Below are 461373 nucleotides of genomic sequence, written 5' to 3' on the forward strand. Positions count from 1 at the left end.
ATACAGAGTTAAATTACATGGCTGGAACAGAAAGAAACATCACACTACGATTTTTAGCCGAGCCGGCCGATGTCAATTTTGGAGGGAAAGTTCACGGTGGCGCCGTGATGAAGTGGATCGATTTAGCTGCCTATGCCTGTGCAGCTGGATGGAGTGGTAAATATTGTATTACTGTCTATGCTGGCGGGATTCGTTTTGTTAAGCCTATTCATGTAGGCAATATTGTCGAAGTTAGCGCCAAAGTGGTTTATACCGGACGTACGTCAATGCATTTGGGGATTGATGTAAAAGCGGGTGACCCAAAACATGCCGAGCGTCATCTGACAACACATTGCGTGGTGATCATGGTCGCAGTGGATGATGATGGGCAGCCGACAGAGGTACCTGAATGGATACCGCAGACAGACGGTGATAAAGAGATGCGTGAATCGGCTATTCGATTAATGGATATGCGTAAAAAAATTGGGGCAGAGATGGCGGCGCATCTAAAGCCCTAATCGATTGAAATAAAGGTGCCAATGGGCACCTTTTTTATGCTCAGCTATTCATCATGGCCACACTCTACAGCTAAAAATCTAATGTGACTCTCATCAGTTTCATTTTGAATACAGGCCTCATTCAGCCTATTTCCTTTCAGTTAATTGCCACTAAGCGTGAACATGGCCGAATGCATGAATCTCATCACTTTCAGCAACAAATAAACCTTTACGCCCTGATAGACTTCCTTGTTTTGGCATTACTATGCGCACAGCGTACAAGCCATCATTGCGGCAGTAAGTTATATGATGCATATTGAGCTTCATTTGAGCTCATTGTTCACGGTTACATAGGCCTATCAATCTCTTTTTAAAAGGCCTTTTTTAAAGACTCATTTTTAAAGGTACAATGTGTTGTACCCACAATTTAAGCCGTATTTTTCGACGGTAAAAACATCAATTAAAAAGATAGGACTACAAATGGCAAAGATCGCATTTTTAGGGTTAGGCGTCATGGGTTTCCCAATGGCGGGTCATCTAGTGAAACAGGGGCATGAGGTAACAGTTTATAATCGCACTACAGCAAAGGCGGTAGCTTGGGCAGCAGAGTTCGGTGGACAATACCAAGCAACCCCATTCGATGCTGCTAAAGGACAAGATTTTGTCTTTGTTTGTGTTGGTAATGATGATGACTTACGTGCGGTTATCTTAGGTGAGCAGGGGGCATTGGCGGCGATGCTGCCTGGTAGCGTATTGGTTGACCATACCACAGCTTCAGCCGACGTTGCGCGTGAGATTGGCGCAGCAGCGGCAGCTAAAGATGTTGGTTTTATCGACGCGCCAGTCTCTGGCGGTCAAGCGGGCGCAGAAAATGGCGTATTGACTGTGATGGTCGGCGGTGCACAAACCACGTTTGATGCCGCTAAACCTGTGATGCAAGCCTACGCACGTTGTGCTGAGCGGTTAGGTGAGGTTGGCAGTGGCCAGCTGACTAAAATGGTTAACCAAATTTGTATTGCCGGTGTAGTCCAAGGGCTTGCTGAAGGATTACACTTTGCGCGAAGTGCAGGGCTTGATGGCGAAAAAGTGGTTGAGGTGATCAGCAAAGGCGCGGCGCAGTCTTGGCAAATGGAAAATCGTTATCAGACCATGTGGCAAGGGGAATATAATTTAGGTTTTGCCGTTGATTGGATGCGTAAAGATTTAGGTATTGCATTAGATGAGGCTAGACGTAATGGCTCGCAGCTGCCTTTAACCGCCTTGGTGGATCAATTTTATTGTGACGTGCAGGCCAGTGGTGGCCAGCGCTGGGATACCTCTAGCTTGTTATCGCGTTTAGAAAGACACCGTAAATAAGCATATCAGGCCGTTGTGATGACATAGTCGGTTAATGCTCAGGTGAGTACATAGGAAAAGGACTGCAATGCAGTCCTTTTTGTTATTGGGCTCAATTAAAGGTGTTTATTTGCTTGGTTCGAGCACGATATGCTCAAGTTCCACTGGCGCAGAGGCATGCAAGGCGTCCATTGAGGCTCCGACCAAGGAAATCTTTCCCTCACCCGATTCGACCAATACTGCACGTTTTATTTCACTAAAGTCACGGTTGTGACGCACCATGGCAGATAACGCCATCTGCATCGGTAGCATAGACGGATTAAAGGCGGCGTTTTCGGCGTAACGTCCACAGAAGGTTTGCCCATCACGGGTTTCGAGCACGACGGCGGCATAACTGCCAGTGTAAGGGGCATAACTTAAGCTGGCATGATCCAACGCCTCAATTACCATGGGATCTGTACTATCTAGCGCAAGTTCATGTTGTTGCTTAGACAATAATGGCTGAGTGATATTTAGATCGCTTGGGCCAAACGCATAAGGTAAGTAATGTGACAGTGGTTGAGTGGTCTGATTCGGTAGATGGATTTTGATTTGCTGGCCCGCAACTAACTCATTCATAAACTGGCGACAATGTCCGCAAGGGGACTCATTGACTATGATATCTTCGATGACGCTTTCACCACTTAACCAAGCATGGCTAATGGCGCTTTGTTCGGCGTGAACACTGTGGAAAAGGGCCTCGCCATCTAGCTCAATATTCCCGCCCATGTAAATGTCGCCGCTTTTGCCCTTGGCAATGGCACCGACATAAAATTCACTGATGGGGGGCTTTGCTAACGCCGCAGCCACAGGCAACAGTGCTAAGAGTAGTTGATTAATGGGTAATTGAGTGACTTTAACTAAATCGGCAATTTGTTGTGCATCGATATGACCGGCAAAGTCGTCATTTAAGATGGGTACTAACTTATCAGCCAAGGTCGATGGTAGCTGAGCTATGCAGTGAATAAATCTATCTTGCATGAGCTATTTCCTTAATGGTTAGGCAATTGATAAATCATTTTAGTAATTAAGTTACTGAGTAAATGCGATCAGGCTCGCATTTACTCAGCTTGTTAACTATAGGTTGCTAAGATAATGACATAAGGCTTGAAGTAATTTCTGCTTTTCTTCATCACCCTCAGTATCGTTGAGCAGGGTTTCCAGTTTTATCATGTAATCGGGGTCATTGAGGCGCTGCTGACAGAATTCACGCCAGCGGTATTGCTCTGAGTCATCTAGCGTTTCAGGGTAGTTACGTGCACGATATCTAAATAGCATCTCTTTAAGGCGAGGATCGTCAAAATTCAGTTCCAGTGCGGCTAGATTGTGTGGCTGGGTATGACGAATGATCTCCATCTTATTCTTATCGGCACTACTGAAAAAACCACCGCTATATAGCTGTAAATCGGGGTCGCTTATTTCATTGTCATGTTCCGTATCGAATACAGCTACCAGTTTTTCTCGGATCTCTGGATGTTGCCTTAAACGCTTGTATTGCTCCCTGGCAAATATTTTATCTATGTTTAGCCGCTCGGCATTGTCATCGGTTAAGGTTTTTGCTGGCGCAATGAACGGGCATTTATTGATGTGGACTTGTTTTAATCCAATAGGGAGTTCATCTGGCGCCAAATCTGTGCGGGGCGTATACATACGTTGTTTTATCTGCTCAACATCGAGCTCGATAAGGGGGGTTACATCCATGGTCAAATTGACACAAATAATCGCATTTTTATTGGTATTATGATGGGCAACCGGTGCAATGAGAGTGGTGCAGCCATGTAACGCGCTGATTTTTGAACTGACATGCAGCAAAGGTTGCATATTGAGTACATCGATATGTTTAGCTACTTCAGCCTTTTTGCGTAGGCCAAAATAAAACTCAAATAGCTTAGGCTGTGTCTGTTTTATCAGTTTCGCCATGGCAATGGTGGCATACACATCTGACATCGCATCATGTGCTTTTTCATGGCTGAGATTATTAGCTCGTGTAAGATGCTCGAGCTTAAAACTAGGGCTGCCATCATCTTTTGTTGGCCAATTGATACCTTCAGGACGTAGTGCATAGCAGGCTCTGACCAGATCGATAATGTCCCAGCGAGAATTACCTTGTTGCCATTCTCTGGCGTAGGGATCAAAAAAGTTTCGATAAAACCCATAACGGCTAACTTCGTCATCAAATCTAATGGAGTTGTAACCCGCTACACAGGTGTTAGGCACAGAAAATAGCTCATGCACTTTGGCCATAAATTCGGCTTCAGGCACCCCTTTCATGTTTGCCAATTGTGGCGTTATGCCAGTGATTAAAATCGCTTCTGGGGAAGGTAAATAATCACTGGCGACTTTACAATAAAAGGTTACGGGTTCTGAAATGATATTGAGATCTAAATCAGTACGGATCCCAGCAAATTGTGACGGTCTATCCTTCGCAGGATTAGCGCCAAATGTTTCATAATCGTGCCAAAAAATAGTTGCTGAATGAGTCGATGACATAGAAAAAACTACAGAGTGAATATTGTTGCCTATCATAGCATCGACAAACTATTAAGTGCCATTGCAAGCCAATATTTATCGCTACTAGGCTGAGTTTAAGCCTCTTTAGAATTAGCAGAAATGTGTCAACAAAGGTACAATAATGCTCTATCTAAAGGGAATATCATGTTTGAATCGTTACTTACGCAACCACAGTTAATCGACATTTCGACAGCCTCTCGTCTGGTATTAACCCTTAATGAACAGGTAAGCGAACATTGTTTATTACAGACAATGGATGGCCATATTGCTGAGTTTGTTGTCGTTGAAGATTCTGGAGCAGCGAGTGGATTAATAGCTCGTGTCCATCCTTTATTGCAGCTGAATCTTGTACCGCTTGATGATATTCCTATGCCATATCTAACTCCTAGGTTGTTTCGAGGGCTTGGACAAGGGGCTCGCTTATTTACTGGATTAGGTTATTCACTCTCGTTATGTATCAGTTTACTCCGTCAAGGATTGAACATTTATATTGAGCCTATAGAAACACAATTACGTTTTTCGATTGATTCAGGTTGCAGATGGCAGCTCATTGAACTCGAAAAAGATCTTCGTTTATTTGGCGGCCCTAACGCTTTAAGACGTGCACAGACGATACTTGCACACCCGTTTGATTTTGCATCGAATGAGCAAGGTTTGTTATTAGAACTTAGTGAGCTCGACATGGTGCGTCGAGAGCTGAGCCGTTTTGCTAGTGATAATGGTATTAAGCATCAAAGTAGCATTATTGACCTGATGACAAACCTTGATAAGCAATTGCATCGCCGTCAGCAATTGATTGCCAGGCATTATCAGCAATCGGCTGAACGTACTAATTGGCATTATGCAGCTAATCAGGTGGAACACTCAGACTTGCTGCAGCGTAAACTGGCCTCTTACCAATTACTCGCACCGCCAGAGCTTAATGCTATGGTAGAGCAAATATTGGTTGATGATAACGACGATTAGTCATCGTTAACCATAAGCCAGATTCAATGTTGATTATTTTAAACTCTATTTTTAAGTTTCTCTTTTGGAAATAACACAATGAACTACCGTTGCCCTATTTGTCAGCAACCTTTAAGTCTTAAGCAAACGACTTGGTACTGCTTAAATAACCATCGATTTGATTGCGCCAAAGAGGGGTATGTTAATTTATTACCCGTACAGAAAAAACGCTCGAAAGATCCTGGCGATAACAAAGAGATGATGTTCGCTCGTCGTGAATTTCTTAACAAAGGTTATTATCAAGTCATGAGCGATCGTGTTAATCAACTCGCCGCTGAATATGGGGAACAGGCCACATCTGGACTGGATATTGGTTGTGGCGAAGGGTATTACTCACATAGATTACATCAAGCGATGGCTCAGCGTGGGGCATTTACTTTGAATGGTGTCGATATTTCGAAATCCGCGTTAAAGTACGCGGCTAAACGTTATCCAGATATCGATTTTTGTGTCGCTAGCAGTTTTGAGATGCCTTTTGAGGACAAGAGTTTCGATCTGCTGCTACGAATTTATGCGCCGTCACTGGATGCTGAGCTCAGACGGGTAGCTAAAAGCGGTGCAACGTTAATTACTGTGTCGGCCGGGCCTCAACATCACTTCGCTCTTAAAGAGTTGATTTATGATAATCCTCGACCACAGCCAGACATTATCAGTCAGATAGCGGGATTTACTCATCTTTATAGTGAGCGGGTAGAGCAGAATTTGCAGTTAAACGATAGCGCGGATATTCAACATTTTTTGACCATGACCCCCTACAGCTGGAAGTTAACGGATGAACAAAAACAGAGGTTGATGAGTGGATCTCTTAGTTGTGAGCTCGATTTTAAAATTGAGGTTTTTCGCGCCAGCTAAATTGTTAGCTATTGTTTAGGTTATTAATTTTTTTACTTAGAAAAAAATAGGTTGTTTGTTAGGCCTCATTCTTTGGCATGATTTCGAACAACTGACAGAAATTAAAGTAAAAAACCATATTTAGTATGCCTAATGGCTGTTGACATACCGCCAGAATGATTTATAGTGATTACAGCTTGAAAGTTGGGCTTAACTTTATGTGTTCAATACGACCAGTTCGTCCTGTTAACATAAGTAAAACCGGCATTTTCCAGCTCTACTGCCGTTTAAGGCTTTATTTTATTTAGTTACAGGATTTATATCATGTCTCAAGTTACTGGCGTTGTTAAGTGGTTCAACTCTGACAAAGGTTTTGGATTTATCGAGCAAGAGTCTGGCCCAGACGTTTTCGTTCACTTCCGTGCAATCAACTCTGACGGTTTCAAAACTCTTGACGAAGGTCAGAAAGTACAGTTCACTGTGACTCAAGGTCAAAAAGGTCCACAAGCTGAGAACGTAACTGTTCTTTAAGCTGACCTTTTAGTAGCATTTAGCTACTGAACAGAATTGTAAGAGCTGCTATTCATAGTGGCTCTTTTTTTTGCCTGTGTTTCCCAATAACATTTTCTATCTTTGGCCTCTAGTTTGTCATCGGCCCTCTATCGACCGACTAATACCTACTCACCACTAGCTTGACACTTTTGTGTTAACTTAAATGTCTCCAGAACAAACCGCCTCGTTGTAATCAATCGCCTTCACGTTGAGCCTTAAGCTCTTTTTGATGCCTGCTTTAGTGCACCAAGCTAAATGGTCCATGTTGCTGAATGAGAGCTGATAAAAAAAGCCAGCGCATTGGCGCTGGCTTTTTAAGTGTGATCACTGGTTTGATAAATACAATAAGTGGGTTATTCGTTAGAGAACAGCTTATCTTCTAAGGTTCTACCACGCTGTAAAGTACGATATGTCCAGCCTTGTGATGAAAACAGTTTAAATAACTGACTTTCGAGCTCGTAGTCTTGCATTAAGTTGTACTGGATCACAAACTCGTTGTATTGGCTGTTTTTAATACTGTTAACTTGCGGCCACATCGAAAGTTGCGTGACGAGCGCCTCTGTATCGCAATGTTGCATGGTTAAGGTTAAGTATTGTGTTGCTTGCTCATCTTTAATCGACACTGATTGATTCAAGCTGCCTTTATCAAGATAGAGCACTTTATCGCACAGTTTTTCCAGTTCATCGAGATTATGAGAGCTGATCACAAAGGTAGTTTGATGTGATTGGTTTCGTACTAGCTCTCTAATGGCTTTGGCATTGGCGGGATCGAGTCCTGCTGTGGGTTCATCGAGTAAGACTAATTGAGGTGAGCCAATCAAGGCTTGCGCGATAGAAACTCGTTTACTCATGCCATGGCTGAGTGCCAAGGGCTTATGTTTGGCTATCTCATTGAGAGCCACAAGGTTAAGTACGCGTTCACATTCAACTAAGGCTGCTTGTTTATTAAAGCCTTGTAATTGTGCGAATAAGGCCAGTTGTGCTTCTATCGTCAAATTAGGATCTAAGCGTGCGTCTTGGGGCAACGCGGCAACTTTTCCGAGTAGTGCTTTACTGCCGGGACGATGACCTAAAATGTGTATCTCACCTTGGGTGGGACTTATATAGCCACACAATAATGAAAAAAGTGTAGTTTTGCCCGCGCCATTGGGGCCTACCAATGCCACAGCCTGCCCAGCTTCAAGCTCAAAACTCACTTGATCTAATGCGCGTTTGTGACCGTAAGATTTACCAACGTTGTGACAGTTAATAAGGCTCATAATGCGATCCTCGCCATGTAAGTTCTTCCTAATATCAATAGTACCGCTGCTTGAACTAGCGGAATGGATGCAATAGGCAGGCTGCTAACCCCATGGGTATTGATCATCATCGACAGCTGTGCACCAGGAGCGAGCCATTGCAGTAGGTTGCTCAGTCCAGGTAGGTAATAATCCACAATATTGTTAATAATACTGATACCTGCCAGCAGGAGTACGGCATAAATGGTGGCCTGACGTGCAGTATTAGCGTATAGCGATAAGATGGCCATTAAAGCGGTATAAGGGAGCAGCACTATCATGATGTTCACAAACACAAAGAGACTTGAGCCTAGAGCTGGCAATATGGCACTGATATCGCGGTAGGCGACGAGTAACAAAGTCGCAAATAAGGTGAGTAACAGTAGAAGCGCTTGGATCAATAAGTAGCTAGTAAAACGGCCAAAAAATAGCGTATCCCGACTGGTGCGCAAAGTTAAAAAGCGAAAAGTACCTCTCGCCCTGTCGGAGGCAAATTGGTCAGCGCTGACTAAAATACTAAATAGAGGAAACAAATATAAGGCGGCAATCCACACAATTGCCATTTCAGGCACTTGCCAAGTAAACAGTTCGCTGACTGAATTTTCACCAAATAGAGCAGTAATAAATTGTTTAAATTCAGTTGAAAACAGGTACACAGAAGCTTCCTTTACTGGATACCATAAAATCAGTAACCAAACAAAGGCAAATGCGATAACCGCAACTAATCCTCGCGTGCTGAATAAGATTTTTTTTAGCTCAAAACGGGCCAACAGTAATGCCCCTGAAACTGAACCTTTTGGGCTGACAGTATCCAATGATTAATCCTTAATCTAAATTGACCGCGCTACACTAATATGAGGTGTGTAGCTGCAAAGTATTGATGTTATTAATGGCGACGCAGCATTGCTGCAGTGGAGCAAATCTAAATCGTTATCTCGATTTACCTCTGCTTGAGGTCTATTTTCTAATCAATATAAGCCGTTGGGTTATTTAATATGATTGGTTTTATGATTCAGTAGCCTTGCTAACTGTTCTTTTAGCTCTGCCACTTCGAGTTCTAATTTTTCAACACGGTCGATAAGTTGTTCAGTGTCTGAAGACTCTGGGTGAATGGTGTCACTTGATGTCTGTGTGGTACTGGTGGCGGTCTGTTGACTGAACTTTATGCCGGGTTGACTGATTAACTCGGTAAAACGGCACTCCCGCTTACCTGGCTCTCGTGGTAATTGCTGCACGAGTGGTACCTGTTTATCACTGAGGCCCTTTAAGGCTTGTTCGACTTCGGCGACATCGGCAAAGGCGTGGAGACGATTACTACGTGTTCGTAGTTCACCAGGTGTTTGCGGGCCACGCAGAAGTAATAAACAGATAATGGCGACTTGGGCTGATGTTAATTGCAGATCGCTAAATTCGGTATTGCAAAAGCGATGTTTATACTTAACGACTCGTGAGCCGAAGCCGCTTTGCTCGGCAATGAGGCGTTTTTTACTCAGTGAATCTAAGGTGATTTGGGTATCGTTTTCATTCAAAGCCATCACGGGATCTCGGCTCGACTTTTGGTTACACGCTAACGTTAAGCTGTTGAGTGACAATGGATATTGTTCAGGGGTGGTAATTTCTTTTTCTAAAAGACAACCAATGATACGTGCTTCATAAGGGGTCAGATTCATAGGTGTAGGATATTCCGTATAAAAAAGCATAGCTTTGTTATATCAGAGCTATGCTTTTATGCAAAGGCAATCCTAATCAAGGAGGACTTATTGCGGGTTATCTATTCAACTAAACGAATACCGTCGCTGTCGATAGTGATCTTTTGCACCTTATACAGGCCGCCAATGCTCTTTTTAAAGGCTTTTTTACTCATGCCCAGCGCGGCATAAATATGTTCGGCATCGGTTTTATCTGTAAGAGCTAAAAAACCGCCTGCTTGTTTGAGTTTGATAATAATGGTGTTGGCATGCTTATCGAGTTCTTCTTTAACACCTCGTTGTAATACCAAATCAATTTTATCGTCACTTCTTACACGCTTAATAAAACCTTTGAGACGTTGGCCAAAACGCAGTTCTCTAAATACTTCATTTTTATAGATAACCCCCCAATGAGCATGGTTAATGATGGCCTTGTAGCCTAAATCGGTCGTTCCACCGATGATTAAGTTGACCTCTTGACCATTGGTGTAAGGAGGTGGCGTTTTGTCTAAAAACTTATCTACTTTCGATGAGGCAACAATGCGTTCATCGGCGCTATTAAGGTAGACATAAACTAAATAAGAGCGACCAACTTCAATCTCTTTATGTTGTTCACCAAAGGGTAAAAACAGATCTTTATCCAGTCCCCAGTCCAGAAATGCACCAAATGGACCGGTAGCCACGCATTTTAAGTAGGCAAATTGGCCCACTTCGACTTTAGGGATCTTGGTGGTCGCAATTACCATGTCTTCTGAATCAAGATAGAGGAACACATCGATTTTATCACCGATGTTAAACTGCTTAGGCGCCACTTTTTTAGGCAGTAGCACTTGGCCTAATTCGTGCGCATTTAAGTACACACCGAAATCGACTTGTTTGACGATCTCGAGGTTACAGGATTTTCCTATCTCAATCATGGGATTCTCTATGGTATTGGCTAACAAACTCGACTGCGGATTATAGTGGAATTTTACTTAAGATGCTGCATTACGGCTAAGTTTAAATGGTTTATTTTTTTATGGAGTTAATCGCTGCACCTTGCTCGCTACAGCACTAAAAGTCGGTTGCAATAAAGTGTAATCCCCCTTGCGCTAAATTATTGTGATAATGTTACTTGCATTGAGTGAGTTTCGAGGTTTTAATTGCGCGCCTTTTTTACTTTAAAACAGAGTCAATCTAGGTGGATAAATGACGGGGACTCGGAGTTTTTCTTCGATAGCTGACACTCTAAAATAGTGTTGATGTTGCGGCTTATTTACCCGATATGGTGCGATATTGAGTAACATTAATGTGTTGGTAAGCAAGCTGCTTACTGAATATAAATGTCAATAGACAGGTTGAGAAAATATGAGTAATTGGTCTATTCAAGATGCTTACGCTGGTTATAACGTTAATTACTGGAGCTCTGGGCTCTACGGCATAAGCGAGGCCGGTGAGGTGACGGTATCTCCCGATCCGAATCATCCTGAGTACAGCATTGGGTTAAATGAGTTAGCCAAGGATATGGTTAAGTCAGGTGTGGCTTTACCAGTATTAGTGCGTTTCCCGCAGATCCTTCATCACAGAGTCAATAGTCTGTGTCATGCGTTTAACCAAGCCATTGAACGTTACGAATATCAGTCAGATTATTTGTTAGTTTATCCGATTAAGGTTAATCAGCAACAAACAGTGGTTGAAGAGATCTTAGCTAGCCAAGTCTCAAAGGAAGTGCCGCAATTAGGGCTGGAAGCGGGCAGTAAGCCTGAGTTAATGGCAGTACTGGCCATGGCGCAAAAAGCTAGCTCGGTGATTATCTGCAACGGTTACAAAGATGTCGAATATATTCGTCTGGCGTTAATAGGCGAAAAACTGGGTCACAGCGTCTATATTGTGCTCGAGAAACTCTCTGAACTGAAAGTCGTACTCGAAGAAGCCAAAAAGTTGGGCGTCACACCGCGTTTGGGTTTACGGGTGCGCTTAGCATTCCAAGGCAAAGGCAAGTGGCAAGCCAGTGGTGGAGAAAAATCTAAATTTGGTTTATCTGCGGCGCAAGTGTTAACCGTTATTGACTCATTAAAAGCCAATAATATGTTGGATTGCTTACAGTTGTTACACTTCCACTTAGGTTCGCAAATCGCCAATATTCGCGATATTCGCAGTGGTGTAAGTGAAGCAGGACGCTTTTACTGTGAGCTGCAAAAGCTGGGCGCTAATGTCAAATGTTTCGATGTCGGTGGCGGTCTCGCGGTTGATTATGATGGCACTCGTAGCCAAAGCAGTAATTCAATGAACTACGGCTTGACTGAATATGCCAATAATATTGTTAGTGTGCTTAAAGATATGTGCACCGAGTATGGTCAGCCCATGCCAAGGTTGATTTCTGAGTCTGGCCGCTATTTAACGGCGCACCATGCGGTGTTGATCACCGATGTCATCGGCACAGAAGCCTATAAGTGTGAACAGATTGAGCAGCCGAGTGACGACGCTCCCCAACAACTTAAAAATATGTGGCAATCATGGACAGAAGTGAGCGTACGTGCCGACCAGCGTGCCTTGATTGAAATTTATCATGATGTGCAAAGTGATTTGACTGAAGTTCATTCACTGTTTGCGCTTGGGCAAGTGAGTCTAGCCGACCGAGCCTGGGCCGAACAGATGAATCTGCGTGTTTGCTACGAACTCAAAGGAGTGATGAGCAGTAAATATCGCTTCCATCGCCCAGTGATCGATGAGTTAAATGAGAAGCTAGCCGACAAATTCTTCGTTAACTTTTCACTGTTTCAGTCGCTGCCAGATGCCTGGGGGATCGATCAGGTTTTCCCTGTGATGCCACTAAGTGGCTTAGATAAAGAACCTGAACGCCGCGCGGTGATGTTAGACATCACCTGTGACTCAGATGGCATTGTCGATCAATACGTTGACGGTCAAGGTATTGAAACCACGCTTCCTGTCCCTGCATGGAGCGCTGAAAGCCCCTACCTAATAGGTTTCTTCTTGGTGGGCGCTTATCAAGAGATTTTGGGCGATATGCACAACCTATTTGGCGATACTAATTCTGCCGTTGTGCGCCTGGAAGACAATGGTGTGGTCAATATAGAATCAGTGCTTGCTGGTGATACCGTCGCCGACGTTCTGCGTTACGTTAACCTTGATGCAGTTTCGTTTATGCGTACCTATGAAGAACTGGTCAATCAACACATTGAAGAGGGTGAGCGGGCCAATATTTTAGAAGAGCTGCAGCTAGGTCTAAAAGGCTACACCTATTTGGAAGATTTTTCTTAAGCACATCATCATAATGGTATGCAGCATAAAGCCAGATATAAACCTATGCTAAAGCTGGCTTTATGCACTTTGATGGATTGTTAGGTAGTTAAGACTATGTTGTTTGAAGGCGCAGAGAAGCGGTTAGAGATGGTGATTGACGATGCCAGTGCATCGCTGCGCGGTTTTACTCGTGAATTTTGGTCATCAGCCTTGGCGAAAGCCGGAGCCGAGATATTGTCGGTGCAGACTAATGCCGACTGTGACGCTTATGTATTGAGTGAGTCGAGCTTATTTGTTTGGCATAACAAACTGCTATTGATCACCTGCGGTAATACCAGTTTAGTCGATACGGCTTTGCATATTGTAAAAAGCATTGGCATTGACCATATTGTTTGGTTTAGCTATCAACGCAAGAGCGAACTGTTTCCTCATCTGCAGGCGACTCGCTTTGAAGAGGATATTGATCGATTAAAGCTGTCTATTGCTGGGCAGGCTTATCGTATCGGTGATCTGGACAGCCACCATCATTATCTTTTTTGTAGCGCATCATCTTCCCACAGTCAGTACAGCTGCGCGTTACAGCTTTACCATATAAAGGGTGACGTGGCCGATTATCTGCGTGGGCCGCAGCAGTGTAAAGCCACTATTTTATCCTTATTACAACTGTCTGTTATCTGGCCTGAGTTTACCTTTGATGACTATCTATTTAGCCCCATGGGATATTCGGTTAACGGCATTCATGGGCGCGAATACATTACCCTGCACATTACGCCACAACAGCCTAGCTCATATGTCAGCATAGAGACCAATATGAGGGCGGGGCACCGGCTAATGGATGGGTTAAACTCATTAATTACTATTTTTAAACCAAGTAGTTGGGATATGGTAGGTGTTAATGCTCCGTTAAGTCATAACGAGTTTATGGCCTCGCAATTATTGGCGCAAAACCACTTAGCATTAAACGATACCAATACCCTTTATATTAGCCATTACAAACCGCACGTTAGCGAACCGCTAACGGTAGTGAGCTTGTGATCATTAGTTAACAACATATGGAGCAGCCATGACCACGATTGCAGATAAGCCTGACTATTCGCTTTATTCCAATGCATTTGGTTACTTAAGACAACCTCTGGATTTTAAACCACTGCAAAGCGATGCCGATGTGGTGATATTGGGTTTACCGTTTGATATGGCAACCACGGGTCGTTCTGGTGGTCGAATGGGGCCAGGTGCGATTCGTCAAGCCTCGGTTAATCTAGCTTGGGAAGAGCAGCGTTGGCCTTGGGATTTTAAATTAAGCGAACGCCTTAAAATGGTCGATGCCGGCGATCTGGTATACGACTGCGGTGATGCGGCAGATTTTACCCAAAGAGTAGAAGATTTTGCTACAGCCATTATCAGTTCAGGTAAGGCGATGCTGAGCTTTGGTGGGGATCACTTTGTGACCTTACCCTTGTTAAGGGCACACTATAAAAAACACGGTAAAATGGCCTTGTTACATTTTGATGCCCATACTGATACCTATTCTCAGGGCAGCAAGTATGATCATGGCACGATGTTTTACCATGCGCCGAATGAAGGCATTATCGATGCTGCTCATTCGATTCAAATTGGTATTCGCACCGATTTCGATACCAGTAACCATCTATTTAAGGTGATTGATGCCGCGACAGCCAATGATTTAAGTGCCGATGATATTGTGGCGCAAATTAAGGCGCGAGTGGGTGATATGCCACTTTATGTCACCTTCGACATTGACTGCCTCGATCCTGCCTATGCGCCAGGTACCGGCACCCCTGTGTGCGGCGGTTTAACCAGCGATAAAGCGATGAAAATCATTCGTGGCCTGCGCGGAATGAACGTGGTGGGCATGGATGTTGTAGAAGTGGCGCCAGCCTACGATTCGGCGGAGATCACGGCGTTAGCAGGCGCAACGTTAGGACTAGAAATGCTGCATGTGTGGGCTAGTGCGCATAAAAAGTAATTGCCATAGCGCACTTGACGACAGTGCTTTGATCCCATTTAGCAAGGAAAGGTAGAGAGATGTCTAAGATCAGTGATATCAGGCGAGAATATACTTTAGGCGGCTTACATCGCGATGAGCTCCCTGAACACCCGATGGCGTTATTCGAAACCTGGCTAGAGCAAATTCGTGATGCCGAGGTGTTGACCGATCCCACCGCCATGTCTGTTGCCACGGTGGATGAAACGGGGCAACCTTTTCAGCGTATCGTATTGCTTAAACGGTTTGATAATGACGGTTTTGTCTTTTTTACCAATCTTGCGAGTCGTAAGGCGGAGCAGATTGCCCACAACGCTAAAGTGAGTCTGTTGTTTCCATGGCATGCATTAGAGCGACAGGTGGCGGTTACGGGGGTTGCTGAGCAGTTGTCGACTGCAGAGGTGTTAAAGTACTTTATTACTCGCCCCAAAGAGAGCCAGATAGCTGCGTGGGTATCTAAGCAATCGAGTAAAATTTCGGCAAGACAAGCGCTGGAAAGCAAATTTGCGGAAATGAAAGCAAAATTTAGTCAAGGTGAAGTACCTTTGCCAAAGTTTTGGGGCGGTTATCTAGTGCATCCATCGAGCATAGAGTTTTGGCAAGGTGGAGAGCATCGTTTACACGATCGCTTTTTATACACTAAACAGGATAAAGGTTGGGAGATTGACCGTCTAGCGCCTTAAGCTGCTTAGTCTTTTTGAGGCTTAGTCTTTTTGAGTTAGTCTTTTGAGCTAAGCGACTGACTTAGTCATCTTAGCTACGCTTGCGACTCTCTTTAGTATGAAACTAAAAAATCGCCCATCAACGGGCGATTTTTTTTATGAGTAGTATTGATGCGTACGCTGTTAGTTTGTGATCAGCGTTACCATTTTTTCTTCGGTTGGAACAATACATCAATATCATCATCATCGTTTTTAGGCTTTGGAGCGTTAGGCGCTGCTTGCTTCTGTGCCCCCATGATCTCATCGAGTAATATTTTTGCTTCATCGACCTTTTTGGAAATAAAGGGGTCGTTAGGGGTCATGGCTTTTATGGTATGCAAGGTCGCCAGCGCCTTGGTCACCATCTGTTTAGATGAGCCGTACTGTTTCATAAAGCTGGCACTACGGGCGCGCGATAGCATAGAGTCGACATTAATTCTTAATTGTAAATTGTCGATCCGAGCCTCTTCTTGAGCAAAAATGGTGGGATCAATTTTGCCTTTATTATGCTCAGCTCTCAAAATGGCTTTAAGCTTTTTAAGCACTTGCACTAAGGTGAGGATCTGTTTGTCTGTGTCGGGTAAGCGAAAGCTTTCTACCGACGGATTTTGTTTTGTGCCGTTATTTAGCGCTTCGATTTGCGCATTTATGTCTTGTAAGCGACGTTGATAATCCGTTGCCTGATTACCTCCAAGGTTTACTGACAGTGACAACGCCTCTTGAACGCGTTTATAGAGGATAAGCACGATATTGGTAGAGCAGGGAAACATACCTGTGCAAGACAATACGGTTTCAGTTTCATCTATTATGGCTCTCTGTCTGGCTAATTCTGTTCTTCTTTCTGCCTCGGCGCGTTCTTTCTGCTGTTGGATAACATTGATACCGATAACCAGTAGAAGTAATGCACCGATGAGGATTAGAACCAAAGTAAATATCATAGGTCTACCATAATTTATGCAATTCCGTTAATGCTACTATAAATCAACACTCTAGCATAGCTATCTTAGTCTAGCTTTGTGCTAATGTCGTGTGATCTGCCACAACTCTATGCTATATTCTATTTGCTTTAATTTTTTTCGTATACTATAACTAATTCTTATACTTAGGTTCCGATTTTAGGTGGTGTTAAGCCTTGGAGCACAGACTTTGCTATTTGCTAAAGGATAGACGATGAAGCTGCAGCAACTTAGATATATCGCCGAAGTGGTTAATCATAACCTAAATGTTTCTGCCACTGCTGAAAATTTATATACATCGCAGCCAGGGATCAGTAAACAAGTCAGGATGCTCGAGGATGAACTGGGTATTCAAATCTTTGGTCGTAGTGGTAAACACCTTACCCATGTGACACCTGCAGGCTTGCAGGTGATCAGTATTGCTAATGATATTCTTGGTAAAGTAGAGAGTATCAAAAAAGTGGCAGAGGAATACACTAAGCCTGATCAGGGCGAGTTAAATATTGCCACCACAGATACTCAGGCGCGTTACGCCTTGCCTAATATTATTCGTGGTTTTATTGATCGCTATCCTAAAGTGAATTTGCATATGCATCAAGGCACGCCCTCGCAGATAAGTGAATTAGCCGCCAGAGGTGATGCTGATTTTGCTATCGCAACTGAAGGGATGCACTTGTATTCAGACTTAATTATGCTGCCCTGTTATCATTGGAATCGCTCAATTGTAGTGCTTAAAGATCATCCATTAGCAACACGGTCAAAGATCAGTATTGAAGATTTAGGCCGCTTTCCATTAGTCACTTATGTCTTTGGTTTCGATAGAGAGTCTGAAATCGAGAAAGCCTTTAATCAGGCGGGTATCGATCCCAGAGTGGTGTTTACTGCTACCAGTGCTGATGTATTAAAAACTTATGTTCGCTTAGGCTTAGGGGTGGGCGTTATCGCCTCTATGGCAATCGATCCTGTGATAGACAAAGATTTGGTGGCTATCGATGCCAGTCATCTTTTTGCCCACAGCACCACTAAAATTGGTTTCAGAAAAGGTAACTTCTTACGTACATATATGTATGAGTTTATAGAACATTTTGCGCCTCACTTGACTAAAGACATCGTTGAGAAGGCGGTTGCATTGCGTGATCCGCAGCTGATTGAAAATTTGTTTGCCGATGTTGAGTTGCCTATACGCTAGTCGTTTGGATCTTACCTGAGATGCTGCGATTATATGCTAGACAACTCCTCATAGCCCGATCGAAAGAGATAATCGATAACAACATATTGTGACATAAACCGATAGAGACAAAAAAACTCGCCAAGGCGAGTTTTTTTGTGAATCATTATTAGCAAAAAAGCGTTTGACGCTTAGTGCCTTCTTTTTGCTCGTTTATGTTCAAGCTCCATACCCGCGTACGGCTAAGCCTACAGACGACAAAGGCAAAATTACCAGCTTAACACTCTACAATGTTAACCGCTAAACCACCTTTGGCAGTTTCTTTGTATTTACTGCGCATGTCTTTACCTGTATCCATCATGGTCTTAATCACCTTGTCTAATGACACCTTATGGTTACCATCACCGCGCATCGCTAGGCGAGAGGCATTAATAGCCTTAACAGCTCCCATAGCGTTGCGTTCAATACATGGCACTTGCACTAAGCCTCCAACGGGATCGCAGGTTAAACCTAGGTTATGTTCCATGCCAATTTCAGCGGCGTTTTCTACATGTTCTACAGTGCCACCCATGATCTCGGTCAATGCTGCTGCGGCCATAGAGCAGGCTACACCAACCTCTCCCTGACAACCCACTTCGGCGCCAGAAATCGAAGCGTTTTTCTTATATAAAATCCCGATAGCCGCAGCGGTTAATAAGTATTGGCAGCAGATATCGATATCGACTTCCTGAACAAAAGTATCGTAATAACATAATACCGCAGGAATAATGCCCGCCGCGCCGTTAGTGGGGGCGGTAACCACGCGATCGCCCGCCGCATTTTGCTCATTCACGGCTAATGCAAATAGGTCGACCCAGTCGAGTGCCGTTAACGGATCGACAGAGTTTTTGCCTTCGGCTTTAAGGCGACGATAAAGGGCTGGGGCACGGCGACGTAATTTGAGGCCACCAGGCAAAATGCCTTCTTTTTGATAGCCGCGTTCAACGCAAGTTTTCATGGTTTGCCAGATATGCCATAAGCGCTGTTTAATTTCTTGCTCTTCACCCACCGAGCGCTCATTTGCCATCATCAGTGCTGATATGCTTAAACCGTTATCGACACACATGCTGAGTAATTCAGTGGCACTATTAAAATCGTAAGGAGCAGCCTCTATAGGCGCTGCTGGAGAGGCGTTTTTAGCTAAAATTTCATCTTCATCGAGAATAAAACCGCCACCCACAGAATAATAAGTACGCTGATAGATACACAGTCCTTTTTCATAGGCATATAGCGTCATCGCATTGGCATGGGCGGGTAAACTCTTACGTCTGTGGTAGGTAATGCCATGCTCGCGGCTGAAGCGAACCACTTTTTGATTTGGCATGTTCAATGATTGAGTGTCGTTAACATGAGCTAAAATTTCATCGATAGAATCGGTGTCTACGGTTTCGGGATCTTCACCCATTAGTCCTAAAATAACGGCTTTACCCGTACCGTGGCCTTTACCTGTTTGTCCAAGCGACCCAAAGAGTTCAGATCTTAGCTCATCGGTTGCTGCCAAATGACCATGCTTTTCTAAATCTTTGATAAAGATATTACCGGCTTTCATCGGCCCCACAGTATGTGAGCTCGATGGTCCAATACCAATTTTAAACATGTCAAATACGCTAATCATTTATAAAACCCTGCTTTTGTTCATGGTGATCGTTATTCAATCTTATAATTTTAGGTCTATACATCAGTTTATGCTGACCAAACCTGTGAAAATGTTATGCTAAGTGTGTCAGCAAATTAAGATTGATAAAGTAGCAGTATCCCATACTTTTGCACTATATTTCGCATTAGTTATTTTTGGGGAAGGGTGTTCGGATTAGGCATATTATGTATATGTATCTTGCAGCGTGAAGCAATTTTAATCAATTGAATCCATTTCTTTTAAGATACATATATTTATCGTTAATCGATATTTTTTGATTTATATATTACAGTACAGATAGCCTTGGTGTTAACCATGTTTTAGGGAGATAAAGTGAGCTATTTAATGATGGATCTGCTGTCGACAACCTTGTCTGAACAGGAGAATACCCAGTTACAGCATCCTATGGTCGGCGGGATAATTTTATTTAGCCGTAATTATCATGACCGGGCACAGTTATGTGAGCTGGTGGCCTCCATCCGAGCACTACAGCCCGATCTGTTAATTGCCGTTGACCATGAAGGTGGACGAGTACAACGCTTTATCGATGGTTTTAGCCGCATTCCTGCCATGGGCGACATCTTGCCAAAAGCCAATGGCGATATTGAGCAGGCTAGGCTGTGGGCTCGCGAGCTGGGTTTTTTAATGGCAGTTGAGCTATTGAGCTGTGATATTGACTTAAGCTTCGCGCCAGTGCTTGACCTTAATCGGATAAGTCAAGTGATCGGCACGCGTGCCTTTAGTGGTCACCCCCAAGAAGTGATCAGCTTAGCCTATGCCTTTATTGAGGGGATGAGCAGCGCAGGTATGGCTGCGGTAGGTAAACATTTTCCCGGACATGGTAGTGTCGCTGCAGACTCTCACATCGCCCAACCGGTGGACTCAAGATCAGAGCAAGAGATTAGACAGCTCGATATGCTGCCCTTTAAGCAGCTCATTGCCGAGCAACGATTGCAGGGGATTATGCCTGCCCACGTGATTTACGATAGCGTCGATCCTAATCCCGCCGGTTTTTCTCATTACTGGTTACAAGAAGTACTGCGTAGCGAGTTACAGTTTAATGGGGTGATCTTTTCTGATGATCTTGGCATGAAAGGGGCGGGGGTGGTCGGGGGTTATCGGCAGCGTGCCAAAGCCGCACTCGATGCGGGATGCGATATGATTTTAGTATGTAACGATAACCTAGGCGTCACCGAGTTGCTCAGCGATTTTAGTTGGCCAACTTGCTCGCCTAAGGCATCGGTTTCGCAATTACGCGCCGATCCGGTGCAAGTTGCGATCGCGCTTCAAGATGAGGTTCGTTGGCATAAGGCTAAATTGCTAGCCGAGAAAATGGTAATGAACTAACTTTGATATAGCGCAAATAGTAGCAGTAGTAAGTTAGCTAAAGTTAATGTTCAATCTTTATCAATAGGTGACAGGATGATCCTCTATTTTCACGGCTTCGATGCAACCAGTCCGGGTAATCACGAAAAAATGCGTCAATTACAGTTTATTGATAATGATGTGCGTTTGGTCAGTTATAGTACTCTGCATCCTAAGCATGATATGCAACACTTGTTACATGAAGTGAATCGCCAATTACAAGTGTGTGACGATCCGCATCCTATCGCCATTGGTGTCGGCTTGGGTGCATATTGGGCTGAACGTATTGGCTTTTTAAATGGCCTTAAAACGGTATTAATTAATCCCAATATTCATCCAGAAATTACCATGGTGGAAAAAATCGATCGCCCTGAGGAGTACGCTGATATTGCCAATAAGTGTGTGAGTCAATTTCGCGCTAAGCATCGTGGTAATGGTTTGTGTATTTTATCGCGCCATGATGAAGTGAATGATAACCAAGCAGTGGCCGCGGCGTTAAGCCCTTATTATGAAATACTGTGGGATGAAGAACAGCGCCACAAATTTGCCTCACTATCGGCTCACCTTGCGCGTATTAGTGATTTTAAGTTAGCTCCACCCGATTTTGGCTGAGCCTCATTTAGCTGAGCAACTTGCTTGCTCAGCTAAATGAATGTCATCTTATTTTTAATATGTGTTGGCTGAGTCATTTGGCTCTGGCAACGTCTGCCTTAGAACATGGTTTTATTCAAGTTCATTTTAGTGCGACGTTTGCTCGGTATTTTTAACCTCCGTTTTTAAATCTTTCTTTTCCTCCTTAGTCATTAGCCATTTAACTGTAGTGGTCAACTTTTTTGGCTACTGTTTACTCCAGCTTTCTTCATCAGTGGTTGATTGTTTTTTATCGGTAAGATGAGAGAAGCGTGTATTTAACATAGTTCAGGCTAAAATTTACGCTTATTCGTATATTTTCTTTATCTGGATATAGCGTTAATCACAGCTTTTGTGATACAAAATGATACATATTATTCTGTTTTGGGTTTAATCGCCCGTTCCTGTTTGCGTATGTCGCCCGATGCAGCTAACCACTTTATTAGTTAGCTGTTTTTTTTGCCTAAATTTTGCCCATCTTGAAACTTTAGGTTATCTTCAAAGGGGCAAGTGAGATTATATTTAACTGTCGGGTTGAGCAAATGAGGCATAAATGAAACGGGTATTACTGACGATATCGGGTAAAGTCCAAGGTGTTTGTTTTAGGCGCTATAGCCTGCAAAAAGCTAATGAATTTGGGCTGACAGGTTATGTGAAAAACCTCGATAATGGCGACGTTGCCGTGTTATTACAGGGAGGCAGTAATGCTGTCGATCGATTTATCGCTTGGAGTCATCAAGGGGCACCTCAATCTCTTGTTCAAGATGTGTTAGTGGAAGAAGATGAGGCTGATGATATCTACCTCGACTTTTCGATACATTGAGGCCGATGGGCTTTACTTTGTGATCAAGCTCTATAAGTTCGAGCCTTTAAAATAGATCAATATTTGTGTGCAGAGCCCCCATGATCCAAAGAGAAGGTAGCAAGTTCACAGGTTAGTGATCTATTGAAACACTTTTGCGCAAAAGACTAACTCATCGATTACAAGCCATAATAGGTAGAGAGATAGACTAAAATAGCCTCGCGATCTTCAGCATTTAACTCATCCATTCCCTGCTCATCGATCATCCACTGCAACGTTTCATCCCAACTTGCTTTGCTTAATCCTTGTTGTGCTACGAGGTGCAGCGAGTGACAAGCGGAGCAAACCGCAGCGACGAGATCCATGTTCTCTCCAGGTGTCAAAATACCATCTCCGGCTGATTTGACTGGTGAGCCAGATGCTTGCGTGGTCCAATTTGGCGGCACAGGGTTTTTAGTTGCTAGCCACGCTATGATTGCTGCGCGGGCACCAGGGTCTGTTACACCTGGAAATACCATCTTGGTACCGAGCGCAAATTCACTGGGTGACGCCAAAAACGCATCGAGCTTTGGCGCATTCCACTTTCCCTTAATTTGCTTTAAAGCATCACTGTAATTAAAGCCGTCGAAACTGGCGATGTTCCTGTCAGCCAAGCCCCATAACGGTGGCCCTATGACCTCGACACCGTTGGGAGAAAATTGATGGCATGATTTGCAAACCATAGCTTGTTGTTCACCGGCTAAAATCAACGCATCGTTTGCTGAAAGTGGTAAGCTAATCAACAAGTAAAATGAGAGCGGGAAAACCCGCTCAAATAGTTTTCTTTTATTCATTGCTATCAACCTTTAACCACTAATGCCACACGGTGAAAGGTATTATTAAGGTAGCCTTTCGGATTCCAAGCAATGGCAAATGGCTGGCTGATCCCACGATCATCGACAGCTTTAGCCCATACTTCATAGTATCCTGGTTGAGGGAACTTCACTTTAGTATTAAAGGTTTGCCAAGCACCTTCATTTGCTGGTGCGGCAAGTGAGGCATTGGTCCAAGTTGCGCCAAAGTCGATAGAAATTTGTACTTTATCAACCTTGCGATCGCCAGACCAAGCATGACCGCGCACTAAGACTTCGCTACCATAAACATCGGTATTGGTTTGTGGCGAGGTGATCAGTGATTTGACTGGCATACGTTCGATAATCTCGAAATCTTCATTAGCGACTTTTTCACCCGGTGCAACAGGGCGATTAGGTACACGGTAAGCGGTACCGGTCATTTTAGGACCATCATGTATCTGATCTCTAATTTGAATACGTGTCAGCCACTTTTGTGAGCACGAGCCCGGCCAACCAGGCACGACTAAGCGAAGAGGTGCACCATTCATCGGGTGAAGTGGTTTTCCGTTTTGTTCAAAGGCGATAAGGTTTTCATTGCCCATGGCTTTTGTTATGGGGAGGCCCCGGGAGATGGGGAGTTTTCCCTCATCGCCAGAGAGGTGCTTATCGGCGCCGTAGTGAGCCGTATAGACTGCGCCATCCTTAACTCCAGCAGCCTTAAGCACATCAGCGAGTCGCACACCTGTCCAGCTCGAACATGCTACTGCCCCGTATGTCCATTGATTACCTTTGGCTTTGGGTTCAAAGAAAGCACGGCCATTACCACCACACTCCACTAATAGCTGTTGTTCTACTACATCGAAATTCTGCTTGAGATCATTGATGCTGAGTGTCAAAGGCTTATCGACCAATCCATTAATGGTTAAGGTCCAGCGTTCGGCGTTGACCGCAGTCGGTGGAATACCGTTGTTGCGAATAAAATGGCGTGAGGTTGGGGTGATGTCGTCATTCAACAGGTGAGGTGGCGTCTCTGCGTTCATCGGCCTGTCGTTGAGTACTGTCAGACCCTCTTTTCCTTCAATCACTACATCATCGAGGCCTTCTGCAAACGCCGCAGGGATCATACCTGCTGGCATGTTGCGATGAAAGGGGATAGCTCCTCCCAGTACTGCCGCCATCGTCGCCAGACCTGCTCCTTTCAAAAAACCGCGGCGGTCGGGATAGCTGACTCTACCGAAGATTTTTTCATCGGCTGATTCAGGATTTTTCGCGTAATACTCGAAGATACCTTTGCGCTTTTTTTGCTTTCTGTCATCCATATTAAGGTTCCTTTTTAGTCAACGTCTAAGCGGCACGCGTTTATTGAAAGTCAGACGAGTCGGTCTCAATAAAGTACGATTCAATGATGCTGCTAATCTGTAATATTAGTTGACTATATGGCCTTAACAAGATTGATTGCTAAAAATGTTTTAGTAAAACGGCAATGGATATTTGCCGAAAAGAGTGGAGTCTTTAATTGTTTGATGGCTACGCATTCGGTCTGATAAAAGAGGGAGTTGCGGCAGTGAAAACCTTTTTTGTATGAATATGGCCGAAGGTGATACCCATTGCATTGCTATCATGATGTAACAGTTTGCTGCAAGAGTGTAGATAACGCTAACTACTAGCGTTATCTATCAAAGTCTTACTTTAATACGATAAAGTCTGATGAACACTGTTACTTGCTTGTTCTAGGGTATCTTTTGCTGGCATTGGCGAGGTGGTATCGAGCATTACCCCCAGCTGTTTTAAGGTATCAGCGCTGATCTCGCTCGGGTGAGTCATTTTTCTGATTTGTAAAATAATGCCCATATTGGGGTGATCAAAGTAATGAATTTCATCACTTTTAACACGTCTATTTTGCGCCATCCAGATCTTAAATAGATAGGGGACCTTGGTACCAGCGTTATTGGCGAGCAGGCCGTCAGCGGTTTGTGCTGGCAATACTTTGGTGCCTTCTTCGCGAAGCGTTAGCGCGGTTTCAACATATAGGTAATGGTTAAGATAGATATTGATCTTTCCATCGAGTTGCCACAATGGCGCAGGAGTGGTGGTTGGATTGAGGCCAAGATCGAAATTAAATTCAGGGATCTCACTTGGTGCCATCTGCTGGGATATCGACATGCCATCGGGATAATAACGGCCTGAAAAGTCTTCACCAGCAAACAAACGAACAGGGGTAGCTAAATGGCGCGGCAGCATCGACTGTTGCCAGGTCATGTGCAGTAAACCGCGATGGCCTGACTCTCGATTGAGCTTCTTGATGATGTCGCCAAATTGCGCCTGAGATTCAGCCAGTAATACCGTTGACTGGCCCACTTTGGCATACTGAGGTGTGCTGGCGGCGACCGTCATCGGGATGCGACTGGGATGACTGACTTGGCTCGATTTCAGTTGCTGATCACATCTATTGGCATCGTCGATCCACTCTTGGGCGCTGCAGCCTTCAAGCCCAAGGCTCGCACCGGTAATATTGGTACTAAACAGTGGCGTTATCATGTCTATAGGCGCGCGTTTATTGATATTGGCCGGGTTTTTAACCATCTCTTCAAATGGCGTGCCTTGGCGCTCAAATAGGTAAATCTCTACTTCAAACCAGCGCTCATCGGCGGCCAATACTGAACTGGAAAGGGTGAGCAGTGTGGTGACCAATAATAGACTTTGTTTAAGCACGTGGTTCTCCAAGGCGGTGTTGCATCAGTTGCGAGATCAGCAATGACAGTAAGGCTAATCGCTCTTTATCGGTTTCTGTTGGCATGATGAATTTTAACTTACTTGGTCCATCCATACGATAATTTTGTGGTTGGCTCTGCAGCAGGCCGATGATAAAGCCCGGGTCAACAATATGATCGTCTCTAAATTCAAGGCTGCCGCCTTTGGCGTGCATCTCGATTTTTGCGATACCAAGGGTCGTGGCTTGATGTTTATAAAGGGTCAGCTCGAGTAAGTTTTTGGCGGGTTGTGGCAGCAGACCAAAGCGGTCGATCAGTTCCACTTTTAACTCATCGAGGGCGTTTTCATTACTGCAGTTGGCAATGCGCTTATACAGCGATAAGCGAATATTGACATCATGCACATAATCTTCAGGCAGCAGGGCTGGTATGCGTAGGTCGACCTCACACTGGCCTCTAAGCATCTGCTCTAGTGACGGCTCTTTGCCCTCTTTAAGCGACTTGACGGCATCTTCTAACATTTCCATGTAGAGGGTAAAGCCAATTTTAGATATGTGGCCGCTCTGTTCATCGCCCAGTAGTTCTCCTGCGCCGCGGATCTCTAAGTCTTGGGTGGCGAGCATAAAGCCTGCGCCGAGATCTTCCAGTGCGCCAATGGCTTCAAGCCGTTTTCTGGCATCTTTGGTCATGCGTTTGGGGTGCGGTGTCATCAAATAAGCATAGGCTTGATGGTGCGAACGTCCCACACGGCCCCGCAGTTGATGCAACTGTGCCAAGCCAAAATGATCGGCGCGCTCAATCACAATGGTGTTCGCGCTGGGCACATCGATACCGGTTTCGATAATCGTGGTGCACACTAGCACGTTGTATTTTTGGTGATAAAAGTCAGACATGACTTTTTCGAGTTCACGCTCGCGCATCTGACCATGGGCGGTGATCACCCGAGCTTCTGGCAACAGGAGTTCTAATTCTCGCGCGCGCTTTTCAATCGTTTCGACATTGTTATGCAGAAAATAGACCTGACCCCCACGCAAGATCTCACGCAGTAGCGCTTCGCGCACAGTTGCTTCATCGTATTCACGCACAAAGGTTTTTACTGCTAAGCGCTTAGCTGGCGGGGTGGCGATAATCGACAGATCTCGCATGCCCGACATGGCCATATTCAGGGTGCGGGGGATGGGCGTAGCGGTTAGGGTAAGAATATCGATATTGGCCCTAAGGGCTTTGATTTTTTCTTTTTGTCTTACACCAAAACGGTGCTCTTCATCGATGATGAGCAGGCCTAAATTGTCAAATTTAGCATCGGTTTGCAGCAACTTATGGGTGCCAATGACGATATCCACTTGGCCATTGCTCAGTTGCTCGAGAATGGCCTGTTGCTCTTTGACCGTTTTAAAGCGCGATAGCACTTCAATTTTAATCGGCCAATCGGCAAACCTGTCTTTAAAGTTTTCGTAATGTTGCTGGGCAAGCAGGGTGGTGGGTACCAGTATGGCAACCTGCTTGTTGTCATTCACGGCGACAAAGGCGGCGCGCATGGCGACTTCGGTTTTACCAAAGCCAACATCACCACACACCAAGCGGTCCATAGAGATAGGCGAGCACATATCGTTGAGTACCGCTTCGATAGCCGTTTCTTGGTCGACGGTCTCCTCAAACGGAAAACTGCCAGCAAACTGTGCATACTCTTCTTTGTCGAGTTTACAGGCGGTGCCGGGCCTAGCTTGGCGTCTGGCGTAAACATCTAATAGCTCGGCGGCCACATCGCGGATTTTTTCGATAGCCTTGCGTTTTGCCTTGGTCCAGCTTTCGTTACCTAGCTTATTAAGGTGAGCCTCATCATCGGGGCCGACGCTGTAGCGGCTAATCAGATTGAGTGACGCCACAGGCACATAAAGTTTATCGCCACCCGCGTACTCGAGTTTTAGGTACTCTGCAACTAAGCCGCCGGTGTCTAAGGTTTCGAGGCCTTGATACAAGGCCACACCATGATCTAAGTGCACTATGGGTTGGCCAACTTTGAGTTCGGCTAAATCTTTAATCAGTGCATCGCTGCTAATTTGGCGCTGTTTATCGCGGCGGCGTTGCTGTGAAATCCGTTGGCCAAACAGCTCAGTTTCGCATACCAATGCCCAGCGTTTATCTTTTTTGTCGCTAATAATCGCGCCCTGAGACAAGGGTGAGACAATCAAGCCAAAGGCAACAGGTTGGTTGACATATTCATAAAAATGCTCAAACAGCGTGGGCTTGATGTTTATTTTGGCCAGCAGTTCTAGTAAGGCTTCTCGGCGTCCTTCAGATTCAGCACAAAACAGTATCGGCATGCCCGATTGCACATATTGCTGCAGCGCCAATAGTGGTTGCTTTAATTTATGGTTGGAGGCGATATCGGGTAAGGCTTCAACCTTGGCAGCAATACTGGTGCCTTGATAATCAGTGCCTTTACATAAAATGCGGGGCAGACGTTTGAAGGCTTCAAAAACTTGCTCTGTTAACAGGTATAAGTCTTTAGGCGGCAGTAGTGGCCTTAAAGGATCGACACGGCGATTTTCATAGCGCTGGCTGACCTCATTTAAATGGGTCTTGGCGGCGGTATCTAAGTCACCAATGCCCACTAATTGGGTATGCTCTGGCAGATAATCAAACAGTGTGGCCGTTTCATCGAAAAATAGCGGTAAATAGCTTTCAATGCCTGCGGGCATCACTTTTCGGCTGACCATTTGGTAAACCGATTCGGGCTCTTTAACCACAACCTCAAATTGACGGCGATAGCGCTGACGAAACCCTTCGATAGCGGCATCATCGGTGGGAAACTCTTTGGCTGGCAATAGTCGAATGGCGTCAATTTCACCGCTGGAGCGTTGGGTCTCTGGGTCAAATTGGCGAATAGACTCTACTTCGTCGTCAAACAGTTCGATACGGTAAGGGTGGTTCGATCCCATAGGGAAGATATCGATAATAGAGCCGCGCACTGCAAATTCGCCGTGTTCGTAGACCTGTTCGACCAGTTGATAGCCAGTGTTTACCAACTGTTGACGCACCTGTTGCAGCTGATACGTATCGCCTTTATTGAGCAATAGCACGTTACCGGTTAAAAACGACTGCGGCGGTAATCGCACCATCAGGGTGCTAATGGGCACAATCACCACACTCTTCTTCGCGCTGGGTATACGTGACAGCGTTTCTAGGCGTTGGGAAACCAAATCTTGATGGGGTGAAAAGCTGTCGTAAGGCAAGGTTTCGCGGTCGGGAAACAGCAACACAGGTATCGATTTCGCGCCCAGTAAATAGTGAAGCTCAGTGTCGAGTTGCAAGGCGCTGGGCGTATCGTGAGTGACCACTAAGGTTAAGCCATCATGGGCATCACAAATATTGGCTAGTGTGATGGCCTGAGCGGCGCCATGCAAGTGGCTCAGTGTTTGCGGCGTTTTAACCCCTTTGACTTTCGGGGGTGTTAAGACTGAAAAAGCATTCATTGGGATGAGACTAGTGGCCAAAAATCGACAAAGATGCCCGACATTGTAGAGGCTTAGTCTCGCTAGTGCCAGTGAAAACTAGGGGGCGGTTTGATTGTCTTTTTTCCGTTGTTGTAACTGTTTTTGTTGCACATTAAGGCTGGCTTTGACCAATTGTTCAATATCTTCATCGAGGATTTGGCTAAAGCTTAAGTCACAGAGAAAGCCGTTATCTTGGTCATCATTGCCGGCAATGGGGGCGCAAGCGGTGCATTGCGCCATGCACAACATCGAAATCAATGCCTCTTTTATGTGTAGCGTGACCCTATATTGACGCCCCACAAGTAAAGGCTGATCACTGATGACCCGAATGCCACTGCCGCCAAAACACTCTCCAAGGCATTTATCACCTTCATAGATTTGTTGTTCAAGCACATGTTGCAATACTAAATCGATTTTACGCGATTGCAGTTTTAAGTATTCGACTACGGTACGGGCGTCGTCATCGAGATTTCTCAGCTGTAATAAACAGCCCGCTTCCATGGTTTTTACTTCGCTGATAAGTTGCAGCCCTAGGGGCAACATCGCTTTGAGTTGGCTCTCTGAGGGAAGAGGCTGATCCTCTGGCCACGCCGACAGGTATACTGAAAACCTGTGCTTGACGCTAAAAAAGGAGTTTGAGTCGGTGTTCACAGGATTGCCTCTTGTTTTTATAGTGCTATTACCCCTATTATCGTGCGCATCTCAATGATTTATCAAGGCTCCTGAGCAAAGAGACCCAGCGAAACATGAATTTAGCGTTATCTTGGACCATAGGTTACCGATATTGGCGTGCACGCAAAGCCAACTCCTTCGCCTCTTTTATTACCCTTTTTGCCGTGTCAGGCATTGTACTTGGTGTGGCAGCGCTGATCATTGTCAGCTCTGTGATGAATGGCCTCGAAGGTCAATTAAAACAGCGTATTTTAGGCGCAGTGCCGCAGTTAACCGTGTATAGCGAACATGATATAGCGCAGTGGCAACAGACTGCGGCTAAGCTAATGCAACTTGATGATGTGGTCGCGGTGAGCCCCAGTATCTCGACTCAGGCGATGTTGCAGTCGCCGAGCAACATCAGCGCGGTGCAAATCTATGGCATCTACCCCGAAATAGAACAACAAAATGTGGCCCTGATGAATCCCCGTTTTCATCGCTCATTAGCGGTATTAACGCCGGGCGATTACCAAATTGTGCTGGGCGCCGAATTGGCTCGCCGTTTAAGCGTTTCTCCAGGTGATAAAGTCAGGGTGCTCAGTGGCGATGGCGTGGTTTATTCCCCCTTAGGACCAGTGCCAAGCCAGCGTAATTTTTATGTGGCGGGCGTGTTTGAGATGGGCTCGCAAGTCGATGCTAATTTGGCCTATGTACACCATGACGATGCCCAGCGCTTGATGCGTCAACAAGCTGGTGAGATCAAACAGTTAAGGTTATATCTGCGTGACCCATTTAACGCTTCGACTCTTCAACCACAAGTGGTGGCGGCTTTTGCCGAGGATGGCGTTAGCGTCACCACCTCTGATTGGCGCGATAATTATGGCCATCTGTTTTCGGCGGTGAAGATGGAAAAAAATATGATGTCGTTAATGCTTAGCCTTATCATCGCGGTCGCGGCGTTTAATATTGTGTCGGCTTTAGTGATGATGGTGGTTGATAAAACCACCGATGTAGCCGTGCTAAAAACCCAAGGGTTACCCACCGCCAGTGTGATGGGCATTTTTATGATCCAAGGCTCGCTCAATGCGATATTAGGCTTAGTGGGCGGGGTATTATTGGGGGTACTTATCACCCTTAACCTTAATAGCATTATGTCGAGTTTAGGCATCTCCATCTTAGGAGCAGGTCAGTCGTTGCCAGTGCAGTTAGCCCTATCGCAGCTGAGTGCGATTGTGATTGGCACCTTGTTAATCACCTTTTTAGCCACGGTTTATCCAGCATTACGCGCGGCCAATGTTCAACCCGCCAGCGCATTAAGGTATGAATAGTAATATGACACAACAGCAAGACAAGAACTTATTGTTACAAGTTAACCATGTCAGTAAAGGCTACCATGAAGGCAGCATCGACACCCAAGTGCTGCAAGGTGTTAATCTCGATGTGTATCGCGGTGAGCAGCTCGCCATTGTGGGCACATCGGGCTCGGGCAAGAGCACCTTGCTGCATATCATGGGCACGTTAGATCAACCCAGTAGCGGTACAGTGACCCTGCTTGGTGAAGATTTATATCAGCTTTCGGCGGCGCGCCAGGCTAAGGTGCGTAATCAAGATTTAGGTTTTATCTATCAGTTTCATCACCTGCTGCCTGAGTTTACCGCGTTAGAGAATGTGGCGATGCCCGGGCTGATTCAGGGACGCCCCCGTCAAGAGGTCGAGCAGCAAGCTAAGGCATTACTGGAACGAGTCGGCTTAAGTCATCGATTGCAGCACACTCCCAGCGAAATGTCAGGTGGTGAGCGGCAACGCACCGCCATTGCTCGCGCCTTGATTAATCAACCCAAATTAGTATTAGCCGATGAGCCCACGGGTAACCTAGATGCGGCCAGCGGTGAGGCTGTCTACCAACTTATACGCGAGCTGGGTAGCCAGTTTGGTACCGCATTTGTGGTGGTGACTCACGATCCTAAACTGGCTGAGCGCATGGACAGGCAACTGCAAATGCAAGATGGTTTACTTTATGAGCAAAATCAGCCGCTAAGTGTGGAGAAATCATGAGTCAGATGCTCTCCTTGTGGGTTGGTTGGCGGTTTTACCGTGCGCGTCAATCGAATCGGTTTATCAGTTTTATCTCTTTTGCCTCAACAGCCGGCATCGCCTTAGGGGTGGCGGTATTGATCACTGTGTTGTCGGCAATGAATGGCTTTGAGCGTGAATTAGAACAACGTTTGCTGGGCGTCGTGCCCCATGGGGAATTGACCGGGGTCAATGAACCTATTCGTGATTGGCCACAAATCGCCCAAGATGCGCAGCAGATCGCCGGGATAGTTGCCACTGCGCCTTTTGTACGTTTACAAGGCTTAATTCAAAAGCCGGGCGGATTCCAGGGTCTCACCGTGATCGGTATTGAGCCAAGCCTTGAGTCGAAGGTGTCTAATATTGCCCACTATATGAGCCGACAAAGTTGGCAGTCACTGCAGCAAACGGGTAATAATATTGTGCTGGGCCGTGGGCTTGCCGACAGTTTATCGCTGCAAGTAGGTGATAGTTTAAGCCTTTACACCCCAAATTTGAGTGCGAAACCAAATGAGACTAAACGCATCAGTGCGGCCAAAAGCCATCGATTTGTGGTGTCGGGCATTTTTGAAATTGGCGGCGAATTAGATCTAACTACCGCCTATATACCGCTGCAATATGGTGCGACCATTTTAGGGCTTGCTGACGGGGTGAGTGGCGTGCGCATTAAAGTGGATGACGTATTTGCCGCGCCAAGTTTGATCCGCAGCCTTGGTTACAGCCAGCAGCAATATATGTACCTTTCCGACTGGACCCGAACCCAAGGGCATCTTTATCAAGATATTCAGTTGGTTAGAGCTATAATGTATTTAGTGCTTGCCTTAGTGATCGCGGTGGCCTGTTTTAATATCGTCTCGACCTTGGTGATGGCGGTGCGCGATAAACAGTCTGAAATTGCCATTTTGCTGACCATGGGAATGGCTAAAGCCACGGTAATGGGGATATTTATTGTGCAAGGGGCGTTAAATGGCATGCTTGGCTGCCTCATTGGCGGGGTGTTAGGCGTCACTATTGCACTGAATTTAAGCGCGATAGCCAGCAGCATTGAGCAGCTCTTAGGCATACAACTGCTGTCAGCCGATATCTATTTTATTGATTTTTTACCCTCGCAGCTGTATTGGCCTGACGTGGCGATGGTGATCGCTTTAGCCTTGGTAATGAGCCTTATTTCGACCCTCTATCCGGCGTGGAAAGCCAGCCGCATCCACCCAGCGCAGGCTCTTGCTGGGCGTTGAGTTTAAGGTCAACATGTAAAGATAAAACTAAAGGCATTGGTGCAATTAAGTACCAATGCCTTATTTTTTGCTGGTGCTTGGTATGCTGCGGTTTATCATGCTTATCGCTCAATACTGTCGTTTCTTTCGCTTCCATTTGAATAAAATCGAGTATTTCCACAAGTTGTGAACCACAAAGTACCCTAAGGTGGCAAAAATGATCGCAAATGCCAGGCATCCCACTAGAAAGGGCGGGCCTATGGTTGAAAGTGACGCTTCAATCCATTGCCAGTTGGCTTGAAAGGCAAACTCTTGCGGTGGATGATTGAGTAATGTAGTACCAAAGAGGTAAGCGGCATAAAACATAAAGGGCATGGTAATGGGGTTGGTGACCCAGACTAAGGCCACGGCGACGGGCAGGTTACAATTGAATATGATGGCTAACGCTGCCGCTAATACCATTTGAAAGGGCATAGGAACCCATGCGACAAACAGACCTACGGCAAATGCCATTGGGGCCGAGCGCCGATTAAGCGCCCATAAGTTGGGTTTATGCAACAACTTCCCAAACATCTGCAAGTGTTTATGATTTCGCAGTGTTTCTGGTTTTGGCATAAATCTTTCGATGATTTTTTTTGGCATAGCTTAGGTTTGCAGTCTTAAATGATTCAATATGAATCCATTTATGTTCGGTTACTGTGCCACAGTTATCACGGCACTTCTCTGGCCCTCTCTACTGACAACAACCCAAGCTTGGTGCTGTGTAGCGGCCGCTATTATTATCATTCGCTGGTCAAAACTCTTGGCAGGCGGTGTGTTTGCACTCGCTTGGGTAAGTTTGTTTAGTCATCAGTTATTAGCGTTTGAAACGAGTAATGATGATGCCACGATCTCAGTGAGGGCGGAAATCATATCACTAGTTCAGCGAAACAGCGACCAGATAAGTGTCGATATTCGCGTGTTAGACGATAATTCTTATCTCTTTTTTAATAAATTTATGCGTTTAGAGTGGCAAGTCTCCGACCCTGTAAGCTTGGGCGAGGAGTGGTTGCTCACCCTCAAGCCTAAGTCGATATCTAGCCCACTGAATCAAGGGGGCTTTAATCGCCAGCGTTATTATCTTGGTCATCATATTATAGGTAAAGGTAGGGTGGTTGCTGCGCAGCAATTACACAGTGCCAGCGGTTTTCGCTTTAAGCTTATAGAGCGTCTGCGTCAGCAGGTGAGCCATCTAGCCAATGGTGACTTGATGTTAGCCTTGATGCTTGGGGATAAACAACAGGTAAGTGAAGCGCACTGGCAAGGGTTGCGTCAAAGCGGTACCGGGCATCTTATCTCAATTTCGGGCTTGCATCTGTCGGTGCTGGCACTGTGGTGTGTGGGGCTCGCGCGTTATGCGCTCAATCGCTGGCGCCTTGCGCCCTCAATGACCAATCGGTATCTAGCAGGCATCATCGCTTTGATAATTAGCAGCTTTTATGCCTATTTAGCGGGGTTTTCTCTGCCGACTCAGCGCGCCTTAACCATGCTGTTGTTAGTGATAGCGCTAGGTATGCTGCGCCGTTTTTCAGCCCCATTCGAGCGTTTGTTGTGGGCGTTATTTATTGTGTTAGTACTCGATCCTTTAAGCATTATGAGCGCCGGATTTTGGCTCTCTTTTGGTGCGCTGGCGATTATTTTGTGGTTTGCCCATCAGCAAAAGTTTGTCAGCATTGATGCCCATCAGCCGGATAAGTGGCGAGGTTATGGGCTAGGGCTTTGGCAAAAACTGACTCAACTCTGGTCAATTCAGTGGCGCTTAAGTTTGTTACTGGGCTTACTGCAAGGCTTGCTGTTTGGCGGTATTGCACCCTATTCACTGCTATTTAATTTAGTGTTTGTGCCTTGGTTTAGCCTGCTGGTGATCCCCTTAACCTTTGTTGTGATGCTGATGTGGCTATTGGCTGACCCTATGCTAAACAGCTTGAGTAGTCAGAGCATGGCGCCACTGCTAAGTTTGTTAGATAGTGTCATTACGCCGCTCACGGCGAGTTTCTCTCTGTTAGACTCACTGCCATTAAGCTGGGTAGCTTTGCCAGCCGATGCTGCAATGGCACTGATATTTTCCTTATTGGGTCTGTTTTTGCTGCGGCTGTTATACGCAAGCATCACCCCCGCGTTAAGAATGTATTCTTGTGCAAATGACCGCTTAAAGCATGCTAGCTCCGATGATCCCTCTATGGATAATTTATGCGCTAAGGCCGCTCATGCCAGCGTCGCCAAGTTCTCGGCAAGCGCTGTGTTTGTGGTGGTTATCTTATTATTACCCGGTCTACTGTTGCTGCTCACTCCTTGGTTGACTCAATATGACAAACGTTGGGCGCTGCATTTACTCGATGTTGGCCAAGGCCTGAGCGCGGTGGTAATTAAACAAGGCCGTGCCGTGGTGTATGACACTGGCGCCGCCTTTGGCAGCCAATTTAGTTACGCTAAATACACTGTTATTCCTTTTCTGCAGCGGCAGGGGATTACGGAGGTGGATTACTTATTTTTGAGCCATGGTGATAACGATCATGCGGGTGGCGCCGATGTGCTGTTACGCATGTATCCGCACACTCAGCTGGTAACAGATCTTGATCATCAGGGGGCAATTGCTTGTCGGCCCCAAAGCTGGCATTGGCAAGGGTTAGTTATCGCGCTGCTTGGGCCATCGCACCCTCAGCAAGGCAACAATGGTTCCTGTATCGTGCGCATCGGTGACGATACACATCAAGTGTTACTGCCTGGCGATATTGAGGCTGAAGCCGAGCTGCAATTAGTTGCACGCGCCAAGAGACAGGGCTTGTTTATGACGGATATGAGCCAAGGCACGGCACCGCGTGGCTATGGTGTGAGTGATGACGTTACTAATAGTTTTAAAAATGGGGTTAATAACGGCAACGGCTATGATGATGCATCTAAGGACCAAGCGAGCGGCAGTTTTTATGAAGGGCTACGCAGCAGTATCTTAGTCGCCCCTCATCATGGCAGTAACACCTCGTCAAGCGAGGCGTTTATCCAAGCCGTCTCACCCACTGTTGTGCTGTATGCGGCTGGCTTAAATAATCGTTATGGATTTCCTAAAACAAAAGTGATTGAGCGCTATCAATTGGCGCTGGTCGAGCAATACAGTGTGGGCAATAACGGTCAGCTTAGCGTGATTTTTAACCAAGATGATATGAAAATCAAAGGCTACCGGTATGATTTTGCACCGTTTTGGTATAATCGGACGTTTGAATTTGGTCAGATGCTCAATACAGAGTAGAATGTGTTTCTTTGCACCAACATATAGAATCGTGAATGACAAACTCTTCTAAAAGTGAAGTGAGCACTGTTTTTTTCAGGTTGCTGACTTATCTTGTGCCCCTTAAAGGGGTGCTATTTTTGTCTATCGTTGGCCTAGTGTTATACGGCCTTGTAGACGCAACGTTTATCTATTCGATCACCCCGTTTATTGATCAGGGTTTTGCCAGCAATGTGCCAAGCACACCGAGCATAGTCAACGGTGTCGATATGGGCTTAAGTGGCGGTTTCAACTCCGATAATGATGTGCTAAAAATTGCCCCCTTTGTGGTGGTTGGCTTATTTACCCTGCGGGGCTTGGCGAACTTCTTATCCACTTATGGTATCTCTTACATCAGTGCGCGCATGATCATGGATATGCGCCAGCAAGTGTTTGAACATTACCTTAAGCTGCCAGTGAGCTATATCGATTCTGAAAGTAGTGGCAATCTGATCTCCAGGGTCACCTATGATACCGAGCAGATCGCCAGAGCCTCAGGTAGTGCGCTGATCACCATAGTACGTGACGGTATTACCGTTATCGGTATGCTCGGGGTGATGTTTTATAACTCATGGAAGTTATCCCTGTGTATTTTGGTTGTTGGTCCGCTGATTGGCATAGTGATCACCGTTGTCAGCCGCAAGTTCCGTAAGGTGTCTAAACAGATCCAAACAGCCATGGGCGGCGTCACCTCGGTGACCGAGCAGATGATCAAAGGTCATAAAAACGTGCTGGTTTTCGGTGGGCAAAAAACCGAGTCAGCACGTTTTGCTCAAGTCAATAATGAAAACCGCTCACGCACCATGAAGCTGGCCTTAGCGCAAGCGATTAGCCAACCCTTGGTGATGGTGATAGGTTCCTTCGCCTTGGCATTTGTACTTTATGCGTCAAGCCTTGACAGCATGAAGGCCGACCTTACCGCGGGTACGTTTGCCACCATATTGGCCGCCATGATGGCGATGCTACAACCGATTAAGAGCTTAACCCGCGTGAATGCAGAGTTTCAGCGTGGTATTGCCGCGTGTAGCACCATTTTTGAAATTTTAGATACGCCAGCAGAAGTCGACACCGGTACCTATGAAACCGACCGCGTGGAAGGCCGTTTGCGCTTTGATAACGTCTGTTTTCGTTATAATAACCAAGAAAATTTGGCGCTTAATCAAGTGGACTTTAGTGTTAATCCGGGTGAAACCTTGGCCTTGGTTGGCCGTTCGGGATCGGGTAAATCCACTATTGCCAGTTTGATCACCCGTTTCTATTCTGATTTAGAGTCGGGCGATATCACTCTGGATGATATTAGCTTACGAGACTACAAATTGGCGTCACTGCGCAACCAAGTGGCGGTTGTGTCACAGCAAGTGACCTTGATCAACGACACCATTGCAGCCAATATCGCCTATGCCTATCCGGGTGAAGTGACCGAAGAGAAAATCATCGAAGCGGCTAAGCTGGCCAATGCGTATGAGTTTATCGCCGATATGCCTGAGGGTATTTACACCCAAGTGGGTGAAAATGGGGTGATGTTATCGGGTGGCCAACGTCAACGTATCGCCATTGCCCGAGCCATATTACGTGATGCGCCGTTATTGATCTTAGATGAAGCGACCTCGGCGTTAGATACCGAATCGGAAAAAGCGATTCAGGGCGGCTTAGATAATCTAAGGCAAAACCGCACCTCGATTGTGATTGCCCATCGATTATCGACGATTGAGAATGCCGACCAAATCTTAGTGATAGACCAAGGCCGCGTGGTCGAGCGCGGCTCACATGCAGAGCTGCTGGAAAAACAAGGCATCTATTACAACTTGTACCAAATGCAATTTAGTAGCTAAGTCGATGCAAGGTTTTGTTAATCGTCTCTGGTACGCTAAGGCAAGTGTGGGTTATCGACTGCTAGCCTTAGCCTTGCTGCCACTTTGTGGGTTGTTTTATTTGGTGACGGCCACTCGGCGGCTTTTGTTTCGAGTCGGCATAAAGTCAGCGACTCAGATGCCAGTGCCGGTTATCGTGGTGGGCAATATCACCGTTGGCGGCAGTGGCAAAACGCCCACCGTTATCTATTTAATTGAGCTGTTACGTCGCCATGGCTACCGCCCTGGCGTGGTGAGTCGTGGTTATGGCGTGGCTTTTAGCGGCGTGAAGTCGGTATTACCGGGTATGCCTGCCCGAGAAGTTGGTGATGAACCCGCGATGATAGTGGCGCGAACCCAAGTGCCTATGGTCATTGGAGCCAAGCGAGTTGATGCCTGTCATGCTCTGCTGCAAGCACATGATGTTGATATCATCATCTCCGATGATGGCCTGCAGCACTATGCGCTAGCCCGAGACATTGAACTGCTGATCCTCGATGGCGAGCGCCGTTTCGGTAATGGTTATCTGTTACCTGCAGGCCCGCTGCGAGAAGGGCGCTGGCGTCAGCAAGCGGTTGACTTTACTTTAGTGAATGGTGATGAGTGCCAAGAGGGTGAATGGTTAATGCAACTGCATGCCGCTCAGTGGCAACCGGTTAAGCCCCCACAGGACGACAGCCTATCGACAGCGGCATTTAGTGCTGAACCACAGGCGGTCGCTATAGCTGGCATTGGTAACCCTCAGCGGTTTTTTAATACCTTAAACCAGCTGGGGATCACGACGCAAAAGCAACATGCATTTGATGATCACCACCCGTTGACCTTAGCCGATATCGATGCCATTGCCTGTGGCGCACAGGTCTTGATGACAGAGAAAGATGCGGTTAAATGTCGCGAATTTGCAAAGCAAAACTGGTGGTATCTACCGGTAGATGCCAAGATAGCCCCACAGTTTGAACAGCAGTTGATAGCTCAGTTACAACAGCGTAAATCAGTACAACAAGGAAATTCAAATGGCGTTTGATAAGAAACTTTTAGAGATAGTTGCCTGCCCAATTTGTAAAGGCAAACTTGAATATGATAAAGCTAAACAGCAGCTTATCTGTAAGGCTGATCGTCTTGCTTATGCAATCGATGATGGGATCCCGGTATTATTAGCCAATAAAGCCGAGCCGTGGACCGACGAGGCTTAATCTGCCTGAGCGCGCTTATACAGGCGCGCTTGTTTTACTACTCATCTGTTATTTTGCTCCCATTGCCTATAGTTACAGCAGCTAAACGGCGATAAATTGATTTTATCTCATCGACTGCCCATAATCCCCCCCTCAGCCTAACCGGAGTTCAACGTGTGACTAAACCTGCTATACAAGCTGTTATCGATAAAGTGTTAGCCGACAATAAGGGTAAGCGGGTGGTCAGTTTTGACTTTGAAGGTCAAACCTACTGGTTGAAGCAAGCCGAGCACTTAACTGGCGCCATGCGATGGTTAAAGTCCCAGCCGCTACAATCGTTGCAACTTGAAATTAGCACACTGCGAAGCTTAGCCGCGAAAGGCGCACCTGTGCCAGAATTGGTGAGTTTTGGCGATGATTACCTAGTGGTCGCCGATGCCGGTATGCCTGTCAACGGTCTGTTGGCCGATAGTGATGATCCACAACAAAAATTACAGATTTTAAAAGACAGTGCTAGAGGCTTAGCCCAATTGCATCAAGCCGGTTTTGCCCATGGGCGCCCAGCCCTGCGTGATATCTGCTGGCAAGAAGGTGATATCACCTTTATCGATTTTGAAGCCAATCAGCAAGGCAAAAATATGGCGCGTCAGCAGGTACGTGATCTACTGGTGTATATCCATAGTCTGTATCGTTATTTAGGCGCCGAGCATCAGCTGATTAACCCTGCATTAGCTCATTACCGTCAATGTGGCGGCGAAACGTGCTGGCGTTATGCGCAGCAACGTCTGTCGCCTTGGCAATGGCTAGGGCAATTGTTATGGCCATTTCGCTACAAAGGTGGCAAAGATCTTAAGCCTATGTATTGGGTGCTCAAGGCTTTTCGTAGCCATTAAGATAACATTACTCCTCTTATTCACCTTGGCATGATATGGCCCGTTTTGGGTCAACATCTTAGGTGACATTGCCAGACAAGCCGATGCATGTATCTTGGTTCTCCTTAAAGACCTAGGGTATTTGTTGACGAAAGTGCCCTATGATATGGCGTATCAATTTTCGTCAAATATAGTCGCTTCTTTATTGCGTATCACTAGGGCGATACTAGAACAATTAATTAGCTCAATATTCGTTGCGCTTAAAAATCGCGTTTGAATGTTGCGCCTTGATGGTTAGTTGTTATGTGGCTTTGTGGTATGTTTCGATTTTGTTTATTGTTGAATTGCCTATCTTAATGCGGGCTCAATGCTAACCACTATTTAATTTTGTTGCTTTCGCCTTGATTACGATACGAATTCATCAAAAGTGGACGTTATCGTTTAAAAAAACACCTCTACATTGATTGAAATATCGCCAACTCCTTTGTTAGTATGCCCGCTGTTTTGCTCTCAACACCAGTAAATCTCTAGGGTTGTCCCTATGATGGTGTTAGCTAGCGATATCTCACCGTTTAAGTTAATCAGGTTCGCCTTATTTTAGGTGAAGGCTTGGTTTTGTGTTGTTTTTTAGAGGGTACTTAATTGAAAACCACTGTTATGACCATGAAGAGTGCGCTCAACCGCGTGTCACTTCGCCGAACGCCAGTATTTATCCTGTCTCTGCTCATCGTTACGTTTCAACTGGTCGCCAATATGGCTCTAGCACAACCTGGTGATCATGATAGTGATGCTCCGGCTCATGCCATACACAGTTCCCAACATTCACCGTATCGGTGGCAAGTAGAACAACAAACCCTTAAATTATCTCATTTGATGGCTCAATATCATCGAAGCCAACAAGCAGATCAGGCTCAGTCAGAGCGGGTAAGCTTAGTTAAATCTATTAAGGTGCTTGCCGAGCAGCGCCAACTTGCACAGCAGGCATTGCTTGACCGAGATCCTGCTGCTGCGGTGCGTAGTATCGTTCCCATGAATAAGCGTGCCGGAATACCAGACGACATTCTGAATATGTTAGCCCAAAAACGGCAGTTCAAAGGACAGCTGTTTATCACTTATGAAGATTATGACGATGCCAGCTTACATCGAATCCATTATCAGCTCATTACACCGAGCGGTCGCATTCGTTTGCTGCTACCAGAGAGCAAGGATGTCGCACAGTTGCAATCGGGTATGCAAGTTAACGTTAATGGTTGGTTGTTCAGTGGCACGCCCGAACAAGAGACGCTCGATACCCTAGTCTTGGATGATGATCAAGCGAACCTTGTGGTGTTAGCGGCAAGCAGTAACGTGAGCAATACTGAGCGGCTTATGGCGGAAACCAGCACTTTAGCCAATACGCTTGGCGAGCAGAAAGTGCTGGTGTTGATGTTGAATTTTCAAGATAACCCCAGCCTGCAACCTTGGACGCAAGAAGAGGTTGAGCAGATGGTTTTTGGCCGGGTCAATGACTTTTACCAAGAAGCCTCTTATGGTCAGACCTGGCTTAGTGGCGATGTCAGAGGATATTTCACTTTACCAATAGACACCAATTGTGACTATTTTGGTATGGACCGTTATGCGCAACAATTGGCCATAGATGCTGGTATTGATTTGAACCAATATCAACGTTTGGTCTATCTGCTGCCTCAAAACAGCAGTTGTGGCTGGCGTGGCCAAGGCACGCTTGGCGGAAATCCGTCGCGAGCTTGGATTAATGGTGAATTGAATCTGCTCACCATCGGCCATGAGCTAGGGCATAATTTGGGCTTAAAGCATGCTAAGGAGCTCAGTTGTGGCGATGGTTATCTGAGCGATGCGTGCATTGCCATCACCTATGGTGACACGCTGGATATCATGGGCAAATCTGAGGGACACTTTAACCTATTTAACAAAGAACGTTTAGGCTGGTTAACGCCAGAGCAAGGCGAGCTTATCAGCGCAGAAAGTGATGGTAATTATCTGTTAGCTCCTTATGAAAGCCCCCTCGACGGTCAAGCGAAAGGACTTAAAGTCCGCCGTGGCGGCGATGCGCAAACCGGCGACCCCTTATGGTATTACTTAGAATATCGCCAAGGTATAGGTTTTGATAGTTTCCTTGCTGGCAAAGCCGTGACTCAAGGTGTGCTACTGCATTTAAATCAAAGCGATGAAGATATTGAAAGTAGCTTGTTGCTGGATATGACACCTAAGAGTGGATTACGGGATCTCGATGATGCCGCCTTAATCGCGGGGCAAAGTTATACCGATGCTGCCGCTGGAGTGACGATCACCACGGAGTGGGCCGACGAAAGTGGTGTATCAGTTAACGTGAGTTACGCTGGCGAAAGTTGTATTCAAGCGGCTCCGAGCCTCAGCATCGCCCCTAATGAAAGCCCATGGGTTGAGGCGGGCAGTAAGGTCGATTATCGGGTGAGTGTTACCAATAATGATAGCGCCGGCTGTACCGATGCTAGCTTTGCGATCACCATTGATGCCCCCAGCGGTTGGTTATCACAAGATCAAAACCTGCATCTCGCGCCAGGTGAAAGCGCTACAACCTCTGTCAGCGTGACTTCTTCGACCTCTGCCAGTGAAGGATTTTATGATATTGCTATTAGCGCAACGAATGTCGCCAATAACCAATATCAGCAGGTATCAACAGTCAGTTATGTGGTTGAAGCTCCAGTATTGGCCTGTGTATCAGTCGCGCCAAGCTTTATGTTGACGCTCGATAGCAATGAACCACTAGCCGCCGGCACTCCAGTTACGTATCGTGGCACGCTTATCAATCGCGATAGTGATGCGTGTAGCGTGAGTGATTACGAGATAGCGGCCAATGTCCCAACGGGGTGGACCGCCAATCATCAGAGGATCAGTTTGTCACCCGGTGAGCAGCGCGATGTCAGTATCGATGTCACATCACTGCCTGAGGCGAGTGCCGGTATTTATGATTTTGACATTAGCGCCCAGCATGTAAGTGAGCCGCTTTATCGTGTCACAGACACCGCGACCTATACGGTAGCCTCGCCAGTGGCGGTATGTGAGCGTGCAGCCCCTATACTGATGCTCAACAGTGTTAATGACACTGAGGTAGTTGCAGGTGCACAGTTAAGCTATGGCATTAGCGTGACCAATAAAGATAGCGAAGCTTGTGATAGCAGTACCTTTGAGCTGTCTGCACAATTGCCGCTAGGGTGGCACAGTAGTCAAAACTCATTGCTTTTAGCTCCAGGACAAACGAGTCAAACGAATATTGTCGTGAGTTCAGATCTTAATGCAGAACCCGGTGCTTATGAGGTGTTACTGACCGCGACTCACAGCCAAGATAGTCGCTACTTTGCCAGCGATAGCGCCCTGTATACGGTAAAGACCGTGGTTAATACGGCGCCAATAGCGGTCGATGATAATGTCAGCATGACATCCAAAAGTCCGGTACTTATCGATGTGTTGGCCAATGATAGTGATGCAGAAAATGAGCTGGTATTAGTATCGGTCACCCAAGGGGCTAAGGGGAGGGTTGAAATGACATCCGCTGGCCAAGTACGCTATGTACCGGCAAAGAGTTTTAAGAGTAGCGATAGCTTTAGCTATACCATTAGTGATGGTAAAACCACGGCAACGGCCAGAGTGATACTTTCGTTAAGTAGTTCGGGTGGTAATGGCGGTAATGGTGGGAATAAGGGACAAGGCAATAAGTAGAGATGCCCTGATAGCGGAAGTAGCACGAGGCAAGGCCTCGGCTACTTCAGTTTTTGGAAGGTAACGCAAGGGTTATTCGATAGTGTTCACTTCGATAGCCACATCATTGGTTGATACATTACCTTCATCATCAGCAACACTGACGATAACGTCATCGAGGAAAGTAATCGGATCGGTATTTTCTAACCCTGGTTTTAACTCGATAGTAAAGGCACAACTATAGGTATCATTGGGCGAACCATTATAAGTCAGCTCTTGCCCCTCATTGCAAGCTGGGTAGCTTATGCTGTCGTGCATTCCGCCGTCATTGATTAACATGAAGCTGGCCGTATCATCTTCTGTAAATACGTTAGCCCCACCGACTGTCATCAATGTTAGGTTCACATTTTCAATGCCCGCATTATGTAGCTCTAATACCACGAGGAGACTGGCAGCGAACTTCATATCGGTAGCTGGTTGGCTTGGTAAGAAGGTCACTGTCGCATCGTCGAAATCTGATACGGGTTGACCATCGTCATCGACACCATTAATTGTTGCCACATTGACATGCACATCGGTTGCATTACCGGTGAGCGATTTCGCAATGGTACAACTTGCATTATGGTTAGGGTCGAGCATAAAGCCATTGAGTGGCGTAGGTGCAATAGGCGCACCATCGACGGTATCAACCATACATTCAGCGGTAATATTACCAAACATGTCATCGGTTAAACTGCTAAAGGTCACAGTATCGACACCGGCCGCATCCACACTGAATAGGAAAGTGTAGTCAACCGAACGTGAGACACTCGGATCGTCACCCGTCTCGAGTACTTCGATAGGATCTGCGGTTTTCTGGAGATCGATCATCGAAGGCACATCGTTAATGACCACGGTTTCTGAATCCGCATTACTGGCTTGATCATTTTCATTGTCGAGAGCTTTAGCGGTCACAATATTGGTGTGTGAGCCCGCTTGGCTGCCACTGATAAATTGACTAAAGCTACAACTATAAGTGCCGCCTTGTGCGATATAGCCGTTAATAGCACAGTCACCTTGGCCATCTAAATTACCAAATTTATTATCCATGAGTGAGCTAAGCAATAATGGAGAATCCCAAGCATCAGAGGTGTTAGTGACATCCACGGTATAAGTGACATTGCCGCCCGACTCTGGTACTTGATCTGGGCTCGCTGTTTTCAAGACCGTGATGCTTGGTGGTAAGTTAGTTACGTTAACCTGCCGCGTGTCACTACAGTGTTCGCCATCGATACCACTGACGGCTGCGCAAGTATTACCATCAACAACTGGATCGCCATTACGGTCAATTAAGGCCAGTTTGACTAAGTCATTATACAATTCAGGTTGTTGATCGTCGGGTAGATCAGAATCAACGATATGTACACTGAATTGACAGCTGTAGGATGCACTCGGTAAGACCTCACCGGGGCCATTACCGATATCGGCGGGCTGCGCACAGTTAGTGTTTGTGAGATAAATACCATCAGCTGCGCCGACTGGCACAGTTGCTCCCCATAAATCGATAGAGGTTTCATAACTGCCATCGGCAGCAGTATCTATTTCATCGCTGAGCGAGGTGATAAAAATGGATGTTTGTGCATTTGGATTAGTGAAATTAACCGTAAAGGTATAGAGGCCGCCCGGTTCGGTATGGGTATTGGTACCGACAAGGGTTTTTATCACTTGAGGAGGATTGGGGCGAATAAAGACATCAATATCGAATGCATCACAGCGACACTTAGAAGGTGTACCAGGTGCGGCTGGATCATTTTCACTACAATCGGCGCCCGTTTTATTATGCCAAGCGGCACAGTAATTAAACTCGGCTTTGCCTGAGTTATCGTCATCACGACAAAATAGGGTGATCTCCTCCTGTTCATATAAGTGAGTGGGCGAGAAGCCACGTGCCTTACTGATATCGGCGCAGCTATCTAACCCTTCCTCAAGGTCAACGCCGGGACCATCGGTACGACCCAGTAAGATAGAACATTCGTTATTTGGGTTGCTATCTTGTGCGCTCCAATTACCTTCTGGAAGATAAACGGAATAGTCATACCTTTCATTGGCCGTTGTGGTAATGGTGACATCGGCAAGGAAGGTGACTTCTTCACCGAGCACACACTGTACAGCTTCGCCAGGATTATCAATGTTAGTGATGTTATCCACTTTACTAACCCTAACGTCGTTAGCGGTACAGTTGAGGTCAAATCCCGCTTGTTCGGCCATACAGGCCTGATCTGTTTTCTGTGGAAAAAATGACGCATAGGCAGCGGTGCTGGTTGCGCCATATAAAATGGCGCTGCTGACCAAACCTATCCCGAGCGTCTTGATAAGTTGGTTACCTTTAAATCGTTTCATAATATTTACCTTCATATCAGTGAATATGGATAAAACGTATGTGTTTATTCATGCTGTTTTATGGCTGGGCTAGAGACTATCGTGTTGATACTTAATGCTTACTACTGCCAGACTATTGTTAAATTGTGTGCATAGTAGACTGACTTAAGTCAGAGATGGTCTAAACCTGTGCCTTAAGTAGAGCAAGCATTAGGCCAATACCTATCTTATTGATAATAATGTGGTTTTAACTCAATTTTTTTTACGAAGGAAGGTGGGTGTTGCATAACTGTAACAAGTGAGTGTTAGGTTGGGACACTGGTGGAGATTAGCTGAGGTAGGTGATTGTTATATCGGTTTTTTCTATTTAACTTGGTTTGTTCAGGTGTTCAGTTTGGTTAACAATGATGGTGACAATCCTGGGCCATGGGTTAGTCACAGGGGGAACTATGGACGAAAAAGCATGCCTTGTCGGCCCACCACAAGGCAACTGTTTTTTTACTGGGCTGGATCTGGTGTCTGCAAGGCTTCTAAAATAGCGTTAAAGGTTTGATAGCTCTGAGCTCCGACCACCAGTTTCGGATTAAGAATACGATTATTTTCTATTTTACCGACTAAAAAACTGGGCGTACCACGAATGCCGAGCGATGAGCCGTAAGCGACATCTTGCTCGATTTTAGTTAACGGCGTCAGCTCTGTTAAACACTCATTAAATTGCTTAATGTTGAGTGATAATGCATTGGCACTGTCTTGATATAGCTTGTCACCCAGCGTTCTTATGTTATTAAACAGCAGGGCGCGCATTGGCCAATAAGCGTCTTGCTGTAGACTGCAGTTGGCCGCAATCGCGGCTCCTTTCGCTTTAGGATGAAAATTTAAAGGAAAGTCTCGGGTAATATATTTTAGTTTTCCTGTGTCGATATATTGGGTTTTTAGTTGAGAAAAGGTTTGATCGATATAGCGCTTACAGTAAGGACATTGATAATCTGAAAACTCAATAATGGCCAAGGTTGCCTCATCAGCACCGAGGGTTGGCAGTTGGCCATTGGCATCGATATTATCTTGTGTCGCTAACGTTTTATACTGAGGTTCGGTCGATGCCATGGCGACACGGTGAATATCGTTTACCTGACTGGCCATGATACGAATATCTTGTTTTAACTGGCCTAACTCTTGTTTTAGCATGGTGAGTTCATCGTGTTCAGGTGGGCTTTCTGGTTGACAGGCGACAATGAATAGACTGCTCAGCATTAATATAAGAATTTTCAATGACGATTTGAACATGGTAAGCCCTCATTTTTCAGTTTGTTGGAGCCTTCAGTTGAGCATTACAGCTTAATTTTACACTTTTTGATAAGTCGGTAAAAAGTGGTGCGAGAGATGTTGAGTTCACGCGCAGCTGCCGAAATGTTGTGGTTATTGCGTTTAATGGCATCGAGTAGTAACTCGGTATCTATGTCGGTACGATGTTGAGCCAGATCGATAACATCTTGGTTTATATTGGTCTGTTTACTTAATTTTATGCCTAAATCGGCTTCGCTCAGCCGTTCACTATTAGCCATAATTACAGCACGGTGAATCCGGTTCTTTAACTCTCTCACATTACCAGGCCACTCATACTGTGCCATGACATGCAGTGCCTTTTTCGTCAAACGGTAGTGAGTTCTGGGGGGGCTGAACTTGGCTAAATAGGCGCTGGTTAATAGCTCAATATCGTCTTTGTGGGTTCTCAGGCTAGGGACTTCAAGGTGGAGAATATTGATACGATAGTATAAATCTTCTCTGAAACGACCTTCCTCAACGGCTGCTTCTAAATTGATATGGCTGGCAAAAATAATACGGCAATCGATGTCGACTCTCTTGTTGCCGCCAAGGCGTTCAATATAGTGATCTTCTAAAAAATGTAATAAATTAATTTGTAAATCTAATGATAAATCACCTATTTCATCTAAAAATAGCGTACCGGTATTGGCACGTTCAATCCGGCCAATATATTGCTTGTCGGCACCCGTAAATGCCCCTTTTTCGTGCCCAAAGAGTTCTGAGTGGATCAAGCTTGCTGGCAAGGCGCCACAATTAATGATGACGAACGGACCGAGATGTCGCCGCGATAAATTATGAATTAAATTAGCGCATAGACCTTTACCTGTGCCAGTTTCACCGCTTAATAATATGGGCTCATCTGCGGCGGCCACTTTAACTATCTGTGTCCTTAGCTGATTAATGACTGTCGAATGACCCAATAACAAGTCTAATGGTTGATCTTGGGCACAGCGTTGTTGATGTTGTGCATTGACTAAGGCGACGCCATAGGTATGGCCTAAAGTATGTTGTAGGCGTTCACTATCGATGGGCAGATGATGATAGTCGATAAAAAAATCAGTTAAACAAAATGTGAACTGATCTTTAATGCATTTATCATCGGTACAAAGGGCTATCCATAACAGCTGGTTGTAATGGCTCTGCAGCAGTTCAATCACATGCAGGGTTTTGTCGAGAGAAGGTGTTGAAATGATCGCAATCGCGACATAACAGGGGTGTTCTTGGAGCAATTTATAGGCATGTTCAAAGGTCTTGGCATGAATAATATGCCAATGATTATCGTTAAGTGATTTATTACAAAAGCTGTCATTATCCGTAAGGTTTAACACTAAAAGTGTGCGATTGCCTTCGGTGTCATTTGCGCTTATTTGAGTCACAATAATTCCTATATGGAATTGAGTTATGATGCAAAGTGATAGGTAACTTTAAGTCTAGGAAACCTTATCTAGAGTGCAAACTATCAACGCAGTATTACCCACCTTATTTTTGGGGATACAAGGTGGGTTAAGTGCTATTTGGCTGACAAATCTTTTTTGGGGTCAATAATGTTAGCACCAGTAAGTGAGACGCTGTGCCCGCTGCTGTGCCTTGCTCAGTGTGGTGCTGGCTTGGTGTCGCAGGCGATATAGCGCCTGATAACACAGCGGCACCAGATAGAGGCTGGTGATGGTGGAAAAACTCAAACCGCCGATGATGGCGATGGCCATCGGCGCGTAAGGCGGGCCACCGCCACCGAGTTGGGTGTCACCCATCGCCAAGGGGATTAAACCTAGGACTGTGGTTGCCACCGTCATCAGCACCGGACGAAGGCGGGTGATGCACACCTTGTGTATGGTATCAGGCAGTTGTGATAATTGCGGCGTTTGCTGATTAATTTGATCCACCAAAACGATACCGTTATTGACCACGATCCCCATTAAAATCAATATACCAATCATAGACATAATATCCATCGGCGTGTTCGTTATCAGCAGTGCCCAAAACACGCCAGTGATGGAAAACAAGATCGAGGTGATAATGGCTGTGGGCAGCAGCAAGGATTCAAACAGCGCCGCCATCACTATGTAGATCATCGCCACCGCCAATAGCATATTGGTGGCCATAATCGCTTGGTCTTCATCTTGGCGCTCAAATCCGCCGCGCAGCGAGTAACCGTATCCAGGGGGGAATGACACCGCCTGCATCACATCTATGATGGCTTGCTGCGCCTCTTCGGTGGTGATGTCGTCAAGGTTAGCGCCAATGGATAATGCCGTGAGTCGCCCGTAATGACGGATAGTATCGAAGCGGGGCTTAATGCTGATGTCGGCAAGGCTTTGCAGCGGATAAACGCGATTGTCGATACGTACTATGGGCAATTGCTTGAGTTTTTCAAGTGAGGTTTGCCACTGCTTTTCATAGGCAAGCTCGATACGCAGCTCACCGTTGGGATCGTGCCGAAATGAGCGCAGAGGCACGCCGCGCAGTGCGAGAGATACGTTTTGCGCCAGCTCCCTCAAGCTTAGCCCCAACCTCGCCGCTAAGGTGCGGTTAAGCTGGATCACTACCTCTTGCTGGGTGCCATTAAGCTCAGAATGAACATCCGTTAGCCCTTTGATGTTGCTGAGTAAGGGGACTACTTGCTGGCTGATCTTGATTAAATCTGATGTTGAGCGGCCCGTTAAGGTGACACGTATGCCACTATTTTCATCGCCCCAGCCAAATTGCGGCGTAGCGATCGAGAACTTAGGAAAGCCGTCATGTATTTGGCGTTTAAGTGCCTTGATATCGATATCCATATCTTCTTGCAGTAATAACGTGGATTGACCGCGATCGGCCGCGTAGTAGCTGTAAACTGAATCGATATAAAATGCCTCTTTGTTGGCGTAAAGATAGTCCTCCATGCGGTTTATCATCGCTTCGGTGACGGCTAAACTATGACGCCCATCGACTTGATAATTAATATAAAGGCGATTGTTGCCTTCACCGTCAGATTGATCTTGTTTCACTTGGCTCAGGGGCAGTGCGGTGGAAGCCAAAATAAGCAGCGCAAAGACGCCAGCACGTTTTGGCCGGTGTAAGATCCAGTCAAGGCTTTGCTCATAATAGGCTTGTAAGGTGCTGGTTTTTGGCGTGCTATCTACCTTGAAGTGCAGCTTACTTAGCATCAAGGGGATTAAGGTTTTCGCGACCAGCAGTGATGAGGCCAATGAGATACAAATGGCCACGGCCACATGTTCAAGAAAGATGGTTAACTGCACTTTAACCCCAAAAATATTGGGCAAAAATACAATGGCGGTGGTGAGCGTGCCAGCCAGCACCGCTAAAGCCACCTTGTTAACGCCATTTTGTACCGCTTGCTCTGCACTGGTGTTATCGGCGTGTTGTTTTTCCTGTAATACGCTTTCTGTTACGACCACGGCATTATCAATCAACATGCCTACGGCCAGCAGTAAGCCCATCATGGATAAAATATTTAAGCTGTAACCTAAAAAGTACATGCCGGCTAAGGTCATGCACAGTGAGATCGGCACCGAGGAGACCACCACCAAGGTCATTTTGAGATCCCGCAGAAACAGGTACAGCACAGCAAAGGAGAGCAGGGCGCCCATTAAGCCGGCAAGCAGCAGATCTGACAATGACGATTTTACCCCATAAGCTTGATCTTCCATGATAAACAGCTTGATCCCTTGAAATTGGGGATCTTGTTTGGCCGCTTCAATTACCTTGAGTACGCGCTCAGAGACATCGACTAAGTTAGCCCCCGACTCCTTAAACACATCTAGCCCTACGGCATAATTTTGGTCCAGATGACGGCCATCGAGCCGTTCGGGCAGGGCGTAACGCACGCTGGCAATATCGCCTAAGGTGATGCCCGGTGCTAAGGCTAAGGCCTGGATCTCATCTAAGCCACGAAATTCGCCTTTAGGCGATACTTGATACACCTTATCATTGGCGCGTATTGTGCCAGCGCTGACAATAAAGTTCGCTTGGCGCAGGCGCGCTTGTAACGCGTTAAGGGATAGGTTGCTGGCAGTGAGCTTATCGGCATCGAGCCTTATCTCAATCTGTTTTTGCTCCACGCCATACAGGGTCACTTGCGATACCCCCTCGACCCGCTCCAAGGGCCTTTTTAACTGTTTATCGAGCAGATCAAAGGCGCCAGAGAGTGCACGGTCGCTGGAAATTCTCACCGTCAATAGTGGCATATCGGCGGTGGAAAACTGCCTGATAAACACCCGCTCAACATCTTGGGGCAACAGATGGCGTACGGCATCGACCTTTTCTCGGGCTTCTAGGCTTTTCGTGGCGACGTTCTCGCCCCATTTCATCCGCAGTTCAATCTCGGCGCCATTTTGCGATGAGCGCGATCTTAACTCCTCAACCCCGCCCATGATCGCCAGAGATTGCTCTAAAATATTGGTGATTTCGCGCTCCACTTCGGTGGGGGTCGACCCCTTATAGGGCACCTCAATCAATACCTGAGGAATATCAATACCGGGAAACATCTCCAGTGGTAAAAGACGGCTGGAGGCAAGGCCGAACAGTAAAATGGCGACAAAAAACATGCTGGTGGTCACGGGACGGGCAATGGCTAAGCGGGTGATATTCATTGTGCCTCTCCCATGGCTGGCGCGGCTGGTGTAGGCTCAGGTTCTCCCTGATACTGCTTACGGTCAAAGAGTGAGTAAAGGGCAGGGATCACCACTAAGGTTAATAAGGTGGCAAGGCTCAAACCAAAGATGACGGTTATCGCCATAGGCGCACGCACTTCACTGCCATCACCCAGCCCTAATGCCATCGGAGCAAGCCCCAGCGCGGTGGTCATGGTGGTCATGATAATAGGGCGCAAACGGGATTTGGCCGCTTGTTCTATCGCCTGCGCTTTTTCTATGCCTTGCTGGCGCAGTTGATTAATTCTATCCACCAAGACGATGGCGTTGTTGACCACTATGCCGGCCAGCATGATAAGGCCAATAAATACCACCACGCTTAAGTGGGTTTGTGTAATGTATAAGCCTAATACACTGCCGCCGACAGCCATGGGCACGGCAATCAAGATAAGTAGCGGATGGATAAGGGATTCAAATTGACTGGCCATCACGAGGTAGACCAAAAATATGGCCAGCACTAAGGCGATTTGCAGTGATTTAAATGAGTGTTCCATCTCTTCATTTTGGCCGCCAAAGCGGATCTGTATGGTGCTTGGTATGGTTTGCTGGCGTATGAGCGCCTTGGCTTCTGCCACTGCCTCGTTTAAGTCACCAAAAGCCAAGTTTGCCGAAACAATGGCCACACGTTGCTGACTGATGCGATTAATCGCAGACGGCCCCAAGTTAAGCGACACCTCAGCCACAGCGCTCAGTGGAATGGGCTGAGCGCTGTTGGGGTTGATTATCATCGAATCGATATCGCTTATCTGGTTACGCTCTTCAATATGGCTGCGCACCAAGATATCAATTTTACGATCTCGCACTGTGTATTGGCTGGCGATAGTGCCGCCAATGCGCTGGGCTATGCGGTTAGCAACCGTTGGGGCATCCATCCCTAAGGCGGCAAGCCGTGCATGATCGAAGCGAATACTCAGCTCGGGTTGGCCATCGCGCAGGCTGGTGTTGAGATCGGCAAAACGTGCAGACTCAGATAGCGTGTTAACTAGGTTATCGGCCGTGTGTTTTAACTGGGCTAAATCGTAGCCAATCACTTCGATTTCCAGCGGCGTTTTAAAGCTAAACAATTGAGGGTGCTCGATAGTGGCATTGAGCGCTGGAATGCGCATAGCGGTGCTTCTGAGCGCTTGGCTGACCGCAATAAAGGCATGGTGATCGGCTAATACCACTTGTAATCGGCCCCAGTTTTCGCCACCGCGAGAGGTGTCGGATGTCATTAAGCCACCGCTACCGGCTTGACTATAAGTGTGTTTAACATCACTGCGGTCTTTAATCGCCAAGGCGAGGGTTTGCAGTACCTTGTCGGTTTCGCTCACCTGAGTCCCTGGGGGTAACTCGACCTCTAGGTAAAATTCGCCTTGCTCCATCGCCGGAATAAGCTCCATGCCTAAACGAGGCACTAAAGTCATGGTGCCCGCAGTAATGACCATGGCAATAACGACAGTAAGCCTGCTCCGTTTCAGCGCAAAAGGGAGCAAACCATGATACGCCAGCTCTAATAACTGATAACCGCGATTAAATAACTGACTGATGGGGCGCATAATAAGACCGATTAACCAAGCAAGCACCCGAGTGAGCATTAAGACTAAGGTCAATAATAGCGAGGGTAAATAGCTAAATAACAGTATAAATGGCAACGAAAACACTGTGGTGGCGTAATGTTTCACTTTCGCCATCTTGGTGTCCGCCAGCGGCTTTTTAGCTTGGGGCAATAGCTGTGGCAGGGCGCTAAAGCCTTTACGCGAGGCGAGCATAGGGATGGTGGTTAATGCCACCAGTAATGAGGCGAGCAGGGCAAAAGTGACGGTTAACGCTTGATCAGAAAACAGCGCCCCAGCGACCCCGTCGACAAAAACCAAGGGCACAAATACCGCCAAGGTGGTTAGGGTCGAGGCAAAAATAGCGCCAGCGACCTCTTTGGTGCCAGTCACGGCCGCGTCGAGTTTACTCATGCCGAGTTTTTTACAACGGTCGATGTTCTCCAATACCACAATCGCGTTATCAACCAGTAAGCCTACCGCCAGTGCGATGCCGCCAAGCGACATGATATTGAGGCTGATGTTGGCAAAATACATCATGTTAAAGGTGGCGATAACCGAGAAGGGGATAGAGATGGAGATAATCAATGTGGGCAGGATATCGCGTAAAAACAGATAGATCACTAACATAGACAACAGGCTGCCCAGTAGGGCGGCCATGGTCACTTCACTGACCGCGCTTTCGATAAATTCTGATTGATCGTAAATGACTTGCAGCTGAGTTTTTTCGCTGAGCTTATTGAGCTTTTCCAGTTCAGCTTTGATGTTGCGCGCAACCGCGACCGTATTAGCATCACCTTCTTTATAGATAGCCAGCTCGATAGATTCTTGCGAGCCGATGCGGGTGATGTCACTGCGATCTTTGTGGCTGTCGATAATGTCAGCGATGTCTGACAGTCGCACCAATGTGGTGTTATCACGGTAGATGATGATCTGCCCGAGATCTTGCAAGGAGTTAAATTGATTTAGGGTGCGCACCAGATACTCTTTCTCGCCTTGCACCACCTTACCTGCGGATAAGTTAATGTTTTCAGAGGCTATGCGCTCACGTATGGTGTCGGCGTTAAGATTAAGTTGGTTTAACTTTTGCTGGTTTAATTGAATATGAACCTCTTGCTCTAGCCCGCCTGAGAGCCTAACCGCCGCGACGCCGCTTAATGCCTCGAGCTGGCGTTTGAGCTCCTCTTCGGCAAAGGTGCGCAGCTGTTTGAGCTCAATGGGCGTAGCCTCTGGTTGCGATAGGGCTAAACGTACAATAGGGTCAAGGTTAGGGTTAAAACGCAGTAATAGCGGTTTATTGACATCGAGTGGCAATGCGATGGTGTCGAGTTTTTCGCGCACATCGAGACTGGCCATATCCATGTCGGTGCCCCATTCAAACTCAAGCACCACATCTGACATCCCAGAGCGTGAAATTGAGCTGATTTTACGCAGCCCTTTGACAATGCCAGCCGCTTCTTCGATGGGTTTTGAGACTAACTGCTCAACTTCAACGGGCGCAGCGCCGTTATATTGTGTGCGGATCGTGATGGTCGGGTAACTCAAGTCTGGCAGCAGTTTTACCGCAAGGCGAGAAAAGCCCACCATACCAAATAACAAAACCGCCAACATGAACATCCATACCGAGACAGGACGCTTGACGGATGTAGTAATTATCGACATAAGCTCAACTCCTGTTATTGCTGTGCGCGGGCGACATCGAGTGCACTTATGACATCAACTAACGATTGATCTTTCAGGTTTTGCTGACCTCGAACCACAATTTGCTCACCCGGTTTGATCCCCGAGATCACTTCGACTGTGTCGGCTTCACGATACCCGAGGCTGACTTGGCGACGAGTGGCATTGTCTCCTTCAATCACATAGAGCGCATACTGGTTATCTTGATTGATCACCGCGCTGTAAGGCACTGTGATCACATTGGTGTGCGTGTCGTATCTAAGCTCAACCCGGGTAAACATGCCGGCTTTTAATTGGGCCTGTTGGTTGGGCACCGACAGAGTCACCTTAAAGGTGCCACTTTGGGCATCGACAATGGGGCTGATCCGCAGCACTTGGGCGACAATGCCGTTATCGGCTTGCTGACTGGCAAACAGTTGTGCGTCTTGCCCCAGACGCAGGCGATCGAGCTGAACTTCAGGCAGGTGCACTATGGCATATAATTCATCTTGATTGATCACATAGAAGAGCTCATCAAACTCTTTAGCCATATTGCCTTGCTTAACAAAGCGGGTGGCGATGACCCCATCGATAGGCGATCGCACTAGACTCTCCTCTACTTGCAATGCAGCTAAGTCACGTTTTGCGCTGGCCGCCTGCAGGTTATATTCAAGTTTTGCCATCGTATCGGCGCTGATAAAGGCTTTATCGGTCATTTTGTTGAGTCGGTTGAGCTCTTGCTCGATGATCTCAACCTCGGCTTGAGAGCGGGCTAAATCATAGCGTTGACGTTTAGCGTCTATGACCGCCAGTAACTGCCCTTTAGTGACGCGATCGCCTTCTTCCACTTTAATGGTTTCGATAAGCCCAGCAATACGGGAAACCACCTTAGCTTCAAGTGGCGCCTCTAACGTACCAGTCGTGCTATAGAAGGAGGAAACATCCCCTTGAACGACCGTGGTGGTTTCAACGGGAATGGCGTATTTAACCTCCTCTTTTTCCTCGGGGGTAGGGCTGCAAGCACTCAGTAGTGCCGCAAGTAGGATAGGTAGGATGACGGTCTTATTATTGCATGCTTCCATGTCGTTAAACTCATTGGTGTGATTTCATTAGCGGTTATAAAGCATCAAATGTGCCAAATCATTTATAGCTTTATATACAATAAGTTAGCTTTGGAATGGATTGGTTTGTTGGTGAGCCGCATGAAAGATGTAGCGTAAAAGTTTAAATGTTGCGGTTTTTAACAATCGGTGGTGAACTCGATGGTGATATCGGCATTGGCCGCGTCTTATTGCTTAAGAGTGTTTGAAGACACACCTACACTGACGCACCTACATTAGGTTATTTCGTTTCTTCGATTCAACTTCTTCTGGTGCGAGTTGTGAGTTAAAAGCTAACGTGGTTTTGCCCCAAAGTGTGCAGGTCTTGGAATAAAGGCTTGGCATTTGCTTGAGTAGCGGCTGGCTGCATTTTTATTTATTGAAAGTGTTTGAAGGTCGAACCTTCACTGTTATTAATCGCCTGTCCGGCGGGGAATGTGCAAGCGCTCTTTTGGCTCGCTGTGAATATGTCCCTATACGCTCCACGGCGGCATCCATGCCGCCAAGGGCAAAACCGCGCTTACACCTATCTCTAACGCCTCTTCGATTTGACTGCATTTGGTGTGATTGGCGAGTAGAAAGCTAACTTAGTTTTGCCCCATTCCTTGTTTCGCATGGCTGAACTGGCTCTGATTTGTATTGGACTGTTGACCTAATTTTAGTAATTCTAGAACAGTGTCTACTGTTCTAGAGGCTTACCATTCTCTAGATAATCTTGGTAGCGCTTTTCTAATGCCTTCAAGAATGTTGCTCCACCCAATACGTTCTTTCCAAAGCTTGCCATCGACTATTACTCTGTAGCAGTCAATACGATTGGTTTTATATAACTCTAACGTGTGCGTAGTTGGCACTCCATTGTCGTAATCTGTAATTTCAATCACTCTTCGAAGCTCAGGAATACATTGCACAGATACATCACCTTGTTCGTATTGTGCTGAAGTAGAATTTACTTTACTGTATGATTTACGATAATTTTTTTGAGTCTTACTAGTGTGTCTATACATGCTTGGCCTCCTACCTTACAAGGTAGCGTACCTTGCAAGGTCGCGCTAATAAGCTGTTAGTAGCTAAACCAGTATGAAGGAACCAACACTTGGCAATCTCTGAATTCTTAAATCAAGTACTATTACCTTTTGGTGGAGTCTCCGCTGTCTTGATTGCTCTGGCTGCATTCTTAGGGCATGTGAACACCAAAAGAATTATCAACGGCGATCTGGCAAAGCATAAATTGGACCTTGAGGCATTCAAAGCTCAAAGCAATACAGAGCTACAATCGCTAAAAGATCTGCATACTAAAGACCTGGAATTGATGAGACTCGATCACGCCAAACAAATGGACCAAATTCAAAATCAATTTAAAACAGAGTTTTTAAAATACGAAGCATATGCATCTATTTCGAAGGAAAAGTATCAAGAGCTTTTTGAAAAAAGAATATCGGTTTACAGCCAGCTTTTGACTTTGAAAAGAGAGATTGATAACTCTATTGTTGAAAATGCTGAGATGCTGGAGATTCACGATGACGATCCAAGTCACTTCACAGACGCTGTAGAAAAAATAAGTAAGGCTTCGCAAGAAAATTTAATGCTCATATCAAATGAGCTTGCCATCTTGTCAAATGAACTGCATAGCAAATCGTCCCAAGTTTTCAGAAATGCGAAGGTAAACGCATTCTTCGCTGACATGCATAGTTATGAAACAGATAGCCCGAACTATGAGGCTATCATGGATGCGGAAAATAGCGAACTTCGAAAAATGTTTGTTGAGTGCGGTGATATCTACGAAAGTTGGCTAAAGCAGTTAGAAGAGGATGTGTCTAAAATAAGGTCTATTCTGGATTTTACGGGAACGTTCTTGGAAAAAGCTACTAACAAATCAAAGCACTCGGACACAGCATAGCTGCGCCGGTGTTTGAAGCGTTAAGTTTACTCAGCATCAGCACACAGAAGGGAAGAATATGAAATCTAGAGACCTATTTACAATACACGATCTGATTGCTAGCAATTACAAAATAAGCCAACTTCCAAGCGGTAAGTTTCTTCATAGTTTCACCCCTAAAACGACAAATACTGTGTATGAATTTGAGGCCAATAGTGCTCCCGTTATTGAGGAAGGTCAGCGCTATAATATTGGGTTTTCTACAGATCAAAACGGAAGAAATGTAATTGAGTTATCAGCTCTTTCGAAAACAGCTGAGGTTAACCCCTTTTTTAGCTATGCATTTGCGCAACAAATTGCTCGTGAAAATATACATGCAGAAAAAGCTAAGAATGACCAACGTGTTACACATAAAGCAACAGATGGCTACTATTGGGGTAAAAAATACGCTTGGAGAATGTTCGGTGCTGTAATATCAAAAGATGCATTTTATAGCTACTTGGAAGAAATAAATCATCCTTCAGTTCCATGCGTAACTAACAATCCAGATCTACCATATCAAAGTGAGCCATCTACAGCTTATAAAGAAGAAGGTCTAGAAGAAGCTATGCGTAACCTTATCTCTTCTGCGCAAAAAGTTAGCCCTGCATATTATAAATCTCCTTTATACTCACGAAAGCTATCAATTAAGGGCGTAAAAGCAATTACAGACAAAAAATAAACTTAACAAATAGCTGCACGCGGACCCATTTTACTACGCTCGTTTTGTGTTGTCGCTGCGCTCCATTTTACACAAAACACTCTCCGCAAAATCAGCCGGTGAGCTAGGCGTTAGCCCATAGAAATATTAATCTGAAACTCACATATATATAGAGCTAAAGTTCTAACACGGAAATGTCCAAAAATAATTTAGCTTTTAATGCCCAGAATGACACCTGTAATGCCAAATCGAAGAGGGTTAGAACTCGGTGTAGGTGCGGCTGAGGTCTTCGATTTCAGGGATGAAATCGCAGAGCGCCCAAGGATGGGTTTACAGCGGTGCCGAGGAAGTACCTGCACGAAAACGCCTGCGGCAAGCAATTCAAAATGATGAAGGTTAACGCTACCATCAATCAATAAAAACAAACTCGACTAAATGCTACAAGCCAAAAATGCCTCAACCTACATTCGAAGGCCAAGATAATTTTGTCCAAAAGCGATTTGCTTTTAACGGTTCTGTGGATACCAATTACGGCTAAATCGAAGAGATAAATAAGTCGGTGTAGGTGCGGCTGTGACCTTCGATTTCAGCAGTGAAATCGCAGAGCACCTAGGGATGATTCTTTTCAAAAAGAGAGTCAGCGGTGTCGAAGAAACACCTGCACGTAAGCATGCTGCAAGCAATTGGTTGCCATGAGCATGAGAGTTAACGCTACCATTAGATAGATGCGAATAAAAAAGGCACTCAATGAGTGCCTTTTAACGTTTAGCAAAGATCGTTCTGATTAGCCGCGTTTGTCTAAATCGACAAAGCTACGCTCAGGTGAACCTGTGTATAGCTGACGCGGACGACTGATCTTGTGACCAGGCTGATCTAGCATCTCTTTCCAGTGGGCAATCCAGCCAACAGTACGTGCCAATGCAAATAGCACGGTAAACATACTGGTCGGGATACCGATGGCTTTCATGATGATGCCTGAATAGAAATCGACATTCGGATACAGCTTCTTAGACACAAAGTACTCATCTTCAAGTGCAATGCGTTCAAGTTCCATCGCCACATCAAGTAGTGGATCGTTCACTTTAAGCTCAGCAAGCACTTCATGACAAGTTTCACGCATCACTTTAGCGCGTGGGTCGAAGTTCTTGTAAACGCGGTGACCAAAGCCCATTAGGCGGAAAGGATCGTCTTTGTCCTTAGCGCGTGCAATAAACTCAGGGATGCGATCAACTGTGCCAATCTCTTCAAGCATGTTTAAACAGGCTTCGTTGGCGCCGCCGTGAGCCGGACCCCAAAGTGAGGCGATACCCGCTGCGATACACGCAAATGGGTTAGCTCCAGAAGAACCCGCTAAACGAACGGTAGAGGTTGATGCGTTTTGTTCGTGATCGGCGTGAAGGATGAAAATACGATCCATCGCGCGTTCAACAATTGGGTTGACCTTATATTCTTCGCACGGTACAGCAAACATCATGCTTAGGAAATTACCCGCGTAACTTAGGTCGTTGCGTGGATAGATAAAGGGTTGGCCAATTGAGTATTTGTAGCACATGGCTGCAATCGTCGGCATTTTAGACACTAAACGGAACGCGGCGATTTCGCGGTGATGCTCATCGTTTACGTCTAAAGAGTCTTGGTAAAACGCAGATAATGCGCCCGTCACACCACATAGCATCGCCATTGGGTGAGCGTCACGGCGGAAACCACGGAAAAACGAAGCCAATTGCTCGTTAACCATAGTGTGAGTCTTAACCGTGTAGACAAACTTATCGTATTGGGCCTTAGTGGGTAACTCACCGTAAAGCAATAGATAACAAAGATCTAAATAATCTGAATCGACGGCTAATTCGTCGATTGCGTAACCACGGTGTAAAAGTATACCTTGGGCGCCATCAATGTAAGTGATAGCGGATTCGCAGGATGCTGTCGCTAAAAATCCTGGGTCAAATGTAAAGTGACCTTTGCTACCTAGTTTGCTGATGTCGATTACATCAAATCCTGCTGTCCCTTTTTTAATAGGCAGGTCAATCGAATCGTTCCCTGGTAATTCCAATTTGGCTATATTATCAGCCATACCCCGTTCTCCTTACTTCATTCTTATGTGAGTGCGGCTTTGTCAAACGCCAATACTTTACAGTGAATCTAGATCACATTTCAATTTAAATAAGCGTTTAAATTCGTTAGACCATGGTCTTAAATTGGCTGAAGCCCTTATCAATACAGGAACTTGGCAGATTTTTTTACCAAAAAAACTAAATTTGCATAATGTGATGTTTGTATTTGACATTTCGGCGGCGTATACTTGCCTCGGCTCGAAAAGAGCTACAAACAAACCAATTCATAAACCATTTCTTACAAGCTTAATTAGTGATTTTTGAATTAGTTAACAGTTTGTTTAAACTTTTCTTTTGTGGCGAGACGAGGTGGTAAGTTTGCTTGCTGATCAAATTTCGTTCGAAAGGGGTTCGATAACAAAAATAATGCTCAATGGAGCAGAAGTGAGCAGAACGTGAAAAAGCAAAGACCTGTCCATCTAGATCTGCAGACCATTCGCTTTCCTGCAACAGCGATTGCGTCAATCCTACACCGTGTATCCGGTGTTATCATGCTGTTTGCCGTCGGCATTCTTATCTGGTTGTTGAGTGAATCACTCGCATCTGCTGAGAGTTTCGCAGGCATACAATCTCTGTTTGATAACTTGTTCGTTAAGTTTGTCGTCTGGGGAATTCTAACCGCGCTGGGTTACCATCTTGTCGTTGGCGTACGCCACCTCATCATGGATACCGGACGTTGGGAAGAGTTAGACTCAGGTAACGCTTCAGCGAAAGCCGCCTTCGTTATTGCCGCGGCACTGTCAATCATTGTGGGGATTTGGGTATGGTAACAAATGCAGCAAGTCTTGGACGCAGCGGCGTTCATGATTTTATTCTTATTCGTGCTAGTGCAGTTATCCTTACTTGTTACACTATCTTTTTAGTAGGATTTATCGCCGCTAGTTCTCCTCTCACTTATGACGTCTGGCATGGTCTATTTAGCACTCTGCCGATGAAAGTGTTTACATTATTGGCCCTAGTTGCCCTATTAATCCACTCATGGATTGGTATTTGGCAGGTGCTGACAGACTACGTGAAATGCGTCAGTTTGCGTGGTGTACTCCAATTCGTCTTCGTCGTGGCTGCCTTCTCTTATTTGGCTGCTGGCATTGTTATTGTGTGGGGTGTTTAAGTGAGTATTCCAGTTCGTGAATTTGATGCAGTCGTTATTGGCGCTGGTGGCGCAGGTATGCGCGCTGCACTACAGATTTCTAAAGAAGGTAAGAGCTGCGCGCTGTTATCTAAAGTGTTTCCAACGCGTTCTCATACCGTATCAGCACAGGGTGGTATCACCGTAGCGCTGGGTAACGCCCATGAGGATCACTGGGAACAACACATGTACGATACCGTGAAAGGCTCCGATTTTATCGGTGACCAAGAAGCGATTGAATTTATGTGTAAAACCGGCCCTGAAGCCATTATCGAGCTTGAGCAGATGGGTTTACCATTCTCACGTTTTGACAATGGTAAGATTTACCAGCGTCCGTTTGGTGGCCAGTCAAAGAACTTTGGTGGTGAGCAAGCGGCCCGTACCGCAGCGGCTGCCGACCGTACCGGTCATGCTTTATTGCACTGCCTTTATCAGCAGAACGTAAAGCACAAGACTGAAGTGTTCTCTGAGTGGTATGCACTGGACCTAGTGAAGAATGATGATGGCGCGATTGTCGGTTGTACTGCAATCGAAATCGAAACCGGTGAAATCGTTTATTTCAAAGCCAAAGCCACGATTCTCGCGACCGGTGGAGCAGGGCGTATCTACGCTTCTACCACTAACGCCCACATTAATACTGGTGATGGTATTGGTATGGCGATGCGCGCTGGCGTGCAGATGCAAGACATGGAAATGTGGCAGTTTCACCCAACGGGTATTGCTGGCGCCGGTGTTTTGGTGACCGAAGGTTGCCGTGGCGAAGGCGGATACCTGCTCAATAAAGACGGTGAGCGTTTCATGGAGCGTTATGCGCCAAACGCGAAAGATTTGGCATCACGTGACGTGGTTGCACGTTCAATGATGACCGAAATTCGTGAAGGTCGTGGCCTCGATGGTCCATTAGGGCCACACTGTCTGTTGAAACTTGACCACTTAGGTAAAGAAACCCTAGAAGCGCGTCTTCCTGGTGTGTGTGAACTGTCTCGTACCTTCGCTCACATCGATCCCGCCGATGGTCCAATTCCAGTATTGCCAACCTGTCACTATATGATGGGTGGTTTACCAGCGAAAGTCAGCGGCCAAGTCATTCGTAAGAATGAAGATGGCAGCGAACAAGATGTCGTCGGCTTATTTGCTGTCGGTGAAATTGCTTGTGTATCAGTACACGGCGCTAACCGCTTAGGTGGTAACTCATTACTCGACTTAGTGGTATTTGGTCGTGCTGCGGGTCAACACTTAGGTAAAGCGCTTGACGCCACTGTCGATCCAAAAGATGCGACAGATGCTGATATCGCCAAGTCGCTTGAGCGTCTAAACCGTTGGGAAAGCAATAAAGACGGTGAAGACCCAGCCACAATCCGTAAAGATCTGCAGCTATGTATGCAGCTTAACTTCTCAGTATTCCGAAGCGGTGACGCTATGGCTGAAGGTCTGGCTGAACTTAAGGCTATTCGCGACCGTTTGGCGAATGCTAAGCTGTCTGACAACTCACAAGAGTTCAATACTCAACGTATCGAATGTCTTGAGTTAGACAATTTAATGGCAACGGCGTTAGCCACAGCCTATGCAGCAAACTATCGTACTGAGAGTCGTGGCGCGCATTCACGTGAAGATTACCTTGAGCGTGATGATGAAAACTGGCTGTGTCACAGTCTGTTTGACCCAGTGACTGAGCAGATGACTAAGCGTGATGTGAACATGGAGCCTAAGCTTCGTGCCGCGTTCCCGCCAATCAAGCGTACTTACTAAGGACTGTCAGATGAATTTAAAGATTGCTATTTATCGCTATAATCCTGACGTAGACACTAAGCCTTACATGAAGGATTACACGTTGGAAGTGGCTGACGGTACCGATATGATGGTGCTTGATGTGCTGATGCAACTTAAAGTACAAGATCCAACATTGGCGTTCCGTCGCTCATGCCGTGAAGGTGTGTGTGGTAGTGATGGTGTCAACATGAATGGTAAGAACGGCCTTGCGTGTATCACGCCAATATCTACCTTTAAGGGTAAGACTATTGAGATCCGCCCACTACCAGGCATGCCTGTCGTACGTGACCTGATTGTCGATTTGACTCAGTTCTACAAACAGTACGAAAAGATTAAACCTTATTTGATTAACGATGAGAAAACGCCTGCGCGTGAGCATCTGCAATCACCTGAAGAACGTGCACACTTAGATGGTCTTTACGAGTGTATTATGTGTGCTTGTTGTTCTACAGCCTGTCCATCGTTTTGGTGGAACCCAGACAAGTTTATCGGTCCAAGTGGTCTATTACATGCTTATCGATTCCTTATCGATAGCCGTGATACCGCGACTGAAGAGCGTTTGTCTGAGCTTGATGATGCATACAGCGTATTCCGTTGCCATGGCATCATGAACTGTGTGGATGTTTGTCCGAAAGGATTGAATCCGACTAAAGCCATTGGACACATTAAGTCAATGTTGCTTAAGAGAGCAGTGTAAATGCAACAACCTGAGCTGATTCTAATAATGATATAGCTCATGAAGAGTCACTTCTTCTTTAAGAGGAAGTGGCTCTTTTATGTAATGGAACTACACATGTGCCGTACAATCTGGATTCTCGGGGCGGCAGATAGATTGCAATTGCAGTGCGATTAACTGGGATTGCATTTTTAAGACTTTGGCTAAACACGTGTATCAAGTTTGAAAGGAATAGAAATGCACCAAGGCATCATGAAAGCCTGGCTCGATTCGTCTCACTTAAGTGGCGCGAACTCGACCTATGTAGAAGAGATGTATGAAGCCTATCAAGAAGACCCACAGTCAGTATCAGACGACTGGCGCGCGGTATTTGATAACCTCCCATATGCCAACGGCGCAACAGATGTGCCCGAAGCTGCCCACTCAAAAGTACGTGAATATTTTCGTAGTTTAGCGTTAGAAGGCCGCCATAAGAGCTCTGCTCGTATTACCGACCCTGATGTGGATGCTAAACAAGTTAAAGTCCTACAGTTGATCAACGCTCACCGTTTCCGCGGTCACCAGAATGCGAATCTGGATCCCCTCGGTTTATGGAAGCGCGATGCCGTCACTGAACTGGACCCTGCCTTCCACGGCTTAACTAGCGACGATATGGATCGTGAATTCAACACAGGTTCATTTGCGCACGGTGGCGACACCATGAAGCTAGGTGATCTTGTGAATGCACTGAAGGCCACCTACTGTGGTGCTATCGGCGCTGAATACATGCATATCACAGATACCGATGAGAAACGTTGGATCCAACAACGTTTGGAGCCATCCTTAGGTAGAGCTAATTACGATAAATCCACCAAACTCCGTATTCTCGAAGGCCTTAACGCCGCCGAAGGTATGGAAAAATACCTCGGCGCCAAGTTCCCCGGTGCTAAGCGCTTCTCACTCGAGGGCGGTGACGCACTCGTGCCCATGATGCGTGAAATCATCTACCGTGGTGGCCAAGCCGGTACCAAAGAGATGGTCGTGGGGATGGCTCACCGTGGTCGTTTAAACCTATTGGTGAACATTCTCGGTAAAAAACCGTCAGAACTGTTTGATGAATTTGCTGGTAAGCACAGCGACGAATTACTCGGTTCAGGCGACGTTAAGTATCATCAAGGTTTCTCCTCAGATTTTGAAACGCCAGGTGGCAATGTTCATCTAGCCCTTGCGTTCAACCCATCGCACCTTGAGATAGTTAACCCTGTGGTGATGGGCTCTGTCAGAGCACGTCTCGATCGCCGCGGTTGTAAAACCGGTCTGCAAGTAATGCCCATCACCATCCATGGTGACAGTGCTATTGCAGGTCAGGGGATAGTACAAGAGACATTTAACATGTCTCAAACCCGTGCCTTTAAAGTGGGTGGCAGTATTCGTATCGTAGTCAATAACCAAGTGGGCTTTACCACTAACTTGACTGAAGATACTCGCTCAACAGAATACTGTACCGATATCGCTAAGATGGTGCAGGCGCCGATTTTCCACGTTAATGCTGATGATCCTGAAGCCGTGGCCTTCATTGCGCAGCTGGCGGTTGATTACCGTAACGAGTTTAAGCGTGATGTGGTTATCGATCTGGTTTGTTATCGTCGTCATGGTCATAACGAAGCCGATGAGCCAAGTGCTACACAGCCATTAATGTACGCCAAGATTAAAAAGCATCCGACGCCGCGTAAGATCTATGCCGAGCGTTTAATCGAAGAGAGCACCTTAGCTGCTGATGAAGTCACCAGCTTGATCAACGACTACCGTGATGCACTCGATAAAGGTGATTGCGTCGTTAAAGAGTGGCGCCCTATGACGCTGCATACGGTTGACTGGACGCCTTATCTTGATCGCGAGTGGGACGAAGCCTACCCAGGTGAAATGTCTATCGAGCGTCTGCAAAACTTGGCTGACAAGTTAAGTTATGTACCTGAAAATCATAAGTTACAGTCACGTGTCGCCAAGATTTATAAAGATCGTGTTGCCATGGCAAAGGGTGAAAAGCTGCTCGATTGGGGGTTTGCTGAAACCTTAGCCTACGGCTCAATTCTTGAAGATAACAAGCGGGTACGTATTACGGGGCAAGACTCAGGTCGCGGCACCTTCTTCCATCGTCATGCGGTATTACACAATCAAAACGATGCAACGGCTTATCTGCCACTGCGTAATGTGGCCGACGAGCAAGGCCCTATCGATATCTCTGATTCGGTATTGTCTGAAGCATCAGTACTCGCGTTTGAATATGGCTACGCCACAGCCGAGCCTGGCGGATTAACGCTTTGGGAAGCCCAGTTTGGTGATTTCGCTAACTGCGCGCAGGTCGTGATTGACCAGTTCTTGTCATCGGGTGAGCAAAAGTGGGGCCGCTTATGTGGCTTAACCATGCTGTTACCACACGGTTATGAGGGTCAAGGTCCAGAGCATTCCAGTGCGCGTCTTGAACGTTTCTTGCAACTTTGTGCTAACCACAATATGCAAGTGTGCGTGCCATCAACGCCTGCGCAGGTTTATCACATGCTACGTCGTCAAGTGGTACGTCCTATGCGTCGTCCATTGGTGGTGATGTCGCCTAAATCGCTACTGCGTCATCCATTAGCCGTATCGAGTATGGAAGAGCTTGCCACTGGCACCTTCCAAAACGTGATTGCGGAGATCGATGAGCAAGATAGCAGCCAGGTTGACCGCGTCGTGTTCTGTAGTGGTAAAGTGTACTTTGAGCTGCTTGAAAAGCGTCGCAAAGAGAATCTCACTAATATTGCACTGATCCGTGTCGAGCAATTGTATCCGTTCCCACATGAGGACATGGTACAAATCCTGGCGCAATATCAGCACGTTAAAGATTTCGTTTGGTGTCAGGAAGAGCCGCAGAACCAAGGTGCCTGGTATTGTAGCCAACACCATTTCTGGGCGGCGATTCCAGCAGGCGCACAGTTAACCTACGCAGGCCGTGAAGCATCTGCTGCCCCTGCTTGTGGTTACCCAGCACTGCATGCTCAGCAACAAGAATCTCTAATAAATAGCGCATTAAAACTGTAGTAATTGATAATTTAAAAAGGATAGCTTTCCATGAGTATCGAAATCAAGGTACCCGTACTGCCAGAATCAGTTGCTGATGCAACCATCGCCACTTGGCATGTCAAAGCTGGCGAGCAAGTGACTCGTGATCAAAACTTGGTTGATATTGAAACCGATAAAGTGGTACTTGAAGTGGTTGCGCCAGAAGATGGTTCAATCGTTGAGTTTCTAGCCGAAGAAGGCGACACCGTTCTAGGTGAAGCTGTGATTGCTAAATTTGTTGCTGGCGCGGTTGCTGGTCAAGAAGTGACTAAGGCGCAAGCTGAAGCACCACAAGAAGCGGCAAGTGATGAGTCAAATGATGCGCTAAGTCCATCAGTTCGTCGCTTAATCGCCGAACATAATGTGGATGCAGCTCAAGTGAAAGGCACTGGCGTGGGTGGACGTATCACGAAAGAAGACGTTGAAGCCTTCGTCAAATCAGCCCCTGCTGCGAAACCTGCATCAGCGCCTGCTGCTGTTGTAGCCCCACTAGGCGAGCGTAGCCAGAAGCGTGTACCTATGACACGTCTGCGTAAGACCATTGCCAATCGTCTACTTGAAGCGAAGAACTCAACTGCAATGTTGACGACGTTCAACGAAGTGAACATGAAACCTATCATGGACATTCGTAAGCAGTATCAAGAAGTGTTTGAGAAGCGTCACGGTATTCGTCTAGGTTTCATGTCTTTCTACGTCAAAGCCGTGACTGAAGCCCTGAAGCGTTTCCCAGAAGTTAACGCCTCTATCGATGGTGATGACATTGTTTATCATAACTATTTCGATGTGAGTATCGCGGTATCGACCCCACGTGGTTTGGTGACGCCAGTACTGCGTGACACCGACACCATGAGCCTTGCTGAGATCGAACGTAACGTGCGTGAATTAGCCATCAAAGGCCGTGACGGTAAGCTGACTGTTGATGATATGACAGGCGGCAACTTCACCGTGACTAATGGTGGCGTATTTGGCTCACTCATGTCGACGCCTATTTTGAACCTGCCACAAAGTGCGATTTTAGGCATGCATGCCATTAAAGATCGCCCGATGGCAGTTAATGGTCAGGTTGAAATCCTGCCTATGATGTACCTAGCATTGTCTTATGACCACCGCATAGTCGATGGTCGTGAGTCTGTTGGCTTCTTGGTTGCCATTAAGGACTTCCTCGAAGACCCAACTCGTCTATTGCTCGACCTGTAAGACGACGTTGATTCGATGCCTATCGCTTTGGTGGGCATCACCCTCGCTACTGGCTCCTATGAGCCGGTTGGATTTGATAAGAAGTATACGGATAGATCATCATGAATTTGCATGAATATCAGGCAAAATCCCTATTTGCCGAATATGGTTTACCAGTGTCAGAAGGTTTTGCTTGTGATACCCCTCAAGAAGCGGTAGAAGCGGCAGGCCATATTGGCGGTGATATGTGGGTTGTTAAGTGTCAAGTACACGCAGGCGGCCGTGGTAAAGCAGGTGGCGTTAAAGTTACCGGCGACAAAGAAGAGATCAGAGCATTTGCTGAAAATTGGTTAGGTAAGAACCTTGTCACTTACCAAACTGACGAAAAAGGCCAGCCAGTTGCTAAAATCTTAGTCGAAAGCTGCACCGATATCGCTAACGAACTTTATCTTGGCGCTGTTGTTGACCGTGCGACTCGTCGCGTGGTGTTTATGGCATCAACTGAAGGTGGTGTTGAGATTGAGACTGTGGCTGAAGAAACGCCAGAGCTGATTCACAAAGCCATTATCGATCCGTTAACGGGTCCACAGCCTTACCAAGCACGTGATCTTGGCTTCAAATTGGGTCTAAACCCAACACAAATGAAGCAGTTCACTAAAGTGTTCATGGGTCTTGCTAAGATGTTCAACGACCATGATTTCGCACTGCTTGAGATCAACCCGCTGGTTATCACGACCGAAGGCAACATTCACTGCCTAGACGGTAAGATAGGTATCGATGGCAACGCATTGTTCCGTCAACCAAAAATCCGCGACATGCACGATCCATCACAAGATGACGCGCGTGAAGCACATGCGGCTAAATTTGAGCTTAACTATGTTGCCCTCGACGGTAACGTAGGTTGCATGGTAAACGGTGCCGGCCTAGCAATGGGTACCATGGACATCGTTAACCTACACGGCGGCAAGCCAGCTAACTTCCTAGACGTTGGCGGCGGGGCGACTAAAGAGCGCGTAGCTGAAGCATTTAAGATCATTTTGTCTGACGCTAACGTTAAAGCGGTTCTGGTGAACATCTTTGGTGGTATCGTACGTTGTGACATGATTGCCGAAGGCATCATTGGCGCAGTGAAAGAAGTGGGTGTTGAAGTGCCAGTTGTGGTTCGTCTTGAAGGTACTAACGCTGATCTCGGTCGCGAAGTATTGGCTAACTCTGGTCTTGACATTATTGCAGCTGAGTCACTAACTGACGCTGCTGTTAAAGTTGTTGCTGCTGCGGAGGGCAAATAATGTCTGTATTAATCAATAAAGATACCAAGGTCATTTGCCAAGGTTTCACTGGTGGTCAAGGTACTTTCCATTCTGAGCAAGCTATCGCGTATGGCACTCAAATGGTTGGTGGTGTTTCTCCAGGAAAAGGTGGTCAAGTTCACTTAGGTCTTCCAGTATTTAATACTGTAAAAGATGCCGTAGCTGAAACGGGTGCAACAGCAACCGTTATCTATGTACCAGCCCCTTTCTGTAAAGATGCCATTCTTGAAGCTATCGATGGTGGCATCGAGCTAATCGTTTGTATTACTGAAGGCATTCCTACTCTGGATATGCTGCAAGTTAAGGTTAAGCTTGAAGAAACTGGCGTGCGCATGATCGGTCCTAACTGCCCAGGTGTTATCACCCCAGGTGAATGTAAGATTGGTATCATGCCTGGTCACATCCACAAGCCTGGTAAAGTGGGCATTGTTTCTCGCTCTGGTACCCTAACGTACGAAGCGGTTAAGCAAACTACCGATGAAGGTTTCGGCCAATCAACTTGTGTTGGTATTGGTGGCGACCCAATTCCAGGTACTAACTTCATCGACGTATTGGAAATGTTCCAAAACGATCCACAAACAGAAGCCATCGTGATGATTGGTGAAATTGGTGGTACGGCTGAAGAAGAAGCGGCTGAATATATCAAAGCTAACGTGACTAAGCCTGTTGTTTCTTACATTGCTGGTGTGACTGCACCAGAAGGTAAGCGCATGGGGCATGCTGGTGCGATCATCGCTGGTGGTAAAGGTACTGCAGAAGATAAGTTTGCAGCACTAGAAGCGGCGGGCGTAACTACCGTACGTTCACTTGCAGATATCGGCAGTGCACTACGTACTAAAACAGGTTGGTAATCTTACCCACTTGTAAATAGGCGCCTTAGGGCGCCTTTTTTGTGGGTTATTTTTGAGCTTTCAGTTTGATAACTTACGACTATAACCATTAAACGCCGCTATCTTGCCTCTGTTATGTCAGTTGTTGTGTCAGTTAATCGTGCCGTGTTTTTTATCAGGCTGTCATATAACTGTATCGATATAAAAAGGCATTTTTTTGCTGCTAAAAATTATTGAACAACCCAAAATCCTATGATAAAAATTGCCGCGAAAAAGAGCAGGTATGATGTAAATGGGTGTCAGGTCATCGTCCCGGTTTAACGTGTTATCCAAATGCAATGAAGGAGAGATATTATGAAGCAGCTGTTTGGTGCAATGATAGCTTGTACTTTATGCCTTGGTGCGACTCACTCTTTTGCACATGAGAAGCCACCTGTCGATGCTAAACCGCTTTCTGAAGTGATTAAGGCATTAGAAGCGCAGGGCTACTCGCCCATTACTGAAGTCTCTGTTAAAAGGGACCAGTGGGAAGTGGAAGCTTACAAAGATGGAGTCGAGCGTGAGCTGCGTATCGATCCTATCGATGGCAAAATTCTTTCAGATAGATTAGACGATTAAGCCGAGGTCATGCTTGGGTTAATTTGAGATTTAAAATGTAAGCAACCCGTTTATTGATAAGCATTGTGATGTCGAAGGTGACTGCCGCGTTTAGGCGTTGTCTCCTTAGGCTTATGCATTGACTCCTCAAATGTGAAAAGCGACCAATGAAAAAGGGATCCTAGGATCCCTTTTTCATATCAGCTGGCTATCAAGATTAACTTGGCTATATCGCCTCTGGTCTGTTAACCATTAAGCATCGCCGTGATCGCACTCATCATTGGTGCAAACACCGTAGAGATAGAGGCTATGATTGGTTAATTTAATATTGTGCTTCATCGCTATCTCATCTTGACGACGCTCAATCATATCATCGGAAAATTCAATCACCTTGCCGCAAGATAAACAGACTAAATGATCGTGATGATGTTGTGATGATAATTCGAAAACCGCCTTGCCGCTTTCGAAGTGATGTCTGGTGACAATACCTGCATCATCAAATTGATTTAATACGCGATAAACAGTTGCTAACCCAATTTCTTCACCAATATCGAGTAGCTTTTTGTACAGTTCTTCTGCACCGATGTGCTGATTTTCAGGTCCCTGCATCAGCTCGAGGATCTTGACTCGTGGTAAGGTGACCTTTAATCCCGCTTTCTTTAGCGCTTGATTTCCATCTGTCATTATTAATCTCTTGATTGCAGAACCTTAGCATCGCCAATAAAGGTTCAGTTGTTGATATTGGCAACCATTATAGGGGCTGAATTTAAAAACTTAAACCTTTGATCTTGCATATTGTTCGCTTAGTCAGCAAATCGAGTGCAATTGATTGTTTGCTGGTAAAATATAGCGAATTTTACACATACTTTTTATAGTGGTATTTATACTAATGCCCAATACACCTCGCCACTGTGTTCTGGCAGGCTTAAATTGAACATAGGCGTATTGGATATATGGCAACGAGTCAGTATTAAGATAACAATAACAAGGAAAGCAGATGTATCGGCAGATCGTGATATTAACCGGGGCAGGCATCTCTGCCGAGTCAGGGCTCAGAACCTTTAGGGATCAAGACGGGCTATGGGAAGAACATAAAATAGAAGATGTAGCGACCCCAGAAGGGTACGCGCGTGATCCTGAAATGGTGGAGCGTTTTTATAACGAACGCTGGCAGCAGCTGCATGACGGCCATATCGAACCCAACGAGGCGCATAAGGCCTTAGCCCGACTCGAGCAAGAGTTTGATGGTCAGCTACTCGTGGTGACGCAAAATATTGATGACTTGCATGAAAGGGCGGGTTCTCGCCGCTTACTGCATATGCACGGTGAGCTCACAAAAGGGCGCTGCCCTCGTTCACAACAGACATTTTTGCTGACAGATCACTTTGGGGTTAATCATACCTGCACCTGTTGCATACCGGCCCAGCGCCTGCGGCCTCATGTGGTGTGGTTTGGTGAGATGCCTATCGGACTAGATCGTATCCAACATGCGCTCGATACTTGCGATCTATTCATTGCCATCGGCACCTCGGGGACGGTTTACCCGGCCGCCGGATTTGTTGACACGGCTAATCATCACGGCGCGCAAACAGTTGAAGTTAATATTATGCCCGCCGATCGCCACAGTCAGTTTCAATATCATCTGCAGGATAAGGCCAGCCGCATTTTGCCACATATGGTTGATACGATTTTGCGTGGTGACAAGATTAACGATGAGCTAATAGGTGCGCCGCAGTAATGCAATTAGACATAGAACTGGATACAAGCGTGGCGCTCGATAGGATGTTGGCCAGTCAAAATACTCAGACTGACAAGTTAGCGATTATTATGCGCGGCTTACCTGGTAGCGGCAAAAGTTATTGGGTTGAGCAGTTTATTGCAGCGCAGCCTGCCGCAGTCGCGCAACAGATAAGGCTTAGGGGTTATTTTTCGACCGATAACTTATTTTATCAACAGGGGCAGTATCAGTTTAATCCCAGTCGGCTGAGTGAATACCATCAACGTAATTTAACCCTGTTTATTCAGGCGTTGGCACGGGGTGAGCCCATAGTCATCTGTGATAATACCAATATGGCCTATTGGGAATATATGGCCTACGACGCGGCGGCAAAGGCACTAGGGTATCAGGTGCGCATCGTGTTAATTGGCGAACCGCTGGATGAAGTGCATCAGCAACTCTGCGCCGAGCGTAATCAGCATGGGGTGGGATTAAAGCAAATTCGCGCTATGGGCAAACAATTTGACGATTTTTAAATCGGTAAGTTTGGTGGCTGCATTGCAGCCCGAATATATCAACTGAGATAAGGACGTGCAGTTTGACGGTGTCGCCTTGATGGCGCTCACTTAGCGAGTGCCAATAACTTGGTTTTATGTATAGCTTTTCTTGATGGCATTTTATTTGTATTTGAAATTTAACCTTTAAGTTGTTAATTTTTAACATTATAAAGTTTTATCGCCCCCCAAAATTTGCTTGCCCATATAGTGGCAGGTGTCCTCTCTTTATTTGCCAGCAAGCCTTTTGGCCACTCACACATTACGCCAAAGTGTAAATCCAGACTGACAAAACCTTAGACTAAAGTTATACCATTTTGGCGAGTTAACACTTGCTTTACGTTCGCGTAAACGTCAGAGTAATATTATTTGAAATTGATCACAGTTCATCACGTGTTCTCAACATGTGGTTCGAGCAAAAAATACCGAGATGGAGCGGAAGATGACTACAGAGCAAACAAACCAAGATATCGTGATTGTCGCGGCGAAGCGCACCCCTATGGGGGGCTTTCAAGGCGCGCTATCGAGTGTCACATCGCCAACACTGGCTGCCACCGCAATTAAAGCCTTGATGGATTTCACGTCAATTGCAGGCGCTGACGTTGATGAAGTACTTATGGGGTGTGTATTGCCAGCGGGTCTTGGTCAAGCGCCGGCGCGTCAAGCGTCGTTAGGGGCTGGACTGCCATTATCGGTTGGTGCGACCACAGTCAATAAAGTCTGTGGCTCTGGAATGAAAACGGTGATGTTAGCGCATGATCTCATTAAAGCGGGTAGTGCCAATATTGTTATCGCTGGTGGTATGGAAAGCATGAGTCAAGCCCCTTATCTACTCGACAAGGCCCGAGGCGGCATGCGTATGGGTCATGGCAAGGTGATGGATCACATGTTCCTTGATGGCCTCGAAGATGCCTATACCGGTGGTGCTATGGGGACGTTTGCCCAGAAGACCGCTGATGACTTCTCCATTAGTCGTGAAGCGATGGATAACTTTGCGCTAAGCTCACTGCAAAAAGCCAATGCCGCGATTGAATCTGGCGCGTTTAAAGCTGAAATTACCCCGGTGACAGTATCGAGCCGACGTGGTGATGTCGTGGTCGATACCGACGAGCAGCCAGGGAATGCGCGTCCTGAAAAGATCCCCACACTACGCCCCGCATTCGCCAAAGAAGGCACTATCACTGCCGCAAACTCAAGTTCAATTTCAGACGGCGCTGCCGCACTCATGCTCATGACCCGCGAGCAGGCCGATGCAAAGGGACTGGAGGTGCTGGCGACCATTAAAGGTCACACGACTCACGCTCAAGAGCCGTCGATGTTTACCACAGCGCCTGTTGGCGCCATGACTAAGTTGCTCGACAAGGTTAACTGGACTAAAGCCGATGTCGATCTATTTGAGGTCAACGAAGCCTTTGCCATGGTCACCATGCTAGCGATTTCAGAGCTCGGGCTAGACGAAACCAAGGTTAACGTCAACGGCGGTGCTTGCGCATTAGGCCATCCAATCGGTTGCTCTGGCGCCCGTGTGCTAGTGACCTTGATTCATGCCTTAAAAGCAAAAGGGCTTACGCGCGGCGTGGCTTCATTGTGTATCGGTGGCGGCGAAGCCACCGCTATGGCGATTGAAATCTAATCCATTTGCTCGGGCTGATAGATGTGCTATTGGCCCATTGGCATAACCTCAGTTAACGATGTGAGTTTTTAGCTGTCACTTACATTTTTGTCTTAGTTAAAAAGATCTTAGGAAAGCAATATGACTATTCAAGTTAAACATTACATCGATGGTGAATTTACCTTAGGCCAAGGCACTCAGCAGATCTCGGTAACTAATCCGGCTAATAATGAAGTGATCGCGACCATTAACGCTGCGACTACATCAGAAGTTGAAATTGCTATCGCTAGTGCGAAAAAAGCCTTTACGACATGGAAAGAGGTGCCTGTATCAGAGCGTGCTCGGGTAATGTTTCGCTATCAACATCTACTAAAAGCCCATCATGATGAGATTGCAACGATTCTGGCTCAAGAAACGGGTAAAACTTTTGAAGACGCCAAAGGTGATGTGTGGCGTGGTATCGAAGTGGCTGAGCACGCTTGTAACATTGCTAACCTAATCATGGGTGAAACCGTTGAAAACGTGGCGCGCAGTATCGATACCTACAGTTATACCCAGCCTTTGGGCGTATGCGCTGGTATTACACCATTTAACTTTCCGGCGATGATCCCATTATGGATGTTCCCGTTGGCGATTGCCTGCGGCAACACCTTTGTACTTAAGCCGTCGGAGCAAGATCCGATGACGCCGCAGCGCTTGGTCGAACTGTTTGAAGAGGCGGGCGCACCCAAAGGTGTTCTGCAGCTAATTCATGGTGACAAAACGGCGGTCGATGTGCTGCTGACGCATCAAGATATTAAAGCCATTTCCTTTGTCGGCTCAGTTGGCGTGGGTCAATATATCTACAAGACGGGTACCGATAATCTTAAGCGTGTACAAGCCTTTGCCGGCGCTAAAAATCACTGCGTGATCATGCCCGATGCTAATAAACAGCAAGTCATTAATAACTTGGTTGGTGCATCTGTCGGCGCCGCGGGTCAGCGTTGTATGGCGCTGTCGGTAGCAGTATTTGTGGGTGAAGCGAAAAACTGGATCCCTGAGCTACGTGATGCCATCGCCAAAGTCAGACCGGGCTTATGGGATGATAAAGACGCAGCCTATGGTCCTGTTATCAGCCCTGCGGCGAAAGCTCGCGTGCTTAAGCTGATTGCTCAAGGCAAAGAAGAGGGCGCCGAATGCCTGCTCGACGGTAGCGATTTCACTGTCGAGGGCTATGAAAGCGGTAACTGGGTCGGACCGACTATGTTCACTAATGTGACTACAGAGATGAGCATCTACCAAGAGGAGATCTTCGGGCCTGTGTTGTGCTGCATGGAAAGTGATTCTCTTGAAGACGCTATCGAGATAGTCAACGCCAGCCCATATGGTAACGGTACCTCTATCTTTACCGCGAGCGGCGCGGCGGCGCGTAAGTATCAGCATAATATTGAAGTGGGCCAGGTGGGGATTAACGTGCCGATTCCTGTGCCGCTACCTTTCTTCTCGTTTACGGGGTGGAAAGGCAGTTTCTATGGCGATCAGCACGCCTATGGAAAACAAGCGGTGCGTTTCTACACTGAGACCAAGACCATCACCGCGCGCTGGTTTGAATCGGACATCTCCGATGTTGAGCATCATGCGCCGAATATGACGATTGCCCTGAAATAACGTGAAAGCCTTGGACTAATGGGTCCAAGGCTTTTCATCATGTGTTTACCGCTAATAATCAACAATCAACAAGTAACGCACCGATATTAAAAAATGCCGCATTATCACTAGCGGCGAATAACCATAGGTGCTCAAGGAGTTAATCAGATGGATTTTAATCTGAATGAAGACCAACGCCAGTTTGCCGAACTGGCAACTCAATTTGCCAATGAAGAGCTAGCTCCATTCGCCGCCAAGTGGGATGAAGAGCATCATTTCCCTAAAGATGTCATTCAAAAAGCCGGAGAGCTGGGCTTTTGCGCTTTATACTCGCCAGAATCGGAAGGTGGCATGGGCTTATCTCGCCTCGATTCCTCGATCATTTTCGAGCAGCTTGCGATGGGCTGCACCGCCACCACGGCCATGTTGACTATTCATAATATGGCGACCTGGATGATCACTAGCTTTGGCTCTCAATCCCTGCGAGATGAATGGTCAGCGCCATTGACCACAGGTGAAAAACTGGCCTCTTACTGCTTAACCGAAGCGGGTGCCGGCAGTGATGCGGCGTCACTCAAAACCAAAGCCGTTCGTGAAGGCGATGAATATGTGATCTCCGGCGCTAAGATGTTTATCTCTGGCGCTGGTTCGACTGAGATGCTGGTTGTTATGTGCCGCACCGGCGAAGCGGGTCCTAAGGGGATCTCGGCCATTGCGCTACCCGCAGACACCGATGGCATCAGCTACGGCAAAGCGGAAGATAAGATGGGCTGGAACGCCCAGCCAACCCGTGAAATTACCTTCGATAATGTTCGTGTGCCAGTAAGCAATCTGTTAGGCGAAGAGGGTCAAGGTTTTACGTTTGCCATGAAGGGATTAGATGGCGGTCGCATCAATATTGCCACTTGCTCTGTGGGTACGGCGCAAGCGGCGCTCGATCGCGCAACTCAATATATGAATGAGCGTAAACAGTTTGGTAAGCCGATCGCGGCATTTCAAGCATTGCAGTTCAAGTTAGCCGATATGGCGACGGAGTTAGTTGCTGCTAGGCAGATGGTGCGTTTAGCCGCCTTTAAACTCGACAGTGGTGACCCTGAAGCGACGGCCTATTGCGCCATGGCAAAACGTTTTGCCACCGATATTGGCTTTAGCGTTTGTGATAGTGCATTGCAGCTTCACGGTGGTTACGGCTACATTCGTGAATATCCGCTGGAGCGCCATTTCCGTGATGTGCGCGTACATCAAATCTTAGAGGGAACTAACGAGATCATGCGTTTGATTATTGCTCGTCGTCTACTCGACGAAAACGCTAGCCCGATCCTGTAATTGTCACAAAGGAGCATAAAGATGACAGCGATTATCGAGAAAATTATTGGCCATACCGCGGTACTCACAATGAGCAATCCGCCAGCAAATACATGGACAGCATCGAGTTTACAGCTACTTAAGCAAAAAGTAAGCGAACTGAATGCCAACAAAGAGATTTATGCTTTAGTGCTAACGGGTGACGGGGAAAAGTTTTTTAGTGCTGGTGCCGATCTCAAACTGTTTGCCGATGGCGATAAAGGTAATGCGGCTTCAATGGCCAAACATTTTGGCGAAGCGTTTGAAGCCCTCAGTGGTTTTCGTGGGGTATCGATTGCTGCTATCAATGGCTATGCTATGGGCGGCGGGCTCGAAGTGGCGCTTGCCTGTGATATTCGCATCGCTGAAGCACAGGCCGTGATGGCATTGCCTGAGGCGACCGTTGGCTTACTTCCTTGCGCTGGTGGTACTCAAAATCTTACCGCCTTGGTCGGGGAAGGCTGGGCAAAGCGGATGATCTTATGTGGCGAACGTGTCGATGCCGACAAGGCACTGCAGCTGCGATTAGTTGAAGAGGTGGTGGCTAAAGGTTCAGCCTTAGATACGGCGTTAACCCTTGCTGAAAAGGTGGCTAACCAGAGCCCTAGCAGTGTGACTGTGTGTAAGCAGCTTATTCAAGCGGGCCGAATGATGCCACGAACGCAGGCGCTGCCTGTCGAGCGTGAGTTGTTTGTTGGCTTGTTTGACACGAAAGATCAGGCCGAAGGGGTTAACGCGTTTTTAGAAAAGCGCCAAGCAAAATGGACCAATAGCTAATGAGTATTGAGCAAAGCAATAGCGTGGTATTTCAAACCTTAGGCACCTTGTCAGGCAAGTTGGTCGGTGTTGCCACGCTGAACATGGAAAAGGCACTCAACGCGCTTAACTTGGAGATGATCCAAGCGCTTACTCGTCAACTCTCCGCGTGGGCACAAGATGATAGCATCGCTATGGTGGTGCTAGATGGTGCCGGCGAAAAAGCATTCTGCGCCGGTGGTGATGTGCGCGCCCTGTATCACGCCTCTAAAGAGACGCCGGGTGAAGTGACCGACATGGCGAGGGTGTTTTTTACCGACGAGTATCATTTAGATCATCTGCTGCACACCTTCGATAAACCCGTGTTGGTGTGGGGCGATGGCATAGTGATGGGCGGCGGCCTCGGACTCATGGCTGGCGCCAGTCATCGCATTGTCACCGAAAAATCGCGCATCGCCATGCCAGAGGTGACCATTGGACTTTACCCCGATGTGGGGGGCAGTTACTTCCTCAATCGTATGCCTGGCCACATTGGCCGTTTTCTTGGCATGACCGCTTACAATATGAATAGCGCGGATGCTTATTTCGTTGGCCTGGGAAATCATTATCTTAATAGCGATGATAAACAGCCGCTGTTTGATGCGCTAGCCAGTATCGATTGGGAAGGCGACATCGGGGTTAATCACTCTAAACTTAATGCGTTATTAGAAGCGATGACGAGTCGCTGCTCGATCAAGATGGGTGAGAGTGTGCTTGCACTGCATCAAGCGCTGATTGATCAGTTGATGGAGGGCGATTTAAGTCAGATCATGGCAAGAGTGGCCGCCTATGAGACTGATCAACCTTGGCTAGAACGTGCACTTAATACTATGTTAGCCGGAAGCCCATTGAGCCTTCATCTGGTTTATGAGCAATCACGTTTAGGCACCGAATTATCACTCGAACAAGTATTTCAGCGCGAGCTGGGTATGAGTTGTAATTGCTGTGCTATCGGTGACTTTGTCGAGGGTGTTCGAGCGCTATTAATTGATAAAGATCGCCAGCCAAAGTGGAAATATGCCAGTGTCGATACAGTGGACGCACAAGCGGTTACACAGCTATTGACCTCACCATGGCCTGAGGATCTACATCCACTAGCTAAACTCGGCCGATAGGACGAGTAAGTTACAGGTTTTCGTCAGGGTATTGTCCTAGGGAAAAGGAGTAAGAGATGAGTACAGTTGCATTTATCGGTTTAGGTAACATGGGTGGCCCAATGGCGGTTAACCTAGTAAAAGCGGGTTTTACCGTTAAAGCGTTCGATCTGTCTCAAGATGCGCTGCATCATGTGAGTGAGCAAGGCGCCATCCCAGCGCCGAGCGCCTGCGCAGCGGCGGCATCGGCCGATATCGTGGTCACCATGTTACCTGCAGGCAAGCATGTGCGCGCCTTATACCTTGGCGACGATACCAATAAAGGGATTATCGATGTGGTTGCTCAAGGCACCTTATTAATCGATTGCTCGACTATTGATGCCGAAAGCGCGCGCTTTGTGGCCGAGCAAGCCAAAGCTAAAGGGTTAGAATTTATCGATGCGCCCGTATCGGGCGGTACCGCTGGCGCGAGTGCTGGTACGCTTACGTTTATCTGTGGTGGCAGCGACAGTGCCTTTGACCAAGCCCAAGGGGTATTAAATGCCATGGGGGCGAATATATTCCACGCAGGCGCCGCTGGCGCTGGGCAAGTGGCTAAGATCTGCAACAATATGTTGCTGTCGGTATTAATGGTTGGCACCAGTGAATCATTACAGATGGGGATAGATCATGGCCTTGATCCCAAAGTGCTTTCTGAGATCATGAAAGTCAGTAGTGGTGGTAATTGGGCGCTAGATAAATATAATCCTTGTCCAGATGTGATGCCAAGCGTGCCGTCATCGAACGGTTACCAAGGCGGTTTTATGGTGGATTTAATGGTAAAAGACTTAGGCTTGTCGCAAGAAGCGGCGCTGTTGTCTAATTCCAGTACTCCAATGGGATCCTTGGCACGCAGTTTATATGTTAATCATGCCCGTCAAGGCAATGGTAAGCGTGATTTCTCCAGTATTTTTGAGCAGTTTAATAACAAAGGGTAAGTTGATGGATTTAAAAGATAAGGTAGTGGTCATCACAGGTGGTGCTGGCGGACTTGGTTTGGCGATGGCACAAGAGTTAGCGGCTGCTGGGGCAAAGTTGGCGCTTATCGATGTCGATCAAGAAAAACTCGAACGTGCCTGTGCCGATATTGGCGCGGCGACGGAAGTGCAAGGTTACGCTTTTGATATCACCGATGAAGAAGATGTGGTGGCGGGTTTTGGTTACATTTTAGAAGACTTTGGTCAGGTGAATGTGTTAATTAATAATGCCGGTATTTTGCTCGACGGCATGTTGGTCAAAGCCAAAGATGGCAAGGTGACCGACCGTATGTCATTTGCGCAATTCCAAGCGGTGATCAATGTTAACCTGACAGGTTCATTCTTGTGCGGTCGTGAAGCGGCAGCCGCCATGATTGAATCACAGCAGCCGGGCGTGATCATCAATATTTCTAGTCTTGCTAAGGCCGGCAATATTGGTCAAACCAACTATGCGGCATCAAAAGCGGGTGTGGCCGCGATGTCGGTTGGTTGGGCGAAAGAGCTTGCGCGCTACAATATTCGTAGCGCCGCCGTAGCGCCAGGTGTGATAGAAACCGAGATGACCGCCGCCATGAAGCCTGAGGCCTTGGCGCGTCTTGAACAGATGGTGCCAGTTGGCCGTTTAGGTCAAGCGAGTGAAATCGCCTCGACGGTGAAATTTATCATCGAAAACGATTATGTTAACGGCCGAGTATTTGAAATCGACGGTGGCATTCGTATCTAAGCTAAATGGCTTGATACACTAAGCAAAACGGGCATAGGCCCGTTTTTTGTTGGCGCATTTCATCAATGGGCCAAATGAGAGATACTTAACTACCTTGTTTCGCCATATACATCTTATACATGAGTCAGAGATTATATGGAGATGAGTGATACTTAAATACGGTCATCAATGTTTTAAATGGTTAGTCAGAGATTAGGCAGAGATTATGTGGATAGAAAAAGTCGCGAAACAGTTGATGTTGCTCATTGGCATTATGGGAGTATTAGTGATTTACAGTGGCTTTTTTTATCTGTTATTTCAGTCTCAAGGGCCACAGTTGCCTTGGTATATCTTGCTGTCTCCCTGGTTATGTATTTACTTTGGTTTAAGCGCACAGCAACAGCGCCGCACGCTTCATTGGTTACGAAAAAAGTGGCCATTTAATCGTTCTAATTAAAGGTTATTGTTGCTTAACCCTTTTAAAATGGCGCATTCTGGCTGAGCCCCGCCGGCACACTGATGGATCAACTCACTCAGTTGTTGTTTCAGTTGATTCAGTTGCTCTATACGCCGGTTAGTTTCATCAAGGTGCACTTGAGCAATACGTTTCACATCTTCTGCGCTGCGGCTGGTGTCACTTTTTAAACTCAGTAACGTACGGCAATCGTCTAGACTAAAGCCGAGCTCGCGGCAATGGTGTAAAAAGTGCAATTCATCGAGCTGGGCATCACTATAATATCGATAACCATTATGGCCTCGTTCGGCGCACACTAGGCCAATATCGTGATAGTAGCGGATACTCTTAACCGATAAGCCAGTTTGTTTTGCCGCCTCTCCAATATTGATCATATTTATCTCCACACATTGACTCTCCCATAAGGGGAGACATTACGCTTGATGGTATAGAAAGACAAATTAATATCCATCCACAGGAGTCATACCCATGGATAAACTTATCTTTTATGTGCCAACCATGAATTGCGCCAGCTGCGTAGCTAAAATTGATAAAGCCATGGCGGCGTTAGCTAGCGATGGTGAGCAGGTCGAAACATCAGTCAACCTTGCCGATAAACAGGTTACCGTGGTGGGGATTGCTAAGGCGCAGCGAGTGGCTAACGCGTTAGCAAATGCCGGTTATCCGGGCCAGCAAGTGATCGACCAGCAGTTAGCGATCAAAGAGCGGCAAGAAAATGAGCGTAAGGAGTATCGCACCCGATTATGGCAATCCATGGCGGCGCTTGCACTGGGTGTGCCTATGATGCTGTGGGGATTGTTAGGTAATGAGATGATGATCAACAGCCCCGCACAACAAGTGGGCTGGGGGATCATGGGCATGCTCACTTTAGTGCTGCTTATCACTACCGGCGGTCACTTTTATCGCGGTATGTACAGCTCGCTTAAGGCTGGCAGCGCCAATATGGATACCCTTATCGTGTTGGGCACCAGTTCGGCGTGGCTCTATTCTATGTTGGTGGTTGTTATACCCCAGTGGTTTCCAGCCGACACCCGTCACGTTTACTTTGAGGCCAGTGTGATGATTTTAGGCTTAATCAACCTTGGTCATGCGATGGAGCTGCGCGCACGCGGTAAAACCAGTGAGGCGGTCAGTAAGCTAATAGGTTTGCAAGTGACCAGTGCCACGCGAGTGACTGATGATGGCGATGAGGTTGTCGAGATTAGCGCCATTAATATTGGTGATAAGTTGCGCCTTAAACCTGGCGAACGCGTGGCACTGGACGGTGACGTGCTTGAGGGACAGGCGCTGATCAACGAGGCGATGTTAACCGGTGAGCCTGTACCAGTAGAGAAGCAGCCAGACGATAAGTTAAGCGCCGGTACGGTTAATGAAAACGGCAGTCTCATTTACGAAGTCACCGCTAGGCAACAACAGACTAAGCTGGCAAAAATAATCGAACTGGTGCAAGAGGCGCAAACTTCGAAACTGCCCATTGGCAGGTTAACCGATAAAATTGCCGCGTACTTTGTCCCAGTGGTAGTGCTAATCGCCATTATTGCTGCCATAGTCTGGTTTGTGGTGGGGCCAGCCCCCCAGCTGAGCCATGCGCTGGTGGTGTTAACCACGGTACTGATCATTGCCTGCCCTTGCGCGTTAGGGCTGGCGACGCCGATGTCGATTATGGTGGCGGTGGGGCGTGCGGCCCAGATGGGCGTATTACTTAAAAACGGTGAGGCGCTGCAAAGTGCCAGTAAAGTCTCCACTGTGGTGCTCGATAAAACCGGCACTATCACTCAGGGGAAGCCTGCAGTCACCGATGTGGTCACGCTCGCTAAGATGACCCGTGACAATCAGCCTACAGGCAGTCAAGCTGGCGATAATGAGACGGCAAGTCCTCTTAGCGAAGATAAGTTAATTGCCTTGCTAGCCAGTGCGCAGCAGCGCTCGCAACACCCCTTAGCGGCGGCCATGATAACAGAGGCTAAACGCCGTGAATTGGCGCTTGGTGAGGTCGATAGTTTTGACAATATCACCGGCCAAGGGATTGTTGCCAAAGTGAATGGCCATAGATTGGTGGCCGGTAACCTTAAGTTAATGCAAGCAGAGCAGATTAGCGATATTGAGCGAGCAGCAAGCCATGCTAGTGATTTTGCTCAAATGGGGAAGACGCCTATTTATTGTGCGGTTGATGGTCATCTACAGGCCGTGGTGGCGATTGCCGATCCTATTAAGGATGATGCCAAAGCGGCGGTGGCGGCCCTGTTACAACAAGGAAAAAAGGTAGTGCTGCTCAGCGGCGATAATCAGCACACAGCAACGGCCGTAGCGCAGCAGGTGGGCATTACCGATGTCGTTGCTGAGGTCAGTCCTGAGCAAAAGCTGGCGCTTATCAAGGCGCGTCAATCAGAGGGTGAAGTGGTTGCTATGGTGGGTGATGGGATTAACGATGCGCCAGCTTTAGCCAAAGCGGACGTTGGCATCGCCATGGGCAGCGGCACGGATGTGGCGATAGAGAGCGCAGACATCACCTTGTTATCTGAGCGCGTGATGGCCTTAGCGGATACCTTTATGTTGGCTAACGCGGCGTTGCGTAATATTAAACAGAATCTGTTTGGTGCCTTTATTTATAACACCTTGGGGATCCCCGTTGCCGCTGGCGTCTTGTTTCCGTTGACGGGGTGGTTACTCAGCCCTGTGGTAGCTGGCGCGGCGATGGCCCTGTCTTCATTGACTGTGGTGACCAATGCTAACCGGTTACGAGGACTGCGTTTAGGCACTGATGCAACTAAAAAGTAGGCGGTTGGGGCAAGATATCCTGCTGTTAGACTCTGGGTCATGACACCCTTTAGTGAAGCCATTGCGTCGATATTTTATGCGACTTTTCTGGGGAAACTTTAGGGTTGTCATTGCTAATTACCACCTAAATCGCTATAGTAGCGCGCTTTAATTTGTCCCTTTTAGCGCGGTGTATCATCACTGCATCCTTGACTGAGAGTATACCGTCAGTTTGGGGATCAAATGGCCACCATTGGCAGCGCTTCGCTTAACTAATTTCGGAATTTCACATTGATCACAACAGCTAATATCACCATGCAGTTTGGCTCTAAGCCACTGTTTGAAAACATCTCAGTCAAATTTGGCGGCGGCAACCGCTACGGTCTTATCGGCGCTAATGGTTGTGGTAAATCAACCTTCATGAAGATCCTAGGCGGTGAGCTTGAGCCTACTTCGGGTAACGTATCGCTTGATGTTAACGAGCGTCTAGGTAAGTTAAGCCAAAACCAGTTTGGTTATGAAGAGTTCAACGTGGTTGATACTGTGATCATGGGCCATGCTGAGCTGTGGAAAGTCAAGCAAGAGCGTGACCGCATCTATTCTTTGCCAGAAATGAGTGAAGAAGATGGCATTAAAGTGGCTGAGCTTGAGATGGAATTTGCCGAGATGGACGGTTATACCGCCGAATCTCGCGCGGGTGAATTATTGCTGGGCGTGGGTATTCCGCTTGAGCAACACTTTGGTTTGATGAGCGAAATCGCGCCAGGTTTCAAGCTGCGAGTGCTGCTTGCCCAGGCACTGTTTAGTGACCCAGATATCTTGCTACTCGATGAGCCTACCAACAACTTGGATATCGACACCATTCGTTGGTTACAAGAGATGCTCAATCAGCGTAACAGCACCATGATTATCATCTCGCACGATAGATATTTCTTAAACTCTGTCTGTACTCACATGGCTGACTTGGATTACGGCGAACTGCGCGTTTATCCGGGTAACTACGATGAGTATATGATGGCGGCTAACCAAGCTCGTGAGCGTTTGATGTCTGATAACGCTAAGAAAAAGGCACAAATTGCTGAACTTCAAGGCTTCGTTGCACGCTTCTCGGCTAACGCCTCTAAAGCGAAACAGGCGACTTCACGTGCTAAGCAGATTGATAAAATTAAGCTTGAAGAGGTTAAAGCCTCAAGCCGTGTGAATCCATTTATCCGTTTCGAGCAGGAAAAGAAACTGTTCCGTAACGCATTAGTGGTTGAAGATTTGGCTAAAGGTTTCGAGAACAACCCGCTATTTAAAGGCGTTAACCTGATTGCAGAAGTGGGTGAGCGTATTGCGGTACTGGGTGAAAACGGTGTGGGTAAGACCACTATGTTACGTACCCTTATCCATGATATTCCACAAGATGAAGGCACTATCCAATGGTCTGAAAACTCAGCCATCGGTTATTACGCCCAGGATCATGAATCTGATTTTGAAAACGACATGACTTTGTTTGACTGGATGAGCCAGTGGCGCAAACCAGAAGATGACGATCAAAGCGTTCGTGGTTACTTAGGCCGTATGTTGTTTGGCTCTGATGACATCAAGAAGTCAGTCAAGGTGTTATCAGGTGGTGAAAAGGGCCGTATGCTATTTGGTAAACTCATCATGCAAAAGCCAAACATCTTGGTTATGGATGAGCCAACCAACCACTTGGACATGGAATCGATTGAATCGCTCAACAATGCGCTAGAGATGTATGAAGGCACATTGTTGTTTGTCAGTCACGACCGCGCATTTGTATCATCACTCGCCACCCGTATCATAGAGATCACCGCCGATGGCGTGAACGATTTCAGAGGCACTTACGATGAGTTCTTGCGTAGCAAGGGTGTCGATGCTTAATCGCCGCTAAACCCCATTGATAAAAAAGCCCAAGGCAATTACATTGCCTTGGGCTTTTTGTTGGTTGGCTGTTTTAAAACGGCTATTTAGCGAAACGTTGTGCTAGATATTCAAACACCGCTCGAATACCAAAGGCTTCACCACCAATGGGGCGACCGGGTAAGGTGCGGTTGTTCCACGCCATGACATCAAAATGGCTCCAGCTTATCTTGTCATCCACAAAGGCTTCAAGATACAAGGCGGCGGTGATCGCGCCGCCAAAAGGCGTCTTACCACAGTTGGCTAAGTCGGCAATATCGCTGCCAGTAAGATCAAAGTAGGCTTTATGCAGCGGCATGCGCCAGACGGGATCTTCAACCTTAAGTCCTGCAGCAGTAATATCAGCAGCCACTTCGTCATCATTACTAAAGAAGCCAGGTAACTCAGTACCTAAGGCGATGCGCATGGCGCCGGTTAAGGTGGCAAAGTCGATCAACAGATCAGGCTTTTCATCGCTGGCATCGGCAAGGGCATCACACAAGACTAAGCGGCCTTCGGCGTCGGTGTTATCAATCTCAACGGTTAAGCCTTTACGGGTGATGATCACATCACCTGGGCGAAATGCATTTGCCGAGACCGCATTTTCCACCGCCGGCACCAGTACACGCAGGCGTACAGGCAGGTTACTGGCCATAATTTGGTGGGCTAAACCAATCACATGTGCCGCACCGCCCATATCTTTCTTCATCAAGCGCATGCCTGCACCGGGTTTAAGATCTAAACCGCCCGAGTCGAAACAGACCCCTTTACCCACTAGCGTCACTTTAGGCGCATTTTCATCGCCCCAGGTTAAATCGATAAGCCGTGGCTGGTTGTCACTGGCGCGGCCAACCATATGGATGGTGGGGTAGTTTTGCTCAAGCAGTTCATCACCGATGATTTGCGTCACTTGGCCGCCGAACTCTTCAGCCAAGGCCTCCATGGTGTCGCCCAAATCTTGTGGCATCATGTCGGCAGCAGGGGTGTTAACCAGATCGCGCACTATGGTCACCGAACGTACCAGTTTTAATGTACTGGCGACCAAAGCGTCGTTATCAATAACAAGTTGAGGATACTGTTTATCATTTTTCTTGTATCGATCGAACTTGTAAGCCCCTAATGCCCAACTGAACGCGGCGACTTTACACTGAGCTTCGCTGGCATCGAGGTAGTACTGATTGGCGGGCAGTTGGTTGACGATATCGCCGCAAACCCAGTAGTCATCCGGTGATTCGCTAACATAGACAACCTGTGCCAGTTCTCCGTCGGCACCGGGGATCAGGCTTAAACCTTTGCCTGAAAACTGGGTGGCTTTAAGCCAATTTTGCTGTGTTGCTGGCAATTGCTCATGCCATTGTGAAAAATCTTCAGTTGAAATGATCGACAAGGGAATGCCGTTGGAGCCAGTTATAAGTAGTGAAGTCATTGGGTATCATCTTATTTGAGGTCAAAAAATCAATTAAGATTATCACGCTAGCGCCACAAGGTGAATGTGGCGGGTGAGTTACTGCGGGTTATTGCTGGTTTTTTCTACGACGTGGATATCACGTTTATGCTGTTGGGCCACACGATTAAGCTGGGCTTTTCGCTCTGATAAGTTATTGAAAGAGCTCGGTAGAATCTCAACGCCTACCACCTTAGCCAGTTTAACCACTATGGGGATAGTGATTGGCGCAAAAGGTAACACGGCAAATACGCCTAAGCCCAGCCCCTTGATGAGATCGGCTAACTGCTTGTTGGCTAGCTTCAACTCCTCTTTATTGGCCTGTTTACGAGTGTAGCGTTTGTAGGTCACCAACATCTCTTTGGTTTCCTGTTTTTCTTGTGACAGCGCATCTTTCAGCACCAGCATGTCGCGTTTTAAACGCAGGCCGAATCGGCGTCGAGAGATGTGAAATACTCTAAAAGGCGCTTTATGTAATTTACGGTAAATTTTCATGGCGTGATTGTCTCATAGGGCAAGCCTGACAACTATCTTTAAATGTTATTGCGACAGGGTTTTAGTATGATTTTTTGGCTAGCTGAGTACTAGATGTAACGTCTTCATCGCGGGCAGGCTTAAATCGCTAGTGGGGCAAAGCTTAAGCCGATGACCTTGGCTGCGTGATGCAAGGTGGATTGTTTAAATGTGGGGGTGGCGGTAAAAAAATAAGCTCTCTGACGGTGAATTGACTCACTCCGTTAAGTTGATACCAAACGGAGTGAGTTTATCTCGCTAGGAACCGCAGTTACACGCGAAAACGCGCGACTAACACCTGTAATCCCGCTGCAAGCCTAGCAAGATCATCACAAGCCAGTGCGGTTTGTTCCACCGATTGGCCGCTTTGCTCAGCAATATCACTAATGGTGGTGATGCTGCGGTTGACCTCTTCAGCGGCTAATGATTGCTGCTCAACGGCGGCCGACACTTGAATATTCATGTCGTGGATCACTTCGACCGAGCGGTTGATCTCGTTAAGTGTGCTTTGGGTACCCGCAATTTCAGCGACGGCATCATTACTCTTCTGGCTGCTACGCTGCATAACATTAACCGCTTCTTGAGTACCGCTTTGAATACCAGCGACCATCTGCTCGATTTCACCGGTCGATTGCTGCGTGCGCTGGGCTAGGTTGCGCACTTCATCGGCCACCACGGCGAATCCTCGGCCCGCTTCACCCGCGCGCGCGGCTTCAATCGCGGCGTTGAGGGCGAGTAGGTTGGTTTGTTCGGCAATATTACGGATCACCTCAAGGACTTGTTCAATACTGCTACTTTGCACTTGCAGATCGCGAATAGTTTGCGAGGCTTGCTCGACTTCTGCCGCGAGTGAATTAATCGCATCGACACTGCGCCCAACTGTGCGATTGCCCTCTAAGGCGATTTCTGTGGTCGATTGTGCATTGGTCGCGGCGTTATGGGTATTACCGGCTATCTCTTGTATCGAGGCGGCCATTTCGGTCATGGCGGTGGCCACTTGAGTGGTTTGGTCACGCTGGGTCACGACACCTTGGCGGGTCTCTCCAGCCACTGCCGATAACTCTTCTGTGGCGGCGGCCATTTGATTTGTCGAGTCGGCAACTTGCTGCACCAGTTCTTGAATTTTTGCGATAAACACATTGTAGCCTTTGGCTAAATCACTCAATTCATCTTGGCCACTCTCGTCAAGCCTGCGGGTCAGATCGCCTTCACCCTCGGCAATATCTTGCAAGGTTGTCACGGTCAAACGTAACGGTTTAATAATGGTTTGTGACAAGCCATAAGCAATGAATACCGCAAAGCCAATGGCAACAATAGCCATGATGATGACGAAGTTGCGCGTCTCACTGGCAGAATCAGCATAAAAGCTTCTATCCATCGCGATTTCAACAACGGCGATAGGCTTGCCAGAAAAATCGTTAATATTTCTGACCAGTGTCGCCCATGGTCGGCTTTGACTATTATTTTGGCTAATAACGGTTTGGCCATTCCACGCCGCTAAGATGGCATCTTGGCTAACAAAGGATTGCCCATTAATGGTCGAAGCTAATACTTTGGTGCTGCCATTGTTGACGGCATGAATCGCAATGTCCACATTGCTACCAAATGCTTGGCTAAAACGGCTAGCGAACTCTTGAGATAGGTTAAGGCCAAACTCAACAGATCCTGTATGTTGCCCTTGATAGTTCATTGGCACTAAGCCGCGAATACCAATACCAGCCACGCCACCGTCCATGCCTCTGACAGGTTGACGTGATCGATTTACTTCCACAATCGTCTCGCGCAGACTGGATAGATCGTCACCGTATTTGTCTAGTTTATGCAAGCGTAAATAAGAAGTGGCAGGGGCTGTATGGAACTGAAATTGTGCTACACCATAGTGCTGTTTAAGCACATCAAAAACCGGCTTGAATTCGCGGGTAAGCTCAGCACGGTCGCCCTCTGCAAAGGCTTGTTTTACCGACGGTTGATTAGCCACAATCGCACTCATGGCTTCGGCAAACAGCGCCTGAGTGTTAATTTGTGAGCTGGCGGCACCGTAAAGGCTCTCCATTTCCCGTTTTTCAGCCTCTGAAATCAATTGATTAGAGTTGCTTAAATAAAATATCGCCATAATGGCGACCGTGAGTGCAACTAAACTGGTAAACCCGCCTGCTAGGCGAGTTCCAATGGATAAATTTCTAAACACTTATAGCCCCTTGACTATTTAATTTGTCATCTTTAATGATGACAAATTAAATGAATATAACTAAACATGGCGAAGTCCTTTCTCTATGTCTGTTGGATTTTATTTGAGCAGGTGTCACCGTGACACTTGCAGCCTTTAATCGTCTTGAATATATAATATCGACAATTTTGCCTCATCCAACAAGTGATGCGTTCACAATTGTTACAATTGTGACGTGTCTTACATTTACGCTACCGATCCAAGCTAATGGTTATATATCACTATGGACCAATACTCATGACCAAGGGGGAAATGAGGTTGGCGTGCTAATAAGTGAATATCGTGTAACCATAGATTTTATCGGTATGAAATATTGAGTTTTTTGTTTTAAACCTTATTGTTTTATGAAGTCGAGGCTAACATTTTTAGTCGTTGCCTATTTTGGGCTTTGTTGCCATGATGATGGTCGGCCAATGTCTGGCCTACATTGTTCTGTTGGTCGTCGAGGGAGGCATGTTTGTCATGTCTGGTATGAATAACGGGACTTATGATTGACACCGTTTAATCATAAGTTCCAAAGGTGAGAAAATCGGCTCAGCGCTGCGTTACAGTGAACGTGTTTGAGCCTAATCGCATGCCTTGATGGCGATGCGTTAGTGATAATGAATTTATACAGGTTAGGTAAATTAGTTATGAGTAAAAAGCCAAATATTACAGTATCTTCTATCGACTTAGCTCGATTAGAAAAAATGATTGATGCGTTAGATGGTCAGTACTGTGCCGAAATTGATGATTTAATGGCTGAGCTTGAGCGCGCAGAGATCCTGCCTCCTGAGCGGATGCCAGCTAACATAGTGACCATGAATTCGACCGTGCGCTTTAAAGTGGCCTCATCGAATAAAGAGTTTTCATTGACCTTGGTTTACCCTCAAAACCATACTGGCGATGTAGGCCAAATTTCGATTTTAGCTCCAGTGGGCAGTGCGCTGCTGGGCTTAAAAGAAGGCGATGAAATTGAGTGGCCTAAGCCCGGTGGCGGTCAGCTAGAGGTTAAAATCATTGCGGTTGAGTATCAGCCAGAGCGAGCGGGTGAATATCATTTATAACATTTATTACTGAATCCGTTTAAGGCTACGCCGAATAAGGCTAATTTAAGCCGCATTCAGACCCTCTGGCTGTTTTATCGTGAGCTCAATGTTACTTATTGCAAAATAACCTTTTTTATTTAATAGGTTATGCATTGGATGAGTTGAATGTTGGGCTCATTTTTTATTACACTCTCTATCAAATCATGCAACTCTTAATAAGTTGACTGCAGCGAAGATTAACTCTGCTTTGAACATCAGCTTTGGCGTACTCGCTCGCCGGTAAAGCAGTGGTGTTATCAAAAAGGTATAACTACAACCATAGCCTACAAAGGATGTCGCTTATGGAGCATCAAATGGAATCACTTTTGGGTATTGAACTGCCGATTATTCAAGCGCCGATGGCGGGAGTGCAGGGCAGTGCATTGGCGATAGCGGTTAGTGATGCTGGCGGCTTAGGTTCCTTACCCTGCGGGATGTTGACGCCCGAACAGGTGATAGATGAAATTAATACCATTACGCGCGCCACGGCTAACCCCTTTAATCTCAACTTTTTTTGTCATCAGGTGCAAGCCTATGACGCGCAGCAACATGCCAATTGGCAGACACAATTATTGCCCTATTTTAATGAGCTGGGGATCGAATGTGAAAGTCAGCCTAATGGTGCCAGTCGAGTCCCTTTTAGCCATGAGATGGCCGATGCTATTGAAGCATTTAATCCGCCCATTATTAGCTTTCATTTTGGTTTGCCTGAGCCAACACTGCTTAAACGGGTTAAAAGTTGGGGCACTAAGGTGCTCTCGTCGGCGACCACACTTAAAGAGGCGCTTTGGCTCGAAGCCCATGGTGCCGATGCCATCATTGCCCAAGGCTTTGAGGCTGGCGGCCACCGTGGCATGTTCTTAACCCGTGATGTGTCAACCCAAATGGGGCTGGCGGCGTTGGTGCCGCAATTGGCGAGTCAAGTCCAGGTGCCTGTGATCGCCGCAGGAGGGATAGGCTGTCACCAAGGGGTTAAAGCCGCACTCACCTTGGGGGCGGTCGGGGTGCAAGTGGGCACGGCTTATCTGTTGACGAACCAAGCCACTACATCGCCGCTGCACCGCGCCGCAATCACGAGTGATGCCGCTATGCATACCGCTATTACCAATGTGTTTTCAGGGCGCCCGGCGCGAGGCATTGTTAATCGCCTGATGCGAGAATTGGGCTACATTAGCCCACACGCACCAGATTTCCCCTATGCTGCGATTGAGTTGACTCAATTGAGACAAGCGGCAGAAAAACAACATAACAGTGATTTTTCACCCTTGTGGTGTGGGCAAAATAGCCAAGCTTGCCACGCCATTTGTGCCAGCGAGCTGACCCTGTCTCTAGCGGGGAAAATACAATAAGCAAACCTGTGTAGGCGCAGCTATCTCACTGGCAGGTGGCCGGTTTTAACCCAAATGATGGTTTCTTGTTCAACGTAGGGGAAGTGTTCGCTCATGTGCGGGCTGCGCAGCCAAGTATGGGCTGGATATACCCCAAATTCATCACGAAACTCACCCGAGAGCACTAGGATCTCCTCGCCACCAAAATGGCGATGGGGTTGAAAGCGCTCGCCCGCAGGCCATTTGACTAAGGCCACATGCTCATGTTCAAACTGATGTAAGCCCATGACTTGAAGGCCACCTATGCCTTGTCGCCAAGGAGTATTTCGGGTGTCGATGCGCACAGTGCTGCTGTCATGTGGAGCAAATTGATTAAGCTTAACCAATAAGGTGCAACCTTGCTGGCTAAAGGGGGCGTGTTGGCTGCCGGGAGGGTTACGGATGTAACTGCCGGCAGGGTAGTCGCCGTGCTCATCAGAAAACACACCTTCAAGTACTAAAATCTCTTCACCCAGTGGGTGAGCATGAGTGGTAAACGCCGAGCCCGCCTCATATTTGACTATGCTGGTGGTGTGCCCAGACTCCTTGGCTTCTCGCTCAAGTGGCTTACGCCATACCCCTTTGGCTGGGCTTGCTTGCCAGTCTTGCTCTTGGGTGTCGATAGCCAACCGCTGAGTGAAATCCATGTTGAACATATTGTTATTCTCCAACTCATTGATGTGCTGTGTGTTAGCCCATATGGGCTAATACGGAATATAGGCAATGGTAGACCGAGATTAGCGCGATTTTATTGCGCGTAATATGTCGATTAACCGGCGCGCAGTGCCAGTATCTCATCGAGCGAAAATGGCGCGGGGTAGCGGCTAAAGTCGCGATCTTGTTTATCGATAGCATAGATAGACATGCGATCGGCGAGTTCATTGCCTTCAATGCCCACGTGGGCGGCAACATGGGATATTTTTAGCGCAGTTTTGAGCTCATCATACAGTGCGTGAGCCTGTTGGATTATCTCTAAATTAGCAATGTCGCCTGCGGTTTTGCGCTTCCAGCCTTTGGCTTTCCAGCCATAAGCCCAATTGGTGATGCAATTTAAGGCATATTGAGAGTCACTGTGAATATGAACGCTGTTACCGCGTGCAAGTTCGGTTTTTGCCATCAGCAGTGCTTGCTGCAAGGCATTTAATTCGGCGGTGTTATTGGTCCCCTTAGGGTTATATAAACCGTACCACAGCTCGGCAAGTTCACCTTGTCGATACAGTGCTAGCCCAGATCCCGCTTTGCCGGGATTTGGCTCACAGCCGCCATCGGTATAGATATCCACATCACTGTCTGGGGCCGCGCTGGCGTTGGCAGTGGCTTGGCTTTTCGGCTTGTTAGCCGATGGGCTAGGGCGGGCACTGACGCCACCTTTAGCAAAAGCGGCTTTGGCTTCGGCTTCGGTCTTAAATGACTTATAGCGGGCGCCTGCAAAACCATCGACTAAGGCTTTGGTTTGAGGCCAGCTGGTAAAAATACCGGTTTCTCGTCCTGCCCAAACCACATAATATTTTGTTGCCATGTTTATCTCGTCTTAAAGTTGTGCCAGTCGTTGTGAGTATTATTGCTTGCAGTCTCGCAAGAGTTTGACGAAAAATTCAGTGCCTTTACGTTCGGCAAAGGCGATATTACGCTCGGGGATCGACTCCGGATCAGCATAATTGGCCAGCGCCTGTTCCATGCTCGTTTCACGAATAATATGCAGTGTCGGATAAGGGGCGCGGTTAGTGTAGTTGGCCGCACTATCTTGTGGCTCGCCATCGAAACAGTAATCTGGATGAAAGCTGGCCAGTTGATACATCCCCTCATAGCCTTGCTCAATAAGCAGAACATTGGCCATGTCGACCAAATCCAGATAGAGGTAAAACCCTTCAAATCCGCGCGGTAAGATCAGTAGCGTGGTTTCTATCTCGCTATGGGCATCGAGAAGTTGGCATTCATCGATTAAGGCGTTGAGCACTTCATCGAGTTGGCGGTTTTCCACGACTTGGTAACGTATGGTATCGGCCAACACCTCTTGGCGGGCAAATGGGCAGATATTGTATTTCATGATGACCTGTTCGACCCAATGCTGCATCTCGGTGGCTATGGCCTGGGTAAAGTCATCGGTTGCTGGTCGTTGCAGTGTCACCTAGTGTCTCCATTATTATCAATATCCCCTAAGCCTATGACGGCGCAATCGTTGGGGAGAATTAAGGCGCGATCATAGGGATGATAGACAGCACAAGCAAGAGTGCCATGGTGATGTTAAACGCTTTTTGTTGCCGTTGGTTTTTTAGTAACCGTTTTAAAGCAACCCCAAAGCCTAACCAGACGATGGCACAGGGAAAGGCCACGCTTAAAAAAACCGAGGCAATGGTGAGGACTTGACCTGTGAGCGGTTGCTCTAGGGTGGTAAAGGTGGCTACCGCGCCCACTGCCATGATCCAGCCCTTAGGGTTAACCCACTGAAAAGCCGCGGCCTGGATAAAACTGAGTGGTCGACTAGTGTGTTTGCCCTCCATCTTACTGCTGCTATTAGCAATCAGCCAGGCAAGATAGAGTAAGTAGGTGATGCCAATATATTTTATAGCGACATGCAGTATGGGGTAACTTTGAAATAGGGTGCTTAAGCCTAGGCCTATCGCCAGCACCATGGCAGGAAACCCAATGCAGATCCCCGCAAGATGAGGCAAACTGGGTTTGATACCAAAGTTGACTCCTGAAGACATCAACATGATGTTATTAGGCCCTGGGGTAATACCAGATGAAAACGCAAACAGCGCAATGGCAAAAATCAGTTCCATTAATCCTTCAATCTCTTCAACGCGATAATTAACAAAGTATGATCGCCGACATTTATCTTCCTGACCAGTAAAATATTTATATAGGTAATTGCTTTTGTAACTAACTGTAATTTAAGGGAGTCGTTGTCAATTTGAATATCGAAATGGTCAACGGGTAGCACTAAATGACGGTCGAAAAATTACAATCATATATTGCATGAGGTAGACATTATTGCGATAGCATGTTAGCCGAAGATAAATGATTGTATGATAACTAATTGATCTACAAACTGAGAGTAATGACTTAGTGTCAGTATTGGTTCAATTTTAATCGGTTATACTAGCAAACGTTAACAACAAGGAAATTGATGCGATGAGTAAAATATTAATGCCATTTTTGCTGATACTCAGTATATCCGCCTGCACAGTGCATGATGCGCCCGAGTTCCAAACGGCGACAGCGCCAGAAGATAGAATCACCATAGTGGCGACGGGTGAGCTGGATTTTCTCGGCCGTGGGCAGCAAACGTTCGGCTTACATCCTCAATTTGCCAAGGTACGAGTCGATGAAGAGTCTTCCATTGAGGCGGTTCAAAAACAGATGAGCTCTGCGATACAGTCGGCGATGCAAGCGAAAGGTTATCGTTATGTGCCCGCTGGAGAGCCTGCTCAGCTATTGATCGGATTTGGTGTTGCCCTCGGTGACAGCATGTCCGATGCAGAGATCTTAAATAAGGTTGGCCTAGTACCTGGGGTTTCAGAGCAGGGCATAGATATGGGGCAGTATGCCAAAGGCTCAGTGTTACTGCTGGTGTTTTCTGGTGAGGACGCCGTGCCGAGTTGGCGCGTATTGGCACAAGGCTTTACTGAATTATCCCAAAAAAGGCCATCCATTGCGCCTAAACAAGATAATCAAAGACTCGATCGAGTGGTCGCCAAGATGCTAGCCAGTATGCCACAGCGATAATCGTTCTCTGTTGACAGCGATTTAGTTAACTATAATCGCTAGGAAAAACCATCGACAGCAGCAATGAACCTCTAGTACAAAGAGCGCTACCGTAACGGGTGACGCTCTCTCTTGTCGCGGTTAGTATCATCGACTAATGGTTAGCTGTGGCGTTACCAAAGCCGTTAATCGGCACAGAGGCTTATCTCATAGGAGGTAAACTTGCGTAGGTTAATGACCCCAGTATCGAAAATCAGATATTGACCCTTAATTCCCATCAGTTTACCTGTCACGATTGGATTTTTATCGAAGTTATGAGAGGCGATTTTTGTTGGAAACTCGCTTACTGGATACTCAATAGCAAGGATCGCTTCATCGAGTTGCTCGATAGCGTACTCCCCATGCTCCATCGACAGTTCATGAATACGTTTTTCGATGTGCGGCAGTAACACTTTTGCCTGTTCAACTAAATCGAGTGGCTCGGCATTGCCTTTAAGCATAGTGCGCCAATTGGTTTTATCATTGATCATTTTAGCCAGTTCAACTTCGATAAGGCCTGAAAGTTGTCGTGTAGAGACTTTTAGAATAGGCAAACCTTGGGTGGCACCCTGATCTATCCAGCGGGTCGGCAATTGGGTATGGCGGGTAATACCCACTTTAAGGCCCGAGGTATTAGATAAATACACATAGTGCGGTACGAAGCAGTTATCTTCACCCCACTGCGGCTCGCGGCAGGTGCCTTGTGCAAAATGGCAGGTTTCCGGTTTCATAATACACATATCGCAGCTAGCCAGCTTTTTCATGCAGACGAAACAATGGCCTTGTGAATAACTCTTCTTGGTTTTTTTGCTGCAATGACTGCAGTAAATATGGCCCGTGTGAGTAAGGGTGACTTGACGGCCGATAAGCGGATTCATCTCGATAAGTTGGTCAGACAGTGGCAACTGGTATTGCACTTGACCTTGGTTATCGAGCGCAGAACGCATCTTGCGGATGTTTCCGCTGATTGGGGCATTTGGCATCATGGAGTCCGATATAAAATAAAAAATAGCTAAAAAGTGCGAGTAAGCATCGCGATGACACCGGATTATATCAGATTGCTGGCAATGTTTTTGATTGGTTTTACCGATTGTTAATGCGCCGCTTGCAGATGATGAATTAACAATCGGTGCCTTAGTCCTGCTACAGCTTAGGCGTTGATATCGAGCACCACGTCATCGCCGATAGTGTACAGCGCCAAACGCAGTTGTTGTTCAATATCATCATTAGGAATATTTAGGCTAAAGTTAGCCCGAAAGAGTGCCACACCGGTGTGACTAGCGCTCTCATATTGAGTCGATAATCGCTCAATGTTGAGTCCTAATTCACTAATCTTATTAGATATTTGGTGCACAAGTCCGGGTCTGTCGTAGGCCACCAGTGAATAGCCTTGGTAGCGAGTATGAGGCTGTTTGTGGCGGGTTTTGGCATAGGTCAGACTCAAACCATCGATACATTCGAGGTTCTCGAGCAAGGTCTCCCAGTTGGCAGCGGGGACCTCCAGTAACAAGATAGCGGCAAATAAGCCATCGATATGGCGCAGCTCAGAGTCGAGCCAATGGCCACCATGACGGCTAACAATGTGAGCAATCTGTTCAACTAAGCCTTTTTTATCGGCCACTTGTAGGGTAACTAGGTATCGTAACATGTCGCTAAAACTCCATAAGTTGTTTAATCGTGATGCCATTTTGTCGCTGTAACAATAATGTCATCTTGACGTCATATAATCTCGATGGTCAGCAATGGGGTGTGAGTGTTTGACTATTGTTAACATAGGTATAACAACAATCCCAGTGAAAACTCTACAGAACAAACATAAACGAGGTTCTTAATGGAAACTCAGGTAACTCAACCTGGTTCTACTGCAGCGAAACTGTTGATGGCAAGAGGCTCAAATAGACGAGCGTGGCAAGATAAGCTTACCCAAATAGGGGTAACGCTTGGCGGCACTATGGTGTTTGTCGCTTTGCTGCTGATCTTCTTTTATCTGCTGTATGTGGTGAAGCCGATTTTTGATGGCGCCGATGTGACACCTGTTATGACGGCTCAGCTCGATAAACCTGACGTAGCAACCTTGATGGTAGGCAGCGATGAGCAAAATGATATTATCTATCGGGTCACCAGCCAAGGTGAAGTGCAGTTTTATCGCACCGCCACAGGCCAGCTGATTGAAAGCAATAGTATCGATATCCCCACAGATGCACACATTGTCAGTAGTGCTACCGCCTTTCCTAGTCAGCAACGCTTCGCTTATGGCTTATCAAACGGCCGGGTGATCATCGCCGATATTCAGTTTTCAGTCACCTATCCTGACAATCAGCGACTCATCACCCCTAAGGTCAGTTTTCCCTTAGGGCAGCCCTCGCTGCAAGTGGCCGATAAGGATATGGCGCTTAATCAGCTCACTTTTGCTTATTCAACCGATAGAATGAGCTTTGCCTATCGCAGCGATGCGGGTCAGTGGTTGCTTTCACGCCAAGAGGGCGAAGAGAACATGATGACCGAGGAGGTGGAATGGACCGCGACCTCTAGCGTGATAAGCGATGCGCCAGTGCAAGTGCAGCAACAGTTAATGACGCCAGATCAACGCCAGTTACTGCTGCGCTCGGGTAACCGACTATTTGTTTATGATATTGACGATACCGAAGCCGTTAGCTTAATGCAGGTGATTGAACTCGAGCGAGCCAAAACCAAGGTGACCGATGTCTCCTTGCTGGCGGGGGCCAGTTCGGTATTAGTCAGTTATGATAATGGCTTGATATTGCAATATTTTCAGGTTAATAGTGACAAAGGCCGCCAGTATCAAGCGATCCGCCAGTTTAGCAATCAGGCGGGCGTTAAGCGTATCGCTAGCGAGTTTTATCGTAAAAGTTTCGCCACGATTAGCGACTCAGGCGAGTTAAACCTCTTGTATACCACCAGTCAACGTAAGCTGTTTTCCCAAACCTTTGACCTTAAGCAACCCGGCGTGATGGGCTTTAGCCCGCGCTCCAATGCCTTAGTGGTCGAGGCGGGCGGGCAATTACACCTGTTTGTTGTGGACAATAGTCATCCAGAGGTGTCGTGGAGCGCCATGTGGGACAAGGTGTGGTATGAGGGGTACCCAGAGCCACAATATGTATGGCAGTCGACTTCGGGATCAGATGATTTTGAAGCCAAATTAAGCCTAATGCCCTTGGCATTTGGCACCATGAAAGCGGCCTTGTATGCCATGCTGTTTGCCACGCCGCTGGCTATTGCAGGCGCTATCTATACCGCATACTTTATGTCGCCAAAGGTGCGTGCCGTGGTAAAGCCCACCATTGAGATCATGGAGGCCCTGCCTACGGTGATCTTGGGGTTCTTGGCCGGTTTATGGCTCGCGCCGTTAATTGAAGATAATCTCCCAGGGCTTTTGCTGTTACTGGTGCTGCTGCCCTGCAGTATTTTGCTCAGCGCATTTGCATGGCATCAGTTGCCAGGGCGCTGGAAACAGCGCCTGCCAGAGACCTATCAAGAACTGATGCTGTTACCGGTTATCGTGTTTGTGGGGTGGTTCTCGTTTTACATTAGTCCCGTGGTTGAGCAGGCATTCTTTGGCGGTGATTCGCGCATGTTTATCACTAACGAGCTGGGGATCACTTTCGACCAACGTAATGCCTTAGTGGTCGGCATTGCCATGGGCTTTGCCGTGATCCCAACGATTTTTTCCATCGCCGAAGATGCAGTGTTCTCTGTACCGCGTCATCTGTCTAACGGCAGTTTGGCCCTAGGGGCGACTAACTGGCAAACGTTGACCAAGGTCGTGCTACTGACTGCCAGCCCAGGCATTTTCTCTGCGGTGATGATGGGGCTTGGGCGCGCTGTGGGCGAAACCATGATAGTGCTAATGGCCACAGGTAATACGGCCATTATGGAATGGAGTGTGTTTGAAGGTATGCGCACCTTGGCCGCCAATATTGCGGTAGAGATGCCAGAGTCTGCCATTGGCAGCTCCCATTATCGCGTGCTGTTCTTAGCAGCGTTTGTATTGTTTATCTTTACTTTCGTCTTTAACACCATTGCTGAAGTGGTGAGACAGCGTCTACGCGAACGCTACAGCTCGCTGTAATGGAGGCCAGTATGTTTTCGACATCAATATTTTCGCCTGTGACCTTAAGAGGCTTATGTAATGGGTAAGTGGTTTAAATCGGGTTCGCCGTGGATCTGGATGACGGGCGGCGCCGTGAGTATTAGCTTGATTGCCGTGTTGGGATTGCTGCTGTTAATCGCATGGCGCGGACTGAGTTATTTCTGGCCGGCACAGATTTATCAGTGGGAGTTAGTGGATCAACAAGGGGTACGCTCAACTTTGATTGGTGAGATTTACGACACTGAAACGGTGCCGACTGAGCGCTTGTTGTCGGCGGGGCACCAGTTTACGCAGCATCCAGGTGAAACGGTCACCCGTTACTTAATTAAAACTGGTAACCGTGAGTTTGTGAATTTGGACTTTCGTTGGGTGCTGGCCACCGATATTGTCTCGCGCACCGCGCCCTATGATGTGGCTAAGCTTGAGCGCAGTAAAAATGGCGATTTTTACGGTTATCCTATTGCCATTATCGAAGATGGCAAACGATTAGCGTTAGATGATGTTGAAGCCTCATTTGAGGCACATATCGAGCGGGCCGTCGCCTTGAGTGACCAAGCGGTGTCGCTGCAAAAAGGCGACATTGGCTCGATTAACTATCAGCTAGAAAACTTACGTCTCAAGCAGCGCGGTTATGAATTAGATAACGCTCTGACTGACAGCCGTAAGCAGGCGCTAGCGAGCGAGCGTGAGCGGCTGCAAAATGAGTACCTTGAGCTGGAAAAAACCTTCTTTGCCCTGCGTCAAGCGGCGGCTCGCGATGCGGTTGTGGTGCGCGATATGCGCGGTGAAGAGGTGGTGCTTAAACTCGATACTATTTTAGGCGTCACCTATTCTAATCGTTTAGGCATCGCCGGTAAGTTAGTCCACTGGTTTAAAGGGGTGGGCAATTTTGTCAGCGCCGATCCCCGCGAAGCCAACACCGAAGGCGGCGTGTTTCCGGCCATCTTTGGCACCGTATTTATGGTGATGTTGATGGCGGTCATTGTTACCCCCTTTGGTGTCATTGCCGCAGTTTACCTGCATGAATACGCCAAAAAAGGCCCCATCACTAAGATGATCCGCATTGCGGTGATTAACTTAGCCGGCGTGCCATCGATTGTGTATGGCGTATTTGGTTTAGGCTTTTTTGTCTATATGTTGGGCGGCTCGCTTGATCAACTGTTTTATCCCGAAGCCTTACCATCGCCCACTTTCGGCTCACCCGGGGTGATTTGGTCGGCGCTCACCTTGGCAATTTTGACCTTGCCTGTGGTCATCGTCTCCACCGAAGAAGGCTTAAGCCGTATTCCCAGTGCGGTGCGCCAAGGCAGTTTGGCGCTCGGGGCGACGAAAGCGGAAACCCTGTGGCGCATTGTGTTGCCCATGGCCAGCCCCGCCATCATGACCGGGCTGATTTTAGCGGTAGCCCGCGCCGCGGGTGAAGTGGCGCCATTAATGTTGGTGGGTGTGGTTAAATTAGCGCCCACATTGCCAATAGACATGAACTTTCCATTTGTACATTTAGAGCGTAAATTCATGCATTTAGGTTTCCATATTTATGATGTCGGTTTCCAGAGTCCCAATGTTGAGGCGGCGAGGCCCCTAGTGTATGCGACCTCATTTTTATTGGTGTCTGTGATTGTGAGTTTAAACTTAACGGCCATCGCCGTGCGCAACCACTTGCGTGAGAAGTATCGCTCGCTAGAGCATTAATTGGGCATAGATTACATTGCGCTGAAGCTCGGCTTGAGCGCCAATCCCCCTTTATCCTGAAGTGATTAGGAACAGATATGATTTCGATAGATAAGTCGGTAATGCAAACCGCGCCGGTAGACTTAGATAATTTAAGCCATGAGCAGACGGCACTGGAGATCCGCAATTTGGATCTTAAATATGCCGATAAACAGGCGCTATTTGATGTGTCGATGAAGATCCCGAAAAAGCAAGTAACCGCCTTTATCGGCCCCAGTGGCTGTGGTAAGTCGACCTTGCTGCGCTGCATTAATCGCATGAACGATTTAGTGGATAACTGCCATATCAGTGGCGAAATTTTACTGCATGGGCAAAATATTTACGCCAAAAATGTCGATGTGGCTTCATTGCGCCGCAATGTGGGCATGGTGTTTCAGCGCCCGAATCCGTTTCCCAAGTCGATTTATGAAAATGTGGTATATGGCTTGCGCTTACAGGGGATTAATAATCGTCGTCAACTCGATGAAGCCGCCGAGCGTTCGCTGCGCGGTGCGGCCATTTGGGATGAAGTTAAAGACAGATTACACGATAATGCCTTTGGCTTGTCGGGCGGGCAGCAGCAGCGTTTGGTGATCGCCAGAGCCATTGCCATTGAGCCAGAAGTCTTGCTATTGGATGAGCCCACATCCGCCTTGGATCCTATCTCGACCTTAACCATTGAAGAGCTGATCACCGAGTTAAAATCGCAATATACCGTGGTGATAGTGACCCATAATATGCAACAGGCGGCAAGGGTGTCAGATCAGACGGCCTTCATGTACATGGGCGAGTTAGTGGAATATGCCGACACTAATACCATCTTTACCACCCCGAAGCAGAAGAAGACCGAAGATTATATTACCGGGCGGTATGGCTAATCTCATCGCTATCGCAGGCTTTGAACGGCGGGCTAAGACTCGTAGTGATGGCAGAATTGATGATATTTAATAGGGTTGAATTTTAATGGAAAACATGAATTTAAATAAACATATCTCGGGTCAGTTTAACGCTGAGCTGGATGATATTCGTCATCGCGTATTGGCTATGGGGGGCTTGGTCGAGCGTCAGTTGGAGCAAGCACTCGATGCGCTTGGCAATTTAGATGTCGAACTGGCGCAGCAGGTGATTGAGGGCGACCATACGGTCAATGGTATGGAGGTGTCTATCGATGAAGAGTGCACCCGCATCATCGCCAAGCGTCAGCCGGCAGCCAGTGATTTACGTTTGATCATCGCCATTTCTAAAACCATTACCGATTTAGAACGTATCGGCGATGCGTGCGTTAAGATTGCCAAGGCGGCATTAGACAAGCGATTGAAAAATCAACAGCCACTGCTAGTCAGTATCGAGAATATGGGCCGTCATGCTACCCGGACCTTACATGCGACTTTAGATGCCTTAGCGCGCATGGACGCCGATGTCGCTCTTGAGCTGCATAAAGAAGATATCAAGCTCGACAGTGAGTATGAGGGCATTATTCGCCAGTTGATGACCTATATGATGGAAGATCCGCGCTCAATCCCCGAAGTACTGGATGTGTTATGGGCGGCTCGCGCCGTCGAGCGGGTAGGGGATCGCTGCCAAAATATTTGCGAATACATTATTTATTATGTCAAAGGCAAAGATGTGCGCCACACTTCTTATGAAGAGATGCAAAAAATCTAGCCAGTAGAGGCAAACTCAGTTGCCGATTTAGATTAGAGCAGTCTTTAAGACTGCTCTTTGGCTTTATCAAGATAGGTGAATATCTATACAATTTAGCTAAAGAGGTGAATTGATAAGGTATTTCGGGTATACTGCGCCAGCTTTTGGTGAAGGTAGATTGTATTCAATAGCGCTTTTTAATGGTTGTTATTTAATGTGATTTGTTGCGTCGTTCAAGATGTTTTTGAGCGATGCCGTTATTTACATCGTGTTTAAACGTTCACTCAGGAGTGTTCTCGCTGCTGCCTTATAACTTACATGGCGCCGCATGGACAGCATCAAATTCAACTAGACAGTCACCTGTTAGGTTGTGTGGTATTTGCTTATTTTGAGAGGAATTATGTCGATAAAATCGAGTATCAACCCACCGGTGTTTTATTCATCGGTGGTCATGATCTTTATTATGGTGTTTGTGGGTGCGGTGTGGCCTGAACAAGCACAAACTATCTTTAAATCTGCTCAGCACTGGTTAGAGATGAAAACCGGCTGGCTTTATATCTTGGCTGTGGCGATTTTCTTAATTTTTATTATCTTTGTGATGGTCAGCCGTTTTGGTGACATAAAATTAGGCCCCGACCATTCTGAACCCGATTACAGCTATAAAAGCTGGATAGCCATGCTGTTTTCGGCTGGTATGGGGATTGGGTTGATGTTTTTTGGTGTAGCAGAGCCGGTGATGCACTTCTTGGCGCCGCCCGATGCCGATCCGCAAACCATTCAGGCCGCCAAAGATGCCATGAAGATCACCTTTTTCCACTGGGGTATCCATGCTTGGGCTATTTATGCTGTGGTGGCGTTGTGTTTAGCTTACTTCTCTTATCGTCATAAATTACCCTTGCTGCCTCGTAGTGCGCTGTACCCCTTAATCGGTGAGCGTATTAACGGCCCAATAGGCCATGCGGTGGATACCTTTGCGGTATTAGGCACCTTGTTTGGTGTGGCTACCTCATTAGGTTTTGGTGTGTTACAGGTCAATTCAGGCTTAAATTACTTACTAGATGTACCAATTTCAGCCACAGTGCAGGTGGTGTTAATTATCGCCATCAGCCTAATCGCGACTTTATCGGTGTTTTCTGGTTTAGATAAAGGGGTGAAGCGCCTCAGTGAGCTTAACCTGGGACTCGCCATCTTACTGTTGATATTTGTGTTGTTATTTGGCCCAACGGTGGCCTTGTTACAAGCGTTTGTCCAAAATACTGGTGCCTATTTAAGTGATATTGTCGGGAAGACATTTAATCTTTATGCCTACGAGCAAAAGAATGATTGGATTGGCGGTTGGACACTGCTTTATTGGGGCTGGTGGATCTCTTGGTCTCCATTTGTAGGTACCTTTATTGCGCGGGTATCCCGTGGACGCACGATTCGTGAGTTTTTGATTGGCGTGTTATTTGTGCCTTCGGCCTTCACATTTTTATGGATGACCGTGTTTGGTAATACCGCTATCGACGCCATTATGAATCACGGCGCGACCTATTTGAGCGATGCGGTATCCTCTGATGTGTCGGTGGCTTTGTTTATGTTCTTCGAACATATGCCAATGTCGACCCTGTTATCGACTATCGCCTTATGCCTAGTGGTGACCTTCTTTGTTACCTCTTCAGATTCCGGTTCACTGGTGATTGATAACCTGACTTCGGGCGGCGATCCGAAGTCGCCAGTATGGCAACGTATTTTTTGGGCATTATTGCAAGGTGTAGTGGCTTCTGTACTGTTACTTGCTGGCGGGTTACAAGCCCTGCAGACGGTAGCGATAGCCAGTGCGATGCCATTTTTAATTGTGATGTTGTTAATGTGCTTTGGTTTGTTTAAGGCATTGCAAGATGACTGGCTTAAGATCAATAGCGTACAATCGCACAATACCAGTGTGCAATACGCTAAGACCAACGTCAGTTGGGAAGAGCGCATCGATGTACTGGTGTCGCATCCAAGCCATGAAGATGCTGTGCTGTTTTTGAAACATGTTGCCGCTCCCGCCTTAGAAAAGGCGTGTTTAAGCTTTGTGAAGCGTAATATTCCGGCGCAGATGCAATATGTTGAAGACAGAGTCCGCTTTATCATCCAAGAAACTGAGCAGGGTGACTTTGTCTACGGCTTAAGGATACGAGCATATACCATCCCTAATCCGTTAGAAGCCGAGATTAAAGACGGTGACGTTAATTATTATCGGGTCGAAGTGTTCCTTGAGCACGGTGGTCAACAGTATGACGTAATGGGTTACACCGAGGAGCAGATCTGGCCGACGTGGTGACCCAATATGAGCGCTATTTGCATTATCTGCATCTGTCGAGCTCAGAATATGTCAGTGATGAAAATACCTAACCCCAAATAGCTCACCTTAAGTGATTTAAAAGCCCAACTCCTTGAGTTGGGCTTTTTTATGTGGGTGGTTAAGGCATATAGTGCTGCACTATTTTGGTTGCACTTAGCTAGGCCAATGATTATTCTTGCAGGCAATTATTTTTTGCAGAGAGACAGTTCATGTCAACCCATCAAGGTCAAAGCAAGCTAGACAAAGTGCTGGCTGAGGCGCGCGAATACAAAGCCAAACGAGAAACCGGTTACCGTGAACAGGCGTTAAAACTCTACCCTTGGGTGTGTGGCCGTTGTACCCGCGAGTTTACTCACTCCAACTTGCGCGAGTTAACCGTACATCATCGCGATCATAACCATGACAATAACCCCTCAGACGGGTCAAACTGGGAGCTATTGTGCCTCTATTGCCATGACAATGAACATGCTAAGTATGAAGAGCTGATCCAATATGGTGCGACCACCGAAACCAAAGTCGAGGCGGCCACTTATAACCCGTTTGCAGACTTAAAAGGGATGATGAGCAAAAAGTGATAAGCGCCAACGGCCTGTCGCTAGCATAAGATGCCGAGCCGTTATCAACTATCTTGTTCAAGCAAGCGTTGTTCGGCTTGGCGCCACTTGTCACGGCTAATGATCTGCCCTTTATTCAGCACACTGGCCTGAGACGGCTTGCTCTGTTTTAGCTGGGCTTTACGCTGATTAACCGCCTCAACAATCGCCTGTTGACGGGCCTCGCTGGCCTCTCCCCAACCAACAATCTCATCAATATGGCGAAAACAGCCCACACAAATATCATCGTCATTAAGGCCACAGCGTGCGACGCAGGGTGAGCGCATAGGTAAACTCTTGTTGATTGTTTTGGGCGCGATTCTACGTCAGTGGCAAGGCAGATTCAACGCCGCTACCTTTTTGCTTAACATAAAGCCTTCATAGAGGTTTTTGCTGAGGCTAAGACCTGACGCTATTGAGATTATCTAATCACTATCACTTGAGCCGCCTGCATAAAACACTTACTTTAAGAGATACTTCAATCTGCTTACCTCACAGGTTATGTTATGCGCAGTAATATTCATTTTTTCTTAATCGTCATCATGTTAATCGGCGTTAGCGGCTGCTCATTACTGGAGATTAAATTAGAAAGTGATATCGAACCACTACCTAAGGAACAGCTGAATATGCGGGTGTTTAGTCGTGAGTTTAGTAATACCTTTTACGCTGGGGTTGAGCATAGCGCCGATAAAATTGCGGCGTTAGCGCCCGATGATGTGGCTATCAAGTCTCACTCCCTGATGTGGAAAATCAACAGCGAGCAAGCTTTGCAGCGGGCGCTCTTTCAGGCATCGCCTATGGCAGCTATGGTCGATACCTGGACCTTAACGGCGCAAATGTCGGCCTTTTTTGCCTCTGGCACAGGTCAACAACTGTTTGGCGAGCAGCAAGCCATTGCCGTCACCGCTAGTCAGCAACTGCAACAAGAGTTCGAGCAGACAGTGAAAGGCTTTGTCAACGAGGTCGATTTTAAGCAGTATCAGGCGTTTGTTAATCAGTACGTGGCCGATAATCCGCTGACCGATATCACCTTTGTGCGCCGTTCTGCTTTTAGGGGTTGGTTAGACTTTAAAGCCATTCATGAGTTTGAAGCGGTGACCACATTTGGCACAGTGCCCGAGGTGATGAGTGATATTTCCGATCGCATGGCGATGATATCTGAGCAGATGCCTAAGATCCTTGGCTGGAAAGCAGAGCTTTATGCATTGCATTCAAACCTAAATGTGGAACATATTCAGGTGACCTTGGCCAGCATCAGCGAAACATCGGCGCGTTTTCACCGCTTAATGGAGCAGAGCCCACAAATGATGCAAGACTTAGCGGTGGATCTGCGCCGCGAACTGACCCCACTATTACAACAGCTCAGTGAAGCGACCGATAGCAAACTCGTGCAGCTGTCTACCGAGCGACAAGCACTCGAATCTATGGTTAAAAATGAGCGCCTTGCCCTAGAGGAGATGGTGGCAAGAGAGCGTATGGCTGCCGCAGCCAATCTGGATCAAATCGCCCAGCACTCGGTTGAGGTGGTGTTTGCGCAATTAACCGCCACGCTCAAGAGCCTGATCCTCTATTTTGTCTTATTTTTGCTGGTGATCTTTTTTGCGCCGCTCGGCTTGGGCGTTTGGCTGGGCAAACGCATGGCGCTTAAGCCGCAATCGCCTCAATAGCGCTATGCTGGCTGCGGTAACTTGATTACAATAACAAGGCACTCACCGAGTGCTTTTTTATGAAGGAATCAACATGTCTTATGGTCAACCCCTGCAGGTACTTGGCGCATTACTGCATAGCAGCCGTGCGTTATGGCAGGTTAAAGCATTCGAATGTCATCATCTGCCTTGGGAGGCACACTACCCGACCTTGGCTAAGCAGGTGTGGCAAATAGACGATGATGATATCGACGCTATTGATGTCAATACGCCGCGCTTACTGGCGATCTTGCTGCCAGCACTGACGCACGATATTAACGCAATGGCCAATGGGAAGTCAGCTTCTGCGACTCAGGCGCAGGTATTGTTAGATTCGCTGGGGTTATTGTCGGGCGAAGTAAATGCTTTTGGCACTAAAAACGTCAACGCGCCAGACCAAGAGCTGCCCCATGCGCCACGCGCCGCTCAACCGCAGGTAAGTCACGCGGTACAGCATGTGGCTGTCACCGGCTTAGCCGATGAGGTAGCGCCCCATTTTAGCGCCCACATTAAAGGCCGTAAGTGGCAGCAGATCAGTGCATTTACCCAGGCCATTGCCGATGATAAGCACGATGTGCTCGAGTGGTGCGCTGGTAAAGGTCACCTGGGGCGGTTAATCGCTAAAGCGCAGCAGCGAAGTGTCACCAGTCTTGAATGGCAATCGGCCTTATGTGATAGCGGTCAAGCCTTTGCGCAGCAGTGGTCACTGCCGCAACGGTTTGTCTGCGCCGATGCCTTTAGCCCCGATGCCGCTCGGTTGCTAAAACCGGCTCAGCAAGCGGTGGCATTGCATGCTTGTGGCGATTTACATGTGGCGTTACTGCAACAGGCAAGGTGCGCGAACACTGCTTCATTGGCAATATCACCTTGCTGTTACCATCTTATTCGCGCTAGCCATTATCAGCCGTTATCGCAGGTCGCTCAGCAAAGCGGACTTAACTTAAGTCGTCACGATCTGCAGTTGCCTTTGCAGCACAGCGTTATTGCCAATGACAAGGCCACCGAGCTGCGCCATAAAGAGGTGGCGTGGCGCTTAGGTTTTGATAGCTTGCAGCGTGAGGTGAGCGGGCATGATCATTACTTGCCGATACCGTCGGTAAAACAGAGTCAGCTCAATGGTGACTTTAAGGCATTTTGTCTCTGGGCCGCAGCGCAAAAAGGGGTATCGTTGCCGGTAAACTGGCCTGTGGAGCACTATTTGGCACTAGGGTATCGACGCCAGCGACTCACGCGGCGTATCGATCTGGTGGCGCACCTGTTTCGTGACGCGCTGGAGCAATGGCTCTTACTTGATAGAGTCTGCTTTCTCGAAGAGGCGGGTTATCAGGTCAAGTTGACCACTTTTTGTGATAAGCAGATCACCCCGCGAAACCATCTGATTTTGGCTCAGCGTCACACCTATGACTAAATCGGCGCAGCCTTGGTTCTGGGCGAATGCACGTGCCACTTGGTGAGATAAAGCCGATAGACTTGGTTAAAGAGGCGACACTTGTCGACATATTGCCGAAAAAAGCCGCTCTATGATGGTTTTTTATTGAATCATGCGCCGTTTCTTGCTCAAATGTCGGGTTATCAGTGAATAATAAATATTGGCGCGGTTAGTGTTGATATATTGAGCGAACTACACGGTTGCATGAAATATTCTCGCGTTTTTATAAATAGTCTAGCCTATGAGCTGGCACCTGTAGTGGTCTCCACTTCAGAGTTAGAGTCTCGATTAGCCCCTCTCTATCAAAAGTTTAGGATCCCAATGGGGCAGCTTGCTGCATTAACGGGGATCCAAGAGCGTCGTTGGTGGCCTAAAGGCCACAGATTATCTGACGGCGCCTTGGCTGCGGCGTACAAATCTATTGAAGAAACCGGCATCAGTGTTAGCGATTTAGGCGCGGTGGTTTACACCGGCGTTTGTCGTGACCAACATGAGCCAGCCACAGCATGTCGCATCGCGGCGGAGCTTGGCGTCTCAAAAGATACTGCCATTTACGACATCAGTAACGCCTGCCTTGGGGTGTTGTCGGGTATTCTCGATATCGCTAATCGCATCGAGTTAGGCCAAATCAAAGCTGGGCTGGTGGTCTCGTGTGAATCGGCGCGTCATATTGTCGATATCACCATAGACAATATGCTAGCTGAGCCAACGATGCAAAATTATGCGCAGTCGTTAGCGACCTTAACTGGCGGCTCGGGCGCGGTGGCGGTGTTGTTAACCGATGGTAGCATCCCCTTAAAAGGCGATCGCCAGCACCAACTGCTGGGCGCAAGCCATCTGTCGGCACCCGAGCATCACAATTTGTGTCAGTGGGGCTTGCAAGAAGCGGGCACGCAACTGTACCGCGAATTTATGCGCACCGATGGTGTGGCCCTATTGAAAGAGGGGGTCGAGCTGGCACGACATACTTGGAGCCATTTCCTTGAGCAGCGTAACTGGCTGGTGGAGCAGGTCGACAAAGTGATTTGTCACCAAGTGGGCGCCTCTAACCGTAAACAGGTACTCAGTGCGCTTAATATTCCGCAAGAGAAAGAGTTTCCCACCTACCAATTTTTGGGCAACATGGGCACTGTCTCGTTGCCGGTCACCGCTGCCATGGCGCATGATCAAGGCTTTTTGCGTAAAGGCGATCAGGTGAGTTTTCTTGGGATAGGCAGTGGTCTAAATTGCATGATGCTTGGGCTTAAGTGGTAATTGGCCACTGATTGTCCCCATAGTGTTGTCTCAATCAAACAGATTATCTCGATAGCGGCGCATCGGTCGTTATCGAGGACAAGAATGGTATATAGGAAAGATCATGCTCGATACGCTATTTCCCTTTAAGCGCAATTATTTCGATATCAATGGTAACAAACTGCATTACGTCAACGAGGGCCAAGGCGAGCCGGTGGTGATGGTGCACGGTAACCCAAGCTGGTCATTCTATTATCGTAACTTGGTATCGGCCTTAAGCGATAACCATCAGTGTATTGTGCCGGATCACATTGGCTGTGGTTTGTCAGATAAGCCAGACGATAGCGCATACGATTACACCCTTGAGCAGCGTATTGATGATTTAGAAGCCTTATTAGATCACCTCAACGTTAAGCAAAATATTACCCTTATCGTGCACGATTGGGGCGGTATGATCGGCATGGGCTTTGCGGCGCGTCATCCTGAGCGGATTAAAAAATTAGTCATCCTCAACACTGGCGCGTTTCACCTGCCAGAGGCAAAACCCTTTCCGTGGGCCTTATCTATCTGCCGCAACACGCTGCTAGGTACGGTATTGGTGCGCGGTTTTAATGCTTTTTCATCGATTGCATCTTATGTTGGCGTTAAACGTCAGCCTATGCCGAAAGCGGTTCGCCAAGCGTATGTTGCGCCGTTTAACTCTTGGGCCAATCGCATCTCGACGCTGCGTTTTGTGCAAGATATTCCGCTTAAGCCTGGCGATAGAAACTATCAGTTGGTGGCGGATATTGCCGCCGCCTTGCCACAGTTTGCCACACTGCCTGTGATGATCTGTTGGGGCCTGCAAGACTTTGTGTTCGATAAGCACTTCTTAGATGAGTGGCAACGGGTGTTTCCGGGGGCTCAAGTGCATGAATTTGCCGATTGTGGTCACTACATTTTAGAAGATGCCAGTGATGAGGTTGTCGCTCATGTTCGCCAGTTTATGGCGCACTAATGACACCGCCCGTTTGCAGTAGCCCAGCCGATAGCTTATCTGGTAGCTCATCTGTTAGCCCAGTGCTGGCAAATGTCGTTGATAAACCACAATTAAATGCCGATGGTGCCAATCTGTGTCGCCATCTGCACAGCGCCGCCCAGCAAACCCCAACGCAACTGGCGGTGGCGGTGCAGCAGGCCCACGGCGGTTTGTTGACTAAAAAGTTTAGCTATCAAGAGCTTAGCTTCGATGAACTCGATAAGCTCAGCTCGCGTATGGCATTTGCCCTCGAGCAATATGGCATCACTCGCGGCATGAAAGCCGTGTTAATGGTCACCCCCAGTATCGATTTTTTCACGCTCACCTTTGCCTTGTTTAAGGCGGGGATCATTCCTATTTTGGTTGATCCTGGCATGGGAGTAAAAAACCTTAAGCAGTGTTTTGCAGAATCTCAGCCCGATGCTTTTATTGGTATTCCTAAAGCGCACCTCGCTAGGCGCTTGTTTGGCTGGGGTAAACACAGCATTAAAAAACTCATCACCGTTGGCGGCAAGGGCTGGTGGGGCGGGGTGTCCTTGCCTCAACTCTTAAGCCAGGTGCCAGTGGATAAGCCTTATCCAATGGCGCTGCTGAGTCATGATGAGATGTGCGCCATCTTATTTACCAGTGGCAGCACTGGTACGCCAAAAGGGGTGGTCTATTCCCTCCGCATGTTTGAGGCGCAAATTAGCGCGCTTAAACACGATTATCAGATAAGCCATGGCGAGCGTGATTTAGCCACTTTCCCGCTGTTTTCCCTCTTTGGCCCAGCGCTAGGCATGGCTTCTATTGTGCCTGATATGGATGCCAGTAAACCTATTACGGCCAATCCTAGCCATATCTTTGCCGCGATCGAACGCTATCAATGCACTAACATGTTTGTTAATCCGGCGCTGATTGAACGTTTAGGTGAGGCGGGCACAGATAACCACGCGGTAACACTGCCTAGCCTAAGACGGGTGATCTCCGCCGGTGCACCTGCCACCATCGCTTCTATAAAACGCTTTAGTCAGCTACTCAATGATGATGTTGAGGTGCTTAATTCCTATGGCGCGACAGAATCCTTACCCATCAGTAAAATGGGCAGTCAGGCCCTATTTGCCACTACAGATATCACAGATAACGGCGGTGGGATCTGCGTAGGTGACGCCATAGAGGGAGTCGATATTGCCATCATTGGTATCGATAACGCGCCCATTGCTCAATGGGATGACAATTTGCGCTTACCTGCGGGTGAGATTGGTGAAATTGTGGTGTCAGGGCCTATGGTCAGTCGATGCTATTATCAGCGTGACAGCGCGACGCTGCTTGCCAAAATAGTAGGCAATGACGATGTTATTTATCATCGTATGGGAGATTTGGGTTATCTCGATGCTGACGGGAAATTATGGATGTGCGGGCGCAAAGCGCACCGGGTCGAGGCGTTAGCGCCTGACAATGAGGGCAGCATCAAACGCTATTTCTCTATTCCCTGTGAGCGTATTTTTAATACGCATCCCAGCGTTAAACGCTCCGCCTTAGTGGGTATCGACATCGACGGTAACACCACGCCCCTGATCTGTTTAGAGCTGAAGCAAGGTTTAAGCTGCAGTTGCTCGGCGCAGCTGTATCACGAATTACGTGAGTTAGCCCAAACCCATGAGCAAACAAAAGGGATAACACGGTTTGCCATTCATGGGGGGTTCCCAGTCGATATTCGTCATAACGCTAAGATTTTTAGAGAAAAATTAGCACTATGGGCCCAAGCCACTTATAAAGAATAAGCAAAAATTGCCCCATTGATCTCGCCGCAAGGTAAAAGATAAATGAGTCTGACTGAGCAATGGCCGATAAATGACTGAAAAATGATGATGGCTACGGATAGCATGACAGCAGAGAGTATAACAGCAGGTAGCATGACAGCAGAGCACACCACAGCGCCAAGCCTGGCGCAGTTTCACCCACAAGAGCAAGCCGCCTTACAGCAATTAGCGCAGCGTGCGCCGCGGGTGTTAGTCACTGGCGCTGGCGGTTTTTTAGGTAAGGCGATTTGTGAGCGGCTTGTCGCTGCTGGCATCAAGGTCAGTGGTTTGGCCCGTGGCACTTATCCAGAGCTAACCGCCATGGGCGTCAATATGCTCAAGGGTGACATTATTGATGCCAAACAGGTTTCTGATGCGCTGCAAGGTTGCGATTTGGTGTTTCATGTGGCCTCCAAAGCGGGCGTGTGGGGCGATAAATCCAGCTATTATCTGCCTAATGTGGTGGGCACCAACAACATTATTAACGCCTGCGTGGCGCATAATATTCCGCGCTTGGTGTATACCAGCACCCCCAGCGTCACTTTTGCCGGAGTCGATGAAGCATTTATCGATGAAACGCAGCCCTATGCCGCCAGTTACCTTAACTATTATGCTGAGTCCAAAGCCCGCGCCGAACAACAGGTGGTGGCGGCCAATGGCCAAGTGTTGGCCGATGGTAAGCTGTTAAAGACGGTATCGCTCAGGCCGCACCTTATTTGGGGGCCTGAAGATCCCCATTTAGTGCCACGCGTGATTGCGCGTGCTCGGGCCAAACGACTGAAATTGGTTGGCCGAGACGATAAACTTGTCGATACCATTTACATTGCCAATGCCGCCTATGGTCATCTATTGGCGGCGCTGGCTCTTATATGACGACGCGCCATCTTGTGCGGGGCAATGTTATTTTTTAAGTAACGATGAGCCCATCACCATGGCAGCCATGCTAAATAAGATCTTAGCTTGTGCACACTTGCCTGCGGTTACCCAACGCGTGCCAGCTAATCTTGCCTATGGGGTGGGGGCACTGCTCGAAGGTGTCTATTGGCTGCTGGGTAAACAGCAAGAACCCATCATGACCCGTTTTGTCGCTAAGCAGCTGTCGACCAGCCACTATTTTGATATTTCGGCGGCCAAAAAGGATCTGGGTTATCAACCGCTGATCTCTATCGATGACGGTATGGTGTTATTAGCCTCTTGGTTACAGCAACAAAAGTGACTTTAACTATCTGTCTAACGCCTTAATTTATACGCGCTAACTTATCCTCCCATATACGCACTAACAATGAGTAGTTAATATAAGTAGTTAATATAAGTAGTTAATATGATTAGTTAATATGAGATTCATTAATAGTGTTTGAGTTGTTGCGACTCACTCATCATGACTTAACATGTGTGCCATTTGGGCTAAGGTTTAACAAGCCACTTGTTCTATGCTTTGCAGCGGCATGTGCACACCCTATCCAGCACACAGCACACAGCACACAGCACACTGCACACAGTATCCTGCACCGTTATCTATCTCCTACAAACCCCATCAACGCCCATGATGCCTACGCCAGAGTCTCACTGAATGGGTTTAGCCGAATAAAAAAGGGTTATTGCTGACAAAGCCAATATCGGTAAAGCCAATATGGGCCAGCTAGACTGACTCAAGTTAGCCTAGGTGAGGCGAATTTGAGTAAAATTTGGCAATGCCTTGAATAATCTAATACTTATCTACTAATACTCTTCTTATGTTTAATTGACTTCACCTTAGACTGCGCATAAAGTTGTAGCCAAAAAATGTCGCTGCCAACATTTTGTTAACGCGACCAGTACGTTTAGGGTATCTCTTTTACATGGATGAGCAGATTTTTTATTTTGGTGATTGGCAGGTTATTCCCTCGGCCAACACCCTTCGCTGCGGTTCAGTGGTTAAACAACTTGAGCCTAAAGCCATGGACGTATTGCAGCTGCTCTGTCGCCATCAGGGGGAGGTGCTCAGTAGTGATGATATCGTGGCACAATGTTGGCCAGCGGCCGATATCGGCGACAATCCGCTACACAAAATTATCAATCAACTGCGCCGCGCCTTAGGCGACAGTGCCACCCAGCCCACTTACATTGAAACCATACGTAAGCGCGGTTATCGCACGCTTGCCGAGGTGAGTTATCCTGTCGGCAGTGAGCAAGCAGCCAAAACCCAAGTCTGGCAAGGCGACTCTCCCTATCCGGGCCTCAAAGCCTTTGGGCCTGAACACGCAGGAGTGTTTTTTGGCCGCAGCGAGCAGGTCGCCACCTTGTTAGATCGCATTGCTCAGCAGATCCAGTTTGGTCGTGGGTTCTGTTTAGTGCTTGGCCCCAGTGGCAGTGGTAAATCCTCTTTGATCAGCGCCGGTGTGATGCCCAACTTAATGAGCGAGCACGGTTATAACGGCCTTAACGTTAAGTCTTTTAGTCACTTAGATCTTGCTGATGTTACCAGTGGGCAATTGCTGATGGATTTAGCCAGTGTGATGCTCGATTGGGAGATCAACGATGTGCCGGTATTTGACGGCTCAAGCGCCCAAGCGTTAGCCCAGTTGCTGCAGACCGAGCCCAAAGCCGTGATTGAGCATTGTAACACTGCACTTCGAACCCATGCTGATCATCTGTCACAACTGGCACTGTTTATCGACCGCTTAGAGGTACTGCTCTCATCGCCACTGTTTAGTGATGCAGAGAGACATCAATTTGTTGATTTAATCGAGCAACTTGCTAGCTCCGGTAGTGTATTAGTCGTCAGCGCCTGTCGTAACGATTTTTACCCCTTGTTGGTTGAGTACCCTAGTTTAATGGCGGGTAAATCTCGCGGCGCCCATTTTGATCTTGCGCCGCCGAGTCGCCAAGAGCTGTTACAGATGATCCGTCTGCCAGCGATAGCGGCCAATTTAACCTGGGAGTTTGATGAGCGCAGTGCCATGCCGCTCGATGAGCTGATCTGCTCCGATGCCGCTGGCAACCCTGACACCTTGCCTATGCTGCAATTTGTGTTGCAGTCGCTGTATTTGCAACGCAGCGAAGATAATCAATTAAGCGCCAGTGTCTACCGCCAACTTGGCGGTATCGATGGCGCGATTGGCAAACAAGCTGAAGAGACCATTTGCCAGTTAAGTGCGGCGCAGCAAGGCTGTTTACCCCGAGTCTTATCACTGCTAGTGACCTTAAAGGAAGATGAAAACAGCATTACCAGCCGCACTGCGCGCTGGTCACAGTTAAACAGTCAGGATGAACAGCAGCTAGTACAAGCCATGGTGGATAGCCGCTTGTTTGTCTCCCATCTGCAAAACGGTGAGCCCTGTTTTAGTGTTGCGCACGAGGCCTTGCTCAGGCGATGGCCTAGGATCACCGCATGGATAGAGGCGCACCATCATAGCTTAAGCATTAAAAGCCGCCTGTTTCATCTGTCGCAGCGCTGGCTGAGCGAAAACAAACAAAATGCCTACTTGCTCGCGGCGGGTAAACCGCTCAATGAGGCAGAGCAGCTTTGTGATAACCCGTTTTTTACCTTAGATAAACCAGAGCTGGCGTTTATTGCCGCCTCACGGCGGCGGGCCCAAGTTAGGCGCTGGACGGGGCGCGCGACGGTCGCACTCTTATGTCTGCTCACGTTTATCTCTATCTTAATGAGTGTTAAAAGTCACGATGCCGAGCAACAAGCCCAGCAAAAGCGCTTGGCTGCAGAAAACTTACTCGGGTTTATGGTGGGGGATTTTGCTGACAAGCTGCGCGGCATTGGCCGAATGGACCTGCTCGATGGGATCAGTAATAAAGCGCTGGAATATTTCAGTGACTTTTCGGTGGATGATGATGAGAAACACCTCAGTTTCGATGCCCGTTTTCAGCATGGTCAAACCTTAGAGGCGATGGGTGAGGTGGCTTATTCGCGTAATAAAGTCGATGAAGCCCGCAGCGCGCTGTTAGCGGCTCAAAACAAAATGGCGCCGCTGTTAAACTTGCAGCCCAATCATTTAGATTTACTCAAAGCCTTGGGGGCCAATGCCTTTTGGCTAGGGCAACTGCACTACGATAACAGCGATTGGCGTGCTACACAGCCTTGGTTTGAACAGTATCTCAATTATAGTCAGCGGATGTATCGAGTGGCGCCTGATAATGTAGACGCCATGATGGAGCTCTCCTACGCTCATAACTCGCTGGGCTCTGTGTATATGAAGCGAAAGGATTTTAGCCGCGCTACCGCCGCCTTTGAGCAATCACTGCAACTGAAGCTACAAGCGCTTGCGAGAGACCCAGATAGCAGCCAAATGATTGCCGATATTGCCGATACGCGCTCTTGGCTCGCCAGTGCGATGGTATCGGCGGGTGAGATTAGCCGCGCGATCGAGATCCATCAGCAGATCCAGCAAGAGCTCGAACAGCTCAACTTTGAAAATCAACCTTACTTATTAGATCGATTAACAGGGAGTTACAATAGGGCTGCGCGACTGCTTTTTTATCAAGGTTGGGTTCACGATGCGGTTAACAAGTCATCGTTAGCATTGAATACAATTGACAGTGCGTTAATTCAAGACCCCGATAATCATGTATGGAAAATCACGCGATATTTTTCTTTATTTCAACTGCTGGATTTGAGCGATCAATATTTTGACAGCGATAATGCCTTCAATATTGAGAGATTAGCGGTTTTGTTAACGGCTGATGAACAACTGGCTAGTTCACCCAGAAATAGGGAGGTGTGGGCCGCGTTTCAATACGCTGCGGCGCGGCACTTGTTTAATGTTGGCAAGCATGAACAAAGCCAGCGCTATATCGAGCCCGCTATTGCGTCCTATCAAGCGTTAACCAAAGAGTTTAGCCAAAATTCTGGCTATACCCTGAGATTGGCAGAAAGCCAGTTATTACAGGCGCAGCTATTACAAAAAAAGTTATCACAAAAAACACCTGTTAACCCAACACAGCACAGCGCAGAGATCACCGCACTGTGCGCTAAAAGGCCCACAGCCTGCTTAGCCCGATAGTGTTACTGGATAAAGATCCCCGTTACGGGATCCCGCTGGCTAAAGCGCTCGACTGCTTGGGCGAGTTAGACAACAGCAGCGAGCTAGTGCAGCGCCTCAGCAGCGCAGGCGTTGGCGGTATAACGTTTTAGTGCTTGGCTTTATTTATTCTGTCGTCAGCCAGTAGTTAACCTGTTGTTCAACCATTATTCGCTAATAGCACTGCTCACATAAGCGATTTAAATTGTTAATCAAGTTGTAAGCATTAGCTGTACGGGTAAAAATTGTAACAAAAGACAGTTAATTTATAGGTAGTGATGTCAATCATCATTTTTGTTCTAGTGCTTAGTTTCTAGTTTCTGGCGTAATATTAAAAGGAAATCAAATGTCTAAAGCAGCCGGTCAGGCCCATTATGTGAAAGTGAATGTCGATTTAGAAAACGGTGAACCCGTATTCAGTTATCGCCATTTTAACGGCGAGCCTTGTGAAGGCGATGTTACAGTGACTGAAGCGGGCACTATTACCTACCAGCTCAATGATAATACCGGCAAAGGCCTTAAATTCACCGGCGTGGGCTTTATTACGCCATTTGACGGTATTGTCGATGCGGTAACGATTAGCAGTGATGGCACCTTAATTCAAATGGTGGACCTAGATAACACCCCAGGCACCACCAAATTCCAGTTTGTGTTATCCAATGCCGCCAATACATTGCTAGTGTTAAGTCCAGATCCACAAGTTATAAACCATATTTAATATTACAGTGAGTCGCGCTGCATTGAGTTGCAGCGCTTTTTGAGCTTTCGCTCCCTCCCTTAATTTTCTTCATTGAAACCCTTGTTTTATTAATGTCTCGTTATGCGCGTGCATAGATTAAATGGCTTCACTGACTCGGTTTACATGAGGTCGGTTAACGTTGGGGCGAACAAATACATAATTAGCGACTCTTCATCTGTGTTGTCTATCGCTTATCTTAGTCGCTTATCTGAGTCGTTTATATTGGTTGTGCATATTGCTTATGTATATGTTGCTGCAGGTTGTTTGTATGGGTTATTTATCTGCATTGTTTATCTTGTTGAGCCAATAATCAGCCTCAATGAGGTACTTTTCTCGCTTGAGTTAATCTTCCGTCACCATTTAATATCAATCAAACCAATGGTTTGCGTGGGAAGAGTACCGAAAGGTTAATTTCACTTCGCTGCTGTAGTCTTTATCCCATAAGGTGAAAGCCGTGACTGCCTGCCAAGGTCGAGGGATAAGATATGCAAGCTGATAAATGCGTAAACATGATTGAGCAATACCGAGGTGATAGCTTGGAGACACTCAAGAAACTGGATGATAGATGGGCTGCCTACCGTGGCGATGCTGATGCTACAGCAGATAGTTCTTTATTAACTCACCGTGGGTGTGTTGATACTGATAGTGCGGCCATACTGGACACACCTTTCAACGCAAATGTAGCCACGCTTAACTTCCCCTCTACCAAGGTGCAGCCCGGACTGTTAACCACACTGGCCAGTGTTATTAACCATGTTAATGAAGCCATTTTTATCATTAATGAGCAAGGGGTGTTACAGATGCTCAATCCGATGGCTGCGACCTTATTTGGCGCATCAATAGAGGACTTAACGGAGCAACCTTGGAGTGATTTTTTGCAACCTGAGGTGAAAGAGCGCTATTTATCCCTACTAGCACAAGGGGCTAACGGCCAAGAAGCACTGGCGAATATGGGCACTAAGGAGATAGTGCTGCAGCGCGCCGATAGCTTGAGCTTAGATGTCGACTTATCCCTGTCTTATTTACCCGCTTCGCCAACGGTGCAGGGAGCACTGTACATGGGCGTGATGCACAATTTAACTCGCCATAAGGCGCAATACCAAGCCTTAAGGCAGCAGGCTCGCACCGATAAGTTAACTGGATTAGCCAATCGCCATGCGTTTGATGAAGAGATAGAGCGTTGCTGGGTCGATTGTAATAATGGCCATCAGCCACTGAGCTTAGTGGTGATCGATGTAGATTATTTTAAGCTGTTTAATGACAGGTATGGTCATGTCAATGGTGATGCCTGCCTGAAGAAGGTCGCGGCGGTGATTGACAGTGCATTACCCACCAGTCAATGCATGGCTGCGCGCTACGGTGGGGAGGAGTTTGCGCTTATTTTACCTAACTGTGATGCTACCGCTGCGCAGCTTTGCGCCCAACGCGTACAGACTGCCATTAATCATTTGTCATTTACCGACTTGGGGTTGCATGGTTCGGTGCGTGTTAGTGTCAGTCAGGGGATTGCCGTGGAAACCTTAGGCCAATACCGCACCTATAAAGCCCTGTTGTGCGCCGCCGATACTGCCCTGTACCGGGCCAAATCTGATGGTAGAAACTGTATTAATATCAGAGTCTAATGGGTATCTGCTTAATCGAGAGCCTGACGGCTCTCGATTACGTTGGCAAACTGGCAGGCTCAACACTTAGCACTTAGTTTGAGCAATTAGCTTTGAGCCATTAACCGTGGCTGATAAATTGTGGCAGTACTTGCCCGTTAGCGCTTTGCTCACCCACCATTTTTGCCACCGATGTCATTGCATTGGTCAGCTGAGTGAGTTGCTGCTGATCAATGCAGTAAGGCGGCATAATGTAGATTAAGCGCCCAAAAGGGCGGATCCAGACACCTAAGTCAACAAACGCCTGCTGTAACTGGGCGGTATTCAATGGTTGTTGCATCTCTATCACCCCCACTGCGCCCAGCACTCTCACCGCGGCCACGCCAGGCAATGTGCTTGCTGGCGCTAATTCTGTCTGCATTTGCGCCTCAATTTGCGCCACCTGCTCAATCCACTCATTGCGGGCGATGAGATCTAAACTGGCACTGGCCGCGGCGCAGGCCAGTGGATTACCCATAAAGGTTGGTCCATGCATAAAGACCCCCGAGGGCGAGTCACTGATCCCTTGGGCAACATCGTCACTACAGAGCGTGGCTGCAAGGGAGATATAACCGCCTGTTAGGGCCTTACCCACACATAGAATATCGGCTTCAATAGCGGCATGCTCATAGGCAAACAACTTACCGGTGCGGCCAAAACCTGTGGCAATTTCATCTAAAATCAGCAGCACTTGGTATTGATCACACAGTGCTCTTAAGCCTTTGAGGTAATCGCTCGAATAAAAACGCATGCCGCCAGCCCCTTGCATGATGGGTTCGATAATCACCGCCGCAATGCTCTGGTGGTGTTCATCGAGTGCATCGCGCATCGAGCTAAGATCATCGTGTTGTAATGGCTCACCAAATGGGGTTTGCGGCGCATTAACAAACAGCTGTTGGGTGACCGCATTACCAAACATGGTGTGCATGCCGCCTTCGGGATCGCACACGCTCATGGCGGCAAACGTGTCACCGTGATAGCCATTTTTTACCGTTAAGATACGTTGCTTATTGGGCAGCTGCTGGCCTTGCCAATATTGCAGCGCCATTTTCATGGCAACTTCAACGGCAATCGAGCCAGAGTCGGCTAAAAACACCTTGGTTAAGTTATCACTGGTCAAATTGAGCAGCTTTTTACACACGTCGATGGCGCTGTGATGGGTGATCCCGCCAAACATAACATGGCTTAAGGTGTGCAGCTGCGCTTGCATCGCCTCAAGAATATAAGGGTGACTATAACCGTGGACACAGGCCCACCATGAGCTGGTGCCGTCGATCAGTTGCTGTCCATTGTCGAGGGTGAGTTCACAACCATCGGCTGACACTACGCCAAAGGTAGGCTGGGCGTGGGTCATAGAGGTATAAGGATGCCAGATGTGTTGTTTGTCAAAATCATAATCGATAGGGGGTGTCGCGGTCATAGCGTCTCCGTGGTTAATTGTTGACCATTAGTCAACTTGGCGCACTGGTTGGCGTTGACAGATTAAGACCTAAAGGTATGCTAAGCAACATAAATGTCGATGAATGGTATGACTTCATCGCGATCATATTCAGAGTAAGGGCCGCTATCAATGTCACAAATACCACTACGTCATGACTGGCAACGTGATGAAATAGAATCACTTTTTGCATTGCCGATGAACGACTTATTGTTTAAGGCCCACAGTATTCATCGTCAAGTGTACGATCCTAACGAAGTGCAGATCAGTCGTCTACTGTCAATTAAGACGGGGGCTTGCCCAGAAGACTGCAAATATTGTCCTCAGAGCGCCCGTTATGACACCGGACTTGAAAAAGAGCGGCTGATTGAAATTGATAAAGTCCTTACCGAGGCTCGCGCCGCGAAAGCCGCCGGTGCATCGCGCTTTTGTATGGGCGCGGCATGGCGTAATCCCCATGAGCGCGATATGCCGTACCTTAAAGATATGGTGGCTGAAGTGAAAGCCATGGGCATGGAAACCTGCATGACGTTGGGGATGTTGTCGCCCTCGCAAGCTGAAGAACTGGCAGGGGCTGGGCTTGACTACTACAACCACAACTTAGACACCTCGCCAGAATATTATGGCGATATCATCACCACTCGTACCTACCAAGATAGATTAGACACCTTATCGAATGTGCGCGCCGCGGGCATGAAAGTGTGTTCTGGCGGTATTGTTGGCATGGGTGAGCAGGCGAGCGATCGCGCTGGCTTATTGCAGCAATTGGCTAACATGGAGCAGCACCCTGACTCTGTCCCTATCAATATGTTAGTGAAAGTGGCGGGCACACCATTTGAGAATTTGGACGATCTTGATCCGTTAGAGTTTGTGCGCACCATTGCCGTTGCGCGCATTATTATGCCTCACTCACGTGTGCGTTTGTCGGCTGGACGCGAGAGCATGAGCGATGAGCTACAAGCCATGTGTTTCTTTGCCGGCGCCAACTCGATTTTTTACGGTTGCAAATTACTCACCACCAGCAACCCTGAAGAAAACGATGATATGGCGCTATTTAAACGTTTAGGCTTGCACCCAGAACAGGGTAAAGCGGCAACCATTGAAGAAGAAAAAGCGGTATTTGCCAAGGCCGAAGCCATCAAGGCCAAGCAGACACAGCCTTTTTATGATGCGGCGGCGCTCTAATTTAATGTTGAACGTGTTAAGTGCCTTGTTGCTGATGTTGGCCATATGAGTGCAGCCACACCTAAGGTGAGTCGACTGAGCCAAAAAATCGATACCCAGATGGCGCGCGCCCGTCACGCAGGGTTACTGCGTCAGCGCCGCGCCTTGGCAATCGCTAAGGCGGGCGATGAGACGCCAAATGAGTTTATGCTCGAGGGTGTCAGCTTTATTAATTTCAGCAGTAACGACTATTTAGGTCTGAGCCAAGCTTCTGTGCTGGTGGATGCCATGAGCCAAGGTAGTCAGTTATATGGCGTGGGAAGCGGCGCATCTCCTTTAGTCACGGGCTACAGTGAGGCGCATCGTCAACTTGAACAGGCCTTGTGTGAGGCCTGCGGACATGAAGCTGCCTTGCTATTTTGCTCGGGCTTTAGCGCCAATAGTGCATTGATGAAAACCTTGTTTGACCGCCATGATACCGTGGTGGCCGATAAGTTGATCCATGCCTCACTTATCGATGGCTTACGCGATAGCAGCGCACATTTAAAGCGCTTTGCCCATAACGATATTGATGCGGCGGTTAAGCTTATTGCCACTCATCAGCCGCAAGCGGTGATCACCGAAAGTGTCTTTAGCATGGATGGTGACTGCGCGCCGTTGGGGGCGCTGTATCAAGCATGCCAACAGGCACAAAGCTGGCTTATCGTTGACGATGCCCACGGTTTTGGGGTGTTACCAGTGGCAAAGCAGCCGCGGGCGAGCGTTAGCAACTGCGACGTGCAGGTGGTCACTTTTGGCAAGGCGCTGGGGTGTCAGGGCGCGGCGATTTTAGGCTCGCAAGCGTGTATCGATTTTATGGTGGCCAATGCCCGCCATTACATCTATTCGACGGCGCTGTCTCCTGCTAATGCCTATGTTGCCTATCGCGCGGTCAAATGGCTTGGTGAGTCAACCAAGGTCGCAGACACCTTGCACGGCATCATTGATGCCTTTAGGCGGCAATGTCAGCAAGCGGGGATCACGCTGAGCGACTCGGTTACGCCAATTCAACCCATAGTGATAGGCGAGCTTGAGCGCTTACAAGCGGTAACCGATGGGCTTAAAGCGCGAGGCATTTGGGTCGGGTCGATACGGCCGCCAACGGTGCCTAAAGGCAGTGCCCGCCTAAGAATTACCCTTAATGTGAATCACACTCAGGCGCAGCTTGACCACCTGATAGCCAGCTTGGTTGAAGTGCTATAACGCGCTAGCCAAACAATACTGCGCATGCGGTAATGCTAAGGTCTGTGTGGGTCAATCACCTTAATCCGAAATTTATAGCGCCTAAATTAAAAGCTTAAATATTTAACGCGTCAGTCATTAATAAAGTGGTACAACAAACATGCTTATCTCCTCTCTCTCTGCCGCCCATAACCTGCCAAGCATAATGGGTCAGCGCTGCCCTCTGGCGATAATGTTATGACGCTGAATGTGAGTGCCGTCGATAAGATTGCCCAGCAGTTCTCCCACGCTGCGCAGCAATATCAGCAACATGATGTGTTGCAACGTATTACCGCCCAGGTACTGCAAGAGACCATGGGCTCAACGTCGCGGCTGTTAGATATTGGCTGCGGCCCAGGCACCGATTTTTCATTTTTGGGGCCAATCAAGCAAGTGCTGGCTGTCGATATTGCACCAGGCATGTTGCAGCAGATGCGTACGCGCTACCCTGAGTATCTCAGTGTTTGCGGGGATGCTCAGTGTTTGCCCTTGCAAGATAACAGTATTGATGCCATTTATTCGAATCTGGCGTTGCAATGGTGCGCCACACTCAATAGTGCAGTGCAAGAGATGGCCCGCGTGCTATCACCTAAGGGGGAGTGTTATTTGGCGATTGTTGTCGATGGCAGCTTGCAGCAACTTAAGCAGCTGGGGTTGCGGGTTAACCGCTTCCAGTCGGCAAAGGAGATTTTGGCCAGCTTTAACCATGAGCAGTGGCAGCTGCGGGAGCAACAGGTGATGCCTATCACGGTGCACTTTAACCACCTTAAACCTTTGCTCTATTCAATCAAAGGGGTTGGAGCGTCAGTGCGAGGCGAGGGCGATACTGGCCAAGCGCAGCCGCTTTTGCGCGGACGCCAAGATTGGCTGGCGCTCAATAGCCAAGCAGAGCAGATGCGCCAGAAAGCGGGATTACCGCTCACCTATCAAATTTTATTTATTCGCGCCAAATTAAAGGGATAATTTATGCAGTATTTTGTCGCAGGGACCGATACCGATTGTGGTAAAACATTGATCGCCTCAGCCTTACTGTATCGGGCCAAGCAAACCGGCACGACCTTGGGGATAAAACCTGTGGCGTCAGGATGTGAGTTTACCCCTGATGGGCTGCGTAACAGCGATGCATTGAGCTTAATGGCACAATCGACACTTAAGTTGGCGTACTCGCAGGTGAATCCATTTGCTTTTGCCCCTGCCATCGCGCCCCATATTGCGGCGTTGCACAGTGGCGAAAACCTAACGGCGGCGGCCATTATCGAGCACTTGGCAGCGCTACCGTTAACAGATGTCGATTTTGCCATTGTCGAAGGCGCAGGAGGCTGGCGCTTACCTTTAAATCAAGAAGAGTTTTTATCTCAGGTGGTGCAGCGTTTATCTTTGCCTGTGATTTTAGTGGTGGGGGTGAAGCTGGGTTGTTTAAACCATGCCTTACTCACACAGGAGGCGATACTTGCTGATGGCGTGCAGATTGCTGGTTGGGTGGCCAATATGGTGGATCCGGCGATGAGTGTCGCACAGCAGAATCTCGACAGTTTACATCACCTTATGTCGAGCCCTTGTCTGGGCGTGGTGGCGCATTTATCAGCGTACGATACCCAAGAGCATGTCAGTCAGGCGGCCCGTTATTTGTCGCTGGATGCGCTCTGTTAATGGTTACTCGATAACTTCATGGCTTACTAGTCAATATGATGTTTCACTTATTTGTTAATATTAACCAAGATTAATGCCATATCTTATTAAAAGTAGTGCAATATTAATTTTGGCTTAATACTCTCGCCCTAGACTGCGGCGACGGTCGTTGCGGGTGATTGATGCTCGATAACACACCGGATATTATTTTTTTACGTTTACCCCTTGATATCTGCTCTTTCAGACATATTATGTCATCAAGAGAGTTAAAGATGGCACCAAGGGTGTCTTACAGGAGCAGGAGATTAAAATGAAGCGTATTTTCCTATTGATAGCAACAAACATGGCAATATTGTTGGTTGCATCAATTGTTATGTCCCTTTTAGGGGTGAATACCTCAACCATGAGCGGCCTATTGGTGTTTGCTGCGATATTTGGTTTTGGCGGCGCGTTTATCAGCTTAGCTATCTCAAAATGGATGGCGAAGAAAACCATGGGTTGTGAAGTGATCACCACCCCAAGAGATCATACCGAACGTTGGTTGCTTGAAACCGTCGCGCGCCAAGCAAAGCAAGCGGGCATTAAGATGCCTGAAGTGGCGATTTACCAATCTCCAGAGCTCAATGCGTTTGCGACAGGTCCGAGTAAAGATAACTCGCTGGTTGCGGTCAGTAGCGGTTTGCTTTACGGCATGACGCAAGATGAAATTGAGGGAGTGTTAGCCCACGAAGTGAGCCATGTGGCTAACGGCGATATGGTGACACTGACCTTAATCCAAGGTGTGGTGAATACTTTCGTTATTTTTGCTGCCCGCGTTGTGGCAGGCATTATCGACACTTTTGTGTCGAGTAACGATGAAGAGGGTGAAGGCCTAGGTATGTTCGCCTATATGGCGGTGGTGTTTGTACTCGATATGCTGTTTGGTATTTTAGCGTCAATCATTGTGGCGTACTTCTCACGTGTGCGTGAGTTTAAAGCCGATGAAGGTGGCGCACGCTTAGCGGGCAAACATAAGATGATCGCGGCATTAGACCGATTACGTCGTGGCCCAGAAACTGGTGCGATGCCAGCCCAAATGGCAGCATTTGGTATCAATGGTAAAAAATCGATGGCTGAATTATTAATGAGCCATCCACCACTAGAAAAACGCATCGCGGCCTTACAAGCGAAATAATGATTTAGGTCATCACTTAAGCGATAGCATGCAATAATATTGCGTAGATAAAACGGGAGCCTAAGGCTCCCGTTTTTTATGGATCAATGTCGTAAATTGGCTAATACCGCTATACTGGTTAAGGATTGTTCACTTGTTAATGCCAAGTCGATTCCATTTTGCATAGACAGGGTGTGACAAGTGTCACTTTTGTCAGCTCGTAGGGTGTTTGGGCTATAGATATTTGATTCAGTGCACATTTTTAGTAATTGGCTGTTGGTACTATCGCCGCCACATTAAGCGTTGCTAATTTGTAAGGTCTCGGCTAGCTTAGGTTTAGTCACGTAAATGCAAATTAGGACATAGGCAAGATGGGCCGTGATTCAAAACAAACACCCACTATGCCAACCATAAAGAGGATATGATTGTGAGCAATAAAATATTAAGCGCATTATTTGGTGCAGGCTTAGCGGCATTGGCATTATCGCCAGCGGCAATGGCTGAACCACAAGAATTAGCAGAGATGCATGCAGAAATGGATGGCTGTGAAGCATGTCATGCCGATGGCGAGCCATCAGCTGACGGTGCTTATGAATTTGAGCAGTGTCAAAGCTGCCATGGCACCTTAGCCGAAATGGACGCAGTACATAAGCCACATGATGGCAATTTAGTATGCGCCGATTGCCATGCTCCTCATTCATCGAATGTGGGTGACAAGCCAGGTTGTGACAGCTGCCATGATGATGGCCGTACTGCAGAATCAGTCTTAAAGTAGTAATGACATAGCGCATTAGACGCAACAACAAACACCAGCAATATTGCTGGTGTTTTTTTATGTCACCACATTCTGTCGTTGTGACTTTGTTATTATCAGGGTAACGTGGGGGAGATGTTTGCGTCTAAACAAGTTAGAACAAGTGTTGAGTTATTGGTGTGCTTAAGTAAAATAACCGCGATTAGCGTTTGGAACCGTCCTTAAGTGATAATAATGGGTCGCAGCACCTAATGATTCGTAAGTTAATCCTGAGCTTTCTTGTTCAATATTTGGTTATCTGATCCGGGCGACGACGTTGATCATCGACAGTCTAACCCCATGGATTAGGTCTAGCTAGATGAGGTCGGAGCAATTAGGGTGTTATTATTTGGTTGTTAACTTGTTATTATGAGTGTTGGTTGAATGGAATACGCCATTGGTAGGCGACATGGAGTGTACAGGATGTTTAAAGTAATCAAATGGGTAGTGGTTTCGCGTTCGCAATTGCTGAACGATTTACTGGAAACACGTTGGCCCCAACAATTTTTAGTTAAACTTGCGAAAGTGGCGCCTGATAGTCTAGAGGCGACCATGAATGAGGATAGTTTTTCTCTAGTGGTGATTGACTTAGCCACAGTGGATGTTCAACGAGCCTACCAATTACAGAAACAGATTAAAAAGCGCCATTCGGCGCGAGTAGTGTTTTTACACTACCCTGAGCAGATTGATGCGCGCTTTTTGATCTCACCGATCACGGCGGCGGTGTTCTTTCGTGATACCAGTCTTGAACAGGTGGGCCAGGCCTTGATTGATGTATTGAGGGGCCAGCGCGTTATTCCTGAACAATTACTGACAGGTGACACCGATGCCGCGCTCGATGATGGTAGCGATAACTTAACCATACGCGAGCGAGAAGTGTTGCAGGCCTTGTTAAGCGGTAGCACGAATATCGATATTGCTAATCAACTCTTTGTCAGTGAAAGTACCATTAAAACTCACCTTTACCGGGTATTTCGTAAAATTGGCGTTTCAAGCCGTGGCCAAGCTATCGCATGGGCTCAGACTCATCTGCACGAAGTGCAGCAATAATATTACTGCTGATACCTCATCTCGCCGCCGTGCAGCGCGGCCAGTGAGTGTTTGCCATCTCCCGCCTTTTTTGTACCAGAGTTGTCGACATCACTTGTTAGGATTTTAGCGTTAGAGTTAGCTATAATCAGTCACGTAAATAAGTGGTTGTAATAGATGCCGATCGCAAATCACCGATTTGTGGGTATACTGATAGACCCAAATATTAGAGAGGACGCGAAGATGGCCGAAGAAACGATTTTTAGTAAAATTATTCGACGAGAAATTGCAACAGATATTTTATATCAAGACGAGCTAGTGACAGCATTTCGTGATATTCAACCTAAAGCCCCAACGCATATTTTAATCATCCCTAATCACCTTATTCCGACCATTAACGATGTGAAATCATCTGATGAAAAAGCCTTGGGACGGATGATCACGGTTGCCGCCAAACTCGCAACAGAAGCGGGCATTGCCGAAGATGGTTATCGGTTAGTAATTAACTGTAATAAGCATGGCGGCCAAGAGGTTTTCCATATTCATATGCATCTGCTAGGCGGCCAATATTTAGGGCCATTAGTATCGCAACCGCTAAGCTAGCGCCTGATCGAGTCATTCATGAAAACAAATCCCGAGTTTTTTCCCTTAACGGAGTTAGCCAGCCGCTTTGTGGATCAATTAGTACAGTGTCGCCGTTTAAAGCTCAGTGTACTAGAAGCCAGTGAACATCATGTGCTAATTGAATTGCCTTATAGTAAAGCGTTAATCGGTTATCCTGAAACGGGCGTTATTCATGGTGGGGTGATCACCACACTGATGGATACCGCCAGTGGCACCTCTGTGGTGTGCAGTATTTTCGATAAATACAAATCATTAGAACTGTCGCCCACGTTAGACTTGCGGGTCGATTATATGAAACCCGCCGAGCCTAATAAGAGCGTGTATGGCTTTGCTGAATGCTACAAATTATCGTCTAGTGTGGCTTTTACTCGAGCGATAGCTTATCAAGATTCCATTGATGATCCGATTGCCCATGCAGTGGGATCCTTTATGCGCATAAGTCCCGACATGGTAGGTGAGCCCTTTAGGCGGGCGCTGATGGGAGAGGTGTCATGAGCGAAGTGAGTAATTCTGGTGGCGAATTAAAGGTTAAAGACCTTGTTAAAAAAGCCACCGAGTTAAATGACTTTAGTCACCTGCTGGAACATGTGCCTTATGCTAAGTTTATCGGCATGCAGGTAGCGCGTTTTGGCGATGAGTTAGTATTTCAACTGCCCGCTAAAGATGACAACATCGGTAATCCGACATTGCCCGCGTTGCATGGTGGCGTGATAGCTGGATTTATGGAAATGTCAGCTATATTACAATTAATGGTATTTATGCAAGCAACTAAGGTGCCAAAGGTGGTTGATTTTTCTATCGATTACCTAAGAGCCGGGCATCATAAAGACAGCTTTGCCGAGTGTAAAATAACCCGCCAAGGCAGACGGGTCGCCAATGTGAGTATTAACTGTTGGCAAACCAATCGAAAAGCGCTGATTGCCACGGCAAGGGCGCATTTTCTGATTGAGTAATGCTCAGGAACAGATCTGCTGGGCCGCGGTCAACAGGCCCTACTAAATTAAGCGAGGCGAAATGAAAAAAACCATATTATTTACCGCACTGCTGATGTTAACTGCATGTGCTAACCATACTGCAGGGGTGATGGCCAGTTCAACCGGTGAGGTTAGGGTCGACAACAACGCCTTTCATCGCCAAGTGGCTGTCGATAATGTGCAGACGCGTATTGATGGGTCGTTACTAACGGCATCGGGCACCCTTAAAAGCCAAGTGGCAACAGATGTTCGAGTACAATATAAATTTACCTGGTTTGATATTAATGGCTTTGCCATTGAAGATGAAGGCAGTAGTTGGAAGCCGGTTAAATTGCATGGCAAGCAGCAGTTACAGGTTCGGGCTGTCGCGCCTAATAGCACAGCCGTACGCTGTCAATTGTATGTACGTGAGGCTTTTTCTAACTAAGGAGTGTTGGTGATAATGCGGGGGAGTGGAGTGAGCACAATGCACTCTGCTAACGTCTTTTTTGCACTAGTTTTGCACTATCAAGTCCGCTTTTTCATAAATAAATGGCCTAAATTAACGTTAGAGATGTCAAAGACTTGTATTGTTGATGTATAATGTTCAGCGCCAAGGGGTGTTAGCGACTCGTGAACCGTTTTAATTGTTCATATAGTCGACTCACTGAGATGTCTATCGACAAACCCTTAGAACCTGATCCGGCTAATACCGGCGTAGGAATGGGCCACACTAATGCATTATAGGATCTCTCTGGTTACTATAATCTCATTGTGCTTTCTTTCTCGCTTCTTTAACTGCCGGATCTCAAAAACTTATTTGAGGTCCTATGTTTACAATAAAATCTTTATCTCCAATAGCGTTAGCTATCACCGCAGCGTTAACCCATACAAGCCTTGCTGCAAATACGACTCCAGTTGATACCGATGAGATGGAAGTCCTTGTCGTCACATCCGATTTTCGTCAATCAGCCCTAGATAAAATGCCGTCGAGCATCAGTATAATCGATCAGCAACAGATCGAAGATGAAGGGGCGCAGCATTTTGAAGAGCTACTTAATACGATCGCCAATTTTAATTGGTCTGGCGGCAGTTCACGGCCAAAATATTTTCAGATCCGTGGTGTAGGTGAGCAAGAAGAGTATCAAGGCGCGCCCAATTCATCGGTCGGTTATATCATCGATGATATCGATATGTCGGGCTTGGGGATGGTCGCCAGCATGTATGATCTGCAGCAGGTAGAAGTACTCCGTGGCCCACAGGGCACAAGGTATGGTGCCAATGCCTTAGCCGGATTAATTTACCTCAAAAGCAACGATCCCACGGCGATGTTTGAACATGGTGCCGAGGTGTCAATTGGGGATGATAAACTGCGCACCTTTAGCGGCTTTAGTTCGGGGCCACTGACCGATTCAGGCACCTTGCTGTATCGCGTCTCGCTGCAGCAACATCAGCAAAATGGTTATCGCGATAATCTCTACACTGGCCAAGATGACAGTAACGGCCGTGATGAGCTAAACACCCGCCTTAAGCTGCGCTGGTACGCCAGTGACTCTCTCACGCTAGATTTTAACCTGATGCACGCCAATTTTGATAATGGCTATGATGCCTGGACGTTAGACAATAACGGTTTTGATACGCTGACCGATGAACCGGGTGTCGATAAACAGCGCACCACGGGTAGCTCGCTTAAAATCACCTATTCGGGTTACAACAATTTTGAATTAGTGTCGTTAACATCAATGGCTCAGACCGATACTCACCATGGATACGATGGTGATTGGGCCAATCCCGATTATTGGCACGCAAGAGTGTGTGACGCAGCCCCGTGTGAGTATGACTATACCTGGGGTAAAGTAGGCGATCGTCAAACGGTGTCACAAGAGTTTCGTCTCAGCTCGACCGATGCAGGAAGGCTATTTAATGGCAGCACCGATTGGTTATTGGGCGTGTATGGTATGAAACTCGATGAAGATAATCACACCACAGAAGTGTACAACGGCTGGCCAGAAGCACTGGTTGCCGATTATAACGCCACCAATATGGCATTATTTGGTCAGCTTGATAGTGATTTGGGTGATGATTATGCCCTCTCAGTAGGGCTAAGAGTCGAGCGCAGAGAAAGCGATTATCAAGACAGTGCAGGGGATGGCTTTGACCCCTCTGAGACTATGTGGGGCGGACATATCGCCTTGAGCAAGGCGCTCAGTGATGATCATCAAAGTTATATCCGCATCGCTCGAGGCTATAAAGCCGGTGGCTTTAATATGTCTCTGCCAGCAGCGCTCAGTGATAAAAAAGAGTATCAGGCCGAAACCCTGTATAACTATGAACTTGGCTTAAAATCGACCTGGTTTGAGGGCGATGTGAGTACCAATGTCAGCGTGTTTTATATGGATCGTAGCGATCAACAGGTTGCAGCATCGCAGCAAAATCCTGATGAGCCGCAAAAATTTATTCTGTACACCGAAAATGCCAGCGACTCCTATAATTATGGCGCTGAGTTTGAGGGGCGTTGGTATACCAGCGATAATTTAATGCTCTACGCCACTGCAGGCTGGTTAGAGACGGCCTATGGCGATTATCAATATCAAAATAAGTATGGCGAGCTTGTGGACTTAAGTGAGCGTGAATTAGCCCACTCGCCAAACTTTACCTATAGCGCTGGTGCCACTTATCGTAGCGATAACGGTTGGTTTGCTAACTTAACCAGCAGCGGTAAGAGTGAATTTTATTACTCGGACAGTAATGAGTCTACATCAGATCCTTACACTATTTTTAACGCGCGTATCGGTTATGAAACAGAGCTGTGGTCCGCCTATTTGTGGGGGCGTAATCTGTTTGATGAGCAGTATGGCGTGCGCGGCTTCTATTTTGGTAATGAACCTGATTTAGGTTGGGCCGATAAGCAGTACATTCGCTATGGCGATCCGCGTCAGCTAGGCTTAACCCTTAAGGTTAAATTGATGTAATGCCCATCGCATAAAGGTGTGAGGCTGCTGGCTATCCAGTAGCCTCAAATTTGGTGTATTCAATAGGCTAGGCTGTTTTCAAACAAAGTCTGCTCAGTACAGGATGAAATAAGATGCAATCAACCATGATGAAATTAACCGCTGAAATCAGCATGTATCCGTTTAAAGAAAATTATATCGAATCTATACAGTGGTTTATTGATCGCCTCGACAGTTATGAGCATATCGAGCGTAAAACTAATGCCATGGCGACACAAATTTGCGGCGATTATGCCGCGGTGATGAACATGCTGGCGATAGAGATGCAAGCGGCCCATGAAAAATGGGGGAAGTCGGTATTTGTGGTGAAATTTATTGGCGGTGAACTGGACTTGTCTCACACCCAATAATCTTGATTAAGGCTCTACATAATTCATGATAAGAGTATGATATTACTATGATAGAACTTTGGACAGAGTTGGTATCAACCGTTTCTAGCGCAGCGGCGCAGGCCCATCAATTGACAGGGTGGGAAGGTGTTGCTGTCGTATTGGCCATGGCGTATTTGATGCTAGCGATGCGTGGCAGTATTTGGTGTTGGGCGGCGGCCTTTTTGAGTACCGCTATCTACACTATGCTGTTTTGGGAAGTCTCGTTATTAATGGAGTCGCTGCTCAATATTTACTATATGGCGATGGCGGGTTATGGCTACTGGTTATGGACAAGGGGGCGTGGTGGCGATAAAGGGGTCGATATTGTCAGTTGGTCTGTGTCTCGTCACCTGTTATTGATTGGCCTAACCAGTGTTATCTCCTTGCTGGTTGGGCACTTTATGGCGACCCAGACTCAAGCGTCTTATCCTTATCTTGATGCTGCGACCACCTGCTTTGCGGTGATGGCCACCTATTTAGTGGCTCAAAAAGTGCTGGAAAACTGGCTCTACTGGGTAGTTATCGATCTGGTGTCAATTTATCTGTATCTCAATAAGGGGCTGCTACTCACTAGCATCCTATTTATTTTGTATGTCGGCATGGCGATCGGTGGTTATTTTATCTGGCGCGCGAGCATGCGCGAGCAATCGGAGAATCAGGCAAACCATTATGCGTATGAGTCATAAGTGGTGACCATGCCGCCGTGCTTAGCGTATTCGTTGCAGCAATCACTGTCTGCCGATATCAAAGACGAATTGGCCGCCAAAGGCTGTAACCTTGCTCAGGCGTTAGATGTTGAACGTTTGTCCCATGGTTTAAGTAACCAAAATTACCGTATTGTCACCAGCGAGCGTGAATTTGCACTGCGCATTAATAGCGATGCTAGTAATGCACTTTGCAGTCGCCACAGTGAAGTGCAACTGTGGCGCAGCGCGGCCAAAGTCTCGATTGCGCCGCAATTACATTATGTGTCAGATGATTATCGATATTACCTTAGTGAATTTATCGTAACCACTGCGGATTGGGGCCTGTTAATGACCGCCGATAGCGCCGCACCACAGCCAGCAGCCCCTGTGCACCCGACGGCGCATCAAGCGTTATTGTCTTTACTGCAAGAATTAAGCGCATTACCCATACCCGATAATGCAATCTCGGTCGCCCAGCAGTGGCATGAGTATCTGGCTAAATTAAGCCAAGTGAGTGAGCAGCTAAGCGGTTCTGTTTCTCATTATCAGGCTTGGCTGGCGCGTTTTGAGCTATTGAACAGTCATAGTCCACGAGTGCAATGGTTACTCGATACCCTTGCAGAGTGCATGGTCTTGCCGCAATTTAGTCATCGCGACTTAAATCCGCATAATTTGCTGCTTAGCGGTGATAAGCTTTGGTGTATCGATTATGAATATGCTTGCAGTTCACATCCGTTGGTCGACTTAGCTAGCATCTTAGCGACCCATAAATTGTCCGATTGGCAGCGCCAATGGTTGACCACTCAGTATCTGCTAGATCATAGCAAACTCAATGACGCGGCGCTTAATGCTGTGCCGGTCGCGATTGAACTGTACTGGTATTTTGCGCTTTGTTGGGCGCTATTAATGCACAGTGAGCTGATACTTGATGGCGGTATGATAAACCAGGCTAATGCCTTTATCGGTGCTGACGCTAAAGCGTCATATCTAGCAAACGATTACCTTGAATATTTTGATGACTTTTTAAAGAGAGTCGCACCTTAGTGTTATTAAACGGGGGAATGGGGTTAAAAAAGCGACAAATGACTTCTATTTGGCATTAATTGTTTAAGATGCGAAAGATTATCAACTGAGTAAGGGTCTCTTTTATCAATGATGATAAAGAGGATTTTTTTATGCAGGTTATTCGTTTATATCAACAAGCGCTCAAGGGCATATCTCAGCTCGATGGTGTCGTCGCATTAGGGCTGCGCCTCTATTTGGCGCCTGTATTGATGCAGGCTGGGTACAATAAGTTGACCCACTTTAGCGATACTGTCGCTTGGTTTGGCGACCCTAACTGGGGCTTAGGCCTGCCTATGCCAGAGGTGATGGTCGCGCTTGCGGCGGGAACCGAGTTTTTTGGCGCCATCTTATTGCTCTTTGGTTTAGCAACCCGTCTAGTGACCATTCCCCTGAGTATTACCATGCTGGTGGCCGCATTCAGTGTGCATTGGCAAAACGGCTGGTTGGCGATTGCCGATCCCAACTCTTGGTTAGCCAATGAGCAGGTGCTGGCATCGGCTGAAAAGTTACAAGCGGCTAAGTCATTACTGCAACAATATGGTAATTATGATTGGCTAACCTCATCGGGTAACCTAGTGGTGCTTAATAATGGGATTGAATTTGCCATCACCTATCTGTTAATGCTGCTGGCGCTAATGGTCATTGGAGGAGGGCGTTATACCAGTCTTGATTACCTTATCGCCAAACGGTATCAATGAATTTAATTGTCGCTGGCTAAGAGATAAATCCTACTGTTTTAGTAGGATTTTATAGATCAATTTGCTACTCTTTGCCCGTTGATTTGCTCTATTACAGGACTATTTTTGTGGATGCTATCGAACTGCTGTTAACACGTCAATCTTCTCCTCGGTTAGTGGCTCCCGCTCCTAGCGAGTCTCAACTTAACACCATTTTAAGTGCCGCTGTGCGCGCTCCAGATCATGGAGGATTAAATCCTTGGGAGTTCATTGTCGCCACTGGTGAGGGGCTCGATCGCTTAGGCGCGCTGTTTGTTGATGCAACACAAGCAGATGGCGGCGACACGAGCACTATCGATAAAGTGCGCAATATGCCACAGCGTGCGCCAATGGTAATAACCGTAGTCGCTAAAGTGGTTGAGCATGCCAAAGTGCCCGCGTTAGAGCAGCACCTTGCGGTAGGCTGCGCCTGTATGGCGATGCAACAAGCGGCGTTTGCTTTAGGTTTAGGCGGTATATGGCGTACCGGTGGATTGGCATTTAACCGCCATTTACACCAAGCGTTAGCGCTGGACGACGATGCACAAATTATCGGTTTCTTGTATCTGGGGACCCCAGCGATAACCGCGCCAATAAAACCAACTAAATCGGCCCAAGGTTTTGTGCGCTACTTATAGTCATCAGTTAGTGTCTGCTGTCGTTCGACTTTGGTCGGGTTTACATACAGTATAAAACTGGCACAGTGGTGTTATACCTGCCTCATACCCATGTACAGGTTTCACCCTAAGTGATTATATTGCCCACGACCTTTAGCGTGGGCATTTTTTTGCCCCATCTAATATGTTTGTTCAAGTAAGGCCATTGCTGCTTATCTAACGGCTTACTATTATGAACAATTGCCAAGATATGCTAAAGCTGTTGCGTAAAGCGATACAAGATAGCGAGTCATTAATCGGTCACATTAAGTGGATATCATACAGGAGCCGTTATGGATCAAGGTGGACGCGTAGGTTGGTTACAAGGTGAGCGGGTAGTGTTAGAACCCATGACGCATGAGCATATTCCTGCGTTAGCGCTTGCGGTTACTGATGGTCAATTATGGACCTTATGGTATGCCAGTGTGCCTCATCCCGATGAGATGAAAGCCTATGTAGAGCAGGCCATGGCAGACGAGCAACGCGGTGAGACCTTAGCCTTTGTGGTGCGCGATACCCTGTCAGGTCACATTGTTGGCTCAACCCGCATCATGAACTGGGAGCAAGCTCATCGCCGGTTGGAGATTGGTCACACCTGGTACAGTAAAAGTGCGCAGCGCAGTGGCATCAACACCGAAGCTAAATACCTGTTGCTTAAATATGTCTTTGAAACCTTAGCTGTGATGGCGGTGGAGTTTCGCACTCACTGGCATAATCAAGCCTCGCGCGAGGCGATAGTACGCCTAGGAGCGACCCAAGATGGGGTGTTACGCAACCATCGACTACTCAAAGATGGTACGATCAGAGATACAGTTGTCTACTCCATTATTGACAGTGAGTGGCCTACAGTGAAGCAACTGTTACGCCAGCGCATGGCTTTAAACTAGGGAGCCCATTGTTTCGAGGGTTTCGTTGCTTAGTTGAGGGGAGATAAAACCGCTATTATGGCTCTATCGCGGCGACTTACAGTGAATAAACGCTAAGATAATCGTCAAGCATAAGTCTAGTTTGAGTCGCTTGTAATGCTAGAACAACAAGATTTTTTAAATGATAACCTTGATATTGAGCGATATCTAAAGTAGAAATAACGCAATATTTAGGGTTAATGCAAAGGAATTTCCATATGCGCTTTTATACTCCACTGTCTGCTGCCGTGTTTGCTGTTTTCAGTCTTTCTGTCACGGCCAATCAAACGCCAGTTTCAGCCGCTGAAATCGCGTTTAATCAAGAAGTGGTGCAATGCGCTGCTTATTACCATATTGCATCCGATGCCATCAGCAATATGGATGCCCCGCAGATGAAGCCAGTTGGCGAGCGGCTTAAACAGTCGGGAGAGGCGGCGCTAACACTGGCAAAGCAGTATCAAAGTGAAGCGCAGGTCGAGCAATTATTGCAACAAGCCATTGCTAAGCAGCAGGCTAGCCTGCCTAATAACAAAAGTTTAGGTGGCCTGATGGGACGTTATAAAACCCCTTGTCAGAACCTGCTTGCCGATCCGCAGCAACGCCTCGACTATTGGATAATGGCCACTATGTGATTGTTACGCCTGTGAGCATGAGATCAGCGGCCAATAGAGCGCTGCTAGGTTCTGCATAGGGTAAGTTGAATAAAAATGAATCAAAAGAGTGCACTGGCGCTCTTTTTTGTTTGGTTCTGAAACTTCATTCACTCAACTACGGTCTAGTGAGTTATCGTGTTTTGCAATAGTCCCTCTTGTTAAGTTGCTCGCTCTCGCTAATGCGGCCAACAGTGATGTCGGAGAAGCCATGAATATCTACCTTTTGATTGCAGCAGTATTGGCCTCAATTACCTGTGTTGGCCATTTTGTGATGGCCAAGCCGCAATTTTTACGTCCCATGCTACAAGCCGATTTTGATCCCACGACTAAAACCCTAATGCACTGTGTATTTCACTATGTGTCGATATTTTTGGTGCTATCGACACTGGTGTTATTTGCCTGTGGCTTACACTTAGTGTCCCCACGGCAAACCTATGCCTTGGCCTTGTTTATCTGCCTTAACTTTATGCTGTTTGCGACTTGGCAAATATATATTGGTTACTTTGCCGAAGCAAAAAGTGCACGTCGTGTTCAGTTTCAGTGGGTGTTTTTTATTATCATTAGTGTGTTTACGCTATTAGGCGTGTTTACCGATTAAGCGGCCATTTCAACATGGGGCTAATAAGTAAGCTTTCTAGCCTAACTGTCTCAGTACAAATTTGTCTAAGTGTAATTGAGTGTAATATTATCTAAATTCAATTGCATAGTGCTGCGCTATTGAGGCACAGTGGATGATTAGTATTTTAGTCGACGGAACGGCTGCGGCGCTGTAAGCCTTGAGAGTGTGAGACTCACTTCATGATAAATGTAAAACGATTAGTTAAATCCTACCAAATGGGAGAGTCGCCGGTGTTGGCATTACGCGGGGTCGATTTTTCCATACAAGCCAATGAGTTTGTGGCCATCATGGGGCCTTCTGGCTCTGGTAAATCGACCTTAATGAATATTATTGGTTGCCTCGATAAACCTACCAGTGGCTCTTACTGCTTAAACGCGCAAGAGGTGAGTCAACTCGATGATGACGCCTTATCTGCAGTGCGTAACAAAGAGATAGGCTTTGTATTTCAAAGCTTTCATTTATTACCGCGTCTCAGTGCATTACAAAACGTATTATTACCACTGCGCTTTGGTGAGCATGCCGACGATAGCACGGATTATGCGCAGCAATTACTGGCACGAGTGGGCTTAAGCGATCGTCAAGATCATCGCCCCAACCAATTATCCGGTGGGCAGCGTCAACGAGTTGCGATTGCCAGAGCCTTGGTGAATCGACCCACCATTTTATTGGCCGATGAACCGACAGGTGCCTTAGACAGTAAAACCTCAGTGGAGATAATGGCGCTGTTTACCGAGCTCCACCAAGCGGGGCAAACCATCATTTTAGTGACCCATGAGGAGGAAGTCGCGGCTTATGCTCAGCGGATCATCCGTATGCGCGATGGCGATATCGTCAGCATTGAACAGCGAGGTGTACATGCCGCATAAGGTGTTTTTTGGCGGTTGCGCCGCATTGGCTGCTTGCATGATAAGCTTTTGCAGCTGGGCCGACGATAGTTTTCCCTCATTACTGTTAACGGGCAAAATCAGCTCGGTTGACTCACAAACCTTTACCGTACCTAAGGCCGGAGATGCTTGGCGCTATCAAATTCAGTGGATGCTGCCCGAAGGCACTTTAGCCCAGCCTGGGCAAAGTGTGGTGATTTTTGATAAAAGCCAATTGACCAATCAAATTGAGCAGCTAGAGGCCAGTTTATTGCGGGTCACGGCGCAAGAGCAAAGTACGGCTATCGAGCTAACGGGTGCGGTATTGCAAGCACAGTTTGATCTTAAGCAGCGCCAACTTGAGGTGGAAAAAGCCCAGCTTGATGCCGATGTGCCATTAGCCTATCTAGCGGCTAAACAGTATGCCGAAAACCAATTCAGTTTGATGCAGGCCCGCAGCGAGCTTGAAAAGGCGCAGCAGGCCTTAGTTGAGGCGTTAGATAAGCAAGATGCTAGCCGTCAACAGTTAGCCATAGATAAACGCAAAGCCCAGCTGGAGTTAAGCCAGGCGCTGCAAGGCATAGCGCAACTGGAATTAACCGCGCAATTTGCCGGCCCTCTCTTGTATGAGCGCCATCCATGGACAGAGACCAAATATGGCGTGGGCGACACAGTGCAGATAGGCCGTCAAGTGGCGACGATCCCAGCGCTAGATAAACTCGAAGTCGTTGCTTGGGTTAATGAGGTGGATGTTGACCGTCTAAGGCTTAAGCAAGCCGTTAGTCTGCAACTCGATGCCCATGTTGAAGTGACCTTCGATGGCACTATTGCATCTATTGGGAAGCAAGCGATGTCTCAACCAGCTTGGGGGCAGAGCAAATGGTTTAAGGTCGGCATCGATTTTGCCAAAGAAAATGCCCAAATTGAGTTGGTACCGGGCATGAGCGTGCTGGTGGCGACCAAGGAGTTAGCTGATGCGCAAGGGTAATATGATGCAGGTGTGCTGCGCCTTATTCGTCAGTATGTTACTGGCAGGCTGCGGCCAACAGGCGTTGACACGCGTCGAACAAGGGGTATTGATCCAGCAAGTCGAGGTGACAGGTGAACTGGTGTCAGCCGATACCGTGGCGATGATGCCGCCGGCGATCCGTCGTGTATGGCAATATCAAGTCAAACAGTTGGCTCCAGAGGGCAGCGAAGTGGCCAAAGGCGATGTGGTCGCCAGGTTAGATACCTCTGAGTTAACCCAACGCCTGTCGGTCAGCGCGGCGCGATTGGCGGCGACCAAGCAAGATATTGAAACCTCTAACCTGCGCAATGCCAAGCGGCTCGAACAACTGCGGCTCGATCTTGCCGAAGCCCAGATGAACCATGAAAAGGCGGAACGAAAATTTAAACTATCCGATGAAACCGTGGCGTTAATCGAGAAAGAAAAATACCAGCGTGATGCCATTATTGCCAAAGATAGAGTGGCATTGATTAAGCAAAAAATGGCACTAGAGTCCCAAGGCGCCGAGCAGCGTCAAGCCATGTTAGCCGGGGATGAGCAAAAGTTTGCTTCAGAAGTGGCAGCCTTAGAGAAGGGGATCGCGTCGATGACCTTAAAAGCACCTCGCGCGGGCATGGTGGTGTATGGCAACGATCCGCAAGGCAATAAAATTAAAGAGGGCCAATCGGTGTTTGCCGGTGACGCCGTGTTATCTATCCCTGATCTATCTCATATGCAAGTCAACATGACCGTGCCCGAAGTGGAAGCACAGCGGGTTAAACGCGGTCAAGTGATTAACATTCGTCTCGACGCCAATCCTGAGCGCGTGTTTAAGGGCAAAATAATTGAGTTGGGCGCGGTGTTTCGCAATAAGAATCAAGATGTCCCCATGGTGGTGTTCGATGCCGTCGCCAGTATCGATGAGCCCGACAGTGAGCTGATGCGACCTGGGATGACGGCCAAGATCAGTATTGATATTGCTCAGGCGAGCCCCTCGTTATTAGTGGCTAAAGAAGCGGTGAGCTTTGACGGTGGCCAAGCGTATGTACGCCAGCCCACTTGGCTGGGCGAACGTAAACAGCCAATTACTATTGGTGATATGGGGGCCGAGCGAATGGTGGTCAGTCAAGGTTTACGTGCCGGTGATGAGGTGTTACTGCCATGATGTTAGTGCATTTTTTTGATTGTTGTCGTCTTATGAAATCCTGCTTAGGCCAAGCTAAGCTGCGGTCATCTGTTTTGATGAGCAGCGTACTTTGTAGCAGTCTACTGCTGCTTGGCTGCAGTCAACCCGAGCACGATGGGGTGTTAACCATGGAGGTTAAGCTGCGCGATTTTAATGTGCAGATCCCAGCGACCGGTGAGCTGGAGGCGAGCCAATCGACGGCGGTGACTGTGCCTTCAGGGGTGCGTGGACCGCAATCCCTAGCCTGGATTTTAGCCAACTTTAGTCGAGTCAAGGCGGGGGATGTGGTGGCGCGCATGGATCCCACACGCCAAGCCTATTTACTCGAAATGGAAGCGTTTGATTTTAATAAGCTGGATCTCGATAAACAGATGCAGCAACAAAAAGATAAAACCGTAAGCCAAGAGCTGCAGGTGGGTACGCAGGTCACCAGTGAAGAGCGAGACTTGGCCGAGCGTTTCTTCAGTGAAGATGAACGGGTCTACACCAAAATAGAGATCATTGAGCAGATGCGTAATCAAGATTATTTGGGTGCCAAGATGGACTATTTTGATTGGGGATTGTCCCAGCATGATGCACAGGCGCAAGCCGAGCAGCAGCTTATCGAGCTTAAGCAGCAGGGGCATAAAGCGAAAATTGATCGCTATGAAAATAACCTCAAACAGATGGAGATCATCGCTCCCCATGATGGCCTATTTGTGTATCAGTCTGGCTGGGACGGTGCCATGCCAGTGGTCGGTGACATGATGTGGTCAGGGTTTACCATAGGCACCTTGCCCGACACCTCTGTAATGCAAGCTAAGCTGTTTGTGCTTGAGTCTGAGGCTGCAGGGCTTTCTGTGGGGCAACCAGCTCATGTCTATCTCGATGCTTACCCAGATAAACGTTTCAGCGGTAAGGTCAGTCAGCTCGATGCGTTAGCAAAACCCAAAGATAAAGACAGCCCAGTTAACTACTTTCAGTTTACCGTGAGTTTAGATGAGACCCTGCCGGCGATCATGCAACCGGGGCGACAGCTGAGCGCTAAAGTGGATGCGGTGTCACTCAATGAGGTGTTGACCGTGCCTAACCAAGCGCTATTTCAGAAAGAGGGCCGCTATTGGGTGTACCTCAAAACGGCAGAGGGTTTTATCGAGCAGGGGGTCGAGCCAGGACAACGCAGTATCGATATGACGGAAATTACCAGCGGACTTAACCAAGGTGATGTGATTGCCTTAACCACACCGCCCAAAAGGAGCCGCTTATGAAGGTGATTAAGGGATATGTTGAGGGCGTCATTCAAGCGTTTGACGAGATGCGCCATCATAAATTGCGCACCGCATTAACCTTGCTGGGGATGATATTTGGTGTGGGCGCGGTGATTGCGATGCTCAGTGTTGGCGAAGGCGCCGAGCGTGAAGCCTTGCGGATGATTGAGTCCATGGGAGTGAACAACATCGTCATCAATGCGCGGCCCGCCGATGGTGATGCGTTAAAATCTATCCGTGAACACAGCATCGGCTTAAGCCTGCGCGATGTGTCTAGTGCGGCCACCACCTTGCCTTTTGTTAAAGATTGGAGCGCGCAAAAGCAGGTGAAAACCTTTAGTTTATTTAGCCCGCAAGGGCGCAGTGATGCCACAGTGGTTGGGGTTACGCCCAGTTACTTTAATTTGAGTGCGCTCAAGGTGGCCAAAGGCCGCAGCTTGACCCAAGCCGATCAGAATCATTATCGTCAAGTCGCCGTGCTGGGGCCCGAAGCTGCGCGCAGTTTATTTCCGCAAGATAAACCCGTTGGCGGACTGATTAAAGTGAACCATCAATGGTTTGAGGTGGTCGGCGTGCTGTCTGAAGGCGAGGCGGTGCAGTCTAAAATTCAAGGAGTGAAACTGGGCGGCGAACGCAATCAAGTGTTTATTCCACTGGCAACGGCACTCAAGAAGATGAACGTTAAACCGTTAGAGGATGAACTCGACTCGATTAAGTTGGCCATTGCCGATGGGATTGAGCCTTCACTGGCGGCTAAAAGTTTAGGCCACCTATTTGAGCGGCGTCACGGCGGCGAAAAAGATTATGAGATCGTGGTGCCTGCCGATCTACTGGCCCAACATCAAAAAACGCAGCAAATATTCAACATTGTGATGGCATGTGTGGCAGGGATCTCTTTGCTGGTGGGTGGCATAGGGATCATGAACATCATGTTGGCAACAATTATGGAGCGTACCGCTGAAATTGGCTTATTGCGCGCCCTAGGGGCGAGACGTAAAGATATCGCGCGCCAATTTTTAATTGAGAGTATCGCTATCTCTGCCACGGGGGGCGTGATAGGCATAGTGGTGGGATTACTGTTAGCTTTAGTGATATCAGCCGCTGCAGGCTGGCCCGTGGCCTGGTCACCCTTTGCGGTGCTGCTGTCGCTAGGGGTGTGTATGACCATAGGGATAGGTTTTGGGCTTTACCCAGCGCAAAAAGCCGCGCGTTTAGATCCCATCGTGGCGTTGCAACGTGATTAAAGCTGCGTTGTTTTGCAAGGTGAGCAAACCGTGAGTGATGTTACTCGGTAACTCATGATCTTGACGTTCTGACTGGCAGCTTAGCCCCTGCGAGTTTACTTTGCCGCCGTTATCGCGAATGAGTAACAGCCTTGGTCTGCCTGGCAATTGTCAGGCTTGGCCGAGCGAGTTAATAAAGGCTCTGCTGTGTCAGTGCTTGGCTGGTTATCGTCAAACAAGACTTGAGTCACACCACTTAACCAACCGCCGTCAGAACTGTGGTTAACATAGGTGGAAACGTCGACAACGGTCAGCCAAAAGGCATAGCCTACGATGGAGTAAATGGTTAAGCGGAACATGAAAGTACCTTGGTGGTTGCTAAATTAGAGATGCACTATACGCGCTAATTTTGTACAAATAAACTGTCAATGTTTTGCCGCGAAATAGTCATCATTCACTTTTTATTAGATACTGTTTTTATTGGGCTTTTACCCGAAGAAGGCGCTGGAAAGTTTAAGGCGCCAAATAAAAAATCAGTGTCAGATTTTCGTTATAGCGTCAAAGTTTGAATACGTAGGGCACAATGCATAGTTGAGGTTTATCGTGGCTCGATGGTAGACAAGACAAAGAAACAACTCGCTTGATTTATAAGCGAGTCGTCAACTTAGTGCAATTCGTGCCAATTACTGGCATATTGCGTGGCACGAACTACACAAGATTCACTCTGTTGCTGTGGTGTGACTCTTGAAGTCAGCGGTTTACCTTAATGGTGTTTTTTCCACATCATGATCCCCGCGACAATAATCACTAATGCCACAAGCGGTAATATATCGTATAGATGGTGGAATAAGCCAATACCACTGTGTCCTCCGTGTGCCCACGCCGCTGCAGGTAATAAACTAACAAGTAGTAATAATGCTCTGTTCATGGTGATGCTCCATTTTAGGTATAATGATTAATTGGTTTCTAGCGCTAACTGCATCAGCAGCATCTCTTCACCGGCAACGATGCGCGTGTCAAAACTGTGGCATTTGGGGCAAATGACAGTGCGCTCGGCCACTTCGACAGTGGTGTTACATTGCTGGCAACTGAGTACGATGGCTTGATGCTCTATGGTGAGTACGGCCTCTTTGGCGCGTCCTTCTAGTTTAAAGGTATCAAATGCGGTGGCTAATAAGGCGGGTTCAACGCCACTTAGCACACCAATTTTTATCACCACTTCGGTTATCCTCGTGGCGTTATTGTCACTGGCATATTGCTCGCATTGCTCCAGCAGAGCGCCGACGATGGAATACTCGTGCATTAGCAGATCCTAGGTAATAATTCGCCTTGGGGGAGGTCGAGATAACGACTACTGCCCCACGGCGTGGTTAAGATCACCTTACCATGATGATTATCCTCCACTTGACCAATAATGGCAGCGGTTTGGCTATCACCATAGCGATTGATAATTTCAACCACCCCAGATGCGATGGCTTGTGGCACGGCCAAAATAAAGGTGCCTTCGTTGGCTAAATCATGGGGTTCAAAGCCATAGAGTTCACACAGACCTTTAACCTCATCACTGACGGGGATCTGTGACTCGGCCACACTAATGCCTACCTCTGATGCCTGCGCCCATTCATTGAGCACGGCTGCCAGGCCGCCACGGGTGGCGTCGCGCATGGCATGGATGGTAATATTTGCGGCGATCAGTTGTTCAACTACAGGCCATAAGTTAGCGCAATCACTGCGTAAATCTGACTCTAGGTTAAGCCCTTCGCGGGCCATCAATATGGCGGCGCCGTGCCGGCCAATGTCACCAGAGACAATGATGGCATCCCCTGGCTGCAAATTATTGACCGAAATATGGGGTTTGAGGATCCGCCCAACCCCAGAGGTGTTAATAAATAAACCATCGGCGCAGCCTTTGGGCACCACTTTAGTGTCGCCGCACACAACGCGAGTGCCGCTTTTATGCAGCTCACTTGCCATACTCGCAACAATCTGTTTGAGCGAGGCGATGGCAAATCCCTCTTCAATAATAAAGCTACAACTGAGATATTGTGGCTCTGCGCCCATCATCGCCAGATCGTTGACCGTGCCCGCCACGGCCAATTTGCCAATATCGCCGCCAGCAAAAAACAGCGGGCTCACGGTAAAAGAGTCGGTCGTAAAGGCGGTAGGCCCGTCTAAATTGAGCAGGGCAGCGTCTTCTTCACTGGCCAAAATTGGGTTAGCAAAGGCCTTAAAGAAGATAGACTTAATGAGGTTATTCATCTCTTTGCCGCCACCACCATGGCTAAGTTGAACGGCTTTTTCGGTGGGCAGCTTAATCTCTACAGACATGGGTTAGACTCCGTTATAGCGATAATACGCGTTGCAAGCCCCCTCGGAGCTCACCATGCAACTGCCTAAAGGGGACTCGGGCGTACAGCCACGGCCAAACACCTTGCAATCTTTGGGTTTGGCGATCCCCCGTAAAATATCACCACATTGACACGCTTTATGATCGTCAATATCGGCGACGTTAAGCCTGTCACTAAAAATACGTTCGGCGTCGCGGTGGGCGTATTCGGGTCGTAGCATCAATGCCGAGTTGGCCACAGGCCCAAGACCACGCCAACGAAATTGGGGGCGTATCATGAGGTATTGATTGACCTTTTGCTGGGCATGCAAGTTGCCATCCTCGCTGACCGCGCGGCTGTATTGCACATCCAACTCGGCTGTACCGGCCACTTTTTGTTTGACGATACGTAAAATCGACTCCATGACATCCACAGGTTCAAAGCCAGCGACCACCACTGGGGTGTGGTAGCGCTCAACCGCAGGGCGATACAATTTAGCGCCACTTATTACGCTCACATGGGATGGGCCAATAAAAGCGTTCACTGTGGCTTTGGGATCGGCCATTACGGCATCGATGGCGGGTGGCACTAATACATGATTGATATGAAATAGTAGGTTATTAACCCCTTGCTGCTCAGCTTGTTCTATCAGCACCGCGGTCATCGGAGTGGATGTTTCAAAGCCGATAGCAAAAAAAATCACTGTTTTTTCAGGGTTATCTTTGGCGATGGTGAGGGTATCGAGAGGATCATAAATCGGGCGGATATCACAGCCTTGAGCCCTAAATTGCGCCAAGCTACCTTTAGAACCAGGTACCCGAATCATGTCGCCTAGCGTCACTAAAATTACCTCGGGCTGGGAGGCTAAAATGGCGGCGTGGTCGATACGCTCTTTAGGCATAATGCACACAGGGCATCCGGGCCCATGGACAAATTCAATATTGGCGGGCAATAGTTGATTGAGGCCGTATTTCATTATGGTATGGGTATGGCCACCGCATACCTCCATAATATTGATTTTACCCGGATATTGGCTCGCTAAGGTTTGGATCTCTTGGGCCAAATTATGTATGGTGGTGGGATCTCTAAATCCTTGGTAAAGCTGACTTAGGTCAATCATGCTCAGTGCTCCTGCTCCATCTTGTCGACTATCTCTCGATAGAGTGCCAAGCTCTGCTCGGCATCAACCTTATCGATTTTATTCATGACAAAACCGATATGGATCAGCACATAATCATCCATGGCTAACGGCTCACTCATTAAGTGGCTAGATACTTTGCGTTTAACCCCCATGGTTTCAACCGTTACCGCTTGCTCATCTGGGTGAATCGCAACCACTTTTGAGGGGATTGATAAGCACATGTTTAGGCTCTCCTATGGTCATTGAGCCATTGTGCAAAGGCAAACATGCTGTCACTGTCTTTAACAGAGGTGATGAGCACCTCAGCCTTTGGATTGAGTTTTTTCACTTGGGCCTTGGCTTCCTCAACATCAAAATCAAAATGGGGCAGCAGATCCGCTTTAGTGATTAAAACCAGATCGGCCTTACGGAACATCACCGGATATTTTTCTACTTTATCATCGCCTTCCGGTACCGATACCAACACGATATTGAAGTGGGTGCCCACATCATAAGAGGCGGGACAGACTAAGTTACCGACGTTTTCGACAAAGCATATATCCAGCGGATTAAGATCCACATGATGCAAGGCACCGTGCACCATAAAGGCATCAAGGTGGCAGGCTGAGCCGGTTTGAATTTGGTAAGCGGGGATCCCTTTGGCAATTAAGCGGTCAGCATCGCGCGAGGTTTCTAAATCACCTTCAATCACGCCATAGTTGAGCGAGGTATACTCTTTTAAGTGTTCCAGCAAGGTGGTTTTGCCACTACCTGGGCTGCTCATCAAATTGAATGCGGTTATTTGATGGGCCTCAAAATGTTGCCGATTGTGGACCGCTTCATGATCGTTCTTATCGAGAATTTTGTGAATGACGGAGAGGGTTTTGCTGTCATTGAGTTGCGGGTTACTGTGCAACTCTTGATGGTCATGGCTGTGGCCGTGATGATGCTCATGCGCGTGGTGATGACCGTGGTGGTCCGCATGTTCTGCGCCACTGTCCAGGGTCGGTTCGTGTCGAGTGATAGAGCAGCCGCAATCTTTACACATGATGAACTCCATTTAATCTAATGCTAATAAACATTTTGCATGGTGACAGCATTAACTTCATTGATACGGGTCACTTTATTAACAAAATGTCAGTATTTTTATCAATCTTGCTGCACAGCTTGCAGCCTATTTTTGGCGGTGGATCTCATACCAGAGTTGGCCCATTGCGATGCCACCATCGTTGACGGGCACCTGCTTGGGGCTGAGCACTTGCTGGTTACGTTGTTTGATCCGCCGCCGAGTGTGTTTGAGTAAGTAACGGTTTTGAAATACGCCGCCTGTGAGTACCACAGGTAAGTGGGCGTGTTCACTGGTCAAGCTGTCGATGGCGTCTGCTAGACAATCCATAAAAGCGCGGGCAATCAGTCCTTGCCACTGGGGGGAATTATCGCGCAGTGACATGGCATCGAGGATCTGTTGCCATAGGTTATCGGTTTGCCACACACCATCCACCAAGGGTAAGGTAAAGCGCAGCGATGCTGGCTCATTGGCAACGCGATTGGCTGCCCCCTCCAGTAACATGCCCGCTTGCCCCTCAAATTGGGTGCGGGTCATTAAGCCCAGTAAACAGGCGAGGGCATCGAATAGCCGACCAATCGAGCTGGTCTGATGGATGGCGATGTCCTTGCGCCATAACTGATATAAGTTTTGTATCAGCAGTGGTGACATCCCTTGTATTACGGGCAAATTGAGCGCGGCGATCGCCTCGGGCGAATGCTGCTTAAACAGCAGGGCGAGCATGACCCGCCGCGGATCGGTAATCGCTTGCTCATGACCAATTAACGCCATGGGCTGTAGGTGCACGATGCGCCGATAACCCTTCACGTCGGCCAGCATCACTTCGCCACCCCATAACTGCTTATCATCCCCAAGGCTGTGCCATCAAAGCTAAAACCCAGCACCTTACCTGTGTATTGCTGCGCCGCCATGACGCTGAGTATATGGGCGTAATGGTGCTGCACTTGGCTATGGTGACAAGCTTGCTCTGCTGCATAGTCACGTGCCCAGCGTGTCGGCGCGTAGTCAGGGTGGCGGTCGCTCACCACATAGCGGGGCGTAAACTGATATAGGCGGCTAAACGTGGCTAAGGTATCGGTAAAATAGTGTTCAGCCTCTAGGCTAAAGAGATCGCCGATATGTGGGCTTAACACCAGATTATGGCCAAAACCGAAGGCGAGGCTATTTTTTTGCTGCGCGCCGACGGCTAAGGTATGGTCTTTAACGCTGTGCTGCCAGTGGAGGGTCAATGGCGCGTAGCCCCGTGCTAGGCGGATCACTTGCAGCTCGTCATCTATCATCTGCACTACGCTGTCATCACAGCCATTTAAAATAGCGCGATCATGATCCAATATCGCATCGACCACGCCAGCCAGTTGGTTTTGAATACCAACGCTTTGGGTAATGATAGGCTCACCGCTGCGGTTGGCGCTGGTGGCCACTAGGGGCCGTTGCAACTGCGCCAATAACAGGTGATGTAAGGGGGTGTAGGGTAAAAACAGCCCTAACCGGTCAATATCGGGAGCGACACCCGGGCTGAGCAAACTGGGGTTATCGATGCGTTCGAGTAAGGTGATAGGCCGCTCGGCGCTGCACAGCAGTTGCCACTCAGCCTCACTTGCCTTGGCCAGGGTTTTGGCCATGTTAAGGTCACTGCACATTACGGCAAAGGGCTTGGCTGGACGCTGTTTACGGTCGCGCAGGCGCATCACGGCCTGATGATTGCTGGCATCGCATACTAGATGAAACCCGCCCAAGCCTTTGATCGCGACAATATCTCCTTGTTGCAACAAGGCAACGCAGCGATCTAGCGCGGCATCACTGTGGGCTATCGCTTGGCCATTGGGTGTGGTTAATGTCAGCTGCGGCCCGCAGTTAGGGCAACTGACAGGCTGAGCGTGGTAACGTCGGTTTAGCGGATCGCCATAAGCCTCGGCGCATTGCTCACACAGGCTAAATTTCGCCATCGAAGTATTGGGGCGATCATAAGGTAAAGCATTGATTAAGGTGTAACGCGGCCCGCAGTTGGTGCAATTGGTAAAGGGGTAGCGAAAGTGACGATTATGAGGATCTTTTATCTCATTGAGGCAATCTTCACAGCAGCTTTTGTCGGCTGATACCGCGACCTGCGCCCCCTCGCTAGCTTGACTCTGAATGATCTCAAAACTTTGACTATTAGAGAGTGGCGCCATGGTCTCTTGAGTCACTCTGTCGATACGGGCGAGCGGAGGCGGCGTTTGAGTTAATGTCGCTATAAATTGCGTTAGCTGCGCGCTTGCCCCTTGCAGCTCAATGGTCACGCCCAGGCTATGGTTAAAGGTTAAGCCGCTCAAGCCTAATTCATGGGCGAGGCGGTAGACAAAGGGGCGAAATCCCACCCCTTGGACAATGCCCGTGACCAGCAGTTTAACCCGATGCAGTGATGCCTGTGGCGCGGCTTGCGGCTCAGCCGCTACGTGAGCCGAAGGCCGTTGAGATGGGGTGATAGTCACGCTATTTTCGCCGTTTTTTCAACAATAAAGCACCGATAGCATGATTATTACCGTCGATAGCCAATTGCTGATTGCATTTTATCGGAAAGTTTTTACCGACGCGCAGCACCACACGTTGGCACAATAGGGGATTTCCCCATTCGCTTCCCGCCAATGCCACTGAGCGGACGCCAATATTTTGGTCTAAATGCTCTATCCAGTTGGCGAGGTAATCGGCTAACGAGTCGTGCATGCCAAAGGCCAGCTTGCGGTTGTCTCTGTCATCGGCGAGGCGAAAACTCATTAGGGTGCCTAGTGTCTTGCACCAGTTTAAGCTGCGGTGTGCTTCTCCACGTGTAAGCGGGTAGTCGATACGTGGTGAGTTAGCGCCGCGGTGGGCTTGAGCCGCGGCCGTCAGCGCATCACTGAGGTCATTGACCTGCATCGAGCGACTTGGTAGACCCAATAAAATCGCACCAATGGCCCACAAGGTCGTGAGGTTATTATGTGGTGCGGGCAGTTTAAGATCGAGCAACCTGAGATAATCATCTGGGTATTGCTGTTTAAATTTCTCCAGCACCTTGCGCTGCGGACTCTGTTCTAACTGATGATAGATTTCATAGCCACTGTCTGGCAGGCTGGGCAAGGCGAAAAACAGTTCACTCTGGTGTTTAGCGTCGAGTGTTTGAATTTGGCCGCCGTGCTGCTGGCTAAAATAGATGATGGCGCTGTGTTTATCCACGCCATGCTCTAGATTTACGCTGTGTAAGGCCGATAGCCCATACTCTTGGGGCGTTAAGCTGAGTAAAGCCGCTTGCTGTCGTGGCGTCGGTTCGCCAGTCACGCGCTCGACCCGATATTGCTGTTTATCATGGCAGGCATAGTAAGTCTGCTCGCCGTTGTGCAGTAACACATCATCATGCAGTGCTGGCGTGGTGCGCCTAAGTTTGACAGGCGATTGTGCGCAGTGATCAATTTCGACCCAGGCACCGTCGATAAAGGCCAGTGGCTCACTGTGGCGAGGATCGTCAATATAGAGCCAGTCAATGCCTTGCCGGCGCAGATGCTCAGTTAAAATTACCAATAAGCGGTTATAGGCAAAGCAGAGGTCATACAGCGGGGCGTCGAGTTTTGGGTGGCTATCTATGGCTCTGGTCGTGATCAGCGGCTTTTCGATGCTTGACAGGGCAAGCACTTGGCGATCGGTTAAGTGGAACTGGGCATTAAGGGTATTGGGGTTGCACACCAATAATGTGGGACGACCCGTTGGACTCAGTGGCTTGAGGCTCAAGGTGACGGGGAGATCGCCAGTTAAGGTCAGCGTGCCATGGGTGAGTAGCTCTGTGCTCAGCGCCGCAATATCGGCGCCGGTGAGTCCTTGGTAATTGGGGTTAATGCTTCGCTCGCCGTGGCAACACTCGCACACCAAGCCCAAATCGCCAAATTGGGGGGATTGATTATCGCCAAATAGCGGTGCACATTGCTGGCAAAACTCCTGGGTAATGGCCCCACCTTGCAGTGGACTGGTTCTGCCGCTTGGACAATCGATTAAGGCGATGCGTGAATCGGTCAGCCATACCGAGATTAAAAAGTCGTGTGCGATGGCATCGGCTAACGTTTCCAGTTGCGGTTGCTCACCTTCGGCTTCGATAAAGTAACAGCCTTTTTGGTAACCTACGCTGATTGTGAGCTCAGCGTAATTTAGGTATTGGTTACATAAGTGCGCGTACAGCGGCACCGGACGTGAGCAGGTAAATTCAAATCTGATTATTTTCATTTATGATGACACCGCGCTTGTAAGAGTCGGGAATGAGCTTATCGATAGCAATGTTGTTGATACGAGTCACGCTAAACCCCAGTGAGCGTAAATGGTTCAGCGTGGTCGCTTCCATTAAAGGCACCGCGGCGGCGACGCTAGCGGTAAGGCCGAGGGTCATCGGCTCGATAAGGGTAGGGGTGCAACCGAGCACAAAGGTTTTTGGACGATCGCCAACCATCTCCATCATGGTCAAGGTTTGCAGCATCTCCACTTCGTGGGCACTGCCTTGCCAGTCTATTTCACTTGGGGCTTTGTCAAAATCGAAAAAGTAAACTTCGCCAGGACCGACGCCATTAGCATTGACTGTGTCGACGACAATCAGATAATCATATTGGCAGATAATGGGGATAAGGCCTTGAGCCAAGGTTCCCCCATCCATGATATCGAGTTGATGGGTTGGATGGGTAAATTGATAGTTTTCTTGTAGGTAATTAACGAAGTGTACGCCGATACCTTCATCGGCGTACAACACATTACCAATACCAAGTAGCAGTATTTTCATGACATCCTTGTTAATGCTTTTTTGGGTGATAATCGTATCCAGACACGATAGAGTCAACCGAGTTATGTTTAAATCGAATACCGGTCCACACCGCCATATAGACGTGGATCACCACAAAGATGACAAACACCCACGTAAAGTAGTGATGCCAAATACGCACTTGTGCTAAGCCACCCATCTGCGCGGTTATCCATGCGGCAGGCTCCCACATGAGGCCACCGAGCCCCAGATGATAGACATTAGCATAGAGGACCAGTCCTGTGATGCAGATTAACGCCGCAATGAGTGAAATCACTAAGTAGGTCACAAATTGCAATGGGCCATAAACGCCTTTTTTATCAAGATGTCCCATCCACAGATAGGATTTGAGCTGTACAATCCAACTCTTGATACTGGTGACATCTTTAAAGGAGCGCCGCTCGATATCACTCTTAGCAAAGAAGAACAGATAAGCTCGCACCACAGTGATGGCACACAGTACAAAGCCAAACACGATGTGAGCAAAACGTATCCAGCCTTGCACTAGTACATCTGAGTTGCTAGGCGCAACCAAGAATGGCCAGGCGATGTAGAACCCCGTAATGACAAGAACCAGTATGGCTAGCGCTCGCAACCAGTGAAAAATTCTGATCGCGGCGCTAAATATAAAGGCTCTCTCATAGGGTACAGTAGGTGTATCCATGAGTTGCTCCTTAGGTGTTACCGTTGGCATCGAGTCGGAATTCACCCAAATCTTGGCCTTTGTAATCCATTACATGGACAGAACACGCCATACAAGGGTCAAACGAGTGAATAATACGGATCACTTCCAGCGGCTTAGTGGGATCTTCCAGTTGCAATCCGATGAGCGCCGCCTCATAGGGGCCCACCTTGCCTTCATTATCGACAGGGCCGGCATTCCACGTAGTGGGCACTACGGCTTGGTAATTTTCCACTAAGCCATTTTTAATGCGGATCCAGTGGCTGAGAGCCCCCCGCGGGGCCTCGATCATGGCGTGACCGACATATTCACGGTCAGGGTCCATTTCGGGCTTCACATAGGTGCTTTCATCCACTTGAATATTTTGGATCAGCGCATCAAAGGTTTTTAAGCCCTCTTCGGCCACAATCAAGGTTTGCAACATGCGCGCCGCGGTGCGACCAAGGGTGGTAAACAAGGCTTCCACGGGCAGGCCGGTTGCTTCGAGTAACCCATTGACCGCTTTGACGACCACTTCGTTACCACGTGCGTAACTGACTAATAGACAAGCTAATGGGCCAACTTCAACGGGTTCACCTTGATAACGTGGTGATTTGACCCAAGAGTATTTACCGTCACCGTCGAGGGTGGGCAGTTTGCCGTATACCGTGTCGCGTTCAACAAAGCCGGTGTAGTTAGGGATGGTGGTGCCATCATAGGGGTGCTGTGGGCCATCAGCGTCATACCATGCATGGCTGACATCTTCTTTAATCAAGTCGGGGTTGAGGTCGCTGACATTGGCTAAATCGCCATTCATGATCACCCCTTGGTCAAACAGGTATTCGCCATTGGCCAAGATAAAGTCATTGGTCGCCATGAAGTTTTTCACATTGACGCCACCTAATACGCTTGGCTCGTTACCAAAGGCTTCGGCTGCCATCACGATATCGGCTTGATAGGCTCGGCGAATAAAGTCCGTCACCGTAGCATGTTTTTGCTTCCACTCTTGCAGGCGAGCAGGGCTTAACATATCACGTACCGACGTCACGCCGCCGACCACTAAGGATTGTGGATGGGGCTGCTTACCACCGAAAATCGCCATCATCTCTGCCGCAACCCGCTGCACTTCAAGTGCCTTAAGGTAGTGCGATAGGGCGATCAGGTTTTGCTCTGGGGTAAACTTATAGGTGCGATTGCCCCAATAAGCATTGGCAAAGGGGCCAAGCTTACCGGTTTCGACAAAGCCTTTAACCCGTTCTTGTACTGCCCTAAGTTCACCTTCACCGGCCGCAATTGGTTTATCGGTATATTTGAGAGCTACTTGGGCAGCCGCGGCAGGATCGGCGCTTAATGCCGAGACCACATCGACCCAGTCTAGCCCATGTAAGTGATAGAAATGGACAATATGATCATGCATATACAGGGATGTCAGCATTAAAGAACGCAGGTATTTGGCATTCAGTGGAATGGTTAATCCAAGCGCATTTTCAACCGCTTCTGTGCCGCAGCGGTAATGGGAATAGGTACACACACCACAGATGCGCTGTACGATGAGGCCGACATCCATGGGGGTACGTCCCTTGAGGATCACCTCAATACCGCGCCACAAGGTGGATGAGGACCAGGCCTTTTGAACAACATTATTTTCATCAACTTCAACTTCGACGCGTAAATGGCCTTCGATGCGAGTGATGGGGTCGATAACTACACGTTTGCTCATTTAACTAGTCCTCTTTCGAATTGGCAAATACGCTGGCAACTGCATGGGCGCCGATACCAATGGCTGTCGCCCCTAAAATAACGGCTCCGACAGTGTCGGCGGTGGCATCGAGTCCGTGAAGTAACTGTCTGCCTAGAGGCTTCTCAAAATCAGCCATATCATCCCAGAAGTTGGGCTCAGAGCAGCCCATACAGCCATGGCCGGCCAACACTGGCCAACTGGTGTGATGATTAAATCGCTCGGTAGGGCAGTTGTTGTAGGTGTAGGGACCTTTACATCCCACCTTGTATAAACAGAAACCTTCTTTGGCCCCGCTGTCACCAAACTCTTCGACAAATTCACCAGCATCGAAACGACCACGACGTTCACAGTTATCGTGGACCCGAGCACCATAAGCCCACTTAGGTCGGTTAAACATGTCTAAGGCGGGTAATTGGCCAAACATGATGAAATACATCAGCGTTCCGACAATGTTTTTCTCACTGGGTGGGCAACCACCTAAGTTAACCACCGTCTTATTGACCACTTGGTCAACCCCTTTAGCGCCCGTTGGGTTAGGCGCTGCGGCCTGGACGCCACCAAAGGCTGCACAGGTGCCGACCGAAATAATGGCAGCGGCGCCTTCGGCGGCATGTTTAACTATTTGAAGCCCAGTATGGCCTTTACAGCCTACGGTGAGGTAGGCGCCATTATTGGCCGTGGGAATCGCCCCCTCAACCGCCAGCAGGTAGTTGCCTTTATAAGCTTCTAGGGCATGCTCGAGGTTCTCTTCGGCTTGCCAGCCTGCTGCGGCCATTAAGGTTTCGTGGTATTCCAATGACACATGGTCAAAGATGAGTGAATCAAGATTAGGGGTATCGGCGCGTACCAGTGATTCGGAGCAGCCAGTACACTCGGCCATATGCAACCAAATCAGTGGCACTCTATCGGCCAGTTCGGCGGCTTCGGCCACTAAGGTGCTAAATGGAAGTGGTAAAGCCAGCATTGCAGTTACTGCAGCGCTCCACTTCATGAAATCTCGGCGTGAAATGCCATGCTCTTCCATTTTGCTTTGCAAAGAATGGGCATGACGGGGTGATAAGCTGCGCAACATATCGAGACGCGCTTGACCCTGTTGGTATAAGGCGGCATGTGTGTCCATGGTTGACCCTTTGTTGTCATTCTGATGCTGAAATGTGATGTATCGATTCGACAACTAAGTTTAGGCCGCAATTTAGGGATATTTGTTGATATGTATCAAGCTTTTGAGGAATCGTGATCGAGTCGATGTTTTTCCGTTAATTCGTATGAGGCAGATCATGTTTAATTTATTAATTGGGTCAAATTGTCCCAATTTTTAATGCTTGTGTGAGCTGACGCAGAATAATAAATCACCTTGCTAGGCCGAAAAGTCAGTCGTTGGTCGTATGCCATGATGGCTTGAAGCTGTGCACACAGACGGTGTTCCAGAGAAGCGTTTTCCTAAAAAATGCAGAAAGTAAGCCACTATTAAATAAAAAAGTTACGCAAAATGTCGGTTGATATTGCTAAGCTTATATACACTTACTATGAGCAATTACAGCGATCAGCGGTCTGTTTATTGACGCATTAACTAGGCTTACTAGGATAAGTCGATAAGACAAGGCTCAAGTTAAGACAATGAGTAATGGGTTAAATTGACTAGTGCTTAGTTAGCTATCAATATCCACCTGATAATGAATAGAGTGGGTTTTAAGTGCACATTATCATAGGAGTTAGACTATGGAATCGATGAAAGTCGTTGATTATATGGACCGTCAACCCGTGTTATTACATCCGGATATGACACTGGCCGCGGCGGTAGAAAAGCTGCTGACACAAAAAAAATTCGGGGCAGCTGTAGTCGATCATGGGGGCAATTTAGTGGGGTTTCTGTCGCAACAAGATTGTTTGGCGGTAATGTTAAAAAGCTCGTATCACTGTGATTTAACGGCTAATGTTAGCGATTGCATGCGCAGTGACGTATTAAGTGTCACCCAAGACACGCCAATCATCACCCTCGCGGAACAGATGTTACAGGCTAAACCCAAAATCTACCCAGTGGTAGAGCAGGGCAAGGTGGTCGGCATTGTCGATCGTAATGCGGTGCTCAAAGCGATAAACCTGTCGATGCAAGCCTGCTACCTCAAGCCCGCTTAGGGGCTATTGAACTAGACTGTCTGCCTACTCTCACCGTCGCGTTACTTTAAAGGTGCGTGAATTAAAGTGACGCGAGGGTGAGCCTTATCTCCTGCAGAAATGCACCATTTGCCATACCAATAGCGTGCGTTAATTGGTAGGATCGCAGCCTTGTGTTTTTCTTTTATGGGTTTTGCATTTGAATTCGCCACTTCACCCCCTGTCTAATGCCTTCTTAAAGCAATGTTATCAAGCGGATGCCTCTAAAATTAGGCGTCGTCTCTTTCGCTTAAATAAGCAAGCCGATTCCGATAAGAAGCGGGATGAATTGGTCAAACTTGAAGCGCTGGCAGTTGCCGCTTGGGACAAGGTTGAGCTACGTCGCAGCGGTCGCCCGCAAATAGACTATCCCGAGGCGCTGCCAATTTCGCAAAAACGTGACGAAATAGCGCGGGCAATCGCGGGTCATCAGGTGGTGATTGTCGCCGGTGAAACTGGCTCAGGTAAAACGACGCAACTGCCTAAAATCTGTTTAGAACTGGGTCTGGGTTGTCGTGGACTTATCGGCCATACGCAGCCGCGTCGTCTGGCAGCGCGCAGTGTGGCAAGCCGAGTCGCTGAAGAGCTCAACAGTCCATTAGGTGAAGTGGTGGGCTTTAAGGTGCGCTTTGCCGATGCGATAAAACCCAGCTCGTACATTAAATTGATGACCGATGGTATTTTATTAGCAGAGCTGACGTCCGATAAATGGCTCGACCAATACGACACCATCATTATCGATGAGGCGCACGAGCGCAGCCTGAATATTGATTTCATTTTAGGTTATTTAAAAAATGTGCTGAAAAAGCGCCCCGATCTCAAAGTGATCATCACCTCAGCCACCATAGATGTAGAGCGTTTTTCCCAGCATTTTGATAATGCGCCTGTGATTGAAGTCTCTGGGCGAACCTATCCGGTTGAGACGCGTTATCGTCCTTTAGTGCGCGATCAAGACGAAGACTTAGATTTAACCGAGGGGATATTTGCCGCAGCAGAAGAGCTGATGGCCGAAGGCCCCGGTGATATTTTGATATTTATGAACGGCGAGCGTGAAATTCGTGATGTGGCCGATCAGCTCAATAAACGCCAGTATCGCGATACTGAGATCTTGCCCTTATACGCACGTCTCTCTTATGGCGAGCAGTCTAAGGTGTTTAAGAGTCACGTTGGCCGGCGTATCGTATTAGCAACCAACGTGGCCGAAACGTCGTTAACCGTGCCCGGCATTAAATACGTGATCGATCCCGGCACCGCCAGAATCAGTCGCTACAGTTACCGCACTAAGGTGCAGCGCCTGCCCATTGAGCCCATCTCGCAGGCCAGCGCCAACCAACGTCTTGGCCGCTGTGGTCGTGTGGCGCCTGGTATCTGTATCCGTTTATATGATGAAACCGATTTTATTAATCGGCCCGAATTTACCGATCCGGAAATTTTACGCACCAACTTGGCGTCGGTTATTCTGCAGATGTTGGCCATTGGCCTTGGGGATATCGAAGGTTTTCCATTTATTCAGCCGCCTGATCCCCGTTATATCCGCGATGGTTTCTTGCTGCTCGAAGAACTGCAGTCGGTTAAAAAACACCAAGGTCAGCTGCAACTGACGCCACTTGGGCGCCAATTGGCATCGATTCCGGTGGATCCCCGTTTAGCGCGCATGGTAGTGCAAGCCAACGAGTATGGCTGTTTGCATGAGGTGCTGGTCATCGCCGCAGGCTTGTCGATACAAGATCCCCGTGAGCGCCCGATGGACAAAAAGCAGGCGGCGGACGAAGCCCATCGTCGCTTTAATGACAAACATTCTGATTTTGTCGGCTGGGTTAACTTGTGGAACCATGTCAAAACCGAGCAAAAAACCTTATCAGCCAGCCAGTTCCGTAAACTGTGTAAGCAGGAGTTTTTAGCTTATCTGCGAGTACGAGAGTGGCAAGACTTGTATGTTCAGCTGCGTCAAGCGGTGCATGATCTTAAATGGAAACTCAACAGCGAGCCGGCCGAGTATCAACCCCTGCATCAAGCACTGTTAACCGGTTTACTGAGCCATATCGGCTTTAAAGATAAAGACAACGAATATGTCGGCGCCCGTAACCGTAAGTTTTTTGTGTTTCCAGGCTCTCCTTTAGCCAAGAAAGGCCCTAAGTGGATTATGGCCGCCGAGATGACCGAAACCTCGCGCCTCTTTGCTCGCTGCTGCGCCAAAATTGAGCCTGAATGGATTGAACCCTTAGCTGGCCATTTAATTAAGAAAAGCTATGTTGAGCCCCATTTTGAGGCCAAGCAGGGCAGTGTCGTGGCCTTGGAAAATCAGCAGCTATATGGCCTGACCATAGTCAATCGTCGCCGGGTGCAATATGGGCCGATAGATCCCGTTGAGGCGCGTGAAATTTTTATTCGCAGCGCCTTAGCTGACGGAGAACTGCGTACTAATGAAGCGTTTTTCGTCAAAAATCGTCAGCTGCTGGAAGACATTGAGTCGTTAGAGCACAAGTCGCGTCGGCGCGATATTTTGGTCGATGAACAGGCACTGGTGGATTTTTACCAGAGCCGCATTCCCGCTGATATTTATAACGCGCCCAAATTACTCAGTTGGTGGAAGCAGGAGAAAAAGGTCAATCCCGATCTCTTAGACTTTGAACGCTCACAGCTGATGAAACGCAGTGATGACCATATCTCGGCGCTGGATTTTCCCGATCATTGGCATCAAGGCAATTTAACACTCTGCCTAAGTTACCACTTTGAACCTGCCGATGTTGATGATGGTGTCTCGGTGCACATTCCGGTGGCGTTATTAAATCAAATAGACAGTAACGGTTTTGACTGGCTGGTGCCGGGCTTACGAGAAGAGAAGTGCATCGCGCTGATAAAGTCTTTGCCTAAAACCTTAAGGCGTAACTTTGTGCCCGCTCCCGATTATGCCAGAGCCTGCTTACAGGCGATGACATCGACCGAGGTGAGCCTGCTCGAGGCCATGTGCAAACAGTTACTGCGCATGAGCGGGGTGCGGGTCTCAATCGATGATTTTGATCTGTCGCAGTTACCTGCGCATTTGTTGATTAATTTTAAGGTCGAAGATGACCGCGGTAAGCTCATCGCCCAAGGCCGCAACCTAGAGGAGCTCAAGACCCAGCTGCAAGGCCAAGTCAGTCAGGCGATTCGCAATGTGGCCGACACAGGTATTGAGCAGCAAGCGTTGACCGAGTGGAGCTTTGGCGACCTGCCCAAGCAGTATCAGCAACGCAAAGGAAATTTTGAAGTCAAGGCGTTTCCAGCGCTGGTGGATGATAAAACCAGTGTCTCTATTGCCTTATTTGATGATGAAAATGAGGCCCAGCGCGCCCATCGCAGTGGCCTGCAGCGCTTGTTGCTGCTTAACATGCCGTCGCCTGTGAAGCATCTGCAACAAACCTTGCCCAATAAAGCCAAGTTGGCGATGTATTTTAATCCCTTTGGTCAGGTTAATGAGCTGATCGATGATATTTTATCGGCGGCAGTGCAGCAGTTACTGGACGAAAAAGGGCTGGATATTCGTAGCGCCGCGCAATTTGAACAGGCAAAAGAGTGGGTACGCCAAGAGCTTAACCCCACAGCGGCCAAGATAGCCTTGCAGGTGGAAGAGATTTTAACCTTGTATCAAAAGGTAAAAAAACGCCTTAAGGGTAAAATTAGCTTCGATATCGCCTTTGCCATGAGTGATATTCAAGCGCAGCTCGACAAGTTGGTTTACAAAGGGTTTGTTGAGCAATGTGGCTGGCAACGATTAACCGATTTAGTTCGTTATATCAAAGCGATAGATACTCGTCTCGACAAGTTACCGGTCGATCCCAATCGCGATCGCTTGCACCTGCAAAGCATTAATAATGTGCAGCAATTACTCGAGCAACAACTGGCTAAGGTACCGCGAACTGCGGCTATTCCTCAGGCGCTGCAAGATGCCCGCTGGATGATAGAAGAGTACCGAGTGTCCTGTTTTGCTCAGGTGTTGGGCACTGCCTATCCCATCTCAGAGAAGCGGATTATTAATCGGATTAACGAAGCTTAAATATAGCGCTCAAGGACGGCCAGTAAACGGATGTCACTGGCCGTGATGCGCGTTAACGCAACTGCTGACGCCGATTAAGGGCAATAAGTTTATCTAGGATGCGCTCACCATCCATACGAATACCATTGTGTTCATATTCTGAGGTGAGCCAATAGGTTAGGTTACCCACTTGGGCTGCGGTTTCTAAACTGTAGGTCATCTCGACAAACATATCTTCGCTATAAATGGCTGCCGCGACCGGCACCTGATTGTTTGCCAAAATATTAACATCGTACAGCATGGGCCAATCGGCTTTTTCGGCTAGCAGGTGCGCAGCATGTTTGAGTGGTTTAAGGTTAGTAAATTGCTCAAAAAACCAAGGGTATACCATTTCACCAGTAAATAAAAATGGACTATCGGCACGGTAGTTAAACTGTTCAAATTGGCCTCGTACGCGCTGCGCCGCCCAGTTTGATGCGTGCTGCTGGCAGTAAATACTCTCGTGCAGCAAGGCAAAAATCGGGTTGGTATTAAAATCGAGTAACTGGCAAAAATGCGCTAAAAATAGCGGATTCATCTGCAGGCCTTGGTCGGTCTCCATCAAGGCTTGCTCTAACAGGTAATATACCGCTTCGGGGCCTTGCTCCATGCCAATATTGATCCCCAACAGTTGCAACATTTCTACCGTAAGTCGCTCGCCAGTGGCGATACGCACCTCATGGGTGCTGATATATTGTGCGAGGTTTTGCACTAATGGCTGCGCGTCGGGAAAGCGCGTGAAAAAGTCGTTATTTTTGCGCTGTACTCTTTGATAGGTGGCTTGATAGACCTCATCACAGCGGCGAGTGAGCGAGGGAATACCGCCAGTGATGTAGGCTTCTTCGAGGCCATGTGGGGCATCGTTAAGGTATTTTAGGACACAAAAGCCGCCAAAACTTTGCCCTAGAATACTCCATTTCTTGCCCGGACAAAGCTGCTGACGTATCGCTTCTGCATCGGCAATGATACTATCGGCGCGAAAATGGCTCAGGTACTCGGCTTGAGCGGCGGCGTCTAAATGGCCCAGCGACACAGCGTTAACGGGTGATGACAGCCCGGTACCGCGTTGGTCGAGGAGTAATACCCGATATTCTTGCATGGCTCTTTTTATCCAGCCGCTGTTTGCCACAGGCCTTACAGCGCCAAATCCTGGGCCACCTTGAAAAAACACTAGGTAAGGCAGCGTGTTATCGCTGTGGCTGGGCGAGACGAGTTCGCGAGCAAACACACTGATGTGCGGCCCATTGGGCTGTTGGTGATCCAGTGGCAGCATAAAGGTGTGTTTAATGGATTGGATCCCAGACAGGATTTGGCGATTGCTCATGTGTATCCTTTTGATTTTTAGTGGATGTAGCCCGCAAGAATTGTATATAAAAACAATAGCGTGGCATAGATTATCCTAGATCAATATATTGATAACCGATATTAGTTAAAACTGACGTGTTATCCTAATCTATGCTTAATTGAAATAGTGGAAGTAGCAGATGAAATATCAAATTGTGCCGGTCACACCTTTTCAGCAAAACTGCAGTATTATTTGGTGTGAAAAAACCAAGTTAGCAGCGGTTGTCGATCCCGGTGGCGATATCGCTCGTATCGAGCAGCAATTGGCTCATCATGGTTTAACGATAGCGAAAATCTTGTTAACCCATGGTCATATCGATCATGTTGGCGGTGCAAAAGCGCTCAGTGAAGCCACTGGCGTTGATATTATTGGTCCCCATAAAGATGATGAGTTTTGGTTGACTTCGTTAGCGGAGCAGAGCAAACATTTTGGTTTTTTACCGGCGCAGCCTTTTGCCCCTCACCGTTACCTTGCGGCGGGCGATACCGTCTCGGTTGGCGAACAAATACTGCAAGTCTTGCATTGTCCCGGACATACCCCAGGGCATATTGTGTTTTTTCATCAGCAAGCTAAGTTGGCGTGGGTTGGCGATGTGCTGTTTAAAGGCTCAATTGGTCGCACCGATTTTCCGCAGTCAAACCATCAACAGTTAGTCGAGTCGATAACCCAAAACTTATGGCCATTAGGCCGTGATGTGACCTTTATTCCTGGCCACGGACCTATCTCTAATTTTGGCGCCGAGCGCGAGCAAAATCCTTTCGTTGCCGATCAGTTATTAGCCTAAGCTTTCTCCTAACACTTTTGCCTTGCCGTTAGTCTATGCCGTCAGCATGACTAATGGCCTTTGGCGTTCCTTTGATTTTCAAGCAATAATATTGGTTTCCTTATCTGTGCTTTGTTAGGCTAGGTCGATATGTTCAGTGAAAACCTATCGATGACATGATGTCAAATGGCTGCTGTAACGGTAGCGGATGACTCAAGCGGTATCTGTCATTGCGTCTTCGACGCGTTAAGCGATCGGTTGGGGCTTATCCTTTATTTATGCGTCACAAGCAGGAGGCATGCGGCGATGTCACATCATATTGAAGATCTCCTGAGCAGCTGGCAATCGGCGCCCGATGATGACTGGGTGTTGGCTGTGATCACCCAAGTTGAAGGCTCGGCCTATCGCAAAGTGGGCGCCATGATGTTGATCCACTCCTTGGGCAAGAGCGTTGGGGTGATCAGTGGTGGCTGTTTAGAGGCCGACTTAAAACGTTACGCCCAAAAAGCATTACAAACCCAGCAAGCACTGAGTGTCTGTTACGACGCCAGTGACGAGTCTGACGCCAGTTATCAGTTGGGATGTGGCGGCGTGGTGCACTTGATGCTTATTCCCCTGTGCCGGCAGAACCACTACCTTAATTTTCCCGCCCTGAGTCAGGCGTTAAAGCAGGGAGGGCGGTGCTATTACCAGCTCAGCCTGTGTGATCCGAGTGCGCCGCAAGGGGCGATAACCACCTCGGTATGGGCCACTCAGGCACAAGTTGATAAACAAGGTCTTAGCTTACAGTTGAGTGATTTTAACCGAGCAGGCATTCACCAGAGTGAACAGACTACCTTAGTGATCCCGCTGCGCAGTCGTTACAGTATTGCCATTTTTGGCGGCGGTCTGGATGCCCAGCCCGTGTGTCGTATTGCCATGGAGCTAGGTTGGCGGGTTGATGTGGTCGATGAACGCACCAGTTATGCGCGTAGTCATGATTTCGTCGGTGCCCGCGTGCTTAAGCAGCCAATCGAGGCGCTAGATGCGTCATTTTGGCACGGCCTCGATGGGGCGATTGTTATGCACCACAATTTATCCCTCGATGCTAAGGCCTTGGCCTCGCTGCATGCCAATGGCGTGAATATCGCTTACATTGCTCTGCTTGGCCCTGGGCATAGGCGCGATCGCGTGCTGGCGTTAGCCGAGCTCTCCCCTGATGCGATTAAACCGTTTTTTTCGGCGCCGGCGGGCTTGGCCTTGGGGGGAGAGCTGCCCGCATCGATTGCGCTGAGCATCTTGTCTGAGTGCCATGGGGTGTTGCATCAGGCCAAACTTAGGGCGTTGCAAGAGGTGATGTTATGACGCACACAACTCAGTCGCCATTACAGATGATCGCCTTGCTGGCCGCAGGCGGTAGCCGCCGTTTTGGTGGGGCCAAATTAGCCGCCCCCATTAAGGCTGACAACTCAATTGATGACTCACAAACGGGCCACAAACAGACGCTTCTTGGGGTCGTGTATGGGCGTTTATCCCAGGTCGCCAGCCATGTGGGCGCACAGTTAGTGGTGGTAGTCGGTGGGCATCGTGAGGCGGTGATCGATGGTTTACCAGCCGATGCCAAGGTATTGGCTAACCCCCACTGGCAACAAGGGATGGCCAGCTCCATCGGCGTTGCGACTGAGTATGCGCAGGCGAAGGGCGCCGAGTCGTTAATGATAACCCTGGGCGATCAACTTGCCTTACACGTTACTGATTACTTAACCCTGTATGGCGCCCGCGCGCAAGCCAGTTCCCGTGTTAGCGCCTATTACGCCTCGGCTCCTGCGGTGCCCGCGATATTTCATCGTGATGACTATACTGAATTGCTTAAATTAAAAGGGGATAGGGGGGCCAAGGCGCTGCTTAAACGTCGTTATCAAGAGGGCAAATTGATTGCCGCATGCTTACCCCGCGCCGAAGTTGATATCGATACCCCTGAACAACTGTATGATTTTTATAAGATATAGGTGCTCAGCACCTGTTTAACTAGTCGAACACCCTGTAGTCGCTGTCGGGGTTATCAAGGAGATACAAGATGTCGAAGAATCCATTAGGACTCAAGATAAACGGCAAAGATTATACGTTGGATGCCGACCCCAATATGCCCGTGCTGTGGGCCATTCGCGATCTGGTTGGTCTTACCGGCACTAAATTTGGTTGCGGCGCGGGCTTATGCGGCGCCTGTACTATCCATGTCGATGGTCAACCTCAACGTGCCTGTTTAACCAGCCTAAAGCAGGTGCAAGGTAAGCAGGTCACCACCATTGAAGGCTTGGCGTTTGAGCCGTTAAAACAGGCATGGCGTGAGCATAATGTGCCTCAATGTGGTTATTGCCAAGCTGGGCAGTTGATGTCGGCTGCGGCCTTGTTAACTCAGACGGCGCAGCCGACAGAGCGCCAAATAGATGAGGCGATGGCAGGTAACCTGTGTCGCTGTGGCACTTATACGCGCATTAAGGCGGCGATTCAAACGGCGTCGGGTCAAAAAGTCAGCCAAGCCGACGCCCATAGCGAGTCTGAGCAGGAGGCACAAGCATGAGTCAATTCACTGCAGTACAAAATTTTAGCCGCCGCGACGTATTAAAGCTGTTTGGTGTTGCCGGAGGCGGATTAGCCTTAGGAGCCAGTGGCGTAAGTTGGAGCCCGATGGCGCTTGCACAGCAAGGCACGTCAGAGTCTCGGCTTAATCTGTTTATCGCTATCGGTGAAGATAATCAGGTGTATTTAACGTGTCATCGCTCAGAAATGGGCCAGGGGATCAGAACCGGGATCCCGCAAGTGTTGGCCGATGAGTTGGGCGCTAAATGGGATAATGTGGTGGTGGTACAAGGGCTGGCGGATGAACGTTACGGCAGCCAAAATACCGATGGCTCACGCAGTATTCGCCGTGGTTTTGATAAGATGCGTGAAATGGGCGCGATGGCTCGTACCATGCTAGAACAAGCTGGCGCAGAGCGCCTTAAGGTGCCCGCGTCTGAGCTAAGCTGCATTGACAATGAGGTGGTGCATTCAGCTTCTGGTCGACGCCTGAGTTTTGGTGAGCTCGCCTTAGCGGCCGCAGCGCTGCCTTTGCCCGATCCTGCTAGCTTAACGCTGAAATCGGCGCAGCAGTACACCCATATTGGTAAATCCCATGGGATTGTCGATATGGAGGATATTCTCACCGGCCAAGCAGAATTTGGTTACGATGTGCAGCTTGATGGGATGCTATATGCCAGCATTACCCGCCCTCCCGTGGCGGGCAGCGTCCTAAATAATCTGGATGACACGAAGGCGCGTGCCACCGCTGGCGTGGTCGATGTGATCACCTTGCCAGCGCCTAAAGGTGCGCCGAGTTTCCAACCCCTAGGCGGCGTGGCGGTTGTTGCAACCAATAGCTGGAGCGCCATCGAAGGGCGCAAACAACTGAGTCTCAGTTGGGGGGGATCGCCTAATGATGAGCATGACTCACAGCAGTATTTAGCCGAGCTCAGTGAGCGGGTGAAGCAACCCGGTAAAGTGGTTCGCCAGCAAGGACCTGTCAATACTGACTGGCCAGAAGAGCAGACCATCAGTGCGCTCTATACCGTGCCTTATCTGGCTCATGCCATGATGGAGCCCCCGACTGCTACCGCCAGAATAACAGCCGATGGTGTTGAGTTGTGGGCATCGACTCAGACCCCGCAAAGTGCGCAGCAAACCGTGGCCAATGCGCTGGGGCTCAAGGTTGATCAGGTGATCATTCATGTGACCTTGCTCGGTGGGGGATTTGGCCGTAAGTCGAAACCCGATTTTTGTGTCGAGGCCGCCTTATTAGCCAAACAAACGGGTAAGCCGGTGAAGGTCAGTTGGAGCCGCGAAGATGAGCTGCAAAACGGTTATCTGCATGCCATTAGCGCCCAGTATTTTAAAGGCAAAGTGGGGGCCGATGGCGTCGAAGCCATACTACAACGCAGTGGTTTCCCAAGCATCAGTTCTACCTTTAACGCCAGTGTTGATGAGCCTAGCGCCTCAGAATTGGACATGGGCTTTGTTGATGTACCGCTGAGTATCAACAGCTTACGCTGCGAGTCGGTAAAAGCACAGGCACATACACGAATCGGGTGGCTGCGCTCAGTGTGTAATATTCAGCATGGTTTTGGCATTGGCTCATTTGTCGATGAATTGGCACATAAACGCGGCTTACCCACAGTACAACTGTGGCGCGAGCTGCTTGGCAGCGATAGGCACGAAACCTTTGAAAACCAAGGGTTCACCTATGGTAACTATGGTGACTCTTTGAGTCGTCATCCTGTGGACACGGCCCGCTTTAAAGGGGTGATTGATGCGGTAGAGCAGGCCATGGCTCGTCAGCCTAAACCCACGTCGGGTCAAGGGTGGGGGTTTGCCGTGCACCGCAGTTTTACCGCGTTTGTCGCCACCGCCACCTTGGTTGAGGTGACGGATAATAAACTTAAGGTGCTGAAGTCGATTATCGCTATCGATGCCGGTACGCTGGTTAACCCTGATCGTGTTCGCTCTCAGCTTGAAGGTGCGGTGATGTTTGGTTTGAGCCTCGCCTTAATGGGGCAAATCAGCTTTAAAGCGGGGCGGGTGCAGCAGTCGAATTTTCATGATTACCCATTGTTACGTATGTCACAGTGCCCAGAAATCGAGACGATAATAATCGCCTCGGATGCGGTGCCTGCAGGGGTGGGTGAGCCAGGCGTACCGCCTGTGGCGCCAAGTGTCGTCAATGCCATTTTTGCTGCTACAGGCAAACGCATTCGTCAGCTGCCGATTAACGCTCATATGTCGGTATAATGCCAAGTCAATTAACTGCTTCAAGTTAATTGACTTAGTATGACTTAGGCACAAGGTAAACCCATGACCCGTTATAAGTTAAAACGGGTTATTTCAGTGTTACTTGGGCACATCAGCGTGCTGTGCCCAAGTGCTTTTGGTGTTGTTGTCTAAAGATTTGTCACTAAAACCGCTACTCCTTGTTGATCGTCTCTGGAGTGTTGCATCACTTTTGTTATAGGTGTTAATATCGCCGCCAACTTACCTCCCTTGATTTTAGGTGTGCACAGCCGTTTAGCATCACATTTTTTGAGTCCGTGATTATCTGCAACTGCTAACATCTTGTTGTGCATGGCGTTAAGTCTCACAAGTAAAGCTGGTTCGGCAGGAGTATTTTTTAAGCTCAATCCATCGTGATGTTACATTTTCTACCGATACCCATACAGTAAAGCACTCACTGGCCGATAGATGTCTTAGACATCAGTCAAGCCATTGTGGTGTGAATGCGGGTAACGTTAGTCGGTGAAACTGCTCGTGGTGCATCTCGTCGTATAAAATAAGTGGGCTCCCATGAAAGCAAGCGAATTTAGAAAGATAGATGCGTTAATGATCAAGTTAAGTCTCAATGGCAAATTTTGGGTGGTGTGCGCTATGGTCAGCGTCATTACCTTAACGATAGCCTTACTTAATCTCAATCAACTCACCCAATACGCCTACAGCAGCTCTGCTGCACGGGCGCAGGCCAGTCTTGATGCTTATGCCAATATAGCTAAATCACAACAGCTCACTGGCTCTGCACTGACTCAGTTTGCCACGCAGCATGGGCTGAGTTTAGCCAGTCGGGCTGTCAATACGCGTCAGGGTGATAATGTGACCGTAAGCGCCCCCATTGCTGGTCAATTTTTACAGGCTAACACCAATGTGGCCCAGTGGGAGCAAGAGGTTAAGGGCGATGGCTGGTGGATGTTTTGCTTGGCGTTGATTGGCTTATATCCTTTGTATCAACTGAGTTACTGGATCTCAACATCACTTGGGGCTGGCTTGTGGGACATGTACGCTGCCATTAAGCGTTTAGCCGATGGCGATCTATCATTTAGACTTAACTTTTTTGGTACCGATGATTTTAGTATGATTGCCCGGGAAATCGATCGTAGTGCCGACAATATGAGTGAAATGGTCACTGCTATTGGTAATAATGCGGCCACACTGGCCAATGCCGCCGATGAATTTAATCAACAGGCGCAGCAAAATGAGGAGTTGGCTAAGTTCCAACATCAGTTTCTGGACACCGTTGCGGTGGCGATGGACCAAATGACTGCCGCCATCGGTGAAGTGTCGCATAATGCGGCCAATGCCTCAGATCATACTAAACAAAATGCCGATGCGGCGGCCGATAGCAAATTACGCATCAGTGAGGCGATGGCGCGTATCGGCCAGCTTACTCAACAGATCGCTTCAGCGTCGAGCGCGGTAGATGCACTGTCGACCAATGCCACCGAGATTGGCGCTGTCGTCACCACCATTAATGGTATTTCAGAGCAGACCAACTTATTAGCATTGAATGCAGCTATTGAGGCGGCGCGTGCGGGTGAGCAAGGTCGAGGTTTTGCTGTAGTAGCAGATGAGGTGAGAACCTTAGCCGGCCGAACTCAGCAGGCGACGGTTGAGATCCAATCTATGATTGAGGGGCTGCAAACGGGCTCTGGTCAGTTAGCCAGCATTACCCATGAGATAGTTGAGCAGGCTGAACTTGGTCGAGGAGCCATCGAAACGGTAGGTGCAGATATTGATAATATGGCTGACTCAATCGACCATGTTTTTGATATGAACTCACAAATTGCGGCATCTGCCGAGCAGCAAAGTGTGTCGGCCCGTGATATTGGCGGCCAGTTAAATGATATTCGCCAGCAGTCACAAACCATTAAAGAGACCGCCGAACGCTCAGTGGTTCTGGCCACTTCACTTAAGCAGTCATCAACTGAACTTGAGGGGATTTTAAGCCAATATCGTTTGAGTTAATGCCGCTAATTAGGCCGTGCTCCGTCACGTACAGCATAAAAAGTATTAAAAAAGGTTCAATAACGTCTTTTTAAGACGATATTGAACCTTTTTAATGGGGCATTCTTTACTGGTGCTGTGCCTAATCACTCATTGGCTAAACAGCCCGTTATGCCTTTAATTCCCTTTAACTTGCTCTAACAGCTAGCCACGTGGCATCTCACAAGCAAGCGTCTGGTATTGGCGTATGTCAACACACCCTGTTAGCACAAATGAGCTTGAGATAGCATCCACATCCACGGCGCATTTATCCCAGCTTATCTCATCTGTGATTTAAGCCAGCTTATTTAAAGGTGCTCCAGATCGGCGCATGATCCGACGGCTTTTCGATACCGCGTAGGTTATAGTCGACATCAGATTCAATTAAGCGCTCAGCCAGTGACGGTGTGGCTAAAATCACGTCGATACGCAGACCGCGGTTATCATCGAACCCCTTACTGCGATAATCAAACCATGAGTAGCGCTCACTGCGAGTGGGGTGTAATTGACGGAAAGTATCGACCAAGCCCCAGTCGAGTAGCGTGCTGAGCCATTGACGCTCTTCTGGCTGAAAACTGCATTTACCGGTTTTTAACCAACGTTTAGCGTTTACTTCGCCAATACCAATATCCAAATCGATGGGAGAAATATTGATATCACCTATGATGGCGATATCATCTCCTGGATGACAATGGGTATTGAGATAGTGCATTAAATCTTGATAAAATTTACGTTTAGCTGGGTATTTCGTTTCATGGCTGATGTTCTCACCCTGTGGGAAATAACCATTTATCACGGTTAACGGTCTACCATTGTCTTGGTTAAAGGTGGCGATGATCATGCGGCGCTGAGCATCGTCCTCGTCGGTAGGAAAGCCTTTTTGTACACTGAGCGGCTCACGCTTAGACAGCATAGCTACCCCATAGTGGGCTTTACCACCGTGGTAGTGCACCTTATAACCCATGGCCTCGACGTCAGCGAGCGGAAACGCTTCATCATGAACCTTAGTCTCTTGCAAGCCGATAATATCGGGGGCATGCGTATCAATAAGGGCCTGAAGTTGGTGTAGTCTAGCTCTGAGGCCATTGATGTTAAATGATACGATTTTCAATGTGTTCAATCCTGTCAACTCTATGGCAATACGCGTTTAAACGGTTTGACTATCACCTTGGCATAGACTCCAGCGGCAACGTATGGGTCTTGATCTGCCCACGCTTGCGCGGCTTCCAGTGAATCAAATTCAGCCACTACCAGTGAGCCTGTAAAGCCGGCTTCGCCAGGATTTTCATTATCGATAGCAGGATGGGGACCTGCTAGCATTAGCCGACCTTCATCGGATAACTCTTGCAGGCGCGCCACATGTGCTGGGCGTACTGATAAGCGTTTTTCTAAACTGTTTTCAATGTCTTGAGATGAGATCATATACCACATTATTTGAGTTCCTTTTTATGTTCTTCGGGCATGTTTTTGTAAAGGTACACTACAGTAACGACAGTGTTAAGCAGCGTTAGGGCCGTTAGGCCAAACACTTTAAAGTTAACCCATGTCTCTTGAGGCAGGTTAAAGGCGACATAGATGTTAAGCAGAGCACAGCCCACAAAAAACAACACCCAATACCAAGTAACATGGGCCCATATTTTATCGGCGACAATTAACTCTTTGCCTAACATGCCCTTTAAAATGGGCTTATTAATAAATTGACTGATGGCTAAGGCGAGTGCAAAGAGTGCATACACTACGGTCACTTTCCATTTAATAAAGGCATCATCATGAAACACTAAGGTCAAGGTGCCGAAAAAGCTAACCATGGCGAAGGTGATAAGGTGCATTTTTTCAATTTTTTTGTACATCAGGTAGGTGATGATCAGCTGTAACGCTGTAGCTGCGATTAGGGCACCACTGGCGATATAGATATCGAAAAATTTATACACTGCGAAGAAGATCACTAACGGCAAAAAGTCGAGCAGTTGTTTCATAAGTTTGGTTTCAATGAGTCAATAAACAGATTGGCCGCAGTGTAGCATGCCTGCTTTGGGTGAAAAAGCTATCCAATGGGTAGAAGCGGGTAATTGGCGATGAATTTAAATTAATGCGAGCCTTGCCAAACATTGAGCAAGCCAGCGGGTTGTTAAATGTAGATCACTGACTTGTTATGTGAGCGGTAATGGCGGTTATTCAAGCAGCAGCTCTAGTGAATGCAGTTCGAGTTGAAAACTCCCTGCTTGCTTATCACTGATTAAGATCCCCACCGCACTTAGCTGATTAAAGTCGGGTTTGGGGCGCGTAGGGTAGTCGCGGCCACGAAAGGTTTCGATAAACTGCTGCGGGGAAAATTGCCATTGCTGCGGCGCCCCATTTAGGGGGGTAAAACCGGTTTTATAAGTGGTTTGTGCGATGCCTTTACCGGTTTTTATTCGCAGTTGGTAGCGTTTACCATCGCCATTTGCCGTAATGGTAATGCGGCTTGCGGTTATTTTTTGTGCCATAAGTGGATCGTATTTGGGCTCTTTGAGCCTCTGTTGCCATGGGGTTAACGGCTGGCTGATAGAGGCAAAACCGCCATTGTTTTCCAGTGAAACTGTGCCAGAAAACAGTAAGCTGTTGCCATTATTATGTATACGGCTGTTTGAGCGCCCACCCATCACGCCGTCATTGACTATGTTCCACTGCTGTTGAGGCGTGCCATCAAGGTTTAGTAGATCGATATTGTCCATGTGAGTCTCTGCGTTGGTTGTTGAGGCGGTAAGTGATGTTAGCAGCATCGCTGAGGCAACGCCTAGGTTTAGCCTACTTCGTGGTGCTAATAATCTCAGTAATCTCCTTATTAATATTACTTGCGATAATGGTTGTGCGCCTAACGGGTTGAACCGCTGAGGCATCAATTGATGAAGGCAACACCAATTAGTTCGCTCCATGAGTCACTCCTGTTGGTTATCAATGAGGTTGAGATGGCATTCACTCATAGAGTGCGGATATTACCTGAGTGGTTTACGCGCAGAGCGAAATCAACGGCATTGCTTGTAATAGTTGGTGTAAATCGCGATACACAAAACGTGCCTGGTGTTGATAGGATTTGTGTTCATCAAAGGTTAACAACACCGATTGCATACCGGCGCGATTAGCCGCATCGACGTCATAATGATGATCCCCGACAAAGGCAATTTTATTCGCCGTTAACCCCCACACTTTAGCCACATGTGTAAGGCTGGCAGGATCAGGTTTGGCCGGGCCATCTTCGCGACTAATAACGAAGTCAATGGGAAGGTTGTTTTGCATTATTTTTTGCATCGCCGCGGCTTTACTGTTGCGGGTAACAATTGCCATAGGGATCTGCTGCATTAACAGGAAATCCAAAAAGGCATCGGTGCCATTGAGCAGCCGTGCTTGCTGTGCATCAAGCTGCTCCGCTTGTTCAATAATCTTGTGGGCGTGAGCGGCTTGTTCTGCAGGTAGCGTTGCAATAAAGTGCAAAATATCATGATCGCTTGGGCACTTAATCGCCTGGCGTAATGCGCTAAAATTCAAGTTAGAGCTGACTAACGTGCCATCTAAATCAAAAATCACGCCTTGAAAGCTGTTGGTAAAACGTTGCATCACGTTCCTTATTTGGCTTAATTAGCCAGTTTATTCAGTTTCTTAATAAATGCCGCTAACTTGGCGTCGCTTGGGTAGTCGAGCATATATTTACCATGAAACAACAGCGTGAGAGTTACCTGATTATATTTCAGGTAGGCGGTGTAGCCGTCATAATCGCTCCATGCCAGCATATCTTGATAGTAATAGCCGCCGTTACCCTCGGTGCTAAGTTGTTGCTCGGGGGCGCTCTTTGAGTCTTGGACTTTAGTGCCTTTATCGATCACTAGCCCATAGACGCGTAGTGCTTGGGTCAGATTAATTATGTTATTCATTAGGCTTCCATTTAACCTCAGTATTGGATTAAAACGATAACTCAATACTGGTTTTGTTATCGAACTGAGGGGCAACGCCAATCATCTCATCGTAGGCGGTATAGAGCTCGAAGGTAGCTTTACACACGCCCATCTGTTTCAGTTGTACTTTGGCTTGCTCCAGAGAGTGACAGGGCATAGGGCTGAGATCGTCTTGGGTTAACTGATAAAAATTACCTTGGTGATCTTCACCGCCAACAAGATAACGGGTGGCATCGGCGGTGTTTATGATGGTGGGTGAAAGGTGGTTTGCTTTAAATAGTTCAATCAGTTCATCTTGCGTCATGTCTAACTCCCGAGACCTAGTGGTCATGGTATTACGTCAGCCTGATCTCAATCGATCACTTATCGACAATCGCTTCGATGGTGAGTCGCGGCTTTATTTTAAAGCATAAAAGTGCAGGCAATCGTTCACATCTGTTGCATTATAGTCTTCACCAGGGGGGAATAATGTCTCTTAGGTGCTTTTGTTTTGTTAACAAAAACCTATAATGGCAGAGCAGATCAAGAGAAAAACAATAAAATGAACAAATTGGAGTGATATTGATGATTAAGCAGTTAAATACTGTTAAGCAGGCAATAGCGTTATCGTTAGGCATTTTCAGTTTTAGTAGCAGCGCCGACTTGCTGACAGCCGAAGAGGTCATAGGCCTACAACAGGTAGCACAGGTACAAGTGAGTCCATCGGGCGATAATGTCGCGTTTACACGCTATGTGCCTCGGCAGTTATACAAAGAAGAAAACGGTGCCCACTGGGCCGAACTGTACTTGGTCGATGGTAAGGGGGTTGAACGCCCATATATTACCGGGCAGGTGACCATTAATAATATCAAGTGGTCTGCCGACGGGTCGTTAGTCTATTTCTTAGCTAAGATGGGCGAAGATAAACACACCGCCCTGTATCGAATCCCTTTTAATGGCGGGCAAGCGGTTAAGACCTTGGCGCTTAAAGGGACCGATGTCGCCGACTATGCTTTAAGTCATAACGGTAAGCAGGTCGCCTTAATTGCCAACCCGGCTAAAGATAGCAGTGTCGATGAGTTGAAAAAACTCGGCTTTATGGCCGAAGTCTATGAAGAAGACTTAACCAATAAGCAGCTATTTGTGCTTGAACTGGCCGTTAATGATGAGCCGTTAACCCCTGTTGCGTGGCAAATCGATGGTGTGGTGTCGGCGGTGCAGTGGTCGGCAGATGACAGCCAGTTATTGGTTAAGACTCAGCCTAGTGCTTTAATTGACGATCAATACATGAAGTCCCAATGGCATCTTGTCGATGCCAACAAGCAACAGGTCATGACCTCGTTTATCACCGAAGGTAAATTAGGTGCGGCAGAGTTTTCCTATGATGGCCAATATGTGGCGATCCTTGGGGCGCAAGATAAGCACGATCCAGCTACTGGGCGACTCTATCTGGCCGAGACGAAAACAGGCAAGATAAGTTCATGGTTACCTAACCACTTGGGTCATGTAAGTGATTTTGAGTGGAAGAACAAGAGTAACGAGCTGTATTTTATCAGCAATATCAATACTGACTCTTTAGTTGGTTTACTCAAACCGGGTAGCAGCGATTACCGCACCGTGGTCAAACCTGGGCAACTCATCGCCTCACAATTGAGTTTATCAGACTCAGACAACACCTTGGTGATGCGTGCCAATACCGCTAAACACCCTAATGAGGTCTATCAACTCAGTAGCCGTGCATCTAGCGCTACTCGTTTGAGCAATTCTAATCCTTGGCTAGACAACAAACGTTTTGCCAAGCAAGAATCCATTTCATTTAACACCAGTGATGGCGTCGAGATTGGCGGCATACTCATCTACCCACTGGATTATAAAAAGGGCCAGCGTTACCCCTTAATCATGTCAGTACATGGGGGGCCAGAGAGCCATGATAAGGACGGTTGGTTAACCAACTACTCGCGTCCAGGGCAGCTGGCAGCGGCGCAAGGCTACGCGGTGTTTTACCCCAATTACCGTGGTAGTACAGGCAAGGGGGTTGATTACTCCAAGCTTGGGCAAAACGATTATGCTGGCAAGGAGTTTGACGATTTAGTCAGCTTTAAAGACCACCTTGTGGATATGGGGCTGGTGGATGCCAAAAGAGTCGGTATCACCGGCGGCTCCTACGGCGGTTACGCCTCTGCGTGGGCGGCGACTAAGTTAACTGAGCATTTTGCTGCCAGTGTGATGTTTGTTGGCGTGAGCAATCAACTGTCAAAGTTTGGTACCACAGATATCTCCAACGAGATGCATCTAGTGCATGCACGCTCATACCCATGGGAAAAATGGCAATGGTATTTAGAGCGCAGCCCCATTTACTGGGCGGGTCAGTCTAAAACGCCGCTGCTAATCATGCACGGTAAAGAGGATCCTCGAGTGCATCCGGCGCAGTCGATGGAGCTGTATCGCTACATGAAAGTGCAAGGTAAAGCGGTACGTTTGGTCTATTACCCTGGCGAAGGTCATGGTAACCGTAAAGCGGCTGCCCAGTATGATTATCATCTGCGTTTGATGCGTTGGATGGATCATTATCTTAAGCAAGGTGCAACCAGCTTGCCTAGCTTCGAGTTAGATCATAAAGCTAAGCTAGAGGCGGTAAAAACCCAAGCTTAAAGCATGGCGTGTGCGCTTGATTGACGCTCAATTAAGTCAGTATCAAACATCATTACCTTGATAAAAAAAGCGCCTGTTATCAGGCGCTTTTTTGTTGAGTCATACTTTGATAGTTTATGTCGATTAGGCTTGGTTACATTCAGCTTGGTTACATTAAGGTGGCGGCTTTCATATTTCGGGTAAATTCGGCTAATGTGGCCAGTAACCTTGCAGGATCTTCTTGATGCTCGACGATGATCTTAACCACGGCTGAGCCAGAAATCGCCCCAACAGCACCGGCAATAATGGCCTCGCGCACCTGCGCAGGCTCGGCAATACCAAATCCCAGCAGAGGCGGCGCGCCGTTAAAGGCCTTTAAGCGGGCTAATATATCGGCGATAGGCATGCCGGCTTTTGACTCGGTGCCCGTCACGCCCGCACGAGACAACAAATAGGTATAACCCTTGCCATGCTCGCTCACCTGTTGCAGTGTGTCGCTATCGGCGTTAGGCGGCGCAATAAAAATGGGCGCTATGCCATGGTGCGTTGCCGCCGCGATAAAGGGTTTGGCTTCCTCGACCGGTACATCGGCAATTAATACCGAATCGACACCAGCGGCCTTGGCTTTGGCATAAAAAGTATCGATGCCATTGCTATAGACTAAGTTAGCGTACAGCAACAGGCCGATGGGTAAATCGGGATACTTGTTTCGGATCTGGCTTAACATCTCAAAGCAGTGGCTTGCGGTCGTGCCACTTGCCAGTGAGCGCAGGTTTGCACCTTGGATCACGGGGCCATCGGCGAGCGGATCGGAAAACGGGAACCCTAGCTCTAAGGCATCGGCGCCATTATCGACCAAGGTGTCGATTATCTGTAGCGACAATTCAGGGCTTGGATCACCCAAGGTGACGAAGGGGACAAAAGCGCCCTGATTGTTGGCCTTAAGGGCGCTAAACGTGGCGTCATAACGGTTACTCATTGCCGCTCTCCTGTGGTGCTGACTTAACTTGTTGTTCGAGAATGTCGGCGACGGTGAAGATATCTTTATCACCTCGCCCCGACAGGTTAACCACGAGCAGGGTCTCTTTGGTGGCTTGTTTGGCCAATTTAACGGCGTAAGCGAGTGCATGAGCCGACTCCAACGCCGGAATAATGCCCTCACAACGCGCTAATTGTTGAAACGCTTCTAAGGCTTCATCATCGGTAGCAGACTCATAGGTGGCTCGCCCAGTTGCCGCCAAATGGGCGTGTTGTGGTCCCACCGAGGGGAAATCCAGGCCTGCCGAGATAGAGTAAGACTCCTCAATTTGGCCCTCTTTATCCTGCATCAATGGCGCTTTCATGCCAAAGAAAATGCCGGTTTTCCCGTGTTTAAGCGGCGCGCCGTGCATCGGCGTGTCTATGCCTAAGCCCGCAGGCTCGACACCGATAAGCTGCACCGAGGGTTCATCGATAAAGTCGGCGAACATCCCAATAGCGTTTGACCCGCCGCCGACGCAGGCAATGACGGCATCGGGTAGGCGTCCTTCGCGCTCGAGGATCTGTTTTTTGGTTTCGGCGCCGATCATCCGCTGAAACTCACGCACTATGGTTGGGAACGGGTGCGGCCCTGCCGCTGTGCCTAATAGGTAGTGGGCTTTGTCATAGCTGCCAGACCAGTCACGCATGGCTTCGTTACAGGCATCTTTTAAGGTGCTAGAGCCTGACGTCACCGGAATGACTTCGGCGCCCATCAGTTTCATCCGAAACACGTTCGGTGATTGACGTTCGACATCTTTGGCACCCATATACACCTTGCATTTTAACCCCAGCAGGGCACAAGCCAGCGCGGTCGCGACGCCGTGTTGGCCTGCGCCCGTCTCGGCGATGATCTCTTTTTTGCCCATGCGTTTAGCCAGTAAAGCTTGACCTAACACTTGGTTTGTTTTGTGGGCACCGCCATGGAGTAAATCTTCACGCTTTAGGTAGATTTTGACTAAAGGGTTGGGACTTAAATTACGGGTTAAGGTTAAGGCGGTAGGACGCCCGGCATAGTTTTTCAGCAGGTCGTTAAATTCGGCTTGAAAGGCTTCATCTTGCTGCGCATCGACAAAGGCCGACTCCAGTTGCTTCAATGCTGGCATCAATATTTGTGGTACATACATACCGCCATATTCGCCAAAGTAAGGGTCAAGCTTAGTCATAATCGTGTCCTAATGTGTTGCCCAGAGTGAGTGCTGGGCGAAATATCAATAAGTGTATGGTCAATCTGCTTAATATTGGCGTAACGCCTTAAAGGCAGCGTTCAGTTTATGGCTATCTTTTAGCCCAGGCGCGCTCTCAAGGCCGGAGTTAAAGTCCAAACCGAAAAATCCTTGTGTTGCCGCTTGTGCAGCGTTTTGGTCATTGAGCCCGCCAGCTAACATGGCCTGTGCTTTATGGGGCAGGGCCAACTGCCAATTAAAACACCGCCCGGTGCCGCCAAATTGGCCAGCGTTATCGACTTGTTTGTTAAGCCGTTGGCTGTCATACAGTAGTCGATCGATTTTGGGGGGCACTTCGATGTTAAGGTTTGCTGTGCCGCTATCGACGCTAATGGGGAGCGCTTTCCATATCTGCGCGTTGCAATCGAGAGCCTTGAGTGCCTGTTGCAGCGTAGCGATATCTTCGGCGGTTTCCTTGCCATGTAATTGCACCGCAAACAGGTTAAGCGAGGCCGCAATCGCGGCAATAACCTCAGTGGCCTCATTGACAAAAACCCCGACAAATCGCAGCGCTTTACCTCTGCCGCGTTGGCGCTGTACTAGCTCAAGTGCGCGCGCTGGGCTGATATAACGGGGAGATTTGGGGGCAAAAATCAGCCCGCCGTAGACGGCGCCGACGTCGGTTGCAGCTTGTATATCAGCATCACGTGTCAACCCACACACCTTGTTGTGTCCTAGTGTCAACGCGCGGCACGCGATATCTAAATCGTCCTCGGCCATCAAGGAGCTGCCCACCAAAAAACCATCGACTAACGGGCTCAAGCGGCGTACCTGAGCATGCTGGTAAATGCCTGACTCACTGATGATCACCCGATCTTGCGGTATGGCGGGAGCGAGCGCCTCTGTGGTGGCTAAATCGGTGGATAGATCGCGAAGATTGCGATTGTTTATGCCAATAATGGCGGCATCGAGCGCGATGGCTCGCTGCAGCTCGGCTTCATTGCTCACCTCTGTCAGGATATCAAGCTGATAGACCTGCGCTTGCTGAGCCAGAGTACGATACTGCGCATCATCGAGTACAGATAACATCAGCAAAATTGCATCGGCACCTTGATGCGCCGCCAGTTTGATTTGATAAGTGTCGACAAAAAAGTCTTTACACAAAATCGGTTGTGCAACGCGCGCCCGCACCTTAGGGATATAATCCATATCCCCTTGAAAAAACTGCTCATCGGTCAGTACCGATATTGCCGCAGCGTAATGGGCGTAAACATCGGCGATAGCTTCAACATCAAAGTCTTGGCGAATTAACCCTTTAGACGGACTGGCTTTTTTGCATTCAAAGATAAAGCCTGCGTTGGGCGCTTTTAATGCTGCAAATAGACTGCGATCCGACTGCTTGGGCTGAAGTGATGCTTCTGGAAAACGCAACTTGAGCGCGGCAATATGTGCCGCTTTGGTCGCAACAATACGGGTTAATACGTTACTTTGGCTTGGCGCTGCTTGATTACTCACAATGACTCCTCGTATTAATTGGCAGGGCTGCTGGCGTTGGCGAGCTGCTCAAGTAAGGTGAAGGCTTTGCCACTGTCGAGTATGGCTAACGCCTGCTTTACCCCCTCGAGGGGAGTGTCGCTGTTGCCCGAAATATAGAGCGCGCACCCTGCATTGACGGCCACAGCATTGCGATGTGCTTGGCTGCCTTGCCCCTGTAAAATGGCGCGCGTGATGGCGGCATTTTCAGCTGGGGTGCCACCTTCAAGCTCGGCTAATGTCGCTTGCTCAACCCCTAATGCCGATGGGGTAAGGGTATATTGGGAGATCTGCTTGTCTTTGAGCTCGCACACTAAGGTGTCACCATGCACGGCCACTTCATCTAAGCCACTGCCATGCACCACCATGGCCCGTTTGAGTCCTAATGTGTTAAGCACATTAGCGATAGGTTCAACTAACTCACGGCTATACACGCCCAGTACAATATAATCTGGGTTAGCAGGGTTGATAAGCGGACCTAACAGGTTAAATAGGGTGCGGGTTTTTAATGATTGGCGCACCGGCACGGCATGACGTACTCCGCCATGGTAATGGGGCGCAAATAAAAAGCATAACCCCAACTCATCGAGGCAGTCGCGTGCGGTCTCTGGCGCCATGGTTAAGTCGATACCAAATTGCGATAGTAGATCCGATGAGCCTGATTTACTCGATACGCTGCGATTACCATGTTTAGCCACTTTGGCGCCAGCGGCGGCGGCCACAAAGGCTGCGGTGGTGGAGATATTGATGGTGTTATGGCCATCGCCGCCGGTGCCGACTATGTCGACTATCCCTTGGCTGCGGGTGGTGGCATTGGGTATCGGAAACACCTTGGCGGCGGCGCGTAGCGCGTCGGCAGCACCGGAGATCTCATCGATGGTTTCACCACGCATCTTCATCGCGACCAACATGCCAGCCATAGTGGCTTCGCTCATTTCACCTTGAATAATGGCGCTAAAGAGCAAGTTAGCTTGGTCGCGACTGACGCTCTGACCTAAATACAACTTATCGATAATCGCTTGTAGGTCGCTCATTTACAGTGCTCCTTTATCAGTACTTAACCCGAGTTCGTCACCTGTTAAATAGTCCAATGTTTGGGTTAACAACTGGCTGCCTAAGGTGGTCAAAATTGATTCTGGGTGAAATTGAAAGCCAATGGCTTTGAAATCCTTATGGGTAATGGCCATCGGCATGGTGTCGGTGGTGGCGATCACTGTTAAACAGTCGGGTACTTGGGTGGCGACTAAACTGTGATAGCGGGCCACCGGCAGCGGCGAGGGCAGTCCGTGGAAGATCCCTTGCCCTGAGTGTATGGTTGGGCTGGCCTTACCGTGTATCACCTGTGTGGCGCGCTCAACTTTACCGCCAAAGTGTTCAACCATAGCTTGATGGCCTAAGCAGATCCCCAGCATAGGGACTTTGCCTGCCAGCAGGCCAATAAGCGCCATTAAGCAGCCTGCTTCATGGGGGGCACCAGGGCCTGGTGATAAGATTAACGCCACGGGCTCGGTTTCACTGAGCAGCTTATCGGCGATAAAGCTTGCCGCCACATCGTTACGGTAAATAATCACTTCACAACCTAGGCTGCGAAATTGATCCACCAGGTTGTAGGTAAATGAATCGAAATTATCCAGCAGATACAGTTTCATTGTCCGCCTCCCATCTTGATGGCTGTAATGACCGCTTGTGCTTTTTGGCGGGTTTCATCGGCTTCGGCCTGGGGATCGGAGTCAAACACAACCCCTGCGCCAGCTTGAATATGCGCCGTTCCCTGTTTAACAAAGGCTGCGCGGATCACTATGCAGGTATCCATATCGCCTAGGCCATTGATGTAGCCAACGGCGCCGCCATAGCTGCCGCGCCTCGCTTGTTCGGCGCCGCGGATCAATTGGGCCGCACTGACTTTAGGGGCGCCCGTTAAGGTGCCCATGTTCATGCAGGCTTGGTAAGCGTGTAGGGCATCGAGGTCGCTGCGCAATTGGCCGGTTACGCGGCTGACTAAATGCATCACATGGGAGTAGCGATCCACTTTAAGTAACTCGGGCACTTGGCGACTGCCGCTTTGGCTAATACGTGCGATATCGTTACGGGCAAGATCCACCAACATCAAATGTTCAGAGAGCTCTTTTTTGTCCAGTCTTAGCTCCAGTTCGATACGGCTGTCTAGATCGAAATCGATGTCACCATTGGCTTTTTTGCCACGTTTACGTGTGCCAGCAATAGGATAAATTTCCACTTGATTGGTTGCCGCCTCATATTTAAGGGCGCTTTCGGGGGAGGCGCCAAACAAGGTGAAATCGTCGCCGCGAAAATAAAACATATAAGGGCTGGGATTGGTAAGGCGCAGTGCGCGGTATGCCCCTAATGTGTTCGGGCAAGGGAGGCTAAAGCTGCGTGAGGGCACCACTTGAAAAATATCACCAGCAATAATATGTTCTTTTAAGTCGTTGACTATGTTGATAAAGGCTTCGTCGTTAATGTTGACTTGGGTTGGCGCATCAATTGGGATTAAGGCCTCGATAGGGTCCAGCGTATGACAGGCACTTTTTAGGGTCTCAGCACGCGCCGCCAACGCTGCTTGAACGCTCACTTGCTGGCTAAAATCATGGGTTATCAAGTTGGCAGTTTGCTGCTGGTGATCAACCAAAATCAGGGTTTCAGCTAAATAGAACAGGTAATCAGGACAGCTATTTTCACTCTCTGGCACCGTGGGCAGTGGCTCGACGGTATCGATAAGATCATAGGCTAATACGCCGCCTAGAAATAACGACTCAAACCCTACATCATCACCGCAATCGATATGTTGCACCAAAGCCCTTAGGCCATCTAAAGCGGAGGTGGCTTTGAGTCTGGCGTCTTCATCGAGCTGGGCTGGCGCTTGATTGAGCGTCAGGGTTAAGCGATTGTCGTGAAGCTCGGCATTGTCGAGGTTAAAAAAAGCCTTAATGGGCGCTAACAGTGACTGTCCATTAGTATTGAGTGCAGTAAAGATCAGGCGAAAGCCTTCACAACGTATCATCATCGCGGCGTGCGTCATCACGATACTTTTTAGGTGGTCTTTACTGTCTATCTCTGCTGATTCGAGCAACATGGTGTGCGGCGCATTTTGGGTAAGTTGTTGATACAAGTTGAGTGGATCGTCTTGGTAAGTGATCCGCTCCTTTACTGTGTTGACTCTTGCCAGAGAGGGTAACGCCATGTGTCTGCTCCTGCGCCGATCAAATCGTTAATTTGATTGGTATTAATTAATAAAATACGTTAATAAAATTAAACCCTTAAATGCAAAAAGCCCGCATTTAATGCGGGCTTGTTGTTTCAATCTTGTCTCTTTTACATGAGCACAGAATTTCACACCACCCGCTATGTTGGGAAGTGCCACCACCAAATGATGTGATTAAATTGCTGTGTCATAAAATTGTGTCTCGAAAAGTCATGTAAAAGTTAAATTATGTCGTTGGCTATATAAAAGCATCAGCATGGCGGTCATGTCAATGGAATATTTTTCTATTTCTAAAAATAGTGATTAATGCCAAGGCACAGCGGTATTTGACCATCAATGTTTGTGTAAATAAGTTAAGCCAATTAGATGTTTCTAATGGCAAACTCGAGTAGAATATGCGGATGACAGATGAAACGCTTTTAATCGATCTACACAGCCACACCACCGCATCTGATGGCCAATTAACGCCCTCAGAGTTAGTCGCGCGTGCCCTTGAAAAAGGGGTGCAGGTGTTGGCCATTACTGATCACGATACGACGGCGGGCCTCGATGAGGCGCACCATTTTAACAATGCGCAGCCTGAGCCGCTAAAATTGGTGGATGGCACCGAGATATCGACTCGTTGGAATAACTTTGATATTCATATTGTTGCCTTAAACATCGATAGAACAAACGCCACGCTTGATGGGTTTCTCTGTCAGCAACGAACCCTGCGCGAAACCCGTGCTAAAGAGATAGGTCTTAGGTTAGAAAAAGCCGGTATAGAAGGGGCTTACGAAGGCGCAAAAGCGTTCGCGGGTAGTGCGGCATTAAGTCGTGGCCATTATGCGAGATGGCTGGCAGAACATGGCTATGCGGTCAATCAGGCGTCGGTATTTAAGAAATACCTTGCCCGAGGAAAAACTGGCTATGTACCTAATAATTGGTCCGACATGGCCAGCGCCATTGAGATTATTCATCAGGCTGGCGGCGTTGCGGTATTAGCGCATCCAAGTGGTTATAAGTTGTCGGCTAAATGGTTAAAGCGTTTAGTACGCGACTTTAAAGCGGCCGGCGGCGATGCTATGGAAGTGGTGCTGGGTCAGCAAACCTTAGATGATCGCAATAATTTAATCGCCCTTAGCAAACTCAATCAGCTATTCGCGTCCCTTGGCAGTGATTTCCACTTTCCGGGTAGCTGGATTGAGTTGGGTAAAAATATGTTCCAACCCCAGGGGGTCGACTGGGTTTGGCAAATGGATAAATGGATGGAAAGCCGATGAGTCAATTTTTTTATGTTCATGAGGAAAACCCACAAACGCGTTTGATTAACCAAGCGGCGCAACTGATTAAGCAAGGTGGAGTGGTAGTTTACCCCACCGATTCTGGTTACGCCTTAGGCTGTTTATTGGGTGAAAAGGAGGCGATGACGCGTATTGCGCGCATTCGTCAGATTGATAACGATCATGATTTTTCCTTGATGGTGCGTGACCAGTCTGAGCTGGCAACCTACGCCCGCGTCGATAACCAAGCTTATCGTGTGCTTAAAAATAACACACCTGGGCCGTTTACCTTTATTTTTAAGGCGACCAAAGAGGTGCCTAAGCGTCTGCAAAACCCGAAAAAGAAGACCATAGGTATTCGGGTACCCGACAACATTATCGCGCTGGCCTTACTTGAAGCGTTGGATGCACCGTTGATGTCGACCAGTTTGATCATGCCAGGAGAAGAGTTTACCGAGTCTGATCCCGAGCATATCCGCGATATTTTAGAGCATCAAGTGGATGTGATTATTCATGGCGGATATTTAGGACAGAAACCCACCACGGTGATCGACTTGTCTGAAGGGGAGATTGAGATATTGCGTGTTGGGGCTGGCGATGTGAGTCAATTTGGTTAATTCCCTGTCTATTGAGGGATTAACCCGGTATAATCGCGCGTTTGATAAAAGCCATACCGTTAAAATGGTGCTGGTGGCTATCGTTTTACCCTTTGAAAAATAAGGGATATTGGGAGAGCGGATGCAGGGTACACAGCAAAGTTTACCTTTAGCCGTGGTACGCGGTGAAGTGGTTAAATACTTACCCGCCGATCTTTTTATTCCTCCCGAAGCGCTCGAAGTATTTCTTGAGTCGTTTGAAGGTCCGCTCGACCTGCTGCTGTATTTGATCCGCAAGCAGAAACTCGATGTGGTCGATTTAGCCATTTCGCCTGTGACGGATCAATATCTTGAATATATTGAACTGCTGCAAGGGGCTAGGGTTGAATTAGCCGCCGATTATCTGGTGATGGCGGCCACATTAGCCGAGATTAAGTCTCGGCTTTTGCTGCCTAAACCTGATGTGGCCGATGAGGAAGAGGAAGACCCTCGCGCACAACTGATTAGGCAATTAAAAGCCTATGAAGTGATCAAAGAGGCGCAGCAGCGCTTGGATGAGTTACCCCGTTTAGAGCGTGATATTTTTCAAGCCAGAGCCTTACCAGCTGCCGATATTAAACCGCTGATGGTGCCGCCTTCGGTATCGTTAGTCGAGTTGGCCAGCGCGTTTGCCGCGGTGCTTAAACGGGTTGAAGCGACGGAGCACCATCATGTTCGCCGGGAAACCTTATCGACCCGTGAACGCATGATCCAGATCTTGGCTATGCTAGAAGGTAAGTCCTACGTCCCGTTTGAACACCTGTTTGATGTTGCCGAAGGGCGTAGTGGTGTGGTGGTGAGTTTTCTGGCGCTGATGGAGCTGGTCAAAGAGTTATTGGTTGACGTCATTCAGGCCGAGCCGTTGTCGACCATTCACGTTAGGGCGTATTGAATTGTCGAAAAATAAACTGCAAATCAATCCAGAACAACTTAAGCAGCTGATTGAGGCGAGCCTATTTGTGATGGCGAAAACGGTGTCGATAAAACATTTAAGCGAAAGCGTGCTGGCCAATTTTAATGTTTCACGGGTTAAAATTAAGGCGGCGATCGAAGCATTGCAACAAGACTATCAAGGCCGCGGCGTTGAATTAGTTAAAGTGGCTGGGGGCTATCGTTTTCAAACCATTGAAACCTTAAGTCCTTATTTACAACGTTTATGGCAAGAAAAAGCGCCGCGTTATTCAAGAGCGACGCTAGAAACCTTGGCGGTGATAGCCTACCGTCAGCCAGTGACACGTGGCGATATTGAGTTTGTTCGTGGCGTAGCAGTCGGTAGCCATATTATTAAGAGTTTATCCGATAGACATTGGATAAAGATTGTAGGCCATAAAGAGGTGCCGGGACGGCCCGCTCTGTATGCGACTACAAATGAATTTTTAGCCTATTTTGGCTTAGATACGATAGCAGATCTTCCTGCTTTATCTGATGCTGAGTCATTAGCGGCGCTGTTTTCTGGTGTGACCCGTCCTGAGACGGACATAGACGCGCCAGAGTCAGCGCCCAAAACTACAGAAGAGTCTACTAATGAGTGAAAAATTGCAGAAAGTCTTGGCCCGTGCAGGCCATGGCTCCCGTCGTGAGATGGAGGCATGGATTGCTGCAGGTCGAGTTAGTATTGACGGTGAAATTGCCAAGCTTGGCGATCGTATCGAAGCTGATGCCAAAGTGCGTATCGATGGCCGCAGCGTATCGGTTAAATCTGAAGAAGATTTAGTCTGTCGTGTGATTGCTTACCATAAGCCTGAAGGTGAGATTTGCAGTCGTAAAGATCCCGAAGGACGTCCAACGGTATTTGACCGTTTGCCTCGTACGCGTGATTCACGCTGGGTGGCAGTGGGTCGTTTAGATATCAACACCTCTGGGTTGTTGCTGTTTACTTCTGACGGTGAATTGGCTAATCGCCTCATGCATCCGTCACACGAAGTTGAGCGTGAATATGCCGTACGTACGTTTGGTGAAGTGTCTGATGCTGTTATTCAGCGCCTTCGTAATGGGGTGACCCTAGAAGACGGCCCTGCTCACTTTGATAAAGTAAAGCCTGCGGGCGGCGAAGGCATGAATAAGTGGTGGCATGTGTCACTGGCTGAAGGCCGTAACCGTGAAGTGCGCCGCTTGTGGGAATCTCAAGAGGTGCAGGTTAGCCGTTTGATCCGTATTCGTTACGGTATGATTGAGCTGCCAAAGACACTGCCACGTGGTGGTTGGGTAGAATTGCCGATTGAGCAGGTTAATTACCTACGTAAATTAGCCGGACTCGAAGAAGAGACCCGTACTTTAATGGGTACCGATAAACACAGTGTTGCTCGCTCTAAAGTGAAAAGCGCCAAGATCCGCCGTGCGGTGCGCAAGCACAAGACCACTGCGGGTAAGGCGCCTCGCCAACGCACTTAAAGCTAAATAGTAAAGCCTAGCGCTGAAGCATGTGCCTTGTAACTGTGCATTAATTAGTTAATATAAAGCGTAAGGTGTGATTTAAAAGCCGTCTAAGTGAATACACTTAGACGGCTTTTTTGTACCTGCTTGGCGGTAATGATATTACGTTCACTATTTTGACATGTATTTGGCGATTGCCTTAAGTTGCAGATGGTTGCACTTATCGTGCAGTTCAAGCTTAATGGTGGCGTAATAAAAGGTGATTAGGGATATGCGCTATGCCGATGCGATTAAATTGGGTGAACAACATCTGGGACAAGGGAGCACATAATGCCTTTAGCGACCTTACCTTGTTTAAGCAGCGACTTTATTGTGCCTTTAGAGAGGGCTGTGCCCATGTCTCGCCCGATGGCATGATTCGGGTGTTAGCATCACATGATGCAGGTGTCACCTGGGACTTAGTGGCAACATTAACCCATAGCGATGCCGATCTACGTGATGCGAAGTTAGTAGTTTTTGAGGGGCAACTCTATCTGTTTAGCGGTGCGACCTTCGCCAAAGGAAGCTCGCCGCGCATTCAATCTTATTATTGGTATTCTGATGACGGCAGCAATTGGTCTGAGCCTGTGGCTGTTGGCGGTCAAGATGAATGGTTATGGCGCATTACTGCCCATCACCATCGCTTACTTGGCATTGCTTATTATGCCGATGAACATGATGGTTATGTACGGCTTTACCAAGCACAGCTCGCCGAGGATGCATTGCTCGATTGGCAACCCTTAGTCAGTCACTTAAGTCGTGCTGGATATGCCAATGAGGCGGGATTAAGCATTGATGAACAAGGGGTTGCCTACTGTTTATTACGCCGTGATCCGCTGTGGCAAACCGATGAACGTGCCTTGTTAGGGCAATCAACAGCGCCCTATACTCATTGGCAGTGGCGGATATTAGACAAACGCATAGGCGGACCAGTAAGTTTTATCTACCGGCAGCGGCTGTACGCCATTGTGCGTTTATATGACAACCTAGTGCGGACATCGTTAGTGGAAATAAAATTAGATACAGGCACTGTGGTTGAGCGTTTGACGTTCCCATCGGGTGGTGATACCAGTTATGCGGGCATTGTGCAGCAAGGCGATGAGTTGTTGGTCAGTTACTATTCATCCCATGAAGGCAAATGCGCCATCTATTTTGCCAATATAACGCTTGATGTTAGCTAAAATAGCAGCCTAAAAACTAGCGTTAACACTAGGTTAACGCTAGGTTAACGCTAATTTATTAGTGAGTTAGCCGGAGCTCGTGACGATGCTGGTGGGCGTGCTCAGCAGCACACTGTTGACAGCGCTGCTCCAGTGGGTTGAGGGTCAAGCGTTGCGGTTCGATATCAGTTTCACAATCGGCGCACAAGCCGTAGAGACCAATATCGAGCTGACATATTGCCGCATCGAGCTGGGTGAGTTGTATAAATAAGGGGTCATCACAGAGTTTTGCTGCGGTTAACGCATCGATCAATGCTGATAACGATAGCGTCTTACTATCCATCGATAGCTGATGTTGCGCTAGCAGTTGGCCTAACTCTTCCCTGAGATTAGCTTCAAGCTCTGACAATTCATGTCTGATATAGGATCTGCTCACAAATCATTGCCTAGTTTAATCGTGTTAGGTAACCAGTCTAAACCGCTGACTCAACTTGACTATGACGAAGATCAAAAGTGAGTGATATTTTGTTAAATATCGACACTAATCGAGCGCGCTGTGTTGAGCAATGTGAGTTTGTTAGTGGATCAAACTAGCTGCTGCGCAGTAGCGTTAGAATTTCAGCGGTATTTTTTAGCACTCTAACCTGTAAAAATAGGGCTTCACCTTCTACATAATGGCGCGCAATAAATCTCAGCCACTGTTTTATTCGAGCGGGATAGTATTTCTCTTTTTCGCTGACAATTTCAAATTCTGAATATTGGATCAGTAGCGCTTTTACCTCGGGCCATGTCATTGGTAATTGGTTGCCTTTAACCACATGGGCCAGATTGGGCACAGTCAATGCTCCGCGGCCAAGCATCACATCATCACAACCACTGGCCTCGCGGCAATTGAGGTAATCTTCACGGCTCCAAATTTCGCCATTGGCGATAATGGGCAGGGTAGTCACTTGTTTGATTTTTTGAATATAGTGCCAATGGGCAGGAGGTCGGTATGCCTCCTCTTTAGTGCGAGCGTGTACAGTGAGTTCACTGGCGCCTGCAGCTTCAATGGCCTGAGCAATTTCAATACAGCGGCTTTTATCATCCCACCCGAGTCGAATTTTAGCCGAAACCGGTTTATCTATCGGCACTGCGTCTCGCACCGCTTTCGTCACCTGATAAATGGTTTCGGGCTCTTTTAAGAGCGCGGCGCCGCCATTGCTGCGGTTAACCATAGGCGCAGGGCAGCCATAGTTAATATCGACACCACGAGAGCCCAGTTCAATGGCCCTAAGCGCATTTTCAGCCATCCAATCAGGATGTTGCCCTAACAGTTGTAGCCTAACAGGCGTACCGGATTTGGTGTGACATTGGTATTTTAATTCGGCGCACAGGCGATAGAACACTTTTTCAGGCAGCAACTGATCGACAACGCGAATAAACTCGCTTATTACCATGTCATAGCCGCCCACAGCAGTAAGTAATGCGCGCATAGGTGCATCTGCCACACCTTCCATAGGGGCTAAAATTACTCTCATTGACTCGGCTCTCTCTGAAAACTCGCTTGCTAAATCTAATCGTACTAATAAGTACGTTAAATACAGTGTGGTTTGACATAATCGCTAGCGGTAGCAATGGCAACTGAATGTATTGCTACGTAGCGGATTAAAGGGCGCTAATTCTACGTCATGAGTAGGAGACTTACAAAAATATTACGGGCGACATCACTTAATTGCACTGTCATTGGCAACAGATCGAGTTGCACTATCACAGCATTTGTAGCATAACTGTGATGTATGATAAGTTTTTGCAATAAAGTGTAAGCGTATCGGGTCATATAATAGAGCCAGCATCATTGTGGAGTTGGCAACCAGTTGCATACCATTGGATGAAAGAAGGAAAGATTATGAAATTAGTTAAACAAACCGCAGTCGCTGTTGCCTTAGGTACTGTTTGTGTCAGTACTGCATTTGCTGCCCAAGCACAAGCCAATCCATTCGGATACTCTGAAATGCAATCTGGCTATCAACTCCTCGATGGGGAAGGTAAGTGCGGGGAAGGTAAGTGCGGCGAAAACATGAAGAAAGCCGCCAAAGAAGGGAAGTGTGGTGAAGGTAAATGCGGCGAAAATATGCGTAAAGCTGCCAAAGAAGGGAAGTGTGGTGAAGGTAAATGTGGCGAAAACATGAATAAAGCCATGCAGGAGGGTAAATGTGGTGCCCAAAACAAAGCGATGAAAGAGGGCAAATGCGGTGCCGAGAAGAAAGCCATGAAAGAGGGAAAATGTGGTGAAGGTAAATGTGGCGCCGAGAAAAAAGCCATGAAAGAAGGTAAGTGTGGCGGCGAGACCAAGACTAAAGAGGGCAAGTGTGGTGGTAATAAGTAAGTATGGCAAGGCTATGTGTTTGTTTTTCCTTTGCAATTCAATTGCTTGATTTGTGATGGGTGATGGTTAGTTGCTGAATAGAGTGTTAATGTGCAGAGCCATAATTGCAGTGCCTATTTTATTCACCAATGCCAACTAGGCCAGTATTTACTGGCCTAGTGTCTTTAATGTACAGACTTTTTATTTTTATATGAGTTTAATGATGAGAGGGACTTATGGCTCCAGTAGCTAGCGTAGGTTTAGGCTTACGCCGAGAGATGCTCAATGAATTTTGCCACTCGGTACCGAGCGGGATCGACTTTTTTGAGGTCGCGCCTGAAAATTGGATGACCTTAGGCGGCAAATTTGGACGTCAATTTCGTCAGTTGACGGAGCAGCATCGATTTTTTTGCCATGGATTATCACTCTCTATCGGCAGTCCCGCACCACTAGATACCGCTTTTGTGCAACAGGTTAAAGGTTTTTTAGACTTGCATGGGATAGAGATTTATTCAGAGCACTTAAGTTACTGCTCAGGCAGTGGTCACCTGTATGATTTAATGCCGATCCCCTTTACCGATGAAGCGGTTATTCATGTGGCCGAGCGCATTAAACAAGTAGAGGAGATACTTGAACGGCCCTTTATTCTTGAAAATGTCTCCTTTTATGCGGCGCCCGCCAGCCAGATGAGTGAACTTGAATTTGTTAAAGCGGTATTAAGTGAGGCAGATTGTCGATTATTACTCGATATAAACAATATTTATGTTAATTCGATTAACCATCAATATGATGCCTTATCTTTTTTACAGGCGATGCCCACCGAGCGTATCGCTTATTTACACATTGCAGGCCATTATCAAGAGGCCGTTGATTTAATGGTTGATACCCACGGTAGCGACGTTATCCCCCCCGTGTGGCAACTGCTGCAACAGTGCTACGCCCACCATGGGGTCTTTCCAACGTTATTAGAGCGCGACTTTAATATCCCCAAGACAGAGATACTAATGCAGGAGATTAACCAAATACACGCTTACCAAACGGCGGCATTATCACGGCAGGAGCGAAGTGCGTAAATGAATTTTATAACAGTGCAGCAATCCTTTATCGATTACATTCGTGATCCCTCATTGCCTTTGCCGCCGGGGACGGATAAACGCCGGATGCGTATTTATCGAGAGCTATTTTTCAATAATATTAAAGGGTTTGTGTCTAACGGTTTCCCGGTGCTCTGTTCTTTATATGATGAGGATGATTGGAATGCGCTGGTGCAAGATTTTTTTGTGCATCATGATTGTCAAACACCGATTTTTATTGAAATAGCACAAGAATTTTTGCAGTTTTTACAGCATGAATATCAACCTAATGAACATGACGCGCCCTTTATGCTTGAGCTCGCACACTATGAATGGCTTGAACTGTTGGTGGCGACGGTGCCTACACAACCTACACAGCATCCATTTAGCGCAGCAGAAATTAATGACGTGACACTGTGCCTGAATGTCGCGGCGCAAGTGGCGCAATATCACTATGATGTGCAGAATATCAGTCCCAATTATCGCCCTATGAGCCCAAGCGCCCAGCCCCATTTTTTCTGTATCTACCGTGATGCACAAGATGAAGTGTGCTTTTTACAGTTAAATCCATTAGCCGCGCAGGTGTTGGCTTATATCGGCCAGTGCGATGGCGTTAGCTTTATTGATGTTTGTCAGTGGCTTAAACAGACATTTAATCAGATGGATGGTGATATGTTGGTCAATGGTTGCAGGCAGATGTTAACTGAGATGAGTGATAAAAATATTATCTTAGCGCTGCACGGTTAATTTGTTACTCATAAGACTTTCTATCGAGGGCACATCTCACTATAATGGCCGCGAAAATTGATCTAGATCAATGTAAGCCACTAATTTCGAGTGAGGAAGTCATGAGTCAGCCGTTTAAAGACCCGTTTAATCTTGTTTATTTTGTTGGATTTTTGCTCGTATTGATGCTGCCAACATTACCAGCCACCTTATCTTGGTTGAAGCAACTACAACTGCTGTAGTCTCAATTCTGAACTCAGGTATACTAACCACTCATTGTCGAGTGGTTTTTTATGTGGGGGTTTAATGGCGCTTAAGCGTGGTTTGTTGTTAATGGTTGGCCTGATAAGTTTGTTATTAGGCATTATTGGTATTGTTGTCCCTTTATTACCAACAGTGCCATTTATTCTATTAGCGGCGTTTTGTTTTGCCCGTTCGAGCAGTCGTTTACATGCTTGGTTGCTGTGCCACCCTTGGTTTGCTGATGCGTTGCAAGATTGGGAAAGCAAACGCGCTATGCGCAGGGGCTTAAAACGTAAGGCTTACGTGGCAACTAGCTTAAGTTTTGGTGTTAGTATCGCCATAGTGCCACTACTATGGGTGAAAGTGATGTTGCTGTGCATGGTAACACTATTACTGCTTTATTTACGTCAGATCCCAGAGTTGGAAGAGTAACAGGTTGTGACGTTTTGTTTATTGGGTAAAAGCCGAGTGACGTCAGCTTGCAATAGTGCCGCATTATAATACGACTTAAGTGACTAATGATGATATCGCACGTCAGTCTTGACTGCGCTTTGTGACACTCGTTGTTGCAACCCTTGCCAAAGGGGCTTAAGCTTTAGCGAAAATTCTAATTGAACTGACCTTAATGGTCAGTTTTTCCCGTAAAGGGGTTTAATTGACAAAGATGGTAGCAATGAATATAGACAAGTTAGCCTTGATCAAAGAGAGCATTAAAACAATTCCTGATTATCCGAAACCAGGCATCATGTTTCGCGACGTGACCAGCCTAATGGAAGATCATAATGCCTATCAAGCAACCATTGAAATGTTTGTGCAACAATACAAAGACTGTGGATTTACCAAAGTCGTCGGTACCGAAGCTCGTGGCTTTTTATTTGGAGCACCCTTGGCATTAGAACTCGGCCTAGGATTTGTGCCAGTGCGTAAACCGGGTAAATTACCACGTGAAACCATTTCCGAAAGCTATGAGCTTGAATATGGTCACGATATGTTAGAGATCCATACCGATGCAATCAATGCTGGCGATAAGGTGTTGGTTGTCGACGATCTATTAGCGACCGGTGGCACTATAGAAGCGACGGTAAAACTGATCCGTAAGTTAGGTGGTCAAGTGAACCATGCTGCCTTTGTGATCTCCTTACCCGATTTAGGCGGTGAACAACGTTTGAATGATTTAGATCTTGAGCTGATGACATTGTGCGAGTTTGACGGCGAATAATCACGGTCATTTTGAGCCCCTCATATGCTACGGTGCAGAAGTATCCGTAGCATTTTTGTTTTTAACTTCATATTTATCTGATTGATTTTCAAACACTCATTGCCACTTTTTTATTTTATCGATTAAACATGCTGCGACAGTGACCTAATGGTTAAAAATAACCTTTACCCAAGCTGCTGCTTGCTAGCGAGTTACGCCTTAGCGTGTTATTGTTTGCCCATTGTCGGAAGCGAGTTCCGTTATTGATTGATGACACAGTTGGGGAGTTCCATGTCATATCAGGTGTTAGCCAGAAAGTGGCGCCCTGCCAAGTTCGAGCAAGTTGTCGGCCAGTCACATGTTTTACATGCTTTGACCAACGCCTTGACACAAAACCGCTTACATCATGCTTACCTGTTTTCAGGCACCCGAGGTGTCGGTAAGACCAGTTTAGCGCGGTTATTTGCTAAGGGACTCAACTGTGAGCAAGGGATCACGGCCACGCCATGCGGCGAATGCAGCAGCTGTGTTGAAATTGCCCAGGGGCGCTTTGTTGATCTTATTGAAGTCGATGCGGCGTCGCGTACTAAAGTTGACGATACTCGTGAATTGCTCGATAACGTGCAATATCGGCCATCACGTGGTCGCTATAAAGTCTACCTTATTGATGAAGTGCACATGTTGTCTCGCAGTAGTTTTAATGCGCTGCTTAAAACCCTAGAAGAGCCACCAGAACATGTGAAGTTTTTGCTGGCAACCACCGATCCTCAGCGACTGCCAGTTACCGTACTATCGCGCTGCCTGCAATTTAACTTAAAAAGTTTAACACTCGATGAGATTTGCCAGCAGCTTGCTACTATTTTGGCTCAAGAAGATATCGCGTTTGATGATGGCGCGATAAAACTATTGGCTAAGGCCGCCAACGGCAGTATGCGTGATGCCTTAAGTCTGGCCGATCAAGCTATTGCCTTTGGTGCAGGGCAGGTGCAACTTAGTCAAGTGCAAACCATGCTCGGCACTATAGACGAGCACTATGTCATTGTATTACTCAATGCATTGTGTGATGGCGATGTGGCTAATTTGATGCAGGTGACTGATGAAGTGCTCTCTTATGGCGCCGATCCGTTTGAGGTGTTGCGCAGCTTACTGGAGTTGTTGCACCAAATTACCTTAACCCAATTTGCCCCCGCCGCCGCGCAATTATCTCGTTATGCCGAGCAGATCAAGGCGTTTGCCGAGCAGCTACGCCCAGAGCAAGTGCAGCTTTACTATCAGTTACTGTTAACTGGGCGTAAAGATCTGCCCCATGCACCGGATCCTAAATCAGGATTAGAGATGGCGTTACTGCGGGCTATCGCTTTTGTCCCAGAAGTGCCAGTGAAACGCTGGCAAGTAGAAGCTAATCATAAGGTTACTTTGCCGACCAGTACTGCTAACGCTGCTGAAGTGGCGACAAGTGAGGTGCGTGATGATAGTCAAGCTAAGCATGACCATGTTAGCAGTAATGATACAAGCCAAGCGTTAGCCAGTCAGCCCAGTGTTGAGGTGAGCAAACCTGCCATTGATACTGCCACTAAGGCGAGTGATGAGCAACCTAAACATCTCCTAAATGGCAGCGATATCGATGATGCCAGTGAGCCTACTCAAGCAGATGAGCAGGGTGATATCGATTGTGACGACACAGCGTTACTTGCAGAGCAAGCGCTTATTTTAAGCCAAGCGCAAAGCCAGGGCGTGCCCGTTGCCGCTGAAGAAACAGATGATAATTTACCCAGCATCGAGTTAACTGATGCTGCTATTGTGCCTTCAATGGCGCCTCATGCTGTTGATGATTATTCGATGCCACAAGAGTATTTGGATGATTATGACTCGGTGAATGACGCCGATCCTGGCGATTATGAAGCCTACCTGGCTAGCCAAATGCACAGCAACGACACTGCTCAACCCCCTGTGACGGCCCCCCCGACTGAGCAACCCTTAGATAAGGCTCCTGAGCAAGAAGCTGATCTATTTTCAGATGATGACGTACTCGATGCCGTCCTTTCAGCGAGGCAATCATTGCTCAGTGACTTAGATGAAACCTCGTCTAAGGAGAGTGACACAAAAAAGCCTGAAGCGGGACAACAGGCCTTCGTGCCGCCTAAACGCGAAGCGTCATCATTTCAAGCTGATGAGCAGGCCGCAGTCGTAAGCGATTCAGCCTCTTTACCTTATCAAAGTGATCAAGCCTCTGTCCTTGCCCATACGGCTAGCAATAGCGTAATGGTTAACGAGCTTGATGATAGGCCACCATGGGAAGCGCCTGCCGCGCCTGTACAGGCTCAAGCTCCAACTCCAACCGCAGACGATAAAGCGTTGTCGACGCCGGACACGTCACATGAGCCAGAGTCGCAGTTAACCCAGGCTCAGACGTCAGCTGCCGCTGGTGCAACACAGACAATGATGTCCCAGCAAGCTGAGCCTGAAAATATTCAAGCTGATCAAGACAGTATGCAGATGCCTGAGGCAAGTGAACAGACTCACTTGCCCACGCTTACCGCTGACATTAGTGGTAATGAAATCGATCTGCAATGGTACCGACTCATGTCGGCACTCGACATTGGGGGCAGGGTACGACAATTAGCGGTTAACTCGGTTTGTCAGCAATTTGTTGACCCGTTGCCGCTCGTATTAAAACCCAACCAAAAGCATTTGGCGGCACCTGGCGCGGTGCAGCAATTGGAAGCGGCGCTATCCAAAGCCTTAGAGGGCGAATGCACGGTTACCATTACCGTTGGCATGGAGCCCAATCGTGAGACTCCGCTTGAGATCAGGCAGCGTTTTCACCGAGAACTGTTAGGCTTAGCGCATCATGAATTGCTTAATGATGATAACATTCGCTGGTTGAGTGAGACCATGAATGCGCAGATGGAGCCTGATAGTTTAAGCTATGCCCCTGAGCGATTAGGTCAACGTGGCAAGACGATTGCGCTTATTAATAAATCGAACTTTATTGCTAAAGCAGAGTCATAATGGCAATCGTGATGTGTATTAAGTTCGTGGGTATTTAGATCATAAGTTTGTAGATTGGTGATCAGCATTGATTGCTTCTTGGTGCTAATTAAGTAAGATTAGCCAGTTTTTTAATATTGAAGAGAACTCGATATGTTTGGAAAAGGCGGTATGGGTAACCTGATGAAACAGGCCCAAATGATGCAAGACAAGATGGCCAAAGTGCAAGAAGAGATTGCACGTATGGAAGTGACGGGTGAAGCCGGCGCGGGTCTTGTAAAAGTAACTATGACAGGCTCTCACAGCGTTCGTAAGGTTGACATCGATCCTAGCCTGCTAGAAGACGATAAAGAGATGCTAGAAGATCTGATCGCAGCAGCCTGCAATGATGCAGCGCGCCGTGTTGAAGAAAATCAAAAAGAGAAGATGGCTGAAGTGACTGGCGGTATGCAACTACCACCAGGCATGAAGATGCCTTTCTAATAAAGTATTTTTAAATCAGACCTTTGTGGTTGCAAAGGTCTGCTATTGTTAAAAGCCTAAGCCTGCCTTAGGCTTTTTTATGTCGGTATTTTAACTCTGTTTTTTTAAGTTTATTTAAATTAGAGTGGATGACTGCTATCGACGGGATACGATATTTTATCACGCCACTGTGATGTTAACCTCTTGTTGTAAAATTGATATATGCTTACTATAAGCTAAGTATATCTAATAGGTGATTCAGCATGTCAGCAGCAGAACAATCGTCGCGTAAACTCAGTTTTTATCTTATTGGATTAGTGCTCATGGTTTGGCTTTATAGTCTGTGGGCTGATCGCGTCACGCCGATCACTGCCGACGCGAGAGTGCATGCTTATTTGGTAAGAATTGCCACCGAGGTCAGTGGCAACATCATTGATGTGAATGTGAAAGATAATCAAATTGTTCAGGCTGGAGAGCCATTATTTAGTATCGACCCTCGAAATTATCAAATTAACTTTCAAGCGGCCCAAGCTAACTTGGCCTTAGCTGGGCAAAATATTGGTGCCAGTACGGCGGCAGTTGAAGTGGCTCAAGCCAAAGTGGTTGATGCATTAGCTGCCCGTAATAATGCTAGAGAGCAAGCGGCACGGATTATCGAACTTGCAGATCAGGGCGTGTTAAGTAAAGCTGATTTAGATAATGCAATTGAAGCTCGGGAGCGAACCCAAGCCAGCCTTGAAGCGGCAGAAGCTTCACTGGCACAAGCCAAACAAAACTTAGGCCCAGCAGGGCAAGATAATCCCCATATCTTGGCGGCAATGGCCAAACTAGAGCAAGCACAATTAGATCTGCAAAAAACCACGGTAATAGCGCCTTCAAAAGGTATCGTTACTAATGTCCAGCTGACAGTGGGTCAAAAGGCAACGGCAGGCTCACCATTACTCACTTTTATAGATCCGCGCAGTGTGTGGATATCTGCTTTAGTAAGGGAGAATTCACTCGAGCACATTCGTGCTGGCAACAAAGTCAAAGTAGTACTCGATGCCTTGCCTGGGCGCGTATTATTAGGTTCGGTGGAGAGTATCGGCTGGGGAACGGGGGGGAGTAATAATATTGATCAAACAACTGGCTTTTTAACTGCCGATACTGGCGGTATCAAAGCGCAGCGCTATCCCATTAATATTGTTTTTGAAAGTGGTGTTGTGCCCCACAATATTCGTTTTGGATCCCAAGCGACAGTCGCCTTTTTTACGGAGCAGAGCACCATAGGTGAATGGTTGGCCTCATTGTGGATGGAGATCTTCAGCGTGTGGACTTATGTTTCGTAGCGCTGCTAATCCGATATTGAGGCTGGTATTAGGGCCTATCTTACTCCTGTGGTACTTATTATATCAGGGCGCACCTTTGCCAATATTAGCACCAGTTTTCGTAGTGATTTTTTTAACCCTAATGCCCTCTAAACCACCATTAGGCTTACTTATTAAGCTGTTGGTTGTACTATTGTTTGTCAGCTTTGGTTTAGTCTTGTTGGGACAACTGCTACTTGATTCACCCTTCGGATATGGATTATTTGTTTGGTCATTGGTGTGTTGGAGTTTTTATCGTAGCCATAAAGATCCTAAAGATATTTTGTCTACATTAGTCCTAATTGTTGTGATCATTATGACCGTCATGACAAAGCAGTTTGGTACGCCAATAGATGGTTTACCCTGGCTGTTGTTTGCCGCTTTTATTATTGCGCTAGTGATCACCTATGTATGCTTCATACTGTTTCCTGGTGACGAGCAAGATATTTTACCTGACGAAAATCAGATTATAGGTGTAGCAGTACCACTTACTACTATTGTGTTTAAGGCTAGCATTATGTGTGTGGTTTTAGCGGTGTTTATCGTATTGGGTGGCTCTCAAACTATCTTAATTGCGATCACCTTAGCTAATATGATTAAGATCCCCAGTCCTCATGAACACAGTATTTATAGTAAAAATCGAATTATCACCACTGTGATAGGGATTTTATTTACGTTACCTGTGATGCTATTATCTGCATTAGGAGCTTCTGGTTGGCTGTTGTGCGGCGCGGCGATAGCCTGTGGACTGCAATTGGCTTGCTATGCTATTGCTCGTCAAGCTCGTATGAGTATTTACCAACTATTATTTACCAACTTCACGGTATTAATTTATCAGATCATTACTCACCAAGGCATCGATTCTTTTTCGGCTCAATTATTGCGCTTGGAGTCGATAATCATTGCGATAATACTAGGTGCGGTTGTATTAAATTTAACCGCTCAGCCGATAATGCCTAGTGAACCTGACGCTGGCTCGATTAAACAAAATGGTTAATTATCTTTATTTACCTTAGGCTTAGCAGGTATAAAATTGTTTGGCTAGCCCATATTGATATTGATGCAATTTGGGCAGCAATAAAGCCTGGGTGGTTAAAGCTAAGGCAAGTCTGAATATGATTTTCGATGTCAATATTTTATCTCCTGCATCCGATGAGAGGTGATGTCAATTAATCCCCTTAGTTTTCGCCACAGATGAGTATTGGATAATGTCGAGTAATAGCAGTTATGAGCTACGACGATGCATTTTGTTATTAAGAGTCTGAAATTAAAAATAATAAAGCAGTTAAGAATACTATTAATGTTTAAGTTTGATAGGCAATCATTTTGATTGCTTAATTTTAAATATTAGCTTAATGATTTTGTCATGAATTAGGGCTCATCATGCCGATGATTTATGATAATATCCTGCGCATAATTTGATGAGAACCCATTGGTCATGTCAATGAACTACTTATCACTATAGCCAATAACGCTTTATGTTTTAACCAGTAGGATGCCCGCTTAATTATGAAATTTAGTCCCTTGGTCGATGAGTTAATTCAGTCATTACGCTGTTTACCCGGTGTCGGTCCTAAGTCGGCGCAGCGCATGGCGTTTCAGTTGTTGGAGCGTAATCGCAAAGCGGGGCAGACCTTAGCGCAGGCGCTGACCAGTGCCATGAGTGATGTGGGTCACTGCAGCGCGTGCCGTACTTTTACTGAAGAGACCTTGTGTCCTATTTGCGCCAGTAGCCGCCGCGGCCAGTCCGATCTTATCTGTGTGGTGGAAACCCCAGCGGATGTGTTAGCCATTGAGGCAGGCGGGTATTTTTCTGGTCGTTATTTTGTGCTCTTAGGGCATTTATCGCCCCTCGATGGCGTCGGGCCCGAAGAGTTAGGCCTCAGTCTACTTGAGCAGCATCTGGCCAGCGGTGAGATTAGCGAGTTAATTTTAGCGACTAATCCAACAGTTGAGGGCGATGCAACGGCACATTTTATTGCCGACATGGCGCGGCAACATGCTGTAAATGTCAGTCGCATTGCCCATGGTGTGCCAGTGGGGGGCGAACTTGAATATGTCGATAGCACCACATTAGCCTTGTCATTCAACGGGCGCTTACCTCTGTAATTATCATAGGTTTATCGTGACTCTTTTAAATCCAGCACCTTGATGCTGGATTTTTTTTGAGCAAATGAACCGCTCTGACAATTTTAAACTTGAAAAGCAAAATTCTAACCCCATCTCTTAAGCCATAGAGCGTCATTTGTGAAATTTAAGAAGGAATAATCGATGTCACAACAAGAAACCCATGGCTTTCAAACTGAAGTCAAACAATTACTTAATTTGATGATCCACTCTTTGTACTCTAACAAAGAGATTTTCTTGCGTGAATTGGTCTCCAACGCCGCCGATGCTGCCGATAAGCTCAGATACCAAGCATTGACCAATAATGATCTGTACGAAGGTGACGGTGAGTTACGCGTACGTGTGAGCGCCGACAGTGAAAAGGGCACCATCACCATTGAAGATAATGGTATTGGTATGACTCGCGATGGCGTGATTGAACACTTAGGTACCATCGCTAAATCAGGCACTGCGGAGTTCTTTAAAAACCTATCTGGCGATGAGTCAAAAGATTCACAGCTTATTGGTCAATTCGGTGTAGGCTTCTACTCTGCCTTTATCGTGGCCGACAAGGTAACCGTACGCACGCGCGCTGCCGGTCATGCTGCCGATGAAGCTGTGCAGTGGGAATCTGCTGGCGAAGGTGAATTTACCGTTGAAAACATAGTAAAAGAGACTCGCGGTACTGAGGTTATCTTGCATCTTCGTGAAGAGGAAAAAGAGTTTGCCAATGATTACCGTTTGCGCTCAATCATCACTAAATACTCAGATCATATCTCTGTCCCTGTAGAGATGTGGCAAGAGGGAACGCCAGCGCAAGAAGCGACAGAAGAAGGTGGCGAGGCCATTCCAGCTACCGAGGGTTACTGGAAGCCGATGAACAAAGCCACCGCGCTTTGGACTCGTAATAAGAGCGACGTGACTGACGAAGAATACCAAGAGTTTTACAAACATATTTCCCATGACTTTGTTGATCCACTCATGTGGAGCCACAACCGCGTAGAAGGTAAGCAAGAGTACACCAGCTTGCTGTATATCCCTGCAAAAGCGCCGTGGGATCTATGGAATCGCGATCGTAAACATGGTTTAAAACTGTTTGTGCAGCGCGTGTTTGTGATGGATGATGCCGAGCAGTTTATGCCAAGCTACTTGCGCTTTGTGCAAGGTCTGATTGACTCTAACGATCTGCCGCTCAACGTATCGCGCGAGATCTTGCAAGACAACAAGATAACCACCGCACTGCGCACTGCTGTGACCAAGCGTGTATTAAGTATGCTTGAGAAACTGGCAAAAAATGAGCCTGAAAAGTATCAAACTTTCTGGGCAGAGTTTGGCCAAGTGCTTAAAGAAGGCCCAGCTGAAGATTTTGCCAACAAAGATCGTATCGCTGGTTTGCTGCGTTTTGCATCGACTCACACTAATGAAGCTGCACATACCGTATCGCTCAGTGATTACGTAAGCCGCATGAAAGAGGGCCAAAGCAAGATTTATTATATTGTTGCTGACAGCCATGAAGCGGCCGTGAATAGCCCACATCTTGAGTTGCTTCGCAAGAAAGGGATTGAAGTGCTATTGATGTCCGAGCGCATCGATGAGTGGTTAATTAACCACTTAACCGAGTTCGAGGGCAAGCAGTTGCACTCGGTCACTCGTGGTGACTTAGAGTTAGGCGATCTTGAAGATGCCGAGGAAAAAGAAGCGCAGAAAAAACTGGAAACGGAATCTGAAGGCTTGATCAAGCGAGTGAAGGCGGCGTTAGGTGACAAGGTTTCTGACGTTAAAGTCACCACGCGTTTGACCGATACCCCAGCTTGTGTGGTTGCAGGTGAAGGCGAAATGTCATCGCAGATGATTAAACTGATGCAAGCCGCTGGCCAAGCAGTGCCTGAAAGCAAGCCCGTGTTTGAACTTAATCCAGAACACCCGCTGGTCGCACGTTTAGATAACGAGCAAGATGACGAGGTGTTTGGCCAATGGTCTGAGCTATTATTACAACAGGCGCAATTGTCTGAAAAAGGCAGCCTAGCCGACCCATCGGCATTCATTAAGTTAATGAACAAGATGTTGCTGGCGGGCATGAAGTAATTAGCCGTCAAACGCAAGAGGCAGTTTAACTGCCTCTTCTTATATGCGCTTAATCTATGCGAAGGGATCTTATGGATACGGTATTGGATTTAACTAAAGAGAACATCCAACAAGTGGTTGATGCGTCAATGCAACAGGTGGTGGTGTTGACTTTTTGGAGTCAGCAAAGCCCTGAAAGCATGACATTGGTACAGACACTAGAGCAAATGGCCAGCGCACAGGCGGGTCGTTTTGTACTCGCGAAGGTCAATTGCGATGCAGAGCTGGAAATTGCGAATTATTTCCAGATCCAGAGTGTGCCGACGACCTTGCTGTTGCGCGATGGTAAACCAATCGATGGCTTTGCTGGCGTTCAAGAGCCTGCCCAAATTGAAGCCATGTTTGAGCCGCATTTGCCACAGGTTTGGCAATTACAACTGGCAGAGGCGAAAACCTTACTCGCCACAAATGACGTTGAGCAAGCCTTACCGCTATTGCAGCAGGCCTATCAAGCCAATCAACAAGCGGAAGTTGCCTTGGTCTATGCCGATGCGCTATTAACCCTTGGTAATATCAATCAAGCTCAAGTGCTTCTCGATGGTGTAGGGCTGGCAGATCAAGATGGCTATTATCAAAGCTTGCGAGCGAAATTAACCCTCGCGCTCGATGCTGCCGACACACCTGAAATTCGTCAATTGATGGACAATGTCGAAGCCAATCCACAAGACTTGAGTTTACTGCTCTCTTTGGCAAAAGCCCTGCATGGTGCTAACCGAGATGAAGAGGCACTGGAAAGGTTATTTGCTGTGTTGCGACAAGACATCGGCGCACATAACGGTGAGTTGAAGCAGTTATTTATGGATATTTTGACGGCGATGGGTCAAAGTAATTCGATTGCTAATCAATATCGACGCAAGTTATACAGCTTGCTGTACTAATCATTGTGCTTTTTTTATCTGCTCCTTGGCTTTTAGTGCTGCTTAATGACTAAAGGCCAGTTGATTTAACTGTATCAGCCTAAAGTCGAACTAAAACCCCGGTTTCTTCACTTCAAAAGGGCGGCCATATGTGCGAAGATCGCCGCCCAATGATAAAAATAATTCCAATTGAATCATCAAAACTAATAATCAACTCTATGCGAAATAAGAGGACTCTCAGATGCGCATTATGCTATTAGGTGCCCCAGGTGCCGGTAAAGGTACTCAGGCCCAGTTCATCATGGAAAAATATGGTGTGCCACAAATTTCAACGGGTGACATGTTACGTGCCGCGGTTAAGGCGGGAACGCCACTTGGCCTTGAAGCAAAGAAAGTGATGGATGCAGGACAATTGGTTTCTGATGAGCTGATTATTGGCTTAGTTAAGGAGCGTGTTGCACAAGACGATTGTGCAAAAGGTTTCCTGTTGGACGGCTTCCCACGCACTATTCCACAAGCGGATGCTATGGCGGCTAGCGGCATCGAAATCGATCATGTGATTGAAATCGATGTGCCAGATGAAGAGATCGTTAAGCGCATGAGCGGACGTCGTGTTCACCCAGGTTCAGGCCGTGTTTATCACGTGGTGTTTAATCCACCTAAAGTGGAAGGCAAGGACGATGTAACAGGTGAAGATTTAGCTATTCGCCCTGATGATGAAGAGAGCACAGTGCGTAAGCGTCTTGCGATTTATCATGAGCAAACTAAGCCATTGATTGAATATTATGGTGCCCTCGCAGCCAAAGGTGGCTTGACTTACAATAAGTTTGACGGCACCCAAAGCGTTGCCTCTGTCAGTGATGCCATTGTTAAGGCGATCGGCTAATTAGTCTTGATTAGCGGCAGTGTACTTACAGTCGCTTACAGATGTAATACAGTATAAAAGCTCACTTCGGTGGGCTTTTTGCGTTTAAGTCTCTATGGTTACGATTTAGCCGTGTCCTTTGGTTGTTTTGTTAGTCATTCAATGTCATTACCGTAGTATAAATCACTGCTTAGTCGCATTTTATATGGTAAAATCTGCCGCCATTTTAGTAGGGTAAGGGCTGTGGTCGTTTTCATTGACTCAGTTCTGTAAATAGTGAATTAAGAGGGTCTGGTTTACTATTTACTTCAATTCGATTTTGCATGGATGCGACACAAGTGAGTTAGGTATGAAGTTTCCTGGTCAACGTAAGTCTAAGCATTACTTTCCAGTTAAAAATCGCGATCCATTATTAGCGCAGTTAACCCTGCAGCCACAACATATTACTACCCATATCAGTGGTATTGATCAAACCTTGGTCGATATCGAAGCCAAAGTCGAAGATGAGTTGCTTAGCCGCTATGGATTACCCAAAGGTAATTCGACGCTTATTGACGATGAGAAGGCGCACCAACTTTATACCGAACTTAAGCAATCTAACATGATAAGTGACGAGTTTGCCGGCGGTACCATTGGCAATACCGTACACAACTACTCTATCTTAGCTGACGATCGCTCGGTGTTATTTGGGGTCATGAGCAACAATATTGAAGTGGGCAGTTATGCCTATCGCTACCTCTGTAACACCTCTTCAAAAGTGGATTTAAATTACCTGCAACCGGTTGATGGCCCTATTGGTCGCTGTTTTACCTTAATCTCTGCTTGTGGTGAGCGCACCTTTGCTATCAGTAAGGGGGCAATGGATAAGTTGACCCCTGAGTTTATCGATAAAGAGGTGGTGCAGAGCTCATCGGCGTTAGTGTTAACGGCTTATCTGATGCGCGCCAGCGGTGGTGATCAGATAACTGATGCAGCGTTAACGGCCATTAAATACGCCAAAGAGGCCGATGTGCCAGTGGTGTTGACATTAGGAACGCGCTTTTTAATTGAGGAAGATCCACAGTGGTGGATTAATTTCATCAAAGATAATGTTTCTATTTTGGCGATGAATGAAGATGAAGGCGAAGCGTTAACCGGTTTTCGCGATCCGTTAAGCGCCAGTGATGCCGCATTAGAGTGGTGTGATTTAGTGTTAACCACCGCCGGCCCGTTAGGTTTATATATGGCGGGCTATACCGAAGAATCAGAGAAACGTGAAACCAGTCATACCTTGCTACCTGGCATCATTCCTGAGTTTAATCGTTATGAGTTTTCTAGACCCAAACTTAAAAACGATTGTGATACCCCAATTAAGGTGTTTGCTCATATTCCACCTTACATGGGTGGGCCAGAAGTGATCCGCAATACTAACGGTGCCGGTGATGGTGCCCTGGCAGCATTACTGCATGATTTGGCCTCAAATACCTACCATAAAGCTAACGTGCCAGGTTCGAGTAAACACAAACGAGACGGGTTATGTTACTCCTCGTTTTCACAGGTCTGTAAGTACGCTAACCGCGTGGCTTATGAGGTGCTCGCCCAGCACAGCCCACGTCTTTCTCGTGGCTTACCAGAAAAAGAAGACAGTTTAGAAGAGGCATACTGGGAGCGTTGAATTCCCAAGTAGCATAGAAATCAAAAAGGCGTCCATTGGACGCCTTTTTTCATTTTCGTTTGCTTTTATCAAGCCGCTGTAACATCCACTTACTTGCATGAGCCGCTGTTATGTATCATTGCCCATGCATCGGGAAATCAGCTTAGTCTTTGACCTCTGCATTGACTTGGTCAACAAAGCTACCAGCAGTTTTACCCGCTTGAGTATCATGAAATACCGTTTCGTTAAATGCGCCTTCTGATTTTGCAATCACCAATGTCGCCACAGAGTCACCTGTCACGTTGACGGCCGTTCGTACCATATCTAAAAGACGATCGACCCCCATAATAAGCGCGATCCCTTCAACGGGAAGACCCACTTGGTTAAGCACCATGGCGAGCATGATTAAGCCAACACCTGGTACACCCGCTGTCCCAATTGAGGCCAGCGTTGCGGTGACGACGACCATGGCATAATCGGTAATGGTTAAATCGATACCGAAAACTTGCGCGATAAATACGGTCGCCACCCCTTGCATAATAGCCGTGCCGTCCATGTTGATGGTCGCGCCCAGTGGCAAGGTAAATGAAGCGACTTTATTGTCGACACCTAAACGATGTTCACAGGTTTCGATGGTCACTGGCAACGTTGCATTTGAACTGGCAGTACTGAATGCAAACAGTTGTACATCGCGCATTTTGCGAATAAATAACAGTGGGCTTAGGCCTCGAGAAGACTTTTAGTAACGTGGGGTAAACAACAAAAGCATGAATGAGTAATACGCCTAATACCACAAAGAAGTATTTAACAACACTTTCGAACGTTTCTAAACCGAGAGTTAAGGCCAGTTTGGCCATTAAGGCAAAAATACCATAAGGTGCTAACTGCATAATTAGGGTGACAACGCGCATGATCACTTCGTTTAAATCAGTAAATAATGCCGCAACCCGTTTACCTCTTTCACCTATGTGAGAAACCGCAAACCCAAAAATAACGGCAAAGATAATAATTTGTAGCATATTACCTTCAGTCATTGCTTGTATTGGGTTACGGGGCACTAAGTTGATCAATACATTGGCAAGACTAGGGGCTTCCTTGACGCTGTATTGCATATTTTCTGCTGCCAACGAGGCATTGCCAGGATGAATAAGCAGTGCAATAAGAATCGCCATACTCAGCGCGATAGCGGTGGTAAATAAGTAAAATGCAATAGTTTTTCCTCCTAGACGTCCTAGAGTCGAGGGATCGCTTAACGAGCAGGTACCGCAGACCAGTGAGATAAATACTAAGGGAACCACGAGCATTTGTAAGCTGGAGATAAAGATTGTGCCGATAACATTTAAGATCCCGTCGGCAATATAATCTTGAATAAACTGACTTTCGGGAAATAAGTTGCGAAGAAGCAAGCCTAATAAAATCCCAGTACCCATACCAATGAGTATTTTTCCGGTTAAACCAAGCTTCTTTTGTTGAGTTTGCGACATAGTGCGTCCTGTATTATTTTTATACTTTTCATTTATCACTAAAGCCTAGCAAGAAAAGAAAAGTGAGGAAATGGCTATATCAATACTATTTAGGATACATGTGTAAAAATAAGTGCGAATAATATTCAAATGGTTACAATAAGGTTTTTCTGGGTGTGCAGCAGGTAACGTGCTTGTGCTTGCAGTGATGATTATAGTAATAATTTGAGTAACAGGGAGTCTGACAATGAAGTCAGCGTATAAAGTTTTTACCTCATATTTGTTTTTGTTGTTTATCGTAGCCTGTAGTGGTGGAGGGGGTGGAGCTGACGATGGTCCAGGTGGCGTTCCTCCGACCGCGCCCGATGATGTTTATCGCCTCACTTTGGCGTTAACGGATGCTAATGGGCAAGCCATTAACGATATTTCCAATACCACACCCGGTAAATTACAAGCCACACTGTCTAAAAATGGAACCCCATTTTCTGGTGGTCGCATTGTATTTACTCTCGAAGGTGAGGGAGTGTTAACCCCTGGTAGTGGTGTTTCTAATACTGCAGGCCAAGTCACGGTGGATGTGTTGCCCGGTGATAAACTGGGGTCAGGCAGTGTGACTGCCACTTATAATGCCGCTGATGGCGATACTGTAACGGCATTGGTCTCTTTTAATACATCAGGTGACGGCGGTGCACCTACAGATGGTGCCCAAATTGCGCTTATTTTAGTCGATGACCCTATTACTCAAAATCCGATAGATACCATTTCATCATTAGCCCCTGGTTATTTAGTGGCGACGGTATCAGGTATCTCTAAAACTACGATAGTGCAGTTCTCCAGCACCTTGGGCGAGATCCCAATCGATACCGCTGCCACCGATAATGGTAAAGCAACGGTGCAGATTTTGGCCGGCACAGCACCTGGTGCAGGGACTGCTACGGCGACTTTACTCTCTGGTGAAAAAACAGATTTAGTCTTTAAAATTGGTGCGACCAATGTAGAGATGGGCAGTGGCACACCGTTTCAAGCTGGAGTGGCTTCAGTTTCACCAGCAGAAGTCTCAGCGGGTGGCACGGCCAGTATTTCAGTATCACTGCAAGATGATACCGGTACCGTATTTACTGAGCCTGTGGAAGTGAATTTTTCATCTACATGTTCAACTAAAGCTGAAGCTGAAATTAGCTCGCCGGTATTGGCGATCAATGGTGTGGCAACCACCACCTATTTAGCTAAAGGCTGTGTGGGCGATGATGCAATCAATGTCAGCGCTAATGTGGGAGGGAAATCACTTTCAGCCAGTGCTTTAGTGAATGTGTTGCCTGCAAGTGTTGGTAGTATTGCATTTGTCGAAGCTTTACCAGAGGTAATTAACCTTAAAGGTACTGGGGGAGCTGAGTCCTCGACAGTCAGATTTAAAGTATCAGATAAAAACGGTAATCCTGTCAGTAATCAAAATGTGATTTTCTCTTTAAATACCGATACTGGCGATGTTGAATTTGAGCCTAAATTTGCAACCACTAGTGCTCAAGGTATCGCTCAGACAGTGGTTAATTCGGGGACGGTTGCTACATCAGTCAGAGTCACTGCGATTGTGGATGGCAGCTCGCCTGAAATATCGAGTCAATCTAAGCTATTGGTTGTCTCAACTGGCTTACCAGATCAAGACAGTTTTTCTCTGTCTGCCGACAACCTTAATCCTGAGGGATGGGATTATGACGGTGTTGAGGTAAATGTGACGGCGCGCTTAGCCGATGCCTTTAATAACCCTGTGCCAGATGGTACCGCCGTGACCTTTACCGCCGAAGGCGGTGTTATTGACCCGTCATGTGTCACTGTCAATGGTGTGTGCTCGGTTAAATGGACCAGCCAAAACCCAAGACCTACAGGTAAAACCTTATTCGATTTGGCTCAAGAGCCATCTCTAGATGCAGATATCGGCCAGCCCTATGGTGGACGGGTAACTATTTTGGCCAGAGCCATTGGTGAAGAGTCGTTTCCTGATCTCAATGGTAATGGTCGCTTCGATGCCAATGAAGTCGTCAATTTTAGAACCAAGCTTAATGTTTCAGGTAAACCTTATGATCTAGATGAGGCATTTGTCGATCATAATGAAGACTCATTGTTTAACCCAAGGTTTATCGGTGAAGCGGGTGGTGACGCAGAGACCTTTGTTGATTTCAACAATAACAAGGTATTTGATATTGCTGATAACTTATATAACGGCAGTCTATGTACGTTAGATGCTAATGGCGACGGGCACGATGGCTGTTCAAGCGTTAACAAGTCACTCAATGTGCGTGCATCGATTGTCCTAGTGATGGCAGGTAGTGATGCGGTGTCATCGACACCAGTTATAGAAGATAGCTGCATAGATGACAAAAACGTAGTGGATCCGTGTGACGGGTTTAACGATAACCAGACCTTGGATATTATCGGTAAATCAACCGGTGGCGTATCTATCATTATTGGCGATTTGCATAATCAGCCTTTACCAGCAGGCACTAAGATAACCTTTACGCCGTCAGCAGGCAGCCTTGCGAGCAAAGGTGAATTTATTGTCGAATCGACTAATGATAATCGTGCGGGTATTTACAGCGTGGTGATTAAAGGCGCTGATCAAGCTGATTCTGGGACCTTAGTCATTGAGGCTGTCACACCGAAAGGAAAACTAAGCCAAGTGGCTACCATCCCTGTGATTATTCACTAGATAGCATAAGGCTGAAGCTCATCAAGTTCAGTTAAAGGGACTGTAAAGTCAGTAAAAAAAGCGCACTTTAAAGTGCGCTTTTTTATTGATTATTTAGGATTCAGGTTTTAGCTTATTGTTGAAATTGATACACACTACCCAGTTTCATAATTTGCGTTAGCTCATCAAGGGCGGTACGCGACTCGATAACAAGCTGAGGATCGGCAAGATCATCAACGGCCAGCTCATCACGATAATGCTTATCGACCCACAGATTAAGGCGAGCGTAAAGCGCATCACTCATTAATGTATGCTGGTTTACGGCTGCCACTTCCATCTCATTCATGGCTACACGTAAACGCAGGCAAGCTGGGCCACCGCCATTTTGCATACTCTGCTTCACATCGAAGTAATGGACCTGCTTAATGGGGGTGCCTAAGGTAACGACCTCATCAAGATAAGCTGAAACTGCTGGATTATCTTGGCAATTTGTGGGGGCAATAATGGCCATTTCACCGTTGGGTAGCGTAATGATTTGAGTATTAAACAGGTAGCTTTTAACCGCATCGTCAATGCTGACCTTACCGGTGGGCACCTCAATAAAGTGCAGTTCTTGACCATTAAATTTACGCTGGATCTCGGCGATTTTCGCTTGGGTGTCGACAAACGCTTGCTGATGATAAAACAGCACATTTTGGTTACCCACGGCGATGACATCGTTATGAAACACCCCTTGATCAATCACATCAGGATTTTGCTGGATAAATACCGCGCTGTCATCATCGAGTTGGTGTAAGCGTGCTATCGCTTGTGACGCTTCTAGGGTTTGCCTAGCGGGAAAAAGCTTAGGCTTGGCCGCTAAAGGGTTGGTCGCTTCTTGGCCGTAGACAAAAAGCTCGAGCCCAGCATGTCCATATTCACTGCATAAACGGGTATGGTTAGCCGCGCCTTCATCACCAAAACTGGCCTGTTCTGGTAGATGTTGGTGGTGGCTAAAATAGCGAGAGTTATTAAACGTGGCCTTAAGAATGTTGCCTGTGGTGATTGGTTCTATGCTGCGGTGCAATTTATCGACTAAGTTAGCGGGAGTAAAATGTAACTTACCATCGTGGGTATCGGCACTGGGCGAGACCGTGGCCGCATTTGCCGTCCACATGCTTGAAGCGCTGCAACATGCTCTAAGGACCGCAGGGGCTTGCTTAGCCGCTTTACTTAATACTTGCGCATCTGTGCCGGAAAAACCAATTCGACGCAGTGTATGTAGGTCTGGTCGCTCCTGAGGGGCCAGTATGCCTTGAACCATTCCCATATCAGCAAGCGCTTTGGCTTTTTTCAAACCTTGTTTAGCGGCCGACTTTGGACTTGAGGTCGATGCGGCATTGTTTAGTGAGGCGACATTGCCAAAGGAGAGTCCTGCATAGTTGTGTGTTGGTCCAACGAGTCCATCAAAATTTGCTTCGTAATGCTTCATTCCCATTCCTTCGATATCATTATTATTGTAGGCAAATCATCATACGGTACTTGATGATTTGCTGAATTTGGGCACCAGTATACGTAAGGTGACGTGCTTAACAAGTTGGTGCCTTGGGCAAGGGAGTAGCGATAGGGTCATAAGTGCATAAGTATCACTTATGAGTGCACAATAATGGAAAATTCGCATGTTATGGCGAAATATTATTTTTTACATTTTTTTAAGAAATGGTTAAAAATTGGCTGTCTGTGACAAATAAAACAGGGATTTGCTTGAAACTCGGAGTACAACACTCTATATATGGAGCCAATTTACAGAATTTTGAGACTTTTTGGCGCAGATCATTCTATGGGTAAATCGCTAGTTATTGTCGAATCACCGGCCAAAGCCAAGACTATTAATAAATATCTCGGCAAAGATTACATCGTGAAATCGAGTGTGGGGCACATTCGTGACCTACCAACATCTTCCACCAGTGAGGCGAAGTCTTTGACGAAAACGCCCGCTGAAGTGCGCAAGATGTCTCCTGAAGAAAAGGCAATTTATAAAGCCGCAAAAGCCAAGCAAGCTCTCGTCGCTCGCATGGGGGTAGATCCTGAAAATGGCTGGAAAGCCCAGTATCAAATTCTGCCCGGTAAAGAAAAAGTCGTCAAAGAATTACAATCTCTTGCTGAAAATGCCGACCATATCTTTCTCGCAACCGATTTGGATAGAGAAGGAGAGGCGATCGCCTGGCATTTACAAGAAGTGATTGGTGGGGATCCGGCGCGCTATCAGCGCGTTGTGTTTAATGAGATCACCAAAACTGCCATTCAAGAGGCTTTCAGCCATCCCTCTAGTCTAGATACTAATATGGTTAATGCTCAACAAGCACGTCGCTTCCTCGACCGTGTTGTTGGCTTTATGGTATCGCCACTGTTGTGGAAAAAAGTGGCCAGAGGCTTATCTGCGGGTCGTGTGCAATCGGTTGCGACTCGCTTAGTGGTTGAACGCGAAAGCGAAATTAAAGCCTTTGTGCCAGAAGAGTTTTGGGACATTCATGCTCAGCTAAACACGCTCAGTAATGAATCGCTTAAAATGCAGGTCAATAAGTACCAAGGTGATACCTTCAACCCGGTAAATGAAGCCCAAGCCATGGCGGCGGTGGCGGCCTTATCTGATGCCACTTTTGTGGTGAGCGATCGCGAGGACAAAGGCACGTCGAGTAAACCGTCTGCGCCCTATATTACTTCGACCTTGCAACAAGCGGCGAGCACCCGATTAGGTTTTGGCGTCAAGAAAACCATGATGATGGCGCAGCGTCTCTATGAAGCTGGTCATATTACCTATATGCGTACCGATTCAACCAACTTGAGTCAAGAAGCGTTAGATAATGTTCGGGAAATGATTGCCAATGACTTTGGTGATAAGTATTTACCCGAAGCTCCGATTCGTTACGGTAACAAGGAAGGCGCACAAGAGGCCCACGAAGCGATTCGCCCCTCTAACGTAAAAGTTACGGCAGCGAGCCTTTCTGACATGGAGCGTGATGCTCAGCGTCTTTATGAGCTTATTTGGCGTCAGTTTGTGGCCTGTCAGATGACACCTGCTAAATACGATGCTACTCGCTTAACGGTATCGGCTGCCGATTACGAATTAAAGGCGACCGGTCGTACGCTCAAATTTGATGGTTGGACGCGCGTACAAACCGCCATCAAGAAGAAAAACGAAGAAGATAACACCTTGCCGTTTGTCGCCAAAGGTGACAATTTGGCGCTCGAAGAGTTGCTACCCAAACAGCATTTCACTAAGCCGCCCGCGCGTTACAGCGAAGCGTCATTGGTGAAAGAGTTAGAAAAACGTGGAATTGGTCGTCCATCGACCTATGCCACGATCATCTCAACTATCCAAGACCGTGGTTACGTCAAGGTGGAAAATCGTCGTTTCTACGCCGAGAAAATGGGTGAAATCGTGAGCGAAAGCCTCGTGGGCAGCTTCGAAGAGTTAATGAGTTACGACTTTACCGCGGGTATGGAGCAAACGCTTGATAACGTGGCCCAAGGTCAGCTTGATTGGAAAAAAGTACTCGACAACTTCTACAAAGATTTAACGGCGCAATTAGAAAAAGCCGAGTTACCACCAGAAGAGGGCGGCATGCGTCCTAACGAGATGGTGCTAACCGACATTCAATGCCCGACTTGTCAGCGTCCTATGGGTATCCGCACTGGCACCACTGGGGTGTTCTTGGGGTGTTCTGGTTATGCCTTGCCGCCTAAAGAGCGTTGCAAAACCACCATGAACTTGACCCCAGGTGAAGAGGCTGTGAGTGAAAATAGCGAAGATGCCGAGACGGATGCGCTGCGGGCTAAACATCGCTGTGGTGTCTGTGGCACGGCCATGGATAGCTACTTAATTGATGAGAAGCGTAAGCTGCATGTGTGTGGTAATAACCCTATGTGCGGCGGCTATGAAGTCGAACAAGGCCAATTTAAGATTAAAGGATATGAAGGTCCTATCTTAGAGTGTGACCGCTGCGGTAATGACATGGAGCTTAAAAACGGCCGATTTGGTAAATATTTCGGTTGTACTAATAGCGAATGTAAAAATACCCGTAAACTGCTTAAAAGCGGTGAAGCGGCGCCACCAAAAGAAGATCCGATCCATCTACCCGAGCTCAAGTGTACCAAGTCTGATGGTTACTTTGTATTACGTGATGGTGCAGCGGGTATTTTTATGGCGGCCAGTACTTTCCCTAAATCACGTGAAACTCGTGCTCCCTTAGTAGAAGAGTTGGTTAAATACCGCGAACTATTATGGCCTAAATATCAATATCTTGCCGATGCACCCGTGGCAGATGATGACGGGAATAAGGCGTTCGTGCGCTTTAGTCGTAAGACCAAAGAGCAGTATGTCGCTACCGAAGTTGATGGTAAGGCTACAGGTTGGACCGCTAAATATATCGATGGTGAATGGGTGACAGAGGCCAAGCCTAAAGCCAAACCCAAGGCGAAGCCAAAAGCAAAATAGTATGTTGATGATAAAAAGCCCTAACCTTGTTAGGGCTTTTTTTATGGCGATTAATTTCGCGATTCAACGCATTCTATAATAGGCTAATATAGAAATAACCTTCATTATCGCCGTTTGATAATGGTTAATGGAATTACAGCTAACTCAATGGAGCATGAAATGAAAACAGTATTATTAGGGCTATGGGCCGCAGTGGTCAGCGTGAGTGTGTTTGCCTCAACTTGGCAAGTCAATAATCAAGGCTCAGTGGTCAACTTTATATCGGTGAAGAATGGTGACCTTGCAGAGATCCACAAGTTTACTCAAATCAAAGGCGAATTAAATAGTAATGGTGATTTTTCGTTATCGATTCCATTAATCAGTGTATGGACCAATATTGAGATCCGTGATGAGCGCATGAAGCAGGTATTGTTTGAAACTTCGCAGTTCCCCGCATTAGCATTAACGGCAAATATTGATGCTAAGGCGATTGATAAACTGGCTGTGGGCAGTATGGATACTATGGTCATTCCTGCTAATGTCAGGTTACGCGGTCAATCTAAAATGCTGGATATTAGCGTGCGGGTAGCCAAGTTGAATCAAAACACGCTATTGGTTACTAGCGAAATGCCACTTATCATCGACGCTGCTGATTTTGACTTGGCAGCAGGGGTCGAGAAACTGCGTGAATTGGCCGGCTTAAGTGCTATCAGCAAGGCGGTGCCAGTATCATTTGTGTTAACTTTAAACCGTTAATCAAAAACGTGCACTTTAGACGAGACTGACCACATAATTTGTACCATAATAGCGGCAATTATCGAATTAAGGGCATGGGTGAGAGCATGCTCTTTAATTAATGTTTGTTAAGGCTAATCATGGTTACAGATAAAGACGGATATATACATCTCATTCAATATCTCACCGAACATCTGGGGCTGTTTGAGTCGTCAGATAATTCCTTAATTGCTGGCGATACTGTGATGGAGTTGTTTGAAGAGCAACTTGCGGCGCAGATTATTATGGTGTGTGGTCAAAATCCTGCATTAACCTTTGCCCAGCGTAATACCGTTATACGAGAAGTCGATGCGATTGTTTATGATCTTGAAGAGATTTTGGCTAAGGTGGCTGATCATTATGCTACCTCTGAGCAGACGCTATTCATCACCGAATTTTCAGGCTTAATCAAAAATTTATTCGATCAGGAAATTGCCAAGTTACACTAATCCTGATGTAGCGCAGTGTGCTTATATTAATTTCTAATACCCGCAATTAGTTGTCCGTTGTAGTGTATGACTTTCTCGTTTAAGCTCGTAACATTGGTTGTTGATGCTTGATTGGTAAGGAGTGAGAAATGATCGAGTTACTAGAGGGATTCAGTCATGAAGTGGTGGCGATAAAAGTCTATGGCGTACTCACCAGTGACGATTTCAATCAACAGCTATTGCCTGCTATCGAAACCAAGTTAAAAGATCATGCAACAATTAAGTTATGGTATGAATTGAGTGCTGACTTTGAAGGTGTGTCGGTTGAGACGCTGTGGGATGAAGCAAAGTTAGGTTTTTTTCATTTGATGGATTTTTCACGAGTTGCCATCATCACAAGCGGTGAGTTGCCCATGGCCACAGTGTTGGCCTGCATGGTGCCGTGTCCGGTCAAAGTCTTTCAGCATGACAATAGGCTTGCGGCGCGCCAATGGCTGGCAAGTCAAGATGCCACAGCGTAACGCGTGACATTGCAATGAAGCCGACTGAGATTGTCGGCTTTTTAATTGATGAGAGATGAGGTGTTAGATGCTTAAAATCATTTGTCTTTGTGCCATATTGTTTACCATGCCAAGCTGGGCGGCACAAAAAGAGATTATTGGTCCAACGGCTTCATTATCTGTTGAAGAGGCGGATCTCATCTATGAGGCTCGCATGGACACGGGAGCGGCAAACACCTCATTGCATGCCACCGATTTAGAGATTGAAGGTGGTAGCGCGGCTAAAATGAAAGATAACATCGGCAAAACCCTTTGGTTTACAACGCAAAATGAAGCTGGTGAAGCGCGGCGTTTAAGCGCTAAAATTGTCAAAGTGTCTAGGGTGAAAAATTCACAGGGAAGCGAAACGCGCTACATGGTGGCATTACACCTTGGTTTCGATGGCAAGGAGCGTCAAGTCAAAGTGAACCTACGCGATCGCAGCCACATGGATTACCGTTTACTGATTGGACGTAATTGGCTGAAAGATAAATATATTGTTGATGTTGCTGAAAAGCAGTTGATAGGCTCAGTGGCCATGATTAATATCGTAGAAGCGGGGTTACGTTATAACACTCGCATCGATACCGGAGCGGTTGAAAATTCGCTGCATGCCGTTGATCTTAAAGTTGATGCTGGCGTTGCTGATATGGAACAGAATGTTGGTAAGATGATTACTTTCACCACGGAAAATGAGCTGGGAGAAAGGCAGCGTATCCGTAGCCGTATTGTGGAAACATCCTTGATTAGAAATGCCCAAGGCAGCGAGATCCGCTATATGATTGAGCTTAATATGGGCGAGCCAGGTAAAGAGTATAAGACTAGGGTGAATTTGCGAGATCGCTCAAAAATGACCAATAAATTGCTTATTGGGCGCAATTGGTTGCAAGGGCATTATATAGTTGATGTCTCGCGCTAATTTACTTTTAATATCGAATGTCACTTAACTCTATATATCTAGGGTGTCCTTAGCGCCTGTTTATTCGCGCTTCGATATCGGTCCCAACAAAATCAAGTTATTGATAAGATCATGCCCATTGGATTTTGTTTTTTGCCTGAAAAAAGCAATATTACAGTCCATGAATTTGTTGCCGATTCAGTGGGATCTGACAACGTATTTCCGTGAATTGGTTCGCGACAGAGGCGATGCTGAGCTCGCCTTGATAATGGGTGGCTAACCAACGGTTGAGTTCCACGAGTGTGCCGTACCCCTCAAGATCCATCAGTTGTCCCTGTAATTTAGTTAAGGCATTGCCCGAGAGCCCGATGCCGTTATCGCGCACTATTATCGTGAGCTTGCCATCTTGATAGTTAACATCAATCTGTAAGGTTTTTGGACTATCGAAAGGCACTTCATTGGGGAAAGCGTGTACTAGTGTATTGTTAATTAAGCGGTAACTTAGATAAAATAGGTGCCAAGAGGGCAGAGATACCGCCAGTGACTGTTCGCTGTTCACCTGCCATTGTACCTGTTTTTGTTTCAGTTGCGGCGCCAGCATCGCCAGCATATCTTGTAAGTACTGTTCAAGCTGGATTGATTTGGTTTCTTGATATTCACATAACAGCAATGGTTGTGTATGGCGTAATATATCGATCTGCTCGGCTAGAATCTCTGTTAGATGTTCGGCATGAACCTTATCTGTCATTAGGGGGGCGACGCGGCCTTGGCTGGTGACTTTTTGTAGTTGGGTAAACAGGTGCTCAAGTGCGGTTAATTGTTGCTTATTAAGTTGCTGTACTATGTGCAACAAAATTTGTTGTTGGTCGTGTTCGCTACCAGGTTGAGTCACTGACTTGTTGTAACTTATCGGGGCATTAGGAGCTGCGTTAGCCTGTTTGTCTTCTTTAAAGGCCAATTCTTGTTTCGCAGTCAACTCGAGAGTCTGTTGTAATTGTGCATTGAGTGTTATTAATTCCTGAATGCGGGCATCACTTTCCACTTGCTGCGCTTTTAAACGACTAATGTCCATTGCCATGCCGCCCAATGCGATAAGGTTGCCGTCGGTATCGTTGATAGGGTATTTACTGACCAAATAGGTTAACTCGCCATGAATGGTGGGGATTGGCTGCTCAAAACTTTGGCCATTATCGCTGTTTTTAACGATAGCATCATGGTGCGCGATAATGTCTGCAATATGCGGTGGGTAAATTTCACTGTCTCTTGCGCCCAAGATCTGTTTGCGTTCTAGGCCTAATATTTCACAAAACTTGTCGTTTACTAAGGTATATCTACCTGTCATATCTTTAATGCAAATGAGATTTTGAGACGCGTTGAGTAACGAATTAATGAGCTCTTTTTTGCTTTCCAACTCTGTTTTTGCCTGTTGTTGCATCGCCAATTGCTGCTCTAATGCCAGGTTACTGGCATCTAAGCTGGCGTAAGCAATCTCCAGTTGATTACTGCGGGCCACGAAGGCCTTAGCTAGCTGACCGATCTCGTCTTGGCGAGTATTGGCATCAAGTGCTAGCCAACCTAGATTACCGCTTTGTAATGCCGAGGATATTTGAAAAATAGGTCGAATAAACAGCTTATGTTGAAAGACAAATAAGATGATGAGTGCCAGAAGTTGTGACAGTAATAAAAATGCCCCAATTTTCATTGCGATGGCATTGGCTTGCTGCGATAACCCTGAAATGGGGGTGACTAAAATGATTTTCCATAACGTTTCTTCCATGGTAAGGATTGAGATAATTACAGGTTCGTTGAGCAGTGGGCCTGTATCGAGTGTTAAGGTCTCTACGGCTTGTTTATAGGCTTTAGGTTGCAGCGATGCGTTAATAACGGCAAGCAATCTGTCATGTTGCTCAGAAGAGAGACTATCGAGTAATGGTTGCAGCTGTGCCCTTTGATAAGCAGGTTTTGTCATTATCTGTTGATAGAACTCTTGGTCCATCTGCGTTATCGCGGTAGCTAAGGGGGATAATTCAGGGTAATGGCTCACTAGGTGGGTGAAAGACTTTCCTAAATGTGGCGATTCATTATCATTATTTTTGAAAGGGTCGCTTAACAGATTGTTGTAAGCATCTAAGGCGATAATATAACCTTTTGATAATGGGTTTTGGTCAGAATACGTCAGCAACTTATCAATACCACTTAATGCCATATCTACGGTTGCTACGCCAACAAATTGATGGTCGACACGCATTGGAATAGACGCCGTGATCATTAATTCCTTGGTATAGGGGTCAATATAAGATTGTGACCAATGCGTATGGCGGTCTTGTAGATACTTTGCCGGCGTATACCAACTCGTTTCATCGTATCTTAAATCATTGTTTGGGAGGTTGTAGTCATCGATTTTACGGAATTGCTGGTTGTCATCCCTAGCCCAAAAAAAACTGTCGAGCGACACCTGAGCCGTCGTATGTTTCGGCTCAGGCCAAATGCCACCGCTGGCAATTAGTTGTTGATCGTTTTCCATTGTCAGCAAGGGGGAGATTAACTTATCAATTTGCTTCGCTTGCTCATAATAAGTTTCTCCAACCGTGCCCAGTGAACGGGTCAAGGTTTCTACTTTCGATGTAATTTGTTGTAACTGAGCAATAACCGCGCGGGCATAGCTTTGGCTTAAGGACAGCTGGGTGTCCATATGATGTATTTTTTCAGCGTTAAAAATAAACCAGGTACTGGAGGCAATAATGAGCACGGCGACCACAAATTGAACCAGGATAAATTTAACCGTTAGGCTGTTTTTCCATTGGGTATTACGCATTGTTGTATTGTGTTTAGTGTGTGTGGCCATTTCAGCTGCAATTCCTGTAACCCAACGCGATTGGTCAAGATTAAATCAAAACAGACTGAGATTAAATAGTAAAGCAAAAACAGAGTGCTAGCCTTGTGATTAAAAAGGCCAGCACTCTATGATGTTAAACTTTTAGGCCGATGAGTAATTGATCTAATTGCTCTGCTGTGGCGTGTAATTCGTCGCAACCAGATACTGATTGGTTGGCTGATGTCTCAACATCATGGGATTGGTTACGTATTTCCATGAGATTTGTGGCAATTTCATTCGCTACGGCAGATTGTTGTTCTGCTGAAGTCGCGATCATCACACTCATTTCGTACACTTTTTCACTATGTTGTGCAATCGCTGTTAAGTCTTTACCTGTGTCGAGAACATGTTGCTTACCATTTTGTGCCAAATCCACGGTGCGCTTCATTACTTGAGTTAAATTTTGTGAACCGTTTTGTAAGGCTTCAATCATGGTTTTAATTTCGACAGTAGCGGCTTGAGTCCGCCCAGCTAATGTGCGCACCTCATCGGCAACTACGGCAAAGCCGCGTCCCTGTTCACCGGCTCGGGCGGCTTCAATGGCAGCGTTCAATGCTAGTAGGTTAGTTTGCTCAGAAATTGCGTTAATGGTCGATACCACTTCATCAATTTTACTGGCATTCTCATTGAGCACATTGACGGCATTAGCGGCGTCACCAATCTCATTTGATAGCACACCAATGGCATCGACAGTAATGGCAATATCTTTAGAACCTGCCTCAACTTGTTGGTTAGCTTCTTGGGTTTCACTAGATGACAGCTCGGCGTTACGGGCTACCTCTTTTACCGCGGCCGTCATCTGCTCCATGGCGGTGGCGAGTGAGTCTAAATGCTGACGTTGCCCTGCTGCCAAGTGCTGACCTTCTTCAGCGGTTTGTCTAAAGTTTTGTACGACATTACGAATTTGGCTGCTGGCCTGGGATAGTTGGCGTACAAGGTTGTGCTGGCGCTCTACCAATGTATCTATGCTAATCGCCAAAATACTAAATTCATCTTTCACTTCGAAGAAGTTAAGTCGACCCGTAAGGTCGCCATCGGCAGCACGTTTTAGCGCCATCACACTGGTGTATAGAGCACCGCCAACAAAGGTCGATATATAGTAACAGGCGATTAAGATGATTAAGGTCAACACTAACAAGCTAGCCAATACATAAGGTTTCGCCGAATCGAGTGTATGACTTAAATTATCGACCTTAACAATGGCGATAAGTCCGCTATCGGTTACGCGGCTGTAAGCGTTAACACTGTCGTCACTAACGTTACTGCCACCCCCTTGCGATGCAATACGGGCCGTATCAGCAGTTAATGACTCGGTATATGTTGCTATCTGTTGTTGAGTTAAAGCACGTTTAAAGGCGACTTGTTGCTCAGTAGGTATGTATTGAGAACTGAGTTCAATGACATCGGCCAACTGCTGTGCATAGTTAACACTTGTGACTTGATGGCTTTGACGCAGTTGATTATTGAACTGGCCATATAAAATGCTGGCTAAGCCAAGTAAGGTGATGATTGGAATAATCGCTAAAATGGTAAACTTTGTTTTTAAGGTCATGTGGATCAGGTATTGATCTATCCACCTAAACTTGACTTCTTTCATCGAAATACTCGTTTGTTGCGCTAAATAATATCTATCTTATCGGATTGAAATGTCATAACTTAATAGAAAATATGACCACTTACGTTTGTTTGTTGTTTATTTGTGCAACTTGTTTTCAATAGTCGTTACTTGCACTGTTCTTGATTTGTTTGTTGTAGCGCCATGGTAACAAGGTAACTATTTTGTCATATTAGCTCATCAAACTCGCTTATCGTTTTCTGTCTGTTGGGTAGTTCAGTGAAACTCTTCGGAAAAATCATAAATAAGCCCTAGTCAAACGGCTTAGGCTCACGTAAAATTTGTCTCTTTTTCTATTTTCGCAAGATAAATAGTCAGCATATAGAAAGTCTTGGCTCTCGAACTCGGGACCGGGCGTACTGGAAGAGATGATGTCACAGTTAACAGAAATCGTAGAACAGGCCTTGCAGGCTATCGAAGGGACAGATGATCTGAAAGCCCTCGATGAGCTTCGTGTCGATTACCTAGGTAAAAAAGGTAAGATCACCGACATGATGAAAATGATGGGTAAGCTTAGTGCAGAAGAGAAGCCTGCTTTCGGTCAAGCAGTTAACCAAGCTAAGCAAGCCGTACAACAGAAGTTATCTGAGCGTATAGACGGGTTAAAATCAGCCGAACTTGAAGCGAAATTAGCGGCAGAAAGTATTGATGTGACCTTGCCAGGACGTCGTATTGATAATGGCGGGCTACATCCTGTTACGCGAACTATCGAACGTATTGAAACTTTCTTTGGTGAACTTGGTTTTAGCGTTAAGCAGGGGCCTGAAATTGAGGATGATTTCCATAATTTCGATGCGCTCAATATTTCGGAGCATCATCCGGCTCGTGCCGATCATGACACTTTCTACTTTAATCCTAAGTTAATGTTGCGTACCCAAACCTCGGGTGTACAGATCCGTACTATGGAAAACGAGAAGCCGCCATTGAGAATTATCTCTCCGGGCCGCGTTTACCGTAATGACTATGATCAAACCCACACGCCGATGTTTCATCAGGTAGAAGGTTTGTTAGTTGATGAGCATGTTAATTTTGCCGAACTAAAAGGGATCCTGCACGATTTCTTGCGTAACTTTTTTGAAGAAGATTTACAAGTACGCTTCCGTCCATCTTATTTTCCTTTCACTGAGCCTTCAGCGGAAGTTGACGTGATGGGTAAAAACGGTAAGTGGTTAGAAGTATTGGGTTGCGGCATGGTACATCCTAATGTGCTGCGCAGCGTAGGAATTGATCCTGAAAAGTATCAAGGCTTTGCCTTTGGTATGGGGGTTGAGCGTTTATCGATGTTACGTTACGGCGTTAACGATTTGCGTTCATTCTTCGAGAACGATCTGCGCTTTCTTAAGCAATTCAAATAACGGAGCGAGTAAAAATGAAATTTAGCGAATCTTGGCTTCGTGAGTGGGTTAACCCAAGTGTGACCCGAGAAGAATTATCTCACCAAATTACCATGGCAGGTCTTGAAGTCGATGGAATCGACGCCGTTGCAGGTGAGTTTTCTGGCGTAATTATTGGTGAGGTGGTCGAATGTGGCCAACATCCAGATGCCGATAAATTGCGCGTAACTAAAATTAATGTGGGTCAAAATGAGTTGATCGACATCGTTTGCGGTGCACCTAACTGTCGTTTAGGACTAAAAGTGGCCGTGGCTATGGTTGGCGCCGTATTACCGGGCGACTTTAAAATTAAGAAGGCCAAACTGCGTGGTCAACCTTCATTCGGTATGCTTTGTTCATACGGCGAACTGGGTATCGATATCGAAAGTGATGGCATTATTGAACTGCCATTAGATGCGCCAATTGGGACAGATGTCCGTGAGTACCTTGATCTAGATGATGCTGTGATTGACGTTGATTTAACGGCGAACCGCGCAGATTGTTTAGGTATGGTAGGTCTGGCTCGTGAAGTGGGTGTATTAAATCGTCAAGCGGTGACTGAGCCAACATGGGAAGCGGTAACGCCGACGATTACTGACGCTGTCGTTATTGATAACCAAGCGCCAGCGGCATGCCCACGCTATTTAGGCCGCATAGTTAAAAACATCAACGTTAAGGCACAAACACCGGTATGGATGCAAGAGAAGCTGCGCCGTAGTGGTATTCGCTCTATCGATCCGATAGTTGATATCACTAACTATGTGTTGATTGAGTTTGGTCAACCTATGCACGCTTTCGATTTAGCCACCGTAAACGGTGATATCGTGGTGCGTTTGGCGGATGGTGAAGAAAAACTGACCTTGCTTGATGGCAATGAAATTACGGTGCCGGCTGATACTTTAGTGATAGCCGATCAACAGCAAGCATTGGCGTTGGCCGGTGTATTTGGTGGTGAAGCATCGGGCGTAACCGCTGAGACTAAAGACATTATGCTTGAGTGTGCGTTTTTTGCGCCGCTGGCCATTATGGGCAAATCACGTCGTTTAGGTTTGCACACTGATGCATCACATCGTTTTGAGCGTGGTGTCGACCCAGAACTGCAAGCTAAAGTGATGGACAGAGCCACGCGTCTAGTGCTTGATATCTGCGGCGGCGAAGCCGGTCCAGTGGTTGAGTCTAAATCTGATGCGCATTTACCCAAGCCTGTAAGCATTACGTTACGTCGTAGCAAGCTTGATCGCGTATTGGGTCATCATATTGCCGACAATGACGTTACTGAAATTCTGCAACGTTTAGGCTTTATTGTTGAGCCAATCGATGGCGCTTGGAATGTGACCACGGCGACTTACCGTTTTGATATGGCGATTGAAGAAGACCTTATTGAAGAAGTAGCGCGAATTTATGGTTATAACAATATCCCTAATACGGCTCCAATAGCAGCGCTACGCATGCCAGATCATAAAGAATCTGACATCGATTTAAAGCGTGTGCGAGCAATGATGGTGGCGCGAGGTTTCCAAGAAGCGGTGACCTATAGTTTTGTTGATCCTAAGCAGCAAGCACTTATTCATCCTGATGCGCCAGCGATGATTTTGCCTAATCCTATTTCGGTAGAGATGTCAGCGATGCGTTTGTCGATGTTTACTGGCTTATTGACTGCAGTAGGTTATAACCAAAGTCGTCAACAAAATCGTGTGCGTCTATTTGAAACTGGCCTTCGTTTTGTACCAGATGAAGTCGCAGAATCACAAGTACGTCAGCAAGCGATGCTGGGTGCGGTGATTTCAGGTAACCAACATGATGAACATTGGTCAATGGAGTCGAAAACGGTCGACTTTTTCGACCTTAAAGGTGACTTAGAAGCCATAATCGGCTTGACAGTATCTGATGAAGAATTTACTTTTAGATCAGCATCTCATCCGGCATTACATCCGGGGCAATGTGCTGAAATATTAAGAAATGATCGCGTCATAGGTGTCATAGGAGCCGTCCATCCTAGCTTAGAAAAGCCATTTGGATTGAACGGTAAAACCATTATTTTTGAGCTTGAATTAGACGCTTTATTACATGCAAGTTTGCCGCAAGCCCAGGCTGTGTCTAAGTTTCCTGCAAACCGTAGAGACATTGCCATCGTCGTTGATGAGCAGGTATCTGCGGCCGATGTTATAAATTTGATAAGAAAAGTTGGCGAAAATCAGTTGGTTGGCTTAAACTTGTTCGATGTATACCAAGGTAAAGGTGTTGAACCAGGCAAAAAGAGCTTGGCGATAGCACTTACACTACAAGACAACGCTCGTACACTTGAAGAAAAAGAAATTGCAGAAGTCGTCGAAAAAGTAGTTTCTTCACTCAAGTCAGAGTTCAACGCATTGTTGAGGGATTAAAAGTATGGCACTTACCAAAGCCGAAATGGCAGAACATCTTTTTGAAACACTTGGTATTAATAAGCGAGTTGCAAAAGAGATGGTAGAGACGTTTTTCGAAGAGATTCGTCAAGCACTCGAAAACGGTGAGCAGGTCAAGTTATCTGGCTTTGGCAATTTTGACCTTAGGGACAAAAACCAAAGACCGGGAAGAAACCCAAAAACAGGCGAGGATATTCCAATTTCTGCTCGCCGTGTGGTGACTTTCCGTCCAGGACAGAAGCTCAAGAGCCGAGTCGAAGAGGCTAATAAAGCCGACAAATAACGTTACTTAGCGTGACAGTTTAAGGCCACTCACAGAGTGGCTTTTTCTGTTTTTTATTTACCGATTCATCTTATTTTTCGAAAGGTTAGAGGTTTAATTACTTGTCCAGAAAACCCAAATATTTTGACCGCCGTTTCAACCTTAGCTTATTACACCCTAAACTCTGGCCAACGTGGCTGGCGATTGGCTTGTTAGTCATTTTTGGTGCTATGCCAGCGCGCGTGCGTGATCCCATCGCGCGCATGATTGCTAAGTTAGTTAAAAAAGTGGCTAAAAAGCCGTTACGCATTGCAAGGGCTAATCTAGAAACCTGCTTCCCAGAAAAATCAGAGAGTGAAATTAATCAGTTACTCGATAATAACATCGAAAACTTTGTGATGATCTTGCTAGCACAATCAGAGTTACTTATTCGTTCAAGCGATAATTTACGCCGCCGAGTCATACTTGATGGCTTCGAACATGTGCAGCGAGCGCGTGATGCGGGTCAACCTGTTATCTTCATCATGCCCCATGTATGGGGAATTGAGTATGCGGGGCTGCGTCTGAATCTTGAGTTGCCTATGGTCTCTATGGCAAAAGCGCATCGTAATAAGCTCTTTGATTGGTTTAATAACCGTATGCGTAGTTCTCAAGGTGGCAATATCTATATGCGCGATGCTGGCATTCGGGCATTACTTTCCGAACTTAAGCAGGATAACAGTTTTTTCTATCTGCCCGATGAAGATTTAGGCCCAGAAAAAAGTGTGTTTGCACCATTCTTTGCCACAGTAAAAGCGACTCTGCCCGTGGTCGGTCGATTAGCGTCGGCTGGAAACGCTCAGGTAATGCCCGTTAAAATTGGCTACGATCAACAGCGCCGCAAATTCCAGTTGACTGTCATGCCGGCGATTTCTCCCGATGAGATGCAAGGCAAAGAAAATGAAGCCTTAGCGCTTAATCGCGTAGTAGAACAGGTGATCAGTGCATATCCTGAGCAGTATATGTGGTTTTTAAAAGTATTACGTACTCGTCCACCAGGTGAGGCGTCAATTTATTGAGTCGAATATTTACCTCGTATTGATACTTTAACTAGGCTAAATAAACAGGTGAGTCGGCAACTATTGCGATTTATCTGTTTATTGTCACATGTTGCCATTGTGCTAGACACTTCAAGTATCTGAATCCATTCTCAATAGTCTTATTATGCGCCATTAAATAACTCAATGGCTGCGTTATATCAAACATCTCATTGTGACATGATTTTTAGGGCACAGTAAGGCACTAGATTAAAGAGTAATATCGCTAATTTATAATGTGCTAAAAATGAGAAGTAAAACCCGTTTAATTGTTCCTTAGGGATCAGCATAATACGGCTATGTAGACGTTTAATGGGGGCGTTGAAAGCGATAAGCATCACTGCCATATAACTAAACAATACAATATTCAGTACAGTGCACCAGCCTAAAAAAGTACTGACGTAACCGATAGTGTCTATGTGGAGAGTATCCATAGTCGTCCCTTGTTATTAACGAGTCGTTATTCTTTCATTATAATTCGCATTAAGTCGCTTATGCGTTAATTTATGCCTTGTTCTTTTTAAAAGCGAGAGTCTTTGATTTTGCGATGGGATAACAACCAGCAAGGGGCCGATCATTGGGCCATTTAACAATGTCGAGTGACAAAGTTAAGCAGGGGTTGGCTAAAAAAACCGCAATGCTAGTAGCGATTACGGTTTCATAGAAGACAATGCGAAAGTGGATCAGCGATTAATCCACAATTAGTTGATACTCATTACGCAGCACATCAATCACTTCTTGGCGAGGATTGTCGCTAAGATTAAGTTTCTCACCAATAATGGTTTCTGCTATTCCAACATAGGTATTGGAGATATCCATCATCACGTCTGTCGGCAGCTTATTATCGCGAGCGAGGGCAAAGCGCTCGGGCATACGCTCTTTGTTGAGTAAAATATCAGGATCAGGGAAATGGTTAAGTAGCCACTGGCGGAACCCTTCTTTCGATTTCTCGACGATTTTACCATTACGATGTGCTTCACCATCCCAAATACGAGATGAATCGGGCGTGCCAACTTCATCCATATAGATAAGCTTTTCTTGGCCGCTGGCATCTTTTACATAGCCAAATTCAAACTTGGTATCGACAAAAATCTGATCTTGTTCTGCTAGGGCGTCACTGATCACGGCAAAGCCTTCTTTGAGAAGCTTCTCATATAAGTCGATGTCGCTTATTGAACGAAAGTTAAAGCCTTTAAGGTGCCGCTCAAGAGCGGCGCGAGAGACGTTGACATCATCAGCTTCCGGGACGCCTTCAAGACCCGTTAACACCCCTTTGGTTGACGGAGTGATCAACACTTCATCCAGCTTTTGATCTTTTTCTAGGCCTTCAGGTAGGGTGATACCGCAAAAATCACGCTCACCTTTGCTGTATGCACGCCACATGGAACCGGTGATGTATTGTCTTGCGATCGCTTCAACCATCACTGGCTGGGCTTTTTGGACGATCCATACGAATGGATGCGGCACATCAAGAATATGACTATCGGCTAGCCCTTTCTCTTTAAACAGTTTGAACCAATGGTTTGAGATGGCATTGAGTGCGGCGCCTTTTCCAGGTACACCATTGAGGCCATTCTCGCCTTGCCAAATACAGTCAAAGGCCGAAATACGGTCACTTATCACCATAATGGCTAGCGGGGTATCGGTGGGTACGTCATATCCTTTTTGCTCAATAAGACGGGCACTGTCCTCGGCGGTTAACCAATATACGCTGCGTACTTTGCCTGAATGAACTGCTTTATCGGTACGGATCGGCAGATCATCGTTAACGGCTAAAACTTTGTTTGATTGATTCATAGGGTATTATTTTTTTATGTATTGAGTAGAGGGATAAATTACGCCGAAATTGTAGCAGAACTCGAGACTGACAACAGCTCTTTCGGTATAAAAGCAGTTGGAAAACAGTGTGTTTTCTTTAGCAGATGATCAATCTCTTAGAACTGGGTATAAAAGTGCTAAATCCCTTACTTCTATTGGGCTTAAAGCCAATAAAAAAGAGGCTTACTTAATGTAAGTAGGCCTCTTTTTCAACACATGTTGATCTGTATTACTGACTAGGTTTGCTATGGCGCGCTAATAAGTTAGCCGTAATGTCTGCCAGCGATAACTCTTGATCTTCTAGTAGCACGAGTAAGTGATACATCAGATCGGATGCTTCATCGATTAGCTCAGGTTTATCATTCGTCGCGGCTGCTAATGCGGTTTCCAATCCCTCTTCGCCCACTTTTTGAGCAATACGCTTAGTGCCACGCTCAAATAGATGGGCGGTATAGCTCGACTTGGCATCTTGGCCCTTACGTGAAGCAATTAGCTTAGCAAGGTTATCGATAAACGGATGGGCATCGCCATCAGGCCAGCAGCTTTCTCGCTCAAGGTGGCAGGTGGGACCATTTGGGATCACTTGCACTAATAAGCTGTCATCATCACAGTCACAATCGATGGCCACTAAATCTAGGGTGTTACCTGAGGTTTCACCTTTAGTCCATAGGCGTTGCTTGCTGCGACTAAAGAAGGTGACCATTTTGGTGTCTAAGGTTTTTGCTAATGCGGCTTTATCCATATAGCCGAGCATTAATACTTTACCTGTAAGGTGGTTTTGTACCACGACGGGGATCAGTCCCTGTTGTTTATCCCAATCTAAATTGGAAAAATCTTCTATGTTTTTCATTGTTAATCCTTGAGCCTTATCAGCTTGCGGTTACAAACGCATCTGGATGCCATTATCTTGTAGGTAACGTTTTAATGCTTGAATGTCGATGATCCCTTTATGAAATACACTGGCAGCCAATGCCGCATCCACTTTGGCCTCTTCAAAGACTGCTTTAAAATGCGCCATAGTACCGGCACCACCTGAGGCAATTAAGGGGACATCGCATATCGCTCTGATCATTGAGAGCTGTTTTATATCATAGCCTTGGCGCACGCCGTCTTGGTTCATCACATTGAGTACGATCTCGCCACAGCCGCGTTTTTGCACCTCTTCGACCCAGTCTTGGGTATACCACTGGGTATCTTTGGTGGCGGCTTCATCCCCTGTAAACTGCTTGACCTTGTAGCTATTGCTGTCGGCGTCGTAGAAGGAGTCAATACCAATGACGATGCATTGGCGGCCAAACTCATCTTGCAGGCGATCGATAAGATTTGGATCGCTTAAAGCGGGTGAGTTTATCGAGATTTTATCGGCGCCAAAGGCAAGCTTTTCTCGCGCTTGAGCAATCGTTTTTATTCCGCCCGCAACACAGAAGGGGATATCAATCTGCTCGGCAACCCGGCTCACCCAACTTTTATCAACCACACGGTCGTGTGCGCTGGCGGTAATATCATAAAACACCAGTTCATCGGCGCCCTCAACGGCGTAACGTGCGGCCAAAGGGACTATGTCACCAACAATTTCATGGTTACGAAACTGGACGCCTTTAACCACTTTACCTTCGCGGACATCGAGGCAGGGGACTATGCGTTTGGCCAACATTGGATAGCCTCCTCGACACTAAAGTTTTCAATTAATAGGGCTTTGCCGATAATAATACCGCTGACGCCACTGTCTCTTACTGCGGCAACGTCCTCGAGAGTAGCAATACCACCAGACGCTTGCCATGCAATATCGGGATAACGCTGCGCGATCTCTTGGTATAATTCGGTGTTACTGCCTTTCAGGGTGCCATCACGACTAATGTCGGTCACCAGTGCGTGTTTTAGGCCATAAGGTGTAAAGGCTTCCACTAAGGACTCTAAGGTTTTACCGCCACCCGATTGCCAGCCTGACACGGCAACGATTTTCTCGCCCACGTCATTGATATTGACATCGAGGGCTAAACAGATGGCGTCGCTACCATATTTGGTAAACCAACTTTGCACCAGTGCCGTCTCTTTCACCGCGAGTGAGCCTATCACCACTCGTTTGACGCCAATATCCAGCAGCTCCGCTACTTGGGCTTCGCTGCGAATGCCGCCGCCCACTTGAATATTGGCATCAAGCCCGTTCACTAGCTCAGCTATCAATGCTGTTTGGCGTAGTTCGGGATCTTTGGCGCCTGTAAGGTCAACGATATGTAGCCACTGGGCGCCCTGTGCTTGATAAGATTGCAGTTGGCTTAATGGACTTAAGGCAAAGGTGGTTTGCTGGTTATAGTCACCTTGATAGAGGCGAACCACTTGGCCGTCGATAAGATCGATTGCGGGGATAATCATTGGGCGACCTCCGGTTTTTGTGGATTTAGACTGTCACGGGTCATTTTCATAAAGTTTTTCAGGATCTGAGCGCCAATGGCGGCACTTTTTTCAGGGTGAAACTGCACCCCCATAAAGTTATCCTTGGCGATGGCCGCACTAAAGGGCTCGCCATATTGACTGCTAGCAATGGTGTATTGGCTGATCGGCGCGCGGTAGCTATGAACAAAATAGACGTAACTGCCAGCGGCAATTCCTTCAAATAGTGGATGGGCCGTTGGCGTTATCTGGTTCCACCCCATGTGCGGCAGTGGCAGCCCGTGGCTATCGAGATCGCTAATCTCGGTGTCGATAAGTCCTAAGCAGCGACAACCGTCAGTGCTGTTTTTTACTGCAAAGTTACCGCGCTCAGTCGAAGAGTTGGTCATAATCTGCATGCCAAGACAGACGCCGAGTACGGGTTGGCTCAGTGACTTAATGGTATCAACGAGGGCTTTGTCATTAAGTGAGGCCATTGCCGCTTGAGCGCTACCGACACCAGGCAATACTACGCGGGTAGCGGCTTTGATCTTGGCTAAATCGTCGCTGATTTGAACATCGGCGCCGATACGCTCAAACGCATAGCGAACCGAGCTTAAATTGGCACAGCCAGTGTCTATGATAATGGTGCTGGCTCTATCATTGCTCATAACACACCTTTACTTGATGGCAAGGCATCACCTTCGACTTTGACGGCTTGGCGAAGGGTGCGACCAAGCACTTTAAACAGACTTTCGACCTTGTGGTGATCGTTATCGCCATTGGTGGATAAGTGCAGGGTGCAGCGCAGGCCATCGGCGAAAGAGCGGAAAAAATGTGGCACCATTTCGGTGGCCATCTCGCCCACCATTTCACGCTCAAATTGGCCGTCAAACTTGATGAACGGCCGTCCTGATAAGTCCAGCAAACATGAGGCACTGGCTTCATCCATAGGGATGCTAAAGCCAAAGCGGGCGATGCCGCGCTTATCACCTAGGGCTTGCCTTAGTGCGTCACCAATGGCTAAGGCGGTATCTTCGACGCTATGGTGATCATCAATTTCTAAGTCACCATCGACGCTAACATCCATCTTAAAGCTGCCGTGGGTGGCAATTTGATCGAGCATGTGGTCAAAAAAGCCGATGCCAGTATTGATGTCGCTTTTCTGCTGGCTATCTAAATCAATGGTGACGCGAATGTCGGTTTCTTTGGTGGTGCGCACGACCGTTGCGACGCGATCGCTGCAAAGGAGCTTATCGGCAATCACATCCCAGTTTAGGGTCTCACGGTTGTACTGCAGTCCGGCTATTCCCATGGCATCGGCAAGACCTAAATCGGTTTCTCTGTCGCCAATCACGGCAGAGGCGGTAAAGTCGACGCGGCCTTCGGTAAGGTAAGATTTAACTAACCCCAGTTTAGGTTTGCGGCAACTGCAGTTCTCATCATTAAAATGAGGGCAGATCAGCACGTCATCGAAGACCACACCTTGGCTGGTTAAGATCTGCATCATCATGTTCTGCGGCGTGTCAAAATCATCTTTAGGGAACGAAGGCGTGCCCAACCCATCTTGGTTACTGACCATCACGAGTCGATACCCCGCTTTTTGCAGCTTAAGCAGCGCAGGGATCACCTGTGGCTCAAAGACCAACTTGGCTAAACTATCAACTTGCTTGTCGGTGATTGGCTCTTCGATGATGGTGCCATCTCTATCGATAAAAAGGATCTTTTGTTTCATCTTTATTCTACCTTCAATGTCAATTCTTATTCTGTGCCACTAGTTAGGGTTATATGGGTCAATATCAGTGCTTCACGGCCATTAATCGACAAGCAGTTTGATTAACGTATCCGTTTGTTCATCACTGGCAAAACTAAAGCGAATGCTGTTAGCAAGGGCGGGATCTTTATAGGCGCGGGCCACGACCCCCCCTTGCTTAAGTTTATGTTGGATATCGGTGACATCATTAAAGGTCGCCAACACAAAGTTGCCATTGGCGGGCAGAACTTGAGCGCCGATACGCAGCAGTGCCTCACTGAGTCGTAAACCATTCTGTTTAAGTTGGCTAACCTGTTGTTGCATAGTGTCGATCCCTTGGGAGCTGAGCGCCTCGCAAGCAAGATTCGATACTGGCAAAGGCACAGGGTAGGGCGCGATGACTCGCATCACCATCTCAATAACCATCTTATTGGCGAGCATAAAGCCGCAGCGTGCGCCAGCCAATGCAAACGCTTTGGACAAGGTGCGCAGCACCACAAGGTTATCAAACTGGTCGATAAGGTTAGCAACGCTATAGTCGGGGCAAAACTCAATATAGGCTTCATCGACAACGACGAGTGCATCAGGCAGCTTAGTGATAACCTGCGCTATTATCTGTGGGCTAATGACGGTGCCAGTAGGATTGTTGGGGTTACAAATAAACACTAGTTTGGCATCGCTAACTTGCTCTGCGATATCATTTGGCAGTTGATATCCATCATTGAGACGCAGGGCATTAACACCGACATTAAAGGTTTGTGCGCTAATGGCGTACATGCCATAGGTCGGGCCAAAACAGGCAATGCTATCTTTGCCGGGTACACAAAAGGTGCGAATTAACAGCTCGATAGCTTCATCAGCACCGCGACTGGTGAGGACTTGACCGGCATTCACACCTGCATATTTGGCATACGCATTAATAAGTGCTGGTGGCTGACATTCAGGATAGCGATTGAGGCCGTCGATATCACTATTGTTAAACGGTGACTCATTGGCATTGACCCAAACCTGTCCTTCACCACCAATGCGGCGCGCAGACTGATAGGGCTGCAGCGTCAGCAGCTCTGGGCGTGCTAGTCGCTCGGCAATAGTTAACTTCTGCTCCATATTAAGCTCCCTTATCCGTACTTGTTGCCGTATCAATACTAAGCAGGCGCACTGCAATGGCATTCTTGTGGGCATCGAGTTGCTCGGCGCTGGCAAGTGTCATCACGCTTTGGCCTAGCCCCATTAAGCCTTCGGCACTGAGCTCTTGCACGGTAAAGCGGCGGCTAAAATCGGCAAGTGATAGGCTAGATACGGCTCTGCTATAGCCGTAGGTGGGTAACACATGGTTAGTGCCACTGGCATAATCACCCACGGATTCTGGTGTGTAGGCACCTAAAAATACCGAGCCCGCAGCGCGAATTTGTCTGAGCAGTTCACGAGGTGCATTGGTTTGAATAATTAAGTGTTCAGGGCCATAACGGTTGGACACTTTAGCGGCTTCATTCATATCGCTAACCAGTAAGGTGCGGCTGCAACTTAGCGCCGTCTTCGCTATATCGGCTCTAGATAACAGGGCAAGTTGTTGCTGCAGCGCTTGATTGACCTCATTAGCGAGTTTTTGGCTGTCGGTGACCAGCATCACTTGCGAGTCTGGACCGTGCTCCGCTTGAGACAATAGGTCGGCGGCGATAAAACTGGCGTTCGCGTCTTTATCTGCGATAACTAAGACCTCAGAAGGCCCAGCTGGCATATCGATACTCACCACGCAGCGACTATCTTGCGATACTAGACGTTTAGCTTCGGTGACATAACGATTACCTGGGCCAAAAATCTTATCGACAGCAGGTATCGACTCAGTGCCTAATGCCAAGGCGGCGATGGCTTGGGCACCACCGACTTGAAAAATCTCTGTGATCCCACATGCATTGGCAGCATAGACAATGGCATCATCAATGGGCGGGGGGCTGACGAGCACACGTTGCTCACATCCCGCAATTTTGGCTGGCAGTGCGAGCATCAATACGGTGGATATGAGCGGCGCACTGCCTCCAGGAATATAAAGCCCTACTTTCTCGATGGGCTCACTACGAAGTTCGCAGCGCACGCCCGTTTGAGTTTCAACATCAATGCCTTGAAAGGCTTGCGCTTTATGGAAGGTTTCAATATTGTCCATAGCTTGGGCTATGGCGGTCTTTATCTCATCGCTAACTCTTGCGCAGGCGGCTTCTATCTCAATATCAGACAGTGCAAGCTCATCCAACTCGACGCCATCAAACTGCTTTGAAAATTGCTTGAGCGCGATATCTCCCTCGTTAGCCACTTTATCAATAATGGTTTTGACACTTTGCTCTAGCGCCAAATCGCCAACGAGGGGAGAGCGTTGCAGTGCTTGTTGTTGCTCGCCAAGGCTTAACTCTGCCCACTTAAGTTGTTGCATCTTGACCTTAATCGCATCGGTACTCGTCGTTAATGTCATAGTGTTAACCCATCATTTTTTCGATTGGCATGACCAGTATTGAACTGGCTCCGAGCTGAGTGAGCTCCTCCATGGTATCCCAGAACAGATCTTCAGTGCTTACCGCGTGGATAGCGACGCGATTGGTATCATCGTTTAGGGGCAGTACGGTTGGGTTTTCAGCGCCAGGTAATAGGGCCACGATTTGATCGAGAGTTTCGGTAGGCGCGTGCAGCAGAATATATTTACTCTCTTTAGCGCGTACAACGCCATTGATACGAGAAAGAATCTTGTTGATCAGCGCTTGTTTGTCAGGGGTTTGCTCTTGAGTCGATTGAATGATGCAGGCCATAGAGCGGTAGATCACTTCAGTTTCGTACAGGCCATTTGCTTCTAAGGTGGCGCCAGTTGATACCAAGTCGCAGATCCCATCAGAAAGGCCTGCACGAGGGGCAACTTCGACCGAGCCCTTAAGCATACAGTCGCGATAACTTATGCCCTTTTGCTGCATATAACGGCGAAGTAGGTTCGGGTAAGAGGTGGCGATGCGCAGTCCTTCGAGTGAGGTCGCATCTTGATAATTAAATTCATTAGGTACAGCCAGTGATAGTCGACACGCGCCAAAATCAAGCTCTCTTAGCTTAAGGCATTCAGCAGGTTTGCCGATGGCTTGACGCTCAATCTGCTCCTCTTCAAGCACGTTTTCACCTATGATCCCCAGATCAACCACGCCATCCATCACAAGGCCAGGGATATCATCATCACGCACCCGCAGCAGGTCGATTGGCATATTGTCAGAGTGTGCGATAAGGCGCTGCTCGTTAACGTTAAACTTAACACCACAACTTTTTAATAGCTTTTGTGATTCTTTAGACAGGCGCCCCGATTTCTGAATGGCGATACGTAATCTGCTTGACTCTGACATAACTGACTTCCTCTATGGTTGATTCAATAATTTTTTAAAACTGTTTTAAAACAAAATATTAAGCTAGAAACTAAAAACCCCCGGAATTCCTTCCAGGGGTTTTTGATCTGTCTTGAATCAACCACCAGAAGGAAATAGTCCTCCGGCAGTAAGCGTCCGAAGGCTACCGCATATGATGGTGATGATGGATAGTGTTCAAACGCTGGGTCATGTTCTTTTCTCGTGTAATCATTTGCTAAAGCGGCGATGCTGTCGCCTGAGTTGTATTTAAACTAATCAAGATTGGGTGTTTATGCAACCCCTAATTTGCATAATTAGTGATCTTCATCTTCAAGCTGCGCGGGAAAAGGCGTTGTGCATAGTCAAAATGGTTTTGGCCGTAGTGAAGTCTCTTTGTACGTCGTAAAATCGGTTGGGTGGTGAGCCGTAAAGGTAACAAGTTTTGTCAGTGAGATAATGCCGACCACTTGTGCTCAGAGATGAAACACGGATAATGCCCACACAATAGCACTGACAACCCTATGATGGATTGAGATTGACGAGCAGCAGATTAACCCAAGAAGTGGCGCGTATTTTCGCTGATGACGGTGTTATAGCCCAAGGCGTTAGCGGCTACAGTTGCCGCCCGCAGCAGCAACAGATGGCAGCTTTAGTCAGCCAAGCGATGTCGCGTGCAGACAACTTGGTGGTTGAAGCGGGCACTGGTGTGGGTAAAACCTACGCGTATTTGGTGCCAGCATTGCTCAGTGGTCAGCAAGTTATCATCAGTACCGGCAGTAAAAACCTACAAGAGCAATTGTTCTTTAAAGATATTCCTGCATTGCTGGCGATGCTCGATATCAAACTAAACGTCGCGTTACTCAAAGGCCGCAGCAACTACCTTTGCCAGCTCAATATGGAGCGGCAACTCAACGGTGCCGATGTGATGGACAGTCAAGTCCTTGACGATCTGCTGCGAATCAATCAATGGGCTGGACATACTCAAGATGGTGATATCGGCGGTATCCATAGTGTGTCAGAAAACTCAGCAGCCTTGCCTTTGGTGGTCAGTTCAAAAGAGAGTTGTATTGGTAAAGCTTGCGAGCATTATGAGCCCTGTTTTACCCGTAAAGCGCGGCAAAAGGCGATGGATGCCAAGGTGATAGTGGTTAATCATCACCTGTTTTTTGCCGACAGTGTGTTGAAAGAGACTGGCTTTGCCGAGTTGTTGCCCGATACCGACGCCGTTATTTTTGACGAGGCACATCTGCTGCCCGATATTGCGGTCACTTACTTTGGTCAGCAGCTGAATATTAAAAGCGTGATTAACCTGATCGAACGCTTTGCCCAGCTTTACCGTGAATCAATGACTGACTCAGCGCAGATAGCATCGATGACGGCCCGTTGTTACACCTTAATAGAGCAGTGGCAAGCTCAAGTCTTTGCTACCGAACAAGTTAATTGGCGTTATCTGCTGGCCGACAAAGCAATAATGACAGCCTCATGGGCGCTGTTACAAGAGCTGACCGCCTATCAAACACTGTTAATGGGGTACCTTGGTCGTAATGAAGAGTTTGATGATAGCGTCGAGAAACTTAATCAGCAATTAAGTAAATTAGCGGTGTTTTTTCAATGCGATAATCAGAACAGTGCCTACAGTATCGAATACGGTTATCGGCATATGACGCTGCGAATATCGCCAATTAATGTGACTAAAGAGTGCCAGGCATTATTTAGGGCTGATACCAGTTGGATTTTTACCTCGGCGACGTTACAAATTAATCGTGATTTAGGCTTATTTACTCAGGCGTTAGGATTAAAAAACGCGCAAACGGCGATCTTAGACAGTCCATTTGATTATGCGCGCCAAGCGCTATTTTGTGTGCCGCGTCATCTCGGCAGCGTCAGCCAACATGATAACGCCACTAAGCAGCTGGTTGATGTGGCGATAAAAGCCATCAATGCCGCTAAAGGTCGCACTTTTATGCTGTTCACTAGCCATCGAATGCTTAATCAGGTGGCCCAAGCGCTGCACGGGCGAGTGCAATATCCCTTATTAGTACAAGGGCAGGCGGGCAAACAAACCTTGCTGAAAAAGTATCGTCAATTGGGTAATGCAGTCTTGTTGGGTACGGGGGCATTTTGGGAGGGCGTTGATGTGCGCGGTAAACTATTAAGCTGCGTCATTATCGATAAACTGCCGTTTATGTCACCCGATGACACCTTGTATAAGGCAAGGGCCGAGGGGGTAATGCGTGATGGGCTCGATCCCTTTATGAGTTTGTCATTGCCCCAAGCGGTGATCACCTTAAATCAGGGCGTCGGTCGATTGATCCGTGATGAAAAGGATCGTGGCGTGTTGATTTTATGCGATAACCGTATCGTTAATCGCCCCTACGGACAGGCATTTATCAACTCATTGCCACCTATGCACCGCACCCGGGATCTTGACCAAGCGATTACCTTTTTGCAGCAGATAGATTGAGCGCTAACAGATGGCAACGCTCACTTTTAAGGCTGGCATTGATAACTGATTTTTTAAGCACTTTAACTTAAGCGCTTAAGTTAAACGGATAAGTGAAATCGATTACATGGCATCTTGTATTACTGCTATTTGTGCTAATAGCGACTTAGCGGCTCAAATAAACAGTGCACACGGACTGTTTATTTGAGGATGCGACTGATTGAGTTTAATGCAGTTTCATTCTGGGGCGCACAACGCGCATCATTTTTTCTGCCATCCATAATGCCAAGGTTTTCGGTATGCCATGGATCGCCTTTTGATGCATGCGGTATAGCGAAATATACATAAAGCGAGCGATCTTCCCCTCAACAAACATGCTGTTTTTGGTTAAGTTACCCATCAAGCTACCGACGGTACTGTAACGCGATAGATTGACTAAAGAGCCGTGATCGACATAAACATAGTCTTGCAATGGCAGTTGTTTTATCTCGGCAAGCATATTGTGTTCAACACATTGGGCCATCTGATGTGCCGATTGTGCGCGCGGTGGGACAAAACTGCCATCGGCTTGCTGGCATGCACAGCAGTCACCAATCACATAGACGTTATCATCTTGGGTACTTTGCAATGTGCCTTTTACCAGAATTTGGTTGGCGCGGTTAAGCTCAAGCCCCTCAATCTGTTTAATAAACTCAGGGGCCTTAACCCCCGCGGCCCACAGCATCAGGTGCGCATCGATGAGTTCATCATCGGCGGTGATAAAACCTTGCGCCGTGGCTTGATTAATACGGGTGTTTTCTCTGATATTAACGCCCAGTGCCGTTAACTCCCGAGCCGCACTGGCGGCAATCCGCTCAGGTAACGCAGGTAAAATACGCGGGCCCGCTTCAATCAAGCTGATGCTCAGTTTATCGGCGGTCATCTTACTTAAACCGTACATTTTGAGTTGCTCGGTGACATGGTATAGCTCTGCCGACAGCTCAACGCCTGTGGCGCCGCCGCCAACAATGGCAATTTTTAGTGCGCCGAGTTCATCCGATTGATGCACCCGAGTAAAGCTGTCTAACAATGCATTATGGAATCGATTGGCTTGCTGGTGGGAGTCTAAAAAGTAGCAGTGCTCTTGTACCCCAGGGGTGCCAAAATCATTACTGACACTGCCAACAGCGATGACTAATTTATCATAACTGAGCTGCCTGCTGGGGAGTAGGGCTTCCCCATTAGCGTTTATGATCGGGGCAAGCGTAATGCTCTGAGCCTTAAGATCGACATGATTGAGCTCGCCTAATTGAAATTGATAACCGTGGCGCACCGCATGGGCCGAATAGACCACACCATCGAGATCGGCATCGAGTGAGCCGGTGGCGACTTCATGGAGTAGCGGCTTCCAAATATGGGTGCGGTTTTTATCGATTAAGGTGATCTCCGCTTGGCCTTTTTTCCCTAGTTTAAGCCCCAGTTGGGTTGCAAGGCCTAGGCCTCCAGCGCCGCCACCCACAATAATGATCTTAAGTGGTGGGCTCATACTTGTATCCTGTGTCATGGTGGTGCCGATCCTTGTGGTCAGAATGTCTTATGGGCTGAGTATTTTGGCTATTTGGCCTTTATGGTATCGTTTTTAATCAATTTGACCATGAAATAATTTTCAACAAGGTGAGTCTTGCCAATTGGCTCAAAATACGAAAGCCTTTTTACGTACCGCAGTTGCGTGATGGTAATGGTAGCGATCTATGAGCTGCTACTTGATGTTATTGGCTTATGTTGCGCTTATAATAGCGAGGTTATGATGCGGGAAGGTGAACACAAGTGCGCTAAGCGGCGCAATATCTTGAGTTAGCTTTAGTCTATGCCCGCTTTTGGGCTATACCTGATTTGAATTTACGTTATAATCGGCGTCATTAAATATGTTGTCGTCCCTCGATTACTGTGATTCTCAATTACTGTGATTATTGTACCGAGTCATATCGCTAGCCGATACTGGTTACCTTAATGAACATCGATTGACGATTAACATCTGCTTTTATTCCTATTTTGGTTAGATTAATGCCTGATAATACAGACAATGCTTCATCCTTGACCCTGCTTGCGCTAGACACCTGCACCGAATCTTGCTCGGTGGCCTTAAGCTATCAGGGGCGAGTGTATGCCCAGCAGGCCGATGCGCCGCGTGAACACAGCCAAAGGCTATTACCTATGGTCGATAAGGTGCTCAATGATGCCAATATTGGGTTAAGTGATGTTGACTTGATAGCCTATGGCCGCGGCCCTGGCAGTTTTACCGGTATACGCATCTGCACGTCAATGACTCAAGGATTAGCGTTAGGCCAAGACTTACCTGTAGTAGGTATTTCAACTTTACAGGCGATGGCGCAGGCGACGATTGAGCTCCATGGCGCGGCGCAAGTCGTGGCTGCCATCGATGCCCGTATGGGCGAAGTCTATTGGGGCGAATTTATCAATCAAGCGGGTATAGCGACACTGATTGGCCGGGAAAGCGTGTGCGCTCCTGTTGAAGTCAGCCGTGCTTTAGATTATCAGCAAGCGGTGATGGCTTGTGGCACCGGCTTTGATGCTTATCCTGAGTTGCTTATCGAGGGAATGTTGCTGGCAGCAGAAGCCAAGTTTCCCGAAGCTAAATATATGTTGCAACTAGCAGAGATAGCCCATGACGTTGGACAATCGACTGATGTAGAAGGGCTTCAACCTGTCTATTTGCGTGATACCGTTACGTGGAAAAAGTTGCCCGGGCGTGAGTGATCTGTTTTAAACTTATAGCAATCGGCTTTTAGTAGATGCTAGTTGTTGTCTTTGAAGTTAAGCCTAACAAATTCATACTGCTGAAAGCGAGGTGATCGTAACTCGCTATAAATGAGTCTATATCGATAATCTAACCATTGCCGTGGCGCACAGCAGAATCAAGCGCCACACTGTGAGGTAAGTTATGCAGATCCAATCCGGTCATGTGCTGCGCAGCAATACATTGCCAAGCGCCACAAACATCAGTGACAGCATTGCGCCGCTTAAGACGGCGCAAGTTTTGCCTGCGATTATTGATGTCAAAGCGATTGAGTCTAGCGATCTATTGCGCCAACAAGGCCAGTCAGGCGCAACTGAGGTGGAGCTTGGTAATGCTGATAACGCAGACAACTCAAGTGCCATGCAACTTGACGCCCGTCTCGATGCCAAGCTCGAGTATGAGCAGAATACTCAGGCCAAGCAAGGCGCGATTTCTACTTACCTACAGCATGAACATGCCGCGCAGCGAGAAGCTATTTCGCAAATGGTGGGTATCGATACTTATGCATAAGCGGCTAAGCGCGGGCAGGCTTTGGTGGTATTTAACTGCTTTTGTCTCCGCATTGTTGTTAGCTGTCTATGGCGCGCAAAAATCCTTATTGTCACTTAGTGTCTTAGCTTATTTTTTTGCCTGTACTCGTTATTTGAGTAACGGTCACTTGCCTAGGTGGAGTCACTAATGGCGCTGCATAGTCAATCCACTGCGCCCAATGCCATCGCAGTCCCCAGCCGTGGTCAATTTATTATCGAACTACTGCTGGCACTGATACTTACGCGTATTCCCTATCTCAGCGTGCCCTTTAAATGGCTAGAGAGTTATTTTCATGAGCTCTCTCATGGCTTGGCAACTTTGCTAACTGGCGGCGCCGTTAGCCATATCCAGCTATTTCCTAATGGTGCCGGGCTCTGTTTTAGCCAAGGGGGGTGGCCTGTAGCCATCGGTTTTGCCGGTTATTTTGGTGCAGCCTTATGGGGATTACTGATTTTTAATTTAGCCACGTGGCGTCAGGGGATACGGCTTAGCTTTGCTTTGTTAGGCTTAGCGGTGTTGTTAACCATGTTACTGTGGGGGCGCGATCTGTTGACGCTGGGTATTTTGTCGCTATTAGCCTTGCTGTTTTTATTACCGTTAAAGTTAAGTCACAGCCCACCGTTGACGCTATCACTTAGGGTGATGGCATTAATGGTGATGCTCAATGCTTTGGCCAGCCCGGCGGTGTTATTTGGCTTAACAGGTCAGGGGGATGCCGCAATGTTGGCGCAGTTGACATGGATGCCGGCTGTGTTTTGGGTGACACTCTGGTTATTGACCAGCCTGCTGATGTTGTGGTTGTGTTGGAGTAAGGTTGACCGCTTATCAAAATAAACATTACTCCTTGTTTGTTTTTATTTAATTTCCTCATAGAGACTGATAGGTTTAAGTCTTTGCTGAGGAGATATTTAATGAAATCCATGCCGTTATTCAATAATCTGCTATTACCTTCTGTGCTTGTAGCGAGTCTATTTAGTGGCCATTTACTGGCGCAACCCGAGGTAGATACTCATCTGAGTGCCGCCTTGAACAATGACTTAAGACAAGCAGACAATATTGCTCGTGACGCCTATAGGCATCCAGCTGAAACACTCACTTTTTTTGACATAAAACCTAACGATACAGTCATAGAATTGTGGCCAGGTGGACGGTGGTATAGCGAGATTTTGGCGCCATATTTAGCCGCTGAAGGACACTATATCGCTGCAAACTTCGATGCAAACCCTCCAGAAGGGATTAAGTTACCTGGATATCAAATTCGTTTAGGCAAAGCATTAGCGCAGTGGCTGGATGACAATCGCGCTGTGCTTGGTCAAGCTTCATTCTTGGCGTTCGATCCACCACGCCTGACCGAGTTAGGTGAAGATAACAGTGTCGATGCTGTGCTGACTTTTCGTAATCTGCACAACTGGGCCAATTCAGGCCAGTTAGAAAATGTGTTTGACAGTGCGTATCAGGTGCTCAAACCCGGTGGAGTACTGGGCATTGTTGAGCATAGGGCTAAGCCCGGAATGGCGTTAAGCTCTGGTTATATGCTGCAAGATGAGATCATCGATTTGGCGCAAAAATCAGGCTTTACTCTAGTGTCTAGCAGCGAAATTAACGCCAATGACAAAGACAGCAAAGATCACCCTAAAGGGGTGTGGACCTTGCCACCAAGCCTGAGGTTGGGTGAGCAAGACAAGCAAAAATACCTCGCAATAGGCGAAAGCGACCGCATGACACTCAAATTTATCAAAAAGTAGTAATAAATGCCTGACAAAAAGAGCTTGCTATGGCAATCTTGCGGCGCAGAAAATGAGGTGACGATTCAGTTGCCTCATATTCGTTTAGCCGCAAGAGTATGGGGAAGTGACGATAAGCCATTAATACTGGCATTGCATGGATGGTTAGATAATGCCAACAGCTTTGCGCCATTAACCCAGAATCTTGATAACTTCCAAGTGTTAGCCATTGATTGGCCTGGGCATGGTCGCTCAGAACATCGACCCGGCGCCTATCCGCTGCATTGGGTTGATTATCTTTATGATGTCGATATTTTGCTTGATGCTGTGATGGCGATTAAACCCGTTTATGCGGTGATGGGCCATTCACTTGGTGCGATTGTTGCGTCTGCTTATAGCGCAGCCTTTGCCGATAAAGTGCCCCACTGGATATTGATTGAAGCGATGGCGCCGCTGTTTGAAACCCCTGTGAATAGTCGGCAGCGATTGACTCGAAGTTTTCAAGGTTATCGGCGCTTATTGGAAAAAAAGAGCGCGCCTTCACGGAGCTTTTCACTTGAGAGAGCCGTAACGGCTAGGCATCGTTTGACCGGACTGGCCACGCCTTGGTGTCGACTTATCATTGAACGTAATGTGAATGGTGAGACTGCTCTGCGATGGCGTACCGATCCTAGGCTTACCTTGGACTCGCCGATGCGGCTTAATCTTGAACACGTGACAGGATTAATGCAAGGCCATACTGGTCGTGTGTTGTTGATTACTGCACGGGATGGTTATCAACGCGAGCCGAAAATCACTCAGCAAGTATTGGATTGGTATCAGGCAATAACCCATGTGGAACTCGATGGCGACCATCATCTGCATATGGGCAATGCACAGCAGGTGGCTAGGCACATTTATGAATTTTTAAGCTGACATGAGTCAGTCGATTGAATAATCATCGGTACGCAAAATTAGTCTAGGATTTTTACTCTAATTATGTGATGATGTTCAAAATTAAAACGCCCGTATGATTTTTGGGTGTTACTTACAATATTGATAAGTCAGTGTTTAGTTTCTATTATTTGAAACGATTAGTGATTGATTTCATTCACAATAACTCTGCCTCTGGATTTAGGAGAGACTAGTGGAACAGCTTTGGACGAACAATTTACCCGATGATGTACCCGCCATTATTAACGAGAAACAGTACAGTTCGTTAATCGATCTGTTTGAAAGTTCAGTGGCAAAATATGCCGATCAGCCTGCATTTGTGAATATGGGCGCGACACTGACTTACCGTAAACTCGAAGAGCGTAGCCGTGCGTTTGCCGCCTACTTACAAAATGAACTTAAGCTGCAAAAAGGCGATCGCGTTGCCATCATGATGCCAAATTTGTTGCAATATCCTATTGCGCTATTTGGTATTTTGCGTGCAGGTATGGTGGTGGTCAACGTCAATCCACTGTATACCCCGAGAGAATTAAAGCACCAGCTTAATGATTCGGGTGCCAAAGCGATTGTTGTGGTCTCTAATTTTGCCAGTACGCTGGAAGAAGTGGTTGAAGACACTGCTGTTGAAAGCGTAATTTTAACCGGACTCGGTGACTTACTGAGCGCGCCTAAACGCACCTTAGTGAATTTCGTGGTGAAATACATTAAGAAGATGGTGCCTAAATATCACCTTCCACATGCCATTTCGATGCGTCGCTCTTTATCTAAAGGCCGCCGCATGCAGTATGTTAAGCCGTCTCTTGATGCCGATGACGTGGCCTTTTTGCAATATACCGGTGGCACCACTGGCGTCTCTAAAGGTGCGATGCTCACTCATGGCAACATTGTCAGTAATCTACTGCAAGCCGATGCCGCTTACTCTCCTTTACTGGAAAACGGCAAAGAGTTTGTGGTCACGGCGCTACCCCTATATCACATCTTTGCACTAACGGTTAACTGCTTATTGTTCCTACATAAAGGAGCAAATAATCTATTGATCACCAACCCGAGAGATATCCCAGCGTTTGTGGCTGAGTTAAAGAAGCACCCATTTACGGCACTGACCGGGGTGAATACCCTGTTTAATGCCTTGGTGAACTCTAAAGAGTTTCAGGCGTTAGAGTTTTCTGCGCTTAAGCTGTCTATTGGCGGTGGTATGGCGGTGCAACGTGCGGTAGCCGATAAGTGGCAGGGGCTCACCAAGACTAAATTACTAGAAGGTTATGGCCTAACTGAAGCTTCACCTCTGGTGGCCTGCTGCCCTTATAATCTTGAAGGCTATAACGGTTCGATTGGCTTTCCTGTTGCCAATACCGATATGCAAGTGCGTGATGATGACGGTAATGTATTAGCGCAAGGGGAAACGGGAGAGTTGTTTGCTAAAGGCCCACAGATAATGAAAGGCTATTGGCAGCGTCCTGAAGAAACGGCCAAGGTCATCGATGCCCAAGGCTATCTCGCGACCGGCGATATAGGTTACATGGACGAGCAAGGGTTTTTCTTTATTGTCGATCGTAAAAAAGACATGATCTTGGTGTCAGGTTTTAATGTGTTTCCTAATGAAGTCGAAGAGGTAGTTGCACTGCATCCAAAGGTGATAGAAGTCGCTGCCGTTGGTGTACCTCACGAGGTCAGTGGCGAATTGGTGAAGATTTTTGTGGTCGCTAATGATAAATCTTTGACCGAAGAGCAGCTAATTAAGCATTGTCGTCATCATTTGACGGGATATAAAGTGCCTAAGCTGGTAGAATTTAGGGATGAGTTACCTAAGAGTAATGTCGGCAAAATTTTACGCCGCGAACTCCGCGATGAGGCCAAATCTGCGTAGTTAAGCTTAGTTAGTAGAGATTAGGTATTAACCGTATTAATGTTAACTCAAAGCCGGCGCTTATTGCCGGCTTTTGTGTTAATCGCGGTGACATTAAACAAGCGCACGTTGAATTAATGTCACTGCGATAAGTAAAGCCGTGTTTGGGGAGATGAGATTGTTAGCGTTTCAATATGTAGAGGATGATGCAAGCCTAACTGAGCTTGTGGCGCAGTATAGTCAAGCGAGTGTGCTGGTGCTGGATACTGAGTTTGTTCGCACACGCACCTATTATGCGCGTTTAGGCTTAATTCAGGTGTATGACGGGAAATCGTTGGCCTTAATCGATCCATTGGCGGTGAATGATCTCAGCAGTTTTTGGGCACTGTTCCAACGTGACGATATTATTACAGTGTTGCACTCTTGTAGTGAAGATCTCGAAGTGTTAGCAAAATATGGCCTATGCCAGCCTAAAGTCTTGTTCGACAGCCAAATTGCTGCGGCCTTATGTGGCCTAGGACATGGCTTAGGTTACGCTAAGTTGGTAGAGCACTGTTTAAATATTACCTTAGATAAAGGTGAGTCACGTACCGACTGGCTTAAGCGCCCTTTGAGCGAGGCGCAGTTACATTATGCGGCCAATGATGTCGAATACCTCTATCAGCTGTATCCGCAACTGGTGATTAAGCTTGAGGCGACGGGCCGATTAGCTTGGCTTTATGAAGAAGGTGAGCGCATGACGCAAGGGCGCCTTGATGCTCCCGATGGTGAAGCGGCTTACCTTAAAGTGAAAAATGCTTTTCAGCTTAACCCTAAACAGCTGGCATATTTAAAAGTGCTGGCTAAATGGCGTCTTGAAAAAGCCCTTGCCAAAGATTTAGCCCTTGGTTTTGTGATTAAAGATCATGCATTGATCGCGCTAGCTAAAAAACAGCCTAAAACAACAGCCGATATCTTTAAGATGTCTGAACTTACTGAGCAAGAAAAGCGGGTTCATGCTAAGGCGATAGTGGCTGTGATGGCCACCGTGGATCTGGCTAATTTGCCTAACGCGATTGATGTGATTGCATTAAAGCCGGGCTATAAGTCGGCCTTTAAAAATATCAAAAACTGTTTAACAGAGATTGCCGAGCAGCAGGATGTGCCGATGGAGCTGATTGGCTCAAAACGTCATATTCATGAATATTTACAGTGGCGCTGGGAAGGGCAAACGGGGGATTTACCGCTATTATTGTGCGGTTGGCGAGCTTCACTGGTACAAGATAAACTGCAGCAGTTGGTCATTTAACTTCAGTGCGCAGTTAGGCTTACATCATGATGTTGTTTGACTCATGAATAAGTTCCATCGATAAGCCTTCATCAATAAGTTGTCATAATAAATAAGCCCTCATCATGAGGGCTTATTTGTCTCGGTACCAATTTACTGTTTGCCACCTTATCAAGTTAAACAGTATGTTGGGTGAGATGGCGACTATTTTTCAGGCAAGGTCACGTTCAGTTCAAGTACCGATAGGTGGTCATCGTTTTGATCTAGCTGCACAGTCACTTGGTCTGAGTCAATCTGCACATACTTACGGATCACTTCGATGATCTCTTGCTTCATCGCAGGAAAATAGTCAGGCACATCGCGCTCACCACGTTGGTGGGCCACAATGATTTGCAGTCGCTCTTTGGCAGTAACTGCAGTGCTCGGTGTTTTCTTGGTTTTAAAATAATCGAGTAAAGACATAATTAGCTACCAAATATCCTTTTTAAGAATCCTTTTTTCTCTTCGGTGATAAAACGCATCTCAACGTTTTCACCGACTAAACGGGCCACACTGTCAGCATAAGCCTGACCAGCATCGCTCTCTTGATCTATGATGACGGGAATACCAGAGTTTGAGGCTTTTAATACCGCTTGAGACTCAGGAATAACCCCTAAAAGTGGGATGGCTAAAATTTCTTCAACGTCAGCCACGCTCAGCATTTCACCTGTTGCCACACGAGTAGGCGAGTAACGGGTTAACAATAAGAACTCTTTGACAGGCTCTAAACCGTCTTCAGCGCGCTTAGATTTACTCTGCAACATGCCTAAGATACGGTCTGAATCGCGCACTGAGCTAACTTCTGGGTTGGTCGTGACGATAGCGATATCGGCAAAGTAGAGTGCCATCATTGCGCCTGTTTCAATTCCGGCGGGAGAATCGCAAATAATGTACTCGAACTCTTTACGCAGTTCGTCAAGCACTCGGCCAACGCCTTCTTTGGTCAGCGCGTCCTTGTCTCGAGTTTGCGAAGCCGGCAAAATATACAAATTGCTGGTACGCTTATCTTTGATTAAAGTCTGGTTTAAATTGGCTTCGCCGTTAATCACGTTGACGAAATCATAAACCACCCGACGCTCACAACCCATTATTAGGTCGAGGTTGCGTAAGCCGATATCGAAATCGACTACGACTGTTTTATGTCCTTTTAAGGCCAACCCAGTGGCTATCGCTGCGCTAGAAGTGGTTTTGCCCACTCCGCCTTTACCTGAAGTGACAACAATGATTTGTGCCATGTGCATTTCTATCCTTAATGTGTTGCTATAGCGATAACGCGTCGAGGGTAAGGCTGTCACCTTCGAGCCGAATACAACCGCTTTTTATCGTGGCATGTGCCTGAAGATTTTCGGTTAGCCAATATTGTCCAGCGATGGACACAAGTTCTGCGTCCAGCGTTTGTGCAATAATGACGGCATTTTTGTCACCATTGGCACCCGCCATGGCTTTACCTCTAAGACTACCGTATATATGTATGCTGCCATCTGCAATCACTTCAGCACCATTACCCACAGCGCCGACAATAATGAGATCGCCATTTTGAGCGTAGATCTGCTGTCCTGAGCGAATGTTTTGTTTCACTATTTTGGTGGTTCTGGGTAACTGCGGTTGGTTAGCACTCTGTTTACCGGATTTAATGATGGCTAGCCCAAGTGATTTGGCCTGATTGGCTATAGCGCTTGGTGCCCCAGTGATCCCAACAATCACTAAATTACGAGACAGTAGCAAGTCTTTTAGCCCCGCTAAAGGGTAATTGGCATCATTAATACTGCTTAAATTTACCACTAGCGGTGCACCGATAAAAAATTGCGGCGCAATAGCTAATTTACTGTCTAATTCAACGGCAACTTTATTGAGATCAGCATGATTAATGTGCAGTACTGAAAGCGTAAATGAAGAGCCTTTTAATTCGAGGCTAGGTTTCTGCATTCCTAATTTTGCTCTTTATAAAATAAACCAGCTTAGCCAGTTAGAAATTACTATAATCCTAGGCCACATGGTATAGTGTGCCTCATTTGCTGGCAAGTTGAATAAACAGGAAATTCCCCCAATATGATCTGTGCAGTATATAAAAGTCGATTAAAAGCTGACTGTTATCTATTTATTGAAAAACGTAATGAATTTGAGCGGGTTCCCGAGGCTCTGATGCAGATGTTTGGTGTACCAGAATTAGTCATGATAGTGCCACTAGATAAGCGTCAACATTTAGGCATTGCCGATATTAATAAGGTAAAGGTTGAACTTAAAGAGAAGGGCTATTATCTTCAGTTACCGCCACCACCCAAAAATCTTCTTGAAGAATATAAGCAAGAGATAGGCTATAGCCGCGACTGATTATTTGCATGACTAATTAATAAAGGAATATGCATGTTTGTAAATACCTTGTGGGGAACCTTACTATTATCCACTGTATTATCAATAGCAGTGGTCGAAGCAAAGTCTTCAGAGCTCTCGTTTGAGCAATATCTTGATGTGTTACAACAACAAGCCTTAAATGAAGGGGTTTCTGCGACCACAGTCAAACAGGTATTTCCGCAAATTAAGTTGTTTAAGAAGGCGTCGTTTAATGCCAATATGCCCGAATCGCCATCTAACTTAGAGCAATATTTATCTTACTTAGTACCAGAGTCTATCGTTACTCGTTCTAGAAGCCTGTATAAGGCGAATAAAACACAATTTGATCTTTTAGGCGAACAATATGGCGTACAGCCTCGTTTTATCATCGCTTTATGGGGGCTGACATCTCAACTAGGAGATGATGTTGGTCATTATCCCGTATTAACTGTGGCGGCATCAAATGGCTATCGCGGTGATAACGAAGTGGCAAACCGTCAAGCATTTATGGATGCGCTCAAGCTTATTGAGCATAAGCAGGTTGAGTTTGCAGAGCTTAAAAGTAACGCGTTAGGCAAAATGGGCTATGCACACTTTACTCCTAGCGATTATGCGCGTTTTGCTAAAGATGGTGATAATGATGGCGTTATCGATATCTGGAGCAATCTAAGTGATGCGTTTGCCTCCACGGCTTATTATTTAAACCAATTAGGCTGGAATGACGAGGCAACCTGGGGTCGACAAGTACAAGTGCCAAAGGCGATTCCCCGAGATCTGATTGGCTTAGAGACGCACAAGAGCTTTGCTCAGTGGCAGGCATTAGGTGTTAAGCGTTTCGATGGCTCCAATTTACCAAGCAGGCAAGATATGCAAGTATCGCTCATTATGCCCGACGGCATCAACGGTCGTAAGTATTTGGTGTATGACAATTATCGAGCATTGACCCAATGGAACCCTTCTGACTTTTATGCCTTGTCTTTGACCTATCTATCCGAACGAATTAAATTTCCAGCCATTAAGTAGCTTGGTACTGGCATCTGCCGCATTAGGCTAAAATAGTGTAAACTCGCCTGCGTTTGTAGGCATTTTGTAGAATGAGAACTATGGCTTTTTGGAATGAAAAATCTCTAGCACAATTAACCAGTGAAGAGTGGGAGTTGTTGTGTGATGGTTGTGGCAAATGTTGTTTAAATAAGGTTATCGATGACGAGACAGAGGAGTTGTATTACACCAATGCTTCCTGTCAATTACTTGATGCCCAGCAATGCCAATGTCGCCATTATGAGCAGCGTTTTGACTTCGTTCCAAGCTGCACTAAAGTGACACTCGATAATATTGCGGATCTCACGTGGTTACCCGACAGCTGTGCATATCGCCGGCTATATTTAGGTCGTAGTTTACCCAGTTGGCATCCGTTAATCGCTGGCGATAAACAGATGATGCATGCACTGGGTATGTCGACTCAAGATAAAGTGGTTAACGAGACTAAAGTGAAATACTTAGAAGATCATATAGTGTTATGGCCGCTCAAGGATTGTGAGTAACTGTGCCTACCTATATTGACTTTGCCATACTGAACGATTAATCGTTAGTGTGCGAAGGAGCGTTAAATAGAACGCTTGGCCACTATACACACCATAAAAATGCCCGAGTATCACTACCCGGGCATAAGGCCCGCCGATTAATTACCTTGCTCGTTAGTTTTACTCAAAGCGGGGATGGCGAAAATAGCCAAGGCAAGTAAATAGACTGAAAATGCCACTATCATCCATTGGCCCATAGTGACGCCAAATAGTTGCCAGGGAATATCGGTGCACATACCTGTTGGCATGAATACCGAAGGTAACCACTCATGTAATGGCATCCAAGTCGGAAATTCGGGCAGAAATGAACAGGTCGAAAAAGGCGATGGATTGGTTTGCATATCCACTAGTTCTATCGCGAGCTTTAAGCCCCATGCAGCGCTCACTCCCCATAATATAATGTTCAATAGCCGCACTAAACGATAACGGTAACCTATGCAACCCAATGCGCCAGCAAACAATACCCCAAACAGGGCAAGGCGCTGGTAAATACACATTACGCAGGGGGTTAACTGCATCACATATTGAAAATATAGAGCACAAGATTCAAGAACCAGTGCACTGCTGAATAAGGTTATCCATGCAACACGGGATTGGGCAAAACGGGTTAGTGGGCTCAAACAAACTTCTCCTATAAAAAACGCCTCTTACATTAAGAGGCGTTTTTAAGACTTTACGAAACTAGTTCGTTTAGGTCAATTATCATTTAATGAACGCTAACAGCGCCTTGACTCACTTCCGCTACCGAATGATGGATCAGCATCTGTGAATCATAGAAGTATTGCGTCATGTCAGCTAAATACCCAGTCTCAATCGCCAATACTCCAATAATCGATAATACGATAGTGTAGGGGAGAGCCATCCACACCATGCGTCCGTACGAGAGACGAATAAGTGGTGCGATTGCTGAAGTCAGCAGGAATAAGAATGCAGCTTGGCCGTTAGGTGTTGCTACTGAAGGTAAGTTAGTACCGGTATTAATGGCCACTGCCAGTAGATCAAACTGATCTCGGGTAATTTGTCCATCCAGTAACGCAGCTTTGACTTCGTTAATGTAAACGGTACCAACAAACACGTTGTCACTGACCATTGACAGTAAACCATTCGCAATATAGAAAATCACTAACTGTGTATTACCTTCATAGCTTAATGCCCACTGAATCACTGGGGCAAACAGTTGCTGATCGATAATCACCCCAACAATGGCGAAGAACACGGCGAGTAACGCCGTGAAAGGTAAGGCTTCTTCAAACGCTTTACCTAAGGCATGTTCGTTAGTGACACCATTAAATGCGGTGGTGATAATAATAACTGACAAGCCGATTAAGCCAACTGACGCTAAGTGGAATGCTAACCCGACAATGAGCCAAACACCGACTAACGCTTGAATAGTCAGCTTCATTTTGTCATGTTTAGTGCGTCGAGCATCTTCATGTGAAGCATAATCTGCCAAGATTTTATGTACAGCTTCAGGTAATTGCTGGCCGTAACCAAAGACTTTGAATTTTTCAACTAAGAAACAGGTGAATATCCCCGCGATAAACACGGGCACAGTCACTGGCGCCATACGCAGGGCAAACTCACCAAATTGCCAATTGGCTTGTGCGGCGATGATGAGGTTTTGTGGCTCACCAACCATGGTACATACACCACCTAATGCCGTACCCACACCTGCGTGCATCAATAGGTTACGCAAAAATCCGCGGAAGGCTTCGAGCTCATCTTCACATAAAGAGAAGCCTTCACCATGTTGATCGTTGGTGTGATCATGGTCATCTGCAAAGTTTTTACCTGACGCAACTTTGTGGTAAATGGAGTAGAAACCAACAGCTACAGCGATGATAACCGCAATAACGGTTAGAGCATCGAGAAACGCCGATAAAAATGCCGATGCAATACAGAACATCAAAGAAACGACAATTTTAGAGCGTACCTTAGTGATCATCTTCGTGAAGACAAACAGCAATAACTGTTTCATGAAGTAGATACCGGCAACCATAAAGATCAGCAATAATAATACTTCAAGATTAGCTTCAATTTCATGCAGAACTTGGCTGGGGGAGGTCATGCCGATAATCACGGCCTCGATGGCTAACAGCCCCCCAGGTTGTAACGGATAACACTTTAAGGCCATAGCCAAGGTAAATATGAACTCAACCACCAATAACCAACCGGCAATAAATGGGTTGATATAGAATATAATGGGGTTAATCACTAGAAATGATATAATTGCGAATTTGAACCACTTAGGAGAGTTTCCTAAGAAATTGTCAATAAACGCCCGACTCATAGTCACAGGCATGGCACCCTCTCAAATGTATAATTGTTTTGATAAAAATAGACAAGGAACGGTCCGAAGTTCGGACAGTGTAGCCTAATGATATCTATAAATTAATACTTTTATAAAGCTAAAGTTTAAAAACACAGGGCTACAACAAAATTTGAATTGGTTATTTTTTGATATGCAGCACGTTTAAGTGAAAATTGAGAGCTTCGTCCTTCTAGGTGTGAGTAGTTAATATCGCGGATTAGGTTTCCATTTTTCGTCGCTCTGGTATGATCAGTATTAAGATAATCTCATTTATTTGGAATAGTGGCCTGATGACAACTGTCCCCCAAGCACCAGTACCGCCGAAAAACAAAGATATAATTGAAGCGAAAGGGCCCGCAAGCTTTGCTGAAAAATATATTGTTCGCTCTATTTGGGAAGGGAAATTTCCTCCCGGTTCAATTTTGCCTGCTGAGCGTGAACTATCGGAACTTATCGGGGTTACCCGTACTACACTTCGAGAAGTGTTACAGCGCTTAGCACGAGATGGTTGGTTAACCATTCAACATGGTAAACCAACTCGGGTTAATGATATTTGGGAAACCTCTGGCTTAAATGTATTAGAAACCATTGCCGAACTTAACCCTGCTGGCGAGCCTGTATTACTAGAACAACTCTTGTCGGCTCGCACCAATATCAGCGCTATCTATTTTAAAGGTGCAGTGCGTTATAATCCGGATAAAGTATTAGAAGCGTTGGCACCATTAGCGACATTAAAAGATGAAGCAAAGGCCTATATCGATTTCGACTACCAATTGCATCATGCGCTTGCCTATCATTCGGGTAATCCGCTTTATGTATTGATCTTAAATGGGTTTAAAGGTTTATATAGCCGAGTTGGTAAAGAGTATTTTGCCATTGATCAGGCTCGTGAACTGGCGCTTGATTTTTATCAGGCACTAGAGGCGTTAGCCAAAGAGCATAATCATAATGACATTCCTGTGTTGATGCGCAGTTACGGCATCAATAGTGGTAAAGTTTGGCAACGACATAAAAATGATCTCTTGCTCCAGGCTGAAAAATCATTGTGATGACAAGCTAAGCTGCAACCGCCAATCCAAGCAGCATCCATAGTGAGGCTTGTTGCTATCTGCTAACTTTTAGTGTTGCTAACGTCATTAACACAAAAACCGCATTCACATTCGTTTGTGAACTGCGGTTTTTTATGGATGTCGGTTGACCTTTCGCTATAGCTATTCTCGGCGTGGCATTATTTCGTCAACCGAATGCGAAAAGTAATGATGCACTTATTAAAGTTTAAATTGGCTAATCGATATTAAAGTTGTAATAGATATCGAGTGATTTCTCTACCGTGCCTGAGACACTTTCTAAATAGAGCTGAGACAGTAAATAGTAGCGCACCGTCATCTCATAACCTGGGTTAAAGACACCAATACCATATTTGACCATTAAGTTATCACCAATAAAGCCACTAATAGCCACCTTACCATCATCATTAGCATCGAGCTGTACATTAGAAAGACCAAATTTCTCAACGATGCCTGTCGCTGAACTGCCAATGTTATTGACTGCACCGCCACCCAATTGGTTACCAAGGGTTAATGCCGCTCCCATCATTAAGGCGTTATTTTGTGAGTCACTATTATTGTTAAAGCCAGTTCCCTTGACAATGTATGACAAGATCTCCGCTTGCTCCTTGGTTGGCGAAGAGAAGAGGGTGACAATGGGTTTTAAAGGCGTACCAGTGACGCGGACTCCGGCGATGACATCTTCGCTTTTAATTTCTCGTACCGCTTCAATATTGAGGTTAGGGACATCGATAGACCCTATAAATTGCACTTCACCGGTGTTGATTGCGAGTTTCTGCCCCATAAATTTATAAAATCCATCAACCACTTTTACATCGCCATACAACAAGGGGGGTTTAAAGGCTTCTTGACGAAGCGTTAAGGTGCCTTGTAGTCGACCCGTTAATCCCATACCGTCAATGGTTAACTGATCGCCTACTTGGATGTCAATTTTAGAGGTGATGGCGATAGGATTGACCTTCTGCTGTTCACTGGCTTTACTATCGTTAAAGACCACATCGCTGGATTCGGCTACCCCCCCTTCGGGCAGTTGAACAATATTGATATGGCCAGTGGGCACATTAATTATCCCACTGACATCCAAACGCTCTGGTCCAAAGGTAATGTTTATGTCGGGTGATACATCTAAAATGACCATCGGCGGTTGGATAACGGCAAGCTTATCACCGTTAACCGCTAAATTGCCTTGAAATGCTTCACCGCCCCAATCGAGATCACCACTTAAGTTGGCTTTACCATTGCCCATTGTCCAGCCACCTTGAACACTGGCCGCTTGTCCTTGTAGCCGAACAGCGATATTGATGTCATCGAGTAAGGTTGGATTAGCCGCTGCGAGTAATTTGCCCCGGGATAGATCGATGTTACCGGTTACCTGAGGTTGGCTTAAGGAGCCTGATAACTGCAGTGCACTGTCGATTTGCCCATTTAAGGTGGCCAATTGTGGGGTGAAATTGGCCAGAGCCTGCAGATCAATATTAGCGATGTTGATATTACCTGATAGGGGCTTTTCTGGACCGACACCTATGGCTACATAGCTGTTAAGTTGCGCCAATTCCTGCGCATCAAGCTGGGCATTTAAGACGAATTGTTCTGCGTCTAATGCAGCATTAAACTGCAGTTGTCGATAACGACTTTCCAGTTTTCGTTTACTGGTTTGTAATAAGACCTGCCCAGCACTGAAGTTTAAATCAACCCGTGCTTGTGGTTTTTGCTGCGGTGCCCAACTTAGCTGTGATTCGAGAGTCGCAGGGCCCTGCCACGACATGTTTACTGGTAATAATGGTTTAATCAGTGCGCCAATATCCCCGGCAAACTGAATATTGGCATCGCCAGATTTGCCAAGTTCTACATCGTCGTTGAGACACAGTTTTCCGTGTTGATGTTGCCAGCAAAATGGGTCGATGTTTCCTTGTTGGGCATTATTATCCCAATCAAACACAATGGGGTGATTAAGCTGGACTAATCCAAGCAGAGAATCAAGGTTTAGCTTATTGACTGACAGTGCGAGTTGTTGTTTGTCCATATCAAACGTCGATGCTATCGCACTGTCTAAAATTACATCGCCTTCACTTTGTAGACTCAGTTGCTGCACCGCTTGATCGCCTTGTATTCCAAGGGTGATAGAGTCAAATTCTACCGCAGGCATGACGATTGCTGAGGCGTTCATTGATAAGGCAAATTGGTGATCATCCAATGGTCGATAAAAAGCTGTTAGGTGAGTTTTATCTACAGCATTACCAGCAAAACTAAGATCGCGACTGTCAACATTCAGAGCCAGCTCAGGATGTTGGCTGTCACCAGAAACCGTGATCTTGGCATTAATGCTTCCGGAGGCATCGGGGTGCCATAAATTCAGCGCCGGAATAGCTAATTGACCACCGAGCGCCCATTGTTGGTCAACGTTTCCTGATATAGCCAACTCTGCGTCTAGCGCGTGAAGCACTAAGCGATTAGCGTTAAGTTGCCATAAATGGTTAAGATTAACATCTCCTTCTACTCGTAACGGGTACTGATCTATCTGGCCTTGCAGCGCTGCCTCGCGAATGGCTACTTGCCATTGTTTAGCAGCCACTGAGCCCTGACTTATCAATGAACCGCTGATATTGGTATTTGGTAAGGTGGTCTCATTATCAAGCGTCAGAGATGCCAATTGTAGCGAGTCACTGGTTATGGCTAAGTCCCACCTGATCTCATCGCCATAACCCACAGAGCCTAAAGCTTGCAGGTTACCCATATCACTAATGATGGCCAATTGGCTTATCGTGACCGTTTGCTCACTGTGACTCAACTGAGCATCCAGCTGCAGCATAGGATGATAAGGGGTCAAAACGTGGCCATTCACTTTAGCCTGTTGTTGGCTAAGCGACCCTGCCGTTTCCAGCGTGATAGCTTGTGCTCGATATAGTGGCGCATCGAGCGGCCACATAAGTTGTTCGCTAGTCAATTTGAGCTGGTAGGGGAGCTCGGGATCGGCTAAATCAATTTCACCTTCTAAGGCTAAGTTAATATGTCCTTGGCCTGCGGCCGTTAGCTGCAACCGCTGTAGGTCACCACTCAGGTTTAGTTCGAGGGTTTGCTGAGACAAGCTTGGTAGTTCAGCTATGTTATCGATTGTCGCCTCAACTTGAAGGGCCATTGGGTAATGGGCGCTAAGCGTAATGTCACCATCGACAGTGATTTGACCGTAATCATGGGTGACTTGCAATAGATCCACAGCAAGAAGATAGTCAATGTAGTTACCTTGTAAGTGGATACTGGCGAAGTTGTCAGTGCGATCGCCCAGTTGCAATTGACTGTCGCTCAATTGCAAATTATCGACAAAAATGGGCATAGGCATGGCGACTTGCGGCAAGCTTGCAAGGGGCCATGGGCTATCCAGGGGATCGGCTACCGTTGTGAGTGGCTCAGCCTCATTTTTGGGGATAGAGACTAATAGTCCTAGGCTGTCGAGCGAGTGGATACGTAGGCCATTAGTTAACCAGCTGGCTTGGCCACTGAGCTGCTGAGCGTTAAATCGCATCTTATCGACCGCCACCTTAATTTGTTGCAGTTGCGTATGACTCAATAAAATATCGACAGGCAGTTGCAGTAGGCCTTGTTCTGTAACTGGGTCAATTTTGGGCTCTGCAGCGTCGGCGCTGAGCTCGGCAGTATCGATATCGACATTGACGGCCGTGGCCGTTAATGCCTCCACACAGAGCTGACGTTGCAGTAGGCATAGTGGCCGCCAATCGAGTGTTAAGTCATCAATTGCGACTGTCAGTCCACGCATTTGCCAACGGGCCAGGGATAAACTCAGTTGTTTGTTAAGGGTGCCAGATTGGTAGTTAAGCGTTAATCCGTCGATAAATGTATCGGCGATACTCACAGCGATACGGCTGCCAAATGGGGTTCCAAATAACACGGCAACAATGACTAACAGTGAAAGCGGTACATAGAATACGAAGCGGATGGTGTTTTTAAGCCAACGAAGTAATCGCGTGGCGAAGGTTTTGCCTTGAGCGGTTGCTTCTTCGGTCGGTAAGTCAGATATTGGTGGTTTGTGTGTCGATTGGGTCATAACTCAGCCCCCATCGACAAGTGGATCCGCCATGAGCGCTCAACGGTTTCTGACTCGTTGAGGCCCACCCCTAAATCTAGCTTGATCGGGCCAATAGGAGAGATCCAGTGGATGCCAGCACCGACGGCGACAATGGGGTCGATTTGGTCGACATCAAAGGCATTACCGCCGTCGACAAAGGTCGCTACTCGCCAGGTGGGGGTGACATAGTATTGATATTCAATACTGCCCACCATTAAATAGCGACCACCAACGACCATACGAGCTAATTGATCATCTTGAGTTCGATAATCTATGTAAGGCCCTAGTTCATTAAAACTATAACCACGGATACTCTCATCGCCACCGGCAAAATAGCGTAAAGAGGGCGGGATGTTTGCTAAGTCGTCGTCGGCGGCAAGGTTAGCACCGAAGTCCATACGTGTGACGAGTCGGTGCTTATCGAAAAAGGTGTCAATCCATTTAAATTTGGCTTGTAGTCGTGTTAGGCGTACTTCTGAACCTAGGGTGGGGTCGGCATATTCTACGCTGTAATATTGATAGAAACCTGATTTCGGATCCAGCGAATTGTCGCCGCGATAAGTGTGGCTAAGACTACTGCCTAAGAGTAAAAAATTGGGGTCATAATAGGTATCCGATTGCGTATAGGACTCTTTAATGGCATCGAGTGAATAACTGAGTAACCAATTATGGTTAAGGCGTTTTTGCCGCAGTACACCAGCAGTGCGCTTGGTGGATTCGAGTTCTCCGGTATTAACATAACGGCGTTCGTCGGGGTCGTACAATTGGGTTACCCCATATTTGTCACGTAGTAAGCCAAGCCGAATTTTAAGCTGATCATCCAGCGGGTGGCTAAGCGGAATGGTATAAGTCGTAAGAAATTTTGGCCGATCGGGAGACCACTCAATACTGGTCTCTTGTGAGTGTCCATAACGATTGATCTGCGGCGTTTGCCAGGTGACACGTACTCTTGGATCAACACTATTGTTGGCCGAACTGCCAATATCGACACCCACCCCCAATTTAATTGAATGGCTGGGTTTTGGGGTAAGTTCAACCTTAATGGGGACGAGTTGCTGCTCAATTTTATCCAGTTGGGGTAACACTTTGATGTTTGTAAAATAGCCAGTGTCGACCAGCTCACGGTTTAAGCCACCTAGTGCACCGGTGCTGTAATTGGTGTTTGCTTCAAAGGGAATTAACTGATCGAGTAATCCTGGGATCAGCGTATGGCCAGTAAAATTGACACTGCCCATTTTATAACGCGGTCCAGAATCATAATGCAGATTAATTTGCGCGCGATTGAGATCACGGTTAACCACTATGGTATTGGTCAGGTAACGGCCATCGAAATAGCCACGGGCTAATGCCAAGGTGAGCAGTTGCGACTTAATGGTTTCATACTGGCCATGGTTAAGAATATCACCAGGTTTTAGTTCGAGTTTGGATAACCATATGTTGACGACTTTATCTTGGCGAATTTCACCGCTCAGTTGAATATCAACCCATTGAACACGGGTTGGCTCACCTGGAGTGACTCTTAAAGTCAGTTGCCATGGCCCTTGTTCTGGACTGTCTAATTGTTGGTCGACCACACCATGGTAGTAACCGAGTGAGTGTAGCGCGGCATCGAGGCTGTCTGCGGTATTAAATAAAAAAGCGCGGCGTTGTACTTCAGATGTTGGTAAGGGGCTTAAATGGGCGGTGATATTTTTGGTTAACGTCTCATCTGCACCAAGGATATTAATATTAAGCCATTGATTTGCTGATGCTACTGATGTATGAATGCCTAGCCAAATGACCACAAGGATGAGAAGCGACTTAACGAAAAAAATTCGCACTCAAAACGCCTTTATCTAATTTAAAAAGTGATTAAGGTTTATTGTCGCAGATTATTACGGTCAAGCAAGACGATGATTGTAATTAATAATTAAAATCGGTACAAACAATACAAACCATAGCAAGGAGCCTTAGGTGAACAGTACAATCAAATTATTTAGCTTGACCGCACTCTTGAGTATCGTTGCTACAACAGTGGGCGCGACATCATCACAGCCGTTTGCTATCGCCATTCATGGTGGGGCTGGCACGATTTCAAAAGCTGCGTTGAGTGATGCACAGCAACAAGCTTATCGCACCAAATTAAAGCAAGCAGTTGATGCGGGTTATCAAGTATTAGACAAAGGCGGAGATAGCCTTAGTGCGGTCACTGCCGCGATTAGCATCTTAGAGGATAGCCCCTTGTTTAATGCAGGGGTTGGCGCAGTGTATACTTTTAATGGTCAACATGAGATGGACGCCGCCATTATGGATGGCAGTACCCTAAATGCCGGGGCCATCTCGGGAGTTAAACACATTAAGAACCCGATCACGCTCGCCCGCCGTGTGATGGACCATTCGCCTCATGTGATGCTATCTGGTAGTGGCGCCGAGGAGTTCGCGTTGACCCAAGGTTTTGAGCTTGTGCCAGTCAGTTATTTTGATGATGACCATCGTTATCAGCAGTTACTCGATGCCAAAGCCAAGCTAAAGGCGGCTCAGGTCGGTGATGTTAGTGGCGCGTCACAAGCATCATTGTTGTTTGACGATCCACAGGAGCTCGATTACAAGTTCGGCACTGTTGGCGCGGTGGCCCTGGATAAACAGGGTAATTTAGCCGCTGGAACCTCTACCGGCGGCATGACAGCCAAACGGTTTGGTCGCATTGGCGACTCGCCGGTCATTGGGGCTGGTACCTATGCTGAAAATAAGGTGTGTGCAGTGTCGGCGACCGGCCATGGAGAATATTTTATTCGTTATCACGTGGCGGGAGATATCTGCGCGAGAGTGAAATACCAGCAAAAATCAATTATTCAGGCCGCCGATGAGGTGATTAATCAACGTTTAATCACTGCTGGCGGTGCCGGAGGAGTGATTGCTATCGACCAACGTGGCAATATCGCAACTCCCTTTAATACTGAAGGCATGTACCGCGCGACTCGAAAAAGCGGCGAACCCGCGCAGGTATTGATCTGGAACAATAATTAGTCAGCATGAATGTTTGTATTAGGTTGGATAATCGCTTAGCCTAATTCGCGCCATTGGATAGGCCTCAGATAATTTAAACTACTTTAATAACAGAGGCCATATATGCAGGTCCCAAGTATTCCCCCAAATGAGCCGTGTCGGTTGTCAACGTTAACCGCGTTGAATATTCTCGACACGGCACCAGAAGAGCGTTTTGATCGTGTCACTCGAGTGGCTAAGCGCTTATTTAATGTCAAGATAGCTTGCGTTAGCCTGGTTGATAAACAGAGACAATGGTTTAAGTCTGTCATAGGTACTGATGTGCGTCAGACGCCAAGGGATATCTCTTTTTGTGGCCATGCCATTTTAAAAGATGAGCTGTTTCATATTAGCGATGCCACCCAAGACAGCCGTTTTGCCAACAATCCGCTAGTCACAGAACCGCCGCATGTGCGGTTTTATGCAGGGCAACCGCTACATGCACCCAATGGCCAATTGATGGGAACCTTGTGTATTATCGATGATCAGCCTAGACAGTTAACGGATGAGGATAAACTGGCACTTAAAGATCTGGCGATGATGGTTGAAGATGAGCTAGCAGCTATCGAGCTGGCGACCAGTGATGAATTGACAGGGATAGCGAATCGACGCGGCTTTATGGCTCTGGTCGATAAAAGCTTGCAAATGATGCAGCGCAATAAACAGCCAGCGTGCTTGGTTTATCTCGACTTAGATAACTTTAAGCCGATTAATGATCAGTATGGTCATGGTGAAGGCGATAAAGTCTTGTGTCTGTTTGCGCAGCAAATGTTAACTGCCTTGCGTGATTCAGACATTGTGGGTCGTTTTGGCGGCGATGAGTTTGCCGCTTTTTTCCATGATTGCACACCGGCTGTTGCACAAACAGCGGTTAAGCGTTTTGGTGAACATTTACACGAAGTTATGTTGCGAGAGCAACTGCCTTATCCGCTGCAATTTTCCTATGGCATGGTTGCCGTAGCGGTTGATGAGGCGGCTGATATCACCCAACTGTTGCAACAGGCTGATGAGCAAATGTATCGTCACAAGCATCAAAAGAAAGGGTTAACCTCTGTCACACTCGCACTTGGTGAGTAAGCGTATAGATTGCGCTTGCCACCCGTTTGCCCACTCACTCTATGGTCCTCCACATCAGGGGGCGCTTATAACCCCCTGAGTTTGCTGGGTTGCTAAGTCCTTAGCCTAACAGTAGCTCGCCAAAGACAAATCCAAGTAGTACTGAGGTGCCGATTGTCACCACTCCGGGGATAAAGAAGGGGTGGTTAAACACCCAACGACCGATGCGGGTCGAGCCTGTGTCATCCATCTCCACAGCGGCTAATAATGTTGGGTAGGTTGGCAAAACAAACAATGCACTGACTGCGGCAAAAGAGGCTATCGCTGTCATGGGAGCAACGCCAATGGCTAGCGCGGCTGGCATTAATGCGGTGGTCGTTGCCCCTTGTGAGTAAAGCAGCATCGACGCCAAAAACAGCGTTAATGCCAATAGCCAAGGATACTGCTGTAATAGCGCTGCCGCGACATCTTTAATTTCATCAATATGACCGGCGACTAAGGTATCACCCAGCCAAGCGACGCCGAGTACGCAAACACAGGCGCTCATTCCTGACTTAAACGTGGAAGCCTCAGAGATCTTGCTGGCATCGATATGAGTAAAGGTCACAATGGCCGCGGCGGCCGTTAACATAAATACCATGATGGCATCGTTACGGCTTAAAGTGGGTTCGGTGATCAGCGCCACCGAATCGGAGATCAGGGTGGCATACACGATGACACAAACAATGGCACTGATAAAGATGGCGGTAGCGAGCTTAGCGCTAGGGGCGATCACTTGTGTTGAACTTTGTTGTTGGCTAACCAGTCCTTGAGCCAAACGCTGCTGGTAAATGGGGTCGTCTTTTAGTTCACTCCCCATCACATTGGCGACTATAGCGCCCACCATACAAGCACAAAAAGTCGCCGGAATACAGATCGCCAATAATGTCAGATAATCAACGCCTAATGGTTCGAGTATGCCAGAGAAAAACACCACAGCGGCTGAGATAGGCGATGCTGTTATGGCAATTTGTGAGGCGATAACGGAAATCGACAGTGGCCGAGATGGGCGGATCCCTTGCTCTTTAGCGACTTGTGCAATAACGGGCAAGGTTGAAAATGCGGTGTGACCTGTGCCTGCAAGCAGCGTCATAAAATAGGTGACGATCGGTGCGTAAAAGGTGATGTGTTTGGGGTTTTTTCTTAAAAAGGTCTCAGAGAGTTGTACTAGCCAGTCTAATCCTCCGGCAACTTGCATTGCCGCAATGGCAGCGATCACCGACATGATGATTAAAATGACATCCACCGGAATATGACCGGGATCTAGGCCTAAGATGAGGGTGAGCACCAGCACGCCTGCGCCGCCAGCCAGCCCTATGCCAATGCCGCCCATTCTGGCACCTAGATAGATAAAGGCCAGTACTACAAATAGCTCTATTGCGATCATAAAAACTCCAGGTGTAAAAACAAAAGGACGGTATGAGAGCAGGGAAGCTTATTAATAGTATGACTTGCTTATGCACGATGTACTGATTTTACGCCTTTAATCACTATAGTAGCGCCAACTAATTCACTTTTTCTGTACCTTGTGAACTTGTTCACAGCGGTGAGATGCGCTAACGGCCTTACACCACAAAATGGGGGGATTAACTTGTCGTCATTACCTGCCATTTGTATTGCCTATTTATTATGGCATTCGTACTGGCGCTAATAGAGATTACCGTTGTGGTCGGTATTATGGCAAACGGATTTTTTAAGTCGAAAATGTTATAAACAGTAATCATTTTCATTATCAGCTGTTTGGCGCTAGCCCAGTGTTTATGCGGTAAACAGCTTCAAATAGCGTCTCAGGCTCAACTACAATTAGGGTTCCCCCATGGCAAGATGGATCCGTTATGGACAGCTACAAACGATTGCTAGTGGTTATCGATGAACACGATTTTAATTTTAGAGGTATCTCAAGGGCCGCCTATATGGCCAAAAAAAGTCAAGCGCATATCCTAGTCATGTTGCTTGAACATAGTCATTTTGTCTCACGCCTTGTACATACTTTTTATCGTAGTCAAGACACCCAACAAGCCAATGCCGATAATGGTGCACCAACTATCGACGCTAAACGTCAATGTTTAGTTGACTTTATCCACTCGGTTGCTCATACAGGCGTTGCAATATCATATGCATCGACATCGTGCCACGCTATTGATGATGTGTTGCAGTGTTGCCGAGATTTTCATGTTGATGCGGTTTTGATTAGTGCCTCGACTCGCAAGTTATGGCACTGGTTAGCGATTAAATCATTAGATGTGAGATTACTTAAAGAGTCACCGAAGCCTGTGGTGATAGTAAAAGATCATGCTTGGCAACCAGGCGGGCGAATTTTATCTCTGGTCGAGCCTTGCGCTGAAGGGCTGCAGCATCAATCGTTAAATGAAACGGTATTACAAACGACCGAACACTTTACCCGACTGTTAAAGGGGAATTGTCATCTGCTTGATTGCTATTATGGTGATAACCCCAGTATCTCTTTTCAGCAACCTGTCATGCCTGAAACTGATGAACAGTATCATTTGCGCCAACTGTCGCTCTATTCGAGTCGTTATCACCTGTTACCGGAACAGAGCCGGCATCATGTGCCAGCCAGTCATTTTCATGTGGCTAAAGCGCTCCCTGAAGACGCCATAGCCGTGCTGGCGAAGCAGGTGGATTCGGAGTTAGTGATTGTGGGCGATGCTGGCGAGTCTAATTTGCTCTCTAGCATGTGTGGTAATACCGCTGAGCAGGTGATCGATCGTATCGATTGCGATCTACTGGTGGTTAAACCTCGCTCGTCAGCGGTTTATCATTAGGCAAAAGAAAAGGCGCCCATCTCATAGGCGCTGGAGGTTAGTTGCTTAGCTGGTGACTATGTTAAGTATCTAGTTAAAGGTTATTTCTTAATCCAATTACCTTGAGGCGTTTGGATATATTCACCTCTATCGGCGGCGGCAATGGCCTTTTCTGCTGCCAGTTTGGCGACATCTTCGACGCTAATGCCATTTTGCGTGGCAATTTTTTGATAATGGGCTCGGCGCTTAGCATTGACCGAGTCAGCCAGTTGTTTGGCTTGGCTATTGTTAACGACCAGTCCTAAATAACCATTCACCTGCTCACCGACAAGACCTTGACTCTTGGCCTCTTGTAAGGAGATAGCGAACGCATTTAGGCTCAACAGCAATCCGGTTATGAGTATAAGTATTTGACGTTTCATGGTGATTTCCTGATCTCAAAATGGGTTAAAATAGCTCATTGTTATTGAGTAACTCATCAAGCTCTTTGTCGACCTTGATCTTGATCTCGTGCTCAATTTTAACATTAAGATTAATCACAATAGGCTTATCTGGCGGCTCGATTTTAACCGTGGGTGAACAGCCTATGGTACTTAATAGCGCGGCCGCTATGGTGGTGCTTATTAACGTCGGCAATATCTTCACTAGTGATTCCTTTTTTGTAGCGATGATCGTTTCTGGATCATTCAAGGTGAGCTCAGCTTAATCCTTTATAGATGACCATAATTGGCGCCCGCTTATTGTGCCATCGACTGTTCAATATCCTGTTGTAGGCGATCACCTATTTGTAAACTCTTGAGCAACTGCAACATATTCTCTTCTTGAGCGTAGTTCAAGTGAATAGGGCGTTCAATATCTTTAGCCTTACCTTTTACATTAACGTGCAGCACGGCATCGCCATTGGCGGCCATATCAAAACGACTCGATAGCTCGCTATAGTGCAGTTCTTCGAGGGCGGAAAAAGCAAAATCCAAATAGGGCTGAGAGGATCGCATCTGCATTACCGCAGGATTATTGCCCACTTTAATCAAGCCACCTGGTGCACGCGCGGCCAATTTCCCGCCTGTAACCGACACTTTACCATCGACAATTTGCATAGGTAAAACACCGTCAAAAATACCATCGGCATAAATGCCTTGTTGTGGCTGAATGGTTAGTAGCTGGGCTAAATCTAACGCCTGTAACACCAGATACGCTTCGGAGGGTTGATGTAAGTCGAGCGAAAATTTAGGCAGCAGCAAATGGCCACCTAGGGTATCGGCGCTGGCATTGATATTAATATCGGCTGTTTGAAGCAAAGCCTCTTTAGTCTCTTGGCTCGACGCGCTTTGAGAAGACCAATTAAGTTGAGTACTGGCATTGATATTATTGAGTACCACGCCAGGATTAAATGCCTGCGTCTGAAGGCTTAGGTCATTACAGTTAATGCTGCGTTTGCTAGGGCTATGTTTTATCGCACTCGCACTGAAATAACATTTGCCATCAAGGTTAAACTGTTCAAAGGGCAGTAGGTTAATGCTACCTTCGCTGATTTGAATTTTTGGTGTCAGCTGCATGGAGAAGTGGAGTTCATCAGGCTGCCATGAGAGTTGATGATGGCTGGCTAGCTGGATATCGCCAATGGTCGTAAGAGGCATGTTGAGGGCAAAACTGCTACTGAGTTGGTTGATTAGTTGCTGCAGATCGCTATTAAGCGCGAACTCACCTTGTAGCGCGACCTTATCTGGTTGTTTTGCCAGTGTCAATTGATGCTGACTGCGCATCGATAACTGTCCAGCCGTCCATTGCTCTGCTGTGCTTAGCCGATATTGGCTGGCGCTGGCTTGCCAATCGAGTTGTTGAGTCATCCCCAGCTGGGTGATCGCAAAAAGATTACGTTGCCGGCGTTTTTTCAGCTGATAATACTGCTGATTAACACTGATATTTTCAAGGCTAAGTTCAAGTTGATTGTGCCATGGTGCGTTCAGAACCAAAGCTGCCAGTGAGTGTGATGGTGCGCTCAGATTCGACTGCGCGCTCGTGTTGGCGACAGGTTTATTGTTTACAGCTGAGCTGCTCTCCTCTGTAAGGGAGGCTATGTACCCCATATCAATAGCGCCCACATCTAAGCGAGCGACGCCTATGTTGGTCGTGGTGGCAATTGTATGTTGCTCATCACTAATTTGCCGATGCGTCAGTTGCGTCCCATTAAGTTGCAGCATGAGGGGGGGGAGATATAGTTGAGTCGTTAGTTTGCCTGTGTTTTTATTATTAAGCTCCGCGTCGAGGTTAATATGTAGCGTCTCTTTACTGTTGAAAACAAGCTCGGCACTGGTCAGTGTTTGTGCTGGCAGCGCCGCAACGAGGTTACTTAACTGGGTTAGCTGTGGGTTAAGGGTTGAGATACTCAAGGGGCGCAATAACCATTGGCTTGCGCCATTAGCTAGCTTGTTGAACTGGCCACCGCTTAGTTGCAGCTCAGTGCGATGACTCGCAAGCTGGTAGTGCTCGCCAGCTTGCACGAAGGTGAATTGATTGCCACTGTTACTTATATCGATATGACCAAATTGCAGTTTAACCTCATCAGCAGTGTTAAAACTCAGTGGTTCAGTGAGCGCAAGTGTGAACTGTGTTGAGGCGACATCAAGGGACTGATGACGATAATATGGCCCGTCGATTATCAGCTGTGCCTCAGGCAGCACTGTCAAGGCAAAGCTCGATGTTGCAGCCCCTGCTGACAGCGCTGTGGGGTAGGTTGCGTTGGCGCTGCCTGTTGCAGACAACGCTATGTTATCGGCGCGTAGCTGCGAATCTATCCTCGTATCACAGGGAGCAATAGGGGCTGCGTTTTCTTGCTGCGTTGAAAAACCGACACATAAGGTGGATGGGTGCGCCAGCGTCAGCTGCCAATCGGTGGTGACACTGGTTTCATCAATTTTATTCACGCTCTTGAGATGTTTTAGCTCAGTATTAAGCTGTAAATTACCCAGTAACAGCTCTGCTTGTAGGTGCTCAATGCTTAATTGTTGTGAATTAATTTGATAGTTAAGCGGACTGGCAAGTTGCAACATAAGATAAAGTGGCTGGCCAGTTAGCTCACCAAGTAGAGTGCGCAGAGATTGCTGAGAGTGCAGAGCGTCCTGATCTGGGGGAGAGGGTTGGCGGTGATTATCAGCCGAATTGTTATCCGCCACGTTGCTTTCAGACAAGGCAGTTGTACTCAATAGCCTATCGAGTGTATTGAGCAAAGGCGCGTGGGTCGTGGCCCCGCTATAGAATGCCTGACGTTGCAATGGCGATATTGCCAGCTCAAGTTGGCTTGGCGCAAGGCTCACGCTTAGGTCGCTAACTGGACCGGTGATCTCGAAGGCAATGCTATTTGATGGCAATGAGTTGCTTGGCGTCGAAACGGAGGCTGAGTCAGCACCGCCCTCAATCGGCAGCGCTTTTGGAACTAATTGCAAAGGTGAGTTAAATACTGTACCAGTCAAGCCGTTAAGTGTTAGCGAAAACGGCTCCAGTTGATGGCTGGAATCGATGCGGGCCTTGGCAATATCGAGCCGAGTCGATGAAATAAGCTGGCCGCTGATATCTATATGCTGGGTAGCTAACTGGTGTTTTAGTGCGATAAATTGGCGCAGTGGAGGCGTCTCTTGCTGCTGCGCCGGCGCCGATGCTACCCACTGGGCCATGAATGCTTGGAGGGTATCTAAGGATAAGCGAGTGTCGAACTGCCAGCTCTCGTCAGATAGTTGCGCATCGAGGCCAAACAGTAATTTATCATGATGACTTAACTGGCTGGTCACTCTTCCTTGATTATCGATATTGAGATAATCCAGACTTAGGCTCAGTTGTTCACTCGGGATCTGCTGCACACTCAGTTGCGTCTGTCCTATGGCTATTTTAGGTATTGCTACCATATCGAGCGACAGCGCTGGGCTAGTCGTCGGGGCGAGTTCTGTATTGGGATTGGAAGAAAATAGCGTGGGTGATAACAGCACCTCAATGTGCCTAATGGCCAGCGTGTCAATATTCTCGAGAGAAAAATGTGTCCATGTAACGGCATCATTGAAGGTCAATTGCAGATCGCTGATGGCGATATGACTGTCGTTGACCTGTAAATCTAACTGTGCAACATGGCCGTTGAGCACACCGTCAAGGTTAACATTGAGGGCACTGATTTGGGTGTTGGCAGGTAATAGGTAACGATTCGCTAGGCTTTGGGTGATACCACTGAGATTGGCAGCCACTAAACCGAGGGCGACAACCATTAGCAGCGCCGTGATCAGTAGCGCTGCCATTAGGCGTGATTGACTCAGTCGCTGCCGCATCTATCCCTGTCTCTTTGTCATATGGTTCGGTTGTTGCCCTTAATGTCGTTGGCTAAACATGCTGCGCCACAAATAGAGTCGTTACGATCAGTCTAGCAGTTATGTCGGGCGGGCCGTCCATTGGCGCAACATAAGCTGCTCAGTTGGCTATTTATGGCCAATGCTGTTAGTTGGCCCAGCTGATCTCAGTAGTTAAGGTATGACTGCCATAGGGGGCAAGGGTGACTTTATCTTCAAGCACATTGGCCGCTTCGAGGCATACCATGGTGAGATAATCATCATGATTAAAGCGTGCTAGGCGCTTGGATTTATCAATCCATGGGTTCCACAGAACTGCCGACTGGCTATTGCGGCGACAGACATTAATTATCCCTTGGGGCGTATGTAGCTGCTGTCGTGGGCCAAGGGCGTTATAAACCCTATCGGTTTCTTGGTTGAATATCACTTCATCTGTGGCCTGCGGATAGGGCCCTTTACCAAATTCAATGTAATGGGCGCCACTAAAGCCAGTGGCTTTAAGTTGGTGAATATCGTCAATAGGGAAATAAGTATGCAAGGCTTGGGTTAGGCTTACGGTTTCATCGCTGAGATTGGTATTGATTAAGCTGACGCTTAAGGTATCGCTTAGGGTAAACAGCAGCTCGACTTTGGTGTCATGGGGCCAGCTGATCCTGTCTTCATCATTGATGGATAAACTAAATTTAAGTTCGGCTATGTCATTGCGCAGCTGCACCGAATCGAGTGTCCAAATACGAGTGCGTGCAAAACCATGTTGCGGCCATTCTGGATGGTTGCTCATACCGAACCAAGGCCAACATACGGGAATACCACCACGAATACCATGCCCGGGCTGATAATCATCCGCGCTCGACACCCAGAGTAACGGGGGCTTGCCTTTAGGGGTGAAACGGTCGATCTGCGCGCCTTGCATAAAGATCCGCGCCTCGCACAAGGGGGTGTCGATTTCGACATAGTCGAGTCCGTTAGGGTGTTTTTTGGTGGTAACAGAAGCCATCGTCTTATCCTATTGCCTAATATTGGCCTGAGGCCGCAGAGGTATTAGCTTAACGTTTTTTTTATTTAAGGATAAGTATCGCCTTGATTTTTTTTGCTGTTTTATTATCCCCGCTCAATATTATTAGTCTTATCAGTGCTGTATTTTTAGGCTGATTTGGTTAGAGTGGGAGGACAAGAGCAAGTGCCATGTTTAGCTTGCATCTTGACGAAAATATTGACGCTCAAGTTCGATGCATAGGTTCGTAATGCTGCAATAGTGGTTGCATGAGTGGCGACGCGGCCATCTCAGTCACGTAACTGAACTTAAGCTCGGTATGACGTAATGGATGAAATAGCGATTAATAAGGATGATTCAATGCCTATCTATCAAGCTCCGCTTCGAGATTATCAATTTATATTAAGTGAGTTACTGTCGATTTATCAGCGTGGCGATCTACAAGGATTCGATGAGATTGATGCGCCATTAGTGGACGCGATTCTACAAGGGGTTGCAGACTTTACTACCGAAGTGATGTTGCCATTAAATAGCAGCGGCGATGTCGAGGGCTGCGAAATTGTCGCGGGGCAAGTACGCACCCCAACAGGTTTTAAAGCGGCCTATCAACAATATGTAGACAATGGCTGGGCTACATTGACCAGCGATCCTGATTATGGTGGCCAGGGGCTTCCCGAGTCTGTGGGGATATTTGCCACCGAAATGAACACCTCCACCAATATGGCTTTTGCCATGTACCCCGGCTTAACTCATGGGGCGTATGCGGCGATTCATGCCCACGGCAGTGAGGTGCTTAAAGCGAAATATTTAGCCAAATTGGTCAGCGGTGAATGGAGCGGCACCATGAACTTAACTGAATCCCATGCGGGAACCGATCTGGCGCTACTTCGCACCAAGGCACAAGCGATTGACGAGCAATATTATGCCATTAGCGGCGAGAAAATTTTTATCTCATCGGGCGATCATGACTTGGCCGACAACATAGTACATTTGGTCTTGGCTCGCCTGCCAGATGCACCTGCTGGGGTGAAAGGGATCTCCTTATTTGCGGTGCCGAAATATCGCGTCAATGACGATGGCAGCTTAGGCGAGCACAATGGTGTGGTCGCCAGTGCGCTGGAACATAAAATGGGCATTCATGGTAATTCAACCTGCGTGATGGTGTTTGATGAGGCCATGGGGGAACTGGTGGGCAAACCCCATCAAGGTTTACGTGCCATGTTTACCATGATGAATGAGGCGCGCCTTGGGGTGGGAGTGCAAGGCCTTGGCGTATCGGAGATTGCCTACCAAAATGCATTAGCCTATGCCAAAGAGCGGATTCAAGGTCGCGCGCTGAGCGGTGTCAAGGCACCCGAACAGGCCGCCGATCCTATCTTAGTTCATGGTGATATTCGGCGTATGTTGATGGCACAAAAGGCCTTTAATCAAGGGGCGCGAGCCTTAATGGGCCAGCAAGCACTGTGGCTCGATGAGTCCCATCGCGCTAACGATAAGTCACTGGCTGCTAATGCCAGTAAGCTGGCCGCGTTATTGACCCCAGTGGTCAAAGGCTTTGTGACCGACCAAGGGTTTAAGGCCTGTGTCGATGCCCAGCAGGTGTTTGGTGGCCATGGGTATATCCATGAGTGGGGCATGGAGCAATTTGTACGCGACAGTCGTATTGCGATGATCTATGAAGGCACTAATGGCGTGCAGGCATTGGATTTAGTTGGGCGCAAAATACTCAGCGATGGCGGTGCAGCTTTAGCCCTATGGTCTGAGATAGTGACCCGCTTTATCGATGAGCATCAAGCTAATGACGCCATGATCCCCTATATTATGCCGCTGCGCGATGCTTTGCAGGATCTGCAACAGGCCACAGGTTATATCAGTACTCATGCTGGTCACAATCCCGATATCATCGGGGCGGCGTCTATGCCCTATATGCAGATGTTTGGCATTGCCGCGTTAGCTTGGATGTGGGCGAGGATGGCGGCGGTGGCGCTCGAGCATTCCTCTCAAGAGCAGGCGTTTTATCAGGATAAACTGAAAACCGCCGCGTTTTACATGGCGTATTGGGCGGTGCAAACTCGCAGTTTGAGGGCGCAAATTGAGTCCAGTAGTGAGCTTATCTGTTCACTGACCGAGGCCGACTTCTAAGCCACCATTTTTAATGACTGCTAGATAATGATATGCCGTGGTCACGCGGCATATCAGGGGGGAATGATCACGCCTCTTTTAAAAATTGCAGTAACCGATTGTTGGCAGGCATCTCATTATCAGCCATTAAACGCATACCTGCGCGGGCGGCAAGCTCGATTATCCACTCAATATCGCGAATACCACTGAGGGGATCGCGAGTCCTTAGCCAAGTATCAAATTCTCGATTACTGGCACTGCTGTAGGCTTGTTGATAATTAAACGGCCCGTACAGGCAGCATACTCCTCCTAGAGCTAAATGCTGCGATATCCCCTCAAACATGGCTTCTACCATGGCTTTACTCATAATATGTAAGGTATTGGCGCTAAAGAGTGCATCAAATTGTTGCGCCTTGCAGGGCCAAGGCTGCATAACATCGATAGTTAACGGCAGGGCAAGATTATCAAGGTGGGCCGCCAGGCTCACTCTAAGGCACAGCGGTGCAAGATAGGCGCCTTGATCGCTTGGTTGCCAAGTGAGATGAGGCAACTGCTCGGCAAAATAGAGTGCATGTTGTCCCGTGCCACTGCCGATTTCCAATACTTGAGTGACCTGAGCAAAACGGTGGCGTAACACAGATAAAATGGCTTGTTTATTATTTTCGCAGGCTTGGGAGTAGGGCAGTCCATCAGCTTGATTCATTGCAGCTCTTGTGTGGTGGTGTTGATGGCTCACTTTACCTTAATGGCTTTGGCTGACTCAATAAAAAAGCGCCTTGACGGCGCATTTTGACTCACTCGAAAGTGGCTATGTTAATAACCCGCCGTTTCACTACCCGCACGTCTTGGATCTGATGCGCCATAGATCCCTTCAGGAGTAACCATAATCGATTGGGTCGAGCCAATAGCATTGCCTATCGTCACTTTGTGGCCTTTGGCCTCTAGCAGCTTAATAGTGTCGTGATTGAGGCTTTTCTCAACCCTCAGCTCATCGGGCAGCCATTGATGATGGACTCGGCTGGCATAGCTGGCTTCGGCAATGTTGAGCTTATGGTCAATCACATTCATGATCACCTGTAAGGTGGTATTGATGATCCGCGAGCCCCCCGGGCTGCCAGTGACAATAAATGGTTTACCATCTTGCATCACTATGGTCGGGCTCATTGAGCTTAACGGGCGTTTGTGCCCCTCGACCGCATTAGCATCACCGCCAATTAACCCATATCCGTTAGGCACGCCGGGTTTTGCCGAAAAATCATCCATCTCATTATTAAGTAAAATCCCCGTGCCTTGAGCCACTAAACCAGAGCCGTAACTAAAATTAAGGGTGTAGGTGTTCGCGACTGCGTTCCCCCATTTATCGACCACAGAATAGTGGGTCGTTTGTGGGCTTTCATAGCCCGAGACTTTACCTGGGTTGATAAGATGACTTGGGGTCAATGTTTCTAAGGTGATGGTTTTAGAACGCTGCTTGGCATAGGACTTACTGATAAGCTCGGCCACCGGCACAGAGACAAAGTCGGGATCGCCTAAGTATTTGCTGCGATCGCTATAGGCGCGCTTCATCACCTCAGACATCACATGCAGGGTATCGGCGGTGTTATGGCCCATTTTATCAATGGGGAAGGGTTCGAGCATGTTGAGCATCTCTATGATATGCACGCCGCCCGATGATGGCGGTGGCATAGAGACCACCCGATAACCGCGATATTCGCCACTGACGGGTTCGCGCTCAACCACATGATAGTCGGCCAGATCGGCCTGAGTCATGATACCGCCAGCGTCGGTTACTGCGGCCACGATTTTTTCAGCCGTACTGCCTTGATAGAAGCCTTTACTGCCTTGCTCGGCGATCAGTGTTAGCGAGTGAGCCAGATCCTGTTGTATTAAGGTGTCGCCAATCTCAAAGTTACTGCCATCGGGTCGATAAAAAATTGCTTTCGAACTAGGCCATTGGCTAATGCGACGTTTAAGGCCTGCAAGGGAGGTGGCTAAATCTGGGGTAACGACAATGCCTTGCTTGGCTAAAGTGATGGCGGGGGCGATGACTTGTGCTAGGGTCATGGTGCCATAGTGCGTTAAGGCTAACTCCATGCCCATTACGGTGCCGGGCACGCCTACGGCGAGGCCATGTTCACGGCTGAGCTTGGCGACGGCGTCGCCTTGCGCGTTCAAAAAAATATCCTTATCGGCTTTTGCTGGCGCGACCTCGCGATAATCGATGGCAATAGTTTTATTGTCTTTGGCGATATGAACCAGCATAAAGCCTCCGCCGCCGAGGTTACCCGCGCGCGGTAGGGTAACCGCTAGGGCAAAGCCAACGGCAACGGCAGCATCGACGGCATTACCTCCTTGCTGCAAAATATCCACCCCAATTCGGGTGGCGAGCGCTTCTTGGCTGGCGACCATGCCATGCTTTGCCCATACCGGTTGGACGGTAGCGCTATTACTGTATATTGATGATTCAGCCGCGTGGCTATACTGGCCTAAGGTGAAAGGCAGTGAAAGCGATAGGGCGATAATGAGGGTGTTAAGTGGGCGCACAATTGATCCTTTGTGTCTACATTTGTCCCTCAATGTGCCGACTATTGCTGTTAAAATCAAGCCGCTGGCATTATTAATAGCAAGTCATTGCTGTCAAAAAGACGCTTATCAAGTGGCCATTAGTAAGTGATGCTTACCACAGCGCGTTGCTGCACTTAAACCATCATCATAAAGGAGTCTTGTGCCCTTGTTTACCTTCACGTGCGTCAGTCAGATAAGTCAAATAGGCCAGCGGCAGTGGGCGCAGTTAATGGGCAGTGATAACCCCTTTAGCCGCTATGAATTTTTACACGCATTAGAAAACAGTGGCTGCGTGAGTATCGAAACCGGATGGCAGCCAATGCATGTCATCGTCAAGCTGGCTCAGGATGAAGCGACTTTCGGTACTAATATTGATGCTGAAACTAACGTAGTCGCTGTCATGCCTATGTATCTTAAGACCCATTCCTATGGCGAATATGTGTTTGATTGGGCGTGGGCGCAGGCCTATGAGAGGCATCAACTCAACTACTATCCCAAACTCGTTAGTGCAGTCCCTTTTACGCCAGTGACCGGGCCGCGGCTGGCAATATCGACGCAGCTAAATGCCGCGCAGATACAGGCGTTGTTAACCCAGCTCAGTCGTTACCTTGAACAGCAGGTTGCACGTGTTGCAGGCTCTGGCTGGCATCAACTGTTTCATCCTCACGCCGAGCATCAGCGTTTGGCCAGTACCGGGTGTTTAACCCGCTTGGGCACTCAGTTTCATTGGCATAATCGTGGTTATCATGATTTTAATGAGTTTTTAGCGCAAATGAGCAGCCGCAAGCGTAAAAACATCCTCAAAGATCGACGGCAGTTACAGGATAAATCGCTGCATTTTCGGTTTGTTGAGGGGCCGCAGATCACCGGTGATGCATTGCAACATTTTGTGGCGTGTTATCAAGCGACCTATTTTAAACGCTCAGGTCATAGCGGTTATCTTAACTTAGCTTTTTTTACTCAGCTGGTGGCCACCATGGGCGCTGCGATACGCCTGTTATTGGTGAGCCAGCAAGGGGAAGGCGGTGAGTCTATGATTGCGGCGGCGCTCTATTTTGTCTCTGACAACACCCTCTATGGGCGTTATTGGGGCACCTTAGTTGAGCTCGATGGGTTGCACTTTGAGGCCTGTTACTATCAGGGGATCGAGTATGCTATTACCCATGGGCTTAAGGTGTTTGATGCGGGGGCTCAAGGCGAACATAAGGTGTTACGGGGTTTTGAACCGGTAGAAACCTATTCGGCCCATGAGATAGCCCATGGGCAATTTCGCGCCGCCATCGCCGACTTTACCCAGCAAGAACGGGCACAGGTGCAGCATTACATGACACAGCTTAAACAGGCTCTGCCTTACAAAAAAGGGCAAGAGTGAAGCGGTTTACGTTAGAGGCTGGCGTCTAACCTAGCGCCAGCCAGCAACCCACACCCACCATTAAGCTTCCGGCGATGCGGTTGAGCCACTTAATATTGTCACCCCGGCTTAAAAACAGTTTGAGGGATTTACCGCCGCTGGCATAAGCCAACATGCTAACAAATTCGGTCAACATGATGACGGATAACAGCATCATCATTTGCGGCGCAATGGCGTTATCGACATTGATAAAAGGCGGCAGTAAGGAGATCATAAAGGCCCAGCCCTTAGGGTTAGCGATGGCGGTGACAAAGCCTTGAGTAATAAGGGCGCGATTACTGATCGAGGTCGAGGTTTCTAAACGGGCGAGTTTGCCTTTGGCGCGCCACATCTGCACCCCGATAAAGGCGAGGTAGAGGCCACCGACCCATTTTAAGATCTCAAATATCTGGGGGTAATTGAGCATCATGCTGGCCACACCCATGACGGCGGCAATGGCCACGAGTGCCACGCCCACCAATTCACCTATCATCATCCACAGAGTGCGGCGTACGCCAATGCTCATGCCTAAGGTCATGGCTAAGGTCATGCACATACCTGGGGTTATCGAGACAAAGAAAAAGGTCGGTAAAAATACCGCAATAAGAATGTGTTCGGACATGGTGATAAGGACTAATCAGTGAATATAAACAGGCCGCTAGTGTAGTGATTTATCGCTTGGGTGCCAATAAAAAACCAGCCCTTGAGCTGGTTTTTATTATCCTATGAGAGCCAGTGGGCTTTAGAGCACACCGCGGCGCACTTGGTCGCGCTCAATGGATTCAAATAACGCCTTAAAGTTACCTTCACCGAAACCTAAGTTATTTTTGCGTTGAATGATCTCGATAAAAATGGGCCCAAATAGGTTTTTGGTGAAAATCTGTAATAGATAACCCTCTTCATCGCCATCGACCAGAATTTGGTGATGCTTAATACGTTCTCTGTCTTCGGTGACTTGTGGCAGCTTGTCAAAGATGGTGTCGTAGTACTCGGGGATGATGTCTAGTGTTTCAATGGAGCTGCCTTCCATCGCATCGAGCGAGGCCACTATGTCGCGGCTGCGAAAAGCCAGATGTTGTACTCCCGGGCCATCATATTCTTTTAAGTATTCATCAATTTGGTTTCTATCATCGCCTTTACCCTCATTGATTGGGATACAGAAACTGCCATCGGGTGAGCGCAGTGCATAGGAGATCAACGCCGTTTGCGAGCCTTTAATATCGAAATAACGCACCTCGGTAAAGCCAAATACCTCTTTATAGAAATTAGACCAATGCTCCATGGTGCCTTTGTAGACATTATTGGTCAGGTGGTCGACTTCGATAAAACCTTTCTCTTGGGTGATAACGGGCTCATCTAAGTCAATAAAGTCATTGGCATAAATGTTGTTTGGTTCACCAAAGGTGTCGATAAAATAGATTAGGCTGTCACCAATACCGTAAATTGCAGGATAGGGTAGATCTTTCGCAGCTTCTGTAGCGGGCTTTGCACCGCGCGCCACGGCGCCGTCAAAGGCAAATTGAGCGTCTTCCACACGCCAGCCCATTGAGCTAATAGCTGGGCCATGTTTTTTGGCAAAGGCGCATGAGAACCCTTTTTTGTCATTATTTAACAGGAAATTGATGTCATTTTGTTTGTAGTAAAAAATCTCTTTCTGCTGATGTTTTTTTAACTTAGAGAAACCAAAATCGATAAATACCTGATGCATAAACTCACTGTCAGGCGTGCAAAATTCTGTAAATTCGATACCTAATAGTCCTAGGGGATTTTGTTCGCTTGCCATGTCAATGTCCTCGTTCAATATGTTATCTCGCCGCGGTGTATTGCTCCATCGGCCTGAGTTGTGTTGGGTGTTGGCAGCTTGACTGCCGATGTGTGGTTATTGTTTTTCTTCTATCCACGAGCGGTTGTAATCTGGGCTCATACAGGTTTGTACGTGCTGGGTGAGTTGTAGTGGGGCGAACGTATCGACCATAACGGCATATTCATAGGTTTCAGTTTTGCCAATGGAGGCTTCGGTGCGTCCCGGTTGGGGACCATGTGGTACCCCTTTTTGATGCAACGTCAGGTAACCGGCCTCAATGCCAGTTCGGCTCATGAAGTCGCCGTCGACATAATAGAGCACCTCGTCACTGTCAATATTGTTGTGGTAATAAGGTGCCGGGATCGACTGGGGATGAAAATCATAAGGGCGCGGCACAAAATTACAGATGACAAAATTATGGCCACTAAAGACTAAATGCTCAGAGGGCGGCAGGTGAATTTGCCCCACTTTTGGCGCGTAATCTTGGATGTTAAACGCCCATGGGTAAACACAGCCATCCCAGCCGACTAAGTCAAATGGGTGCCATTGCAGCTCAGTTATCTGGTAGCGCTCGCCAAATTTAGACACCAAGGGAAATGTTCCTTGCTCTACTGTGGCATCTTGCAAGGTTGGCACCCGAATATCGCGCTCGCAATAGGGCGCCGATTCGGTCAGTTGACCATATTCGTTACGAAAATGTTTGGGGACTTCCACCATGGAAAAGGACTCAATCACCAACAGGCGGACATTATCCAAATCGGTAAATTTAAGTTGGTAGGTGGTGCCTCGCGGGATCACCAGATAATCCCATTTATTGACACTAATGGTGCCATATTCGCTGTAAAGCGTGCCTTGCCCTTCATGAATAAACACCACCTCGTCGGCATAGGCATTTCGATAAAACTCGTCGGTATCTTGGGTGACTTTGGCGGTATAGATCGCCACATCATGATTGAAAAAAATCTTATTACGGGCGGAAAAAAAGTGGCCTTGGCAATCCACTTGCTTCGAGTCAAGTTTGTAGTTTTGGATCAGTGGGTCTTGCCAGGTATCGCCGTGGTTTAAGTCATATGGCGCCACCGTTAATGCTTTAGTGGGCATATTATGGTGATATTTATTAGAGTAAATATTGGCAAAGCCGTGGGTAGAAAACAGCTCTTCACGATAAAGCTCACCATTGTCTTTTTTAAAGGTGATGTGACGCTTGTGTGGGATCTGCCCCTGCTTGACATAAAACGGCATAATGTTCTTCCTCAGTGCTTTACCTGCACACAGATCTTGTTGTTATTGTGGTGAACGCGTTTTTTGTGATCGAGTTATCAATTTAGTTGCTCGCATTAACAAAAAAAAGAATAATAAATAGCTTAACTCAATCCAATATTTAGATGGTTGTATTTGCTTTACGCTTTGGAAGGCTGATGAAAATTGATATTGAAGCATTTAAGGTACTCGAAGTACTGGTCGAAGAGGGCAGCTTTGCCAAGGCGGCAGAACGTTTACATAAGGCGCAATCGGCAGTGAGCTATCAGGTAAAAAAACTAGAGCAACACTTAGGTGTAAAGCTTTTTTGTCGCGATAAGTATCGAGCCGAATTAACCGCAGAAGGCAAGGTTATGTTGGCCGAGGGCCAAAGGTTGCTGCAGTATTTGGGCAATATTGAGCATTTAGCCAGCCGATTTAGTCAAGGCTGGGAGCCGACATTGGAATTGGTGGTCGATGGCTCATTACCCATGGAGCCGATAATGCGCGCGCTTAAGCAAGTGGCTGAGCAGAATATTCCCACTAAGATCCAGCTTAATGTTGAATTTTTGGGTGGGGTGCAACACAGGTTTGAGCGTGACGCTGCCGATCTTATGCTGGTGAAGGACTATCGCTCAGGCCCTAACTATTGCCCTCAACCTTTGCCGGTCATTAACAGTTTGCTGGTGGTCTCCCGCGAGCATCCACTTGCCGCGATGCAACAAGTGGCCTTATTTGAGTTATTGCAGTATGTCGAGCTCACCATTCAAGATTCATCCCCCAGTGTGCACCACAGTGACCAATTACAGTTTGGTGGCGATAAGGTGTTTTATTTATCAGGTTTTATTATGAAGAAAAATGCGCTGCAGATGGGTTTAGGTTTTGGGTGGATGCCTGAATTTTTGATTCAAACCGAGTTGGCCTCGGGAGCATTAGTGGAAGTGGACTTTGTCGGCGCCAGCCGTTACAGCTTTACTCCGCAACTTGTCTCCACCATGGAGCGGCCTTTAGGTCGGGCTGGTAGTCTATTTACCGATTTGATTTTACAGGAGTTTGCATTGTATCAAGACTCGCTCTAATAGCTTATATCAGCAGCGACTGCTTTAATCAATTTGCCAGTGAAACTTGAGCGTCCATTAATATGACTATCACCTCTTGAGCGGCGCTAGCCTCTCGAATTATGATCTATCAGCCAGACTAATTATTAGCCGTTAAGCCATGGTACAGCTGCGTTGAATTAGCCTAGTCCCCCATTCGTTGGTATAGGTGACGTGCTTATCTCTTTTTTCGTTAGTTCAGTGCTACGCGCCACATTGTTGGTCACGTGTTCTGACATTTCGCTTTAGGAGGTCGGTATGAGTGATATTATGTCAGTACAAATCGCTGCATTATATGCAGAGTATGCTAAGCATTTTACCCAAGGAGAACACCTTGTGTGTAGCAGTAAACTGCATGACTTTACTGAGCAGTTGCAAGAGTGTGGTCTGTTACTGGAGCGATTAGACTGGAGTGATTGGTATCAAAATAGCCATCTTATCGATAGACCCGAATATATTGGTGATGCTAGTTTGCAAGAGTGTCAGTTATTGTTGACCGCTATGACGCGTCTTGAGCGCTTTAGCACAGGCTTGCTCGACAATATGCATCACCAAGGGGTGTTATTAGCTATTTTAGAGCGACTTACTCAGGTGGCAGATGGTCAACAACGCTAGTTAAATTAATTTAAACTCATTAGTTTATAGACTTCTGCTCAATTGCTTGTCGGGGCAATGACGTTTAGCAATCTGACTGTACTGATAATGAATAACGCGCAGCAACTAATTACTGCGCGTTATCACTGTGTTAACCCTTTCTATTGGCCCAGCGTTTATCTAACCAAAGTGCCGATTGTTTCATCTGGCGTTGACTCAGTTTGAGCCAACGCCTTGCCCATGGGTATTCAATACTCAATACTGCTAATCCTATAGGCAGTAGTAGCCATGCAGGGCCTGGCAGTATTATTAGCACAGCACCAAGCAATACTAAGATACCTCCTATCATGGTGATAGCTATTTTATGTAATTGGTTATCCATTAATTATTACTCCGCAAATAGTGATCAACATGTTGGTTTAAGTGGCTTTAGCTTTGATGGTTTGACCTATCGGCGTTAGGCTGAGTATGGCCAGTTTTAAATGCTGGATCCCAAATGGAATGCCAATAATACTGACAAATAAAGCCAGTGCGTGGGCCAGGTGGCCTATTGCTAACCAGAAACCAAATAATATAAACCAGATGACATTGCCTATCATACCCAGTGAACCGGTACCCAGATCCTCAACGCCTGTCAGCGATTTACGGTTGTGGCTCTCTTGACCAAAGGGCCAAAAAGCCATTTCGCCAATCACAAAGCAGGCGCGTCCAAAGGGAATGCCAATAATGCTGATAAAACAGAGTAGGCCTGCTAACCACCAGGCTAACCCCATCACCAATCCCCCTAAGATGAACCATGCAATATTGAGTAGTAAACGAATGACGGTCATTGAGCGCTCCTATTATTATTTTCACTTATGCTATCGATTTAATGCCGAGCTAAAGTGTTCAAAACATCGGTTTTTGAATATCTGTTGTTAATTAAAATGTACCTTGATGAATAGCAACTTCTGATGGTGACGATCGCCAGTACGGGCTAAGCGCCTCACTCACTCACTCTCTGTCAGTAAGTGTTAATCATCTATAAACGCAATCAAGCGATAATCGTGCCAATACTTAAGCTGCTGTTTATTATTAACTTTTAGTTTTTATTACAATCATAGATGGTTTTTTTTACTACTGTTTAGCCCATCAGGCTAACTAATAGTGGGGGGACAAATCATGTTATCTAGAGTGCCGGGCGATTGAGTCCCTAAGGTACTTGAGATTGAAGTTAGTCAAGGTGTATCAGTCAGTGTAAAATGGATTTCTTTGTCTTTGAACTGCTTATGATACAACTGACTCAGACTCCTGTGCATACCCTTGATGTTGATGGGCATGATGTTTATGTCAAACGTGATGATTTGCTCCACCCGGCATTTTCTGGTAATAAGGCACGAAAATTTGCCTATTTTCTCCAGCAGGATTTCCCCGACATCTCCACTTTAGTTGGATATGGCTCCCCTCAGGCGAACTCACTTTATTCGATGTCAGCGCTGGCTAAGCTTAAGGGGTGGCAATTAGAGTTTTATGTGGATCATATAGCCAGCTATCTGCTTACGCATCCACTGGGTAATTACCGTGCAGCGCTGCAAAATGGCGCCAATATTATCGATTTAAGTCAGTGTCATGATAGGGCTGATCTCGATTGCGCCAGTTATATCGAGCAATGCGTATTACCGGGTCGTGATGATCTGTTGTTTATTCCAGAAGGTGGGCGCTGTCAGTATGCCGAGTCTGGAGTGCGGCAATTAGCACGTGAAATAATAGCGTGGAAACAGGCCCAGCAGTTAAGTGAACTCGTGGTTTTCTTACCGTCAGGGACGGGGACCACAGCCTTATTTTTACATAAGAGCTTTAGCGAACTCGATAATAGCATTCAAGTTAAAACGTGCTCAGTTGTTGGCGGTGATGATTACCTTAAGCTGCAATGGCGAATGCTTGTCGATGATGAGTCAATGTTTCCTCAAATTTTAAGTCCGAATAAGCGTTACCATTTTGGTAAGCTCTATCCCGAGTTTTTTCAAGTATGGCAAAAGCTTAAGCAAGCAGGGATGGAATTTGAGTTACTCTACGATCCACTGGGTTGGCTAGTATTACTGCACTATCTTGAAAATAATCCAAAGCAAAAGGTGCTCTATCTACATCAAGGTGGGTTGCTAGGGAATGAGTCTATGTTGCCGAGATATAGGCGAAAATATGGGGGTTAGCATCACTTGGCTAGGTCAGTATCTGTGAAAGTGATACAACCTAGGCCAAATGAAGTGTGCTGAGTCGTTGACGAATGATGTCAATCCTACTTGTTGCGTTAGCAACCTTCGATACGATGAGAGGAGGTGTATCGAATAGCGTGAGGTTTATTTATTGCTTGAAAGTAACCATTTCATAAACTGTAACGCTTCGGTACGTTTAGAAAAGGTTTGTCTATTTTTACCAGCTCTATCAGTAAATGCGATAGAGGTTTTATTTGATGATATAGAGGCCACTGGAAAATTAACCGTGATCTCTTGACCGTTCATATTGTACGACATTGGCCATACTCCTTTAATGATGACTGCTTGTTTAGCAGTTGAAATTTAATAATAAAAATATCCTTAGCTTTAGCGAAAGATGAATTCTAAGTTACTGAGACTATCCATTTCTTTATTACTAATCAAGTCCTTGCTGCGGGCTATCTATTTTATTCTTGTTAGACAGATCACAATATTGACTTAATTAACGCATACAGTTAACCATCATTTGATGACAAGAGTATGACGTAAGAGATGCTGCTGATTTTGTTGGATGCGAAGACGGATGGGTCGAGCTACACAAGCAAATGGGGCAGGAAGTTCAATTGAGCGAGTATATCGACAAGTTAACTTTTGTCAACATATTACAATCATTATTAGCGTTTTATTTATTCATTAGGCTTATCTTCTTCGAGAATATGCCTGTTATACACCGCTATTGGTATCTGGTCTTGTGCTTTTACTAGAGTGGGCTTGATTTACCTATTGTTTTATAATGATTTATTTTATTAGTGAATGATTTCTATGTGACTGTCTGCGTTTAATGTTGCAAGTGTTACTGGAGTAACAGGGTAGTAACATTGTGGCGGCGAAAACAGTCAGCTTAATTTGTTTTAGAAGGTTAAGTGGTGAAGATGCGATCAAAAATATAGATAACATGTGAGCTTCAATGGCTTAAGGTGATTCTAAATCCGGCTATACGGGTTATAATCAACACCAAATTAAGATACACACATTTAAAAGCAGTAACGGGAAGATGTATGGCTAAGGTGTTAGATTCAGTTGATCAAAGAACAAAATTGGTGGGTGAAAATCGATTAGAGCTCTTATTGTTCCGTATTAATGCCACCCAGTTGTTCGCCATTAATGTCTTCAAAGTTAAAGAGGTGGTGAAACTACCGGCCTTGAGCCATCTACCCGGTAGCCACGACAGTATTAAAGGTGTGGCCAATATCCGCGGGGTGTCCATTCCAGTGATCGATTTACGTCGAGCGATTGGCTTTCAGCCGATGGCAGAGAACCTTGAGGCAAACTTAATCATTACTGAATATAACCGCAGCGTGCAAGGTTTTATGGTGGGTAAGGTTGAGCATATCATTAATATGACTTGGGGCGACATTATGCCGCCACCTAAAACCGCGGGCAGCAACAGTTATTTAACCGCTATTACTAAAATTGAGGTCGATGGTGGAACACAATTAGTGTCGATTATCGATGTAGAAAAGGTGCTGGCTGAGATCATCCATTACGATATCACCCTATCGGATGGCGTGTTAGATGAGTCATTGGTTGAGAATATGGTCGGGCGTAAGATTTTAATTGCCGATGACTCCTCAACGGCTAGGCGGCAAATTAAAGAGACCTTAATGCCCTTGGGTATCGAGGTGATAGAGGTATCCGACGGTTTGCAAGCGCTGAAGTTGTTGCAAACCTGGTGTGATGAAGGTATTAACGTTTACGATGAGATTTTGATGTTGATAACCGATGCAGAAATGCCTGAAATGGACGGTTACCGGCTCACCCATGAGATACGTAATGACAAACGCATGCAGGAATTATTCATCACCCTCAATACGTCACTCAGTGGTAGTTTTAATCATGCTATGGTCGAAAAGGTGGGCTGTAATCAATTTATTTCAAAGTTCCAGCCGGATTTATTGGTCGGTGTGGTGCAAGACCGTCTCAGGCAGTTAGTCGAGGCTTAAACTTGAGTTTCTTGGCTGGCGATGTCAGCCAAGATTTGCCGTTTGACGGCTTTAGTACTAACGATATTAAGGCGGCAGACTCTTACCGCGTAGGCAAAACGATCTCGCCCTACGAGCGTTATAATATCATGTAAAAAGTGGCGGTCTAACCCCAGCATCTGGCTGTAGTGCTCTACAGCATTAGCAATACTGCGATACTGAACCCCATCAAATTCAAACGCCAGTTGATAATCTTGATTGTCAATCAGCACTCCATTGATGCTCAGTGGCCAAGGCGCAACACTTACACGGGTTTTAGCCACTTGATACATAAACCAAGCACTCTTTTTAAACCCCTCAAACACCTTACACGAAAACTCTGACTCGGCGAGTTCTTGCTCTGTCCAGTTTTCACCAATGGCTAAATGTTTAGCATAAATGCGCATTAATTCATCTTTAACTGCCATATGGCAATCCCAAATAGAGGTTAATGGCGAGCGTTTGGCAATGCTGAGGCACTCTTTACAGCAGGGGACGGCTAATGAGGGATGGGGAGTGTAAGACTGTGCTTCATAATGCAGCACGCAATCGCAAGGTTCACTGCAAAACCAACAGGTGTGACGTTGCTCAAATGGAATATCGATTAACGGGATATCAGCAGACAAGGGAAGTTTCCTCGGCTGCTGACATCACTACAATAAGACTTGCCAAGGAATTATTCTTGCTCGATATCGACTAAGTTTTTAGCTAGGCCGATAGGATCTAACTCTAAGCACTCTTGCTCAGCTATCCAGTCAACGCCCACTAATACACCATCATCATGCAGGTCTTTAACCCAGTATTCTAAAAACTCTTCTAGGCTAATGGCTGCGGGTTGATAATCTTGCCATTCGTCGGTGCAATGCACTTTTGCCTGCGCTTCACTTGACCACAGCGGCATTACATCCGTTTCTTCATATTCTGAAGAGTCACATACCACCCAGCCTTCGCCAGTTTCGTCTTGAAGACCCCAAACGGCTTGGTGTTCTTTTACGTTGTCGATAAAACTTGCTAATACGGGATTGCTATCAGTCATGTTGCTCTCTTAGAAGTCGATTAAAAACGGCCCTATTATACGCCAAGTGAGTGCTCGACCAAGTGATTGTTTTATGAAAAAGTGCACTATTTAAACGCTCACTCTTAAAAGCGGCAATTCCAACAATAATTAATCATAAAATACTTAGTATTAATAGTTTCTATCGCTATGATGTCAGTACGCTATCATCTTTTTTAGGCTGTCAGTTATTGGGTAGCGTGTATATTCAGCCCTAGTATTGTGGAGTCCCTATTTTGACTAAAATGTTCACCCTTGCCTCATTCATGTTTGCCTCGAGTCTCAGTGCTTTTTCAGCCTTGGCTGTTGACCCCATTAATGCGGAACAAGATTTCAATATTTGCGTCGATAATCTTAAGCAGCAAGCCATAGCCGCTGGCATTTCGACCAAAACCATTGATGAAACCTTGGGTCAGGTTAAGTATGTGACACGCGTTATTGAGCTGGATAAAAAGCAGCCTGAGTTTAGTCAAACATTTGAAAATTATTTTACTAAGCGCGTGACCGATTGGCGTGTACAAGAAGGGCGCCGTTTATTAAAGCAACACGGTCCATTACTGAGTCAATTACAACAGACCTACGGCATTCCTCCTCAGTATTTGATGGCTTTTTGGGGGCTAGAAACTAATTTTGGCTCTTATAAAGGTAAGATGCCAGTGATTGATTCGCTTACCACGTTAGCCTGCGATCAACGTCGCAGCCGTTATTTTAGTGGCGAATTACTTCAGGCATTGAAGCTCAAGGAAGCCTATCAGTTTGATACCAGTGACATGGTTGGCTCGTGGGCAGGTGCCATGGGACACACTCAGTTTATGCCGTCGGCTTATGCACAATATGCGGTCGATGGTGATGGTGATGGTAAAGCCGACTTATGGAACAGTACTGCCGATGCGCTTAGCTCTGCGGCCAACTTTTTAAAACAATTAGGCTGGGCACGTAATGAGCGTTGGGGCCGTGAAGTCTTGGTCCCTAACTCCTATGATTATCGTTATTTGGGCGGCAAAGCCACCTTACCACTTACCCAGTGGGCAACACTTGGGCTAACTAAAGCTAATGGCCAGCCGCTGTCGACCCCAGATATGCAAGCGGCCTTATATTTACCGGCAGGTCATACTGGCCCTGCATTTTTAGGCTATGACAATTTTAATGTGATTATGCGTTGGAACCGCTCTGAATTTTATGCCATCGCGGTAGGGCACTTAGCCGACCGTATTAATGGCGCGCCGCCATTACGTGTAGCGCCACCGCAACAAGCTAATATCAGTCGTGACAAACTCAAAGCGTTACAGACTAAGCTCAATGAAAAAGGGTTTGATGTCGGCACCCCAGATGGCGTACTTGGCAGTAATTCGCGAGCCGGTTTACAGGCCTATCAGCGCAGCGTGGGATTAATCGCCGATGGTTTTCCAAGTGATGAAACCTTCAAGCTGCTGGGTTTGGAATAATCATCGAGCGCTTCATGATGCGTCCATGGCGGTGGGCATTATTGCATTAGCCTAATTAAATCGTGCCTAGGCAGTGATAGCGCTAGAGCAATGAAACAAGTTTTGTTAAGCTCTGGCGAATTTTATTTTTGAACAGAGAAAAAGGATCCTTGATGAGCATTAAAGATGATATGGTGGTGCAGTTTAACTACACGTTACGTGACGAAGCGGGCGAAGTGCTTGAGACCAACGAAGGGTTAGATCCCATCGCTTATCTTCATGGTCATGACAATATGATGCCCGGTGTCGAAAATGCCATTACCGGTCGCGAAGTGGGTGACAGTTTCTCCGTGACATTGCCACCAGAGTTGACTTACGGTATTCGTAATGAAGATGCTGAGCAGCGGGTTTCAGTTAAGCACCTTCAGGGCGCTAAAGTGTGGAAACCCGGCATGCGCGCCATTATCAACACTGACCAAGGTCAGCGCCAAGTGACTGTGGTTAAAGTGGGTAAGTTTATGGCTACCGTGGATGTTAATCATCCTTTAGCCGGTCGCGAGTTAACATTTGATTTAACGATTGTCGATGCGCGCGAAGCCAGTGCCGAAGAGATTGCTCATGGTCACGCCCATGGGGTTGGCGGCCATCACCACTAAATCTTTAATGCCTTAGCCTCACAGATTAATCAGTGAGGCTAAGGTGAAAATTAAGTGCCATATCGCTAAAAACCCAGACAAGCGTTTGGGTTTTTTTATGTTCATACTCAACGCTAGAAGACGGGTCTAATAATGGTGATTAATTTCGCTCAAGGTAAGATTGTGGTGTCGATGCAGGAGATCCAAATATTGCTTTCGGCAACGGGCGTGTCGTTATATGCCATGGCAGAAGACATTAAGCTGGTTCGCAGCGCGCTCACCTTAGTGGCCGATGCGGGCGCAGTACGTTGGAGCATTAAACTCGACTCTATCGAACAGTTCGATGACGTGGTAAGCGAGCTTGGCATTGACGGCTAAGCTCGCTGGCAACTTAAGCTACTAGATCAATATTTAACCATGGTGGCTCTCACTAAGCATATTCTCATGGCGCATTGAAACGACCTTAATCACGACCATGGGGACTGAGTAGATCCAGCCTTGGCCCTACAGGCACAATTCGAGTGGGATTAATTTGCCCATGGCTGAAATAGTAGTGCTGCTTAATGTGTTCAAAATTAACCGTTTCTGCAATCCCGGGGTATTGATACAGTGCTTTCATATAAGCGTGAATGGCAGGCATATCGGCCAGCCTGTTACGGTTGGTCTTAAAGTGGCCCACGTACACAGCATCGAAACGGATAAGCGTGGTAAACAGGCGCCAATCGGCTTCGGTGATGGTATCACCGGTGAGATATCGTTGGGTCGTCAGGCGTTGCTCTAAAGTATCGAGCGCACTAAACAGGGTATCAAATGCCTGCGCATAGGCGTGTTGAGTGGTTGCAAACCCGACTTGATAGACGCCATTATTGATGGTTTGGTATATCCAATCATTTAGCGTATCGATTTCAGTTCGAAGTTTACTGGGGTAAAAGTCGGTGGTATTGCCCGTAATATCGTCAAACGTATCGTTAAACATGCGGATGATCTCCGACGACTCGTTACTGACAATGGTGTTGTGGTGCTTATCCCACAAAACAGGGACGGTAACTCGGCCACTATGATCCGCTTTTGCTTGTTGATACAGTTGATACAGATAATCATGGCCATTAAGGCTATCTGGCTCAGCCCCGTCAATATGTATGGCATCACTACTCTGGTTTGGCCCACTAAACTCCCAGCCATTAGCCAACATATGCGGCTCCACTACGGTCACATCGATATGTGATTGCAGTGACTTTAATGACCGAAAAATTAAGGTGCGGTGTGCCCACGGGCAGGCCAGCGAAACATAGAGATGGTAACGGCCCGATTGAGGTTCAAATGTGGGGTGAGGGTTGTCAGGGGTTGGCTTTGTTATCCAATGACGAAAGGCGGCATCTTCTCTTACAAATTGCCCCTCGGTTTTTTCTGTGTCGTACCATTGATCGACCCACTTACCACCTTGTAGTAATCCCATTAGTTTGCCTCGTTATTAGCTGGTCTATTGAGTGTATAAGCCCACCAACGAAATAAAAAGGCCAGAAAACGGCCTTAAAATATCGAATTTTTCGAATAGTTGGGAGTGTTCAGCCTTCCTGTTATGATTGCGCACCAGCGGATTGGCTTAATTTTTGTTGGCCATTCCCCTTAAGTGTGCTTAATAAGTGTGCTCAATGGCGAGGTGAGAGCCATTGACGAGTAGGGCTATCGTTTCGGTGGCGCTTCAGATAACAACCTAAACCGTGACACTTATTTTTTCGACTGCGCGTGTGTGAATTGAGCAACATTGGCATCATCACTGCGGTCATCATTACCGTAAACAATCCACAATCTCTTGTTAAAGGATATAAAAATGTCGAATCAGCCATTAGAGCAGATCACCATAGAACCCAAATTTCCCGCTAAAGCCTGTGTGATCTGGTTACATGGATTGGGAGATTCAGGGGCAGGTTTTGCCCCTGTAGTCCCCATGTTGGGTATGCCAGATGCGTTAGCTGTGCGGTTTATTTTCCCCCATGCGCCGAGTATGGCCGTGACCATTAACCAAGGTTATGTAATGCCCGCCTGGTATGATATCAAAGGGATGGACATGGATAATCGCGCCGATATGTCTGGCGTGCTGCATTCAGAAAGAGCAATCGCCGCTTTAATCGATCAACAGGTAGCGGCTGGGATCCCAGCAGATAACATTGTCTTAGCAGGCTTCAGTCAAGGTGGTGTGATGAGCCTATTTACCGGATTACGTTATCCTCAAAAATTAGCCGGGATCATGGCGCTTTCTTGTTATCTGCCAACAGGCAATGCGTTGCCAGCGCAGCTAAGTGAAGCTAATTTAACGACGCCTATTTTACAGCAGCACGGTGAGCAAGATGAGGTGGTGCCATTATCTTTAGGACTGGCGGCATTTGAGCTCATTCGCGCCGCAGGTTATCCAACCCAGTGGCAAACTTATCCTATGGGGCATAGCGTGCTGCCAAATCAGTTACAAGATATTGGCCGCTGGTTGACTGACTGTTTGAGCTAAGCACAAATTAGCTGCCGTTGATAAGCCATGATGCGACGTTAGCGGCTCAATATATGTTAGGCGTTAAGCCGTACCCTCCAACCAACCGTTAACGCTATATCGCGCTTATCTAGTCTCCTAAGTTAAGCGCGCCGCAAATCATTTTTGTGGCGTGCTGTTAAGCATCCACACACAGGCATCGCTCCTATTGACGCTTTAACCAGCAACAATGACCTTGAGTTAACCAATAAAAAGCATAAAAGTTTCATTTTCGTAGCAATCACCGGAGGGTTGTTACTGCTTTGTTGTTTTGCAAAGAGGATGCTGGGTAATGCCAGCTTGGCTTGTGTAAGTGATTTAAATGTAGCGATTTTATTTCAAAGTGAAGCGCTAATGTTTGTGTTTGTTTTTTAGTTTTAAATGCCCTTGTTTTTGTCAACGAACAATGGCATTGATAAAATTGTTTTAAAATAATGAGTTAGCTCAAGCTTGTTCATAAAAATGCCACAATTTAGGTGTAATGTTTGTTATTATATTGGCTGGCGATAACTCCGATTCGCCGGCACAAGAATAATGGTTATTAAAAACTAAAATTAGGGGTTGATGTAATAATGAATAAGCTTATTAAAGGATTAGTTGCGACAGCAGTGCTCGCTGCACTTGCTGGTTGTAATAGCGATGATGATCAAGTTAAAACAGCATGTGAACTTGCAGGTGATGCTTGTAAAACATTTACTGTGATCCACACCAACGATAACCACGGTCGTTTTTGGCAAAACAGCAAAGGCGAATATGGTATGGCCGCTCGTATGACGGTCATCGAACAGATTAAAGACGAAGTTGAAAGCCGTGGTGGCCAAGCCATCGTTTTGTCTGGTGGTGATATCAATACCGGTGTTCCAGAGTCTGATATGCAACAGGCTATTCCCGATTTTGTCGGCATGAACCTATTGGAATACGATGCAATGGCTGTGGGTAACCATGAGTTTGATAACTCATTAGATGTGCTCGATATGCAGCAAACGCTGGCGAGATTCCCCATGTTAGCGGCTAACATTTACCATAAAAATAGCGGTGAGCGCTATTTTGAACCCTACCGTGTGTTTGAGCTTGATGGTGTTAAAGTGGCCATTGTCGGTTTCACAACCGTTGATACACCTAAAATTGTTAACCCCGAAAATGTTGAGCCACTAAGCTTTACCGATCCACAGGTCGAGCTTAAAAAAGTATTAGCTGAAATTGAACAAAATGAAACTGTGGATATGGTATTTGCACTAACCCACATGGGCCATTACGCCAACGGTAATCATGGTACTGAGGCCCCAGGTGATGTGTTGTTAGCCCGCTCAGTGGAGGCTGGCCAATTACAAGCCATTATTGGTGGTCATTCGCAAAATCCAGTGTGTATGGAAGGTAGCGAATATGCCGACTTCAAACCTGGTGATGAGTGTAAACCTGATGTGCAAAATGGCACCTATATCATGCAAGCCCATGAGTGGGGCAAATATGTGGGCCGCGCCGATTTTGAATACCTAGACGGTGAGCTAACGCTGGCAAGTTATAAGTTGATCCCAATTAACTTAAAGACTGAAGATGACGCTGGTGAATTGGTTTACGTGACTGAAGAGATTGAGCAAGACCAAGATGTGTATGCCATGCTCAAGCCTTACCAAGAGCGCGGTCAAGAGTTGCTTGATGTGGTGATCTCGTACACCGATGGGGTATTTCAAGGTGAGCGAAATGTAGTACGCGCTCAGCAAACTAACCTAGGTCAATTACTGACAACCGCATATTCTGAATTTGTGACCAATAACTTTAATGTGACGGCCGATTTTGGCGTAATGAACTCTGGCGGTATTCGCGCATCGATTGCACAAGGTGATATTTCTTATCGTGATGTACTGACCGTGCAGCCATTTGGTAACTTTGTGTCATACGTCACCATGACCGGCGCTGAAGTGCAAGATTACCTGGCCGCTGTTGCTGTTAAAACCGGTGGTGGTTACCCACAATTCAACAAAGTCGCAATGCAGGTTAATTGTGATGCAGGGACTGTCGATATTGCTCAATTAGGTGGCCGCGCCTTTGACCTAGAGCAAAATTACACCTTTGCACTGATCCATTTTAGTGCAGCGGGTGGTGATGATTATCCTATCGTTAACCAACACCCAAATTATATTGACACTCAGTTGACCGATGCCGCGGTATTCCGTGATTACTTCGTTAAAAACCCAAGCCTATCGATAGCCGATTATGCGCCGGTAGATGGTGAGCTCACGTTCACTAAAGCGGGTAAAGTCGTTGCAAGTTGTGCAGCAGAGTAATGATATGCTTTAACTAACACCTTGCTATGCCAAAGGCGTTAGGGTTATTACCGTTACACTTTACAGCGTAAAAGCAGCCGCAAGGCTGCTTTTTTATTGGCGGTTAATAGACAAGTTAGACGCGATAAAATTTTTTGCATTGATCACTTGAAAACAATTTGGCCTATCCCTATATAGTCTGTAGGAAGCGCTCAATGAGGCTTTCGGGTCGATTGAAATACAGTGCCTTTGGGGCTGTGCAATCGATCATTAACAGGGCTGTCACCCTCAGTGAATTAACGTGATCGAAGTGGCAGTCAAACGGTGCGACTCAAGCCCACTATATGGGCGGTCGGCCAAATTTTCACTATATTGCTTAATACAAGGATATAAAAATGCGTAATTATGATCTATCTCCCCTTTATCGCAGTGCCATTGGTTATGACCGTTTAGCTCAGCTTGCAGAGCATGCTGCAGCGAACAAAGGTAACTCAGGTTATCCACCTTATAATATCGAGTTACTCAGCGAAAACCGTTACCGTATTACTATGGCTGTAGCCGGCTTTTCGATGCCAGAATTAGAGATCACCAGCGAAGGTGATAAATTGATTGTGAAAGGCACAAAGGCGGAACAAACCAACGAACAACGCAAGTACTTATATCAAGGTATTGCTGAGCGTGGTTTTGAGCGTACGTTCCAGTTAGCCGATTATGTCACCGTGATTGGTGCCGATTTAGAAAACGGCTTACTCAATATTGATCTCAAGCGTGAGATCCCTGAGATGCTCAAACCGCGTAAAATTGAGATCAACCACTCAGGCTTGCTCAATAAAGAGTAATATCGCTTTAGCGAATGCGGCTTAGCCAGCATAGCTAACGCCAACAAAAAAGGGAGCCTAGGCTCCCTTTTTTGTTCTCAATTGGTGCTAATGACATAGAACACCTTACAACCTACACCTTAGGACAAGCTCATTAAACGGCTTATTTTGCCGCCGATAACCCCGCCATAATGGTTTCGTGTAAAAACGCACTAAAATCGTCGCCATGGTTGGCTAGCATCTTCGGAAACATAGAGATTGGAGTTAAGCCCGGAAAGGTATTGATCTCATTGAGTAAGATCTCACCTTGCTCGGTTAAGAAAAAGTCGATACGTGACAAATGACGCAGTTTCATGCCATCAAATACTTTGATGGCATACTGCTGTATTTGCTGGGCGATAGCCGGCGAAACATCGGCAACCACTTGCGTAGTCGCCTTACTGTTAGCTGCATATTTTTCATCGAAAGTATAAAAAGTGTCGCCAGCACAGATCACTTCACCAGGCAGGGTCGCCACTGTCTGCCCTTTATATTGATAGACAGCCACCTCTAATTCCCGTGCCTTGATGGTTTTTTCAACGACCACATAGGGGGAATATTTAAAGGCATCGGTCAGCGTAGTTTGGATAAGCGCTGCATCATCCACCCGGTAGCAGCCAACAGATGAGCCTTGTGAGGCGGCTTTAATGAAAATTGAGCCCCAGTCCGCCAAGGCTTGCTGCGTTTGTTTAATGGCATCGGCATCGAGTTGATTTAAAAACAGGTAGGGGGTATTGGGGATCCCCAGTGCGCTAAACCACATTTTTGCGGTGACCTTGTTAAAACAGTTACTCGAACCTTCTGAGTTACAGCCAAAATAGGGCAGTTTTATGAGTTCAAAATAGGATTGAATATCACCCGTTTCACCCGGATAGCCATGTATACAAGGAATGACGTAATCCACAGGCCAAGGCGCTATGCTGTCATCTTCGAAACGGATCTCTTTACGATTAGTGAGCTCACAGCGGTGGCCGTCTTTGGTGGTGTACTGACCATGGCCGTCCAGTTCGACACGCAGCACATTCACCTGGTCTAATTTTGCCAGCGAAGTTTCAAAATAGTTAGCTGACAACAGTGAGATAGCGTGTTCATCACCGCCACCACCGCATAACAATAAAAGATTGGTTGGACTCATCGGGTCTCCGTGTACAACTGAATGTAGATGTTATGATGCACTATGACGCGCTAATAATTTTATGCAAGTTTTGCTATCAAGGGCCGTTATCGTTTGACGATTTTATAGGCTTGCAGCCTATTTTATGCTGTCACTGCCATAAGCGTTTCGCCAGTCCTGATGCGCGCAGTGTGGCTTGGCTGCATGCTTGTTCAAACACGCGCTGGCTACCTAAACAGGTAAAATGGTGTTTAGCGCGAGTGATCGCCGTATAAACCAACTCTTTGGTGAGCAGTTGCCGCTGGGCGACACTTGGGCGAGGTGGCATGACTAACGCCACGTGGCTAAATTCGCTGCCTTGGCTTTTATGCACTGTCATCGCATAACAGGTGTCGTGGCTTGGCAGGCGCGCCGGTAACACTTTGAGTAAGGTGCCATCGGCTTGAACAAAATGGGCCATTAAGCGATGTTGGTTATGGGCATCGGGCAAAATAATGCCGATATCACCATTAAACAGACCAAGGTTATAATCGTTACTTTGGATGATCACCGGCCGCCCTGCATAAAATTCAGTGATCGGGTTGACCAATTTTTCCTTGGCGAGGGCTTGGGTGATACTGGCATTAATGCCATCGACGCCATATTCGCCGGCGCGCATGGCGCACAGCACGCGGTAACGATTGAAGCTGTCGATAATACTCATGGCATCTTGTGCTTGAGTGATCGCCTCAAGGTAGTGACGATATTGCGTCACGCTGCGCTCGAGCAAGGCGTTTAAGCCCAAATTGGCTTGCTGATGAATCTGATGCTCAATCCACAGCAGTTCCTGATAACCGCGCTGCCAGACCTGCATTATGGCCGCTAAATCACTGATGTTAACGGCGCTGGCCAGTTGACCAATACCGGCATCCCCCTTAAAGCGGTGGCTGTGCATCAGCATCGCCAAACTGTCACCGAGCTGGGGTGATTCGCTGACAAAACCATTAAGATCTGTCCCCGTGAGCTGGCTGAGTAATGCAGCCTTATCTTGCGAGTAGCGCATTGACCATTGACCATTTCTCTCTTTTAACCCAGCGCAAATATCGGCCAGCACAGCGCCAGCTTCTACCGACGCCAGCTGATCCTGATCGCCAAGTAAAATAAGCCGAGCATGACTAGGCAAGGCATTAAGGAGTTTATACATCATAGGCAGATCCACCATTGAGGCTTCATCGACCACCAAGAGATCCAGTCGCATTGGGTTGTCGCTATCGTGGCGGAAACGGTGTGAGTTGGGAATAACCCCCAGTAAACGGTGTAGCGTCGAGGCTTCCTCTGGCACCTGTTGCAATGCGTTAAGATCGATAATGTCACTGAAGGGGGCCAGTTCAGTGGCTAGGCGCGCTTTAGAGGCTTTAATCGACTCACTTAATCGCGCTGCGGCCTTACCCGTGGGCGCAACGAGGCGGATAGTCATGGTCTCTTGCTGACACAATAACAACAGTAGCTTAGTCACTGTGGTGGTTTTACCCGTCCCTGGGCCGCCCGTGATCACCGCCAGCTTTTGAGTGAGCGCTGTGGCCGTGGCGATTTTTTGCCAGTCATATTGCCTCTCGGTAGGGGCAAATAAGCTGGCGAGCATATTGGTGCTTGCGCCGATATCACTCACCCTAATGGGCTGCGCTAAGGCATTGAGTTGCTGGCCCACGCGAGATTCAAACTGGTAATAACGTTGCAAGTAGAGGTTGGAACCATCAAGGATCAGCGGTTTATCGAGTTGCTCCGGCGCTAAGCCGACCGCATCGCAGCGACTCAGCTCAGCGATGATCTCATGTGGACTTAAGGTGATACGGCACTGAGCTTGCTGCTCACTCATGGGGTTGTCGACATCGATCTGCTCAATGGGCAGGCAGCTATGCTGCAGTGACAGTTGGCGGCTGAGCAGGGCGCAGATCAAGATAAACAGCTCATTGCTGCTCGGATGCAGCTCACTCATCTGCAGTGCAAAATGGCGATCGAGTGGAGTTAATAGTCGTCCTTGTTCCCACTGTTTTAACAGCGCCGTTAAGGGTTGCTCTAAGGTTATCATAGTGCGAGCTCCGTAGATGTCCCACTGCCCAAAGGCTGATGGGGGGCTTGGAATAGATGGTCGAGTCGCTCTATCAGGGCTTGGCTGGGTTTATCATAAAACACCCCAGCACCAGGTGCTTGCTGTGACATACCGCGTAAAAATAGGTAGTAACATCCGCCGATATGCTGATCGTAACAATAGTTGGCTAAGCGCAGCTTAAGGTAGCGGTGCAGCGCCAAGGTGTAGAGGATGTATTGCAAGTCATAACGGTGGCTACTAATGGCCTGTTGCATCTGGCCTTGATGATAATGACTCACATCGTTACCCAAATGATTGGACTTATAATCGGCAATGTAAAATTGGCCCTGATATTCGAAGGTTAAATCGATAAAGCCTTTTAGCATGCCCTCTAGTGCATCGAAGCTGAGTTCGGCGCTATAACCAAACTCGCTAAGTAGTTGATTCAATGCGCTGGCCTGTAAGTGCGATATCGGTAGGTAAAATTCCATTTCGACTAAGGTTTTGCTTGCTGGAAGTTGCGCCAAGCACAGGCCACTGTCATTGAGCGGCGCACCGAGCAGGTCCATATACCACTGGTGCAGCACAGGTTGCCAGACACTATCGATGCCAAATTTTTCCATCGCTATGGGCAGTTGCTCCTGTAGCGTGACATCGGCGCGGGTAAAATCAATCAGCTCTAATACCAAGTGCATAAAGCTACCTGCATTGGCGCCGCGCTCGAAGGTGAAACGTGACATCTGGTTATCGAGATCATCTTCAATCACCTTGAGCTCAGGAAAGGCCTCATCGTCACCGCCGGGCATGACACGTTCATGGGCTTGGTTTTTTACCAGCCCCGAATAACTGCCGACCCGCCATGGGGTGGTTTGAAGGCGTCGCAGTGCCTTAGGCGCTAGGCTTAGGTTATCGACACTCGTTGGCGCCAGCACTGTGGCGCTGGCTATTTCCTCGATGCTGGTGACACTTAGCGCATCACTTGCCAAGGCTTGGGCACGCGCTTGTATATCGCTAAATTCACATTTGGCCTCTTCGATGCCAAGCAGATAGCCAATGGCGGTTTCGTGTAGTTGGCTGCTAATGCCCGCTTTTTTGGTGTAGCGCGAGTGGTTTGCCACATACAGATAACAGGCGAGTACGGGGCGAGTCAACGCCACGTAGAGTAAGCGTAAATCTTCGGCCAGCGTTTCCCGTTTATGCCGCGCCCAGCCCTCATCACTCTGCTCTATGTCCCACAGCAGTTGGTTATCTTGGTGGTACAACATGGGGGCCGGCTTACGGCGGTTGTCGCGGGCAAGGCTGACAAAGGGCACAAAGCAAACTGGGTATTCTAGCCCCTTACTCTTATGGATAGTGACTATCTGCACAAGGTTTTGCTCGCTTTCGAGCCTGAGCTGCGCTTCTTCTGTGCTGTGGCTGTCGAGCAGCGCCTGCTGATACCAATTGAGCAGGGCGCTGATCCCGTCAAGCTCGCTGGCTTTTTGCTGTAACAGTTCGCCTAAATGCCTAAAGTCGGTTAAGCGGCGCTGGCCGTCAGCGGTACTTAACAGCCGCTGAATAAGCGCGGTATCGCTGGCCATGGCCAATAAACAGGGCATAATGCCGCGTTTTTGCCAGATCTGCTGCAAGCCATTAAATTGTTCCAGCAGTTGCTGTCGGCTGTCTTCATCGAGGTTAAATTGATGAATAGCTTCGGCATTGTAGCCCAGCAGCTGGGTGGCCAGCGCGCTTCTTAGCGCGCGCTCATCCTTTGGATTAGCAATCGCGACCAACACCAGTGCCAGCTCTTTAGCTTCGAGGGTGGCAAATACACTGTCACGGCTGAGAAACACTGCGCCTATCTGGCGCTCGCTGAGGGCGGCTTTAATGTAGGCGGCTTCGTTACGGTCTCGAACCAGCACCGCAATGTCTTTGGCCCTAAGGGGTTTATCGTCCAGCAGGCATAAACCTTGCTGCGCCTCGGTTAATAGTCTGGCTATCTCATTACAGGCATCTTCGGCGAGCAAACTTCTCGCGGTGGCTTTATTGAGCCCTTTGTCGGGATCTTCACCGAGCAGTTTGAGCCGCAGTGCACTGTTATCGCTATTGGCCTCGATTAAACGTTTGTTATCGGCAAAGGGAGAGGGCGCCACGATCTCAAACGGAATCGCTTCGCTAATAAAGGGATCGTGATGTTGGCCAAATAACTGATTAACGCCGGCTATCATATTGCGACTCGAGCGGAAGTTAGTGTCTAAGCTGTAGTGGGCTTGAGCCTGCTGGCGAGCGTCAATATAGGTGTGAATATCGGCGCCCCTAAAGGCGTAAATGGCCTGCTTGGGATCGCCAATCATCAATAAGCTTTGCGCCGGATGCGCTAGGTTTTCGCCCTGCTGATAGATGTGGCTAAAAATTTGATACTGCAGTGGATCGGTATCTTGAAACTCATCGATAAGCGCAATAGGAAAACGCTGGGCGATGCTGTGAGCCAGACTCTGCGCTGCGTCGTTGTTATCTTTACTCTGCGCGCTCAGTGCACCCGCAAGGGTGAGCAGCAGATCGTCGGGTGTCAGCAGATTACGCTCTTGTTTTTGCTTTGCAAAACGGCTCGAGATCCCTTGGCGCGCCGCAAACAGAAAGCTGGGCACAAACTGAGTTATCAATTGATTCAGATTGTCGATATGGGCCAACAGTGGCGCTTGCTCAGCCGTTGGGATCTCGCCGCCTTTATTGAGTTTAAGCTGGCTTAACGCGAGCGCATCGAGCACTTTGCTATCGGGCAGTGATTGGCCATGATGAGCCCAATTGTCCATCGCCGCTAACATGGCAGCGAGTTTGGGAAAACCTTGATCTTTTTTACCAAACCGCACTCCATTGAGCGGCAGCTGCAGCAAGAGTTGCTCGAGTGCATCGCGCTCACGCGGCCAGATGAGTCTTAAGCGACTCAGGCTTTGGCTCAGCGCCTGGGCTATCAGTTTAAAGGGTTGCGGCGTGGGAGTCGCTTTGGCTTGACTGGCGCCGAGCAGCGGCCTGAGTTGCTGGGCCAATCCATCGGGATCGCTAAACTTACCTTGCACAATTTGGGCAAGATAGCCGGGCAGTGGATAGCAGGTTTCTCGCCAGAAATCGCGCACCGCATGGTGTAAAAACTCACTATCATCGAGGGTAAATTCAGACTCAAACAGCAAACCCGATTCAAACGCCATGTCGGCTAATATGCGCTGACAGAAACCATGAATAGTAAAAATGGCCGCCTCATCGAGGGATTTAAGCGCCAAATCGAGTCGTTTACGCGCCAGCGGTAGCTGCTCTGCTGGGGTCTGTGCGTAGAGCTGCTCAATCAGGGGATCGCTCACGGGCAGGCCAATAAAACAGCGATAAGCCAGCTGGATTTTTTTACGAATGCGATCCCTCAGTTCACCTGTGGCGGCATTGGTAAAGGTCACCACTAATATTTGCTCGCAGCGCAGTGGCTGCGGGCAACCATGACCCAGCAATAGGCGCACATATAGGCCCGCGATAGTATAGGTTTTACCTGTGCCGGCGCTGGCTTCAATAAGACGGGTGCCGTCAAAAGGGAGGGTAAGGGTGTTGAGTATGGTGGTGCTCATGTTAGCGTCCCTCCACAAAGGTGGCCAGCTCACTTAATGGCGCCTTATAAAGCAGGCTAATTAAGGGCGATAATAGTGTTGTGGCAGGCTCGCCAAATTGGGCCTCAGTGAAATCTTCTGGAAAACGAAATAGGCGCTGGTAATGGGGTTCGAGCCCTTCACCCATGGCACCTTGATCATCAAGCCACTGTTTCTGCGCCTCGGCAAGTTTGCCTGTGTGGTCGCCTTCGGCTTCGACATAGCTCATGGCCGTGCGCGGAATAAACATCAAGGGCTGATGTTGGCCACGGTGAAAGTAGTCGACCCACACACTGAGCTGATTGATGGCTTGCTCGCTCGTAATTGGGGCAAACCCATAAAAATGGCCAATATCGAGCAGATAACTGTCGCCAATGGCTTGGGTGCCCATGGCGTTAAGGCAAAGGTGGCGCAAATAAACCCGAATAAGATCGCGGGCATTGGCCGTGCCTGGACGATAATTGACGAGCCCTTTGGCCGATAGCGAGTCTATCCGCCCCACTAGGTGGCTTTGGCGGCTATCGTTGAGGGCGATAGCTATCTCTAGCGCGTGGGATTGTTCGCCTTTGAGGTAGTTAGCTCTGCCGATAATGGGTTTAATATCGTGTAGATATTGATTAAGCAGCAGATCGTCAAACGGCGCTAGGGGCAGTTGGCCCGCCAGTTTGAGTTTATGCAGCAGTTGCTCGTCGGGCAGCTCTTGCTGCCGCTTAATGGCATCATCAATCAAGTGGGCTTGCAACTTGTAGCGAGATAATGGATTGAGGCTAAAAGGCTCATCATTGTCATCGGCTTGAATATCTAAGCCTAAATCCAGTTTCAGCGAGCGGTTAAAGAAATACTGCGCGGGATTACGATAAAACCGGATCAGCGCCGAGAGCTCGATTTCACGGCTGTCATCATCACTGCTAACCTTGAGCGCGTGCTCAATAAAGCGGCTCTGTTGGCCTTGCGCGTCGCTGCTGTGACTGGCAACGGGGCACCATTGCTGGCTATAACTGTGCTGTAAGCCTTGGCCGGCTTGATACAGACGCTCATCAAAGGGCTGTAGCGGCTGCTGTTTTATCAACTGCGCGGCAATGGTTTTTTCAATGGCATCAATATCGACAGCGCCAGAGTCTGGCGCATTAACCGTAGTTTCGAGCGATGCAGGCAGGTAACACAGCTGGCAATATTCTATCAGCTCAGAGACCAGCATCGAGGGGATGCGCTCACTGTTATCGCGCTCACTATGGCCTATGTAGCTGATATACAGTTGCTGCCTTGCCGATAACATGGCTTCTAAAAACAGGTATCTGTCGTCGAGTCGGCGTGAACGATCGCCTTTGCGCGCACCAAACTGTGCGACTAAATCAAAGCCTACCGGATGTTGTACCCTAGGGTAGACACCATCGTTCATCCCCAGTAAACACACCACCTTAAAGGGAATAGAGCGCATCGGCATTAAGGTACAAAAATTGACACTACCGGCTAAATAACGTTGACCAACGCGGGATTCTGACAGTTGGCTAACAAACCAATTTTGCAGTACGCTAATATCCAGTTCGCTGCTGTATTGGCTCTGGTTTAGCTCTTCACTTAGGCGGCTAATGGCGCCGCGAATGGCTTGTTCTTGATTAAGCTCCTCCTCATCGCAATCATAAAACTCATCGACTAACTGCTGCAGCTGGCCGATACGCTCATTGAGCGAGCAAGGTTGATTGAGCGCCAGGGTAAATTCATCGAGCGCTTCGATAAAATTGAGTAACTTGCCTAAGGCCTGAGCCGATTGACCTTCAATGCCCTCTAACGCCAAGTTGTCTTGGTAGATAGGGGCGTGATCGCTAAAGCTGTAACCTAAAATCAATCGCTTAATACCAAAGGCCCAAGAATTTTGCTCAAAGGCGGGCAGTTGTTGTGCCTGACGCGCCTTGGCATCACGGCCCCAACGCACGCCAGCTTGCTCTAACCAACGACGAATAATACCCAGTTCATCATCACTGATATCGAAGCGGCGCAGTACCGCTGGCACTTCCACAATGCCTAAAATATCGGTGAGGGCGAAGCGGCTCTGATTTAGGGTTAACAAGTGTAAAAAGCTACTGATCAAGGGCGACTCTTGGGCTGCGCCGCGATCGGCAATGGCGTAAGGGATATAGTGCGCGCCACTTTTAGCCGCAAACACGGCGTCGATATAGGGCGCGTAGGCCGCAACATCAGGCATCATCACCACTATGTCTTTCGGGCTGATGGGCGTTTCGCTGCCCTCTTGCTGTGCCAGTAGCGCCAATAAATGATCATGCAGGGTTTCAATTTCGCGCAGCGCACTGTGGCAGCTTCGAAGGGTGATAGAGTCATCATTGGCGTGTAACCGTCGCCGCCCTTCGAGGCTTAAATAGAGCTCGCCATCGGGGCCAAGGCTCTTACCGCGGGTGGTAAGCTCCAAAATATCCTGCTGCACGCCGTGTAATAGGGTGTTATTGCCGGGATCTTGATAGCATTCGAAGTTAAAATTGGTATCTTCTTCAGGCAGTTCGAGGATCAAATCCAGCAGTTCACGGCCCATCTTGCCATTATTGGCAAGCAAAGGGTTACCCACTTCCAGTTTATCTTCCCAGTCCATACACAGTTGCTGCTTATCTGCATATTGCAGCGCCATACGGGCGCGCAGACGAGGGTCGACAATGTCGCCCCAATAGTGCTGACAAGGGCTGAGGTTGAGCATCACCACATCGATGCGTTTGGCTAAGAAATAGAGCACCTCTAGGGTTTGCGGTGCCATGGATGAGATACCAAATACAAACAGTCGTCGAGGTAAGCCACTTAAGTCGCAGTTAGGATCATCTAAGGTATCAAACAGTGCCTGATGCAGGTTGGCCCTGTGGTAGGTGCTTTGGCCTAACTCTTGATTGTTGTATTGGATAAGCGCGCGCCAGAGTACAGGTTGCCACTCTTGTGCTGGGCTAAGGCGCTCATTTTTGGGTGGCAGCAAAGGTTCATTGGCCTCCCAAGCTAAAATCCAATCGGGGCGATAGACCAAGTATTGGTCAAAAATATCGGCGATTTGACCGCATAACTGATACAGCTTAAGCGAGTGAGTCGCGTTGAGATCATCTGTGATGGCATCATCATCTAGATAGTGTCTTAGGGGCGCAAACACAGGTTGTGCCAGCAACTGCGGCAACAGCTCCATTAATTTCCAGGTCATCGCCGCTTTGGTGTAGGCATTTTCTTTGGGCACGTTAGGCAGCAGGGTGTGACACAATTGCCAGATAAAGCTTGAAGGCAGGGGAAATTCGAGCGCCGCAGCAATGTGGTTGTGCTGTGCAATCGCCAGACGCAGCCAAGTGGACATGCCCGGGCTTTGCACCAAAATTTGCTCGCACGATAACAGCGAGTCCATGGCCTGAGGCGATTTCAGCTCATCAGCCAATAATTGGGCTAACGATTCCATTCGATTTGACTGAACCAAGTAAAGCATAGTGGGCCTTTATCTTTATGATGCTGCGCGCGAAGGTGTGCGCCAAGAGTGACAAACTTATAGGGGTTATTCTATGGTGTTAATGCTTGATAGCCAATCATCAAGGTCAATTTTATCGAGTGAAACAAACATTTGCCTGAAAAAACATCAGCGCGTAGCTTGGCGGCTATCAAGGCTTAATATCGCCAAGCGTAACTGCCTGCGATACCTCGTTATCTGCTGTTGTAACGCTTGGCGCTCACTAGGGCTGTGAGGCTGGTATTTTAACGCCATGTAACAGTCGATATACCGCTGCAAGGGAACGGCGAGTGTCGGCAAGTGCGTTGCAACGCGCTGAGCATAACGCTGCGGCGGTTCGTCGGTTTCACGGGGCAGGCCTTTTTTTGCCAGCAAGGCGGTGATGGCATCGAAGCCTGCTTTAAGTCGGTCTGGCTGGCGTTGAAACTGCAATAATCCAACACTGTAGGCAATAGCGACGCCAATAAGGGCCATGGTACAGATAATCAATATGGCCAGTTTAGTACTGTCAACATCGCCCAGCAGGCGTTTAAGCAGTTGCTGCTGACGCTGGTTATCAAAGCCTAATACCCATTTGCTCCAGTAGTAGTCGATACTGGCAATGGATAACCTGAGCTGGTTAAGTAAGGGGTATTGTCTGAGCCGCAAACTACTAAAAGGACGCTCTTGTAGATAGCTATCTGCGGGATTAAAAAAGGCATCAAATCCCTGTTCGACGCGCTCTGGCGCAATCATAGCGGTGGGATCAAATCGGGTCCAGCCGTGGCCAGGAAGCCATGCTTCGATCCAAGCATGGGCCATATATTGATACACGCTGAGATATTGTGCGCTTTGGTTCCACTCTCCGCCTTGGTATCCGGTCACTAAGCGGGCTGGAATGCCAGTTTGACGCGCCATAAAGGCGAGGGCGCTAGCATAATGCACGCAAAAGCCCGCTTGGTTTTCAAACAGAAAATCATCTATCTGCTGTGGTCCAACGGGTGGCGGCTGCAAAGTATAGTAATAGGGTGACTCATTGAAATAGCGCATCATGGCAGCCATACGCTGCTGAGGATCGGGATAGCTTTGCTTAAACCGCTCGGCTAACGCTAGCGTTTTGGGATTACTGCGTGCGGGTAACTGTAAATTACCTTGGATTTGCGCCTCGCTTAACTGGCTGTCTAAACTCGCCTCAGTGTAGGAGGCGACGCGATATTGATATTGCTGCTCCACCGAGCTTATGGCGTATAGCCGACCGTCGGGTAGGTTAATCACCCCATCGCTTGGGCTGTAGGCAAGGTCTAGGCCAAATAACCAGTGCTGATGACTGGGCTCGGCGATCACTTGATATTGCAATGCTTGACCTACAGGGCGTTGCCTTTGCGCCGCTTTAGCTTGACTGGGGTTGGCTTCAAGCTGCTTTATTGCCGCAGAAGGGGTCCAGCTTTTACCGTCATAATGCTCCATCACTAAGGCGCGCCAATAGCGTTGTTGGTGCTGTGGCGGTTCGTTGTCGAAGCTGACCCGAAACGCCAGTGCTGGTGAACGGGTTAATTGGTTGATATCACCGAAGGAAACCGTATCTGACAGTCCTGTAGTGGCATTATTGGCGTTAGGCACCAACCACAGTGGGGGTAATCGCGGTAGCACGATAAATAACAGGATCGCCAGTGGCACGCTTTGTAACAGCAGCTGACTCGCCCGCTTGGCGGTATGCATCATCGCCTCATTTTCACGGTATAAACTGAGTAACACCGCTAAATTAAGGGTGGCGACTAGGGTCAGTTGTAGGGTAAACCACAGACTTTGTTTGTCGATAAAGGTGATGGCGATTAAGAAAAAGCCGACCATGACGACCGCGCGCACATCGCGGCGGTCTCGCATCTCGATATACTTAAGTGCGTAACCTAAAATCAGTAAGTTAATCAAACCATTGAGCATGCCTATTTGGCTGGTGACTAACACTAACGTAGCGGCCGATGCAAGCGCGAGCAGGGTGACCAGATAGCGCGGTGGACGAGCGACTTTGGCGCTAAAAATGCCCACACGCCAGACGAAACAGATGGCGCAGATGGCGAGAGTCCAACGGGTCATTTTATCGTGCAGTGGCGCCAGCACGGCAATATTAACCAGTAGTAACCAGGCGAGCGTGTGGCGCGTGATGATCTCCTGCTGATCAGCCATTATGCTGCTCCTTCGAGCTTGTCGGCTTCTCTGGTGTAGTAGCATTTGCTTGTGTATAGCTCGGCTGCTTGGCGTGGAACATGACGTGCGGTGAACCTGAGCTGACAGCGTTGGGAACCTCCGGGTAGACGGCTAGCGCGGTGAGGCATTGCAGCCGATGTGCTGCGCCGCTATTGGGAGCAATAGTGTGCATCGGGAGCTGTAAACCAAATACCTGCTGAGTTTGCGATAAGGTGTCTACCGTCCATGTCAGTTCACTGAGGTGCTGCTCAATGTCAGGATGCTGGGCGTTGAGTATTAACCAGGTGGGCGCGCTCACGGGCTCACCAAATGATTTGGTGAGCATACCTCGGCCTTGCGCCAACTGTTTCCATGCGATTTGGTTGAGCGACTCGCCGCTGACATACGGCTTTAAGGTATTAAATTCTTCCACCCCCGCCGCCAAACTTCCCTTTAGATGAGCTTGCTCATGGGCGTGAGTTGCATGTTGGCGAAGTGGTGTCATTACCGCTTTAGGCGCCGCAAATACCAGTTGGCGGTTGGCCAAATCGATAACCGACCAAGCGCGGCATAATCCCAACGGGTAGCGAGTCTCAACGGTTAATCGACCTGGGTGGATCCAGCCACGACCTTGATTGGTAAAGGGCAATAATAAGCGCTGTTTTTTATCATCGACACGCGCCGCGCTAAGCGGCGCATTATTGCCATAACGCAATTGGATTTGGTGTTGGGCTTGCTTAGCCGTTAACTCAACAGGATAGAGCACATCTTCCCCCGCATAGACCGCGGGGCCCTGTGCAGCGTTAAGGGTAAGGCCTGCGAGATTGCGGTAACTGTAGATAATACAAGTATTAAAGATACTCAGTAGTAAGAGGCTTAGGCCTATCACTAAATTGTTTTGGTAGTTGGTACCAAACAGAAATAACAGTACCACCACCCCAAGCCAACATAATCCAAATGCGCTCGGCAAAATGAAAATACTCTTATGCGCTAAGGTTATTGGGGACTGCGCAGGTAAGCGGCGCGACAACCAGTGTTGCCACCAGCGTTGATAAGGTTTGAGTCCAGCCTTAGCCTGTTGCATCGGATTAGCGTATGGGGTTCGTGCTGCTAAGCAATTTTTGCGATAGTGCCTCACCTTGTTGCTGGCTGGTGTGACGCAGGCGATGCTCTGCCACTGAGGCAAATACCGCTTGTACATCTTCGGGGACGATATAGCGTCGCCCGGCAATAAAAGCCCATGCTTTGGCGGCGCTCAATAGGGCTTTACTGGCTCGCGGCGACAGCCCGTAACCTTCATGTAACTGACGTGACCCATCGACCAGAGCCAAAATATACTGCAATAACGCATCGGAGGCGCTGACCGTACTGACCTCTTGCTGCAAGGCGCTTAGGGTGACAGGATCGATGCATTGCGGCAATGGCGCACTTTGCGGTGATGAATCCTCGCTCTTAAGCATCGCAAGTTCTGCCGCCGCGCTCGGGTAGCCAATGGTAAGGCGCATCATGAAGCGATCGAGTTGTGATTCTGGTAAGGGAAAGGTGCCCGATTGCTCGCTCGGGTTTTGCGTGGCGATCACAAAAAATGGCTTGGGTAGTGGGTGAGTCATGCCATCGACTGTTACCTGATGTTCGGCCATGGCTTCGAGCAGCGCACTTTGGGTTTTAGGGCTGGCGCGATTGATTTCATCGGCGAGGATCATCTGTTTGAAAATCGGCCCGGGATGGAATACAAATTGCGACTGTTCTTTATCGAAAATCGATACGCCAATAATGTCGGCTGGCAACATGTCACTGGTAAATTGCACCCGCTGATGACTCAAGCCCAAACTTTGAGCGAGTCCCTGAGATAGGCTGGTTTTCCCCATGCCAGGTAGATCTTCTATCAATAGATGACCTTTGGCCAAAATGCAGGCTAATGCCAATTTGATCTGTTGTGGTTTACCCAGTAACACCCGTTCCAGTTGGGTTAATAATGATGCAATGGTGGGATGAGCCATATCAGTCCTTTTTAGCCTCAATGGTAACCTAATCTTGGTAACTTCATAGCAGCCACTAAAAAGCCATCTAGGTCAGTCGTCTATACATTTTATAGATACGTTTAACCATACTCACCAAAGGAGGGAATGACAACTGCTTAACTCAAGGCTATGAGACTTGTATAGGTGAAAGGCTCCGCACTGGCTGTGCCGTGATGGCTCAGTGCTGATTGAGTTTTTGGCGGGTTTCATATTTGGGTGAGTTAATATTTGAACTGCCATTCTTGCGCCGAAAACAGGTCGACAGGTTTGTCCTGTTTGACTTGGTATATCACTCGATAACTCAGCACCGCTTGAACGTATTCACGGGTTTCGCGAAACGGAATGGACTCTATAAAGGCGATAACATCCAGTTGGCCATTACTCTCTTCGAGCCAGCGCGTCACTCGGTGGGGCCCTGCGTTATACGCCGCAGTCGCCAGTACACGGTTATTATCGAAGCGCTCCAGTAGGCTAGCATAATATCGGCTTCCCAGCTGGGTGTTAAATTGGACGTCATAGAGGCTTTTTTTACCTCGGTATTTGAGGCCACTTTTATTGGCGGTTTCTTTAGCCGTTGCAGGCATGAGTTGCATCAAGCCTCGGGCTCCGACACCCGAGGTGGCATAAGGGTAAAAAGCGGATTCTCGCCGTGCGATGGCTCTTAAATCGTCAATATCAACTTTCGTTTGTTGGCTAGCGATGTCAAAAGCGCGGTTTGCAGCAAACGGAAAACGCAGCGTCATGTCGTTCCATAGTTTGCCTTGAATGGTCGCTTGTACCACTAAATCATGCCACTGGTTTTGCTGTGCCAGTAATGCGTATTGCGCCTGCAAGGGTTTATCGTGCCTGCCAAGTAGTAACACCCATTCGGCCCGAGCATCGATGGCTTTATCTAAGGCTAATAACTCCGTCACGCGCGCAAGCCCTGGGTCATTGGCTAATGTGGCGGCTAAAGTGGCATCAAAAACGGTCGCCTGGTGTTGCAACTGCACTTGAGTGTTGAGTAAATAAGCCGCGCTGAAACCATAAAAATTTCGCTCCTGACTTAAGGTCGATAAGAGTGTATTAGCCGCTTTTTCATCTTGGCTAAGTGCACGTTTAGCGGCCCAAAATTGCCAACGGGATTTGGCTTGTTTAGCGCTACTTAAACGAGGTAGGTAGTTGTCGATATTTTGCTGATCCTTAGCTCGGATCGCCCAGCGTAAACGCAGCTCTTTAAGATCGTCACGGTCAATTAACGGCAGCAGGTTATCGACAAAAGGTTGCAGATCAACATTTTGGGTAATTAGGGCGCGTCTCACCAAATAATGACTAAGTTTACGTCCTTGATGCTCACTGAAGCGACCGGCTTGCTGGTAAGTGACGTATAATTTGACGCTTTGCTGCAGATCTTGTTTGGCTAAGCGGCGTAATCCAGCATCGACGATGTCGGCATTAATCGGCGCTGACGCCATAAATTTTTGAGTGTGGCGCAGACGCTGCGGATCTTTATACACCGCCAAGAGTTGTTTCGCTTGGGTTTGATTATGGACCTTAGAGGCTAAGTAGCGCAGCAAACTATATTGACCACTATTGAAGGCGAGTAACATGCGTGACCAGACTAACGCTTGGGTGCGATAGCCGGCTTTTTCCCACGCATGAAACAGTGGGTCGCAGGCTTTAGGACGAGATTGACCATAGAGCCATAACTGCTGCGCACCCTGATAAGCCGTTTTAGATTGTTGTCGAGCCAAGTTAGCGCGATAAAAATAGCATTGCAGAGCCACATCACGTGGTGTTGTGGGTGAGACTTTCAGAAAGTCCTGCCAACGTTTATCTTGGCCTGCTGCCAGTAAATAACGGTAACGGGCCGTCGCGTACAGTGGTGTATCTTTAAACCGCTTGAGTTGCCTCAGTGCTTGATCTGCTGGTAACTCCAGTATATCGCCTAGCTTGGCATGAAAGTCTAAATAAGGGGTCAGGGGATACCCTTCTAACTCTTGCCTAAGGGCGAGATAAGCTTCTGTATTACCTTTTGACAATGCAGCCCTAGCATCGAGGTATTGTTGCTGTTGGGGCGAAAATGTAGTGCTATGAGCCACCGCGCTGAGCAGCGCGGCGGCAAGTGCAAGATAACCAGCAACATATGAATAGTGACGTAGACAGAATCGAGGTGATCCCTTCAATATGTTAATGACTTTTATCACAAATAAATCATCCATTTTGATAAAGCAAGTCGTTATGCTGATATTTTCTGCGTAACCTAAGGGCTTATACCGCCGTTATTTAATTCCGTCACGCTGCACCTTGTGGATGACCACCGTGATGTTAGATTAATTCAGCTGCATTTCTGCATGAGGCGCCCTTAAATGTTCGTCAAGTGCTTGATCAAGTAGCTGGCTATCGAGCTGTTTTGAGGTAGTTACGCCCAGTTGCTGCATTTGGTGGGCTTGCCTGATCAAGTTACCTTTGCCAGTACTGAGTTTACCCATGGCGTTGTTATAGCTCTTGTCTAGAGACTCTATACTTCGGCCAATACGTTCCATATCTTCAAGATAACCACATAATTTATCGTATATTTTGCCTGCTTGCTTAGCGATACGTTGTGCATTTTGGTTTTGATACTCATAGCGCCAAATATTATTAATGGTACGCAGGGCAACCAGTAAATTGGTCGGGCTGACTAACATAATATTATTGTCTAAAGCATAGTTGATAAGACTTGGCTCATGTTCTAATGCGAGTAAAAATGCAGGCTCCAGTGGAATAAACATTAGCACATAATCTAGGCTTGTTAATCCGTGGAGCTGTTGATAGTCCTTTTGACTGAGTCCCTTGATATGATTTCTAATCGAGTTGCAATGCTCTTTTATCGCGGCAGCTTTAGTCAGCTCATCATCGCTATTGAAGTAGCGCTCATATGCCACGAGGGACATTTTTGCATCGATCACCACATCCTTGTTTTCCGGTAGGTGCACGATCACATCTGGCTTAAATCGCTGGCCTCGTTCGTTTTTAAGATCTTGTTGAGTCTCATATTCGTGCCCTTCACGTAGGCCGCTTTCCTGTAGTACCCGTTCTAGGATCACTTCGCCCCAATTCCCTTGCTGTTTGTTATCGCCTTTTAAGGCTTTAGTCAGATTAATAGCATCTTGACTCATCTGTAGATTAAGGGCTTTTAACGATTCCAGTTGATGATTAAAAGCACTGCGCTCAGCCTGTTCAACCGTATAGGATTCTTGGACTTGCTTTCTAAATCCTTCAAGCTGCTGCTTAAACGGAGAAAGTACATTTGATAGGTGTTGCTCACTTTGGTTTTGCAAGTTTTGCGATTTAGCATCAAAAATTTTGTTAGCTAAATTCTCAAACTGTTGCGTCAACCGCGCTTCTGATTGATCTAGGTGAGCTATCTTGTCTTCGAGTGCCTTTTGTTCGGTTTCAAATTTCACCGTGAGAGTTTGCTGCATCGCATTGGCTTTGGATAATGCAAGCTGGGTTTCAAGCTGTTTTCGTTGAGCATGTTGCAACTGTCCTTCCAGTTCGTTAGCGCGCTGGACCTGTGCTTGACTCATACCCAGTAAGCTGAGTTGATGGTCTAACTTTTGCTGTAATGCTTGGTATTGATCTTGTTTATCGTCGAGACTGGTTTGCATAAACTCGAGCTCAAGCTGACGGTGCTGCATCTCTTGGGCGTGTTCATCAATTAACTGCTGTTTTACTGACTGCCATTTATTGCGAGTTAACTTTTGATTGAGTAAGGCGCCAATCAATAGTGATAAGAATGCTACTGCTGCTAAAACAATGAGTTCGGGTAAAGTGAGTGGAATAGCTGTTGGCATAAGGGAGACCTGTCTTTATCGATGGCATAAGCCTCTCATGAGCGGCTGTGTGGTTCAAGTATGCTGCGGTTAAATGATTAACAATTAGTGGTTAAATATGTTTAATTGAAATTTTTTTGCGCGTATCTCTATCTAATGGATATCAACAAGTATATTGGTGAGGTTTCTTGTGGCGATAAATAAAACAACTAAAGGTTCAGCTAGCCCAAGCTGGAATGAAAAAGCAGCTCATGTAACACCCGAGGCGGTGTTTAACGATAGACGTAATATTATTAAAGCGCTGGGCCTTGGCGCGATAGGCGCCAGTATTCCTGGACAGGTGCAGGCGGGGATTTTTGACCTGTTCGGAGAAACAAAATCATCGACCCCTTTTGTGATTCGCCCGCTGAGTTTCAGCCCAAACGCCGCGTTTGGCCAAGGAGAGATATTAACCCCTGAGCAGAAAGTGATTTCACATAATAACTTTTATGAATTCGGTACCAGTAAAACCGATCCTATTGATAATGCTCAAGGGTTTAAAGTCGATCCTTGGGTGTTGAAAATTGAGGGGTTAGTCGATACGCCTTTGACGCTTGATCTGGATGATTTGACGCGCTTGTTACCGTTAGAGGAGCGTATTTACCGGCTTCGTTGTGTTGAAGCTTGGTCTATGGTGATCCCTTGGGTAGGATTCTCGCTTGGGGCATTGCTGAAAAAGGCTGGGGTCAAGGCTGGGGCGACCCATGTGGCGTTTGAAACCTTGTTCGATCCTGATCAAATGCCGGGACAACGCAGTCGTTTAATGGGTGGGGGCATTCATTACCCTTATGTCGAAGGGTTACGTTTAGATGAAGCGATGAATGAACTCGCCTTTATGGCGGTTGGGCTATATGGCAAAACGTTACCGGCGCAAAATGGCGCGCCCATACGTTTGGTGGTGCCGTGGAAATATGGTTTTAAAAGCATTAAGTCTGTAGTGCGTATTCGCGTGATGGATAAACAACCGCCAACCAGTTGGAATCAGCTGGCTTCCCATGAATATGGGTTCTTTGCCAATGTGAATCCTGCTGTCGATCATCCTAGGTGGTCTCAAGCCACTGAGCGGCGGATCGGAGAAGGTGGTCTCTTCTCGGCGACGCGGATCGCGACATTACCTTTTAATGGCTATGGCGAGCAGGTCGCCCATCTCTATAAAAATATGGATTTAAAACAGTACTATTAACTTTGTAGTTTGTAGTGGGTAGTTTAGTTACCTTGTCGCTTAGCCCTTCGATGGCGGTTGTTGGTCATGTGACTGTGATGGCTTGGCAAGCCTGTTAAATTGACTCGCTGTTTGCCGCTATATCATCCTTGGAGTGTCGTTTGTTGAGATTAAAAGCCAGCCATTTGTTTGCAATTAAGTCTTTGTTTCATTTATTGGCTCTATCACCTATGGGGTATTTGGTGTGGGCGGTATTAGTGGGTCATGCTGGTGGCGATCCTGTGGAATATATTATTCATTTTACCGGGATGGGGGCATTAAACTCGCTGCTGGCGGTGTTATTAGTCAGCCCTATTGCTAAGCGGTTTAAGCTTGGATTATTAATTCAGACTCGTCGTTTATTAGGGCTGTATGTGTTTGCCTATGCCACGTTACACATCAGCGCATTTATCAGTTTAGATTTACTGTTTGAGTGGACATTACTCGCCAGTGAAGTAGTTAAGCGACCTTATATTTTGGTGGGTGCAAGCGGATATATATTACTGTTGTTATTGGCCATTACCTCGGTTAATCGTTTGAAACGAAAAATGGGCCGCCGCTGGCAAACCTTGCATAATGGGATTTATTTGATTGCGATATTAGCGCCGATTCATTTTTATTGGTCGGTGAAGTCTGAAGTGATCGAGCCGAGTATCTATCTCATTCTGTTTGGTGTTTTACTCTTAGTCAGAATAAATTGGCAACGCTTGATAAAACGCCTTCGGACCTAGGGTTGTTAACCTTGTTAACGGCTAAAGCAATTTAATCTGATTATTCAAGCTGAAGGTTAGACCGTTTTTCACTGATTAATCGGCTAAAACAAAAGCTATTCCCCGCGACTTTTTTGGCTGCATACATATTTTCATCGGCGATTTTGATTAAGGTTAAACGAGCGACATCATCACTTGGATATACGGCAATGCCGATACTTATGGTTAAATTGATGTCCACTTCGTGATCTATGATAGTAGGTGATAGATGGTCAATAATTTTTTCGGTGACCATCTTTATCTCGTCAATCCCATTGATGGGTTCAAGCCATACGACAAACTCATCACCGCCTAATCGGCCACAAATATCTGAACTTCTTAAGGTATGCTGTAAACGGTTAGCGATAGTGATTAATACTCGATCGCCTACATCATGACCCAGGGTATCGTTCACTTGCTTAAATTTATCTAAGTCGATAAACAGCATCGCCGCCAAAGAGTGGGTACGTTGACATCTTGCTAAGGCGGTGTCTATTTGGCGTTCAAATGCACTGCGTGAGTAGAGTCCCGTTAAGTCATCATGTTCGGCAACATACTTTAATCGCTGTGTTTGTAATGTGAGTTGCTTGGTTTGCTCATCAACTTCTTGTTGTAGTGCATCTTTTTTGACGGTGGTTTCCAAGAGCCGTTTGCTCATGGTGTTAAATTGTTGAGTGACCGTTGCTAACTCATTTTTACTGTTAACTTTAATTTCGTTTCCTAGGTCTCCTTGCGTCAAGCGAACAATGCCGGCCGTTAAACGCAGTATGCTTTGATTAAAACTATTAAGCGTTGAGATGGTTAATAACACTAATACCACTGAGCCTATCAGTAATACAATCACTGCGATAAGAAGAATCAAGGCTTGCTGCTGAGATGATTGGTCGAGTAATTGACGTTGCAGCTTGGTCAACTCTTCACTCATGGTCTGGATAGTGATATTAAAGCGGGCTGTGAGCATGCCATTGGTTGAGGTTATTCCTTGATCAGGCTGCGAGATAATGTCGTTGCTGGCAATGGACAGCAGTGCGGTTAAATTGTCGACCATTCTGCGTAGATTTATCATGTAGATTTGGGTCTCGGCTTGCATTAATTCATCTAGGGCCAGTTTTTTGTTGATATTGGATAATGCCGATTCGGTTTGTACTAAGGCATCATTATCTTGAAACTCTTGTAATACCCACAAGCGACTGCGTAATACATCAACCGATTCGTCGAGTTCAATGATGTAAGTCAGCTGCTCTAGGCTCTGTTGTTGCAATAATTTTAAGCCAGCAAATACAATAATAATAAGGGTGGTTAAGCATAAACTTAAGATTAACATTGACTTCAATCTTGTTGTTATCATCATTTTACGACAAGTTTCCTAGTGAGTGATGGCTGTAATCAGTGCAGAATCGTCAAGATATAATCTAAAGTCAGGCAAGGGTTGTTTAGTCACTGCACCACTGGCAACCGCCCAACGTGCTTGTGTTTGCAACATGGAGAGTAATGAATTGTTTAACGATAATCGAAAGATATTGTCGTTCCATGACCATTCAACTGCGGCCATGGGCATATTGAGGTAATCACTGACGATTTTTTTGGCAAGTACAGGTGAATGGGCAATATACTCTTGCGCTTCATTGAGCGCTTGTAGAATCTTTACATGTTGTGTGTAGTGCAGTGAACTGTTGACCTCATTACTGATTAAATTAAACGACAAGTTATAGGTGCCTTTACTTGGATATTGATATATCTCATCGCCAGCTTGCTCTACTAGTCGGTAACCATAAGGTTCCCACACGGCAATAGCATCGACCTCTTTGGCTACCAGTGCAGGGCCTAATGCTTGTGGTGACAGATACACTTTTTCAAAATTTATATCCTCTTGCCCTGTCACTATCAATAATGAATCGGTAAAAAACTCACTGGCACTGGCTTTCACAACACCGATTTTGCGGTGAGTAAGTTGATTGATATTTGGCTGATGTCGGTCACGCAAAGTCAGTAACTTAAGATCATTATCGGATTCGGCAAAACTGGCTAATAATCGAAAGTCTTGGCGAGTAAAACTATTAAACATGACCACAGATTCAGAGCTGGTGGCTAAATCAACGTCGTCGCGTATCATGGCGTTAAAACACAGGTGGCCGCCGGGTAAGGGAACTAGTTGCACTTGAACATTATGACGCTTAAAAAAACCTTGCTGCTTGGCAATAATCAAAGGGGCACTTAAAGGTGTGATTGATATGGCGATACGGATGGGTTGTGTCGATTGAGATGATGAAAACCGTTCGGGCAACAAAAACGATAGGGTAAGTCCTACCATTAATGCTAAGATTATAATGATCCCTATGGATTTCATATCGCGATTTTATCCTTCATTATAATGATTATGATTTAGCAATTCATCGACTTGTGTTTGACTGGGCGTTAGCCAAGCCATTGTACAAGGTGTGCAGCAATACCAACTTGAGTGTAGTAAGCATTTAACTAAATTGGAAAATTATTGGCTTAAGCGCTTCAGCTTGTTGTGAGCCTGATTGACTTAAATCGATAAGTATATTTGTGGGGGGGGGCTGGAAAGTGGAAGCTGCTACTGAAAAACTTACTTAGACACGCGTAATCTAGTAAACAGTGGCGGTGCACATAAAAAGGCTAACGAGTTCAAGTTGCTCTCATCGCTGACGGAGGATGGGCGGTCTAGCTTAGAAGTCGTCTATTAATTGTGTCATAATAAATGCTATCCTAATATTCGATAATCGTTCCATAATTAAGCGTCTGATCATGAATAGCAATATTAAGTGAATTAGATTTCTCTTATAAACCTCTGTTTTAAAAGTTTTTTGTGTCTACAGCAGTGGCGTGTCTATAATCTGCTAATGAAAGACTATGTTAGCCTTCATGTTGACGCATTATCTCAATCACTTCATCAAATGAGAGGTTATATTGACGTGATAAATTAATAATCTTGGTTTTATAGGTTTGAATGTTCTCTTTCTGCGCTTGTTTATATTGCTCTTCGTCAACTAGCTTGTTGACCACAGTTTGTAATGTGGTTAATCGACGTAAATTATAATTAAGTGATTTGAGGTACGTTTCCATTTGGCTCGCATTGCGAGCATTCTCTAATCCACTGGTTTGTTTCTTTTCATAGCCGTATTCATCGAGCGCGGAGATGGCATCTTGTAGGTCAAAATTATCAGTCATATTATCTCAAATAGGTTGATGTGGAATGAATATAGTCAATACGGCTCTTAGCACCACGTTAACGACTTAAATATGTGGTGCAGATTGAACCTGATGAAGATTTTGTCTAATTATAGATGGATAATAGATATTCTAAAACTACTTAATTGCAAATTTATCTCATGTTCATTTTAAATTTGCCTTGCTATAGTAATCTATTCTTTTTGTTGATGCATGGAGGCGCGTATGCTTGACCTATTACCTGATCTTTTTGATCTTTACGAGTCCGACTTATCTTTACTTTCACCTCATTATCGCCAATTTGGTCAGAAGTCGATATTTTGGGGAGAGGTGGTTACCGTTAAGTGTTTTGAAGATAACTCAAAAGTGAAACAGATATTAGCCCAGCCCGGTGAGGGAAAAATATTGGTTGTTGATGGTGGCGCATCGACAAGACGCGCGTTACTAGGCGATATGATAGCCCAGAGTGCAGTGGATAATGGCTGGAGTGGTATTGTTATTAATGGTTATGTTCGTGATGTCGCTGCACTTAAACTGATGCCAATAGGGATCCAAGCATTAGGGGCTAACCCGATAAAAACCGATAAGCGTGACCTTGGAGATGTTAATGTTCCGTTAGAGATAGACCGCGTTATAATTAAACCAGGCATGATGCTTTACGCCGATGATAATGGGATTGCCGTGTCGTCAAGAACACTGCAATTGCCACTATAATCTTAAGCGTATTGCTATCGATTTATTCACCAGATGGAACCTGTTATGAAATTTATTAAATGGTTGCTGCTTGCTGTCGTTTCATTGTTTGTTTTACTCGCCCTATATTTAATCGTCATATTCGACCCTAATGACTTTAAACCCCAAATTGTAGATGCCGTCAAAAAACAAACTGGACGAGATTTATCCATTAACCAAGATCTAAGTTGGACATTTTTTCCGGCTATCGGCATTTCACTTGGCGATATTACCTTGTCAAATCCACAAGGGTTTAACAACCCAACCATGGTCAATATTGATGGTATTGTGGCCGAGGTCGCGCTATTACCCTTGTTAAGTAAAGAGGTGAATATTGCACAACTTAACTTAGATGGACTAACGGTTAACCTTGACACCTACAAAGATGGTCGCAGTAGTTTTGATGGTTTAACCTCTCCTGAAAAGGCGCAAACAACCCAAGTCGATACTGAGCAAGTACCAGCCAATGTGCAATTAAGCAGTCTTAATATTGGTGGTATCGCAATTACTAATGCTCAGATAAATCTGTTTGACGAGGCAAGCGGTAAGGTTCAAGTATTGGCTTTGGAAGAGCTTAATTTAGGGGTATTCTCTTTAGGGCAGTTAGCTGATTTGTCGTATAAGTTTGCAGCGAGTATGCCTGAGATGGAACTGCTTAGCGAAGGTACGGGTAAGTTGAAAGTGTCTGAGGATCTAAAGCAAATTAGCTTAAGTGATTTTGCGATCAACAATAGCATCAAAGGTGCAGGGATCCCTAACCAAGCTATGTCAATCAATTTAATGACGCAAGTGGCGGTGAATACGCAGGACAAACGCGCAACGCTGACATTAGAGCACATGGCGATAGACTCAATTACTGCTACGGGTAAATTTGATATCAATTATGGTGCGCCAGTGCCTAATGTGATTGCGGCACTGGCTTTTGGTGATGTTAATTTAGATCACTTATTGCCCAAGAATGAAGCAGGTAAGGCGACTGAGCAGTCTCAACCTTCAGCTAAGCAACAAGAGCCAGATCTGACTGGGCTAAAGGCGGTTAATCTTGCCTTGGAATTAAGTATTAAATCGATTGTAGCGAATAATTTGACCACGAATAATTGGTTAATGAAGCTGGCGATAAAAGATGGCATATTAGATGTTAATCAGCTGTCGGCAGACCTTTATCAGGGCTCTTTGACCACTTCGGCCCGTCTCGATGGACGTCAAGCGGTGGCCAGCTATCGTTTTGATACTAAGGTGACTGGCGTGCAAGTGCGGCCATTGTTAACCGACGCAGCAGAGGTTGATCTGTTAGCTGGTACCACTAATTTAAGTGTATCGGGTAGCGGTAACAGTTTAATTAGTGACAATATTAAACGAAACCTTCTAGCAAAGGGTCAATTTAGTGTGACCGATGGAGCCCTTTACGGTGTCAATATCCCGCAGATGTTACGTGATGCCAAAGCAAAATTAAGTGGCGATCTTAATGCCACATCCACCGGCGAGAAAAAAACCGACTTTACGAGCTTAACGGGAAGTTTCTCAGTGGCAAAAGGGGTGGTTAATAATCCCGATCTGGCGATGGCATCACCACTTATTCGCCTCAGTGGTCAAGGCAATGCCAACATTATTACTCAAGGGCTAGATTATAAGTTAACGACTTCTGTGGTGGGCTCACTAGAAGGGCAAGGTGGCAATGAGCGAGATGCACTGTATGGTGTTGAAATTCCTTTTGCGATAACCGGAACCATGACTGAGCCCGAGTTCAAGCTCGATACGGCTGCCTTGTTTGATGCCAAATTAAAGCAAGAAACCGATAAAGCGAAAGATAAGCTCAAAGATGAATTATTGAAAAAGTTCGGAGGTTTTTAGTGAAATCAATCTTGTTATTGCCCTTGTTACTTGTGTCGGTCGGCTGCTCTCAATCGCCTGAAAGTAGCACCTCTGAGCCTATCACTAAAATGACTCAAACATCGGATGCGCCTATAGAGAGGCAAGCGAACACTCTTGCTATGGTAAAAGGCCAAACGGGTGACGCAGCCCCAAGTCATGGGCAACCAACGGAGCCTGAAATGACCCAGCAAAGCTTATTTAAAGGTGAGCTAACTTCTTTAGCCACTGATAAAGGTTTAAAGGTGTTGTTAACCGTGAGCAACCCTCATCAGTACGGCGTGCCAATTCAATATCGTTCAGGAATGACAGCGGATCTGTGGGTTATCAATGCCAAGGGCAAACGCTTATGGGCATGGTCGAATGAGATGATGTTTACTCAGGCGTTAAGAGATGTAATTATTGCACCAAATCAGCAGGTTAAGGCAAGTTTCATCATCCCGGCGGCGGACTTAGCAACATTCCCTGAAGATGCCAAGTTGGTCGCTCGCTATGCCGGAGTGGCGACGGAGTCGAGTCAAGTTGTATTGGCAGATATTATTGCGCCTTTGCCACGTTGAGACAGCGATGTGTAAATTAGAGGTTGTTATCGCTTCGGTGAGTAAAGGTTAGTGATACGCGAATAACGAACTAACTGATTGATAATAAAAAGCGATGCCTAAGGCATCGCTTTTTTGTATAGATGGTTTTTATGTTTAGACTCTGGAGCGGGTGACATCAACATGCACGGTTAATTTTTGCCCTGGCTGCAAATATTTTTTCTCAGATAGGTTATTCCACTGCACTAGTTGGTTGACCTGTACCTTAAACTTTGCGGCGATTTTAGCCAGAGAGTCACCCCTGCGTACGGTGTAATTAACGGTACGAGTAATGCTGCTCTTGTTATTTTTTTGCCAAATGACTAAGGTTTTACCCAATTTCAAGGGATCTTTTGGTGCCATTGCATTCCATTTAGCAAGGCTCGATACATTAACCTTATGGTCTTTGGCTATTTTCCAAAAAGAGTCGCCGGGTTTGACGGTGTAATTAAGTTTGACCCCTTTACCGCTGCGAGATTGCTGTTGTTGCAGGCGTTGATCTGCCGATAATAGATATTGCGAAGGATCTTTCGCCGCAACCGGGATCAGCAAGTGCTTGCCAGCGATAATCGTATTGCTTTGCATGTCATTAACGGCGCGCAGTGCTGCTGAAGTCGTATTAAAGCGCTCAGCGATGGTACCTAGGCTGTCGCCTGATTTGATCTTATAACGTTTCCACGTTAGGCGATCAGCGGCAGCGCTTTGGCCAAGCACCATTTCAAATGCTTCAGCTTTATCAATGGGTAACACTAATTTGTGTGGACCTTGCGGCGCGGTGGCCCATTGATTGAAACCCGGGTTAAGCGAGTGCAGTTGATTAAGGGTCATATCGGCCATTTTAGCCGCGAGTGCCAAGTCGATTTGACTGCCTATATCGACCACTTTAAGTTGTGGTTGATTCGGGATCGGATGCAGTTCAATACCGTACGCTTCTGCATTGTTAATGACATCGGCAAGGGCAATTAGCTGTGGTACATAACGCTCGGTTTCACGTGGTAAATCCAGAGACCAGAAGTCACTCGATATCCCTTTACGTTGGTTGCGCTTGATGGCATTGAGTACTCGGCCTTCACCCGTGTTATAGGCCGCAATGGCGTATAACCAATTTTGATGGGTCTTTTGGTACAGGTATTCCATCATATCGAGTGCCGCAGTGGTGGCAGCTGGCACATCACGACGACCGTCATACCACCAGTTCATCTCTAAGCCAAAGTACTTCGCCATTGGCGAGGTGAATTGCCATAGGCCAGATGCAGCCCCATGGGAGTAGGCAAAGGGGTCAAACGCGCTTTCAACTATCGGTAATAAGGCCAGCTCTATAGGTAAATTACGCTTTTCAATTTCCTCAACAATCAAGTACATAAAGGGTTCAGCACGCTCAGAGACGCGAGCTAGGTGTTGTGGATGCTTGATATACCAATCACGATATTGCTTAACCAGTTTTTGGTCGGGCACAGGCATGCTGAGCCCTAAGCGGATGCGTTGCCATACATCGGTTATCACCACCGGCTCAGGTTGCTGCTCAGTGGGTTTGACCTCTGGGGTGACAGGCGTTTCGACCTGTGATGGTAGCGGTGTTACGGGTTGTACGGTTAAGTGCTGACAACCAGCAAGCAGGGAAAACCCTGCCGCCATCAGGACAAGTGGTAAGCGCATTAAACATTATTCCTTACAGATATGTCCCAGTATCGTACCTCGGATGAGAAAGGGGACTAAATTAGCGCGCTATTGTAAATGATTTCCTAGAAATTGTCTTTCCATTGCCTAAGAAGCGTGAAACTGGTGGTTTTATCAGGGATAGGTTGTTGAAATTGTGCGGTTAGAGATTGTTGTATCTTAGGAGCATCAGCCCGTAAAAAGGGATTAATTGCGTTCTCATGGCCGATAGTGGTGGGCAGTGTCGGGCGATTAACTGCTCGATATTGCTGCGCCTGCTCCATGTAGGTCTTTAGTGCACTATTACTAGGGTCGACCGCCAAAGCAAAGCGTAAGTTGGCCAATGTATACTCATGGGCCGGATAAACTAACGTGTCACCGTCGAGCTCACTGAGTAAGGTCAACGAACTCAGCATCTGCTCAGGTGTGCCTTCAAATAACCTGCCACAACCACCACTAAACAGGGTGTCGCCGCAGAACAGGTGCGAGCCTATATGGTAGGCAATATGCCCTAAAGTGTGGCCCGGTAGGTGAAAAATCGCCACTGGGGTATCGATGCCCTCTAAGGTGATAGCACTAGTGTCTTGAGTGAGCTTGTCTGTAATACCCTCGATGTTTTCGCTTGCGGGGCCATAAACCTTCAGCATCTGGTTAAAGTGTTGCTGCAACTGAGTAATACCACCAGTGTGATCATGGTGATGATGCGTGATTAAAATACCCGTTAACTCAAGTTGGTTCTCGGCTAAGTAAGTGATAACAGGCTGCGCATCACCTGGGTCTACCACATAGCAATTGCGTGAGTCTGGAGATTTGATTAACCAAATATAGTTGTCGTTAAAGGCTAAAATGGGAATAACAGAAATCATAATGATGTTTGCCTCAAAAATGTGTCAGCTTAATGAAGTAGTTTAATAAGCAAAGCTATTGCGTGTATAGCCCTTTAACGATTTAATACAAGATATTGATTTTATAAAAATAGCATTGAATCAAATCGTCAAAAACTCATTCTATTGATATCACTTGTAGCAAAACGGGAGCCTATTGTGTTCATAACGGCCTGCAAACCACAGCGATGGCAAGATCTGCCTAATGGTCAATGGCTGCAAGAAGCTATTGAAGATAAGCTGGCACCATGGTGGCCTAAAGTCTTTGGTTACCACTTGCTCAATCTTGGCCCTCTCAGCGCCGCATTAGATAAACCCAATTTACCAATTGGCAAGACATTTGCTATGGCACCAGAGGGCGAAGCGTCGCTTGCTGGTCATTACAGTGAGCTGCCAATCCAAAATGGGGTCATTGATGCGGCGATATGCAGCTTTTTACTCGATTTTGAAACCAACCCCTATAGTGTGCTTCGCGAAACCGATAGGGTGTTAATTTCAGGTGGCTACCTGTTTATTGTTGGCTTTAATCCGTTAAGTCCAGCCATTTTGGGTAAAATACTGCCCCGATATCAAGAGCGTCTCCCTTGGTGTGGTCGATTTTTTACCCCTGCGCGGGTCAAAGACTGGCTTGGACTACTCGGTTACCAAGTGGTCGGCGATGAGCGACTTGCCTATCACCACTTGATGACAGATATCAAAGATGAAAGTATTTGGCAGCATGCTCTGCAAGCCTGGCTGCCAGGCAGCGGAGCCGTATATATTTTAGTGGCACGTAAACTAGAAACCCCATTAACCCCAATCGTCGACCGCCAGCGGGTGCGGCAACCCAATTGGTCGGCGGCGCCCACCGCTGGTCGTAATAGCCCGTTGCGGCTTGATGGCAATAATAAAGAGTGAATAAATGAGAATCACCCTAAAGCAACTGATGATTTTTGAGGCAGTTGCACGCAGTGGTCAAGTCGCTAGAGCGGCTGAGCTCGTTAATTTATCGGCTCCTGCGACCTCAATGGCACTAGCTGAGTTGGAAAAACAGCTCGATACACGTCTGTTTGAACGGGTAGGAAATCGGTTACGCCTTAATGCACAAGGCAGTTTGTTGTTGCCGTTAGCGACTGAAGCCCTACAAAAAGTAGAACAAATTGAACAACTGTTTTCATCACCCGAAGCCTCTTTAAGCGGTACCTTAAATGTGGCTGCCAGCTCCACCATTGGTAATTATCTCTTGGCGAAAAGTGCGGTTGCTTTTTGTCAGCAATTTACCTCATCTATGGTGGATCTCAATATCACCAATACCCAAGCGGTGATTAAAGCAGTATTGGAGTTCAGCGCTGAAGTTGGTTTTATCGAGGGGCAATGTTTAGACAGTCGTATTAAGGTTGAGGCGTGGCATAAAGATAAACTCTTGGTATTTTGTCATCCAGGGCATCCTCTGGCAGGGTTGCAGGTAGATCCCTCGCAGCTGCGAGGCCAGCATTGGGTGATGCGTGAGTCAGGCTCGGGCACCCGCGATTATTTTATTAATGCGGCGAATATGCTCGATCTGCAGCCGATTGAAAAATTCAGTTTTTCTACTCCAGATGCGATTAAGCAAGCGGTTAGGCAAGGTGCAGGCCTTGCGGTATTGTCTGAGCTGACGCTAGAGAAAGAGTTAAATCGTAAAGAGCTAGCAGTGATTGAAGTTAACGGCTTAAGCCTAGCACGGCAGTTTTACCGTATTCGTCACAAGAGCCGTAACCCCAGTGCCCTTTGTGATGCCTTTGATCATTTTAGCCAGCGATTCTTAAATATCGCTCCCTGATAACGGTTGCCGATCACTCGGTGCTGTCGATATAACCTTTATCGACTTGTGTGGGTTTGGCTTCGGCTGCTTGACGCGCCAATGTGTCGCAGCGCTCATTTTCTCGGTGGCCAGTGTGGCCCTTTACCCAACGCCACTCAATCTGGTGAGATTGAGTGGCCGTGTCGAGGCGTTGCCACAAATCGATATTCTTTACCGGTTGTTTACTGGCTGTGAGCCAACCGCGTTTTTTCCAGCCGTGGATCCATTGGGTGATCCCTTGGCGCATATACTGGCTGTCACTGGTTAAGATAATATTGCATGGCTCATGCAGTGCTTCTAGGGCGATGATCGGCGCTAGCAGCTCCATACGATTATTGGTGGTGAGGGCAAAACCCTCGGCGAGTTCTTTCACCTGTGCCTTATATTTCATCACCACGCCATAACCACCAGGGCCGGGATTTCCTAAGCAAGATCCATCGGTGAAGATTAACAGTTGTTTCAGTCCAGTCATCAAGTTGCTACCATAGCGAATAATCTGGGCAGTATACCCAAAATTTTTAGATAAAAGCGGTCGTAAACATGAATCTTATCTCTAGCGCAAAGCGCCAAGTTATTCTCGATACCGAAACTACCGGTATGAACCAAGGTGCTGGGGCCATTTATTTTGGTCATCGTATTATTGAAATTGGTTGTGTTGAGGTGATTAACCGCAAGCTCACAGGTCGCCACTATCATGAATATATCAATCCGATGCAGGCGATTGATGAAGAGGCGATAGCCGTTCACGGCATCACCAATGAATTTGTCGCCAACAAACCCGTATTTGCCCAAATATCACAGTCCTTTATCGACTTTATTGCTGGCGCTGAAATTGTGGCACATAACGCAAACTTCGACGTTAGCTTTATGGATCATGAGTTTTCGCTATTACAGCCAAAGGGGCCCAAGACCAGTGATATTTGTCAGATCCTCGACTCCCTTGAACTGGCTAAATTTTTACACCCTGGGCAAAAAAATAACCTAGATGCGTTATGTAAACGCTACGGCATAGATAACTCGCGCCGCGATCTCCATGGCGCATTACTCGATGCTGAAATTTTGGCCGATGTCTACCTCATCATGACGGGTGGGCAAACTAAGTTTGAATTGTCCAATGAAAAGCCTGGTCAAGAGGGCGGTGGTATTCAGCGTTTAGCACCTAATCGTACAAAACTTAAAGTGATCGCTGCTGCGGCCGATGAACTAACTATGCATGAACAAAGGTTAGATTTAGTTGCGAAGTCAGGGCAATGTATTTGGCGAGGATAAGCGTCACTTTATGAAAAAATGGTTAACATCCATCAGTGTGATATTGATGCTAGGTTTAGCGAGTGTCAATGTAAGCGCACAAGTGGTCGATGCAACTTATGCCAAAGCATTAAAAAATCGCTTTCGAATTGATCATATGGTCGATGAGGTAACCTTGTTTATTCAACGGGATTACGGCAGTTCGCCTGTGATTGTGGTGCTACCCGATGGCTCGAAATGGTATCAATCGCGTCATCCTGAGTCTGTTAAATGGGCCGATGGGTTAAGTGGCGACATCATCACCATCAAAGATCCCATGCCCGGCCCATGGCAACTGTTAGGGCAGGTGGCAAAGGGCTCAATGGTTGAGCAAGTCTCCAAGCTGAATATCGATGTTCAGCCATTACCACAGCCGGTTTATCAAGGAGAGCGCCTTAAAGTGGTCGCCAAATTGATGGGCGATGAGCAGCGCTTACGCATGCCTGGGCTTGATTATCTCGTCAATTGGACGGTACGTTTTGTCAGTGAACATCGCCCAGGCGATGCTAATTTTGCTGAAGGCACCTTAATAGTGGGCAGCTATAAAGATAATGGCGAGCAATTTGATGAGCAACCCGATGATGGGGTGTTTACCAGCGAGATCAATCTAACTTACCCCTGGGGCCATTACAGTTTTCAAGTGACGGCAGAAAACACTATTTTTAGCCGCGAGTTTCGTCGCGACTTTATGTTATCACCGATGCCAGTGACCTTGCAGATCATTGAGCCCGATGATCATTTAAATGGCCGTTGGCAGTTACAACTGTCGGTCGATGATAGCCAATTAGCGTTAGAGAACACCCATTTCGAGTTTGAACTTGTTGGCCCGGCTGGGCTGCGGATAAATTTGCCGTTGCCCAGCATCACAGTAACCCCCTTTGAGCTGCAACTACCTACAATCACCGAGTTTGGCAGTTATCGAATTACGGGCTCGGTAGTTTCCACTACGCAAAATGGGCGTGAAGTGGTGCTTAAACTGCCAGAGCAATTTTTTAATTTAGTGCCGCCGCCAGCGCCGCCGCCAACGCCAGAAGAGTTAGCGGTTATTGCCGCCAAAAAAGCCGCAATAGCTGAAGCAAAAGCTAAAGATGCTGCTTTATTTTGGATAATGACCATTAACGGCACCTTATTGGTAGTTGGCCTTATCGCTTTAGTGGTTTGGCGTAAACGACAAAATCTACATCGTGCAATGGCTGTGGCCGCAGCGCGGTTAGATCAACAACGCAGTCAAGAGGTAGGCCCAACGTTAGATGAGATAGACCTCTCTATGCCAGAAGATCTGCCTAGGAATAAGACAGAAAGTAATCGCTTTAGCTTAAGTTGATGAATTTTTAACTAATCAAATCGCTTTTTTTAAAAAATGATTGACGGGGGTTTATCGCCTCAGTAATATGCATCGCAACTTGATGTGGAGCGGTAGTTCAGTTGGTTAGAATACCGGCCTGTCACGCCGGGGGTCGCGGGTTCGAGTCCCGTCCGCTCCGCCAATCAAGTGCCTAATTTTAAATGTAGTATTAGTAAGTTTAACATTACATGACCTTTTGGAGCGGTAGTTCAGTTGGTTAGAATACCGGCCTGTCACGCCGGGGGTCGCGGGTTCGAGTCCCGTCCGCTCCGCCAAATTAAAAAAGCCCTAGCAGCCATGCTAGGGCTTTTTTAATGTCTTTTTTAATATCCATTCCTGTTAATCGCACTTCTGCCGAGCTGACTGCACGGGTATTCTTCTTATGGTTTTTCTATTGCATACCAACTTATATCGGTTCTGTTATTGTCATGATGAGAGATGATAATACTTGTTGTGGCTATGCGCTGGAAAAAGGGCGGTATTAAAAAATCGACAAGTATGCATGTGTCACGCATGCTATAGAGTGTAATTTTTGTTTATATCAAAGGACATATCAATGGTTGAGCAGATCACTGCCATGCTGGGACTGGTCGGTGCGTTATCCATCCTTTGCCAATGGTTAGGCTGGAAACTTCGTTTACCTGCTATTTTACCGCTATTGCTGTGTGGTCTTCTGGTGGGGCCGGCCTTTGGTATTCTCGATCCCGATGTAGTTTTTGGCGATCTGTTGTTTCCTATCATCTCCCTTGGGGTGGCGGTTATTTTATTTGAAGGGGCGCTCACTCTTAACTTTTCCGAGATCCGTGAACATGGCCGCATGGTAACCAATCTTGTCAGCATTGGCACTTTGATCACTTGGGCCATCATAGGTTGTGCGACCCATTTCATCATGGGATTCAGCTGGGAGTTGTCGATGTTATTTGGCGCCTTAGTGGTCGTAACGGGCCCAACTGTAATTGTGCCCATGCTCCGCAGTATCAAGCCTAAAGCGCAATTAGCCAGTATCTTACGTTGGGAAGGCATAGTCATCGATCCCATCGGGGCTTTACTGGCGGTGTTGGTGTTTGAATACATTGCAGTAGCAGCCGAGCCGACTACCCATGTGCTTCACTCTTTAGTCTATATGTTAGGTATTGGTATCGGCTTGGGAGCGTGTACAGGCTACGCCATTGGTATTGTGATACGGCGTGCCCTTGTGCCACATTATCTGAAAAATACTGCCGTGTTAACGATTATGCTGGGTGTGTTTGTGTTATCCAATCTGTTACAGGAGGAGTCGGGCCTGCTGACTGTTACTGTGATGGGGATTTGGCTGGCTAATATGCGCGGCGTCGATATTGACGATATTATTGAATTTAAAGAAACCCTCACAGTGTTATTTATTTCGGGCCTGTTTATCTTACTGGCGGCGCGCCTAGACTCGCAAGCACTGCTGAATTTGGGCTGGCAAGGAATCGCATTATTGTGTGTGGTAATGTTTATCGCGCGGCCCGTTAGCGTTTGGTGTTGTGGCATTGGCAGTTCTTTAGCTAGAGCTGATAAATGGTTTTTAAGTTGGGTGGCGCCACGCGGTATTGTTGCCGCTGCGGTATCATCCTTGTTTGCCATTAAACTGGAAAACCAAGGCTTACCCGGCGCCGAACAGATAGTGCCGCTGGTGTTTCTTATTATTATTGGCACTGTGGTGGCCCAAAGTCTCACGGCCAGCCGTTGGGCGCGTTTTTTAGGGGTGAAATCAGGCTCGTCACAAGGTTTACTTATTTTTGGTGCCTCAAAGTTTGCTAGAGCCCTTGCAAAAGTCTTGTTGAGTAAGAATGTGCCTGTGATCCTGGCCGATAATAACTGGGATAACATTCGATTATCGCGTATGGATAATATTCCGGTTTATTTTGGTAATCCCGCGTCTGAGCATGCTGAAAATGCAATTGATATGAGCGGTGTGGGTCGCTTATTAGTGCTATCACCTTATCGGCAGTTAAATCCATTAGTGACCTTTCATTACCAAGATGTACTGGGTAAAGATAAAGTGTTCGGATTAAATAATAATGAAGGCAATAGTGCCCGGCATAAGCTGTCAGAATCTTATCGGCAGCGCTTATGTTTATTTGGTGAGTCGGTATCCTATACACGTTTAGCCACAACCATGGCAAAAGGCGGCATGATCAAGGTAACCAGCATTACCGATAACTTCACCTTTGCCGATTTTAAACGTCGTTACGCAGACATGGCATTGCCGCTTATCTATCTGCAAGAGGGTAAAGTGAAGCTTATTACCGAGGCGATCACCGACTTACCTGTTGGCATTGAGTTGATAAGCTTGTTATCTGTCGAGGCCCTAAGTGATGCTAATGTGGCCGATGAGTTTAAAGGGAAAAAGGTCACAGAAGCTAAGTCTAAGCCCGCTGATAGTGATACTGATAGTCGTAATAGGTAATTGAAGTAAATTATTAGGTAGCTGTTTAAAGCCTGACATAAGCCTCTAATCTAAGCACGTATTGCTGCATCAATTATGGGCTTATCAGCAAATAGGACGCTTATTTAATTGTAATGGCATTGTTTATTACTCATTAGTTCGCATAAAAAATAGCCCTATGGGGTAATCATAGGGCTATTTTTAGTGATACAGGTTGCTGATGAGTCAGTTAAGATATTCAATCACTGCTTGTTTTTCTTTTTTAATCCTAATCCCAGTTCACGGCCTCGAATACGCGCATAAAATGGCAATGTTACCAGTAGTATCGCCAGTAGCAGCACTTCAATCGCGGCAAACACAAAGGCCGTGTCGGTTACATACAGTAAGGTTAATCCATGCAGCATATAGAGACAGATAATAAAACTGCCCCAAGCGTATGTGTAGGGATCGCCGCTTAAGATCCCTTTTAATGGTGCCAGCAGGGGCAAAATCCATAACAGGCTAAAAATAAGCGAATATTCGCCACTTAGCCCTTGATTACCAAACCATGCGGTCATCAATAACAGTAGTGCTAGGTAGCAGGCTCGACTGATTTGAAATAACTTATTTGAGCTCATGAGACGCCTTATAAAATACTTAACACGTTTTCTGGGGGGCGCCCGATCGCCGCACGGTTATTGGCTAACACTATGGGGCGTTCGATAAGTTTGGGCGTATCGACCATGGCTTGGATAAGCAGTTCGTCATCGTCAATATCGGCGAGACCTAACGCCTTATATTCATCTTCTTTAGTACGCATTAATTGGCGAGGGGGGAGGGCTAATTTAGTCAGAATGCCGCGGATCTCAACCTTAGTGAGTGGAGTCTTGAGGTACTCTATGATTTGAATATCACAGCCATTTTCTTCAAGTAGCGCCAAAGTTTGACGGCTTTTTGAACAGCGAGGGTTATGAATAATACTAACTTGCGTCATAGGTTATCTGCTGATTGTCAAAAGTTGCCGATATTCTACTGTAAAAGGTGAGCGGAGTCACAAAGAGTTCGCTCACCTCCCGTTGTTACAATTGCTCAATAGCTTTCTTCGATAGTTTAAATTGGCGAATACGGGCTTCGATACGCGCCAACTGCAATGGATCCTGCTCGGATAATCGATAGGCAAAATTAAGTTGATCAATGGCGCCGTCGTAATTTGCCGCCAAGGCCATGGCTTCAGCTTTAATATAATGCTCCATCGATTTATTACCCGCAGCTTTATAGGCTTCACTAAGCAACTGCAGTGGCAGTTGATTTTGTTTATCGAGGAAAATTATCTCCTCTAAGATAGGGATCGCCTTAAGGGGCTGCTTGTGTTCAATATAAGCATTAGCCAAATTGATATTTATCACTTGAGAAGTGGGTTTCAATTGTCGCTGCTTTTCCAACATGGCAATCGCCTGATCATGCTGTTTACGTTCCAGCAGTAAGTCGGTTTTGGTATCTAAGTAAAACACGTTATTGGGCGCGTGAGTCAGGAGCTCATCGATGATCTTTTCGGCCTGTTGTGCTTGCTCTGAGCGCAGCAGCGCTAACGCTAATCCGTACTCGGCCGCTTGTTTATATTCATATTGGCCTTTTTTCAACTGATTTTGAAATAGGCTTAATGCGGCCTCTTCGCTATAACTTGAAAAGCGCACCTGAATACGGGCTTTGGCTAACTGAAAATCGAGATTATCGGCGATATATCGATGGGGATACTGCGCGGCGCGGTTGCGCGCTTCACTGATCCGCGATTCAGGCAGCGGGTGAGTCAATAACATCTGTGGTGGTTTAGTGGTAAAACGGTAGCGAGTGGCCAGCTTAGCAAAAAAATCCGCGGCGCCATTAGGGTCAAACCCAGCATCGACGAGGATTTGCATCCCAATACGGTCGGCTTCCTTCTCGTGCAGGCGGGTGTAGTTAATTTGGGATTGGGTTGCCAAAGCTTGGGTGGTAGCCATCGCCGCCATTCCGGCCTGCGGCGCCGCAATAGTCAACAAAATGGCCCCAAGCAGGCCCACCATAGTGGCCGTTGAACTCTTATCTCTGGCCTCAATCGAGCGGGCTAAATGACGTTGAGTGACATGGGTAATTTCATGGCCGATAACCGATGCTAACTGGCTTTCATTATCAGCGTTTAAAAACAGGCCTGTATGAACGCCGACATGGCCGCCGAAAAACGCAAATGCGTTGATCTCATCATTGCGCAGTAAAAAAAAGTAAAAGGGGGTTTTGACCCCACTAGCGTGAGCCACCAGTTTATTGCCTAACTCTGTCATATATTGATTTAATACAGGATCGTTTAGCACTGGCGCTGACGAGCGAATGACGCGCATATAAGCATCGCCGTAGGTATTTTCTTTTTCTAGACTGAAGGTGTTTACCGCGGCCGTCCCCAGATCCGGTAGGTCATTATTAGCAAACCCTATAGGGGCTACGGCAAACAAGGCCAGTGACATCGCCCCCGCAAGGAGGGACTTGGCTGTGTTAATTTTACTCAAACTTATCCTTAGCGGGTTATTTTTTATCATATTGATTATCAGAGTGAATAGAACACCATTAGTTCATTTATGTCGAGTATCTCATTGTGCTTATCATGAGATATTGGCAAAGTTTACTGCGACTTAATTGATAACTTGTGGTTTAGTCAGAGACTTAGGATAATAGCCTGAGTTTGTCTTTAGCAAGTTGATTATGACTTTTATTGATTTGACCTCTTATCGATGTCCCTTAGCCTTAGTTAAGCTTAAGCTGGCGCTTAAACAGATGAGCGATGGTGAGCAACTAGTGGTGAGTCTTGCCGATAAAGGCACACGTCAAGATGCGCCGCGTTTTTTAACGCGACAAGGTTATCTGTACACCGAACAACAAAATAATGACCAAGTATTAGTGCTCGCCGTGGTTAAAACGGTCCGGTCGTAATTGTAATGTGTTACTGAGTAGGAAGTGTGAATGTTATCCTTATTAAGCAATTGGTATAAAGACCGATTTAGCGATCCCCAAGCGGTAACGCTGGTATTCATCATTGTGGGTATTGCGTTGGCACTCTATTTTGCAGGTGGGTTATTAGCGCCACTGCTGGTTGCCTTAGTGTTAGCCTTTTTGTTGGAGTGGCCCGTCGCGCAAATGGGGCGCCTTGGGATCAACCGCACCACTGGTGCCTCATTAGTCTTAGTGCTGTTTATTGGCATGATGATATTGCTGATGTTTGGTTTAGTGCCCAGCATTTGGAAGCAGGGGCTGGGCTTAGTCACGGATTTACCCTCCATGCTCGATAAAGGGCTTATTACGATTAAAGGGTATGTTGAACAATACCCGCAATTTTTAAGTACTGAACAGTTAGATACAACCGTTGGCGAGCTTAAAAAACTGCTCGATACACAGCACCTACTGGATTTAGGCAAACAGCTTATTGGTTACTCGGCGTCATTATTGGTGTTAATGGTTTACACCATCTTAGTACCTTTGCTGGTGTTCTTTTTCCTGAAAGATAAAGAGTTGCTGATCCGTGGCAGCAAACGTTTTATCCCATCCAATCGCGATTTAGCGCGTAAAGTGTGGTTAGAGATGAATCAGCAAATCTTTAATTATATACGTGGTAAAGTCATCGAAATTTTCATTATTGGCGTGGTCAGTTATCTATTTTTTGCCATTATGGATCTACGTTATGCGGCATTACTTGGCGTGCTTACCGGCTTGTCGGTTTTGATCCCCTATGTCGGTGCCACGCTGGTGACACTGCCCATTGCCTTGGTGGCTTTCTTTCAGTGGGGTGTAAGCCCTGAGTTTGGTTATTTAATGTTAGGTTATGGCATCATTCAAGCACTCGATGGCAATGTGTTAGTGCCGGTGTTGTTTTCGGATGCGGTTGACCTGCACCCGGTATTTATTATCGCAGCGGTATTGGTGTTTGGCGGCATGTGGGGTGTTTGGGGAGTATTCTTTGCGATCCCGTTGGCGTCTTTAGTGAAAGCGGTGCTCAATGCCTGGCCTCAAGTGAATTCGGCTACGGCGACTGTGGCTAAAGCAGAGAATGATAACCCAGATAAACAGCCATCAGCATCGCCGTCGGCCTAAGCCTATTCACTGTACAATGCATCAATAATTTCGGGGTGGTAAAAGGCTGGTGAGGTACAATAGCGTGTTTAATGTAATGGCAAGTCACACCATCAACTAAACAGCTAACCATTATTTTGATATTAAAAAGCCAGCATCTTTGCTGGCTTTTTTTGTCGCTTTAACTTATTGGCTACTGGCTATCAATAACTTTCATTACAACTTCATGATGGTCTTTGGTTTTAAATTTATCGAATACATGCTGGATTTTTCCATCTTGGCCAACAAGAAAGCTGAGGCGGTGTATGCCGTCATACACTTTGCCCATAAACTTCTTCTCGCCCCACACCCCGAATGCATCGGCAATGGCATGGTCTTCGTCACTTAATAAAGAGAAGTTAAGTTGATGTTTATCGGCAAAACGTGCCAGCTTGGCCACAGGGTCCGGGCTGATACCCAGTACAGTGACCTGATTGGCGTCAAGCTGAGGTTTACTGTCTCTTAAGCCACACGCCTGTACAGTACAGCCAGGGGTCAGCGCCTTAGGATAAAAATACACCAGCACGGGACCGTTTTTTAATGCCGCTTCAAGTGAAATGGCTTCATCGTTTTGATTTTTTAAGGTAAAGGATGGGGCTACATCCCCTTGGGCTAAGGTTTTCATTCGCGTTCCTTTTGATTGCTGTCGATCCCCTGCATACGTTCAATATTGCAGCTTAGGTTTAATTCGTCGGCCAGTTCGATGATATTTTGTTCGAGTTGTTCGATATCCACTTTCTCTGGCACATTAATGGTTAAAAACACATTTTGTATGGGTTCACCGTCAACGGTTTCTTCAGCGTGAGAGCGCACGGCTGCCAGATCCAATGACCGATCAGCCAAGAATTGGGTTAAGCGTTTCATGGTGCCACGCTGATCTTGACCATTAAAAGAGACTTGCAGGCGAGAGACATAATTGCGTGGCGTATGTTTTGAGGTCCGTTTCATCACACTTAACAGGCCGAGTTCAACACTCAATGCTGGCAAGTTTGCTTCCATCTTCGTGATGGCAGGCCAAGAGCCAGAAATCATCATGATCAAGGTAAACTCATTGCCGAAAATGGCCATTCTACTATCGACAATATCGCAGTCACATTCACTTGCAAGGCGTGCAAATTTACTGACGATACCGGGACGATCCGCTCCCAGCGCGGTGACGACCAGATGATTAGACATGAAATTCCCCCGTATTACTGTGAAAATAGTACAAATAAACGCTACTTAACGATAACGTTTTTTGCAGCACGACATGCTAACACATGTTAGTGGTTTTGCGATCCCCGTCTTAACAAACGTTCAAACAAATACCTTGGGTAATGTTATGGTGAAATTCTGACGTTGTAGTGAGAGTTATGCTTGTTTTTACCGCTTAGCATCAGTACCATAGCCAATCCTGAATCCTTGGGGAAGTCACATGATAAACGGAAGCATTGTAGCCTTAATCACACCAATGAATAGTGATGGCTCAGTCGATTATGCAAGTCTAGAAAAACTGGTCGAATACCATATAGAGCAGGGGACTGACGCTATTGTTGCGGTTGGCACCACTGGCGAATCAGCTACTTTACCCATGACTGAACACATTGAAGTGGTCAAGCACGTGGTTAAGTTTGCAGCTGGACGACTGCCGATCATCGGTGGCAATGGTGCTAATGCCACGGCCGAAGCAATAGAACTGACCAAGGCACAGGCAAACAGTGGCGTAGCCGCGATGCTTGGTGTTACGCCCTATTATAATAAGCCCACCCCCAAAGGCCTGATAGCCCACTACCGTGCGGTTGCAGCGTCCACCGACATCCCACAAATTTTATATAACGTACCAGGCCGTACTTCGGTTGATATGTTACCCGAAACAGTGGCCGAACTCGTATCCGTGCCTAATATCATCGGTGTTAAAGAAGCAACCGGCGATCTCAGCCGCGTGGCCAGATTACGGCAGTTATGTGGTAACGATTTTAAACTCTATAGTGGTGATGATCCTACGGCTCGTGAGTTCCTCGCCTTAGGTGGTGATGGTGTTATATCTGTTACTAATAACATTGTCCCTAAACAGTTTAAAGTGATGTGCGCCGCCGCCCTTAGTGGAGATATGGCCACGGCTATTGCAATAGAAGAGCAAATTAAACCTTTGTTTAGTTCACTGTTCTTGGAGGCTAATCCAATTCCTGTTAAATGGGCTGCGCACCGTATGGGCTTGATAAGCCACGGTGATATTCGTTTACCCTTAACGGAACTTTCTCCCCAGTTTCATGGTCTGTTGCTAGAAGCGATGAAAAATGCCCGAATAGAGGTTCAATAATAGATGCTAAAGCAAGTCACCCCAATTTTACTGATCGCAGCTGTTACAGCGTGTAGTTCACCTATTGATAGACGTCAGGCTAATGGTAGCGATGAGTATGTGTTATTGGAGTCTCAGCCTAAATTGGTGATACCCGAAGGGCTTAATCAACCTAAATACAGTAATGAATATGAGATCCCAGCAGTCGGCAATAAAGTCGACACTAGCCTAGTGGGCAAAAAACTGGATATTCGCCCGCCATTACAAGTGTTGCCCATGGCCGAAGGTACTCATGTTGAGGAGTCGAGTGATAGCATTAAAATCGTGGTTGAATCGATAGATAACGATATCGACTTACGAACCGAAATGCTGGATATTCTTAAAGCATATCTTAATAGCCAATCGATTGAGATGGTTAAAGAAGATGATGATGCCGGAATTATCGAAACGGATTGGATTGAACACCAAGAGTTAATCGACTCTAATTTATGGGGCGATGACGATGTTTATTTAGTTCGCCAACGTTATCGCTTTACGGTTAATGTGCGTCCCCATGGCCGTAGCGGTAATTTAGCTATCGAACTTATTGATCATGAAGAGCGTTTTGATGGTCAAACTCAAGATGTTATCCTTACGGGTGAAGATAAGCGCCGTTATACGGTCGATATGCTCAATAATACTATCGCTTACATGAGCATAAAGCGCGAGCAATTGATCAAGGCTAAACGCCTGAAGCAGAGCCTAGGTATTGATGTGAGTTTAGTGAAGGCTGAGCCTTCCGCAGTCACTGAGCCTGCGGTGGCTTATTGGTTAGCTCAAGCACCTTACACTCGTACATGGGAGCGCTTACGCATTGTCTTACCAGAAATGGGGTTTGAAATTGTCGATATGGACAGTAATAAAGGGCTCTATTTTATTAGTATTAATGATGACTCTGGTTTCTGGAGTTCGTTATGGAACGATAATAAACTGCCGTTAGAACAAGGTGGCTATCGTCTTCGTATCGAACAAGATAGTGATAATGCTAACACCCGTATTTACCTTAATGACATGAATGATGAACCATTGAGTAATGATGTGATTGAAACCGTTTACGAGACCTTAGCAGAGTTAATGCGAGAAGACCGTAAAGTGCGTTAATCTTGCACTGCACAATGATAAAAAAGAGGCTAATATTGCCTCTTTTTTTATGTCTACTAATTGATTATTGGGTTAATTTTCTCGCTCATTCCAGTGTTATTGATCCCATTGTAATGCCTTGTCGTACTGTATCTGAGTATCTTACGTATTAAGTTTGTAACCAAAAGTAAAACCCCTTGATGCGTATTGAATCCTAGGTAAACTACCGTTAACAAAATGATGCCATTCGGAAGATTGATGAAAAAAACTATAATATTCTTAATCATATTAGCGGCAATCGCTGGCGCCTATTATTATCAAACCCAGTCTACAGACCAGGTCAGAGTAAAAGCTAGGCCTATACCCAATGTCGTTATTGCCAAGGTAGCAATGCAGCCAATCCGAGATGAGGTTGAAGCATTAGGCACAGGCAAAGCAAATGAATCGATAACCGTGACACCTAAAGTGACCGACATGATCACCGAGATTAACTTTGACGACGGTGACATTGTTGAAAAGGGCCGTCTATTGGTGCGTTTGCAAGACCGAGAGCAGATGGCCAGTGTTACAGTGGCGCAGGTTAAGATGAACGATCACAAAAGGGAGTTGGCACGGATTAGCTCACTGGTGACTAGCCAATCGGTTGCCGCACTTGAGCGGGATCGACTGCAAACCTTAATCGACACCGCTAAGGCCCAATTAGAGCAAGCGGAATCGGCGTTAAAAGATAGACGCATACTGGCGCCATTCTCAGGTCGCTTGGGTTTACGCCAAGTCAGTGAAGGCAGTTTGGTCACTCCCGGCACAGTGATCACCACCCTAGATGATATCTCCACCATTAAACTGGATTTTTCGGTGCCCGAGCGTTTCTTACAGTCACTTAAAGTGGGTAAGACGGTGGAAACCAGTGCGGTTGCCTATGATGGCGAAATGTTTAGCGGTAAAGTGGTCTCCATCGATAGCCGAGTCAATCCCACCACCCGCGCGGTCGTCGTGCGCGCCGAGTTGCCTAATCAAGATTTACGTTTACTACCTGGGATGCTGATGAAGGTAAAACTTATCAAGCAAAACCGCGAAGCGTTAATCATACCCGAAGCGGCGATTATCCCGATCCAACGCGATCAATTTGTCTATCTCGTGAATGAGGACGATGTGATAGAGCAACGCCAAGTTAAAATAGGTATTCGTAAACGTGGCTGGGTAGAGGTTATTGATGGCTTAAAAGTGGGTGATCAGGTTGTGACCCGCGGCATTTTAAAAGTCCGTCCCGGTGATGCAGTTAAAGTGCAGATGAGCGAAAACTTTAGTTTTCTTCAGCAGGCTAAGGTGGAGCCCTTAGTATGATCTTAACGGATTTGTCAGTAAAACGACCGGTCTTTGCTTCCGTTATTAGCATCTTGTTGATTGTCTTCGGTTTGGTAGCGTTTGAGAAACTGCCGCTGCGTGAATACCCTAATATTGATCCCCCTATCGTGTCGGTCCAAACTAACTATCGCGGTGCAAGCGCCGCAGTGGTTGAAAGTCGCATCACCCAGTTGGTCGAAGATCGTATTAGTGGTGTCGAGGGGATCCGCAACATAAATTCATCGAGCCGGGATGGACGCTCGTCTGTGACCTTAGAGTTTGACGTTGGTCGAGACATAGAGGCGGCTGCGAACGATGTGAGAGACCGCATCTCAGGATTACTTAATAATCTACCCGAGGAAGCCGATCCGCCAGAGGTGCAAAAAGCCAATGGCGGCGATGAAGTGATCATGTGGCTTAACTTGGTCTCAGATCAGATGAATACCCTACAACTGACCGACTATGCGCGGCGTTATCTAGTCGATCGATTCTCGGTTATTGATGGCGTGGCCAATATCCGTATCGGTGGCGGTAAGGTGTATGCCATGCGGGTGTGGATCGATCGGCAAGCCTTAGCGGCACGTAAGCTGACGGTGGCGGATATTGAACGAGTGCTACGCTCAGAAAACGTTGAGTTACCCGCAGGCTCGGTCGAATCTCAAGATCGTCATTTTACTGTGCGTTTGGAGCGCAGCTTTAAAAATGCTACCGATTTTGCCAATTTAGTCTTGGCTGAAGGCGATGATGGTTATCTGATTAAGTTAGGTGATGTTGCCCGAGTGGAAGTGGGATCAGAAGAGGAACGCATCACTTTTAGAGGCAACAAAGAGTCGATGATAGGTCTTGGTGTGTCTAAACAATCGACCGCCAACACCTTAGATGTGGCGCGAGCGGCTAATGCATTAGTCGATAAGATTAACCCCACCTTACCCGCGGGGATGGAAATTAAGCGTTCATACGACAGCTCGGTATTTATCGAAGCCTCGGTTGAAGAGGTGTATCGCACCTTATTTATTGCCATGTTTTTAGTCATAGTGGTGATCTACCTGTTTTTAGGCAGTGTGCGCGCCATGTTAATTCCGGCCTTGACCGTACCTGTATCGCTAATGGCCACGTTTATCGTGCTTTACGCCTTAGGTTACACCATTAACTTGTTAACTCTACTGGCGATGATTTTAGCCATTGGTATGGTGGTTGATGATGCTATCGTGGTCCTAGAGAATATTCATCGACGCATTGAACAAGGTGACTCTCCGTTAAAAGCCGCTTATTTAGGCTCACGGGAGGTGGCATTTGCCGTAGTCGCGACGACGCTAGTGTTAGTTGCTGTCTTTATGCCAATCACTTTCCTAGAAGGTGATTTAGGTAAGTTGTTTAAAGAGTTTGCAGTTGCCATGAGTTCTGCAGTGGTGTTCTCAAGTATTGTGGCGTTAACCTTAAGTCCGATGATGTGCTCTAAGTTACTCAAACCTGCAGAGCAAGACTCTTGGTTGGTCAAAAAAATAGATGCTGGGATGGCACGTTTAACTCATTTTTATCGAGTTACTCTGACCAAGGCGATGCAGCATCCTTTTGTAGTGTCGTCTCTGGTAATTATTGCACTTGCTAGCAGCGGTTGGTTAATGACTCAGGTTCCACAAGAATTTGCTCCTCGTGAAGATCGTGGTTCTATGTTCTTAATCGTTAACGGGCCTCAAGGTGCTAGCTTTGAATATATCACCCCCTATATGGATGAGATTGAGTCAAGGCTGATGCCTTTGGTTGAGAGCGGAGATATTAAGCGTTTGCTTATCAGGGCGCCGCGCAGTTTCGGTCGCAGTGCCGATTTCTCTAACGGAATGGCGATTATCGTATTAGAAGATTGGTCACAGCGACGTAGCGCCTTTGAGATCATCGGTGATGTACGTGCACGGCTAGCCGATCTTGCCGGGGTACGTGCTTTTCCGGTTATGCGACAAGCGTTTGGGCGCGGGGTGGGTAAACCTGTGCAGTTTGTCTTAGGTGGTCCTAGCTATGAAGAGATCGCTAAATGGCGAGACATCATTTTGGAAAAAGCCAAAGATAATCCTAACCTTATTGGCCTAGATCACGACTATCAAGAAACCAAGCCGCAGCTGCGAGTGGTCATCGATAAAGATCGCGCCGCAGCCCTAGGGGTATCTATTTCACATATAGGTCGAACATTGGAGTCGATGTTAGGCTCAAGACTCGTGACGACCTTCATGCAGGGCGGTGAAGAGTATGATGTGATCATTGAAGGGGAGCGAGATAATCAAAACACCGCTCATGATTTAACTAACATCTATGTTCGCTCCGACCGCACCAAGGCTCTGATCCCGCTAGCCAACTTAGTGTCGGTGGAGGAGTTTGCCGATGCAAGCCAGCTTAACCGCTACAACCGTATGCGCTCAATTACCATTGAGGCGAATTTAGCCGATGGCTACAGTTTAGGTGAGGCGTTAGATTACCTTAACGAGATGGCTTACACCTATCTACCCGCTGAGGCGATCATTAGCTATAAAGGGCAATCGTTGGATTATCAAGAGTCGGGGAGCTCAATGTATTTTGTCTTCCTTCTGGCCCTTGGGATTGTCTTTTTAGTTCTGGCTGCGCAATTTGAAAGCTATGTGCATCCGATAGTGATCATGCTGACAGTACCGCTTGCCACCTTAGGCGCACTGATAGGGTTATGGCTGACGGGACAAAGTCTCAATATTTACAGCCAGATTGGCATTATCATGCTAGTTGGCTTAGCGGCTAAAAATGGTATTTTGATTGTTGAATTTACTAACCAGCTACGTGACAAAGGTATGGCGTTTCAACAGGCTATTCTGCAAGCATCAAGCCAGCGTTTACGCCCCATTTTGATGACGGGGATCACCACTGCGGCAGGGGCTATTCCCTTAGTCATGGCGCAAGGGGCAGGCGCTGAAACACGTTTTGTGATTGGGGTTGTAGTGTTGTCAGGCATTGTGCTGGCGACCATCTTTACCTTGCTTGTGATCCCCGTGGCCTATTCATTGTTAGCACAAAATACCGGCTCGCCAGAAGCAATTAGCCGGCAGTTAGCGCAAGAGTTGCAAGATCCTCATTAAGTTGTAGCTATTAATTAAAGAGCCAACCTTGCTAGGTTGGCTTTTTTTATCTATACGTTTTGCTAATTAACAGCGTAAATAATGTTTTGTATGATGAGACTAAGGACTTTTTATCGCCTAAGGCGATGCAATCAAGGAGCATGTTGAGATAATGGAATCCATCATTAATATGGCAGAGGCAAACATTCAGTCATCGATAGTGGCAGCTCAAAAGGGGGTGGTTCGCTGTGATGGTCGACTGACCAAAACACGGCATTACCTGCAGTTTGAACCTTTTAATAGGTCTGCTACCATTGGACCTTATCTATTACCATTAATTGATATTGTTAATGTTGATACCTGTTGGGGCAAAGGGGCGGGGATTTTACCTATTACACCTGATGGTATCGAAATCACCTTAAAAGATGGCAGCCAATATCAATTTATAGTCGGTGAACCACAACTGTGGATCGCACGATTATTAGGCTAGAGATGGGAGAAAAGGCTTAACCAATGAGTAAGCCTTTTGTAACACAATGCTAAAGGTAGACCAGCATAGTTGCGATTAGCGATTGAGCTTGGCTTTAACGCTTAGGTGTGACGTCATTGTCGCTATGATCATCTTGATTTTGTGCTGTCGTTTGAGATGAGTCATCTTCGTCCCGTTGTTTACGCTTCTCAGATGTAGTTTTTTGAGCATGATCTTTACCAAATTGAGTCATTTTAAATTTAGCACTGTATTTAAGCACAGCAAGATTGCTGACGATTACAGCGATAACTAAGATGATGATTAACCAAACTTCCAGATTCGACATGACCCACCTCTTGTTGTTAGTCGACCGCTAAACGCGCTTCGCAGATGCGAATATCTTCAGGGGTGTCAACTTCTGGTGAATCAAATGCACTGATCGCCACTTTGATTTTATAACCGTATTCTAAGGCACGTAGTTGTTCTAATTTCTCTAAATTTTCTAGGCGGCCTAAAGGCAGCTTAGCAAACGTCGAGATGAAGGCACGAGTGTAACCGTAAATGCCTAAATGTTTATAGGCTGGATAGTCGTTGGTATCACGGCCAAAAGGGATACGAGCACGGGAGAAATACAAGGCATTATAATCGTTATCAAACACCATTTTAACGTGCATAGGATCGTTTAACTCACTCTCATTAGTGATTTCAACACCTAAGGTTGCCATATCAAATTCACCTGGGTGGCGCTCAAATAAACTGACGATCTGCTCAATGGTGATGGGATCGATAAGCGGTTGATCACCTTGTAGGTTAATCACTAAGTCATCGTCTTTTAACCCCAGTTGAGTGATGGCATCTTCAATCCGGTCAGTGCCCGATGCGGCATTCTCATCTGTCATAACAACTTGACCACCAAAGGATTCTACCGCCGCTTTAATGCGTTCATCGTCAGTGGCCACATAAATCGCGGTGATGCCTTTTGCCAATGCGGCACGCTCGTATACGTGCTGGATCATTGGTTTACCGTTAATCGGAGCTAGCGGTTTGCCGGGGAAACGACTAGAACCATAGCGCGCAGGGATTAACAGAGTTACATTCATTATAGGTACCTATTTTTGCAAGTAAGTGGCCTCAAGATAAAAGGCTCATATAGAGCCTAATTCGTGAGGCCGGAGGTTAGATACGACGGAACAGCTTAGTAAGCATCTCGTCGGTGACTTTTTCTTCCCATCCGCTACCGTAAACATTATCCCATAATGGACCCATGCTCTTAGTAACAGCGACCATCTTAGCGATGGTTTCATCAGGAAGATCTTTACAGATATTTTTGGGGAGCACGATATTGTGCTTTTTCATCATATGGCGAAATTCCGCTACGCCTTCAGGATAAAACTCTTCAAGTACGTCAAAAGCCAAGCAGTTACCTATTCCATGGTGGTAGCCTAATACATAGCCTAGACCATAAGAAACAGCATGGCATGCGCCGACTTGGCTATATGCGATACTCATCCCACCCATATATGACGCCATCATAAGTTTGTCATCTTTTTCTGGGTGATCGCCTAAGAAAACCTCGCGGCAAAGATCCATCGACTTTTCAGCAAAGGCTCGGGCAAATTCGTTGAGGTAAGTGCCTTGTAGTGACTCAACGCAGTGGATATAACAATCCATCCCAGTGTAAAACCACTGTTCTGTGGGTACGCCTTCGATGAGCTCAGAATCCATGATGATTTGATCAAATACGGTGTAGTCTGAATTTAAGCCTAATTTTCGCACCGGCCCACATAATACCGCAGTACGCGATGCTTCTGCGCCTGTACCCGATACGGTTGGAATACCTACATGATGCACCGCTGGGTGGTTAATCAGATCCCAGCCTTGATACATAGCAGAGCCCCCTGGATTGGTTAACATCAAAGAGACAGCCTTAGCCAAATCCATGGTAGAACCGCCGCCTAAACCCACCACACTGACTGGGAGCTTCGTATTAAACTTTTGAACTTGTTCAGTTAATGCGTCAACTTGTGCCGTTGTTGGCTCATCATCAACATTGACATAAATGGTTAAATCTTGTGCTTTTGCCGGGACGCGTGCCGCTAAGGGTTTATGTTGATGAACATCATCGACCAGAAACACGACAAAGTCATCGGCTTGCTGGCGCTCCGCACCAACTACCTTATCAAGCTCAGCGAATGAGCCTCGACCAAAGATCATCTTAGGAACACACTTAAAATTTTTAAAACTCATTACCACATTCTCCTTTGGGATTAGTACTGTAAGAGCTGGCTTCGCAGTTGGTATAGGGTTACTGCGCGGCGGGCATAATAGGTGTTTTAAGCAAAAGCACGCTTAATGTTTTCGATGCGTTGCTTGATCTCATCCTCTGTCCAAGAGAGTTTGATCAGCATCGAGATAGTACGACTCATGATGGCATCAGATTTTGGAACTGCAACCTGAGTGTAATCAGGTTTATCTTTTATGAGAGTGATAGGCAAGGCCGCTGGTGATTTAAGCTCTTGAATATGTTTCCAATTACGTAAGTAATGCCAGTTATTGACATACCAGTAGAAGCAGCCGTCAACCCCATTTTCTGCTAGCTTTTTATTGATCTCAATCGTGCGGGCTTCGGTGGGCATCATAAAGGTTAAGAAACCAGCTGAGTCGCCTTCGGGGTCGGGAATTTCCCGAAATGAGACTTCTGGTAATTCAGCCATGGCCTCTTTTAGCCATTTTTTATGCTTACGCTGGATCTCAATAATCTTGTCAAGTTTACGCAGCTGCGCCAGCCCCATTGCTGAGTTCATTTCTGAAATGCGAAAATTTAGCCCCATAATAGGGTGGCCTTCGGCACCGCGATCATTACCCACATGATCATGACCATGATCTGAGAACATATGAGCATGATTATAAATGGTGTCATTATTGGTGATCACCGCACCGCCTTCACCGCAAGTGATGGTTTTAACAGAGTCAAACGAGTAACAACCAACATCACCAATGGTGCCTAGTGCTTGACCTTTATAACTGCCGCCAATGGCTTGGCAAGCATCTTCTAAAATCACTAAGTTGTGTTTCTCGCAGATGGCTTTAATGTCGTCCATCTTCGCCATAGAACCGCACATATGCACTAAATTAATTGCCTTGGTGCGTGGAGTAATCACCGCTTCAATCCCTGCTGGCGATAGGCAGAGCGTTTCATCAATTTCAGCAAAAACCGGCACGGCCCCTGCCATGAATACCGCTTCTACTGATGCCACAAAGGTAAATGGCGGTACAATGACCTCATCGCCGGCGCCAATTCCCGCTGCGGCCATAGCCGTTTGCAGCGCTGCGGTACCGCTTGAGACTAAGTGAGCATGTTTTACATTCATTTTTTCGCAAAGCAAGGTTTCCATCTCACGCGTTTTCCAGCGGTCATTACGCATGTGATCGAAGTTATATCGAAAGGTAAATCCGTTTTCCATTACATCTGCAACTTCTTGCTTCTCTTCAGGACCAAATAGTTCAAAACCAGGCATTGAAAGTTTCCTTAGCGTTCGCTGCGCGCACTGCGCGAAAAAAGATACTCGATTATAACTGGGATAGGAGGGGAACTGCGATGTTTATTAAGCAATATTTATCTGAAATAGCTATTTTTTAGCACAACTTTAAGGCTGAATATAAAAAGCGCACTATGTGTAAATCGTGCGCTGACTTATTTTACTAGCTCATCAAACGTAAGCTTAACGTCGATTAAAGATATCTCTATCAACGGTGACATCGAGATCGGTCAGTAAGCCATTTTCGACACCGTAAATCCAGCCGTGTACAGCCACATTGTGGCCACTCTCCCAAGCATCTTGCACTATGTTTGTGCTGACCACATTGCCTACCTGTTCAATGACATTGAGCTCACATAAACGATCGAAGCGGGTCTTTTCATCAAGCTGAGCGAGCTCGCTGTCGTGCAGTCGGTAAATATCACGAATGTGGCCTAACCAGTTGTCGATCAGCCCTAAGCGTTGTTTGCCCATCGACGCTTTAATGCCGCCGCAGCCATAGTGGCCTACCACCATAATGTGTTTTACTTTGAGCACTTCTACCGCGTATTGCAGTACAGACAAACAGTTTAAATCTGTATGGATAACCATATTGGCGATATTTCGATGTACAAACACTTCACCGGGCATCAAGTCGATTATCTGGTTAGAGGGGACTCGACTGTCGGAGCAGCCGATCCACAGATATTCTGGGTTCTGCTGTTGTGCCAGTTGCTGAAAAAAATCAGGATTCTCTTCGAGAATTCGGCCCGCCCAGCGGCGATTGTTGTCAAACAGGGGTTTAAGTAGTTTCATTTTATAACTATCGTGTCTTTCTAAAGGTTTTTCGCTGGGGATCTTAGCACCGAATATTAGCTTGGCTGGTCTATTCAGTGCTAAATACAGTAAATACTTTTATATCAGTGCTTAGCCTTTTATGTGCTGAGTATGAAATGCTAACAGATGTTGATTGACTAGCTCAGCTTGTTCAAGGTTGGCCATGTGGTCCGCTTGCGGCAGGTGAATATAATGGCTGCCATCAATGGCATCGTGCATCAGGTAACCTTCGAGTATGGGGTGCAGTCTGTCATCAGTACCTGTCATGATAAGACAAGGTAAGGTTAATTGCTCAATATCTTCCATGATATCGCGCCTACCATGAAGGATGCGGCCTAAGCGGTATAGCGAGTCGATACGCTCAGGTGCAATGGTGCTTAGCTGTTGTTTGAAAGCCTCAATTAACCGCGGATTATCTTGCTGCGCAACAGCGCTAAAGTAACGTGTTGCAAGCTGGTCGATATTGTCACTAGAGATGGATTTAGCCAGATTTATCTCATCGAGCATGGCGTAATAGTTAGCGCGGCTTACTTCGGGTTCAAAACCGAGAAAACAGCCCAGCAACACCAGGCTGTTCACCCGAGCGGGGGCGAGTAAGGTGAGTTCCGCTCCCCACATGCCACCAATACCATGACCAATAATGGCAAAGGTGTCGATATTGAGTCTGTCGAGCAAGCTCAAATGGTGCTCGGCGAGCTGTTTAAGTGAGCGGCAAGAGGCTGGCAGGTTATCAGACTGACCATGTCCCCACAGATCTGGCACGATACAGCGGTAATCTTGACTGAGTGTGGTCAGTTGCGCCTGCCATGTTGTGCTGTCACATAGATAGCTGTGACCAAATAACAATACCGGACCTTGGCCTATATCAAGGTAGTGCATGGTATGACCGTCAATAAGCTGGGTGTGTTGTGTTGGATGTTGGTTCATGGTGGCTCAATATAAAGTATAAAGGTTAGCCCACAGGAGAGGGGGCAACATGAAACACATAGTGGCTGACTAAGTGTTCGAGTCTAGCTAATATCGTGCTTTTTAATGCTATAGGTTGCTGCGACAAGATAGCTGCTAAGGTGCGAATATCGAACGCAGCTAGATTATCGTTAGCTTTAGGATAATAACTCAAATGCCATGGCTCAGGGCTGACGCCGCTTAAGCCCGCTTGAAAGGGGAAATAAAACCCAAAATCGCCACTGTAACGGGTGAGCCAAGTGTGCAGCGCATGGCAGGGGCCATGGGCTTGATATTCGCTGGGCACAAGTTGCAACTGCATACGCGCTATTTGATGAGCATCAAATACGTCAATATCAGTCCCCCAGTGGTGGCGTGATGTACCAGGCAGCGCTGACCAATGTAGGATGGCATCAATTAATTGATCCTCGCTCAGCTGACCGATATCGATAGGCTGTGATTGCGCATCGAGTACCGTACGTTGTCCCTTAGCTTTGGCGTTCCATATGGTGAGTTGCCGTGCAAAATCGCGATAAGCGGAGCCAATTTGCAGTGCAATATTGTCTTTGGCAGCCGCGGCTTGCATCAAAGCAAATTGATGAGCAGTATCACTTTGTAATTTATGGCCTTGATAATCAATAAGCAGATTATTTTCAAGGCCATAAAGGTGGCCAGTGCTCAGCACAATAGCTTTTCCAGTATGCGCTGGTATATCAAGGCCAGCTGTTCAATATCGGCGACTTTAACGCATTCATTCACCTTGTGGATGGTCGCATTTACCGGGCCGACTTCAATGACTTGGGCACCTGTAGGCGCAATAAAACGGCCATCAGAGGTGCCACCGGAAGTTTGCGGATCGGTATCGAGAGTGGTGTGCTCTTTAATGGCTTCTTTGGTCGCTTGCAGGAGTGGTCCATCTTCGGTTAAAAATGGCAAGCCGTTGTAGATCCAACTGATATCATAATCTAAGCCGTGTGCATCGAGTATGTTAAGCACACGCTGGATCAATATCTCGGCGGTCACCTCGGTCGAGTAACGGAAATTAAACATCACCTCAAGGGTACCTGGGATCACATTCGATGCGCCCGTGCCGCCATTAATATTGGCGATTTGGAAACTGGTTGGCGGAAAAAAGTCATTGCCTTTATCCCAAGTCATGCGCGCCAATTCATCCAGTGCGGGCGCGGCCTTATGAATCGGGTTATCGGCTAGATGAGGGTAGGCGACATGGCCTTGAATCCCTTTGACCGTCAAGTTACCTGTGAGGCTACCACGGCGACCATTTTTGACTATGTCACCTAACTTATGGGTCGATGAGGGTTCACCTACCAATGACCAAGTGATTTTCTCGTTGCGCGCTTCGAGTGTGTCAATCACGCGTGGCGTACCATTAATAAATGGACCTTCCTCATCACTGGTGATCAAAAAGGCGATTGAGCCATGATGGTTGGGGTGTTGCTCAACAAAGCGTTCGGTGGCGACCACCATGGCGGCGAGCGACCCTTTCATGTCAGCTGCGCCGCGTCCATGCAGATAACCGTCAATCACCACAGGGTCAAAAGGGGGCGTATGCCAGCGATTGAGATCGCCAACAGGAACCACATCAGTGTGACCCGCAAAACAAAACAATGGGCCATCATTACCGCGTCTGGCCCACATATTGGTGGTGTCTTCAAACACCATTGACTCAATATTAAAACCTTTCGCGGCTAGGCGGTCCGCCATAACCTGCTGACATCCTTCGTCGAGTGGGGTGATAGACGCACGGCTAATCAGATCTTGTGCCAGCGTTAAGACATCTTGAGTCATTAGCTAAAGATCTCCTGGTATTGCTCGGCTTTAAAGCCAACCCATACCTTACCTTGAATGACTAATACCGGACGCTTAATCAAAGTCGGGTGTGCGAGCATCAATTCAATCGCTTTGTTTTTGTCTATGGCGGTCTTATCGTCATCACTCAGATTTCTAAAACTGGTGCTACGTTTGTTAAATAACGTCTCCCAATTTAGAGCATCGACCCAAGCTTCTAAATCATCTCGATTTAAACCATCCTCACGAAAATCATGAAAAGCAACTGCTTGTTGATGTTGTTCTAACCACTTACGGGCTTTCTTAACGGTATCGCAATTTTTAATGCCATAAAGGATCAAAATGGGTCTCCTTGCTATTTGAGTTGCTTTATCACTGGGCTATGAATCATCATTGTGTCATTGTGTGTAGTTCGGCTCAAGCGTTACGATAGGCGGTAACAATAAATGATATAAAATCAGTCGATTTGCGTGAAGGCTGTAAGATTATTGCATCATTTGGCCGCAATGATATGTTGGTTATATTAAGAGGAAAGGGCTGTTTTAACAAAGGTATCTGTAATTGTTAAGCGGTAAACCCTAAAGCGGGCTTTAGGGTTAAGGGAGATGCTCACAACTGCACTGAAAAGATTATGTCTTTACCTGCCTCGATAGAACCTTGATGCTTATCAATACGCTTAATATCTTCCATATTGGCCAACACCACAGGAGTCAACAGACTTTCTACATGGGTTTTCAGATAATCGAGATCAAACTCCAATATAGGATCGCCCATCTTCACTTGCTGGCCTTCTTCGGCTAAGCGCTTAAACCCATTACCGCGTAATTCAACTGTGCCGACACCAAAATGCACAAATAACTCTAGGCCATGAGGCGACTCAATGCTAAAGGCGTGATTTGTTTCAAATATTTTCCCGATAGTTCCATCGATTGGGGCTAATATTTGCTTGCCCTTTGGGGCGATAGCTATGCCATCGCCGACTATTTTTTCGGCAAACACCACATCGGGTACTTTCTCTATCGCCACAATTTCACCCGAAACGGGGGCGAATACATCTATGCCACCACTGACAGGCGGCTGGCCAGACACTAAACGCCGAATTCGACTTAAAAATCCCATTAATTTTCCCCTATGCTGATGCACAGCTGAACGGTGAATATGTTTTCGATAGCATACTCAAAAATTATCAAGAGTGACAGCGTGTTAACAACTCATTTAGTGTATCTATGCGCGAAATCACTCTAGCCTGTTGCGCCAGTTCGACACACTCGGTATAAGTCCAGCGGCTGAGCTCTTGTTTTATCTCTAATAGCGCGGCTAAGTTGACGCTTAACTCATCAATGCCAAGGCCTACCAGCAGGGCGGTGGCGCGTGGGTTACTGGCTAATTCGCCACATAATGAGACTGTCACCTTGGCTACATTGGCTTGGTTAATGGTTTGACTCATGAGCTTGACGATAGCTGGTGAGAGTACCGGGTAGCGTTTAATCAGCTCGGGGTTACCTCTATCCGCTGCCATTGCATATTGAGTTAAGTCATTAGTCCCTATGCTGATAAAGTCCAGCAGTGGTAACATCGAATCGAGATTTAATACCGCTGCGGGGGTCTCGACGACGATACCTATCGATAGTGGACCATAGCCCTTTTCTTGTTCAATGAGCTCAGCTTTACACTGGTCGATAAGCGCCAATATGGCTTCAAGATCTTCTACTTGATTGACCATGGGGAACATTAATCGAATCTGCCCCTGATTGGCTGCTCGCAAAATGGCTTTAAGCTGCGTGCAAAATAGTTGGGGATGGGCGAGGGTGTATCGTACACCGCGTAGTCCTAATGCTGGGTTTTCTTCCACGGGCATCGATAAAGCTGGTACCTCTTTATCAGCGCCGATATCGATAGTACGAATAGTCAGTGTTCTACCGTCAAGTAGCTGCAATGCATCACAATAGAGTTGATATTGTTGCTGCTCATCGGGCAGTTGTTGGCGGTTCATCAACATAAATTCGGTGCGAAATAGCCCAACGCCCTCACCGCCAACTTCGCTAAGATGATTAATTTCGCTGATGCAGCCAACGTTAGCCAGTAGGGTAATCGCGTGACCATCTGCGGTTTGAGTAGGTTGGTTTTTATACTTAAGAAGTTCAGTTTTGCGTTGTGATGCTTGTTGCTGGGCGAGTGTCAGTTGAGTGATCTGCTCAGCATCTGGGTTGATATACAGTAAGCCATTGAGGGTATCGATGGCGAGGGGGGTGCCATCGGCGATATCCTCAAGCTTGCATTCACAGCCCACCAGAGTGGGGATATTGAAGCTCCGGGCTAAAATTGCGCTATGGCTGGTAATCCCCCCCGTCTGCAACACTAGACCAGCGATGTTATCTAACGGTAACAAGGCAAATTCTGCAGGGGTGATATCTTTGGCGATCACTATGCTGTTACTGGGCAGCTGGGTTAATGTACTGCATTTACCCGTGAGCAGTGTGGTTATAACTCTTTGGCCTAACGCTAAGACATCATCAGCGCGACTGGCTAAATAAGGGGAATCCAGCGCCTGCAGTGCTTGAGCTTGCTTAGCAAAAGTATGCTCCACCGCTAATGCCGCTGAAAACTGTTGCTGGTATATTGCCGTGTGCAGTTCCGCTTGCAACTCTGCATCTTCTAACAGCAGTAAATCAGCCTCGATTAGTTGGTAATGTTCACTACTGGGAGCGAGATGCGCTGCGCTGCGCTTGATTTGGTGAATTAATGAGGCGAGCGCTTTATCGAGTCGTGCTTGTTCAATGCCCAGCTGCGCAGGCGGTAACAGATGGTAATCGAGTTGGCTGTTATAAGGGGAGAGCACTTTCGCCTGCCCAAAGGCAATTTCCCCCGCCACGGCTATACCTGTAATGCTCATCTTCAATTCCTTGTTAACTTAAGGTGATCAGCAGTGCAGAGACATGCTCTACCGCTTGTTGTGCTTGGTCACCGTCCGCACTGACGGTGACAGAAACACCTTTATATAAGCCTAATGTTTGTAGCTTAAACAAGCTCTTGGCACTAGCATGTTTGCCTTGACACTCGACGAGGATATCACAATCGTACTGTTTCGCCGCTTTTACTAATAACGCCGCTGGACGGGTATGAATGCCGTGCTCAGCCATGATGGTCACTGTTTTTTGGTACATAAATGGACTCTTTTAACCAGGAAAAATACTGCTACTCACCTTGATAATGAATGATCTGATAATTATTTTTTTTGAGCGCAGTGATGGCTATGTCAAGCTTATTCTTTTTAACCAGTAGATAATCAGTATCGAAGGTTGAAATAGCAAAAATACTCACTTGTGCCTTAGCTAGGGTGGCGGAGACATTTGCCAATATACCTGTCATTGAAAAACCAAGCGGCCCCACGACTTCAAAGCAACGCCAATCATTTTCCTGCTCAAGACTGTTTAAGGCTAATGTGGCTGGGACCACCACAGACAATTCATCTTTGGTTTTCCCAATAAAAAACATTGGTTGATGTAACACGGCAGGATCAAGTATTGCATCAGGACTAAAGCTGTGGATAGTGTAAAGCTGCGGGTGAACTGCCAATGTCATGCGCGCCATAATCCTAGCTCTCGCTTAAGGGGGAGTAACAATAACGTTAAGCTTATCACAGTTTACTTAAAAAAAAGGAGCGCTAAATCGCGCTCCTCTATCTGGTATAGGCTTTAGCCTTACACTTTAAATTGCCCCAAGATCTGGGTACTTGTCTGACTTATTTGCTTAAGTGACTCCGCTGCTAGGCGATTACTTTCGTTAGCTTTTACTGAGACTTCTGATAGTTCGGTTATGCTACAGACGTTACGATTAATCTCTTCTGTCACCAAAGATTGCTCCTCTGTCGCGCTGGCCAATTGAGTATTCATATCGCTGATATGGGCGATTAACTCCAAAATGGCGGTGAGTGAGTCACCAACCGCTTGGGCTTGAGTCTGTAGCTGTTCAGATTGGCCTTGATTTTGATTGTTGCTGGCGATAACACTCGCAACACCGGTTTGAATATCAGTCACAATTTTTTGGATTTCATTCGTTGAGTCTTGAGTACGGTTGGCTAATGCACGTACTTCATCGGCGACTACGGCGAACCCACGACCATGAGTTCCTGCACGAGCTGCTTCGATAGCGGCATTGAGTGCCAGCAAATTAGTTTGGTCTGCGATGCCTCTGATCACCTCTAAAATATTGCCAATTTGCTGTGAAGACACCCCAAGATGTTCGGTGATCATCTCAGCACTGCGCAGCTCTTCCACCAGCTTATGGGTATTACGAACCGTGCTATCCATTTGCGTTTTACTGTCAAGGGCTTGTCGTTTGACACTGTTTGCGGCATCGGCCGCTTGCTGAGTATTACTGGCCATCTCTTGGGTGGTCGACAACATTTGGTTTATGGCGGTGGCAACATTGCTGGTTTCTTGATGTAAGTGATCGACACTGGCATTGGATTCGCTAACTGCATTAAGTAAACGATCGGCGTCTTGGTTAAGATGATGTCCTACCGGTTGCAGCTCTGCGACCATATGATTGATTTTACCGACAAAAACATTAAATGCTTTGGCCAATTCAACCACTTCATCTTGACCTATAGTAGGCAGACGTTTGGTTAAGTCACCTTCACCTTGGGCGATATCATTCATGGCATCAATCGCTTGGGTCAATGGTGCACTAATGGAGTGATTAAGCACCAAGAAGAAAGCAAAAATAGGTAGAGAAATCAGCAGCATAATGCCTAAATAGTCATACATCACACTGATGGTTGTGTCATTGACATCGCTCATGTAGCCATTTGTTATCAAGGTCCAGCCCCAAGGCGTAAAAGTTTGGGCACTGACCAATGCCTGTTCTTGGCTGCCGTCACTGGGGTTGAGCATATCGATCATATGTTGAGCGGTTTCGCCGTGCTGTGCCTGACTTAACAGCTGTTTAAAGGCCTCAGCATGACCAAGAGCCTGGATCGATTGACCGATTAAATCAGTATTGCCGCCGTGAGCGATAATACTGTTGCTGTCATCAAACAAGATGAAATAACCATGTTGGCCATATTGAGCGTGATTAACCAGTTCGGCGGCTTCGGTTTGTGCTGCAGTAGCACTGATTTTACCTTGTTCCACTTGGAAATAATGCGACTTGATGATGCTTAACATGGTGGCGAGTTGGGCATTGTTTTGTACCCATTTCTCATTAATTAAATTATTGCGTTGCTCATTAATTGAAAAACTAGCAAAAACGAACGTGCCAATTGCGGCAAGTACTAGCATAAAAATTAGCCGTTGCAGTATCGTAAATCGTCTAAGAATCGCGAGCATGATGTCCCTACTTATGTTGCAAGCCATTATCTACAGCCAATATACCTTGTCATCGGTGGGGGCGAGAATGAATAGTCGATTTAAGCGGTTATAATTATTAAATAATTGATCAAGTTCACGAAATATATATTCATTGGGTCGCCTTACTACTAAGGTCTACTTTAGCCAGCTGAAATGGATTTTTTATTTAGGCAGGAGTTGTTAATAGATTCGTTAAACCCAACTGTCAGTCGGCGGCGTGATATGAGTGTGCAAGCCTAATACCTTAGATAACACAGACAAACTTGGTAATAATAAAGCGCAGGTGAAGTGAATTCGAGCAGTGACTTAAGTCAAAAGTTACTATTTAGTCATTAGCTTAGTGATTAGACAGACTAATATATTGTTTTAGCTTTGATTTTTATGGCATTTACGCGCAGAATTAAACATTGTATTTTTTGGAATAAACGTAACGATGACATCTCAAGTGATCACCTCAGATGATATTTTATTAAAGCTTTGCCACTCGGTTTCTCACGTGCTGTCGAGCGCCACATCGAGCCCAGTCTCGCATGCTGCCATGGTGCAGAGTATTAATAAGACCTGCTTAAAACCTGATCTAGGTTGTTTCTCTATTTTCGATGGTGGTTTCTCTGGTTTAGTGGTGATCAACTTCTCAGCTAAGGCGGCTATCGAACTTTATCAAGCTTATATGAAGCAGATGGGGATGCCTGAGTCTGAGTTAGCCTTCTCACATACCTCAGATGAAGTCGCCGATATTATGGGCGAACTGATGAATCAGATTTTAGGCGACTTTATCGTTAAGGTGAATAAAGAACTACAAACCTCGATTAATCAAAGCCAACCTAAAATGCTCACCATTAATAAAGAGCTGACCATTTCCATTGATACCAACCTTGATGAAGCCGTGGCAAGGCGTGTGGCATTTAAGACAGCGCAACACCATATTTTTTACCTTGAATTTGCCATGGATAAAACCGAATTTATTAAATTGGCAGATTTTGAGCATGATGAAGAGCACGATCCCGATGCGCTATTGGCACAACATGGTACCGGAGCGTCGACGTCTTGGGCTAAATCGGTCAATCAAGCGGTGGTGGTCGACGATACTGATGACTTAATGAAGGAGTTGGGTATTTAATTGACACTAGCGTTGACCGCTATAAAACTAACGGCAGGTCAGCTTCGCTGGGAAAGTAAGAGTTACTTTAAAGTGTCAGTATAAAAGTGACGCTCAATATAATGCGGCCATGCCAGTGTATTGAAGCTAATAAACGTTATCGCTTGTCCGTGATTAAATGAGATAGCTTGTAGTAATTTACTTATTTGCATATTTGGCAAAGAAACGCTCAAGGTTAGCTTTGGGCTGTTTCTGCAATGCCGCCATCATCGCAAAACTTGGCGCATGGCACTGCCAGTGTTGGCATAAGGTGTCGAGAATATGTTGCCATAATAACGCCGTCATCTCTGCATCGGCTAATGCGCGGTGAAAGTCACCTTGTTGCTCGATACGATTATGAGCCACTAAGGTGGATAGTTGATGATTACTGGCCTCTGGGTAAATACGTCGAGCTACCAACATTGAGCAGGCAAAACGGCCAGAATAGTGGCGGTGTATCCGTGCCAATTCAGCATCAAGAAAGCGCTGGTCGAAACTGGCATTGTGTGCGATGAGGTTAGCGTCACCCATGAAGTCGGCAAAATCATGCATCACGACGTTACTACTAGGCGCCTCGCTTAACATGGCATTGGTAATGCCTGTGTACTGCTCAATAAAATGAGTGATCTTGAACCCCGGATTAATTAACTGCTGAAAACGGTCAACAATCACACCTTGCTGCAATTTCACTGCACCAATTTCGATGGCGCGATCACCCTGAGTAGGGGAGAGACCCGTGGTTTCGAAATCTAATACCACAACGCTGTTTGCACTGTTCATCTTATTGTTTATCCATTAAAAAAATAAAACCCTGACGATTTACATCGTCAGGGTTTTTAAGTTTAAGAATTAAGCTAAAAAGTCAAAATTACTTCTTAGCGTTTCTTTCTTTAACTTCAGCAATAACTTTCTCAGCTACGCTGTTTGGACATGGTGCATAATGAGCGAACTCCATAGAGAACTGACCACGACCAGATGTCATTGTACGTAATGAGCCGATGTAACCGAACATTTCTGATAGCGGTACGTCTGCTTTAATACGAACACCAGTAACACCAGCCATTTGGTCTTTGATCATGCCACGACGACGGTTAAGGTCACCAATCACATCACCAACGTTGTCTTCTGGGCTGAATACATCCACATTCATGATAGGCTCAAGAAGTTGTGCACCGGCTTTAGGCATTGACTGACGGAATGCACCTTTAGCTGCGATTTCGAACGCGATAGCTGACGAGTCAACTGCGTGGAAAGCACCGTCGGTAAGTTCTAGTTCAACGTCAAGCACAGGGAAACCAGCAACAGTACCGGTATTCATCATGCTGGCGAAACCTTTTTCAACAGCAGGCCAGAATTCTTTTGGTACGTTACCACCAACAACTGATGACTTAAATGTAAAGCCAGAGTTTTGCTCGCCAGGACGGATAACATAGTCAATTTTACCAAACTGACCAGAACCACCTGATTGCTTCTTGTGCGTGTAGCTATCAGCAACTTCTTTGGTGATAGTTTCACGGTAAGCAACTTGTGGCTCACCCACAATTAGGTCAACACCGTAAGTACGTTTTAGGATATCAACTTTGATGTCTAGGTGAAGCTCACCCATACCTTTAAGGATGGTTTCGCCTGAGTCTTCGTCAGTTTCTACGCGGAATGATGGATCTTCAGCGATCATCTTACCGATAGCGATCCCCATTTTCTCACTGCCGCCTTTATCTTTTGGCGCCACAGCGATAGAGATAACTGGCTCAGGGAATACCATGGCTTCAAGAGTACAAGGGTGCTTAACATCACATAGTGTGTGACCTGTTTGTACGTTTTTCATGCCAACGATAGCGATGATGTCACCCGCTTGTGCGTATTCAAGTTCGTTACGCTCATCAGCTTGCATTTCACACATACGACCAATACGTTCAGTCTTACCCGTTGCGCTGTTAAGGATGGTGTCACCCTTCTTAAGCTTACCAGAGTAGATACGTACGAAGGTTAGGGCACCAAAACGGTCATCCATGATTTTGAATGCAAGTGCTTTTAGTGGCTCGTCTACAGAAACTAGGGCAACTTCACCTGTATCGTTACCTTCTTCATCAGTCAGCGGCTGAGGATCAACTTCAGTCGGTGCTGGCAGGTAGTCAACAACTGCGTCTAGTAGTAGCTGCATACCTTTGTTTTTAAATGCGCTACCACAGTATGTTGGGAATAGGTCAAGATTACGTGTACCTTTACGGATACAACGCTTGATCTCTTCAATAGATGGCTCTTCGCCTTCCATGTAAGCTTCCATCAGGTCATCGTCTTGCTCAACAGCAGTCTCGATTAGCATTTCACGGTATTCTTCAACTAGGTCAACCATGTCAGCTGGTACGTCTTCGATGGCGTAGTTTTCTGCTTCACCAGAATCATCCCAAACCCATGCTTTACGAGTCAGTAGGTCAACAACACCTTTGAACTCATCTTCGATACCGATTGGCAGAACCATAACTAGTGGCGTAGCCGCTAGTACGTCTTTAGTTTGCTTAACAACGCGTAGGAAGTCAGCACCCATACGGTCTAACTTGTTTACGAAGATGATACGAGCAACACCTGATTCGTTCGCATAACGCCAGTTGGTTTCTGATTGTGGTTCAACACCACCAGAACCACAGAATACACCGATACCACCATCTAGTACTTTAAGAGAGCGATATACTTCTACTGTAAAGTCAACGTGGCCAGGGGTGTCAATAACGTTAAAACGGTGGTCTTTCCAAAAACAACTTACAGCAGCAGACTGAATGGTAATACCACGCTCAGCTTCCTGTTCCATGAAGTCAGTTGTAGATTCACCGTCATGAGTTTCACCGGATTTATGGATTTTACCAGTTAGCTTAAGGATACGCTCAGTTGTAGTAGTTTTACCCGCATCAACGTGAGCAAAGATACCAATGTTTCTGTACTTTGATAAATCAGTCATTTTTCTACTCTATTGGAGTTACGTTCTAAAATTCGGGGGGAAGTATATCAATACTTTTAGAATTGTTTTATAGATTTTTCTTAAAATCATTCAATTTTGCCCAATTAGGTCAACTTTCTCCTTATACATAAACGATTACCCCTAGCTACAAGCCTTGTCATGCCTTGGGTTGGTGCTTTTTTGTGCGTTTGGCGCGAGCCCATTTATCACTTATATTATTTTGTTTAAATGTAAGCCGCTTTCAGCACTGAAGATTATGTGGTGATGGTGATGCGTATTCAATGGCGGTGTTTTGTAGGTTATTGGACCGTGCACTGTTAACATAACGAACGGCCTCTTGTCTGGCGACATCATCGGCAAGGGGCATCATCTATCAGGAGTATTAGCGTGGCCATTGAACACAGTGACATCACCGGGCTGTTGAGCGAGCTTAACTGCAGAACTAATTTTACGGTTAAAAAAATGACCGAATATATGTTACCCGAGTTAAAAGAGCCTTTTTATCTCTACGGCGCTGAAAAAGATTGTCTCTTGGTTATTCGTCCGGCCTATGAAGTGTTTTTAACTGAATTGACAGCTCTTGATGGGGTAAAACATAAAACAGGGTTCGTACACCATAGTGAGATGACTCGTTTTCCTAAGCGAGTACAAAAGAGTCTTAACGGTATCCATTACGGTTTAGGCTTTAAATTTGCCGATGCAGCCGCATTAACGCGTTTTATTACCCGGTTAATTGCGATTAATCAGGGTCACTAAGTCGATTTTATGATTGGCTCAGTCACACACAGTGGAGTGACTGGCCGCAAAGGGTTTTATACACTTGCTGGAGTTCTGTTATAATCCGCGCCACGATTGTGGTGCCGCTTCTTGATAGACTTGTTGATTAAGTTAGCAGGGCTACAATCTATTTAGCTAATTTTTTTGTCCCATTTTGCGTTTAATGCTGCCTTGCAAGGCGCCTTGAAGTCAGGTTTAGGACTCACACTGAGATTTTACATGTCATTTTCATCACTTGGGTTTGCTACACTCGGGCTAAACCCCGCCATAATTACCGCGCTTAACGAATTAGACTATTCGACCCCAACACCTATCCAAGCCGAAGCGATTCCGCTGGCGATAAAGGGGAAAAATTTGATTGCCGCAGCCCAGACCGGTAGCGGTAAAACAGCCAGTTTCGTGTTGCCTATTCTGACTCGTCTAGCAACCGGTGAGACGCAACGTAAAAAACGGGCGCGGGCATTAATCTTAACTCCCACGCGCGAGCTAGCTCTGCAGGTCGACAACAGCATTGCGCTGTATGGTAAATACCTTAACCTTAAATCGATGGCGATTTATGGTGGTGTGGAGTTAGCGGCGCAAAAGCAGCAACTCATTGATGGCGTCGATATTGTGGTGGCCACCCCTGGTCGCTTAAGGGATCTTTACACCCAACGCGCGATTCATTTTGATGAAATTGAAGTGTTAGTGCTTGATGAAGCCGACAGAATGCTCGACATGGGCTTTATCGAAGATATCACTAAGATCATCGATAGTTTGCCACAAGATAGGCAAAACTTGTTGTTTTCGGCGACCCTATCGCGTCAGGTTCGCGAATTGGCAAAAGAGACCGTTCCCAATGCCATTCATTTGTCGGTGACTAAAGATGAGTCAGCCAAGCCCAATATCGAGCAGTGGATCACCACAGTCGATAAAGATAAAAAGTCGGCCTTACTGAGTCACCTTATTCAACAACATAATTGGCCGCAGGCGCTGATCTTTATCGAGACCAAGCATGGCGCGGCGAAGTTGGTTAGCCAACTCGAGAAGCGTGACATTGAGGCCGATTGCATTCACAGCGGCCGCGCTCAGGCGATCCGAGAGCAGATCTTAGCCGACTTCAAGGCGGGTAAGATTAAGTATCTTATCTCCACTGGAATATCTGCCCGTGGCATCGATATTGATAATCTGCCTTTGGTGATCAACTATGACTTGCCATTCCCCGCCGATGAATATGTACATCGAATTGGCCGTACCGGTCGTGCTGGTGCTCAAGGGCAGGCGATATCACTCGTGTCTAAAGATGATTTTAAAAATTTATGTATGATTGAAAGTCGCTTGGGGCATTTACTGGAGCGCCGAGAAATAGAAGGGTTTGCGCCGCGTAAAGCCGTGCCAACCTCAATTTTAAATTATCGACCTAAACAGCGTGTAGAAGGCGCTTTATCGGCAGATGACGGTAACAAAATGCCACAAAAGAGTAAGGGCCAATCAACCTGCAGCATTCAAGGTGATGGTAATAAGGGCCGCTCAGGGTCTGTTCGACATCAACCGGGTGCCAGTAAAACTAACTCTATAAGTAAAAAGGCTGATAATGCCACTTCACAGCCTAGCTTTAACCCATGGACCGATAAATCATAACCTGACGTTATTAGCTGAAATGGTGGCCTTAAGATATCAATAAGCATTCACATGCTTGTTGATATCAGTGCAGACAGCTTAGGTAATACGTTTATATAAGTATCAAACGTTATTTATTTTTATCACATTAGCTACGCGCGTTGTACTTGCGTATTGGCGCGCTAACTCCTATGATCCTCCCGATTTTTCTTAACAGGCTTTATCATGCTAAACGCGTCACTCTCTCCAAGTTCAACCGAATTAGTTATTAATGTACTCACTATGGTGCTCAATGAGGGGAAACCCTTAGATAGAGCCTATTCGCATCATTTTTCTGGGCTAAAGTTAGCGCCTTCAGAACAGGCGAGGATCACCACCGTAGCGGGCGATTTATTACGTCGGTTAAACCTGTATTGTTATTTAGCAGATATGGCGCCAGTAGATATTGAACGTTTAGGTTCACGGTTACTTAATGCTTGGCATATGTTCCATGGGCTTGAATTGCCCAAATTGCCATATACCTTGACGATAGAGCAAGCCGATTTTGACCAGCGTTTAGCGCATGCCAAGCTTGACCAGCCGCTGTTTGATGGTTGCCCCGAGTGGCTCGACGAACTCGGCGTGGCACAAATGGGCAGCCTTTGGGCTGCTGAGCGCGCCGCATTAGCCATGGCGCCACAGCGATTTTTACGTACTAATTTATTGAAGTGTCAGCCAGAAGAGTTACAGCAAAAATTGGCTCGCGAAGGGGTACAAACTCAGCGCGTTGATGGCGTAGACACGGCGCTACAGGTGACATCTGACTCGGCACTGTTTCGCACCGATAGTTTTAAAGCGGGATTATTTGAACAGCAAGATGCAGGTTCACAACTGGTTGCGGCAGCTGTGGACGCCAAACCTGGCATGCGCGTCATTGATGCATGCGCCGGTGCTGGCGGAAAAACCCTGTCGATCGCAGCGCAAATGCAAGGTAAAGGTCGCTTGTTAGCGATGGATGTCGAGCAGTGGAAACTCGATAGCCTTAAGCAACGCGCTCGACGTGGCGGCGCACATAATGTCGAAACTCGGATCATTGCCAGCAGCAAAACCATTAAACGCCTAAAATTGACCGCCGATAGAGTCTTGCTCGATGTGCCTTGCTCAGGCCTTGGGGTCCTTAAGCGTAATCCCGATGCTAAATGGCGTGACACTCCAGAACGTTTACCTGTGCTGGTGCAGCTGCAAAAAGACATTTTGCAAAGTTATAGCCGTATGGTCAAAGTCGATGGCATATTGATTTACGCCACCTGTTCGATAATGCCACAAGAAAATCGTCAACAAGTGGATGCGTTTTTGGCCGCCAATCCACACTTTAGCTTTATCGATGATGAAACCATCAGTGTGGCTGAGTCAGGATTTGATGGTTTTTATCTTGCTAGAATGAAGCGTGATGCCGAATAACCTGATGAGTAAGCGCAATAAAGTAATAGTGTAAAGAGCGCGCAGGGCAGCGCTAAAAACAAGGAAAGCTATGCAGACAGGGGATAACGTAACGGATGTCGTTATTGATGAGTGCAGCGATGTTGAAATAAGTATTAAACGTTATAACAAAATTCTCAATATGCTTTTAGCTGGCGCGCCGCTGAGTGATATTTTGGCGGCGCTAGTGCGCTTAATTGAGCAGCAACAGCCCGGTACTCGCAGCTCGGTATTGTTGCTTAGCAGTGATGGGCAACACTTGCAGTTTTGTATTGCCCCAAGCTTACCAGCCCGCTATAACCACGCCATCGAAGGGCTTCCGATTGGCGTTGGGATCGGCTCTTGTGGCGAAGTGGCCTATACGGGTAAACGCGTCATCGCTAGTGATATTGCCAACCATCCCAATTGGCGTAATTATCGGCAGATTGCCCTTGATAATGATTTGCTGGCGTGTTGGTCAGAGCCCATTAAAGGCAGTAACGGTAATGTCTTAGGCACGTTTGCCATGTATTATGGGCAAGTTAAGTCACCCAAGCCCGTCGATTTGTTGTTAATCCAAGAAGCCGCGCGTTTGGCGAGTCTCGCCATTGAGCGCAGCCGTGCGTTTGAGTTTCAACGTCAAGCCAGTGCTATTTTCAACCACCTTCCTATCGCCTTAGTTACCACCAATGACCAGTGGCGTGTGCTCGATGCCAACCCATGTTATTACCAACTGATGCAAACGACGGCGGCAAGTGAGCATTTCGTTCCTGGCAGGCATATTTTGTGCGATGAAAAACACCCGTTGGCAGGGTTATTCAATCAACTTGATGATCATGTTCATTGGCAAGGTGAAGTGCAGCTCAGCCGCGAGAACGGCAGCCTATTTTATGCAGATATGACCGTCATGCTGGTAGACGATATCCGCCATGATGAACGGCTCTATGCTTGGCTATTTTTCGATATTAGTGTGCGAAAACAAGATCTAGCCCTAATAGACTTCCAAGCTAATTTTGATGCCTTAACATCTTTACCCAATCGAACCCAACTACTGCAACGCATTGAAGCAGAAATTGACCTAAGTCAGTTGGGTTACGGTTTTACCCTGATGCTGATGGATTTAGATAATTTTAAGCAGGTTAACGATAACCTAGGCCACCATTATGGTGATCAACTATTAATACAGGTCGCGCAGCGGCTCAGTGACGTCATTGGGTCACACACCGAACCCCCTCAAGGTGTTGTTGGTCGGCTTAGCGGTGATGAATTTGCAATACTACTGCCCAACCTGCTTGATAAACAGATAATCGGCGAGTTGGCCGGTGCCTTAAACGAGGCGTGTGCGCAGCCGTATTTACTCAGTGATACTCAACGGGTTTACACTAGCTCGAGTATCGGAATTGCGCTTTACCCGCAAGACGCCGACAGCTTAGAGTCCTTACTTAATTGCACCGACCAAGCCATGTATGCCGCTAAAGATGCAGGCCGAAATCAGTTCACTTTTTTTGATCTAACCATGCGCGACAACGCCCAGCGTCTGGCGTTATTGTACTCGTGGCTGAAAACGGCGTTACTGAATAATGAGTTTGAAGTGTATTTCCAACCCGTTATTAATATCGCTAGCGGTAGAATAACACACGCTGAAGCGTTATTAAGATGGTGTCATGCTGGCGAATTTATCCGCCCAGATGAATTTATACCAGTTGCAGAGTCGAGCGGCTTAATTATCGATATTGGTCATTGGGTACGAGAACAGGCGATGCACTTGATTGTGGAGCATGGCGAGGGTTATGATTTTTCGGTCGCGGTTAATGTATCAAGCCAAGAGTTAATGATGCACTCGCAACCGCTAGGTGTACTGGCTTCGATTGAGTCAATTGTTAGCACTCTCGATAAACCATTTGACTATAAGCGCTTAACACTAGAGATCACCGAGTCGGTGTTAATTCAGCAAGCGAGTAGTTTAGTCGATCAATTAGCTCAGTTACGGCAGTTGGGCTGCAGTATTGCGGTGGATGACTTTGGTACAGGTTACTCATCACTGTCTTATCTGTATCACTTTCCAAGCGATCAACTCAAAATTGATAAAAGTTTTATCCATAACTGCGAGCACTCGACTAAGCAACAAGCATTAGTAAATGCCATCACTAAAATGAGTCAAGCACTAGAGCTTAGTGTAGTTGCTGAAGGTGTTGAAAATACAGAACAATTAGATTTGGTAAAGTCGCTGGGCATTGAGTTGGTGCAAGGATATTATTTTTCTCGCCCCTTGCCTAAAGCCGATTTTATCGCGCTTTTGGGTGAGGTTAATGGTAGAACCTCTGCTCAGTAGCATGGCCCACATCAATGATCTTATAGTGCCTTTAACATCGCTAACTGATGTCAGGGGTTTATATTTATCTTCAACCACAGCCGCTGTTTATCTGAGTTTAGCGAGATTGCGCAATATCTGTTCCTCAGGGACAAATGAGGTGTTTATCGGCTAGGGAAAGCGGGCAACTAATGCTATGATTCGGCCTTTGTCGAAAGATTAATGGCCTGATTATTGGGCTATGGAAGATGTCATTGTTTGCACTAACCCAGGTTTTTGCCCATCAACAAGTTTTCGCGGGATTACAACTGCTATTAGCGGGACAACTTAACGACGTTAAGTTGTCCGCCACTGAGATAGCAGGGCACTTTACAACCGAGCAAGGGGACTACGCCGCTCATCTCTCACTTGTGCCCAGTGATCGCTTTAGCGGCCATTGCAGCTGCCACGCTGCCAACTGTGCACATATCGCCGCTTTGGCCATAGAACACCTTGCACAGCAAAGCAATAATACCAATGAACGCAGCCGGCGCATCGATACGGCAATTCGTTTATTTAAGAGTGAAGCCAATCAACAGTTTGACCCGTTCCCAGCGATGGCTCGCCACAGGGTACTGTATGTGATTTATGGCGATGAAGGTGCGCTGCGTTTAAGTGTTCATAAAGGCTATTTGAATAAAAATGGCACCTATCAGCTAAGGGGCAAGTTAGGTTTTGACATCATTGGTAGTGCGCCATTGCCTAAGTATGTCAGTCAAACTGACCAACAGTTATTGTCACTGTTAACAGCCCAGCTCAGTGGCGATGAGATCCTCACGCAGTTCGAGCAGATAGACTTAGCGTTACCGCCAAGATTGACGAGCGATTTTTATCGCTTACTCTGTGCCAGTGGCCGCAGTTTCTACCAAACGTTAGATAAGACGCCACTGCGTTGTGATGTCCACTACGATGAAGATTATGTCGATACTCACTTTCTTGTCGCTGTCAGTGACCAGGTGTATGTCGAGCCAGTAAGCTGCACAATCGTTATTGATGAGCGCCAAAACAGTGAATTAAACCAGCAACTGCTTGAACACATTGATCGTGATGGAGAATGGCAGCCCTGTATCGAAGTGGTGCGCCACAGTATCGATTTCCCCTGGCAAGTGCAGGCGATGCAGCCGTTAGATGTGGCGGTATTTACTATGGTGCATCGCGGCGTAGCATACTCCTTAGCGCAACTGCTTTATATCGCTTGTGATCATCAACCCTTATTAGGCCAAATCGCTCAGTATCAACTGCAACTTAATGCGTTAGCGCTAGTTAGCCATTGTTTTGAGCCACCCATCGCCATGAGTGTGCCAGCGGGCACGCGGGTGATCCCTGATGATATTAGCGAACATGCTGTCTTCTTTCGCCAGTTATCATTGGTGGGGTGGCATGTCCATTTTGCCGCTAAAAATCGTTTTGTAAAATTAGCGGCCAATACTTGGTACGCCGAAATTAATACCCCAAATGCCGATTGGTTTGAACTGAGCTTAGGCGTTGAGGTAGATGGCGAGCGCGTCAATATTCTTCCCTTACTCATTAATCTTATTCGCCAAGGCAAGTTAACCGATAAAGCGGGGCGCGAGCCCGTATCACTGGAGCTCGAATCGGGTGAGATTTTGATCTTGCCTGCAACCCGAGTCGCGCGGATCTTAAGCGTACTGGGTGAGTTATTTGACCAGCAACCGCTTAATGAAGCACAACATTTAGCCTTACCGCGTCACCAGTTAGCGCGATTACCTCAGTTAGATGATGCCATGCGCCAAGATTTAACTGACAAGCGCACTAAAGCCCTTAAATGGCTCGGTGCCACTTGGCTGAAGAAACAAGCACAGGCCTTGACCGCCTATTTACGGGCTAACCCAAAAGCGGCAGCCTTCAGTGCACCGGCAGGGCTCAAGGCTGAACTGCGGCCTTATCAGGCCCAAGGCGTCAGTTGGTTACAGTTTTTAAAACAGCACCATTTTGCCGGGATCTTGGCCGATGATATGGGGCTAGGCAAAACCATTCAGACCTTGTGCAGTTTACTGCTAGATAAACAACAGGGGCTATTAACCGCGCCTGTGCTGGTTATCGCGCCCACCAGCTTACTGAGTAACTGGCAACGTGAAGCGGCGACCTTCGCGCCGTCATTAACGACCTTAGTCTGGAGTGGACGAGCTAGGCATGAGCAGCTATCTCAGCTTAATAAGGTGGATATGGTGATCACCAGTTACGGGATCTTGGCTCAAGATGCACAGCTGTTATTAGCCCAGCAATGGTATCAAGTGATTTTAGATGAAGCGCAAACCATCAAAAATAGCCGCAGCCAAGTGACTAAATTGGTTAATAGGTTAAAGACCCAACACCGGCTGTGCCTCACGGGGACACCGATGGAAAATCACTTGGGTGAGCTGTGGTCTTTATTTAACTTTTTGATGCCGGGCTTTCTGGGCACTGCCGCCCAATATCAACGTCAATTTAAACTGCCGATAGAAAAAGATCAGTGCGATACCGCGCGGCGTAAGTTAGCCCAGCGGATCGCGCCCTTTATGCTACGCCGCACCAAAGCGGAAGTGGCGACCGAACTGCCAAAGAAAACCGTCATAAATACCCTGATTGAACTTAGCGAAACACAGGCCGATCTGTATGAAACAATTAGGTTAACGGTCGCTGAGCAGCTGCAACTGGCCTTACTGCAAACCGGGGCCAAGGCCAACCGGTTGGCAATAAGCAATGCACTGTTAAAGCTGCGGCAAGTGTGTTGTCATCCGGCTATGCTCAAACTCGGCAATGTGTCTGACACAAGCCAAGCAACGGATGCCCAATACCTTGGGCTCGAATATCTTGATAATGGTAAAGGCAATGACAGCGACGCTAGCGAGGCCGCCAAGGGCAAACTTATCGGCGCAGATATTCAGTTAGCTGAGCTGACAGATGACGGGCCACAAGTGTCATCCAAGCTGGCATGGCTTGCCAATAAATTACCTAACATGATTGAAGATGGGCGTAATATCCTTATTTTTTCATCGTTTACCACCATGCTCGATCTCATCGCCGCCCAGCTAAACCAGCAAGGGATCGATTATGAGATGTTAACGGGTAAGAGTCGCCATCGAGATAAAAGCATCGACAGGTTTCGCAGCGGCGAGGTCAATGTGTTTCTTATTAGCCTTAAAGCGGGGGGCTCAGGCCTCAATTTGACCGAGGCGGATGTGGTTATTCATGTCGACCCTTGGTGGAATCCTGCGGCCGAAGAGCAAGCCAGCGATCGCGCATACCGTATTGGTCAGCAAAAGCCGGTGTTTGTATATAAGTTGATTTGCCAAAATACTGTCGAAGAACGTATTCAACAGCTGCAGCAATCCAAACAAGCATTAGCGCAAAGCATGTATCAGACAGAAAGCCTGTCGGTAGCCGAGATGGACAGTGATGATTGGCTCGCGCTATTGCAACCTATTGATGATGTGCCACCTGGTTAATATTGGCAATAGTGGTTTGTCAGTTGGCTAGTTATTATTGGTTTTAGTCACTTGGCTTGTTACTTTACCTAAGTCACAGTGACTCTTCACCTTGTATGGTGATCAGTAACGTGCGCTCGCTGGCATGGTTTCTCGCCTCACACAGGTATATCCCTTGCCAAGTGCCTAAATTAAACTGGCCGCGGGTGATGGGGACACTCAACTGAGCCCCCAGCAAGGATGACTTAAGGTGCGCAGGCATATCATCGCTTCCTTCATAGGTGTGGGTATAGTAAGGCGCATTTTCTGGGGCGAGGCGATTAAAATATTGCTCAAAATCCTCGCGCACGCTGGGATCGGCATTTTCGTTCAGGGTCAGTCCGGCCGAGGTATGCTGTAATAGCAGGTGGGCCAGACCAATATTAAGTTTGTGCAGTTCTGGCACGGCAGCCATTACCTCATCGGTTATCAGATGAAATCCGCGTGGCTTACGCGTTAAGATTATCTGTTTTTGTATCCACATGGGGCATTATCTCCTCATTGCAATCGTAAATGACGATTCTCAACCACTGTCTGATGGTTATCGTAACCACTGTCTGATGGTTATCGTAACCACTGTCTGATGGCTATCGTAAATGTTTTCTCAATTGCTATTACAACTTATCGCACAATAAAGACCATAAAAAAACGCCCCTAAAATTAACTCTTAGGGGCGTTTGTCTTGATCACCAAGCTAATCGGTTGTCGCTTAAAAGTTGGCTGATTTAGGTGCGCGTGGGAAAGGGATCACATCGCGAATGTTAGACACACCCGTCACATAAGAGACTAAGCGCTCAAAACCTAGACCAAAACCTGCGTGTGGCACCGTGCCATAACGACGCAGATCACGGTACCACCAGTAATCTTCTTTGCTCAGGTTCATTTCAGCAAGACGCATATCGAGCACATCTAAACGCTCTTCACGCTGGGCACCACCGATGATCTCACCGATACCTGGCGCTAATACGTCCATCGCGGCAACGGTTTTGCCGTCTTCGTTAAGGCGCATATAGAAGGCTTTAATATCTTTTGGATAGTTCTTCACAACCACTGGGGCTTTGAAGTGTTCTTCAGCCAGATAGCGCTCATGCTCAGATTGCAGGTCAATGCCCCATTCAACATTGAAATCAAACTTTTTACCGCAGTTTTTGAGGATCTCAACCGCATCGGTATAGTCGACTTGGGCAAAGTCGCTATTAACGAAGTTTTCTAAACGCTCAATAACGGTTTTATCGACGCGTTGGGCGAAAAAGGCTAAATCATCAGGGCGTTCTTCAAGCACGGCTTTGAAACAGTATTTCAACATGCGCTCGGCTAGACCGGCCACATCATCTAAATCGGCGAAGGCCACTTCAGGCTCGACCATCCAAAATTCAGCAAGGTGACGGCTGGTGTTTGAATTCTCGGCGCGGAAAGTGGGGCCAAAGGTATAGACCTTAGACAAGGCGCTTGCGTAGGTTTCAGCGTTAAGCTGCCCCGATACCGTTAAAAAGGCCTCTTTGCCGAAAAAGTCTTCTTTATAGTCGACTTTACCGTCGTCGGTGCGAGGTAAGTTTTCCATATCCAGGGTCGATACGCGGAACATTTCACCGGCACCTTCACAATCTGATGCGGTGATCAGTGGAGTCGAAACCCAGATGAAGCCCTCTTCGTTATAAAAACGGTGGATAGCTTGTGACAGGCAGTTACGCACGCGCGCTACAGCACCAATAATATTGGTACGTGGACGCAGGTGCGCTAATTCTCGCAGGTGTTCGATAGAGTGGCGTTTTGCTGCCATGGGGTAGGTATCAGGATCATCCACCCAACCAGTGACTTCAATGTTAGATACTTGCAGCTCAAATGCTTGACCTTGGCCTGGTGATTCAACGACGTCACCCGTCATTATCACAGAACAACCTGTGGTCAGTTTAAGGACCTCTTCGTCATAATTGGCTAAGCTATTTGGCACCACGCCCTGGATTGGGTCAAAACAGGAACCATCATAAACGGCAAGAAAAGAGATGCCGGCTTTGGAATCTCGGCGAGTTCTTACCCAACCGCGCACAGTAACTTGCGAACCAACCGCAAAATCACCTTTAAATACAGAAGCGACAGATGCAATGCTCATTGTTGCTTAGTTCTCCAACGAATCGTTTTATTAAAAATTTTGGAGGTTTATCTTACCTTGCTGGCGGCTTTTCTCAAGGGAAAAACCACATATAAACCCAGTTGACGGCAAATAATCTGCTGTTTAACGGTTAGCTTGGGTTAAGTCTGTGCAATTATCAGCACAGACTATGGTCAGGATGAGAATCCATGATGATACTCAATGGGGCAAGGGAGGTACTTGTTAGGTTTAAAATCTCGCCAGCCAAAAAAATGATGCCATAAAGTGCATCGTTATCTTTCATTGGTGATTGAATGAGTTAGACTCAAGATTAGCCGATTGCTACGTGATGGAATAAATGGATATCCATAAGCATGGTTGATAACTTTGTTAATGGCTCTGGGCTTATTGTCCACTCTAATGACGGCCTAACGGAGCTAAGCAACAGTGATCTACTGTTAATGCCAGATAAAAGGCGACTCAATGACAAAAATTAAGCTGTTCCATGTATTATTAGGCTCACTGTCGATTCTGGGCTGGTCGTTAGCCGTTTATGCGCTGCTGTTATTTGATGCAGCAAGGCCTGATCGCGCGGTCGGTTACTTTATCAGTAAAGGGGCTAGTGTGCGTTTGAGTTGGGACCCTGAAATCACCTTACGACTCGAATATGTGATTTGGACCTGCGCCGCCATAAGTCTACTTAATTTAGGGTTTAATTTTTATGTGGCGAATCGTAGTCGATTGGGTTACTGGTTTAATATCCCGCTATTGTTACTCACTTCGACAGCGGCAGGGCTTTATTTGAGCTTTGTGATTTAAGCTAAAGTGAATAGGCTATCGACTGAGGTAAGTGTCATAATTGTTGTTAATTTAAAGATTAATCACTGGATTAATCCATGCTTCTATCGACATCGTTACTAAGCTGACGACACATTTTATCAATCATCGCCGCAGTGGCTCCCCAAATCATATGCTGATTAAAGGGAATAAAATACACTGGGTAACTTATCCCTCGGCGAGTAAATCGCTTCATGACGCGGTTATCTGGGTTTAATAAGAATGACAGCGGCACAGTAAAGAGCTCATCCACTTCGCCCGGATCTAAAATAATCTCAAACTCTTGCTTAATAATGCCGACAATGGGGGCGATGGTAAAACCCGTTAAGGTATTAAACATGGGGTATTGCCCCAACACTTGCACATTATCTTGTGGCAGGGCGATCTCCTCAAAGGCTTCGCGCAGCGCCGTCGCAGTATAATCCACATCTTGCGCTTCTACTTTTCCGCCGGGGAAACTGATCTGTCCAGGGTGGGCACGCAGGTGAGTCGGGCGCCTAGTTAAGATAAGGTGCAGTTCGTGCTCTTTTTCGATTAGCCCCACCAATACTGCCGCTTCACGCAGCGAGCGAGTGATTTGAGGGGCGTTATCTTCGGGCAACAGCTGCAGGGCGTAGCGCTGCTTAAATTCGTCCAGTGTCATGACTCTTCGCTAAAATAGGGAGGATCTTACTTACCTTATCATAGCTCTCTTGATATTCGGCATCCACTTGCGAGTCTGCCACAATACCGCCACCCGCCCAGCAATATAAACGCTGCTTTTCAGCCACTAAGGTGCGAATGGTGATGCTGGTGTCCATTTGCCCATCTTGACTTAGATAGCCGATGGAGCCGCAATAGAGGCTGCGTCTTGAAGGTTCAAGCTCTTCAATGATCGCCATCGCCCGAATTTTGGGTGCGCCAGTGATCGACCCGCCCGGAAATGCGGCGCGCAGCAGATCGCTAGCATGATAACCCACGTCGAGTGTTGCTGTGACTGTGCTGACTAAGTGATGCACCGCCGGAAAGCTTTCGATGGCAAACAGGCTTGGCACGCTAACACTACCAGGTTTGGCCACTTTACCTATGTCATTGCGCAGCAGGTCTACAATCATTAGGTTTTCAGCGCGGTCTTTCTCTGAGCTGGCAAGCTGCGCCGCAGCATTACGGTCAGCAACGGGATCGGCTGCTCGGGGTAAGGTGCCCTTAATGGGTTTAGTTTGAATTTGATCTTCGCGTAGTTGAATAAAACGCTCAGGCGATATAGACAATAAGGCATGGTGTTCTAGGCGTATAAACGCTGAAAAGGGCGCACCATTGCTTTGGCGCAGGGTTTGGTAGGCTAGCCATTCATCTCCCTGATAATTAGCCATAAAGCGCTGGGTAAGATTAATTTGATAGCAATCACCACTGTGCAGATAAGCTTGCACCGCATTAAATTTAGCGTGGTAGTCCGTTACATCGATTTGTGCATGCCAGTCGCTCGTCAGCGCAAAAGGGGCGTGGCTTGGCGTACCGGCTAATGCTTGCTCAATCTGTGTCAGTTGCCATTGTAACTGCGCCTCACCGTGATAATGCACCATTGACCATTGTTGGGTGTGATAGTCAAAAATCAGCGCCCAAGGATAAATGCCGACATTCATCTCAGGTAGGTCTATATCTTTTTCTGCAATGCTGGGCAAGGATTCTAAGCGCCGGCCCAAATCATAACTAAAGGCGCCGACGGCGCCGCCACTGAATGGCAAGTGGCAGGCTTTAGACTCGGGAAAATACCGCTTAATTAGCTGCTTAAGCAAGGTAAAGGGATCGGCATTGCTGTGCTCTACACCATGTTCACTCTTAAACGGTGGCTGTTGCATAGCGCTGGTTTGCGGTAAATGAGTGATAAACGTGGTGTCGCCTTGGGTGACTAAGGTGGCGATAGGATCGAGACAAATGATGTCGTAACGGGCATCAACATGCTCGGCATTGGCCGAGTCGAGCAGTATGGCCCAAGGACGCTGTGAAAAATGGCTAAATACCTCGGTGGTAGAGTATTTCCACGGTAAGGTTTTTACTGCAACACCTTGAGTAGACGAATAAACCATCAATTAACCTTTGTAAAATGTGATGTTCCCCTAAAAGTCGCGAAAGAGTATCATATTGTGACTGGATTCAAAAAAATAGCCGACCCTGTCACAGGGCATAAATAACTAAACTGCAACCAAGGAAACGTCTGTGAGTATAGAACAGCCCATTATTAAGCAAGCGGATCTTATCGAAAGCATCGCCGATGCATTGCAATATATCTCTTATTACCACCCAAAAGACTTTGTCGATGCCATGGCCGAAGCTTATGACAGAGAAGAGAGTGCGGCGGCTAAAGATGCGATCGCTCAGATTTTGATTAACTCTCGTATGTCAGCCGAAGGCAAACGTCCACTATGTCAAGATACGGGTATCGTCACCTGTTTTGTTAAAGTGGGCATGGGCGTTCAGTGGGACAAGACCGACATGACAGTGCAGCAGATGGTCGATGAGGGCGTTCGCCGTGCTTACACCAATCCTGACAATCCACTGCGTGCCTCGATAGTGGCCGATCCTGCCGGCAGCCGTAAAAATACCCGTGATAACACCCCATCGGTTGTGCATATCGATATGGTACCTGGCAATCATGTTGAAGTGGCCATTGCCGCTAAAGGCGGTGGATCGGAAAACAAATCTAAGATGGTGATGTTAAACCCATCGGATGATATTGCCGCGTGGGTCGAAAAAACCTTACCGACCATGGGCGCTGGCTGGTGTCCACCGGGCATGCTTGGCATAGGCATTGGCGGCACCGCCGAGAAAGCCGCTGTGATGGCCAAAGAATCATTAATGGATCCGGTTGATATTCACGAGTTGCAAGCGCGCGGCGCAGAAACCACTGAAGAAAAGCTGCGTCTGGAGATCTTCGAGCGTGCTAACAAGTTAGGCATCGGCGCGCAGGGGCTCGGCGGGTTAACCACAGTGCTCGACATTAAAATTAAATCGGCGCCAACCCATGCGGCATCAAAACCTGTGGTGATGATCCCAAACTGCGCCGCCACGCGCCACGTGCACTTTCATCTTGATGGCACTGGCCCTGCAGAGCTCACGCCGCCATCACTTGCCGATTGGCCAGAGATCACCCGTGAAGCGGGCGAAGATGTGCGCCGTGTCAACCTTGATACCGTCACCCAAGCCGATATTGAGCAGTGGAAGAGCGGTGATGTGCTATTACTCAACGGTAAAATGCTTACCGGCCGCGATGCGGCGCATAAGCGCATTCAAACATTGATAGAAAGTGGCGAAGGCTTGCCAGAAGGCGTCGACTTTACCGGTAAATTTATCTATTACGTTGGCCCAGTCGATCCTGTTGGCAACGAAGTGGTTGGCCCAGCAGGACCCACAACCGCAACCCGTATGGATAAATTCACCGATCTTATGCTCGATAAAACCGGGCTTATGGGCATGATAGGTAAAGCTGAGCGTGGACCTGCAACCGTTGAGTCGATTAAGAAGCATAAAGCCGTTTATTTAATGGCGGTTGGCGGCGCAGCATATTTAGTATCCAAAGCGATTAAGAAGTCACGGGTCGTGGCATTTGAAGATTTAGGTATGGAAGCTATCTATGAATTTGATGTGCAAGATATGCCTGTCACTGTCGCCGTGGACAGTGATGGTATGAATGCCCACGAAACGGGCCCGGCAATGTGGAAAGTCAAGCTGAGTTAATACCGCTTAACAGTTTACTCGCATCTGAATTAATCAGTCTGCCAGTGTGCTAGTTTTTAGCGGCACTTATTAACCAAAGTTAAGCGCATAAGTACACATTCGCTATAGGCGTGAGTCACTTGTGTTGGTTACTTGTGTTAACCAAGTAAATAAAAATGGGGGATAGGCAACTTGCCTAATCCCCCATTTTTGTTTAGTGTGCTTGCGCATATACATTCTCGGGTCGGGTTTATTCCGGCGTTCATTTGAAAAAGATGATAATAACAATGAAAAAAACTGCACTCATATTAGCCTTGGCAACTGCCGGCATGACATTTGGCGCGAATGCTGTGTCACCAGAGCCTTTTACGGTTCAACACCTAGTAAAAATGAATAAGCTGCATTCGACTGCGCTGTCTAATGATGGCGCTAAAATCGTTTATGCTGTTAAAAAAGTTGATGACAAGGGTGAGGCACAATCAGATCTCTACATTCAATCGTTAGACGGCTCTCAGCCTGTAAAACAGCTGACCTCGGCGCCAGGTACAGAGCACAGCGTTGCTTTTAGTCACGATGATAAAAAAATCTATTTCCTAGCCGCCCGTGATGGCAGTTCACAGTTATATGAGCTGGCGCTTGATGGTGGTGAAGCCAAACAGATTTCTACGTTACCGCTGGATATTGAAGGCTTTAAGCTGTCACAAGATGGCGCGCAAGTGGTACTCAATATGCGCGTATTTCCACAATGTGAACAGTTAAGTTGCACGGCTGATAAGTTGGCCGCCGAGGCTGAACGCAGCTCAACAGGGCGTGAGTATAAACAGTTGATGGTGCGTCATTGGGATACTTGGGGCGACCATACCCGTAGCCACCTATTTGTGGCTAAACTCGATGGCAAGCCCATTACGGCGCCTATCGATGTGACTCAAGGCTTAGACACTGAAACGCCACCTAAACCTTTTTCAGGTATGGAAGAGGTGACTTTTACCCCAGACGGTAAATATGTGGTTTATAGCGCTAAAGCCCCTAGCTCATCGCAAGCATGGCAAACCAACTACGATTTATGGCAAGTGCCTGTGACTGGCGGTGAGGCGAGAAACCTGACCGAGGCTAATAAAGCTTGGGATGCACAGCCGACCTTCTCGGCCGATGGCCGTTATATGGCTTACTTAGCCATGAGCAAACCGGGTTTTGAAGCCGACCGCTACCGCATCATGTTGCGCGATACGGTGACCAATCAAGAGAAAGAGGTCGCGCCGCTGTGGGATCGTAGCCCCAGCTCATTAATCTTTGCACCAGACAATCGCACCCTGTATGTGACGGCACAGGATGTGGGGCAGGTGAGTATTTTTGAGGTCAATACTCAGTTTGGCGACGTTAAGACTATCTACAACGAAGGCAGCAACAGTGTGGTTGGCGTGACTCCAGAGCGCATCGTCTTTAATCACAAAAGCTTAGTTGAGCCGGGCGATCTTTATACTGTGACGCTTGACGGTCAGCAACTTAACCGACTCACACAGGTTAACGAGGCTAAGCTCTCGCAAATTAAATTTGGTGAATATGAGCAGTTCAGTTTTAAAGGCTGGAACAATGAAGATGTTTACGGTTACTGGATAAAACCGACTAATTACAAAGCGGGAACACAATATCCAATCGCCTTTTTAGTGCATGGTGGTCCACAAGGCTCATTCGGTAACTCTTTTAGCAGCCGCTGGAATGCACAGCTTTGGGCGGGAGCAGGTTATGGCGTGGTGATGATCGATTTCCACGGCTCTACTGGTTATGGGCAAGCCTTTACCGACTCAATCACACAGGATTGGGGCGGCAAACCGTTAGAAGATCTGCAAAAAGGACTCGCGGCGGTCACCCAGCAGCAACCTTGGTTAGACGCTGACAAGGCTTGTGCACTTGGCGGCTCTTACGGTGGCTACATGATGAACTGGATCCAAGGCAACTGGAATGACGGTTTTAAGTGTCTCGTTAACCACGCGGGCTTATTTGATATGCGCTCTATGTACTATGTGACAGAAGAGTTATGGTTCCCTGAATATGAATTCGGTGGCCCTTATCAAGACAATAAAGAGCTGTATGAGAAGTTTAATCCGGTGAACTATGTCGATAACTGGCAGACACCTATGTTAGTTATTCACGGTGAAAAAGATTTCCGTGTCCCTTATGGGCAAGGTTTGGCGGCATTTAGTTTTATGCAGCGTAAAGGGATCCCGTCAGAACTACTGATTTACCCAGATGAAAATCACTGGATCTTAAACCCTGACAACTTAGAGCAATGGTACGCTAATGTGTTAGGTTGGATGGATCGCTGGACCCAAAAGTAACCTTTTGAGCCCCTATCATAAAAAGCCAGAACAAGTGTTCTGGCTTTTTTGTGAACAATAAAATCCAAGTTTCAAATTTAATATTGTTGGGTTCTGCTAAGCTAATAAGGTTTGTTACATAAGACTTTATAAGGATATAAATCAATGTGTAAATTTTCTATCTCAACTTTTACGTTAGCACTGTCTGCATTTTTCTTAGTCGCGTGTGGTGATTCAGGATCTGAAAGTGATAACTCATCCGCTTTATTACAAAGAGTAATGATGCCAACTGGTGTTTGGCAAGGAACATCTCTTTACCAAATGGATGGATCTATATATACGGTTGTTGGGCTTATTGCTCCTAATGGTGAAGCTAGGCTGATTGCTGATAGTGGTGAGCAGGTGAAAGGTAAACTAAACCTCTATGGACAAACTTTCAGCGGTAATATGGTGTCTTATAGCTATAGTGGTTCGCTTCTATATCGTGGCAGCTTTAGTGGGTCTTATACTCAGGATACTATTAACGCTGAAACTATCATTAATGGGAATGTCACCAGTAAAGTTAGCTTAAATCTTGATCCAAGCACTCACTTAGGTGCAAGTTTGGAGAGGGTTGCAGGGACATTCGTAACAGCAGATCAGCAAACCAGTATCGGTATTGATAAAGGCGGTGCTATTTCTGGGAGTGATACGCGAGGATGTATTTATATAGGCTCTATTCAAGCTCCAGATACGAATATCAATGTATATAGCATCTCACTTGGTGTCAGCAATTGTGGAGAGTTTAACGGTAATTACAGCGGTTTGGGCACGGTGCAACGTATTGATGATATCACGGCTCTTATTTTTCAAGTCGATAATGGTAGTTACTCTATAACTAATTATATTTATAAGTAATTATTTAAAATAAAACCAACAGAAGATGGTGTTAATCGGTTGTTCACTCATTGCAGTTTGTCGAATACTTACCCTGCATATGCAAAAAGGTAGCATTAACTAATGCTACCTTTTTGCGTTAAAGTGCCGAACTTACTATAACCTTGTGAGCCCACGAGCAATGTTGGCTTCTCACCTTTGCGATTGAGCATAATGCCAACATCAATCTAACGGTATACCTTCATTAATACGATACCAACCGGTGAGGCTGTAGCGGTCTTTATGCGACAGCAGTACTTCATGGGGAAAACGTTCACTTAAAAAAATCACCATGGTGCCAAAGCGCGGTTCAACAGTCTCAAAAGGGCTGGTCTCATCGGCTTGATACATCAATAATTCGCCGCCATCCCCCGATTGCCAGTTGGGGTTCAGATAGAGAATGGACGTCAGTTTGCGGTTTGATTGGCCTTTAAAGGCATCCACGTGACGCTTATAAAATGCGCCCGGTTCATAATAGGCAAACATGGTTTCGTAATCGAACAAGCCTAAGAAAAAATAGCGATTCACCGCTTGGCGCAGTTGCTCTGACCAATCGAAATAGGTTGAGGCGAAGCTCATGGACTTATTTAACCAGCAGATTTTATCGCCGCGGATGGTGTCTATCACCTGTTGTGTGTTATGGCGACCAATTGCCGCAGGTTTAAACGCACTGGTGTCTAATTGGGTTAAATTGTCTAATAAGGCGTTGAGTACTGCCAAGGGAAATAGGTTTGGCAACACGACATAGCCTTTACTGGCGATGCTATCGCAGATATCGTCAAAAATATCTGGGGTCAGTTGCATGTTGGTTTGTGAGTTCAATAATTTAAGTTTCATATGACGCGGTAAGGCGTTATAGACTAATTACGCTTATTTACCTATTGAATAATTTCTATAGTGTAGACAAAAAATTTTAATCAGTAGGTGTCATATAAAAAAGGCGCCCAGCAAGGGCGCCTAATGGCTAAATAAAAATCGCGTGCCGTGCATTAAATGAAGTTAACGTGCTTGGCTTGTTACGTTAGCTATCTTGATAGTCTTTGCCGTAAAAGCTCGCGATAAATAATTGCTTGATTTCACTAATCAATGGGTATCTTGGGTTCGCTCCCGTGCATTGGTCGTCAAATGCGGCTTCGGCGAGTTCGTCAAGTTTAGCTAAGAAGTCGGCTTCGTTGACGCCCGCTGCTTGGATAGAATCAGGAATGCCAATCGTCTTCTTGAGTTGACTGATTTTCTCGAGCAAAGCTTCCACTTTTTGTGCATCGCTATCACCGGTTAATTTGAGATGTTCAGCCACCTTGGCATAGCGGCAAAGGGCCTTAGGACGATCGTACTGACTAAATGCGGCTTGCTTGGTGGGCAAGTCGGTAGCGTTAAACCGAATCACGTTGCTTATCAGCAGTGCATTGGCTAATCCATGGGCTAAGTGAAATTCAGCGCCTAATTTGTGGGCCATCGAGTGACACACCCCTAAGAAAGCATTAGCAAAGGCGATACCCGCAATGGTCGCGCCGTTATGCACTTTTTCACGTGCGATTGGTGCGCTCGCGCCTAAAGTATAGGCATCGGGAAGATGTTCAAACAGCAGCTCTAACGCTTGAAGTGCCTGACCGTCGCTATATTCATTCGCCATCACGCTGACATAGGCTTCCAATGCATGGGTGATGGCATCGATACCACCAAAGGCGGTTAACGATTTTGGCATATCCATCACTAAATTGGGATCCACTATGGCCATATTTGGGGTAAGTTGATAATCGGCTATGGGGTATTTCATGCCGGTTTTCTCATCGGTCACGACCGCAAATGGGGTCACTTCCGATCCTGTCCCTGAGGTCGTAGGGACTGCGACCATTATCGCCTTTTTGCCTAATTTCGGGAATTTATAGATACGCTTACGAATATCCATAAAGCGCAGCGCAAGATCGGCAAAATCCACATCTGGATGCTCATACATGACCCAGATAATTTTAGCCGCGTCCATAGGCGAGCCACCGCCCAGAGCGATAATGACATCGGGCTGAAAACTCTGCGCCATCTTGGCGCCTTGCTCCACAATCGCCAAAGTCGGATCGGCTTCGACATCATAAAACACATCGGTTTCAAGCCCTTGGGCTTTAAGGATCTTAATGGTTTCATCGCAGTAGCCATGATTAAATAGATACTTATCTGTGATGATTAAGGCGCGTTTCTTATCGCTGAGTTCTTCAAGGGCAATCGGTAAACTGCCACGACGGAAATAGATAGAAGAGGGGAGTTTATGCCACAACATATTTTCAGCTCGCTTAGCCACGGTTTTTTTATTGATCAGGTGACTTGGGCCGACGTTCTCTGAAATGGAATTGCCTCCCCATGAGCCACAACCTAAGGTCAATGATGGCGCTAATTTGAAGTTATACAGGTCGCCAATTCCGCCTTGTGATGCCGGGGTGTTGATTAAGATCCGCGCCGTTTTCATTCTAAAACCAAAGGCTTTTACTCGCTCATCTTGAGTATCTTGATCTGTATACAGCCCCGAAGTATGGCCGATGCCGCCCAACGTCACTAAGGCTTCAGCCTTATCCATCGCTTGATTAAAATCATCGGCGCGATACATGGCCAGTAAAGGAGAGAGTTTTTCGTGCGCAAAGGCTTCTAATGCCGAGATATCGCTGACTGCGCCAATCAACACCTTAGTCGATGCTGGCACCTTAATGTTGGCCATGGCTGCGATAGTTGCCGCACTTTGGCCGACGATATCGGCATTGAGCGCGCCATTGTTAAGGATAACCTTTTGCATCGCTTTAGTTTCTTTGGCAGACAAGATATATCCGCCATGGCTAGCAAAGCGCTGTTTGACACTGTCATAAATGGCATCGACGACAATGACAGCTTGCTCGGATGCACATACCACACCGTTATCAAAGGTTTTTGACATTAATATTGAGCTAACGGCGCGTTTTATATCGGCGGTTTCGTCGATCACAATGGGGGTATTACCTGCACCGACACCGATAGCGGGTTTACCCGAAGAGTAGGCGGCTTTCACCATACCAGGGCCACCCGTGGCGAGAATAAGGTTGATCTTATCGTGAGTCATTAGCTGATTTGACAAGGTGACACTGGGCTCATCAACCCAGCCAATAATATCGGCAGGGGCACCTGCAGCAATGGCGGCATCCAATACAATTTTTGCAGCCTTTATGGTGGAGGCTTTAGCGCGTGGATGGGGCGAAAATATGATGCCGTTACGGGTTTTAAGGCTAATTAAGGCTTTAAAAATCGCGGTTGACGTTGGGTTTGTGGTGGGCACAACAGCGCAAATTAAGCCCACGGGCTCGGCTATGGTGATGGTACCAAAGGTTGGGTCTTCGGCTAGGATGCCGCAAGTTTTATCATCTTTATATTTATTGTAAATATATTCAGAAGCAAAGTGATTTTTGATCACCTTATCTTCTAGCACTCCCATCGCCGTTTCTGTCACGGCCATTTTGGCTAAGCTGATCCGCGCATCGGCAGCAGCAAGTGCCGCAGCGCGAAAGATATGATCGACCTGTTGCTGACTATAGTTGGCATATTGGGCTTGGGGCCTTAGCGACCCTTGCCACCAGTAAGTTAAGTTCCTGTTGATTGTTGACCGTCATAGTGGGTTCCTTAAGAAAATTTAGCAAAAATGTATTTTTGCTAAAGCCTCTTTGTGAATAAAAATTACAGTAATAAGCTTATAAACACAGTGATCATCGCCACAATTAAGCTATTTTCGTAATAAAATAACAACATTAGTACCTGCTTGAGCAATGGAAGTTAAATCGGCACCATAAAAATCATCGACTCAAGCCCTGACTAACCAGGTATGCGTAAGGTGAAGAGCTTAAGTGTGTAAAGATAAGCATCCCAGTTAAAGTGGACGTTAAGCGCCAGACATAGCATTAGGTAAAATGATGAGCTTGCAATAATATCAAGGATATAGCTTCACTATCTTGGCTAGCGATATGTACTATTTACGACTACATTAGAGTGACGCTTGCTTATCGATATGTGCCGACAGCTCATATAAGGGGTTATCAAAGCCAAAAAATCGCGTTATTTTAATCAAGATGTGAAACACGTTAGAAAATCTCATTTGGCAAATCTGACGGATCATGTACAGTAGCGCCTTTTCTACCAGCAACCTTTTTAACCTAGTTAAAAGTCACTGAGGACATGGCATTGGATTTAACACTTTATGTTAAATTTTTTCTTGGTTTAGTCGCGATTATCAATCCGATTGGCCTGTTACCGGTTTTCGTTAGCTTAACCAGTCATCAGACTGAAGCTGAGCGCAATCATACGGGCAAAGTGGCTAATTTTGCCGTGGTGGTGATTTTATTAGTCACTATCGTTGCCGGGCAACATATCTTAAATATGTTCAGTATTTCACTGTCTGCCTTTAGGATAGCCGGCGGATCACTAATCGCCTTAATTGCCATGTCGATGTTACAAGGTAAATTGGGTGAAGTTAAACGCAACCAAGAAGAAGATCGCGAGGCGTCGGGCATGGAGTCGGTTGCGGTTGTGCCGCTAGCCTTGCCTTTGATGGCAGGTCCTGGTGCGATTAGCTCGGTGATTGTCACTTCGGCGCGATACGATAGCATCATGGTGCACATCGGCATGGGGATCACTGTGATTATCTTTGGTCTGGTCAGTTTTGCTTTATTTAGAATGGCGCCAGTTATTTTTAAAGTCTTAGGTAAAACAGGGATTAACGTCATCACCCGTTTGATGGGTCTATTAATGCTGTCTATCGGTATTGAAGTGATTGCCGCGGGTTTTAAAGGCTTATTTCCCTCTTTAATGGGCTAATGGAATAAGCTTTAGCCATGACTCTAGTCTTGTTTGTACTGCTCACTCATTAAAATATCTTATGCAGTGACGTCATCGTTGAGTGACTATCCCTCGCTAATGGTTCTATTCAATAATAAAAAACGCGCATCGGCGCGTTTTTTATTGAGTAGAGAATGCATAGTGAGTAGATAAATGACACTAAGCCGTTACTGTAAATCGATAAGCGAGCCTGCACGAGCACTAAACAGATGCTGATGCAGCCTTGCGGCAAATTCATCTGTCATACCAGAGATATAATCGGCGATGACGCGATGTGCATTGCCGTTATTATCATAGGTGGTTTGCCAACGCTCTTGGGTATTGAGCGGCAGCAGGCGTTGGGGATCCGAGGCGAAGGCTTCAAATAACTCCATCACAATTTGCTGACCCTTGTATTCTAACATCTGAATTTCTGGTTTACGGATCACCCGTCGGTAGACAAACTGCTTGAGTATATCCAGCGCGTGCTGAAATGCAGGCTCTAATACTGCGTTATAACGCAGCAAAGGCTCACTAAAGTGTGAGTTGTCATTAATCTCAATGGCAGTGACAAAGCCGTTGACCAGGGTACCGATAGCATCTTTACGTAGATGGTGTTCACTGGCAAACAACTTAGTGCCAATATTAACAAACTCTTGCCTTATCCAGCTGTCATCACTTGCAGCGAGTTTATCGGCCACATCCTCTTGCCACATGGCTTGAGTCACAATGCCCATCACGATGGCATCTTCAAGATCATGGATAGCATAAGCGGTATCATCGGCCAGCTCCATGATGGAACAGTCGAGTGACTTGTATAAGGTGCGTTTGTGCTGATTAGGATCTAAGGTGGTATTAGAGACAAACAGCGCGGCATCATTATTTGATAATGGCGCGAGCACCCAATCTAAAATGGGCTTATCTTCGTCGAAAATACCCTTAACAGGCTGCCATTGTGACGGTTTGAGTTGCCGATAACTGCTCACAGTCGGTTTGGGCAGTGACTGATACAGTTGGCCATGACAGGCAGGGTACTTCAATACTCCCAGTAATGTGCGCCGACATAGGTTCATGCCGTAGTGCTCAGTGTAAGGCTCTAATGCGGTTAAAATGCGAAAAGTTTGGCCGTTACCCTCAAAACCGCCGTCGCTGCGCATCATATAGTTCAGCGCGACTTCACCACCGTGGCCAAATGGCGGATGGCCCAAATCATGCGCCAAGCACAAAGATTCTATCAGGCTCATAGAGTCGAGTAGCGAGAGTAGCTCAGGGTATTTTTGTTTTAGCTGGGCGCAGATCCCAGTGCCGATTTGCGACACTTCTAAAGAGTGCGTGAGTCGGGTTCGATAAAAATCATTCATGCCAACCCCCAATACCTGAGTCTTGGCTTGCAGACGCCTAAATGCCGCCGAATGCAATATACGGGCTCTATCGCGTTGATATGGGCTGCGGTGATCGTTACGGCGCTGTTTATCCTCGCCTAAACGTCGCTCATGCCAAAGGCCTGACATCATACTGGTTCCTTATTAAGCCGGTGTTATTCACGCTTTAGCGCAATCACTACAATAGGCGATTGATATCGTCTAGGTTCAGTTCAAAACTGGGAATATAAGTATCGATAAAATATTTCACAGCAGGGTCGTTATTTTGCGCAAGTGACTCAGATAAACGCCGTTTGGCTGTGTTAAACTCGTGATTACCCGCTCGTTGCTCTTCTAAACACTTGAGGTAAGCACATAAGGTGTCTGCCGACTTAACTATCTGTTTATATTGCTGGTCTATGTTGTCGCTTGTGAGTAGATCACGATAATCATCTTTAAAATCATCGGGCACCATCTCTAACAGTCGATGTTCAGCAATGGCTTCAATTTTTTTGTATTCAGCTTCAATTTCTTTATTGAAATACTTAACAGGTGTTGGTAAGTCACCGGTTAATATTTCGCTGGCATCATGAAATATCGCCACGGTGGCGGCGCGATCTGGGCTTAAGTCTGTGGCAAATTTATTATTGCTGATAACGACCAAGGCATGTGCCACCATGGCAACCTGCAACGAGTGCTCCTGCACGTTCTCTGAACGGACGTTATACATCAGCGGCCAACGCTGTATTAATTTCATTCTGGCTAAATGGGCAAATAAATGGCTCATACTTCAATCTATTTTCTACGACTTGGATGATTACATTAACACACCCAATGGATTAAAACGTAGAGGGAAGGCGATAAAAAAAGCGATCACATTGATCGCTTTTTAAGTGATGGACTCAGCCAAGTAAGGTATTGTTTAGCATAGTCTATGCGCTTAGGCACCTCTCTTAGGCTTGTTAGAGTTATTAGCTGAGTATTGAGTGATTATTGGCGGTAGTTCGCTAAAAAATCACCCAGTTCAGTAATGGCTTTACTTAAATCTTCTTTGTGAGGCAAGAACACCACTCTGAGGTGATCGGGCTCGGGCCAATTGAAGGCGCTACCTTGTACCAGTAGAATTTTTTTCTCTCTCAGTAAATCTAATACCAAGCGTTCATCGTCGCGTAGATTAAACTTTTTCGCATCTAATTTTGCAAAGGCATACAGGGCACCGCGGGGCTTTTTACAGCTCACACCAGGGATCTGATTTAGCATTTCGTAACAGATGTCACGTTGCACAGCCAGTCGCCCTTGAGGCGCCACTAATTCGTTTATGCTTTGATAGCCCCCTAGCGCGGTCTGAATCGCATGCTGATTGGGTACGTTAGAGCATAAGCGCATCGAAGCGAGCATATCTAAGCCTTCAATATAGCTTTTCGCCGCTTTAAGGTTTCCCGATAACATCATCCAACCCACTCGAAAACCGGCAGCGCGATACGATTTTGACAAGCCATTGAAGGTCACTGTGAGGATATCATCAGAGAGAGTGGATGCTGGAATATGCACCGCGCCATCATATAAAATTTTGTCGTATATCTCATCGGCAAATAAAATGATGTCGTGTTGACGACACAACTCAATCACCTCGAGTAGCAAGGCTTTTGAATACACAGCGCCCGTTGGGTTGTTGGGATTAATTAACACGATGCCGCGGGTGCGATGAGTGATCTTAGCTTTGATATCATCAAGATCGGGAAACCAATCGGACTCTTCATCACAGCGATAATGCTGCGCCTTGCCGCCAGACAGATGCACCGCGGCGGTCCATAATGGGTAATCGGGTGAGGGCACTAACACTTCATCGTCGCTATTAAGCAAGCCTTGCATGGCCATAACAATCAGTTCCGACACGCCATTGCCTATGTAGATATCTTCGATGTCGACGCCGAATAAGCCTTGGCTTTGGTAATGTTGGACGATCGCTTTACGGGCTGAAAATAACCCTTTAGATTCGCTATAGCCTTGAGCACTGGGTAAATTGAGGATCACGTCGCGGACGATCTCTTCTGGGGCGTCGAAACCAAATGAGGCTGGGTTGCCGATATTAAGTTTTAAGATCCTATGACCTTCATCTTCAAGGCGACGAGCCTCTTTGTGTACCGGTCCTCTAATGTCATAACAGACGGTATCGAGTTTGTTGGACTTAATGATTGGGCGCATCTAAACCTCGTCAATGCTAACAGCGTATTAAAAATGTGGTACTAGCTTAAGTCTGCGAACAATAACGAAAAAATCACTGATTTGAAAGGGGCTAAAAGTAAAAAGACACGCAAAATTCAGCACACGCTGCTGTTTATGCCATTCTTAAATAGATCATTTAGATGATTGTACTGGTTGGTGGTAAATCGCGGAGTTTTTATCTAGTTTGTGGCGAGCATATAATAAAAAAGCCAGCATATTATGCTGGCTTAATTGATACACGTTTAAATAAGATTAAGCGCGTTTTTTGAATTCGTTAGTACGAGTATCGATTTCAATTAAATCGCCAGTCTTAACGAAGTCAGCTACGCTCAGTGTCGCGCCGCCAGCGATAGTTGCAGGCTTCATCACTTTACCTGATGTGTCACCACGAGCAGAAGGCTCAGTGTAAGTCACTTCACGTACGATAGTCGTTGGTAGTTCAACAGAGATCGCTTTGCCTTCGTAGAAGGTCACTTGGCAAATATCTTCCATGCCGTCGACGATATAAGCTGCTGCGTCACCTAGGTTATCCGCTTCAACATCGTACTGGTTGTATTCAGAGTCCATGAATACATACATAGGATCAGCATAGTAAGAGTAGGTGCAATCTAGACGATCTAGAATGATATCGTCCATCTTGTCTTCACCTTTGAAGGTGGTTTCGGTTGTAGAATCTTGCAACACGTTCTTCAACTTCATCTTAACGATAGCCGCGTTACGGCCAGAACGAGTTGTTTCAGTTTTCTGCACAACCCATGGGCTGCCATCTAACATGATCACGTTACCAGGACGGATTTCATGAGCAGTTTTCATTTTACTTTTCCTATTTTAGGTTTTTCTATTTTCAACGCAGTATCTTAGCTATTTTTAACGAACTGAACTAGTCGCGAAGCAAGATCTGTGTCATTTAATGCGTCAATAGGCCATTGTTTTGCGTGTTGCATCATCGGCCTACTGGCTAAATTAAGTGTTTGCCACAGTTCAATCAATGTGGTGGTGTCGTCTTGATTGAAGGCCAAATTCAATGCTGCATAGCCCTTGGCTATTTCAGGGGGCAGATTATGACAATAAAGTTGCAAAAAGGCTCGTAATTTTATTAGGTGATAATCATCTTCTTGAGGATAAATGTGCCATATGAAGGGTTTTGCTGCCCATTGAGCCCGCAAAAACGAGTCTTCGCCGCGTACAATGTTGATGTCACAGCTCCATAACAAGCGATCGAAGCCCAATTGATCTGTCATTGGCAGGATATGTAGCGTTAGCTTACCTAATTCAAATTGCTGGCCAGCACGGGCGTTAGCCAATGCCGGTAGCGATTGACTGAGACTGTTTAAACTGCGACCAAGGGGGATAAGCGCATGGATCTTTTGCGCTGATGTTTGCCATAACTCGCATAAGCCATTGAGGCAGGGCGTCTCGTAGCTAAAGATACTCACCACAGTGTCTTGCGCTGCAATGCCGTTGAGTCCTAGCTGCTTAAACAAGTCCAGTTTGTTTTGTGGATCTGCCTGCCACTCATCTCTTTGTGTGAATAAGCTGCGTTCACATATGAGTCCACCTGTTTTAGCGGTGAAGCCTGGGAAGTAGAAATACTTTTTTAAACCACTATGTTGCAGAGATGGCAGCCCATGACAGCCTTCGACCCAATCTTCTGCGCTTAAGTATTCAAGATTAAGCCAAACTGGCGGTCTTTGTTCGCTACTGCGATGGCAAGCTGTGATCGTATCAATCACTGCTTCGGGCAGCTCGCAGGCAAAGGCTTCAATCAAGACTGCGCCGCAGCGATACTCAAGATCCAAGGGGTGATGCCACTGCTTGATGGTGACGCCATTAAAAGATTGTATCGCCAGAGTTGGATCTAGACTGGGTAAAATATGCGAAAAACTGTGCAGATCATCGACCCACAAATTAATTTCAAGTTGATATTCTGCCGCCAATTGCTTAGCAAGGCGCCAAGTGACGCCGATGTCACCATAGTTATCGACTACAGCGCAAAAGATATCCCAATGTTGAGGTGTGCTATTGTTATCCATCTTACTGTTATCTTTGCTATCTTTGGTTATCTACAAGACTAGAAAAGTTGTCGGCTAGAATTGCAGCGGTTTCTAGCTGTTTCTATCTATAGTGATGTGCTAAAAAAAGCGGCCATAAGCCGCTTTTATATATCTGCAATCATCCTTACTAAAGCAGGAGATTAATCTTCTAGTTCAGCCAGACACATCTCTTCGTAGATCTGTTTAACCCAAGCATCAACTCGTTCTTCGGTTAATTCTGGTTGACGGTCTTCATCGATACCAAGACCCACAAAATGCTTGTCATCGGCTAAGCCTTTTGAAGCTTCAAAGTCATAGCTGTCGGTTGGCCAATGGCCAATTACTACAGCACCACGCGCTTCAACAATCTCGTTAACCATACCCATCGCATCAAGGAAATATTCGGCGTAGTCTTCTTGATCGCCACAACCAAAAATGGCCACCAGCTTACCATCGAAGTCAATTTGTTCTAATTCAGGGAAAAAATCATCCCAATCACATTGCGCTTCGCCGTAATACCAGGTGGGAATACCAAAAATGAGGAGATCGTAATCGGCGATCTGCTCTTTAGTACTCTTGGCGATATCTTTAACATCGACCATTTTTTTACCCAGTTTCTTCTGGATCATTTTGGCGACGGCTTCGGTGTTACCTGTGTCACTGCCGAAAAAAAGACCTACAGTTGCCATTGTCTTTCCTTTATCTAGTTCATTAATTTATTGATGCAAATTTGCAAAGTGTTCAGCGATCAACCTGCTGCTGCAAAATTGACTCGATTAACTGGCTGCGGCTGATGTTACTGGCCAATGCCTTTTCATTCAAGGCGTCATACAAATCTTGTGACACCTTTAACTCTATACGTTTTAAACCATTAGCCCTGTCGCGCTGTATTTGATTGCGCTTATTGACCTTTAACTGTTGCTCTCTGGATAACGGGTTGCTGCGAGGACGACCTCGACGTTTTTCAGTAGCAAACAGGTCTATCGTTGTTCTGTCAGATGATTCTTTTGCCATTGAAACTACATGTTAACCAATGCCTGAGCCTTCCCAGGACATCTGTATTAATCCTTTTGCTATAAATCCGGCGCAGCCGAGAAACAAAACCAGCCATACAATGTAACGGCCAAACTTGGGCACTTCACCCTGTTTAAGCACATCATGTATCGCCATACCTATAAAGAAAAATATCGCTGCAAAGAACAGGTTTAAACCTAAAGCCTCTATCTGTTCCATATACTGAGATAACATGACCGCGTTCCCTCAGGTTAAAAAAAGAGGCGCGAATATACCACAGTTAATGACGCGCTGCTATACGATTTATGCGACGTCATTTGAAAACTATCGCCGTAATGCTTGCCCTTAATCACAGCAGGTATGTGGTTAACCCCCTTATCATTAGTGATCATTTTGAGCTATAAATTCACTGACAATACGATTAAAAATGGCTGGTTTTTGTGCATGTAGCCAATGACCCGTCCCCGCGATGGTTTTAGCTTGAGTTGCGGGAAACTGATCAAGAAAGGCTTGGCGATGCGCGGCTAAAACATAGTCAGAATCTGCGCCGCGAATGCACAGGCTTGGCCCGCTATAAGGGGGGAAGTGGGAGGCGTCACTAAATGGCCAGCCGATAAGGTTGTCATAGCAGGCTTGTAGCCCTGCCAAATTCATCTTCCAACTAAATCCAACATCAGACTTTTGTAAGTTTTTCAGTAAAAACAGGGCGGTTGCTTCGTCTATGCCGGCATCAGTCAGTTGCACCAGCGCCTGGGCCCGATTGGTTAATTGGCTTACATCTAGGCTTGTTAAGCCGGCAAACACGCTCTGATGTCGAGGTTGATAGGTTACAGGAGCAATATCGGCGGCCGTCATACTCAGTACGCGATCTGGATAGCGCAGCGCGGTGGCCATGGCAATTTTACCGCCCATAGAATGACCAACAAAATGTGCCGCTTCAATGGACAACTCATCTAATAGATCAACCATCGCCTTAGCCAAACGGAGGTAATCCATCTGCTGCCAATGGGGGCTAAGGCCATGATTAGGCACATCAACGCGGATCACTTGATGATTAGTCAAGGCAGCGCCTAATGCTTTGAGGTTATCGAGATTACCAAACAGACCATGGATCAGGACAACTGGCGACCCTTGGCCTGTGACGACGTAATTGACAGTAGACATAAGTGTGCGGTGTTGAAAATTTGCGCCAAATTGTGCCTGTAAACGGGGCTAAATAACAGTGCTATTCCGTTACACCGAGTTTGGCTGCATGGTTTTTAGGCTGTTGGGCCATAATTTGCGGTGCATTGGGCTATATGGATCAAATTTAACTACACAGCTCTTTATTCCATAAGGGCAGATAGCATACACTTGGGAGGATCTGACAAATGAGTGTATGGATCGCTAAGTAAACAATAATAATGAGTTAATTTTCACTGTCTAAGGAAGATTTTGGTCATGAAATATATTGAGATTGATGAAGAGTTGTATCGCCATATCGCAAGTAAAACTGAGCGCATAGGGGAGAGTGCTTCTGAGATCCTCCGTCGACTATTGGGCCTAGATATTGAAGGTGTAGATGTGGAGGCCGTGACGACACTGCCGCCAGAAAAAATCAGCCACCCAAGCATGGATAGACAGCAAGAGCACGTCACATCAACCACGATGAATCATGAGACTGCTTCTGTTGCCGTTGCGACGACATCGTTACCTAACTTAGTGAATAACTTGACCGATACCGAAGCCTTAGCGCAACAAAAAGGCGCGGTAGGTCGTTTCTTATTTAGTTTAGAAACCATTTATAAAGCAATGCCACAGCAATTTGATCAAGTATTGCAAATTCAAGGCCGCGACCGTCTCTATTTTGCGACCTCTAAAGCTTCATTGCTTAAAGCCAGTAAGTCAGCCAATCCGAAAGAGATTGGCCAAAGCGGTTTTTGGGTGACCACCAATAACAATACTGCTAAAAAGCGCACCATATTAAGTGAAGTGTTAACCCAGTTTGGGGTGGACGGCGAGCAGATTGAACAGATAGTCAGCCTTATTTAAGTGGTGCGACTTTAATTCGCCAATAGTTTGAGCGTACTGGCTTTATTGTTCAGTAATAAGTTCAGGCTATAAAAAGTGATTTATTCACTACATTGCCAGTACAAGCTTGGTACTTGCCTTGGCAAGGTATACTCCCTTAGTGTTCGAAAACAGGATTCAATTTTGGCGATAGATAAACGGGCAGGACTTGCAGCAACACAAATGGATTTGGTTAATATCCCTAAATTGATGAGCCATTATTATCGATTGTCTCCCGACGTCAACATTGACTCACAACGGGTTAGTTTTGGTACGTCAGGTCATCGTGGCTGCGCTTTTGCTAAGAGTTTTAATGAAAAGCATATTTTAGCCATAGTACAAGCTGTGGTCGATTATCGTCAGCAAGCCGGGATCACAGGCCCCATGTTAGTTGGCATCGATACCCATGCCTTATCACAAGCCGCGTTTGTGACCACCTTAGAAGTGTTAAGCGGCAACGCGGTAACTGCGCGAGTGGCAGCCCATGATGAATTTACGCCAACGCCGGTGATCTCCCATGGGATTGTTCGGGCGAACCGCGCTAAATCAACACCGGGCGCGGCATTAACTGATGGCTTAATCATCACCCCATCACATAATCCGCCACAAGATGGCGGTATTAAATATAACCCTCCACATGGTGGTCCAGCAGAAGGTGAGATAACCGCCTGGATTGAAGCGCGCGCCAATCAGTATTTGGCTAAGCAGCTCGAGGGCGTTAAACGGCTTACCTATTCATTGGCGACCCACACCAGTTTGATTCAGCCTGTCGACTTTATGTCGGCCTATGTGGATACCCTTGACGATGTTATCGATATGCAGGCCATCAGCCGTGCAGGCGTGCGGATTGGCGTCGATCCACTTGGGGGGGCTGGTATTCATTATTGGGACAAAATTGCTAAGCGCTATCAACTTGATATTACCTTAGTCAATGACAAGGTTGACCCCAGCTTTAGCTTTATGCCGTTAGATAAAGATGGCAAGATCCGTATGGACTGCTCATCGCCCTATGCCATGGCGGGATTGCTGGCGCATCAACATGAGTTTGATATCTGTGTAGGCAATGATCCCGATTATGATCGTCACGGTATTGTGTGCCCGAGCACCGGCTTAATGAACCCCAATCACTTCCTCGCGGTGGCAATCGAATATTTACTCACCCATCGCCCCAAGTGGGCTGACAGCTTAGCCATCGGCAAAACCTTGGTCTCCAGCGCGATGATCGATAAGGTATGCCTTGAGCAAGGTCGGCCATTGTGTGAAGTACCGGTGGGCTTTAAATGGTTTGTTGATGGCCTGAGTGAGGCCACATTGGCCTTTGGCGGTGAAGAGAGTGCTGGCGCGGCATTTTTGCAACGTGATGGCCGCACTTGGTGTAGCGATAAAGATGGTTTTATTATGGCCTTGCTGGCGGCAGAGATCGTAGCGGTAACGGGCCAGACGCCTGCGCAGCGTTATCAGAAGATGGTTGAGCGTCACGGCCAAAGTTTTTATCAGCGCATCGATTCGCCAGTAACTCCCAAACGTAAAGCCAAATTTAATCAATTAATCACCCAAAGTGTCACTTGTGAGTTATTGGGAAGTGATACTTTGGTGGGCGATGCCATTACCGCTATCTTAACCCATGCTCCGGGCAATCAGGCGCCAATTGGGGGGGTAAAGGTGGTGACGGCGAATGGCTGGTTTGCCGCGCGCCCCTCGGGTACCGAAGCCTTGTTTAAGCTCTATGGCGAGAGCTTTGTATCGGCCGAGCATCTTGAGCAGCTATTGGCACAGGCGCAGCAGATGATAGAATCCATGCTGTCGGCATAACGGCCATTGCTTAAGACGGTCAACATAAAAAAAGCCAGCATCTCGCTGGCTTTTTTGTTGCGTCGTTAAACCGTCATCGACTTACCTAAACCATTTAAGATTGTGGCTCAGGGTGTAGATCTGTGGGTGACATTGCAGTATCTCCTGTCGATGCTGGCTGAAATAACGCCTTAATATCTTCAATCATCAGATAGAGGCAGGGGATCAATACCAAGGTGACCACGGTCGCAAATAACACCCCAAAGGCCAAGGATACCGCCATAGGGATCACCATCTGCGCCTGCATGCTGGTTTCAGTCATGATAGGCACTAAGCCGATAAAGGTGGTCAGCGAGGTCAATAAAATGGCCCTAAAGCGGCGACAGCCAGCATTGATCACCGCGACTTTCATCGCCACGCCGTTTTGGCGTGAGCGATTGATGTAATCCACCATCACCAAAGAGTCGTTAACCACCACCCCTGCGGCGGCAATAATCCCAAACAGTGACAAGGCACTTAAATCTATGCCTAAGATCATATGCCCCAGAACTGAGCCGATCACCCCAAACGGGATCACCGACATGATCATAAAGGGTTGCAAGTACGACTTTAACGGCACGGCAAGCAAGCTGTAGATCACCAAGAGCGAAATGACAAAGTCGCGTAGCTGAGTACTGGCGCTTTCCATCTGCTCTTGAATATTACCGGACACTTCACTCTTCACTCTTGGGTATTGCTTCAATAGGTCAGGAATAAAGTTATCACGAATATCTTGCGCTAATTTAAAGGGTTCAGCCTGCGCAGCATCGACGGTAGCCCACACATTGATGGTGCGATTACCGTTTTCGCGGCGAATGCCATTCACCCCTTGCGTGACTTCGATTTCAGCCAGCTCTGACAATGGGATCTCAGCGCCTTGGGGCGTCTGGATCATCACCTCTGTCACATGGGTTATCGCATTACGCTGCGCCTCAGGATAGCGCAGCATCACCTTTATCTCCTCGCCGTTACGTAAAATCCGCTGCGCCTCCATACCATAGAAACTGGCACTCACTTGGGCGGCAATATCAGCTAACGTTAAGCCGACACTGTTAGCCAGGGGTTTAAGCTTAAACTGCACCTCTTTAGCACTGGATTGGCGGCTATCATTCACATCGCCGACCCCTTTTAAGGTGTTCAGTTTCGCTTTTAACGCCAAGGCCGCGGCGACTAGCTGCGCGTCATCTTTCCCCTCTAACCGAAAGCTAATGTCACCGTCATCACGGCCGCCACCAAATAAATTATCTTGTATGGTAAAGGACTTGACCCCGGCAATGGTGGGCATGGCTTGTCGCCAACGCTCGGCAAGGGCAAAGGTATCCATTGGCCTCAGTTCAGGGTCGACCAACTTGGTCATGATATTGGCACTGGTACGGCCTTCAAGGTCAACCTGCATATCGGCTATCATTTTTTGCCCATATTCGGCTTCTATGGCTTTATCCACATCATATAAGGCTTGTTCGATAGCGAGGGCGGCCGCCAGAGTTGCTTTCTCCGAGGCATCAACATTCATCTCAACATTCACCCGCGGGAAATCATGGGGGATCTTAGGCTGACCCACATAGCGGATAATGCCACCAGAGTAGAGCCCAGCGCAGATTAAGATAAAACTGATAAACAGCATGATGACGGCGTAGCGATACTTTACCGCTAAGGTTAATGATGGATGATACCAATGGCGTATCACATATTGTAAGCCGTTATCGACTCGAGATTGCAGCGCGTTGACGGCCAATCTAAGTAAGTCGAGCGGCTTTTTAGAGCCGGGTTTGACAATGGTTTTAGGTTTCATGCGGGCTAAGTGTGCGGGTAAAATCAGCTTAGACTCCACCAGAGAGAATAGCAGACACAAGATCACCACATAGCCAATAGATTGGCCAAATGCCGACGAGGGGCCATTATCGAGCGTAATAGGCAAAAACGCCGCTATGGTGGTCAATACGCCAAAGGTGGCAGGCATGGCGACCCGTTTCACCCCGCGGATCACATTGTCGATATTTTGCCCATGCTTTTCACATTCGGTGTGGGCGCTTTCTCCCATCACAATGGCATCATCGACCACAATCCCCAGCACTAAGATAAAGGCAAAGAGGCTAATGACATTAATGGTGACATCGATCATCGCCATGGGCATAAATAATAAGGTGCCAAGGAAACAGACCGGCAGCCCCATCATGACCCAAAACGCTAAACGTACCCGTAAGAACAACGCCAGCATGATAAACACCAATACGGCGCCACTTTTCATGCTGTCGAGCATTAGGTTGAGCCTGCCCTCAAGGTAGTAGGTCATATCGACCCAGGTTTCTAACTTGAGCCCTGCTGGCAAGGTTTGCTGTTTATCGTTAACGTATTGCTTAACGACTTTGGCCACATCTGTCATGCTCTGATCGTTGGATGCGCCAATAAAGAAAGTGACCGAGTTTTTGCCGTTAAATTTTGAGTATTGGATCCCTTCTTCAAAACCATCGATAACGGTGGCCACATCCCCAAGTAACACATTCGTGCCATCTTCTAAGGTGATCAGCGGCAGGTTTTCAAATTCATAGCCCACATACGCCTGATTTTGTACCCTAAGATTGATATAACCGTTTTCCGCTTTAATTTGCCCAGCGGACATATTGCGCGAATAACCGCGCACTGCGCTTGCGACATCGCTAAAGGTCAGGTTATATTCACGCAGCCTATCTTTGCTGACTTCGATGGCAACTTCATAGCCTAAACCGCCATAAAACTCAGTGATATTAACCAGCGGCAGTTGCATCAGCTCATCGTGAATTTTTTCGCCGAGTTCTTTTAACTGTTTAGGTGGAACGTCACCATACAAGCTGATGTAAAACACCTCTTGCCTTAACTTGATGCGCTCAACCCGTGGACGCTCCATGCCATCGGGAAAGCTGGAGATGGAGTCTATTTCAGATTTGATTTCATCGAGCACCACTTGTGGATCATAGGAGTCTTCGATACGAAAGTAACCCGATGCTGAATTACGGTTTGAATAGGTGATCACCCGTTTCAAGCCTTGAACCCGCTCGAGTGCCTCTTCTACTTTTATGGTGATCCCTTCTTCAACCTCCTGTGGCGCCGCCCCAGGATAGAAAGCACTGAATTGAACCCAGTTAATTTCCACTTGCGGGAAGAACTGTTTTCGAATGGTGTTGGCTGTCATTAAGCCACCCAGAATGATGATGATCATCAACAGATTGGCTGCCACGCTATTACGTGCAAACCAGGCAATGATGCCTTTATGAGTATCAGGCATCCAAATTATTCCTTATCGTCCATTGCCATTTGGGTAGGGGTGGCCTGAGGCGCATCAAGTTTTGGTTGCCTCGTTTCTAGTGCCAGTGCCATGCCTGCTATTGGGTAGTCGAGGGCAGAGGTGATCACTCTCATACCTGACTCAAGCCCCTCGCTTATGACAACTTGAGCCCCTTGTTCACGTAGCACCTGCACCTTTTGATATTTAAGTTGGTTATTATCATCGAGCAACGCAATTTTGTTATCGATAATAAGATGCCGTGCAACTGTCGTGACACTTTTGGCTTGGCGGCCTTTGATATTGGCTGTGATATAACTGCCAAAACGTAGCGGCTGCTTAGGCGATACCAAACCATAAGGGTCAACCACTTCAGCCACCAGATAGGTCATGCGACTACGGTCATCGATGACGCCCTCGCTGCGGACTATAGTGGCTTGCCATTGTTGTGGTAAGCCAGCGATTTCGCCTTTAAGGGTGACACTAGCACCTATGCCACGATCGTTAAGGTAGCGAACTTCTTTATCGGGTAGTGGCAAGCGGATCTCGGCTTTTTGGGTACTGAGTACATTGCCAAGTGCCGTGCCTGTACTGACATAAGAGCCAAGGCCGACGTGACGGCTTTCAATTAGGGCATCGTAGGGCGCTTTGATAATGGTGCGCTCGAGGTTGCGCTTGGCGCGCAAAACACCGGCTTCAGATGAATGCAGACGAGCTAACTCTTGTGCAAGCTGGGGCTTACGCAGACTTAGGGGAGTTGGGGCGCCATTTTCGATACGTTTCCACTCCTCTTCGGCGACTTTGCCAAAGGCTTTTTCTTGTACTAAGGTCGCCTTGGCCGATGCCAGCGTGGCCTCGGCATCAATTAACGCCGCCTCGTAATCACTAGGGTCAATCTTAGCCAGCACTTGGCCCTGTTTGACAAAGCCCCCACGAACAAAGGCATCGGCTAAATAAACGATTTCACCATTGACCTGAGATACCAATTCGGTTTCATATTTAGCCGAGACTATGCCATAAGAGTTAACAGCGAAGGTCAGCGGCTGCTTTTCAATAATATCGACCGATACCACAGGGGTAGTATCAACAGCGGGCTTCTCTTGCGGTGGCTGTTTCATCGATGCCATGATGGCGTATCCGCCAATCCCGGCGGCGAGCACGACAATAGGTAATATTATTTGTTTTTTACTTGCCACAAATGGCTTCCTCTTGTTGAAGCGAAGGTATGCTTATTTGTCGTCATACGGCCTCGATAAGGAGGCGATGATACGGACATGTTTAAGTTCAAGGTTGGAATGGTAGCCTAATGGCGCATTTGTTACAGCCTAATAATGTAAACAGGTATGTAACAATTAGGTAAACAACCGCTATTGGGCGGGATGCCACCTTGACAAGAATCGTAAGTTCAGTGTTATTGACCCAAGGCTCGCAGCCATAGTTTTGAAGCTGAACTCAATTAAAATTGAGCACTGACGGAGGGGCAACTTAGCAACATAACTTACAACAGCGCTAGTGCTTGGCGGGTCATCTTGTCACTAAAACGATGACGCTTATGGTGTGATGGCGCCCAACCCGCTAAGAAACGTTCAAAATCAGCCCAAGCAAAGGGGAGCAGTTGTTGCCATTCGTTGATAGCTGCGTTGATTTGAGCATCACTTAACATAGCGCTAGCTGACTTGCGAAATTGACTAAAGTAATATTCCATGAGCTCGTCATAATGTGTAAAGAGAATGGCTTCGTCCAAGCAACTGCCTAAGAGATAGATAACATCTTTTACACCGCAACCTTTACCCACATATTGAAAATCTAAGGCAGCAACACTCACACTTGCACCATGTTCAGCTGCATCAGGCTGAAAGCAAAAATTAGCCACTTTAGCATCGCCATGCACTAAGGTTTGAAATTGAGCTAGATTTAACCGCGCATCAATGGCTTGCGCAGCTTGTTTAAGCGCGCCGTCATCCATGGCGGTATATTCTTGCATTCGCGTGGCCAGATACCAGTAGGTGCCTTGAGGCCATAACCCTTCTGGCCACTCCTGTGCGGGATCCTGGATAATAAATTGGCCATGGAACGCCGCGAGCCAACTTAATACCGCCTTGGTCTGCGTAACCGTTAACGACTGATAACGCAGTGGATAGCCTGCAGCATCTAAGTCAGACAGTATCATGATCGACTCGTTAGTCTTGTCATCATGGTAATGGCCAATATAAGTTGGCATTGGCGTGGCTTGTCCGCATAAGTGCGACCAGTGTTGATACCAATGCGCTTCAACTTGATAGGAGCGCATCTTACGTTGGTGTGAATTAGCATTGTGCCATTGATAGGGATGGTCAACGTCAAGTGGTGGACAAATATGTTTCACAATCACACTGTGTCGCTTGGCGTTGAGCTGAACCTGATAGCGGGCGATTTCACCATAACCGCTCCATAAGGTTTGTAGACTCGCCACTTTAACCACTTGAGTGGCATCTAATGTCGACGCTAAATACTGGCAAATATCCAAAGCAGATGGCCATCTAAAAGAACAAGGGGGGATATTGTGGCAAAAACATTCTCTTGATAACAGAGGCACCAACGCGAAATCAGATAACATACTGGCTAGAATGAATGTCATAAGGCGTTTGTGTAACGCCCATAGTGTTAAACATGCAGACAAAAGAAGGAAGGAAATATGAGTCAACATGTAGTGATCACTGGTGCCAATCGTGGCATAGGATTAGGGTTTGTTAACCATTACCTCAAACAAGGTATGCGCGTCACGGCGTGTTGCCGTACGCCGCAACACGCCGATGCATTGCTGCGATTAAGTCAGCAGTATTCTCAATTAACCTTGACTAAATTAGATATCACCGTTAAAGCTGAGATGAATGCGTTTATTGATAGCCTTGCTGGTGAGCCAATCGATCTGCTGATTAATAATGCGGGTTACTATGGCCCTAAAGGGATTGCATTTGGCCATTGTGACGAGCAAGAGTGGCTTAAGGTGATGCAAGTTAATGCCATCGCCCCAATCATGCTGACGCAAGCCTGTTATCCGCTCTTAAAGCAAAGCAGGCAGAGTAAAGTGATTTTTATCTCCTCTAAAATGGGTAGTATTAGCGATAATAGTAGTGGCGGGGCATACCTGTATCGTTCATCTAAAGCGGCGCTTAATGCCGCGGTAAAAAGTCTCGCCATTGACTTACATGCTAACAGTATCGCCTGTGCTGTATATCACCCAGGCTGGGTACAAACCGCAATGGGAGGCCCTAATGCACTTATCAGTGTGGAAGAGTCTGTTGCGGGCTTAAGCCATTGTTTCGAAAAGCTTGTATTAGTAGACAGTGGTGGATTTTATAATTACGACGGCAGCACACTCCCTTGGTAAGGTCACTTTTGGCTTGCTACTGTGCTACTGGTTGCTGCGTTCGATAAGCCGTTAACGATAGGGCTTGATAACCTAATCGATTAATAAGTAATTGATTAGGTATTGTTAACGGTCTCAATTTGGTACAATTTAAGGCCGCATGCAAAGTCGATGAGATGTTGTATAATTTTTTATTGTCATTTTTGTAGGTTAAAACTCACTCATCGTAAAAAGGTCTGATTATGAAACATGTTGTAGATAAAATGCTCGATAAACATGATGGTTTAGTGCATTCAGAGGGGGTGAAAATTCTTTCTCATACTCAAAGAGAAACCAACGAGTGGGTACAACATACGGTAATGATAGAAGGCTGCGATGCTCCGTTTAAATTTAAGCGCACGAAAAAATACCGTAGTTTACAAGGACATAAGGTGAATATAACCTACTACCCTGAGGTTGAAACCGTGGCAGGACTTGAATTTGAAGTGATGAAAGTTGTGCGGATCAAACGCTTTTAAGCATCAATGGCATGCTATATCGTAAACTCATCTGTCAATTCAGCTTATACCTTACACTTTTTATCAGTTTTATAAGTGTCTCTCGTTCACGAAAAAATCAACATCAGCAATATCAATTAAGGTAATGAGACAAGCAAAATACTGAGCATTTTACCTTTCATAAAAGTCCTTGCTTGTTAGTACCCTGTTTAACGATTGAATTTCTCCTAATTGACACTATTCCCAGAAGTAAAAGTGTATTAAATGAATAAGAGAAAATGAAAAAGGAGCCATTAGGCTCCTTTTGCTGATCATTGACTTAGGTAATAATTATCGGTTAGTGAGACTTAATTATCACTTAGCATTCATTAAGGCAACGGCGTTATCTAGCATACGGTTGCTAAAGCCCCACTCGTTGTCGTACCAAGCCATGACTTTCACTAGACGACCATTAACGCGAGTCTGAGTTGCATCAAAGTTTGATGAGTAAGGATTGTGGTTAAAATCGATAGAAACCAAAGGTTCATGATTTACCGCTAAGACTTCACTCATTGGCGCAACACTTGCCGCTTTTTCAATGATGGCATTGATCTCTTCAACCGAGGTATCACGTGCTGCGATAAAAGACAGATCAACTAATGATACGTTAACCGTAGGCACGCGCACGGCGAGTCCGTCAAATTTGCCTGCTAACTCAGGTACCACAAGGCCAACAGCCGCCGCAGCACCCGTTTTAGTTGGGATCATCGACATAGCCGCAGCACGAGCACGACGTAAGTCTGTGTGATACACATCCGATAAACGTTGATCGTTGGTATAAGCATGGATAGTGGTCATCAAACCCGACTCGATACCAATCTCATCGTTTAATGGCTTAGCAAAAGGCGCTAGGCAGTTTGTGGTGCAAGAAGCATTAGAAATGACCGTCATATCTGCGGTGATTTCATTATTGTTAACACCATAGACGACAGTCGCGTCAACATTCTTCCCAGGAGCTGAAATAATCACTTTCTTGGCGCCTGCCGTTAGGTGTGGTTGTACCGCTTCTTTGGAAGTAAAGATACCTGTACATTCAAATACCACATCGATATTTAACTCTGCCCAAGGTAGTTTGCCTGGGTCGCGCTCAGAGAAGGTCAAGATTTTATCTTGGTTTACATAGATAGCTTCGTCATCATGCTCAACCTTGGCATTAAAGCGACCATGTACAGAGTCGTACTTGGTGAGATGAGCATTAATAGAAGCATCGCCTAAATCATTGATGGCAACGATCTGGATTGGATAGTTTTTGTCGCTTTCATAAAGCGCACGAAGTATGTTTCTACCGATACGGCCATAGCCGTTAATTGCAACGCGGATAGTCATCTCATATCCCTCAAGTAAATGTATAAAAGTAATCTGGTAGTAAAATTACCAAAATGACAGCTATCGTCAAGCAATATCAGCAATTATCGGTCAAATAGCGTAACAATTTTGCTGTTTCCTTTACAAAGATCAGGTTTTTTACAAAAGAGAGGTTCTTTTCTGTAAAAAAAATACTTTTAGCTCGGATAACGCGCCATGTCTCGGAAGTTACCTTAACAGCATTTACTGCCCACTTGGGTGTAATTGCTGTCGAATATCACTAGAAGCGTAGTCGCCCTGATTGAGATGCACAACCAAGGCTTGTGCTTGCTCGGTTAAGAGTGCCTCAACCTTAGCATTACCGTTGACTAAGGCACTCATTTTTTGCGCTGAAGCCTTATTATTGGTCATTAAGATGTTAGCTTTAGAAAACAGGTAGGTTTTCTCTAAATCGCCTTGTTGCTGGTAAATGCTGGCGAGTCCCAATAACCAGTCGGGATTAAACTGCTCAGGGCTGGTGGACGCTAACAAATCAAAATATAGCGCCATTGCCTTATTCACATCTGATTTTTGATAGTAGGCAGCCAACTGCGCCAATATTAACGGATCATTTATCTTACCCGCACGCTCAGCCTTAATCACTCGTGCTTGCGCCTTAGCATCGCTTAAACGCGTCCAGTGATAAAATGACAGATAGATATCTGGATTATTTTTTGTGGTAGCTTGCAGTTGCGAGAGGTTTTGTGCGCTGACACCAAAAGCTTTAGCGCGATCGTTAGTGCGCTCTGGGTGCAAAATATGCTCAACACCTGCAGCCAGTTCGATACATTTATTGTAGTTTTCTAGGTTGATCAGCTGTTGGTAAACTTGCTCGCCAGAGGGCGATGGGCTGTTTTTTAGCACATAGCGCTGTTTAATCAGGTCTGCTTTTTCATATTTACACCAACTGTCACGATGTAAATCGTCACAAAGTTCAGGATTATTTTTACAAATGGTGCTGGTATTAACGCCATTATCACAGCCAAAAAGGGTGAAAACGCTTAAAACCGACAATAATGGTGTAATGATTACAAACTTTATGCGCAAGCTGAGTTCCTCTGGTGATTTTATCTAATATTATTACATATTTACGGGAAATATCTTACTAGATCGTCAGCCTTGTTTTCATTACAATAGCGCCGACCAATAAGGGGATTTGGTACCGATAAGAGTAGATTATTGGGCTTTTCTCTTTGTTACTCAAATATTTCTACAAATAAAGTAGTTAAAGTGAGATAAAGGATCTGTAAATGACCGCTGATAAACACCTACAAAGTTGGCAAGAACGTTTTGAAATGGCAGAAGCGATGCAGCCTCTGTTGGGTAAGCTGTACCGTAATCAAGGTGTAGAAGTCGTGCTATACGGTAAACCCCTTCTTAATGCTTCGACTATTGAAATCATTAAATCCCATCGTTTAGTACGCCGTCATGTTGGCGAAAAACTCAGATTGCGTGAAAGCTTCCCATTTGTAGAAGCACTCAGCAAGCTTGCAGTAAAGCAATGCAAAGTTGATATCGGAAAATTAGCGGTCAACTACTGGCGTGAGCATCAGGATGCAAGTCAGATAGAAGCCTATATGAGCCAAGAACTGGCAAGCGCTATCGATCACGAAGATGATCAACAAGCACGTGATGTTGTGCTGTATGGTTTTGGTCGTATCGGACGTTTATTAGCACGCCTATTGATTGAAAGAACGGGCGTGAGCAACAAATTATGTTTGCGTGCTATCGTACTTCGTGGTGGCCGTAAAGGCGATTTAGAAAAACGTGCCAGCTTGTTACGTCGTGACTCAGTACATGGACCATTTAATGGTTCAGTAGAAGTTGATGAAGACAACAATGCTATTATTGCTAACGGCACTTATATTCAGGTTATTTACGCCAACTCGCCAGATGAAATTGATTACACCCAATATGGCATCAATAATGCCTTAGTTGTCGACAACACCGGTATTTGGAAAGATGAAGACGGTTTAGGTCTTCATCTTAAGTCGAAAGGCGCGGCAAAAGTATTGCTGACAGCTCCTGCGAAGGGCGCGATTAAGAATATCGTTTATGGCGTGAATGAGAATGATATCTTAGATGAGGACACTATCGTATCGGCGGCAAGCTGCACGACAAATGCGATAACACCAGTACTCAAAGCGGTCAATGACAAGTACGGCATTGTTAATGGTCACGTTGAAACGATCCACTCTTATACCAACGACCAAAATTTAATTGATAACTATCATAAAGCAGACCGTCGTGGCCGCAGCGCACCATTAAATATGGTGATCACCGAAACTGGTGCTGCGAAAGCAGTTGCTAAAGCGCTACCGATTTTGGCAGGTAAGTTAACAGGTAACGCCATTCGCGTGCCTACGCCCAATGTCTCGATGGCGATTATCAGCCTAAACCTCAATGGCGAAACCAATAAAGAAGATATGAACGAATATCTACGTAAAGTGGCCTTGTCATCTGAATTGCAAAACCAAGTTGATTTTACCGAGTCAACTGAGATTGTATCGTCAGACTTAGTTGGTTCACGTTACGCGGGCGTAGTTGATTCACAGGCCACCATTGCCGAAGGCAATCGTACTATCTTATATGTCTGGTATGACAATGAATTTGGCTACAGCTGCCAAGTTGTTGGCGTGATGCAAAAGATGTTGGGCTTACAATATCAGTCATTGCCTAACCTGTAACGTATCCGATTATGCATGATTATAAACGCCTGAGTCAGTGATTCAGGCGTTTTTTTATTCGCTTATCACCTAAATTGGTTAACAAAAAGTCACAACGAGCAATATTGCAGCAACCAGTTAATTAATCTCGATTATTACATAATTTAGCGTTGACTCTTGGGCGTAAATCGGTAGAATGCCATTCCGCAGTCAGGGGAAAGCTTCTTAAGTAGAACTTGATTGAGATTGAAAGCATTAAGACTTGCGACATTAGCTCAGTTGGTAGAGCGATACCTTGCCAAGGTATAGGTCATCGGTTCGAACCCGATATGTCGCTCCAATCTTTAGGGTTGGCCTTAACGCCTTCAATATAAGGCGCGATGGCAGAATGGCTATGCTGCGGATTGCAAATCCGTCGATCTCGGTTCGACTCCGGGTCGCGCCTCCACTTTAAGTTTTAGCGCAACAGCGATAAAACGCACACATTGCCCGTGTGGTGGAATCGGTAGACACAAGGGATTTAAAATCCCTCGCTGAATAAGCGTGCCAGTTCAAGTCTGGCCACGGGTACCATCTTAAGATGACAAAAAGGCCTCAACTAAGTTGAGGCCTTTTTGTTTTCGTCAATCTGCTTAGCCATTAAACGCGATATAAAACCGTGATAGAGTGTCATCGCTACGCAATTAACCGAACGTGAAAATCTTACCCATATATTGCAATATCGATAGTTATTAAGCAGAAAAATGAGATAAACCCTATCGCAACGCAAAAAAACGGATGCTGATGAAAATCCGCTATGAAGCCGTCGTCGACAATGGTATAAATGGCGGCGAACTCCCTACATTTACTCTAATTTTTAGGAATGCTGTCATGATATTTAACCAGGTAGAACTGGCTCCAGCCGATCCCATTCTTGGCCTTACCGATGCTTTTAAAGCCGACCCACGTTCAGATAAAGTTAATTTGGGAGTAGGGATCTATAAGGATGAGTCAGGTCAAACTCCTATTCTTAAGTCGGTTAAATTAGCAGAGCAAAAACTGCTTGATAATGAAACAAGTAAAAGTTATCTCGGTATCGATGGCGTACAGGCTTATAACAGCGCGGTACAAACATTGCTTTTTGGTGAGCAACATCAAGTATTGCAACAACAACGTACCGTGACCGCTCAGGCGCCAGGCGGTACAGGTTCTCTGCGAGTGGCTGCTGAATTTGTGGCACGCAATACTGACTCTAATACCATTTGGGTGAGTAACCCAACCTGGGCCAACCACAACAATATTTTTCAGTCTGCCCAGCTGCAAGTAAAACAGTATCGTTATTATGATGCGCCAACTCATAGCATGGATTTTGACGCAATGCTGGCTGATTTAGCCACCGCCAAAGCTGGGGACTTAGTGCTGTTGCATGGCTGTTGTCATAACCCAACGGGTATCGATCTTAATCAGAACCAATGGCAAGCCGTTGCTGAGTTATGTTTACAAAAAGAATTAGTGCCCTTATTCGATTTTGCCTACCAAGGCTTTGGTGACGGTGTTGAAGAAGATGCCCAAGGGTTACGTTTGGTTGCCGATATCGTTCCTGAACTGATCGTGGCTAACTCATTTTCTAAAAACTTCGGCCTCTATAACGAACGTATTGGCGCTGTTACTTTGGTGGCGAAAGATCAAGACACAGCTAAAACTGCATTTAGCCAGGTGAAGAGCACTATTCGAGGTAACTATTCTAATCCTCCGGCTCATGGCGCGCTGATCGTAGCCACCATTTTGGGTGACAATGAATTAAGAGCTATGTGGGAAGAAGAGCTACAACAGATGCGTGAACGTATTGCTCAGATGCGGGTTCTGTTTGTTGATACTCTTAAAAGCGCTGGTGTTAGCCAAGATTTTAGCTTTATTTCGACGCAAAATGGCATGTTTAGCTTCTCTGGGCTGAACAAAGCCCAAGTCGAACGTCTACGTGACGAGTTTGGTATTTATATTGTCGGATCTGGCCGTATCAGTGTGGCGGGGATGACCCGTGACAATATGCCAGCAATCTGCAAGGCTATCGCGCAAGTGGTGTAAATTACAACGACGCTAATGTACTGATCACATGTGTTCTTCATAAAACGGTTATCGCCTTACGCGCTAACCGTTTTTTTAGTGCTTTCGCTTTGTATCGTGTTTAAGCGATGTGAGTGGTGGTTAAGCCATTAAGATTCGAGCGTAGGCAGCTGAGTGATAAAGGAGATAGCTTCAGCTAAAGCGCTGCGATCATGTAGGCCTACATGATGTTTACTGCGCAGCGGAAAGTAGGTGATATTACCTTCAGTGTGGCACTGCTCACCATGGCTTAATACGTGGTTAATCACTTTATTCCCCAGCACTTGCTCGCACCAATGTAAGCGTTTTTCGAGACTAAAATCCACTGCCGATGACGGCTCGGCAGTTAAGTTATCGATAAAAATAACCTTGCCGTTACTGCTCGCCAAAGCTTCGCTTAAGATAGGCAATAATAAGGGCGGCATGATACTGGTGAGAAAACTACCAGGGCCTAAAATAATCAAATCGGCGGCTTTTATCGCATTGCAGGCTTCGGCTGTTGCCTCAACCATTGGCTCAAGTGATAAAGCGATAGGCGATTCTGTCATACCATCCACTTCCACCTCGCCTAAAATCTTAGTACCACAAGATTGTATGGCGACTAAATGGGTTGGCTGCTCCGACATTGGGATCACTTGGGTTTCGATATTGAGCAGCTTACGGATCAAGTTAACGGCATCAAGAGGGCGGACACAAAGTTCATCGAGCGCCAATAAAATAAGGTTGCCGAGGTTATGATTATTTAACTCATGCTGGCCACTAAAGCGGTATTCAAATAATAGTGAGCCTACAGATGGCCGCGATGCAAGTTGTGATAAACAATTGCGTAAATCTCCCCATGCAATGCAATCTTGCTGCTGTCTTAATCGCCCCGTTGAGCCACCATTATCAGTGGTGGCCACAATGCCTGTCAGCCTCGGGCCTAAAAATGATAATGCAGAAAGCACTCGTCCCAGCCCATGACCGCCACCAATGGCAACCACATTTGTAAATTGATTAAGTGCAGAGTTGTGCATGCGGGTTTTTCCTTCCTGAATCCCCAATATATCGCGAGATATTATAGCGAATAATGCCTTGAGGCATAGCGGTTTTGTTTTGCGGCACAAATCGCATATAATCTCCTCCTAAACCCTTAAAAGAGTTAGCAATTTGAAAACAGGTAGTATAAATAAAGTTATCTTATCGTTGGCCATTGTGGTGGCAGCCCTATTGGCGGTGAAGCTCTTGCTGGTTGACCAGCAGCCCAGCGAAGAGAGCAGCCAAGGCCAGTTATTAAAAAATAAGCGTCAATACAGCCAAATCCCAAATTTCGAAGCGATTGCCGATGTGGCAGAAAAGAAAAAAGCTTTCTTTGATTTCTTACGCCCTGCAGTGCAGCATCACAATAATATTATTGCAGAAGAGCGCAAGTTTCTGCTTGCAGCGCAACAACATCTCGCAGACGAAGAAGTGCTTTCTGAAGCGGAGCAGTTTCGTATTCAGCAATTAGCCAGTAAATACCAATACAGCATGCGCAGCGTGACCGTTGAGAATCTTAATCAGTTACTTAGACGTGTCGATATTATCCCAGAAGACTTAGTATTAATTCAGGCTGCCAATGAAACGGGTTGGGGCAGTAGCCGCTTTGCTAAAGAGGGACTTAACTTTTTTGGTCAATGGTGCTTTAGAAAAGGCTGTGGTCTTGTACCACAATCACGCAGTGAAGGGATGAGCCATGAAGTCGCCGTGTTTAACAGTGTCGATGATTCTGTGGGCTCTTACATGCGTAATTTAAATTCGAACGCCGCCTATTCGCTATTGCGATCTATTCGTGCCGATCTACGCGCTCAAGGGGAGCACGTTAGAGCTGACAAATTAGTCTATGGTTTGCTCAATTATTCTGAACGACAAGAAGCTTATATCGAAGAATTGCTCGATATGTTACGTCACAATAATCAATTTTTGGTGGAAAACTATGAACAAGGCTCTGCTGTTTAGTTGCCTACTGCTTGGCAGTATTACTGCTCAAGCAACGCCGATATCGCTGGAATACCAAGGTTTTTATCAACGTCTTAAACAGGTGAGTAAAGGCCATTATCCGTTGATTGAGTTAACTTTTTCAGTACCCAAAGCGCAAGGCTGCGTGGTAATAAGTGGCTATATTGCGACCGAAAAAGAGCAGTTCCCATTAACCATTACTGACTCGCAGCGCATTTTTATTCCCTATGATGGCAGGCTTAAATCGGACAGGGCATTAGTGCATTTAGAGATGGAAAATGACGCCAGCCAATGTGGCATTGCGATGCAAATACGCGCCAAGCAAACACAGCCGCAATATCAACAAGCTGACTTAGTCATGTTGCAAGCACAAATGGATGATCTACTGCATACCATGCAGGGCTTCCCTATGCGTTATTTTACTGATGATATTCGTGGCCTTAACTTTGAATTTGACCAAGCCGCAACAGTAAAGATTGATGGCGAAACCATTGGCTTCGAAGGTATTTTCCGATTGTCTCGTGAACGTATCAATCAGCTAGATAGCATTAGCTTTGATCGCCGCCCTGATGTCGTCAGCCCTTGGGTCAATGCTAGCGATAAATAACAGATAGCTTGTTACTCAGCCCTTTACAGGTTGTTTTATAGAGGGTTAATCGTCGATAACGGATAAAAATCACAGACATAAAAAAACCTCCATCGGAGGTTTTTTTATGTCGCGCTCTGGGCATTAAATGCTAAGGCGTATAGGTACTGACAACCTCAATTTTTAAGGCATCGGTATTGCGCTTAGCCGCATCTAAGTCGATATGACCGTTATTGGCAATATCGAGAAAATCAAAGGCGGGCAGATCTGATTCGGCCACATCACCTTTCATCGGGGCGTCTGGATCGCGCGTAAGCGAAGTAAAGTCAAATTGCGCTCTGTCTACCCCTTGCGATGGGCTAGTATTTTGCATAGCGGTAAAAATCGTTTCGATACGGCCAGGAAACTGTTTGTCCCAGGTGCTAAGCATCTCTTTTACGGCTGCGCGTTTAAGATTTTCTTGTGAACCACACAGGTTACAAGGGATGATTGGAAAATCTTTTAAGGCGGCGTACTCGGCAATGTCTTTCTCTCGGCTGTACGCCAAGGGACGAATAACCACGTTAGCGCCATCATCTGAGAGTAATTTAGGTGGCATGGCTTTTAGTTTGCCCGCATAAAACATGTTTAAAAACAGAGTTTCGATAATGTCGTCGCGGTGGTGGCCAAGCGCAATTTTGTTGGCACCTATCTGCTGCGCAAAACCGTATAAGGTGCCTCGGCGTAAACGACTGCACAAAGAGCAAGTGGTTTTACCTTCAGGGATCTTATCTTTAACGATAGAGTAGGTGTCTTTTTCAAGAATATGATACGGTACATTTAACGTATCAAGATACGCTGGCAAAATATCTTCAGGGAAACCCGGTTGCTTTTGATCAAGATTGACTGCAACCAGTTTAAAAGAGATCGGCGCACGCTGCTGTAAATTAAGTAAAATGTCGAGCATTGCGTAACTATCTTTGCCACCCGAAAGGCAGCACATGACAGTATCACCGTCTTCAATCATATTGTAATCAGCGATAGCGCTACCCACTTCACGTCTAAGACGCTTCTGTAGCTTATTTAACCGTGTGGTCTGTTTTTTTAAGAGAGTATCATCAGACATAATAAAAAACGCGCCTAGTATCATCAAATTCTGGGCGCGTAGTATAGCTTAAATCAATGGTCTAAAGAAGCGGTGCGTTAGCTGTTACTCATCTTCGAGCGGTGACTTATAACCATCAGGTTTAACTGCCAATAAATCACAATTAATGCTATCGATAACATGCTCCGCGGTATTACCAATTAATGCTGCCGAAAATCCGGTACGACCAACGGTGCCAAGGATCACCAGTTCTGCATCGAGTTGTTCAGCCAGTTCAGGGATAACATCTTCAGGTAACCCTTCTTTAATATGACAAAAATCCGTTGAGATGCCATATTGATTGGCCAAATGCCAAACTCGTTGTTCATGCTGCATGCGAATGGTTTCGCTATAGGTATGTGCATCAAAGTCGGGCAGTTCAATCGCTAAGTTTACCGGTGTGCCTGGATAACCATTAACGAGATGCACTTTAGCATCAAACTTCTTGGCTAAGTCTTGGCCGTGTTCGATTATCTTGCCATTAAGGGTTTGATGATCGTCATCTTCTGATGCCACGTTGATGGCACACAGTATTTTTCCTGCTACTGGCCAGTCATGTTCTTTAACCAGCAGTACCGGCACAGGCGCTTTACGCATTAGGTGCCAGTCGGTAGGGGTGAAAATCACCGATTTAAGCTTATCGTGCTGATGGGTACCTTTAACAATGAGGTCAAATTCGCCTTCGATCGCATGTAGAATAATGCTTTCAAACGGGCGATTATGCCACACGACTTCACTTTGAATATCGATACCGCTATCTTTGTATTGCAACAAAATATCGGCTAACCATGCTTGACGCTGCGCTATCACGCCTTGACGCATGGCTTCGCGTTCTTGGCCCGATAGTATGGAGGTCATTTCGTAGGAAAAATCGAATATAGACAAGAATACCGTAATTTCGGCATGGTTTTTAACGGCAAGCTCAACAGCTCTTGCAAGTGCCGGTTGCTCATCGCTTGTAGGGTCCACTACAACAAGGATTTTATGATAGTCCTTCATAGATTATTCCTTTATCTGACGTTGTAATTTAATAATGGTCGATAACGGGTAAATTGCCTTGTTTTAGATCAAGTTTACCCATTTATTCGCTTGTTTAACGACCGATTTTATTGTTACCCGCGAGTTTATTAAGTGACTCAAAATCGATGATAGTAATATACTTCCCTTTTACTTCAATCAATTCTGATTTTTGAAAACGGCCGAGTAGTCGGCTGATGGTTTCGACCGTCAAGCCAAGATAGTTGCCGATATCACCACGGGTCATGGTTAAGCGAAATTCTTTAGGTGAGAAACCACGATTACCAAAACGATTAGCGAGATTACTGATAAAAGCGGCGAGGCGCTCTTCGGCATTTTTCTTACTCAGTAATAAGATCATCTCTTGGTCGCTTTGAATCTCGTTACTCATTAAGCGCATGATCTGCTGACGTAATTTAGGCATGGTACCAGATAAATCGTCTAGGGTTTCATAGGGAATTTCACACACCATTGAGGTTTCTAATGCTTGGGCGAAACTCTGATGAATTTGTGAGTGAATACCATCAAAACCGATCACATCGCCAGCCAAATGAAAACCTGTGATCTGTTCATCGCCTTGCTCGGTAATGGTAAAGCTTTTAATGGTACCTGAGCGAATGGCATAGAGAGATTTTAGTACGTCACCAGATTTAAAAATCTGCTCACCTTTTTGAATCGGCTTCTTACGCTCAATGATCTCGTCGAGCTGATCTAATTCATTGTTATTTAATGTGAAAGGTATGCAAAGGCTACCCATACTACAGTCATGACAATGAATAGCGCAGCCAGGAGCTGCTGAACGACGATTTTTAATGGTATCCGTCATAATATCTCTCGAATTTCACAGTTATGCCCATGTTAAACTAATTTAATAGAGTGAGCTAGTTTAGCTGCGCAATTGCAATATACAAAGTGTGTATGCCAAAGCCAACTAACAGAAGGCCGCTGATCATACGCACCGAATTTCGTAACACGAATTGGGCAAACACTTGCGCTGCGACACCAGCACTGAATAGTGCTGGTAGAGTACCGAGTCCAAACGCCGCCATGATCAGCGCCCCTTGTTGCGCCGAATTCGCCGCCACTGCCCAGGTCAAGGTGCTGTAAACCAAACCGCAAGGTAACCAGCCCCAGATTACGCCAGCCACAAAAGCTTGTTTTAAACTTTTAATGGGCAGTAAGCGATTGGCTATGGGGCCTAACACCTGCCAAACCCGTTTTCCGAGTCGCTCTACTTGCACTATGCCAGACCAAATTTTGGCGATATATAATCCAGTGGCGATCATCATTACCCCTGCCAACATACGCATAGTGAGCAAGTAGATATCTAAACTAAACAGGGTACTGAGTAAGCTGGCCGAGCCACCAATTAAGGCGCCAGCTAGGGTATAACTGAGGATACGTCCGGTGTTATAGCTGATAATAAATTGCAGTTTAGCCGCCAGTGCATTGCCTTTCGTTTGAGAAGGCATCTGCTGCGATATCGCCCCCACGAGTCCACCACACATACCGATACAATGACCAGCGCCCATCAAGCCCACAATAAACGCACCAGTAACGGTAAAGTCGATCACTGCGGTTTGCTCTCATCGTCTTTTGACGTTGACGGCTTGACGTCATCATCAAACAAGATTGATACGCTTTGGCGGTCAAGATCATCAAACTGCTCAGATTTTACTGCCCAGAAAAAAATCCCTACCGCGATGAGTACAAACAACATCGCAATGGGGATTAACACATAGATAATACTCATACTCGTACCTTCAATAGTCTAAGGCTGTTTGCCACGACAATAAGTGAACTGGCTGACATGCCGATAGCAGCGATGTAGGGCACGACGTGGCCTGTGACCGCTAACGGAATAATAAATAAGTTGTAGCCCAACGCCCAAAAGAGATTTTGCTTAATGATTTTACCGGTTAACTTGGCAACCACCATTGCATCAGTAAAGCGGGCCAGTTGATCACCTAGTAAAATGAGATCGGCACTGTTTTTGGTTATGGCAGCACCGCTGCCCATAGCCACAGACAAATTCGCGCCGGCTAATACTGGTGCATCGTTAATACCATCGCCAAACATGGCGACTTGCTGTGTCTGTTGCAAGTGTTCAATTAGGCGTAACTTGTCTTGTGGCTTAAGTGCTTTATGCACATTGGTTATGCCCATAGCGCGAGCCACTTCATCAACATGAGCTGAGTTATCGCCACTGGCAATGCTCACCTCACAGCCTGATCCGCGTAGCAAGTTAACGGTCGTTAAGGCATCGGGGCGAATGTTATCAATTAATTCGAAGCTGGCAATGAGCTGTTTATCGCGGCTAAGGTAAACACATTGCTGCGCACTAGGCGGGCACTCAATACCAAGACGCTGGTGTATAAAATCAGCACTGCCAATAATATAGTGCTGCTGATTTATCATTCCTTCAATACCTGAACCCGCATGATTACGGCTATCAGTGACCCGAATATCATCGGCGCGATAACGTTCAAAGGCACGCGCGATTGGATGAAGTGATGTGGACTCTAATGCCGCCGCTAAGGCCAATGCTTGCGCTTGGTTAATATCACTGTGTAACCGAGTGTTTGCCACCGTCAGGCTGCCACAGGTGAGGGTGCCTGTTTTATCAAACACCACATGATTAATTAGCGGCAGCTTTTCAAATACGCCCGATTGACGCGCTACGACACCCATTCGTGTAAATAACCCAGTAGCGCAAGTGACGGCGGTAGGGGTTGCAAGCGCTAGTGCGCAGGGGCAGGTCGCGACCAGTACTGATAAGGTCACCCAAAAAGCATCTTCAGGCCAATAGGCCTTCCACACTAGGTAGGTTAACAAGGCGATAATCAAAATCGTCCAAGTAAAATAATTAGAGATGGTATCAACGTATAACGCTACTGCAGGCTTGTTGTTGGATGCGGCTTCTTGCAGGCGAATGATCTCAGCGACTAACTGATCTTGTCCGATGGCAGTGACGCGCACCTTAATTGGGTGGTCAACATTGATAGTGCCTGCAAATACTTGGCTCGACATCCGTTTAGTCACCGGCATCTGCTCGCCAGTTAACATTGCTTCGTTAACACTGCTGCTACCTTCAATAATATCGCCATCGGCGCTAATGGTTTCACCCGGTTTAATGAGAATAATGTCGCCAATGCGTAAACGTTTCGCAGGAACTTCACTGTGCTGGCCGTCAGCATCAACTAAATGTGCGGTTAAGGGGATCAGTTTATGTAAATTATTGGAGCTGACGGACGCTTTTTGACGCGCGTTTTGCTCAAGGTAACGCCCCAACAGCAAGAAGAAAGTGAACATGCTGACCGATTCAAAATAGACCTCTCCTTGGCCGCTGACGGTAGCAATACAACTGGCAATATAGGCGCCGCAAATAGCAATCGACACCGACACGTCCATATTTAACCGCCCCGAAAGCATGGAGCGAATGGCACTAAAATAGAAAGGCTGTGCCGAGTAGAACACCACTGGTGCGGCAAACATCATGCTGACCCAGCGGAAATAGTCGCGGTATTCAACATCCAGATCGGTAAAGTATTCGGAATAGAGGGCGAGGGCGAACATCATCACCTGCATGGTGGCAAAGCCGGCTAGCCCGAGTCTTAATAAAAATTTACGGCTATTTTTTTTGGTCTGGATCTCTTCATCATCGACTTGATAAGGCGCTGCCTGGTAGCCGATATTACTGATTAAATTGAGGATCTCACTAAGCTTAATTCGGCTTTGGTCCCAAGTCACCAAGGCTCGCTCTGTGGTGGTGTTAACAGCAATGTTCACTATCCCATCGACCAGCTTTAACTTATGTTCTATCAACCAGGCACACGCAGCGCAGGTTATGCCATCGATGGTCAATGAAACTTGACTAATATTGTCCTGTTGATGGACAAAATCTTGCTGGACCTCTTTAAGGTCAAAAGCTGAATTGGCATTGAGTGCTTCAGGCACCAGTGCCGTCTGTTTGTTACCAGGCTCGGTACGGTAACGGTAATAATTACTCAAGCCAGCGTCGATAATGGCCTTTGATACCGCTTGGCAACCCGGACAGCACATGGGTTGCGGGGTATTATCAATAACGGTGACAAACTGCGAGCCAGTTAATACTGGCTCGCTGCAATGAAAACACTCAAGGTTATTCATGTGAAAACTAATTTAGCCAGTACTGAGCAGCGTCTTTAAGATCAAGACGCTGTTGAATACGCCAAGTTTGATCGAATCCTTCGAGTCGTACTTCCCAGGCGCCAGAGATAGGTTCGGCCAACTTGATACGGTAAACCTGATTGCCATCGGCTGTGGTAATTTGGCTAAAGTCACGCTGCTTTAAGGTGGGGTGAAAAAACGATACGCTTAATGCCGCTAAATATGCTTCACCACCGTGCTGCACTATGCGCACTTCATCATCATTAACTATCAGCTCAAACTGTAAACCTAACTGTTTGGCATGCTTAATTTTACGCAGATCCATATTGATGGCTTTACCATCTTTATAGTAATCCTCAGACACGAGCGAGTCCTGGGTATCGATGGCCACCATCAGTAAATTAATGCTGGCGATGACGGCGCACAAGGGCAAAATAATTAGAAACCAAGGCCAAAATTGTTTATACCAAGCTTGCGGTGTATTCATGAAAACTACCTGTTGAATTTGTTGGGCTCATTTTACCGATAATTGAGTAAAAGCACAGCTAAAAAAAAGGCCCCGATCATCTCGAGGCCTTAATGTTACTTATATGTAACTACTTGTTTGACAAGCTATAAACGTAAGCAGTGATCACGTGAACTTTCTCTTCACCTAAAACGTCTTTCCATGCTGGCATGACACCAGAACGGCCGTTTTTGATGCTTTCAACGATCACGCCACGACTACCGCCGTATAACCAAGCAGAGTCAGTCAGGTTAGGGGCACCCATAAACTTGTTACCAGTACCGTCCATGCCATGACAGGCAAAACAGCCTTTCATGAATGAGCCTTGCCCCTGAGCTGCCAGTGCGGCGTCGTGTTCACGACCAGAAAGCTTAACCACATACTCAGCTAATCCTTCAAGTTCGCTATCATCGATAGGTAAACCGCCTTTAGGTGGCATCATACCGTGACGACCATTCATTAGCGTCGTTTTAATCGTCGCTAAATCACCACCGTACAACCATGCATTGTCTGTCAGGTTAGGGAAGCCAGTACTACCACGGGCGTCACTACCATGACACTGTGCACAATTTTGTAGGAAGAGACGACCACCGACTTTCAATGCTTCTTCGTCTTTAACTAATTCTTCTAACGGTGTTGCAAGGTAAGCCGCGAAGATTGGACCAAATTTTTCGTCGGCTTTCTTCACTTCTTGGTCATACTGCACCCAGCGACCTTCTTTTGCTGCTAGTTCAATAGCGGCGGCAGAATCAGCTTTAATACCATTCTCGGTACCAATGCTTTGGTTCGAGCTTGACCAGCCGAGTAAGCCTTTGTAGTTACCCAAACCTGGGTAAAGAGCGAGGTAAATCACACCGAAAACGATTGTGAGATAAAACATATAACTCCACCACTTAGGTAGTGGGTTATTGAGCTCTTCAATACCATCAAAGGCATGGCCCATTGACTTGCCTTCTTCAACACCAGTAGTGTTTTTAGAGACGAGTCTTAATAGGATAAAACATCCTGCGATTACCACGATTGTGAGTACGGTAATCCAAATACTCCAGAAGCTACTCATCATCACTTATGCTCTCCTGAGTCCTTGTTTTTCTCGTCATCCGAGAAAACAAGGTTAGCGGCTTCGTCAAATTGATTCTTACGACGACCGCTATAAGCCCACGCAAAAATACCGACAAACGTCAACATAACAACAATGGTGATAATCCCTTGTATTGTGCCGTAATCCATATTTATGCCTCCAATTTATTTCAGTGCGTGACCTAGCGACTGTAGGTATGCAATTATTGCCTGCATCTCAGTTTTACCTTCAACGGCCTTCTTGGCATTGTCGATATCTTCCTGAGTGTACGGCACACCGAAACCACGGAACACTTCCATCTTTTGAGCAGTTAACTTACCGTCAAGTACGTTTTCTGCTAACCATGGGAACCCAGGCATGTTTGACTGAGGTACCACAGCACGAGGATCGATTAAGTGCACTTCGTGCCACTTGTCACTGTAACGTCCGCCTACACGAGCAAGATCAGGACCAGTACGCTTAGAACCCCAAAGGAATGGGTGTTCCCACACTGACTCACCAGCAACTGAGTAGTGACCATAACGTTCAGTTTCTGCACGTAATGGACGGATCATTTGGCTGTGACAACCAACACAACCTTCGCGGATATAAATATCACGGCCTTCAAGCTCTAGGGCTGTGTAAGGGCGTAATCCATCGACAGGTTCAGTGGTATCTTTTTGAAAAAGTAGAGGAGTGATCTGTACCAAGCCACCGAAACTGATTGCAATAACGGTAAAGATGCCCAGCAGACCGATGTTTTTCTCAACTATCTCATGATTAAATTTCATCTAATCTACCCCTTATGCTTCAGCAAGTGCTGGCAAAGATTCTTTTGGTGCTTTTACGGTCTTGAACACGTTATATGCCATTAACAACATACCCGTGACAAAGAACACGCCACCTAAGAAACGAACAAAGTAGAATGGATACGATGCTTCTAAGCCTTCAACGAAGCTGTAGGTCAAGGTACCGTCAGAGTTAACTGCGCGCCACATTAGACCCTGCATAACACCCGAAATCCACATAGATACGATATAAAGTACGGTACCGATAGTCGCCAACCAGAAATGCACGTTGATCAACTGAGTGCTGTACATACGACCGTGGCCATAAACAGAAGGAATTAAGTGATATAACGAACCAATCGACACCATCGCAACCCAACCAAGCGCACCAGAGTGAACGTGACCAATGGTCCAGTCAGTGTAGTGAGACAATGCGTTAACGGTCTTAATCGCCATCATTGGGCCTTCGAAGGTAGACATACCATAGAAAGATAATGACACCACGAGGAAGCGTAGAATAGGATCGGTTCTTAATTTATGCCAAGCACCTGATAGCGTCATAATACCGTTGATCATACCACCCCAAGAAGGCGCGAATAGGATAAGCGACATGACCATACCCAGTGATTGAGTCCAGTCAGGCAAAGCAGTGTAATGTAGGTGGTGAGGACCAGCCCAAATGTACAATGCAATCAAAGCCCAAAAGTGAACAATAGATAAACGGTATGAGTAAACAGGGCGACCTGCTTGCTTAGGCACGAAGTAATACATCATACCTAGGAAACCTGCTGTCAGTAGGAAACCTACCGCGTTATGTCCGTACCACCACTGCACCATGGCATCAACTGCGCCAGAGTAGAGAGAGTAAGACTTAAACATGCTCACAGGTATCGCCATAGAGTTAACTATGTGCAGTACGGCTACCGTAATGATAAAGGCACCAAAAAACCAGTTCGCAACATAAATGTGCGAGGTTGTTCTTTTAATGATGGTACCGAAGAATACAATCGCATAAGTTACCCAAACGACGGCAATAGCGATATCGATAGGCCATTCTAGTTCAGCATACTCTTTGCTACTGGTTAGCCCCAGTGGCAGAGTAATAACAGCTGATAAAAGGATTGCTTGCCATCCCCAGAAAGTAAATGCAGCTAGCTTAGGTGCAAATAGACGGGTTTGACAGGTGCGCTGGACGATATAGTAAGATGTTGCAAAAAGTGCTGAAGTACCGAACGCGAAAATCACAGCGTTTGTGTGCAGAGGTCGAAGACGACTGTACGTTAGCCATGGAGTATCAAAGTTCAGTTGTGGCCATATTAACTGGGCCGCGATCAATACACCGATTGACATACCAATGATTCCCCACAAAACTGTGGTTAATGCAAATTGGCGGACAACAGTGTAATTGTAATCAGCGCCTTGAGGCTGGGAATGATTCATCATATTGCTTCCACTGCTTATTACTTGTACTTATTGTTAGAGTAAAGCGACACTTTACCCGTTAGAGAATGACGTTAAAAAGCCTGCTTCCTACGAAACAAACTTGATTGAGTCAACGTGTTGCTCAGCATTAATGTAAATTAATGTTAAGTATCGCAATGATACTTGAGCAATATCAAAAAAGATAGGAATTATGCGGAGTACAACATTGATCCAGATCAAAGTCCACGTATAGAATGTAAACACCATGATTCAAAAGGTTAAAAATTGTGCTACACAAGCAAATAACTCGCATTAACATTACCGTCATTAGCCTACTTAGCACGCTTTTATTAAGTGCATGCTCCGAGCCTAATAATAGTGTTGTAAAGGGTGATGAAACAGGACAAATAGCTGCATTTACCGTAGACCAAACCTTATGTCAGTTTGCCCAAAAACCTTGTCAACAAACAATAAATGACATTGATGTCAGCTTAAGCATTTCACCAGGTTCGACGCCAAGTGAACAGCCCTTAGCCGTTTCATTAACCTTCTCTAAACCCGTAAAATTATTGAGCGCACGCGTTGAAGGAAGAGATATGTTTATGGGGGTTATTCCTTTAAATTTAACTGAAAACGACAAAAGCAGCTATAAAGGCACGTTAATCTATGGCTCATGTAGCAGTAATTACATGGTTTGGCGGATGTTTGTTAGCTTTAGTGTCGCTGAGCAACAACAGCATGTTATGTTCGACTTTTTAGCCGACAATCACGCTGTCGATAATCCACGCTAATCCATTTTTTGTCGATTGGCCATCATCATGAGTACGGCTAACGACGAAACATAAGATCAGGCCATCCTTGTTCGTTTTAAGCTGCGTATCGAGGCTGTTTATTAAACTAACTTGCTGTTGGGATTTAATATTGGGTAAGTAAAGCACGATAACCTTATTGTCCTGTGTAAAGCTTTGATTCAATGTTTTCCGTTTAATCTAAATACTCGAATTGATTAATTAAATTAAGCTATTAAATGCATTAATCATGATAAAATTAGCGGTATCAATCGGTATACTCTCCAAGTAATTTGCTAATGCCAAACAATCACGCTCCATCAATCACATCATTGCCTAATGTATTGCCATTATTTGAGTCAAAAGACTTTCTCGAGCAAGGCAACCCCATTATCAATCAACATATCACTGCATTGAGCATAAATGGCATTGAAGATGCGGGCTTTATTTATGAGCTCTCTTGCGACCTATTATTTTCTCTGCGCGACAATGAAAACAGCTATAAAAGTTACCGTAGTGAACTCAGCTGCTTTTTACATTGGTGTTTTGATGTGGTTAAGCAATCACCCGGGCAGATCTCACGCCGAGATATCGACAAGTTTGTAGCCTATTGCCAGCAGCCCCCTAAAGCGCTTATTGGCTATTATAATGTGGCGCAATTTAAACTTGATAAAGCAACGGGGCAGCGTCTACCTAATCCGCTTTGGCGACCCTTTGTCGGTAAAAAGCAACTTGGCGTCGAGCAGATTTATGAGCTGAGTGACAATGCCTTAAAAACCAAAATGGCGATTTTGTCATCTTACTATGGTTTTTTAATGGCCGAGGATTATTGTGAGCGCAATCCAGCGCAGGCTTGGCTGAATCACTCGCGATTTGCTAAAAAGCATAAATTTTTAGTCAATCAAGACGATATCGACAGCTTGGCTTTTACCGAACTGCAATGGTCATATGTCATTAGCAGTGTTGAAGGGCTTGCCCAAACCTCACCAGAGACTCATCAACGCAGTTTATTTTTAATTAAGCTCATCTACTCTTGCTATTTACGAGTATCAGATGTCAGCGCAAGGGCGGGATATAGCCCCATCATGGGGCAATTTACTCAAAATAAACAGACGGGTATTTGGCGCTTTAATATCCCGCAAAGCAAAGGCGGCAAGCAGCGTTCAGTGCCTTTATCCAATGCAATACTCACTGCATTAATCGAATACAGACAATATTTAGGTTTAAGCGATCTACCAAGTTCTAATGAACAAACACCACTATTTGTACGTCATCGCGCTGCTGGCCGAGGTAGAGAAAGCGGACTGATCAACGCTAATCTTGGTATTCGCCAGGTGAGGGAAGAAGTGCAAAAAATTATCGAGTATAGTGCCGACTGCGCCGAAGCTGACGGTATGATAGAAGATGCCAAAGCGATGCGATTATTGAGTGTACATAACATTCGTCATACCGGGATCACCCACGATATTAATTTACACGGCAGACCGTTATCACATGTACAAGCCGATGCCGGACATGAAAGTATTGATACCACATCGCAATATTTACACACCAGTCAATCGGATCGCCACCAAAGTGCGGCGAATAAACCAATAGATACCTTATCGGGAATAAAATAAGGTAAATGACAAGGGGAGTTGTGTTGGTGGTTTAGGCGGCAAAGTCAGGCAGTCAGCCGTTTCATCTATGGTTCTAAGTCATTTGTACCTGACTGCATGGTTGATATCGCACAGATATTCTGAGTCGTAATTAGAGTATATTGCGAGAGCTTTTTTGAGGGCTAGGGCAGTCTAATTATACGCTTGTATGCCTTATTAGTCAGAGGTTACAACGAAGGTTATTCAAACTTATAAAATAAACATGACCTTACTTTTTCGATTCAGTTTGAGGATCTTATTGTTCCACACAGAGTAATGAATAACTATTTGAGCGGGCAGGGTATTACCCACTTAAATGACATCCACGCAAATATTCTTGTAGAGTTACATATTGTTTATACGTAAACCTTCTCATTACGGCTAAAAATGTTGATTCAATAAAAATTAATAAAACAAATCTGCTTAAACTCATAGCGGTAAACATTTTCTGTACTGTTCATCACCTTTAATTCATTTACTTGAATCTGCTATGCATCTGAACTTGATGCTTATTATAAGAAAAGTTTACACCATATTTAACCAATATTTTAATGCCGATAATGATACTTATCGGCATTAAAGGTCAATGTGAAAAGGGGTTGTGTTCACAACTATTATTCCGTTATTCCGTGACTTTCTCAACCTATTTTGTAGGCTTTAATTATTAACATTAGTGTCATCATTAATAAAATACATTACCGATCATCTTTAATGTTAGCTTGTAAGGCATCAACCTGAAAAGTATGAAATAGTGGTTATCACTACATCAGTGAAACCTTGTAATTGATTCAACGGTCACACTTTAAATCGTAAGGTAAGCTTATTTATGGCTTATTTTAATGCTTTCTAAACTCAGCTTATTTGCGTGTCATAGTCAAACGATAACTCTCATTAATCGCTCAACACTGTGAGTGTTAACGTCATTGACTAGCTATATCGGTATAAAAAGGTTTAATAGCTTAAAATTCAGGCGGCGCTACGCGCATAAAACAAATCAATGCGGGTCTACCTAGGCTAGATTTCACGTAGCGACGCGTTGAAAATGTGTCCTGGCACTCAGTTGAGTGCCAACCGATTAACGTTCACTACAGTGTTGAGGGCAACAAATGCTGTTAAACGAAATTGATTAGAGGTGCTTTAGGCATTGCATACGTTCATAACTAGTCTGCGGTATTCAACAAATGTGACCTCAGCGGATAACTACCGAGCAGTGATTCAGTTAATGATTCATGGTACCAGACGATTATCAGTAGCATTGATCTATCTAAATGGGTCTATCTAAACGCTCAATACTCAATACTCAATGTTACGTTGCTTGACAGTCTAAAGCGATAAAAAGCAGTTTCATTCTAGGACGTTATAGGACGCTACGATAATTATGTCTGGACGATGTTGATGTACATAAAAGCGCTAGCTATCGACCCATGATTCAAGGCATTGGTAATTAATCACCTTAATTGGAATGAGAGGAGTCTGAAATTGAGTGAAGCTTTCCACATCCGCACACCTCATTTAACATAATATACATTGTGCGCAGCTATGTGTGTGAGGATATAGAAGTGCCACTAATGATACTTATCGGCATTGGCGCGTCATTTCTCCTGCGCTCGTCGGCATTGCTTGTCATGCCTTAACGATGTCTAGATGGTTCGTCTGCTGTGACAATTTTCTGATAATTAGTCCAAAACATTTAAACTCAAGGCTGCCAAAGTTATTGACGGGGAAATTTAAACTATCGACTGGATACTCAATGGTTGGATATATATTTCGACACTACGGATGTCCGTAGTCATATTGCTAGAATATATCAACATTTTATCTGCGGTACTGAGTGCCATTTGGTGGTGTATTGTGGTGTGAGTAAGTCACGGCGCATTATCCATTTGGGTTGAATACCTTGAGCGGCAAGAAATACTGCATCGGTTCCATAACGTTGATTAATACCATCTAAGGTTTGCATGAGGGGTAAATTGGCTTTTGAGACAGTAAATAAATCGAGCTGACAGTATTTGTCACTGGTTAAATCAAGCAACCCTATGCCAATTTTGTAATACCGCACCCCTTCCCTAAATAACTTATGTGCCGCTTGGGTCATGGCTTTGGTTAGCTCAACGCTGCAATTGGTGGCACAAGGCAACTCGACTAAGGTTTTAAATCCTGTGGGTTGGTCGTCATAGGGAGAGTTATAAGCAAATAGCAGCATGGTTTGACAACATAAGCCTTGCTTACGCGCTTTTGCTGCAGCAATGGCAACATGTTTACTTAAGGCTTGTAATAACGATGGCTTATCGCAAATGCGTTGCCCCATACTTCTGGTGGAGAAGATCTGCTGCTTATCGGCTCGCGCCTTATCCCACACTTTACATACCTGGCCGTTGAGTTCTCGCACGGTGCGCTCAACCTCGATACCAAATTGTTTACGGGCGGCACCTGGTGGCATAGTGGCAAGTTCGTATGCGGTGGTTATTTTCATTAATTGCAGCCGTTTACTTAGCCGCCGTCCAATTCCCCATACATCACTCACTGCCAATTGCGTTAAAATGGCCACCCGTTCCTGCTCGCTATCGATAACACAAACTCCTTGATAGCCTTCAATTTTCTTTGCGGCATGATTAGCGATTTTCGCCAATGTCATGGTTTCGCCCATACCAACACAAACCGGTAAACGGGTTTCTTTCCAAACGGTACGGCGGATGAGTTGGCCTTGGGTTCGTAGGCATGGAATTGCCGGATAACTCTTTTTAAAGGAGAGAAATGATTCATCAATCGAATACACATGCTGCTCAGGAGCAAAACGGCCAATGATATTCATCATTTTATTGGATAAATCAGCATACAACTCATAGTTGGACGAGCAGGCAATGACCCCACGCTGATCACACAAGGATTTCACTTTAAAATAAGGCACAAATTTTTGAATGCCGGCTTCTTGTGCCTGTCGATTTGCGGCAACAATACACCCATCGTTATTACTTAATACGACGATAGGTTTACCGCGCCAATCGGGACGAAAAACTTGCTCGGCACTGCAATAAAATGCGTTGGCATCGATTAAGGCAAACATAAAAACACCACCTTAATGATCCACCAGTAGTGGGCTTTGACGGTGACAGCGAATCGATCGAGTGACAACGCCTTCGATATTAAAAATATCGTGGTCGTGAATGCTAAGAGGTTGATAGTGTTGGTTAGATGACAGTAATAAACGTCGCTGGGTGTCGATGATTTTACAGACAAACTCACCATTAAAGTTGGCCACTATGACATCGCCACTGCGGGCGCATTCATGGCGGTCAACAATAATCACATCACCATCAAAAATGCCGACGCCTTGCATTGAATCCCCCTGTGCCAACCCGATGAAAGTCGCGTTGGGATGTACTACCAGTAGTTCATCTAAACTTAAGCCTAATTGGCAATACTCAGCCGCAGGGCTTTCGAATCCAGTAATACCAGCACTGGCTGGAAAAGGAATAACGCGCATAGATAAGACCCAATAAAATACGCTGTATATAAACACAGTTATTTTAGCAGCCAGGTACAAAGGCGCAAGTTTATTTATCAGCGGGGTTAAGTTTGACAACGAGTAATGTCATTCAGCAGGCTAATAAGTTATGCATGAGTTGTGTGTGGCGTGAAGATGACACTATTTTTAGTATGAAAAATAATCAAACAAACCAATTTGTTAATAATATGGCCTTAATTGAGTAAATGACTGCTGTCATTTGTGTGACCGCTGTTTACACTGAAGTTAATATTTTCATATGAGATAGTTAGCGTATGCCAATCTCCCCTCTTACCAGTGCCAAACTTTACCTACCATCCCTGCTAAGCAGTTTAGATGCCAAAGTAAAATCGACTAAAAGCCTTAACCCGTTAGATAAAATCGTTGGCCAAGAGCGGGCCCAAAGTGCCGTTGAGTTTGCCATGTCGATGCAGGACAAAGGCTACAATATTTACGCCATCGGCCGTAATGGTTTGGGTAAGCGGACGATGGTAATGCGCTATTTAGACCGCTATGATCCTGGTTTGCATCATCCGCTTTATGACTGGTGTTATGTGGTTAATTTTGCTGATGCTCGCACACCCAAGGTGCTGCAACTGCCTCAGGGTAAAGGCGCCCAATTTAAAAAAGATATTGAAGAGTTGATGAAACGGCTTGTCAAAGCCCTACCCTTGGCATTCGATAACGAGATTTACTATACCCGGGCAGACAAATTAAAAGCACAGCTTGCCAGTAAACAAGAAGCGGCATTAAATAAGATCACTAAAGAGGCCGCGGCTAAACACATCAGCCTAAGTATTACCGCTCAGGGCGGCTATGAATTACTCGCCATGAATGGTGATGAGCCCCACTCTGAAGCCACATTTGCGGCATTAAGTCATAAACAGCAACAGACGCTTGAAAATAACATCAGTGAAATAGAATCAAAACTGCGTGAAGTGGTGCGTAAATTTACTGCTTGGGAAGAGCGTTATAGCGATCAACAACAAAAGCATGACGAACAAGTGGCCCAAGATGTCTTAGTGCATTTAATGGACCCGTTAAAGCTAAGCTATGCTGACTATCCCGTGATTAAAACCCACCTGCATGATATGCATAAGGATATTATCGATAATCTGGATATTTTCTTAGAGCAAAATGAAGAACAGGTTGCGCTTGCTTATGCGTCGATGCAGAAAAAAATGCCCCGCCGATATCAAGTGAATGTATTGGTTAATCAAGCCGATAAAACCATGCCTATCGTGGTGGAAGAGAGCCCTAATTATCATAATATTTTTGGTTACATCGAAAATGCGACCTTTAAAGGCACTATTTTTTCTGATTTCTCTTTGATCCGCCCAGGCAGTCTACATCGCGCCAATGGCGGGGTGTTGATGATCGATGCCATCAAGGTATTAGAGCAGCCCTATGTGTGGGATGGATTAAAGCGCGCACTGCGGTCACGCCAGTTAAGCTTAAGCTCGCTCGAACGAGAGGTAACCTTGTCGGGGACCATTTCGCTGGATCCCGAGCCAGTGCCGCTTAATGTCAAAATTATCCTCTTTGGCGATTATCAAACCTACCAGTTATTACAACATTACGATCCTGAGTTTAAAGAGCTATTTAGAGTGACCGCCGATTTTGAAGACGAAATGCCTCGCACCGCACAATCTGAGGCGCTTTACGCCCAATTTATCTCCAGTATTGTCAGTGGTAATAAGATGCTGCATTGCGATCGAGGGGCTATAAAACGGGTTATTGAGTTTAGTGCGCGTCAGGCCGACTCAAAGTATAAATTATCCCTACATTCAGCCGACATTGCTAACCTATTACGTGAAGCTAATTACGTGGCAAAATCCAGCAACGCTAATATGATAAGGGTGAGCCATGTAGAGCAAGCTCTTTATAATCATGAGCTTAGAGTGTGCCGTTTAAAAGATAATGTGATGCAAAGTTTTGTCGATGGCACCACTCTAATCGACACGGCTAATAAGGTTGTCGGTCAGATAAATGCGTTATCGGTTATTGCCACCTCGGATCATCAATTTGGGGTGCCTAATCGTATAACGGCCACCACAGCTTATGGTGAAGGTGCGGTATTTGATATTGAACGCAAGGTGGATCTTGGTGGCAGTATTCACTCAAAAGGGGTGATGATCTTAACCGCATACTTGGCAACCTTGTTTGGCCAAACCGATAAAATCCCCCTGTCGACTCACCTCACCTTCGAGCAAAATTACGGTGGCGTCGATGGCGACAGCGCATCGATGGCCGAGTTATGTGCTATTTTATCGGCGTTTTCGGCCCTGCCATTAAGACAAGATATTGCGATAACAGGCTCGATGAATCAATTTGGCCATGCTCAGCCTATCGGTGGCGTCAATGAAAAAATCGAAGGCTTCTTTGATGTTTGTACCATAAAAGGACGCAGCGATAGCCAAGGGGTGATTATTCCACAGGCCAACGTACAAAATTTAATGTTACGCGATGACATCGTCGCTGCGGTTAAGCAAGGCCGTTTCTCCATTTGGGCGATTAATCATGTTTCAGAAGCCATTGAATTACTCACAGGCATAGCTTGCGGCGAGCGGGACTTTGAGTTTGAAGATTATCCGCCGCAGACAGTGTTAGGTATAGCGGATAAACGCCTGCAAAAATTACGACAGCATGCGAAGCAACAAGCCAAAAAAGCCGACTAAGCCATAGGCCTTAACACGCGCCACAAAAAAAGCCGGCAACTGCCGGCTTTTTTACAACTGACTATCAATACAAGCTATCAATATAAGGGAGTGGCTTTATGCTAGCGCATCTTGTAATGGCGGAACTACCTGCTTTTTACGGCTCAACACACCATCAAGCCAAACGCGGCCATTTTCGGTCGCTTTGCCATAGGCGCGGGTGGTGAGTTCGCTGTCATCAGACACCACCAACATTTCAGACCCTTCTTTCATGATATCGGTGAGCAACAACAGCACACTGTGACGGTTACCTTCCGCTTTTAAGGCGGCGATATCGGCTTCAAGATCGGCTTTGATGTCGTCAAATACTGACAAATCGATCACTTCAAGCTGACCAATACCGATGAGTTTGCCATTCATGTTGAAGTCTTTAAAGTCGCGCATCACCAGATCGCGTACTGGCGTGCCTTCGACCGCAGACTTCACCTTAAACATCTCCATGCCTAAGGCTTTGTAATCTTCAACACCGGCAATTTCAGCTAGCGCTTCAACACATTTTATGTCGGCAGTGGTGCACGTCGGAGATTTAAAGATCACAGTGTCACTTAAAATGGCACATAGCATGATGCCAGCGATATCTTTAGGAATTTCAACACCATAGAAATCGTACATCATCTTGATCACTGTGTTGCTGCAACCCACTGGGCGGATCCAGCACTCAAGCGGAGTCGATGTGGTTAAGTCACCCAGCTTGTGATGGTCGACAATACCCACAATAGTGGCTTGGTCAATATCGTCAGGCGCTTGGGTTAATTCAGAGTGGTCAACAATATACACTTCTTCGCCAGCATAACTTTCTTTAAACTCTGGCGCGTCAAAACCAAAACGCTCTAAAATAAAGGCTGTTTCTGGTGAAAGTTCACCAAGACGAGCTGCAATGGCCGCTTCGCCTATCTGATTTTTGAGGTAAGCCAGCGCAATTGCGCCGCAAATAGAATCTGAATCCGGGATCTTATGTCCCACAACGTACATTGGCATAATTAACTCTCGATGAAAATTTTTCGGCATTTTATCAAAGTCGACATCAATTTACAGTAGCTTAACGCGATAAAATAGTGGAATTGGCATTAACATTATTGGTCATTCAAATAGTGTACTCAGCCGCTGAGCCTAGCTTAGCCGATAAACGCTTATTTAAACGTCACCTAACACATAAAAGCCCGCCAATGCGGGCTTTATTATGATGTTTAATCAACTGAGAGGCTATTGCTGCTGAAGAAAACTCACCACACTGGCCTGCTCGCGCTGTTTTAACATCACACAGTTAGTAACCTGCTCATTGAGTTTAGCTAAACTGCGGCCATAACCGGCGACGTGTTCAACTTTTGGGGTGAAAAACACCTCAGCCCGCTCAAGTGGCGCCAGCTCACAACCGCTGGCAAGGTAGCCTGGTAAACGAGGTAGTGCAAACGGCGGTAATTTACTGGCAATCGCATCATAATGCGCATAAGCCCAATCACGAAAAGCTTGTTTGCGATCATCACGATACAGCTGCCCCGCATAAAGATAACTCAGATCCGGCGCGGTTATCGCCTCGCTCAGACTGTAAGCTAATATCTGTTGCTGCAACTTACCCGCAGGCGCATAACCTAAGGCATACAACAGATGGGTGCGTTGTTGAGCATCTTTAGTGGTTTCAAACTGACGCTGCATCTGCTCAAGCAAGGTGTCGTCGCCATTAAACGCGGCTATCTGCAGATAAGTACCAATCAAGTAGGGATCAGCCGCATCGCTTTGCGCTAAATACGCCTGTGTCTGTTTGGTTGCTGTTGCAATGACATTGGGATCTTGTCCCTCAAACCCTAGCAGCGCGATCAGTGTTGGGCGCAGTTTACTGATCTGCGGATCTTCGCCATCGACGGTCGATAAACCGTAACGCTTGACCGCTAACTGAGCTCTGGCGGTCACAAACTTGGCCCATAACTCACGATTACTGGCATCTATAAAGGTCTGTTTTTGTGCCTGCAACAGCCCTAATGCACTGGCGACCACCTGTGGATGCTGATCATCGACAAATTCACCGATAATATTGAGCAGTGCGCCGCCATCAATAAAGCCTGCATCAAGCAGTGCATCGGCGCCCGACAGCAACGCGAGTCGCTCACGTGGATTGAGTGTCGTTTTGGCTGTGGCTAATAATGCACTCAGTTGTGGTTCTGGCAGTAACCAACGGTAATAGCCCATGCCATCGGCATCGGGGAAAACCCAAGTGGGGGCAAAGGGCAATGTAAAGGTTTGACTTGGCTTATCAAGCAGTAAGGTTTGTTGCTGACTCTGTTTCGCATCGCCAAATTTAAGCGACACTGGCACTGTCCAGGTTTGCGCTGGAGCTTGCGTCCCTGCGCTCACAAAGCGCTGCTGAGATAAGGTTAATTGATCACCATTAAGACTGACTTTCACTAGCGGGTAAGATGATTGCTCGATAAAAGTGCGCAGCACTTGGGGCACATCTTTACCAGAGGCCTTAGCCAGCGCGTTCCACAGATCATCGGCGGTGGTATTTTTATAAGCATGATCTTGAATATATTGACGAATACCCGCCTTAAAGGCACTTTCCCCTATCCAGTTTTCAACCATGGCAAGCACAGCTTCCCCTTTGCTATAGGCTAAACCTAGGCCATCCATAATATCGGCCTCATTATTAATCGGCTTGCGGATCGGCTTGGTCGATAAACGCGCATCTAGGCTCATGACGCGGTTTTTGGGCAAACGTAAGTTGGACTCAAACTCTGGGTGAGTCTGATGGGTAATTTTGGCGGCCATCCAGCTGGCAAAGGCTTCGTTTAACCATAAATCATTCCACCACGCCATGGTCACTAAGTTGCCATACCATTGATGGGCTAGCTCATGGCCTACGATAGAGACCGTACGTTGACGGGCACTTTGGGTGGCGCTGGCATCATCGAGCAATAAAATATCTTCACGGTAAGTCACTAACCCGGCATTTTCCATGGCGCCAAAAGGAAACTCAGGTACGGCGACAGAGTCCAGCTTTGCAAAAGGATAATCAACACCAAAGTAGTCCTCCAATGCTCCTAATACAATAGGCATCTGCTCGGCGGCATATTTGGCTGAGGCAATTTTACCTTTAGTGGTGATCACCCGGCCAGGGACACTCATGCCCTTCACTTCTATCTCTTCAAATTGCCCCACCGCAAACGCCACCAGATAAGAGGAGATGGTCTGCGTTGGCGCAAAGGTATGTATGGTCATGCCATCTTGCTGCTGCGTGTCGACCTCGGGTGTATTGCTATACACCTTTTCGCGACTAGGAGCGCTAATGGTGAGCTGAAATGGGATTTTATACTCAGGCTCATCGAATAGCGGAAATGCACGGCGTGCATCACTCATCTCAAATTGGGTAAACAGATAAGGTAAGTCGCCATCGATAGTCTTATATAAGCCGACCGATTGCCGATTATAGGGGGCGGTAAAATCGAGCGACAAGGTGTATTCACCAGGGGTAATAGTATGCGGGCAGCTGAGTTTCACTATGCCGGTGTCGAGCATGGTGGCCGACATTTCACAGGGCTTATCGCCACTCAAGGTCACATTACTGGCAGTGTAGGCCAGCCCATTGATGTCGAGCACCTTGGTGGCGTTGAGCACGTTAAGGGAGATTTGGGTCGAACCTGAAAAATCATCGCGGGCCGGATCCAGTGACAACTGCACCGCTTGAGAGATAGGTTTAGCGACTTTACTTAATACAAATTCATTGGCACTTAAGCTAGTGCAACTGAGCAACGCTACGGTCACGAGTCCGCCGTTAACGATACGGTACATGAAATCCCCTTTTTAGAAATAGAGTGATGATTAGGTGGTATTGTCGTTCACTGCACAGGCTGATATTTATATTATACGATTAAATATCAATATGTTACGTAATTACGACTGACCATTTATATTAATGATTGTTAATTAATCTCTGCTGCTGGCTATGCTGCTTTAAACCGCGAGGCAATATAGGCTGTGGCAAATTTGTAGCGAATGTTAACAAATGAGCGCTTAGCATAGCTAGCAGACGACACATCTACTTACTAAAAGGGTAATGTCACATGCTGTGGATGTACGCCGCTGAACCACTCTTTACTCAGTGTGCGACTAGGCATACGACAATCATATCGGCTAATGTCGTTAGGCTGATAATGCCAGCCTAACGAGGCTCCTTATCCATATTTTACTGAGTCGACTGCCATTTCATGGCTACACATAATAGCCTTAAATTTAAGCCAGCACCCAAAGGTAAGTTAATGAAAAATAGTTAAAACTGATTTATGCTGGGTCCATTAAGCAGTACGTTAAGTGGACGTTAGGAACCAAAAAATTACAAGTAGGAGCCATAAATGGAGCGATATTTTAGCGTCACGTTCAGGATTGCCAATAGTATTCGTACTAAACACTACAAAACGGAGCAAAGCGCGATGCGCGGCATTGGTAAGTGGTTGGTTAAACATCAAGATGAGCGCGATATCAACGCTTCATTTTTCAGTGACACCCAGGGGCACTTAAGTTTTGACGCTCCTTTTGAAGCATCGCCATTAAGCGACAGCGTCGATTTTTATAAAAGCAAAGCCTGGCTAAAGCTGAGGTTAGAGGTCTTAGAACGCTATGGCCGCCGCTGCGTCTCTTGTGGCGCATCGGTGCAAACGGGCGCGGTACTGCATGTTGACCATATCAAACCCCGATCGCGTTATCCGGACCTGGCGCTGGATATCAACAATCTACAGATTTTGTGCGAAGCATGTAACTTAGGCAAGATGGCATCGATGGAGCAAGATTGGCGGTAAGTGATATTGATGTTAGATAATAAGGGGGCGCACATCCATGTGCTGCTCTGCAGGGAGATAACAGAAAATAAGCTATCCGTTAGAAGTCGTAACGCAGACCTAAACTTACAATGGTGTCGTCAAAGTCTGAGTATTGTTTAACATCAAACTGACCAATTTCGGTATGAATACGGGTCGATTTGGCTAAACGGTACTCAGCGCCGACTGCCCACTGACTCACTTCTGGCACCACTAGTGCCGCATCACCTAGCGCATCATAGACACGATGTGCAATCTTGCCCGTACCCGAATCATCATTACCGTATTGCGCTTTTAGCAGCAGTTGGTCAATTTGATACGTGGCGCTGACGATAAAGCCTAAGCCATCACGATCTTCATAATGCGGTTTGCTTGGATTCATCAACTCAGTTTGCTGCACTATAGTACCAAGCTTTATGTTATCGAATTTAATGTGACCAACAAAACGAGTCGCTTTAATATCTTCGATACCATCAGAGTAACCCACGTTAAGGTAGACATCACCGCTCTTAAAGAACTTATCACCATAGGTAACAGCCACTTGATAGTTAGGGTTGTCTTTGCGAACATCGGATTCGGCAAAGTAATTGTCTTCCATCAAATAGCTCGCGCCTAGTTGTAACTTGTTCCATTTTGGACTCTTATACTCGAATGAGTCGCCATGGCGTTTATCACCAGGCATAAGACGATCGTGCTTTAGGCTGTAATTATCAAATGCATCGGCAAAGCCTTTGCCCATCTTAAATACAGAGTCGATACGACCTACCGCAAGTGCGCCTAAACTGTCGTGCTTAATACCGATAAATGTCGGACGCGCAGAGAACGGATTGTTTGACTTGCTTTGTGATGCGCCGTTAACGCCCACTTCGACCTTATAAAAAATTGACCAGTCTGGATTAAGCGCGGTTTCGCCTTTAACCCCAAGACGGCTGAAGTTGTTTTCTAAAATAGTGCCACTTTTACCGTCGTGAGTTGCGCTACCCGAATCTGAGTTAGTCACTGAATAGTCTAAACGACCATAAAAATTAACCGTATCATCAGCAAACAGCTGTGGTGACATAAGTAGACTGGTGGCTAATAAAGAAAGCGTAAATGTTTTCATAATCATCATCTCTTATCTTTGTATAAAGGGTTATTTAGTCGCAGGACGTTTGTGTTCCACAATCACACCATCGGCGCGCATCTGCTTATACAGAATATCGGCATGCTTTAGGTACAGATCCCATGAACTTGAACGCTTAGTGAAACCGGTTGCCGCGTAGCTACCGCTGTCACCTGTTGCAGGTAAATCATTGATGTCAAATAGTGATCCACCAGCCTTAAGATGTTCGTTAAGTGCATCAAACATCACGTTAAAGCCGATGCGTGCAGGCTCAACATAATTGATCGAGTCATACTTTGATTGACGATAATATTTTTTCATTGAGGCATCTGTTATCTGCGCTTTTTCATCAGCGAAGATCTCATCAAACTGCGCCTTAGCGATCTGCTTGGTGTCGGTATCAACTACGACACGTAACATGCCAGTGATCCCGGTCCATTTACCTTTGCTGTCTAGCACTTTTTCGGCGTGTTGATAGAACTTGTAATGGGTACCTTCAGTTTGGATTTGATCATAAATTTTGGCTGTTAATGGGATCATCGATTGCTGAATACTGTTTGATGCACCCGCAACAATATCGATACCTAGGTAGCGTAAACGGTTTGGCTCTTTTAGCTTGTTAGCCAATTTAGGATCGTGATTTGGGTTAGGTTCGAAGATGAGTTGGTCTTTCTCCATCATCAACTTTTCCATGGTCAGTGCTGATTGCACCCACGCCGTGCCTTTTTTCTTACCCATAGTGAAGTTGTATTCAGACATACGCTTAGGTACATCTTGGTATAAACGGGTGTAGTAGTTAGGGCGGCCGCTCTCGTTAAACTCGGCTAAAATAACGTCATCTTTGTTGGCGCTGTTAGTGACGACAGTCATGCTGCCTTTATGGCCCTGACGGAAACGAGCTTCCTCATAGTAATAGTCACCAGAGATTAACCCTAGTTGTGGTTGAATTGACCATTTCAATTTAAAGTCATCGTCACCTGAGGCTTCTTTTGAACCAACAGCCACATATTCAGGTTGAATACCGTTAGCACGTGGTAGTTTGTTAACCGCTTTTAAGATACCGTTTGATGAATAAGTGGCGCCAGATACCGCATCGATACCTTCATGACCATTGTTTTTAAGGACTTTTGCCAATAAACGTTCGGCATTAAGAAATAATGATTCGGTTTCATTATGAGACTGGGTTTTAATATCGACGATATTGCCCTGCTCCACTTTGACTTCGAGTACGATTTGGCTTTTTTTACCCTTAGCTTGTACTTGATGTACGCCATCAACGTATTTGCCAGGTGCTACTTGGGTGGCACAACCTACAGTAGTTAAACTAGCAAGTGTGATAGCGGTGAAAATAAGGCTTTGTTTAAAACGTTTTTGAGTGGTCATCTTTTGATTGCCCTTTTATTTAATCATTGGCTATCAGCATAAACCCACCAGATATTTCGACAATTGCGGAAAACCGCAGGTTTGCAACTTAACGTTAATAACTTTGAACAAGGTAACATTTCTCGAGAATATAATAGGTAGCACCACTAATTTAGTGCTACTTCTTATAGCAGGCAATTAATCAATAAAGATGCATTATGAAATATTCATTCCCCACATTACTCGCTTCAGCGGTTATTTTATGTAGCAGTGCTGCTGCGTTAGCAAATGATGTTAACGCGGCAAAAGTGTTACCTAGCGATAAATATTCGCCCGCGACACTAACGCAATTTTATCAATGTGAAGCCAACGGTTTAATCAGTTTTGATGACAAGGTCGCGACACTCAACACGGTTAAGTATTTTGGCACCTCGGTCACTATGAATCTGTACAATATGGATAATGTGCAAGCAAAAACAGCGCTGTGTAACGCATTAGCCGTGATCCAGGAGTATCACTATCTGGCATCCAATTACAGTACCTACCCTCATGTAACCAATATCAAAACCATTAACGAGTCTCCCAGTAAAACCCATAGTATCGATCCGCAGCTGACCGAGCTTATCGCATCAGGTATTGACTGGTATCAGCAGAGCAATGGCTATTTTAATATTGCGCTGTCACCCGTTATCGATCTGTGGCGCAATCACCGCTTTGCTTGCATTAAGGCTAATAATGATCCCAGCCAGTGCAGTATTCCGACACCTGCAGAATTAACTGCTGCAGCTAAATTGACTCACATAGAAGCGATCCAACTTGATAGGCAAGCCAATACCATTCGCTTACAAGAGGGCATGAGTATCGATTTAGGCGGTATTGCCAAAGGTTGGATGGCCGAAAAAGTGTACGACCAATTAAAAGCCGATGGTGCGCAGCAATTTATGATCAATGCAGGCGGTAATATTCGTCACTTTGGTCTGCATCCAGAGGGACGCCAGTTTGTCACTGCGATTGAAGATCCCCTATGTAAAAAAAGTGAGTATCAATTGCCTAAATGCGCCACCTTTGAGGGGCAATTCCATGAAGTGGTGACAGGTCAAGACTTGACTATCGTCAGTAGTGGCAATTACTTACGTTACTTTGAGGTGAAGGGTCAGCAATATCATCACTTAATTGACCCAACCACCCTTTATCCTAAGCCTAATGGCATAGCGACTACCGTAGTCTTAAATGAGCAGCAGATTTATGCTGATGTTATCTCAACCATGTTATTTTTAATGCCGCTAGATAAAGCGTTGGACTTTGTTAATCAACATGATTATGTCGAGGCCATTTGGTATTTAAATGAACAAGGCGAAAAAGTTGAGTCGAAACGTTTTAATCAATTTAGGGTTGCCTCGCAAAATGCGAACTGAATCCCAAATCGCCCCAAGCTTGCAATGCTACTCACGCGAATAATGAGATGGTAATCATAAAGCCAGTTTAATTAATTTAAGCTGGCTTTTTAATTTCATAAGTATCATCCATAAACTTTTTATTAATTTTTAAAATGAAAGCCTACTATTTATATTTAATCTACCTAAAATTTAAATCACCTCTCTAAGTGAAATCTAAAATGATAAATAAATAGCCATATTGATAACGAGTGATTTTTTATGGTGGCTAACGCTGACCACCTTTTGAGCACAACCAATTTATTTATCTTGCCATATCAAATCTGATTTTATCATTTATCACGTTTACCTCTGAGACAGAGCGTTTCACCTGAGCTTAGCGCCGAACTAATGATAATTGACAGTCAAGTCGCCTTTATCCTTGAACGATTTGTACCTCTATCTCCCCGCCCCCTTGTGAGCCAGATCACCTCCTGTAATTAAGCAATTAAGAAAATAAGCCAAAGTAAGTCATAATACTGACTATGATATGTTGCTATTGGCCCCTTAAATGAGTTTGCCCGCGCAAAATACAGCGTTATCGCTATCAACCAACGCTATCTTCAGGATGTTTACCTTACTACTGACCATAACCATTACTTTGGGTATGGGGATAGGGATTGCTCATGGCGAAGATGATGTCGCTATTGCCTCTGGTCAAGATGCACAAACAGCTATGGTAAGTGAGCAGAGCCACGAGCGCCCCTTCACTGTGGGAGCGCTGGCATTTTCTGCACCCGAGGTGGTTTATCAACGTTGGGCGCCCACCTTGGCGCGGGTGAGTCAAGCCACCGGGATCCCATTGACACTAGTGCCGCTCACGCCCGATCAACTGGTTGCCAGAGTGGCCAACAATGAGCTCGACTTCATTATTGGTAACGCCCTCATTACTGTGGCGTTTAAAAAAGATTACGGAGTAAGTCACTTATTGACTTTAGTCCCCCACATTAGAGCAACACCAGAACACGCCATTGGCTCGGCCTTGATCGCTAAAAAAGATCTGAATATCAATAGCCTTAATGATCTTAAGCCACTAGGTATCATCTCAACCGATCCTAACGCCTTTGGTGGCTTTCAAATTATTGCCGGTGAGATGGTTGAACAAGGTATTGCACCGCTTAGCGATCTCAAGCAACTTAACTTTGTTGGCTTTCCCCAAGATAAACTACTCAACTACATACTTGAAGATCGCGCCGATGTGGCCATTTTACCCAGTTGCGTATTAGAAAATGCCATTAACAGGGCAGCGATTCCGGCCGATAAACTACACGTTTTATTACCGCAGGTGCACAGCGACTTCCAATGTCAGGTTTCAAGCAAGCTTTACCCCTCATATGCTTTTTCTAAGCTGGGACACACTGATCACCGTGTTGCAACGCAAATAGTACGTGAACTATTGACGATCGATGCTGACGATGCTGAAGCGATAACCGGGCGCTACCAATATTGGTCGGCACCGGTACAGGATAATCACGTGTTTGCCTTACTCGAACATCTGGATCGCTGGCCTTTTGTGACCAACTGGCAGCGACTGGTCGCCGATATGACGCCTTGGGCCATGCTCACTGGCTTAGTGTTACTTTTGGGATACTTACACCACCTGCGAGTGAAACGGTTAGTGGTAAAGCGCACTCAAGCCTTAAGCGATGAAATGGCGCAGCACAAAAACACCCAAAAGACGCTATTTGAACAACAAAAGCAATTTTATAGAGCGCAGCGAGTATTATTAACCGGTGAAATGGCTTCTGGTATCGCCCATGAACTCAATCAACCGCTGGCTGGGATCCGCTATCTGACCCAAGGGTGTATCTATCGTCTTGGAGACGGTCATGATGAGTTAAAATCGGCCCTCACCAAAGCGATTCAACAAGTGGATCGAGCGCAAAACACCATCAAGCGTTTTCGCCAATTTTGCCACCAGCCAAGTGTACTACAAGATTGTGACTTACAAGAGCTTATCGAAGATACCCTCAATTTAATGCAACCTGACTTTAATCGAATAAAGCTGCACCCCCACTTAAACTTAATGCCACTCACCGTATCGATTGACGTGAGTTTGATGCAGCAGGTGATCGTTAATCTGCTGCGTAATGCGCTCGATGCCATGGAAACCATAGAGCAACCTAAGTTGTCATTGTTAACCTGCCAAACCGAGCAAGACGCTCACATCGCCATTACCGATAATGGTATAGGGTTAAGCGAAGCGGCACTGCAGCGACTATTCTTCCCTTTTGAAACATCAAAGGTGCATGGGCTCGGGTTGGGTATGGTGGTGTGTAAACGCATTATCGAAGAGCACGGGGGGAAAATTCGCGCTATGAACAATCACGAACTCAATACCAGTGATGCTCCCTGGGCAACTCCTTACCCACGTGGTGTAACCATCCTCGTGACACTTCCACTGAAGGCGCAGACAGATGTGTAAATTGTATTTAGTCGACGACGACCAAGATGTATTGGACTCTTTGAGCTGGATGCTCGACGGACTGGGCCATCAAACCCACAGTTTTCTCTCAGGAGAGGCATTTCTCGCTCAGGTCAATCTGCAGCAACCCGGCATTGCCATCTTAGATATTCAGATGCCTAGTATCGATGGTATCGAGTTATTAGACAGGATAAAAGCGACCCATAGCCCAATTGCCGTCATCATGCTCACAGGCCACGGCACCATTAATATGGCGGTGCAATCCATTCAAAAAGGGGCGCTCGACTTTCTCGAAAAGCCAGTCGATGGCGACAAACTTAACAGCTTAATCAAGCTAGCCGAGCACGAGACCGCCAATAGCTATGCCCAGCGAACCCAACAAGCGAGTGTGAGTGAGCGCATCGCTAGCTTAACGCCGCGCGAGCGGCAAGTAATGCATAAAGTGTTAGAAGGTAAACTTAATAAGGTGATCGCCAATGAGCTTGATATCGCCCAGCGCACCATAGAATTACATCGACAAAAAGTGATGCAAAAAATGCAGGTTAATAATATTGCTGAATTGGCGTATCTGATGGCGAAAAGTGATGCCGACATCAAAGTGCCACATTAGTGACCTAAGTAGGAAAACTGCATGAATGTAAAAAAGGTTTTTGTTACCCACAGCATCGCACTCATGATCATGTCTGCATTTAGCTGTGCACAGGCATCACCGGCAAGACTATCAGTCGACAGCCCTGCCAACTTAGCTCAACCGTCACCGTACCAAACCGTGGCGCAAGATTTTAATGATCAATTTCACCAAGCACTTAAAAAGCATAAAGTTCCTGGCGGTGCCATGGTGGTGGTACAAGGAGATAGCATTGCCACGCTTGCTACCTTTGGTAAGCGTCGTAAAGGGGGCAAGGATAAGGTCGATGCTAATACGGTATTTCGCCTCGCCTCGATATCGAAAACCTTTGCTGGGACTCTCGCCAGCCTGCTAGTACATGAGCACAATCTGAGTTGGCAGCAACCGATCGTGGCTTACTTACCCGAGTTTCGCTTAGCCGATCCTAAGCAAAGCCAACAGATCACCCTAGGTCATATTGTCGGCCAAAGCAGCGGCCTCATGCCCAATAGCTACGACAACCTAATCAATGCCAACGTCAAACTGGATAAAGTGGTCAGCCAATTTGTTAAGCTTAACCCTATCTGTGCTCCTGGGGTGTGTTATAGCTACCAAAATATTGCTTTCTCATTTATTCAGCAGGCTATCGAACAAGAAAGTGGCCAAAGTTATGATGAGCTGATTAACCAACGACTATTTGTCCCTTTAGCAATGGACACGGCCTCAGTCGGCTTTGCGGCGTTTAATCATGCCAGCAATCGCGCCGAGCCACATATTAAAACCCGAAGCGGTTTTAAGCGCGTCAAGGTTAAACCTAATTATTATCAGTTAGCCCCCGCCGCAGGGGTTAATGCCAGCATCACAGATATCAGCAAATGGCTTATTGCCAATATGGGTTATCGGCCCGATGTGGTCCCCCAACGAGTGCTTGAAGATGTAACCACACCAGGTGTACGCACCACCAAAGAACTTAGGCGACGAGATTGGCGACCTTACCTTGATGACGCCCACTATGGTAAAGGGTGGCGAGTCTATCAATTTGAAGGTCAAACGTTGATATATCATGCAGGTTGGGTAGCGGGTTATGTGGCAGAAATTGCCTATTCGCCAGAGCTTAAGCTGGGGATGGCCATTTTACTTAATGGCGAATCGAGAGTAGTGAGCGAGCTTAGCGCGCAATTTTGGCATCAAGTATTTAGCCTTCATAACCATAACAGGCTCAATTGATAGGTAAGCTAATAGCGTTAAATGACAACAACTGAGTCGTTTCTCTCAATGAAGGGCTATACCAAGCAAGAATAATGGATTAATAAACAGATAAAAAAGGAAGGCACGTGGAGGAGTGCCTTCCGAAGGTGATGGACAAACTCAACTAGAATGTGTCTGCAGGGATACACTCTATAGTCAAAAATACGTTTGCTCCAAAACGACTGCGTTAAACCAAATGGATTAATACCAACCAGCCAAAACAGTCCCTATCAAACGATAAACGCACAATACGAAATGCTTCAGTAGATGCTCGATAACGATGATGGGGCACGGAGCAGTGGTAGTCGTTACGTGACGCGAATGTAACAAGATCACTCTTAATCTGTGTTAACGCTATTTTTTATGCCAGCCTAACGCTAATAACATGTCGAGCTGGTTAAAATTCGCATAGAATACTCATTTGAATAAAAATACCGCTTTATGCACTTTTGAAAATATAACCCCGAGATATTTTTAACCGATATTCAGAATGAGGCATAACTATTCATCATTTAGCATCACCAAGCCATGAACGATAGACAATAAATACCCGTAATTACCCTATAAATACGTCAAAGCGTTTTACCATCGAGTTGATAAAGAGCGCCGTGCCGTTGCTAGGTATCACAACAACAGCGGCTAGCTCTTTTAGATTATCGGTTAAGGCTGAGTTTAAAAGCTGTTTGTAAGTCCTGTAACGGTGAGAGATCTAGGGTGCTTTTACGGCTACGACTAAACAATGATGACTCAATAAACAGTGAGAACCAGGCATTAAGGCTATTAGCGTTGGCGACTTCACCTGCGCTTGCTAGCGCTAACGCGGCCACTTCGGCGGTACCTAACTGGAAATCGCGACTGCCCTTACGTAAGCCATAACGCGCAGCGGTCTCTGGGGTAAAAGATAATAGCGGCAGTTGATGTAAATAAGGGCTTTTACTGAACATTTTAATCGCTTCTCGCCAACTACCATCGAGTAACACCAATAAGGGCCGCTTTCCTGAAGGAGACGCTTCGACTTGGCCTGTTTGGGTCACCGACTCGACAACCGCTTGACCCGGTTTAGCGTATTCACTGGGAAACACCACATAAGGTTGATAGTGCGGCGAGTTAAGCAGGTTCAATAGTTTGCGATTAGCGTAGTTACGCGACCAAATATAAGCATGGGTATCGGGAATAAGATCGGCAATTAAGCGTCCCGAATTACTGGGCTTTAACACTTCATCGTCGTACATGATCAATAAAAAACTGACATTGGAGTCAAGCTGTCGACGAAATTCACAGGTACAAAACTGCTGCGCCAATAAGCAGGCCTCGCAGCGTAGCAGGTTTTTACCGCGAGCATTATAGGGTCTGGTTGAGATCGCTTTACGATATTGATATCGCTGGTGGATAGCGTGAGGTGTAAAACCCATAATCTATTTTTTGCCTTTAAAAAATTTCAATGCAATGGTGGCGCCACATCTATCGTTGTGTCGACGATACGCCAAAGGTTCCTCTATTATAGAGGACAATAAAAAAGCGAGCATCTGCTCGCCTTTTTGATGGGTTTATCACCACTAGAGTATGCGGCGCAGTAAAAAGTCAGCCTTAATGCGCCGAATGCGATTCATAATTTTGCGCACCGGCGCTGGGTAATCTTTTAAGGTTTCAATTTGACTGTAGTGATACAAACGCTGGGTATGCTCAAGAATATGCGCCTGTTCATCAGCAAAGTGTGATTGCCAGCACCCCTCTTTATCGTGGATAAGCAAGCCATTTTCTAAGTCCAGCGCCCAAGCACGCGGATTAAGATTAGACCCGGTGATCAGATGATACTGTTCATCCGAGCTTATTCCCTTAAGGTGATAACTATTACGCCCATGTTTCCATAAATGAATGTTCAGCTGACCTGAGTCGATAGCCCACTGCTGGCGCTTAGCAAATTTGCGCAGCGCCTGTTCATACAAGTAAGGCAGTGCGCCAATGGTGGAGAACTGCTCTTCTGGCGGAATAAAAAAGTCGTTAGCCGTTTTGTCACCCACCACAATATCGATGCGTTTTCCCTGCTTAAGGTGCTTAGATAAGGCGCGAGACAATATATAGGGCGGATTAAAATAGGGAGTGCAGATAAACAGTGAGCGCTTAGATTCAGCAACCAAATCAACAATCAGCCGATTGAGTTTATTACGCTTACGACCTAGTCCCACTAACGGCGTCACTCGATTACCGCGTTTGGTGGCAGTAAACTCATATTTTGCCGCGCTTAAACGCGATTTAAGTGTGCGTACATCGGCCTTATCGGGTAACAGCTCGCTCTCTTGCGGCTGAGTTAATGACGTCACCGCTTTATCGCTAACAATGTAATCTTGCACCATTTGGCGCATTGATCGAGCGAGCTCTGGCGAATCAATCACGTGATAACGATCGAAGCGGTATTTATCGCCTTGATGTAGATAGATATTATTTAAACTGGCGCCGCTATAGATAACGGTATCGTCGATAATGAAGCCCTTGAGGTGTAATACCCCCATAAACTCACGAGATTTCACCGGCACCCCTAGAATGGTGATCGGATATTCTGCCTGTCCCATCACCTTGCGATACATTAAATAATTGCCACTATCGCCTTTGTGACCAATGAGTCCGCGGCGCGCACGATGAAAATCCACCAAGACAGTGACATCTAATTGGGGGTTGTTGGCTTTGGCATCCATAAGCGCCGTGAGAATTTCACGACCCGCTTCGTCATCCTCGAGATACAATGCGGCGATCGTGATGGCAAACTTAGCCTGAGAAATCTGTGTTAATAATTCGGCTTTAAGCGCCGAAGGGGTTAGCAACCAACGAATTGCATCGGGTTGTAACGCAATACCACCTAGCTGATCCAGCAAGGTATCCTCCTTCAAAAATAGTGACCATCACGGCAATAGCAAGGGTATAAATACCCTGATACATGACTTAAAGGCTTCAATAACTAATCAACGCAATCCAGCGTGATTATGTGCCCTTATGCCCCGTGATGTATGTCAGGATCTTGGTCTCACATGAGCACTTCAAATTGCCTAGCTGCGTAGCTATTTATAATCCGCAAACCACCCGAGTGGTAATGCGTGAAGCTCCATCGACACAATAATGCCCCATGGCGAGCCTATCCTTCTCTCAAGGGGATAGAAATTACCGATTTACACTAGATGGGGCAAGGTTTTTCTACAAGATTGGGAGTTGACGAGCTAAATAATGGTTTTAATTTAACCAAACAGTTAAGTGACGCCCAATTATTGTGCATCGGCGTCAAATTTATGCAGTCGTCACGGCTTTTATATTACTGCAAGGCTACAATAAAACGTTGGCGTTAAAATGAGATCACTATGAACATCAAATTACTTATCACTCTAGCCTTAACGTTGTTGGCCGCTTGGGGGATTTTTCATTTTAAAACCCAGTTGGGTTTACTGATATTACCGTTATTTATTGCACTGGTGCTCTTTGTCACCTTGCGCCTATACCGCTTGATGGAAAAAGATGCGCCTGAAGATAAAGATTAAACACGCAAGTTAAAACTCACTAGAAAAGAGGAAAGTTGCTTGCTGGCATCGAGCTGTCCATAATGGGCCTTTAGCCTCAACGTTATCATTGCCATGCCTTTTAAACTGTTCGCCACTCAATGTTTCCCTTCTCGCCACCCATTATGGCTCAGCCTAACTCTAGTAGGTGCGCTTACCAGCGTCTCACAAACGGGCTACAGCACTGAGTACGCAAGCACAGCGACAACAGCCACACGGACATCCCCCCTCCCATTACAGACACCATTTCAAGTACAGGCTCAATCACAATCTAAGTCGCAAGCAAACGCCGTAACATTGCAGCAATGGCAGCCGGCAACGTTTGAAAGCATGACTCGTCAGTTAGCCCCACGTCACTCCCAATTAGCCATCGGCGTGGTCGACTTACATTCAGGCCAGGCGTTATATCAGCACAATATTGATACTTTAATGCAGCCCGCTAGCACCCAAAAGCTGCTGACCGCCGTTGCAGCAACGGCTCAACTGGGCAATGCCTTTCGCTTTACCACCGCCCTTTATAGTCAATCAGTGAACCAACAAGGAGAGCTTAATGGCGATCTCTATATACGCTTTAGCGGCGATCCCAGCCTCACCCGCAATGATTTAAGCTATTTAATACAACAGCTCTTTGAGCAAGGCGTACATACCATTAAGGGGAACGTCTATTTGGTGGGTCAGGCCGAAGAGCAGCTTCGCGCTCCTGGTTGGGTGTGGGACGATCTAGGCATCTGTTACGCCGCGCCTGTGTCGCAATTTGTCATTGATAGAAATTGCATTTTCGGTGAACTCACGCCGCAACTTGGCAGCAATCACAGCCAGTTGAATTTTCCAAAGGATCTTCCTGTCACCTTAACGACCAGTGCCCAGTTTGATAAAAATAATCAACGGGCATTGTGCGATTTGGCATTACAACGCTTACCCAACAATCACTTTCACTTAAGCGGTTGCTTTGCGGGTAACCAAGCATTGAAGCTGGCCATCGCCATTAATGAACCAGCCCTTTACGCCCAGCAAGTAGTGACTCAACTTTTTGCCAAAAGTAATGTGCGCCTGAGCGGTAACGTGCTGCTCAGCAACCAAGTCAACCAGCAGGCCAAATTGCTGGCGCAGCATTACTCGGCTGCCTTGCCTGAACTGCTGAGCACCATGTTACTGACCTCTGATAACTTAATTGCCGATAGCCTATTCAAAGCGCTAGGCGCGGATGTGTATCAACAGCCAGGCACATTTCTCTCTGGCGCTAAAGCAATGAAACAGGTTTTAACTGATGAAGGCATTGACCTTGACTATGGGCAAATTATCGATGGCTCAGGGCTATCACGCTATAACTTGTTAAGCGCAAGGCAACTGACGCAGGTATTACTGCTTATTTATCAAGATGAGCGCTTTAGGTCTTTACTGGCGCAGTTACCGCTGGCCGGGCGTAGCGGCTCTTTGCGATACAAATCGGGTTACCGCCAAGCCCCCTTGCAAGATAAGGTGCGGGCTAAAACAGGTTCAATGCAAGGGGTCGACAACTTAGCAGGCTATTTAGGCTTAAATGCTGAAGATAATCTGCTATTTGTGATCCTTGAAAATGGCATTGGCCCGCAGCAAAAGCAGCCACAACCCATGCCCTTTAGCACGCAATGGTTAACGGCGTTATTGAAAGAATCCCAACCAACGCCCTCTCAGTAAGCATTAGTAACAAAAACGCGTCTAAGTTGGCCTTAGACGCGTTGTTTATGTCGCTTTTATAGAGCTATTCGTCAGCATTTAGAATAGCGATTCATCCATTGCCATCACCGTCGCATCGCCACTACTGACTTGAGCTAAATGGTAATCGACCTTAGGTAACAGTTTAGCCATATAAAAATCAGCCAATTGCTGTTTGGTTTGGCTAAATTGTTGATCTTGATGGTCTGCGGCTTTATCGGCCATCAATAACCAGTAATAGCCATACATTAGATGACCAAAGGCATCGAGAAAGTCGACCGCCGAGGCATTGATCAATGCAGGTTGAGTCAATTTATTATCGTTGATCTGGTGCGCCACCGTTAATAGCGCTTCAAATCGTGAAGCCACCGCATTTTTATGCTCGTCACAAATGTGCGTCATCGCGGTCAAGGTTGCTTGATGTTCAGTGACAAATTCAGTCAATGCAGTGACATTATCGCCTGTGGTTTTACGGCCTAAGAAGTCGATAGCTTGGATACCATTAGTACCCTCATAGATCTGGGCGATACGAGTGTCGCGCACTAGCTGCTCAATGCCGGTTTCACGAATATAACCGTGACCACCAAACACTTGCTGAGCCATCACCGCGGCATCTAAACCTCTATCGGACAAAAACGCCTTAGCAACTGGAGTCATCAAGCCAACATAACGAGCGGCTTTGGCTTTAACTTCACCTTCACCATATTTGGCTAAATCCAATTGTTGACCGGTATAGACTGACATTGCACGGCCAGCTTCGGTATAACAACGGATATTCAGCAGCATGCGCCTAACATCACCGTGGACCAAAATAGGATCGCTTATCGCCCCAGTTGGTGAGCCGCCAGCGGCAACGCCTTGAGTACGCTCTTTTGCATACTCAGCAGCCATCTGATAAGCCGCTTGAGATGTACCCAGCCCTTGAATGCCAATGGCTAAGCGCTCATAGTTCATCATGGTGAACATGCAGACTAACCCGCGATTGGCTTTACCAATGAGGTAACCTTGAGCATTATCAAAGTTCATCACACAGGTCGCAGAGCCCTTAAGCCCCATTTTGTGTTCGATCGACCCAACAGTGACGCCGTTAGTCTCACCCAGCTCACCGTCATCATTCACCTTAATCTTAGGCACTAAAAATAGCGAAATACCGTTTGAGTCAGGCAACTTGGCCAAAACCAGATGGATAACGTTGTCGGTGAGATCGTGATCGCCACCAGTAATGAATATTTTACTGCCGCTAATAAGATAGCTGCCATCATCTTGTGGCACTGCTTTGGTGCGAATGTTACGCAGATCCGAGCCCGCTTGCGGCTCTGTCATGTCCATGGCTCCAGCCCATTCACCGCTATAAAGCTGAGGTAAATAGACTGCTTTAAGTGCATCACTGCCATGAGCGTTAATGCATAAAGCCGCGCCCGCCGTTAATGAGCCGTACAGCGTAAAAGCGTTACAGGCACTGTAAGCCATCTCATCGACAAGAACCCCGAGCATTTTAGGCATTCCCATACCACCGAAATCAGGCTCACCGCAGAGTCCAATCCACCCCCCCTGCGCATACTCCTCATACACCGCTTTATAACCGTCGGGTGTGATCACCTTATCACCTTGATGACGCACGCCTTGCTCATCGCCACTGCGGTTTATAGGATGGATCAAATCACGCGCGATTTTATCGGCTTCATCCATAATAGCCACCGCGGTATCCATGTCTACCGACTCGGTAAGTTGAGGTAGCTTAGCCCAGGTTTGCGGTGCATCAAATACACCTTCTAGCAGGAATTTCATGTCAGCCAACGGCGCGTAATATGGATTCATCTTTTACTCTCAAACATCAAATTAAAACAGTTGTTTTAATCTATACTAACTCGTTAACAGAATAAAGCCTTTTGTTAAGGAACCGTGGGCTGCTTCCATAAAAAAAGCCCCGCAAAAATTGCGAGGCTATTTGATAAAAATTTACAGCGATCACCACATTAAATCGTCAGGGATCACATAATCCGCGTAAGGATCGTCTTCAGCCACTGTCTCTGCTTGCGCATCTTGTTGCCACAAGTAACCGCACCACTCAGGTACCAATAAGTGGACTCGTTCAGCTAATTTATGCGGCACCAAATAACTGGTCTCTTCATAACGAACGATCCCAAGTTGGCCATTAAGTAGCTGGCTTTGCAGCTTGTCGGTAATGTAAACAGAATAAATTTTAGTGCCTAGAGTGTAGTTAAATTTAACTTCAGCTCCTTTAGGGACATCAACGGCGAGACGCTTAAACTCGGTGATAAGCCCTCTTACTTGGCCTTTTTCTGTCGCCTGGGCAAAGCGTTGCTCATTGAGCGCTTTGTCTTTGGCTATTTGAGCCTGCTTCTTGGCGGCGATTTCTTGCTTTAGCGCCTCTGAGCCATCGTCTACCTTGGCTTTACGATCGCGGCGTTTTTGGGTTTTAGTATCACGCACTTTTTGTTTGCTTACTAAACCCGCTTTTAACAGTTGTTCTTGAAATGGGTTCGCCATGGGTTTCTCACTATCCTTGATAGCAAGCATTGCTGCTATCTCGTTATGGGTTATAAAATGAGTCTATCTATTAAATACAGTCATTAAGCACGAGGGCTCATCTGGGCTAATTTGCTCAGTTCGCTCATCGCCAAGCTTGCGCCGCCTAGGGACCAGCCACCATCTACAGGTAAGATGGTACCTGTGATATAGCTCGCCATGGGTGATGCCAAAAATAACGCGGCATTGGCAATGTCTTGGCATTGACCATTGCGTTGCAGTGGCACGCTTTGAGCCACCCGTTGCTGTAATGCCTCACTCGGCGCTAAACGATTAAAGCCTTCGGTGTCGGCAATGGGGCCTGGTACTATCGAATTAACGCGGATCCCTTCACTCCCCCACTCTAATGCCAAACTTTTGGTTAACATATCGACGCCAGCTTTGGCAGCGCTGACATGTGCCTGCATTGGCATGGCAATATAAGCCTGAGGCGCTGAGATCTGAATGATGCTGCTACCCGGTCTTTTCAGCAACGGATAAGCCTGTTTTAACACCTGAAAACTGCCCAGTAAATCAATGTCCATCACCGATTTAAAGCCATTTTCGCTCAATTGAGCTGCCAAGGCGGGGAAATTACCCGCAGCGCCACTAACTAAAATATCGATATGCTGATATTGAGTGGCAATAACGGCAAAGCCTGCCTTTACCCGCTCAAGATCGCGCACATCGAAACTGACACCGAGCATGTTTGCATTTGGGTTAATGCTTTGCAGTTGGTTAACGGCCGCATCGACTTTATCTTGGCTACGGCTCGCCACTGCCACATTAGCACCAGCATGGGCAAATGCCTTGGCAATGCCTAAATTAATGCCACTGGTGCCACCGACAACGACGACATGTTTACCTGAGTAATCGAATATTGCTTGGTTATCTTGCATGGTATTTCAATCCCTCCAATCATCTGTTGCCGTTTAAGTTAGGCGCGCTGCCCTTAGCCTGTCAAGTATCTGCCAGCACTAAGCTAATGAAGCATGAATAGCACTGAGCGCCGCTAGCGGATCGGCCGCTTTGGTAATTGGACGACCGATGACTAGGTAGTCTGAGCCTGCAGCAATGGCTTGTGGCGGTGTCATGATGCGATGTTGATCGCCTTTGTCGGCACCTAAAGGGCGAATGCCTGGGGTGACCAACTTAAACTCGGGTCCAAATTCAGCCTTTAACATGCTAGCCTCTTGCGCCGAACACACAATGCCGTGTAAACCCGCTTGTTGAGTCAAGGCGGCAAGTCGTTTTACATGCTCGGCGGCGGGTACATTGATCCCCAATAACTTAAGATCGTCATCGCTCATCGAGGTCAATACGGTCACGGCAATTAACAATGGCGCTTTATCACCGTAAGGCAACAGCGCTTGCTGAGCCGCTTGCATCATGGCTAAACCACCACTGGCGTGGACGTTAGTCATCCATACGCCAAGCTCCGCCGCTGCGGTAACCGCTTTGGCAACGGTATTGGGGATATCATGAAATTTTAAATCGAGAAAAAGGTCGAAATCACGACGGTGGATCTCTTTGACCAAATCGGGCCCAAATAGGGTAAACATCTCTTTTCCTACTTTGAGACGGCACAACTTGGGGTCTAATTGATCGATTAGCTGCAAAGCTTCGGTTTTATTATCGTAATCTAGCGCCACTATAATGGGTTTACTGCTCATCTTGTTCTCCTGATGCTTTGCATGTAGTACATATTATTCGCCGTCGAGTCCGCGGATCCGCTTGATAGTGCCCCAATGTTTACACGAAGGACAATGCCAGTAGAGTGTGTGTGACGGGAAACCACACTCAACACAGCGGTAACTAGGACGGAATTTAATTTGTTGTTCGACCAATTCGGCTAGCATATTGAGGCTTTTCTTTGCCTGGCCATCTTCAGCATGTTGCAGTTGCATCTTCATCAGATGCTGGAAACTTTTCATGGTGGGGTGACGATATAAGCCATCGAGTACCAGTTTTTCGGCATCTTGAATTTCACCTTGAGCTATCATCTGCTGTGCCAGCGTAATAGCGACACTGGCGCCAGCACCCTGCTCTAATGCTTCTCGCAACAGTTCTCGGTAAGCAGGTTGATCTTGTTTGTCCTGGTATGCTTCTTTCGCGATGGCCAGTGCTTCAGGAAACAGCTCAATATCGACCTCTTTTAGCCTATTGAGTATCTCTTTGCACCGACTAACATCTTGTTGATCAAGATATATTTTTGCCATATTTAACAAGGCGCGACCACAAGTACTGTCTTGCTTTAATGCCTGACTCAGCATTTTTAATTTGAGTTCACTGTCTTGTTGTTCATCAGCCAACTCACAATAAAGGTGTGCCGATAGATGCTTCAGCGTTTGCTGGCGTTTACGTTTGAGCGTTTTGATGATATCGATGGCTTTTTGCCAGTCTTTGGTCACTTGATAAATAGCCACCAACTGATCTTCAGCTTCTTCGCTGTGATCATCTTGTCGCACTAGGGCTAAAAATATCTCTTCTGCTCGGTCGTAAAAACCCGCGGCGAGATAATCTTTGCCCAGTTCCATCATGGCAATATCACGCTGTTCGGTGGTCAAGCTTGGCCTAGCAATCAGATTTTGATGAATGCGAATTGAGCGATCGACTTCGCCACGTTTACGAAATAATGACCCCAGAGACAGATGGGTGTCTATGGTGTCATCGTCAACATCGAGCATGGAGATGAAGAGATCAACCGCTTTATCTGATTCATTTGAAAGAAGAAAGTTAAGACCGGTAAAATAATCTCGGCTAAGCTGTTTACGCTTACTACTCTGTTTGTGTCGTATGCTACGACGCCCCATATACCATCCGTAACCGGCGGCAATAGGCAATAACAGAAACAGGATCTCTAACATATTAAGCGTTCAATTCTTTGGATTTTACTTGGTCTTCAACCGCCGCCACCTCATGGGCTGATGTGGGTAATTTGGCTTGTAGTTGGGCTATTTTTTTATTGGCTTGACGTAATAGTAACTTCATTTTAGCGATATGGTACACGGCAAAAATCCAACTGACGAGAAAGCCAACGAAAAAAACCACGCCTAACACCACGGGGAGGCGATATTCACCTTGGGCGACGAAGTAACTAATGGTGACCAACTGTTCATTTCGTGCACCAAATAATAAAGCAAGCACGAAAAACAAAGCTACAAGGATGGTTGCAATAAATGACTTCACGTTACACTCCATAAACGCGTAATGGTGAATTGATTATCTAAGAATTTGAGCTAACTAGCCAGCTATACCTATGATTTAGACATAAAAAAGCCTCCGAAAGGAGGCTTTTAAAACAATGTCATTTACGAGTTGATCGCATCAACGCGCTCACGCAGTTCCTTACCAGGCTTAAAGTGCGGCACATATTTGCCTTCCAATTCGACTGAAGTTCCAGTTTTTGGATTACGGCCGGTACGTGGAGCACGATAATGAAGCGAGAAGCTACCAAAGCCACGGATCTCGATACGATCACCGCTTTCTAATGTTGTTGCCATCTGCTCCAACATCTCTTTGATTGCATTTTCAACTTCTTTTGCCGACAGCTGCGACTGTCTAGTGGCAAGTTTTTCGATTAGTTCGGATTTAGTCATCCTGTACCCTCTTTAATCAAGCCAAACACAGTCACCTAACGGGGATGAAACATCCCCGAACTTCAGGCGATTTACTTGCGAGCTGCTTTGAACGCTTCAGCCATGGCACTGCTCATAGCAACGTCATCTTGCTTGTTCAGGTTAGCCATCGCTTCCTTCTCATCAGCTTCATCTTTCGCTTTGATAGATAGGCTGATAGTACGGTTCTTGCGATCAACGCCCATGAACTTAGCTTCAACAGCATCACCTACTGAGTATACAGTTGATGCGTCTTCGATACGCTCACGAGAGATATCAGCAACACGTAGATAACCTTCTACAGTGTCAGCCAGCTCAATGGTAACGCCTTTCGCGTCAACAGCAACAACAGTACCGTTTACGATAGCACCTTTCTTCTTATCTGCAAGATAAGCGTTGAATGGATCGTCTTCAGTTTGCTTAACGCCTAAGCTGATACGCTCACGTTCTGGGTCAACTGACAGTACAACTGCGTTGATTTCGTCGCCTTTCTTGTAATCAGATACAGCTTCTTCGCCAGTACCGTTCCAAGAAATGTCAGACAAGTGAACTAGACCGTCGATGCCGCCGTCAAGACCGATGAAGATACCGAAGTCAGTGATTGACTTGATCTTACCAGTAACTTTGTCACCTTTCTGGAAGCGCTCTGCAAAATCATCCCATGGGTTAACTTTACATTGCTTAAGACCTAGAGAAATACGACGACGCTCTTCATCGATGTCTAGTACTAGAACTTCAACTTCATCACCTAGGTTAACAACCTTAGATGGGTGGATGTTCTTGTTAGTCCAATCCATTTCAGAAACGTGTACTAGACCTTCAACACCTTCTTCGATTTCAACGAAACAACCGTAGTCAGTTAGGTTAGTTACGCGACCAGTTAACTTAGTGTTTTCTGGGTAGCGCTTGCTGATTTCTAACCATGGATCTTCGCCAAGTTGCTTAAGACCTAGTGAAACACGGGTGCGCTCACGATCATACTTAAGTACTTTAACGTTGATTTCGTCACCAACGTTGACGATTTCAGATGGGTGCTTAACACGCTTCCACGCCATATCAGTGATATGTAGTAGACCGTCAACGCCACCTAAGTCTACGAATGCACCGTAGTCAGTAAGGTTCTTAACGATACCTTTAACCGCTTGACCTTCTTGTAGGTTCTCAAGAAGAGCATCACGTTCTGCACTGCTTTCAGATTCGATAACAGCACGACGAGAAACAACAACGTTGTTACGCTTCTGGTCTAGCTTGATAACTTTGAATTCTAGTTCTTTGTTTTCTAGGTGAGCAGTATCGCGAACAGGGCGAACGTCAACTAGAGAACCTGGTAGGAATGCACGGATACCGTTTAATTCAACAGTGAAACCGCCTTTAACCTTACCATTGATGATACCGATTACAGTTTCAGCATCTTCGTACGCTTTTTCTAGAACGATCCAAGCTTCGTGACGCTTAGCTTTCTCACGAGAAAGTTGAGTTTCACCGAAACCATCTTCAACAGAGTCTAGGGCTACGTCAACTTCGTCGCCAACTGCGATTTCAAGAACGCCTTGTGCGTTTTTGAACTGTTCAGCTGGGATTGGGCTTTCAGACTTCAGACCAGCGTCAACAAGTACCATACCGTTCTGGATTGATACTACAGTACCACGAACGATAGAACCTGGACGGAACTCAAGTGTTTCAAGGGATTGTTCAAATAGATCAGCAAAAGATTCAGTCATGTTTAATTTACTTTAAGTAATAAACCACAGCCCATCCTAGACGTGGAGTCAGATTAATCATTTGTCGCATCCGTGAGACAAATAGTATAACGCGCGTCTTTTCTTTACAGACCCACGTCGGGTAATTTTTGTTTGATGTGCGCCAGAGCAAGCTCTACCACTTCATCAATGCCCATTGTTGTCGTGTCGATAACAAGAGCGTCCTCGGCTGGGATCAAGGGAGCAACGGGGCGATTCATATCGCGCTCATCGCGTTCAACGACCTCAGCTAAAAGACGGTCGATATTAACATCGAAGCCTTTGTCCTGCAACTGATTATAGCGCCGCTGCGCCCTTTCCTGCGCCGAGGCAGTTAAAAAAAGTTTAGCCGGTGTTGAGGGGAATACCACTGTGCCCATATCGCGGCCATCGGCGATTAAACCTGGCGCTTCAGCGAAGGCTCGCTGGCGACGCAATAATGCTTCTCTAACACTCGGAAATGCCGCCACTTTTGAGGCTGCGTTGGAGCATTCTTGGCTGCGGATATCGTGGGAAACATCCTCTCCTTCGAGTACCACTTTAATGCCGTTGTGATTAGATGTTATAAATTGAACATCGAGATGGGCGGCCAGTAGTGCTAAAGATGCTTCATTGTCTAGTTCGACATTATGGTGAATAGCCGCCAAGGCTAAAACACGATAAATAGCACCGCTATCAAGCAGCTTCCAACCTAGTCGAGAAGCAAGTAATTGACTGATAGTGCCTTTACCCGCACCGCTTGGGCCGTCAATAGTGACGATAGGAGCCCGTTGTGACATATGTTTCTCCAAATTAAATCCATCTTCCCTAACGATCTTGAATGCCGTTCACGAAAAAGAGCGCGCGCATTATAAACCAAAACCCGCAACAAAGCGGTAAAAAGTTAACATTAATCAGAGGAGGATCAGCTTAGGTTCAGAAAAAGGAAGCCATAAACTATCGGCTTCCTAAGGTGTGCACAGTTTAAACTGCTAGTGCAGCAAACTTTTCAAAGTAATTAGGGAAGG

386 protein-coding genes, 5 tRNA genes, 4 pseudogenes, 1 riboswitch and 1 other annotated feature (1 of these 397 running past the window's edge) are annotated in these 461373 nt (G+C 46.7%); of the genes and pseudogenes, 206 read left to right on the forward strand and 189 right to left on the reverse strand.

Annotated features, from left to right (window positions below; translation table 11 throughout):
- Positions 1-17 precede the first annotated feature (17 nt).
- Both AC5YBZ_RS07125 and AC5YBZ_RS07130 read left to right on the forward strand, forming a co-directional pair.
- Positions 18-497 (forward strand): acyl-CoA thioesterase, encoded by a 480-nt coding sequence (locus tag AC5YBZ_RS07125; protein ID WP_494519420.1) that lies wholly within the window; start codon positions 18-20, stop codon positions 495-497.
- Between the two features lie 459 nt (positions 498-956).
- The gene (locus AC5YBZ_RS07130) at positions 957-1832 is read left to right on the forward strand and encodes an NAD(P)-dependent oxidoreductase (RefSeq protein ID WP_494543610.1); all 876 of its coding nucleotides are present in this window, start codon (positions 957-959) and stop codon (positions 1830-1832) included.
- A 105-nt stretch (positions 1833-1937) separates the two neighbouring features.
- On the opposite strand, the gene cdd is transcribed toward AC5YBZ_RS07130, so the two are convergent.
- On the reverse strand, positions 1938-2831 hold the full coding sequence (cdd, locus tag AC5YBZ_RS07135; protein WP_494519418.1) for a cytidine deaminase: 894 nt from the start codon (positions 2829-2831) through the stop codon (positions 1938-1940).
- A gap of 96 nt (positions 2832-2927) precedes the next feature.
- A complete protein-coding gene (gene sbcB / locus AC5YBZ_RS07140) occupies positions 2928-4340 on the reverse strand; it encodes an exodeoxyribonuclease I (RefSeq protein WP_494519417.1) in 1413 nt (470 codons plus the stop codon).
- 165 nt (positions 4341-4505) lie between these two features.
- On the opposite strand from sbcB, the gene AC5YBZ_RS07145 reads away from it, so the two are divergent.
- The 3 genes from AC5YBZ_RS07145 to AC5YBZ_RS07155 all read left to right on the forward strand — a co-directional run bounded on the left by AC5YBZ_RS07145 (position 4506) and on the right by AC5YBZ_RS07155 (position 6728).
- Positions 4506-5327 (forward strand): hypothetical protein, encoded by an 822-nt coding sequence (locus AC5YBZ_RS07145; protein ID WP_494519416.1) that lies wholly within the window; start codon positions 4506-4508, stop codon positions 5325-5327.
- A 78-nt stretch (positions 5328-5405) separates the two neighbouring features.
- Positions 5406-6218 carry a 23S rRNA (guanine(745)-N(1))-methyltransferase gene (rlmA, locus tag AC5YBZ_RS07150; RefSeq protein WP_494519415.1) on the forward strand — a complete coding sequence of 271 codons (813 nt, stop codon included), beginning with the start codon at positions 5406-5408 and terminating at the stop codon, positions 6216-6218.
- A gap of 303 nt (positions 6219-6521) precedes the next feature.
- Positions 6522-6728: a cold-shock protein gene (locus AC5YBZ_RS07155; protein ID WP_028764848.1), complete on the forward strand. Its 207-nt coding sequence runs from the start codon at positions 6522-6524 to the stop codon at positions 6726-6728.
- 374 nt (positions 6729-7102) lie between these two features.
- On the opposite strand, the gene AC5YBZ_RS07160 is transcribed toward AC5YBZ_RS07155, so the two are convergent.
- The 4 genes from AC5YBZ_RS07160 to AC5YBZ_RS07175 all read right to left on the reverse strand — a co-directional run bounded on the left by AC5YBZ_RS07160 (position 7103) and on the right by AC5YBZ_RS07175 (position 10631).
- Positions 7103-8008, reverse strand: coding sequence for an ABC transporter ATP-binding protein (locus AC5YBZ_RS07160; protein ID WP_494543611.1), 906 nt, complete (start codon positions 8006-8008; stop codon positions 7103-7105).
- Entirely contained in the window at positions 8005-8841 is an 837-nt protein-coding gene (locus AC5YBZ_RS07165) for an ABC transporter permease subunit (RefSeq protein ID WP_494543612.1), read from the reverse strand. The genes AC5YBZ_RS07160 and AC5YBZ_RS07165 overlap by 4 nt, the downstream gene beginning before the upstream one ends.
- A gap of 171 nt (positions 8842-9012) precedes the next feature.
- Positions 9013-9696: a YceH family protein gene (locus AC5YBZ_RS07170; protein WP_494543613.1), complete on the reverse strand. Its 684-nt coding sequence runs from the start codon at positions 9694-9696 to the stop codon at positions 9013-9015.
- Between the two features lie 101 nt (positions 9697-9797).
- Positions 9798-10631, reverse strand: coding sequence for a CvfB family protein (locus tag AC5YBZ_RS07175; RefSeq protein ID WP_494519411.1), 834 nt, complete (start codon positions 10629-10631; stop codon positions 9798-9800).
- Positions 10632-11061: 430 nt separating this feature from the next.
- Between AC5YBZ_RS07175 and speA the strand changes: the two genes are divergently transcribed.
- The 4 genes from speA (at position 11062) to pdxH (ending at position 15645) form a co-directional block, all read left to right on the forward strand.
- On the forward strand, positions 11062-12975 hold the full coding sequence (gene speA, locus AC5YBZ_RS07180) for a biosynthetic arginine decarboxylase (protein WP_494519410.1): 1914 nt from the start codon (positions 11062-11064) through the stop codon (positions 12973-12975).
- A gap of 96 nt (positions 12976-13071) precedes the next feature.
- Positions 13072-13992: an adenosylmethionine decarboxylase gene (locus tag AC5YBZ_RS07185; protein ID WP_494543614.1), complete on the forward strand. Its 921-nt coding sequence runs from the start codon at positions 13072-13074 to the stop codon at positions 13990-13992.
- A 28-nt stretch (positions 13993-14020) separates the two neighbouring features.
- Complete coding sequence (speB, locus tag AC5YBZ_RS07190; protein WP_494519408.1) at positions 14021-14944, forward strand: agmatinase; 924 nt, start codon at positions 14021-14023, stop codon at positions 14942-14944.
- A gap of 59 nt (positions 14945-15003) precedes the next feature.
- Entirely contained in the window at positions 15004-15645 is a 642-nt protein-coding gene (gene pdxH / locus AC5YBZ_RS07195) for a pyridoxamine 5'-phosphate oxidase (RefSeq protein ID WP_494543615.1), read from the forward strand.
- 179 nt (positions 15646-15824) lie between these two features.
- Here the strand turns inward: pdxH and AC5YBZ_RS07200 are convergent, their stop codons facing one another.
- Positions 15825-16601: a hypothetical protein gene (locus AC5YBZ_RS07200; protein ID WP_494543616.1), complete on the reverse strand. Its 777-nt coding sequence runs from the start codon at positions 16599-16601 to the stop codon at positions 15825-15827.
- Positions 16602-16833: 232 nt separating this feature from the next.
- Between AC5YBZ_RS07200 and cysB the strand changes: the two genes are divergently transcribed.
- Complete coding sequence (gene cysB / locus AC5YBZ_RS07205; protein WP_494519405.1) at positions 16834-17808, forward strand: HTH-type transcriptional regulator CysB; 975 nt, start codon at positions 16834-16836, stop codon at positions 17806-17808.
- A gap of 256 nt (positions 17809-18064) precedes the next feature.
- On the opposite strand, the gene AC5YBZ_RS07210 is transcribed toward cysB, so the two are convergent.
- Positions 18065-19441, reverse strand: a complete 1377-nt coding sequence (locus AC5YBZ_RS07210) for an L-serine ammonia-lyase (RefSeq protein ID WP_494543617.1) — start codon at positions 19439-19441, stop codon at positions 18065-18067.
- A 354-nt stretch (positions 19442-19795) separates the two neighbouring features.
- Here AC5YBZ_RS07210 and nagZ point away from each other — a divergent pair, with 354 nt between their 5' ends.
- The 3 genes from nagZ to AC5YBZ_RS07225 all read left to right on the forward strand — a co-directional run bounded on the left by nagZ (position 19796) and on the right by AC5YBZ_RS07225 (position 22280).
- Entirely contained in the window at positions 19796-20809 is a 1014-nt protein-coding gene (gene nagZ, locus AC5YBZ_RS07215) for a beta-N-acetylhexosaminidase (protein ID WP_494543618.1), read from the forward strand.
- Between the two features lie 75 nt (positions 20810-20884).
- Complete coding sequence (gene ycfP, locus AC5YBZ_RS07220; protein ID WP_494543619.1) at positions 20885-21439, forward strand: alpha/beta hydrolase YcfP; 555 nt, start codon at positions 20885-20887, stop codon at positions 21437-21439.
- A 571-nt stretch (positions 21440-22010) separates the two neighbouring features.
- On the forward strand, positions 22011-22280 hold the full coding sequence (locus tag AC5YBZ_RS07225; RefSeq protein WP_494519401.1) for an acylphosphatase: 270 nt from the start codon (positions 22011-22013) through the stop codon (positions 22278-22280).
- 158 nt (positions 22281-22438) lie between these two features.
- Here the strand turns inward: AC5YBZ_RS07225 and AC5YBZ_RS07230 are convergent, their stop codons facing one another.
- The 5 genes from AC5YBZ_RS07230 to AC5YBZ_RS07250 form a co-directional block, all read right to left on the reverse strand.
- Positions 22439-23092, reverse strand: a complete 654-nt coding sequence (locus AC5YBZ_RS07230; RefSeq protein ID WP_494519400.1) for a c-type cytochrome — start codon at positions 23090-23092, stop codon at positions 22439-22441.
- A 5-nt stretch (positions 23093-23097) separates the two neighbouring features.
- The gene (locus tag AC5YBZ_RS07235) at positions 23098-24411 is read right to left on the reverse strand and encodes a molybdopterin-dependent oxidoreductase (protein ID WP_494543620.1); all 1314 of its coding nucleotides are present in this window, start codon (positions 24409-24411) and stop codon (positions 23098-23100) included.
- Positions 24412-24781: 370 nt separating this feature from the next.
- Positions 24782-25804 carry a peptidoglycan binding protein CsiV gene (locus tag AC5YBZ_RS07240; protein ID WP_494519398.1) on the reverse strand — a complete coding sequence of 341 codons (1023 nt, stop codon included), beginning with the start codon at positions 25802-25804 and terminating at the stop codon, positions 24782-24784.
- A complete protein-coding gene (gene mfd, locus AC5YBZ_RS07245; RefSeq protein WP_494519397.1) occupies positions 25797-29279 on the reverse strand; it encodes a transcription-repair coupling factor in 3483 nt (1160 codons plus the stop codon). The genes AC5YBZ_RS07240 and mfd overlap by 8 nt, the downstream gene beginning before the upstream one ends.
- Before the next feature lie 78 nt (positions 29280-29357).
- Positions 29358-29951: a hypothetical protein gene (locus AC5YBZ_RS07250; RefSeq protein WP_494519396.1), complete on the reverse strand. Its 594-nt coding sequence runs from the start codon at positions 29949-29951 to the stop codon at positions 29358-29360.
- Between the two features lie 95 nt (positions 29952-30046).
- Between AC5YBZ_RS07250 and AC5YBZ_RS07255 the strand changes: the two genes are divergently transcribed.
- Genes AC5YBZ_RS07255 through lolE form a run of 3 tightly spaced genes read left to right on the forward strand, consistent with a single transcriptional unit; the run spans position 30047 to position 33259 of the window.
- Positions 30047-31279, forward strand: coding sequence for a lipoprotein-releasing ABC transporter permease subunit (locus tag AC5YBZ_RS07255; RefSeq protein WP_494519395.1), 1233 nt, complete (start codon positions 30047-30049; stop codon positions 31277-31279).
- Positions 31280-31283: 4 nt separating this feature from the next.
- Positions 31284-32006 (forward strand): lipoprotein-releasing ABC transporter ATP-binding protein LolD, encoded by a 723-nt coding sequence (gene lolD, locus AC5YBZ_RS07260; RefSeq protein WP_494519394.1) that lies wholly within the window; start codon positions 31284-31286, stop codon positions 32004-32006.
- Positions 32003-33259 carry a lipoprotein-releasing ABC transporter permease subunit LolE gene (lolE, locus tag AC5YBZ_RS07265; protein ID WP_494519393.1) on the forward strand — a complete coding sequence of 419 codons (1257 nt, stop codon included), beginning with the start codon at positions 32003-32005 and terminating at the stop codon, positions 33257-33259. Before lolD ends, lolE begins: the two co-directional genes overlap by 4 nt.
- Positions 33260-33367: 108 nt before the next feature.
- Here lolE and AC5YBZ_RS07270 read toward each other — a convergent pair whose 3' ends face one another.
- Positions 33368-33880, reverse strand: a complete 513-nt coding sequence (locus AC5YBZ_RS07270) for a DUF2062 domain-containing protein (RefSeq protein ID WP_494519392.1) — start codon at positions 33878-33880, stop codon at positions 33368-33370.
- 31 nt (positions 33881-33911) lie between these two features.
- Between AC5YBZ_RS07270 and AC5YBZ_RS07275 the strand changes: the two genes are divergently transcribed.
- The 6 genes from AC5YBZ_RS07275 (at position 33912) to AC5YBZ_RS07300 (ending at position 44150) form a co-directional block, all read left to right on the forward strand.
- Positions 33912-36521, forward strand: coding sequence for a DNA internalization-related competence protein ComEC/Rec2 (locus AC5YBZ_RS07275; RefSeq protein ID WP_494543621.1), 2610 nt, complete (start codon positions 33912-33914; stop codon positions 36519-36521).
- 35 nt (positions 36522-36556) lie between these two features.
- Entirely contained in the window at positions 36557-38371 is a 1815-nt protein-coding gene (gene msbA, locus AC5YBZ_RS07280; protein ID WP_494519390.1) for a lipid A export permease/ATP-binding protein MsbA, read from the forward strand.
- A gap of 4 nt (positions 38372-38375) precedes the next feature.
- Positions 38376-39413 (forward strand): tetraacyldisaccharide 4'-kinase, encoded by a 1038-nt coding sequence (gene lpxK, locus AC5YBZ_RS07285; protein ID WP_494519389.1) that lies wholly within the window; start codon positions 38376-38378, stop codon positions 39411-39413.
- Positions 39403-39582 carry a Trm112 family protein gene (locus tag AC5YBZ_RS07290; RefSeq protein WP_494519388.1) on the forward strand — a complete coding sequence of 60 codons (180 nt, stop codon included), beginning with the start codon at positions 39403-39405 and terminating at the stop codon, positions 39580-39582. The genes lpxK and AC5YBZ_RS07290 overlap by 11 nt, the downstream gene beginning before the upstream one ends.
- Before the next feature lie 155 nt (positions 39583-39737).
- Positions 39738-40454, forward strand: a complete 717-nt coding sequence (locus AC5YBZ_RS07295) for a phosphotransferase (RefSeq protein ID WP_494543622.1) — start codon at positions 39738-39740, stop codon at positions 40452-40454.
- Positions 40455-41075: 621 nt separating this feature from the next.
- Entirely contained in the window at positions 41076-44150 is a 3075-nt protein-coding gene (locus tag AC5YBZ_RS07300; RefSeq protein ID WP_494543623.1) for an NEW3 domain-containing protein, read from the forward strand.
- A gap of 72 nt (positions 44151-44222) precedes the next feature.
- Here the strand turns inward: AC5YBZ_RS07300 and AC5YBZ_RS07305 are convergent, their stop codons facing one another.
- From AC5YBZ_RS07305 to AC5YBZ_RS07335, 7 genes are all read right to left on the reverse strand, one after another.
- Positions 44223-46508 carry a hypothetical protein gene (locus tag AC5YBZ_RS07305; protein WP_494519385.1) on the reverse strand — a complete coding sequence of 762 codons (2286 nt, stop codon included), beginning with the start codon at positions 46506-46508 and terminating at the stop codon, positions 44223-44225.
- A 477-nt stretch (positions 46509-46985) separates the two neighbouring features.
- Positions 46986-47771 (reverse strand): DsbA family protein, encoded by a 786-nt coding sequence (locus AC5YBZ_RS07310; protein ID WP_494519384.1) that lies wholly within the window; start codon positions 47769-47771, stop codon positions 46986-46988.
- Positions 47772-47815: 44 nt separating this feature from the next.
- Positions 47816-49186 carry a sigma-54 dependent transcriptional regulator gene (locus AC5YBZ_RS07315; RefSeq protein ID WP_494543624.1) on the reverse strand — a complete coding sequence of 457 codons (1371 nt, stop codon included), beginning with the start codon at positions 49184-49186 and terminating at the stop codon, positions 47816-47818.
- A gap of 171 nt (positions 49187-49357) precedes the next feature.
- A complete protein-coding gene (locus tag AC5YBZ_RS07320) occupies positions 49358-52402 on the reverse strand; it encodes an efflux RND transporter permease subunit (protein ID WP_494543625.1) in 3045 nt (1014 codons plus the stop codon).
- Complete coding sequence (locus AC5YBZ_RS07325) at positions 52399-55659, reverse strand: efflux RND transporter permease subunit (protein ID WP_494543626.1); 3261 nt, start codon at positions 55657-55659, stop codon at positions 52399-52401. Before AC5YBZ_RS07325 ends, AC5YBZ_RS07320 begins: the two co-directional genes overlap by 4 nt.
- A gap of 14 nt (positions 55660-55673) precedes the next feature.
- Positions 55674-56738, reverse strand: coding sequence for an efflux RND transporter periplasmic adaptor subunit (locus AC5YBZ_RS07330; protein ID WP_494543627.1), 1065 nt, complete (start codon positions 56736-56738; stop codon positions 55674-55676).
- Between the two features lie 713 nt (positions 56739-57451).
- Positions 57452-57760 carry a hypothetical protein gene (locus AC5YBZ_RS07335; RefSeq protein ID WP_115407322.1) on the reverse strand — a complete coding sequence of 103 codons (309 nt, stop codon included), beginning with the start codon at positions 57758-57760 and terminating at the stop codon, positions 57452-57454.
- 89 nt (positions 57761-57849) lie between these two features.
- Between AC5YBZ_RS07335 and AC5YBZ_RS07340 the strand changes: the two genes are divergently transcribed.
- Both AC5YBZ_RS07340 and AC5YBZ_RS07345 read left to right on the forward strand, forming a co-directional pair.
- Positions 57850-58653: a hypothetical protein gene (locus AC5YBZ_RS07340; protein ID WP_494543628.1), complete on the forward strand. Its 804-nt coding sequence runs from the start codon at positions 57850-57852 to the stop codon at positions 58651-58653.
- 58 nt (positions 58654-58711) lie between these two features.
- Positions 58712-59353, forward strand: a complete 642-nt coding sequence (locus AC5YBZ_RS07345) for a hypothetical protein (RefSeq protein ID WP_494543629.1) — start codon at positions 58712-58714, stop codon at positions 59351-59353.
- Positions 59354-60116: 763 nt separating this feature from the next.
- Here the strand turns inward: AC5YBZ_RS07345 and AC5YBZ_RS07350 are convergent.
- Positions 60117-61406 (reverse strand): citrate synthase, encoded by a 1290-nt coding sequence (locus AC5YBZ_RS07350; RefSeq protein WP_475516572.1) that lies wholly within the window; start codon positions 61404-61406, stop codon positions 60117-60119.
- Positions 61407-61841: 435 nt separating this feature from the next.
- Between AC5YBZ_RS07350 and sdhC the strand changes: the two genes are divergently transcribed.
- The 9 genes from sdhC (at position 61842) to AC5YBZ_RS07395 (ending at position 72033) form a co-directional block, all read left to right on the forward strand.
- A complete protein-coding gene (gene sdhC / locus AC5YBZ_RS07355; RefSeq protein ID WP_494543630.1) occupies positions 61842-62216 on the forward strand; it encodes a succinate dehydrogenase, cytochrome b556 subunit in 375 nt (124 codons plus the stop codon).
- Positions 62210-62557, forward strand: coding sequence for a succinate dehydrogenase, hydrophobic membrane anchor protein (gene sdhD, locus AC5YBZ_RS07360; protein WP_110458168.1), 348 nt, complete (start codon positions 62210-62212; stop codon positions 62555-62557). Before sdhC ends, sdhD begins: the two co-directional genes overlap by 7 nt.
- Positions 62558-64324 carry a succinate dehydrogenase flavoprotein subunit gene (gene sdhA / locus AC5YBZ_RS07365; RefSeq protein WP_475516574.1) on the forward strand — a complete coding sequence of 589 codons (1767 nt, stop codon included), beginning with the start codon at positions 62558-62560 and terminating at the stop codon, positions 64322-64324.
- A gap of 10 nt (positions 64325-64334) precedes the next feature.
- Positions 64335-65042 (forward strand): succinate dehydrogenase iron-sulfur subunit, encoded by a 708-nt coding sequence (locus tag AC5YBZ_RS07370; RefSeq protein ID WP_475516575.1) that lies wholly within the window; start codon positions 64335-64337, stop codon positions 65040-65042.
- A 216-nt stretch (positions 65043-65258) separates the two neighbouring features.
- Positions 65259-68078 carry a 2-oxoglutarate dehydrogenase E1 component gene (sucA, locus tag AC5YBZ_RS07375; protein ID WP_494519371.1) on the forward strand — a complete coding sequence of 940 codons (2820 nt, stop codon included), beginning with the start codon at positions 65259-65261 and terminating at the stop codon, positions 68076-68078.
- Between the two features lie 30 nt (positions 68079-68108).
- Positions 68109-69296 (forward strand): 2-oxoglutarate dehydrogenase complex dihydrolipoyllysine-residue succinyltransferase, encoded by a 1188-nt coding sequence (gene odhB / locus AC5YBZ_RS07380; protein WP_494519370.1) that lies wholly within the window; start codon positions 68109-68111, stop codon positions 69294-69296.
- A 101-nt stretch (positions 69297-69397) separates the two neighbouring features.
- Complete coding sequence (sucC, locus tag AC5YBZ_RS07385; RefSeq protein WP_475516578.1) at positions 69398-70564, forward strand: ADP-forming succinate--CoA ligase subunit beta; 1167 nt, start codon at positions 69398-69400, stop codon at positions 70562-70564.
- On the forward strand, positions 70564-71436 hold the full coding sequence (gene sucD / locus AC5YBZ_RS07390; protein WP_110458162.1) for a succinate--CoA ligase subunit alpha: 873 nt from the start codon (positions 70564-70566) through the stop codon (positions 71434-71436). Before sucC ends, sucD begins: the two co-directional genes overlap by 1 nt.
- A 333-nt stretch (positions 71437-71769) precedes the next feature.
- A complete protein-coding gene (locus AC5YBZ_RS07395) occupies positions 71770-72033 on the forward strand; it encodes a PepSY domain-containing protein (protein WP_494519368.1) in 264 nt (87 codons plus the stop codon).
- Between the two features lie 231 nt (positions 72034-72264).
- Here AC5YBZ_RS07395 and fur read toward each other — a convergent pair whose 3' ends face one another.
- Positions 72265-72696, reverse strand: a complete 432-nt coding sequence (gene fur / locus AC5YBZ_RS07400) for a ferric iron uptake transcriptional regulator (protein ID WP_110458160.1) — start codon at positions 72694-72696, stop codon at positions 72265-72267.
- Positions 72697-73009: 313 nt separating this feature from the next.
- Between fur and cobB the strand changes: the two genes are divergently transcribed.
- The 10 genes from cobB to AC5YBZ_RS07450 all read left to right on the forward strand — a co-directional run bounded on the left by cobB (position 73010) and on the right by AC5YBZ_RS07450 (position 82930).
- Positions 73010-73750 carry a Sir2 family NAD+-dependent deacetylase gene (cobB, locus tag AC5YBZ_RS07405; protein ID WP_475516580.1) on the forward strand — a complete coding sequence of 247 codons (741 nt, stop codon included), beginning with the start codon at positions 73010-73012 and terminating at the stop codon, positions 73748-73750.
- Between the two features lie 44 nt (positions 73751-73794).
- On the forward strand, positions 73795-74265 hold the full coding sequence (locus AC5YBZ_RS07410) for an ATP-binding protein (RefSeq protein ID WP_494521634.1): 471 nt from the start codon (positions 73795-73797) through the stop codon (positions 74263-74265).
- A gap of 460 nt (positions 74266-74725) precedes the next feature.
- Positions 74726-75916, forward strand: a complete 1191-nt coding sequence (locus AC5YBZ_RS07415) for a thiolase family protein (protein ID WP_494519367.1) — start codon at positions 74726-74728, stop codon at positions 75914-75916.
- A 120-nt stretch (positions 75917-76036) separates the two neighbouring features.
- On the forward strand, positions 76037-77542 hold the full coding sequence (locus AC5YBZ_RS07420) for a CoA-acylating methylmalonate-semialdehyde dehydrogenase (protein WP_494519366.1): 1506 nt from the start codon (positions 76037-76039) through the stop codon (positions 77540-77542).
- Positions 77543-77689: 147 nt separating this feature from the next.
- Entirely contained in the window at positions 77690-78847 is a 1158-nt protein-coding gene (locus tag AC5YBZ_RS07425; protein WP_494543631.1) for an acyl-CoA dehydrogenase family protein, read from the forward strand.
- A gap of 21 nt (positions 78848-78868) precedes the next feature.
- On the forward strand, positions 78869-79642 hold the full coding sequence (locus AC5YBZ_RS07430) for an enoyl-CoA hydratase (RefSeq protein ID WP_494519364.1): 774 nt from the start codon (positions 78869-78871) through the stop codon (positions 79640-79642).
- Positions 79642-80775 carry an enoyl-CoA hydratase/isomerase family protein gene (locus tag AC5YBZ_RS07435; protein WP_494519363.1) on the forward strand — a complete coding sequence of 378 codons (1134 nt, stop codon included), beginning with the start codon at positions 79642-79644 and terminating at the stop codon, positions 80773-80775. The genes AC5YBZ_RS07430 and AC5YBZ_RS07435 overlap by 1 nt, the downstream gene beginning before the upstream one ends.
- 56 nt (positions 80776-80831) lie before the next feature.
- Complete coding sequence (gene mmsB, locus AC5YBZ_RS07440) at positions 80832-81731, forward strand: 3-hydroxyisobutyrate dehydrogenase (protein ID WP_494543632.1); 900 nt, start codon at positions 80832-80834, stop codon at positions 81729-81731.
- Between the two features lie 4 nt (positions 81732-81735).
- Positions 81736-82494 carry an SDR family oxidoreductase gene (locus AC5YBZ_RS07445; RefSeq protein ID WP_494519361.1) on the forward strand — a complete coding sequence of 253 codons (759 nt, stop codon included), beginning with the start codon at positions 81736-81738 and terminating at the stop codon, positions 82492-82494.
- Between the two features lie 205 nt (positions 82495-82699).
- Positions 82700-82930 carry a hypothetical protein gene (locus AC5YBZ_RS07450; RefSeq protein ID WP_494524683.1) on the forward strand — a complete coding sequence of 77 codons (231 nt, stop codon included), beginning with the start codon at positions 82700-82702 and terminating at the stop codon, positions 82928-82930.
- On the opposite strand, the gene AC5YBZ_RS07455 is transcribed toward AC5YBZ_RS07450, so the two are convergent.
- Positions 82927-83322 (reverse strand): MerR family DNA-binding protein, encoded by a 396-nt coding sequence (locus AC5YBZ_RS07455; RefSeq protein WP_494519359.1) that lies wholly within the window; start codon positions 83320-83322, stop codon positions 82927-82929. The genes AC5YBZ_RS07450 and AC5YBZ_RS07455 overlap by 4 nt on opposite strands.
- Before the next feature lie 94 nt (positions 83323-83416).
- On the opposite strand from AC5YBZ_RS07455, the gene AC5YBZ_RS07460 reads away from it, so the two are divergent.
- Both AC5YBZ_RS07460 and AC5YBZ_RS07465 read left to right on the forward strand, forming a co-directional pair.
- Complete coding sequence (locus AC5YBZ_RS07460) at positions 83417-85726, forward strand: heavy metal translocating P-type ATPase (protein ID WP_494524685.1); 2310 nt, start codon at positions 83417-83419, stop codon at positions 85724-85726.
- A gap of 270 nt (positions 85727-85996) precedes the next feature.
- Entirely contained in the window at positions 85997-87592 is a 1596-nt protein-coding gene (locus AC5YBZ_RS07465) for an ABC-F family ATPase (protein ID WP_494519357.1), read from the forward strand.
- Positions 87593-87674: 82 nt separating this feature from the next.
- On the opposite strand, the gene AC5YBZ_RS07470 is transcribed toward AC5YBZ_RS07465, so the two are convergent.
- The 3 genes from AC5YBZ_RS07470 to AC5YBZ_RS07480 form a co-directional block, all read right to left on the reverse strand.
- Positions 87675-89036 carry a leucyl aminopeptidase family protein gene (locus AC5YBZ_RS07470; protein WP_494519356.1) on the reverse strand — a complete coding sequence of 454 codons (1362 nt, stop codon included), beginning with the start codon at positions 89034-89036 and terminating at the stop codon, positions 87675-87677.
- A gap of 78 nt (positions 89037-89114) precedes the next feature.
- Entirely contained in the window at positions 89115-89549 is a 435-nt protein-coding gene (locus AC5YBZ_RS07475) for a hypothetical protein (protein ID WP_494519355.1), read from the reverse strand.
- Positions 89550-89838: 289 nt separating this feature from the next.
- Positions 89839-91755, reverse strand: coding sequence for a methyl-accepting chemotaxis protein (locus AC5YBZ_RS07480; protein WP_494543633.1), 1917 nt, complete (start codon positions 91753-91755; stop codon positions 89839-89841).
- A gap of 671 nt (positions 91756-92426) precedes the next feature.
- Between AC5YBZ_RS07480 and rnk the strand changes: the two genes are divergently transcribed.
- Positions 92427-92840 (forward strand): nucleoside diphosphate kinase regulator, encoded by a 414-nt coding sequence (rnk, locus tag AC5YBZ_RS07485; protein ID WP_494543634.1) that lies wholly within the window; start codon positions 92427-92429, stop codon positions 92838-92840.
- A 323-nt stretch (positions 92841-93163) separates the two neighbouring features.
- Positions 93164-94210 carry an NAD(P)H-dependent flavin oxidoreductase gene (locus tag AC5YBZ_RS07490; protein ID WP_494543635.1) on the forward strand — a complete coding sequence of 349 codons (1047 nt, stop codon included), beginning with the start codon at positions 93164-93166 and terminating at the stop codon, positions 94208-94210.
- Between the two features lie 20 nt (positions 94211-94230).
- Here AC5YBZ_RS07490 and AC5YBZ_RS07495 read toward each other — a convergent pair whose 3' ends face one another.
- The 4 genes from AC5YBZ_RS07495 to AC5YBZ_RS07510 form a co-directional block, all read right to left on the reverse strand.
- Positions 94231-94884 (reverse strand): cupin domain-containing protein, encoded by a 654-nt coding sequence (locus AC5YBZ_RS07495; protein WP_494519351.1) that lies wholly within the window; start codon positions 94882-94884, stop codon positions 94231-94233.
- Between the two features lie 113 nt (positions 94885-94997).
- A complete protein-coding gene (locus AC5YBZ_RS07500) occupies positions 94998-95747 on the reverse strand; it encodes a ribonuclease H family protein (protein WP_494543636.1) in 750 nt (249 codons plus the stop codon).
- Positions 95748-95786: 39 nt separating this feature from the next.
- Complete coding sequence (locus tag AC5YBZ_RS07505) at positions 95787-96302, reverse strand: DUF1415 domain-containing protein (RefSeq protein ID WP_494543709.1); 516 nt, start codon at positions 96300-96302, stop codon at positions 95787-95789.
- A 115-nt stretch (positions 96303-96417) separates the two neighbouring features.
- Positions 96418-97011 carry a LysE family translocator gene (locus AC5YBZ_RS07510; protein ID WP_494519349.1) on the reverse strand — a complete coding sequence of 198 codons (594 nt, stop codon included), beginning with the start codon at positions 97009-97011 and terminating at the stop codon, positions 96418-96420.
- Positions 97012-97363: 352 nt separating this feature from the next.
- Between AC5YBZ_RS07510 and AC5YBZ_RS07515 the strand changes: the two genes are divergently transcribed.
- Positions 97364-97957, forward strand: a complete 594-nt coding sequence (locus AC5YBZ_RS07515; RefSeq protein WP_494543637.1) for a DUF4136 domain-containing protein — start codon at positions 97364-97366, stop codon at positions 97955-97957.
- A gap of 164 nt (positions 97958-98121) precedes the next feature.
- Here the strand turns inward: AC5YBZ_RS07515 and AC5YBZ_RS07520 are convergent, their stop codons facing one another.
- Together AC5YBZ_RS07520 and AC5YBZ_RS07525 are read right to left on the reverse strand one after the other, a co-directional pair.
- On the reverse strand, positions 98122-98943 hold the full coding sequence (locus AC5YBZ_RS07520) for a DUF2797 domain-containing protein (protein WP_494521632.1): 822 nt from the start codon (positions 98941-98943) through the stop codon (positions 98122-98124).
- 182 nt (positions 98944-99125) lie between these two features.
- Complete coding sequence (locus AC5YBZ_RS07525) at positions 99126-99623, reverse strand: glycine cleavage system transcriptional repressor (protein WP_494519347.1); 498 nt, start codon at positions 99621-99623, stop codon at positions 99126-99128.
- Positions 99624-99806: 183 nt separating this feature from the next.
- Here AC5YBZ_RS07525 and AC5YBZ_RS07530 point away from each other — a divergent pair, with 183 nt between their 5' ends.
- The 6 genes and pseudogenes from AC5YBZ_RS07530 (at position 99807) to AC5YBZ_RS07555 (ending at position 108344) form a co-directional block, all read left to right on the forward strand.
- Positions 99807-102065, forward strand: a complete 2259-nt coding sequence (locus AC5YBZ_RS07530; RefSeq protein ID WP_494519346.1) for an ABC transporter permease subunit — start codon at positions 99807-99809, stop codon at positions 102063-102065.
- 60 nt (positions 102066-102125) lie between these two features.
- A complete protein-coding gene (pstA, locus tag AC5YBZ_RS07535) occupies positions 102126-103778 on the forward strand; it encodes a phosphate ABC transporter permease PstA (RefSeq protein WP_494519345.1) in 1653 nt (550 codons plus the stop codon).
- Positions 103779-103855: 77 nt separating this feature from the next.
- Positions 103856-104674 carry a phosphate ABC transporter ATP-binding protein PstB gene (gene pstB, locus AC5YBZ_RS07540; protein ID WP_494524693.1) on the forward strand — a complete coding sequence of 273 codons (819 nt, stop codon included), beginning with the start codon at positions 103856-103858 and terminating at the stop codon, positions 104672-104674.
- An 85-nt stretch (positions 104675-104759) separates the two neighbouring features.
- Positions 104760-105461 (forward strand): phosphate signaling complex protein PhoU, encoded by a 702-nt coding sequence (gene phoU / locus AC5YBZ_RS07545; protein WP_494519343.1) that lies wholly within the window; start codon positions 104760-104762, stop codon positions 105459-105461.
- Between the two features lie 379 nt (positions 105462-105840).
- Positions 105841-107819 (forward strand): annotated as a pseudogene (locus tag AC5YBZ_RS07550) (BCCT family transporter).
- 159 nt (positions 107820-107978) lie between these two features.
- On the forward strand, positions 107979-108344 hold the full coding sequence (locus tag AC5YBZ_RS07555) for a YajD family HNH nuclease (protein WP_110458134.1): 366 nt from the start codon (positions 107979-107981) through the stop codon (positions 108342-108344).
- A 44-nt stretch (positions 108345-108388) separates the two neighbouring features.
- Here the strand turns inward: AC5YBZ_RS07555 and AC5YBZ_RS07560 are convergent, their stop codons facing one another.
- On the reverse strand, positions 108389-108649 hold the full coding sequence (locus AC5YBZ_RS07560) for a DUF1289 domain-containing protein (protein WP_494519341.1): 261 nt from the start codon (positions 108647-108649) through the stop codon (positions 108389-108391).
- 219 nt (positions 108650-108868) lie between these two features.
- On the opposite strand from AC5YBZ_RS07560, the gene AC5YBZ_RS07565 reads away from it, so the two are divergent.
- The 10 genes and pseudogenes from AC5YBZ_RS07565 to AC5YBZ_RS07610 all read left to right on the forward strand — a co-directional run bounded on the left by AC5YBZ_RS07565 (position 108869) and on the right by AC5YBZ_RS07610 (position 122884).
- Positions 108869-110029: a chemotaxis protein gene (locus AC5YBZ_RS07565; RefSeq protein WP_494543638.1), complete on the forward strand. Its 1161-nt coding sequence runs from the start codon at positions 108869-108871 to the stop codon at positions 110027-110029.
- 73 nt (positions 110030-110102) lie between these two features.
- A complete protein-coding gene (locus tag AC5YBZ_RS07570) occupies positions 110103-111455 on the forward strand; it encodes a methyltransferase (RefSeq protein ID WP_494519339.1) in 1353 nt (450 codons plus the stop codon).
- 225 nt (positions 111456-111680) lie between these two features.
- Positions 111681-112730 (forward strand): 3-oxoacyl-ACP synthase III, encoded by a 1050-nt coding sequence (locus tag AC5YBZ_RS07575; protein WP_494519338.1) that lies wholly within the window; start codon positions 111681-111683, stop codon positions 112728-112730.
- Between the two features lie 103 nt (positions 112731-112833).
- A complete protein-coding gene (locus tag AC5YBZ_RS07580) occupies positions 112834-113706 on the forward strand; it encodes an alpha/beta fold hydrolase (RefSeq protein ID WP_494519337.1) in 873 nt (290 codons plus the stop codon).
- A complete protein-coding gene (oleC, locus tag AC5YBZ_RS07585; protein WP_494543639.1) occupies positions 113706-115490 on the forward strand; it encodes an olefin beta-lactone synthetase in 1785 nt (594 codons plus the stop codon). Before AC5YBZ_RS07580 ends, oleC begins: the two co-directional genes overlap by 1 nt.
- A 132-nt stretch (positions 115491-115622) precedes the next feature.
- Positions 115623-116724 (forward strand): annotated as a pseudogene (gene oleD, locus AC5YBZ_RS07590) (2-alkyl-3-oxoalkanoate reductase).
- Between the two features lie 622 nt (positions 116725-117346).
- Positions 117347-120505 carry an nSTAND1 domain-containing NTPase gene (locus tag AC5YBZ_RS07595; RefSeq protein ID WP_494543640.1) on the forward strand — a complete coding sequence of 1053 codons (3159 nt, stop codon included), beginning with the start codon at positions 117347-117349 and terminating at the stop codon, positions 120503-120505.
- Positions 120505-120636, forward strand: a complete 132-nt coding sequence (locus AC5YBZ_RS07600; protein WP_494543641.1) for a hypothetical protein — start codon at positions 120505-120507, stop codon at positions 120634-120636. Before AC5YBZ_RS07595 ends, AC5YBZ_RS07600 begins: the two co-directional genes overlap by 1 nt.
- 233 nt (positions 120637-120869) lie before the next feature.
- Complete coding sequence (locus AC5YBZ_RS07605; protein ID WP_119976976.1) at positions 120870-121241, forward strand: DP-EP family protein; 372 nt, start codon at positions 120870-120872, stop codon at positions 121239-121241.
- Between the two features lie 506 nt (positions 121242-121747).
- Positions 121748-122884 (forward strand): GGDEF domain-containing protein, encoded by a 1137-nt coding sequence (locus AC5YBZ_RS07610; protein ID WP_494519334.1) that lies wholly within the window; start codon positions 121748-121750, stop codon positions 122882-122884.
- Positions 122885-122984: 100 nt separating this feature from the next.
- On the opposite strand, the gene bioA is transcribed toward AC5YBZ_RS07610, so the two are convergent.
- On the reverse strand, positions 122985-124322 hold the full coding sequence (gene bioA / locus AC5YBZ_RS07615; RefSeq protein WP_494519333.1) for an adenosylmethionine--8-amino-7-oxononanoate transaminase: 1338 nt from the start codon (positions 124320-124322) through the stop codon (positions 122985-122987).
- Positions 124323-124472: 150 nt separating this feature from the next.
- On the opposite strand from bioA, the gene bioB reads away from it, so the two are divergent.
- The 25 genes from bioB (at position 124473) to AC5YBZ_RS07740 (ending at position 147155) form a co-directional block, all read left to right on the forward strand.
- The gene (bioB, locus tag AC5YBZ_RS07620) at positions 124473-125525 is read left to right on the forward strand and encodes a biotin synthase BioB (protein ID WP_475516617.1); all 1053 of its coding nucleotides are present in this window, start codon (positions 124473-124475) and stop codon (positions 125523-125525) included.
- Between the two features lie 45 nt (positions 125526-125570).
- Positions 125571-126746 (forward strand): 8-amino-7-oxononanoate synthase, encoded by a 1176-nt coding sequence (locus AC5YBZ_RS07625; RefSeq protein ID WP_494543642.1) that lies wholly within the window; start codon positions 125571-125573, stop codon positions 126744-126746.
- Between the two features lie 216 nt (positions 126747-126962).
- Positions 126963-127727 (forward strand): methyltransferase domain-containing protein, encoded by a 765-nt coding sequence (locus AC5YBZ_RS07630; protein ID WP_494524702.1) that lies wholly within the window; start codon positions 126963-126965, stop codon positions 127725-127727.
- Between the two features lie 3 nt (positions 127728-127730).
- A complete protein-coding gene (bioD, locus tag AC5YBZ_RS07635) occupies positions 127731-128414 on the forward strand; it encodes a dethiobiotin synthase (RefSeq protein WP_494543643.1) in 684 nt (227 codons plus the stop codon).
- Positions 128415-128703: 289 nt separating this feature from the next.
- On the forward strand, positions 128704-129567 hold the full coding sequence (htpX, locus tag AC5YBZ_RS07640) for a protease HtpX (RefSeq protein ID WP_494519329.1): 864 nt from the start codon (positions 128704-128706) through the stop codon (positions 129565-129567).
- 406 nt (positions 129568-129973) lie between these two features.
- A complete protein-coding gene (cctA, locus tag AC5YBZ_RS07645; RefSeq protein WP_494519328.1) occupies positions 129974-130321 on the forward strand; it encodes a tetraheme c-type cytochrome CctA in 348 nt (115 codons plus the stop codon).
- Positions 130322-130762: 441 nt separating this feature from the next.
- Entirely contained in the window at positions 130763-131389 is a 627-nt protein-coding gene (locus tag AC5YBZ_RS07650) for a LuxR C-terminal-related transcriptional regulator (RefSeq protein WP_494543644.1), read from the forward strand.
- Positions 131390-131611: 222 nt separating this feature from the next.
- Positions 131612-131971 (forward strand): purine nucleoside phosphoramidase, encoded by a 360-nt coding sequence (hinT, locus tag AC5YBZ_RS07655; RefSeq protein ID WP_494543645.1) that lies wholly within the window; start codon positions 131612-131614, stop codon positions 131969-131971.
- An 18-nt stretch (positions 131972-131989) separates the two neighbouring features.
- Positions 131990-132487, forward strand: coding sequence for a PaaI family thioesterase (locus tag AC5YBZ_RS07660; RefSeq protein ID WP_494543646.1), 498 nt, complete (start codon positions 131990-131992; stop codon positions 132485-132487).
- Positions 132484-132945, forward strand: a complete 462-nt coding sequence (locus AC5YBZ_RS07665; RefSeq protein WP_494543647.1) for a PaaI family thioesterase — start codon at positions 132484-132486, stop codon at positions 132943-132945. Before AC5YBZ_RS07660 ends, AC5YBZ_RS07665 begins: the two co-directional genes overlap by 4 nt.
- A 61-nt stretch (positions 132946-133006) precedes the next feature.
- On the forward strand, positions 133007-133393 hold the full coding sequence (locus AC5YBZ_RS07670) for a YcfL family putative periplasmic lipoprotein (protein WP_494519323.1): 387 nt from the start codon (positions 133007-133009) through the stop codon (positions 133391-133393).
- A 158-nt stretch (positions 133394-133551) separates the two neighbouring features.
- A riboswitch (TPP riboswitch) is annotated at positions 133552-133686 on the forward strand.
- Positions 133687-133775: 89 nt separating this feature from the next.
- Complete coding sequence (locus AC5YBZ_RS07675; protein ID WP_494543648.1) at positions 133776-135917, forward strand: TonB-dependent receptor; 2142 nt, start codon at positions 133776-133778, stop codon at positions 135915-135917.
- 128 nt (positions 135918-136045) lie between these two features.
- A complete protein-coding gene (locus tag AC5YBZ_RS07680; RefSeq protein ID WP_494543710.1) occupies positions 136046-136306 on the forward strand; it encodes a YkoF family thiamine/hydroxymethylpyrimidine-binding protein in 261 nt (86 codons plus the stop codon).
- Positions 136307-136353: 47 nt separating this feature from the next.
- Entirely contained in the window at positions 136354-137013 is a 660-nt protein-coding gene (gene pnuC, locus AC5YBZ_RS07685; RefSeq protein WP_494519321.1) for a nicotinamide riboside transporter PnuC, read from the forward strand.
- A 9-nt stretch (positions 137014-137022) separates the two neighbouring features.
- On the forward strand, positions 137023-138057 hold the full coding sequence (locus AC5YBZ_RS07690) for a phosphotransferase (protein WP_494543649.1): 1035 nt from the start codon (positions 137023-137025) through the stop codon (positions 138055-138057).
- Positions 138058-138188: 131 nt separating this feature from the next.
- Positions 138189-138776: an HvfX family Cu-binding RiPP maturation protein gene (locus AC5YBZ_RS07695; protein ID WP_494519319.1), complete on the forward strand. Its 588-nt coding sequence runs from the start codon at positions 138189-138191 to the stop codon at positions 138774-138776.
- A 107-nt stretch (positions 138777-138883) separates the two neighbouring features.
- Complete coding sequence (locus AC5YBZ_RS07700) at positions 138884-139432, forward strand: NAD(P)H nitroreductase (RefSeq protein ID WP_494519318.1); 549 nt, start codon at positions 138884-138886, stop codon at positions 139430-139432.
- Between the two features lie 311 nt (positions 139433-139743).
- Entirely contained in the window at positions 139744-140337 is a 594-nt protein-coding gene (locus AC5YBZ_RS07705) for a GNAT family N-acetyltransferase (RefSeq protein ID WP_494519317.1), read from the forward strand.
- Between the two features lie 236 nt (positions 140338-140573).
- Complete coding sequence (locus AC5YBZ_RS07710; RefSeq protein WP_494519316.1) at positions 140574-140987, forward strand: hypothetical protein; 414 nt, start codon at positions 140574-140576, stop codon at positions 140985-140987.
- Positions 140988-141216: 229 nt separating this feature from the next.
- Complete coding sequence (locus AC5YBZ_RS07715) at positions 141217-141606, forward strand: hypothetical protein (protein ID WP_494524706.1); 390 nt, start codon at positions 141217-141219, stop codon at positions 141604-141606.
- Positions 141607-141806: 200 nt separating this feature from the next.
- Positions 141807-142493 carry an ABC transporter ATP-binding protein gene (locus tag AC5YBZ_RS07720; RefSeq protein ID WP_494519314.1) on the forward strand — a complete coding sequence of 229 codons (687 nt, stop codon included), beginning with the start codon at positions 141807-141809 and terminating at the stop codon, positions 142491-142493.
- Positions 142483-143478 (forward strand): HlyD family secretion protein, encoded by a 996-nt coding sequence (locus AC5YBZ_RS07725; RefSeq protein ID WP_494519313.1) that lies wholly within the window; start codon positions 142483-142485, stop codon positions 143476-143478. Before AC5YBZ_RS07720 ends, AC5YBZ_RS07725 begins: the two co-directional genes overlap by 11 nt.
- Positions 143465-144643, forward strand: coding sequence for an efflux RND transporter periplasmic adaptor subunit (locus AC5YBZ_RS07730; protein WP_494519312.1), 1179 nt, complete (start codon positions 143465-143467; stop codon positions 144641-144643). The genes AC5YBZ_RS07725 and AC5YBZ_RS07730 overlap by 14 nt, the downstream gene beginning before the upstream one ends.
- A gap of 32 nt (positions 144644-144675) precedes the next feature.
- Positions 144676-145911, forward strand: a complete 1236-nt coding sequence (locus AC5YBZ_RS07735; RefSeq protein WP_494543650.1) for an efflux RND transporter periplasmic adaptor subunit — start codon at positions 144676-144678, stop codon at positions 145909-145911.
- A complete protein-coding gene (locus AC5YBZ_RS07740; protein ID WP_494519310.1) occupies positions 145908-147155 on the forward strand; it encodes an ABC transporter permease in 1248 nt (415 codons plus the stop codon). The genes AC5YBZ_RS07735 and AC5YBZ_RS07740 overlap by 4 nt, the downstream gene beginning before the upstream one ends.
- Positions 147156-147250: 95 nt before the next feature.
- Here AC5YBZ_RS07740 and AC5YBZ_RS07745 read toward each other — a convergent pair whose 3' ends face one another.
- The 14 genes from AC5YBZ_RS07745 to hyaA all read right to left on the reverse strand — a co-directional run bounded on the left by AC5YBZ_RS07745 (position 147251) and on the right by hyaA (position 159958).
- Complete coding sequence (locus tag AC5YBZ_RS07745; RefSeq protein WP_494519309.1) at positions 147251-147493, reverse strand: hypothetical protein; 243 nt, start codon at positions 147491-147493, stop codon at positions 147251-147253.
- A gap of 404 nt (positions 147494-147897) precedes the next feature.
- Complete coding sequence (locus tag AC5YBZ_RS07750; RefSeq protein ID WP_475516640.1) at positions 147898-148062, reverse strand: hypothetical protein; 165 nt, start codon at positions 148060-148062, stop codon at positions 147898-147900.
- Between the two features lie 27 nt (positions 148063-148089).
- A complete protein-coding gene (gene hypA, locus AC5YBZ_RS07755; protein WP_475516641.1) occupies positions 148090-148437 on the reverse strand; it encodes a hydrogenase maturation nickel metallochaperone HypA in 348 nt (115 codons plus the stop codon).
- Positions 148437-149462 carry a hydrogenase expression/formation protein HypE gene (gene hypE, locus AC5YBZ_RS07760; protein WP_494519308.1) on the reverse strand — a complete coding sequence of 342 codons (1026 nt, stop codon included), beginning with the start codon at positions 149460-149462 and terminating at the stop codon, positions 148437-148439. The genes hypA and hypE overlap by 1 nt, the downstream gene beginning before the upstream one ends.
- Positions 149463-149465: 3 nt before the next feature.
- Positions 149466-150581 (reverse strand): hydrogenase formation protein HypD, encoded by a 1116-nt coding sequence (gene hypD, locus AC5YBZ_RS07765; protein ID WP_494519307.1) that lies wholly within the window; start codon positions 150579-150581, stop codon positions 149466-149468.
- Positions 150582-150583: 2 nt separating this feature from the next.
- Positions 150584-150823 (reverse strand): HypC/HybG/HupF family hydrogenase formation chaperone, encoded by a 240-nt coding sequence (locus AC5YBZ_RS07770; RefSeq protein WP_110458100.1) that lies wholly within the window; start codon positions 150821-150823, stop codon positions 150584-150586.
- A gap of 2 nt (positions 150824-150825) precedes the next feature.
- Positions 150826-151629 (reverse strand): hydrogenase nickel incorporation protein HypB, encoded by an 804-nt coding sequence (hypB, locus tag AC5YBZ_RS07775; RefSeq protein WP_494519306.1) that lies wholly within the window; start codon positions 151627-151629, stop codon positions 150826-150828.
- Between the two features lie 126 nt (positions 151630-151755).
- Entirely contained in the window at positions 151756-152466 is a 711-nt protein-coding gene (locus AC5YBZ_RS07780; RefSeq protein ID WP_494543711.1) for a Kae1-like domain-containing protein, read from the reverse strand.
- Positions 152466-154118: a carbamoyltransferase HypF gene (gene hypF, locus AC5YBZ_RS07785; RefSeq protein WP_494543651.1), complete on the reverse strand. Its 1653-nt coding sequence runs from the start codon at positions 154116-154118 to the stop codon at positions 152466-152468. The genes AC5YBZ_RS07780 and hypF overlap by 1 nt, the downstream gene beginning before the upstream one ends.
- A 1-nt stretch (position 154119) precedes the next feature.
- Positions 154120-155874 carry a NiFe hydrogenase gene (locus AC5YBZ_RS07790; protein WP_494519304.1) on the reverse strand — a complete coding sequence of 585 codons (1755 nt, stop codon included), beginning with the start codon at positions 155872-155874 and terminating at the stop codon, positions 154120-154122.
- Positions 155855-156418, reverse strand: coding sequence for a HyaD/HybD family hydrogenase maturation endopeptidase (locus AC5YBZ_RS07795; RefSeq protein WP_494519303.1), 564 nt, complete (start codon positions 156416-156418; stop codon positions 155855-155857). The genes AC5YBZ_RS07790 and AC5YBZ_RS07795 overlap by 20 nt, the downstream gene beginning before the upstream one ends.
- Before the next feature lie 10 nt (positions 156419-156428).
- Entirely contained in the window at positions 156429-157100 is a 672-nt protein-coding gene (gene cybH, locus AC5YBZ_RS07800) for a Ni/Fe-hydrogenase, b-type cytochrome subunit (protein WP_494519302.1), read from the reverse strand.
- 10 nt (positions 157101-157110) lie between these two features.
- Complete coding sequence (gene hyaB, locus AC5YBZ_RS07805) at positions 157111-158817, reverse strand: nickel-dependent hydrogenase large subunit (protein WP_494519301.1); 1707 nt, start codon at positions 158815-158817, stop codon at positions 157111-157113.
- A 4-nt stretch (positions 158818-158821) separates the two neighbouring features.
- The gene (hyaA, locus tag AC5YBZ_RS07810) at positions 158822-159958 is read right to left on the reverse strand and encodes a nickel-dependent hydrogenase small subunit (protein WP_494519300.1); all 1137 of its coding nucleotides are present in this window, start codon (positions 159956-159958) and stop codon (positions 158822-158824) included.
- 599 nt (positions 159959-160557) lie between these two features.
- On the opposite strand from hyaA, the gene AC5YBZ_RS07815 reads away from it, so the two are divergent.
- Together AC5YBZ_RS07815 and hrpA are read left to right on the forward strand one after the other, a co-directional pair.
- Positions 160558-160974 (forward strand): CBS domain-containing protein, encoded by a 417-nt coding sequence (locus AC5YBZ_RS07815; protein ID WP_494543652.1) that lies wholly within the window; start codon positions 160558-160560, stop codon positions 160972-160974.
- A 178-nt stretch (positions 160975-161152) separates the two neighbouring features.
- Positions 161153-165028, forward strand: a complete 3876-nt coding sequence (gene hrpA, locus AC5YBZ_RS07820; RefSeq protein ID WP_494543653.1) for an ATP-dependent RNA helicase HrpA — start codon at positions 161153-161155, stop codon at positions 165026-165028.
- Positions 165029-165080: 52 nt separating this feature from the next.
- Here the strand turns inward: hrpA and AC5YBZ_RS07825 are convergent, their stop codons facing one another.
- Positions 165081-166370 (reverse strand): alpha/beta fold hydrolase, encoded by a 1290-nt coding sequence (locus AC5YBZ_RS07825; protein WP_494519298.1) that lies wholly within the window; start codon positions 166368-166370, stop codon positions 165081-165083.
- 160 nt (positions 166371-166530) lie between these two features.
- Here AC5YBZ_RS07825 and AC5YBZ_RS07830 point away from each other — a divergent pair, with 160 nt between their 5' ends.
- The 6 genes from AC5YBZ_RS07830 to AC5YBZ_RS07855 all read left to right on the forward strand — a co-directional run bounded on the left by AC5YBZ_RS07830 (position 166531) and on the right by AC5YBZ_RS07855 (position 173955).
- The gene (locus AC5YBZ_RS07830; protein ID WP_494519297.1) at positions 166531-167175 is read left to right on the forward strand and encodes an MBL fold metallo-hydrolase; all 645 of its coding nucleotides are present in this window, start codon (positions 166531-166533) and stop codon (positions 167173-167175) included.
- 285 nt (positions 167176-167460) lie between these two features.
- Positions 167461-168498 carry an XdhC family protein gene (locus AC5YBZ_RS07835; RefSeq protein ID WP_494543654.1) on the forward strand — a complete coding sequence of 346 codons (1038 nt, stop codon included), beginning with the start codon at positions 167461-167463 and terminating at the stop codon, positions 168496-168498.
- Entirely contained in the window at positions 168495-169142 is a 648-nt protein-coding gene (locus AC5YBZ_RS07840; protein WP_494543655.1) for a nucleotidyltransferase family protein, read from the forward strand. The genes AC5YBZ_RS07835 and AC5YBZ_RS07840 overlap by 4 nt, the downstream gene beginning before the upstream one ends.
- A 68-nt stretch (positions 169143-169210) precedes the next feature.
- Positions 169211-169714, forward strand: coding sequence for a (2Fe-2S)-binding protein (locus tag AC5YBZ_RS07845; RefSeq protein ID WP_494519294.1), 504 nt, complete (start codon positions 169211-169213; stop codon positions 169712-169714).
- Positions 169711-171957 (forward strand): xanthine dehydrogenase family protein molybdopterin-binding subunit, encoded by a 2247-nt coding sequence (locus AC5YBZ_RS07850; protein WP_494543656.1) that lies wholly within the window; start codon positions 169711-169713, stop codon positions 171955-171957. The genes AC5YBZ_RS07845 and AC5YBZ_RS07850 overlap by 4 nt, the downstream gene beginning before the upstream one ends.
- 549 nt (positions 171958-172506) lie before the next feature.
- Positions 172507-173955, forward strand: a complete 1449-nt coding sequence (locus AC5YBZ_RS07855; protein WP_494543657.1) for a methyl-accepting chemotaxis protein — start codon at positions 172507-172509, stop codon at positions 173953-173955.
- Between the two features lie 322 nt (positions 173956-174277).
- On the opposite strand, the gene xthA is transcribed toward AC5YBZ_RS07855, so the two are convergent.
- The 7 genes from xthA to AC5YBZ_RS07890 all read right to left on the reverse strand — a co-directional run bounded on the left by xthA (position 174278) and on the right by AC5YBZ_RS07890 (position 178206).
- On the reverse strand, positions 174278-175084 hold the full coding sequence (gene xthA, locus AC5YBZ_RS07860; protein ID WP_494519291.1) for an exodeoxyribonuclease III: 807 nt from the start codon (positions 175082-175084) through the stop codon (positions 174278-174280).
- A 20-nt stretch (positions 175085-175104) separates the two neighbouring features.
- A complete protein-coding gene (locus AC5YBZ_RS07865; RefSeq protein ID WP_494519290.1) occupies positions 175105-175404 on the reverse strand; it encodes a YciI family protein in 300 nt (99 codons plus the stop codon).
- Positions 175404-175949, reverse strand: coding sequence for a septation protein A (locus AC5YBZ_RS07870; RefSeq protein ID WP_494519289.1), 546 nt, complete (start codon positions 175947-175949; stop codon positions 175404-175406). Before AC5YBZ_RS07870 ends, AC5YBZ_RS07865 begins: the two co-directional genes overlap by 1 nt.
- Before the next feature lie 195 nt (positions 175950-176144).
- Positions 176145-176735, reverse strand: coding sequence for a CIA30 family protein (locus tag AC5YBZ_RS07875; protein ID WP_494519288.1), 591 nt, complete (start codon positions 176733-176735; stop codon positions 176145-176147).
- 226 nt (positions 176736-176961) lie between these two features.
- Positions 176962-177567: an HAD family hydrolase gene (locus tag AC5YBZ_RS07880; RefSeq protein ID WP_494543658.1), complete on the reverse strand. Its 606-nt coding sequence runs from the start codon at positions 177565-177567 to the stop codon at positions 176962-176964.
- Between the two features lie 17 nt (positions 177568-177584).
- Positions 177585-177881: a DUF3081 family protein gene (locus AC5YBZ_RS07885; RefSeq protein WP_494519286.1), complete on the reverse strand. Its 297-nt coding sequence runs from the start codon at positions 177879-177881 to the stop codon at positions 177585-177587.
- A 28-nt stretch (positions 177882-177909) separates the two neighbouring features.
- Positions 177910-178206, reverse strand: coding sequence for a DUF6482 family protein (locus tag AC5YBZ_RS07890; RefSeq protein WP_494519285.1), 297 nt, complete (start codon positions 178204-178206; stop codon positions 177910-177912).
- Positions 178207-178466: 260 nt separating this feature from the next.
- Here AC5YBZ_RS07890 and AC5YBZ_RS07895 point away from each other — a divergent pair, with 260 nt between their 5' ends.
- Positions 178467-180533 carry a S9 family peptidase gene (locus AC5YBZ_RS07895; RefSeq protein ID WP_494519284.1) on the forward strand — a complete coding sequence of 689 codons (2067 nt, stop codon included), beginning with the start codon at positions 178467-178469 and terminating at the stop codon, positions 180531-180533.
- 148 nt (positions 180534-180681) lie between these two features.
- On the opposite strand, the gene trpA is transcribed toward AC5YBZ_RS07895, so the two are convergent.
- The 6 genes from trpA to AC5YBZ_RS07925 form a co-directional block, all read right to left on the reverse strand.
- Positions 180682-181491 carry a tryptophan synthase subunit alpha gene (gene trpA, locus AC5YBZ_RS07900; RefSeq protein ID WP_494519283.1) on the reverse strand — a complete coding sequence of 270 codons (810 nt, stop codon included), beginning with the start codon at positions 181489-181491 and terminating at the stop codon, positions 180682-180684.
- On the reverse strand, positions 181484-182695 hold the full coding sequence (gene trpB / locus AC5YBZ_RS07905; RefSeq protein WP_475516667.1) for a tryptophan synthase subunit beta: 1212 nt from the start codon (positions 182693-182695) through the stop codon (positions 181484-181486). The genes trpA and trpB overlap by 8 nt, the downstream gene beginning before the upstream one ends.
- A gap of 69 nt (positions 182696-182764) precedes the next feature.
- Complete coding sequence (gene trpCF / locus AC5YBZ_RS07910; protein ID WP_494519282.1) at positions 182765-184210, reverse strand: bifunctional indole-3-glycerol-phosphate synthase TrpC/phosphoribosylanthranilate isomerase TrpF; 1446 nt, start codon at positions 184208-184210, stop codon at positions 182765-182767.
- 14 nt (positions 184211-184224) lie between these two features.
- Positions 184225-185262: an anthranilate phosphoribosyltransferase gene (gene trpD, locus AC5YBZ_RS07915; RefSeq protein ID WP_494519281.1), complete on the reverse strand. Its 1038-nt coding sequence runs from the start codon at positions 185260-185262 to the stop codon at positions 184225-184227.
- On the reverse strand, positions 185263-185877 hold the full coding sequence (locus AC5YBZ_RS07920) for an aminodeoxychorismate/anthranilate synthase component II (RefSeq protein ID WP_494519280.1): 615 nt from the start codon (positions 185875-185877) through the stop codon (positions 185263-185265).
- Positions 185874-187427, reverse strand: coding sequence for an anthranilate synthase component 1 (locus tag AC5YBZ_RS07925; RefSeq protein WP_494519279.1), 1554 nt, complete (start codon positions 187425-187427; stop codon positions 185874-185876). The genes AC5YBZ_RS07920 and AC5YBZ_RS07925 overlap by 4 nt, the downstream gene beginning before the upstream one ends.
- A 422-nt stretch (positions 187428-187849) precedes the next feature.
- On the opposite strand from AC5YBZ_RS07925, the gene rnm reads away from it, so the two are divergent.
- The 6 genes from rnm to AC5YBZ_RS07955 all read left to right on the forward strand — a co-directional run bounded on the left by rnm (position 187850) and on the right by AC5YBZ_RS07955 (position 192938).
- Positions 187850-188710, forward strand: coding sequence for an RNase RNM (rnm, locus tag AC5YBZ_RS07930; RefSeq protein WP_494519278.1), 861 nt, complete (start codon positions 187850-187852; stop codon positions 188708-188710).
- Entirely contained in the window at positions 188707-189327 is a 621-nt protein-coding gene (locus tag AC5YBZ_RS07935; protein ID WP_110458066.1) for an L-threonylcarbamoyladenylate synthase, read from the forward strand. Before rnm ends, AC5YBZ_RS07935 begins: the two co-directional genes overlap by 4 nt.
- Before the next feature lie 121 nt (positions 189328-189448).
- Entirely contained in the window at positions 189449-190237 is a 789-nt protein-coding gene (locus tag AC5YBZ_RS07940) for a segregation and condensation protein A (protein WP_494519277.1), read from the forward strand.
- Positions 190238-190253: 16 nt separating this feature from the next.
- Complete coding sequence (gene scpB, locus AC5YBZ_RS07945) at positions 190254-190877, forward strand: SMC-Scp complex subunit ScpB (protein WP_494521630.1); 624 nt, start codon at positions 190254-190256, stop codon at positions 190875-190877.
- Complete coding sequence (rluB, locus tag AC5YBZ_RS07950; protein ID WP_494519276.1) at positions 190870-191736, forward strand: 23S rRNA pseudouridine(2605) synthase RluB; 867 nt, start codon at positions 190870-190872, stop codon at positions 191734-191736. The genes scpB and rluB overlap by 8 nt, the downstream gene beginning before the upstream one ends.
- A gap of 260 nt (positions 191737-191996) precedes the next feature.
- Complete coding sequence (locus tag AC5YBZ_RS07955; RefSeq protein WP_494543659.1) at positions 191997-192938, forward strand: sialidase family protein; 942 nt, start codon at positions 191997-191999, stop codon at positions 192936-192938.
- Positions 192939-192996: 58 nt separating this feature from the next.
- On the opposite strand, the gene AC5YBZ_RS07960 is transcribed toward AC5YBZ_RS07955, so the two are convergent.
- The gene (locus AC5YBZ_RS07960) at positions 192997-193353 is read right to left on the reverse strand and encodes a TraR/DksA C4-type zinc finger protein (protein WP_494519274.1); all 357 of its coding nucleotides are present in this window, start codon (positions 193351-193353) and stop codon (positions 192997-192999) included.
- Between the two features lie 154 nt (positions 193354-193507).
- Positions 193508-194437, reverse strand: coding sequence for a tRNA dihydrouridine(16) synthase DusC (gene dusC, locus AC5YBZ_RS07965; protein ID WP_494543660.1), 930 nt, complete (start codon positions 194435-194437; stop codon positions 193508-193510).
- Between the two features lie 368 nt (positions 194438-194805).
- On the opposite strand from dusC, the gene AC5YBZ_RS07970 reads away from it, so the two are divergent.
- The 14 genes from AC5YBZ_RS07970 to AC5YBZ_RS08035 all read left to right on the forward strand — a co-directional run bounded on the left by AC5YBZ_RS07970 (position 194806) and on the right by AC5YBZ_RS08035 (position 210909).
- The gene (locus AC5YBZ_RS07970; protein ID WP_494524725.1) at positions 194806-195285 is read left to right on the forward strand and encodes an HvfA family oxazolone/thioamide-modified RiPP metallophore; all 480 of its coding nucleotides are present in this window, start codon (positions 194806-194808) and stop codon (positions 195283-195285) included.
- A gap of 215 nt (positions 195286-195500) precedes the next feature.
- Positions 195501-196337: an HvfB family MNIO-type RiPP peptide maturase gene (locus AC5YBZ_RS07975; protein WP_494524726.1), complete on the forward strand. Its 837-nt coding sequence runs from the start codon at positions 195501-195503 to the stop codon at positions 196335-196337.
- Positions 196338-197084: an HvfC family RiPP maturation protein gene (locus tag AC5YBZ_RS07980; RefSeq protein WP_494519270.1), complete on the forward strand. Its 747-nt coding sequence runs from the start codon at positions 196338-196340 to the stop codon at positions 197082-197084. It abuts the gene before it with no gap.
- Positions 197085-197369: 285 nt separating this feature from the next.
- The gene (locus tag AC5YBZ_RS07985; protein ID WP_494519269.1) at positions 197370-197738 is read left to right on the forward strand and encodes a YbaN family protein; all 369 of its coding nucleotides are present in this window, start codon (positions 197370-197372) and stop codon (positions 197736-197738) included.
- 232 nt (positions 197739-197970) lie between these two features.
- The gene (gene apt, locus AC5YBZ_RS07990; protein WP_494521629.1) at positions 197971-198525 is read left to right on the forward strand and encodes an adenine phosphoribosyltransferase; all 555 of its coding nucleotides are present in this window, start codon (positions 197971-197973) and stop codon (positions 198523-198525) included.
- A gap of 270 nt (positions 198526-198795) precedes the next feature.
- The gene (gene dnaX, locus AC5YBZ_RS07995; RefSeq protein ID WP_494524727.1) at positions 198796-201516 is read left to right on the forward strand and encodes a DNA polymerase III subunit gamma/tau; all 2721 of its coding nucleotides are present in this window, start codon (positions 198796-198798) and stop codon (positions 201514-201516) included.
- A gap of 132 nt (positions 201517-201648) precedes the next feature.
- A complete protein-coding gene (locus AC5YBZ_RS08000; RefSeq protein WP_069672062.1) occupies positions 201649-201978 on the forward strand; it encodes a YbaB/EbfC family nucleoid-associated protein in 330 nt (109 codons plus the stop codon).
- A 242-nt stretch (positions 201979-202220) separates the two neighbouring features.
- The gene (locus tag AC5YBZ_RS08005; protein WP_494519267.1) at positions 202221-203285 is read left to right on the forward strand and encodes an HlyD family secretion protein; all 1065 of its coding nucleotides are present in this window, start codon (positions 202221-202223) and stop codon (positions 203283-203285) included.
- On the forward strand, positions 203227-204300 hold the full coding sequence (locus AC5YBZ_RS08010) for a DUF2955 domain-containing protein (RefSeq protein ID WP_494524729.1): 1074 nt from the start codon (positions 203227-203229) through the stop codon (positions 204298-204300). The genes AC5YBZ_RS08005 and AC5YBZ_RS08010 overlap by 59 nt, the downstream gene beginning before the upstream one ends.
- Positions 204301-204812: 512 nt before the next feature.
- Entirely contained in the window at positions 204813-205412 is a 600-nt protein-coding gene (gene recR / locus AC5YBZ_RS08015) for a recombination mediator RecR (protein ID WP_494524730.1), read from the forward strand.
- A gap of 162 nt (positions 205413-205574) precedes the next feature.
- Complete coding sequence (gene htpG / locus AC5YBZ_RS08020) at positions 205575-207494, forward strand: molecular chaperone HtpG (RefSeq protein WP_494519264.1); 1920 nt, start codon at positions 205575-205577, stop codon at positions 207492-207494.
- A gap of 71 nt (positions 207495-207565) precedes the next feature.
- Positions 207566-208411: a co-chaperone YbbN gene (locus AC5YBZ_RS08025; protein WP_475516694.1), complete on the forward strand. Its 846-nt coding sequence runs from the start codon at positions 207566-207568 to the stop codon at positions 208409-208411.
- 220 nt (positions 208412-208631) lie between these two features.
- Positions 208632-209276 carry an adenylate kinase gene (adk, locus tag AC5YBZ_RS08030; protein ID WP_494519263.1) on the forward strand — a complete coding sequence of 215 codons (645 nt, stop codon included), beginning with the start codon at positions 208632-208634 and terminating at the stop codon, positions 209274-209276.
- Between the two features lie 328 nt (positions 209277-209604).
- Positions 209605-210909 carry an inosine/guanosine kinase gene (locus AC5YBZ_RS08035; protein WP_494524731.1) on the forward strand — a complete coding sequence of 435 codons (1305 nt, stop codon included), beginning with the start codon at positions 209605-209607 and terminating at the stop codon, positions 210907-210909.
- Between the two features lie 142 nt (positions 210910-211051).
- Here AC5YBZ_RS08035 and AC5YBZ_RS08040 read toward each other — a convergent pair.
- A pseudogene (locus tag AC5YBZ_RS08040) lies at positions 211052-212372 on the reverse strand (dicarboxylate/amino acid:cation symporter).
- 226 nt (positions 212373-212598) lie between these two features.
- Between AC5YBZ_RS08040 and AC5YBZ_RS08045 the strand changes: the two are divergent.
- Positions 212599-215055 (forward strand): Ig-like domain-containing protein, encoded by a 2457-nt coding sequence (locus tag AC5YBZ_RS08045; RefSeq protein WP_494519260.1) that lies wholly within the window; start codon positions 212599-212601, stop codon positions 215053-215055.
- 112 nt (positions 215056-215167) lie between these two features.
- On the opposite strand, the gene astB is transcribed toward AC5YBZ_RS08045, so the two are convergent.
- Entirely contained in the window at positions 215168-216505 is a 1338-nt protein-coding gene (astB, locus tag AC5YBZ_RS08050; RefSeq protein WP_494524732.1) for an N-succinylarginine dihydrolase, read from the reverse strand.
- A 348-nt stretch (positions 216506-216853) separates the two neighbouring features.
- Here astB and topA point away from each other — a divergent pair, with 348 nt between their 5' ends.
- The 5 genes from topA (at position 216854) to AC5YBZ_RS08075 (ending at position 222150) form a co-directional block, all read left to right on the forward strand.
- On the forward strand, positions 216854-219511 hold the full coding sequence (gene topA, locus AC5YBZ_RS08055; protein WP_494519258.1) for a type I DNA topoisomerase: 2658 nt from the start codon (positions 216854-216856) through the stop codon (positions 219509-219511).
- Between the two features lie 159 nt (positions 219512-219670).
- Positions 219671-220246, forward strand: coding sequence for a YceI family protein (locus AC5YBZ_RS08060; protein WP_494519257.1), 576 nt, complete (start codon positions 219671-219673; stop codon positions 220244-220246).
- A gap of 119 nt (positions 220247-220365) precedes the next feature.
- Entirely contained in the window at positions 220366-220713 is a 348-nt protein-coding gene (locus tag AC5YBZ_RS08065) for a DUF3802 family protein (RefSeq protein ID WP_494519256.1), read from the forward strand.
- A 128-nt stretch (positions 220714-220841) separates the two neighbouring features.
- Complete coding sequence (locus tag AC5YBZ_RS08070) at positions 220842-221213, forward strand: SpoIIAA family protein (RefSeq protein ID WP_494519255.1); 372 nt, start codon at positions 220842-220844, stop codon at positions 221211-221213.
- 67 nt (positions 221214-221280) lie between these two features.
- Positions 221281-222150: a putative ATP-dependent zinc protease gene (locus AC5YBZ_RS08075; RefSeq protein ID WP_494519254.1), complete on the forward strand. Its 870-nt coding sequence runs from the start codon at positions 221281-221283 to the stop codon at positions 222148-222150.
- 151 nt (positions 222151-222301) lie between these two features.
- Here the strand turns inward: AC5YBZ_RS08075 and AC5YBZ_RS08080 are convergent, their stop codons facing one another.
- A complete protein-coding gene (locus tag AC5YBZ_RS08080; protein ID WP_494519253.1) occupies positions 222302-224974 on the reverse strand; it encodes a PAS domain-containing protein in 2673 nt (890 codons plus the stop codon).
- Positions 224975-225098: 124 nt separating this feature from the next.
- The gene (locus AC5YBZ_RS08085) at positions 225099-226601 is read right to left on the reverse strand and encodes a methyl-accepting chemotaxis protein (RefSeq protein WP_494519252.1); all 1503 of its coding nucleotides are present in this window, start codon (positions 226599-226601) and stop codon (positions 225099-225101) included.
- 389 nt (positions 226602-226990) lie between these two features.
- On the opposite strand from AC5YBZ_RS08085, the gene pheS reads away from it, so the two are divergent.
- From pheS to lpxM, 4 genes are all read left to right on the forward strand, one after another.
- Entirely contained in the window at positions 226991-227974 is a 984-nt protein-coding gene (gene pheS, locus AC5YBZ_RS08090) for a phenylalanine--tRNA ligase subunit alpha (protein ID WP_475516970.1), read from the forward strand.
- Between the two features lie 14 nt (positions 227975-227988).
- Complete coding sequence (pheT, locus tag AC5YBZ_RS08095; protein WP_494519251.1) at positions 227989-230376, forward strand: phenylalanine--tRNA ligase subunit beta; 2388 nt, start codon at positions 227989-227991, stop codon at positions 230374-230376.
- Positions 230377-230380: 4 nt separating this feature from the next.
- Positions 230381-230680, forward strand: coding sequence for an integration host factor subunit alpha (ihfA, locus tag AC5YBZ_RS08100; protein WP_110458038.1), 300 nt, complete (start codon positions 230381-230383; stop codon positions 230678-230680).
- 101 nt (positions 230681-230781) lie between these two features.
- Positions 230782-231717, forward strand: a complete 936-nt coding sequence (gene lpxM, locus AC5YBZ_RS08105) for a lauroyl-Kdo(2)-lipid IV(A) myristoyltransferase (RefSeq protein WP_494519250.1) — start codon at positions 230782-230784, stop codon at positions 231715-231717.
- A gap of 188 nt (positions 231718-231905) precedes the next feature.
- Here the strand turns inward: lpxM and AC5YBZ_RS08110 are convergent, their stop codons facing one another.
- The 10 genes from AC5YBZ_RS08110 to hisG form a co-directional block, all read right to left on the reverse strand.
- The gene (locus AC5YBZ_RS08110; RefSeq protein WP_475516707.1) at positions 231906-232169 is read right to left on the reverse strand and encodes a DUF6868 family protein; all 264 of its coding nucleotides are present in this window, start codon (positions 232167-232169) and stop codon (positions 231906-231908) included.
- Positions 232170-232425: 256 nt separating this feature from the next.
- Positions 232426-233532 (reverse strand): phosphoribosylaminoimidazolesuccinocarboxamide synthase, encoded by a 1107-nt coding sequence (locus tag AC5YBZ_RS08115; RefSeq protein WP_494519249.1) that lies wholly within the window; start codon positions 233530-233532, stop codon positions 232426-232428.
- Positions 233533-233782: 250 nt separating this feature from the next.
- Positions 233783-234403, reverse strand: a complete 621-nt coding sequence (gene hisIE, locus AC5YBZ_RS08120; protein WP_494519248.1) for a bifunctional phosphoribosyl-AMP cyclohydrolase/phosphoribosyl-ATP diphosphatase HisIE — start codon at positions 234401-234403, stop codon at positions 233783-233785.
- A 30-nt stretch (positions 234404-234433) separates the two neighbouring features.
- Entirely contained in the window at positions 234434-235207 is a 774-nt protein-coding gene (gene hisF, locus AC5YBZ_RS08125; RefSeq protein ID WP_494524733.1) for an imidazole glycerol phosphate synthase subunit HisF, read from the reverse strand.
- Positions 235189-235926 (reverse strand): 1-(5-phosphoribosyl)-5-[(5-phosphoribosylamino)methylideneamino]imidazole-4-carboxamide isomerase, encoded by a 738-nt coding sequence (gene hisA / locus AC5YBZ_RS08130; protein WP_494519246.1) that lies wholly within the window; start codon positions 235924-235926, stop codon positions 235189-235191. Before hisA ends, hisF begins: the two co-directional genes overlap by 19 nt.
- The gene (gene hisH / locus AC5YBZ_RS08135) at positions 235923-236594 is read right to left on the reverse strand and encodes an imidazole glycerol phosphate synthase subunit HisH (protein WP_494519245.1); all 672 of its coding nucleotides are present in this window, start codon (positions 236592-236594) and stop codon (positions 235923-235925) included. Before hisH ends, hisA begins: the two co-directional genes overlap by 4 nt.
- Entirely contained in the window at positions 236591-237658 is a 1068-nt protein-coding gene (gene hisB / locus AC5YBZ_RS08140; RefSeq protein ID WP_494543661.1) for a bifunctional histidinol-phosphatase/imidazoleglycerol-phosphate dehydratase HisB, read from the reverse strand. Before hisB ends, hisH begins: the two co-directional genes overlap by 4 nt.
- A gap of 81 nt (positions 237659-237739) precedes the next feature.
- On the reverse strand, positions 237740-238783 hold the full coding sequence (gene hisC / locus AC5YBZ_RS08145) for a histidinol-phosphate transaminase (RefSeq protein ID WP_494519243.1): 1044 nt from the start codon (positions 238781-238783) through the stop codon (positions 237740-237742).
- 1 nt (position 238784) lies between these two features.
- Positions 238785-240101: a histidinol dehydrogenase gene (hisD, locus tag AC5YBZ_RS08150; protein ID WP_494521628.1), complete on the reverse strand. Its 1317-nt coding sequence runs from the start codon at positions 240099-240101 to the stop codon at positions 238785-238787.
- Between the two features lie 43 nt (positions 240102-240144).
- Positions 240145-241044, reverse strand: a complete 900-nt coding sequence (gene hisG, locus AC5YBZ_RS08155; RefSeq protein WP_494519242.1) for an ATP phosphoribosyltransferase — start codon at positions 241042-241044, stop codon at positions 240145-240147.
- A 67-nt stretch (positions 241045-241111) separates the two neighbouring features.
- Positions 241112-241232: a sequence feature (His leader region), on the reverse strand.
- Between the two features lie 341 nt (positions 241233-241573).
- Between hisG and yoaA the strand changes: the two genes are divergently transcribed.
- Entirely contained in the window at positions 241574-243508 is a 1935-nt protein-coding gene (gene yoaA / locus AC5YBZ_RS08160; RefSeq protein WP_494543662.1) for a DNA repair helicase YoaA, read from the forward strand.
- Between the two features lie 205 nt (positions 243509-243713).
- On the opposite strand, the gene AC5YBZ_RS08165 is transcribed toward yoaA, so the two are convergent.
- Complete coding sequence (locus tag AC5YBZ_RS08165) at positions 243714-245030, reverse strand: NAD(P)/FAD-dependent oxidoreductase (RefSeq protein ID WP_494543663.1); 1317 nt, start codon at positions 245028-245030, stop codon at positions 243714-243716.
- 500 nt (positions 245031-245530) lie between these two features.
- Here AC5YBZ_RS08165 and tsaB point away from each other — a divergent pair, with 500 nt between their 5' ends.
- From tsaB to rnd, 7 genes are all read left to right on the forward strand, one after another.
- A complete protein-coding gene (gene tsaB, locus AC5YBZ_RS08170; protein WP_494519239.1) occupies positions 245531-246244 on the forward strand; it encodes a tRNA (adenosine(37)-N6)-threonylcarbamoyltransferase complex dimerization subunit type 1 TsaB in 714 nt (237 codons plus the stop codon).
- Between the two features lie 184 nt (positions 246245-246428).
- Complete coding sequence (locus AC5YBZ_RS08175; protein ID WP_494519238.1) at positions 246429-246794, forward strand: hypothetical protein; 366 nt, start codon at positions 246429-246431, stop codon at positions 246792-246794.
- Between the two features lie 168 nt (positions 246795-246962).
- Complete coding sequence (locus AC5YBZ_RS08180) at positions 246963-247649, forward strand: M50 family metallopeptidase (protein WP_494519237.1); 687 nt, start codon at positions 246963-246965, stop codon at positions 247647-247649.
- 77 nt (positions 247650-247726) lie between these two features.
- The gene (locus AC5YBZ_RS08185; protein ID WP_494519236.1) at positions 247727-248560 is read left to right on the forward strand and encodes a class I SAM-dependent methyltransferase; all 834 of its coding nucleotides are present in this window, start codon (positions 247727-247729) and stop codon (positions 248558-248560) included.
- Positions 248561-248566: 6 nt separating this feature from the next.
- Positions 248567-249454 carry an alpha/beta fold hydrolase gene (locus AC5YBZ_RS08190; RefSeq protein ID WP_494519235.1) on the forward strand — a complete coding sequence of 296 codons (888 nt, stop codon included), beginning with the start codon at positions 248567-248569 and terminating at the stop codon, positions 249452-249454.
- A 211-nt stretch (positions 249455-249665) separates the two neighbouring features.
- On the forward strand, positions 249666-251339 hold the full coding sequence (gene fadD, locus AC5YBZ_RS08195) for a long-chain-fatty-acid--CoA ligase FadD (protein WP_475516723.1): 1674 nt from the start codon (positions 249666-249668) through the stop codon (positions 251337-251339).
- 157 nt (positions 251340-251496) lie between these two features.
- The gene (rnd, locus tag AC5YBZ_RS08200; protein WP_494519234.1) at positions 251497-252606 is read left to right on the forward strand and encodes a ribonuclease D; all 1110 of its coding nucleotides are present in this window, start codon (positions 251497-251499) and stop codon (positions 252604-252606) included.
- A gap of 183 nt (positions 252607-252789) precedes the next feature.
- On the opposite strand, the gene minE is transcribed toward rnd, so the two are convergent.
- From minE to minC, 3 genes are read right to left on the reverse strand one after another with little or no spacing between them, the layout of a single operon-like run.
- Positions 252790-253047 (reverse strand): cell division topological specificity factor MinE, encoded by a 258-nt coding sequence (gene minE, locus AC5YBZ_RS08205; RefSeq protein WP_110458020.1) that lies wholly within the window; start codon positions 253045-253047, stop codon positions 252790-252792.
- A gap of 2 nt (positions 253048-253049) precedes the next feature.
- A complete protein-coding gene (gene minD, locus AC5YBZ_RS08210) occupies positions 253050-253859 on the reverse strand; it encodes a septum site-determining protein MinD (RefSeq protein ID WP_494519233.1) in 810 nt (269 codons plus the stop codon).
- Between the two features lie 25 nt (positions 253860-253884).
- Positions 253885-254550 (reverse strand): septum site-determining protein MinC, encoded by a 666-nt coding sequence (minC, locus tag AC5YBZ_RS08215; RefSeq protein ID WP_494519232.1) that lies wholly within the window; start codon positions 254548-254550, stop codon positions 253885-253887.
- A gap of 123 nt (positions 254551-254673) precedes the next feature.
- Here minC and AC5YBZ_RS08220 point away from each other — a divergent pair, with 123 nt between their 5' ends.
- The 3 genes from AC5YBZ_RS08220 (at position 254674) to AC5YBZ_RS08230 (ending at position 256499) form a co-directional block, all read left to right on the forward strand.
- On the forward strand, positions 254674-254955 hold the full coding sequence (locus AC5YBZ_RS08220; RefSeq protein ID WP_494519231.1) for a YcgL domain-containing protein: 282 nt from the start codon (positions 254674-254676) through the stop codon (positions 254953-254955).
- A 33-nt stretch (positions 254956-254988) separates the two neighbouring features.
- Positions 254989-255978, forward strand: a complete 990-nt coding sequence (locus AC5YBZ_RS08225) for a lytic murein transglycosylase (protein ID WP_494519230.1) — start codon at positions 254989-254991, stop codon at positions 255976-255978.
- 80 nt (positions 255979-256058) lie between these two features.
- Positions 256059-256499 carry a YcgN family cysteine cluster protein gene (locus AC5YBZ_RS08230; RefSeq protein ID WP_494519229.1) on the forward strand — a complete coding sequence of 147 codons (441 nt, stop codon included), beginning with the start codon at positions 256059-256061 and terminating at the stop codon, positions 256497-256499.
- A gap of 137 nt (positions 256500-256636) precedes the next feature.
- Here AC5YBZ_RS08230 and dsbB read toward each other — a convergent pair whose 3' ends face one another.
- The gene (dsbB, locus tag AC5YBZ_RS08235) at positions 256637-257158 is read right to left on the reverse strand and encodes a disulfide bond formation protein DsbB (RefSeq protein ID WP_494519228.1); all 522 of its coding nucleotides are present in this window, start codon (positions 257156-257158) and stop codon (positions 256637-256639) included.
- A gap of 86 nt (positions 257159-257244) precedes the next feature.
- On the reverse strand, positions 257245-258840 hold the full coding sequence (gene nhaB, locus AC5YBZ_RS08240; protein WP_494519227.1) for a sodium/proton antiporter NhaB: 1596 nt from the start codon (positions 258838-258840) through the stop codon (positions 257245-257247).
- A gap of 299 nt (positions 258841-259139) precedes the next feature.
- Between nhaB and fadR the strand changes: the two genes are divergently transcribed.
- Positions 259140-259898 carry a fatty acid metabolism transcriptional regulator FadR gene (fadR, locus tag AC5YBZ_RS08245; RefSeq protein WP_475516731.1) on the forward strand — a complete coding sequence of 253 codons (759 nt, stop codon included), beginning with the start codon at positions 259140-259142 and terminating at the stop codon, positions 259896-259898.
- 235 nt (positions 259899-260133) lie between these two features.
- Here fadR and tamB read toward each other — a convergent pair whose 3' ends face one another.
- Both tamB and AC5YBZ_RS08255 read right to left on the reverse strand, forming a co-directional pair.
- The gene (gene tamB, locus AC5YBZ_RS08250; protein ID WP_494543664.1) at positions 260134-263976 is read right to left on the reverse strand and encodes an autotransporter assembly complex protein TamB; all 3843 of its coding nucleotides are present in this window, start codon (positions 263974-263976) and stop codon (positions 260134-260136) included.
- On the reverse strand, positions 263973-265817 hold the full coding sequence (locus tag AC5YBZ_RS08255; protein ID WP_494519225.1) for an autotransporter assembly complex protein TamA: 1845 nt from the start codon (positions 265815-265817) through the stop codon (positions 263973-263975). Before AC5YBZ_RS08255 ends, tamB begins: the two co-directional genes overlap by 4 nt.
- Positions 265818-265977: 160 nt before the next feature.
- Here AC5YBZ_RS08255 and AC5YBZ_RS08260 point away from each other — a divergent pair, with 160 nt between their 5' ends.
- Complete coding sequence (locus AC5YBZ_RS08260; protein WP_494521627.1) at positions 265978-267003, forward strand: isoaspartyl peptidase/L-asparaginase family protein; 1026 nt, start codon at positions 265978-265980, stop codon at positions 267001-267003.
- A 141-nt stretch (positions 267004-267144) separates the two neighbouring features.
- On the forward strand, positions 267145-268098 hold the full coding sequence (locus AC5YBZ_RS08265) for a sensor domain-containing diguanylate cyclase (protein WP_494543665.1): 954 nt from the start codon (positions 267145-267147) through the stop codon (positions 268096-268098).
- 100 nt (positions 268099-268198) lie between these two features.
- On the opposite strand, the gene AC5YBZ_RS08270 is transcribed toward AC5YBZ_RS08265, so the two are convergent.
- On the reverse strand, positions 268199-269503 hold the full coding sequence (locus AC5YBZ_RS08270; RefSeq protein WP_494519223.1) for an anaerobic C4-dicarboxylate transporter: 1305 nt from the start codon (positions 269501-269503) through the stop codon (positions 268199-268201).
- 448 nt (positions 269504-269951) lie between these two features.
- Here AC5YBZ_RS08270 and AC5YBZ_RS08275 point away from each other — a divergent pair, with 448 nt between their 5' ends.
- Positions 269952-270902 (forward strand): universal stress protein, encoded by a 951-nt coding sequence (locus AC5YBZ_RS08275; protein WP_494543666.1) that lies wholly within the window; start codon positions 269952-269954, stop codon positions 270900-270902.
- A gap of 80 nt (positions 270903-270982) precedes the next feature.
- Here the strand turns inward: AC5YBZ_RS08275 and AC5YBZ_RS08280 are convergent, their stop codons facing one another.
- The 4 genes from AC5YBZ_RS08280 to AC5YBZ_RS08295 form a co-directional block, all read right to left on the reverse strand.
- The gene (locus AC5YBZ_RS08280) at positions 270983-271303 is read right to left on the reverse strand and encodes a YdbL family probable chaperone protein (RefSeq protein ID WP_494519221.1); all 321 of its coding nucleotides are present in this window, start codon (positions 271301-271303) and stop codon (positions 270983-270985) included.
- Positions 271304-271328: 25 nt separating this feature from the next.
- A complete protein-coding gene (locus tag AC5YBZ_RS08285; protein ID WP_494521626.1) occupies positions 271329-271520 on the reverse strand; it encodes a YnbE family lipoprotein in 192 nt (63 codons plus the stop codon).
- 98 nt (positions 271521-271618) lie between these two features.
- On the reverse strand, positions 271619-275191 hold the full coding sequence (locus tag AC5YBZ_RS08290) for an intermembrane phospholipid transport YdbH family protein (protein WP_494543667.1): 3573 nt from the start codon (positions 275189-275191) through the stop codon (positions 271619-271621).
- A gap of 166 nt (positions 275192-275357) precedes the next feature.
- Entirely contained in the window at positions 275358-276206 is an 849-nt protein-coding gene (locus tag AC5YBZ_RS08295) for a D-hexose-6-phosphate mutarotase (RefSeq protein WP_494519219.1), read from the reverse strand.
- Between the two features lie 357 nt (positions 276207-276563).
- On the opposite strand from AC5YBZ_RS08295, the gene AC5YBZ_RS08300 reads away from it, so the two are divergent.
- On the forward strand, positions 276564-278345 hold the full coding sequence (locus AC5YBZ_RS08300) for an acyl-CoA dehydrogenase C-terminal domain-containing protein (RefSeq protein WP_494519218.1): 1782 nt from the start codon (positions 276564-276566) through the stop codon (positions 278343-278345).
- A gap of 67 nt (positions 278346-278412) precedes the next feature.
- Here AC5YBZ_RS08300 and AC5YBZ_RS08305 read toward each other — a convergent pair whose 3' ends face one another.
- Complete coding sequence (locus AC5YBZ_RS08305) at positions 278413-279027, reverse strand: DUF938 domain-containing protein (protein ID WP_494519217.1); 615 nt, start codon at positions 279025-279027, stop codon at positions 278413-278415.
- Positions 279028-279137: 110 nt separating this feature from the next.
- Positions 279138-280868, reverse strand: coding sequence for a gamma-glutamyltransferase (ggt, locus tag AC5YBZ_RS08310; protein WP_494519216.1), 1731 nt, complete (start codon positions 280866-280868; stop codon positions 279138-279140).
- 181 nt (positions 280869-281049) lie between these two features.
- Between ggt and AC5YBZ_RS08315 the strand changes: the two genes are divergently transcribed.
- Complete coding sequence (locus AC5YBZ_RS08315) at positions 281050-282261, forward strand: GNAT family N-acetyltransferase (RefSeq protein ID WP_494519215.1); 1212 nt, start codon at positions 281050-281052, stop codon at positions 282259-282261.
- Positions 282262-282286: 25 nt separating this feature from the next.
- Here AC5YBZ_RS08315 and AC5YBZ_RS08320 read toward each other — a convergent pair whose 3' ends face one another.
- From AC5YBZ_RS08320 to AC5YBZ_RS08330, 3 genes are all read right to left on the reverse strand, one after another.
- Entirely contained in the window at positions 282287-282901 is a 615-nt protein-coding gene (locus AC5YBZ_RS08320) for a LysE family translocator (protein WP_110458000.1), read from the reverse strand.
- Positions 282902-283021: 120 nt separating this feature from the next.
- A complete protein-coding gene (gene hppD / locus AC5YBZ_RS08325; RefSeq protein ID WP_494519214.1) occupies positions 283022-284062 on the reverse strand; it encodes a 4-hydroxyphenylpyruvate dioxygenase in 1041 nt (346 codons plus the stop codon).
- A gap of 96 nt (positions 284063-284158) precedes the next feature.
- The gene (locus AC5YBZ_RS08330; RefSeq protein WP_494519213.1) at positions 284159-285325 is read right to left on the reverse strand and encodes a homogentisate 1,2-dioxygenase; all 1167 of its coding nucleotides are present in this window, start codon (positions 285323-285325) and stop codon (positions 284159-284161) included.
- A gap of 176 nt (positions 285326-285501) precedes the next feature.
- Here AC5YBZ_RS08330 and AC5YBZ_RS08335 point away from each other — a divergent pair, with 176 nt between their 5' ends.
- Both AC5YBZ_RS08335 and AC5YBZ_RS08340 read left to right on the forward strand, forming a co-directional pair.
- Positions 285502-286401: a LysR family transcriptional regulator gene (locus tag AC5YBZ_RS08335; RefSeq protein ID WP_494524740.1), complete on the forward strand. Its 900-nt coding sequence runs from the start codon at positions 285502-285504 to the stop codon at positions 286399-286401.
- A gap of 276 nt (positions 286402-286677) precedes the next feature.
- Positions 286678-287034, forward strand: a complete 357-nt coding sequence (locus AC5YBZ_RS08340) for a DUF6508 domain-containing protein (RefSeq protein WP_494519211.1) — start codon at positions 286678-286680, stop codon at positions 287032-287034.
- Positions 287035-287164: 130 nt separating this feature from the next.
- Here the strand turns inward: AC5YBZ_RS08340 and AC5YBZ_RS08345 are convergent, their stop codons facing one another.
- Both AC5YBZ_RS08345 and AC5YBZ_RS08350 read right to left on the reverse strand, forming a co-directional pair.
- Positions 287165-287395: a PGPGW domain-containing protein gene (locus AC5YBZ_RS08345; protein WP_494519210.1), complete on the reverse strand. Its 231-nt coding sequence runs from the start codon at positions 287393-287395 to the stop codon at positions 287165-287167.
- Between the two features lie 37 nt (positions 287396-287432).
- Positions 287433-287843: a YccF domain-containing protein gene (locus AC5YBZ_RS08350; protein WP_494519209.1), complete on the reverse strand. Its 411-nt coding sequence runs from the start codon at positions 287841-287843 to the stop codon at positions 287433-287435.
- Positions 287844-288281: 438 nt separating this feature from the next.
- On the opposite strand from AC5YBZ_RS08350, the gene AC5YBZ_RS08355 reads away from it, so the two are divergent.
- The gene (locus AC5YBZ_RS08355; RefSeq protein WP_494524741.1) at positions 288282-289202 is read left to right on the forward strand and encodes a pyridoxal-phosphate dependent enzyme; all 921 of its coding nucleotides are present in this window, start codon (positions 288282-288284) and stop codon (positions 289200-289202) included.
- A 147-nt stretch (positions 289203-289349) separates the two neighbouring features.
- On the opposite strand, the gene AC5YBZ_RS08360 is transcribed toward AC5YBZ_RS08355, so the two are convergent.
- Positions 289350-289523 carry a hypothetical protein gene (locus AC5YBZ_RS08360; RefSeq protein ID WP_494519207.1) on the reverse strand — a complete coding sequence of 58 codons (174 nt, stop codon included), beginning with the start codon at positions 289521-289523 and terminating at the stop codon, positions 289350-289352.
- A 740-nt stretch (positions 289524-290263) separates the two neighbouring features.
- Here AC5YBZ_RS08360 and AC5YBZ_RS08365 point away from each other — a divergent pair.
- Positions 290264-291208, forward strand: coding sequence for a chemotaxis protein CheV (locus AC5YBZ_RS08365; protein ID WP_494543668.1), 945 nt, complete (start codon positions 290264-290266; stop codon positions 291206-291208).
- Here AC5YBZ_RS08365 and AC5YBZ_RS08370 read toward each other — a convergent pair.
- On the reverse strand, positions 291205-291852 hold the full coding sequence (locus AC5YBZ_RS08370) for a hypothetical protein (protein ID WP_494543669.1): 648 nt from the start codon (positions 291850-291852) through the stop codon (positions 291205-291207). The genes AC5YBZ_RS08365 and AC5YBZ_RS08370 overlap by 4 nt on opposite strands.
- A 50-nt stretch (positions 291853-291902) precedes the next feature.
- Positions 291903-292262, reverse strand: coding sequence for a DUF2750 domain-containing protein (locus AC5YBZ_RS08375; RefSeq protein ID WP_119976890.1), 360 nt, complete (start codon positions 292260-292262; stop codon positions 291903-291905).
- Positions 292263-292546: 284 nt separating this feature from the next.
- Between AC5YBZ_RS08375 and AC5YBZ_RS08380 the strand changes: the two genes are divergently transcribed.
- The 3 genes from AC5YBZ_RS08380 to AC5YBZ_RS08390 all read left to right on the forward strand — a co-directional run bounded on the left by AC5YBZ_RS08380 (position 292547) and on the right by AC5YBZ_RS08390 (position 294717).
- Positions 292547-293725 carry a lytic murein transglycosylase gene (locus AC5YBZ_RS08380; protein ID WP_494543712.1) on the forward strand — a complete coding sequence of 393 codons (1179 nt, stop codon included), beginning with the start codon at positions 292547-292549 and terminating at the stop codon, positions 293723-293725.
- Positions 293726-293877: 152 nt separating this feature from the next.
- Entirely contained in the window at positions 293878-294360 is a 483-nt protein-coding gene (locus AC5YBZ_RS08385; protein ID WP_494543670.1) for an FKBP-type peptidyl-prolyl cis-trans isomerase, read from the forward strand.
- A 132-nt stretch (positions 294361-294492) separates the two neighbouring features.
- Positions 294493-294717 (forward strand): DUF3389 family protein, encoded by a 225-nt coding sequence (locus AC5YBZ_RS08390; RefSeq protein ID WP_494543671.1) that lies wholly within the window; start codon positions 294493-294495, stop codon positions 294715-294717.
- Between the two features lie 85 nt (positions 294718-294802).
- Here AC5YBZ_RS08390 and AC5YBZ_RS08395 read toward each other — a convergent pair whose 3' ends face one another.
- Positions 294803-295795 (reverse strand): glutathione S-transferase family protein, encoded by a 993-nt coding sequence (locus AC5YBZ_RS08395; protein WP_494543672.1) that lies wholly within the window; start codon positions 295793-295795, stop codon positions 294803-294805.
- A 375-nt stretch (positions 295796-296170) separates the two neighbouring features.
- Between AC5YBZ_RS08395 and AC5YBZ_RS08400 the strand changes: the two genes are divergently transcribed.
- The 3 genes from AC5YBZ_RS08400 to AC5YBZ_RS08410 all read left to right on the forward strand — a co-directional run bounded on the left by AC5YBZ_RS08400 (position 296171) and on the right by AC5YBZ_RS08410 (position 299963).
- Positions 296171-296842 carry an alpha/beta hydrolase gene (locus AC5YBZ_RS08400; RefSeq protein WP_494543673.1) on the forward strand — a complete coding sequence of 224 codons (672 nt, stop codon included), beginning with the start codon at positions 296171-296173 and terminating at the stop codon, positions 296840-296842.
- Positions 296843-297429: 587 nt separating this feature from the next.
- The gene (gene ushA, locus AC5YBZ_RS08405; protein ID WP_475516976.1) at positions 297430-299145 is read left to right on the forward strand and encodes a bifunctional UDP-sugar hydrolase/5'-nucleotidase UshA; all 1716 of its coding nucleotides are present in this window, start codon (positions 297430-297432) and stop codon (positions 299143-299145) included.
- A 374-nt stretch (positions 299146-299519) separates the two neighbouring features.
- Positions 299520-299963 (forward strand): Hsp20 family protein, encoded by a 444-nt coding sequence (locus AC5YBZ_RS08410; RefSeq protein ID WP_475516755.1) that lies wholly within the window; start codon positions 299520-299522, stop codon positions 299961-299963.
- A gap of 142 nt (positions 299964-300105) precedes the next feature.
- On the opposite strand, the gene AC5YBZ_RS08415 is transcribed toward AC5YBZ_RS08410, so the two are convergent.
- From AC5YBZ_RS08415 to rmuC, 9 genes are all read right to left on the reverse strand, one after another.
- Complete coding sequence (locus AC5YBZ_RS08415) at positions 300106-301116, reverse strand: D-alanine--D-alanine ligase (protein ID WP_475516756.1); 1011 nt, start codon at positions 301114-301116, stop codon at positions 300106-300108.
- Between the two features lie 130 nt (positions 301117-301246).
- Positions 301247-303163, reverse strand: a complete 1917-nt coding sequence (gene recD / locus AC5YBZ_RS08420; RefSeq protein WP_494524745.1) for an exodeoxyribonuclease V subunit alpha — start codon at positions 303161-303163, stop codon at positions 301247-301249.
- Complete coding sequence (recB, locus tag AC5YBZ_RS08425; protein WP_494543674.1) at positions 303160-306753, reverse strand: exodeoxyribonuclease V subunit beta; 3594 nt, start codon at positions 306751-306753, stop codon at positions 303160-303162. Before recB ends, recD begins: the two co-directional genes overlap by 4 nt.
- A 1-nt stretch (position 306754) precedes the next feature.
- Positions 306755-310231, reverse strand: a complete 3477-nt coding sequence (gene recC / locus AC5YBZ_RS08430) for an exodeoxyribonuclease V subunit gamma (RefSeq protein WP_494543675.1) — start codon at positions 310229-310231, stop codon at positions 306755-306757.
- 147 nt (positions 310232-310378) lie between these two features.
- On the reverse strand, positions 310379-312412 hold the full coding sequence (locus tag AC5YBZ_RS08435; RefSeq protein ID WP_494543676.1) for a transglutaminase TgpA family protein: 2034 nt from the start codon (positions 312410-312412) through the stop codon (positions 310379-310381).
- Positions 312405-313496, reverse strand: a complete 1092-nt coding sequence (locus AC5YBZ_RS08440) for a DUF58 domain-containing protein (protein WP_494543677.1) — start codon at positions 313494-313496, stop codon at positions 312405-312407. Before AC5YBZ_RS08440 ends, AC5YBZ_RS08435 begins: the two co-directional genes overlap by 8 nt.
- A gap of 4 nt (positions 313497-313500) precedes the next feature.
- Positions 313501-314412, reverse strand: a complete 912-nt coding sequence (locus AC5YBZ_RS08445) for an AAA family ATPase (RefSeq protein WP_494519192.1) — start codon at positions 314410-314412, stop codon at positions 313501-313503.
- Positions 314413-314654: 242 nt separating this feature from the next.
- Positions 314655-316616: a transglycosylase SLT domain-containing protein gene (locus AC5YBZ_RS08450; RefSeq protein ID WP_494521623.1), complete on the reverse strand. Its 1962-nt coding sequence runs from the start codon at positions 316614-316616 to the stop codon at positions 314655-314657.
- A gap of 129 nt (positions 316617-316745) precedes the next feature.
- On the reverse strand, positions 316746-318251 hold the full coding sequence (gene rmuC / locus AC5YBZ_RS08455; protein ID WP_494543678.1) for a DNA recombination protein RmuC: 1506 nt from the start codon (positions 318249-318251) through the stop codon (positions 316746-316748).
- 169 nt (positions 318252-318420) lie between these two features.
- On the opposite strand from rmuC, the gene msrP reads away from it, so the two are divergent.
- Complete coding sequence (gene msrP, locus AC5YBZ_RS08460; protein WP_494519190.1) at positions 318421-319452, forward strand: protein-methionine-sulfoxide reductase catalytic subunit MsrP; 1032 nt, start codon at positions 318421-318423, stop codon at positions 319450-319452.
- Between the two features lie 140 nt (positions 319453-319592).
- Positions 319593-320201 carry a protein-methionine-sulfoxide reductase heme-binding subunit MsrQ gene (msrQ, locus tag AC5YBZ_RS08465; protein ID WP_494519189.1) on the forward strand — a complete coding sequence of 203 codons (609 nt, stop codon included), beginning with the start codon at positions 319593-319595 and terminating at the stop codon, positions 320199-320201.
- Positions 320202-320241: 40 nt separating this feature from the next.
- Here the strand turns inward: msrQ and AC5YBZ_RS08470 are convergent, their stop codons facing one another.
- The 3 genes from AC5YBZ_RS08470 to AC5YBZ_RS08480 all read right to left on the reverse strand — a co-directional run bounded on the left by AC5YBZ_RS08470 (position 320242) and on the right by AC5YBZ_RS08480 (position 323411).
- Positions 320242-321543 (reverse strand): diguanylate cyclase domain-containing protein, encoded by a 1302-nt coding sequence (locus AC5YBZ_RS08470; RefSeq protein WP_494519188.1) that lies wholly within the window; start codon positions 321541-321543, stop codon positions 320242-320244.
- 42 nt (positions 321544-321585) lie between these two features.
- Entirely contained in the window at positions 321586-322566 is a 981-nt protein-coding gene (locus tag AC5YBZ_RS08475) for an ABC transporter substrate-binding protein (RefSeq protein WP_494543679.1), read from the reverse strand.
- A gap of 530 nt (positions 322567-323096) precedes the next feature.
- The gene (locus AC5YBZ_RS08480; protein ID WP_494519186.1) at positions 323097-323411 is read right to left on the reverse strand and encodes a hypothetical protein; all 315 of its coding nucleotides are present in this window, start codon (positions 323409-323411) and stop codon (positions 323097-323099) included.
- A 225-nt stretch (positions 323412-323636) separates the two neighbouring features.
- On the opposite strand from AC5YBZ_RS08480, the gene AC5YBZ_RS08485 reads away from it, so the two are divergent.
- The 3 genes from AC5YBZ_RS08485 to AC5YBZ_RS08495 are packed head-to-tail and all read left to right on the forward strand — an operon-like array spanning position 323637 to position 326572.
- Positions 323637-324125, forward strand: a complete 489-nt coding sequence (locus AC5YBZ_RS08485; protein WP_494519185.1) for a putative 4-hydroxy-4-methyl-2-oxoglutarate aldolase — start codon at positions 323637-323639, stop codon at positions 324123-324125.
- A 45-nt stretch (positions 324126-324170) separates the two neighbouring features.
- Entirely contained in the window at positions 324171-325994 is a 1824-nt protein-coding gene (locus AC5YBZ_RS08490; RefSeq protein WP_494543680.1) for an AsmA family protein, read from the forward strand.
- Entirely contained in the window at positions 325994-326572 is a 579-nt protein-coding gene (locus AC5YBZ_RS08495) for a BsuPI-related putative proteinase inhibitor (RefSeq protein WP_494519183.1), read from the forward strand. The genes AC5YBZ_RS08490 and AC5YBZ_RS08495 overlap by 1 nt, the downstream gene beginning before the upstream one ends.
- A gap of 135 nt (positions 326573-326707) precedes the next feature.
- Here the strand turns inward: AC5YBZ_RS08495 and AC5YBZ_RS08500 are convergent, their stop codons facing one another.
- Positions 326708-328246, reverse strand: coding sequence for a lytic transglycosylase (locus tag AC5YBZ_RS08500; protein WP_494524756.1), 1539 nt, complete (start codon positions 328244-328246; stop codon positions 326708-326710).
- 86 nt (positions 328247-328332) lie between these two features.
- Entirely contained in the window at positions 328333-329112 is a 780-nt protein-coding gene (gene gloB / locus AC5YBZ_RS08505; protein WP_494543681.1) for a hydroxyacylglutathione hydrolase, read from the reverse strand.
- A 183-nt stretch (positions 329113-329295) separates the two neighbouring features.
- On the opposite strand from gloB, the gene AC5YBZ_RS08510 reads away from it, so the two are divergent.
- Together AC5YBZ_RS08510 and AC5YBZ_RS08515 are read left to right on the forward strand one after the other, a co-directional pair.
- A complete protein-coding gene (locus AC5YBZ_RS08510; protein ID WP_494543713.1) occupies positions 329296-330027 on the forward strand; it encodes a methyltransferase domain-containing protein in 732 nt (243 codons plus the stop codon).
- 4 nt (positions 330028-330031) lie between these two features.
- Complete coding sequence (locus AC5YBZ_RS08515) at positions 330032-330928, forward strand: LysR substrate-binding domain-containing protein (protein WP_494543682.1); 897 nt, start codon at positions 330032-330034, stop codon at positions 330926-330928.
- A gap of 13 nt (positions 330929-330941) precedes the next feature.
- Here the strand turns inward: AC5YBZ_RS08515 and rnhA are convergent, their stop codons facing one another.
- Positions 330942-331421 carry a ribonuclease HI gene (gene rnhA / locus AC5YBZ_RS08520; protein ID WP_494519179.1) on the reverse strand — a complete coding sequence of 160 codons (480 nt, stop codon included), beginning with the start codon at positions 331419-331421 and terminating at the stop codon, positions 330942-330944.
- Positions 331422-331489: 68 nt separating this feature from the next.
- Here rnhA and dnaQ point away from each other — a divergent pair, with 68 nt between their 5' ends.
- From dnaQ to AC5YBZ_RS08545, 5 genes are all read left to right on the forward strand, one after another.
- Positions 331490-332218, forward strand: coding sequence for a DNA polymerase III subunit epsilon (gene dnaQ, locus AC5YBZ_RS08525; RefSeq protein WP_494519178.1), 729 nt, complete (start codon positions 331490-331492; stop codon positions 332216-332218).
- A 10-nt stretch (positions 332219-332228) separates the two neighbouring features.
- A complete protein-coding gene (locus AC5YBZ_RS08530) occupies positions 332229-333560 on the forward strand; it encodes a TIGR03503 family protein (RefSeq protein ID WP_494519177.1) in 1332 nt (443 codons plus the stop codon).
- An 86-nt stretch (positions 333561-333646) separates the two neighbouring features.
- Positions 333647-333723 (forward strand) — tRNA-Asp (locus AC5YBZ_RS08535).
- A 56-nt stretch (positions 333724-333779) separates the two neighbouring features.
- A tRNA-Asp gene (locus AC5YBZ_RS08540) sits at positions 333780-333856 on the forward strand.
- 281 nt (positions 333857-334137) lie between these two features.
- On the forward strand, positions 334138-336015 hold the full coding sequence (locus AC5YBZ_RS08545) for a cation:proton antiporter (RefSeq protein WP_494519176.1): 1878 nt from the start codon (positions 334138-334140) through the stop codon (positions 336013-336015).
- Between the two features lie 221 nt (positions 336016-336236).
- Here the strand turns inward: AC5YBZ_RS08545 and AC5YBZ_RS08550 are convergent, their stop codons facing one another.
- From AC5YBZ_RS08550 to bepA, 3 genes are all read right to left on the reverse strand, one after another.
- The gene (locus AC5YBZ_RS08550; RefSeq protein WP_494519175.1) at positions 336237-336611 is read right to left on the reverse strand and encodes a DUF2069 domain-containing protein; all 375 of its coding nucleotides are present in this window, start codon (positions 336609-336611) and stop codon (positions 336237-336239) included.
- Positions 336612-336619: 8 nt separating this feature from the next.
- Positions 336620-336967, reverse strand: coding sequence for an arsenate reductase (glutaredoxin) (gene arsC / locus AC5YBZ_RS08555; RefSeq protein WP_494519174.1), 348 nt, complete (start codon positions 336965-336967; stop codon positions 336620-336622).
- Between the two features lie 85 nt (positions 336968-337052).
- A complete protein-coding gene (gene bepA, locus AC5YBZ_RS08560) occupies positions 337053-338540 on the reverse strand; it encodes a beta-barrel assembly-enhancing protease (protein WP_494519173.1) in 1488 nt (495 codons plus the stop codon).
- 163 nt (positions 338541-338703) lie between these two features.
- Here bepA and AC5YBZ_RS08565 point away from each other — a divergent pair, with 163 nt between their 5' ends.
- Together AC5YBZ_RS08565 and AC5YBZ_RS08570 are read left to right on the forward strand one after the other, a co-directional pair.
- Entirely contained in the window at positions 338704-338931 is a 228-nt protein-coding gene (locus AC5YBZ_RS08565; RefSeq protein ID WP_494519172.1) for a sulfurtransferase TusA family protein, read from the forward strand.
- Between the two features lie 30 nt (positions 338932-338961).
- Positions 338962-340086, forward strand: a complete 1125-nt coding sequence (locus AC5YBZ_RS08570; protein WP_494519171.1) for an AI-2E family transporter — start codon at positions 338962-338964, stop codon at positions 340084-340086.
- A gap of 172 nt (positions 340087-340258) precedes the next feature.
- On the opposite strand, the gene bcp is transcribed toward AC5YBZ_RS08570, so the two are convergent.
- Both bcp and AC5YBZ_RS08580 read right to left on the reverse strand, forming a co-directional pair.
- Positions 340259-340729 carry a thioredoxin-dependent thiol peroxidase gene (gene bcp, locus AC5YBZ_RS08575; RefSeq protein ID WP_494524761.1) on the reverse strand — a complete coding sequence of 157 codons (471 nt, stop codon included), beginning with the start codon at positions 340727-340729 and terminating at the stop codon, positions 340259-340261.
- On the reverse strand, positions 340726-341280 hold the full coding sequence (locus tag AC5YBZ_RS08580) for a glycine cleavage system transcriptional repressor (RefSeq protein WP_494519169.1): 555 nt from the start codon (positions 341278-341280) through the stop codon (positions 340726-340728). Before AC5YBZ_RS08580 ends, bcp begins: the two co-directional genes overlap by 4 nt.
- 238 nt (positions 341281-341518) lie before the next feature.
- On the opposite strand from AC5YBZ_RS08580, the gene dapA reads away from it, so the two are divergent.
- The 5 genes from dapA to AC5YBZ_RS08605 all read left to right on the forward strand — a co-directional run bounded on the left by dapA (position 341519) and on the right by AC5YBZ_RS08605 (position 348409).
- A complete protein-coding gene (gene dapA, locus AC5YBZ_RS08585; RefSeq protein ID WP_494519168.1) occupies positions 341519-342403 on the forward strand; it encodes a 4-hydroxy-tetrahydrodipicolinate synthase in 885 nt (294 codons plus the stop codon).
- 3 nt (positions 342404-342406) lie between these two features.
- A complete protein-coding gene (gene bamC, locus AC5YBZ_RS08590; RefSeq protein ID WP_494519167.1) occupies positions 342407-343522 on the forward strand; it encodes an NlpB/DapX family lipoprotein in 1116 nt (371 codons plus the stop codon).
- 237 nt (positions 343523-343759) lie between these two features.
- A complete protein-coding gene (locus AC5YBZ_RS08595) occupies positions 343760-344845 on the forward strand; it encodes an efflux RND transporter periplasmic adaptor subunit (protein WP_494524762.1) in 1086 nt (361 codons plus the stop codon).
- Complete coding sequence (locus AC5YBZ_RS08600) at positions 344842-347940, forward strand: efflux RND transporter permease subunit (protein WP_494543683.1); 3099 nt, start codon at positions 344842-344844, stop codon at positions 347938-347940. Before AC5YBZ_RS08595 ends, AC5YBZ_RS08600 begins: the two co-directional genes overlap by 4 nt.
- Positions 347941-348091: 151 nt before the next feature.
- The gene (locus tag AC5YBZ_RS08605) at positions 348092-348409 is read left to right on the forward strand and encodes a hypothetical protein (protein WP_494519164.1); all 318 of its coding nucleotides are present in this window, start codon (positions 348092-348094) and stop codon (positions 348407-348409) included.
- Positions 348410-348503: 94 nt separating this feature from the next.
- Here the strand turns inward: AC5YBZ_RS08605 and AC5YBZ_RS08610 are convergent, their stop codons facing one another.
- From AC5YBZ_RS08610 to AC5YBZ_RS08675, 14 genes are all read right to left on the reverse strand, one after another.
- Entirely contained in the window at positions 348504-348734 is a 231-nt protein-coding gene (locus AC5YBZ_RS08610; protein ID WP_494519163.1) for a DUF2897 family protein, read from the reverse strand.
- A gap of 16 nt (positions 348735-348750) precedes the next feature.
- Positions 348751-349488 carry an 8-amino-3,8-dideoxy-manno-octulosonate cytidylyltransferase KdsB gene (gene kdsB / locus AC5YBZ_RS08615; protein ID WP_494519162.1) on the reverse strand — a complete coding sequence of 246 codons (738 nt, stop codon included), beginning with the start codon at positions 349486-349488 and terminating at the stop codon, positions 348751-348753.
- 76 nt (positions 349489-349564) lie between these two features.
- Positions 349565-350635 carry a 3-deoxy-alpha-D-manno-octulosonate 8-oxidase KdnB gene (kdnB, locus tag AC5YBZ_RS08620; RefSeq protein ID WP_494519161.1) on the reverse strand — a complete coding sequence of 357 codons (1071 nt, stop codon included), beginning with the start codon at positions 350633-350635 and terminating at the stop codon, positions 349565-349567.
- 86 nt (positions 350636-350721) lie between these two features.
- The gene (gene kdnA / locus AC5YBZ_RS08625; protein WP_494524765.1) at positions 350722-351906 is read right to left on the reverse strand and encodes an 8-amino-3,8-dideoxy-alpha-D-manno-octulosonate transaminase KdnA; all 1185 of its coding nucleotides are present in this window, start codon (positions 351904-351906) and stop codon (positions 350722-350724) included.
- A 204-nt stretch (positions 351907-352110) separates the two neighbouring features.
- Positions 352111-352722, reverse strand: coding sequence for a carbonate dehydratase (gene can / locus AC5YBZ_RS08630; protein WP_494519159.1), 612 nt, complete (start codon positions 352720-352722; stop codon positions 352111-352113).
- 111 nt (positions 352723-352833) lie between these two features.
- A complete protein-coding gene (locus AC5YBZ_RS08635; RefSeq protein ID WP_494543684.1) occupies positions 352834-353670 on the reverse strand; it encodes an alpha/beta fold hydrolase in 837 nt (278 codons plus the stop codon).
- Between the two features lie 25 nt (positions 353671-353695).
- Positions 353696-354373, reverse strand: coding sequence for a M15 family metallopeptidase (locus AC5YBZ_RS08640; protein WP_494519157.1), 678 nt, complete (start codon positions 354371-354373; stop codon positions 353696-353698).
- Positions 354367-355497, reverse strand: a complete 1131-nt coding sequence (dapE, locus tag AC5YBZ_RS08645; protein WP_494519156.1) for a succinyl-diaminopimelate desuccinylase — start codon at positions 355495-355497, stop codon at positions 354367-354369. Before dapE ends, AC5YBZ_RS08640 begins: the two co-directional genes overlap by 7 nt.
- Positions 355497-355838 (reverse strand): ArsC family reductase, encoded by a 342-nt coding sequence (locus AC5YBZ_RS08650; protein WP_494519155.1) that lies wholly within the window; start codon positions 355836-355838, stop codon positions 355497-355499. The genes dapE and AC5YBZ_RS08650 overlap by 1 nt, the downstream gene beginning before the upstream one ends.
- 268 nt (positions 355839-356106) lie before the next feature.
- Positions 356107-356616: a PTS glucose transporter subunit IIA gene (crr, locus tag AC5YBZ_RS08655; RefSeq protein ID WP_494519154.1), complete on the reverse strand. Its 510-nt coding sequence runs from the start codon at positions 356614-356616 to the stop codon at positions 356107-356109.
- Between the two features lie 67 nt (positions 356617-356683).
- A complete protein-coding gene (ptsP, locus tag AC5YBZ_RS08660; RefSeq protein ID WP_494519153.1) occupies positions 356684-358390 on the reverse strand; it encodes a phosphoenolpyruvate--protein phosphotransferase in 1707 nt (568 codons plus the stop codon).
- A 13-nt stretch (positions 358391-358403) separates the two neighbouring features.
- On the reverse strand, positions 358404-358661 hold the full coding sequence (locus AC5YBZ_RS08665) for an HPr family phosphocarrier protein (RefSeq protein ID WP_494519152.1): 258 nt from the start codon (positions 358659-358661) through the stop codon (positions 358404-358406).
- 31 nt (positions 358662-358692) lie between these two features.
- Complete coding sequence (locus tag AC5YBZ_RS08670) at positions 358693-359088, reverse strand: ACT domain-containing protein (protein WP_494519151.1); 396 nt, start codon at positions 359086-359088, stop codon at positions 358693-358695.
- A gap of 110 nt (positions 359089-359198) precedes the next feature.
- Positions 359199-360827, reverse strand: coding sequence for a methyl-accepting chemotaxis protein (locus AC5YBZ_RS08675; RefSeq protein WP_494524767.1), 1629 nt, complete (start codon positions 360825-360827; stop codon positions 359199-359201).
- 454 nt (positions 360828-361281) lie between these two features.
- Between AC5YBZ_RS08675 and AC5YBZ_RS08680 the strand changes: the two genes are divergently transcribed.
- The gene (locus AC5YBZ_RS08680) at positions 361282-361968 is read left to right on the forward strand and encodes a DUF3334 family protein (protein ID WP_494519149.1); all 687 of its coding nucleotides are present in this window, start codon (positions 361282-361284) and stop codon (positions 361966-361968) included.
- 177 nt (positions 361969-362145) lie between these two features.
- Here AC5YBZ_RS08680 and AC5YBZ_RS08685 read toward each other — a convergent pair whose 3' ends face one another.
- Both AC5YBZ_RS08685 and fusA read right to left on the reverse strand, forming a co-directional pair.
- Positions 362146-362766 (reverse strand): 3'-5' exonuclease, encoded by a 621-nt coding sequence (locus tag AC5YBZ_RS08685; protein WP_494519148.1) that lies wholly within the window; start codon positions 362764-362766, stop codon positions 362146-362148.
- A gap of 88 nt (positions 362767-362854) precedes the next feature.
- Positions 362855-364939 carry an elongation factor G gene (gene fusA / locus AC5YBZ_RS08690; protein WP_494519147.1) on the reverse strand — a complete coding sequence of 695 codons (2085 nt, stop codon included), beginning with the start codon at positions 364937-364939 and terminating at the stop codon, positions 362855-362857.
- 387 nt (positions 364940-365326) lie between these two features.
- Between fusA and AC5YBZ_RS08695 the strand changes: the two genes are divergently transcribed.
- The 5 genes from AC5YBZ_RS08695 (at position 365327) to AC5YBZ_RS08715 (ending at position 374551) form a co-directional block, all read left to right on the forward strand.
- Positions 365327-365695 (forward strand): hypothetical protein, encoded by a 369-nt coding sequence (locus AC5YBZ_RS08695; RefSeq protein WP_494519146.1) that lies wholly within the window; start codon positions 365327-365329, stop codon positions 365693-365695.
- Between the two features lie 240 nt (positions 365696-365935).
- Positions 365936-367336, forward strand: coding sequence for a DEAD/DEAH box helicase (locus tag AC5YBZ_RS08700; protein ID WP_494519145.1), 1401 nt, complete (start codon positions 365936-365938; stop codon positions 367334-367336).
- A 204-nt stretch (positions 367337-367540) separates the two neighbouring features.
- Positions 367541-368755: an RsmB/NOP family class I SAM-dependent RNA methyltransferase gene (locus AC5YBZ_RS08705; protein ID WP_494519144.1), complete on the forward strand. Its 1215-nt coding sequence runs from the start codon at positions 367541-367543 to the stop codon at positions 368753-368755.
- Between the two features lie 70 nt (positions 368756-368825).
- Positions 368826-371084 carry a bifunctional diguanylate cyclase/phosphodiesterase gene (locus AC5YBZ_RS08710; RefSeq protein WP_494543685.1) on the forward strand — a complete coding sequence of 753 codons (2259 nt, stop codon included), beginning with the start codon at positions 368826-368828 and terminating at the stop codon, positions 371082-371084.
- Between the two features lie 233 nt (positions 371085-371317).
- Positions 371318-374551, forward strand: a complete 3234-nt coding sequence (locus AC5YBZ_RS08715) for a DEAD/DEAH box helicase (protein WP_494524772.1) — start codon at positions 371318-371320, stop codon at positions 374549-374551.
- A gap of 73 nt (positions 374552-374624) precedes the next feature.
- On the opposite strand, the gene AC5YBZ_RS08720 is transcribed toward AC5YBZ_RS08715, so the two are convergent.
- Both AC5YBZ_RS08720 and asnS read right to left on the reverse strand, forming a co-directional pair.
- Positions 374625-375053 carry a secondary thiamine-phosphate synthase enzyme YjbQ gene (locus AC5YBZ_RS08720; protein WP_494519141.1) on the reverse strand — a complete coding sequence of 143 codons (429 nt, stop codon included), beginning with the start codon at positions 375051-375053 and terminating at the stop codon, positions 374625-374627.
- A 225-nt stretch (positions 375054-375278) separates the two neighbouring features.
- Positions 375279-376679, reverse strand: coding sequence for an asparagine--tRNA ligase (gene asnS / locus AC5YBZ_RS08725; RefSeq protein ID WP_494524773.1), 1401 nt, complete (start codon positions 376677-376679; stop codon positions 375279-375281).
- Positions 376680-377141: 462 nt separating this feature from the next.
- Here asnS and AC5YBZ_RS08730 point away from each other — a divergent pair, with 462 nt between their 5' ends.
- Entirely contained in the window at positions 377142-377477 is a 336-nt protein-coding gene (locus tag AC5YBZ_RS08730; protein WP_494519139.1) for a hypothetical protein, read from the forward strand.
- A 70-nt stretch (positions 377478-377547) separates the two neighbouring features.
- Here AC5YBZ_RS08730 and AC5YBZ_RS08735 read toward each other — a convergent pair whose 3' ends face one another.
- On the reverse strand, positions 377548-378138 hold the full coding sequence (locus AC5YBZ_RS08735) for a CoA pyrophosphatase (protein ID WP_494519138.1): 591 nt from the start codon (positions 378136-378138) through the stop codon (positions 377548-377550).
- Positions 378119-379561 (reverse strand): aminodeoxychorismate synthase component I, encoded by a 1443-nt coding sequence (gene pabB, locus AC5YBZ_RS08740; RefSeq protein ID WP_494519137.1) that lies wholly within the window; start codon positions 379559-379561, stop codon positions 378119-378121. The genes AC5YBZ_RS08735 and pabB overlap by 20 nt, the downstream gene beginning before the upstream one ends.
- A gap of 130 nt (positions 379562-379691) precedes the next feature.
- On the opposite strand from pabB, the gene AC5YBZ_RS08745 reads away from it, so the two are divergent.
- The 3 genes from AC5YBZ_RS08745 (at position 379692) to AC5YBZ_RS08755 (ending at position 384400) form a co-directional block, all read left to right on the forward strand.
- Positions 379692-381209: a fumarate hydratase gene (locus AC5YBZ_RS08745; protein ID WP_494543686.1), complete on the forward strand. Its 1518-nt coding sequence runs from the start codon at positions 379692-379694 to the stop codon at positions 381207-381209.
- Between the two features lie 266 nt (positions 381210-381475).
- On the forward strand, positions 381476-383524 hold the full coding sequence (locus AC5YBZ_RS08750) for a dipeptidyl-peptidase 5 (RefSeq protein WP_494519135.1): 2049 nt from the start codon (positions 381476-381478) through the stop codon (positions 383522-383524).
- Positions 383525-383668: 144 nt separating this feature from the next.
- Positions 383669-384400 carry a hypothetical protein gene (locus AC5YBZ_RS08755; protein ID WP_494524774.1) on the forward strand — a complete coding sequence of 244 codons (732 nt, stop codon included), beginning with the start codon at positions 383669-383671 and terminating at the stop codon, positions 384398-384400.
- Positions 384401-384601: 201 nt separating this feature from the next.
- On the opposite strand, the gene AC5YBZ_RS08760 is transcribed toward AC5YBZ_RS08755, so the two are convergent.
- Both AC5YBZ_RS08760 and adhE read right to left on the reverse strand, forming a co-directional pair.
- Positions 384602-385255: a 2OG-Fe(II) oxygenase gene (locus AC5YBZ_RS08760; protein WP_494519133.1), complete on the reverse strand. Its 654-nt coding sequence runs from the start codon at positions 385253-385255 to the stop codon at positions 384602-384604.
- A gap of 184 nt (positions 385256-385439) precedes the next feature.
- A pseudogene (adhE, locus tag AC5YBZ_RS08765) lies at positions 385440-388041 on the reverse strand (bifunctional acetaldehyde-CoA/alcohol dehydrogenase).
- A 565-nt stretch (positions 388042-388606) separates the two neighbouring features.
- Here adhE and AC5YBZ_RS08770 point away from each other — a divergent pair.
- Entirely contained in the window at positions 388607-389239 is a 633-nt protein-coding gene (locus tag AC5YBZ_RS08770) for a YchE family NAAT transporter (RefSeq protein WP_475516829.1), read from the forward strand.
- 188 nt (positions 389240-389427) lie between these two features.
- Here AC5YBZ_RS08770 and AC5YBZ_RS08775 read toward each other — a convergent pair whose 3' ends face one another.
- The 9 genes from AC5YBZ_RS08775 to AC5YBZ_RS08815 all read right to left on the reverse strand — a co-directional run bounded on the left by AC5YBZ_RS08775 (position 389428) and on the right by AC5YBZ_RS08815 (position 397037).
- Positions 389428-390753: an anti-phage deoxyguanosine triphosphatase gene (locus AC5YBZ_RS08775; protein ID WP_475516830.1), complete on the reverse strand. Its 1326-nt coding sequence runs from the start codon at positions 390751-390753 to the stop codon at positions 389428-389430.
- 46 nt (positions 390754-390799) lie between these two features.
- Positions 390800-391387 carry a 5'-deoxynucleotidase gene (gene yfbR, locus AC5YBZ_RS08780; protein ID WP_110457910.1) on the reverse strand — a complete coding sequence of 196 codons (588 nt, stop codon included), beginning with the start codon at positions 391385-391387 and terminating at the stop codon, positions 390800-390802.
- 203 nt (positions 391388-391590) lie between these two features.
- Positions 391591-392805, reverse strand: a complete 1215-nt coding sequence (locus AC5YBZ_RS08785) for a pyridoxal phosphate-dependent aminotransferase (protein ID WP_494519131.1) — start codon at positions 392803-392805, stop codon at positions 391591-391593.
- Between the two features lie 273 nt (positions 392806-393078).
- A complete protein-coding gene (efp, locus tag AC5YBZ_RS08790; protein WP_110457908.1) occupies positions 393079-393639 on the reverse strand; it encodes an elongation factor P in 561 nt (186 codons plus the stop codon).
- A gap of 44 nt (positions 393640-393683) precedes the next feature.
- Entirely contained in the window at positions 393684-394859 is a 1176-nt protein-coding gene (earP, locus tag AC5YBZ_RS08795) for an elongation factor P maturation arginine rhamnosyltransferase EarP (protein WP_494524776.1), read from the reverse strand.
- A gap of 161 nt (positions 394860-395020) precedes the next feature.
- Entirely contained in the window at positions 395021-395548 is a 528-nt protein-coding gene (fldA, locus tag AC5YBZ_RS08800; RefSeq protein ID WP_494519129.1) for a flavodoxin FldA, read from the reverse strand.
- Positions 395549-395600: 52 nt separating this feature from the next.
- Positions 395601-395873, reverse strand: coding sequence for a LexA regulated protein (gene ybfE, locus AC5YBZ_RS08805; RefSeq protein WP_110457905.1), 273 nt, complete (start codon positions 395871-395873; stop codon positions 395601-395603).
- Positions 395874-395885: 12 nt separating this feature from the next.
- Entirely contained in the window at positions 395886-396107 is a 222-nt protein-coding gene (locus AC5YBZ_RS08810) for a DUF2788 domain-containing protein (protein WP_475516834.1), read from the reverse strand.
- Positions 396108-396254: 147 nt separating this feature from the next.
- Complete coding sequence (locus AC5YBZ_RS08815; protein ID WP_494519128.1) at positions 396255-397037, reverse strand: alpha/beta fold hydrolase; 783 nt, start codon at positions 397035-397037, stop codon at positions 396255-396257.
- Positions 397038-397313: 276 nt separating this feature from the next.
- Here AC5YBZ_RS08815 and seqA point away from each other — a divergent pair, with 276 nt between their 5' ends.
- Together seqA and pgm are read left to right on the forward strand one after the other, a co-directional pair.
- A complete protein-coding gene (gene seqA, locus AC5YBZ_RS08820; RefSeq protein WP_494519127.1) occupies positions 397314-397904 on the forward strand; it encodes a replication initiation negative regulator SeqA in 591 nt (196 codons plus the stop codon).
- Positions 397905-398066: 162 nt separating this feature from the next.
- Complete coding sequence (gene pgm / locus AC5YBZ_RS08825; protein WP_494543687.1) at positions 398067-399734, forward strand: phosphoglucomutase (alpha-D-glucose-1,6-bisphosphate-dependent); 1668 nt, start codon at positions 398067-398069, stop codon at positions 399732-399734.
- 94 nt (positions 399735-399828) lie between these two features.
- On the opposite strand, the gene AC5YBZ_RS08830 is transcribed toward pgm, so the two are convergent.
- The 3 genes from AC5YBZ_RS08830 to AC5YBZ_RS08840 all read right to left on the reverse strand — a co-directional run bounded on the left by AC5YBZ_RS08830 (position 399829) and on the right by AC5YBZ_RS08840 (position 405517).
- Positions 399829-403014 carry an efflux RND transporter permease subunit gene (locus AC5YBZ_RS08830; protein ID WP_494543688.1) on the reverse strand — a complete coding sequence of 1062 codons (3186 nt, stop codon included), beginning with the start codon at positions 403012-403014 and terminating at the stop codon, positions 399829-399831.
- Positions 403015-403019: 5 nt separating this feature from the next.
- Positions 403020-404207, reverse strand: a complete 1188-nt coding sequence (locus AC5YBZ_RS08835; RefSeq protein ID WP_494524778.1) for an efflux RND transporter periplasmic adaptor subunit — start codon at positions 404205-404207, stop codon at positions 403020-403022.
- Positions 404208-404509: 302 nt separating this feature from the next.
- Positions 404510-405517 (reverse strand): phosphotransferase, encoded by a 1008-nt coding sequence (locus tag AC5YBZ_RS08840; protein WP_494519123.1) that lies wholly within the window; start codon positions 405515-405517, stop codon positions 404510-404512.
- A gap of 168 nt (positions 405518-405685) precedes the next feature.
- Here AC5YBZ_RS08840 and AC5YBZ_RS08845 point away from each other — a divergent pair, with 168 nt between their 5' ends.
- Together AC5YBZ_RS08845 and AC5YBZ_RS08850 are read left to right on the forward strand one after the other, a co-directional pair.
- A complete protein-coding gene (locus tag AC5YBZ_RS08845; protein ID WP_494519122.1) occupies positions 405686-406381 on the forward strand; it encodes an SDR family oxidoreductase in 696 nt (231 codons plus the stop codon).
- A 221-nt stretch (positions 406382-406602) separates the two neighbouring features.
- The gene (locus tag AC5YBZ_RS08850) at positions 406603-406878 is read left to right on the forward strand and encodes a hypothetical protein (protein ID WP_494519121.1); all 276 of its coding nucleotides are present in this window, start codon (positions 406603-406605) and stop codon (positions 406876-406878) included.
- Positions 406879-407211: 333 nt separating this feature from the next.
- Here the strand turns inward: AC5YBZ_RS08850 and gap are convergent, their stop codons facing one another.
- On the reverse strand, positions 407212-408222 hold the full coding sequence (gene gap, locus AC5YBZ_RS08855; RefSeq protein WP_494519120.1) for a type I glyceraldehyde-3-phosphate dehydrogenase: 1011 nt from the start codon (positions 408220-408222) through the stop codon (positions 407212-407214).
- A 222-nt stretch (positions 408223-408444) separates the two neighbouring features.
- A complete protein-coding gene (locus tag AC5YBZ_RS08860; protein ID WP_494519119.1) occupies positions 408445-409287 on the reverse strand; it encodes a DUF2989 domain-containing protein in 843 nt (280 codons plus the stop codon).
- 203 nt (positions 409288-409490) lie between these two features.
- Here AC5YBZ_RS08860 and AC5YBZ_RS08865 point away from each other — a divergent pair, with 203 nt between their 5' ends.
- The 5 genes from AC5YBZ_RS08865 to AC5YBZ_RS08885 all read left to right on the forward strand — a co-directional run bounded on the left by AC5YBZ_RS08865 (position 409491) and on the right by AC5YBZ_RS08885 (position 412970).
- Positions 409491-410927, forward strand: coding sequence for a glyceraldehyde-3-phosphate dehydrogenase (locus tag AC5YBZ_RS08865; protein WP_494519118.1), 1437 nt, complete (start codon positions 409491-409493; stop codon positions 410925-410927).
- Positions 410928-411170: 243 nt separating this feature from the next.
- Positions 411171-411246: transfer RNA gene (locus tag AC5YBZ_RS08870), tRNA-Gly, on the forward strand.
- A 34-nt stretch (positions 411247-411280) separates the two neighbouring features.
- Positions 411281-411354: transfer RNA gene (locus tag AC5YBZ_RS08875), tRNA-Cys, on the forward strand.
- Positions 411355-411393: 39 nt separating this feature from the next.
- A tRNA-Leu gene (locus AC5YBZ_RS08880) sits at positions 411394-411479 on the forward strand.
- 297 nt (positions 411480-411776) lie between these two features.
- Positions 411777-412970, forward strand: coding sequence for an amino acid aminotransferase (locus tag AC5YBZ_RS08885; RefSeq protein ID WP_494543689.1), 1194 nt, complete (start codon positions 411777-411779; stop codon positions 412968-412970).
- 128 nt (positions 412971-413098) lie between these two features.
- On the opposite strand, the gene yvcK is transcribed toward AC5YBZ_RS08885, so the two are convergent.
- On the reverse strand, positions 413099-414004 hold the full coding sequence (gene yvcK / locus AC5YBZ_RS08890; protein WP_494519116.1) for a uridine diphosphate-N-acetylglucosamine-binding protein YvcK: 906 nt from the start codon (positions 414002-414004) through the stop codon (positions 413099-413101).
- A 133-nt stretch (positions 414005-414137) separates the two neighbouring features.
- On the opposite strand from yvcK, the gene AC5YBZ_RS08895 reads away from it, so the two are divergent.
- Both AC5YBZ_RS08895 and AC5YBZ_RS08900 read left to right on the forward strand, forming a co-directional pair.
- A complete protein-coding gene (locus tag AC5YBZ_RS08895) occupies positions 414138-414965 on the forward strand; it encodes a glucosaminidase domain-containing protein (protein WP_494519115.1) in 828 nt (275 codons plus the stop codon).
- On the forward strand, positions 414943-415572 hold the full coding sequence (locus tag AC5YBZ_RS08900; RefSeq protein ID WP_494519114.1) for a DUF2987 domain-containing protein: 630 nt from the start codon (positions 414943-414945) through the stop codon (positions 415570-415572). The genes AC5YBZ_RS08895 and AC5YBZ_RS08900 overlap by 23 nt, the downstream gene beginning before the upstream one ends.
- Before the next feature lie 130 nt (positions 415573-415702).
- On the opposite strand, the gene ttcA is transcribed toward AC5YBZ_RS08900, so the two are convergent.
- The 11 genes from ttcA to ccoN form a co-directional block, all read right to left on the reverse strand.
- Positions 415703-416656, reverse strand: a complete 954-nt coding sequence (gene ttcA, locus AC5YBZ_RS08905; RefSeq protein ID WP_494519113.1) for a tRNA 2-thiocytidine(32) synthetase TtcA — start codon at positions 416654-416656, stop codon at positions 415703-415705.
- A gap of 84 nt (positions 416657-416740) precedes the next feature.
- A complete protein-coding gene (gene uspE, locus AC5YBZ_RS08910) occupies positions 416741-417673 on the reverse strand; it encodes a universal stress protein UspE (protein ID WP_494519112.1) in 933 nt (310 codons plus the stop codon).
- A gap of 94 nt (positions 417674-417767) precedes the next feature.
- Positions 417768-418517, reverse strand: coding sequence for an electron transport transcriptional regulator EtrA (gene etrA / locus AC5YBZ_RS08915; RefSeq protein ID WP_494519111.1), 750 nt, complete (start codon positions 418515-418517; stop codon positions 417768-417770).
- A gap of 55 nt (positions 418518-418572) precedes the next feature.
- A complete protein-coding gene (locus tag AC5YBZ_RS08920; protein WP_494519110.1) occupies positions 418573-419265 on the reverse strand; it encodes a sulfite exporter TauE/SafE family protein in 693 nt (230 codons plus the stop codon).
- Complete coding sequence (gene ccoS, locus AC5YBZ_RS08925) at positions 419262-419444, reverse strand: cbb3-type cytochrome oxidase assembly protein CcoS (RefSeq protein WP_494519109.1); 183 nt, start codon at positions 419442-419444, stop codon at positions 419262-419264. Before ccoS ends, AC5YBZ_RS08920 begins: the two co-directional genes overlap by 4 nt.
- Positions 419441-421840: a heavy metal translocating P-type ATPase gene (locus AC5YBZ_RS08930; protein ID WP_494519108.1), complete on the reverse strand. Its 2400-nt coding sequence runs from the start codon at positions 421838-421840 to the stop codon at positions 419441-419443. The genes ccoS and AC5YBZ_RS08930 overlap by 4 nt, the downstream gene beginning before the upstream one ends.
- Positions 421841-421847: 7 nt before the next feature.
- Positions 421848-422327 carry a FixH family protein gene (locus tag AC5YBZ_RS08935; protein ID WP_494519107.1) on the reverse strand — a complete coding sequence of 160 codons (480 nt, stop codon included), beginning with the start codon at positions 422325-422327 and terminating at the stop codon, positions 421848-421850.
- Between the two features lie 109 nt (positions 422328-422436).
- The gene (gene ccoP, locus AC5YBZ_RS08940; protein ID WP_475516980.1) at positions 422437-423405 is read right to left on the reverse strand and encodes a cytochrome-c oxidase, cbb3-type subunit III; all 969 of its coding nucleotides are present in this window, start codon (positions 423403-423405) and stop codon (positions 422437-422439) included.
- 2 nt (positions 423406-423407) lie between these two features.
- Positions 423408-423575 (reverse strand): cbb3-type cytochrome oxidase subunit 3, encoded by a 168-nt coding sequence (locus tag AC5YBZ_RS08945; RefSeq protein WP_475516855.1) that lies wholly within the window; start codon positions 423573-423575, stop codon positions 423408-423410.
- 15 nt (positions 423576-423590) lie between these two features.
- Positions 423591-424196, reverse strand: coding sequence for a cytochrome-c oxidase, cbb3-type subunit II (gene ccoO, locus AC5YBZ_RS08950; RefSeq protein WP_475516856.1), 606 nt, complete (start codon positions 424194-424196; stop codon positions 423591-423593).
- Between the two features lie 12 nt (positions 424197-424208).
- Complete coding sequence (gene ccoN, locus AC5YBZ_RS08955; RefSeq protein ID WP_494519106.1) at positions 424209-425636, reverse strand: cytochrome-c oxidase, cbb3-type subunit I; 1428 nt, start codon at positions 425634-425636, stop codon at positions 424209-424211.
- Between the two features lie 266 nt (positions 425637-425902).
- On the opposite strand from ccoN, the gene AC5YBZ_RS08960 reads away from it, so the two are divergent.
- On the forward strand, positions 425903-426406 hold the full coding sequence (locus tag AC5YBZ_RS08960) for a hypothetical protein (protein ID WP_475516857.1): 504 nt from the start codon (positions 425903-425905) through the stop codon (positions 426404-426406).
- Between the two features lie 296 nt (positions 426407-426702).
- Entirely contained in the window at positions 426703-428022 is a 1320-nt protein-coding gene (locus AC5YBZ_RS08965) for a tyrosine-type recombinase/integrase (RefSeq protein WP_475516858.1), read from the forward strand.
- 1825 nt (positions 428023-429847) lie between these two features.
- Here AC5YBZ_RS08965 and AC5YBZ_RS08970 read toward each other — a convergent pair.
- Complete coding sequence (locus AC5YBZ_RS08970) at positions 429848-431104, reverse strand: Y-family DNA polymerase (protein WP_494543690.1); 1257 nt, start codon at positions 431102-431104, stop codon at positions 429848-429850.
- A 12-nt stretch (positions 431105-431116) separates the two neighbouring features.
- Complete coding sequence (locus AC5YBZ_RS08975) at positions 431117-431524, reverse strand: LexA family protein (protein ID WP_494519104.1); 408 nt, start codon at positions 431522-431524, stop codon at positions 431117-431119.
- A 296-nt stretch (positions 431525-431820) separates the two neighbouring features.
- On the opposite strand from AC5YBZ_RS08975, the gene AC5YBZ_RS08980 reads away from it, so the two are divergent.
- Positions 431821-434223 (forward strand): Lon protease family protein, encoded by a 2403-nt coding sequence (locus AC5YBZ_RS08980; RefSeq protein ID WP_494519103.1) that lies wholly within the window; start codon positions 431821-431823, stop codon positions 434221-434223.
- A gap of 96 nt (positions 434224-434319) precedes the next feature.
- Here AC5YBZ_RS08980 and AC5YBZ_RS08985 read toward each other — a convergent pair whose 3' ends face one another.
- Both AC5YBZ_RS08985 and AC5YBZ_RS08990 read right to left on the reverse strand, forming a co-directional pair.
- Positions 434320-435240, reverse strand: a complete 921-nt coding sequence (locus AC5YBZ_RS08985) for a manganese-dependent inorganic pyrophosphatase (RefSeq protein ID WP_110457849.1) — start codon at positions 435238-435240, stop codon at positions 434320-434322.
- A gap of 225 nt (positions 435241-435465) precedes the next feature.
- On the reverse strand, positions 435466-438045 hold the full coding sequence (locus tag AC5YBZ_RS08990) for a M1 family metallopeptidase (RefSeq protein WP_494519102.1): 2580 nt from the start codon (positions 438043-438045) through the stop codon (positions 435466-435468).
- A 560-nt stretch (positions 438046-438605) separates the two neighbouring features.
- Between AC5YBZ_RS08990 and AC5YBZ_RS08995 the strand changes: the two genes are divergently transcribed.
- Entirely contained in the window at positions 438606-439049 is a 444-nt protein-coding gene (locus tag AC5YBZ_RS08995; RefSeq protein ID WP_494543691.1) for an HNH endonuclease, read from the forward strand.
- Between the two features lie 79 nt (positions 439050-439128).
- On the opposite strand, the gene AC5YBZ_RS09000 is transcribed toward AC5YBZ_RS08995, so the two are convergent.
- Positions 439129-440169 carry a porin gene (locus AC5YBZ_RS09000; protein ID WP_494519100.1) on the reverse strand — a complete coding sequence of 347 codons (1041 nt, stop codon included), beginning with the start codon at positions 440167-440169 and terminating at the stop codon, positions 439129-439131.
- Between the two features lie 30 nt (positions 440170-440199).
- Positions 440200-441552, reverse strand: coding sequence for an FMN-binding protein (locus AC5YBZ_RS09005; protein ID WP_494519099.1), 1353 nt, complete (start codon positions 441550-441552; stop codon positions 440200-440202).
- 197 nt (positions 441553-441749) lie between these two features.
- On the opposite strand from AC5YBZ_RS09005, the gene AC5YBZ_RS09010 reads away from it, so the two are divergent.
- The 4 genes from AC5YBZ_RS09010 to AC5YBZ_RS09025 all read left to right on the forward strand — a co-directional run bounded on the left by AC5YBZ_RS09010 (position 441750) and on the right by AC5YBZ_RS09025 (position 447223).
- Positions 441750-442946 carry an FAD:protein FMN transferase gene (locus AC5YBZ_RS09010; RefSeq protein ID WP_494543692.1) on the forward strand — a complete coding sequence of 399 codons (1197 nt, stop codon included), beginning with the start codon at positions 441750-441752 and terminating at the stop codon, positions 442944-442946.
- Between the two features lie 529 nt (positions 442947-443475).
- Entirely contained in the window at positions 443476-445389 is a 1914-nt protein-coding gene (locus AC5YBZ_RS09015) for a sensor histidine kinase (protein ID WP_494523548.1), read from the forward strand.
- Positions 445382-445999, forward strand: coding sequence for a response regulator transcription factor (locus AC5YBZ_RS09020; protein WP_494523549.1), 618 nt, complete (start codon positions 445382-445384; stop codon positions 445997-445999). Before AC5YBZ_RS09015 ends, AC5YBZ_RS09020 begins: the two co-directional genes overlap by 8 nt.
- 21 nt (positions 446000-446020) lie before the next feature.
- Positions 446021-447223, forward strand: coding sequence for a serine hydrolase domain-containing protein (locus AC5YBZ_RS09025; protein WP_494519095.1), 1203 nt, complete (start codon positions 446021-446023; stop codon positions 447221-447223).
- A gap of 674 nt (positions 447224-447897) precedes the next feature.
- Here the strand turns inward: AC5YBZ_RS09025 and AC5YBZ_RS09030 are convergent.
- Both AC5YBZ_RS09030 and pssA read right to left on the reverse strand, forming a co-directional pair.
- Positions 447898-448656 carry a tRNA-uridine aminocarboxypropyltransferase gene (locus AC5YBZ_RS09030; protein WP_475516873.1) on the reverse strand — a complete coding sequence of 253 codons (759 nt, stop codon included), beginning with the start codon at positions 448654-448656 and terminating at the stop codon, positions 447898-447900.
- Between the two features lie 144 nt (positions 448657-448800).
- Positions 448801-450114, reverse strand: coding sequence for a CDP-diacylglycerol--serine O-phosphatidyltransferase (pssA, locus tag AC5YBZ_RS09035; protein WP_494519094.1), 1314 nt, complete (start codon positions 450112-450114; stop codon positions 448801-448803).
- A gap of 477 nt (positions 450115-450591) precedes the next feature.
- Here pssA and AC5YBZ_RS09040 point away from each other — a divergent pair, with 477 nt between their 5' ends.
- Both AC5YBZ_RS09040 and dacB read left to right on the forward strand, forming a co-directional pair.
- Positions 450592-450768, forward strand: coding sequence for a hypothetical protein (locus tag AC5YBZ_RS09040; RefSeq protein WP_494519093.1), 177 nt, complete (start codon positions 450592-450594; stop codon positions 450766-450768).
- Positions 450769-451116: 348 nt separating this feature from the next.
- On the forward strand, positions 451117-452463 hold the full coding sequence (gene dacB / locus AC5YBZ_RS09045) for a D-alanyl-D-alanine carboxypeptidase/D-alanyl-D-alanine endopeptidase (RefSeq protein WP_494543693.1): 1347 nt from the start codon (positions 451117-451119) through the stop codon (positions 452461-452463).
- 78 nt (positions 452464-452541) lie between these two features.
- Here dacB and AC5YBZ_RS09050 read toward each other — a convergent pair whose 3' ends face one another.
- The 10 genes from AC5YBZ_RS09050 to aroA form a co-directional block, all read right to left on the reverse strand.
- Positions 452542-454299, reverse strand: a complete 1758-nt coding sequence (locus AC5YBZ_RS09050) for an acyl-CoA dehydrogenase C-terminal domain-containing protein (protein ID WP_494543694.1) — start codon at positions 454297-454299, stop codon at positions 452542-452544.
- 150 nt (positions 454300-454449) lie between these two features.
- Complete coding sequence (locus tag AC5YBZ_RS09055) at positions 454450-454992, reverse strand: DUF2058 domain-containing protein (RefSeq protein WP_110457853.1); 543 nt, start codon at positions 454990-454992, stop codon at positions 454450-454452.
- An 83-nt stretch (positions 454993-455075) separates the two neighbouring features.
- Entirely contained in the window at positions 455076-455909 is an 834-nt protein-coding gene (locus AC5YBZ_RS09060) for an SDR family oxidoreductase (RefSeq protein WP_494519090.1), read from the reverse strand.
- Positions 455910-455987: 78 nt separating this feature from the next.
- On the reverse strand, positions 455988-456683 hold the full coding sequence (gene pyrF, locus AC5YBZ_RS09065) for an orotidine-5'-phosphate decarboxylase (protein ID WP_494519089.1): 696 nt from the start codon (positions 456681-456683) through the stop codon (positions 455988-455990).
- Positions 456684-456716: 33 nt separating this feature from the next.
- Complete coding sequence (lapB, locus tag AC5YBZ_RS09070; RefSeq protein WP_494519088.1) at positions 456717-457877, reverse strand: lipopolysaccharide assembly protein LapB; 1161 nt, start codon at positions 457875-457877, stop codon at positions 456717-456719.
- A 1-nt stretch (position 457878) separates the two neighbouring features.
- Positions 457879-458199, reverse strand: coding sequence for a lipopolysaccharide assembly protein LapA domain-containing protein (locus tag AC5YBZ_RS09075; RefSeq protein ID WP_494519087.1), 321 nt, complete (start codon positions 458197-458199; stop codon positions 457879-457881).
- A gap of 122 nt (positions 458200-458321) precedes the next feature.
- Positions 458322-458609, reverse strand: coding sequence for an integration host factor subunit beta (ihfB, locus tag AC5YBZ_RS09080; protein ID WP_494519086.1), 288 nt, complete (start codon positions 458607-458609; stop codon positions 458322-458324).
- A gap of 71 nt (positions 458610-458680) precedes the next feature.
- Positions 458681-460348: a 30S ribosomal protein S1 gene (gene rpsA / locus AC5YBZ_RS09085; RefSeq protein WP_110457652.1), complete on the reverse strand. Its 1668-nt coding sequence runs from the start codon at positions 460346-460348 to the stop codon at positions 458681-458683.
- Between the two features lie 104 nt (positions 460349-460452).
- Positions 460453-461145: a (d)CMP kinase gene (gene cmk / locus AC5YBZ_RS09090; RefSeq protein WP_475516884.1), complete on the reverse strand. Its 693-nt coding sequence runs from the start codon at positions 461143-461145 to the stop codon at positions 460453-460455.
- A gap of 184 nt (positions 461146-461329) precedes the next feature.
- Positions 461330-461373 carry the 3' end of a 3-phosphoshikimate 1-carboxyvinyltransferase gene (gene aroA / locus AC5YBZ_RS09095; RefSeq protein ID WP_475516885.1) on the reverse strand. Its footprint extends 1237 nt past the window's final position, so the window shows 44 of its 1281 coding nt (coding positions 1238-1281); its start codon lies off the right edge, out of view; it ends in the stop codon at positions 461330-461332.

The sequence above is a fragment of the Shewanella sp. 553 genome (genome assembly GCF_059338375.1).

What these genes read in the sequence shown, in the direction of transcription:
- pabB (WP_494519137.1), bottom strand. Translation starts at nt 379,561, where the DNA reads ATGGTTTATTCGTCTACTCAAGGTGTTGCAGTAAAAACCTTACCGTGG.
- ccoS (WP_494519109.1), bottom strand. Translation starts at nt 419,444, where the DNA reads ATGAGTATTATCTATGTGTTAATCCCCATTGCGATGTTGTTTGTACTC.
- AC5YBZ_RS07305 (WP_494519385.1), bottom strand. Translation starts at nt 46,508, where the DNA reads ATGAAACGATTTAAAGGTAACCAACTTATCAAGACGCTCGGGATAGGT.
- AC5YBZ_RS07705 (WP_494519317.1), top strand. Translation starts at nt 139,744, where the DNA reads ATGGATCAAGGTGGACGCGTAGGTTGGTTACAAGGTGAGCGGGTAGTG.
- fur (WP_110458160.1), bottom strand. Translation starts at nt 72,696, where the DNA reads ATGACAGATGGAAATCAAGCGCTAAAGAAAGCGGGATTAAAGGTCACC.
- AC5YBZ_RS07610 (WP_494519334.1), top strand. Translation starts at nt 121,748, where the DNA reads ATGCAAGCTGATAAATGCGTAAACATGATTGAGCAATACCGAGGTGAT.
- AC5YBZ_RS08360 (WP_494519207.1), bottom strand. Translation starts at nt 289,523, where the DNA reads ATGTCGTACAATATGAACGGTCAAGAGATCACGGTTAATTTTCCAGTG.
- sdhD (WP_110458168.1), top strand. Translation starts at nt 62,210, where the DNA reads ATGGTAACAAATGCAGCAAGTCTTGGACGCAGCGGCGTTCATGATTTT.
- AC5YBZ_RS08995 (WP_494543691.1), top strand. Translation starts at nt 438,606, where the DNA reads ATGGAGCGATATTTTAGCGTCACGTTCAGGATTGCCAATAGTATTCGT.
- AC5YBZ_RS07840 (WP_494543655.1), top strand. Translation starts at nt 168,495, where the DNA reads ATGACGCACACAACTCAGTCGCCATTACAGATGATCGCCTTGCTGGCC.
- AC5YBZ_RS07435 (WP_494519363.1), top strand. Translation starts at nt 79,642, where the DNA reads ATGAGTATTGAGCAAAGCAATAGCGTGGTATTTCAAACCTTAGGCACC.
- hisF (WP_494524733.1), bottom strand. Translation starts at nt 235,207, where the DNA reads ATGTTGGCCAAACGCATAGTCCCCTGCCTCGATGTCCGCGAAGGTAAA.
- AC5YBZ_RS07580 (WP_494519337.1), top strand. Translation starts at nt 112,834, where the DNA reads ATGCTCGATACGCTATTTCCCTTTAAGCGCAATTATTTCGATATCAAT.
- dapA (WP_494519168.1), top strand. Translation starts at nt 341,519, where the DNA reads ATGATAAACGGAAGCATTGTAGCCTTAATCACACCAATGAATAGTGAT.
- AC5YBZ_RS07880 (WP_494543658.1), bottom strand. Translation starts at nt 177,567, where the DNA reads ATGCAACGTTTTACCAACAGCTTTCAAGGCGTGATTTTTGATTTAGAT.
- AC5YBZ_RS07415 (WP_494519367.1), top strand. Translation starts at nt 74,726, where the DNA reads ATGACTACAGAGCAAACAAACCAAGATATCGTGATTGTCGCGGCGAAG.
- AC5YBZ_RS08545 (WP_494519176.1), top strand. Translation starts at nt 334,138, where the DNA reads ATGGTTGAGCAGATCACTGCCATGCTGGGACTGGTCGGTGCGTTATCC.
- AC5YBZ_RS07370 (WP_475516575.1), top strand. Translation starts at nt 64,335, where the DNA reads ATGAATTTAAAGATTGCTATTTATCGCTATAATCCTGACGTAGACACT.
- cybH (WP_494519302.1), bottom strand. Translation starts at nt 157,100, where the DNA reads ATGGATACACCTACTGTACCCTATGAGAGAGCCTTTATATTTAGCGCC.
- AC5YBZ_RS07175 (WP_494519411.1), bottom strand. Translation starts at nt 10,631, where the DNA reads ATGATTGAGATAGGAAAATCCTGTAACCTCGAGATCGTCAAACAAGTC.
- AC5YBZ_RS07735 (WP_494543650.1), top strand. Translation starts at nt 144,676, where the DNA reads ATGAAATCCTGCTTAGGCCAAGCTAAGCTGCGGTCATCTGTTTTGATG.
- AC5YBZ_RS07185 (WP_494543614.1), top strand. Translation starts at nt 13,072, where the DNA reads ATGTTGTTTGAAGGCGCAGAGAAGCGGTTAGAGATGGTGATTGACGAT.
- dnaX (WP_494524727.1), top strand. Translation starts at nt 198,796, where the DNA reads ATGTCATATCAGGTGTTAGCCAGAAAGTGGCGCCCTGCCAAGTTCGAG.
- AC5YBZ_RS08480 (WP_494519186.1), bottom strand. Translation starts at nt 323,411, where the DNA reads ATGACTGATAATTTTGACCTACAAGATGCCATCTCCGCGCTCGATGAA.
- AC5YBZ_RS08550 (WP_494519175.1), bottom strand. Translation starts at nt 336,611, where the DNA reads ATGAGCTCAAATAAGTTATTTCAAATCAGTCGAGCCTGCTACCTAGCA.
- rpsA (WP_110457652.1), bottom strand. Translation starts at nt 460,348, where the DNA reads ATGACTGAATCTTTTGCTGATCTATTTGAACAATCCCTTGAAACACTT.
- AC5YBZ_RS08685 (WP_494519148.1), bottom strand. Translation starts at nt 362,766, where the DNA reads ATGAACAGTGCAAACAGCGTTGTGGTATTAGATTTCGAAACCACGGGT.
- AC5YBZ_RS07395 (WP_494519368.1), top strand. Translation starts at nt 71,770, where the DNA reads ATGAAGCAGCTGTTTGGTGCAATGATAGCTTGTACTTTATGCCTTGGT.
- AC5YBZ_RS08305 (WP_494519217.1), bottom strand. Translation starts at nt 279,027, where the DNA reads ATGAATCAAGCTGATGGACTGCCCTACTCCCAAGCCTGCGAAAATAAT.
- AC5YBZ_RS07225 (WP_494519401.1), top strand. Translation starts at nt 22,011, where the DNA reads ATGAAACGGGTATTACTGACGATATCGGGTAAAGTCCAAGGTGTTTGT.
- fusA (WP_494519147.1), bottom strand. Translation starts at nt 364,939, where the DNA reads ATGACTGATTTATCAAAGTACAGAAACATTGGTATCTTTGCTCACGTT.
- AC5YBZ_RS09060 (WP_494519090.1), bottom strand. Translation starts at nt 455,909, where the DNA reads ATGCAAGATAACCAAGCAATATTCGATTACTCAGGTAAACATGTCGTC.
- bcp (WP_494524761.1), bottom strand. Translation starts at nt 340,729, where the DNA reads ATGAAAACCTTAGCCCAAGGGGATGTAGCCCCATCCTTTACCTTAAAA.
- ihfB (WP_494519086.1), bottom strand. Translation starts at nt 458,609, where the DNA reads ATGACTAAATCCGAACTAATCGAAAAACTTGCCACTAGACAGTCGCAG.
- recR (WP_494524730.1), top strand. Translation starts at nt 204,813, where the DNA reads ATGAAATTTAGTCCCTTGGTCGATGAGTTAATTCAGTCATTACGCTGT.
- AC5YBZ_RS08670 (WP_494519151.1), bottom strand. Translation starts at nt 359,088, where the DNA reads ATGGCGCGCATGACATTGGCAGTTCACCCGCAGCTTTACACTATCCAC.
- AC5YBZ_RS07605 (WP_119976976.1), top strand. Translation starts at nt 120,870, where the DNA reads ATGTCTAAAGCAGCCGGTCAGGCCCATTATGTGAAAGTGAATGTCGAT.
- AC5YBZ_RS07425 (WP_494543631.1), top strand. Translation starts at nt 77,690, where the DNA reads ATGGATTTTAATCTGAATGAAGACCAACGCCAGTTTGCCGAACTGGCA.
- AC5YBZ_RS08985 (WP_110457849.1), bottom strand. Translation starts at nt 435,240, where the DNA reads ATGCCAATGTACGTTGTGGGACATAAGATCCCGGATTCAGATTCTATT.
- sucC (WP_475516578.1), top strand. Translation starts at nt 69,398, where the DNA reads ATGAATTTGCATGAATATCAGGCAAAATCCCTATTTGCCGAATATGGT.
- AC5YBZ_RS08280 (WP_494519221.1), bottom strand. Translation starts at nt 271,303, where the DNA reads ATGAAACGTCAAATACTTATACTCATAACCGGATTGCTGTTGAGCCTA.
- AC5YBZ_RS07145 (WP_494519416.1), top strand. Translation starts at nt 4,506, where the DNA reads ATGTTTGAATCGTTACTTACGCAACCACAGTTAATCGACATTTCGACA.
- hisH (WP_494519245.1), bottom strand. Translation starts at nt 236,594, where the DNA reads ATGAGCAATGATAGAGCCAGCACCATTATCATAGACACTGGCTGTGCC.
- AC5YBZ_RS07570 (WP_494519339.1), top strand. Translation starts at nt 110,103, where the DNA reads ATGTCTTATGGTCAACCCCTGCAGGTACTTGGCGCATTACTGCATAGC.
- ycfP (WP_494543619.1), top strand. Translation starts at nt 20,885, where the DNA reads ATGATCCTCTATTTTCACGGCTTCGATGCAACCAGTCCGGGTAATCAC.
- htpG (WP_494519264.1), top strand. Translation starts at nt 205,575, where the DNA reads ATGTCACAACAAGAAACCCATGGCTTTCAAACTGAAGTCAAACAATTA.
- AC5YBZ_RS07275 (WP_494543621.1), top strand. Translation starts at nt 33,912, where the DNA reads ATGAATCCATTTATGTTCGGTTACTGTGCCACAGTTATCACGGCACTT.
- hppD (WP_494519214.1), bottom strand. Translation starts at nt 284,062, where the DNA reads ATGGCAAGCGAACAAAATCCCCTAGGACTATTAGGTATCGAATTTACA.
- pheT (WP_494519251.1), top strand. Translation starts at nt 227,989, where the DNA reads ATGAAATTTAGCGAATCTTGGCTTCGTGAGTGGGTTAACCCAAGTGTG.
- ccoO (WP_475516856.1), bottom strand. Translation starts at nt 424,196, where the DNA reads ATGAAATTTAATCATGAGATAGTTGAGAAAAACATCGGTCTGCTGGGC.
- bioD (WP_494543643.1), top strand. Translation starts at nt 127,731, where the DNA reads ATGCAGTATTTTGTCGCAGGGACCGATACCGATTGTGGTAAAACATTG.
- AC5YBZ_RS08085 (WP_494519252.1), bottom strand. Translation starts at nt 226,601, where the DNA reads ATGAAAGAAGTCAAGTTTAGGTGGATAGATCAATACCTGATCCACATG.
- AC5YBZ_RS08220 (WP_494519231.1), top strand. Translation starts at nt 254,674, where the DNA reads ATGATCTGTGCAGTATATAAAAGTCGATTAAAAGCTGACTGTTATCTA.
- tsaB (WP_494519239.1), top strand. Translation starts at nt 245,531, where the DNA reads ATGCCTGATAATACAGACAATGCTTCATCCTTGACCCTGCTTGCGCTA.
- dusC (WP_494543660.1), bottom strand. Translation starts at nt 194,437, where the DNA reads ATGAGAGTAATTTTAGCCCCTATGGAAGGTGTGGCAGATGCACCTATG.
- AC5YBZ_RS07835 (WP_494543654.1), top strand. Translation starts at nt 167,461, where the DNA reads ATGTCACATCATATTGAAGATCTCCTGAGCAGCTGGCAATCGGCGCCC.
- lapB (WP_494519088.1), bottom strand. Translation starts at nt 457,877, where the DNA reads ATGTTAGAGATCCTGTTTCTGTTATTGCCTATTGCCGCCGGTTACGGA.
- sbcB (WP_494519417.1), bottom strand. Translation starts at nt 4,340, where the DNA reads ATGTCATCGACTCATTCAGCAACTATTTTTTGGCACGATTATGAAACA.
- fadR (WP_475516731.1), top strand. Translation starts at nt 259,140, where the DNA reads ATGACAACTGTCCCCCAAGCACCAGTACCGCCGAAAAACAAAGATATA.
- uspE (WP_494519112.1), bottom strand. Translation starts at nt 417,673, where the DNA reads ATGAAGGACTATCATAAAATCCTTGTTGTAGTGGACCCTACAAGCGAT.
- AC5YBZ_RS08935 (WP_494519107.1), bottom strand. Translation starts at nt 422,327, where the DNA reads ATGAATACACCGCAAGCTTGGTATAAACAATTTTGGCCTTGGTTTCTA.
- AC5YBZ_RS08225 (WP_494519230.1), top strand. Translation starts at nt 254,989, where the DNA reads ATGTTTGTAAATACCTTGTGGGGAACCTTACTATTATCCACTGTATTA.
- AC5YBZ_RS07630 (WP_494524702.1), top strand. Translation starts at nt 126,963, where the DNA reads ATGACGCTGAATGTGAGTGCCGTCGATAAGATTGCCCAGCAGTTCTCC.
- recD (WP_494524745.1), bottom strand. Translation starts at nt 303,163, where the DNA reads ATGATAACCTTAGAGCAACCCTTAACGGCGCTGTTAAAACAGTGGGAA.
- AC5YBZ_RS09040 (WP_494519093.1), top strand. Translation starts at nt 450,592, where the DNA reads ATGAACATCAAATTACTTATCACTCTAGCCTTAACGTTGTTGGCCGCT.
- AC5YBZ_RS08570 (WP_494519171.1), top strand. Translation starts at nt 338,962, where the DNA reads ATGTTATCCTTATTAAGCAATTGGTATAAAGACCGATTTAGCGATCCC.
- AC5YBZ_RS08705 (WP_494519144.1), top strand. Translation starts at nt 367,541, where the DNA reads ATGCTAAACGCGTCACTCTCTCCAAGTTCAACCGAATTAGTTATTAAT.
- mfd (WP_494519397.1), bottom strand. Translation starts at nt 29,279, where the DNA reads ATGAATGCTTTTTCAGTCTTAACACCCCCGAAAGTCAAAGGGGTTAAA.
- AC5YBZ_RS07335 (WP_115407322.1), bottom strand. Translation starts at nt 57,760, where the DNA reads ATGTATAGACACACTAGTAAGACTCAAAAAAATTATCGTAAATCATAC.
- AC5YBZ_RS07575 (WP_494519338.1), top strand. Translation starts at nt 111,681, where the DNA reads ATGAAATATTCTCGCGTTTTTATAAATAGTCTAGCCTATGAGCTGGCA.
- AC5YBZ_RS07665 (WP_494543647.1), top strand. Translation starts at nt 132,484, where the DNA reads ATGAGCGAAGTGAGTAATTCTGGTGGCGAATTAAAGGTTAAAGACCTT.
- phoU (WP_494519343.1), top strand. Translation starts at nt 104,760, where the DNA reads ATGGAAAACATGAATTTAAATAAACATATCTCGGGTCAGTTTAACGCT.
- trpD (WP_494519281.1), bottom strand. Translation starts at nt 185,262, where the DNA reads ATGAGCGACCTACAAGCGATTATCGATAAGTTGTATTTAGGTCAGAGC.
- AC5YBZ_RS08810 (WP_475516834.1), bottom strand. Translation starts at nt 396,107, where the DNA reads ATGTTATCTCAGTATATGGAACAGATAGAGGCTTTAGGTTTAAACCTG.
- AC5YBZ_RS07675 (WP_494543648.1), top strand. Translation starts at nt 133,776, where the DNA reads ATGTTTACAATAAAATCTTTATCTCCAATAGCGTTAGCTATCACCGCA.
- trpA (WP_494519283.1), bottom strand. Translation starts at nt 181,491, where the DNA reads ATGAGTAACCGTTATGACGCCACGTTTAGCGCCCTTAAGGCCAACAAT.
- AC5YBZ_RS08340 (WP_494519211.1), top strand. Translation starts at nt 286,678, where the DNA reads ATGAGTGATATTATGTCAGTACAAATCGCTGCATTATATGCAGAGTAT.
- AC5YBZ_RS08375 (WP_119976890.1), bottom strand. Translation starts at nt 292,262, where the DNA reads ATGACTGATAGCAATCCCGTATTAGCAAGTTTTATCGACAACGTAAAA.
- AC5YBZ_RS08990 (WP_494519102.1), bottom strand. Translation starts at nt 438,045, where the DNA reads ATGTACCGTATCGTTAACGGCGGACTCGTGACCGTAGCGTTGCTCAGT.
- AC5YBZ_RS08180 (WP_494519237.1), top strand. Translation starts at nt 246,963, where the DNA reads ATGGCGCTGCATAGTCAATCCACTGCGCCCAATGCCATCGCAGTCCCC.
- kdnB (WP_494519161.1), bottom strand. Translation starts at nt 350,635, where the DNA reads ATGAGTTTTAAAAATTTTAAGTGTGTTCCTAAGATGATCTTTGGTCGA.
- yvcK (WP_494519116.1), bottom strand. Translation starts at nt 414,004, where the DNA reads ATGCACAACTCTGCACTTAATCAATTTACAAATGTGGTTGCCATTGGT.
- kdsB (WP_494519162.1), bottom strand. Translation starts at nt 349,488, where the DNA reads ATGAATGTAACTCTGTTAATCCCTGCGCGCTATGGTTCTAGTCGTTTC.
- AC5YBZ_RS09030 (WP_475516873.1), bottom strand. Translation starts at nt 448,656, where the DNA reads ATGGGTTTTACACCTCACGCTATCCACCAGCGATATCAATATCGTAAA.
- bioA (WP_494519333.1), bottom strand. Translation starts at nt 124,322, where the DNA reads ATGACCGCGACACCCCCTATCGATTATGATTTTGACAAACAACACATC.
- AC5YBZ_RS08065 (WP_494519256.1), top strand. Translation starts at nt 220,366, where the DNA reads ATGGTTACAGATAAAGACGGATATATACATCTCATTCAATATCTCACC.
- AC5YBZ_RS07870 (WP_494519289.1), bottom strand. Translation starts at nt 175,949, where the DNA reads ATGAAACAACTGCTCGACTTTTTGCCGTTAGTGATCTTCTTCGCAGTG.
- gap (WP_494519120.1), bottom strand. Translation starts at nt 408,222, where the DNA reads ATGACTATCCGCGTTGCAATTAACGGCTATGGCCGTATCGGTAGAAAC.
- fldA (WP_494519129.1), bottom strand. Translation starts at nt 395,548, where the DNA reads ATGGCAACTGTAGGTCTTTTTTTCGGCAGTGACACAGGTAACACCGAA.
- AC5YBZ_RS07525 (WP_494519347.1), bottom strand. Translation starts at nt 99,623, where the DNA reads ATGTTACGATACCTAGTTACCCTACAAGTGGCCGATAAAAAAGGCTTA.
- pheS (WP_475516970.1), top strand. Translation starts at nt 226,991, where the DNA reads ATGTCACAGTTAACAGAAATCGTAGAACAGGCCTTGCAGGCTATCGAA.
- hisIE (WP_494519248.1), bottom strand. Translation starts at nt 234,403, where the DNA reads ATGAAAAACATAGAAGATTTTTCCAATTTAGATTGGGATAAACAACAG.
- pstB (WP_494524693.1), top strand. Translation starts at nt 103,856, where the DNA reads ATGATTTCGATAGATAAGTCGGTAATGCAAACCGCGCCGGTAGACTTA.
- AC5YBZ_RS07725 (WP_494519313.1), top strand. Translation starts at nt 142,483, where the DNA reads ATGCCGCATAAGGTGTTTTTTGGCGGTTGCGCCGCATTGGCTGCTTGC.
- AC5YBZ_RS07445 (WP_494519361.1), top strand. Translation starts at nt 81,736, where the DNA reads ATGGATTTAAAAGATAAGGTAGTGGTCATCACAGGTGGTGCTGGCGGA.
- AC5YBZ_RS08290 (WP_494543667.1), bottom strand. Translation starts at nt 275,191, where the DNA reads ATGCGGCAGCGACTGAGTCAATCACGCCTAATGGCAGCGCTACTGATC.
- AC5YBZ_RS08395 (WP_494543672.1), bottom strand. Translation starts at nt 295,795, where the DNA reads ATGGGATTACTACAAGGTGGTAAGTGGGTCGATCAATGGTACGACACA.
- AC5YBZ_RS07680 (WP_494543710.1), top strand. Translation starts at nt 136,046, where the DNA reads ATGAAATTAACCGCTGAAATCAGCATGTATCCGTTTAAAGAAAATTAT.
- AC5YBZ_RS07740 (WP_494519310.1), top strand. Translation starts at nt 145,908, where the DNA reads ATGAAGGTGATTAAGGGATATGTTGAGGGCGTCATTCAAGCGTTTGAC.
- AC5YBZ_RS07500 (WP_494543636.1), bottom strand. Translation starts at nt 95,747, where the DNA reads ATGGCAACAAAATATTATGTGGTTTGGGCAGGACGAGAAACCGGTATT.
- efp (WP_110457908.1), bottom strand. Translation starts at nt 393,639, where the DNA reads ATGAAAACTGCTCATGAAATCCGTCCTGGTAACGTGATCATGTTAGAT.
- earP (WP_494524776.1), bottom strand. Translation starts at nt 394,859, where the DNA reads ATGGATAACAATAGCACACCTCAACATTGGGATATCTTTTGCGCTGTA.
- AC5YBZ_RS08390 (WP_494543671.1), top strand. Translation starts at nt 294,493, where the DNA reads ATGGTGATTAATTTCGCTCAAGGTAAGATTGTGGTGTCGATGCAGGAG.
- recB (WP_494543674.1), bottom strand. Translation starts at nt 306,753, where the DNA reads ATGAGCACCACCATACTCAACACCCTTACCCTCCCTTTTGACGGCACC.
- nhaB (WP_494519227.1), bottom strand. Translation starts at nt 258,840, where the DNA reads ATGCCTGTGACTATGAGTCGGGCGTTTATTGACAATTTCTTAGGAAAC.
- AC5YBZ_RS08565 (WP_494519172.1), top strand. Translation starts at nt 338,704, where the DNA reads ATGACTTTTATTGATTTGACCTCTTATCGATGTCCCTTAGCCTTAGTT.
- AC5YBZ_RS08400 (WP_494543673.1), top strand. Translation starts at nt 296,171, where the DNA reads ATGTCGAATCAGCCATTAGAGCAGATCACCATAGAACCCAAATTTCCC.
- AC5YBZ_RS09000 (WP_494519100.1), bottom strand. Translation starts at nt 440,169, where the DNA reads ATGAAAACATTTACGCTTTCTTTATTAGCCACCAGTCTACTTATGTCA.
- AC5YBZ_RS07625 (WP_494543642.1), top strand. Translation starts at nt 125,571, where the DNA reads ATGAGTGCAGCCACACCTAAGGTGAGTCGACTGAGCCAAAAAATCGAT.
- AC5YBZ_RS07455 (WP_494519359.1), bottom strand. Translation starts at nt 83,322, where the DNA reads ATGATCAATATTGGAGAGGCGGCAAAACAAACTGGCTTATCGGTTAAG.
- AC5YBZ_RS07555 (WP_110458134.1), top strand. Translation starts at nt 107,979, where the DNA reads ATGTCAACCCATCAAGGTCAAAGCAAGCTAGACAAAGTGCTGGCTGAG.
- AC5YBZ_RS09005 (WP_494519099.1), bottom strand. Translation starts at nt 441,552, where the DNA reads ATGACCACTCAAAAACGTTTTAAACAAAGCCTTATTTTCACCGCTATC.
- AC5YBZ_RS08760 (WP_494519133.1), bottom strand. Translation starts at nt 385,255, where the DNA reads ATGAAACTTAAATTATTGAACTCACAAACCAACATGCAACTGACCCCA.
- msbA (WP_494519390.1), top strand. Translation starts at nt 36,557, where the DNA reads ATGACAAACTCTTCTAAAAGTGAAGTGAGCACTGTTTTTTTCAGGTTG.
- dacB (WP_494543693.1), top strand. Translation starts at nt 451,117, where the DNA reads ATGACTCGTCAGTTAGCCCCACGTCACTCCCAATTAGCCATCGGCGTG.
- AC5YBZ_RS07975 (WP_494524726.1), top strand. Translation starts at nt 195,501, where the DNA reads ATGGCTCCAGTAGCTAGCGTAGGTTTAGGCTTACGCCGAGAGATGCTC.
- AC5YBZ_RS07955 (WP_494543659.1), top strand. Translation starts at nt 191,997, where the DNA reads ATGCCGATGCGATTAAATTGGGTGAACAACATCTGGGACAAGGGAGCA.
- kdnA (WP_494524765.1), bottom strand. Translation starts at nt 351,906, where the DNA reads ATGCCTGGTTTTGAACTATTTGGTCCTGAAGAGAAGCAAGAAGTTGCA.
- AC5YBZ_RS08110 (WP_475516707.1), bottom strand. Translation starts at nt 232,169, where the DNA reads ATGGATACTCTCCACATAGACACTATCGGTTACGTCAGTACTTTTTTA.
- AC5YBZ_RS08965 (WP_475516858.1), top strand. Translation starts at nt 426,703, where the DNA reads ATGCCAAACAATCACGCTCCATCAATCACATCATTGCCTAATGTATTG.
- AC5YBZ_RS07470 (WP_494519356.1), bottom strand. Translation starts at nt 89,036, where the DNA reads ATGACTTCACTACTTATAACTGGCTCCAACGGCATTCCCTTGTCGATC.
- htpX (WP_494519329.1), top strand. Translation starts at nt 128,704, where the DNA reads ATGAAGCGTATTTTCCTATTGATAGCAACAAACATGGCAATATTGTTG.
- crr (WP_494519154.1), bottom strand. Translation starts at nt 356,616, where the DNA reads ATGGGATTTTTAAGTCGAATTCGGCGTTTAGTGTCTGGCCAGCCGCCT.
- AC5YBZ_RS08385 (WP_494543670.1), top strand. Translation starts at nt 293,878, where the DNA reads ATGAGCATTAAAGATGATATGGTGGTGCAGTTTAACTACACGTTACGT.
- AC5YBZ_RS08775 (WP_475516830.1), bottom strand. Translation starts at nt 390,753, where the DNA reads ATGATGTCAGGCCTTTGGCATGAGCGACGTTTAGGCGAGGATAAACAG.
- AC5YBZ_RS08675 (WP_494524767.1), bottom strand. Translation starts at nt 360,827, where the DNA reads ATGCTCGCGATTCTTAGACGATTTACGATACTGCAACGGCTAATTTTT.
- adk (WP_494519263.1), top strand. Translation starts at nt 208,632, where the DNA reads ATGCGCATTATGCTATTAGGTGCCCCAGGTGCCGGTAAAGGTACTCAG.
- AC5YBZ_RS07875 (WP_494519288.1), bottom strand. Translation starts at nt 176,735, where the DNA reads ATGCTGCTAACATCACTTACCGCCTCAACAACCAACGCAGAGACTCAC.
- AC5YBZ_RS08530 (WP_494519177.1), top strand. Translation starts at nt 332,229, where the DNA reads ATGAAAAAATGGTTAACATCCATCAGTGTGATATTGATGCTAGGTTTA.
- ccoN (WP_494519106.1), bottom strand. Translation starts at nt 425,636, where the DNA reads ATGATGAATCATTCCCAGCCTCAAGGCGCTGATTACAATTACACTGTT.
- lolE (WP_494519393.1), top strand. Translation starts at nt 32,003, where the DNA reads ATGAGTCAGATGCTCTCCTTGTGGGTTGGTTGGCGGTTTTACCGTGCG.
- AC5YBZ_RS07695 (WP_494519319.1), top strand. Translation starts at nt 138,189, where the DNA reads ATGCAGGTTATTCGTTTATATCAACAAGCGCTCAAGGGCATATCTCAG.
- AC5YBZ_RS07815 (WP_494543652.1), top strand. Translation starts at nt 160,558, where the DNA reads ATGGAATCGATGAAAGTCGTTGATTATATGGACCGTCAACCCGTGTTA.
- AC5YBZ_RS08730 (WP_494519139.1), top strand. Translation starts at nt 377,142, where the DNA reads ATGACAAAAATTAAGCTGTTCCATGTATTATTAGGCTCACTGTCGATT.
- AC5YBZ_RS08075 (WP_494519254.1), top strand. Translation starts at nt 221,281, where the DNA reads ATGCTTAAAATCATTTGTCTTTGTGCCATATTGTTTACCATGCCAAGC.
- AC5YBZ_RS09015 (WP_494523548.1), top strand. Translation starts at nt 443,476, where the DNA reads ATGAGTTTGCCCGCGCAAAATACAGCGTTATCGCTATCAACCAACGCT.
- AC5YBZ_RS08980 (WP_494519103.1), top strand. Translation starts at nt 431,821, where the DNA reads ATGCCAATCTCCCCTCTTACCAGTGCCAAACTTTACCTACCATCCCTG.
- AC5YBZ_RS08275 (WP_494543666.1), top strand. Translation starts at nt 269,952, where the DNA reads ATGGACAGCTACAAACGATTGCTAGTGGTTATCGATGAACACGATTTT.
- AC5YBZ_RS08710 (WP_494543685.1), top strand. Translation starts at nt 368,826, where the DNA reads ATGCAGACAGGGGATAACGTAACGGATGTCGTTATTGATGAGTGCAGC.
- AC5YBZ_RS07320 (WP_494543625.1), bottom strand. Translation starts at nt 52,402, where the DNA reads ATGAATATCACCCGCTTAGCCATTGCCCGTCCCGTGACCACCAGCATG.
- AC5YBZ_RS08945 (WP_475516855.1), bottom strand. Translation starts at nt 423,575, where the DNA reads ATGGATTACGGCACAATACAAGGGATTATCACCATTGTTGTTATGTTG.
- AC5YBZ_RS08355 (WP_494524741.1), top strand. Translation starts at nt 288,282, where the DNA reads ATGATACAACTGACTCAGACTCCTGTGCATACCCTTGATGTTGATGGG.
- AC5YBZ_RS07750 (WP_475516640.1), bottom strand. Translation starts at nt 148,062, where the DNA reads ATGAACAGAGCATTATTACTACTTGTTAGTTTATTACCTGCAGCGGCG.
- AC5YBZ_RS07770 (WP_110458100.1), bottom strand. Translation starts at nt 150,823, where the DNA reads ATGTGCTTATCAATCCCCTCAAAAGTGGTTGCGATTCACCCAGATGAG.
- bioB (WP_475516617.1), top strand. Translation starts at nt 124,473, where the DNA reads ATGTCACAAATACCACTACGTCATGACTGGCAACGTGATGAAATAGAA.
- AC5YBZ_RS07715 (WP_494524706.1), top strand. Translation starts at nt 141,217, where the DNA reads ATGAATATCTACCTTTTGATTGCAGCAGTATTGGCCTCAATTACCTGT.
- AC5YBZ_RS07160 (WP_494543611.1), bottom strand. Translation starts at nt 8,008, where the DNA reads ATGAGCCTTATTAACTGTCACAACGTTGGTAAATCTTACGGTCACAAA.
- AC5YBZ_RS09010 (WP_494543692.1), top strand. Translation starts at nt 441,750, where the DNA reads ATGAAATATTCATTCCCCACATTACTCGCTTCAGCGGTTATTTTATGT.
- AC5YBZ_RS08930 (WP_494519108.1), bottom strand. Translation starts at nt 421,840, where the DNA reads ATGAATAACCTTGAGTGTTTTCATTGCAGCGAGCCAGTATTAACTGGC.
- AC5YBZ_RS07595 (WP_494543640.1), top strand. Translation starts at nt 117,347, where the DNA reads ATGGATGAGCAGATTTTTTATTTTGGTGATTGGCAGGTTATTCCCTCG.
- AC5YBZ_RS08720 (WP_494519141.1), bottom strand. Translation starts at nt 375,053, where the DNA reads ATGTGGATACAAAAACAGATAATCTTAACGCGTAAGCCACGCGGATTT.
- apt (WP_494521629.1), top strand. Translation starts at nt 197,971, where the DNA reads ATGGTAGCAATGAATATAGACAAGTTAGCCTTGATCAAAGAGAGCATT.
- AC5YBZ_RS07855 (WP_494543657.1), top strand. Translation starts at nt 172,507, where the DNA reads ATGAAAGCAAGCGAATTTAGAAAGATAGATGCGTTAATGATCAAGTTA.
- AC5YBZ_RS08975 (WP_494519104.1), bottom strand. Translation starts at nt 431,524, where the DNA reads ATGCGCGTTATTCCTTTTCCAGCCAGTGCTGGTATTACTGGATTCGAA.
- rnm (WP_494519278.1), top strand. Translation starts at nt 187,850, where the DNA reads ATGACAGATGAAACGCTTTTAATCGATCTACACAGCCACACCACCGCA.
- hypD (WP_494519307.1), bottom strand. Translation starts at nt 150,581, where the DNA reads ATGATTGACCTAAGTCAGCTTTACCAAGGATTTAGAGATCCCACCACC.
- bepA (WP_494519173.1), bottom strand. Translation starts at nt 338,540, where the DNA reads ATGATAAAAAATAACCCGCTAAGGATAAGTTTGAGTAAAATTAACACA.
- AC5YBZ_RS07890 (WP_494519285.1), bottom strand. Translation starts at nt 178,206, where the DNA reads ATGACGCAAGATGAACTGATTGAACTATTTAAAGCAAACCACCTTTCA.
- rluB (WP_494519276.1), top strand. Translation starts at nt 190,870, where the DNA reads ATGAGTGAAAAATTGCAGAAAGTCTTGGCCCGTGCAGGCCATGGCTCC.
- speA (WP_494519410.1), top strand. Translation starts at nt 11,062, where the DNA reads ATGAGTAATTGGTCTATTCAAGATGCTTACGCTGGTTATAACGTTAAT.
- AC5YBZ_RS08815 (WP_494519128.1), bottom strand. Translation starts at nt 397,037, where the DNA reads ATGTCTACTGTCAATTACGTCGTCACAGGCCAAGGGTCGCCAGTTGTC.
- AC5YBZ_RS07650 (WP_494543644.1), top strand. Translation starts at nt 130,763, where the DNA reads ATGTTTAAAGTAATCAAATGGGTAGTGGTTTCGCGTTCGCAATTGCTG.
- AC5YBZ_RS08755 (WP_494524774.1), top strand. Translation starts at nt 383,669, where the DNA reads ATGTGTAAATTTTCTATCTCAACTTTTACGTTAGCACTGTCTGCATTT.
- AC5YBZ_RS08175 (WP_494519238.1), top strand. Translation starts at nt 246,429, where the DNA reads ATGCAGATCCAATCCGGTCATGTGCTGCGCAGCAATACATTGCCAAGC.
- cysB (WP_494519405.1), top strand. Translation starts at nt 16,834, where the DNA reads ATGAAGCTGCAGCAACTTAGATATATCGCCGAAGTGGTTAATCATAAC.
- AC5YBZ_RS07530 (WP_494519346.1), top strand. Translation starts at nt 99,807, where the DNA reads ATGGAAACTCAGGTAACTCAACCTGGTTCTACTGCAGCGAAACTGTTG.
- minC (WP_494519232.1), bottom strand. Translation starts at nt 254,550, where the DNA reads ATGCAGAAACCTAGCCTCGAATTAAAAGGCTCTTCATTTACGCTTTCA.
- AC5YBZ_RS08500 (WP_494524756.1), bottom strand. Translation starts at nt 328,246, where the DNA reads ATGCGCTTACCACTTGTCCTGATGGCGGCAGGGTTTTCCCTGCTTGCT.
- AC5YBZ_RS08665 (WP_494519152.1), bottom strand. Translation starts at nt 358,661, where the DNA reads ATGTACCAAAAAACAGTGACCATCATGGCTGAGCACGGCATTCATACC.
- AC5YBZ_RS08595 (WP_494524762.1), top strand. Translation starts at nt 343,760, where the DNA reads ATGAAAAAAACTATAATATTCTTAATCATATTAGCGGCAATCGCTGGC.
- AC5YBZ_RS07325 (WP_494543626.1), bottom strand. Translation starts at nt 55,659, where the DNA reads ATGTCGATAATTACTACATCCGTCAAGCGTCCTGTCTCGGTATGGATG.
- AC5YBZ_RS07330 (WP_494543627.1), bottom strand. Translation starts at nt 56,738, where the DNA reads ATGGAAGCATGCAATAATAAGACCGTCATCCTACCTATCCTACTTGCG.
- ihfA (WP_110458038.1), top strand. Translation starts at nt 230,381, where the DNA reads ATGGCACTTACCAAAGCCGAAATGGCAGAACATCTTTTTGAAACACTT.
- AC5YBZ_RS08635 (WP_494543684.1), bottom strand. Translation starts at nt 353,670, where the DNA reads ATGAACCAACATCCAACACAACACACCCAGCTTATTGACGGTCATACC.
- AC5YBZ_RS08380 (WP_494543712.1), top strand. Translation starts at nt 292,547, where the DNA reads ATGTTTGCCTCGAGTCTCAGTGCTTTTTCAGCCTTGGCTGTTGACCCC.
- AC5YBZ_RS08435 (WP_494543676.1), bottom strand. Translation starts at nt 312,412, where the DNA reads ATGGCTGATCAGCAGGAGATCATCACGCGCCACACGCTCGCCTGGTTA.
- can (WP_494519159.1), bottom strand. Translation starts at nt 352,722, where the DNA reads ATGAAACTACTTAAACCCCTGTTTGACAACAATCGCCGCTGGGCGGGC.
- rnk (WP_494543634.1), top strand. Translation starts at nt 92,427, where the DNA reads ATGAGTAAAAAGCCAAATATTACAGTATCTTCTATCGACTTAGCTCGA.
- AC5YBZ_RS08295 (WP_494519219.1), bottom strand. Translation starts at nt 276,206, where the DNA reads ATGGCTTCTGTTACCACCAAAAAACACCCTAACGGACTCGACTATGTC.
- AC5YBZ_RS08410 (WP_475516755.1), top strand. Translation starts at nt 299,520, where the DNA reads ATGCGTAATTATGATCTATCTCCCCTTTATCGCAGTGCCATTGGTTAT.
- AC5YBZ_RS08035 (WP_494524731.1), top strand. Translation starts at nt 209,605, where the DNA reads ATGAAGTTTCCTGGTCAACGTAAGTCTAAGCATTACTTTCCAGTTAAA.
- AC5YBZ_RS08830 (WP_494543688.1), bottom strand. Translation starts at nt 403,014, where the DNA reads ATGCCTGATACTCATAAAGGCATCATTGCCTGGTTTGCACGTAATAGC.
- AC5YBZ_RS07730 (WP_494519312.1), top strand. Translation starts at nt 143,465, where the DNA reads ATGCGCAAGGGTAATATGATGCAGGTGTGCTGCGCCTTATTCGTCAGT.
- ccoP (WP_475516980.1), bottom strand. Translation starts at nt 423,405, where the DNA reads ATGAGTAGCTTCTGGAGTATTTGGATTACCGTACTCACAATCGTGGTA.
- AC5YBZ_RS07210 (WP_494543617.1), bottom strand. Translation starts at nt 19,441, where the DNA reads ATGATTAGCGTATTTGACATGTTTAAAATTGGTATTGGACCATCGAGC.
- pdxH (WP_494543615.1), top strand. Translation starts at nt 15,004, where the DNA reads ATGTCTAAGATCAGTGATATCAGGCGAGAATATACTTTAGGCGGCTTA.
- AC5YBZ_RS08445 (WP_494519192.1), bottom strand. Translation starts at nt 314,412, where the DNA reads ATGGCTCATCCCACCATTGCATCATTATTAACCCAACTGGAACGGGTG.
- topA (WP_494519258.1), top strand. Translation starts at nt 216,854, where the DNA reads ATGGGTAAATCGCTAGTTATTGTCGAATCACCGGCCAAAGCCAAGACT.
- AC5YBZ_RS08230 (WP_494519229.1), top strand. Translation starts at nt 256,059, where the DNA reads ATGGCTTTTTGGAATGAAAAATCTCTAGCACAATTAACCAGTGAAGAG.
- hisB (WP_494543661.1), bottom strand. Translation starts at nt 237,658, where the DNA reads ATGAAACAAAAGATCCTTTTTATCGATAGAGATGGCACCATCATCGAA.
- AC5YBZ_RS08485 (WP_494519185.1), top strand. Translation starts at nt 323,637, where the DNA reads ATGCTTGACCTATTACCTGATCTTTTTGATCTTTACGAGTCCGACTTA.
- AC5YBZ_RS08475 (WP_494543679.1), bottom strand. Translation starts at nt 322,566, where the DNA reads ATGAAATCCATAGGGATCATTATAATCTTAGCATTAATGGTAGGACTT.
- hisG (WP_494519242.1), bottom strand. Translation starts at nt 241,044, where the DNA reads ATGTCAGAGTCAAGCAGATTACGTATCGCCATTCAGAAATCGGGGCGC.
- lolD (WP_494519394.1), top strand. Translation starts at nt 31,284, where the DNA reads ATGACACAACAGCAAGACAAGAACTTATTGTTACAAGTTAACCATGTC.
- AC5YBZ_RS07505 (WP_494543709.1), bottom strand. Translation starts at nt 96,302, where the DNA reads ATGCAGCATTGGGTCGAACAGGTCATCATGAAATACAATATCTGCCCA.
- etrA (WP_494519111.1), bottom strand. Translation starts at nt 418,517, where the DNA reads ATGACGGATACCATTAAAAATCGTCGTTCAGCAGCTCCTGGCTGCGCT.
- AC5YBZ_RS08735 (WP_494519138.1), bottom strand. Translation starts at nt 378,138, where the DNA reads ATGACACTGGACGAATTTAAGCAGCGCTACGCCCTGCAGCTGTTGCCC.
- AC5YBZ_RS08680 (WP_494519149.1), top strand. Translation starts at nt 361,282, where the DNA reads ATGACATCTCAAGTGATCACCTCAGATGATATTTTATTAAAGCTTTGC.
- hisA (WP_494519246.1), bottom strand. Translation starts at nt 235,926, where the DNA reads ATGATTATCCCCGCAATCGATCTTATCGACGGCCAAGTGGTTCGCCTC.
- AC5YBZ_RS07885 (WP_494519286.1), bottom strand. Translation starts at nt 177,881, where the DNA reads ATGAATAACATAATTAATCTGACCCAAGCACTACGCGTCTATGGGCTA.
- AC5YBZ_RS08700 (WP_494519145.1), top strand. Translation starts at nt 365,936, where the DNA reads ATGTCATTTTCATCACTTGGGTTTGCTACACTCGGGCTAAACCCCGCC.
- AC5YBZ_RS08865 (WP_494519118.1), top strand. Translation starts at nt 409,491, where the DNA reads ATGACCGCTGATAAACACCTACAAAGTTGGCAAGAACGTTTTGAAATG.
- ybfE (WP_110457905.1), bottom strand. Translation starts at nt 395,873, where the DNA reads ATGGCAAAAGAATCATCTGACAGAACAACGATAGACCTGTTTGCTACT.
- pyrF (WP_494519089.1), bottom strand. Translation starts at nt 456,683, where the DNA reads ATGAGCAGTAAACCCATTATAGTGGCGCTAGATTACGATAATAAAACC.
- AC5YBZ_RS07780 (WP_494543711.1), bottom strand. Translation starts at nt 152,466, where the DNA reads ATGCTGGCCGACGTGAAGGGTTATCGGCGCATCGTGCACCTACAGCCC.
- minD (WP_494519233.1), bottom strand. Translation starts at nt 253,859, where the DNA reads ATGGCACAAATCATTGTTGTCACTTCAGGTAAAGGCGGAGTGGGCAAA.
- AC5YBZ_RS09055 (WP_110457853.1), bottom strand. Translation starts at nt 454,992, where the DNA reads ATGGCGAACCCATTTCAAGAACAACTGTTAAAAGCGGGTTTAGTAAGC.
- AC5YBZ_RS07895 (WP_494519284.1), top strand. Translation starts at nt 178,467, where the DNA reads ATGATTAAGCAGTTAAATACTGTTAAGCAGGCAATAGCGTTATCGTTA.
- AC5YBZ_RS07970 (WP_494524725.1), top strand. Translation starts at nt 194,806, where the DNA reads ATGAAATTAGTTAAACAAACCGCAGTCGCTGTTGCCTTAGGTACTGTT.
- AC5YBZ_RS07690 (WP_494543649.1), top strand. Translation starts at nt 137,023, where the DNA reads ATGCCGCCGTGCTTAGCGTATTCGTTGCAGCAATCACTGTCTGCCGAT.
- cdd (WP_494519418.1), bottom strand. Translation starts at nt 2,831, where the DNA reads ATGCAAGATAGATTTATTCACTGCATAGCTCAGCTACCATCGACCTTG.
- AC5YBZ_RS07200 (WP_494543616.1), bottom strand. Translation starts at nt 16,601, where the DNA reads ATGATATTTACTTTGGTTCTAATCCTCATCGGTGCATTACTTCTACTG.
- hyaB (WP_494519301.1), bottom strand. Translation starts at nt 158,817, where the DNA reads ATGAGCAAACGTGTAGTTATCGACCCCATCACTCGCATCGAAGGCCAT.
- AC5YBZ_RS08320 (WP_110458000.1), bottom strand. Translation starts at nt 282,901, where the DNA reads ATGTCCGAACACATTCTTATTGCGGTATTTTTACCGACCTTTTTCTTT.
- AC5YBZ_RS08605 (WP_494519164.1), top strand. Translation starts at nt 348,092, where the DNA reads ATGGAATCCATCATTAATATGGCAGAGGCAAACATTCAGTCATCGATA.
- oleC (WP_494543639.1), top strand. Translation starts at nt 113,706, where the DNA reads ATGACACCGCCCGTTTGCAGTAGCCCAGCCGATAGCTTATCTGGTAGC.
- pnuC (WP_494519321.1), top strand. Translation starts at nt 136,354, where the DNA reads ATGATAGAACTTTGGACAGAGTTGGTATCAACCGTTTCTAGCGCAGCG.
- sucA (WP_494519371.1), top strand. Translation starts at nt 65,259, where the DNA reads ATGCACCAAGGCATCATGAAAGCCTGGCTCGATTCGTCTCACTTAAGT.
- bamC (WP_494519167.1), top strand. Translation starts at nt 342,407, where the DNA reads ATGCTAAAGCAAGTCACCCCAATTTTACTGATCGCAGCTGTTACAGCG.
- asnS (WP_494524773.1), bottom strand. Translation starts at nt 376,679, where the DNA reads ATGAGCATTGCATCTGTCGCTTCTGTATTTAAAGGTGATTTTGCGGTT.
- AC5YBZ_RS09020 (WP_494523549.1), top strand. Translation starts at nt 445,382, where the DNA reads ATGTGTAAATTGTATTTAGTCGACGACGACCAAGATGTATTGGACTCT.
- odhB (WP_494519370.1), top strand. Translation starts at nt 68,109, where the DNA reads ATGAGTATCGAAATCAAGGTACCCGTACTGCCAGAATCAGTTGCTGAT.
- AC5YBZ_RS08490 (WP_494543680.1), top strand. Translation starts at nt 324,171, where the DNA reads ATGAAATTTATTAAATGGTTGCTGCTTGCTGTCGTTTCATTGTTTGTT.
- AC5YBZ_RS07170 (WP_494543613.1), bottom strand. Translation starts at nt 9,696, where the DNA reads ATGAATCTGACCCCTTATGAAGCACGTATCATTGGTTGTCTTTTAGAA.
- hisC (WP_494519243.1), bottom strand. Translation starts at nt 238,783, where the DNA reads ATGGAGCAGAAGTTAACTATTGCCGAGCGACTAGCACGCCCAGAGCTG.
- AC5YBZ_RS07565 (WP_494543638.1), top strand. Translation starts at nt 108,869, where the DNA reads ATGCGCAGTAATATTCATTTTTTCTTAATCGTCATCATGTTAATCGGC.
- AC5YBZ_RS07515 (WP_494543637.1), top strand. Translation starts at nt 97,364, where the DNA reads ATGAGTAAAATATTAATGCCATTTTTGCTGATACTCAGTATATCCGCC.
- yfbR (WP_110457910.1), bottom strand. Translation starts at nt 391,387, where the DNA reads ATGAGCCATTTATTTGCCCATTTAGCCAGAATGAAATTAATACAGCGT.
- AC5YBZ_RS07270 (WP_494519392.1), bottom strand. Translation starts at nt 33,880, where the DNA reads ATGCCAAAAAAAATCATCGAAAGATTTATGCCAAAACCAGAAACACTG.
- AC5YBZ_RS08515 (WP_494543682.1), top strand. Translation starts at nt 330,032, where the DNA reads ATGAGAATCACCCTAAAGCAACTGATGATTTTTGAGGCAGTTGCACGC.
- trpB (WP_475516667.1), bottom strand. Translation starts at nt 182,695, where the DNA reads ATGACTAAGCTTGACCCTTACTTTGGCGAATATGGCGGTATGTATGTA.
- hinT (WP_494543645.1), top strand. Translation starts at nt 131,612, where the DNA reads ATGGCCGAAGAAACGATTTTTAGTAAAATTATTCGACGAGAAATTGCA.
- seqA (WP_494519127.1), top strand. Translation starts at nt 397,314, where the DNA reads ATGAAATATATTGAGATTGATGAAGAGTTGTATCGCCATATCGCAAGT.
- AC5YBZ_RS08300 (WP_494519218.1), top strand. Translation starts at nt 276,564, where the DNA reads ATGCCTATCTATCAAGCTCCGCTTCGAGATTATCAATTTATATTAAGT.
- AC5YBZ_RS07310 (WP_494519384.1), bottom strand. Translation starts at nt 47,771, where the DNA reads ATGTTCAAATCGTCATTGAAAATTCTTATATTAATGCTGAGCAGTCTA.
- tamB (WP_494543664.1), bottom strand. Translation starts at nt 263,976, where the DNA reads ATGACCCAATCGACACACAAACCACCAATATCTGACTTACCGACCGAA.
- AC5YBZ_RS08350 (WP_494519209.1), bottom strand. Translation starts at nt 287,843, where the DNA reads ATGACCGTCATTCGTTTACTACTCAATATTGCATGGTTCATCTTAGGG.
- ptsP (WP_494519153.1), bottom strand. Translation starts at nt 358,390, where the DNA reads ATGAGCATTACAGGTATAGCCGTGGCGGGGGAAATTGCCTTTGGGCAG.
- cobB (WP_475516580.1), top strand. Translation starts at nt 73,010, where the DNA reads ATGTATCGGCAGATCGTGATATTAACCGGGGCAGGCATCTCTGCCGAG.
- rmuC (WP_494543678.1), bottom strand. Translation starts at nt 318,251, where the DNA reads ATGCCAACAGCTATTCCACTCACTTTACCCGAACTCATTGTTTTAGCA.
- AC5YBZ_RS07865 (WP_494519290.1), bottom strand. Translation starts at nt 175,404, where the DNA reads ATGTGGTATATGATCTCATCTCAAGACATTGAAAACAGTTTAGAAAAA.
- ttcA (WP_494519113.1), bottom strand. Translation starts at nt 416,656, where the DNA reads ATGTCTGATGATACTCTCTTAAAAAAACAGACCACACGGTTAAATAAG.
- AC5YBZ_RS07125 (WP_494519420.1), top strand. Translation starts at nt 18, where the DNA reads ATGGCTGGAACAGAAAGAAACATCACACTACGATTTTTAGCCGAGCCG.
- hyaA (WP_494519300.1), bottom strand. Translation starts at nt 159,958, where the DNA reads ATGGACACACATGCCGCCTTATACCAACAGGGTCAAGCGCGTCTCGAT.
- AC5YBZ_RS07935 (WP_110458066.1), top strand. Translation starts at nt 188,707, where the DNA reads ATGAGTCAATTTTTTTATGTTCATGAGGAAAACCCACAAACGCGTTTG.
- AC5YBZ_RS08970 (WP_494543690.1), bottom strand. Translation starts at nt 431,104, where the DNA reads ATGTTTGCCTTAATCGATGCCAACGCATTTTATTGCAGTGCCGAGCAA.
- rlmA (WP_494519415.1), top strand. Translation starts at nt 5,406, where the DNA reads ATGAACTACCGTTGCCCTATTTGTCAGCAACCTTTAAGTCTTAAGCAA.
- AC5YBZ_RS07660 (WP_494543646.1), top strand. Translation starts at nt 131,990, where the DNA reads ATGAAAACAAATCCCGAGTTTTTTCCCTTAACGGAGTTAGCCAGCCGC.
- minE (WP_110458020.1), bottom strand. Translation starts at nt 253,047, where the DNA reads ATGTCTTTACTCGATTATTTTAAAACCAAGAAAACACCGAGCACTGCA.
- AC5YBZ_RS08060 (WP_494519257.1), top strand. Translation starts at nt 219,671, where the DNA reads ATGAAAACAGTATTATTAGGGCTATGGGCCGCAGTGGTCAGCGTGAGT.
- sucD (WP_110458162.1), top strand. Translation starts at nt 70,564, where the DNA reads ATGTCTGTATTAATCAATAAAGATACCAAGGTCATTTGCCAAGGTTTC.
- AC5YBZ_RS07130 (WP_494543610.1), top strand. Translation starts at nt 957, where the DNA reads ATGGCAAAGATCGCATTTTTAGGGTTAGGCGTCATGGGTTTCCCAATG.
- AC5YBZ_RS07745 (WP_494519309.1), bottom strand. Translation starts at nt 147,493, where the DNA reads ATGTTCCGCTTAACCATTTACTCCATCGTAGGCTATGCCTTTTGGCTG.
- AC5YBZ_RS07345 (WP_494543629.1), top strand. Translation starts at nt 58,712, where the DNA reads ATGAAATCTAGAGACCTATTTACAATACACGATCTGATTGCTAGCAAT.
- AC5YBZ_RS07410 (WP_494521634.1), top strand. Translation starts at nt 73,795, where the DNA reads ATGTTGGCCAGTCAAAATACTCAGACTGACAAGTTAGCGATTATTATG.
- hypA (WP_475516641.1), bottom strand. Translation starts at nt 148,437, where the DNA reads ATGCACGAGTATTCCATCGTCGGCGCTCTGCTGGAGCAATGCGAGCAA.
- AC5YBZ_RS07420 (WP_494519366.1), top strand. Translation starts at nt 76,037, where the DNA reads ATGACTATTCAAGTTAAACATTACATCGATGGTGAATTTACCTTAGGC.
- speB (WP_494519408.1), top strand. Translation starts at nt 14,021, where the DNA reads ATGACCACGATTGCAGATAAGCCTGACTATTCGCTTTATTCCAATGCA.
- AC5YBZ_RS08785 (WP_494519131.1), bottom strand. Translation starts at nt 392,805, where the DNA reads ATGCGCCCAATCATTAAGTCCAACAAACTCGATACCGTCTGTTATGAC.
- AC5YBZ_RS08115 (WP_494519249.1), bottom strand. Translation starts at nt 233,532, where the DNA reads ATGAATCAATCAAACAAAGTTTTAGCCGTTAACGATGATCTGCCGATC.
- pstA (WP_494519345.1), top strand. Translation starts at nt 102,126, where the DNA reads ATGGGTAAGTGGTTTAAATCGGGTTCGCCGTGGATCTGGATGACGGGC.
- AC5YBZ_RS08610 (WP_494519163.1), bottom strand. Translation starts at nt 348,734, where the DNA reads ATGTCGAATCTGGAAGTTTGGTTAATCATCATCTTAGTTATCGCTGTA.
- AC5YBZ_RS08580 (WP_494519169.1), bottom strand. Translation starts at nt 341,280, where the DNA reads ATGTCTAATCATCTGGTCGTCACCGCGCTGGGAGCGGATCGTCCCGGT.
- AC5YBZ_RS08415 (WP_475516756.1), bottom strand. Translation starts at nt 301,116, where the DNA reads ATGAGTCCAACCAATCTTTTATTGTTATGCGGTGGTGGCGGTGATGAA.
- rnhA (WP_494519179.1), bottom strand. Translation starts at nt 331,421, where the DNA reads ATGACTGGACTGAAACAACTGTTAATCTTCACCGATGGATCTTGCTTA.
- AC5YBZ_RS07475 (WP_494519355.1), bottom strand. Translation starts at nt 89,549, where the DNA reads ATGAAAATTTACCGTAAATTACATAAAGCGCCTTTTAGAGTATTTCAC.
- mmsB (WP_494543632.1), top strand. Translation starts at nt 80,832, where the DNA reads ATGAGTACAGTTGCATTTATCGGTTTAGGTAACATGGGTGGCCCAATG.
- AC5YBZ_RS08335 (WP_494524740.1), top strand. Translation starts at nt 285,502, where the DNA reads ATGAAAATTGATATTGAAGCATTTAAGGTACTCGAAGTACTGGTCGAA.
- AC5YBZ_RS08330 (WP_494519213.1), bottom strand. Translation starts at nt 285,325, where the DNA reads ATGCCGTTTTATGTCAAGCAGGGGCAGATCCCACACAAGCGTCACATC.
- AC5YBZ_RS07560 (WP_494519341.1), bottom strand. Translation starts at nt 108,649, where the DNA reads ATGCGCTCACCCTGCGTCGCACGCTGTGGCCTTAATGACGATGATATT.
- hisD (WP_494521628.1), bottom strand. Translation starts at nt 240,101, where the DNA reads ATGCAACAACTTAAGTGGGCAGAGTTAAGCCTTGGCGAGCAACAACAA.
- AC5YBZ_RS07670 (WP_494519323.1), top strand. Translation starts at nt 133,007, where the DNA reads ATGAAAAAAACCATATTATTTACCGCACTGCTGATGTTAACTGCATGT.
- hypE (WP_494519308.1), bottom strand. Translation starts at nt 149,462, where the DNA reads ATGTCTGTAGAGATTAAGCTGCCCACCGAAAAAGCCGTTCAACTTAGC.
- AC5YBZ_RS07350 (WP_475516572.1), bottom strand. Translation starts at nt 61,406, where the DNA reads ATGGCTGATAATATAGCCAAATTGGAATTACCAGGGAACGATTCGATT.
- lpxK (WP_494519389.1), top strand. Translation starts at nt 38,376, where the DNA reads ATGCAAGGTTTTGTTAATCGTCTCTGGTACGCTAAGGCAAGTGTGGGT.
- AC5YBZ_RS08190 (WP_494519235.1), top strand. Translation starts at nt 248,567, where the DNA reads ATGCCTGACAAAAAGAGCTTGCTATGGCAATCTTGCGGCGCAGAAAAT.
- AC5YBZ_RS08900 (WP_494519114.1), top strand. Translation starts at nt 414,943, where the DNA reads ATGAACAAGGCTCTGCTGTTTAGTTGCCTACTGCTTGGCAGTATTACT.
- AC5YBZ_RS07255 (WP_494519395.1), top strand. Translation starts at nt 30,047, where the DNA reads ATGAATTTAGCGTTATCTTGGACCATAGGTTACCGATATTGGCGTGCA.
- AC5YBZ_RS09025 (WP_494519095.1), top strand. Translation starts at nt 446,021, where the DNA reads ATGAATGTAAAAAAGGTTTTTGTTACCCACAGCATCGCACTCATGATC.
- AC5YBZ_RS07790 (WP_494519304.1), bottom strand. Translation starts at nt 155,874, where the DNA reads ATGAAAATAATCAGATTTGAATTTACCTGCTCACGTCCGGTGCCGCTG.
- AC5YBZ_RS08845 (WP_494519122.1), top strand. Translation starts at nt 405,686, where the DNA reads ATGAGTCAACATGTAGTGATCACTGGTGCCAATCGTGGCATAGGATTA.
- AC5YBZ_RS08850 (WP_494519121.1), top strand. Translation starts at nt 406,603, where the DNA reads ATGAAACATGTTGTAGATAAAATGCTCGATAAACATGATGGTTTAGTG.
- AC5YBZ_RS07290 (WP_494519388.1), top strand. Translation starts at nt 39,403, where the DNA reads ATGGCGTTTGATAAGAAACTTTTAGAGATAGTTGCCTGCCCAATTTGT.
- AC5YBZ_RS07710 (WP_494519316.1), top strand. Translation starts at nt 140,574, where the DNA reads ATGCGCTTTTATACTCCACTGTCTGCTGCCGTGTTTGCTGTTTTCAGT.
- AC5YBZ_RS07495 (WP_494519351.1), bottom strand. Translation starts at nt 94,884, where the DNA reads ATGTTCAACATGGATTTCACTCAGCGGTTGGCTATCGACACCCAAGAG.
- AC5YBZ_RS08470 (WP_494519188.1), bottom strand. Translation starts at nt 321,543, where the DNA reads ATGTTAATCTTAAGTTTATGCTTAACCACCCTTATTATTATTGTATTT.
- AC5YBZ_RS08045 (WP_494519260.1), top strand. Translation starts at nt 212,599, where the DNA reads ATGAAGTCAGCGTATAAAGTTTTTACCTCATATTTGTTTTTGTTGTTT.
- AC5YBZ_RS08070 (WP_494519255.1), top strand. Translation starts at nt 220,842, where the DNA reads ATGATCGAGTTACTAGAGGGATTCAGTCATGAAGTGGTGGCGATAAAA.
- recC (WP_494543675.1), bottom strand. Translation starts at nt 310,231, where the DNA reads ATGCTTTACTTGGTTCAGTCAAATCGAATGGAATCGTTAGCCCAATTA.
- AC5YBZ_RS07510 (WP_494519349.1), bottom strand. Translation starts at nt 97,011, where the DNA reads ATGGAACTGATTTTTGCCATTGCGCTGTTTGCGTTTTCATCTGGTATT.
- AC5YBZ_RS07460 (WP_494524685.1), top strand. Translation starts at nt 83,417, where the DNA reads ATGGATAAACTTATCTTTTATGTGCCAACCATGAATTGCGCCAGCTGC.
- AC5YBZ_RS07235 (WP_494543620.1), bottom strand. Translation starts at nt 24,411, where the DNA reads ATGGATGACAGAAAGCAAAAAAAGCGCAAAGGTATCTTCGAGTATTAC.
- AC5YBZ_RS07155 (WP_028764848.1), top strand. Translation starts at nt 6,522, where the DNA reads ATGTCTCAAGTTACTGGCGTTGTTAAGTGGTTCAACTCTGACAAAGGT.
- AC5YBZ_RS07230 (WP_494519400.1), bottom strand. Translation starts at nt 23,092, where the DNA reads ATGAATAAAAGAAAACTATTTGAGCGGGTTTTCCCGCTCTCATTTTAC.
- dapE (WP_494519156.1), bottom strand. Translation starts at nt 355,497, where the DNA reads ATGACTCAAGATGTCTTAACGCTGGCACAAGATCTGATTAGCCGTGCG.
- AC5YBZ_RS07940 (WP_494519277.1), top strand. Translation starts at nt 189,449, where the DNA reads ATGCAGGGTACACAGCAAAGTTTACCTTTAGCCGTGGTACGCGGTGAA.
- AC5YBZ_RS08440 (WP_494543677.1), bottom strand. Translation starts at nt 313,496, where the DNA reads ATGCAACAGGCTAAGGCTGGACTCAAACCTTATCAACGCTGGTGGCAA.
- AC5YBZ_RS07825 (WP_494519298.1), bottom strand. Translation starts at nt 166,370, where the DNA reads ATGAGCAATCGCCAAATCCTGTCTGGGATCCAATCCATTAAACACACC.
- AC5YBZ_RS08080 (WP_494519253.1), bottom strand. Translation starts at nt 224,974, where the DNA reads ATGGCCACACACACTAAACACAATACAACAATGCGTAATACCCAATGG.
- AC5YBZ_RS09050 (WP_494543694.1), bottom strand. Translation starts at nt 454,299, where the DNA reads ATGAATCCATATTACGCGCCGTTGGCTGACATGAAATTCCTGCTAGAA.
- AC5YBZ_RS07925 (WP_494519279.1), bottom strand. Translation starts at nt 187,427, where the DNA reads ATGGCGTTACCCTCTCTGGCAAGAGTCAACACAGTAAAGGAGCGGATC.
- AC5YBZ_RS07985 (WP_494519269.1), top strand. Translation starts at nt 197,370, where the DNA reads ATGGCGCTTAAGCGTGGTTTGTTGTTAATGGTTGGCCTGATAAGTTTG.
- AC5YBZ_RS07430 (WP_494519364.1), top strand. Translation starts at nt 78,869, where the DNA reads ATGACAGCGATTATCGAGAAAATTATTGGCCATACCGCGGTACTCACA.
- AC5YBZ_RS07830 (WP_494519297.1), top strand. Translation starts at nt 166,531, where the DNA reads ATGAAATATCAAATTGTGCCGGTCACACCTTTTCAGCAAAACTGCAGT.
- gloB (WP_494543681.1), bottom strand. Translation starts at nt 329,112, where the DNA reads ATGATTTCTGTTATTCCCATTTTAGCCTTTAACGACAACTATATTTGG.
- AC5YBZ_RS08185 (WP_494519236.1), top strand. Translation starts at nt 247,727, where the DNA reads ATGAAATCCATGCCGTTATTCAATAATCTGCTATTACCTTCTGTGCTT.
- AC5YBZ_RS07490 (WP_494543635.1), top strand. Translation starts at nt 93,164, where the DNA reads ATGGAGCATCAAATGGAATCACTTTTGGGTATTGAACTGCCGATTATT.
- AC5YBZ_RS08270 (WP_494519223.1), bottom strand. Translation starts at nt 269,503, where the DNA reads ATGATCGCAATAGAGCTATTTGTAGTACTGGCCTTTATCTATCTAGGT.
- dnaQ (WP_494519178.1), top strand. Translation starts at nt 331,490, where the DNA reads ATGAATCTTATCTCTAGCGCAAAGCGCCAAGTTATTCTCGATACCGAA.
- AC5YBZ_RS08025 (WP_475516694.1), top strand. Translation starts at nt 207,566, where the DNA reads ATGGATACGGTATTGGATTTAACTAAAGAGAACATCCAACAAGTGGTT.
- AC5YBZ_RS08005 (WP_494519267.1), top strand. Translation starts at nt 202,221, where the DNA reads ATGTCAGCAGCAGAACAATCGTCGCGTAAACTCAGTTTTTATCTTATT.
- arsC (WP_494519174.1), bottom strand. Translation starts at nt 336,967, where the DNA reads ATGACGCAAGTTAGTATTATTCATAACCCTCGCTGTTCAAAAAGCCGT.
- hypB (WP_494519306.1), bottom strand. Translation starts at nt 151,629, where the DNA reads ATGTGTAAAGATTGCGGCTGCTCTATCACTCGACACGAACCGACCCTG.
- AC5YBZ_RS08885 (WP_494543689.1), top strand. Translation starts at nt 411,777, where the DNA reads ATGATATTTAACCAGGTAGAACTGGCTCCAGCCGATCCCATTCTTGGC.
- AC5YBZ_RS07795 (WP_494519303.1), bottom strand. Translation starts at nt 156,418, where the DNA reads ATGAAAATACTGCTACTTGGTATTGGTAATGTGTTGTACGCCGATGAA.
- AC5YBZ_RS07450 (WP_494524683.1), top strand. Translation starts at nt 82,700, where the DNA reads ATGTGGATAGAAAAAGTCGCGAAACAGTTGATGTTGCTCATTGGCATT.
- AC5YBZ_RS08750 (WP_494519135.1), top strand. Translation starts at nt 381,476, where the DNA reads ATGAAAAAAACTGCACTCATATTAGCCTTGGCAACTGCCGGCATGACA.
- AC5YBZ_RS07850 (WP_494543656.1), top strand. Translation starts at nt 169,711, where the DNA reads ATGAGTCAATTCACTGCAGTACAAAATTTTAGCCGCCGCGACGTATTA.
- AC5YBZ_RS08345 (WP_494519210.1), bottom strand. Translation starts at nt 287,395, where the DNA reads ATGGATAACCAATTACATAAAATAGCTATCACCATGATAGGAGGTATC.
- AC5YBZ_RS08000 (WP_069672062.1), top strand. Translation starts at nt 201,649, where the DNA reads ATGTTTGGAAAAGGCGGTATGGGTAACCTGATGAAACAGGCCCAAATG.
- AC5YBZ_RS07980 (WP_494519270.1), top strand. Translation starts at nt 196,338, where the DNA reads ATGAATTTTATAACAGTGCAGCAATCCTTTATCGATTACATTCGTGAT.
- AC5YBZ_RS08165 (WP_494543663.1), bottom strand. Translation starts at nt 245,030, where the DNA reads ATGACACAGGATACAAGTATGAGCCCACCACTTAAGATCATTATTGTG.
- AC5YBZ_RS07920 (WP_494519280.1), bottom strand. Translation starts at nt 185,877, where the DNA reads ATGAAACTGTATCTGCTGGATAATTTCGATTCATTTACCTACAACCTG.
- astB (WP_494524732.1), bottom strand. Translation starts at nt 216,505, where the DNA reads ATGAAGCATTACGAAGCAAATTTTGATGGACTCGTTGGACCAACACAC.
- AC5YBZ_RS08365 (WP_494543668.1), top strand. Translation starts at nt 290,264, where the DNA reads ATGGCTAAGGTGTTAGATTCAGTTGATCAAAGAACAAAATTGGTGGGT.
- AC5YBZ_RS08600 (WP_494543683.1), top strand. Translation starts at nt 344,842, where the DNA reads ATGATCTTAACGGATTTGTCAGTAAAACGACCGGTCTTTGCTTCCGTT.
- AC5YBZ_RS07720 (WP_494519314.1), top strand. Translation starts at nt 141,807, where the DNA reads ATGATAAATGTAAAACGATTAGTTAAATCCTACCAAATGGGAGAGTCG.
- cmk (WP_475516884.1), bottom strand. Translation starts at nt 461,145, where the DNA reads ATGTCACAACGGGCTCCTATCGTCACTATTGACGGCCCAAGCGGTGCG.
- AC5YBZ_RS07845 (WP_494519294.1), top strand. Translation starts at nt 169,211, where the DNA reads ATGTCGAAGAATCCATTAGGACTCAAGATAAACGGCAAAGATTATACG.